The organism is Bacteroides ihuae (assembly GCF_900104585.1).
Taxonomy (GTDB): Bacteria; Bacteroidota; Bacteroidia; order Bacteroidales; family Bacteroidaceae; genus Bacteroides; species Bacteroides ihuae.
In genome coordinates this window covers 173,015-634,387 of the sequence record NZ_FNVX01000006.1, presented here as the reverse complement: position 1 = coordinate 634,387, position 461,373 = coordinate 173,015, and the positions used below count along the sequence as shown (strand labels likewise).

354 protein-coding genes, 4 tRNA genes, 4 pseudogenes and 1 riboswitch (2 of these 363 only partly in view) are annotated in these 461,373 nt (G+C 39.9%); of the genes and pseudogenes, 202 read left to right on the top strand and 160 right to left on the bottom strand.

Features of this window, described 5'->3' with window-relative positions:
* The 4 genes from BQ5338_RS13360 to BQ5338_RS13345 all read left to right on the top strand — a co-directional run.
* Window positions 1-253, top strand: partial view of a SusC/RagA family TonB-linked outer membrane protein gene (locus tag BQ5338_RS13360; RefSeq protein WP_071147316.1) — the 3' portion only. It extends 2,981 nt beyond the left edge of the window; only the last 253 of its 3,234 coding nucleotides appear in the window; its start codon lies off the left edge, out of view; the stop codon is at window positions 251-253.
* A gap of 19 nt (window positions 254-272) precedes the next feature.
* Complete coding sequence (locus tag BQ5338_RS13355; protein WP_071147315.1) at window positions 273-2,363, top strand: RagB/SusD family nutrient uptake outer membrane protein; 2,091 nt, start codon at window positions 273-275, stop codon at window positions 2,361-2,363.
* Window positions 2,364-2,597: 234 nt separating this feature from the next.
* The gene (locus BQ5338_RS13350) at window positions 2,598-4,706 is read left to right on the top strand and encodes a hypothetical protein (RefSeq protein WP_071147314.1); all 2,109 of its coding nucleotides are present in this window, start codon (window positions 2,598-2,600) and stop codon (window positions 4,704-4,706) included.
* Window positions 4,707-4,734: 28 nt separating this feature from the next.
* The gene (locus tag BQ5338_RS13345; RefSeq protein ID WP_071147313.1) at window positions 4,735-7,992 is read left to right on the top strand and encodes a DUF4450 domain-containing protein; all 3,258 of its coding nucleotides are present in this window, start codon (window positions 4,735-4,737) and stop codon (window positions 7,990-7,992) included.
* A 282-nt stretch (window positions 7,993-8,274) separates the two neighbouring features.
* On the opposite strand, the gene BQ5338_RS13340 is transcribed toward BQ5338_RS13345, so the two are convergent.
* From BQ5338_RS13340 to BQ5338_RS13325, 4 genes are read right to left on the bottom strand one after another with little or no spacing between them, the layout of a single operon-like run.
* Window positions 8,275-9,291, bottom strand: coding sequence for a zinc-binding alcohol dehydrogenase family protein (locus tag BQ5338_RS13340; RefSeq protein ID WP_071147312.1), 1,017 nt, complete (start codon window positions 9,289-9,291; stop codon window positions 8,275-8,277).
* A 40-nt stretch (window positions 9,292-9,331) separates the two neighbouring features.
* Window positions 9,332-10,591 (bottom strand): L-fucose:H+ symporter permease, encoded by a 1,260-nt coding sequence (gene fucP, locus BQ5338_RS13335; protein WP_071147311.1) that lies wholly within the window; start codon window positions 10,589-10,591, stop codon window positions 9,332-9,334.
* A gap of 33 nt (window positions 10,592-10,624) precedes the next feature.
* On the bottom strand, window positions 10,625-11,551 hold the full coding sequence (locus BQ5338_RS13330; RefSeq protein WP_071147310.1) for an amidohydrolase family protein: 927 nt from the start codon (window positions 11,549-11,551) through the stop codon (window positions 10,625-10,627).
* A 21-nt stretch (window positions 11,552-11,572) separates the two neighbouring features.
* Window positions 11,573-12,505, bottom strand: coding sequence for an aldo/keto reductase (locus tag BQ5338_RS13325; protein WP_071147309.1), 933 nt, complete (start codon window positions 12,503-12,505; stop codon window positions 11,573-11,575).
* 164 nt (window positions 12,506-12,669) lie between these two features.
* Between BQ5338_RS13325 and BQ5338_RS13320 the strand changes: the two genes are divergently transcribed.
* Window positions 12,670-13,689, top strand: coding sequence for a LacI family DNA-binding transcriptional regulator (locus BQ5338_RS13320; protein WP_071147308.1), 1,020 nt, complete (start codon window positions 12,670-12,672; stop codon window positions 13,687-13,689).
* Between the two features lie 61 nt (window positions 13,690-13,750).
* Here BQ5338_RS13320 and BQ5338_RS13315 read toward each other — a convergent pair whose 3' ends face one another.
* Window positions 13,751-14,023, bottom strand: coding sequence for a zinc ribbon domain-containing protein (locus BQ5338_RS13315; protein ID WP_071147307.1), 273 nt, complete (start codon window positions 14,021-14,023; stop codon window positions 13,751-13,753).
* 230 nt (window positions 14,024-14,253) lie between these two features.
* On the opposite strand from BQ5338_RS13315, the gene BQ5338_RS13310 reads away from it, so the two are divergent.
* From BQ5338_RS13310 to BQ5338_RS13295, 4 genes are all read left to right on the top strand, one after another.
* Window positions 14,254-15,609, top strand: a complete 1,356-nt coding sequence (locus tag BQ5338_RS13310; RefSeq protein WP_078063497.1) for a metallophosphoesterase family protein — start codon at window positions 14,254-14,256, stop codon at window positions 15,607-15,609.
* A 46-nt stretch (window positions 15,610-15,655) separates the two neighbouring features.
* The gene (locus BQ5338_RS13305) at window positions 15,656-17,281 is read left to right on the top strand and encodes a TonB-dependent receptor (RefSeq protein ID WP_078063496.1); all 1,626 of its coding nucleotides are present in this window, start codon (window positions 15,656-15,658) and stop codon (window positions 17,279-17,281) included.
* 94 nt (window positions 17,282-17,375) lie between these two features.
* A complete protein-coding gene (locus BQ5338_RS13300) occupies window positions 17,376-18,578 on the top strand; it encodes an IS4 family transposase (protein WP_071147304.1) in 1,203 nt (400 codons plus the stop codon).
* Between the two features lie 126 nt (window positions 18,579-18,704).
* Entirely contained in the window at window positions 18,705-19,928 is a 1,224-nt protein-coding gene (locus BQ5338_RS13295) for a TonB-dependent receptor (RefSeq protein ID WP_139265254.1), read from the top strand.
* 53 nt (window positions 19,929-19,981) lie between these two features.
* Here BQ5338_RS13295 and BQ5338_RS13290 read toward each other — a convergent pair whose 3' ends face one another.
* Window positions 19,982-20,935, bottom strand: a complete 954-nt coding sequence (locus tag BQ5338_RS13290; protein WP_071147302.1) for a DMT family transporter — start codon at window positions 20,933-20,935, stop codon at window positions 19,982-19,984.
* 86 nt (window positions 20,936-21,021) lie between these two features.
* Here BQ5338_RS13290 and BQ5338_RS13285 point away from each other — a divergent pair, with 86 nt between their 5' ends.
* The 9 genes from BQ5338_RS13285 to BQ5338_RS13250 all read left to right on the top strand — a co-directional run bounded on the left by BQ5338_RS13285 (window position 21,022) and on the right by BQ5338_RS13250 (window position 32,490).
* The gene (locus tag BQ5338_RS13285; protein ID WP_071147301.1) at window positions 21,022-21,858 is read left to right on the top strand and encodes a CvfB family protein; all 837 of its coding nucleotides are present in this window, start codon (window positions 21,022-21,024) and stop codon (window positions 21,856-21,858) included.
* Between the two features lie 111 nt (window positions 21,859-21,969).
* Window positions 21,970-22,278: an outer membrane protein assembly factor BamE domain-containing protein gene (gene bamE, locus BQ5338_RS13280; RefSeq protein ID WP_071147300.1), complete on the top strand. Its 309-nt coding sequence runs from the start codon at window positions 21,970-21,972 to the stop codon at window positions 22,276-22,278.
* A 92-nt stretch (window positions 22,279-22,370) separates the two neighbouring features.
* On the top strand, window positions 22,371-23,033 hold the full coding sequence (locus BQ5338_RS13275; protein WP_071147299.1) for a proline and serine-rich protein 1 family protein: 663 nt from the start codon (window positions 22,371-22,373) through the stop codon (window positions 23,031-23,033).
* Window positions 23,034-23,045: 12 nt separating this feature from the next.
* Entirely contained in the window at window positions 23,046-24,140 is a 1,095-nt protein-coding gene (locus BQ5338_RS13270) for a hypothetical protein (protein ID WP_071147882.1), read from the top strand.
* Window positions 24,141-24,546: 406 nt separating this feature from the next.
* Window positions 24,547-26,319 (top strand): AraC family transcriptional regulator, encoded by a 1,773-nt coding sequence (locus BQ5338_RS13265; RefSeq protein WP_071147298.1) that lies wholly within the window; start codon window positions 24,547-24,549, stop codon window positions 26,317-26,319.
* 275 nt (window positions 26,320-26,594) lie between these two features.
* The gene (locus tag BQ5338_RS17065; RefSeq protein ID WP_235816430.1) at window positions 26,595-26,810 is read left to right on the top strand and encodes a carboxypeptidase-like regulatory domain-containing protein; all 216 of its coding nucleotides are present in this window, start codon (window positions 26,595-26,597) and stop codon (window positions 26,808-26,810) included.
* A gap of 27 nt (window positions 26,811-26,837) precedes the next feature.
* The gene (locus BQ5338_RS13260) at window positions 26,838-29,864 is read left to right on the top strand and encodes a SusC/RagA family TonB-linked outer membrane protein (protein WP_235816429.1); all 3,027 of its coding nucleotides are present in this window, start codon (window positions 26,838-26,840) and stop codon (window positions 29,862-29,864) included.
* Between the two features lie 18 nt (window positions 29,865-29,882).
* Complete coding sequence (locus BQ5338_RS13255) at window positions 29,883-31,298, top strand: RagB/SusD family nutrient uptake outer membrane protein (protein ID WP_071147297.1); 1,416 nt, start codon at window positions 29,883-29,885, stop codon at window positions 31,296-31,298.
* A 13-nt stretch (window positions 31,299-31,311) separates the two neighbouring features.
* Window positions 31,312-32,490, top strand: a complete 1,179-nt coding sequence (locus BQ5338_RS13250; RefSeq protein ID WP_078063495.1) for a TlpA disulfide reductase family protein — start codon at window positions 31,312-31,314, stop codon at window positions 32,488-32,490.
* Here BQ5338_RS13250 and BQ5338_RS13245 read toward each other — a convergent pair.
* The 6 genes from BQ5338_RS13245 to BQ5338_RS13220 form a co-directional block, all read right to left on the bottom strand.
* On the bottom strand, window positions 32,487-34,436 hold the full coding sequence (locus BQ5338_RS13245; protein WP_071147296.1) for a biosynthetic peptidoglycan transglycosylase: 1,950 nt from the start codon (window positions 34,434-34,436) through the stop codon (window positions 32,487-32,489). The genes BQ5338_RS13250 and BQ5338_RS13245 overlap by 4 nt on opposite strands.
* A gap of 304 nt (window positions 34,437-34,740) precedes the next feature.
* Window positions 34,741-36,060, bottom strand: a complete 1,320-nt coding sequence (locus BQ5338_RS13240; RefSeq protein ID WP_071147295.1) for a TolC family protein — start codon at window positions 36,058-36,060, stop codon at window positions 34,741-34,743.
* A 20-nt stretch (window positions 36,061-36,080) separates the two neighbouring features.
* Entirely contained in the window at window positions 36,081-37,193 is a 1,113-nt protein-coding gene (locus tag BQ5338_RS13235) for an efflux RND transporter periplasmic adaptor subunit (protein WP_071147294.1), read from the bottom strand.
* Window positions 37,194-37,261: 68 nt separating this feature from the next.
* Window positions 37,262-38,506 (bottom strand): ABC transporter permease, encoded by a 1,245-nt coding sequence (locus tag BQ5338_RS13230; protein WP_071147293.1) that lies wholly within the window; start codon window positions 38,504-38,506, stop codon window positions 37,262-37,264.
* Between the two features lie 39 nt (window positions 38,507-38,545).
* On the bottom strand, window positions 38,546-39,802 hold the full coding sequence (locus tag BQ5338_RS13225) for an ABC transporter permease (RefSeq protein ID WP_071147292.1): 1,257 nt from the start codon (window positions 39,800-39,802) through the stop codon (window positions 38,546-38,548).
* 16 nt (window positions 39,803-39,818) lie between these two features.
* A complete protein-coding gene (locus BQ5338_RS13220) occupies window positions 39,819-40,535 on the bottom strand; it encodes an ABC transporter ATP-binding protein (RefSeq protein WP_071147291.1) in 717 nt (238 codons plus the stop codon).
* A 162-nt stretch (window positions 40,536-40,697) separates the two neighbouring features.
* On the opposite strand from BQ5338_RS13220, the gene BQ5338_RS13215 reads away from it, so the two are divergent.
* Window positions 40,698-41,672 (top strand): ROK family protein, encoded by a 975-nt coding sequence (locus BQ5338_RS13215; RefSeq protein WP_071147290.1) that lies wholly within the window; start codon window positions 40,698-40,700, stop codon window positions 41,670-41,672.
* 153 nt (window positions 41,673-41,825) lie between these two features.
* On the opposite strand, the gene rplS is transcribed toward BQ5338_RS13215, so the two are convergent.
* Window positions 41,826-42,179: a 50S ribosomal protein L19 gene (rplS, locus tag BQ5338_RS13210; protein WP_071147289.1), complete on the bottom strand. Its 354-nt coding sequence runs from the start codon at window positions 42,177-42,179 to the stop codon at window positions 41,826-41,828.
* Window positions 42,180-42,440: 261 nt separating this feature from the next.
* On the opposite strand from rplS, the gene BQ5338_RS13205 reads away from it, so the two are divergent.
* The 3 genes from BQ5338_RS13205 (at window position 42,441) to BQ5338_RS13195 (ending at window position 47,150) form a co-directional block, all read left to right on the top strand.
* Window positions 42,441-43,208 (top strand): 5'-nucleotidase C-terminal domain-containing protein, encoded by a 768-nt coding sequence (locus BQ5338_RS13205; RefSeq protein WP_071147288.1) that lies wholly within the window; start codon window positions 42,441-42,443, stop codon window positions 43,206-43,208.
* 73 nt (window positions 43,209-43,281) lie between these two features.
* On the top strand, window positions 43,282-44,124 hold the full coding sequence (locus BQ5338_RS13200; RefSeq protein ID WP_139265286.1) for a bifunctional metallophosphatase/5'-nucleotidase: 843 nt from the start codon (window positions 43,282-43,284) through the stop codon (window positions 44,122-44,124).
* Window positions 44,125-44,159: 35 nt separating this feature from the next.
* Window positions 44,160-47,150 (top strand): serine hydrolase domain-containing protein, encoded by a 2,991-nt coding sequence (locus BQ5338_RS13195; protein WP_071147287.1) that lies wholly within the window; start codon window positions 44,160-44,162, stop codon window positions 47,148-47,150.
* A 314-nt stretch (window positions 47,151-47,464) separates the two neighbouring features.
* On the opposite strand, the gene BQ5338_RS13190 is transcribed toward BQ5338_RS13195, so the two are convergent.
* Window positions 47,465-47,833 (bottom strand): MarR family transcriptional regulator, encoded by a 369-nt coding sequence (locus tag BQ5338_RS13190; RefSeq protein ID WP_071147286.1) that lies wholly within the window; start codon window positions 47,831-47,833, stop codon window positions 47,465-47,467.
* A gap of 252 nt (window positions 47,834-48,085) precedes the next feature.
* Between BQ5338_RS13190 and BQ5338_RS13185 the strand changes: the two genes are divergently transcribed.
* Window positions 48,086-48,598, top strand: coding sequence for a hypothetical protein (locus BQ5338_RS13185; RefSeq protein ID WP_071147285.1), 513 nt, complete (start codon window positions 48,086-48,088; stop codon window positions 48,596-48,598).
* Window positions 48,599-48,694: 96 nt separating this feature from the next.
* Here BQ5338_RS13185 and BQ5338_RS13180 read toward each other — a convergent pair whose 3' ends face one another.
* From BQ5338_RS13180 to BQ5338_RS13170, 4 genes and pseudogenes are all read right to left on the bottom strand, one after another.
* Complete coding sequence (locus BQ5338_RS13180) at window positions 48,695-49,330, bottom strand: NAD(P)H-dependent oxidoreductase (protein ID WP_071147284.1); 636 nt, start codon at window positions 49,328-49,330, stop codon at window positions 48,695-48,697.
* Window positions 49,331-49,350: 20 nt separating this feature from the next.
* The gene (locus BQ5338_RS13175) at window positions 49,351-49,716 is read right to left on the bottom strand and encodes a DUF1304 domain-containing protein (protein ID WP_071147283.1); all 366 of its coding nucleotides are present in this window, start codon (window positions 49,714-49,716) and stop codon (window positions 49,351-49,353) included.
* Window positions 49,717-49,830: 114 nt separating this feature from the next.
* Window positions 49,831-50,556, bottom strand: a pseudogene (locus BQ5338_RS17220) (DsrE/DsrF/DrsH-like family protein); the annotation flags it as partial.
* 63 nt (window positions 50,557-50,619) lie between these two features.
* A pseudogene (locus BQ5338_RS13170) lies at window positions 50,620-52,266 on the bottom strand (FAD-dependent oxidoreductase); the annotation flags it as partial.
* A 161-nt stretch (window positions 52,267-52,427) separates the two neighbouring features.
* Between BQ5338_RS13170 and BQ5338_RS13165 the strand changes: the two are divergent.
* From BQ5338_RS13165 to BQ5338_RS13140, 7 genes are all read left to right on the top strand, one after another.
* The gene (locus BQ5338_RS13165) at window positions 52,428-53,780 is read left to right on the top strand and encodes a sigma-54-dependent transcriptional regulator (RefSeq protein ID WP_071147281.1); all 1,353 of its coding nucleotides are present in this window, start codon (window positions 52,428-52,430) and stop codon (window positions 53,778-53,780) included.
* A gap of 199 nt (window positions 53,781-53,979) precedes the next feature.
* Complete coding sequence (gene kdpF / locus BQ5338_RS16560) at window positions 53,980-54,060, top strand: K(+)-transporting ATPase subunit F (RefSeq protein ID WP_139265285.1); 81 nt, start codon at window positions 53,980-53,982, stop codon at window positions 54,058-54,060.
* 18 nt (window positions 54,061-54,078) lie between these two features.
* Window positions 54,079-55,785, top strand: coding sequence for a potassium-transporting ATPase subunit KdpA (gene kdpA, locus BQ5338_RS13160; RefSeq protein ID WP_071147280.1), 1,707 nt, complete (start codon window positions 54,079-54,081; stop codon window positions 55,783-55,785).
* A 48-nt stretch (window positions 55,786-55,833) separates the two neighbouring features.
* Window positions 55,834-57,867, top strand: a complete 2,034-nt coding sequence (gene kdpB, locus BQ5338_RS13155) for a potassium-transporting ATPase subunit KdpB (RefSeq protein ID WP_071147879.1) — start codon at window positions 55,834-55,836, stop codon at window positions 57,865-57,867.
* A 13-nt stretch (window positions 57,868-57,880) separates the two neighbouring features.
* Window positions 57,881-58,462, top strand: a complete 582-nt coding sequence (locus tag BQ5338_RS13150; protein WP_071147878.1) for a K(+)-transporting ATPase subunit C — start codon at window positions 57,881-57,883, stop codon at window positions 58,460-58,462.
* Window positions 58,459-59,583, top strand: a complete 1,125-nt coding sequence (locus BQ5338_RS13145) for a sensor protein KdpD (RefSeq protein WP_071147279.1) — start codon at window positions 58,459-58,461, stop codon at window positions 59,581-59,583. The genes BQ5338_RS13150 and BQ5338_RS13145 overlap by 4 nt, the downstream gene beginning before the upstream one ends.
* 20 nt (window positions 59,584-59,603) lie before the next feature.
* Window positions 59,604-61,043 carry a HAMP domain-containing sensor histidine kinase gene (locus BQ5338_RS13140; protein ID WP_071147278.1) on the top strand — a complete coding sequence of 480 codons (1,440 nt, stop codon included), beginning with the start codon at window positions 59,604-59,606 and terminating at the stop codon, window positions 61,041-61,043.
* Window positions 61,044-61,096: 53 nt separating this feature from the next.
* On the opposite strand, the gene BQ5338_RS13135 is transcribed toward BQ5338_RS13140, so the two are convergent.
* A tRNA-Met gene (locus BQ5338_RS13135) sits at window positions 61,097-61,170 on the bottom strand.
* A 225-nt stretch (window positions 61,171-61,395) separates the two neighbouring features.
* On the opposite strand from BQ5338_RS13135, the gene BQ5338_RS13130 reads away from it, so the two are divergent.
* The 4 genes from BQ5338_RS13130 to BQ5338_RS13115 all read left to right on the top strand — a co-directional run bounded on the left by BQ5338_RS13130 (window position 61,396) and on the right by BQ5338_RS13115 (window position 66,242).
* Window positions 61,396-61,782 carry an START-like domain-containing protein gene (locus BQ5338_RS13130; protein ID WP_071147277.1) on the top strand — a complete coding sequence of 129 codons (387 nt, stop codon included), beginning with the start codon at window positions 61,396-61,398 and terminating at the stop codon, window positions 61,780-61,782.
* A gap of 67 nt (window positions 61,783-61,849) precedes the next feature.
* Window positions 61,850-63,745, top strand: coding sequence for an LptF/LptG family permease (locus BQ5338_RS13125; RefSeq protein WP_071147276.1), 1,896 nt, complete (start codon window positions 61,850-61,852; stop codon window positions 63,743-63,745).
* 7 nt (window positions 63,746-63,752) lie between these two features.
* Window positions 63,753-64,967, top strand: a complete 1,215-nt coding sequence (locus BQ5338_RS13120; protein WP_071147275.1) for a bifunctional 3,4-dihydroxy-2-butanone-4-phosphate synthase/GTP cyclohydrolase II — start codon at window positions 63,753-63,755, stop codon at window positions 64,965-64,967.
* Between the two features lie 81 nt (window positions 64,968-65,048).
* The gene (locus BQ5338_RS13115; RefSeq protein ID WP_071147274.1) at window positions 65,049-66,242 is read left to right on the top strand and encodes a pyridoxal phosphate-dependent aminotransferase; all 1,194 of its coding nucleotides are present in this window, start codon (window positions 65,049-65,051) and stop codon (window positions 66,240-66,242) included.
* Window positions 66,243-66,349: 107 nt separating this feature from the next.
* Here BQ5338_RS13115 and BQ5338_RS13110 read toward each other — a convergent pair whose 3' ends face one another.
* Window positions 66,350-66,520, bottom strand: a complete 171-nt coding sequence (locus BQ5338_RS13110) for a DUF362 domain-containing protein (RefSeq protein WP_071147877.1) — start codon at window positions 66,518-66,520, stop codon at window positions 66,350-66,352.
* 270 nt (window positions 66,521-66,790) lie between these two features.
* Between BQ5338_RS13110 and metA the strand changes: the two genes are divergently transcribed.
* From metA to BQ5338_RS13095, 3 genes are read left to right on the top strand one after another with little or no spacing between them, the layout of a single operon-like run.
* Entirely contained in the window at window positions 66,791-67,708 is a 918-nt protein-coding gene (gene metA / locus BQ5338_RS13105) for a homoserine O-acetyltransferase MetA (protein WP_071147273.1), read from the top strand.
* Window positions 67,705-69,531: a peptidase U32 family protein gene (locus BQ5338_RS13100; RefSeq protein ID WP_071147272.1), complete on the top strand. Its 1,827-nt coding sequence runs from the start codon at window positions 67,705-67,707 to the stop codon at window positions 69,529-69,531. The genes metA and BQ5338_RS13100 overlap by 4 nt, the downstream gene beginning before the upstream one ends.
* Window positions 69,528-70,436, top strand: coding sequence for a zinc ribbon domain-containing protein (locus BQ5338_RS13095; RefSeq protein WP_071147271.1), 909 nt, complete (start codon window positions 69,528-69,530; stop codon window positions 70,434-70,436). Before BQ5338_RS13100 ends, BQ5338_RS13095 begins: the two co-directional genes overlap by 4 nt.
* 527 nt (window positions 70,437-70,963) lie before the next feature.
* Here BQ5338_RS13095 and BQ5338_RS13090 read toward each other — a convergent pair.
* From BQ5338_RS13090 to BQ5338_RS13070, 5 genes are all read right to left on the bottom strand, one after another.
* The gene (locus BQ5338_RS13090) at window positions 70,964-73,213 is read right to left on the bottom strand and encodes a TonB-dependent receptor (RefSeq protein ID WP_071147270.1); all 2,250 of its coding nucleotides are present in this window, start codon (window positions 73,211-73,213) and stop codon (window positions 70,964-70,966) included.
* Window positions 73,214-73,356: 143 nt separating this feature from the next.
* Entirely contained in the window at window positions 73,357-73,917 is a 561-nt protein-coding gene (locus BQ5338_RS13085; RefSeq protein WP_071147269.1) for a response regulator transcription factor, read from the bottom strand.
* 11 nt (window positions 73,918-73,928) lie between these two features.
* Window positions 73,929-75,527 (bottom strand): NAD(P)/FAD-dependent oxidoreductase, encoded by a 1,599-nt coding sequence (locus tag BQ5338_RS13080; protein ID WP_071147268.1) that lies wholly within the window; start codon window positions 75,525-75,527, stop codon window positions 73,929-73,931.
* Window positions 75,528-75,617: 90 nt separating this feature from the next.
* Window positions 75,618-76,985 (bottom strand): DNA repair protein RadA, encoded by a 1,368-nt coding sequence (gene radA, locus BQ5338_RS13075; RefSeq protein WP_071147267.1) that lies wholly within the window; start codon window positions 76,983-76,985, stop codon window positions 75,618-75,620.
* Window positions 76,986-77,048: 63 nt separating this feature from the next.
* On the bottom strand, window positions 77,049-78,092 hold the full coding sequence (locus tag BQ5338_RS13070; RefSeq protein WP_071147266.1) for an asparaginase: 1,044 nt from the start codon (window positions 78,090-78,092) through the stop codon (window positions 77,049-77,051).
* 343 nt (window positions 78,093-78,435) lie between these two features.
* Between BQ5338_RS13070 and thrA the strand changes: the two genes are divergently transcribed.
* The 4 genes from thrA to BQ5338_RS13050 all read left to right on the top strand — a co-directional run bounded on the left by thrA (window position 78,436) and on the right by BQ5338_RS13050 (window position 84,676).
* Window positions 78,436-80,871 (top strand): bifunctional aspartate kinase/homoserine dehydrogenase I, encoded by a 2,436-nt coding sequence (thrA, locus tag BQ5338_RS13065; protein ID WP_071147265.1) that lies wholly within the window; start codon window positions 78,436-78,438, stop codon window positions 80,869-80,871.
* A gap of 6 nt (window positions 80,872-80,877) precedes the next feature.
* Window positions 80,878-82,095, top strand: a complete 1,218-nt coding sequence (locus BQ5338_RS13060) for a cofactor-independent phosphoglycerate mutase (protein WP_071147264.1) — start codon at window positions 80,878-80,880, stop codon at window positions 82,093-82,095.
* Between the two features lie 4 nt (window positions 82,096-82,099).
* Window positions 82,100-83,401: a threonine synthase gene (gene thrC, locus BQ5338_RS13055; RefSeq protein ID WP_071147876.1), complete on the top strand. Its 1,302-nt coding sequence runs from the start codon at window positions 82,100-82,102 to the stop codon at window positions 83,399-83,401.
* A 66-nt stretch (window positions 83,402-83,467) separates the two neighbouring features.
* The gene (locus BQ5338_RS13050) at window positions 83,468-84,676 is read left to right on the top strand and encodes an MFS transporter (RefSeq protein WP_071147263.1); all 1,209 of its coding nucleotides are present in this window, start codon (window positions 83,468-83,470) and stop codon (window positions 84,674-84,676) included.
* A 15-nt stretch (window positions 84,677-84,691) separates the two neighbouring features.
* Here the strand turns inward: BQ5338_RS13050 and BQ5338_RS13045 are convergent, their stop codons facing one another.
* The 3 genes from BQ5338_RS13045 to BQ5338_RS13035 are packed head-to-tail and all read right to left on the bottom strand — an operon-like array spanning window position 84,692 to window position 88,115.
* Window positions 84,692-85,330, bottom strand: coding sequence for a thiamine diphosphokinase (locus tag BQ5338_RS13045; RefSeq protein ID WP_071147262.1), 639 nt, complete (start codon window positions 85,328-85,330; stop codon window positions 84,692-84,694).
* Complete coding sequence (gene pnuC / locus BQ5338_RS13040) at window positions 85,327-85,899, bottom strand: nicotinamide riboside transporter PnuC (RefSeq protein ID WP_071147261.1); 573 nt, start codon at window positions 85,897-85,899, stop codon at window positions 85,327-85,329. Before pnuC ends, BQ5338_RS13045 begins: the two co-directional genes overlap by 4 nt.
* On the bottom strand, window positions 85,899-88,115 hold the full coding sequence (locus BQ5338_RS13035) for a TonB-dependent receptor (RefSeq protein WP_071147260.1): 2,217 nt from the start codon (window positions 88,113-88,115) through the stop codon (window positions 85,899-85,901). Before BQ5338_RS13035 ends, pnuC begins: the two co-directional genes overlap by 1 nt.
* Before the next feature lie 30 nt (window positions 88,116-88,145).
* Window positions 88,146-88,241, bottom strand: a riboswitch (TPP riboswitch).
* A 435-nt stretch (window positions 88,242-88,676) separates the two neighbouring features.
* On the opposite strand from BQ5338_RS13035, the gene mnmA reads away from it, so the two are divergent.
* From mnmA to BQ5338_RS12995, 8 genes are read left to right on the top strand one after another with little or no spacing between them, the layout of a single operon-like run.
* Window positions 88,677-89,774 (top strand): tRNA 2-thiouridine(34) synthase MnmA, encoded by a 1,098-nt coding sequence (gene mnmA / locus BQ5338_RS13030; protein ID WP_071147259.1) that lies wholly within the window; start codon window positions 88,677-88,679, stop codon window positions 89,772-89,774.
* Between the two features lie 49 nt (window positions 89,775-89,823).
* Window positions 89,824-91,185: a S8 family peptidase gene (locus tag BQ5338_RS13025; protein ID WP_071147258.1), complete on the top strand. Its 1,362-nt coding sequence runs from the start codon at window positions 89,824-89,826 to the stop codon at window positions 91,183-91,185.
* Between the two features lie 31 nt (window positions 91,186-91,216).
* A complete protein-coding gene (gene xseA / locus BQ5338_RS13020) occupies window positions 91,217-92,461 on the top strand; it encodes an exodeoxyribonuclease VII large subunit (RefSeq protein ID WP_071147875.1) in 1,245 nt (414 codons plus the stop codon).
* Between the two features lie 14 nt (window positions 92,462-92,475).
* A complete protein-coding gene (xseB, locus tag BQ5338_RS13015) occupies window positions 92,476-92,682 on the top strand; it encodes an exodeoxyribonuclease VII small subunit (protein ID WP_071147257.1) in 207 nt (68 codons plus the stop codon).
* A 50-nt stretch (window positions 92,683-92,732) separates the two neighbouring features.
* Entirely contained in the window at window positions 92,733-93,752 is a 1,020-nt protein-coding gene (locus BQ5338_RS13010; RefSeq protein WP_071147256.1) for a branched-chain amino acid aminotransferase, read from the top strand.
* A 10-nt stretch (window positions 93,753-93,762) separates the two neighbouring features.
* Complete coding sequence (locus tag BQ5338_RS13005) at window positions 93,763-94,569, top strand: MBL fold metallo-hydrolase (RefSeq protein ID WP_071147255.1); 807 nt, start codon at window positions 93,763-93,765, stop codon at window positions 94,567-94,569.
* 4 nt (window positions 94,570-94,573) lie between these two features.
* Window positions 94,574-95,332, top strand: coding sequence for a tRNA (guanosine(46)-N7)-methyltransferase TrmB (gene trmB / locus BQ5338_RS13000; protein ID WP_071147254.1), 759 nt, complete (start codon window positions 94,574-94,576; stop codon window positions 95,330-95,332).
* 8 nt (window positions 95,333-95,340) lie between these two features.
* Window positions 95,341-96,444, top strand: a complete 1,104-nt coding sequence (locus BQ5338_RS12995) for an Mrp/NBP35 family ATP-binding protein (RefSeq protein ID WP_071147253.1) — start codon at window positions 95,341-95,343, stop codon at window positions 96,442-96,444.
* Window positions 96,445-96,596: 152 nt separating this feature from the next.
* Here the strand turns inward: BQ5338_RS12995 and BQ5338_RS12990 are convergent, their stop codons facing one another.
* The 7 genes from BQ5338_RS12990 to BQ5338_RS12960 form a co-directional block, all read right to left on the bottom strand.
* Window positions 96,597-98,420, bottom strand: a complete 1,824-nt coding sequence (locus BQ5338_RS12990; protein WP_071147874.1) for a M56 family metallopeptidase — start codon at window positions 98,418-98,420, stop codon at window positions 96,597-96,599.
* 19 nt (window positions 98,421-98,439) lie between these two features.
* Window positions 98,440-98,805, bottom strand: coding sequence for a BlaI/MecI/CopY family transcriptional regulator (locus tag BQ5338_RS12985; protein ID WP_071147252.1), 366 nt, complete (start codon window positions 98,803-98,805; stop codon window positions 98,440-98,442).
* Window positions 98,806-98,941: 136 nt separating this feature from the next.
* Entirely contained in the window at window positions 98,942-100,198 is a 1,257-nt protein-coding gene (locus tag BQ5338_RS12980) for an ABC transporter permease (RefSeq protein WP_071147251.1), read from the bottom strand.
* Window positions 100,198-101,379 (bottom strand): ABC transporter permease, encoded by a 1,182-nt coding sequence (locus tag BQ5338_RS12975; RefSeq protein WP_071147250.1) that lies wholly within the window; start codon window positions 101,377-101,379, stop codon window positions 100,198-100,200. The genes BQ5338_RS12980 and BQ5338_RS12975 overlap by 1 nt, the downstream gene beginning before the upstream one ends.
* A gap of 20 nt (window positions 101,380-101,399) precedes the next feature.
* Window positions 101,400-102,395, bottom strand: coding sequence for an HlyD family secretion protein (locus BQ5338_RS12970; RefSeq protein WP_071147873.1), 996 nt, complete (start codon window positions 102,393-102,395; stop codon window positions 101,400-101,402).
* 43 nt (window positions 102,396-102,438) lie between these two features.
* Complete coding sequence (locus BQ5338_RS12965; protein WP_071147249.1) at window positions 102,439-103,896, bottom strand: TolC family protein; 1,458 nt, start codon at window positions 103,894-103,896, stop codon at window positions 102,439-102,441.
* 292 nt (window positions 103,897-104,188) lie between these two features.
* Window positions 104,189-105,064: a hypothetical protein gene (locus tag BQ5338_RS12960; RefSeq protein ID WP_071147248.1), complete on the bottom strand. Its 876-nt coding sequence runs from the start codon at window positions 105,062-105,064 to the stop codon at window positions 104,189-104,191.
* 173 nt (window positions 105,065-105,237) lie between these two features.
* Here BQ5338_RS12960 and mdh point away from each other — a divergent pair, with 173 nt between their 5' ends.
* Window positions 105,238-106,179, top strand: a complete 942-nt coding sequence (gene mdh / locus BQ5338_RS12955; RefSeq protein ID WP_071147247.1) for a malate dehydrogenase — start codon at window positions 105,238-105,240, stop codon at window positions 106,177-106,179.
* A gap of 233 nt (window positions 106,180-106,412) precedes the next feature.
* On the opposite strand, the gene BQ5338_RS12950 is transcribed toward mdh, so the two are convergent.
* Window positions 106,413-107,312: an NAD kinase gene (locus BQ5338_RS12950; RefSeq protein WP_071147246.1), complete on the bottom strand. Its 900-nt coding sequence runs from the start codon at window positions 107,310-107,312 to the stop codon at window positions 106,413-106,415.
* 212 nt (window positions 107,313-107,524) lie between these two features.
* Here BQ5338_RS12950 and BQ5338_RS12945 point away from each other — a divergent pair, with 212 nt between their 5' ends.
* From BQ5338_RS12945 to folE, 13 genes are all read left to right on the top strand, one after another.
* Window positions 107,525-108,238, top strand: a complete 714-nt coding sequence (locus BQ5338_RS12945) for a pyridoxine 5'-phosphate synthase (protein ID WP_071147245.1) — start codon at window positions 107,525-107,527, stop codon at window positions 108,236-108,238.
* The gene (locus BQ5338_RS12940) at window positions 108,238-108,957 is read left to right on the top strand and encodes a MotA/TolQ/ExbB proton channel family protein (protein ID WP_071147244.1); all 720 of its coding nucleotides are present in this window, start codon (window positions 108,238-108,240) and stop codon (window positions 108,955-108,957) included. Before BQ5338_RS12945 ends, BQ5338_RS12940 begins: the two co-directional genes overlap by 1 nt.
* Window positions 108,958-108,973: 16 nt before the next feature.
* Entirely contained in the window at window positions 108,974-109,390 is a 417-nt protein-coding gene (locus tag BQ5338_RS12935) for an ExbD/TolR family protein (RefSeq protein ID WP_071147243.1), read from the top strand.
* A 2-nt stretch (window positions 109,391-109,392) separates the two neighbouring features.
* On the top strand, window positions 109,393-110,217 hold the full coding sequence (locus tag BQ5338_RS12930; RefSeq protein WP_071147242.1) for a cell envelope integrity TolA family protein: 825 nt from the start codon (window positions 109,393-109,395) through the stop codon (window positions 110,215-110,217).
* 25 nt (window positions 110,218-110,242) lie between these two features.
* Window positions 110,243-110,794, top strand: a complete 552-nt coding sequence (locus BQ5338_RS12925; RefSeq protein ID WP_071147241.1) for a DJ-1 family glyoxalase III — start codon at window positions 110,243-110,245, stop codon at window positions 110,792-110,794.
* A gap of 7 nt (window positions 110,795-110,801) precedes the next feature.
* Window positions 110,802-111,461, top strand: a complete 660-nt coding sequence (locus BQ5338_RS12920) for a 2-C-methyl-D-erythritol 4-phosphate cytidylyltransferase (protein WP_071147240.1) — start codon at window positions 110,802-110,804, stop codon at window positions 111,459-111,461.
* Window positions 111,461-113,557, top strand: a complete 2,097-nt coding sequence (gene recG, locus BQ5338_RS12915) for an ATP-dependent DNA helicase RecG (protein ID WP_071147239.1) — start codon at window positions 111,461-111,463, stop codon at window positions 113,555-113,557. Before BQ5338_RS12920 ends, recG begins: the two co-directional genes overlap by 1 nt.
* A gap of 220 nt (window positions 113,558-113,777) precedes the next feature.
* Window positions 113,778-114,242 (top strand): nucleoside-diphosphate kinase, encoded by a 465-nt coding sequence (gene ndk / locus BQ5338_RS12910; RefSeq protein WP_071147238.1) that lies wholly within the window; start codon window positions 113,778-113,780, stop codon window positions 114,240-114,242.
* 16 nt (window positions 114,243-114,258) lie between these two features.
* Entirely contained in the window at window positions 114,259-115,140 is an 882-nt protein-coding gene (locus BQ5338_RS12905; protein WP_071147872.1) for a M23 family metallopeptidase, read from the top strand.
* A gap of 105 nt (window positions 115,141-115,245) precedes the next feature.
* The gene (locus BQ5338_RS12900) at window positions 115,246-115,788 is read left to right on the top strand and encodes a DUF1599 domain-containing protein (RefSeq protein ID WP_071147237.1); all 543 of its coding nucleotides are present in this window, start codon (window positions 115,246-115,248) and stop codon (window positions 115,786-115,788) included.
* The gene (locus tag BQ5338_RS12895) at window positions 115,778-117,865 is read left to right on the top strand and encodes a BT_3928 family protein (protein WP_071147871.1); all 2,088 of its coding nucleotides are present in this window, start codon (window positions 115,778-115,780) and stop codon (window positions 117,863-117,865) included. The genes BQ5338_RS12900 and BQ5338_RS12895 overlap by 11 nt, the downstream gene beginning before the upstream one ends.
* 74 nt (window positions 117,866-117,939) lie before the next feature.
* Window positions 117,940-118,410, top strand: coding sequence for an SPOR domain-containing protein (locus BQ5338_RS12890; RefSeq protein WP_071147236.1), 471 nt, complete (start codon window positions 117,940-117,942; stop codon window positions 118,408-118,410).
* 7 nt (window positions 118,411-118,417) lie between these two features.
* Window positions 118,418-119,002 (top strand): GTP cyclohydrolase I FolE, encoded by a 585-nt coding sequence (folE, locus tag BQ5338_RS12885; protein ID WP_071147235.1) that lies wholly within the window; start codon window positions 118,418-118,420, stop codon window positions 119,000-119,002.
* A 21-nt stretch (window positions 119,003-119,023) separates the two neighbouring features.
* Here folE and dnaG read toward each other — a convergent pair whose 3' ends face one another.
* The 6 genes from dnaG to BQ5338_RS17215 all read right to left on the bottom strand — a co-directional run bounded on the left by dnaG (window position 119,024) and on the right by BQ5338_RS17215 (window position 126,142).
* The gene (gene dnaG / locus BQ5338_RS12880; RefSeq protein ID WP_071147234.1) at window positions 119,024-121,015 is read right to left on the bottom strand and encodes a DNA primase; all 1,992 of its coding nucleotides are present in this window, start codon (window positions 121,013-121,015) and stop codon (window positions 119,024-119,026) included.
* Between the two features lie 482 nt (window positions 121,016-121,497).
* Window positions 121,498-122,271, bottom strand: coding sequence for a prephenate dehydrogenase (locus BQ5338_RS12875; RefSeq protein WP_071147233.1), 774 nt, complete (start codon window positions 122,269-122,271; stop codon window positions 121,498-121,500).
* 7 nt (window positions 122,272-122,278) lie between these two features.
* Window positions 122,279-123,340: a bifunctional 3-deoxy-7-phosphoheptulonate synthase/chorismate mutase type II gene (locus tag BQ5338_RS12870; RefSeq protein WP_071147232.1), complete on the bottom strand. Its 1,062-nt coding sequence runs from the start codon at window positions 123,338-123,340 to the stop codon at window positions 122,279-122,281.
* A 133-nt stretch (window positions 123,341-123,473) separates the two neighbouring features.
* A complete protein-coding gene (locus BQ5338_RS12865; protein WP_071147231.1) occupies window positions 123,474-124,655 on the bottom strand; it encodes a pyridoxal phosphate-dependent aminotransferase in 1,182 nt (393 codons plus the stop codon).
* Window positions 124,630-125,469 carry a prephenate dehydratase gene (locus tag BQ5338_RS12860; RefSeq protein WP_071147230.1) on the bottom strand — a complete coding sequence of 280 codons (840 nt, stop codon included), beginning with the start codon at window positions 125,467-125,469 and terminating at the stop codon, window positions 124,630-124,632. Before BQ5338_RS12860 ends, BQ5338_RS12865 begins: the two co-directional genes overlap by 26 nt.
* A gap of 493 nt (window positions 125,470-125,962) precedes the next feature.
* Window positions 125,963-126,142, bottom strand: coding sequence for a LytTR family transcriptional regulator DNA-binding domain-containing protein (locus BQ5338_RS17215; RefSeq protein ID WP_394331138.1), 180 nt, complete (start codon window positions 126,140-126,142; stop codon window positions 125,963-125,965).
* 439 nt (window positions 126,143-126,581) lie between these two features.
* Between BQ5338_RS17215 and BQ5338_RS12855 the strand changes: the two genes are divergently transcribed.
* Window positions 126,582-127,283 (top strand): hypothetical protein, encoded by a 702-nt coding sequence (locus BQ5338_RS12855; protein WP_071147229.1) that lies wholly within the window; start codon window positions 126,582-126,584, stop codon window positions 127,281-127,283.
* 372 nt (window positions 127,284-127,655) lie between these two features.
* Here the strand turns inward: BQ5338_RS12855 and BQ5338_RS12850 are convergent, their stop codons facing one another.
* From BQ5338_RS12850 to BQ5338_RS12835, 4 genes are all read right to left on the bottom strand, one after another.
* Window positions 127,656-128,621, bottom strand: a complete 966-nt coding sequence (locus BQ5338_RS12850) for a tetratricopeptide repeat protein (protein WP_071147228.1) — start codon at window positions 128,619-128,621, stop codon at window positions 127,656-127,658.
* A gap of 75 nt (window positions 128,622-128,696) precedes the next feature.
* Window positions 128,697-130,613 carry a RecQ family ATP-dependent DNA helicase gene (locus BQ5338_RS12845; protein WP_071147227.1) on the bottom strand — a complete coding sequence of 639 codons (1,917 nt, stop codon included), beginning with the start codon at window positions 130,611-130,613 and terminating at the stop codon, window positions 128,697-128,699.
* The gene (gene recJ / locus BQ5338_RS12840; protein WP_071147226.1) at window positions 130,610-132,328 is read right to left on the bottom strand and encodes a single-stranded-DNA-specific exonuclease RecJ; all 1,719 of its coding nucleotides are present in this window, start codon (window positions 132,326-132,328) and stop codon (window positions 130,610-130,612) included. The genes BQ5338_RS12845 and recJ overlap by 4 nt, the downstream gene beginning before the upstream one ends.
* 344 nt (window positions 132,329-132,672) lie before the next feature.
* On the bottom strand, window positions 132,673-133,116 hold the full coding sequence (locus BQ5338_RS12835) for an acyl-CoA thioesterase (protein ID WP_071147225.1): 444 nt from the start codon (window positions 133,114-133,116) through the stop codon (window positions 132,673-132,675).
* A 78-nt stretch (window positions 133,117-133,194) separates the two neighbouring features.
* Between BQ5338_RS12835 and BQ5338_RS12830 the strand changes: the two genes are divergently transcribed.
* From BQ5338_RS12830 to BQ5338_RS12765, 14 genes are all read left to right on the top strand, one after another.
* Window positions 133,195-133,758, top strand: coding sequence for an L-threonylcarbamoyladenylate synthase (locus BQ5338_RS12830; protein ID WP_071147224.1), 564 nt, complete (start codon window positions 133,195-133,197; stop codon window positions 133,756-133,758).
* 45 nt (window positions 133,759-133,803) lie between these two features.
* Window positions 133,804-135,594 (top strand): chloride channel protein, encoded by a 1,791-nt coding sequence (locus BQ5338_RS12825; RefSeq protein ID WP_071147223.1) that lies wholly within the window; start codon window positions 133,804-133,806, stop codon window positions 135,592-135,594.
* A gap of 18 nt (window positions 135,595-135,612) precedes the next feature.
* Window positions 135,613-136,590: a methionyl-tRNA formyltransferase gene (gene fmt / locus BQ5338_RS12820; protein WP_071147222.1), complete on the top strand. Its 978-nt coding sequence runs from the start codon at window positions 135,613-135,615 to the stop codon at window positions 136,588-136,590.
* Between the two features lie 52 nt (window positions 136,591-136,642).
* Entirely contained in the window at window positions 136,643-137,293 is a 651-nt protein-coding gene (gene rpe, locus BQ5338_RS12815) for a ribulose-phosphate 3-epimerase (RefSeq protein WP_071147221.1), read from the top strand.
* Between the two features lie 10 nt (window positions 137,294-137,303).
* A complete protein-coding gene (locus BQ5338_RS12810) occupies window positions 137,304-139,409 on the top strand; it encodes a ComEC/Rec2 family competence protein (protein ID WP_071147220.1) in 2,106 nt (701 codons plus the stop codon).
* A 47-nt stretch (window positions 139,410-139,456) separates the two neighbouring features.
* Entirely contained in the window at window positions 139,457-140,488 is a 1,032-nt protein-coding gene (locus BQ5338_RS12805) for a DHH family phosphoesterase (protein ID WP_071147219.1), read from the top strand.
* 159 nt (window positions 140,489-140,647) lie between these two features.
* Window positions 140,648-142,036 (top strand): phosphoglucosamine mutase, encoded by a 1,389-nt coding sequence (gene glmM / locus BQ5338_RS12800; protein WP_071147218.1) that lies wholly within the window; start codon window positions 140,648-140,650, stop codon window positions 142,034-142,036.
* Window positions 142,037-142,319: 283 nt separating this feature from the next.
* The gene (locus tag BQ5338_RS12795; RefSeq protein WP_071147217.1) at window positions 142,320-143,990 is read left to right on the top strand and encodes a DUF6377 domain-containing protein; all 1,671 of its coding nucleotides are present in this window, start codon (window positions 142,320-142,322) and stop codon (window positions 143,988-143,990) included.
* Window positions 143,991-144,279: 289 nt separating this feature from the next.
* Window positions 144,280-147,291 (top strand): SusC/RagA family TonB-linked outer membrane protein, encoded by a 3,012-nt coding sequence (locus BQ5338_RS12790; RefSeq protein ID WP_394331135.1) that lies wholly within the window; start codon window positions 144,280-144,282, stop codon window positions 147,289-147,291.
* A 13-nt stretch (window positions 147,292-147,304) separates the two neighbouring features.
* Window positions 147,305-148,795 carry a RagB/SusD family nutrient uptake outer membrane protein gene (locus BQ5338_RS12785; protein WP_071147216.1) on the top strand — a complete coding sequence of 497 codons (1,491 nt, stop codon included), beginning with the start codon at window positions 147,305-147,307 and terminating at the stop codon, window positions 148,793-148,795.
* Between the two features lie 22 nt (window positions 148,796-148,817).
* On the top strand, window positions 148,818-150,314 hold the full coding sequence (locus BQ5338_RS12780) for a SusE domain-containing protein (protein WP_071147215.1): 1,497 nt from the start codon (window positions 148,818-148,820) through the stop codon (window positions 150,312-150,314).
* Window positions 150,315-150,387: 73 nt separating this feature from the next.
* The gene (locus BQ5338_RS12775) at window positions 150,388-152,166 is read left to right on the top strand and encodes an endo-dextranase (RefSeq protein ID WP_071147214.1); all 1,779 of its coding nucleotides are present in this window, start codon (window positions 150,388-150,390) and stop codon (window positions 152,164-152,166) included.
* A gap of 14 nt (window positions 152,167-152,180) precedes the next feature.
* The gene (locus BQ5338_RS12770) at window positions 152,181-154,676 is read left to right on the top strand and encodes a glycoside hydrolase family 31 protein (RefSeq protein ID WP_071147213.1); all 2,496 of its coding nucleotides are present in this window, start codon (window positions 152,181-152,183) and stop codon (window positions 154,674-154,676) included.
* Window positions 154,677-154,697: 21 nt separating this feature from the next.
* Complete coding sequence (locus BQ5338_RS12765) at window positions 154,698-156,854, top strand: glycoside hydrolase family 97 protein (RefSeq protein WP_071147212.1); 2,157 nt, start codon at window positions 154,698-154,700, stop codon at window positions 156,852-156,854.
* A gap of 321 nt (window positions 156,855-157,175) precedes the next feature.
* On the opposite strand, the gene BQ5338_RS12760 is transcribed toward BQ5338_RS12765, so the two are convergent.
* From BQ5338_RS12760 to BQ5338_RS12745, 4 genes are read right to left on the bottom strand one after another with little or no spacing between them, the layout of a single operon-like run.
* Window positions 157,176-157,763, bottom strand: a complete 588-nt coding sequence (locus BQ5338_RS12760) for an aminotransferase class IV family protein (RefSeq protein WP_071147211.1) — start codon at window positions 157,761-157,763, stop codon at window positions 157,176-157,178.
* The gene (locus BQ5338_RS12755; protein WP_071147210.1) at window positions 157,747-158,733 is read right to left on the bottom strand and encodes an aminodeoxychorismate synthase component I; all 987 of its coding nucleotides are present in this window, start codon (window positions 158,731-158,733) and stop codon (window positions 157,747-157,749) included. Before BQ5338_RS12755 ends, BQ5338_RS12760 begins: the two co-directional genes overlap by 17 nt.
* 29 nt (window positions 158,734-158,762) lie before the next feature.
* Window positions 158,763-159,266 carry an NUDIX hydrolase gene (locus BQ5338_RS12750; RefSeq protein WP_071147869.1) on the bottom strand — a complete coding sequence of 168 codons (504 nt, stop codon included), beginning with the start codon at window positions 159,264-159,266 and terminating at the stop codon, window positions 158,763-158,765.
* Window positions 159,267-159,278: 12 nt separating this feature from the next.
* Complete coding sequence (locus BQ5338_RS12745; RefSeq protein ID WP_071147209.1) at window positions 159,279-160,505, bottom strand: S-adenosylmethionine:tRNA ribosyltransferase-isomerase; 1,227 nt, start codon at window positions 160,503-160,505, stop codon at window positions 159,279-159,281.
* Between the two features lie 70 nt (window positions 160,506-160,575).
* Between BQ5338_RS12745 and BQ5338_RS12740 the strand changes: the two genes are divergently transcribed.
* Complete coding sequence (locus tag BQ5338_RS12740) at window positions 160,576-161,616, top strand: DUF2027 domain-containing protein (protein ID WP_071147208.1); 1,041 nt, start codon at window positions 160,576-160,578, stop codon at window positions 161,614-161,616.
* 67 nt (window positions 161,617-161,683) lie between these two features.
* Here the strand turns inward: BQ5338_RS12740 and BQ5338_RS12735 are convergent, their stop codons facing one another.
* The 6 genes from BQ5338_RS12735 to hemW all read right to left on the bottom strand — a co-directional run bounded on the left by BQ5338_RS12735 (window position 161,684) and on the right by hemW (window position 168,785).
* A complete protein-coding gene (locus tag BQ5338_RS12735) occupies window positions 161,684-162,037 on the bottom strand; it encodes a hypothetical protein (RefSeq protein ID WP_071147207.1) in 354 nt (117 codons plus the stop codon).
* Window positions 162,038-162,447: 410 nt separating this feature from the next.
* Entirely contained in the window at window positions 162,448-163,455 is a 1,008-nt protein-coding gene (locus BQ5338_RS12730) for a DUF4249 domain-containing protein (RefSeq protein WP_071147206.1), read from the bottom strand.
* A 6-nt stretch (window positions 163,456-163,461) separates the two neighbouring features.
* Window positions 163,462-166,158, bottom strand: coding sequence for a TonB-dependent receptor (locus BQ5338_RS12725; protein ID WP_071147205.1), 2,697 nt, complete (start codon window positions 166,156-166,158; stop codon window positions 163,462-163,464).
* On the bottom strand, window positions 166,155-167,033 hold the full coding sequence (locus BQ5338_RS12720; protein WP_071147204.1) for a FecR family protein: 879 nt from the start codon (window positions 167,031-167,033) through the stop codon (window positions 166,155-166,157). The genes BQ5338_RS12725 and BQ5338_RS12720 overlap by 4 nt, the downstream gene beginning before the upstream one ends.
* Window positions 167,034-167,080: 47 nt before the next feature.
* On the bottom strand, window positions 167,081-167,641 hold the full coding sequence (locus BQ5338_RS12715; RefSeq protein WP_071147203.1) for an RNA polymerase sigma-70 factor: 561 nt from the start codon (window positions 167,639-167,641) through the stop codon (window positions 167,081-167,083).
* Window positions 167,642-167,651: 10 nt separating this feature from the next.
* Complete coding sequence (gene hemW / locus BQ5338_RS12710) at window positions 167,652-168,785, bottom strand: radical SAM family heme chaperone HemW (protein WP_071147868.1); 1,134 nt, start codon at window positions 168,783-168,785, stop codon at window positions 167,652-167,654.
* Window positions 168,786-169,002: 217 nt separating this feature from the next.
* On the opposite strand from hemW, the gene BQ5338_RS12705 reads away from it, so the two are divergent.
* The 3 genes from BQ5338_RS12705 to rprY all read left to right on the top strand — a co-directional run bounded on the left by BQ5338_RS12705 (window position 169,003) and on the right by rprY (window position 173,674).
* Window positions 169,003-171,159: an elongation factor G gene (locus tag BQ5338_RS12705; protein ID WP_071147202.1), complete on the top strand. Its 2,157-nt coding sequence runs from the start codon at window positions 169,003-169,005 to the stop codon at window positions 171,157-171,159.
* A 259-nt stretch (window positions 171,160-171,418) separates the two neighbouring features.
* Window positions 171,419-172,960 carry a sensor histidine kinase gene (locus BQ5338_RS12700; RefSeq protein ID WP_071147201.1) on the top strand — a complete coding sequence of 514 codons (1,542 nt, stop codon included), beginning with the start codon at window positions 171,419-171,421 and terminating at the stop codon, window positions 172,958-172,960.
* A 12-nt stretch (window positions 172,961-172,972) separates the two neighbouring features.
* On the top strand, window positions 172,973-173,674 hold the full coding sequence (gene rprY, locus BQ5338_RS12695; protein ID WP_071147867.1) for a response regulator transcription factor RprY: 702 nt from the start codon (window positions 172,973-172,975) through the stop codon (window positions 173,672-173,674).
* Window positions 173,675-174,057: 383 nt separating this feature from the next.
* Here the strand turns inward: rprY and BQ5338_RS12690 are convergent, their stop codons facing one another.
* The gene (locus BQ5338_RS12690) at window positions 174,058-174,504 is read right to left on the bottom strand and encodes a MarR family winged helix-turn-helix transcriptional regulator (protein ID WP_071147200.1); all 447 of its coding nucleotides are present in this window, start codon (window positions 174,502-174,504) and stop codon (window positions 174,058-174,060) included.
* A 160-nt stretch (window positions 174,505-174,664) separates the two neighbouring features.
* On the opposite strand from BQ5338_RS12690, the gene rpsF reads away from it, so the two are divergent.
* The 3 genes from rpsF to rplI are packed head-to-tail and all read left to right on the top strand — an operon-like array spanning window position 174,665 to window position 175,747.
* The gene (gene rpsF, locus BQ5338_RS12685) at window positions 174,665-175,012 is read left to right on the top strand and encodes a 30S ribosomal protein S6 (RefSeq protein ID WP_071147199.1); all 348 of its coding nucleotides are present in this window, start codon (window positions 174,665-174,667) and stop codon (window positions 175,010-175,012) included.
* Between the two features lie 2 nt (window positions 175,013-175,014).
* Window positions 175,015-175,287 carry a 30S ribosomal protein S18 gene (gene rpsR / locus BQ5338_RS12680; protein ID WP_071147198.1) on the top strand — a complete coding sequence of 91 codons (273 nt, stop codon included), beginning with the start codon at window positions 175,015-175,017 and terminating at the stop codon, window positions 175,285-175,287.
* A 16-nt stretch (window positions 175,288-175,303) separates the two neighbouring features.
* On the top strand, window positions 175,304-175,747 hold the full coding sequence (rplI, locus tag BQ5338_RS12675; protein WP_071147197.1) for a 50S ribosomal protein L9: 444 nt from the start codon (window positions 175,304-175,306) through the stop codon (window positions 175,745-175,747).
* 195 nt (window positions 175,748-175,942) lie between these two features.
* Here the strand turns inward: rplI and BQ5338_RS12670 are convergent, their stop codons facing one another.
* Together BQ5338_RS12670 and BQ5338_RS12665 are read right to left on the bottom strand one after the other, a co-directional pair.
* On the bottom strand, window positions 175,943-176,146 hold the full coding sequence (locus tag BQ5338_RS12670; RefSeq protein ID WP_071147866.1) for a hypothetical protein: 204 nt from the start codon (window positions 176,144-176,146) through the stop codon (window positions 175,943-175,945).
* 159 nt (window positions 176,147-176,305) lie between these two features.
* Window positions 176,306-177,979, bottom strand: a complete 1,674-nt coding sequence (locus tag BQ5338_RS12665) for a long-chain fatty acid--CoA ligase (RefSeq protein ID WP_071147196.1) — start codon at window positions 177,977-177,979, stop codon at window positions 176,306-176,308.
* 142 nt (window positions 177,980-178,121) lie between these two features.
* Here BQ5338_RS12665 and mtaB point away from each other — a divergent pair, with 142 nt between their 5' ends.
* From mtaB to tsf, 9 genes are all read left to right on the top strand, one after another.
* The gene (mtaB, locus tag BQ5338_RS12660; protein ID WP_071147195.1) at window positions 178,122-179,441 is read left to right on the top strand and encodes a tRNA (N(6)-L-threonylcarbamoyladenosine(37)-C(2))-methylthiotransferase MtaB; all 1,320 of its coding nucleotides are present in this window, start codon (window positions 178,122-178,124) and stop codon (window positions 179,439-179,441) included.
* 13 nt (window positions 179,442-179,454) lie between these two features.
* On the top strand, window positions 179,455-180,348 hold the full coding sequence (locus tag BQ5338_RS12655; protein WP_078063493.1) for a lysophospholipid acyltransferase family protein: 894 nt from the start codon (window positions 179,455-179,457) through the stop codon (window positions 180,346-180,348).
* Window positions 180,345-181,367 carry a glycosyltransferase family 2 protein gene (locus BQ5338_RS12650; RefSeq protein ID WP_071147193.1) on the top strand — a complete coding sequence of 341 codons (1,023 nt, stop codon included), beginning with the start codon at window positions 180,345-180,347 and terminating at the stop codon, window positions 181,365-181,367. Before BQ5338_RS12655 ends, BQ5338_RS12650 begins: the two co-directional genes overlap by 4 nt.
* A 39-nt stretch (window positions 181,368-181,406) precedes the next feature.
* Window positions 181,407-181,928 carry a methylglyoxal synthase gene (locus BQ5338_RS12645; protein WP_071147192.1) on the top strand — a complete coding sequence of 174 codons (522 nt, stop codon included), beginning with the start codon at window positions 181,407-181,409 and terminating at the stop codon, window positions 181,926-181,928.
* Window positions 181,929-182,229: 301 nt separating this feature from the next.
* Complete coding sequence (locus BQ5338_RS12640) at window positions 182,230-182,529, top strand: hypothetical protein (RefSeq protein WP_071147191.1); 300 nt, start codon at window positions 182,230-182,232, stop codon at window positions 182,527-182,529.
* A 655-nt stretch (window positions 182,530-183,184) separates the two neighbouring features.
* Window positions 183,185-183,646 (top strand): 50S ribosomal protein L13, encoded by a 462-nt coding sequence (gene rplM, locus BQ5338_RS12635; RefSeq protein WP_071147190.1) that lies wholly within the window; start codon window positions 183,185-183,187, stop codon window positions 183,644-183,646.
* A gap of 5 nt (window positions 183,647-183,651) precedes the next feature.
* Entirely contained in the window at window positions 183,652-184,038 is a 387-nt protein-coding gene (gene rpsI / locus BQ5338_RS12630; protein ID WP_071147189.1) for a 30S ribosomal protein S9, read from the top strand.
* Between the two features lie 124 nt (window positions 184,039-184,162).
* Window positions 184,163-184,999 carry a 30S ribosomal protein S2 gene (gene rpsB / locus BQ5338_RS12625; protein ID WP_071147188.1) on the top strand — a complete coding sequence of 279 codons (837 nt, stop codon included), beginning with the start codon at window positions 184,163-184,165 and terminating at the stop codon, window positions 184,997-184,999.
* Window positions 185,000-185,031: 32 nt separating this feature from the next.
* Complete coding sequence (gene tsf, locus BQ5338_RS12620) at window positions 185,032-185,856, top strand: translation elongation factor Ts (protein ID WP_071147187.1); 825 nt, start codon at window positions 185,032-185,034, stop codon at window positions 185,854-185,856.
* An 84-nt stretch (window positions 185,857-185,940) separates the two neighbouring features.
* On the opposite strand, the gene BQ5338_RS12615 is transcribed toward tsf, so the two are convergent.
* The gene (locus BQ5338_RS12615; protein WP_071147186.1) at window positions 185,941-186,288 is read right to left on the bottom strand and encodes a translation initiation factor; all 348 of its coding nucleotides are present in this window, start codon (window positions 186,286-186,288) and stop codon (window positions 185,941-185,943) included.
* 139 nt (window positions 186,289-186,427) lie between these two features.
* Between BQ5338_RS12615 and BQ5338_RS12610 the strand changes: the two genes are divergently transcribed.
* From BQ5338_RS12610 to BQ5338_RS12590, 5 genes are all read left to right on the top strand, one after another.
* Entirely contained in the window at window positions 186,428-189,049 is a 2,622-nt protein-coding gene (locus BQ5338_RS12610) for a DUF5686 and carboxypeptidase regulatory-like domain-containing protein (RefSeq protein WP_071147185.1), read from the top strand.
* 125 nt (window positions 189,050-189,174) lie between these two features.
* Entirely contained in the window at window positions 189,175-189,831 is a 657-nt protein-coding gene (locus BQ5338_RS12605) for a redox-sensing transcriptional repressor Rex (protein WP_071147184.1), read from the top strand.
* The gene (locus tag BQ5338_RS12600; protein WP_071147183.1) at window positions 189,831-190,445 is read left to right on the top strand and encodes a fumarylacetoacetate hydrolase family protein; all 615 of its coding nucleotides are present in this window, start codon (window positions 189,831-189,833) and stop codon (window positions 190,443-190,445) included. The genes BQ5338_RS12605 and BQ5338_RS12600 overlap by 1 nt, the downstream gene beginning before the upstream one ends.
* 72 nt (window positions 190,446-190,517) lie before the next feature.
* Window positions 190,518-190,994, top strand: a complete 477-nt coding sequence (gene ispF / locus BQ5338_RS12595; protein ID WP_071147182.1) for a 2-C-methyl-D-erythritol 2,4-cyclodiphosphate synthase — start codon at window positions 190,518-190,520, stop codon at window positions 190,992-190,994.
* 64 nt (window positions 190,995-191,058) lie between these two features.
* On the top strand, window positions 191,059-191,895 hold the full coding sequence (locus tag BQ5338_RS12590) for a hypothetical protein (RefSeq protein WP_071147181.1): 837 nt from the start codon (window positions 191,059-191,061) through the stop codon (window positions 191,893-191,895).
* A 64-nt stretch (window positions 191,896-191,959) separates the two neighbouring features.
* Here the strand turns inward: BQ5338_RS12590 and BQ5338_RS12585 are convergent, their stop codons facing one another.
* The 5 genes from BQ5338_RS12585 to BQ5338_RS12565 form a co-directional block, all read right to left on the bottom strand.
* The gene (locus tag BQ5338_RS12585; protein ID WP_071147180.1) at window positions 191,960-192,964 is read right to left on the bottom strand and encodes an inorganic phosphate transporter; all 1,005 of its coding nucleotides are present in this window, start codon (window positions 192,962-192,964) and stop codon (window positions 191,960-191,962) included.
* Between the two features lie 13 nt (window positions 192,965-192,977).
* Window positions 192,978-193,628: a DUF47 domain-containing protein gene (locus tag BQ5338_RS12580; protein ID WP_071147179.1), complete on the bottom strand. Its 651-nt coding sequence runs from the start codon at window positions 193,626-193,628 to the stop codon at window positions 192,978-192,980.
* A gap of 184 nt (window positions 193,629-193,812) precedes the next feature.
* Window positions 193,813-193,888, bottom strand: a tRNA-Lys gene (locus tag BQ5338_RS12575).
* Between the two features lie 80 nt (window positions 193,889-193,968).
* On the bottom strand, window positions 193,969-195,105 hold the full coding sequence (locus BQ5338_RS12570; protein ID WP_071147178.1) for an AI-2E family transporter: 1,137 nt from the start codon (window positions 195,103-195,105) through the stop codon (window positions 193,969-193,971).
* An 11-nt stretch (window positions 195,106-195,116) separates the two neighbouring features.
* On the bottom strand, window positions 195,117-195,716 hold the full coding sequence (locus tag BQ5338_RS12565) for a thymidine kinase (protein ID WP_071147177.1): 600 nt from the start codon (window positions 195,714-195,716) through the stop codon (window positions 195,117-195,119).
* Window positions 195,717-195,824: 108 nt separating this feature from the next.
* Here BQ5338_RS12565 and BQ5338_RS12560 point away from each other — a divergent pair, with 108 nt between their 5' ends.
* The 4 genes from BQ5338_RS12560 (at window position 195,825) to BQ5338_RS12545 (ending at window position 198,777) form a co-directional block, all read left to right on the top strand.
* Window positions 195,825-196,421 carry a hypothetical protein gene (locus BQ5338_RS12560; protein WP_071147176.1) on the top strand — a complete coding sequence of 199 codons (597 nt, stop codon included), beginning with the start codon at window positions 195,825-195,827 and terminating at the stop codon, window positions 196,419-196,421.
* A 7-nt stretch (window positions 196,422-196,428) separates the two neighbouring features.
* Entirely contained in the window at window positions 196,429-197,103 is a 675-nt protein-coding gene (gene rsmI / locus BQ5338_RS12555) for a 16S rRNA (cytidine(1402)-2'-O)-methyltransferase (protein WP_071147175.1), read from the top strand.
* Window positions 197,104-197,138: 35 nt separating this feature from the next.
* On the top strand, window positions 197,139-197,996 hold the full coding sequence (locus tag BQ5338_RS12550; protein WP_071147174.1) for a Cbp1 family collagen-binding glycoprotein adhesin: 858 nt from the start codon (window positions 197,139-197,141) through the stop codon (window positions 197,994-197,996).
* Window positions 197,997-198,084: 88 nt separating this feature from the next.
* Window positions 198,085-198,777, top strand: coding sequence for a YjjG family noncanonical pyrimidine nucleotidase (locus BQ5338_RS12545; RefSeq protein ID WP_071147173.1), 693 nt, complete (start codon window positions 198,085-198,087; stop codon window positions 198,775-198,777).
* Between the two features lie 168 nt (window positions 198,778-198,945).
* Here BQ5338_RS12545 and BQ5338_RS12540 read toward each other — a convergent pair whose 3' ends face one another.
* The 3 genes from BQ5338_RS12540 to BQ5338_RS12530 form a co-directional block, all read right to left on the bottom strand.
* On the bottom strand, window positions 198,946-200,340 hold the full coding sequence (locus tag BQ5338_RS12540) for a RagB/SusD family nutrient uptake outer membrane protein (RefSeq protein ID WP_071147172.1): 1,395 nt from the start codon (window positions 200,338-200,340) through the stop codon (window positions 198,946-198,948).
* A 22-nt stretch (window positions 200,341-200,362) separates the two neighbouring features.
* Window positions 200,363-203,503: a SusC/RagA family TonB-linked outer membrane protein gene (locus tag BQ5338_RS12535; RefSeq protein WP_235816428.1), complete on the bottom strand. Its 3,141-nt coding sequence runs from the start codon at window positions 203,501-203,503 to the stop codon at window positions 200,363-200,365.
* 705 nt (window positions 203,504-204,208) lie between these two features.
* Complete coding sequence (locus tag BQ5338_RS12530) at window positions 204,209-204,658, bottom strand: HU family DNA-binding protein (protein WP_071147171.1); 450 nt, start codon at window positions 204,656-204,658, stop codon at window positions 204,209-204,211.
* Between the two features lie 430 nt (window positions 204,659-205,088).
* Between BQ5338_RS12530 and BQ5338_RS12525 the strand changes: the two are divergent.
* From BQ5338_RS12525 to BQ5338_RS12490, 7 genes and pseudogenes are all read left to right on the top strand, one after another.
* Window positions 205,089-206,290: pseudogene (locus tag BQ5338_RS12525) on the top strand (site-specific integrase).
* A 112-nt stretch (window positions 206,291-206,402) separates the two neighbouring features.
* Complete coding sequence (locus BQ5338_RS12520) at window positions 206,403-209,282, top strand: SusC/RagA family TonB-linked outer membrane protein (protein WP_078063492.1); 2,880 nt, start codon at window positions 206,403-206,405, stop codon at window positions 209,280-209,282.
* A gap of 14 nt (window positions 209,283-209,296) precedes the next feature.
* Window positions 209,297-210,490 carry a RagB/SusD family nutrient uptake outer membrane protein gene (locus tag BQ5338_RS12515; RefSeq protein WP_078063491.1) on the top strand — a complete coding sequence of 398 codons (1,194 nt, stop codon included), beginning with the start codon at window positions 209,297-209,299 and terminating at the stop codon, window positions 210,488-210,490.
* Between the two features lie 380 nt (window positions 210,491-210,870).
* The gene (gene hflX / locus BQ5338_RS12510) at window positions 210,871-212,124 is read left to right on the top strand and encodes a GTPase HflX (RefSeq protein WP_071147168.1); all 1,254 of its coding nucleotides are present in this window, start codon (window positions 210,871-210,873) and stop codon (window positions 212,122-212,124) included.
* 191 nt (window positions 212,125-212,315) lie between these two features.
* Window positions 212,316-214,304 carry a DUF4954 family protein gene (locus BQ5338_RS12505; RefSeq protein WP_071147167.1) on the top strand — a complete coding sequence of 663 codons (1,989 nt, stop codon included), beginning with the start codon at window positions 212,316-212,318 and terminating at the stop codon, window positions 214,302-214,304.
* A 487-nt stretch (window positions 214,305-214,791) separates the two neighbouring features.
* Window positions 214,792-215,199 carry a lipocalin family protein gene (locus BQ5338_RS12495; RefSeq protein ID WP_071147165.1) on the top strand — a complete coding sequence of 136 codons (408 nt, stop codon included), beginning with the start codon at window positions 214,792-214,794 and terminating at the stop codon, window positions 215,197-215,199.
* 94 nt (window positions 215,200-215,293) lie between these two features.
* Window positions 215,294-216,934 carry a fumarate hydratase gene (locus tag BQ5338_RS12490; protein WP_071147164.1) on the top strand — a complete coding sequence of 547 codons (1,641 nt, stop codon included), beginning with the start codon at window positions 215,294-215,296 and terminating at the stop codon, window positions 216,932-216,934.
* 68 nt (window positions 216,935-217,002) lie between these two features.
* Here the strand turns inward: BQ5338_RS12490 and pelA are convergent, their stop codons facing one another.
* The 4 genes from pelA to pyrH form a co-directional block, all read right to left on the bottom strand.
* Window positions 217,003-218,091 (bottom strand): pectate lyase, encoded by a 1,089-nt coding sequence (gene pelA, locus BQ5338_RS12485; RefSeq protein WP_071147163.1) that lies wholly within the window; start codon window positions 218,089-218,091, stop codon window positions 217,003-217,005.
* 34 nt (window positions 218,092-218,125) lie between these two features.
* Window positions 218,126-219,058 carry a ribosome small subunit-dependent GTPase A gene (gene rsgA / locus BQ5338_RS12480; RefSeq protein WP_071147162.1) on the bottom strand — a complete coding sequence of 311 codons (933 nt, stop codon included), beginning with the start codon at window positions 219,056-219,058 and terminating at the stop codon, window positions 218,126-218,128.
* A gap of 2 nt (window positions 219,059-219,060) precedes the next feature.
* Complete coding sequence (gene frr, locus BQ5338_RS12475) at window positions 219,061-219,621, bottom strand: ribosome recycling factor (RefSeq protein ID WP_071147161.1); 561 nt, start codon at window positions 219,619-219,621, stop codon at window positions 219,061-219,063.
* An 85-nt stretch (window positions 219,622-219,706) separates the two neighbouring features.
* Window positions 219,707-220,417, bottom strand: coding sequence for a UMP kinase (gene pyrH / locus BQ5338_RS12470; protein ID WP_071147160.1), 711 nt, complete (start codon window positions 220,415-220,417; stop codon window positions 219,707-219,709).
* Window positions 220,418-220,499: 82 nt separating this feature from the next.
* Here pyrH and BQ5338_RS12465 point away from each other — a divergent pair, with 82 nt between their 5' ends.
* Entirely contained in the window at window positions 220,500-221,180 is a 681-nt protein-coding gene (locus BQ5338_RS12465) for a tetratricopeptide repeat protein (RefSeq protein ID WP_071147159.1), read from the top strand.
* A gap of 15 nt (window positions 221,181-221,195) precedes the next feature.
* Here BQ5338_RS12465 and BQ5338_RS12460 read toward each other — a convergent pair whose 3' ends face one another.
* Genes BQ5338_RS12460 through BQ5338_RS12450 form a run of 3 tightly spaced genes read right to left on the bottom strand, consistent with a single transcriptional unit; the run spans window position 221,196 to window position 222,679 of the window.
* Entirely contained in the window at window positions 221,196-221,951 is a 756-nt protein-coding gene (locus BQ5338_RS12460) for a biotin--[acetyl-CoA-carboxylase] ligase (protein WP_071147158.1), read from the bottom strand.
* On the bottom strand, window positions 221,935-222,300 hold the full coding sequence (locus tag BQ5338_RS12455; protein ID WP_071147864.1) for an MmcQ/YjbR family DNA-binding protein: 366 nt from the start codon (window positions 222,298-222,300) through the stop codon (window positions 221,935-221,937). The genes BQ5338_RS12460 and BQ5338_RS12455 overlap by 17 nt, the downstream gene beginning before the upstream one ends.
* 13 nt (window positions 222,301-222,313) lie before the next feature.
* On the bottom strand, window positions 222,314-222,679 hold the full coding sequence (locus tag BQ5338_RS12450; protein ID WP_071147157.1) for a YraN family protein: 366 nt from the start codon (window positions 222,677-222,679) through the stop codon (window positions 222,314-222,316).
* A 70-nt stretch (window positions 222,680-222,749) separates the two neighbouring features.
* On the opposite strand from BQ5338_RS12450, the gene BQ5338_RS12445 reads away from it, so the two are divergent.
* Window positions 222,750-222,983, top strand: a complete 234-nt coding sequence (locus BQ5338_RS12445) for a hypothetical protein (protein WP_071147156.1) — start codon at window positions 222,750-222,752, stop codon at window positions 222,981-222,983.
* 2 nt (window positions 222,984-222,985) lie between these two features.
* On the top strand, window positions 222,986-223,423 hold the full coding sequence (locus tag BQ5338_RS12440; RefSeq protein ID WP_235816445.1) for a nucleoside deaminase: 438 nt from the start codon (window positions 222,986-222,988) through the stop codon (window positions 223,421-223,423).
* Window positions 223,424-223,471: 48 nt separating this feature from the next.
* Here the strand turns inward: BQ5338_RS12440 and BQ5338_RS12435 are convergent, their stop codons facing one another.
* Genes BQ5338_RS12435 through BQ5338_RS12425 form a run of 3 tightly spaced genes read right to left on the bottom strand, consistent with a single transcriptional unit; the run spans window position 223,472 to window position 225,173 of the window.
* A complete protein-coding gene (locus BQ5338_RS12435) occupies window positions 223,472-223,711 on the bottom strand; it encodes a DUF4834 family protein (RefSeq protein ID WP_071147155.1) in 240 nt (79 codons plus the stop codon).
* Between the two features lie 58 nt (window positions 223,712-223,769).
* Window positions 223,770-224,477 (bottom strand): CDP-diacylglycerol--serine O-phosphatidyltransferase, encoded by a 708-nt coding sequence (gene pssA, locus BQ5338_RS12430; protein ID WP_071147154.1) that lies wholly within the window; start codon window positions 224,475-224,477, stop codon window positions 223,770-223,772.
* A 9-nt stretch (window positions 224,478-224,486) separates the two neighbouring features.
* The gene (locus BQ5338_RS12425) at window positions 224,487-225,173 is read right to left on the bottom strand and encodes a phosphatidylserine decarboxylase family protein (RefSeq protein WP_071147153.1); all 687 of its coding nucleotides are present in this window, start codon (window positions 225,171-225,173) and stop codon (window positions 224,487-224,489) included.
* Window positions 225,174-225,343: 170 nt separating this feature from the next.
* On the opposite strand from BQ5338_RS12425, the gene dnaE reads away from it, so the two are divergent.
* From dnaE to BQ5338_RS12410, 3 genes are all read left to right on the top strand, one after another.
* Window positions 225,344-229,141: a DNA polymerase III subunit alpha gene (gene dnaE, locus BQ5338_RS12420; protein ID WP_071147152.1), complete on the top strand. Its 3,798-nt coding sequence runs from the start codon at window positions 225,344-225,346 to the stop codon at window positions 229,139-229,141.
* 188 nt (window positions 229,142-229,329) lie between these two features.
* A complete protein-coding gene (trxA, locus tag BQ5338_RS12415; RefSeq protein WP_071147151.1) occupies window positions 229,330-229,644 on the top strand; it encodes a thioredoxin in 315 nt (104 codons plus the stop codon).
* Between the two features lie 8 nt (window positions 229,645-229,652).
* Complete coding sequence (locus tag BQ5338_RS12410; protein ID WP_071147150.1) at window positions 229,653-229,988, top strand: hypothetical protein; 336 nt, start codon at window positions 229,653-229,655, stop codon at window positions 229,986-229,988.
* A 74-nt stretch (window positions 229,989-230,062) separates the two neighbouring features.
* Here the strand turns inward: BQ5338_RS12410 and BQ5338_RS12405 are convergent, their stop codons facing one another.
* Window positions 230,063-230,797, bottom strand: a complete 735-nt coding sequence (locus tag BQ5338_RS12405) for an RDD family protein (protein WP_071147149.1) — start codon at window positions 230,795-230,797, stop codon at window positions 230,063-230,065.
* Between the two features lie 102 nt (window positions 230,798-230,899).
* Here BQ5338_RS12405 and BQ5338_RS12400 point away from each other — a divergent pair, with 102 nt between their 5' ends.
* The 6 genes from BQ5338_RS12400 to BQ5338_RS12375 are packed head-to-tail and all read left to right on the top strand — an operon-like array spanning window position 230,900 to window position 237,041.
* A complete protein-coding gene (locus tag BQ5338_RS12400) occupies window positions 230,900-231,862 on the top strand; it encodes a stage II sporulation protein M (protein ID WP_071147862.1) in 963 nt (320 codons plus the stop codon).
* Window positions 231,843-232,781, top strand: coding sequence for a hypothetical protein (locus BQ5338_RS12395; RefSeq protein ID WP_071147148.1), 939 nt, complete (start codon window positions 231,843-231,845; stop codon window positions 232,779-232,781). Before BQ5338_RS12400 ends, BQ5338_RS12395 begins: the two co-directional genes overlap by 20 nt.
* A gap of 13 nt (window positions 232,782-232,794) precedes the next feature.
* On the top strand, window positions 232,795-233,424 hold the full coding sequence (locus tag BQ5338_RS12390; RefSeq protein WP_071147147.1) for a DUF4129 domain-containing protein: 630 nt from the start codon (window positions 232,795-232,797) through the stop codon (window positions 233,422-233,424).
* Complete coding sequence (locus tag BQ5338_RS12385) at window positions 233,414-234,739, top strand: DUF4350 domain-containing protein (RefSeq protein WP_071147146.1); 1,326 nt, start codon at window positions 233,414-233,416, stop codon at window positions 234,737-234,739. Before BQ5338_RS12390 ends, BQ5338_RS12385 begins: the two co-directional genes overlap by 11 nt.
* Window positions 234,740-234,759: 20 nt before the next feature.
* Window positions 234,760-235,731 carry an AAA family ATPase gene (locus BQ5338_RS12380; RefSeq protein ID WP_071147145.1) on the top strand — a complete coding sequence of 324 codons (972 nt, stop codon included), beginning with the start codon at window positions 234,760-234,762 and terminating at the stop codon, window positions 235,729-235,731.
* Complete coding sequence (locus BQ5338_RS12375) at window positions 235,731-237,041, top strand: DUF58 domain-containing protein (protein WP_071147144.1); 1,311 nt, start codon at window positions 235,731-235,733, stop codon at window positions 237,039-237,041. Before BQ5338_RS12380 ends, BQ5338_RS12375 begins: the two co-directional genes overlap by 1 nt.
* Here the strand turns inward: BQ5338_RS12375 and BQ5338_RS12370 are convergent.
* The 4 genes from BQ5338_RS12370 to BQ5338_RS12355 are packed head-to-tail and all read right to left on the bottom strand — an operon-like array spanning window position 237,029 to window position 238,929.
* Window positions 237,029-237,238, bottom strand: a complete 210-nt coding sequence (locus BQ5338_RS12370) for an immunity 17 family protein (protein ID WP_071147143.1) — start codon at window positions 237,236-237,238, stop codon at window positions 237,029-237,031. The genes BQ5338_RS12375 and BQ5338_RS12370 overlap by 13 nt on opposite strands.
* Window positions 237,235-237,657: a tRNA (adenosine(37)-N6)-threonylcarbamoyltransferase complex ATPase subunit type 1 TsaE gene (gene tsaE / locus BQ5338_RS12365; RefSeq protein ID WP_071147142.1), complete on the bottom strand. Its 423-nt coding sequence runs from the start codon at window positions 237,655-237,657 to the stop codon at window positions 237,235-237,237. Before tsaE ends, BQ5338_RS12370 begins: the two co-directional genes overlap by 4 nt.
* Before the next feature lie 15 nt (window positions 237,658-237,672).
* The gene (locus BQ5338_RS12360; RefSeq protein WP_071147861.1) at window positions 237,673-238,503 is read right to left on the bottom strand and encodes a metal ABC transporter permease; all 831 of its coding nucleotides are present in this window, start codon (window positions 238,501-238,503) and stop codon (window positions 237,673-237,675) included.
* A 9-nt stretch (window positions 238,504-238,512) separates the two neighbouring features.
* The gene (locus tag BQ5338_RS12355; protein ID WP_071147141.1) at window positions 238,513-238,929 is read right to left on the bottom strand and encodes a phospholipase; all 417 of its coding nucleotides are present in this window, start codon (window positions 238,927-238,929) and stop codon (window positions 238,513-238,515) included.
* 69 nt (window positions 238,930-238,998) lie between these two features.
* On the opposite strand from BQ5338_RS12355, the gene BQ5338_RS12350 reads away from it, so the two are divergent.
* The gene (locus BQ5338_RS12350; RefSeq protein WP_071147140.1) at window positions 238,999-240,360 is read left to right on the top strand and encodes an APC family permease; all 1,362 of its coding nucleotides are present in this window, start codon (window positions 238,999-239,001) and stop codon (window positions 240,358-240,360) included.
* Between the two features lie 9 nt (window positions 240,361-240,369).
* Window positions 240,370-241,542 carry a hypothetical protein gene (locus tag BQ5338_RS12345; protein WP_071147139.1) on the top strand — a complete coding sequence of 391 codons (1,173 nt, stop codon included), beginning with the start codon at window positions 240,370-240,372 and terminating at the stop codon, window positions 241,540-241,542.
* A gap of 464 nt (window positions 241,543-242,006) precedes the next feature.
* Here the strand turns inward: BQ5338_RS12345 and BQ5338_RS12340 are convergent, their stop codons facing one another.
* The 3 genes from BQ5338_RS12340 to BQ5338_RS12330 form a co-directional block, all read right to left on the bottom strand.
* Window positions 242,007-242,882 (bottom strand): IS3 family transposase, encoded by an 876-nt coding sequence (locus BQ5338_RS12340; RefSeq protein ID WP_235816444.1) that lies wholly within the window; start codon window positions 242,880-242,882, stop codon window positions 242,007-242,009.
* Between the two features lie 47 nt (window positions 242,883-242,929).
* Window positions 242,930-243,319 (bottom strand): transposase, encoded by a 390-nt coding sequence (locus BQ5338_RS12335; RefSeq protein ID WP_071147137.1) that lies wholly within the window; start codon window positions 243,317-243,319, stop codon window positions 242,930-242,932.
* 160 nt (window positions 243,320-243,479) lie between these two features.
* Window positions 243,480-244,709, bottom strand: coding sequence for a 3-phosphoshikimate 1-carboxyvinyltransferase (locus BQ5338_RS12330; RefSeq protein ID WP_071147136.1), 1,230 nt, complete (start codon window positions 244,707-244,709; stop codon window positions 243,480-243,482).
* A 237-nt stretch (window positions 244,710-244,946) separates the two neighbouring features.
* Here BQ5338_RS12330 and BQ5338_RS12325 point away from each other — a divergent pair, with 237 nt between their 5' ends.
* From BQ5338_RS12325 to BQ5338_RS12305, 4 genes are all read left to right on the top strand, one after another.
* The gene (locus BQ5338_RS12325) at window positions 244,947-247,337 is read left to right on the top strand and encodes a KAP family P-loop NTPase fold protein (protein WP_071147135.1); all 2,391 of its coding nucleotides are present in this window, start codon (window positions 244,947-244,949) and stop codon (window positions 247,335-247,337) included.
* 388 nt (window positions 247,338-247,725) lie between these two features.
* Complete coding sequence (locus BQ5338_RS12320; protein ID WP_139265250.1) at window positions 247,726-248,697, top strand: hypothetical protein; 972 nt, start codon at window positions 247,726-247,728, stop codon at window positions 248,695-248,697.
* Between the two features lie 42 nt (window positions 248,698-248,739).
* Window positions 248,740-249,231, top strand: a complete 492-nt coding sequence (locus BQ5338_RS12315) for a hypothetical protein (RefSeq protein WP_071147133.1) — start codon at window positions 248,740-248,742, stop codon at window positions 249,229-249,231.
* 1,288 nt (window positions 249,232-250,519) lie between these two features.
* On the top strand, window positions 250,520-251,521 hold the full coding sequence (locus BQ5338_RS12305; protein WP_071147131.1) for an AI-2E family transporter: 1,002 nt from the start codon (window positions 250,520-250,522) through the stop codon (window positions 251,519-251,521).
* Between the two features lie 5 nt (window positions 251,522-251,526).
* On the opposite strand, the gene BQ5338_RS12300 is transcribed toward BQ5338_RS12305, so the two are convergent.
* Entirely contained in the window at window positions 251,527-252,768 is a 1,242-nt protein-coding gene (locus tag BQ5338_RS12300; RefSeq protein WP_071147130.1) for a leucine-rich repeat domain-containing protein, read from the bottom strand.
* Window positions 252,769-253,045: 277 nt separating this feature from the next.
* Here BQ5338_RS12300 and BQ5338_RS12295 point away from each other — a divergent pair, with 277 nt between their 5' ends.
* Window positions 253,046-253,795, top strand: a complete 750-nt coding sequence (locus BQ5338_RS12295; protein WP_139265249.1) for a hypothetical protein — start codon at window positions 253,046-253,048, stop codon at window positions 253,793-253,795.
* Window positions 253,796-254,046: 251 nt separating this feature from the next.
* On the opposite strand, the gene BQ5338_RS12290 is transcribed toward BQ5338_RS12295, so the two are convergent.
* The 3 genes from BQ5338_RS12290 to aroB all read right to left on the bottom strand — a co-directional run bounded on the left by BQ5338_RS12290 (window position 254,047) and on the right by aroB (window position 256,786).
* Window positions 254,047-255,336: a cytidylate kinase family protein gene (locus BQ5338_RS12290; protein ID WP_071147128.1), complete on the bottom strand. Its 1,290-nt coding sequence runs from the start codon at window positions 255,334-255,336 to the stop codon at window positions 254,047-254,049.
* 226 nt (window positions 255,337-255,562) lie between these two features.
* Window positions 255,563-255,637: transfer RNA gene (locus tag BQ5338_RS12285), tRNA-Pro, on the bottom strand.
* Window positions 255,638-255,724: 87 nt separating this feature from the next.
* Complete coding sequence (aroB, locus tag BQ5338_RS12280; protein ID WP_071147127.1) at window positions 255,725-256,786, bottom strand: 3-dehydroquinate synthase; 1,062 nt, start codon at window positions 256,784-256,786, stop codon at window positions 255,725-255,727.
* Window positions 256,787-256,946: 160 nt separating this feature from the next.
* On the opposite strand from aroB, the gene BQ5338_RS12275 reads away from it, so the two are divergent.
* From BQ5338_RS12275 to cls, 3 genes are all read left to right on the top strand, one after another.
* Window positions 256,947-257,351 carry a hypothetical protein gene (locus BQ5338_RS12275; RefSeq protein ID WP_071147126.1) on the top strand — a complete coding sequence of 135 codons (405 nt, stop codon included), beginning with the start codon at window positions 256,947-256,949 and terminating at the stop codon, window positions 257,349-257,351.
* A 75-nt stretch (window positions 257,352-257,426) separates the two neighbouring features.
* Complete coding sequence (locus BQ5338_RS12270; protein ID WP_071147860.1) at window positions 257,427-260,276, top strand: TonB-dependent receptor; 2,850 nt, start codon at window positions 257,427-257,429, stop codon at window positions 260,274-260,276.
* A 180-nt stretch (window positions 260,277-260,456) separates the two neighbouring features.
* Window positions 260,457-261,896, top strand: coding sequence for a cardiolipin synthase (gene cls, locus BQ5338_RS12265; protein WP_071147125.1), 1,440 nt, complete (start codon window positions 260,457-260,459; stop codon window positions 261,894-261,896).
* On the opposite strand, the gene BQ5338_RS12260 is transcribed toward cls, so the two are convergent.
* Genes BQ5338_RS12260 through BQ5338_RS12250 form a run of 3 tightly spaced genes read right to left on the bottom strand, consistent with a single transcriptional unit; the run spans window position 261,864 to window position 263,914 of the window.
* Window positions 261,864-262,427, bottom strand: a complete 564-nt coding sequence (locus tag BQ5338_RS12260) for an RsmD family RNA methyltransferase (RefSeq protein ID WP_071147124.1) — start codon at window positions 262,425-262,427, stop codon at window positions 261,864-261,866. The two genes, cls and BQ5338_RS12260, sit on opposite strands and share 33 nt — an antisense overlap.
* Entirely contained in the window at window positions 262,415-263,212 is a 798-nt protein-coding gene (locus BQ5338_RS12255) for a DUF3822 family protein (protein WP_071147123.1), read from the bottom strand. Before BQ5338_RS12255 ends, BQ5338_RS12260 begins: the two co-directional genes overlap by 13 nt.
* Before the next feature lie 15 nt (window positions 263,213-263,227).
* Window positions 263,228-263,914 carry a hypothetical protein gene (locus BQ5338_RS12250; RefSeq protein WP_071147122.1) on the bottom strand — a complete coding sequence of 229 codons (687 nt, stop codon included), beginning with the start codon at window positions 263,912-263,914 and terminating at the stop codon, window positions 263,228-263,230.
* Between the two features lie 95 nt (window positions 263,915-264,009).
* Between BQ5338_RS12250 and BQ5338_RS12245 the strand changes: the two genes are divergently transcribed.
* Window positions 264,010-265,431 carry an ATP-dependent DNA helicase gene (locus tag BQ5338_RS12245; protein WP_071147121.1) on the top strand — a complete coding sequence of 474 codons (1,422 nt, stop codon included), beginning with the start codon at window positions 264,010-264,012 and terminating at the stop codon, window positions 265,429-265,431.
* A gap of 386 nt (window positions 265,432-265,817) precedes the next feature.
* Here the strand turns inward: BQ5338_RS12245 and alaS are convergent, their stop codons facing one another.
* Window positions 265,818-268,436 (bottom strand): alanine--tRNA ligase, encoded by a 2,619-nt coding sequence (gene alaS / locus BQ5338_RS12240; RefSeq protein WP_071147120.1) that lies wholly within the window; start codon window positions 268,434-268,436, stop codon window positions 265,818-265,820.
* Between the two features lie 156 nt (window positions 268,437-268,592).
* Here alaS and BQ5338_RS12235 point away from each other — a divergent pair, with 156 nt between their 5' ends.
* Window positions 268,593-269,561, top strand: coding sequence for a M23 family metallopeptidase (locus tag BQ5338_RS12235; protein ID WP_071147119.1), 969 nt, complete (start codon window positions 268,593-268,595; stop codon window positions 269,559-269,561).
* Between the two features lie 33 nt (window positions 269,562-269,594).
* On the top strand, window positions 269,595-269,942 hold the full coding sequence (locus tag BQ5338_RS12230; RefSeq protein ID WP_071147859.1) for a MerR family transcriptional regulator: 348 nt from the start codon (window positions 269,595-269,597) through the stop codon (window positions 269,940-269,942).
* A 43-nt stretch (window positions 269,943-269,985) separates the two neighbouring features.
* Here the strand turns inward: BQ5338_RS12230 and BQ5338_RS12225 are convergent, their stop codons facing one another.
* From BQ5338_RS12225 to BQ5338_RS12205, 5 genes are all read right to left on the bottom strand, one after another.
* A complete protein-coding gene (locus BQ5338_RS12225; protein ID WP_071147858.1) occupies window positions 269,986-272,235 on the bottom strand; it encodes a RelA/SpoT family protein in 2,250 nt (749 codons plus the stop codon).
* A 178-nt stretch (window positions 272,236-272,413) separates the two neighbouring features.
* On the bottom strand, window positions 272,414-273,739 hold the full coding sequence (locus tag BQ5338_RS12220; protein ID WP_071147118.1) for a lytic transglycosylase domain-containing protein: 1,326 nt from the start codon (window positions 273,737-273,739) through the stop codon (window positions 272,414-272,416).
* Window positions 273,740-273,749: 10 nt separating this feature from the next.
* Window positions 273,750-274,526: a DUF5683 domain-containing protein gene (locus tag BQ5338_RS12215; protein WP_071147117.1), complete on the bottom strand. Its 777-nt coding sequence runs from the start codon at window positions 274,524-274,526 to the stop codon at window positions 273,750-273,752.
* Window positions 274,527-275,417: a ParB/RepB/Spo0J family partition protein gene (locus tag BQ5338_RS12210; RefSeq protein ID WP_139265248.1), complete on the bottom strand. Its 891-nt coding sequence runs from the start codon at window positions 275,415-275,417 to the stop codon at window positions 274,527-274,529.
* A gap of 6 nt (window positions 275,418-275,423) precedes the next feature.
* Window positions 275,424-276,191, bottom strand: a complete 768-nt coding sequence (locus BQ5338_RS12205) for a ParA family protein (protein ID WP_071147115.1) — start codon at window positions 276,189-276,191, stop codon at window positions 275,424-275,426.
* Between the two features lie 360 nt (window positions 276,192-276,551).
* Here BQ5338_RS12205 and surE point away from each other — a divergent pair, with 360 nt between their 5' ends.
* Both surE and lpxB read left to right on the top strand, forming a co-directional pair.
* Window positions 276,552-277,322, top strand: coding sequence for a 5'/3'-nucleotidase SurE (surE, locus tag BQ5338_RS12200; protein WP_071147857.1), 771 nt, complete (start codon window positions 276,552-276,554; stop codon window positions 277,320-277,322).
* 66 nt (window positions 277,323-277,388) lie between these two features.
* Window positions 277,389-278,519, top strand: a complete 1,131-nt coding sequence (lpxB, locus tag BQ5338_RS12195) for a lipid-A-disaccharide synthase (protein WP_071147114.1) — start codon at window positions 277,389-277,391, stop codon at window positions 278,517-278,519.
* Here the strand turns inward: lpxB and BQ5338_RS12190 are convergent.
* From BQ5338_RS12190 to rsfS, 3 genes are read right to left on the bottom strand one after another with little or no spacing between them, the layout of a single operon-like run.
* Window positions 278,516-279,364: a phosphatidate cytidylyltransferase gene (locus BQ5338_RS12190; protein ID WP_071147113.1), complete on the bottom strand. Its 849-nt coding sequence runs from the start codon at window positions 279,362-279,364 to the stop codon at window positions 278,516-278,518. The two genes, lpxB and BQ5338_RS12190, sit on opposite strands and share 4 nt — an antisense overlap.
* Before the next feature lie 13 nt (window positions 279,365-279,377).
* Entirely contained in the window at window positions 279,378-281,393 is a 2,016-nt protein-coding gene (gene ftsH / locus BQ5338_RS12185) for an ATP-dependent zinc metalloprotease FtsH (RefSeq protein WP_449374821.1), read from the bottom strand.
* Between the two features lie 9 nt (window positions 281,394-281,402).
* Window positions 281,403-281,762 (bottom strand): ribosome silencing factor, encoded by a 360-nt coding sequence (gene rsfS / locus BQ5338_RS12180; RefSeq protein ID WP_071147112.1) that lies wholly within the window; start codon window positions 281,760-281,762, stop codon window positions 281,403-281,405.
* A 263-nt stretch (window positions 281,763-282,025) separates the two neighbouring features.
* On the opposite strand from rsfS, the gene BQ5338_RS12175 reads away from it, so the two are divergent.
* Window positions 282,026-282,096, top strand: a tRNA-Gln gene (locus BQ5338_RS12175).
* Window positions 282,067-282,384 carry a group II intron maturase-specific domain-containing protein gene (locus BQ5338_RS17210; RefSeq protein ID WP_078063489.1) on the top strand — a complete coding sequence of 106 codons (318 nt, stop codon included), beginning with the start codon at window positions 282,067-282,069 and terminating at the stop codon, window positions 282,382-282,384. The genes BQ5338_RS12175 and BQ5338_RS17210 overlap by 30 nt, the downstream gene beginning before the upstream one ends.
* A 242-nt stretch (window positions 282,385-282,626) precedes the next feature.
* Here BQ5338_RS17210 and BQ5338_RS12165 read toward each other — a convergent pair whose 3' ends face one another.
* The 3 genes from BQ5338_RS12165 to rsmA form a co-directional block, all read right to left on the bottom strand.
* On the bottom strand, window positions 282,627-284,474 hold the full coding sequence (locus tag BQ5338_RS12165) for a DUF349 domain-containing protein (RefSeq protein WP_071147110.1): 1,848 nt from the start codon (window positions 284,472-284,474) through the stop codon (window positions 282,627-282,629).
* Window positions 284,475-284,588: 114 nt separating this feature from the next.
* Window positions 284,589-285,929, bottom strand: a complete 1,341-nt coding sequence (mgtE, locus tag BQ5338_RS12160; protein WP_071147109.1) for a magnesium transporter — start codon at window positions 285,927-285,929, stop codon at window positions 284,589-284,591.
* Window positions 285,930-285,962: 33 nt separating this feature from the next.
* Complete coding sequence (gene rsmA / locus BQ5338_RS12155) at window positions 285,963-286,769, bottom strand: 16S rRNA (adenine(1518)-N(6)/adenine(1519)-N(6))-dimethyltransferase RsmA (protein WP_071147108.1); 807 nt, start codon at window positions 286,767-286,769, stop codon at window positions 285,963-285,965.
* A gap of 102 nt (window positions 286,770-286,871) precedes the next feature.
* On the opposite strand from rsmA, the gene BQ5338_RS12150 reads away from it, so the two are divergent.
* Together BQ5338_RS12150 and BQ5338_RS12145 are read left to right on the top strand one after the other, a co-directional pair.
* The gene (locus BQ5338_RS12150; RefSeq protein WP_071147107.1) at window positions 286,872-287,861 is read left to right on the top strand and encodes a lysylphosphatidylglycerol synthase transmembrane domain-containing protein; all 990 of its coding nucleotides are present in this window, start codon (window positions 286,872-286,874) and stop codon (window positions 287,859-287,861) included.
* Window positions 287,858-289,318, top strand: a complete 1,461-nt coding sequence (locus BQ5338_RS12145) for an aminoacyl-histidine dipeptidase (protein ID WP_071147106.1) — start codon at window positions 287,858-287,860, stop codon at window positions 289,316-289,318. The genes BQ5338_RS12150 and BQ5338_RS12145 overlap by 4 nt, the downstream gene beginning before the upstream one ends.
* Window positions 289,319-289,394: 76 nt before the next feature.
* Here BQ5338_RS12145 and BQ5338_RS12140 read toward each other — a convergent pair whose 3' ends face one another.
* On the bottom strand, window positions 289,395-291,290 hold the full coding sequence (locus BQ5338_RS12140; protein WP_071147105.1) for a fimbrillin family protein: 1,896 nt from the start codon (window positions 291,288-291,290) through the stop codon (window positions 289,395-289,397).
* A gap of 146 nt (window positions 291,291-291,436) precedes the next feature.
* Between BQ5338_RS12140 and BQ5338_RS12135 the strand changes: the two genes are divergently transcribed.
* From BQ5338_RS12135 to meaB, 3 genes are all read left to right on the top strand, one after another.
* Window positions 291,437-297,142, top strand: coding sequence for an alpha-2-macroglobulin family protein (locus BQ5338_RS12135; protein ID WP_071147104.1), 5,706 nt, complete (start codon window positions 291,437-291,439; stop codon window positions 297,140-297,142).
* Between the two features lie 79 nt (window positions 297,143-297,221).
* Window positions 297,222-298,289 (top strand): DUF1573 domain-containing protein, encoded by a 1,068-nt coding sequence (locus BQ5338_RS12130; protein WP_071147103.1) that lies wholly within the window; start codon window positions 297,222-297,224, stop codon window positions 298,287-298,289.
* Window positions 298,290-298,329: 40 nt separating this feature from the next.
* Window positions 298,330-299,430, top strand: a complete 1,101-nt coding sequence (gene meaB / locus BQ5338_RS12125; protein ID WP_071147102.1) for a methylmalonyl Co-A mutase-associated GTPase MeaB — start codon at window positions 298,330-298,332, stop codon at window positions 299,428-299,430.
* A 224-nt stretch (window positions 299,431-299,654) separates the two neighbouring features.
* Here the strand turns inward: meaB and BQ5338_RS12120 are convergent, their stop codons facing one another.
* Window positions 299,655-300,578 (bottom strand): DMT family transporter, encoded by a 924-nt coding sequence (locus tag BQ5338_RS12120; RefSeq protein WP_071147101.1) that lies wholly within the window; start codon window positions 300,576-300,578, stop codon window positions 299,655-299,657.
* 129 nt (window positions 300,579-300,707) lie between these two features.
* Between BQ5338_RS12120 and BQ5338_RS12115 the strand changes: the two genes are divergently transcribed.
* From BQ5338_RS12115 to BQ5338_RS12100, 4 genes are all read left to right on the top strand, one after another.
* Window positions 300,708-301,553: an AAA family ATPase gene (locus BQ5338_RS12115; RefSeq protein WP_071147100.1), complete on the top strand. Its 846-nt coding sequence runs from the start codon at window positions 300,708-300,710 to the stop codon at window positions 301,551-301,553.
* A 5-nt stretch (window positions 301,554-301,558) separates the two neighbouring features.
* Entirely contained in the window at window positions 301,559-302,557 is a 999-nt protein-coding gene (locus BQ5338_RS12110; RefSeq protein ID WP_071147099.1) for a DUF4435 domain-containing protein, read from the top strand.
* A 35-nt stretch (window positions 302,558-302,592) separates the two neighbouring features.
* Window positions 302,593-303,876, top strand: a complete 1,284-nt coding sequence (locus BQ5338_RS12105) for a mechanosensitive ion channel family protein (RefSeq protein ID WP_071147098.1) — start codon at window positions 302,593-302,595, stop codon at window positions 303,874-303,876.
* A gap of 81 nt (window positions 303,877-303,957) precedes the next feature.
* Window positions 303,958-304,851, top strand: coding sequence for a helix-turn-helix domain-containing protein (locus BQ5338_RS12100; RefSeq protein WP_071147097.1), 894 nt, complete (start codon window positions 303,958-303,960; stop codon window positions 304,849-304,851).
* A 142-nt stretch (window positions 304,852-304,993) separates the two neighbouring features.
* On the opposite strand, the gene BQ5338_RS12095 is transcribed toward BQ5338_RS12100, so the two are convergent.
* A complete protein-coding gene (locus BQ5338_RS12095; RefSeq protein WP_071147096.1) occupies window positions 304,994-305,992 on the bottom strand; it encodes an aldo/keto reductase in 999 nt (332 codons plus the stop codon).
* Between the two features lie 199 nt (window positions 305,993-306,191).
* On the opposite strand from BQ5338_RS12095, the gene BQ5338_RS12090 reads away from it, so the two are divergent.
* From BQ5338_RS12090 to BQ5338_RS12035, 12 genes are all read left to right on the top strand, one after another.
* Window positions 306,192-307,505 carry a glycoside hydrolase 5 family protein gene (locus BQ5338_RS12090; protein WP_071147855.1) on the top strand — a complete coding sequence of 438 codons (1,314 nt, stop codon included), beginning with the start codon at window positions 306,192-306,194 and terminating at the stop codon, window positions 307,503-307,505.
* Entirely contained in the window at window positions 307,502-308,794 is a 1,293-nt protein-coding gene (locus BQ5338_RS12085) for an acetylxylan esterase (protein ID WP_078063488.1), read from the top strand. Before BQ5338_RS12090 ends, BQ5338_RS12085 begins: the two co-directional genes overlap by 4 nt.
* A 226-nt stretch (window positions 308,795-309,020) precedes the next feature.
* Complete coding sequence (locus BQ5338_RS12080) at window positions 309,021-312,182, top strand: SusC/RagA family TonB-linked outer membrane protein (RefSeq protein WP_235816442.1); 3,162 nt, start codon at window positions 309,021-309,023, stop codon at window positions 312,180-312,182.
* A gap of 19 nt (window positions 312,183-312,201) precedes the next feature.
* On the top strand, window positions 312,202-313,929 hold the full coding sequence (locus BQ5338_RS12075; protein WP_071147095.1) for a RagB/SusD family nutrient uptake outer membrane protein: 1,728 nt from the start codon (window positions 312,202-312,204) through the stop codon (window positions 313,927-313,929).
* A gap of 17 nt (window positions 313,930-313,946) precedes the next feature.
* Window positions 313,947-315,254, top strand: coding sequence for a glycan-binding surface protein (locus tag BQ5338_RS12070; RefSeq protein ID WP_071147852.1), 1,308 nt, complete (start codon window positions 313,947-313,949; stop codon window positions 315,252-315,254).
* A gap of 20 nt (window positions 315,255-315,274) precedes the next feature.
* A complete protein-coding gene (locus tag BQ5338_RS12065) occupies window positions 315,275-317,287 on the top strand; it encodes an IPT/TIG domain-containing protein (RefSeq protein ID WP_071147094.1) in 2,013 nt (670 codons plus the stop codon).
* A gap of 137 nt (window positions 317,288-317,424) precedes the next feature.
* Window positions 317,425-318,819 carry a glycosyl hydrolase gene (locus tag BQ5338_RS12060; RefSeq protein ID WP_071147093.1) on the top strand — a complete coding sequence of 465 codons (1,395 nt, stop codon included), beginning with the start codon at window positions 317,425-317,427 and terminating at the stop codon, window positions 318,817-318,819.
* A 96-nt stretch (window positions 318,820-318,915) separates the two neighbouring features.
* Entirely contained in the window at window positions 318,916-321,213 is a 2,298-nt protein-coding gene (locus BQ5338_RS12055) for a glycoside hydrolase family 3 N-terminal domain-containing protein (RefSeq protein ID WP_071147092.1), read from the top strand.
* A 48-nt stretch (window positions 321,214-321,261) separates the two neighbouring features.
* Window positions 321,262-322,338, top strand: coding sequence for a glycoside hydrolase family 26 protein (locus tag BQ5338_RS12050; protein WP_071147851.1), 1,077 nt, complete (start codon window positions 321,262-321,264; stop codon window positions 322,336-322,338).
* A 35-nt stretch (window positions 322,339-322,373) separates the two neighbouring features.
* Complete coding sequence (locus BQ5338_RS12045) at window positions 322,374-323,564, top strand: glycoside hydrolase family 130 protein (RefSeq protein WP_071147091.1); 1,191 nt, start codon at window positions 322,374-322,376, stop codon at window positions 323,562-323,564.
* A gap of 25 nt (window positions 323,565-323,589) precedes the next feature.
* A complete protein-coding gene (locus BQ5338_RS12040) occupies window positions 323,590-325,014 on the top strand; it encodes an MFS transporter (RefSeq protein WP_071147090.1) in 1,425 nt (474 codons plus the stop codon).
* Between the two features lie 2 nt (window positions 325,015-325,016).
* Window positions 325,017-326,210, top strand: coding sequence for an AGE family epimerase/isomerase (locus BQ5338_RS12035; RefSeq protein ID WP_071147089.1), 1,194 nt, complete (start codon window positions 325,017-325,019; stop codon window positions 326,208-326,210).
* 6 nt (window positions 326,211-326,216) lie between these two features.
* Here the strand turns inward: BQ5338_RS12035 and BQ5338_RS12030 are convergent, their stop codons facing one another.
* Together BQ5338_RS12030 and BQ5338_RS17060 are read right to left on the bottom strand one after the other, a co-directional pair.
* Window positions 326,217-328,373, bottom strand: coding sequence for an outer membrane beta-barrel family protein (locus BQ5338_RS12030; RefSeq protein ID WP_235816427.1), 2,157 nt, complete (start codon window positions 328,371-328,373; stop codon window positions 326,217-326,219).
* 9 nt (window positions 328,374-328,382) lie between these two features.
* Window positions 328,383-328,529, bottom strand: coding sequence for a hypothetical protein (locus tag BQ5338_RS17060; protein WP_235816426.1), 147 nt, complete (start codon window positions 328,527-328,529; stop codon window positions 328,383-328,385).
* 398 nt (window positions 328,530-328,927) lie between these two features.
* On the opposite strand from BQ5338_RS17060, the gene istA reads away from it, so the two are divergent.
* Window positions 328,928-330,502 (top strand): IS21 family transposase, encoded by a 1,575-nt coding sequence (gene istA, locus BQ5338_RS12025; protein WP_071144984.1) that lies wholly within the window; start codon window positions 328,928-328,930, stop codon window positions 330,500-330,502.
* Complete coding sequence (istB, locus tag BQ5338_RS12020) at window positions 330,495-331,229, top strand: IS21-like element helper ATPase IstB (RefSeq protein ID WP_071144985.1); 735 nt, start codon at window positions 330,495-330,497, stop codon at window positions 331,227-331,229. The genes istA and istB overlap by 8 nt, the downstream gene beginning before the upstream one ends.
* Before the next feature lie 267 nt (window positions 331,230-331,496).
* On the opposite strand, the gene BQ5338_RS12015 is transcribed toward istB, so the two are convergent.
* From BQ5338_RS12015 to dxs, 25 genes are all read right to left on the bottom strand, one after another.
* Entirely contained in the window at window positions 331,497-331,976 is a 480-nt protein-coding gene (locus BQ5338_RS12015; protein WP_071147088.1) for a hypothetical protein, read from the bottom strand.
* 8 nt (window positions 331,977-331,984) lie between these two features.
* A complete protein-coding gene (locus BQ5338_RS12010; RefSeq protein WP_071147087.1) occupies window positions 331,985-334,195 on the bottom strand; it encodes a peptidase domain-containing ABC transporter in 2,211 nt (736 codons plus the stop codon).
* Between the two features lie 49 nt (window positions 334,196-334,244).
* A complete protein-coding gene (locus tag BQ5338_RS12005; protein WP_071147086.1) occupies window positions 334,245-336,563 on the bottom strand; it encodes an outer membrane beta-barrel family protein in 2,319 nt (772 codons plus the stop codon).
* A 15-nt stretch (window positions 336,564-336,578) separates the two neighbouring features.
* Window positions 336,579-338,051 carry a radical SAM/SPASM domain-containing protein gene (locus BQ5338_RS12000; RefSeq protein WP_071147085.1) on the bottom strand — a complete coding sequence of 491 codons (1,473 nt, stop codon included), beginning with the start codon at window positions 338,049-338,051 and terminating at the stop codon, window positions 336,579-336,581.
* Between the two features lie 124 nt (window positions 338,052-338,175).
* On the bottom strand, window positions 338,176-338,352 hold the full coding sequence (locus tag BQ5338_RS16880; RefSeq protein ID WP_159431329.1) for a hypothetical protein: 177 nt from the start codon (window positions 338,350-338,352) through the stop codon (window positions 338,176-338,178).
* Window positions 338,353-338,495: 143 nt separating this feature from the next.
* On the bottom strand, window positions 338,496-338,870 hold the full coding sequence (locus BQ5338_RS11995) for a DUF3244 domain-containing protein (RefSeq protein WP_071147084.1): 375 nt from the start codon (window positions 338,868-338,870) through the stop codon (window positions 338,496-338,498).
* A gap of 181 nt (window positions 338,871-339,051) precedes the next feature.
* Window positions 339,052-340,728 (bottom strand): hypothetical protein, encoded by a 1,677-nt coding sequence (locus BQ5338_RS11990; RefSeq protein WP_071147083.1) that lies wholly within the window; start codon window positions 340,726-340,728, stop codon window positions 339,052-339,054.
* A 527-nt stretch (window positions 340,729-341,255) separates the two neighbouring features.
* Window positions 341,256-342,395, bottom strand: a complete 1,140-nt coding sequence (locus tag BQ5338_RS11985) for a hypothetical protein (protein WP_071147082.1) — start codon at window positions 342,393-342,395, stop codon at window positions 341,256-341,258.
* A gap of 136 nt (window positions 342,396-342,531) precedes the next feature.
* Complete coding sequence (locus BQ5338_RS11980; RefSeq protein WP_071147081.1) at window positions 342,532-343,764, bottom strand: hypothetical protein; 1,233 nt, start codon at window positions 343,762-343,764, stop codon at window positions 342,532-342,534.
* A 46-nt stretch (window positions 343,765-343,810) separates the two neighbouring features.
* On the bottom strand, window positions 343,811-346,516 hold the full coding sequence (locus tag BQ5338_RS11975; protein ID WP_071147850.1) for a TonB-dependent receptor: 2,706 nt from the start codon (window positions 346,514-346,516) through the stop codon (window positions 343,811-343,813).
* Between the two features lie 219 nt (window positions 346,517-346,735).
* Window positions 346,736-349,054: a glycoside hydrolase family 3 N-terminal domain-containing protein gene (locus BQ5338_RS11970; protein ID WP_071147080.1), complete on the bottom strand. Its 2,319-nt coding sequence runs from the start codon at window positions 349,052-349,054 to the stop codon at window positions 346,736-346,738.
* Between the two features lie 241 nt (window positions 349,055-349,295).
* Entirely contained in the window at window positions 349,296-350,735 is a 1,440-nt protein-coding gene (locus tag BQ5338_RS11965) for an NADH-quinone oxidoreductase subunit N (protein WP_071147079.1), read from the bottom strand.
* Window positions 350,736-350,764: 29 nt separating this feature from the next.
* Entirely contained in the window at window positions 350,765-352,249 is a 1,485-nt protein-coding gene (locus BQ5338_RS11960; RefSeq protein ID WP_071147078.1) for a complex I subunit 4 family protein, read from the bottom strand.
* A 13-nt stretch (window positions 352,250-352,262) separates the two neighbouring features.
* A complete protein-coding gene (gene nuoL, locus BQ5338_RS11955; protein WP_071147077.1) occupies window positions 352,263-354,158 on the bottom strand; it encodes an NADH-quinone oxidoreductase subunit L in 1,896 nt (631 codons plus the stop codon).
* Window positions 354,159-354,183: 25 nt separating this feature from the next.
* Window positions 354,184-354,495, bottom strand: a complete 312-nt coding sequence (gene nuoK, locus BQ5338_RS11950; protein ID WP_071147076.1) for an NADH-quinone oxidoreductase subunit NuoK — start codon at window positions 354,493-354,495, stop codon at window positions 354,184-354,186.
* A 4-nt stretch (window positions 354,496-354,499) separates the two neighbouring features.
* On the bottom strand, window positions 354,500-355,012 hold the full coding sequence (locus BQ5338_RS11945; RefSeq protein ID WP_071147075.1) for an NADH-quinone oxidoreductase subunit J family protein: 513 nt from the start codon (window positions 355,010-355,012) through the stop codon (window positions 354,500-354,502).
* 3 nt (window positions 355,013-355,015) lie between these two features.
* Entirely contained in the window at window positions 355,016-355,486 is a 471-nt protein-coding gene (locus BQ5338_RS11940) for a 4Fe-4S binding protein (protein WP_071147849.1), read from the bottom strand.
* Window positions 355,487-355,501: 15 nt separating this feature from the next.
* Entirely contained in the window at window positions 355,502-356,578 is a 1,077-nt protein-coding gene (gene nuoH, locus BQ5338_RS11935; protein WP_071147074.1) for an NADH-quinone oxidoreductase subunit NuoH, read from the bottom strand.
* Window positions 356,579-356,616: 38 nt separating this feature from the next.
* Complete coding sequence (locus BQ5338_RS11930; RefSeq protein ID WP_071147073.1) at window positions 356,617-358,179, bottom strand: NADH-quinone oxidoreductase subunit D; 1,563 nt, start codon at window positions 358,177-358,179, stop codon at window positions 356,617-356,619.
* A complete protein-coding gene (locus tag BQ5338_RS11925; RefSeq protein ID WP_071147072.1) occupies window positions 358,172-358,753 on the bottom strand; it encodes an NADH-quinone oxidoreductase subunit B in 582 nt (193 codons plus the stop codon). The genes BQ5338_RS11930 and BQ5338_RS11925 overlap by 8 nt, the downstream gene beginning before the upstream one ends.
* A complete protein-coding gene (locus tag BQ5338_RS11920; RefSeq protein ID WP_071147071.1) occupies window positions 358,744-359,094 on the bottom strand; it encodes an NADH-quinone oxidoreductase subunit A in 351 nt (116 codons plus the stop codon). The genes BQ5338_RS11925 and BQ5338_RS11920 overlap by 10 nt, the downstream gene beginning before the upstream one ends.
* Before the next feature lie 104 nt (window positions 359,095-359,198).
* Window positions 359,199-359,579: a hypothetical protein gene (locus BQ5338_RS11915; protein WP_071147070.1), complete on the bottom strand. Its 381-nt coding sequence runs from the start codon at window positions 359,577-359,579 to the stop codon at window positions 359,199-359,201.
* A 97-nt stretch (window positions 359,580-359,676) separates the two neighbouring features.
* Window positions 359,677-361,128: a TrkH family potassium uptake protein gene (locus BQ5338_RS11910; RefSeq protein WP_139265246.1), complete on the bottom strand. Its 1,452-nt coding sequence runs from the start codon at window positions 361,126-361,128 to the stop codon at window positions 359,677-359,679.
* Window positions 361,129-361,136: 8 nt separating this feature from the next.
* On the bottom strand, window positions 361,137-362,477 hold the full coding sequence (gene trkA, locus BQ5338_RS11905; RefSeq protein WP_071147068.1) for a Trk system potassium transporter TrkA: 1,341 nt from the start codon (window positions 362,475-362,477) through the stop codon (window positions 361,137-361,139).
* Window positions 362,478-362,549: 72 nt separating this feature from the next.
* Window positions 362,550-364,463 (bottom strand): 1-deoxy-D-xylulose-5-phosphate synthase, encoded by a 1,914-nt coding sequence (gene dxs / locus BQ5338_RS11900; protein ID WP_071147067.1) that lies wholly within the window; start codon window positions 364,461-364,463, stop codon window positions 362,550-362,552.
* 166 nt (window positions 364,464-364,629) lie between these two features.
* Between dxs and BQ5338_RS11895 the strand changes: the two genes are divergently transcribed.
* From BQ5338_RS11895 to BQ5338_RS11870, 6 genes are all read left to right on the top strand, one after another.
* A complete protein-coding gene (locus BQ5338_RS11895) occupies window positions 364,630-365,631 on the top strand; it encodes a GSCFA domain-containing protein (protein ID WP_071147066.1) in 1,002 nt (333 codons plus the stop codon).
* Window positions 365,595-368,060: a bifunctional UDP-N-acetylmuramoyl-tripeptide:D-alanyl-D-alanine ligase/alanine racemase gene (locus BQ5338_RS11890; protein ID WP_071147065.1), complete on the top strand. Its 2,466-nt coding sequence runs from the start codon at window positions 365,595-365,597 to the stop codon at window positions 368,058-368,060. The genes BQ5338_RS11895 and BQ5338_RS11890 overlap by 37 nt, the downstream gene beginning before the upstream one ends.
* 100 nt (window positions 368,061-368,160) lie before the next feature.
* Window positions 368,161-368,388, top strand: a complete 228-nt coding sequence (locus BQ5338_RS11885) for a Sec-independent protein translocase subunit TatA/TatB (RefSeq protein WP_071147848.1) — start codon at window positions 368,161-368,163, stop codon at window positions 368,386-368,388.
* 2 nt (window positions 368,389-368,390) lie between these two features.
* Window positions 368,391-369,179 carry a twin-arginine translocase subunit TatC gene (tatC, locus tag BQ5338_RS11880; protein ID WP_071147064.1) on the top strand — a complete coding sequence of 263 codons (789 nt, stop codon included), beginning with the start codon at window positions 368,391-368,393 and terminating at the stop codon, window positions 369,177-369,179.
* 66 nt (window positions 369,180-369,245) lie between these two features.
* Window positions 369,246-370,106 carry an AraC family transcriptional regulator gene (locus tag BQ5338_RS11875; protein ID WP_071147063.1) on the top strand — a complete coding sequence of 287 codons (861 nt, stop codon included), beginning with the start codon at window positions 369,246-369,248 and terminating at the stop codon, window positions 370,104-370,106.
* 32 nt (window positions 370,107-370,138) lie between these two features.
* Complete coding sequence (locus tag BQ5338_RS11870; RefSeq protein ID WP_071147062.1) at window positions 370,139-373,585, top strand: DEAD/DEAH box helicase; 3,447 nt, start codon at window positions 370,139-370,141, stop codon at window positions 373,583-373,585.
* Between the two features lie 466 nt (window positions 373,586-374,051).
* Here the strand turns inward: BQ5338_RS11870 and BQ5338_RS11865 are convergent, their stop codons facing one another.
* A complete protein-coding gene (locus tag BQ5338_RS11865) occupies window positions 374,052-375,515 on the bottom strand; it encodes an MFS transporter (protein WP_071147847.1) in 1,464 nt (487 codons plus the stop codon).
* A 334-nt stretch (window positions 375,516-375,849) separates the two neighbouring features.
* Here BQ5338_RS11865 and BQ5338_RS11860 point away from each other — a divergent pair, with 334 nt between their 5' ends.
* The 6 genes from BQ5338_RS11860 to BQ5338_RS11835 all read left to right on the top strand — a co-directional run bounded on the left by BQ5338_RS11860 (window position 375,850) and on the right by BQ5338_RS11835 (window position 388,800).
* Complete coding sequence (locus tag BQ5338_RS11860; protein ID WP_235816440.1) at window positions 375,850-376,995, top strand: glycoside hydrolase family 88/105 protein; 1,146 nt, start codon at window positions 375,850-375,852, stop codon at window positions 376,993-376,995.
* Between the two features lie 8 nt (window positions 376,996-377,003).
* Entirely contained in the window at window positions 377,004-377,957 is a 954-nt protein-coding gene (locus BQ5338_RS11855; RefSeq protein ID WP_139265245.1) for a pectinesterase family protein, read from the top strand.
* 66 nt (window positions 377,958-378,023) lie between these two features.
* On the top strand, window positions 378,024-379,544 hold the full coding sequence (locus BQ5338_RS11850) for a pectinesterase family protein (RefSeq protein ID WP_078063484.1): 1,521 nt from the start codon (window positions 378,024-378,026) through the stop codon (window positions 379,542-379,544).
* A gap of 178 nt (window positions 379,545-379,722) precedes the next feature.
* Entirely contained in the window at window positions 379,723-382,977 is a 3,255-nt protein-coding gene (locus tag BQ5338_RS11845; RefSeq protein ID WP_071147059.1) for a SusC/RagA family TonB-linked outer membrane protein, read from the top strand.
* A 3-nt stretch (window positions 382,978-382,980) separates the two neighbouring features.
* A complete protein-coding gene (locus tag BQ5338_RS11840; RefSeq protein WP_078063483.1) occupies window positions 382,981-385,161 on the top strand; it encodes a RagB/SusD family nutrient uptake outer membrane protein in 2,181 nt (726 codons plus the stop codon).
* Window positions 385,162-385,413: 252 nt separating this feature from the next.
* On the top strand, window positions 385,414-388,800 hold the full coding sequence (locus BQ5338_RS11835; protein ID WP_078063482.1) for a PA14 domain-containing protein: 3,387 nt from the start codon (window positions 385,414-385,416) through the stop codon (window positions 388,798-388,800).
* A gap of 79 nt (window positions 388,801-388,879) precedes the next feature.
* Here the strand turns inward: BQ5338_RS11835 and BQ5338_RS11830 are convergent, their stop codons facing one another.
* Window positions 388,880-389,224 carry a cupin domain-containing protein gene (locus tag BQ5338_RS11830; protein ID WP_071147058.1) on the bottom strand — a complete coding sequence of 115 codons (345 nt, stop codon included), beginning with the start codon at window positions 389,222-389,224 and terminating at the stop codon, window positions 388,880-388,882.
* Between the two features lie 140 nt (window positions 389,225-389,364).
* On the opposite strand from BQ5338_RS11830, the gene BQ5338_RS11825 reads away from it, so the two are divergent.
* Entirely contained in the window at window positions 389,365-390,915 is a 1,551-nt protein-coding gene (locus BQ5338_RS11825) for a pectate lyase (RefSeq protein ID WP_317042356.1), read from the top strand.
* 104 nt (window positions 390,916-391,019) lie between these two features.
* Complete coding sequence (locus BQ5338_RS11820; RefSeq protein ID WP_071147057.1) at window positions 391,020-392,747, top strand: pectinesterase family protein; 1,728 nt, start codon at window positions 391,020-391,022, stop codon at window positions 392,745-392,747.
* Window positions 392,748-393,126: 379 nt separating this feature from the next.
* Here BQ5338_RS11820 and BQ5338_RS11815 read toward each other — a convergent pair whose 3' ends face one another.
* Window positions 393,127-394,281 carry a dienelactone hydrolase family protein gene (locus BQ5338_RS11815; RefSeq protein WP_071147056.1) on the bottom strand — a complete coding sequence of 385 codons (1,155 nt, stop codon included), beginning with the start codon at window positions 394,279-394,281 and terminating at the stop codon, window positions 393,127-393,129.
* Window positions 394,282-394,376: 95 nt separating this feature from the next.
* Here BQ5338_RS11815 and BQ5338_RS11810 point away from each other — a divergent pair, with 95 nt between their 5' ends.
* The gene (locus BQ5338_RS11810; protein ID WP_071147055.1) at window positions 394,377-398,816 is read left to right on the top strand and encodes a hybrid sensor histidine kinase/response regulator transcription factor; all 4,440 of its coding nucleotides are present in this window, start codon (window positions 394,377-394,379) and stop codon (window positions 398,814-398,816) included.
* Between the two features lie 55 nt (window positions 398,817-398,871).
* Here BQ5338_RS11810 and BQ5338_RS11805 read toward each other — a convergent pair whose 3' ends face one another.
* The 5 genes from BQ5338_RS11805 to BQ5338_RS11785 all read right to left on the bottom strand — a co-directional run bounded on the left by BQ5338_RS11805 (window position 398,872) and on the right by BQ5338_RS11785 (window position 407,530).
* On the bottom strand, window positions 398,872-400,497 hold the full coding sequence (locus tag BQ5338_RS11805; RefSeq protein ID WP_071147054.1) for a DUF5123 domain-containing protein: 1,626 nt from the start codon (window positions 400,495-400,497) through the stop codon (window positions 398,872-398,874).
* A gap of 14 nt (window positions 400,498-400,511) precedes the next feature.
* Complete coding sequence (locus BQ5338_RS11800; RefSeq protein ID WP_071147053.1) at window positions 400,512-402,410, bottom strand: RagB/SusD family nutrient uptake outer membrane protein; 1,899 nt, start codon at window positions 402,408-402,410, stop codon at window positions 400,512-400,514.
* A gap of 19 nt (window positions 402,411-402,429) precedes the next feature.
* On the bottom strand, window positions 402,430-405,645 hold the full coding sequence (locus BQ5338_RS11795; RefSeq protein ID WP_071147052.1) for a SusC/RagA family TonB-linked outer membrane protein: 3,216 nt from the start codon (window positions 405,643-405,645) through the stop codon (window positions 402,430-402,432).
* Between the two features lie 213 nt (window positions 405,646-405,858).
* Window positions 405,859-406,506 carry an HAD family hydrolase gene (locus BQ5338_RS11790; RefSeq protein WP_071147842.1) on the bottom strand — a complete coding sequence of 216 codons (648 nt, stop codon included), beginning with the start codon at window positions 406,504-406,506 and terminating at the stop codon, window positions 405,859-405,861.
* A gap of 364 nt (window positions 406,507-406,870) precedes the next feature.
* Window positions 406,871-407,530, bottom strand: a complete 660-nt coding sequence (locus tag BQ5338_RS11785) for a DUF1349 domain-containing protein (protein WP_071147051.1) — start codon at window positions 407,528-407,530, stop codon at window positions 406,871-406,873.
* Between the two features lie 98 nt (window positions 407,531-407,628).
* Between BQ5338_RS11785 and BQ5338_RS11780 the strand changes: the two genes are divergently transcribed.
* Window positions 407,629-408,393, top strand: a complete 765-nt coding sequence (locus BQ5338_RS11780; RefSeq protein ID WP_071147050.1) for a response regulator transcription factor — start codon at window positions 407,629-407,631, stop codon at window positions 408,391-408,393.
* Window positions 408,394-408,584: 191 nt separating this feature from the next.
* Here the strand turns inward: BQ5338_RS11780 and BQ5338_RS11775 are convergent, their stop codons facing one another.
* The 3 genes from BQ5338_RS11775 to BQ5338_RS11765 form a co-directional block, all read right to left on the bottom strand.
* Window positions 408,585-410,261 (bottom strand): glycoside hydrolase family 43 protein, encoded by a 1,677-nt coding sequence (locus tag BQ5338_RS11775; protein WP_071147049.1) that lies wholly within the window; start codon window positions 410,259-410,261, stop codon window positions 408,585-408,587.
* Between the two features lie 57 nt (window positions 410,262-410,318).
* Window positions 410,319-411,539 (bottom strand): DUF4861 domain-containing protein, encoded by a 1,221-nt coding sequence (locus tag BQ5338_RS11770; RefSeq protein ID WP_071147048.1) that lies wholly within the window; start codon window positions 411,537-411,539, stop codon window positions 410,319-410,321.
* 227 nt (window positions 411,540-411,766) lie between these two features.
* Window positions 411,767-413,404: a glycoside hydrolase family 28 protein gene (locus tag BQ5338_RS11765; RefSeq protein WP_071147047.1), complete on the bottom strand. Its 1,638-nt coding sequence runs from the start codon at window positions 413,402-413,404 to the stop codon at window positions 411,767-411,769.
* Between the two features lie 209 nt (window positions 413,405-413,613).
* On the opposite strand from BQ5338_RS11765, the gene BQ5338_RS11760 reads away from it, so the two are divergent.
* The 3 genes from BQ5338_RS11760 (at window position 413,614) to BQ5338_RS11750 (ending at window position 416,268) form a co-directional block, all read left to right on the top strand.
* Window positions 413,614-414,471, top strand: a complete 858-nt coding sequence (locus tag BQ5338_RS11760) for an enoyl-ACP reductase FabI (protein WP_071147046.1) — start codon at window positions 413,614-413,616, stop codon at window positions 414,469-414,471.
* A gap of 63 nt (window positions 414,472-414,534) precedes the next feature.
* Window positions 414,535-415,542 (top strand): gliding motility protein GldB-related protein, encoded by a 1,008-nt coding sequence (locus BQ5338_RS11755; RefSeq protein WP_071147045.1) that lies wholly within the window; start codon window positions 414,535-414,537, stop codon window positions 415,540-415,542.
* 21 nt (window positions 415,543-415,563) lie between these two features.
* The gene (locus BQ5338_RS11750) at window positions 415,564-416,268 is read left to right on the top strand and encodes an SAM-dependent methyltransferase (RefSeq protein ID WP_071147044.1); all 705 of its coding nucleotides are present in this window, start codon (window positions 415,564-415,566) and stop codon (window positions 416,266-416,268) included.
* On the opposite strand, the gene BQ5338_RS11745 is transcribed toward BQ5338_RS11750, so the two are convergent.
* Genes BQ5338_RS11745 through BQ5338_RS11735 form a run of 3 tightly spaced genes read right to left on the bottom strand, consistent with a single transcriptional unit; the run spans window position 416,234 to window position 420,476 of the window.
* Window positions 416,234-417,355: a hypothetical protein gene (locus BQ5338_RS11745; RefSeq protein WP_071147043.1), complete on the bottom strand. Its 1,122-nt coding sequence runs from the start codon at window positions 417,353-417,355 to the stop codon at window positions 416,234-416,236. The two genes, BQ5338_RS11750 and BQ5338_RS11745, sit on opposite strands and share 35 nt — an antisense overlap.
* A 56-nt stretch (window positions 417,356-417,411) precedes the next feature.
* Window positions 417,412-418,263, bottom strand: a complete 852-nt coding sequence (gene lipA, locus BQ5338_RS11740; RefSeq protein ID WP_071147042.1) for a lipoyl synthase — start codon at window positions 418,261-418,263, stop codon at window positions 417,412-417,414.
* Window positions 418,264-418,268: 5 nt separating this feature from the next.
* On the bottom strand, window positions 418,269-420,476 hold the full coding sequence (locus BQ5338_RS11735) for a S9 family peptidase (protein WP_071147841.1): 2,208 nt from the start codon (window positions 420,474-420,476) through the stop codon (window positions 418,269-418,271).
* Window positions 420,477-420,567: 91 nt separating this feature from the next.
* Here BQ5338_RS11735 and BQ5338_RS11730 point away from each other — a divergent pair, with 91 nt between their 5' ends.
* From BQ5338_RS11730 to nagB, 3 genes are read left to right on the top strand one after another with little or no spacing between them, the layout of a single operon-like run.
* On the top strand, window positions 420,568-421,494 hold the full coding sequence (locus tag BQ5338_RS11730) for a tRNA modification radical SAM protein MnmL/YtqA (RefSeq protein WP_071147041.1): 927 nt from the start codon (window positions 420,568-420,570) through the stop codon (window positions 421,492-421,494).
* Between the two features lie 38 nt (window positions 421,495-421,532).
* Window positions 421,533-422,729 carry an FprA family A-type flavoprotein gene (locus tag BQ5338_RS11725; protein WP_071147040.1) on the top strand — a complete coding sequence of 399 codons (1,197 nt, stop codon included), beginning with the start codon at window positions 421,533-421,535 and terminating at the stop codon, window positions 422,727-422,729.
* Between the two features lie 52 nt (window positions 422,730-422,781).
* Entirely contained in the window at window positions 422,782-423,594 is an 813-nt protein-coding gene (gene nagB, locus BQ5338_RS11720; protein WP_071147039.1) for a glucosamine-6-phosphate deaminase, read from the top strand.
* Between the two features lie 147 nt (window positions 423,595-423,741).
* On the opposite strand, the gene BQ5338_RS11715 is transcribed toward nagB, so the two are convergent.
* The 4 genes from BQ5338_RS11715 to BQ5338_RS11700 form a co-directional block, all read right to left on the bottom strand.
* The gene (locus tag BQ5338_RS11715) at window positions 423,742-424,356 is read right to left on the bottom strand and encodes an L-threonylcarbamoyladenylate synthase (RefSeq protein WP_071147038.1); all 615 of its coding nucleotides are present in this window, start codon (window positions 424,354-424,356) and stop codon (window positions 423,742-423,744) included.
* Window positions 424,356-426,848 carry an AsmA family protein gene (locus BQ5338_RS11710; protein ID WP_071147840.1) on the bottom strand — a complete coding sequence of 831 codons (2,493 nt, stop codon included), beginning with the start codon at window positions 426,846-426,848 and terminating at the stop codon, window positions 424,356-424,358. Before BQ5338_RS11710 ends, BQ5338_RS11715 begins: the two co-directional genes overlap by 1 nt.
* Before the next feature lie 1,100 nt (window positions 426,849-427,948).
* Window positions 427,949-429,958 (bottom strand): AAA family ATPase, encoded by a 2,010-nt coding sequence (locus BQ5338_RS11705; RefSeq protein ID WP_071147037.1) that lies wholly within the window; start codon window positions 429,956-429,958, stop codon window positions 427,949-427,951.
* A 5-nt stretch (window positions 429,959-429,963) separates the two neighbouring features.
* Entirely contained in the window at window positions 429,964-430,740 is a 777-nt protein-coding gene (locus tag BQ5338_RS11700) for a Cof-type HAD-IIB family hydrolase (RefSeq protein WP_071147839.1), read from the bottom strand.
* A gap of 151 nt (window positions 430,741-430,891) precedes the next feature.
* Between BQ5338_RS11700 and BQ5338_RS11695 the strand changes: the two genes are divergently transcribed.
* The 8 genes and pseudogenes from BQ5338_RS11695 (at window position 430,892) to BQ5338_RS11660 (ending at window position 440,794) form a co-directional block, all read left to right on the top strand.
* Complete coding sequence (locus tag BQ5338_RS11695; RefSeq protein WP_071147838.1) at window positions 430,892-432,061, top strand: MalY/PatB family protein; 1,170 nt, start codon at window positions 430,892-430,894, stop codon at window positions 432,059-432,061.
* A 19-nt stretch (window positions 432,062-432,080) separates the two neighbouring features.
* Window positions 432,081-433,313: a PLP-dependent transferase gene (locus BQ5338_RS11690; RefSeq protein ID WP_071147036.1), complete on the top strand. Its 1,233-nt coding sequence runs from the start codon at window positions 432,081-432,083 to the stop codon at window positions 433,311-433,313.
* Window positions 433,314-433,484: 171 nt separating this feature from the next.
* On the top strand, window positions 433,485-434,450 hold the full coding sequence (locus BQ5338_RS11685; protein ID WP_071147035.1) for an SPFH domain-containing protein: 966 nt from the start codon (window positions 433,485-433,487) through the stop codon (window positions 434,448-434,450).
* 72 nt (window positions 434,451-434,522) lie between these two features.
* Window positions 434,523-435,866: an alpha/beta hydrolase gene (locus BQ5338_RS11680; RefSeq protein WP_071147837.1), complete on the top strand. Its 1,344-nt coding sequence runs from the start codon at window positions 434,523-434,525 to the stop codon at window positions 435,864-435,866.
* A gap of 24 nt (window positions 435,867-435,890) precedes the next feature.
* The gene (locus BQ5338_RS11675; protein WP_071147034.1) at window positions 435,891-436,106 is read left to right on the top strand and encodes a type II toxin-antitoxin system antitoxin; all 216 of its coding nucleotides are present in this window, start codon (window positions 435,891-435,893) and stop codon (window positions 436,104-436,106) included.
* A 163-nt stretch (window positions 436,107-436,269) separates the two neighbouring features.
* Entirely contained in the window at window positions 436,270-436,635 is a 366-nt protein-coding gene (locus tag BQ5338_RS11670) for a BlaI/MecI/CopY family transcriptional regulator (protein WP_071147033.1), read from the top strand.
* A 28-nt stretch (window positions 436,636-436,663) separates the two neighbouring features.
* Window positions 436,664-437,791: pseudogene (locus BQ5338_RS11665) on the top strand (M56 family metallopeptidase); the annotation flags it as partial.
* Window positions 437,792-438,262: 471 nt separating this feature from the next.
* On the top strand, window positions 438,263-440,794 hold the full coding sequence (locus tag BQ5338_RS11660; RefSeq protein ID WP_071147031.1) for a hypothetical protein: 2,532 nt from the start codon (window positions 438,263-438,265) through the stop codon (window positions 440,792-440,794).
* 269 nt (window positions 440,795-441,063) lie between these two features.
* On the opposite strand, the gene BQ5338_RS11655 is transcribed toward BQ5338_RS11660, so the two are convergent.
* The 5 genes from BQ5338_RS11655 to lnb all read right to left on the bottom strand — a co-directional run bounded on the left by BQ5338_RS11655 (window position 441,064) and on the right by lnb (window position 448,971).
* On the bottom strand, window positions 441,064-441,510 hold the full coding sequence (locus BQ5338_RS11655) for a hypothetical protein (protein ID WP_071147030.1): 447 nt from the start codon (window positions 441,508-441,510) through the stop codon (window positions 441,064-441,066).
* Window positions 441,511-441,573: 63 nt separating this feature from the next.
* Window positions 441,574-442,677: a DUF6340 family protein gene (locus BQ5338_RS11650; RefSeq protein WP_071147029.1), complete on the bottom strand. Its 1,104-nt coding sequence runs from the start codon at window positions 442,675-442,677 to the stop codon at window positions 441,574-441,576.
* Between the two features lie 133 nt (window positions 442,678-442,810).
* Window positions 442,811-446,104, bottom strand: a complete 3,294-nt coding sequence (gene secA / locus BQ5338_RS11645) for a preprotein translocase subunit SecA (RefSeq protein WP_071147028.1) — start codon at window positions 446,102-446,104, stop codon at window positions 442,811-442,813.
* A gap of 105 nt (window positions 446,105-446,209) precedes the next feature.
* On the bottom strand, window positions 446,210-447,787 hold the full coding sequence (locus BQ5338_RS11640) for an alkaline phosphatase family protein (protein WP_071147027.1): 1,578 nt from the start codon (window positions 447,785-447,787) through the stop codon (window positions 446,210-446,212).
* Window positions 447,784-448,971 carry a lipoprotein N-acyltransferase Lnb gene (gene lnb / locus BQ5338_RS11635; protein ID WP_071147026.1) on the bottom strand — a complete coding sequence of 396 codons (1,188 nt, stop codon included), beginning with the start codon at window positions 448,969-448,971 and terminating at the stop codon, window positions 447,784-447,786. The genes BQ5338_RS11640 and lnb overlap by 4 nt, the downstream gene beginning before the upstream one ends.
* 135 nt (window positions 448,972-449,106) lie before the next feature.
* Here lnb and BQ5338_RS11630 point away from each other — a divergent pair, with 135 nt between their 5' ends.
* From BQ5338_RS11630 to BQ5338_RS11610, 5 genes are all read left to right on the top strand, one after another.
* The gene (locus tag BQ5338_RS11630) at window positions 449,107-449,838 is read left to right on the top strand and encodes a type III pantothenate kinase (RefSeq protein ID WP_071147025.1); all 732 of its coding nucleotides are present in this window, start codon (window positions 449,107-449,109) and stop codon (window positions 449,836-449,838) included.
* Between the two features lie 236 nt (window positions 449,839-450,074).
* Window positions 450,075-451,397: a tetratricopeptide repeat protein gene (locus tag BQ5338_RS11625; protein ID WP_071147836.1), complete on the top strand. Its 1,323-nt coding sequence runs from the start codon at window positions 450,075-450,077 to the stop codon at window positions 451,395-451,397.
* 48 nt (window positions 451,398-451,445) lie between these two features.
* Complete coding sequence (gene lptC, locus BQ5338_RS11620; RefSeq protein WP_235816425.1) at window positions 451,446-452,030, top strand: LPS export ABC transporter periplasmic protein LptC; 585 nt, start codon at window positions 451,446-451,448, stop codon at window positions 452,028-452,030.
* A gap of 2 nt (window positions 452,031-452,032) precedes the next feature.
* Window positions 452,033-453,289, top strand: a complete 1,257-nt coding sequence (locus BQ5338_RS11615; protein WP_071147023.1) for a hemolysin family protein — start codon at window positions 452,033-452,035, stop codon at window positions 453,287-453,289.
* 118 nt (window positions 453,290-453,407) lie between these two features.
* Window positions 453,408-455,546 carry a peptidylprolyl isomerase gene (locus tag BQ5338_RS11610; protein ID WP_071147022.1) on the top strand — a complete coding sequence of 713 codons (2,139 nt, stop codon included), beginning with the start codon at window positions 453,408-453,410 and terminating at the stop codon, window positions 455,544-455,546.
* 320 nt (window positions 455,547-455,866) lie between these two features.
* Here the strand turns inward: BQ5338_RS11610 and BQ5338_RS16740 are convergent, their stop codons facing one another.
* Window positions 455,867-456,145 carry a hypothetical protein gene (locus BQ5338_RS16740; RefSeq protein ID WP_139265243.1) on the bottom strand — a complete coding sequence of 93 codons (279 nt, stop codon included), beginning with the start codon at window positions 456,143-456,145 and terminating at the stop codon, window positions 455,867-455,869.
* A gap of 39 nt (window positions 456,146-456,184) precedes the next feature.
* Between BQ5338_RS16740 and BQ5338_RS17055 the strand changes: the two genes are divergently transcribed.
* The 5 genes from BQ5338_RS17055 (at window position 456,185) to pdxA (ending at window position 460,938) form a co-directional block, all read left to right on the top strand.
* Window positions 456,185-456,838 carry a reverse transcriptase domain-containing protein gene (locus tag BQ5338_RS17055; protein ID WP_235816424.1) on the top strand — a complete coding sequence of 218 codons (654 nt, stop codon included), beginning with the start codon at window positions 456,185-456,187 and terminating at the stop codon, window positions 456,836-456,838.
* Window positions 456,792-457,442: a group II intron maturase-specific domain-containing protein gene (locus BQ5338_RS17050; protein WP_235816423.1), complete on the top strand. Its 651-nt coding sequence runs from the start codon at window positions 456,792-456,794 to the stop codon at window positions 457,440-457,442. Before BQ5338_RS17055 ends, BQ5338_RS17050 begins: the two co-directional genes overlap by 47 nt.
* A 234-nt stretch (window positions 457,443-457,676) precedes the next feature.
* The gene (rlmN, locus tag BQ5338_RS11600) at window positions 457,677-458,711 is read left to right on the top strand and encodes a dual-specificity RNA methyltransferase RlmN (protein WP_071147021.1); all 1,035 of its coding nucleotides are present in this window, start codon (window positions 457,677-457,679) and stop codon (window positions 458,709-458,711) included.
* A 75-nt stretch (window positions 458,712-458,786) separates the two neighbouring features.
* Entirely contained in the window at window positions 458,787-459,818 is a 1,032-nt protein-coding gene (locus tag BQ5338_RS11595) for a DUF4837 family protein (protein ID WP_071147835.1), read from the top strand.
* Window positions 459,819-459,843: 25 nt separating this feature from the next.
* Window positions 459,844-460,938, top strand: a complete 1,095-nt coding sequence (gene pdxA / locus BQ5338_RS11590; RefSeq protein ID WP_071147020.1) for a 4-hydroxythreonine-4-phosphate dehydrogenase PdxA — start codon at window positions 459,844-459,846, stop codon at window positions 460,936-460,938.
* Between the two features lie 217 nt (window positions 460,939-461,155).
* On the opposite strand, the gene BQ5338_RS11585 is transcribed toward pdxA, so the two are convergent.
* Window positions 461,156-461,373 carry the final stretch of an LTA synthase family protein gene (locus tag BQ5338_RS11585; RefSeq protein WP_205409947.1) on the bottom strand. It continues 1,612 nt past the right edge of the window, so only the last 218 of its 1,830 coding nucleotides appear in the window; its start codon lies beyond the right edge, outside the window; it ends in the stop codon at window positions 461,156-461,158.

Sequence of the window (461,373 nt, the reverse complement as noted above, 5' to 3'; positions counted from 1 at the left end):
AGACGGTTCTTACTTGCGTATTGCACAATTGACGTTGGGCTATACCCTACCAAAGGGATTGTTGCGGAAATTTTACATTTCCAACGTACGAGTTTACTTTACTGCGAATAATCTGGCAACAATTACGGGCTATTCTGGCTATGACCCTGAAGTTTCTGCTGCTAACGATAATGTAGTATGTACACCCGGGTATGATAGTTCAACATATCCGCGTTCAAGAAGTTATGTTGTAGGTCTTAACTTAACATTCTAATCTAAAAAAGTTCACTATTATGAAAAAGAAATCAATCATATTATCCAGAATGAAAAAGATATTCGTAGCACTTTCCATTGCTTCTGTTTCTTTGGGAATGACTTCATGCTCGGATTGGCTTGAAATGTCGTCTTATACGGCAGATGATTCGGAAACCGTATTTTCTGACGAAGCAACTGCAGAGATGTATGTAGAGGGTTGCTATCGTGGCTTGATTCATTCGGAAATGTTTTATCAACTCGGTATGGGTGAAACGGTAATGCACTCTTGCGAGGATGGCTCAACCAACAACTCGAAGTATATGATCTGTAATTATAAATACGATCCAACTATTCCTGCTACGGTTACCACTGTATTCAAAGAGCAATATCGTATTATTGAAGCGACCAATATTGGAATTAGCAGATTAAATACAATGCCTGAAACAACCAAACGTAATGCTTTGCTGGGTGAGGTGTTGGCTATTCGTGCTTTTTGTTATCATAATTTAATTCGCATTTATGGCGATGTTCCTGCTGTGTGGAAACCTTTGGAAGAAATGGATCCCAATGATGGGAGTACATTTTATCCTAAACGTTCACCTCGCGATGGCATTTATGATCAAATTATCTCTGATTTGCAGAAAGCCGTTGACTATTTGCCTTGGTATGGTGAAAGTGGTTACAGCACACCTGAACGTTTGTCCAAACAAGGTGCTTATGCATTGCTTGCTCGTGTAGCTCTTTATGCAGGCGGTTATTCGTTACGTTGGAATCTCGAGACAAATGACCCAGCTACTCTTCAGATGGCTCGTCGCGATGATGCAGCTCGTGTAAAAGAACTTTATAAGATAGCTGATGATGCTTGTGAGGCGATTATTTCAAAAGGAGAGAATTCTTTAGTTCAAGCCCAGGGCGGCATGACAGCTTTTCAATATTTATGGTACAATCACTGTCAACGTAACTTCACTGCAACGAATCCTGAAATGATCTTTGAACTGGGAGAGTACGGAACTACTACTAATTCTGATTTTGGTGTATATGCGCATCCCGGTTCAAGAGGAGGCAAGTACGGCTCACGTAAGGCTATGCAATTCATGTTACCGACTTATTATCTATCATTCGATAAAAAGGATATTCGGCGTGATGTCTCTTGTACGTCATATAGTGTTTACTTCTTGAACAAAGGAGCTAGTGACGACACGTGGGTTGACGTAGGTACTACGTATTCTTGTATTATGCCCGGTAAGTTCCGTATTTCATGGTGTGTAGAACCGGCTTCGGCATCTCAACGTAATTTGGATATTCCGATTATGCGTTATGCTGATGTATTGCTGATGTATGCCGAAACACAGAATTACTTAAATAATGGCCCGACGCAGGCTGCCAAGAATGCTTTGCAGGAAGTTCGTGATCGTGCTGGTATAGGTTCGCTTGCGATACCTTCGGGTCAGCAAGATTTTGAGGATGCTATTGTTCAAGAACGTAAGTGGGAGTTTGCTGGTGAATTTACGCTTCGCAGTGATCTGACTCGTATGAATCGTCTGGCTGATGAATTGGCTACTGCCAAGCAAGCAATGAAAGACCTCTCGGATCGTAAGAATGAGTATGAGGATATTTCCACTTATCGTCTATATAAATACCATGTAGATGGGCAGAATTATGGAGATACATTCCTTGCTGTTGACTATATTGGCCTGACCGATGCCAAAGAAATTGAAGTGATTAAGAGTGTGCCTTCAAATGCTGCCGATTACAATGCTTTCCAGATAAAACTGGCTGAGATTGTAAAAGCCCACGGTGTTGCTGTTGCTAGCGGTGACAAATGGTATCCGGTTAACATGTTTGAAGCATATACCAGCACATACAACGGTTATGCACGAAAGCTTGTTGGTTTTACCAACGGTTTTAATGCACTTCAAATAGGTAACATCATTTATACCAAACCGATAGGTTCTGTAGAAAACGGAGGTACTTATCCTAACTGGATTGAAGCTGCTGATGGTAGTGATGGACTTTACTATGGTTTCAAAAAAAACTGTGCAGAGCTTTTTCCTTTTGCTGCTAAGTCTGCCGGTCATCCTATGATTGATAACCCCAATTTGACACAACATCCGGGTTATCTGGAATAACTCATCTTTCGAGTTACTTTGATATTACAAATAGAGTTTCTCCCCTGTTGCCCAATTTCTATGGTAGCAGGGGAGTTCTTTTTGTAGTTCTAGATACACTATCATAGAAATTAGATCTCAATTCGTTGCTTTCTGACAAATAGCACAGTATTTATATCATTACTTAGTATAGAACATAATCGGTTATTTTATATTTTTGTAGTATCTATTAATCTATTTATCATCAACAATACCATGAAGAAACTACTTTACTCGCTTACTGCTTTGGCATTTATAGCATGCAGTTCCGGAAAGCAATCTCCAATTGACCGTGAGGCTCTTGTTAATCGTAACAATCCACAAGTAACCTCTTTCGACTCTCTTTCTTCCCTCTCTGTAGGAAACGGAGAATTTGCTTACACTGTTGATGCAACAGGGTTGCAAACTTTTCCTGAAATGTATTCGCAGGGGGTACCTTTGGGCACACAAAGCCAGTGGGGATGGCACTCTTTCGCAAACCCGACTGCTTTGCGTCATGAAGAGACCCTTAAAAATTATGATTTTGGGCGAGGTCGTATGGAACCTTATTCTGTTGAATTTAAGGAGGATGGGCGTAATAAAGATGCATCTAAGTGGTTTCGGGCTAATCCGCATCGTTTGCACTTAGGTATTGTGGGTCTGGAATTGGGGAAGAACATTACCCCTGCTCAGTTTACAGATATCCGCCAGACACTTGATATGTGGAAAGGAGTTATTCATAGTAATTATAAGATTTCAGGCATTCCTTATGAGGTTGAAACCGCTGTTCATCCTAAGTCTGATATGATTGCTGCTCGCATTCATTCAACTGGGCATCTAGGTATCAATTTCCGCTTTCCTTATCCTACAGGTGGTCATTCTGACGATGCTTGTTTGTGGAACGCAAATGATAAACATTCTACTACTATTATTTCACAAGATGCGCACTCTGCTGTACTGAAACGCCAACTTGATTCTACCGTCTATTTTGTCGCTATTCGCTGGGAAGGTGATGCTTTGTTGACGGAAAAGGAGAAAAACTATTTTGTACTGACTCCTAAAAACGATACGCTTGCATTTACATGTGCATTTACTTCTGAAACACCTTCGGCTGAAAACGCAACTGCTGAGCAAACATTGACTGCTTCGGCAGAATATTGGGAGGCTTTCTGGAAGAATGGTGGGGCGGTTGATTTTTCTCTATGCAAGGATACGCGAGCCAAAGAATTGGAGCGTCGCGTAGTGCTTAGCCAATATTTACTCGCTATTCAGTGCGCAGGCTCTACCCCTCCACAAGAGACGGGGCTGACTTATAATTCATGGTTTGGTAAGTTTCATCTTGAAATGATTTGGTGGCATCAGGCACAGTTTGCTTTATGGAATCGTACAGATTTGCTCGATCGTACGTTGTCATGGTATGAAAAAGTTGAACCAGTGGCTCGTGAGATTGCCAGAAGACAAGGATTTCAGGGTGTGCGTTGGATGAAAATGACTGACCCTAGTGGAGAAGAAGCTCCTTCTAAAGTAGGTAGTTTTCTTATCTGGCAACAACCACATTTAATCTATTTGGCTGAGTTGATTTATCGTTCTAATCCTAGTCCGGAAGTGATTAAGAAATACAATCACCTTGTGCAGGAGACTGCAAAGTTTATGTATTCCTTCGCCACGTATGACCAACTTAAATCGCGTTATATTTTGAAGGGTGCAATCCCTGCACAAGAAACCTTACGTGCATCTGAAACAGTAAATCCACCTTTTGAACTCTCTTATTGGCATTATGCTATGGAAGTAGCTCAAAAATGGCGGGAGCGTGCTGGTGAAAAGCGCAATTTGCAGTGGGATGAGATGATTGACAAACTGTCTCCATTAGCATATAATGAAGACAAACTTTATCTGGCAGCTGAAACGGCAACTGATACGTATAAGGATATTCGTTTTACTTCCGACCATATGGCTGTTCTCGGTTCAGTGGGTATCCTTCCGATGTGTAAGCTTATTCGTGAAGATTATATGAAGAATACATTGCATTGGATATGGGATAACTGGAACTGGGGTAAAACTTGGGGATGGGATTATCCGATGACAGCAATGAACGCTGCTCGTTTGGGAGAGCCCGAAAAAGCGGTAGGTGCGTTGTTGATGGAAAAACGTACGAATACTTATTTAGTGAATGGGCATAACTATCAAGATGAACGTTTGCGTGTTTATCTTCCTGGTAACGGTGGCTTGCTCACTGCGGTGGCAATGATGTGTGCCGGTTGGGATGGTTGTAGTGTGAAAAACCCCGGTTTTCCTAAAGATGGTAATTGGAATGTGCGTTGGGAGGGATTAAACCCAATGCCATAAAGGCGTTTAAACTTTTAAGATTGTTTTGATGACTAAATATCCACTGCTTTTATTACTTTGTCTTTTTTTCCACCCAGTGCAGAAACTTTCTGCACAAGTTGCAACTAAGCGAATTGGCGATTTTATAGAATCGACCTCTTATAATGAACATAAACGAGGGGCACTTCGTTCGTTACAATATCATCCGGATGGAGAAGATTTTGTTTCTGTTAATGGAGTGAACCGTTATACGAGGGCACTTTATGCCAGGACTTCTCCCTTTCGTCTTGAAACGAGTGATCGGCCTGTCTTTGCTGCTTATGATAAGCGTAATAGCAAAAATATCCGCTTTCGTGTGGTCATAGGAAAAGCATCTGTTGCTCTTGATTCTGTCTCTTTTTGCGAGGCTCGTTACACACCGGGTCGTCGGAATTACCGATTGACAGATCCTTCTTGGGGAAAAGGAGAGCTTCTGATTTCTGTTTTGCCTTTTCCTGATGAAGACGGTGCTGTCTGGAAGATAGCTGCCTCTGATATGCCGGTTGGTGCTAAGCTAATTTGTTTGCTTTCTGAGATAAAGGCGAAACGCCTGAATCGTAATGGTGATATGGGTGCTGATCCGGCTGATAGTTTTGAAGCGCCGGAGCATCCTTTGTCTTTGCAAGAATGTCAGCTTTCACTGACTTCTGTTTCCTATCTGGCTTTAGAGAATCTCGCTTTGCGGATTCCGCAAGTGTCGGAAGGAAAAACTCTGTATGAAAAAGCAGAGCAGGCTCGTGTTGCATTGGCTTCTCGAATTAAGATCAATACTCCAGACGCTTATTTCAATACGTTGGGGGGAGCACTTTCTGTTGCAGCCGATGCTATTTGGGATGGTGAAGTCTGGTTGCATGGGGCAGTGGGTTGGCGTATGCCGCTTAGTGGTTGGCGTGCTGCGTATGCAGGTGATGCTCTCGGCTGGCATGATCGTGCCCAGAAGCATTTTGATGCTTATGCTGCCAGTCAGGTGACCACTGTACCACAAACGATTCCACATCCGGCACAAGATCCGGAAATGAACCTTGCGCGTTCTATTAAACAGTGGGGAACCCCTCAATATAGCAATGGATACATCTGTCGTAATCCGCACAATCCTAATCAGATGCATCATTACGATATGAATCTTTGCTACATCGACGAACTACTTTGGCACTTCAATTGGACGGGTGATTTGGACTATGCTCGCCAAATGTGGCCTGTCATTGTTCGTCATCTCAATTGGGAAAAACGAAATTATGATCCGGATAATGATGGCTTGTATGATGCTTATGCTTGTATTTGGGCAAGCGATGCGCTTTACTACAATTCGGGTGCCGTAACTCATTCATCTGCTTATAACTATCGTGCTAACAAAATGGCAGCAGAGATTGCTGCTAAGATAGGTGAAGATCCGGCTCCTTATCGCGCTGAGGCCGAAAAGATTCTGAAAGCACTTAATGCTCGACTGTGGATGCCTTCAAAGGGTCATTGGGCAGAATATCAAGATTTCATGGGACATGGTCGCTTGCATGAAAGTGCTGCTGTGTGGACTATCTATCATGCGATTGATAGCGAAACGGCTGATCCTTTTCAAGCTTACCAGGCTACTCGCTATGTGGATACCGAAATACCACATATACCTGTTGTTGCCAAAGGTTTGAAAGATGAAGGCTATGCTACTGTTTCTACTAGCAACTGGCTACCTTATTCGTGGAGTATCAACAATGTTGCTTTTGCCGAAGTAATGCATACCTCGTTGGCTTACTGGCAGGCGGGACGAGATGATGAGGCTTTTAAGTTGCTCAAAAGCTCTGTACTCGATGGGATGTATCTTGGAGGAAGTCCCGGCAATTTTGGTCAGGTGAGTTTTTATGACGCTGCCCGTGGAGAGTGCTACAGAGATTTTGGTGATCCTATTGGTGTTGCTTCTCGTGCTCTTATACAAGGACTTTATGGTATCCTTCCCGATGCGCTTAATGGCAAGCTGCTCATTCGTCCGGGTTTTCCGGCCAAGTGGCCTTATGCTTCGCTTGTTACGCCCGATGTATCGTTTGATTATCGTCGTGAAGGAAAGGCTGATGTTTATAAGATAGCGCAACACTTTAGTAAGTCATTGTCTCTTGAATTGCAGTGTCGTGCTCGGATGGATAAAGTTGTTCGCCTTACAATAAATGGGCAACCTGCAACATGGAAACAAGTTGAAGCATCTGTTGGTCAGCCTGTTCTGTCAATAACAGTTCCTGCAACTCTTACTTGTGAGATCAGAATAGAGTGGGGAGGTCGCTCTATTGAGACGACGATGGCAGATGCCGCTCGTAGTTTCAAGCTTGGTGATTCTTTCCAACTGCTGCTACCCAAATATAAAGTGAATGAGCTATATGATCCACAAGGCGTGTTAGAGGATGCGAGAATCAAAGGGACAGAAATTAAAGGACGTGTAAGTGGACAAGTCGGAAGTCGCACCTTGTTTGCGCATGTTCGTCAAGGTGACTTGTCGTGGTGGCAACCTATTAATGTAATTGTGAAAGCTGATGTGGCTTCTATAAGTCCTGCCTTTGAACATGTTGTAGCGACTTCTTGTCGTCCGGTAAATATGGACACCGCATTTAATGCCTCCGTTACGGATATTTTCCGCAATGAATACCTAACTCCTCGTTCTCCCTATACTACTCTTCAATTGCCTAAGCAAGGAATAGGCGAATGGTGCCATCCTAAAACTACAGCAGAGATTGACGATTCGGGGATTCGTGCACAAGTACGTAACGGTTTGCTTTCTACTAAATTAGGCGTACCTTTCCGTACTCCGGCGCAAGGGAAGAACATCGCTTTTACTTCATTGTGGGACAATTACCCCGATAGCTTACGCGTTCGTTTGAATGGTAAAGCTTCTCATGCCTATCTGCTCATGGCTGGTAGCACCAATCACATGCAGTGCCACATAGTCAATGGCATCATTCGAGTGCACTATACTGACGGTACGAGTGATACACTTACTTTGGTAAATCCAGAGAACTGGGGTCCGATAGAACAAGATTTTTTTGTAGACGGCGTTGCTTTCAAACTTAAAGCTCCCAGACCTTATCGTCTGCATTTAAAGTCAGGTTTGGTAAGTAATAATTTGGAGAAGGATCTTGGAATTGAAGGTGTTTACGGCCGTCCTATTGATGGAGGAGCTGCAATCTTACTTGATATGCCTTTGGATCCTAATAAGGAGTTAAGCTATTTAAGTTTGGAAACTCTTTCAAATGATGTAGTGATTGGACTAATGAGTATAACCCTTCAGCCATAGATTGCTTGGAGGGCTTTCCGTGTATATCCTAATCCATCTCTTTAGCTGAGGTAAGGCAAAAGAACACTAATGCTAAGTGATCTGCACGTTAAAAAGAAGTGGTCACACAACTGCGTGACCATTGTCCCTCAGTTGTGTGACCATTGTCCCGCAAGCGTGTGACTATCGTCACATAGCTGCGTGACCACTTAATCTTCCTATAGAATGCACTTAGATCTTCTGTTATCTGTGTATAGACAATGAATAAGAGATGAGTGCTACTTGAAAGAAGTCCCTATTTGTTTATAACTCCACTAAGATACGGAATACTTTGCTTGGTTCTGCTGCCCATTCCTTCATCGCATCAGTAGCCTTTTCTGGCTTAACAGTCATCGAAATCAGCTCATCTTTAGGACAAGTACCTTGGTTAAGGTAATGAATTACTGCACGAAAATCTTCCGGCAATGCATTACGAGAACCACGTATATCCAGCTCTTTCTGTACAAAATACTTTGTTTGAAAAGCGACTTCACTCTTAGCATAACCAATGCAGATAACTCTCCCGGTGAAAGCAACCTCATCAACTGCCATAACGTAAGTCATAGGACTACCCACAGCTTCAATAATAACGTCAGGACCAAAACCTTCTGTAATCTTTTGCAATGATTCGTGTACGTTCTCCGTCTTAGAGTTAATCGTGTACTGGGCACCAACTCGTTTTGCCAATGCTAATTTCTCGTCATCCAAATCGACTGCAATAACCTTAGCACCACGAAGGGCCGCACGAACAATCGCTCCCATGCCAATCATGCCACAGCCAATTACCATAACTGTATCAATATCAGTAACTTGAGCACGAGATACGGCATGGAAGCCCACGCTCATAGGCTCAATTAAAGCACAGTCGCGAGGCGAAATACCTGTTGCCGGAATGATTTTAGCCCAGGGCAAAGAGAGGTATTCACTCATGGAACCGTTGCGTTGCACGCCCAGCGTTTCGTTGTGTTCGCAAGCATTCACTCGTCCGTTACGACAAGAAGCGCATTTACCACAGTTAGTGTAAGGATTCACAGTAACACTCATTCCCACTTCCAATCCTGCCGGAACAGCACTACCGATTGCTTCAATTACCGCACCTACTTCATGCCCTGGCACGACGGGTAATTTCACCATAGGGTTGCGGCCTAAATAAGTATTCAAGTCAGAACCACAAAACCCAACATATTTAATTTTCAAGAGGACTTCATCTGCTTTCATTGCAGGCTTCTCTACATCAACTACCTTCATTTCCAAAGGAGCTGTAATTTGAATTGCTTTCATCTTTATTTTTATTAAAATCGAACTTATTAGACTTTCTCTATTAATCTACTATCTTATATCCTTTCCAGCCATAGTAAGCACAGAACAAGAAGCAGATCATTGGTATAATATATGCTATGTAATAGATGTTTTGATTGAGCTGCATGATGTAGGCCGTGAGCTGAGGCAGGCAAGCATTGCCCACAATAGCCATTACCAAGAAAGCGGAACCGCTCTTTGTATTACTTCCTAATCCTTTCAAAGCCAAAGAAAATTGTGTGGGATACATGATGGACATAAAGAACGATACTGCGAGCATAGCATATAGTCCAACTGTTCCTCCACAGCAAACAATAACTCCACATAAGGCTACGTTGACAAGAGCGTAAACCAATAGCATATCTTGCGGACGGAATTTAATCATTAATAAGGTGCCGATCCATCGTCCTGATAGAAACGCCAACATGTAGAGTCCGAAGAAAGTTGTTGCTGTATTTTCTTCAAAGCCGGCATAAGTACAGCAATACACCAAAAATAAACTGTTTATAGCCGTTTGTCCTCCGTTATAAAAGAATTGTGCAATGACGCCCCAACGTAAGTGAGAACGTTTCAGTACAGAAAAATTTATCAGTTTTCCCTCTTTTTCATTAGTACCTTCTACTGTATCTCCTTCTTTGATTTTAGGTAATTTAGAAAAGACAAAAACGATTGCAATAACGACTAGTAATAATCCCAAAATTAGATAAGGGAGCTTCATGGAATCAGTTTCCATTTGAATATAGCCTTCCCATCCACCCGAAAAATCAGCGGGCAGAGTGTCGCGTGTATAATGATTGCCACTTAGTACGAGCTTGCTTAGAAACATTGCCGAGATGAATGCACCCAATCCATTGAATGATTGGGCTAGGTTTAGTCTTCGAGGAGCCGTTTCCTGATCGCCTAAAGCGGTAACATAAGGATTGGCTGCTGTCTCAAGAAAACACATTCCCGTAGCGATGACGAAGAAGATGCAAAGGTATGCCCAATATTCCTTCAATATAGCTGCCGGAAAGAATAGAAAGCCCCCACATGCGGCCAGTAACAATCCGAAAATTATCCCCGATTTATAGCTATAACGCTTCATAAACATTGCAATAGGGATGGGAAATATAAAATAAGCCAACCAATAGGCTGTTTCGGTAAAAGATGCTTCAAACGCATTTAGTTCACACGTCTTCATTAACTGTCGAATCATAGTAGGCAGTAGATTACTACTGATGGCCCACAGGAAGAACAGAGAGAAAACCAGAGCAAGAGGTAATAAATAATTGTTTTTTTTCATGGTATACAATTGTACTATATTGGTGATTAGGTGTTATTCTGACATGTTTTTTATGTAAGGCAATTGGGGGAGATTTTTAAAACCATAAAAGGTTTCAGCATTCTGTCCCAAGAAACGAGCTTTTTCATCAGCAGATAGTTCTTGAGACTTTAAGACGAAGTCATAAGACATCTTGTAAGTAATGGCTGTTATTGTCCTCGGATAGTCGGAGCCCCACATTAGTTTCTCCATACCTACCAATCCTGCGGCTTCACGGATAGCTTTTATAGCTCCCTTAAAAGGATAAAACTCATCATTGAACAGCCAAGTGATTCCTCCTGACTCAATCATCACATTCTCATAGCGAGCCAGTTTGATTTGTTCCTGCCAGTTTGGAGTCGTTACCATTCCGAAGTGTCCGATAGCGATCTTTAAATGAGGATATTGCTGAATAACCTCTTTCAGTTCATCTACCTGCGTTTCGCCGTCGGCTAAGTCAATAGAAAGAATCATTTTGTTTGCTTCCATATATTCAAATGTCTGCATCATCTCTTCACAGTTGAGCATCACCCTTCCCTCATTTAGTAACAAACGTTGTGCAGGTATTTTGATAGCATTGAAACCCAAACGATGCAATTCTTTAGTTTGGTCATAATAGCCAGGTTGGCGAAATTCGCACATGCCACATACGAAGAAGCGGTTAGGATACCTGCTTATTACATCGAGAAGATATTCATTTTGAATTCCGTCAATATATTCTTGCGTGATGACTGCTGCCGATACCTGTGCATAGTCCATGTTCGAGAGGAAGACTTCAGCAGAATTTTGTCCGTCAATCATAAAGGGAGGAAGCATTTGCCTCACCTCACCCATAAACTCCGAACGCCCGTTGCCGATGTCGCGAATCGGTAAACCATTCACGACTGTGTCTTGTTTAAGCCACAAGTGAGAATGTGCATCAATGATTTTAAAGTCGTTCATAGTAATTCCTCTTTTACGTAGTTAAGAGTTAAACCAACTAACGCGCTTTTGATCCCCGATAATGTCTTGCACCTCTTGTACCAGATTCCAATCAATTGCTTCTTCGGCATATTGAATGTTCATCTCCACATTTTCAGGGTTGGCTGAACTGAAGAGCGTAGTTGCAATGCGTGGATTACTTACCGAGTATTGAATGGCCAGCTTCTCTATTGCGCAGCCTTTAGATGAACAATGTTGAACGGCTTTCTTACACGCTTCAACCAAAGAGATGGGAGCCGGATGCCAAGATGGGACGCCTCTTTGTGAGAGTAAGCCCATGGAGAGAGGAGAAGCATTGATTACTCCAATGTTGCGTGATTCGAAGAAATCGAGAAAGTCAACCAGCTTATCATCGTTCAGGCAGTAATGGCAAAAATTAAGGATACTTTCCACACTTCCCGGGGCGGAATGTTCGATCACCCATTGCAGATTCTCCAGTTGAAGATCGGTTATTCCTACATGTTTTACGATTCCTTTTGTGCGCAGTTCTACTAATGCGGGTAAAGTTTCAGTAACGATCTGATTCAAATCAGCAAATTCTATATCGTGAACATTAATCAAATCAATGTAATCAATGTTTAGGCGTTCCATACTTTCGTACACACTCTCTGTGGCACGTTTGGCAGAATAATCCCATGTATTTACGCCATCTTTTCCGTAGCGTCCTACTTTAGTCGATAAATAATAGGCATCGCGGGGAAGATCTTTCAGTGCTTTACCTAAAACCGTTTCAGCTTTGTAGTGTCCATAGTAGGGTGAAACGTCGATGAAATTCATACCTTTCTCTACTGCAGTAAATACCGCTCTTATTCCCTCTGCCTCACGAATATCGTGAAATACTCCTCCGAGTGAAGATGCACCGAAGCTGAGGTTTGAAACTTTCATTCCTGTCTTTCCAATTTCATTGTAAATCATAGCATATTTTAATTAAAGTGATAATTAATAGCCAAAAATAGAACATACGTTGAATATACCTAAGAATGGTTGCCTAAAAAAGCACGCAAAGGTTTGCGTCAATCCGGCATTATCTGTTGCTAATGTAACCTGAAACAGTTATATTTGCGGAAATAGCTATTGCCATGAAGACAAATACGCATATCTCGCTAAAGAATTTGGCAGAAGAACTTGGGGTCTCTATTTCCACCGTATCCCGGGCTCTCAAGGATAGTCCCGAAATAGGACCTGAAATGCGAGAACGTGTCAAGGCACTTGCTCGTAAATATAACTATAGACCGAATCCTTTTGCTATGAGCCTGCTTAAAAACAGTCCTCGCATTATTGGTATTCTGGTACCTGACTTGGTAACCCACTTTTATTCCTCCATAATCAGCGGCATTAGCGATGTAGCTAAACAAAATGGCTATTCTGTTATTATCACTTCATCTTATGAGCAATATGAACTCGAAAAACAATGTCTGGATGATTTGATAAATATTCGTGTGGAAGGTATCCTAGCGTGTTTATCTCAAGAAACAACAGACTATAGTCATTTCGGAGCTTTAGAATCACAGAACATTCCGTTGGTGTTTTTCGATCGTATTTGTCCCGGAGGTCGATTCTCTTCTGTTGTTGCCGATAATGTAGAATCGGCCCGTCTTGCTACAGAACATTTGTTGCAAACAGGATCAAAACGTATCGGATTTATTGGAGGCGCCAATCATTTGAAGATAGTAGAGGAGCGAAAGCATGGCTATTTGGAAGCATTGAGGCAAAACAAAATACCGATAGAAAAGGAACTCGTTATTTGCGAGAAAATGACTTATGATGAAGGACGCGAAGCTACTCGCCGATTACTCTCTCTCTCAAATCCACCTGATGCCATTTTAGCCATGAATGATGCGTTGGCTTTTGCTGCGATGAAAGAGATTAAGAGCCATCATCTATGTATCCCGAAAGACATTGCTCTGATTGGTTATACGGATGAGATGCATTCAAATTACGTAGAACCTGCTCTTACGGCCGTTACCCATCAAACTTACAAGATGGGCGAGGCATCTTGTAAACAGTTACTTGCACAGATAAAGGCGAGGACAACTCCTGTGCAGATAGTTATCCCAACACATCTAGTAATCAGAGACTCATCGTGTAAAAAGCTCTAAGCAAGGCTGTCTAGTCAAATTGGTTTCTAATTATACAGCGCGACTAATTATATATAGCTGTTTACACCTGCCAACGTTTTAGTGTAGGAAAGAACTCCTTCATGGCAATGATCGCTTCTTCTTTACTGTATTTCACTTCAGAATCTTTGTTGAAATCATCTAAAAACTCAATGCAATGAGCTATCATCTCGTCCATTGTACAATCTTTCGTGAATTTACCTTCAGCAAAGCAATAGCAGCAATAATCTTCATTTTTACTACCGTCAGCATTTGTGCCGAATACTTCGTTTGATTCTAATGGCATGCCACAGCTTTGACACAATTTTGTTTCCATAATTTATTCGTATTTAGATAGAACATATTTGCAAAGATATACTTTTCCGGCTTTTACGTTTACATTCATCTCTTTTTTCTAGTAAACGTTTTGTATTACTTCTTCTTGACTTAGTTGATAATGCGTATTATCTTTTAATGATTTAGTAGGTGTTGCATAATGTTAACAGTGCTGTAATCGAATTGTATTTCTTCTTCCTCTATTTTGCTTTCTCTAAAAAAAAGTGAAATATGATAATAAGATTACCAATATTTGCTGTTGCCGGATTAACGATTTTGTGTTTTGCTTCTAGTACTCTAGCGATGGGACAAGTCAAAAACAGCATAAGCGGAAAAGAAGGCGAATGTAGAATTGCTATTATTTCAGATGTGCATGTGATGGATCCGGCCTTACTCATGGAAGAGGGAAAAGCGTTTGACGATTACTTAATGCATGATAGAAAGATGCTGCGAGAATCTACTGTTATACTTAAAGAATTTACTGATAAGCTTATTGCAGAACATCCGCAGGTAGTGTTGCTTACCGGAGATCTTACCAAAGACGGAGAATATGTCTCCCATCGCTACTTGGTAGACAGTTGCCTCGTGCGTTTAAAGAACGAAGGTATACAAGCACTTGTCATCCCGGGAAATCACGATGTGAATAATCCACATGCGGTGTCGTTTATGGGCAAGAAGACTGAAAGAGTGCGTACCGTTTCTGCTGCTGATTTTGCAGACATTTATGCTGACTACGGATATGGAGATGCTTTAGCACGAGATAAACATTCACTTACTTATGTCTATCAGCCAACCAATAGCTTGCGCATATTAGCCATTGATGCTTGTAAGTATGAAGAGAATAATTTTGAGAAGAATATCTGTCGGCATGATGGACGAATAAAACCTGAAACGATGAAGTTTATTAAAGCACAGATAGCGGATGCTCACCAAAAAGGAATACGAATCATTGCGATGATGCACCATGGACTGGTATCTCACTGGAAGTATCAGGATCGCATTATGAAAGGTTATCTGGTGGATGATTGGAAAAAGCAAGTGTCCGAATTGGCTTCGGCAGGTTTGGAGGTTGTCTTTACCGGACACTCGCATGCGCAAGATATTGCTTGCTTCAAGAAAGGAAAGCACACTATCTATGATATAGAAACAGGTTCATCAGTTACCTATCCTTCACCTTATCGGCTTGTATCCGTAAAGGATAACTCGATGGAGATCAAAAGCCGTTTTCTCGAATCTATTCCCTTGGATTTGAATGGCCTTTCATTTACTGAATATGCGAAGGAAACAATTGCTCAGGGTGCTGAGACGATGGTTGTTTCGGTGTTTCCTCCTAATGTGCCGGATTCGCTAAAGATTGCTGCGGCTCGCTGTGTGGGCGAATCTTTAATAGCCAATTGCCGTGGTGATGAAAAGTTATCAGATGAGAGCCGACAAGAAATTCATAGGTTGGCCAATCTCATTAAAAAATATTCAACTCATTGTGCAAGGCTGTTTCGCATAGCCGCTTCAGTACTCAAGGAAGATACCTTTCCCACTGATAATGATTTTACGGTGCAGTTTTCTTCTCCAACTGCACCCTTACCTTGATCTTTCGATAATACTAGATAAAAGAACTACGTAGAAAAAACAAATTATGAGTCACAAATTATTATTTTTTCAACATTTTGATGCTTTAGCAAATGTGAAGCAGGTCTCTAGGAGATTTACGAATTCAATGTTTCAATGGATTTTCGGAGAATTATTGGGACGTGGAAGTAAAGTCCTGTCAATTATTTTATTGGCAGGATTATTGATGTGTTGTTCCCAGGAGATAGCACATGCCGCCACCGTAGGCTCTATGAATAGAGCTAATGAAAGTACTCCTTCGGTAGCTATAAAAGGAAAGGTCGTAAACGAAAAAGGAGAATCACTTCCAGGTGTAAGTATTGCGGTGAAAGGAATTGGAACTGGTACAACGACAGGTGCAGACGGTACATTTTCAATGGATATTCCTTCTGCACATACTGTGCTAATATTCTCTTATTTGGGTTATCAACGGCAAGAACTGCAAGGAAAAAATGGCATGACGATTGTACTGAAAGAAGACGTGCAGATGCTTGGCGAGGTGGTAGTAAGTACCCAGAAGCGTAGTCAAAGTAGCATTGAAGTGCCGATAACCGTAAGTACTCTTTCCGGTGGAAACCTAAAGAAACTCAATGTGCAGCAATTTGACGAAATGGCGCAATACATCCCGGGTTTGCAGATTCAATTGCAAAGTCCTAACAATCCGGGTTATGTCATTCGTGGTGTAACCTCTGACGATGGCGATTCACGTTCACAACCTCGTATCTCTGTGTTTCAAGATGGAGTCTCTATCTCCCGATCTCGTGCTTCGGTGGTGGAATTGTTTGATCTTGAACGTGTAGAGGTTGTTAAAGGTCCCCAAGGAACACTTTTCGGACGTGGTGCGGAAATAGGTGCGGTGCATGTACTCCGTAATAAAGCCACCAATGAACTGAGTGGGGAACTCTCTTTGGGCTATGGTAGCTATAACCAGAAATTGGCAACCGGTTTTATTAATACGCCCATCGTTGATCAAAAAGTAGCCAATCGTTTTGCTTTCTCTTATAACGAACGTGACGGTTTTATTAAAAACTTGTCGGGTGGCAGACTGAATGGAAAGAATACGATTGCTTTGCGTAACTCCACCCGTTATTGGTTGGGTGAGAATACAACGGCCGATTTGGTGTTTGACTATCAGTACGATAACTATCCCGGTACATCGTTTAAGAGTAAAACCTATGCTCCTGCAGGAGGAGATACTGACCCTAACAGTGCGGCAGATTTGGAACGAGGCGAAGGACTTTACATCAAACGCCACGTGGGTGGTGGATCTTTCTTGCTTGATCATGCAATAAATAACAATTGGAAACTTTCTTCTATTACCGGATTTCGAGCATTTGATTCGGATGAATCGTTCGATGCTGATGGAACACCCGCACCCATTCTTTGGGTATCCGAGAAAGCCAAAGGAACGCAGTTCAGCCAGGAGTTTCGATTAAACTATGACAATAAAGGACGTTTTTCCGGTTTCGGAGGAGTTAGCTATTTCTATGAGAACTCTTCACAAGAAGTACCTATGCGTATCAACGAGCAAAGTCTTTATCCGGCTTACATATCCCCGTTGCTTAAAGCCCAATTTGCTAAACAGTTTAAGGGACTTGGTCTGCCTGATGCACAAAGTGCTCCTATTTTAAACTCTTTTATTGCTGTCCGGTAAAAATTAGTGGACCAAAAAATTAGGGCTGTTTTCCTCTCTTGGAATCCAGCCCTTTTTCTTTCCTTTGCAGTTACCACACCTAAAAGGAAAATCTATGGGCAAAAATACATATTTTACCGGACAGCCGCTTTATGCGCAGCTATTAAAATTGATCGATAGCCAAGAAATTGCAAGAATAAGCCGAAAAGGTTTGCATGAGCGCTATGTGAAGAAGCTAGACGGCTACTCTCACTTTGTAATAATGCTCTACGCCGTGCTGATGCGCTATGATTCTCTACGTGAAATCGTAATAGGAATGCTCTCTGAGGCAAATAAGATCAATCACCTAGGCATAGATTACATGGTAAAACGCAGCACTTTGGCAGAAGCCAACAATAGGCGCAGTAATGAGTTCTTTGAGCAGATATATTTCTCCCTATACCGGAAATACAAAAATGATTTAGCGGACAGCCGAACGGACAAGGCTTGGGAGCGCTTGCTGCACATCATGGATTCTACTACAATAACACTGTTTTCAAACGTTTTGAAAGGTGTAGGCCGCAATCCCAAGCATGGAAAGAAGAAAGGAGGCATAAAGGTTCACACTGTGCTCAAAGCCGAGGAAGGAGTACCTTATAACATTCATTTCACATCGGCAGCAACTCACGATCATGTTATGCTTACTAAACTAAAACTGACAAGTGGGGCATTCATAGCCATGGATAGGGCATACATAGACTATAAGGTCTTTCAAGAATTAACAGACAACGGAGTCTTTTATGTAACCAAAATGAAGAAAAGCCTACGCTACACCCCTCTTAACGGCCATTTTCTTGTGAATAAAGATGGGCTGGTTGTACTAAGCGATCATATGATAGAGCTTAAAAAGGACGATATAACACATGTTTCACGTCGGATAGAGTATTGGGAGGAAAAGAAGAAGTACTCAAGCGTTCTTCTGACCAATAACTTTGAGTTGGAACCGGAAGAAATTATTGCCATTTATTTACGGCGCTGGCAGATAGAGAGCCTGTTCAAGCAGTTGAAGCAGAATTTTCCACTCAGATACTTCTTTGGAGAGAGCGTAAACGCAATCAAAACACAGATATGGGTAACACTTATTGCAAACTTACTATTATCTGTCATAAGAAAACGAATTAAACGGAAATGGAGCTTCTCAAATCTTGTAACAATCATAAGGCAGACACTCATGTACTACATTGACCTCTATATGTTCTGCGAAAATCCGGAAAAAGCATGGTTGAGAATCATTAACCAGTCCAGTTTATCACCTCCAGAACCAACACTCTTTGATTAAGAGGGCTTGCTTTTTGAAGGAAAAAGCCGAACTGCCTTTTTATAGGCAATTCGGACAGATATTTTATGCTTTTCAATTTTTACCGGACAGCAATAAAACTCTTTATTTCCTGATCAAGCACCGGTAGTGGATGGTAAAGCACAATACGTGACTAACTTACCACAAATAAGAAAAACGCTCGAAGCAGTGTTTAGTAGCCAGATGGGAACGGCTGTAACTCTTGAACAGGCTCTAGCTGCTATGAAAGTGCCTGCTGATGTTATTAAGTCGATTACTCAGCAAGTAGACCAATTGTCGGGAAAACCAATAAATAGTTATCACGAAGAGTCTTCCAAAAACTATGGAACCAATCAGGCTGCCGAGATTTTCATTGACGGAACCTATAAATTGACCTCGGCTCTTGCACTGACTGCCGGTCTGCGTGCATCCTACGAACATCAAGTGGGTGGCTATCGTTCGGATGTTTCGGCACAACCCAGCATCTTTGGAATGATGATGAATGGCTCCGCCAATCTGATGAACCCTATCTCCAACGGAAAAATAACTGCATCCGGCGACTATCTTTCTTGGGTTGGGCGTTTGGCGCTGAACTATATGTTCAAACGTAATAACATCTACGTAAGTGCTTCCAGAGGTCGCCGCCCCGGTGTGATATTGGTTTTGCCTGCTAAGGTGACTAAGTTACAACCCGAAATAATCTATAGCTATGAAGCCGGCATTAAAGGAGTAGTAGCAAACGGTATATTATCGTATGACTTGAGTGCTTATTATTATGATTGGAATCACTTCCAGACGACTACGTTGCAAACCGTTGAAGGAAGCCTCGCACCTCAATATCTGGCTGATGATGCAGGAAAGGCACATACCTTTGGCGTGGAGGCCGGATTGCGATACAGTCCTGTGCGTTGTTTCAGCATCTTCGGTAACTATTCTTCTATCGATGGTAAGTTTAATGACACTGACGAGAATGGAAATGCACAAGAATATGCAGGTAATCGTTTTCGTCTTACTCCGAAGAATACTTTCTCGGCAGGTATTGACTTAGATGTGCCGGTGAGTAAAACCGCTGCGGTTTACTTTCGCCCGTCTTATTCATACAAGTCTCAGGTATACTTTGAAGACAGTAACCGTGAAGATCTGAGCCAGCCGGGATATGGATTGGCCAACTTTACAGCAGGTTTACGTATGCATCCACGTAATTGGTATTACGAGATTGGAGCTTTTGGAAAAAATGTATTTGATAAGAAATACATCATTGATGCCGGAAACAGTGGTGATACGATAGGGCTACCTACTTTTGTGGGCGGAAGCCGTTGTATAATCGGTGTAATGGCCAAAATAGGTTTTTAATGCTAACCCTTAGACATGATTATATTGCTCGTGGCTCTTGAAGTGTCGAGAGCTTAGATTTGTTGGTTTGGAAGAAGAGGGGTAGGTGTTTCACTCTTACCTCTCTTTTTTGCTAAATGCAGGAAACGACCAATTTTATCTCCCTGCTCAGCTATATAGACTCCCAAAAAGATGAATATGGAGCCGATGATCGCGATATAAGTGATGACTTCATTAATGACAATAGCTGAAGAGATAAGCGTGACGAAAGGGATAATGTAGATGTAATTTGTCGTTCGCACTACTCCCAGTTGTTTCACTGTTGTGTTCCACATGATATAGCAAAGCATAGAAGCTATCAGGCCGAGAAAAACAAGATTGGCTATTACTATCGGTTGACTCAGAATAGATATATGGATTTGCGAAGGTGAGAATGCAAGGACGGGTAGCATGGTGATGATGCCATAAAAAAAGACCTTCCGGGTAATGAACAGTACGCTGTACTTTCGGTCGAGTCTTTTCAATATGATGCCATAACAAGCCCACATCAAGGCAGCAGCAACTGTCAATAGATCGCCCAATGGGTTGACTTTGAGTATAATATTGCCGTTGAATACGACCAATGCAACTCCAATGAACGCCATACCCGATCCATAAAGCAGTCGTTTCTTTACTCGTTCTTTCCTATCTGTCAGATGTAAGAGAAAAGCGGTGAGTATAGGCGTGGTACATAAAATAAGTGATACATTGGAGGCGAGTGTAATCTGAAGTGCTGTGTTTTCTGCTATGAAGTAAAGCGAACCGCCACACACTCCGGCAGCAAATAGCAAAGCTTCATCTCGTAGGTTGTTGGCCAATAACCGTTTTGAAGAGAAAAACCAGATGCTGACGTAAGCCAGAAGAAAACGATAAAGTAAGATTTCTGTAGGCGAGAGTCCGTGTTGCAATAATACCTTGGTGGAAACAAATGTAGTGCCCCAGATAGCTACCGTTGCCAAGGCCATAATATAATACCAGAAGTTCTTCATGAATGTGGCTGCTTATCCATTTATTTTGCAAATATAGATATAAAAAGACAAGGAAAAGTTATCTTTGCATTTAAATAAATGAATGTATGAACATAGAACTAGGCAAATTTAATACGCTAGAGGTTGTGAAGACCGTAGATTTTGGAGTGTATCTTGACGGTGAGCAGGAAGGCGAGATATTATTACCCACCCGTTATGTTCCCGATAATTGTCAAGTTGGCGATTTTTTGAATGTTTTTCTATACCTCGATAATGAGGAGAGACTGATTGCTACAACGCTGACTCCATTGGTGCAGGTAGGCGAATTTGCTTGTTTGGAAGTGGCGTGGGTAAATCAGTTTGGTGCTTTCCTTAACTGGGGTCTGATGAAAGACCTTTTTGTTCCTTTCAGTGAGCAAAAGATGAAGATGCTAGTGGGCAATAAGTATGTGATACATGCTCATGTTGACGAGGAGAGCTATCGCATTGTAGCATCGGCCAAGGTCGAACGTTATTTTTCTAAAGAAGAACCTACTTATGAGCCCGATGATGAGGTGAACATTCTCATTTGGCAGAAAACTGATTTGGGCTTCAAAGCTATTATAGATAATAAGTTTGGCGGATTGCTGTATGACAGTGAAATCTTTCAGCCTTTGCATACAGGCATGACGCTGAAAGCTTATGTAAAGCAGGTACGCGAGGATGAGAAAATTGACCTTGTGCTCCAGAAACCGGGCTTTGAAAAGATCGATGATTTTGCTAAAAGCTTACTGCAATATATTCAAACACATGGCGGTAGTGTGGCTGTTAATGACAAAAGTCCGGCAGAAGAAATTTATGATATCTTTCAGGTGAGCAAGAAAACCTTTAAGAAAGCGGTTGGCGACTTATATAGAAGGCGCCTTATCAAGCTGACTGATGTTGGTCTTGAACTTGTTGGCTGATGAAATAGATTAGCAAAGCCAAAGAAAACCTTAATGTTAATCCTTCACGCAAAGATTCTATTCTATCTGTTCAATTCTGATATTTTTGCGTGAAATAATACAATAACTAAGATGAAGAAATTATCTATTTTATTCTTTTCGTTCTTATTCCTTTTGAGTAGCTGTGCTACAATGAAGAGTCTTGACGATAAAATGATGAAGATAACTGAAGGTATGTCTCAAAAAGAGGTGAAAGAGATCTTCGGTGCTCCTAATTTTAGACGTTTTGATAATGGTAGAGAGGAGTGGGAATATAGCTACACTACAGTGATCACGGATACAAAGATTTTTTTGATACGTTTTGAATCAGGTCGTGTTGTGGGAATGGACACCTTTGTTGTTCCTTACGAGCCTAACAGGGAAAATACCTTTGTCAGGTAGGGAAATTCCTACGCACGATTAGAGAGAATCATTAGGGTAGGGGATTTCCTTACCCTATTTTTGTTGTATGGAAATTATTAAAACAAAACGATATGCGTAAGTTAATGATAAGTCTTAGCCTTTTGTTGGTGGCGTTCGCTTTAAAAGCTGCCCCAGTTTATGGTATTCGAATAGAGAGCACCGAAAACCCTATTATTGTATTTGTGGAAGGTACACAAATTTCTATTCCAACAATGAGTTGCTTTATTGCCAACCTGAGTCCGGGTAACTATCAAATAGAAGCCTATGAGGTAGAATATTTTGGAAGGAATGATTTTGGAAGGAAAGGACGTTTAATCTATCATAATCTAATTTATTTTTCAGGGAATGAACTGAAAAACATTCGTATAGAGAGCAACTTTCCTACATTGCCTTCTCATCAAGATAGGTGGACTGGAGCTCACTCAGATAGAGGGGTAATGGATAATAATACGTTTAATAGTTTTTTCTCCGCAGTAAAAGCGGCTCCATTCAAATCGGATAAAATGGACTTGATTGAGACGGCTGTGCAAACGAGTGCTTTTACTATCCAACAATGTAAACGCTTGGTTGAACTGAATACTTTTGATGATGATAAGATAGAAATGATTCAGTTGCTTTATCCTCGAATTGTAGATAAACAGAACTTCTTTATGTTGCTTGAAAGCCTATCCTTCATCTCCAGTAAAGATAAGATAAATGATTTTATAAAAGGATATAATAGTAAATACAACTAAAAACTAATGAATATGAAACGAATGATGATTATTCTATTTGCCATCGGGATAACTGCCATGAGCAGCACAAGTATGGCCGCCATGAGTACTAGCAGGGTTCGCCAAGAAACTCGTTTTCTTACGGATAAAATGGCGTATGAGCTCGAACTGAACTCAGCTCAATATAATGATGCTTATGAAATCAATTATGATTTCATCTATTCCATTCGCAATACGATGGACAATGTGGTGCGTGGACAAGAGTGGGCATTGAACGAATACTATTATTATCTTGATATTCGTAACGATGATTTGCGTTGGGTACTTGACAGTGAGCAATACAGCCGCTTCATGCAAACAGACTATTTTTATCGTCCTGTTTATGCTAATACTAATGGATGGGCTTTCAGGGTATACGTTACGTATAGCAATCATGGTTTGTTTTATTTTGGGCTGCCAACTCATTACACCACTTACAGAGGAGCGCATTTCCGGACGCACAACAATAACGTGAGCTTTTATCGCGGACGTTACAATCATACTGTATATCGCGACTTTCATAGTGTGAGAGACGACAAGGTCTATCATAACAACCGCCGCTCTGATTTCGGTAGAGTAAGCATTCGTCCCAACTCGAACAAAAGACCTGATGGAAGAGACAAAATTTATTCTACTCGTCCAAGTAATAACACTCCATCTAGAAATAGCAACACACGGCCTTCGTCTCCTTCAAATGATAGAAATAGCCATGGTGTAAAGGATGGTAACAGTAACAATCGTCGAGAGGACAATGGTGGAAATATCCGACGTAGTAATCAAGATGTAAAGAGGGATGTTGATAATAGAAACAAAGTTCGTTCAACACCGTCGAATAACAGTCGCAGTAATGCAACTCCTGCTTCTTCAGGTAGCCGTAGAAGTGCAACTCCAGCACGCTCCTCTTCCAGTGGAGAGACTCGTAGTACTACTGAACGTTCGAGCAGTCGCAGCTCAAACAGTAGTAATGCCCGTCGTAACGAAAGTACTCGTGGTTCGTCTACCAGTAAACCGACTTCAAAAGAGCGTGCTACAAAAGATAAATCATCTGAGAAGGAACGCTCGAGTAGCCGCATTCCTCCAACAAGATAATACTAGACAAAGTGTGTTGCTTGAGCACGCTTTTGTCAAGAGAAGATTTGTACTATATTAACTGGTTAGGTATGGGCAAGAAGGAAAAAGGTGTTTTTAGGATAACAATAAGAGAAAAAACTTTTTTCATTAGGAGTTATTGCGATAACAAATAAGTAAATGTGTGAAGAGAAACCGTCTTTTGACCCAAGAGAACCGTGCAGATGACCCATTTGCACGGTTCTCTTGCTTCATCACAAGCGTGCAGACACAAAAAAAGAGGGAAGTTGCAACTTCTCTCTTTAACCGTATTTTAATCTGAATATATTTTATGATTATATTAACAAAGATAATACATTTACTTGCCAAAGTCAAGCGTTTCTGCTTTTTTTTGCTACTTTTGCCGATAGAATAAAAGCGTTTAAGGATGAAGAACATCTTTCTATTTCTTGTTTTTAGTTTGTTATTTATCTTATTCCCTTCACTTCATGCGCAAGATCAAAGTCAAAACTCCGACAACTTGAATGAGCGTATCAGCTATCTGCGTGCCAAGAAGAATGATGGATATGCACTGAAAGAACTCTCTTTTCTTTATTTGGCAAGGGCTGATTATACAAAAGCCATTTCTTTTGCAGAACAGTTACGTAAGTTCGGAGAGATTAATGCCATCGATTATTTCCGTCTTTATTCTTATATCTACTTAGGGCAAGGATTGATGATGAAAGGATACAAAAAACCGGCCAAATTCTATCTCAATAAATCATTGCTACTGGCACAAGAGTTAAAGAATGATTCTGCTCTTTGTTCCGTTTACAACGGACTGGGCTTATACTCATCAAATATAGAAATGGATTATTATCGCTCCATCTTTTACTTTTTTAAAGGAATAGAAGTAGCCAGGAAGGGGAGTAATGACCAACTGCAATCACTATTGCTCTCTAATCTATCAGGAATTTATTATCTGATGAATGATACTACGGGGTTAAAGTATGCATTGGAGTGTTATGAGTTAGGGCATAAAAGAAGCGATACGTACACCATCATGTCCGGCGCTATGAATTCAGCTTATATGTATTATCTTAAAGGCAATTATATCGAAGCGTCAAAGTATGCCAAAGAGGCAGAATTCATTATGCTCCGAAATGGCTTTCATGACCAATCCAATGTGTATAATTTATTGGGCTATATTTCAACTAAACAAGGGGATAATGTGCTTGCACTTAGTTATTTCGAGAAAGCTCTTGAGCTACAAAGTCACGCTCAGACATCATCTGTTGTCAATGCATACCTCGGATACTCAAAAGTACTGATCAGCAAAGGAGATTATGACGAAGCCATTCCATTGCTTAAAAAAGGTATTTCTATCTCGAATGATCGGAACAGTAGTACATATAGGCATCTTTTATACCAGACTCTTTCTAATTGTTACGAACGGAAACAAGACTATGCCGGTGCCTTGGAGTATTATAAGAAATATCGCGTGGAGAAAGATAGTATATTGACCGAAGAGAAAGAGCGTTCTCTGAATGAACTCAGGATCAAATACGATGTAGAAAAGCAAGAGAATGAAATAGCTCATAGCAAATTGCGTTTGCTACAAAATGAAAAGAAGGTTCAGTTTCTTACTTTCGGCTTTCTGTTGATTTTTGTTGCGCTCGGCTTTATTTATTATCTTTATATAAGGAAGAATCGTTTGTTTCTTAAGATTGTGGAACAGAATCAGGATGCGATCAGGCGCGAAGAGAACCTGCGTTTTGAGATAAGAAGACTTAAGAATGAGGAACAGAAAGACAAAGTAGATGTCACCGGAAAATATGCGGCATCTTCATTGACCGATGAGAAAACGGTAGAGCTCTATTACCTGCTTAATCAGTTGATGTTAGAAAAAAAGGTGTATAAGGACCACTTTATAACGAAAGAAAAGGTTGCTGACATGCTTGATACTAACCGTACTTATCTATCTCAAGTGATCAATGAGCAGAGTGGGAAAACATTTACGCACTATATAAATTCGTTCAGAGTGGAAGAAGCTGTTCGTGTTTTGTCCGATGCGAATAACAATATACCACTTAAGGCACTTTCTTCTGAACTAGGTTTTAATTCAATTTCCACCTTCTATAATGTCTTTCAATCAGCCGTCGGCATGCCTCCTTCTCTATATCGTTCGAAGGTTCTTTCCATTCAAAAAGGCAGGCAATAACCAATTGTACTATCATATTTATTCCAATAACGACAATTGCCGTTATTGGATGCTTGTTTCGAAGAGCTTTTTGAATCTTTATTCTTTTATTTGCAATCATTAAATCGTGTTTCGGCTTTTATTCTATAAATACCATAATGATGGGATTTTTGCTAGGGTAGATTTATTCTAGCTTTGAAGGCAAAATAAAACGCTGTAATTTTAGTTAGGAATAAGTGTGTAAAAGGTTTCTTGTTTTAAGTATGATGGTTACTAACAGTAAATGCTAGGTTGATATGAGAAAAAAGATTATTGTTTTATGTGGTATGGTGCTGATGTTATTATCAGGCACTCACGAAGTCTTTGCCCAGAATGTTGGTAGAGCTTCCGGAATAACTGTTCGCGGAACAGTAAGTGATGTAGACGGGGAACCTTTAGTTGGAGCTACGATTAGGATAGCAAACTCAAAAAATGTTTCTTCAGGAGCAATTACAGATATGGATGGGAAATAGTCTATATCTGTACCATCGGAATCAGCTGTGCTTGAATTCTCCTTTGTAGGATTTGCTAATCAAGCCTTGAAAGTAGGCACAAGTAGAATCTTGAATATCGTTTTGAAAACTGATGATCAATTACTTGATGAGGTGGTGGTAACAGGCTATCAAACGATTTCAAAAGAGCGGGCTACGGGTGCTTTTTCTAAAGTAAGTGGAGAGAAATTGCAGGAACAACGACTTAATAGTTTGAGCACTTTGCTCGAAGGACGGGTTGCAGGTTATGCAAATGGTCTTGTACGTGGTACTACAACAATGAATGGAGTGACGAACCCACTTTATGTAATTGATGGCTTTCCGGTAGAAAGTACTCGGTATACTCCCGAAGGAAATCTTATCGAGAATATTCCTGATTTGAATATGGAAGATATAGAGAGCATAACTGTGTTGAAAGATGCGGCTGCTGCTTCTATTTACGGTGCGCGTGCAGCCAACGGCGTGGTAGTAATTGTGACAAAGAAAGCGGCTAAAGGAAGAACAGAAGTGTCTTTCTCAAGTACCTTCACTTTTTCTCCTTATTCCTTTTATAAAGATCGCCTGACCAACTCGGCAGATGTTATTGATCTTGAAAAAGAGTGGGCAGAGAAGAATCCTAATTTGCAGGGAAGTGGTGCTTCATCTTATGCCGCTAATTTATTGAAATACAAAGTTTATACGAACCAAGGTATTACGGCTATCTTGAATGCTTATGCAGGAAACTCAACGCAAGATGAAATGAATACAACACTGAATGCGCTTTCTGCTAAAGGTTATAATTATTATGATGATACGAAGAAATATACCAAAACAAATCCTTTCTATCAGCAATATAACTTAAGTATCGGTAAGGCTACAGAGAAGAATAACTTTAAAGTTTCACTAACTTACAAGAATAATCAATATGAGAATAAGTATTCAGATGATAGTTCTTTTGGGCTGAATATTATTAACTCTACGGATATTACAGATTGGTTGAGACTTGATGTGGGCAGCTATACAAAGTATACCAATGCTACTACTCAGACTTATGACCCATTGTCCCCCGGTTATACTTATATGCCTTATGACGGATTGGTTGATGCTCAAGGAAATCCTTATATTTCTACGGCCGAATCTCGCTATAGTCAGGATATTGTAGATAGAATTAAGACAAATAGACTTTATAGCATGAATATAACTCCGCTGGATGAAATAGGGCGCAATCTGGGAAAAGAAAAAAACTTCTTGAATAGATCATTTGTTAAATTGAACTTCAAATTAACAGACTGGTTAAAATACGAAGCGATGTTTCAGTATGAGTATGGAGTAGATAGATATAATAAGCTCTCCGATAAGGAGTCGTACAGTGTACGTTCGAAGGTGAATGGCTTGGCTACCGCTTCTGCTAATGGTCAGACAACCTATAATTTGCCTTATGGAGATATTAATTATGATAGACGGCAATACTCGTCTGCTTACGGTTTCCGCCAGCAATTGAATTTTAATAAAACCTTTGCCGGGAAGCATGATTTGGCTATGATTTTGGGATCAGAAATTCGTAGCACAAAATTGGAATACAAGGACGAATTTCAATATGGCTATGATCGTGAAATGCTGAGTTATATTCCTATTGATGCTGCTTCTTTATTGAAAAGGTACAATGGATTGTTGGGAGGGCGTTTTTATTCTTCGGATTTAGGCTTTCAGAAAGAGAACGTTGACCGTTTCGTCTCATTCTATGGCAATGCGGCTTATACATATGATGATAAGTATACGGCTTCAGGAAGTCTTCGTTGGGATCGCTCTAATCTCTGGGGTACCGACTCAAAATATCAAAATAAACCTATTTGGTCTGTCGGAGCATCTTGGAACATAAATAAAGAGGATTTCTTTCATGTCGATTGGGTGAATATGCTTAAACTCCGTCTTTCTTATGGCATCGGTGGAAATATTGCTAAAAACTCAGCCCCATATCTCACAGCTTATTATTCTACAAATTCTAATGTTGGCGGTACTCAAGGCTCTGTGGGAAATCGCCCTAATCCTGAATTATCTTGGGAAAAAACAACCACTACTAATGTAGGATTTGACTTTTCTTTGTTCAAGAATCGTTTGAATGGTTCCTTGGAATATTACGATAAGAAGGGAACTGATCTTTTGGCTAATGCCAACGGAGTACCTACTGAAGGATTTGGATATGCTACATATGAAATAAATAACGGGGAGATGACTAATCGTGGTGTAGAGTTAACTCTTTCAGGAGATCTTATTCGCACAAAGGATTTTTCGTGGAATGTAAACTTAATGTATGCATATAATAAGAATAAGGTGACATACGTAAATGTGGAAGCACCGGTATATTATCTGCAACTGGATTATCCTTCGTCATATCCGCGTGTTGGCACTCCTTATAATTCTATTTATGGTTATAAATGGGCTGGATTAAATGAGAAAGGTCTACCACAGGTTTATGATGAAAATGGAGAGAAGACAACTACGGAACCGACTAGTCTTGATGCCATTTATGATTTAGGTTCAACCGTTCCTTCTCATACAGGCTCTTTGGGTAGCTCGTTGCAATACAAAGATTGGCAAATGTCCTTTATGCTCATTTATCAACTAGGGCACAAAATTAGGAATACGGATTTACCCTATTTGCAAAGTGATTACAATAGTTCGATGGATGAATACATGACATCAATAGGTGCTGTGAATAAGGATATAAAGAATCGTTGGAGGACTGCCGGAGATGAGGCTCATACGGATGTGCCGGCTGTGATTTTTGCCGAAAGTTCGGATTATTACTACGGAAGTTATTCGGTGTATTCTTATGCGGACATTAACGTATTAGATGCTTCCAATATTCGTTTAAGCAACATTTCTCTCTCTTATCGTTTGCCACAAACGTTTTGCAAGAAGATTTTTTTGAAGAATGCTCGTCTTCAGTTTAATGTGGAGAATCTTTATACTTTCGCATTTGAGAAAAAAGCGAAGTATCTATTGGGGGGATACAATTCACCTAACTATGTCTGGGGACTTTATTTGAACTTTTAATATTGAAGCACTAACATTATGAAAACTAAAATATTAACATCTACACTTTGGGTATTCTTTATTGGAATAAGCGTGCTCTTTTCTTCTTGTGATGGTTTCTTGGGTATTATGCCTAAAGGCGCTAAAACGCCTTCTACTTTGGCTGATTATGAAGCTTTTATCAGGGATGAGTATACAAATCAAAGAACAGACATAACACAAGCGATTCTGTTGCTTAATGATAAGTTTGAAACTGCATCTAACTATAATTACTATCCGCTTTATAAAGCGAATTATTTCTGGGATGAGTCTGCAAATCGCATAGAACTGAATAGTAGTGATGAGGCTACTTATTATAATGGATATGCGGCTATTTCTAGTTGTAATCTTATTATAGAGAATGCAGCATCTGCAACGGAGGCAACTGATGCCGAAAGAAATGAGTTGATAGCGCAGGCAAAAGTCATCAGAACTGTGGTTTACTTTGTTTTGGCAAACTATTATGCGGATACGTATGATGAAGCAACTGCTGCTACAAAATTATCGGTTCCTTTAATTGAAAGTGCTGATCTGAATGCAACTTATACGCAAGTAAGTATTCAGCAGATTTATGATTATATGCTTAAGAATCTGGAAGAGGCTTTGCCCTATCTTCCTCATGAGAGGGCAACGGTGTTACACCCTACGATTGGGGCGGCGTATGCTATGTATGCGCGTATCTATTTAGAAATGGATAACTATGACTTGGCTTTGCAATATGCAGACAAGGCTTTGGCTGAAAATAGTGCTTTATACGATTGGACGGCTTACTATGAAACCAACAAAACTCAGATAGAGAGTGCAACTTCTTATACAACGACTACTTCTCCCATGGGAATTGATAATGTGGAGAACTATTATTTCCGTCACGGTGCCAACTCTTCCGCAAACTCCGAGTCAAGGATACAGGTGGATAGAGTTACTCGCTTTGAAGCAGGTGATGCCCGTATGGCTGCTCGTTGGAAACTTAAAACAGTTGGTGCCGACACCTATTATGTAAGTACTTTAAGTGGATTGTATAACTATGGTGGTCTTACCACTACGGAGGTTTATCTTATCAAAGCAGAGTGTCTGACCCGCGATGGTAAATATGGCGATGCAATGGATGTGTTGAATACTGTTCGTCAAAAACGTATTCTTTCGGATGTTTATCAGCCGTTAAGCGCTTCTACGGAGGAACAGGCAATGGAATATATTCGTCGTACAAAAGATAATGAGTTGATTTTTTCTATTGTGCCTTTTGCTGATGCTCGTCGTTTTAATAAAGAAAGTAAATATGCCCTTACGTTAAGTAAAGTGGTAGATGGCACTACGTATACGCTTACTCCCACGTCACATTTATGGACTATGCCTTTCCCTATGGGAGCAACGAGTAACCTGGGTAATGGAACTCTTACTCAAAATGTAGATAAATAACTAACAAAGATCAATGATGAAATTAAAAATGTTTTGCGGAGCAATAGCTCTTTTTTTTACTTTGTCTTCATGTGCTCAGATTCCTGCCGGAAGCTATCTTATAGAAGGTAAACTGGATGGACTGATGGAAGGTGCATCTTTGGAGTTGCTACCTGGTGCAACTCATAAGGATGAAAAGCCTGTGGCTATATCTAAAGTTGGAGCGGATGGAACTTTCTCTTTTAAAGGCAGCGTTCCTTCTCCTCGTATGTTTTATCTCCATGTGGCTGATTCATATGGCCTTTTTAAACTGGTAATAGGTAACAATAAAATTGAAGTGTCAGGTCAAGTTTCTGTTACTGATAGGGAGGGTAGGACGATTTATGACTTCTCAAAAGTTAGCGCTAAAGGTAGCGCTGTCCATGATGAATATTTGAAGAAGATAGCTCCTCATGCTACTCTTGATACTACCTATCAGAATTATCATAAAAAGTATGAGGCTGTATTTAAAGCAATGCAAATGGCTAGAGAGACCAAGAACAAAGCGGCATATGATTCAATTGCCACTTCACCTGCCGGCCAGGCATTTAACCATGCGGAAAAGGCTTTCTTCGATTCGGTATCATCTATTTCAAATGCGGTCATTTTAAGTAATAAAGACTCATGGTGGGGGCCTTTGTTAATGATGGATGTCATGAGCTATTTTACTGAAAATGAGAAAGTCACCTATGAAAAATTCTCTCCAGATGCAAAGGACAGTTATTATGGCAAGCTTGTTAAAGAGGAGCTGTATCCTGTAGGTTTTGTAGGTAAAAAGGCACCTGGCTTTGTTTTTGTCGATAGACAAGGAAAAGAAGTGAAGTCTGCGGAACTCATGAAAGGGAAGAAATATATTCTAATTGATTTTTGGGCTTCGTGGTGTAATCCTTGTCGTAAGGAAATTCCGAATTTGAAGAATTTATATGGAAAGTATGCTTCAAAGGGATTGGAAATAATTAGTATCTCTATAGATAAAAAGGAGGCTGATTGGAAAAAAGCAATGGACGAAGAAAAGCTTCCTTGGCTTAGCTTTTTGGATAAGAAAGACATATCAACCCTCTATAAAGTGAAATTAATTCCAGCTATTTTCTTGATAGATGAACAGGGAATGGTCTTGAGCGAAAAACTCCGCGGAGAAGAACTTGCTACCAAACTTGAAGAATTATTTCGTTAATTTTCTCCGGCGTTAATCATTACGCTATCTCTAACAATTGATAGATCATTGCGGGCCGCGCCTGTAATGTTTATGTCGGGGCGGATACTATCCGCCTCGGCTTCGTTTAATAAACCTTTGGCCTTGAGCCTTGTTGCAATGAGTCGATAATATCCTCCCAAGTAGTCTTTTAGCTTCATGTCTGCAGTAAATGAACTACGGAAATGTTTAGGTTTTGGGATGATGGAAGCCAGAAAAATACTTTCCTCTACTGATAGTTGAGAAGGTCGTTTATTAAAATAGTAGTTCGAGGCTTCTTGTATACCGTAGATGAGTGGTCCCCATTCGGCTATGTTCAGGTAAACTTCGTACATGCGATGTTTTGATGTTAATCCTTCGGTTTCAATAAGCCATACAATCAATGCTTCTTCCAATTTGCGGGCAATGTTCTTGCGGCGGTTTAAGAAAACGTTCTTTACCAGCTGCATGGTGATAGTACTACCTCCACGGGCAAAGCGTTTTACTTTCAGATCATGAATAAGTGCTTCACGCATTGGGCCGGGTAAAAAACCTTTGTGATAGAAGAATGCTCCGTCTTCACTCTGCAGGACGGACATTTGTAACAAGGGTGAGATGCTGTCGAGTGGGGTGAAGTGTTCATAAGACGGTCCAATAGCAAATGTACGTACGGGAACTCCGTTTTCATAAGCAGTGTAAGTAAACTCTTGGGACATCTTGCTCAAGTTAGTAGTGCCATACTTCACAATGCGGAAATCTTTGTGGCGAAGCTCTGATTCAAATTTCAGACTATCGAGTTGGGCAAAGTCTACATCAAGTAGGAAATGATAAGCTAGCGATCCACTGGTCTGAATACCTTCCAAATTAGAAAATAGTCCTTTGGGCAAAGAGCTGAAGAGTTCGTCGGCAGGAAACCAAGGTTTGTTCACGGAGGCTGTAAAATGCCATTTATCTTGTTGTTTTTGAGCTCGTAGGTACGGGTGAAATTGTAGTTTGTTGAAGCTTGTGGTAGTGGTGCTGTCTAACTCCATATAGTTACTTCCCACGTTGATGCGATAAGTTAATCGTCCATGGTCAAGGTTAATAACATCGGGTGAAAGTGCTTTGTGATACACACTTAATCCACAAATCTCAGCTTTACCGCTTAGTGCTATTTCGCTACTACTTATTTTTTCTTTACTGAGGCTGTAAGCCAAAGTGTCGAATCTCACTTCGGCTTCGAGGCGGCGAGTGAGGTAGGGAAGTAGTATTTTCTTTCTTTCACGTGAGTAAAGTTCGGCTTGCAATACATGGTGTGATCGGTTTACTTCTCCACGGGTACCCCATTTCTGGGAGGCGTTATTTTCGCGCACATCAATATCAGAGCGGAAACGATTATCTTTTATGATGAGTGAAGGAACAATTACGGATACAAAGTTACTGTCCCTTCGCTGCACAATGTTTAGGTTGCTAATCTCTCCATTTTCAGGTAAAAGGTTGAATGCTAATTCTGTTAGTTCATCAACTTGCTTGGCGTAACTACTTTGTTTGTTTTCTGTTGCATTTTCCTTTGTTTGCTTGCGGAAAAGGAAATCGTAATTGGCTATTGAATCATGTTTTGTAAAGTAAATATTCAGCTTATCCATGTATACGTTTTGTACTTCAATATCACCTTCCAGTAATGCCCAGAGACTGAAACGTATGCCCATCGATTGCATGTTCAGAAGTGTATCTCGTCCAACGGGAACGATAGAAAAACCTTCTATTCGTATGTTGCTCATTCCCTCCATCTTCAAAGAGTGGTATTTGATGGATAACCCGTATTCTTTCTCAGCAGCGAATGTCTTTTTATCTACTATCATTTTGAGTAGACTGTTACGGCCCAAATAGACTCCGATTAGAGCCAATAACAGTATACCTATAATGATGGCTGTAGCTAAAATGAGACTTTTCTTTCTTCTTCTTTTCATCACTTATTTGATGTTTTTGCACAATGTTCCTATTGTCTTCATACATATCGTTGTCCGCTTCTTTTTTAATTTGTGCATGCTTGCTTGAAGCCCTTTGTAGATATTTTTATGATAGATGAGGCAAAGTTATACAAAATAGAACAGGCTGTATGTTGAAGGAAGGATAAATCTTTTTAAGATTTTAGGTCTTTAGGAGTAAATACTAGAGGGGGGGCAACAAAGACAGCGGCCAGCGATGAATAATGAATATGCATTATTCTTTGTACGCTGACCGCTGATTGACACACACGTTATAGTTTAGTACCTATTGAATGGGTTTTCCTTTATAGAAGTCTAGTATTTTAGTTCGAAAGATGTAGTCGTATTTTGCTTGAATGCGGTCAGATACGGCTTTCATCAGATTTAGTTTTGCTTCATTATACTCTACTGAAGTGGCTTTCCCGTTTTCTAATTTTTGGCTCATTAGGTGGAAAGATTCTTGATTAGCTTCTACTGCTACGGTGCTGGAGTTGTATTTGCTTTCTGCTGCAACAGCACTGTACCATGCCTGCTGAATCTCTTTGTAGAGACCTTTTTTTGCATTGTCAAGCTGCAAAGAATAATTCAGCTGTTGCAAACGGGCTGTACGTACGCGATTGCGAGTTACGAAGCGATCGAATAACGGAATGCTGAGGCTAAAGCTGATGTACTTATTCAGGTTGTTATCCAGTTGTTTGCTGAAGTTCTCACCCGCTTTTCCATTTACAGTGTAGAAGCCGGTACTTAGTCCGGCCCCGAAAGATAGTTGAGGATAATACCCGCTCTGTGCAATGCGAATACTTCTTTCACTACCTTCTAGTCGGTATTGTGCTGCCAGAATTCCCGATTTAGATGCCATAGCCTGTAGGTAGATGTCATCGGGTGGAGTAATGGGTACAAATGTCGGATTAGTATCGGGGAAATCCAGAGTAAAACCTTCGGGAGTGGGCAACTCTAGTAGCTGGCTTAAGTCTAGTAATGACAAGCGGTAGTTGTTGTCAGCTTGTACGCAACTTAATTCGTCTTGCGCTATACGGGCTTTGGCTTCGGCAACCTCAGCAACTGATGATTTTCCCAACTCGGCTAACTTTGCAATACGCGCATATTGCTCTTTACTTAGTGTAACTTGTTCTTGCGCAACTTTCAAGAGCTCTTTATTAAATAAGACTTGTAAGTACGACGAAGCTACGTTCACGGATAGATCTTCTTTTGCCTTCTTTAGATCTTCCATATTTGCTTTGAGGTTAAGCTGTGACAATGCATATTGGTTGGGCAGCTGCATACCGGTAAACAAAGGTACATTCGTACTTAAACCAAAGTTGGAACTGCCGCTGTTGGTGTTAATATACGAGTTGTCTGCAGGAGATGCTGAGCGTCCCCAGCTATAGTTTTGGCTGGCACTTCCATTCAGATTTGGCAAACGTGCCCACTTTGCTGTGTTTACATCCACCTTTTGTTGTTCCACCGTATTTTGAGTTTGAAGCACGGACACATTGTGCTCAATGGCATAATCAATGCATTGGCGCAGACTCCATGCTTCCTGAGCATGTATGGCGATAGGAGAAAGCCCTATTGCTATAACAATTGTTATTATCTTTTTTTTCATACTTTTGGTGTTAGCCGTTCTTATTTCTTCTTATCCTTATCGGTTTTCTCGGCACCACGTACCTTTTCTTTGATCGTAAGTCCTTTCTTGATCTCAAGCTTGATGCCGTTGCTTAAACCGGCAACTACCTGGCGGCGGATGAATTTTTGTTCGGGAACACTGTCTGTCATTACCCACACAAAAGTACTATCTCCATTAAATTCGACTGTACTTTCGGGCACAGCTAGAACCTTTGACACACGTGCTAATACAATTTCAGCATTGGCAGAGTAACCGGAACGTATCTCTACAGAATCGGGAACACGGATAGCTGCTTTAATTTCGAATTGGTTAGCTCCGTTTTCCTCTACACCTTTTGGTGAAATATATTCAAGCGTAGCATCGAACTTAATATTTTGTAATGCTCCGATTGTGAGCTTGATGGGCATGCCTTCATGGATACGACCTACTTCTGTCTCGTCTATTTTACCGCGGAAGATAAGATCATTCATATTGGCAACAGTAGCAATGGTAGTACCGTCATTAAACGAATTACTCATAATCACAGAGTTACCGGCTTTTACAGGGACATCAAGAACAAGGCCGTCGATGGTTGAACGAATCATCGTATTACTGTATGAGGCACTTTTCTTTGTGATACCTTCTTTAATGATATCAAGTGCATCTTTGGCACTCTCTTCTTCTTCTTTAGCTTGTTTAAATGTAAGCTGACTCTTTTCATAGTCTTCACTGCTGATCAATTTGTCAGCATAAAGCTTTTTCATACGGTTATAATCCGTTTGAGTTTGCTTTAAATTGATTTCAGCTAAGCGTAATCGACTTTCGGCACTGTTTAGTTGGCCCATTTCGGGAATTACCTTTATTTTAGCTATAATCTCTCCTTTTTTAACCGTTTGTCCGGCTTCTTTGTATACTTCGGCTACAATACCCGATATTTGAGGCTTGATAAGAATCTCGTCCCTTGGCTCCACTTTTCCAGTCGCCACTGTGGTTTTTTCCAAATCGGTTATCTCGGAACTAACAATTTCGTACTGTTTCACTTTGGGCTTAGATTTGCTGTACAGGAATACAAACGTTCCTATAAATATGACAGCTACCACTACCAATGATGCGATTTTAAGATACTTTTTCATCGTTGCTTATTTTATTGATTTATCATTTTTTATATTTTAGGCTTTGGGAAGAATCACTGACCTCTTGCTCATTCATCCCTGATGGCTTCGATCGGTTTAATTGCCATAGCTCTGTATGCCGGAGCTAGCCCCGCAAGCATTCCCAGTGTCAGCAAGAGTGCACAAGTTCCTATCGCCATCCAAAAGCTGACCTGAAAATGCGCATTATATGTTCCTGATGCATTGATGCCAATTTCGGCAACCTGCAATATGAGTACTCCGAATGAAATACCCGCCATACCTGCTACAGCTGTAAGCACAACACTCTCGGACAAAATCTGTTGCAAGATATCTTTGGGGCGTGCTCCAATGGCGCGTCTAATGCCTATCTCGGTCGTACGCTCTTTCACTGTTACCATCATGATATTGCTCACACCGATAGCTCCAGCTAATAGTGTGCCTAGCCCTACCATCCAAATAAGCATACGAATGCCCGAAAATAAGTTGTCGACCATTGAGAACATGGCTTCGGCATTGAGCAACATCACAGCCTGTTTGTCATTTGGACTAATATAATGTGCTTCTTTAATGACCTTCTCTACCTGATCTTGTAAGTCGGTTATTTTAATACCCGGTTTGGCTGTGATGCAAGCTAGATCAATGTTCTTCCCAAAGTTGTAAGCTTGCTGCATGGTGCTGAAGGGTAGTACGATACTTTCGGATGCATTGCCATTAATATTAATGTTGCCTTCCGATATACAAACTCCGATGATACGGTAGTATATGCCATCTACTCGTACAAACTGGCCACAAGGATTTTCTCCTTTCTTAAATAATTCTTCGTATACGCGCTTGCCTATACTGCAGACTTTCCTTTGCTCCAGAATGTCTATGTCATTAATAAAGCGCCCGTAACGCATTTCTTGAGTTTCTATCTTATCATAATCGGGGTATAATCCTTTAACTATACAGCTACTCTTTTTGTCTCCATACAAAGCAATTGCTCCCCATTTATTGATCGTAGGAGTTATCACATCGATGTCTGAAACGGCACGGCGCAAACGCCCGATATCTTGATTTTCTAGGCTCCAGTTGCGTCCTTTACGAAATCCTTTGTAAGCTTCACCTGTTTTTTGAGGCCAGACGAAACATGAATTAGTGGCAAATCCTTCAAAATTGGCTTTCATCATATCCTGCATTCCTTGCCCTCCGCCTATGAGAGCAATTAGCATAAATATACCCCAAAATACGCCAAAGGCAGTAAGTAGACTTCGGGTTTTGTTTCTTGTGATGGTAAGAAGTATTTCCTCCCATGTATCAATATCGTATTTCATATCTTGTTATTGAACTTGTTAAACTGATTAAATACGTTGTTATTCTGCTCTTAAAGCCTCAATTGGCCGAATGCTTACAGCTTTTCGTGCAGGGAAAAATCCTGCAAGTGTTCCTGCTATGATAAGAGTGAGTGTAGCCTGAATGGCAACTTTTACATCTACTGTAGGGTTTAAGAAAACGGTTTCTTTCCACATTCCAGTATCCATAGTTTGACTTCCTGCTACTGCATTCATATATTCTGTAACTCCGATACCCGCTACCATTCCGATATATCCGAATATAGTTGTGATCACTATGCTCTCAATGATGATTAGCCATAAGATAGAAGAAGGTTTTGCTCCTAATGCTTTTCGAATGCCAAATTCTCGTGTGCGCTCTTTTACGGTGATAAGCATGATATTGCTTACTCCTACAATGCCGCTGAGTAGCGTGAAAATACCAATAATCCAGATGGCTGTGCGAAGAATGCTCGAAGCAGTTTGCTGTTGCAGGTATTGGGTGAATCTGTTCCATATCCAGATGGCACTGTCGTCCAGTGGATCAAAGCGATGATGAGCACCTATTGCTTTGCGATATTGCTTTTCAAAGTCAGTATTTAGCTCCTCAGTGTCCAATCCTTTGGTGGTGAAAATCAGATTATTGATCTTATCTCCTTTATTATATATCAGCTGTAAAGTGGTAAATGGTAGGTATGCTTCCCGAGCATCACGGTCGCCTTGGTCGGTATATAATCCCACCACCTGATAAGCAGTTCCGTTTCCTGTGATAAACTTTCCGATAGGATCTTCTCCTTTTGGGAAAAGAATCTCTGCTGTTTTAGTATGCAGGATGATAACCTTGCGTTTTTCTTTGATGTCTAGTTCGTTGATAAAACGTCCACTCGCTGATTTTACAGCTTCTACTTCAGTATAGTTTGCGAAAACCCCGGTAAGAGTCATGCTAACGTATTCTTTTCCACGACTCAAGGTGACACTACTTTGCCTTACCGTAGCTCCGGCGCTGATCACATTTCTTGAGAACTTTCTGCTTGTGATGCCCAAATCTTTAGTATCCAGTTGTATTTGTCGTCCTTGCTGCAATCCATCATACGTTTTGGTCGTCGATCCCGGATATATCTTGATAGAATTCATGGACATGCTCGATGATGACTCCTCGAAGGCATGTATGAGTCCATTCCCTGCGCCCAACAACACAATAAGCATGAAGATGCCCCATGCCACGGAAAAACCAGTGAGGAATGTTCGCAATTTATTGCGCTTGATCGTACCATATATCTCTTGCCAAATATCAATCATAGTGTTTGGTATTATCTTATTTCATATATCCGTTCTGCCCGAAGGGAGATGCGTTATGATTTTCGTTTTCTTCTATTCTCTCTATGATTCCGTCTTTGAGACGGATAATCTTGTTCGTCTGATTGGCTACACCGCTTTCATGTGTTACCACAACGATGGTCATTCCGCTGTCATGTAGCTGTTTCAGAATGTTCATAACTTCCACCGATGTTTTACTGTCAAGTGCTCCTGTAGGTTCATCTGCCAAGATTATTTGTGGCTGAGAGATCAATGCACGAGCGATGGCTACACGTTGCTTCTGACCTCCACTCATTTCGTTGGGCATGTGGTGTGCCCAATCTTTCAACCCTAATCTATCTAAGTACTCCATCGCAAGTATATTTCTTTTTTTTCGGCTCACTCCCTGATAGAATAGCGGAAGAGCTACATTCTCCATTGCGTTTTTAAACGATATAAGGTTAAATGACTGAAAGATGAAACCAATCATTCTGTTGCGGTATTCAGCAGCTTTCGTTTCGCTCAAATTTTTGATTAATACATCGTTTAGGTAGTAGTCTCCCGTGTCGTAATTGTCCAAGATGCCAAGTATATTGAGCATTGTAGATTTACCCGAACCGGAAGTACCCATGATGGAAACAAATTCTCCTCTCTCTATATCAAGGTTGATGCCTTTAAGCACATGAAGCGGTGCTCCGTTGTGGTAGGTCTTGTTAATGTCTTTTAAGTGTATCACTGTTTCGCCGATTTAGTTTCAAATTTCTTATGATTTGTTATATTAGACGCACGATAGGTGTGAAAAGTTGCAGCAAGGGTGAACTTTTTTAAAAAAACATTTTGCGAACTCAATCTTCTTTGCGTAATTTGTGATTCATAACTAACCCTTTAATAAAGTATCATGAATTCTAACATGGAAAAACCCTACGTTGTAGGTATTGACATTGGCGGTACAAATACCGTATTTGGTATTGTTGACGCACGCGGAAGCATTCTGTCGAGTGGCTCGGTGAAAACACAAGCTTATTCATCTATAGGTGATTATGTGGATGAAGTTTGCAAGAATCTTCTTCCTCTCATTATTGCTCAAGGAGGAGTAGACAAAATAAAAGGTATCGGTATTGGTGCACCTAACGGCAATTATTATAGTGGTACGATTGAGTTTGCACCCAATTTGCCTTGGAAAGGTATTATTCCACTAGCTGCTTTGTTTGAAGAGAAGTTGGGTATCCCTACTGCCTTAACAAATGATGCTAATGCGGCTGCGGTGGGTGAAATGACTTACGGTGCGGCTCGTGGAATGAAAGACTTTATTATGATAACTCTGGGCACAGGTGTAGGTAGTGGTATTGTTATCAACGGGCAAGTTGTCTATGGACATGATGGATTTGCAGGAGAACTAGGGCATGTTATTATGCGTCGTGGTGATACTGGCCGTTTGTGTGGCTGCGGACGTAAAGGCTGCTTGGAAGCGTATTGCTCGGCTACTGGTGTGGCTCGTACAGCACGCGAACTTTTGGCTGCCCGCACAGATGCGAGTTTGCTACGTAACATTCCTTCGGAAAATATCAGTTCTAAAGATGTGTATGATGCTGCTGTACAAGGTGATAAACTAGCTCAAGAGATCTTTAATTCCACAGGAACATTGCTCGGTGAAGCATTGGCCGATTTTATCGCCTTTTCTAGTCCCGAAGCTATCATTCTTTTTGGTGGATTAGCAAAATCTGGAGACTACATAATGAAGCCTATTCAGAAGGCTATTGATGATAATATCCTCACAATATTTAAAGGCAAAGCGAAATTGCTTGTTTCTGAATTGAAGGATTCTGATGCTGCTGTGCTTGGCGCAAGTGCGCTGGCTTGGGAGCTGAAGTAACAGAGATAATCAAACTCATAAAATAGAAATGTCCATGTAAATGTTGTATTAGCATTGTACATGGATGCTTTTTTGAACTTTAGATGCAAAAAAAAGGAAAGAACCATTAGGTCTTTCCTTTTTTTTATCTCGGATTGGATATTGTTGCTAAGATTAGCGAACAACTCTTTTTTCTTTGATTCTAGCTTTTTTACCAGTAAGAGCACGTAAGTAGTACAATTTAGCACGACGTACTTTACCAACTTTATTCACCTCTATACTTGCGATAGCTGGCGACTCAAGTGGGAAAATTCTCTCAACTCCAATTGTTCCAGACATTTTACGTACTGTAAAGCGTCTCTTTTCTTGGTGGCCCGAAATCTTGATAACAACTCCGCGGTACAACTGTACGCGTTCTTTGGTACCCTCAATAATACGATATGCTACTGTTACAGTGTCACCCGCTTTGAAGTCAGGATGTTGCTTTCCGGTAGCAAATGCTTCTTCTGCAATTTTAATTAAATCCATTGTTTGCTATTATTAAATTGTTTCATCGATACAACGCAACATATCAAGTAACTCTCTTCTTTGACAGCGATTGCGCGAAAGCGGTGCAAAGGAACGAACTTTTTATTAGACAGCCAAATATAATTCATTATATGTTATACACTATAGAGTGTCATAAGCTAAAAAAAGTATAGACAAAAGATAAGTGATGTAAATATGGCTTGTTGAGGTAAGAGCATCAAACAGAAAATGTTATATTTGTGGCATTATTAAACTTCGAATATGAAACAAAATTATTTAAGATGCTTCTCTGGAGTTGCCTTGGCAGCACTCCTTCTTCTGTCTTCTTGTCATTCTCCGTATCAATTAGCGAAGGTGGAAGGAAGCAGAGTTGAGATATCATCCAAATGGGATGCTCATCCCGATGAGGATGCTGTAGCTATATTAGCACCATACAAGGCACAGATAGATAGTATCATGACTCCTGTCGTGGGAAAGAGTGCGATGGATATGAAAGCAACTCGTCCGGAGAGCTTACTTTCTAACTTGGTAGCTGATGTGTTGCGCAATGCGGCGGAACCTTATCTTGGGCATCCGGCAGATGTGGCAGTGACTAATGTGGGAGGCTTACGTAGCTCCATGAGTGCGGGGAATATCACTTTTAGTAATATTTATGAGATTTTACCGTTCGAAAATTCTCTCTGCATTGTTACTTTAAAAGGTTCTAATCTTAGAGTACTGATGGAGAATATTGCAGGTGCGGGAGGTGAAGGTGTGAGTAACGTACGCTTGGAAATATCGAAAGAAGGCAAATTAATCTCCGCTACGGTAGGAGGCAAAGAGATAGACGATGAACGGCTTTATGAAGTGGCTACTGTCGATTATTTGGCTGAAGGTAATGATAAGATGTTGGCTTTTCTGAAGGGAGAGAAGAAAATCTGCCCGGAAGGAGCTACAATAAGAGAGATTTTTCTGAATTATGTAAAAAAGCAAACTGCTGTGGGCAAAGAAATAACTTCTGTGCTTGACGGTAGGATAACGATAAAGTGAGGATGAATCAATGAATAAACAAGTTAAAGATAAAATGGGAAGAAAGACTTTCTCTTCAAGCTGTAGTCCGGTTATGTTGATTGGATTTTTGCTATTCCTTTCACTCTCGGCCGTTGCGCAACGAACGAAAACAATTACCATTCTACATACGAATGATACGCATAGTCGCATTGAACCCCTTGAAGCTAATTTCCCTGACATTCGTCTGGCAGATAAAGGAGGCTTTGTACGCCGTGCTACGTGTCTTGACAAGGTGCGTGAAGAGAAGCCGGATTTGTTATTGTTTGATTGCGGAGACTTCTCTCAGGGTACTCCTTACTATAATATGTTTAAAGGAGAAGTCGAGATAGAACTCATGAATAGTATGGGCTATGATGCCGGCACAATTGGTAATCATGAATTCGATTTCGGGCTAGACAATATGGCACGTTTGTTTAAAATGGCTGATTACCCCATTGTTTGCGCTAATTACGGGGTAGAGGGCACGGTGCTCGAAGGTTTGGTTAAACCGTATATTATAATTAAGAGAGATGGTCTGAAGATTGGCGTTTTTGGCCTTAGCCCTAAGTTGGAGGGATTAGTACAAGCTAATAAGTGTGAGGGAATAATCTATAAAGACCCTATTAAGACGGCAAATGAACTGGCTGCCTTTTTGAAAAACAAGAAGAAATGTGATGCTGTGGTTTGCCTTTCGCATTTGGGTTATAAACCTTCATCGGCTGATGATCCTGCTTGTGATATTAATCTAGTCCGTCAGACGAGTAATATTGATCTCGTTTTAGGCGGGCACTCGCACACTCTTCTTGAGCAACCGGCAATTTACCAGAATGCAGTCGGTAAAAGCATTCCTATTTCTCAGATGGGGAGTAGAGGCGTCTTTGTAGGGCGCATGGACTTAATCTTTGAAAAGAAATAAAGAGTTGAATATAGCCGATGGGCTAAAGTAGAACAATGAATAAAAAACTATCAAACCTCTTATTATTAGTCTCTATTGTTTCATTGCAAGTAAGTGCTCAGGTTGAGCCTCTACTTCTATATAAGTTGAAGCAAGATCCGAAATGTAACCAATGGGTGGAGTCTCAACTTCAGCAGATGAGCTTAAAAGAGAAGGTTGGACAACTCTTTATTTATACTATTGCGCCTGATCGGAGTAGAAAGAATATGGCATTACTTAAAGAAGTAGTGCACAATTACAAAGTGGGTGGATTACTTTTCTCGGGAGGTAAAGCCGATAATCAGGCTATCATCACTAATCAGGCGCAACGAATGGCAGATGTTCCGCTAATGATAACCTTTGACGGTGAATGGGGATTGTCAATGCGCTTGAGAGGAATGCCCATCTTTCCCAAAAATATGGTACTAGGTTGTATTCAGGATGATCACTTAATCTATGAATATGGGCAAGAAATGGCTCGTCAATGTAGAGAATTAGGTGTACAGGTTAATTTTGCGCCAGTGGCAGATGTGAATATCAATCCTAAGAATCCTGTAATCAATGTGCGTTCTTTTGGCGAAAATCAAAGAAAAGTCGCCAATAAGGTCGTAGCATATGCTTCAGGTTTGGAAAGTGGTAAGGTGCTTTCGGTAGCCAAACATTTTCCGGGACATGGAGATACAGAAGTAGACTCGCATAAAGCATTGCCTGTGTTACCTTTCACCAGAGAGCGCCTAGATAGTGTAGAACTTTATCCTTTTAAGGAGTTCATTCGAGCTGGTCTGAGTGGAATTATGGTGGGGCATTTGCAAGTTCCGGTATTTGATCCCGTGGGGGGACTGCCTTCTTCTCTTTCGCACAATATCGTTTATAACCTTCTTACTGAAGAGTTGGCGTTCAAAGGACTCATATTTACCGATGCTTTGTCTATGAAAGGAGTTTCTTCTGCTGAAAATGTCTGTTTACAAGCTTTAAAAGCAGGCAATGATGTTGTGCTTGCTCCGCGTAATCTGAAGAAGGAGATTGACAATGTATTGTTGGCAATAAAGAGAGGGGAGTTTGACGAAAACGAGATTGAGGAGCGATGCCGCAAAGTGCTCACGTATAAATATGCTTTGGGATTGAATCGTCGGCCTACAATAAGGCTTTCGGGATTAGAAAAGAGAATCAATACACCTCAAACTCGTGATCTGATACGTCGCTTGGATTTGGCCGCTATCACAGTACTCAGTAATAAACGTGATGTATTGCCGCTCCATCCTGATGTGAAGGAAGTGGCATTGCTGAATGTGGGTAAGCCCGATGGTCTTGATGTTTTTGCCAAACAGTTGTCTAAATATACCTCCGTAAAACGATTTGAACTGGGGCGAAGGATGTCCGACTCGGCACAATCTTTACTGCGTGATTCATTGTCACAATATAAACGAATCATTGTTTCAGTTACCGAAATACGCTTGGCTTCTTATCAATCATTCTTTGCTAAATTTGCACCGAAGGTTCCGGTGATTTATGTATTCTTTACCCCTGCTAAATTGATGTTGCAAATTCACCGAGCAGTCTCAGTTGCTTCATCTGTACTATTAGGGCATTCTTTGAATGATGATGTTCAGGAGCGTATAGCCGATGTGCTGTTTGGTAAAGCTTCGGCAGATGGACGCTTGTCTGCCGGAATTGGCGGATTATTCAATACTAATGATGGTATCACTCTAACTCCATCTACTCCCTATCACTTTATTCCTGAAGAGTACGGCATGCGTTCCGCAGTTCTCAGTCGTATTGATACGATTGCTACTCAGGGAATCTTTGCCGGGGCTTATCCGAGTTGCCAGATTGTAGTTCTAAAAGATGGCAAAACGATGTATGACAAATCTTTCGGTACCTATACGTATGAGAGTGAACGTAGGGTAGGGGCGAACGATATGTATGATCTTGCTTCTTTATCAAAAACGACAGGAACATTGTTGGCTGTGATGAAACTATATGATAAAGGACGTTTTAGTCTGTCGGATAAAATATCGGACTATCTTCCGTTCTTGCAGCGAACGAATAAAGCCAAAATTACCATTCGGGAGTTATTACTCCATCAATCAGGTTTACCATCAGGATTGGTGTTCTATCAGGATGCCATTGATAAGAAGAGTTATAGCGGGAGCTTGTTTAAGTCACAGAAGGATGCACTTCATTCAGTCCAGATTGGGCCGAAAACTTTTGCACAGCCGAACTTTCGCTTTAAAGAGGGCCTGACTTCAACCGTAGGTGGTGGTGATTATACGTTGCATGTGTCTGATAGTCTTTGGTTGCATAAGTCGTTTAAAGACATGATGCTAAAGAAGATAGCCGATGCACCACTTAAAGGGAAGAAGTATGTATATAGCTGTTTGGGCTTCATTTTGTTGCAACAATTGGTAGAACAACTCACTGGCATGCCTATGGATAAATACTTGGCGCATGAGTTTTATGAGCCGATGGGCTTGGAGCATACTGCTTATCTGCCTTTACGCTCCTTCCATAAAGAAAATATTGTTCCTTCAACAATAGACGGGTTCTTGCGGAAGTCCACTTTGCAAGGATATGTACACGATGAATCGGCTGCTTTTCTTGGAGGTATCTCTGGAAATGCGGGACTTTTCTCTACTGCTCGTGATGTAGCTCGCGTGTATCAAATGATACTTAATGGAGGCGAACTCGATGGACATCGCTATTTGAGTAAAGAGACATGTCAACTATTTACTACAGAAACCTCAAACATCAGTCGACGTGGTTTAGGCTTTGATAAGCCTGATCCGGAAGATGTGGGAATTAGTCCTTGCTGCCCTTCTGCACCTGCTTCGGTGTATGGGCATACTGGATTTACGGGTACGTGCGCTTGGACAGATCCCGAGAATGGTTTGGTGTATGTGTTCTTGAGTAATCGCACTTATCCTGATGCCTGGGTCAATAAGCTTTCGAAGTTAGAGATTCGCGAACACGTTCAAGAGGTTCTTTATCAAGCATTGATAAAACAGTAGGTTTTCCTTCCATGGAAAACAGATTTTACTATCTCTGATAAAGAATATGTTAAACTAGTACTCATTACTGTACTATTATCTGTAAAAGGTAGATATATCTTGCCTTTCCAGGGAAGTGCAGTTTCATTAGTTTTATATACTATAAAACATTTGTTTTCATCCATGAAAACGAATCGTTTCCTTCCTATAAACCTTTGGTTTCCACGTGTTGAGACTAAAGGTTTATAGGAAGGAAACTTTGCCTTCAAAATATGATCGTTGACTTTTACTGAATTGAGTAGACTATTTTTAGTCTTTTAATCTGGAAAGGTACTTTAATCTTCTTCTCTCTTAGCGAATATCGGCTGTAACAATTTAGGAATCATTACTTTGTCACACTTCAAGTCTTTTAATTGTTCTTCTCCGGCTAGTGTCAGGCTGAAGAACATTTGGCGTTTATCCGTTTCGCCTAGTGTGCGTTCTATCAGTTCCTTTTCCTCAACGGAACGTATAACTTTTGAAGTGTGAGATGTTTTCATCTCTGTTCGTTCGGCTATGGCAGTAGAAGTTAAAGGTGATTGCGCTTCGTGTAGTGTGCAGAGAACCATCGCTTCATTGAGCGAGATTTGATATGCTTTTTCGAACTCCTCCTCAAAAGAAGAGATAGCTTTGCAGATATCTCGCATGGTGCATATTGATTTCATTCTTATTCGTCTTAATAATATCCGTTTTTTATGTAATAAAGAGTTAACGCCTTTGGGCTGTATAATGTTTGCTTCCTGCAAGCATTAGTCTGTAAATAGCTCACTATACTAAATCCTTCGAGAGTCGACTTCAAAGTTACGTAAATATTTCATATGCTGATACGAGTGATGATTTTTGTGCTCAAGTATTGCTGTTTAATCACGTTTATCTATCTTTGTGTGCGTTAAAACTTTAGAATAAAAAAGACAAATATGAAGAAGAAAACAATTAATCAATGGATGCGCTCGTTGCATCGTGACTTAGGCTTTTTTGCCGTTGGGCTGGTTATCATATATTCACTAAGTGGCATTACTTTGATTTATAGAAATACAGATTTTCTTAAAACGGAAAAAGTAATGCAACGAACTTTACCCTTACAGATGAGTGCTAAAGAAGTTGGGACAGCACTTAAACTCAAAAACATGAAGATAATAAGCGAAGATGCACAGGTGATAGAATTTGCAAATGGAACATATAACAAAGTAACCGGTGTTGCTTCATACACCACCCAAGAGGTTATTTCCCCTTTTAAGCAATTTATTAATCTCCATAAACGATCTTCTCAAAGCCCTTTTCACTGGTTTGGTATAGCATTCGGGAGTATTCTTCTTTTCTTGGTGATATCTTCCTTTTGGATGTTTAAGCCTGGTTCAAAAATGTTTAAGAGAGGAATTATCTTAGCAGTCAGCGGTGTGGCTGTTGCTTTGGTTTTGCTGTTCGTTTAGTGATTATCTGTTTAATTGTAGCAAATACGAAATACATGCGAACCTAGCTTTATATTTGGTTCGCATGTATTTTTGGATAAAGCAATCGTTCTGTTTCTATTTAATTTCTAGAACAAATTCCTCTTTAGGATGGCGTGCTTTGTTCATCTTTTCCAACCAATCACCGTTCTCTTCACGATAACCAATGGGAAGCATAAGCACACTCTTCAATCCTTTGGCTTCAAGTTCCAACAGTGCATCTAGCTGAGCATTATCGAAACCTTCCATTGGTGTTGAATCGACCTTTAGTACGGCTGCTTCTGCCATTGCAAAACTGAGTCCGATGTAGGATTGACGGGCTGTGTGTCCAAAATTTTCCGCTTCTGTCTGCTTTAGATAAGTATCTTTTAGCATATCGGTGTACCTTTGATATCTATCCGCCGGTTGATTGCGCTCTTGTGTCGTAATTGAATAGATATGATCAATCCTTTCTTCTGTGTATCTGTTCCAAGCAGCAAACACCAACAAGTGCGAACATTCTGAAACGATTGTTTGCCCAAAAGCAATGGGCATAATTTTATCTTTTAATTCTTGATTGGAGATAACAATCACTTTAAATGGTTGTAGTCCGGAAGATGTAGGAGCTAGGCGGGCAGCTTCTACGATACTGTCAACTAATGATTGCTCAACCTTTTTCGATATATCGAATTTTTTTGTAGCATAGCGCCACTGGAAATCATTTAATAAACTCATAATAAATAAATTGAATTGTTTTAGTACATTAATAAAAGAACCATTGCGAGTATGGCTGGCAGAGATTGGATGAAGAAAATCTTTTTGTCGGCTGATAGTGCTCCATAAATACCGGCGAGAGCAACACAGCTTAGGAAGAATAAAGCAACGTTCTCCTTCCATTCCAAATTGGTTATGAAAAAGGACCAGATGAGTCCTGCAGCTAAGAAGCCATTATACAAACCTTGATTGGCAGCCAATCCTTTCGTTTGTTTAAACAGTTCTTCGGGAAGGCTTTTCTTGAATACTCTTTTGCCTGCAATTTCCCAAGAAAACATTTCCATCCATAGAATGTATAAATGCTCTAATGCTACGATTGCAATTAAAATCTCTGTAGCTATTTTCATCTTTTAAACTCTTAATATGACGTTATACACAAAGTATGCACGTTCCATTTCTAAAACGTGCATACTTCTTAAAAGTTTAGCATATCGAATCTTTTTCCGAAAAGCTTTTTCTCTTTAAATAAATAAGTTGATGTTAGCATTGTCAGCTCGTTCCATATAAGTTGCTACGCCGCCTACAGTTACTTCATCCAACATTTCTTCTCGTTTTACTCCCATCACATCCATTGACATCTGGCAGGCAATAAACTCTACTCCATTCTCTAAAGCCTGTTCGCGTAACGACTCCAAAGAATCAATTCCTTTGCGATGCATGATGTAACGCATCATTTTGCCACCCATACCGCCCATACTCATCTTTGAGAGTTTCAGATTTTGTGAACTGTCGGGAAGCATCATGCCAAACATTTTACCGAAAATATCTTTGTCTACATTTGGTTTATGAAGTTTCTTAATTACATTCAGTCCCCAGAACGTGAAGAAAATGGTCACTTTCTGTCCGGTAGCAGCGGCACCGTTTGCTAACACAAAAGTGGCCAGAGCTTTATCAAGATCATCGCTGAACATGATAAAAGTCTTTCCTTTTCCGTCGCAAGAACTAACGAGTTTACATGCCTTCGGCTCTTCCTTTTGAATGACGGTGAAAGATTTCCCACCCATCGATTCCTGAGAAACGAGGCGGTTGCCGGTCGAATTACACCAAGCAGCAGCGTCACGCAAGAAGCCTGGGTCGGTTGCGATAATCTCAATTTGTTCGCCCGGAATAAGGGTGTCTACCACTTTCTTCATTTTGAGGATAGGACCGGGACATTGCAGTCCGCAGGCATCTACACGAATTGCTTTTACTGTGGGCTTAACGGTGGGTGCAGACTCTTCATTGGTTATGGCCTGCTTCTGTTGAGTTACCGGTGCCACGGCAGCACTATAGGTTTTGTATCCTCCCGATAGATTTCGTATGTTGGCGAATCCGTGTTGCGTAAGTATGCGGTAAGCTAGATAACCTCTCAAACCAACCGCACAATAGATATATACAGGCTGATCGGTAGGTACTTCTGAAAGATGGTCACGTAACTCATCCAGAGGAATATTTTTGGCGCCGGGCAGTGCTCCAAGTGAGAATTCGTCTACAGTACGTATGTCAAGTAAAAAGACCTCTTCAGGTTTCGCATCACGTACTTCTCTCCAATAAACAGGCTTCATCTTTCCGGTAAGAATGTTTTCTGCCACATAGCCCGCTATAGCTATAGGGTCTTTGGCTGAAGAGAAGGGTGGGGCGTAAGCTTGTTCCACTTCCATCAGATCAAAGATTGTTCCTTTGTGTTTGATGACTAATGCGATTTCATCAATACGTTTGTCTACTCCATCGTAGCCAACTATTTGGGCACCGTAAAGGCGACCGCTTTGTTCATCAAAGGTGATTTTGATACTCAATGGCAATGCATCGGGGTAATATCCCGCATGAGAGGAAGAGTGTGTGGTTGACGATAAGTAAGCAATGTCTTCTTGTCTCAAGCGTTTGGCTGGTAACCCGGTGGAAGCTACAGTGAGATCGAACACTTTGGCAATGGAGGTACCGATAGAACCCTCATACTTTCGTTGATTTCCAAATAGCAAGTTGTCTGCCACAATACGTCCTTGGCGGTTGGCCGGTCCGGCCAGATAGTTAAGCCATGGTTTTCCGGTAATGGGGTGTGGAAACTCAATCACATCGCCTATGGCATAAATAGCCTCATCCGAAGTTTGCAGATACTCGTCTACCTGAATTCCTCCGGCAACGCCGATAGTGAGTCCGGCTTCCTTGGCAAGAGTTGTTTCGGGGCGCACGCCAATGGAAAGTATAACGATGTCCGCACCAATTGTTTGCCCATCTTTAAATACCACTTCCATATCCTGCTCGTTTTTCTTAAACGAAGCAACCGCCTGCTCTAAATAAAGGTTTACTCCTTTCTCCATCAGATGTTGATGAACCAAAGCAGCCATGGAGAAGTCGATAGGAGCCATCACCTGATTTCCCATCTCCACAATAGATACCTTAGCACCCAGAATATGAAGATTCTCTGCCATTTCGAGGCCAATGAATCCGGCACCTACAACGACTGCCCGCTTTACGTCATGACAGTTGATATATGCTTTAATCCGATCCGTATCATTCACATTCCTTAGGGTGAAAATGCCTTCAGAATCAATGCCAGGTAGTGGCGGACGCACGGGAGAGGCACCGGTAGAGATCACCAGCTTATCATAATCTTCGTCGTATTCACTACCATCATTGCGACGTATTGTTACCTGCTTCTGCTCTTTATTAATAGCAACGACTTCATTTTCCGTTCGTACATCTACCTTGAAACGAGTAGAAAAAGCCTGAGGAGTTTGCACAAACAATTTCTCGCGTTCGGCAATTACCCCTCCTATATAATAAGGTAGGCCGCAATTGGCGTAAGAGATGTATTTTCCTTTCTCTAGAAGGATGATTTCAGCAGTTTCGTCAACTCTTCTGATACGTGCGGCAGTAGTTGCACCTCCGGCAACGCCTCCAATAATGATAATCTTCATGTGTTTCTTTCTTTTTATAGATAAATAGTTTCTAGTGGAAATAACAATCGGAGTAGACGATTTGTTTTGGGTGGGGATGAAAGAATTCAGCGGAAACTGTTATCTTTGTATTCTTAACTTTTCAAAAAAGCAATTACATTGGCTTGAGAATAAAAAGAAAAATGAATAAAGTCCTTATTATAGATGATGAAGTTCAGATTCGCGTTCTGTTGGGGCGTATGATGGAGCTGGAAGGATACGAAGTGTTTCAGGCGGGCGATTGCAAAGGAGCACTGAAGCAACTGGAGCTGCATATGCCTGATGTGACATTGTGTGATGTTTTCTTGCCAGACGGAAATGGAGTAGACTTAGTCACTTCTCTTAAAAAAATAGCTCCCGGTATGGAAATTATTCTGCTTACTGCTCATGGTAATATTGCAGATGGGGTACAGGCCATAAAGAATGGGGCCTTTGACTACATAACTAAAGGAGATGATAACAACAAGATAATTCCTTTAGTGAGCCGGGCTGTGGAAAAAACTCGAATGAACGCACGTTTGGAAAAGTTAGAGAAAAAAGTGGGGCAATTGTATTCCTTTGATTCGATAACAGGAGATTCCAAACCTATAAGGGAGGCTGTTTTGTTAGCTCAGAAAGTCGCAACAACGGATGTTCCTGTACTGTTGACGGGTGAGACGGGTACAGGCAAAGAAGTCTTTGCACAAGCCATACACTATGCGGGCAAGCGTTGCAAAAATAACTTTGTGGCAGTGAACTGTTCTTCGTTTAGCAAAGAATTACTCGAGAGTGAGATGTTTGGCTATAAGGCCGGTTCCTTTACCGGTGCGTCAAAAGATAAAAAAGGGCTCTTTGAGGAGGCTAATAGCGGAACGATATTCTTAGACGAAATAGGAGAGATGGCTTTCGAATTGCAGGCCAAACTACTGCGTATACTTGAAACGGGTGAATACATAAAGATTGGAGAAACGAAACCTACTTTAGTTAATGTCCGTATTATAGCAGCCACAAATCGGCATCTGAATGAAGAGATAGTGGCCGGCCGCTTTCGTGAAGATTTGTTTTATCGTTTGTCTGTTTTCCAAATTCAGTTACCGCCTCTGCGTGAAAGACTTGGTGATATAAGGAAATTGGCTGAAACTTTTATGGCGTGTTTCTCTGAGAAAATGGGCTATTCGGGTTGTGAAATGACTCCTGCTTTTTTGAAGGCGATTGAATTGCAGCCATGGAAAGGGAATATACGTGAGCTCAGAAATGTGATTGAACGAAGTTTAATTGTGTGCAACGGCAAACAGCTAGCCTTAGAAGATCTCCCGTTGGAAATCCAACATAGCCATTACGAAAGATCGGATGATGATGCAGCAACTTCCAGCTTTGAGCTATCTGCCATGGAGAAAAGGCACATCGTACGTGTACTGGAGTATACGCATGGAAATAAAACCGAGACTGCCCGACTGTTGAAAATCGGCCTCACTACTTTATACCGCAAAATTGAGGAATATAAAATAAATGCTTGATATAGCGATTACCCTTTTTCCATAATAGTGTGAACCCTATCAAAATGAAAAGGTCTCTTTGTTGAATCAAAGGGACCTTTTTATTTTTATTTAATTGATATACAGTTCTTTATGTCGATGCAAGTATTTTTGGCACGCATTTCGATAAGTAGATATAGAAGTAAAACGGATGATTTTAATTTAAGAAAAGCAGATTATTATGTATACTACATTACTTGTATTAGGGATTGCAATTTTTGGCTATTTGGTGTATGTGCTTCTTAAGCCCGAAAGGTTTTAATTTTAGATTAGTAAAACAATGAATACAGAATTATTAGGAGTTGGCTTGCAGGTTGTTCTCATGCTGGTATTGAGCTATCCGCTAGGGAAATACATTGCCAGGGTATATAAAGGAGAGAAGACTTGGTTGGACTTCATGCTTCCGGTAGAGAAGTTCTTATATAAGGTGTGTGGCATTAATGCCGATGAAGAGATGAACTGGAAGACTTTTCTGAAGTCGATGCTTATTTTGAATGCATTTTGGTTTATTTGGGGCATGGTATTTCTCATGGCTCAGGGTTGGCTTCCATTAAATCCGGATGCAAATGCGGGACAGACTTTCGATCAGGCTTTTAACACGAGTATCAGTTTTCTGGTCAATTGTAACTTGCAACATTATAGTGGTGAGAGCGGGCTGACTTATTTTACGCAGTTGTTTGTTATCATGTTTTTCCAGTTTATTACAGCTGCTACCGGTATGGCCGCTATGGCGGGAGTTATGCACTCAATGGCTGCGAAAACAACAAAAACAATCGGCAACTTCTGGAGTTTTTTAGTAAGAAGTTGCACTCGAATATTGCTACCTCTTGCTTTGCTTTTAGGGTTTATCTTTATTCTGCAAGGAGTGCCAATGGGCTTTGATGGAAGAATGAAGATAACGACTCTCGAAGGGGTCGAACAGTTGGTTTCGCAAGGTCCGGCAGCTGCTATTGTTCCTATCAAACAGTTAGGCACAAATGGCGGTGGCTTCTTTGGAACTAACTCCTCGCATCCATTAGAAAACCCTACCTATTTTACTAATATGCTCCAAAACTGTGCAATTATGCTTTTGCCGATGGCGATGGTATTGGCATTTGGTTTTTATGTAAAGCGTAGAAAGTTAGCCTATGGTATTTTTAGTGTAATGTTGTTCGCTTATTTGGTGGATACGGTAGCTATGATTTATCAAGAGACGAATGGTAATCCGAGAATAGATGCGATGGGTATTGCCCAGAAGAACGGTTCGATGGAGGGAAAAGAAATACGCTTCGGCGCAGCTTCCACAGCTTTATGGGGCTCTAGTACTACTGTTACTTCCAATGGCTCAGTCAATGGTATGCATGATAGCATGATGCCGCTCTCTGGAACGATTGAGATGCTCAATATGCAGATTAATACATGGTTTGGCGGTGTGGGAGTAGGATGGATGAATTACTATACATTCATTATTATGGCTGTATTTATTAGCGGTCTGATGGTGGGGCGTACGCCTGAATTCTTAGGTAAAAAGGTAGAAGCTAAAGAAATGAAAATAGCTACAATAGTAGTGTTGTTACATCCTTTCCTCATTTTGGTAGGCACGGCATTGGCCAGTTATCTCTTTGTTCACGCCCCCGGCTTTGTTGAGAGTGAAGGTGGATGGCTCAAGAACTCCGGATCTCATGGCTTGAGCGAGATGCTTTATGAGTTTACATCCTCTGCGGCTAACAATGGTTCGGGCTTTGAAGGCCTGGGAGATAATACTCCTTTCTGGAATTATGCTTGCGGTATCGTGTTGCTTTTTGGGCGTTTCATTCCAATCATCGGTCAAGTAGCCATTGCGGGACTTTTGGCCGAGAAGAAATTTATACCAGAAAGCGCAGGTACGCTTAAAACGGATACGAGCACCTTCGGAATGATGACGTTTGCTGTTATATTTATTGTGGCAGCTCTCTCTTTCTTCCCGGTATTAGCCTTAAGCTCTATTGCTGAGCATCTGAGTTTATAATGAGATTGTGTGGCAAAGCGTATAAAATCGTTTAATAGTAAAAGTGATATGAAAGAGAATAAATCGACTTCTTTATTTCCAAAGAAGCAATTGATAGAGAGCTTTAAGCAATCGTTCGTGAAACTTGATCCACGAACAATGATAAAAAATCCGATAATGTTTACCGTGGAAGTGGCTACACTGGTTATGCTTCCGGTTATGCTCTATTCCATCAGCAATAGTTCACAAGGTTCATTTGGTTATAATTTTGTGGTGTTTTTGGTGCTGTTCATCACCTTGCTGTTTGCCAATTTTGCAGAGGCGATTGCCGAAGCACGAGGCAAGGCTCAGGCAGACAGTTTGCGCAAAACGAGGGAAGAGACTCCGGCCAAATTGGTGAACGGGAACGATGTACAAGTTGTTAGCAGTTCGAAACTGAAGAAAGGTGATGTTTTTGTTTGCGAGGCAGGCGATATAATTCCTTCAGACGGAGAAATTGTAGAGGGCTTGGCTTCTATTGATGAAAGTGCTATTACAGGAGAGAGTGCTCCGGTTATTCGTGAGGCTGGCGGAGATAAAAGTTCTGTTACCGGTGGAACAAAAGTGCTCTCGGATATGATAAAAGTAATGGTGACTACCCAACCGGGAGAGAGCTTCCTCGATAAGATGATAGCCTTGGTAGAAGGTGCTTCGCGTAAGAAAACACCGAATGAGATAGCTTTAACGATTCTGTTGGCTGGCTTTACATTGGTTTTTGTGATTGTGTGCATTACCCTCAAGCCGTTGGCCGACTATAGCCATACAACGCTGACCATTGCTTCTTTGATTTCATTGTTTGTATGCTTGATTCCAACCACTATTGGTGGATTACTTTCTGCTATTGGTATTGCAGGTATGGATAGAGCTTTGCGTGCTAACGTAATAACGAAATCGGGTAAGGCGGTAGAAACGGCCGGAGATGTGGACACATTGTTGCTCGATAAAACCGGAACCATTACCATTGGTAATCGTAAGGCTACTAAATTTTATCCTACGGTAGGAGTTGACGAGCGCTCTTTTGTGGAGATTTGTATGCTCTCTTCTCTCTCCGACGAAACACCTGAGGGTAAATCGATTGTGGAATTGGGACGTGAATGGGGATTTCGTGTGAGAAACCTCAATACTGTCGGTTCGCGAATGGTGAAGTTTACTGCTGAAACAAAGTCTTCAGGAGTAGATTTGGCTGATGGGACTAAGATACGAAAGGGTGCTTTTGACGCTATTCGCAAGATGACGGAAGCTGTGAAAAACAGTTTTCCTAAAGAGACGGAAAGCATTATTGCTGCCATATCGAGTAATGGAGGTACACCGTTGGTTGTTTGCGTAAGTCAGAAAGTGATGGGTGTTATTGAATTGCAGGACATCATCAAACCCGGTATTCAGGAACGTTTTGAACGTTTGCGCAAAATGGGAGTAAAGACGGTGATGGTGACAGGAGATAATCCGTTGACAGCTAAGTATATTGCTGAAAAGGCCGGGGTAGATGATTTCATTGCTGAAGCAAAACCCGAGGATAAGATGGAATATATTAAAAAAGAACAAGAGTCGGGCAAACTGGTAGCCATGATGGGAGATGGGACAAATGATGCTCCGGCATTGGCACAAGCCAACGTGGGTGTTGCGATGAATAGTGGGACGCAAGCGGCAAAAGAAGCGGGTAATATGGTTGATCTTGACAATGATCCGACAAAGCTGATTGAGATAGTAGAAATAGGCAAACAACTATTGATGACGCGAGGTACGTTGACTACTTTTTCCATCGCTAACGATGTGGCCAAATACTTTGCGATTGTGCCTGCATTGTTTATGGTAGCTATTCCTCAACTGAATGCGCTGAATATCATGAATCTTCATAGTCCCCAAAGTGCCATACTCTCGGCAGTTATTTTCAATGCGCTTATTATTCCGGCCCTTATTCCACTGGCGTTGCGAGGAGTGCAATATAAACCTATCGGTGCTTCTGCTTTGCTTCGTCGCAACTTGCTGATATATGGTATGGGTGGAGTCGTGGTTCCTTTTATAGGGATTAAGTTGATTGATTTATTCATTGGTTTATTATTTTAATTCAGAGAAAAAGATGAAGACACTTTTGAAATCGGTGAAAATAACACTTGCACTTTGTGTGTTCTTTGCGGTGTGTTATATATTTATTTTGTGGATATTTGCAAAAGTAGCAAGTCCTAATGGAGGTAATGCTGAAGTGGCAATGCTAAATGGTAGAGCGGTAGGTGCTTCTAACGTGGGACAGAACTTTACCAAAGATCTCTACTTTTGGGGGCGTCCTTCTTCTGCCGGTGAAGGATATGATGCCGCAAATTCCAGTGGTAGCAATAAAGGCCCTACCGACAAAGAATATCTGGATGAAGTAGAAGCTAGAATTGATACATTCTTAGTGCATCATCCTTACTTAACTCGTAGAGAGGTTCCTGCCGAGATGGTGACAGGTAGTGGGTCGGGCTTAGATCCGGATATAACTCCGGCTTGTGCTTACGTACAAGTGAAGCGTGTGGCTGATGCCCGAGGCATGCGTGAAGAAGCGGTCAGAGCTATTGTCGATCGTTTGATTGAGAAGCCTTTTATGGGACTTTTTGGAACAACGAAAATAAATGTATTGAAATTGAATATTGCTTTGGAAGAAGCGCATCATCCTGAAAAATGAATAGAGAAGAGAGCGTGCAGCATTTCCTTGATTTGATAAAGAAGTCGCGTCGCGGGAAATTTAAAATTTATGTAGGTATGATAGCAGGTGTGGGTAAAAGCTATCGTATGCTGCAGGAAGCGCATGATTTGTTGGACAATGGTGTTGATGTACAAATAGGTTATATTGAAACTCATGGGCGTATCGCAACGGAGGCTTTGATAGCTGGGTTGCCTCTGATACCTCGCAGAAAGATTTTTTATAAAGGGAAGGAACTTGAAGAAATGGATGTTGAAGCCATTATCATGATTCATCCCGAGATTGTTGTGGTTGATGAGTTGGCCCACACCAATGTGGAAGGTAGCGTGCATGAAAAGCGCTGGCAGGATGTGATGGCTTTGCTCGATGAAGGTATAAATGTGATTTCGGCAGTAAATATTCAGCATATTGAAAGTCTGAATGAAGATGTTCAGGGCATTTCGGGCATTGAGGTGAAAGAGCGTATTCCTGACAGCGTTTTACAAGAAGCTGACGAGGTGGTGAATATTGATCTTACGGCTGAAGAACTTATTGCTCGCCTCAAAGCTGGTAAGATCTATCGACCGGAGAAAATCCAGTTGGCACTAAACAACTTCTTTAAGACAGAAAATATCTTGCAACTTCGCGAGCTGGCTTTGAAAGAGGTGGCATTACGCGTGGAGAAAAAAGTGGAGAACGAGGTTGTGGTCGCCGGAATGGGAATTAGGCATGAGCGTTTCATGGCTTGTATTAGTTCGCACGAAAAGACACCGCGCAGGATTATACGCAAAGCCGCTCGATTGGCAACTCGCTATAATACTTCATTTATAGCTCTCTATGTGCAAACTCCTCGTGAAAGTATGGAGCGTATTGAACTGGCCAGTCAGCGGCATCTACTGAACCATTTTAAATTAGTCGCCGAATTGGGTGGAGAAGTCGTTCAAATACAATCGAGAGATGTGCTTGGAAGTATTGTGAATGTGTGTACAGAGAGGCAGATAACAACAGTATGTATGGGAGCCCCTTCTCTTAGAATGCCTAGTGCTTTTTTGTCTGTGTTACGCTATAAAAAATTTATGAACAGACTGACAGAAGTGAATACCGATTTGATTATACTTGCATAATATTTAAGCATAAAGATCTTATGAACATTAAAACAAAACTGGTTTTCGGCATTGGAATGCTTGTTGGAATGATTATTCTTTTAGTCGCTCTTTCAGTCATACACCTACAAATTTTAACGGCTCTTGATCCTAACGGTACTGAAGCTTTGCCTGCTTTAAATCGTGCTTTGTTATGGATTTCGATTACGGGAGCCATTTGTATCTTTACAGGGCTTTCATTGCTAATCTGGTTGCCACGTTCCATTAATAAACCAATCAAGACGCTGATCGGTGGGATATTGGAAATTGCCAATCAGAATTATGAAAAGAGACTCAATTTAAAGAGTAATGCAGAGTTTAGAGAAGTGGCTGACAGTTTTAATCGGATGGCTGAGAGATTGGCTGAATATCGGGCAAGTACGTTGGCTGATATTCTATCGTCAAAGAAATTTTTGGAGGCGACTGTAAATAGCATTAATGAGCCAATAATCGGATTGAATATAAAAAGAGAGATTCTTTTTATAAATAATGAGGCTCTGAATGTGCTGAACTTGAAAAGAGAAAATGTAGTTCGTAAGTCGGCAGAAGAACTCTCGTTGAAAAATGATCTACTTCGCCGTTTGATCCGTGAGTTAGTGAATCCTAGTGAGAAGAAAGAACCATTGAAAATCTATGCTGATAATAAAGAAAGCTATTTTCAGGCATTTTATATTCCAATCACGAATCAAGAACCCGATGAGATTGATCCTTATGGTCTGGGGGATGTTATTCTGCTGAAGAATATTACGGAATTCAAAGAATTGGACTCAGCAAAAACGACTTTCATTTCCACTATTTCCCATGAATTGAAAACTCCAATCTCGGCAATTATGATGAGTTTGCAATTGCTTGAGGATAAACGAGTCGGTGAACTTAACGATGAGCAGGAGCAACTTTCGAAAAGCATCAAGGAGAATAGCGAACGTTTATTAGGAATTACAGGAGAACTACTCAATCTGACTCAGGTAGAGGCGGGTAAGCTACAGCTAATCCCTAAAATAACCAAACCGATTGAGCTGATAGAATATGCCATAAAGGCTAATCAGGTGCAGGCGGCTAAATTTAATATTCAGATAGAAGTAGAATACCCTGAGACGAAGATCAATAAATTGTTTGTTGATAGCGAAAAAATAGCTTGGGTGCTTACTAACTTGTTGAGCAACGCTATTCGTTATTCCAAAGAAAACGGAAGAGTGATCATTGGAGCAAAGCAAGAGGACGATATTATTGAGCTCTATGTGAAAGATTTCGGTAAAGGAATAGATCCTCGCTATCATCAAAGTATCTTTGATCGCTATTTCAGGGTGCCGGGGACAAAAGTACAGGGTAGCGGATTGGGGTTATCTATTTCGAAAGATTTTGTAGAGGCCCATAATGGAACTCTTACTGTTGAAAGTGAATTAGGAAATGGAAGTCGATTTATAATTCGTTTGAAGGCTTAAAATAAAAAAGCACCCAGAAGTGGAAGCCTCCCAAATGCTTTATTCTTTTAGTGTAGCGCGACCCAGGATTGAACTGGGGACCTCATGATTATGAATCATGCGCTCTAACCGGCTGAGCTATCGCGCCATCGTTTCTCGGTTGCGGGTGCAAAGATATTGCTTTTTCTGAAATCTCCAAAATAATCGTAAGCATTTTCTTCCCTTTTTCTCTTTCGTTGCCTTATGGCCCTTTTTGCATTTCAAACTTTTAGTAAGATGAAAGAATGTGTGTGCTGATATAAAGTAAGTGAATCGTATCGTGTAATTAGAAAAAAGTATCTATCTTGGCGCGCACAATTAAAATGCGCTAAATATGAAAAGAGAGAAACTACATTTAGAGTATCTTCTGAATGCGACGTCTAGAAATATTATATGGTCGGCTATCAGTACTCCTACGGGTTTGGAGGGATGGTTTGCCGATAATGTGATATCGGATGATAAGATTGTTGCTTTTCATTGGGGAAAAACCGAAAAAAGAGAGGCTGAGATAATTGCCATCAGGGCTTATTCATTTATTCGTTTCCGTTGGCTGGATGATGAAAATGAACGTGATTACTTTGAATTTAAAATGACAAAGAATGAGCTAACCAGTGATTATGTTCTTGAAATAACTGATTTTGCTCCCCTAGATGAGATTAACGATCAGAAGGAACTCTGGGATTCTCAGATAGATACGCTTAGAAGAAGCGGTGGATTCTAATGCCTAAAAATTTCCTGCTATCCTTTTTTTGTGCTAATTTTGTACCATAATTATATGATGTATTGAAATGCTACGCATAAAAAGGTTAGATATATTTATAGTAAAGAGCTTTTTGACGCTCTTTATTGGCACTTTCCTCATTTGTCTTTTCATCTTTATGATGCAGTTCTTGTGGAGATACATAGACGAACTGGTTGGAAAAGGATTGGAAATGGAAGTGCTGGCACAGTTTTTCTTTTATTCTGCTATAAGTTTAGTTCCTGCTTCCTTACCCTTGGCTGTTTTACTTGCCTCATTGATTACTTTCGGGAATTTTGGAGAACGATACGAGCTACTTGCGATGAAGGCAGCTGGTATTTCGTTGCTTAAAATAATGAGTCCTCTGGTTGTCTTTGTTACGTTGCTGTGCTGTATCTCTTTTTTCTTTCAAAATGTAATAGGCCCTAAGGCTGAGGTTAAACTGTGGACTTTGTTGATTTCGATGAAACAGAAATCGCCGGAATTGGATATTCCGGAGGGAGTATTTTATGATCAAATAGAGGGTTATAATCTATATGTGAAGAAAAAAAATCGTGATACAGGAATGCTGTACAACGTCATGATCTATAATTTCTCCGATGGCTTTGAGAATGCGCATATCATCGTGGCAGATTCCGGACGTTTGGAGATGACGGCAGATAAGCAGCATCTATACCTTCATTTGTATAGCGGTGAGATGTTCGAGAATCTTAAAGCTCAGAATTCAGGGGTTCAGAATGTGCCTTACAGGCGTGAAAGCTTTAGAGAAAAACATTCTATTATTGAGTTTAACTCGCAATTCAATATGGTTGATGCGAGCATTATGAGTAATCAGTCGAGAAGTAAAAACATGGCAATGCTTGAGGCTTCTATTGACTCCATGACAATGCTTAGTGATAGTATTGGTCGATCTTACTATAAAGAGGCTTCCATGGGGGCTTATCGACCGATTTCACTTTTGTCTAAACAAGATACACTGAAATTGAAGTCTGCACATTTGGGGAGCTACAATGTGGATAGTTTGTTCAGTTCTTCTACTCTTATGCAAAAGCAACGAGTATTAGCTTCAGCAGTGAGTAATGCCGGAAATCTGGGTAGCGATTGGGGCTTTAAGAGCTTTAATATAGAGCAGAATGACCAAAGTATACGTAAACATAAGACAGAGTGGCACAATAAAATAACTCTATCACTTGCCTGTCTCATCTTCTTTTTTATCGGAGCACCTTTGGGAGCCATTATTCGTCGAGGAGGATTAGGAATGCCTGTAGTTGTATCAGTCCTTATTTTTATCATCTATTACATTATTAACAATACGGGTTATAAGATGGCGCGTGATGGTAATTGGGTTGCTTGGATGGGCATGTGGACAAGTACTGCCGTGTTAGCCCCTCTCGGCGCTTTTCTTACTTATAAATCGAATAAAGATTCGGTTGTACTTAATGCCGATGCCTATGTCAATTGGTTTAAACGTATAGCTGGTATCAGAAGTGTGCGGCATATATTCAAAAAAGAAGTCATTATTGTTGACCCTGATTATGACAGAATTGTAGCTGATTTGTCTCAACTTAGTATTGATTGCAAAACTTATATTAATCAATGTCGTTTGATGAAATCGCCTAATTATATTAAGCTGTGGATGGTTAACACACATGATGAAGAGATTGATAAACTGAATGACCGGTTGGAAACATTGGTCGAAGAAATGTCAAATTCTCAATCTATAACTTTACTTAACGTATTAAACAACTATCCTGTCATAGCTGTTCATGCCCATGTGCGTCCTTTTGATATCTATTGGCTGAATATGCTAGCGGGTTTACTGCTACCTGTAGGGTTATTCTTATATTTTAGAATATGGGCTTTCAGGGTACGTTTGGGCAGAGATATTAATCAGATTATAAAAACAAACGAAGAAATAACAACCATTATACAGACTAATTTATGAATAAATTATGGAAGAGATTAAACTGAATACAATAGAAGATGCTGTTGCCGATTTTAAAGAAGGTAAGTTTGTTATCGTAGTTGATGATGAAGATAGAGAAAATGAAGGTGACTTTATTATAGCGGCTGAAAAAGTGACTCCCGAGAAGATTAATTTTATGCTGACTCATGGTCGTGGTGTACTTTGTGCCCCTATCACAGAGGAGCGTTGTGCCGAACTAGATTTAGGTATGCAGGTATCTGCTAATACTTCTATTTATGAAACACCGTTTACTGTCACTGTTGATCTTTTAGAAGGTTGTACTACTGGAGTATCTATGCATGATCGTGCCGCTACAATTTTAGCTTTGGCTGATCCAAAAACGAAACCAACTGATCTTGGACGTCCGGGACATGTGAATCCGCTCCGAGCTCGTTCACGTGGAGTCCTTCGTCGAGCAGGCCATACAGAAGCTACTGTAGATCTAGCTAAGCTTGCTGGTCTCTATCCGGCAGGAGCATTGATTGAGATTATTAATGAAGATGGTACTATGGCGCGCTTGCCTGAGTTGATAAAGATCTCGAAGAAGTTTGGTATTAAAATCATCTCTATTAAAGATTTGATTGCTTATCGGGCAAATATGGAGTCAATCGTTGAAAAAGGAGTAGAGGTCGATATGCCTACCCATTATGGACATTTCCGTTTGATCCCGTTTCGTCAGAAATCTAACGGACTGGAGCATGTGGCATTGATTAAAGGATCATGGGAAAAGGACGAACCAATTTTGGTTCGTGTACACTCTTCTTGTGTTACAGGAGATATTTTTGGATCTTGCCGTTGTGAATGTGGAGAACAATTGCAGAAAGCAATGAAGATGATCGAAGAAGCCGGTAAGGGTGTTATTGTTTATATGAATCAAGAAGGACGTGGCATTGGCTTGATGGCTAAAATGGCTGCTTATAAACTTCAAGAGGAAGGATATGATACAGTAGATGCGAACTTGCATTTGGGCTTTGATGCTGATGAACGTGATTATGGTGTGGGAGCACAAATTCTACGTGAGTTGGGGGTGAACAAAATGATGCTAATGTCTAATAACCCTGTGAAACGTGTTGGCCTAGAGGCTTATGGACTAGAAATAACCGATAACGTTGGAATTGAAATTACGCCTAACGAATATAATGAACGTTACTTGAGAACAAAGAAGGAACGGATGGGGCATACATTACATTTTAATAAGTAACTGTCTTTTTGTTTTCCCATTTGAAATATTATCGTTTATTTTGCAACGGAATTCACTCAACAACAATAAAAGAGATATAAAATGAATCAATTGTCAGACCGTTTGAATAGTTTGTCTCCTTCCGAGACACTTGCAATGTCGCAAAAAAGTAATGAGCTTAAAGCTCAAGGTGTTGATGTTATTAATATGAGTGTTGGAGAACCCGATTTTAATACTCCCGATCACATTAAAGAAGCTGCAAAGAAGGCCGTAGACGATAATTTCTCTCGTTACTCACCAGTACCGGGATATCCCGCTCTTCGCAATGCTATTGTTGCAAAATTGAAGAAGGAGAATGGTTTGGATTATACCGCCGCTCAGATTCTTTGTTCGAATGGAGCTAAACAATCTGTTTGCAACGTGCTGATGGCGCTTATTGGCCCAGGCGATGAGGTTGTTATCCCTGCTCCTTACTGGGTAAGCTATCCTGAAATGGTGAAGTTGGCCGAAGGAACAAATGTATTTATTTCTGCCGGTATTGAACAAGATTTCAAGATCACACCTGCACAACTTGAGGCAGCGATCACTCCTAAAACCAAAGCATTGATATTGTGTTCACCTTCTAACCCTACAGGATCTGTTTATACAAAAGAAGAGTTGGCTGGTTTGGCAGCTGTGTTGGCTAAATACCCACAAGTGGTTATCATTGCCGATGAGATCTATGAGCACATTAATTATATTGGTCAGCACGAAAGCATTGCACAATTTCCTGAAGTGAGAGATAGAGTGGTGATTGTGAACGGAGTGTCTAAGGCGTATGCCATGACCGGATGGAGAATTGGATTCATTGCTGGTCCTCAATGGATTGTTTCTGCTTGCAATAAACTTCAGGGGCAATACACTTCAGGCCCTTGCTCGGTTTCTCAAAAAGCTGCTGAGGCTGCTTATGTTGGCACTCAGGCACCTGTTGAAGAGATGCGTGTGGCCTTTGAACGTCGCAGAGATTTGATCGTGAAGTTGGCAAAAGAGATACCCGGATTTGAAGTGAATGTTCCGCAAGGTGCTTTCTACCTGTTTCCTAAGTGTGATTCTTACTTTGGTAAGAGTGCGGATGGGCGTAAGATTTCAGATGCCGGTGAACTAGCGATGTACTTGCTTGAAGTAGGTCATGTTGCTTGCGTAGGCGGTACTGCATTTGGAGCTCCTGAATGTATTCGTATGAGTTATGCTACTTCAGATGAAAATATCGTTGAGGCAATGCGCCGAATAAAAGAAGTATTAGGCAAATTGGCTTAAGTAAAGACTTAATTGAGTGTGGTTTAAGGTCACGTTTATAACTTTAATATAAAAATAAAAGGCTGCCCAAACGTTGGACAGCCTTTTATTTTTATCAGACCGAAAACTTATTCAGCCGGATGAATTGCTTCAGAAGGACATACATCCGCACAAGTACCACAATCAGTACATACATCAGGATTGATTACATAGATATCGCCTTCAGAGATAGCTTCAACCGGACACTCGTCGATACAAGTTCCGCAAGCAATACAGTCGTCAGTAATTACGTAAGCCATTTTTTTAGAATTTAAATTATTAGTACTAATTAGTTGCGCAAAAATAAGAGTTTTATTCATTATTAGAAAATGATTCTGATTTAATTTACTATAATTTTTCATTTCGCATATCCTTTCGTTGCAGCTTGTAGCTGAGGCTTACTTGTGATGATAGGAGGTTTGTTTTATTCTTTGATAAGGTTAATTAGCCAATGATTGTGTTTACTTTCTACCTTGAATAGTTCCTTTTTTATTATTTTTGCAGAGAAATATTAAAAAGGAGAAATAGATATGCCTTTAAATTTACCCGATAGACTTCCTGCCATAGAGATTCTGAAAGAAGAAAATATCTTTGTGATCGATAACTCGCGTGCTACTCAGCAGGATATACGTCCCTTACGTATCGTGGTGCTGAACCTGATGCCTTTGAAGATTACAACGGAAACAGATATCGTTCGTCTGCTTTCTAATACTCCTCTTCAGTTGGAGATCTCGTTTATGAAGATTAAAAGTCATACATCCAAAAACACTCCTATTGAACACATGGAAACGTTCTATACTGATTTTGAGCAGATGCGTTCAGAAAAGTATGATGGTCTGATTATTACCGGCGCCCCTGTGGAACAAATGGACTTTGAAGAAGTGAGCTACTGGAATGAGATAACAGAGATCTTTGACTGGAGTCGTACGCATGTCACTTCTACCTTTTATATCTGCTGGGCAGCTCAAGCCGGCTTGTACCATCATTATGGTGTTCCCAAGTATCCACTGGACAAAAAGCTGTTTGGTGTTTTTGAACATCGCCCACTCAACCCGTTACATTCGATCTTTCGTGGTTTTGATGATGTGTTTTATGCACCTCACAGCAGGCATACGGAAATCCGAAGAGAGGATATAATGAAGATACCGGAACTAACATTGTTGTCTGAATCTGCTGAAGCAGGTGTGTATATGGTAATGGGACGTGGCGGACGTGAATTTTTTGTCACGGGACACTCGGAATATTCTCCTCTGACATTAGACATGGAGTATCGCCGGGATGTAGAGAAAGAACTACCGATAAACTTGCCGGAGAATTATTATGTCGATGATGACCCGAATAAAGGGCCGGTGGTTCGTTGGCGTGGACATGCCAATCTGTTATTCTCTAACTGGTTGAACTACTTTGTATATCAAGAAACGCCATTTAATATCGAGGACATCAAATGATAAAATCGCGAAAGATAGAATTACTGGCTCCGGCGAAGAACCTGGAGTGTGGTATGGAAGCCATAAACCATGGGGCGGATGCGGTTTATATCGGTGCGCCTAAGTTTGGTGCACGCTCGGCTGCCGGCAATTCTATGGAAGATATAGCTGCTCTTGTGGAGCATGCCCATCTGTATAACGCTCGTATCTATGTTGCCGTAAACACGATTTTGAAAGAAGAGGAGTTGGCTGAAACGGAAGAGATGATAGGAGAACTATATCGGATAGGGGTGGATGCTTTGATTGTGCAAGATATGGGCATCTTACGTATGAAACTACCGCCTATACCATTGCACGCCAGTACGCAGACTGATAACCGTACACCGGAAAAGGTTACTTTTCTTTCTGAAGCCGGATTTACTCAAGTGGTACTTGCCCGCGAACTCTCTTTAGCTGAAATACGTGGTATACACCAAGCCTGCCCTTCGGTGGCACTTGAGGCTTTTGTGCACGGAGCTCTTTGCGTGAGTTATAGCGGACAATGCTATGTTAGCCAAGCTTGCTTTGGCCGTAGCGCCAATCGTGGTCAGTGTGCACAGTTTTGTCGTTTACCTTTCAATTTAGTGGATGCCGATGGTAAGGTGATTGTTAAAGATAAACATCTGTTGTCGTTGAAGGACCTTAATCAGAGTGAAGAACTAGAGAGTTTACTCGATGTCGGCGTTACTTCCTTGAAGATTGAAGGGAGATTGAAAGATGTGTCGTACGTGAAGAATGTTACGGCTGCTTACCGACAAAAGCTGGATGCTATCTTTGCTCGTAGAGAGGAATACGTACGTGCTTCATCCGGAACTTGTCGATACGAATTTACTCCTCAACTTGATAAGAGTTTTAGCCGAGGTTTCACCAACTATAATCTTTACGGTCGTTCGGATGATGTATGTTCGTTTGATACGCCTAAGTCGCTTGGCGAGGAAATGGGTGTAGTCAAAGAACTACGAGGTAACTATCTCACGGTAGCTGGCGTGAAGTCGTTTAACAATGGTGATGGAGTGTGCTACCTCGACGAGCAAGAACATTTGCAAGGTTTCCGCATCAATCGTGTAGATGGAAACAAACTCTATCTGCAAGAGATGCCAAAGATAAAACCCCGTACCAAACTGTACCGTAACTTTGACCAAGAGTTTGAACGTATGCTCTCACGAGAGTCTGCTAAGCGAAAAATATCGGTTGAAGTCTTACTCGCTGAGAATAATTTCGGATTCTCTCTCACTCTTACAGATGAAGATGATCATAGCGTTTCCCTCACTCTTGAACGAGAGAAGGAGTTGGCGCGCACTCCACAAGAAAAGAACCTGAAAGAGCAATTAGCTAAGTTAGGCAATACGCCTTTTGAAGCCAGCCATGTGGATGTTGACTTCTCTGCCAACTGGTTTCTCCCTGTGTCTGCGCTAGCTGATCTTCGTCGTACAGCGGTAGAAAAGCTTATTTCTGATCGTAAAACAACCTATCGGCGTGAGCTAGTTACGCTGAAACCTACCACGCATGTCTATCCGCAAAGCCAACTGACCTATTTGGGTAATGTGATGAATCCGATGGCTGCTTCTTTTTATCATGATCATGGCGTGAAAGAGGTTGCGTCTGCTTATGAACAGCAACCGGTAGAAGATGCTGTTTTGATGTTCAGTAAGCATTGTTTAAGATATAGTATGGGTTGGTGCCCAACTCATCAAAAGGGAACTTCTCCTTATAAGGAGCCTTATTATTTGGTGTCGACGGATGGAAAACGCTTCCGCCTTAGTTTTGATTGCAAGAATTGTCAGATGAAAGTGAGCGGAGTATGAAACAGTTAGTGGTGTTTTTCTTGTTGCTGATAGGCTTGGCATCGTGCCATTATCCTCGTGAAAAAGGAGAGGTGAGTGTGGTGAAGAAAAACACTAATATGGAGGTTTATGCCGATTCAGTAGAACTGGAACGTCTGCCTATTAAAGATTCCTACATTATTCTCCCTAAAGGTGCTCGTGTAGTCGTTGCTGAATTTGCAGTCCACCCCAAAGATAGTATTGACAGTGTTTGGGTGAAAGTGGCTCATACGCAGGAGGTGCAAGGTTGGATTCGTGAAAAAGAACTGGTCAAATCATTTGTTCCCTCCGATAGTATATCGCAGTTTATTCATCTTTTTAGCGATACGCATGCCTCCTATTTCGTTATAATATTTTCTCTTTTTGTCGGATTCTGGCTTTTCAGAGCGTTTCGTAAGAAGCAACTCCAACTAGTTTACTTCAATGACATAGACAGCGTATATCCGTTATTTCTTTGTTTGCTGATGGCCTTCAGTGCTACGATATATGAGTCGATACAGGTCTTTGTGCCTGAAACGTGGCAATACTATTATTTTAACCCTACGTTGTCTCCTTTCAAAGTACCGTTTATTCTTTGCGTATTCTTGCTTAGCATCTGGTTATTTATTATTGTTACGCTAGCTGTGCTCGATGATTTGTTTCGTCAGCTGACTACTACTGCAGCTTTCTTCTACTTGCTGGGGCTTCTTTCGTGCTGCATCTTCTGTTACTTCTTCTTTATGCTAACCACTCATTTCTATGTCGGATATGCTTTCTTGCTTGTTTTTGCGTGGATTTGCTTCAAACGGATGCGTTGCAGCATGGGCTATAAGTATCGGTGTGGGCAATGTGGTAGGAAGCTCAAAGAAAAAGGAGTTTGTCCTTCTTGCGGGGCGATCAATCAGTAAGCGGGAACAGAGAGCAAAGCCTTTCAGTGAATGCTTTGCTTTGTCTGAATGATACGCCGGAACAAGAATGCTTTTTCTCTGGAAAAGCTTGACTTTGTTTGTTTGATGTATTATCTTTGTAAGAGTAATCATAAAATATATTCAGATTAAACTACAGTAAAAGAGGGAAGCTACGGCTTTCCTCTTTTTTTTGGCACCACTGCATCAAACAGCTTCAAGAAGGGCTGTGAAGAAGCAAGAGAACCGTGCAGTTGCCTCAACTGCACGGTTCTCTTCGGTCGAAAGACGGTTTCTCTTCACCAAGATGCCTATTTGTTATCGGAATAACTCCTAATGAAACTTGGATTTCCTCTTGTTGTTACCCGAAATACGTCTATTTGTTTTCAAGAAGCATTCTTTCCGTTAATCATTTATAAATCGTCTCTTGACAAGAATGAGTTCATTCTTGTAGTTTCTCTGTGAGTATGATCTGGAAGTTACATAGCCTACGGGCTGAATCTCGCAGGCGATGTTTCTGTCCGTTTCTTTTAAAATCGACAGCGCAGATCTACTCCGAACTGCATAGGGCGTGCTTTCTGTGCAAATCCTTTGCTTGAAGATTCAAAGTAGAAGGTATTGTACTCCTTGTTCAGGAAGTTACGCGACCATAAATCTATCTGTGCATTGCCTATGGAAGTACAAATCTTCCAGTTTACAGTGCCATAGAAGTTTTGTGCCACGTCATTCTTCTCCGTCCAATAGATCTTGCCTGCTCCCGAGTAATTGGCAATGAAGCGTACTTCGTCGAACATGGAATGCTCATCACCTTTCACGGTATATTGTGCACCTACGGTTAGCGTTTGTTTGGGGATGAAAGGAACGAACTTATCTTTATAATCTGCCGTACCGTCATTAAAGTCGATAAAGGTAGCGTGCGTATATCCGTAACTTGTATTTACGCTAAGCGCATCCGTCAGGTTGGCTCGTAAAGATGCTTCACCACCGTAACTGCGACTGTGTGCCGCGTTGACCATCATGCGTCCCATCTCACTTGGCGAGAATTGTGCGATTTGCTGGTCTCTGGTATCCATCACAAATGCGGCTACGTCTGCCCATAATTTCCCTTCCCAAAGAGTGAGGTGGCTACCCAACTCATAGTTCCACGCATATTCGGGGTCGTAACTGATAACGTCCTTTACGCTGGCACTAGTGGTGCTACCAGGCTGGCTTGTCATCTGTTTTTGTATAAGGTCGGAGAACATCTGCACATTATAACCTCCACTTCTGTAGCCTCGGCTAACGGATGCATAAATATTATTCTGGTTATTGAAAGCATATTTCAAGGCAAACTTAGGAAGAAGAATCCAGTAATCATCTTTCTCCTTTCCGTTTATCGTATAATCGTTAGCTGTTACTCCTCCCATTGGCGAACCATTCATGTAGGTTTGTGTGTTGAGGGTGGCGTGGGTATCATGAGTGATTTCCATATTCTCATAATCGGCACGTAACCCCACAGTAAGGCTTAGCCCATCCCAAATTAGCCGATTGAAAGTACTTTCGTGGAAAATAGCCGCTCCCATAGTTGGTGTATCAAAATTACCGTATACAGGCATCGTCGCATCAAGTATCTTCACCCTTACCGGAGTTGCTGCCATGGCTTGATCCATGTATCCTTGTATCATGTTGATGCCACTCTCCTTAAAGGTTACAGGGGCATCCATTTTTAGCCACTGATAGAATCCGGATACGCCGGCTACCCATTGCCAACCTTTATCGCTGCCTCCTTTGAAAGTAAATTCTTGACTAACCGTATTCTGCTTTTGTTTCTGGACGATTGTATACAGACTATCTGTAGTGAAATCCTGATCCATAAACATACGATCTCTTAGATGCTGAAATCCTGAGACAGAGCTTAAAGTGAAACCTTTTCCCTGATACTCCAGATTGAGCCCGGCATTGAGTAGGTTGCGGTAGTATTTGCTTTCCTCATTGTAAGCCGGATCAGCCGTTTTACCTGTTGTCTTATCGTAGAGTCCATAGGGATATCCACCTTGATCGCCATATTCGTAACTCACATTCAGGTCGACTTTCAAATTCTCGGTAGGTAGGTAGATACCACGAAAGCGTCCACCAGCAGAATTGCTACGATCAATCTTTTTATTCAGATAGGCATTCTTAAAGAAGCCTCCCGCATAATCGTAAAAGGCTCCGGTAGAGAACGCAAATTTATTAGATACTCGGTGATAATGGGTTACTGAGGCACTATATTGATTGTAGGTACCCGCACTTAGTCTAAGGTCGGTACCTTGGTAGGTGAAGGGCGATTTCGTGTATACGCGAATAAGTCCGCCCATAGCACTACGCCCGTAAAGAGTACCTTGTGGACCACGTAGAACGTCGATTCGTTCAATGTCAGCGTAATTAAAGTCGAAGGCCGACTTGTCCATATAAGGCACATTGTCTACGTAAAGTCCTACGCTTGGGTTATTGATGCGCGAGCCTACACCTCTGATGTATATAGCTGAAGTCAGCTTAGAACCATAGTCGGGTATAAACAAGTTCGGTACCACAGCAGTGAGGCTTTTTAGAGAAGTCACCTGATTGTCTCGCATGTCTTGTTGAGACAAAATAGTGGAGGATGATGGTTGTTCGCGCAGTTTACGATTTTCTTTTGGGGTGGCAATTACGACTACCTCTTCCACATCCACCACCTTTAGTGTGTCTTTAGGTACGTCATCTGCCCATACATTGATTGTGCCTAGCATTGCTAGAGCAACAAGGATACAGTTTTTTTTCATTATGTTACTTGCTTTTAGTTCATGGAGAAGTTTGCGAAGTCAGTGCATCATCGTGATGTTGCTATCAGCGAACTTCGAGGATGAAATTTTCGAGTACAAAGTAACATGAAAGATTGCGCTCCTGCAATCCTAATTTATGAGGATTATATTCTGTCGGCTTCCACGTATCCGTTCATCACAGCATACATAGTGAGTCCCGAAACAGATTTTATTCCAAGCTTTTCTGTGATATTTTTGCGATGAGTGATGACGGTGGTCAGGCTAATGTTCAGTTTATCGGCTATTTCCTTATTAATAAAACCTTTCGTGACCAGCACCAAAACTTCTATCTCTCGAGGCGATAGTTCCGCTTCGTCTTGCAGCATACTAAGTGGAATACTATCCGAGAAGAATTTGGTCAGTTCTGCCTTCATCATTTTTTCTGGCAGAAACATATTGAGTATATGGTTACCCGCCGATGGAGTGTTAAAACTGATACCGTGCATCAGAATCACTGTTTTCTCTTTCCGTGGCAGGAAGAACGAGTTATAAAGAACGTAGGTCTGAGAAGAGATGAAATACCACGTGTACATGTCGGGTGTGTCATCAGCCAATGAGCCGTAGTCCGCAAATGTGCGAATAACGAACTCCGGACTTATCTCGCCAAGGAGCTTTTTTAGCCCGATGGCCGAGAGTGTGTCCGGATTAATGATTGCTATTTCCATAAGGCAGCAAGTTATATTGCGTGATTGAGAAATGCGGCAACAGCCTCAGCACAATGTTCTCCGTCAATACCTGCCGAAACGATGCCACCAGCATATCCTGCTCCTTCACCGCAAGGAAAAAGTCCCTTTACAACAATGTGCTGCAGGGTTTCTTTGTCGCGTACGATGCGCACAGGTGATGAGGTACGTGTTTCTACTCCAATCAGTACCGCTTCGTTGGTCAGAAAGCCGTGGCTTGTGCGGCCAAACTGGATGAAGGCTTGCGACAATCGCTTCGAGATGAAGCCAGGTAACCAAAAGTGTAGGGGAGAGGCTAGTAGTCCCGGACTATAAGATGATTTCGGTAATTCGCTGCCTAGCTTACGGTTCGTAAAGTCGACCATGCGTTGTGCAGGAGCTGTTTGCTTCATACCTCCTTGCAGCCAACTTTGCCTCTCAACCTCTTCCTGAAACCGAAGAGTTTTAAGTACGGAAGGTGTGTCGTCTTCCGTTATACCGTTGCTTGCCATCCATTTATCTATCTCCTCATCCTCGGGCTGTATCTCAACGACCATGCCTGCATTGCTCCATTTCGAGCCACGGTTAGAGGGAGACATGCCATTGACTACCACTTGTTCCGGACCTGTAGCCGCAGGGACAACAAACCCACCCGGGCACATGCAGAAGCTATACACTCCACGCCCGTCTATCTGTGTGACGAAACTATACTCTGCAGCTGGCAAATACTTGCCCCGTCCTGCTTGGTTGTGATATTGTATTTGGTCAATTAGCTCTGAAGGATGCTCTAAGCGAATACCTACGGCCAAGCCTTTGGGCTCAATAGCTACATTGTTGGCTGCCAACCAGCGGTATACATCTCGAGCAGAATGACCTGTAGCCAATATTACCGGACCGAGGAATGTCTTTCCTGTATTTGTTTCGATGCCTTCCAGTTTGTTGTCTTTGATGATTAATGCATCCATTCGTGTATCGAAGTGCACCTCTCCACCGCAAGCTAGGATCGTATTTCGCATGTTCTCAATCACCTTTGGCAACTTGTCTGTACCAATGTGTGGATGCGCATCGGCCAAAATAGAGGTACTTGCTCCATGTTGGCAGAAGACGTTCAGTATCTTATCCACGTTTCCCCGCTTTTTACTACGAGTATATAATTTACCATCCGAGAACGCACCAGCACCACCTTCTCCGAAACTATAATTTGATTCAGGATCAATGGTGTGCTCCTTACTAATCAGAGCAATATCCGTTTTTCGTTCGCGTACGCTCTTGCCACGTTCCACCAGAATCGGTCTTAATCCCAGTTCAATAAGTCGCAAAGCAGCAAACAGTCCACCCGGACCTGCTCCCACCACAATCACTTGTGGTTTGTCTTCCACATTATTATATACAGTCTGTAGATATTCATCGTCTGCAGGTGTTTCATTGATGTAAACCCTTACACTCAGGTTCACCAATATCGTTCGTTGACGTGCGTCAATGCTTCGTTTCAGAGTGCGTGTAGCGGTTATTTTATCAAGGTTTAAACCTTTTTCACGTGCAATATACTGTTTCAGTACTTGTTCGCTGGCTGCCTGTTCTGGCAGAATTCTTAACTGGTATTCTTGTATCATTGTTTACTATTTATGTATTCCACTATAGATTAACAGATTAGAGTGCTTCTTGTTCTTTAAGCTGTACTTAACCCTATTACTTTGCTTGCTCTATCCAAACAAGGTTCTGAAAGCTTCTTCCACCTTTCTGACAGGTATCAGTTCTATCTTTATTCTCTTCGTATCAATTCCTTGCAAATTATATTTGGGCAATACAAATCGTTTGAAGCCTAACTTCTCTGCCTCGCCGATGCGTTGTTCTATGCGGTTTACCGGACGAATCTCACCCGAAAGTCCTATTTCGCCTGCCATCGCAATATCCGATTCTATGCTTGTATCCATGTTGGAGGATAGGATCGCACTGATCACTGCCAAGTCTATGGCCGGATCATTTACTTTTAGTCCGCCGGCGATATTGAGAAACACATCTTTTTGGGCCAGTTTAAAACCGACTCGTTTCTCTAACACAGCTAAGAGCATGTTCATTCTCCGAAGGTCGAATCCTGTAGCCGAACGTTGGGGATTGCCATAAACGGCTGAGCTCACCAATGCTTGCGTTTCGATGAGGAACGGTCTTACTCCTTCTATAGCCGAAGCGATAGCTACTCCGCTCATTCCTTCATGATCTTGAGATAACAGTAGCTCTGACGGGTTACTCACTTGCCGCAATCCATCTTGTCTCATTTCATAGATGCCTAGTTCGGCGGTGCTTCCAAAGCGGTTTTTAATGCTTCGTAAGATGCGATACATATAATGCTGGTCTCCTTCAAACTGCAATACTGCGTCCACGATATGTTCCAAGACCTTAGGTCCGGCAATGCTTCCTTCCTTATTAATATGTCCGATGAGTAACACTGCCGTATGCGTTTCTTTGGCAAAGCGTAAGATAGATGCGGCGCATTCTCGTACCTGAGCAATACTACCCGGAGAAGATTCGAGTATCTCGGTCGATATTGTCTGTATAGAATCAATAATGATTAAGTCGGGACGGGTGTTTTTTATATGAACATAAATCTGTTCCAGGGAAGTTTCACAAACAATGAGGCAATCACTCGAAGCATCGGTGAGTCTGTCCGCTCGCATCTTCAGCTGGCGGGCACTCTCTTCTCCTGACACATAGAGAACACGTCTTTCGGGCATCTGAAGTACCGTTTGCAACACGAGTGTCGATTTTCCTATACCCGGTTCTCCACCAATGAGCACCAGTGAACCCGGAACCAGTCCGCCGCCCAATACTCTATTGAGCTCTTCATCGTGCATATCCATTCGTGGCTCATCATCAGCCTCAATATCGTTTAGTGTGATTGGTTTTGTCTTTACCGTTTCTATTCCCGATACAGGGCGTTTGCTAGTGGTTTCTTTTCGTACAATTTCTTCAACGTATGTATTCCACTCACCACAACTGGGACATTTACCGACCCATTTGGGTGATTCCTGCCCACAATTGTTACATACATAAACGGTCTTTTCTTTTGCCATTGCTCTCCTCGTTCATTTAGAATAAAGGCAAAAATAAGGATAATTAATCAGAAAGTGTTGTTTTCATACACTGATTTCTCCTGCAATGGACTGATTCATCCGTTCTCTGATCTCTGTAGCCGAATATCCATGCCCGATGAGAAACATCAGTTTAGTTACGGCCGATTCCGTGGTGCTGTCACGTCCGCTCACTACCCCTACCTGTAGCAATTGATAACCCGTTTCATACCTCTCCATCTCCACTGTGCCGGCATTGCATTGTGTCACGTTTACTACAACGATACCTCTTTCACTTGCTTCTTTCAGGCAACGAATAAACCAAGGTTTGCGTGGAGCATTTCCTGAGCCATAAGTCTCCAATACCAATGCTTTCAGTCCTTCTATGGCAAGAGTGGCCACAATCACATTTTCTTGGATGCCCGGAAATAACTTCAATACAGCGATATTCGTGTCAAGTAATAAATGAGCTTTCACTTCTCTTGTTTCCGCATACGAATGTATGTGTACAGGATTGAAGCGAATATGAATGCCGGCTACTGCCAATGCAGGGTAGTTGAAGGAGCGGAAGGCATTGAAGTTTTCCGCATTCATCTTGGTCGTGCGATTACCTCTCATCAGATGGTTCTCGAAGAAGATACAGACTTCCGGTACCATAGGATGTCCGTTAATATCTTGAGCAGCTGCAATTTCAATGCTTGTCATTAGATTTTCTTTGCCATCTGTGCGTAACACGCCTATTGGCAGTTGAGATCCCGTCAATATAACCGGTTTGTTCAATCCCTCAAGCATAAAACTTAGTGCAGAAGCAGTGTAAGCCATTGTATCTGTACCGTGAAGAATCACAAAACCATCGTATTGATCATAATGTTCACGGATGATGGTAACTAACTTTTTCCATATTTCCGGTTCCATGTCCGAAGAGTCCATAGGAGGATCAAATTGGTAAGAATCAATCTGAAAGTTCAGCTTTCTGAGCTCAGGGATATATTGCTGCAACTGCTCGAAGTTAAAGTTTTCGAGGGTCCCTGTTTGTGTGTTTTCTATCATTCCAATCGTTCCGCCAGTGTATATTAGCAATACGGAAGCATTTTTAGCTTTTTCTTTCATAATATATCTCTTATGTAGACTGCAAATATATGTTTTATCTTCATTTAAATGTCATATTGTCACACGAAAATTATTTTAGAAGAAAAAGTAGGTAAAAAGTAATAGATTGATTGTTTTTATTCTTACTTTTGCAACACTCATCAAAGAAAGTAGAGACAGATACAATGATTCGTAACTATTCACATATTACCACATTCATGTGCACCACAACCCTTAGGGGTTAAGGATAGTTTTGTGTTTCTACGTGATTCACGCTTACGGACGGTAGGCATTTTTCTTAAACCTATATTTTAATCATCATTGTCCCAGTATTCGGGATAAGTGTTCTTAAATTATCATCTTCATGAAAGTAATGAAATTCGGCGGAACATCCGTAGGTTCCGTGAACAGCATTTTAAGCGTAAAAAAGATAGTAGAGTCGGCAGAAGAGCCTGTGGTAGTAGTTGTTTCGGCGTTAGGCGGAATCACAGATAAACTGATTCACATGTCAAAAATGGCTGCAGCAGGAGATCCTGCATATGAAGGAGAGTTTCGCGAAATTGTATATCGGCACGTAGCAATGATAAAAGAAGTCATTCCCGCTATCGATCAACAGTCACTTCTGCAGCGACAGGTGGGCGAACTTCTCAATGAATTGAAGGATATTTTTCAAGGTATCTATCTTATAAAAGACCTTTCTCCGAAAACATCTGATACCATTGTCAGTTACGGAGAGAGGCTTTCTTCTATTATAGTGGCAAGGTTGATCACAGATGCTAAGTGGTTTGACTCACGCACATTTATAAAAACAGAACATAAACATACCAAGCATACCCTGGATACTGAATTGACTAATTCTCTTATAAGAGAAACGTTTCAGGTAATTCCTAAGGTTTCTGTAGTACCCGGCTTCATCTCGTCCGATAAAATAAGTGGTGATGTAACTAACTTGGGGCGTGGTGGCTCAGATTATACAGCAGCCATTCTAGCTGCTGCTCTCAATGTTGACAGTCTTGAGATATGGACAGATGTGGATGGATTCATGACGGCCGATCCACGCGTAATCAGCACTGCATATACGATTAATGAATTGAGTTATGTAGAAGCAACCGAACTTTGTAATTTTGGTGCCAAAGTGGTGTATCCGCCTACTATCTATCCTGTTTATCACAAGAATATTCCTATTCTTATTAAAAATACATTTAATCCTGAGGGACCGGGCACAGTGATTAAGCAAAATGTATCTAGTCCCGAAAGCAAAGCGATCAAAGGAATATCGTCTATTAACGACACTAGTTTGATTACGGTTCAGGGTCTGGGTATGGTTGGTGTCATTGGGGTGAACTATCGTATCTTTAAAGCTTTGGCCAAAGGTGGAATTAGTGTGTTTCTTGTTTCACAGGCTTCTTCAGAAAACAGTACTTCTATTGGTGTACGTAATGCCGATGCCGATTTGGCTTGCGAAGTATTGAATGAAGAGTTTGCGAAAGAGATAGAGATGGGCGAGATAGCCAAGGTTTGTGCTGAAAAAGATCTTGCTACGATAGCGATTGTTGGCGAAAACATGAAACATACTCCGGGTATTGCCGGTAAACTGTTTGGCACGTTGGGACGCAATGGCATTAATGTAATAGCTTGCGCACAAGGTGCTTCCGAAACCAATATCTCCTTTGTTGTTGAGGCGAAATCTCTTCGTAAGTCACTCAATGTGATTCATGACTCCTTCTTTCTTTCGGAATATCAGGTTTTGAATTTGTTTGTCTGTGGGGTGGGAACTGTTGGTAGCAGTTTGATTGATCAAATCCGTTGTCAGCAACAGAGATTAGCGCATGAGAATGGATTGAAGCTAAATGTAGTAGGGATCGCAGATGGTACTCATGCTATGTTCTGCCGAGATGGACTCGATCTGGCTAATTACGAGGAAGAGTTGCTGCAAAAAGGAGTTGAGAGTTCTACTGAGATTCTTCATGATGAGGTGATTGGGATGAATATCTTTAATTCTGTATTTGTTGATTGTACGGCTAGTCCTGAGGTGGCGGCTTTATATCAAGACTTCCTGCAAAATAATATATCTGTGGTCGCAGCCAATAAGATAGCTGCTTCATCGAAGTATGAGAACTATCGCGAGTTGAAGCAGATAGCTCGTCACCGTGGAGTGAAGTTCTTGTTTGAGACAAACGTGGGTGCGGGACTTCCTATCATCAATACGATTAATGATTTGATCAATAGTGGTGATAAGATTTTGAGAATAGAGGCTGTGCTCTCAGGTACATTGAATTATATTTTCAACAAGATAAGTGCTGACATTCCCTTCAGTCAGACCATAAAGATGGCTCAAGAGGAACGTTATTCCGAACCAGATCCGCGCATTGATCTCAGTGGAAAAGATGTGATTCGTAAATTGGTGATTCTGGCTCGTGAGGCTGGGTATCAGTTGGAGCAAGAAGATGTGGAAACGAACCTATTTGTTCCGGATGCGTTTTTTAAAGGATCGCTAGAGGAGTTCTGGAAGCTTGTTCCCGGCCTGGATGCTGAATTTGAGTCACGTCGCAAAGTTTTGGTTGAGGAAAATAAACATTGGCGTTTCGTGGCTAAGCTGGAAAATGGAAAGGCTTCTGTAGGATTGCAGGAAGTAGATGTCAATCATCCGTTCTATGGATTGGAGGGAAGTAACAATATTATTCTTCTTACTACAGAACGATATAAAGAATATCCGATGATGATTCAAGGATATGGTGCAGGTGCAGGTGTAACTGCTGCCGGAGTATTTGCTGATATTATGAGTATAGCTAATGTATAAATAAAGATGAAACATATTATTATATTGGGAGACGGAATGGCCGATTGGCCTGTGAAGTCATTGGGAGACAAGACGCTCCTGCAATATGCAAAGACGCCTTATATGGATATGCTCGCCCGGATGGGACGCAACGGTAGGCTACAGACGGTAGCCGAAGGCTTTCATCCGGGCAGCGAAGTCGCTAATTTGTCTGTACTGGGTTACAACTTACCGAAGGTGTACGAAGGTCGCGGTGCTCTGGAAGCCGCAAGTATAGGGATCGATCTCAAACCGGGGGAGATGGCTATGCGCTGCAACCTGATTTGTGTGGAAGGTGAAATTCTTAAGAATCATTCTTCGGGACATATCACTACGGAGGAGGCAGATGTGCTGATTCAATATTTGCAAGAGAAGCTGGGAAGCGATAGAGTCACTTTTCATACGGGAGTGTCTTATCGCCATTTATTAGTTATCAAAGGAGGTAATAAGCAATTGGATTGTACTCCTCCTCACGATGTTCCGCTTCATCCGTTCCGTCCATTGTTAGTAAAGCCGCTGACTCCTGAAGCGAAGGAAACAGCCGACTTGATTAACGAGCTAATTTTAAAATCGCAAGATCTGCTGAAAGATCATCCGTTAAACCTAAAACGGATAGCTGAAGGCAAGGATCCTGCTAATAGCATTTGGCCTTGGTCTCCCGGCTATCGACCAAAGATGGAAACACTCTCTGATACTTTTCCACAAATAAAATCGGGTTCTGTGATCTCTGCCGTTGATTTGATTCGAGGTATTGGCTATTATGCCGGATTGCACCGGTTAGATGTGGAAGGGGCTACCGGACTGTATGACACGAATTACGAGAACAAAGTCGCTGCAGCTTTGGAGGCATTGAAGACTGATGATTTTGTTTATTTGCATATTGAGGCTAGTGATGAGGCCGGACACGAAGGCGATGTAGCATTGAAACTCAAAACGATTGAGAACTTGGATAGCCGTGCTGTTGGCCCTATCTATGAGGCGGTGAAAGATTGGAAAGAGCCGGTGGCTATTGCTGTACTTCCCGATCATCCTACTCCCTGCGAACTTAGAACGCATACTTCAGATCCTATCCCATTCCTTATCTGGTATCCTGGGATTACTTCCGATTCTGTGCAAACGTATGATGAAGTTGCTGCTTGTGAGGGCGATTATGGAGTCTTGAAGGGAGATGAATTTATGAAAGAATTTATGCACTCAAACCAATAGTATGATGAAGTATTACAGTACCAATAAACAAGCTGCGATGGCTTCCTTACAAGAGGCGGTAGTCAAAGGGCTTGCATCAGACAAGGGGCTCTTTATGCCCGAAACTATAAAGACTTTGCCTAACGAATTCTTTGAAAACATAGAGACCCTTTCTTTTCAGGAGATAGCTTATCGGGTGGCAGATGCTTTCTTTGGTGAAGATGTACCGGCAGATACGTTGAAAGAAATAGTGTATGACACACTTAGCTTTGATACACCTCTGGTTCCTGTAGCTGGCAATATCTATTCTTTAGAGTTGTTTCATGGTCCTACGTTAGCTTTCAAAGATGTGGGGGGGCGCTTCATGGCACGTTTACTTGGCTATTTCATCCGTAAAGAAGGGCTGAAGAATGTAAACGTATTGGTTGCTACTTCTGGCGACACGGGAAGTGCTGTGGCCAATGGTTTTCTTGGTGTAGAAGGTATTCATGTCTATGTGCTTTATCCAAAAGGAAAAGTTAGTGAGATACAAGAGAAACAATTCACTACTCTGGGGCAGAACATTACTTCTTTAGAGATAGATGGGACTTTTGATGACTGTCAGGCATTAGTTAAGTCGGCATTTATGGACGAAGAGTTGAATAAACATTTATTGCTTACTTCTGCCAACTCTATTAACGTAGCTCGTTTCCTGCCACAAGCTTTTTACTATTTCTATGCTTATGCACAACTAAAGAAGTTAGGTAAGGCAGATAAGATGGTTATATCTGTACCCAGTGGAAACTTTGGAAATATAACAGCAGGCTTGTTTGGCAAACAAATGGGACTTCCTATCAGCCGTTTCATTGCTGCCAATAATAAAAATGATATATTCTATCAGTACTTGCAAACGGGTAAGTACAATCCCCGTCCGTCTATTGCTACCATTGCTAATGCCATGGATGTGGGTGATCCAAGTAACTTTGCTCGCGTGCTCGATTTGTATGGGCATTCTCATTCCGCTATTTCAGCAGAGATAACAGGTACTACCTACTCTGACGAACAGATACGTGAAACGTTGCAGAGCGTTTACCAAGAAACTCATTACTTACTTGATCCGCATGGTGCTTGTGGTTATCGTGCGCTTAAGGAAGGATTGAAAGATGGCGAAGTAGGCGTCTTTCTTGAAACGGCTCACCCTGCAAAGTTTCTCGAAACGGTAGAGGGCATTATTCATGATAAGGTCACTATTCCTGTTAAGCTACAAGAATTTATGAAAGGTGAGAAAAAGAGTTTGGAGATGAGCAAAGACTTTGCTGACTTCAAATCTTATCTGTTGAGCCTCTAAACATTTGCAGACATCAGAAATCCCGCCAGAACTATTCTGTACGGGATTTTTATATAACTATCAGATATGAGTAATTGGAAGAATGTTTTCGCAGTCATTTGGACAGGACAGTTGTTTTCTATTTTAAGCAGCTCTATCGTTAGTTTCGCTTTGATCTTGTGGCTTAGTTTTGAAACGGGCTCTGCAGAAGTGTTAGCTTTATCTGCTTTGGCAGCTTTACTTCCCCAGTCTATAGTAGGCTTGGTTGCCGGAGTCTTTATTGATCGCTGGGACAGAAAAATCACCATGATCTTGGCCGATTCATTCATTGCGCTTTGTACATTCTTGCTAGCCATTCTCTTCTTCTTGGGTGTAGCTGAAGTCTGGCATATTTATGTACTCTTGGCTTTACGCTCTGTGGGTTCGGCTTTTCATATGCCTGCGATGCAAGCCTCTGTTCCTTTGTTAGCTCCTACCGACCAACTAACACGCATAGCGGGAATTAACCAGATGTTAGAGTCGGTCTGTAATATTGCCGGTCCGGCATTAGGCGCTTTATTTATTGGTTTTATGGATATTAGTTATATTCTGCTTTTGGATGTTGGAGGCGCACTGATTGCTTGCGTTTCACTCTTATTTGTTCATATACCTAACCCCGAGAAAGAGGAAAACAAGCGCATTGGCGTTCTGTTTGAACTTAAAGATGCAGTACACACAGTGAAAGATATCAAGGGTATTATTCCTCTGGTTTCGTTTTCCGTATTGGCTACTTTCGTGCTTATGCCGGTTGCCGTCCTGTTCCCATTGATGACACTGAAACATTTTTCAGGAGATGCTTTTCAGATGAGTGTTGTGGAAGTAGCATGGGGAGCGGGTATGCTCTTAGGAGGATTTATAATGAGTGTTTTTGCTTTAAAAATGAATAAAGTTTTATTAATTAATCTGATGTATATCATCATTGGTTTAAGCTTTTACTTCTCAGGTATACTACCCGAAACTGGCTTTTGGCTCTTTGTGTTTCTCACACTTGCAGGGGGGATAGCGGGGAGCGTATATAATTCCTCTTTTATTGCGGTAATTCAACTGCAAATACCTCCCGCCATTCTTGGACGAATCTTTTCTGTTTATTTCAGTTTAGCCATCTTGCCATCCATGGTTGGACTGGTTGCCGCCGGTGCTATTGCCGATGCGATAGGATTGAGCAACATGTTTATTATCTCAGGTGTGATGCTCTGCCTGATTGGACTATTCTCTTTCTGTTTTCGATCTATGTTAACTTTGGGCAAACACTCTTAGCCGCTTTTGACTTTTCTAATACGCTCTGAAAATCAAATAGTGTCCTTTTGCATATACGGTAAAGACCGTGTTTATTGCTTCGTTCAATGTTCCTTGCCACCAATTAGTGAAGTCGCTGAGTGGGTAAACCAATCCGTCGGCTCTTACTTCTGATGCATCAAAATTGATGATGGAAATCTGTTGGCCCGGATAACAATCAAACGTGGCATCGCCGCATATAGGAGTGAAGACACCGTAGTCTGTAGCCATCTCTGCCTGTATTTCTTTGTCCAGGTAATCCATTAACAAACTAATATTACCCAATGTGTGATCTTCTCGTTTTCCTGTGGCACCGACGATCAAGACCTTCTTTCTTCCGCTTTCAAAGCAATAATTGACTGCTTTTGTTTGGTCATTCGTTTCTTGGTCGGAACTTGTGTGCAGAATGTTTTGGAAGCGTTTCTTGTTTTCTCCGGAGATAGAATCACCGTCTCCAATGATAATATCAGGGGTATGCCCTTGAAGGATGTAGCCATCGGCTGCTCCGTCACAGCACACCACATAAGGTGCATGTTCCAGTAAAGCAACAGGTATAGAGTGAGTGGGATATTCTCCGTTTGCCAGTATTACTGTTTCGACAAAGTTATCCTTTGTCAGTAGAGGGTAGTGTTTCATTTTGTTTGTGATGCTTCATTCATCAATCGTATCCATTTATAATAGCCAAAGATAGCAATAACAGAATAAAGACCATACAAAATGGCCGTGAAATCGAGTCCTTTGTATACATATAATCCGCAACTAACAACATCTACCGCTACCCATGCCAACCATTGTTCCACATATTTCTGTGCAAGTAACCACATTCCGATAATGCTAAGAGCAGTGGTGAAGCTGTCCAGCCAAGGCACATTACTATCCGTATAATTAATCAGTAGCCATGCAATGGCAAAAAAAGAAGCAACGAATACAGTCGTCAAAGGAAGAATTCGTTGAATAGGAGTATGCCTGATAGGCAAATCAATCTTTCTATTATTTCCTTTTTGCCACACGATCCATCCATAGATGGCGGCAAGCAAATAGTAGACGTTGATACCTGTGTCGGCATAGAGTCCGGCATCGTAATACACAAAAAGATAGATGGCCGGCATAATGATGCCGGCTATCCATAGATAGATACTTGCTTTATACTCTAACCAGAGATAAAGTAAACCTATTAAAGTTCCTATAATTTCGAGATAATTCATTAGAAGCGCAGAGTAAGGTGTGTCATCACGTTAGTACCTGCCTGAGCGGCATAGCCTGAATAGTTATAACGTTCTTTGTTGCTTCCTGAATATCCACTCCCTGCATATCCGTTGTTTTCATATTCTTCGTTGAAGAGGTTATAAACGGTAATGCCAATGCTGGCCGACTTTACGTGTGGCAACTTCAGGGTATATGCTAAACTCAGATTACTAACAAAATAAGCATCCAGCATTTGATTTTTTTGCTTTGCATTACTAAGATATTGCTTGCTAACGTATTGTGATTGTAAATTAGCGTCGAAACCTTTGTAGTTGAAGCTAAAGATATTGTTCAGAATCAAATCAGGAGAGAAGGCAATCGGAGTATCACCATGTTTTATTTCAATGGGGTTTTTCTCTTCGTCTTCATAAAGCATTTCGATGAAGTTCTGTACTCTGTTTTTGCTAAAAGTAGCATTAATGTCCCAACGGAAATTCTTATCCAATTTTGCTCCCACCATTAGTTCGGCACCCATCCTGTAACTATCAGGTACATTAGCAGCCATAGCTTCACCTGTTTCATTCAATTCTCCCGTTAGCACCAACTGGTCTTTGTAATCCATGTAATAGAGATTGGCTCCGGCACTAAACCATGTGTCGGCATAGGCATATCCGAGTTCATAATCGAATAGGCGTTCAGATTTGGGGTATTCACTAAACTTGCCATCTGTGTAGTTGTTTCGTGTGGGTTCCTTCTGGGCTACAGAGAAAGAAGTATAAAGTCGATTGTGCTTGTTTAGTTCCCAATTAACGCCCGCCTTCGGGTTCAGGAAACTGAAATTTTCATTGATATCCAACAGTTGCATGGCCTTGGTTCTCTTGTCCCATTTCTCATTGGTTCCGTTTATCTTGTAGTTGATGTAGCGATATTGCAAATCTCCGTAGATATTGAAGCCACTACCCAACTCATAATTGGCTTTCGCATAAAGGTTTCCATCTATTTTTTTTGCTGTACTTCGGTAATACTCCTGTTCCGGATTCAAGGGACCAACGTAGTTCTTTATCCAAATGATTTTACCAAAATGGTCGCCATCGTACTCATTCAATCCGCCGCCAATGGAGGCACTTAATTGATTGTTATTATAATTCAGCGAGAATACTCCACCGTAGAAATCATTACTCATCTTCTTTTGGCGAATGAGATCGCTCTCTTTCACTTCTGTACCATTCAATATGTAAGTAGATAAGCCATACTCCATTAAAGAGTCGGTTTTGTATTCCTGATAATAGCCATTACCTCGCGTGTAGTGCAAAGCAGCGTCCAAGTTCCACGTTGGAGATAATCGCTGATTTAGCAATAACTGATAATGGGTTTGGTGATAATTGTCTGTTTGATCTTTATAAAACACATCCTTGCCGTTAGCATCGGTATATTTTCCGGCAGGGTTATACCGGCGGCCGTGCTTTGCCATATCTTCTTTTGAGGCGTAGTACCAAGCATGATAGGTCTTCTCCAAACCGCTAAAGGTGATTAATTTGATCGAAGTGTTTCCCGTAAAATATCCTCCTTGCAAGAAATAGGAATTCAGGTCTACCGAAGCACGATCAATGTAGCCATCCGTACCAATATTAGACAAACGGGCATCAAAAGCCCAATGATTGTCTAGCAATCCTGTTCCCACTTTTACGGTTTCTTTGTGGGTGTTGAAAGAACCGTATGAACCATTTACTTCTGCATAAGGCACCATACTGATACCTTCAGTCTGCATATTGACACTTCCTCCGAAAGCTCCTGCGCCATTGGTCGATGTACCCGCTCCACGCTGTACTTGGATATCTTTCAGCGACGAAGCAAAATCAGGCATATTTACCCAATACACCGTATGACTCTCTGCATCATTCATTGGAATTCCGTTGGCCGTAATGTTAATACGCGTACCGTCTGTACCTCGTATGCGCAGCGATGTATAACCTACTCCGGCTCCGGCGTCCGATGTTGTCAGAGCCGAAGGGGTGAGACTAAGCAAGTATGGAATGTCCACACCGAGGTTTTGCTTACTAATTTGTTCCTTGTTTACATTGGTGAAAGCCATTGGCGTTTTTGCCGTAGCACGAGTAGAGACGACCTGCACCTCTTGCAGATGCACCATTTTTACACTGTCTTTTTGCACATTTTGGGCAAAAGACATAGAGCCGGATACGAGTATCCCGGCCAGCATTATAGCTCTTTTTTTCATTACAATTAAAAGTTTAATTAAACAGAAAAGGGGGACTTTTCTATTTTTCCCTCCGCCGGCATTATCCGGATCAGGTTAATGGGTATGATCTCAGCCCGTTATATTAAGGCACCCCTCTTATTGAAATCTGCCGCAAAATTAATGCTTTTTATTTAGAATGCAACAAAATAAGGATTCTTTCTTGTTTTCTGTATTGTTTGCTATTGTCCTGATTGGGCCTTTCACTTGTATTATTGACCTCTTTTATACGTCAGCTATTTCTTTTTCTCCTATGAGCTAAGCCAATATCACCCATAGACTAAGCTTTCTTGATACAGAACTTAACTGGTCACACAGCTGCGTGACCGTTGTCCCTCAATTGCGTGACCATTGTCCCGCAGCTATGTGACCATGGTCACGCAATTGGGGGACGAGCTAATCCTTTTGTTCTATGTGCTTAGTTTGTTCTTAGTAATCGCTTAGCTTATGCTATTTGTTGGCATAGTTAGCGTGTTACACTCTTTTCTTTGTTCCTAGTTTCCCTAAAATTATGTAGATTTGCACCAATCCATATTTTAGTGAATGAAAGAACAAAATAGAAAGGTATTGGTAGGAATGAGCGGAGGCATAGACAGCTCTGCTACTTGCTTGATGCTACAAGAACAAGGTTATGAGGTAGTAGGCCTCACTATGCATGTGTGGGGCATGCCTATACTCGAGGCTAAAGAATTGGCTACGCGTATGGGTATAGAACATTATGTGGTGGATGAACGAGTCCCCTTCAAAGAAACGATTGTGAAGAACTTTGTGGACGAATACCGACAGGGGCGTACGCCAAATCCATGTGTGATGTGCAATCCGCTCTTTAAGTTTCGTATCTTGATGGAATGGGCCGATAAATTGGATTGTAATTATATCGCTACGGGACACTACTCGCAGTTGGAAGAACGTGATGGGAAAGTATACATCGTAACGGGTGATGATGAGCGGAAAGATCAGTCTTATTTCCTTTGGCGCTTGGGGCAGTCGGTACTGAAACGGTGTCTGTTTCCTCTGGGTACATACACGAAACCGCAGGTACGGGAATATCTTCGTCAGAAAGGTTTTGAAGCCAAGGCGAAAGAGGGCGAAAGCATGGAAGTGTGTTTCATAAAAGGCGATTATCGTGACTTCCTTCGTGAGCAGTATCCGCAACTGGATGAAGAAATTGGAAAGGGATGGTTTGTTAATTCCGAGGGAATGAAGCTTGGTGAACATAACGGTTTTCCTTATTATACCGTTGGGCAACGGAAGGGGTTGGAGATTGCTTTGGGGCGTCCGGCCTATGTCTTGAAATTGAATCCGCAGAAAAATACGGTGATGTTGGGCGATGCGGAGCAGTTGAAAACAGAATATATGTTGGTAGAACAATCGAGTATTACGGATGAACGGGACTTCTTTGCTTGTGATCATTTGGCAGTACGTATTCGCTATCGGAGTACACCGATACCCTGTAAAGTGCTGAAGTTAGAAGACGGTTACTTATTGGTTCGCTTCTTAGCTGAGGCTTCGGCCATCGCTCCGGGACAGTCTGCTGTATTTTATGACGGACGGCGAGTACTTGGCGGAGCCTTTATTGCTTCACAGCGAGGCTTGGGCTTGCTGATTGAAGAGCATAAAGATGCTTGGGGAACAATTTGATAAACAGGACGTTTATCCTCAATTAGTGTAATTCAAAGAAAATATAGATATGAGATTTTTTTTTCTAATGGCTTTTGTTCTTATCTCATTAGGAACATCCGCCCAACAAGATACACTGAAGTATCGCATTAGCCTGAGAGATAAGGCTGTTACAACTTATTCACTGAATCGACCGGAACAATTTCTGTCCGAAAAGGCTATCGCCCGACGGGCTAAACAACATTTGTCGATCGACTCAACCGATTTGCCTGTTTGTCAGAAATATGTGGATGCCATTCGAAAGAAAGGAGTGAAAATCGTCGTTACGGGCAAATGGGATAATTTTGTGACGGTATCGTGCAATAACAGTTTGCTGATTAAAAAGATCGCGACTCTTCCTTTTGTACGCTCTACGGAGAAGGTTTGGAAAGCACCCGGTTCAAAGAAGTCTCAACAATCGGTCAAGCGTGATTCTGTGACGAATAAAGTAGTAAGGGTCGATAGTTGCTATTATGGATCGGCTTATGAACAGATTCAGTTAAGCAATGGCGATAAACTCCACAAGGCAGGGTTCAAAGGACAAGGCATGACGATTGCGGTGATTGACGCAGGGTTTCATAACGCAGATCAAATAGAGGCGATGAATAATATACGTGTGCTTGGCGTGAAAGATTTTGTGAATCCGGATGGTGACATTTTTGCAGAGAGCAGTCATGGCATGAAAGTCCTTTCGTGCATGGCGATGAATCAGCCGAATGTGATGGTTGGTACCGCTCCGGAAGCATCATATTGGTTACTACGTAGCGAAGATGAATATTCCGAGAATCTGGTAGAGCAGGATTATTGGGCAGCGGCCATTGAGTTTGCCGACAGTGTTGGGGTGGATGTTGTGAATACGTCTTTGGGCTATTATGCGTTTGATGACAAATCGAAGAATTACAAGTATCGCAACCTGAACGGGAGTTATGCTCTGATGTCTCGCGAGGCATCCAAGGGGGCTGATAAAGGAATGGTTGTGGTTTGTAGTGCGGGAAATGCAGGCTCTGGCCCATGGAAGAAAATTACTCCTCCGGCAGATGCGGACAATGTGATCACAGTGGGAGCAGTTGGAAAGAATGGAATACTCGCTTCTTTCTCTTCTATTGGTAACACATCCGATAATCGAATTAAACCTGACGTGGTAGCTGTGGGGTTGGCCTCAGATGTAATGGATACGAATGGAGTGGTCGGGAGAGCTAGCGGAACATCGTTTGCATCACCAATTATGTGTGGCATGGTATCGTGCTTGTGGCAGGCTTGTCCGCAACTAACGGCTAAACAGGTGATCGAGTTAGTACGCCAAGTGGGTGATCGTGTTGATTTCCCTGATAACATCTATGGATATGGGGTGCCCGACCTGTGGAAAGCTTATCAAACAACTCTCAAGCAGTGATTAAAATCGTATTTATCTAATGAATATCAGTATGGAAGCTCCTCTTTCTCTTTTTGATCTGAATGCATTGGTGAAACGCAGCTTGTCTCAGTGCCTACCCGATGAATATTGGGTGCAGGCAGAACTGAGTGATGTGCGCTCTAATGCTACGGGGCATTGCTATTTAGAGTTCATCCAGAAAGATCCCCGCAGCAATAACCTGATCGCCAAGGCGCGTGGCACAGTTTGGGCAAATGTGTACAGAATGTTGAAGCCTTATTTTGAAGAGACAACAGGGCAAGCTTTTACATCGGGTATAAAAGTTCTGGTCAAGGTCACTGTGGAATTTCATGAGTTGTACGGCTACAATCTTACGGTTTGCGATATAGACCCCACCTATACACTGGGCGACATGGCTCGTCGACGCAGGGAGATCTTGAAGCAGCTCGAAGAAGAAGGGGTACTTACCTTAAACAAAGAACTTGAGATACCTGTGCTTCCTCAGCGAATAGCGGTGATCTCCTCATCCACTGCGGCCGGGTATGGTGATTTCTGTCATCAATTACAAAATAATTCTCATGGGTTCTTTTTCTATACGGAGCTATTTCCTGCATTGATGCAAGGCAATCAGGTGGAAGAGTCCGTCTTGGCAGCACTGGACGCAGTGAATGCGCGGTTGCACCAATTTGATGTGGTAGTGATTATCCGCGGTGGAGGAGCCACTTCCGATTTGTCGGGCTTTGATACTTATCTGCTGGCAGCTTCTTGTGCACAGTTTCCGTTGCCTATTATAACGGGTATCGGCCATGAACGAGACGATACTGTACTCGATTCAGTGGCACATACACGCGTAAAAACACCTACAGCGGCTGCGGAATTTCTTATTAACCGGATGGAAGAGGCCGCTGAAGTACTTGAAAATCTATCAGAACAATTAAGGGCAGGGGTGCTCTTGCGTCTGGAACAAGAAAAACGTCGACTGTGGATGGCACAAAACCGAATACCTTCGTTAGTTGCTTCACGTCTTTCGGAAGCTAAGATGCAGTTGCTGACAACAAAGAAAGACTTGTCTCAGGCAGTGACATCCTTGTTTATCAAACAAAAGCATCGATTAGAGCTGTTGCATCAACGAGTGAACGATGCTTCCCCTGAACGTTTGCTGAATCGTGGATATAGCATTACGTTGAAAAAGGGGAAAGCAATAATAGATGCGGCGCAACTAACTGAAGGAGATGTACTTACTACCCGCTTGGCAAAAGGAGAAGTAAGTTCGACTGTAACTAGTAAAAACGTTTAATTATATATAGACTTATGGCAGCTAAAAAAGAAACGTATTCTCAGGCAATTGAACGGTTAGAAAAAATTGTTCGTCAGATAGACAACAATGAACTGGATATTGACACTTTGAGTGAAAAGATTAAGGATGCTAATGAAATTATAGCCTCTTGTTCTGCTAAACTAATGAAAGCGGATGCTGAAATAGAAAAATTGCTCGAAGAAAAGTGGCAATCTGAATAATAACCGTTATTTTTGTTGTTCGAAAGAAAAATGACTAATTACTAAATACAATGAAAGAAATAGACTGGTCAAATCTGTCGTTTGGATACATAAAGACGGATTATAATGTGAGAATCAATTTTCGAGATGGGGCCTGGGGCGAATTGGAAGTAAGCAGCAGTGAATATATTAATATGCACATGGCGGCTACTTGTTTGCACTATGGTCAAGAAGCATTCGAGGGTTTAAAAGCTTTTCGTGGTAAAGATGGTAAGATTCGTATTTTTCGTTTGGAAGAAAATGCGGCTCGTATGCAAGCAACTTGTCAAGGTATCATGATGGCAGAACTTTCTACTGAACGTTTCAGAGAGGCTGTGTTGAAGGTGGTAAAATTGAACGAACACTTTGTTCCACCTTATGAAAGTGGTGCTTCTCTCTATATTCGTCCGTTATTGATTGGAACAGGGGTGCAGATTGGTGTACATCCGGCTGATGAATATCTATTTCTAGTGTTAGTGACACCGGTAGGACCTTATTTTAAAGGTGGCTTCTCTACGAATCCGTATGTGATTGTGCGTGAATTTGATCGTTCGGCACCATTGGGCACAGGCATTTACAAAGTGGGTGGCAATTATGCCGCTAGTCTGCGTGCCAATAAGCTTGCGCATGATTTAGGCTATGCCAGTGAATTTTACTTGGATGCAAAAGAGAAAAAGTACATTGACGAATGTGGTGCAGCTAACTTTTTCGGTATAAAAGATAATACATATATTACTCCACTTTCCACTTCTATCTTACCTTCTATCACTAACAAGAGCTTGATGCAATTGGCTGAAGATATGGGTATAAAGGTGGAACGCCGTCCTGTTCCTGAAGAAGAACTGAGTACATTTGAAGAAGCTGGTGCTTGTGGCACGGCGGCGGTAATTAGTCCAATTCAACGTATTGATGATTTGGATAACAAAAAGTCGTATGTCATCTCTAAAGATGGCAACCCGGGTCCTATTTGTACTAAGCTTTATAATAAGTTAAGAGCTATTCAGTATGGTGATGAACCCGACACACATGGTTGGGTGACGATTGTGGAATAAAAATAAAAGAATGAGTTATAAAATAACGACCCTGGCCGAGAATTGTGTTTATGGTAAGGGTTTACAGGGAGAGCATGGGCTTTCCCTGCTTGTTGAAACGGAGGAGTCTAAAATACTGTTTGATACTGGAGCTTCGGATCTGTTTATGCGTAATGCTCGCTTGTTGGGAATCGACTTAGCTGAAGTGGATTACGTGGTGCTTTCTCATGGACATCGTGATCATACAGGCGGTTTGCATCATTTTCTGGAGATGAATAAGAAAGCAAAGGTGGTTTGTAAACGTGAAATCTTTCTACCAAAGTTCAAGAATGAGCGTGAGAATGGTCTGAGGCATCCTGAAAGACTTGATAAGAGTCGCTTTCTGTTTCTTGAGGAAAGTGCGGAAATAATACCGGGAGTATTTGTCTTTCCACAAATAAAGATTGTGGATAAAGTAGATACGCATTTTGATCATTTCTTTACGGAGGTGGATGGCGAACTGCAACCGGACAGGTTTGAAGACGAAGTTGTTTTAGTATTGAAAGAGGAAAAAAGTGTTTCGGTGCTCAGTGCTTGTTCACATCGTGGAATAACGAATATGATACGAACAGTGCAAGAAGCTTTTCAGGGGTTAAACCTTAAGTTGCTTCTTGGTGGTTTTCATATACATAATGCAGAAAACGAAAAATTTAATGTCATTTCGGCTTTTCTGGGGGTGAACCTTCCTAAGCGCTTGGGCGTTTGCCATTGTACGGGTGTTGATAAATATGCTTTGTTTCGTCAGCAATTCAGTGATCGCGTTTTTTATAATTATACCGGTTGGATAGAAACGATTTAAATAGATGGGAAAGAATAAACTACAGAAATTTGCCGATATGGCAGAGTATCCGCATGTGTTTGAGTATCCATATTCTGTGGCGGAGAATGTTCCTTTTGAGATGAAGGGTAAATGGCACGAGGGTTTCTTTAAAAATGACAATCCAATTGTGCTTGAATTAGGCTGTGGCCGGGGTGAATATACTGTAGGGCTTGGCCGCATGTTTCCTGATAAAAACTTTATTGCGGTAGATATAAAAGGTGCTCGTATGTGGAGTGGAGCTACTGAAGCTGTTGAAGTTGGCCTGACTAATGTAGCTTTTCTACGTACTAATATAGAGATTATTGATCGCTTCTTTTCTGAAGGAGAAGTGAGTGAAATATGGCTTACTTTCTCTGATCCACAGATGAAGAAGGCTACTAAGCGCTTGACTTCCACTTACTTTATGGAGCGTTATCGAAGATTCTTGAAACCGGATGGTATCATCCATCTGAAAACGGACAGTAACTTCATGTTTACCTATACCAAATATATGATTGAGGAGAACAAACTGCCGCTCTTGTTTCTTACGGAAGATTTGTATCACTCTGATTTGGTGGATGATATTCTGGGAATTAAAACTTATTATGAACAACAATGGCTTGATAGGGGTTTAAGTATTAAGTATATTAAGTTCCTGCTTCCGCAACTAGGTGAACTCAAAGAACCTGAGGTGGAAATAGAGCTGGATTCGTATCGTAGCTATAACCGCAGTAAACGTAGCGGACTCAATACTACTAAATAATTATAATTATGACTATATATCCGAAACTTATATTGGATGCACTGGCAACGGTGCGTTATCCCGGTACCGGAAAAAACCTTGTTGAGGCTGGAATGGTAGAGGATAACATTCGCATTGAAGGGATGAAGGTTTCTTTTTCTTTGTTATTCGAGAAACCAACTGATCCTTTTATGAAATCAGTTGTAAAAGCTGCTGAGACGGCTATCCTTACTTATGTAGGAAAAGATGTAGAAATAGAGGGTAATATTACGGTGAAGAGCACGCAAGCACCGCGCCCTGAAGTAGGTAAATTATTGCCCGAAGTAAAGAATATTGTGGGCATATCTTCCGGAAAAGGTGGTGTGGGTAAATCTACTGTTTCAGCGAATTTAGCCGTTGCTCTAGCTAAACTGGGGTATAAGGTTGGTTTGCTTGATGCGGATGTGTTTGGCCCTTCGATGCCAAAGATGTTTCAAGTGGAAGATGCTCGTCCGTATACTGAAAAAGTGAATGGCAGAGAATTAATTATTCCGGTAGAAAAATATGGAGTAAAATTGCTTTCTATGGGCTTTTTTGTAGATCCTCAACAAGCGACACTATGGCGTGGCGGGATGGCTAGCAATGCTTTGAAGCAATTGATAGCGGATGTGCAATGGGGGGATTTAGATTATTTCCTGATTGATCTTCCTCCGGGAACGAGCGATATACATCTTACTGTGGTACAAACATTGGCCATGACTGGCGCTGTGGTGGTAAGTACGCCGCAAGCCGTAGCTTTGGCAGATGCTCGTAAGGGCATCAACATGTTTACCAACGAGAAGGTGAACGTGCCCATCCTTGGTTTGGTGGAAAACATGGCGTGGTTCACTCCGGCTGAACTGCCCGAGAATAAATACTATATCTTCGGGAAAGAAGGTGTTAAGAAGTTGGCCGAAGAGATGAATGTGCCTTTATTAGGGCAAATACCAATAGTACAGAGTATTTGTGAAAGTGGTGATAATGGGACTCCTGTGGCACTGGATGAAGACTCAGTTACTGGTCGGGCATTTCTTTCTCTTGCTGCCAGTATGGTTCGTCAGGTGGACCGCCGAAATGTAGAAGCGGCTCCAACAAAAATTGTAGAGATGCATTAGCTGTAACATCTGTTCGGTTTCTTGCAAGAAGAAAATATATCACGCATTCTCTTATGCTGCTTTTTATAGTAAGCATTGGAGAATGCGTGACTTTTATTTGCCTCCTTTTTATTGTTCTCAGGAGGAGTGAGCTTAAATGATCTCAAAATTGGTTACCAAGTATCTTTAATGATTTCCTTTTTATTGTTCTCAGGAGGAGTGAGCTTAAATGAGATGGGTATAGTGTATTTCACTCTAACCGTTTCTCCTTTGTTTTTGCCAGGCGTCCATTGAGGCATGCTGGTAATTACACGTATGGCCTCTGCATCCAATGAAGGAGAGACACTACGTATGATAGAAGGTGAAGTGACATTCCCACTTTCGTCTATGACCATTTGAAGAATAACCCGCCCTTGTGTTTTGGCTCTTTGTGCATCTACGGGATATTTTACGTTCATAGCGATGTATCTCATTAGAGCTTCTTGCCCACCGGGAAATTTAGGCATTTCTTCTACGACCTGATATACAGATTGATCAGTTGTTTCTTCTACTTTTCTGGGAGCATATCCCACAACCACGGATTCCGGTAGATTATTGTCTTTTATTTCTTTGGGCTCATTATCTAGACTGTACATAATTGGTATCGTGTATTTTACCCGGACATCTTCTCCTCTTTGTTTACCGGGTTTCCATTTTGGCATTATTGAAATTACACGCATCGCTTCAGCATCTAGTTCCGGTGATACGCTGCGTACTATGTGTTTGTCGCTGACGCTACCATCTTTTTCTACCACGAATTCAGCAATAACACGCCCCTGTATTTGATGCTCTTTTGCGTTAGCAGGGTATTCGATGTTCTGCCTTAGAAAATTTATTAATGCTTGTTGTCCTCCGGGATACTCAGGCATTTGTTCCACTACCAAAAAAACAGGATCTTTATCTTCTTTCTTTAAAGAATCTTTAGGATTCACCATTTCTGTTTTAGATACCGCTTTAGGTTCGGGAACGTTATTGGCGTAATCTGTAGGCTCTTCAAAAGAACGACTTGTCTCTGAGCTTAGAACAGGATCAGGGAGCATTTCATTAGCAATTTTTATAGTTGTACGTGCTACTGATTCAATATTACTAATAATCAGAAGCAAGGCTGCCAAGGGGAGGAATAATAGATATTTAGTTCTTCCAATGGCTTTGGATCGTTTTTTATTCATCATTTTTATTCGATTTTTTAAAGGTAAAACATTAAAACTATTATATAAAGTTGCTGCAGCCTTAGTATGGTGAGTCAGTCCCAAAAGGTGGTACTGATATATCTTGCTATCGTGTCCGCTTTCTAATACTCGATTATCTGCCATATACTCCAGATTGCATCTTACTTCACGTTTTAAGAGCCATGCAAAAGGGTTAAACCAACAAACAGCACAAGCCAGTTCGCTAAAGACGACATCAACGGAATGCCATTGACGGACATGAGCTTGTTCGTGTATCATAATTTCTTTAAGTTCGTTATCTGTGTGAGATTCTTTATCGATGAATATCCATCTGAAAAAAGAAAATGGGCCGGTGGGATGGTCGAGTAAGTAAACGTGAGTATTCTTTATTGTTGTTTTGCGGCATCGCACTGCGAGCCTCAGAATGCTGAATAATTGAGCGAAGAATCGTATAAGTAGTAATGCTAGCACTCCCCAATAGATGTATTCGAGTGAGAAAGAGATGAGGCCTTGCCAATCAGTGGCTTGCGTATCGGTTTGCACTCCAATAGTAACTTCAGGGAGCATCATTGTCGCATATAAATCGGCCATCCCCACCATTGGCTCACTGTCTTTAATCCATTCTTCGATGTTCATCATGGGGTAGAGTGCTGAAGCAAGAAAGAAACCAATGAGCGCTAACCGCCGCCACTGAAAGAAGGTGTCTTTATAGAAAAACAATCGGTAAAAGGCGTAGAATAATATAAGAGCTACGTTTACTTTTAAAAAATAGGTTACTTCAGGGCTCATACGATTCTTATTTAATGAGTTACTGTTCTTTTCTTTCCTCAATCATTTCGATGATTTCTTTTAGGTCTTTAGCCGAAATCTTCTGATCTTTGGCAAAGAAAGAGACCATCTCTTTATAAGAGTTTTCAAAATAATTTTGAACGACATTGCCTACAAACGTGCGTTTGTATTCACTCTGTTTGATAGCCGGTGAATAACGGTACAGATTACCTATTCGTTCCGGTTTTACGTAGCCTTTACGTTCTAAATTTTTCACGATAGAAGCTACAGTGGTGTAGGGCGGGGCTGGCTTTTGATATTTTGCTACAATATCTTTGACGATGCAATTTTCCAACTCCCAAATGTAGATCATTACTTCTTCTTCTTGTATACTTAACTTTTCCATCTTTCTTTATTCTTATTACGATTATATCGCAAACTTACGAATAATTCGTAATAAGTAGATATACAACAGGTTAAATAATATTAAGAAGGAACATATTTGTGGTAAATGCTTCTTTTTCTTTGTATGGACAGGTGTGTTATTCTGCTTTATCTATGGAGCTCTGTTTGCTTTTTAGCTCTTTATATTTTTTAATAATATGTTTACGGCTCATCATGATTTGCCAACGGTATACCCAGCAGGTGGCGAGGAAGTAGATACCTGCTTGTAGCCATAATGCTTTATACTCAAAAGACACATCGCTTAGCGTAGCTCCCATATTGTTGATGCGAACAAATCCATTGATTCCAAAGGTTGATGGAAAAATATAGGAAAAGTATTTCCAGAATGCAGGTATCGCAGCTCCGGGCCATGAGATACCAGAGATAAATAGCAAGGGTACAGATGTGAAGACAAAAAGTAGCATGCATGTCTCTCTATTGCGAATAGCAATAGACGCAGTCATAGCAAAAAATATGCAGGCAGCTAGATAGGGTAATATAAATGGTATCAGATCATTGTTTTGCCCAATCTGATTGAGACTAAATATGCGTGGAACAACAAAAAGTACATAAAAAGAGACGAGCGCATAGACCATAAAATAGCTAAGGCCTTTGCCAAGAACGATACGCAGAGTTCCGTTGTAATGGCGGTTGATGGGCACTAAATCTTTAAAACGGTTTTGCTCGCGAGCGGTTCCGGCAGACAGTCCAACTCCTAATAATAAGGTTTGCTGTAGGAGTAGTATTAACACAGCTGGAATGAGAAAGGCGGCAAATCCATTGGTGGGATTAAACATGGCTACATTCTCATATTCAATGGGCTGGGCAGTGATTTCGTCTTGGCGGTTGGTAGTGTTGCCCGACCGGCTAATCTTAATGTCTTTATTCATATCAAGAGATACAGCCGTATTGGCAATCAATAAATTCTTGTAATAGAGTAGTCCGCTCATGTCGCAATAAAGGCTGACTTTTGTTTGAAGACCACGTGCAATGTTGTCACTAAAGTCAGCTGGAATATAAATAATACCATAACCTTCTCTCTCTCTTAACATTAACTTAGCTTCCTCCATGTCACTACAGTATGAAACGATCTTCACATCAGGTGTAGCATCTATTTTTCGCAGGTATTCACGACTTATAGAAGTACGTGAATTGTCTACAACCATAGCTGGCACTTCTCGTACAACTTCATTTGTGTATATGAAACCGTAGAGCAATGGATACATTAAAGGAACTAGTACAAAAAAAATCAAAACACCCTGATCGCGAAACGTGCTACGAAACTCTTGCTTCCAGATATAGAATAGGTCATTAATACCTTGTGCTATTTTGTCTTTGAGTTTTACTTGTTTCATTAGGGCATGTATTTGTAGTATATTAAAGCTTCTTTCAGTCGATTAACTACGGCAAAAGGTAGGAACATAAATATGAGAAGCGCCATGTAGTTAGACCATGAATAGGCCATACTATAACCGTTGAGGGCTTGATCAACATAGATAAGAAAATAATGCCTTAACGGGAATAAATTGCTCAAGCCTTGAAGCACCGGATGCATTGCCATCACGGGAAATGAGAAACCGGATATGGAGAATGAAATAACTCCCCACAACGAGGCGAAACTTAATCCTAGTCGCAAAGATGGAAATGTGCCAATCATGATAACACCGCAACATTGCGATGCCAAGACTAACAATAAGGTCGCAAATATCATGGAAATAATGCCACTGTTGCATGGGAAATGGAGATAGCCGTACAAGTAGACATTATAGAAGATACCCATAACGAAGAATATTGCGGTATGTGGAAGTAACTTACCCGCTAAAGAAATGTAAATGGAGTTATTCCCCATTCTCAGCCATTCGCGGGCTGTTCGATCCTTTATCTCCACACCGATGGAGTAGACTGTTACCATAAATATCATTAGCATCAAAACGCCGGGTACAAGAGTATTGCAGAGGTAAACCGAGTAGTTTAGCCAAGGGTTGTTTATGGGGTGTGTATCAATGACGATGGGCTGAAGATAAGCCATTGCTTGTTCTTCGGTAGCTCCTTTAGCATAGAGTACTGAGCGTGCTGCTGCACCCGACGCTAATTCTCCCATCATTTTCATATCTTTAAAGAGTAATGAGCCGGCGATCAAGTAGGAATTATTGGTATAGAAAGAAAGTTTCGGTTGGCGTTGACTCTGTGCTTTGGAAGATAAACCGTTAGGAATATAAAAAAAACCATAGATCTTTCCTTCTTGCATAGCTGAGCGAGCTTCACTTACAGTATTGTAATTGGCTACAATTCCAGTCTGGCTGAAAGCATCAAGATTGCGGAGGATCTGGCGCGAGGTTGCGCTATTGTCCAAATCAACTGCTCCAACAGGCAAGTCCGTAGGTAGTCCTGCCCCCATTAAAGTTGTGAAGAAAATGTAGCAGAATAAAGGAGCGATGACCATGCAAAAGAGATAGAGCGGTCGCGACACAAGTCGCCGGCATTCCCGTTTCATTACAAGCCAAAGTGCTATGTATTTAGTTTCTCTCTTTTCCATTTTAGTGAGTTTCTAGCTGCTTATTTCTTTTTATAAATGACCGACATGCCCGGGCGGAGGCCTTCTACTTTTGTGAGCGGAAGAGCTTTTACTTCGAAAGTTTTTAAATCGAATTGTCCCGTTGTCTTTGTTGCTTTCCAAGCGGCATAAGTGCCTATATCTTTCAGGTAATAGACTTTCAATTTGACTGTTTTATTGTCCATTGCGGGGATAAATGCTTCAAATTCGGTGCCCATGGTGAGACCTTTGAGTAAGTCTTCACGTACATTGAATGTAACCCACATATCGTCTAATACAGATACATTCATGATAGGAGCACCGGTACCAACCAATTCTCCTAACTTTGGGAAGATTTCGGATACTTCACCTTTTGTTTGAGCAATGAGGTATGTTTCCTTTACATAAGATTCTACTTCGGCGACAGCTCCCTTTGCACGGTTTACCAGAGCAACAGCAGCTAATTTATCCTCTCGTTCAGCTCCGTTCTTTGCCATTGTATATTGCGCTTTTGCCGCTTTTTCTGTGGCTATGGCAGCATTTCGTTGAGCGGAAGCTTCATCAAATTTTTGTGCAGACATCACTCCTTGATCAAAAAGATTTTTCACCCGTTTGTAAGATTTATCTGCAATATCAACTCCGGCACGTGCTTTCTGCCACATCTCGTAAGCTGTCTGTATCTGTTCTTGGCGGGCTCCTTTAATCGCTTTCTCATTCTGTGCTTGCGCTGCATCTTCGGCGGCTTGTGCCTGTGCCATTTTAGCGGCTACATCAGGTGCTTCAATGATCGCAAGTGTATCTCCTGTATTCACTTGTTGGCCTTCTTTAACGCGGAACTCCAGTATACGCCCGGGTACTTTGCTTGATACTCGATATTCGGTAACTTCAGCTTGTCCCTGAATGATTTCCGGACCTTTTTTGAGCATAAAGAAGCCTGCTATTGCAACCAAAATAATGATTCCCAGCAGAGTGAGAAATGCAAGCAGCATATTGCTGTTTTGTGATTTTTGTGAAGCCATATCTTTGTTCATTTATCGTTTAAGTATTGATACGTTGATTTCTTTATTTAAGAGTTCCTAGAGATTTTTGCAGATAGAGTTCTGTTAGCTTAACATCAATTTGAGCATCTATTTTCTCTGATTGGGCAGAAAGCCATGCTATGTGCGCCTCGAGTACATTACTGGGTGGAATAACTCCTTCGTCAAAGCCCAAAGTTGCATAACGCAAATTTTCATTGGCTTTTTCTAAATTTTTCTTTGCCATCGTGAGCTTCTTGGCTGCTTCATTCACTTTAAACGCCGATTGACTCACCTGGAGTTCGATCTTTTCTTTTGCATCATCCAACTCATATTGCTTTATACGAGCTTCTGCTTTGGCGGCCTTTACTTTGTATGTGCCTTCTCCCCAATGCCAAATGGGAACCTGCACGATAACACCCACATTCCACATTCCACGGAATTTGTTTTCAAAACCATTGTACACAGAAGGATTTGTTACAAGATAGTTTCCTAGTAACGCCACAGATGGGAGGTATTCTGCTCGGGTTACATTTATTTTTTGCTTATATATTTGAGTTGCCAGCTCCAGACTATGAAGTTCGGAACGATTGGCGTAAGCGGTTTCAAGAGAGTAGCTATTGTTAGTAAGTGTAACAGGGATGTCTTTTATCTGTTCGTCGAGCAACGTTATTGGCGCCGAAAGGTCAAGTCCACAGATTTGACATAGTAACATTCTGGCCAAACTGAGGCCATCTTCTACTTTGGTAAGTGTCATTTCTGCTTCATTCACTTTTACTTTCACAGATAAACCATCAACTTTTGTTGCTACTCCTTCGGCGATCATCTTGTCTATATCACCTTCTAACTTTTGCAGTAACTTGAGATATCCTTCTGCCAAGGTTTCCTTATTTACAAGCGAAACCACTTGCCAATAAGCTTGGTCTGTGCTGAGGATGACATCTTGCATGCCCGTGTTGTGTTGTTGTCGGGCCAATTCTTCGGCGTATTTAGTTATTTTGTTGTAGGCACGAATCTTTCCTCCCACGTACAGAGGTTGTGTCAGTGTTATAGCACCTGCGTAAATGTTTCGGGTATCAGTGCGCATGGCGTCAACTAAAGAATTGCCTGCGGCATTGAGAGGTGTTTCTAAATCTAGACCACTCAAGGAGGTAACTAAAGAAGCAAGTTCCGGATGTTGTGTGACCAATTGCTGGGCATAGGCTTGTACTTGAGTACTTACTCCAGTACCTAGTTGTCCTAAAGATGCCTTCTGCTCATTGTTTAGCAATGAAATCTCTTTTTGATTTCTCATGTATGAACCTGTGGCCGAAATGTTGGGTAAGTAGTTAGTGAAGGCCGCCTTCTGCTGGTAGTGTGCTACCTTTATTTTTTCATAGCTAATTAGTAAAGCCTTATTATTGGCGATGGCCAATGCACGGCAACTATCTAAGCTTAGAAGCTCTTGTGACTTTAATGAGAATGTAATACTAAGAAGAAGTATCAGACTTATCAATCTTTTCATTGCATTGTATACATTATGAGAGTCATACTCTAGTTTAGGAAACAATGTTCCTTTACGATTTGCTTAATGCACTTTTTACATTTGTGCATGTTATCTCTTTTTTTTAATTGCATAAGCAACAATGCAAAAGTAGAGCCTTTAAATGGATACGCAAAATGATTTAAGCTTTTTATTAACGATAATCTGTTATCTGGCTGTATAAAATAAGTGCCAATGAGGATGATAACCATTCATTGGCACTTTGTATACGACTTCAACGCCATCAATGATGCACTTTGTAGTGGTGGATTTATTATTCTAATGTGAATTTTTGAGAGCCGATTAGCATACCGTCTCCAAAGATATCAACACGGTAGGTACCGGCGTAGAGAAACTCTTCGACATTCCAATATACAACGACTAGTTGTTCTTCTCCGCTATATTCGATATACTTTTTGATAGAATAGGGGAGGTTACGATTTTCATAAGCAAAGGTATTTGATGCGTTTTTAGTTAGCACATCGTTATCAGGTTTGGTAATGCGTATATATAAGGTACGTTCTCCGGCTTCGGCAGTAATATTTTTTACGATAGTGAAACTTATATTGAATTTTACTACGTCTTTTACTCGTTTGGCCACTTTATCTCGCTTACTCTTTGGCTCAATTCGGACGTTAGTGGCATCTAGTTGGGCAGCAAGTGTTACCTTCTTATTGAGTTTGCTCTTCTCTTCAGAGAGGTTGCTTATTTGGCGAGAAGCATCGTTATATTTCTGAGTAACTTCGGCAATAACTTGTTTTTGCTGAACAGTAAGTCGGTTTAATGAATCAATCTGATTGATGTAACTTATCATCACTTTCCTTAAGGTACCAAGCTCTTTTTTGAGCCTTCTGATTTCAGTTGCGTTGCTGCTTTTAACTGTACGTAGCTCTTCGAGAAGCCTTTGCACCTTAACTTTTTCCTGGCCAAGTAGTTCACCTAGCGAATCGTTAGATACGGTCATCTGTAATTCGTCATATTGTGTAGCAAAACGAGTGTATTCGTTCTCAAGGTCTTGTTTCTCTAAACTAAACTCTTGCGTCAGTTCTTTGTTGGCTTGTTTTTCGGAAAACAAGAGGTAGGTTATCGTGATAATTGATATCACTAATACGGTAATAGCGGCAATGAGTCCGATAGTCTTTTTATTCATAATTAAAAGGATAGTTATATGCTGCTGCAAAAATAGTGTTTTAAAGTGGATAAGACTGATGCCTTTAACTAAATTTATTACGGAAATATTTCTTTAATTACTATTTACGTTGTACTTTTGTCGTCGTGATAGAGATAGATTTTAATTATCAATTTTCTAAAAATATAAGTATTATGTCAAAAGTAACCGTAGTAGGCGCAGGTAACGTAGGTGCTACATGTGCAAATGTGCTTGCTTTCAATGAAGTGGCAGACGAAGTAGTAATGCTGGATGTTAAAGAAGGCGTTTCAGAAGGTAAAGCAATGGATATGATGCAGACAGCTCAGCTGTTGGGCTTTGATACAACTCTTGTTGGTTGCACCAATGATTATGCTCAGACTGCAGATTCTGACGTTGTTGTGATTACTTCAGGTATTCCTCGTAAACCAGGTATGACTCGTGAAGAACTTATTGGTGTAAATGCCGGAATTGTAAAGTCTGTAGCTCAGAACGTTCTGAAATTCTCTCCAAATGCAATTATTGTGGTTATCTCCAATCCAATGGATACAATGACTTATTTGGCATTGAAGTCTTTGGGTTTACCTAAAAACCGTATCATTGGTATGGGAGGTGCTTTGGATAGCTCACGTTTCAAATACTTCTTATCTCAAGCCTTGGGTTGCAATGCTAATGAAGTAGAAGGTATGGTTATTGGCGGTCATGGTGATACTACTATGATTCCTCTGACTCGTTTTGCTACTTATAAAGGTCTTCCTGTAAGTAACTTCCTTTCTGCTGAGAAACTTGAAGAAGTGGCTAAATCTACGATGGTTGGCGGTGCTACATTGACAGGTTTACTAGGTACTTCTGCATGGTATGCACCAGGTGCAGCGGGAGCTTTTGTTGTAGAATCTATCATTCACAACCAAAAGAAGATGGTTCCATGTTCGGTTGCTCTTGATGGCGAATACGGACAAAGCGATATCTGCTGTGGCGTTCCTGTAATTTTGGGTCGCAACGGTATTGAAGAAATTGTAGAGCTTCCATTGGATGCTGCTGAGAAAGCTGCATTTGAAGCTAGTGCTGCTGCTGTTCGCACTGTGAACGGAGCATTGAAAGAAGTTGGTGCTCTCTAATAAAAGATCGCATTAATTGCACATACAAAATAAAACGCCTGTTTGGAGCATTCCATACAGGCGTTTTAAGTTTAAGCCGTAAACTTAAAACGTTTAGCGGCTTAAATCTTTTAAGGGTATGCTTTAAGCTTTTGTGGTTAACTCCTAGACTATTTTTTCAACTGGTTTTGCCTCTTCTCTCCAAAAGCTTAGAACTCTGGAATAATGTTTCACTTCCTCTTGCCTTTGTGTCTCTATTTCTGTGGAGCACTAGTAGGTGTCCCATTTCTGCTATCTATACCCCACATCATTTTGCTACGTAGCGTATTGAAAAATACATTATTAAAACGCTTCACTACTTTAACGGTGTAATCAGCACGACGTATTGTGATTTGGTCATCTTCGTTGAACGATTCATTTCCGCCATCAATGGCTACCAAAAAATTATGGCTCCGGCTTTCAACTTCTAGAGTAATCTCCCAATCATCTGGCACAACAATGGGCCGCACGTTGAGGCTGTGCGGGGCTACCGGAGTAATGGCTATTGTGCTGGAGTGAGGAACAATAATAGGCCCGCCTACACTTAGAGAATAGGCGGTGGATCCTGTTGGAGTAGCAATAACAAGGCCATCTGCCTGATAGGTAGTCAAGTATTCACCATTAATAGTTGTACGTATGCTTATCATAGAAGAGCTATCTCGTTTCAATATCGCTATTTCATTGAGAGCATAGGGTGAGGTTTCTATTTTTTTGTTTCCACAACTCATCTGCAGCACACTACGTTCCTCTACTTTATAATTGTTATTATAGATTTCATCAAAAGTGATCTCCATTTCTTCGGGTGATATATCAGCAAGGAACCCTAGACGTCCGGTGTTGATGCCAAGAATAGGAATGTTCTTTTTTCCCACTCTATTGGCTGCTTTTAGAAAGGTTCCATCGCCGCCAATGCTGATGACCATGTCTGCGTCAAAGTCATCATCATCAAATAATCGGATGTTTTTTATATTTAGTTTCATGTCCGATGCAATGAAATGATAGAATTCTCTACATACGGATAGTTCGGCTCCACGTTTCTCTAGTAGTTTAAAAAGAGTCTCAGCATGCGAAGATTTCTTTGCTTGATAAGTGTTTCCGAAGATGGCAAATCTCATAAATTATAAGAATTAGTTAATTTTCAGGGTCTCTTTTTATGAATCTTTTAAGAGCAAACGGCTTCTGTTTCGGTAATTCCTATTACATTTGCACTTTGATTACCTATGCAAAAATGGGATTTTTTTTCCGTATCATAGCTATCTTCTCAGTAATATTTTGTATTTTTGACCAATCGGGCGCTTTTTGAAAGCCTCGTACAAATAATAGAATTATGACAAAATTGAGTGTGAATATCAACAAAGTGGCAACATTGCGCAATGCTCGTGGAGGTGATGTTCCGAATGTGGTAAAAGTAGCGTTGGATTGTGAACGTTTTGGTGCTGAAGGCATAACAGTGCATCCTCGTCCGGATGAAAGGCACATAAGGAAGTCTGATGTTTATGATCTAAAGCCTTTACTGAAAACAGAATTTAATATAGAAGGATATCCTGCTCCCGAATTTATCGATTTGGTATTGAAAGTAAAGCCGCACCAAGTGACTTTAGTTCCAGACAGTCCGGTACAACTTACTTCTAACTCAGGATGGGACACCAAGTTAAACTATGATTTCCTAACAGAGATACTTGAGACATGTAATAATGCCGGAATTCGTACTTCTGTTTTTGTTTCTGCCGATGCGGAGATGATAGAATATGCGGCTAAAGCTGGTGCCGATAGAGTCGAATTATATACCGAGCCTTATGCTACAGCTTATGAGAAGAATCCGGAAGCAGCTGTGGCGCCTTTTATTGCTGCGGCCAATATTGCCAGAAGCTTAGGTCTCGGAATTAATGCCGGACATGACCTGAGTCTGTTGAATCTTAACTTTTTCTATAAAAACATTCCTTGGATCGAGGAGGTTTCTATAGGACATGCTTTGATAAGTGACGCATTATATCTGGGACTAGAAAAAACAATTCAAGAATATAAAAACTGTCTTCGCTGATGAATACACTAATGTTATTGGCCCAAGTGGCTGCAAATATCACTGATTCTCTTGCTACAGTCAACCCTGTACTTACTCCAGTCTCTGCTCCGGCAGAAATGAATATGCTTGATATGGCTGTAAAAGGAGGATGGATTATGATCATTCTCGGAGTATTTTCCATTGCTGTTTTTTATATCCTTTTCGAACGCATATATATGATACGTAAGGCAGGAAAAGATGATCCAATGTTTATGGATAAAATAAAGGACTATATTCTGAGTGGTGAAATTAAATCGGCCATCAATTATTGCCGAACGATGAACACTCCTTCAGCTCGAATGATAGAGAAGGGTATTAGTCGTTTAGGAAGGCCGGTAAATGATGTTCAGGTAGCTATAGAGAATGTAGGTAATCTTGAAGTAACTAAGCTGGAAAAAGGACTGACTGTTATGGCGACTATTTCCGGAGGTGCTCCAATGCTTGGTTTCCTAGGGACTGTAACCGGTATGGTACGTGCTTTCTATGAGATGGCCAATGCAGGGAATAATATTGATATAACATTGCTTTCAGGAGGAATTTATGAAGCAATGATAACGACGGTAGGAGGCCTGATTGTTGGTATTATAGCAATGTTTGCTTATAACTATTTGGTTTCATTAGTAGATGGAGTCGTGAATAAAATGGAGTCAAAAACGATGGCTTTCATGGATTTGCTGAATGAACCGGTAAAAAAATAAATTAGAAAATAGCCTCATGTTAAAGCGTAGAGCAAAAATATCACCCAATTTTAGTATGGCGTCCATGACGGACCTTATATTTCTGCTACTTATCTTTTTTATGATAACTTCAACCGTTGTGTCGCCTAATGCAATTAAAGTATTGCTCCCGCAAGGGAAACAGCAAACTTCGGCCAAGCCTCTTACACGGGTTATCATAGATAAAGACTTGAACTTCTATGCAGCTTTTGGAAATGAAAAGGAACAGGAGTTAGAGCTTCCTGAATTGACACCCTTTCTGCAAGCGTGTGCCGCCAAAGAACCAGACATGTATATTGCACTTTATGCAGATGAAGCGGTGCCATACCGTGAAATTGTCAGAGTACTAAATATAGCCAATGAGAACCATTTTAAGATGGTGCTGGCTACTCGTCCACCTGAGGAAACGAAGTGAGAATGAATAGAAAAACTAAGGGGAAATATATAGGAATATTGGCTACCTTATTGGTGCACGTCATTATGATCGTTCTTTTGGTTCTGATTAGCATTGCTACTCCTGAACCGACAGAAGAGAGTGGCGTGCCTGTTATGCTGGGTGATGCACTAGCTGCGCAGGGAGGATTTGACCCATCTACATTGGTTGATGTGGATATTCTGCCTGAAGAGGCTCCTGCGGCACAATCTCAACCTCAAGAAGCTTCGGAGCAAGAGATGCTGACGCAAGCTGAAGAAGAAACGGTAGCCCTTAAGTCAAAAGCTAAAGCAAAAAAAACGGAAGTGAAGCGACCTGAGAAGACAGCTGCCGAGAAAGCTGCTGATGCCCAACGCTTGGCTGATGAGAAAGCTGAACGCGAACGAAAGTCGGCAGCAGAACTAGCTCGTAAGCGAGTGGCTGGTGCTTTTGGGAAGGGCTCTGAGATGGGAAACCGTGGTTCATCTAGTGGAAAGGGAACGGAAGGCAGTCCAACAGGAAGCTCATCAACAGGTGCTTTAAGTGGCACAGGCGGCTACGGTAGCTTTGATCTTGGAGGCCGTTCTATTGGTGCGGGAGGATTGCCACGCCCATTATATAATATACAAGATGAAGGTCGCGTTGTGGTTACTATTACAGTTAACCCAGCCGGAGCAGTTATTGCTACCAGTATTAATCGGCAGACAAATACGGTGAACTCGGCTCTACGTAAAGCCGCTGAAGATGCTGCTAAAAAAGCCCGTTTTAATACTGTTGGCGGAGTGAATAACCAAACAGGAACGATCACCTACTATTTCAATTTGAAATAACTCTCAACTAAACTAAATACAAATCATGGAGACTATTTATGTTTTTTTTGCTGACGGATTTGAAGAGATTGAAGCACTGACGACTGTCGATGTTTTAAGGCGAGCAAACTTGAAAGTAGAGATGGTCAGTATTATGTCCGAAGATGTGACAACTGGTGCGCACGGCATTGCTGTTACCTGCGACTTATTATTTGAAGAGTGCGATTTTTCAGATGCAATAATGTTATTGTTACCTGGAGGAATGCCTGGTGCTGCTTCATTGTCTAAACATAAAGGTTTGTGCGAACTTCTCTTGGACTATAATAGCCAAAATAAATCGATTGCTGCTATTTGTGCGGCTCCTATGGTATTAGGGAAGCTTGGTATACTCAAAGGACGTAAAGCAACTTGCTATCCAGGTTATGAGCAGGACCTACAAGGGGCTGAATTTGTATATGAGCAGGTAGTGAAAGATGCTAATATCATTACGGGTAATGGTCCCGGTGCTGCCATGGTATTTTCTTTGGCTATTGTTGAATCCTTGGTAGGTAAAGAGAAGAAACAGGAATTGATCGAAGCTATGGGGGTTAAGAATTAGTTTGCTGATGACAAAATACGCTATTATAGTTGCCGGTGGAAAAGGCTTGCGCATGGGAAGCGATCTTCCTAAACAGTTTTTGCTATTGGCGGGTAAGCCCGTGTTGATGCATACTATTGAAGCTTTTTATCGGTATGATTCTGAGATAGAAATTATTTTGGTTCTTCCCAAAGAGCAACAAAACTACTGGCATCAATTGTGTTGTGAATACCATTTTCAAATAAAATATAGGCTTGCAGATGGTGGTGAAACTCGTTTTCATTCAGTAAGGAATGGTCTGAACCTTGTTACCAAACCCGGTTTAGTCGGTGTGCACGACGGTGTTCGCCCGTTTATTTCTCAAGAGGTAATAGCTCGTTGCTATGAATTGGCAGTTGCTCATAAGGCGGTAATTCCGGTAATTGATGTGGTGGAAACTTTGCGACATATTCTAACTGTTGGTAGTGAGACTGTTGATCGCAATGCGTATAAACTCGTTCAAACTCCGCAAGTTTTTGATGCCGATTTATTGATCCAAGCCTATCAACAAGAATATATTCCTACATTTACCGATGATGCTTCCGTTGTTGAAGCCATGCAGATCCCCGTTTTCCTGACGAAAGGAAATAGAGAAAATATAAAAATAACAACTCCTTTTGACTTGAAGGTAGCTGATTCTTTGCTGTGATGTTCGATTTAGTGACCAGAGACATAAAATACCTATCTGGAGTCGGCCCGCAGCGAGCTGCTGTACTCAATAAAGAATTGGAAATCTATTCTTTGCACGACCTCTTGTATTATTTCCCTTATAAGTATATTGATAGAAGTCGTGTGTATCTTATACGCGAAATAGATGGAAATATGCCTTATATTCAGTTGAAAGGGCATATTCTGAGTTTCGAGACCTTTGGTGAAGGAAGGCAAAGACGATTGGTTGCACACTTTTCTGACGGAACAGGAGTTATGGATTTAGTTTGGTTTCAGGGAATCAAATTTGTCGTTGGTAAGTATAAACAGCAGCAAGAGTATATTGTGTTTGGCAAGCCTACAGTATTCAATGGGAGAATCAATATTGCCCATCCAGATATTGACAATGCTTCAGAATTAACTCTCTCTTCTATGGGTTTGCAACCCTACTATAATACTACGGAAAAGATGAAACGTAGTTTCTTGAATTCTCATGCCATTGAGAAGATGATGACAACTGTTCTTCTGCAAGTTCAAGAACCACTACCCGAGACACTCTCTCCTAAAATACTTGCAGAACATCATCTCATGTCTTTGACTGATGCCTTGAGAAATATCCATTTCCCAACTCATCCCGAGTTACTAAGAAAGGCCGAATACCGACTGAAATTTGAAGAGTTGTTTTATGTGCAACTGAATATCTTGAAGTATTCAAAAGATAGGCAATTAAAGTATCGAGGCTACGTTTTTGAGAATGTAGGCGAAATATTTAATACGTTTTATACCCGGAATCTTCCTTTTGAGTTGACTGGCGCTCAGAAACGTGTGTTAAAAGAAATTCGACAAGACGTGGGATGTGGTAAACAGATGAACCGCTTGTTGCAAGGAGACGTGGGCAGTGGTAAAACATTAGTGGCACTCATGAGTATCTTGCTTGCACTGGATAATGGCTATCAGGCTTGTATGATGGCACCCACAGAGATTCTTGCCAATCAGCATTATGACACGATAAAAGAGTTGCTCTATGGTATGAATCTTCGGGTTGAGTTACTTACCGGTAGAATAAAAGGTAAGAAGAGAGAAGCCATTCTTTCGGCTTTGCTAGCGGGAGATGTGCATATACTCATCGGTACGCATGCGGTAATAGAAGATACTGTTCGTTTCTCTTCATTGGGCTTAGTGGTTATCGACGAACAACATCGGTTTGGTGTTGCTCAACGGGCAAGACTCTGGAGTAAAAACGCCCAACCACCTCATATGCTGGTCATGACGGCTACACCTATTCCTCGTACGTTAGCAATGACGCTTTATGGCGATTTGGATGTTTCCATTATTGATGAACTTCCTCCTGGGAGAAAACCTGTTGTAACAATTCATCAGTTCGATAACCGCAGAGAAAGCCTCTATAAATCGATGCATCAGCAAATCGCGGAAGGACGTCAGATTTACATCGTGTATCCTTTGATAGAAGAGAGTGAAAAGATTGACTTGAAGAATCTGGAAGAAGGCTACTGGCATATTTGTGAAGAATTCCCCGAATGCAAGGTTTGCAAGGTGCATGGTAAAATGAAATCAGCTGAGAAAGATGTACAAATGCAACTTTTTGTTTCTGGAGAAGCGCAAATAATGGTGGCAACTACTGTAATAGAAGTAGGGGTAAATGTTCCGAATGCATCGGTGATGATTATTGAAAATGCAGAACGTTTTGGATTATCGCAACTACATCAGCTTCGTGGAAGGGTAGGGCGTGGAGCCGATCAGTCTTATTGTATTTTGGTAACTACCTACAAGTTGGCAGAAGAAACAAAAAAACGACTAGAAATAATGGTGCGGACAAACGATGGTTTCGAGATAGCAGAGGCTGATTTAAAACTGCGTGGTCCGGGCGATCTTGAGGGAACTCAACAAAGCGGGATTGCTTTTGATTTAAAAATTGCAAATATAGTTCGTGATGGTCAACTGTTGCAGCATGTGCGCAGTGTAGCTGAAAGGCTTATTGATGAGGATCCTACAGGCATTCATCCCGAAAATGAGCTCCTTTGGAGGCAACTTAAGTCTCTTCGTAAGTCAAATGTTAACTGGGCCGCTATTAGCTAAAAAACGGTTAAAGATACAGTTTGTTTGCAAAAACTGCTGCAGAACATATTTACTCTTATTCTTCCTGTTTATCGTGGTTTGCAAGCCTTGTTTGCAATAAAAGGATTGCTGTTGTATGAAAAAAAAGTTAAGGGGGCTATTGCTTTTTAAATCGTAAATACTATCTTTGGAATAGTTTTGAAAAAGACACCACTTAGAAACCTTTGAAATAGTATCATTTATGATTGAAAAAACGCTGGTCATTTTAAAGCCTTGTACCCTTCAACGTGGGCTTGTTGGTGAAATTATTCATCGTTTTGAACGCAAGGGATTACATTTGACTGGAATGAAAATGATACATTTGACAGATAAGATTTTGAGTGAACATTACTCGCATCTGAGTACTAAACCTTTCTTTCAACGCGTGAAAGATTCTATGATGGCGGCTCCTGTCATTGTTTGTTGTTTTGAAGGAGTAGATGCGATACAAGTAGTTCATGCTTTGGCCGGTTCTACTAATGGGCGCACAGCAGCACCGGGAACCATTCGTGGTGATTATAGTATGAGTTTTCAAGAAAACATAGTCCATACTTCCGATTCACCTGAAACTGCGGCTACTGAATTAAAGAGATTTTTTAAACCGGAAGAGATATTCGATTATGAGCAGGTTACTTTTGGCTTTCTTTATGCTTGTGATGAATATTAACGAATTGAAGAAACGAATGAATTTTAATTGTATTAAAACTGTATTGGTTGCCGCAACGGCAATGGTCAGTCTGAATTCTTTTTCTCAGGATCTGATTGCGCGCCAAGCTCCGATTGATCGAAAACTAAAGAGTGTCGATTCACTCGCATTACAAAAGCAGATTCGTGCTGAACAGGCTGCTTATCCTGCGCTGAGCCTATATCCAAACTGGGATACCCGATATGTACATGCTTACGGTAAAGAGGCTATTGTTCCTGAGTCTTTTACAATTAATCTTACCGGTTTCCACATGCCTACCCCTAGCACACGCATAACGTCTCCTTTCGGCCCTCGTTGGAGAAGAATGCATAATGGGCTTGATCTTAAAGTGAATATAGGCGATACTATTGTTGCGGCTTTTGACGGTAAAGTACGTATAGTGAACTTTGAACGTAGAGGCTATGGCAATTATGTCGTTATTCGTCATGATAATGGACTCGAAACGATTTACGGACACTTATCAAAACAGTTGGTAGAGATTAATCAACAAGTTAAAGCTGGTGAACCCATTGGACTTGGGGGTAATACCGGACGTTCTACAGGTTCTCATTTACATTTCGAAACTCGTTTCTTAGGAATTGCTATTAATCCTGCTTATATGTTCGATTTCCCAAAACAAGATATTGTTGCTGATACTTATACGTTTAGGAAGACAAGAGGGCATGAGTCTGTTGATCCTTCAACAGGTAGAATGGCTAAAGCTGACGAAGGAACTATAAGATATCATAAGGTGAAGAGTGGAGATACTTTATCTCGTATTGCTGCTAAAAGAGGTGTGTCAATTGATAGACTCTGTAAGCTGAATCGAATAACCCGAAGAACGACTCTTAGACTAGGACAAGTACTTCGCTGCTCTTAATATCTATAAACAAAATATGTGAGGAGGACACTTTAATATAATTTAGAGTGCCCTCTTTTCTTTTTTCTTTAATTATTGCTAACTTTGCACTCTATTCGTAATAAAATGAAAGAGACAAAGCAACAGTTCGAGCATGTCATTGCACTATGCCGTGATTTGTTTTCCAAAAAACTCCATGACTACGGTCCTGCATGGCGCATTCTGCGTCCGGCTTCCGTTACAGATCAAATTTTCATTAAGGCCAATCGCATCAGAAGTATAGAAACCAAAGGGGTGACTTTAATTGATGAAGGGATTCGGTCGGAATTCATAGCAATAGTAAATTATGGTATTATTGGCTTGATACAGTTGGAATTAGGCTATGCTGAATCTGCTGATATTAAGAATGAGGAGGCTATGGCTCTTTATGACAAATATTCTAAGGAGGCGTTGGAGTTGATGCTTGCTAAGAATCATGACTACGATGAGGCATGGCGTGCGATGCGTGTTAGTTCCTATACAGACCTAATATTAATGAAAATCTATCGCACCAAGCAAATAGAATGTTTGTCTGGGCGCACGCTGGTGTCTGAAGGTATAGATGCTAACTACATGGATATGATTAATTATTCAGTTTTCGGATTGATTAAGATTGAATTTGAGAAATAAAGAAGTACATATAGCGATAAATGTTTGGGTAAATCTGTGTCGGTTCTTACTGGCCGGGCTATTTATTTTTTCAGGATTCGTGAAGGCTGTTGATCCACTAGGAACACATTACAAGATACAGGACTACTTGACTGCTTTCGGCATGGATGGACTGTTTCCATCTTACGCTCCCTTATTATTTTCTATCGTTTTGTCCGCTTTAGAATTTTCTATTGGCGTTTTGTTGTTTTTTGGAGTAAGGAAGAAGACATCAACGACTTTGTCTTTGTTGCTTATGATCGTAATGACTCCTCTTACGCTTTATCTTGCTTTAAAGAATCCGGTATCTGATTGTGGTTGCTTTGGTGATGCCTGGGTGTTGACTAACTGGCAGACTTTTTGGAAGAACGTTGTGTTATTAATTGCAGTAATCTCTGTTTTTGTAGGAAAACGTCACATTATACGTTTTGTAAGTGCTAAAACGGAATGGTTAGTATCACTTTATACGATTTTCTTTGTGCTTTTCCTTTCGCTATATTGTTTGAATCGTTTGCCTGTTCTTGACTTTCGTCCTTATAGGATAGGTGAAAATATTGCAGAAGGAATGACTATTCCTGAAGGGGCGAAGCCGAGTGTCTTTGAAAATACATTTATTTTAGAGAAGAATGGCGTAAGGAAGGAATTTACTCTTGATAACTATCCGGATAGTACGTGGAAGTTTATTGATTCTCATAGTGTGTTGAAGGAGAAAGGGTATGAACCTGCGATTCATGATTTCTCAATGATGGACAGAGATACCGGCGAAGATATAACAGATCAGGTGCTGACAAACAAAGGGTATACTTTCTTTTTAGTGGCGCATCGGATAGAGGAAGCAGATGATAGCAACATTGACCTGATTAATGAGATTTACGATTATTGTGTGGAACATGGTTATGGCTTCTACTGCTTAACTTCTTCCTCGGAAGATTCTGAGATTGATCAATGGAGGGACAAAACAGGAGCTGAATACCCTTTCTGTTTGATGGACGATATAACTCTAAAAACAATGATTCGCTCAAACCCCGGATTGATGTTGATTAAGAATGCTACCATTCTCAATAAATGGAGTGATAATGACTTACCCGATGAGTATGAACTAACTGATAAGTTGGAGAATTTGGAGTTGGGCAAGCAAAAAGTTAAAAGTGATGTGTATACAATAGAACAGGTTATCTTGTGGTTTGTATTACCGTTGTTATTTGTGTTGGGACTTGATATATTGGTGGTGAAAAGAAATGAACGTAAACGAAAGAATAAAGATCAAAAATTAATTAACCCTTTAATAAAGACTAAAATGAGAAAGAACATTGTTGCAGGAAACTGGAAAATGAACAAAACCCTTCAAGAAGGTATTACTCTTGCAAAAGATTTGAATGAAGCTTTGGCTGGTGAGAAACAAAACTGTGATGTGGTTATCTGTACACCGTTTATTCATTTGGCTTCAGTAACACCTTTGGTTGATGCTGCCAAGATTGGTGTGGGCGCAGAAAACTGTGCTGATAAAGAATCAGGTGCTTATACCGGTGAGGTATCAGCTTCTATGGTTGCTTCCACAGGAGCAAAATACGTTATTCTGGGCCATTCAGAACGTCGTGCTTATTACGGTGAAACAGCTGCAACCTTGAAAGAGAAAGTTAAGTTGGTTTTGGCTAATGGCTTGACTCCTATCTTCTGTATTGGTGAGGTGTTGGAAGAACGTGAAGCTAATAAACAAAATGAAATTGTTTATTCTCAATTGGCTGGTTCTTTGTATGATCTTTCTGCTGAAGATTTCGCTAAGATTGTGTTGGCATACGAACCTGTTTGGGCTATTGGTACCGGTAAAACAGCTTCTGCAGCGCAGGCTCAGGAGATTCATGCTTACATCCGTTCTACCATCGTTGATAAATATGGAAAAGAAATAGCAGATAATATTTCTATTCTTTACGGTGGAAGTTGTAAGGCTTCTAATGCAAAAGAATTATTTGCCAATCCTGATGTCGATGGTGGTTTGATTGGTGGTGCTGCTTTGAATGTAGCCGATTTCAAAGGTATTATCGATGCATTTAATGCATAAATTTCAATACTAGGATTTGTGGGCCTTCCATTGGGCAAGGTTCACAAATCTTTTTTATTTATCAACTTGTGTGTATGAAGACTTATTCGTTTTACTCAGCTTTGTTATTTCTATTATTTGCCTTTTCTGTAGCAAAAGCACAGAATATCGTTAAGAGCTTGGAACGTGATGTACCGGGGCAAGGCAAGGTGACTGTTCATCAGGACTCACGTCTTGAAGCTTTGCTGGGGCAAGAACATACCTCAAACGCCATAACAGGCTCTGAAGAGCAGGAATTTATTAAGGTCGCCGGTTACAGAGTGCAGGTGTATGCAGGTAATAATTCGAGAAGTGCTCGTAGTGAGGCTCAGAATATAGGTTTTAAGGTGAAAGAATACTTTCCTGATCTAAAGGTGTACACAACCTTTTCTTCTCCCCGCTGGTTATGCAGGGTAGGTGATTTTCGTAGCATAGAAGAGGCTGATGCTGCGTTGCGACAATTAAAAGCTACAGGTGTTTTCAGAGAAGTCTCTATTGTAAAAGAACAAGTCAATATCCCTTTATAACTTACTCATGTTAGAAAAAGAAGAAGTAGACTCTCCTCACTTGGAGGAGATGATGAATCATTATCGTGGTATTATAACTCTATTAGGTGAGGACGCTGAACGTGAAGGACTTTTAAAGACCCCCGAGCGGGTGGCTAAGGCCATGCTAACTCTCACCAAGGGATATCATATGGATCCCCATGAAGTACTTTGTTCGGCTAAGTTTAAGGAAGAATATAGTCAGATGGTTATCGTGAAAGATATCGACTTCTTTTCTCTTTGTGAACATCACATGTTGCCGTTCTATGGTAAGGTGCATGTGGCTTATATCCCTAATGGTTATATTACGGGTCTGAGTAAGATCGCTCGTGTGGTAGACATCTTTTCTCATCGCTTGCAGGTACAAGAACGTATGACTTTGCAGATAAAGGAATGCATCCAGCAAACTTTAAATCCACTTGGTGTAATGGTGGTTGTTGAGGCTAAGCATATGTGCATGCAGATGCGAGGTGTGGAAAAACAAAATGCGATAACTACTACTTCCGATTTTACGGGCGCTTTTAATCAGGCAAAGACGCGCGAGGAATTTATGAATCTCATTACTTATCGATAGTTTTTGACTATCGATAAAGAGTTATTTGGGCAATATCACCCTGTCTCCCAAACGCTTGGACATCATGTTCAGGATTTGCTTCATTTCATGGTATCGCTGCATTATTGCGTTGCACTTTTCTATATCATTCGCTATGGCAGGATCTTGAAGTGCAAACATTATGTGCTTTAATTCTGCGTTCACAATTGCATTCTTGAAATTAATGGTGAAGTCAGGAACCACTTCAAACAGTCGTTCTTCATCTGTTGCCATCTTCTGTCCTTTGCTTAACTGATAACGGCTACTAAGCAATTCGGCTGATAATCGACTGATCTCTTGGTCGGGGTGTGACATGAAGTAGCGTTCGGCTCTAAAGCCCTCATCATACATGTGTGCAGCAGCCTCGGCAAGAATCCGTCGGTGGAGTGGGTTATGGAAAGTCAGATCATCTTGCTTCAAATCGTTGATGATGTAAGCAATGACACTTACAGGCACTTCGTTCCCTTCTTCGTCTGTTTCTTCGCACATAATCTTCTCTCCATAGCGAATGATCGTTTTTATAATCAGACGCTCAAACTTATAGAATTCTTGACCTTCTTTACCTTCTTGCGGAATGAATGATTCGTAAGGTGGCGTTACTCCTTCCTCTGGTGGTGGAACGGCCATGTTGCCATTTGGCGAAGTAGGCGATTGGTTATAGCTGGTCGGCTTGTTTTCTTTCTCGGTCTGTTTTTCTTTTAATTTAGCAACCTCTGCCACCAACAGTTTCTCCTCAATACGTAGCAATTGGCTGCACTCCTTCATGTATACCGACCGAATAATAGCTTCGGGAATGACCGATATGCTTCGTACGATATCACCAATTAATTCGGCTCGCTTGATGGGGTCTTTACCCGCTTCATCGAGCAATAAGTTTGTTTTGAAGCGAATAAAGTCGACCTCATGGGCCGAGATATATGCTTGGAAATCAGTCGCATTATGTTTGCGTGCAAAAGAGTCGGGGTCATCTCCATCGGGTAATAGTACGACTTTGATGTTCATTCCTTCCTCCAATAGCATATCGATGCCGCGGATGGAAGCTTTGATACCCGCCATATCTCCGTCGTACAGTACAGTAATATTATTGGTAAAGCGGTGAATGAGACGAATTTGCCCAGCTGTTAATGAAGTCCCTGATGATGAAACCACATTCTCTATGCCCGATTGATGCATTGAGATTACGTCCGTATATCCTTCGACGAGGAAGCAACGGTCTTGTTTAACGATCGACTGCTTGGCAAAATAGATGCCGTACAACTCACTACTCTTGTGATAAATCTCCGATTCCGGCGAATTGACGTATTTGGCTAGTTTTTTGTTTTCAGTGCTCATTACACGTCCACCGAAAGCAACAATCTTGCCCGAAAGTGAATGTACAGGAAACATTACCCGTCCCCAGAAACGATCACGTAGCCGGCCTTCGTCTGTTTCGTAGCAAAGGCCTGTTTTTACAAGAAACTCCTTTTGGTAACCTTTTTTTGCTGCTTCCTGAGCTAGAGCATCGTGCTGTTCCGTACTGAAGCCGAGTTGGAACTTCTCTATGGTGTCATCTCGGAAGCCACGCTGTCTGAAGTAGGCCATGCCAATGCTGCGTCCGTCAATGTGATTTTTCAGAATATTCTGAAAGTAATCACGTGCAAAGCTGTTGACGATGAACATACTTTCGCGAGCGCTCTGAGCCTGTTTCTCTTCGCTGGTCAGCTCTCGTTCCTTGATTTCAATGTTATATTTCTTGGCGAGAAACTTCAATGCCTCGTAGTAGGACATCTGTTCGTGTTCCATGATGAAGTGCACTGCATTGCCGCCTTTGCCACAACTGAAACATTTGCATAAACCTTTGGCCGGAGAGACGCTGAAGGATGGCGTTTTCTCGTTATGAAAGGGGCATAGCCCCACATAGTTCACTCCACGCTTGCGCAGAGTAACGAACTCCGATACTACATCAACGATCTGTGCGGCATCGAGTATTCTGTCTATGGTTGCTTGATCTATCATTCTACGAGAGGTTTTTTCAATATCACAAAAGTACTTCTAATTTGTTATACTACCAAGCTACCCTTTTCCTTTTATATGAATAGGTTATACAGATTGATTTTCTGAACTCATTCTTGTCAAGAGCAGGTTTACGCATTATTAACGAAGTAAGAGGGTTTGAAAAAGAATTAGGTGTTCTTTGGATAACAATACGAGAGAAACTAATTTCCTTTAGGAGTTATTCCGATAACAAATAAGCAAATTGCTGAAGAGAAACCGCCTTTTGAGGCAAGAGAACCGTGCAGTTGAGCCAACTGCACGGTTCTCTTGGACGGTTATAACCCTTCTTGGGGCTACCTGACGAAGGGGAGCCAAATAAAAAGAGGGAAGCCGAAACTTCCCTCTTTTACTGTAGTTTAATCTGAATATATTTTATGATTACTCTTACAAAGATAATACATTGAACAAGCAAAGTCAAGCTTTTTCCAGAGAAAAAGGATGGCCTACTTGATGTTTTCACGAATCTTTGCCAGATACTTCTTCATGGCTTCTGCGTCCTTATTGGTGATGATCTCTAATACCGTTTTCAGTTCACGACGAATATTTTCCACTTGTGAAGGAGTGCGGGGGTTGAATAAGATTTCTTGTAACAGATAGTCATCTTCACTCATTAACCCTTTGGCGATGGCCATGTGTTTCTTAAATGTGGTGCCGGGGGCTTCCTGATGCTTCATGACAGCAGCAAACACAAAAGTAGAAACAAACGGGATAGAGAGCGAATAAGCTACCGTCTCATCGTGTTCGTCGAAAGTATATTCAAAGATATTCAGGTTCAGACTGTTATACAGATCCTTGAAGAATACTTTCCCCAGATGATCACTCTCGCTGATAACGATGGCATTCTCGCTACTCAAATTACTGAGGCTGGCAAATGTGGGGCCGAACATGGGATGAGTGGACACGTAGCGGAAACCGCTTTCTTCGTAAAACTTCTTCAATCCCGTCTTAACTGATGCAATGTCGCTGATGATGCAGTCTTTTGACAGCACAGGCAACACTTGTCTAAAGGCATCTAACGTGTACTTCACTGTTGCCGCATTGATGACCAACTCAGGATCAAATTCTTTGATTTCATCCAGCGTAGTGAAGCGATAAGTGTTGTACACAAAGCGCAACTGATGCGGGTTGACATCGAAGACGGCCGTTTCGTGCTGAAAGCTTAGTATGTCGGTAAAGAAGGAACCCATCTTTCCGGCTCCAAGAATTAATATTCTCATGATTGCTTTACTTGTTTATGATTTCCATCTGTTGGCGAACGCTCTCTTCGTGGATAGCCTCGAATACGGTTTTGATAAACTCTGCGTCCATGCCGCAAAGTGCACCTTGAGAACCTCTCTTTTCCAAGATCTCGGTGTAGCGATCCGTTTGCAAGATGGTCATGTTGTGTTCTTTCTTGTATGTACCGATCTCGCGAGCGATGCGCATGCGTTTTGATAACTCTTCAATCAGATTATTATCGCACTCGTCAATCTGCTTGCGTAGTTGGCTCAGGTTTTCCGTTGTCTGTGTTTCTGTACGGATCACCAATAGGTTGATAATGTAATCGAGTATGTCGGGAGTCACTTGCTGCGATGCATCACTCCATGCAGCATCAGGGTTGCAGTGACTTTCTACAATTAAACCGTCGAAGTTCAAATCCATGGCTTGCTGACAAAGCGGAGCAATCAGTTCGCGACGACCACCAATGTGACTCGGATCACAGAAGATTGGCAAGTTTGGTATTCTGCGACGAAGTTCAATAGGAATGTGCCATTGTGGTAAGTTACGGTAAATCTTCTTGTCGTAGCTGCTGAATCCTCGATGAATGACTCCCAAACGTTTTAGTCCCGAATTATGAATGCGCTCTAATGCGCCGATCCATAACTCCAGATCAGGGTTTACAGGATTCTTTATTAATACAGGAATATCTACACCTTTTAATGCATCAGCAATCTCTTGAACAGCAAATGGGTTAGCTGTAGTGCGGGCACCTACCCATAGAATATCAATATCAGCTTTTAATGCTTCTTCTACATGCTTAGCAGTGGCCACTTCAGTAGAAACATACATGCCCGTTTCTTTCTTTACTTCTTTCAGCCAAGCCAGACCTTCTACGCCTACACCTTCAAAGCCACCCGGTTTGGTACGCGGCTTCCAGATGCCTGCTCGGAATATCTTCATACCTCTATCGGCCAATTGCTTGGCAGTGGTCATCACTTGCTCTTCTGTCTCGGCGCTACACGGACCTGCTATAATAATAGGTCTTTTAGCTTCTACACCCGGTAGTAAAATTGATTCTAATTCCATGATTTCTTTGTTCTATATCTGCTTGGCACCTGACTATGTGTCCCGCCATCGGCAGCGTATTGTTTATATTCTTACTTAATTCTTTTATATACTCTATTCGTTAAAAGTTAGCCTTTCGAGGATCGGTTAACCTCTATTTCATCGCTTTAATTCTTTCCAAAGCTTCTGCTAGTTTATCTTCCTTGCAGCAAAGTGAGAGGCGAATAAATCGAGCACCGTTGCTGCCGAAGATGAATCCCGGAGTGATGAATACACGAGCCTGATGTAATACCTTCTCTGTTAGTTCCTCCACATCGGTGCAACTTTCAGGTATCTTTCCCCAAAGAAACATTCCTACCTGCTTCTCGTCGTATTTGCATCCGAGAACATTCATTATTTCTCCTGCAAGATGGCGACGATTGCGATAATTCTTATTATTTCCTTCGTACCAGTCGGCATCAGCTTCCAGAGCTTTAGCGGCTGCCAGTTGCATCGCACGAAACATTCCACTGTCTATGTTACTCTTTACCTTCAAAATCCATTGTACAAATTCAGCGTTCGAAGCCAGCATGCCAATACGCCACCCCGGCATATTATGGCTCTTGCTCATAGAGTTGAACTCAATGCAACATTCCTTTGCACCTGGCACTGATAGAATACTTAGTGGTTTATCATTCAAAATGAAACTATAGGGATTATCGTTCACGATAATAATCCCCTTGCTGCGAGCAAAGTTTACCAGCTTTTCGTATAGTTCAGGTGTCGCATTGGCACCGGTTGGCATACCTGGATAATTTGTCCACATCAGTTTCACACGACTCAAATCCATCTGTTCCAATTCCTCAAAGTCGGGCATCCATCCGTTTTCTTCTTTCAAATTATAGAAAACGACCTCTGCCCCCAGAATCTTGCTTAAAGAAGTATAAGTAGGATATCCGGGATTAGGCACCAGCACCTGCTCTCCGGGATTAACGAAAGCCAGCGTAACATGCAAAATACCCTCTTTGGAGCCGATGAGCGGTTGAATTTCAGTTTCCGGATTCAATTCCACCCCATACCATCGTTGATACCAGTTGGAAAATCCTTGTCTAAGCTCTGGAACCCCTACGTATGGCTGATAACCATGCCCGTTGGCATTCCATGCATTATCGCATAACGTTTTTATTGTCTCGTCCGAAGGCGGCATATCCGGGCTTCCTATTCCCAAGCTGATCACATTTTTGCCTTCAGCGTTCATCTGCGCTACTTCTTTCAGTTTCTTCGAGAAGTAGTATTCGCTTACCCCCGACAATCTGTCGGCCGGAGCAAATTTACATATTTGATTTTCCTTCTGCATATTCGCCTAATATTTTGAGTTCTTTGGTTAATGGAGTGATGGCCGCTATAGCCTGTTTGTATCTCAGATAATTGCTGAATGACACGTCGATGTAAAATTGATATTCCCACTCACGGCCGATGATAGGGAGCGATTGTATTTTAGTTAGATTGACGTTGTAGAAAGAGAGGATGGAAAGAACTTGTGAAAGACTGCCTTCAGTGTGAGGGAGGGTGAAAACGATGTTTGCTTTGTTGATGCTCTGCTGCTGAACTTCATCCGCATGCCATGGATCGGCTATTACCAGAAAGCGAGTGAAGTTGTGTTTGTTTGTTTCAATTCCCTCTTGAAGAACCTTCATCCCGTAGCGCTCGGCGGCAGCCCGTGAGCAGATAGCAGCATGGCCTCTAAGGTTTTGTTCTTTGATCACCTCTGCGCTCAGTGCAGTGTCTTCGGTTTCGACCACCTTTATTTGTGGGTGATGGTTTAGGAAGTCCCTGCATTGCATCAGTGCGATAGGGTGAGAATTGACTTCCGTTATGTCATCCCAATCCTCGTCCGGCAAACAGACAAAGCTGTGCGATATACGTAGCTTCTGTTCACCAATGATTCGTGCTCCACTCTGTCGAAGCAACTCATTGTTTTGAAGCAAACTTCCGGCAATGGTGTTTTCGATGGCCACCAAAGCGATCGTTTCGCTGTCTTTTTTCATTGAAGTAAAAACGTCCTCAAACGTTGCGCAACAAATTAGAGAGATTTCTTCCCCTTCGAAATACTTGTGAGCGGCTATGTCGTGATACGAGCCTAATGTTCCTTGAATTGCTACCTTCTTCATTTTATATAATGTCTGATACAAAAAAATCCCGCATCCAATATTGGAGCGGGACTTTTTAAGTTTTTATTTTCAGTATTTACTTTCGTTAGATACATACAAATTCCCGCTCTACCTTATGGCTAAAGTAAAAGTAAAAAAAGAAGGAAAATGTATAAGCAAACGAGTTCATATAATCTGTATTTGTTTCTATTACGTGGGCAAAAGTAATACATTTCTCTTAAATGCAAACAAAAAACTATATTTTTTTTGTTTTGATGTGCATTAAATATTACTTTCTCATTTCGAATGCTTCCTTACTGTATACTTGTTACATGAATATTGCATAAATAGGTGCTTCTATACTCGTTAGGAGTGAAGGGATTTTAATTATATCCATAACTGAACGTTTTATGCGGATATAATTATTATAGTTCAATAATGCAAAGATGATAAATGAATAATCGTCTTTTTTGTTTAGTGGTGGGGATCAGCTTGCTAATGCGTATGGTTGCTGCTAGATCATAAAGAAGCGATCTTGAACGGAGTTGAAATATTTTCGGGAAATAATCAATTCATCTACTTTATCGAAAGGAGCTTGCATGATGCATTTCTTCCCCTCTATCATACCTAGATATGCGATATTAATAATATATTGTTGACTAATCTGCGCAAATGATGACGCTAATTTTAATATGTCATCGGCAGAAGTATTCCGTTTTAGTTGAATGGAACTTTGATTTTATGTTGGATATTCGTATACTCATCTTAAAAGCTCTTATGATATAGAAAATTCGAAAACAACATATACGTATAAGAATGGTAAAGCTATTCCGAAAACAAAAAGCTATTCAGAATCGGATGATGTTAAACTTAATTATCATGCGTTGCGTATTGGCTTTTATTTTTAATTCAATATCACTGAAGGGCTATTTTTGTATGCAAGCTTTGTGTTTTTTATGTGCATAGGATGAGAGTCTTCTACATCTTTATTATCGGCGGTACATAGAGGCATTCTTTTTTTAGTTTACCTATAACAAAAAGATAGCAAGAAATCATGTACACATAGTATATGCCTATTTTAAGCGTAAAAATGATGTTTTATTTGATAGTATTAATCTTTTATTTTATTTATTATGAAGAATGTTTTTTCTTTGCTTGCGATAGTTACAATATGTTTCCTTACAATTTCATGTAGCAGAAATGATGATTCAGAGGGAGAAGGTGCCAATATTGAGGAAATTGTACCTCCTGCTATATTAGATGGGATGAAACCCTATATCACTATTTATTCGGGTACTACTCCTCCTGATATTGAAGGTACTTATCTCATAGAGCCAACGACTACCGTTTATTGCCAAGATTATAGTCAAGATGAAGGAAGTGGCGGCTACGAAAAAGGGACGGTTGTTGCTAATGTGTATATAAAGTTTGCGAATCAGAAGAATGATAACCATACAATTGAATACAGTGAAAAAAGTGCTGATGGAAATACTGTTGCAGCAGGGAAAGGAGCGTTTATTAGTGGAAGCGCTAATAATTTCACTGTTTATCTGGACACTGAAGGAGAAAGTCGCGGTATTTATACCAAAACGGCCCTCGTTATTTCAGGAAGAAAAACGAATACAGGTATTAAAGATCTGAGATACGCTTTTGTGATGGTTGAGAAGGGGAGTGATCCAAATGAAGAATTAATGGCTCAAGATGTTTATCGTATATTTGAAGATGGTAGTGGAGAAGCTGCTATTGCAAATTGGCCTATAGATACTAAAGCCATCTCTGGTTCGTTGCAAAATAGCTACAATGTGATGTCTTACAATGTAAAGAGGGATGAATAATGGCTTAAGCATTATTTGCGGCCAAATAACATAGATTCTCGTTCTATGACTTTTAATTGTTTCTGGAAATTATAACCATTCATTATCATTTAGACAAATAGTTATATTTCTTTACGTAAAATACAATCAAAATAGAACTAGTTAATTCAGCGTGGTTAAGTAGTTAGTTCACCACGCTGAATTAACTACTTAACCGCGGTTAACTAACTAGTTCAACAAACCCCTCTCACAAGGCCTGTGGAGGGGCGTGACTCGTTTTCTTAAATAGATACAAATGTCTCTAGTGAAAGATGTTTGTATGTGAATGAATTAGGCTTGCTTTTTATCGAATCTGTCTCTTTCTGTAAGGTAAGTATATAAATAAGAGGGCCCTTAATGCACAAACCCAAGAATATTATCGAACTTTTCACCTTGGTTCTCAAATTGTCCGTTCAAAGCTTCTGCTTCTTTAGGAGCTAATTCGAGTGCCTTTTTCATGTCCTCTACCGAACCTTCTTTGTCCCCGTTCAATAGTTTGGCACGGCCACGCTCATGGTAGGCTGATGCAAAGTTGGGATTTATCTCGATCGCTTCATCAAAAACTTCAATAGCAGCAGAAAGATTCTTCTGAGAGATGTATAATTTGCCTAGTGCTAAGTAGGCTTGCTCGTTAAATGGGTTTAGTATGGTTACCTTTCGGTAGGATTCCTCCGCTTCTGTTCCTTTCCCTGTAGCATCAAAGAGCTTTCCTTGCAGAACAAGTGCAGTTTCTTCGTCAGGAGATTGTTCCAATATCACCTCTAAGTCTTTTTGCGCTTCTTCATATTGGTTCATGTCCAGTAACACTTCGATACGCATCAATCTTGCTTCTGTATAATCTTCTTTTAATATAAGTGCTTTGGTAAGGTTCGCTATTGTGCTAATTTCATCATTCAAACCTCGTTCTGCTCTGGCTAGTTGAAAGAGTGGCATGGCTTTGTCCTTCTCTATGTCGATTGCTTTTAATGCAAATTCCTTCATGGCGGTATAGTCTTCTAACATATAACATACGTGGGTGAGTGTGAGGAAAGTACTACTGACTTCTGGCTCGATACCTGCCATCTCCTCTAATATTTCTCGTGCTTTATCCAGCTCTCCCGTCTGTATGTAAAGTTGGCTTAAATAGCCCATTGTTTCAAAATCTTTTTCGATAGCGAGTGCTTCAGTGAAACACTTCACAGCATAGTCGGCACGTCCTATGCGCTGAGCACGGAGTCCGTCATACTTTAATATATCAAAGTTCTTTTTGTCATTTTTTAGTTGTTCCTCTTCTGAGTTTTCTGTCTTTCCTGAGAAGAGTGATTTAAAGAAATTAGCCATGTTCTTTTATTTTTAGGTTCTTTGCAAAAATAATAAATAATGCTTGTTAGATGCTATGCTTGTGCCTGTTTTTTGTTATGAATGTGTCTTCAGTTGTAGCATGCCGTCTTTTATTTCAAGTTCTCCTTCATCTAGCAGATATTGAATTGCTGTGCTTAATTCCTCCTTTTCTGCTGTCTCTATGCTGCGGGCTATATCGGCCGGAGTAGAGGGCTGCAGATTGAGGACGTCGATAATCTGTTGCTTCAAAAGGTCGAATGTAAGGTTTGGAAGAGTGTCATTTATAACTCTTTTGCTGAGGCAGTTATCGCATTGGCCGCAGTTGTGCTTATTTCTTTCTCCAAAGTAATGAAGCAACATTCTGCTTCTACATGCCGTTTCAGAAGTAACATATTCTAGCATGGATTTGATGCGTGCCTCGTATCGTTCTTTTCGTTCTTCGTATACCGGGCGTGTGATTTGTAGATGGCGTAATTCCACGCGTTCACGTGTATATATTATATAAGGTGTCTTTTTGCGTGGGATGTAATCTAATATATGTCGCTTATCCAACATGGTTAATAGATCGTATACTTGTTGCCGGGTTAATCCGGAGCGTACGGCTAGCGACTCTTCGTGAATATAGGCATAGTCAGTGAATACGCCTGTGTATGACCGTAGTACGGTTTGTATCAAGGAATCGGCTTGAGCACCCATCTCTTGTAGCTTGTAGAGTTCATCCCGACGAATAGTGAAAAGCAGTCGTGAGGCATTGTCTTGCTCAGATGTATATTCAATGTATCCGGCTTGAGTCAGTATCTTTAGTGCACTGTCAGCGGGTACAGGGAAATGCTTAAATTTGCGACAAAACTCTTCCAGATTGAATTCGTACATGCAATTCACGCCGTCTCCCATAGCCATCTGGTAATAGTAATTCACGTGTTCGTACACTTGTTTGATGTATTCTTTCTCAGGGAATGTGTCCGCCACACGTTTCTTTAACGATGCTTTGTCTGAATTGGAGTACAAGATCACAGCATACGCTTTTTCACCGTCACGTCCGCCTCGACCTGCTTCTTGAAAGTAGGCTTCCGGTGAATCGGGCAGGTCAAGGTGTACCACAACTCGTACGTCGGGTTTATCAATTCCCATACCAAAAGCATTAGTGGCTACCATTACACGGCATTCTCCACTTTGCCAGTGTTTCTGCCTCAGATCTTTCACATCATTGTTTAGTCCGGCATGGTAAAAGTCGGCTGTAATGCCTTCGTGCTGTAAGAGTTCAGTTGTTTCCTTTGTCCTTTTCCGGTTGCGTACATAAACGATGGCACTTCCTGGTATTCGGTGAAGTATGTGCAATAATTCTCCGGCTTTATTGTCTGTTTTACGAACGATATAAGCAAGGTTCTTTCGTTCAAAACTCATCCGGAATACATTCTCTTGCTTGAAGTGAAGTCTTGACTGAATATCCTTTACCACAGCGGGCGTGGCAGTGGCTGTCAGCGCTAGTACGGGTATTCCCGGTATGAGATCTCTTATCTCGGCTATTTTTAGATAAGCCGGACGAAAGTCATATCCCCATTGAGAGATGCAATGGCTTTCGTCGACGGTTATCATGCTCACGTTCATGGAACGGAGTTTAACCCGAAAGATTTCTGTATCCAAACGTTCCGGTGAGATGTAGAGAAACTTGTAGTCACCGAAAATGCAATTTTCCAATGCTACGATGATCTCTTGTCTCGTCATTCCCGAATAAACGGCAAGGGCTTTAATACCACGATTTCTCAGATTCTGAACCTGATCCTTCATCAAAGCGATGAGGGGGGTCACTACGAGGCATATTCCCTCTTGCGCTAAAGCCGGAACTTGAAACGTGATAGACTTGCCACCGCCCGTAGGCATCAACCCTAACGTGTCTTTGCCTTGGCCGATGCTAGTGATAATGTCTTCCTGTAAGTCACGGAAGGCATCATAGCCCCAGTAACGTTTCAGTATTTCGTGATAAATGCTCACTCTGCTGGCTTGATATCTTCAATTTGTAATTGCACTTCTCCGTGTCTATGGGTATTCTCCTCTATTGTGTAGCAGATGTCAAACGAACGTTTTGTTTTGATATAGCGAACGTGCGAACTTTGTCCAAAAGCTATTCCATTCATTACATTGTTTGACTTGTTGTCCACCAATTCTAGTTTGATATGTTCTTGGTCACGACCTACCACTTTACTTGTACCATAGTCGTACACATGATGAGTGCAGAAGATAGGTTTGTTGTTTTCAGGGCCGAATGGGTTAAATTTTTTCAGGTCGCTACAGAACTTTGACGTTATATCTCTAAAGTCTATCTCCGCATGAATGTTGATCATTGCCGCGGTCTGTTCGGGCAAGATATGTTCTGACACAAATTCTTCGAAACGTTGTGTAAAGGCCTCAACTTTGTCTATCTTCATCGAAAGTCCCGCAGCATAGGTATGTCCGCCGAAGTTCTCGAGTAGGTCGCGACAATGTTCAACCGCTTTATATACATCGAATCCCAACACCGAACGTGCAGAGCCGGTGGCCATGTCGTCGGTACGGGTTAGCACTACTGCCGGACGGTAATAAACCTCAGTCAGTCGGGAAGCCACAATACCGATCACTCCTTTGTGCCAATTCTCGTTGTAAAGTACAATGGAACGTCGCTGGGCTAAACCGCTCAGATTAGAGACAATTTGGTTGGCCTCTTCCGTCATCGTTTTATCCAAGTCTTTACGAGTCTCGTTATACTGGTTAATCTCATTGCTCTTGTCCAGCGCTAATGAAAAATCTTTTTCAGTTAGGAGGTCAACAGCCTTTTTTCCATTCTGTATGCGCCCGGAAGCATTGATTCGCGGTCCGATTTTGAACACGATGTCGCTAACGGTAATTTCTTTATCAGACAATCCGCACACGTCTATGATAGCTTTTAATCCAACGCTAGGGTTACTGTTCAGCTGTTTTAGACCGTGATAAGTAAGAATACGGTTTTCGCCCATGATCGGTACTATGTCCGATGCTACGCTAACAGCTACCAAGTCGAGCAGAGGAACCAGATTGTGAAAATCAATGCCATTGTTGATGGCAAATGCCTGCATAAACTTAAAGCCTACTCCACATCCCGAGAGATGAGTATAAGGGTACGTATTGTCAAACCGTTTGGCATTTAATATCGCTACGGCCGGTGGCAATGCACCGTCTGGCACATGGTGGTCGCAAATGATAAAATCGATGCCTTTTTCTTTGGCATACGTAATTTCGTCAACAGCCTTAATGCCGCAGTCGAGCACAATGATCAATCCTACACCGGTTTCGGCGGCATAATCTATTCCCTGAGTAGAAACGCCGTAACCTTCATTGTAACGGTCGGGAATGTAGTAATCGATGTTCGAGTAAAACTGTTGGATGAATTTGTATACCAAAGCCACAGCCGTGGTTCCATCAACATCATAATCTCCATAAATAAGAATTCGTTCTTTCTTTCCCATTGCCTTGTTCAGGCGCTCCACTGCAATGTCCATATCCTCCATTAGAAATGGGTCATGCAAATCAAGTAATTGCGGGCGGAAAAACTTTTTCGCTTCTGTCGCATCTGTAATTCCCCGCTGTAGCAATAAACTTCCCAATATTGGGCTAATTCCCAGTTCCTGGGCCAGTTCTTGGCTTATCTGTTCTTGTTCGGATGTAATGGGTTGATAATTCCATTTGTAGTTCATTTTATATATTGTTTTTTCTTTCTTCTATCTCAAAGGTCAGCTAAAGACGTACTTTGCCAACGATTGGTAAAAGTACGAAAAAAAACGTTAGGGAAAGTGGGAGGAGGAATAAAATATTCAGTGTGAAAGCTTTCTATAGAGAAAAATTCTTCTCTATAAAAGACCTGTTTTACGATCAAATCTATCTCAAAAAAATGTTAGAATGACTTTCTGCTGCTTGTTTCAGTGCGTGATGATAATCAAGCATATCATCACGCATTGTTTGGGAGACTCATTCTGGTTGAACAGCGAAGTGAGTATGTCGGATAAAATTGTAGAAGGAGGCGCTTTGTTGTTTGTCTAAACTATTTGTTAGTGGATTTTTTTATTAGGTTTCGTCCTTCAAACTTGCAAATGGCTTCTTTCCACTCGTCTTCTAACTCTTTTGATTCGTTTTTTTTGAGATCGAAGGCCACCATAACGGATTTACAGATACATTTCACCTCGTTTGTTTCAGTTTCGATCACTTGCTGGATGAGGTGAAAACTTTTGTTTCCAATCTGGTAAACGGCCGTTTGTACGGCTACATGATCTGCGGGAAGAATTTGTGATAGAAAGGTTGCTTCAATGTTCACAACCACAATGGCATCCCTGTTCCAGTCAACATGTGGGCATACAGATGCAAAGTATTCTGTTTTTCCGAGATCGTAGAAGGTGAAGTAAACTGCATTGTTAACGTGGCCGAATTTATCTACATCGTTGAAGCGTAATTGAATGGGCAAGCTATGGTGAAACTCTATTTCTTCCATTTGTTTTCTCTTAAACTTTTTTATTGTCGGGCAAAAGTACTATTTTTGCGTGTTATTCAATCTACAATAACCAAAGAAATGATAGAAGATATAAAAAAAGCATGCCAAGTAATGAATGAAGGTGGGGTGATACTTTATCCTACTGATACTATATGGGGGCTTGGTTGTGATGCTACAAATCCTGAGGCAGTTCGCAAAGTATATGAGATCAAACAGCGCTCTGACAGCAAAGCGATGCTGGTGTTAGTTGATTCTCCAGTGAAAGTTGAGTTCTATGTAGATAATGTTCCTTCTATTGCTTGGGATTTAATCGAACTTGCCGATAAGCCGATGACTATCATTTATTCAAGTGCGCGAAACTTAGCTCCTAATCTCTTGGCTGAAGATGGGAGTGTGGGCATACGTGTTACTAACGAAGATTTTTCCCGCCAGCTTTGCCAACGCTTTCGCAAAGCTATTGTCTCTACATCGGCCAATGTCAGTGGACAGCTTTCTCCTGCTAACTTTAGCGAAGTTAGTGAAGAAATAAAGTCATTAGTTGACTATGTTGTCACCTTTCGCCAGAATGATATAAGTCACCCTAAGCCTTCCAGCATTATTAAGTTGGATAAAGGTGGTGTGCTTAAAATTATACGTCAATAGGAAACAAATAGCTTGATTCTGAGGAATAGGAGCTTTAAATAAATTATGAAGAAAGAAAATATCAGTTTAGTTCAACGACTACTTATTTGCCGCGAGAATAAAATTAAAGAGAAACATTTTATTCTGATGCTCAGTTTTATGGTTGGTATACTCACTGCCATTGCTGCTTTGTTACTTAAATACTTCATTCGTTTGATTCAGAATTTCTTAACGGATAACTTTGATACGACAAATGTCAATTACCTTTATTTGGTTTATCCTGTAGTGGGTATATTTCTTGCTGGATGGTTTGTGCGTAACATAGTTAAGGACGATATCAGTCATGGAGTAACAAAAATACTTTATTCCATTTCTCGTCGTCAGGGACGCATCAAGCGTCATAACATTTGGACTTCGACTATTGCCAGTGCGATAACTATCGGTTTTGGTGGCTCGGTAGGAGCAGAGGCTCCTGTTGTTCTAACAGGCTCGGCTATTGGATCTAATTTGGGTAGCTTTTTCAAAATGGAGCAACGTACATTGATGCTATTGGTGGGCTGTGGCGCTGCAGGTGCTGTTGCGGGAATCTTTAAGGCTCCGATAGCCGGATTGGTTTTTACGATTGAAGTCTTGATGATCGATTTGACCATGACTTCGCTCCTTCCATTATTGATCTCTTCTGTTACTGCAGCTACCGTTTCTTATATTGTGACTGGGCAAGAGGCGATGTTTAAGTTTCATCTTGATGAACTGTTTCAACTGGAGCGTATACCCTATGTCATTTTGCTCGGCATTTTTTGTGGTTTGATTTCTCTCTACTTTACTAGAGCTATGAATGCTTTGGAAGATCTATTTGGCCGATTTAAAGGCGGATATCAAAAACTGACCTTGGGAGGTATCATGCTAAGTGTACTAATTTTCCTTTTTCCGCCACTCTATGGTGAAGGATATGACACGATTGAATTATTGCTGAATGGAGTGAGCAACAGCCAATGGGATACAGTGATGAATAATTCTTTATTCTATGGCTATGGTAATTTATTACTGATATACCTCATTCTGATTATACTATTCAAAGTATTTGCTTCAAGCGCTACAAATGGTGGAGGTGGCTGCGGTGGAATTTTTGCTCCTTCTTTATTCTTAGGATGTATTGCGGGTTTCGTTTTTTCTCATTTCGGTAATCAACTGGGTTTTCTTCCTCAATTACCTGAAAAGAACTTCTCTTTGATGGGTATGGCAGGTGTGATGAGCGGTGTGATGCATGCTCCGCTTACCGGTGTCTTTCTTATAGCCGAGCTTACCGGAGGATATGACTTATTCCTACCACTTATGATTGTAGCGGTAAGTTCTTACCTAACGATTATAGTCTTTGAGCCTCATAGCATTTATTCCATGCGTTTGGCTAAGAAAGGCCAATTATTGACGCATCATAAAGATAAAGCAGTGCTGACACTGATGAAGATGGAGAACGTAGTGGAGAAAGACTTTGTAACGGTTTATCCGGAAATGGATTTAGGGCAGTTGGTGAAAGCTATTTCAGCTTCTCATCGTAATGTTTTTCCGGTTACAGATAATACCGGGCTATTATTGGGCGTTGTTCTTCTTGATGATATACGTAGCATCATGTTTCGCCAAGAGTTATATCACCGTTTTACGGTTGGTAAATTGATGACCGCTATTCCTGCCCGTCTGTCCGATACTGATAGCATGGAGCAGGTGATGCAGACTTTTGATGATACAAAAGCATGGAATCTCCCTGTGACAGACAGTGAAGGTAAATATTTGGGCTTTGTCTCAAAATCGAAGATATTCAATTCTTACCGTCAATTGTTAGTGCATTTCTCTGAAGATTAATTTTAATAAGTTATTGCTATGCCAGATAAGAAAGATTTGAAAATCGTATACATGGGTACTCCCGACTTTGCTGTTGAACCTCTTCGATGTTTAATAGATGGGGGGTACAATGTAGTAGGTGTTATAACTATGCCTGATAAACCTGCCGGGCGTGGACATAAACTTCAGTTATCTCCGGTCAAGCAATATGCACTCGATAATCATTTGCCATTGCTGCAACCGGAAAAACTGAAAGATGAAGATTTTGTGCAAGCTTTGCGCCAATGGCAAGCTGACTTGCAGGTGGTTGTTGCTTTCCGAATGTTACCCGAAATAGTGTGGAATATGCCTCGCTTGGGAACTTTTAATCTTCATGCCTCACTGCTTCCTCAATATCGCGGGGCGGCACCTATTAACTGGGCTGTGATAAACGGAGATACAGAAACGGGTATCACTACTTTTTTTCTTACGCATGAGATTGACACAGGAAAAGTGATTCAGCAGGTATCTATTCCCATTGCTGATACAGATAATGTGGAGATTGTACATGATAAGTTGATGTTGCTTGGAGGCAAGCTTGTGGTAGAAACAATTGACGCGATTCTTCACAGAACGGTGAAACCAATGCCCCAAGAAGAGATGGCTGTGATTGGCGAACTTCGTCCAGCACCTAAAATATTCAAAGATACGTGCCGAATAAACTGGGCACAACCAACCAAACGGGTCTACGACTTTATTCGTGGTTTATCCCCTTATCCTGCAGCGTGGGCAGCATTAAAATATCCTAATGGTGAGGAAGTTATCGTGAAGATATTTGAATCGGAGAAGATCGATAAGGCATGTGAAGTTGCACCCGGAACGATTCTCACTGATGATAAGAGCTATATAGAAGTAGCTACCTCAGATGGTTTCATCTCGGTGAAATCTTTGCAATTCCCGGGTAAGAAGCGCCTTCGTACAGAAGAGTTCTTAAGGGGCTTTAAACTGACGGAAGAATTTTGTATGAAAGTAGGATGATCTGATTGTTTTTGTCTACATTTGTACTACAAACTATATATCTATCGAGAAAATGAAACCTATTATAGCCCCCTCCATACTATCAGCTAATTTTGCCTATTTGGCTAGAGATATAGAAATGATCAACCAGAGTGAAGCCGATTGGTTGCATCTTGACGTGATGGATGGTGTTTTCGTTCCTAATATTTCCTTTGGCTTTCCGGTGTTGAAGTATGTTGCTGAGCTAACGAATAAACCGCTTGATGTACATCTAATGATAGTAAACCCCGAGAAGTTTATTCCCGAAGTAAAAGCTCTGGGCGCTAAAGTCATGAACGTTCATTTTGAAGCTTGTCCTCATTTACATCGTGTCATTCAGCAAATCCGTGAAGCGGGTATGCAACCAGCCGTAACAATTAATCCTGCCACTCCTGTTTCTTTCTTGAAAGATATTATCGACGACGTCTATATGGTGTTGGTCATGAGTGTGAATCCCGGTTTTGGTGGACAAAAATTCATAGAGCATTCTGTAGAGAAGGTAAAAGAATTGCGCGCTTTGATTGATCAGAGAGGCTCTAAAGCTCTGATTGAAGTGGATGGCGGTGTGAATAAAGAGACGGGAGCACGACTGATTGCTGCCGGTGCAGATGTGCTTGTGGCAGGGAATGCCATTTTTGCTGCTGAAAATCCAGTAGTGATGATTCAGGATTTAAAGAATATGTAGTTACTATTCTGTGTCTTCTATTAAATATCTACATCGATATCCTTTTTTGCGGCTGTTGGTTCCATTAATAGTGGGCATTATTAGCGGTGACGCTTTATCTTTTCAGGACAAGGCATTTGTGTGGAGGTTAGCTCTTGCTGCCTTCTTTATTTCTCTCTTGTTTGGTGGATTTTCATCTCTTTTTAGAAAGTATTCTTCTAGATGGCTGTTTGGTGCAGGCATTTATCTTCTATTCTTTTCAATTGGTGTTGGTGCCTCTGCTTGGAAATTGACACAAACAATTCACTCTTTTTCTGATGAAGAAACGGCTTATCGAGGTATCTTGACTGAGCATCCGGTAATAAAAGAACGGAGTGTTCTTTGCACTATTCATTTGTTGGATCAGGTTGATTCTTTATCAACCGAGCCATTGCATAAAGATGTTCTGATTTATTTTTCTAAAGATTCGGCAAGTAAACAGTTGACTCGAGGAGATGAAGTTCTGTTTTATACTCGCATATCTGCTCCCAGAAACAATGGCAATCCTGATGAGTTTGATTATGCCCGCTATCTTCTGCGCAAGGGAATAAGCGGAACTGGATTCACATTTATCCACAATTGGAAAATTGTGGGACATGACTCAGTTCGTTCGTTGAAACAAGTATCTGCTGACTATCGCGAACGGATATTAAACCTTTATCGGTCGTTGAAGTTCAGTAAAGATGAATTTGCCGTGCTTTCTGCACTGACGGTAGGCTACAAAGATGAATTGAGTGATGAAATTAAAGAAACCTTTTCTATTTCCGGGGCAAGCCATATATTGGCACTTTCAGGTCTCCATATTGGTTTTCTTTATGCGATATTACTTTTTTTATTGAATAGGATTCTCGGTCGATCGAAGATAATAAGCCTCCTTCGCATCCTGTTGATTATAGTTGCGCTTTGGCTATTTGCCTTTCTTGCAGGTCTGTCGCCTTCTGTAGTTCGTTCGGTTATAATGTTCTCCTTGTTTGCCTTGTCGGGTTTGGCTCTAGGAAAGACTTTTTCGCTCAATACTCTCGCTGCTGCGGGAGTATTGATGTTGCTTTATAATCCTTGCTGGTTATTCGATGTCGGTTTTCAACTCTCCTTTTGTGCAGTGGCATCCATCTTACTTTTTCATCCACTGGTTTATCGTAAAATCACATTAACCAATTGGCCTGCAAAGTATGTGTGGAGTCTGATTTCTGTGTCCATTGCTGCCCAGATAGGCACCGCACCATTGGTTTTGCTTTATTTTTCTCGTTATTCTACTTATTTCCTTTTGACCAATTTACTTGTTATTCCATTGGTTTCTATCCTTATGTATCTGGCTATTGTCATGCTTTTGTTTACCCCATTCCCTGTGATTCAGAGTTGGCTGAAAGAGGCTGTTCAGTTTAGTCTGCAATTACTCAACGGTTCTGTGCGTTGGGTAGAACAATTGCCCTTTTCCTCCATAGATCATATCTGGGTTTATCCATTAGAGGTTCTGGCTATTTATTTCTCTATACTGTTATTTACTCGCTATCTCTCTGCTCGAAGTGGGAGGAATATGCTCGCATTTCTAGTTTCTGTATTAACCATCTGCTCTTATCATGCCGCAATGCTCTATAAAGACCATCCTTATAATAGCTTAGTTTTCTATAATGTACGTAATTGTCCCGTAGCACATTGCATCACAGCGAGCGGACGCTCTTGGCTAGTGCATCCGGATGACAGTGCGGCGGATGATAAACGCCTTTATGCCGTTGCTTCAGCCTATTGGAGTCGCTTACATATCCTTTCACCTACTTCGGTGTTGAATACTAAAGCTAATCACACGATTGATTTTCGTAATAATATCCTTTCATTTGGAGGAAAGCGAGTCTGTTTTGTTAATGATGATCGCTGGTTAAATAAGGTGACCGCACACCCTTTTACTGTTGATTATCTCTATCTATGTAAGGGATATAGAGGGCGATTGAAATGGCTGGTTGGTCTATTCTCAGTACAAACGGTCGTATTGGATGCCTCTATTTCTGATTGGCACAAAAAAGAATTCTCGGAAGAGTGTAATCAGTTGGGCATTCATTTTATTTCTCTTGCCGACAAAGGTTCTGTCTGCTTTCTGCTCTGATAAACAAAGTATTTTGTATTTTTGTCGATTATATCAATAGAAAATATATGCTGACTAAGGTTATTGAACAAACTAAAATAGACCATTTTACTAAATGGATTGAACGAGCCGATAAAATTGTTATTGTCTCACATGTTTCTCCCGATGGAGACGCCATTGGTTCATCTCTGGGACTTTGGCACTTTCTTTATTCTCAAGATAAAGCAGTAAATGTGATTGTTCCTAATGCATTTCCTGATTTTCTGAAATGGATGCCGGGTAGTAAAGAAATTCTGTTATATGATCGTTATCGTGATTTTGCAAACAAATTAATTGCTGAGGCCGACGTTATCTGTTGCCTCGATTTTAACGGACTGAAGAGAATTGATGCTATGGCTGATGCTGTGGAAACTTCTTCTGCTCGTAAAATGATGCTTGATCACCATCCTTATCCAGACGAGTTTTGTGACATAACAATCTCTCATCCTGAAATATCTTCTACTTCAGAATTGGTCTTTCGTCTGATTTGCCGTATGGGTTATTTCAGTGATATATCCAAAGATGGAGCTGAGTGCATCTATACAGGTATGATGACGGATACAGGAGGGTTTACTTATAATTCTAATAGTCAAGAAATTTACTTTATTATAAGTGAATTGCTCTCTAAAGGAATTGACAAAGATGCTATTTATCGTAAGGTATTTAATACTTATTCAGAGAGTCGCCTGAGGTTGATGGGATATGTACTTTCTAAGATGAAAGTATATTCAACTTATAATTCTGCTTTGATATCACTGACTAAGGAAGAACAAGGTAATTTTGATTACATAAAAGGAGATAGTGAAGGATTTGTGAACATTCCCTTGTCTATCAAGAATGTCTGTTTTACTTGCTTTCTAAGAGAGGATACAGAGAAACCGATGATTAAGATTTCACTTCGTTCGGTAGGAAAGTTTCCTTGCAATAAATTTGCAGCAGAATTTTTCAATGGAGGGGGCCATTTGAATGCTTCAGGTGGAGAATATTTCGGCTCGATGGAAGAGGCAGTGAAGGTCTTTGAACAAGGGCTTGAAAAATATGAAATCTTATTAAAATTCTAGAAGACAAAGTTGGATATTATGCAGAAAGATGTGACTATCGTTTCTAACTTTCTAAAATTGGATATGCCACCGCTTCGCAGTATTTTTATCCTTACTTTTATGTTATAACAAAATTCCAGATTTATTAAATTGAACAATATATTTAATTTTTGGTAACCTATGACTCTAATAAAATCAATCTCAGGGATTCGCGGAACTATCGGCGGATCAACAGGTGAAGGATTAAATCCACTTGATATCGTAAAGTTCACTTCAGCTTATGCTACTTTAATTCGTAAAACATGCAAATCTACCAGCAATAAAATAGTCGTGGGACGCGATGCCCGCATCTCCGGCGAGATGGTGAAAAATGTTGTAGTAGGTACTCTTATGGGTATGGGTTGGGATGTTGTTGACATCGATTTAGCTTCTACACCAACTACTGAACTGGCTGTAACGATGGAAGGTGCTTGCGGAGGCCTCATCCTTACTGCCTCTCATAATCCAAAACAATGGAATGCATTAAAGTTGCTCAACGAACAGGGTGAGTTCCTGAATGCGGCTGAAGGTAATGAAGTGCTTCGTATTGCCGAAGCAGAAGAATTTGATTATGCCCAAGTGGATAGCCTTGGTTCTTATCGCAAAGACCTCACTTATAATAAAAAGCATATTGATAGCGTATTGGCATTGAAACTTGTTAATGTTGAGGCTATCAAGAAAGCAAACTTTAAGGTTGCTATTGACTGTGTGAACTCGGTTGGGGGTCTTATTCTTCCTGAGTTATTAGAACGTTTGGGCGTTAAGCACGTAGAAAAGCTTTATTGCGAACCTACTGGTCTTTTCTCTCATAACCCAGAACCACTTGAAAAGAATCTAGGTGACATTATGAATCTGATGAAGGGCGGTAAAGCCGATGTTGCTTTTGTTGTAGACCCCGATGTGGACCGTTTGGCTATGATTTGCGAAGATGGTGCTATGTATGGCGAAGAGTATACATTGGTAACTGTTGCCGATTATGTATTGAAGCATACTCCGGGTAATACAGTTTCTAATCTTAGTTCAACCCGTGCTTTGCGAGATGTTACGCACAAATATGGCATGGAGTATAATGCTTCAGCTGTAGGAGAGGTTAATGTTGTAACTAAGATGAAAGCGACCAATGCTGTTATAGGTGGTGAAGGCAATGGCGGAGTTATTTACCCGGAAAGTCACTACGGACGTGATGCTCTGGTGGGTATTGCTCTTTTTCTTAGCCATTTGGCTCATGAAGGAAAGAAAGTAAGCGAGCTTCGTGCTTCTTATCCTCTTTATTTCATTGCTAAAAACCGTGTAGATCTCACTCCCGAAATAGATGTAGATGCTATTCTTGCTAAGGTGAAAGAAATCTATAAGGACGAGGAAATCAATGATATCGATGGTGTTAAGATTGATTTTGCAGATAAATGGGTTCATTTGCGCAAGAGCAATACGGAAGCGATTATTCGTGTATATAGCGAAGCTGCTACCATGGAAGCTGCAGAAGAGATCGGACAAAAGATCATGGACGTAGTCAATGATTTAGCAAAGTAAATCTGAATATAACATACATATAGCTTGATTTTGAGGCGGAGTTTACTCCGCTTTTTTTATTGTGCAATGGAAAGGCTTTGATTTTAACTTTAGATTCTTTAATCTCTGTAGACATAGATAGAAATGATGGATGCAGTGCTTGGATTGAATTGACACTGTGCGTAGATTTAAGTGCTCTTCTTTTTATGAAAGTATTAATTTGTTTGCTACTATCAATGGGTTCTTTGTGGTGAATCTAAATGTTTTTTTATCTTTGTTCTTGTTAAATCAAGACCTTTAATAGATGAAAAAGACAGTACTCCTTTTCTTTGTTATTTTCTATTTCCTTCCCTTACACTGCGAAAGCAAAAATGACTCTATCCTGAAGGTTTTAGATAAGACAATACGTGAGCGCTCCATTTATACAGAACGCAAAGAAACCCGTATTCAGAACTATAAAGAACTTTGTAAGAGTTTATCCGATAAAGAACAGGTTTACAGTGTTCTTGGGAGGCTTTTTGACGAATACCGTTACTTTAATACGGATTCGGCTTTTCATTATGCTACTCTGAAGCTCGAATTGGCAGAGAATCTTCATAACTGGGAACATATTTTTGATGCGAGGATGAATATTGCTGATATTATGAGTCTCACAGGCATGTACAAGGAAGCGCTGGATATGATGGCATCTGTCCATTCCAAGCAACTACCCGAATATTTGCGCCCTTATTATTATCATTTATACCGAACTATGTATGGCTTGATGGCCGACTATGCTATTCGTGAAAAGGAAAAGATCCAATATGACAAGATAGTAGATACCTACAGAGATTCTTTATTAATCATTAAGCCAAAAGGAACCATTGAGCATACGCTTATCGATGTAGAAAAACTGCTTGCCGGGAAGAGATATGATGAAGCCCTATCTATTCTTAATGAGGCAAAAGGTAAAATAGCTCCGTCAGATCATAATCTGGCTTTTCTCTCTTTTTCTCTGGCTCAGGTTTATAAAGGCAAAGGCGATAAAGAGAAAATGATGTGGAATCTGGCCGTTTCTTCCATCTCCGATTTGCAATCGGCTGTGAAGGAGTATGTCTCTCTGCGCGAACTGGCTTATGCTCTCTATGAATCAGGCGATATTGACAGGGCATACACCTATTTGAAGTGCTCTATGGAAGATGCTCGTAGCTGTAATGCTCGTCAGCGTACTATCGAAATAGGAGCGATATTCCCTATTATAGATAAGGCATATACTCAGAAAAACGAAAAGCAAAAACACGAAATTGTACTGGGGCTATTGGGCATCAGTGTCCTGTCTGTTATTTTGCTTATAACCATCTTCTTCTTGTACAAACAAATGAGGAAAGTGGCTGTTGCCCGTCGTCATGTAGGCGAAGTAAATATTGAACTAAGCAAACTAAATAAGGAATTGAAGGATGTAAACAATAGGTTGCGAGATTCTAATAATCAGCTGAAGGAGACGAACCTTACTCTTTCGGAAACAAACTTTATCAAGGAGGAATACATTGGCAGATACATGGATCAATGCTCCACTTATCTTGAAAAGATGGATGCTTATCGTCGTTCGCTTGGTAAAATAGCCTCTGCAGGAAAGGTGGACGAACTATATAAGAGCATTAAATCGACTCAGGTCATTGAGAATGAACTAAAAGAGTTCTACCTCAATTTTGATGATACTTTTCTGCGTTTATTCCCTAATTTTGTGACGGACTTTAATCGTTTGTTGCTAGAGAGCGAACGTATTTATCCCAAAGCGAATGAACAACTGAATACCGAACTGCGTATCTATGCCCTGATACGTTTGGGCATTACGGATAGTGTGAAGATTGCGCAATTCCTTCGTTACTCTGTAACAACCATCTATAATTACCGAACCAAGGTTCGTAATAAAGCTGCCGGCGAACGTGATGAATTTGAAGACAAAGTAATGCAGATAGGGCGGCTGACCGAATAGATTGTATTACCCTCTTCTAGTCAGACTCAGGGAAGTCTCAACTCTATAAAGTTGAGGCTTCTTTGGTTTAAACTGCCTTATAATGAATTAGAACTACTACTTATTTCTAATTTTTATTTTCTCTTATCTTCTTGATTAATAGATGTTTATCCACTTATTGTTTGTTCAATTCACTACCTTTTTACTATCTATAAGTAAAGCGTTGACTTACATCTGTAAATTTGCATAATCGATGTTCTCAGATGTAAATGATGTGAGAAACAATAAAAAATAACTTAACTTTAAATTGATGTACATGAAAAAGAGTTTTAGGCTGAAAAGTTTTGAGCATCGCTATCTATTAGTCTTAATAGGGCTGTTCATATCTCTTGGTGCATTCGCACAGCAAATTACAGTAAAAGGGCTTGTAAAAGATGCCGCAGGTGAACCGATTATTGGTGCCAGTGTGATGCAAACAAAATCTACAAATGGTACAATCACAAGTCTGAATGGAGATTTTACTCTTATTGTTCCGGCAAACGTAACAATTACGATTTCTTTTATTGGCTATTCTACGCAGACGATTTCAGTTGATGGAAGAAAATCAATGGTAGTTGTGTTAAAAGAAGACACAAAAGTATTGGATGAAGTGGTAGTGGTGGGTTATGGTACCATGAAGAAGAGCGACCTCACAGGGGCTGTCTCTTCTGTAGGCCAGAAGGACTTGAAAGATACACCGGTTGCCAACCTTGGGCAAGCTATTCAGGGTAAGATTTCGGGCGTGCAGATTATTGATGCCGGCAAACCGGGTGATAATGTTACCATCAAAATTCGTGGGTTAGGTACTATTAAGAATAGTGACCCGCTGGTGGTGATTGATGGTATTCCTACAGATTTGGGACTTACTTCTCTAAACATGGCAGATATTGAACGTCTGGATGTATTGAAGGATGCATCTGCTACCGCTATTTATGGTTCACGCGGCGCCAACGGTGTGGTGATGATTACCAGTAAACGTGGTCAGGAAGGTGCAGCTAGGGTTTCTGTTACGGCCAACTGGGCTGTGCAAAACGCAACAAGTGTACCGAACATGCTAAATGCATCTCAATATGCCGCATTGAGCAACGAGATGCTGACAAATGGCGGACGTAATACAAATCCTGATTGGGCAGATCCTACCACATTGGGTGCAGGCACAGACTGGCTTGATGAATTGCTTCATGCAGGTGTGATGCAAAACTATTCGGTAAGTTATTCAGGTGGCTCCGATAAGGCTCACTATTATGTATCCGGTGGTTTCCTTAATCAATCGGGTACGGTAAGAAGCGTAAATTACCGCCGGTTTAACTTTCAGGCAAACAGTGATGCGCAAGTAAAGAAATGGTTGAAATTCAGTACCAATCTGGCTTTTAGTACAGACGTGAAAGAGGCCGGAACCTATAACATTGGAGATGCAATGAAAGCTCTGCCTACGCAAACTTTAAAAAATGAAGATGGAACATGGAGCGGACCGGTGGGTAGCTCAGAATGGTTCGGTGGCATCCGTAATCCGATAGGCACAACTTACCTGATGGATAATGAAACAAAAGGGTATAATCTTTTAGCTAATATTACAGGCGAACTCTCCTTTACCAAATGGTTGAAGCTGAAGAGTACTTTTGGCTACGATGCCAAATTCTGGTTCGAGGACAACTTTACACCGGCTTATAATTGGGAACCGTCTCCGATAGAAAAATCATCTCGCTATAAGAAAGATAACAAAGCTTTCACCTACTTGTGGGATAATTATTTTGTCTTTGACCACACTTTTGCTGAGAAACATCACTTGGAGTTAATGGCGGGTTCTTCTGCACAATGGAATGAAACGGATTATTTGAATGCTCAGGTGAATGATTTCATGTTTGAGAATGTAAAGGAGATGAGTAATGGTGAGGAAATGTTTTCTATTGGAGGCAGTTCCAGTGAATGGTCATTACTCTCATTCATGGGGCGTCTGAACTATTCGTATAATAACCGTTATCTGCTTACTGCTACTATTCGTCGTGATGGCTCTTCACGCTTCGGTAAAAATAACCGTTGGGGTACTTTTCCCTCTGTATCTGCCGCATGGCGCATGTCCGAAGAAGAGTGGTTCCCTAAAGATAAATTCTTTCTTAATGATCTGAAAGTTCGTGCGGGTTATGGCGTTACCGGTAATCAAGAGATTGGTAACTATGGTTATGTAGCTACTTACAATACTGGTGTGTATCCTTTTGGCACCAGCAGTACAGATGCCACTGCACTGGTTTCCACTACCCTTTCTAATCCTAACATTCATTGGGAAGAGGTGGCACAAGCCAATATAGGAGTAGACCTCGCTCTATTCAATTCACGCGTTAATCTCTCATTGGATGCATATGTGAAGAATACATCGGATATGTTGGTGAAAGCATCTATTCCTATCACTTCCGGTTATGAAGATACTACAACGACCTATACCAACGCCGGTAAGGTGCGTAACAAAGGAGTTGAGGCATCACTAAGAACGTTGAATTTGCAAGGCCCGTTGTCTTGGGAAACGATAATCACGGCTACTCACAATAAGAACGAAATTCGTGATTTGAATAGCGAAACGCCAATGTACATTAATCCGTATAACAATTCGTACCTCACTATGCTGAAGGCTGGTTATCCTATTAATGTTTTCTATGGTTATGTAACCGATGGCATCTTTCAGAATGCCGATGAAGTGGCTAAACATTCTACTCAGGCAGGTGCTGCAGCCGGTGATATTCGTTTCAAAGACTTGAATAATAATGGTGTAATTAATGGTGATGACCGTACGGTGATTGGTAATCCGAATCCGAACTGGTTTTTCTCAATGAATAACAGACTCACTTATAAAGGATTTGAACTCTCTGTCTTTTTGCAGGGTGTATCAGGCAATGATATCTACAACGTGAATAACATTGATAACGAGGGTATGGGATCTGCTTATAATCAAACTACGGCTACGTTGAATCGCTGGACGGGCGAGGGAACAAGTAACTCTATGCCACGTGCCGTATGGGGCGATCCAAATCAAAACTGTCGTGTATCTAACCGCTTTGTTGAAGATGGCTCTTATCTGAGAATTAAGAACATAACGCTTGGTTATACATTGCCTAAACAATGGTTGCAGAAAATTCAACTGGACAATGCCCGCGTTTATTTCTCTTGTGAGAATGTTGCTACAATTACCGGCTATTCGGGATTTGATCCGGAAGTGAATGTGGATGGTATTGACAGCAATCGTTACCCTATATCACGTACTTATAGCGTAGGAGTGAACTTTAATTTTTAATAAGAAGGATAATATGAAAAAAATATCAAACATACTATTGATGCTGGTACTTGTAACTTTGGCATCATGCAGCGATTTTCTGGATAAAGCTCCTACCGATGCCGTAGATCCGGAATCGGAGGTAACAGACGGAGTGGCTGAGGCATTGACTACTGCCTGTTACAGATCTCTCCAATCGTCTAACTTATATAATCAACGTATCTGGTGTCTTGATATTATTGCCGGAAACAGCGAAGTTGGTGGCGATGGTGCTACAGATGGTGTGGAAACTATTCAGGCTTCTAATTTTACTACTTTGAGTGATAACGGATATGCACTTTATGTATGGCGCTCTCCATGGGTAGGCATCGGACGCTGCAATATTGTTCTCAACAATCTGCCAGGTGCTAACGTAACGGAAAGTCTTAAGAATCGCTGCATGGGGGAGGCCTACTTTCTGCGTGCTCACTATTATTATATTCTGGTTCGTTTGTATGGTGGTGTGCCTTTGAGGCTGAAGCCTTATGTAGCGGGTCAGTCTACTGCTATTGCGCGTAATACAAAGGATGAGGTGTATGCACAGATTATTTCTGATTGTAAGAATGCCATTGAATTGCTTCCGGCCAAGAGTGAATATGCGGCAGAAGATAAAGGACGTGCCTGCAAAGATGCTGCACTGACTATGCTTGCCGATATTTACCTCACTTTAGCTCCTGATAATGCTAGTTATTACAGTGAGGTGGTTAAACTGTGCAATGAGGTTACTGCATTGGGCTACGATTTATCTACATGCAATTATGCTGATAATTTTGACCCGTTAAAAAACAATCAGGCGGAATCTATTTTTGAGGTTCAGTATTCAGGTAATACTAAATTTAATTTTTGGGGAGCTGATGCTCAGTCGTCATGGCGGTCTACTTTTATGGGGCCCCGTAATTCGGGAATGGTAGCCGGTGCTTATGGGTGGAATCAGCCTACTCAGGAGTTTGTGGATCAGTATGAAAAGGGCGATTTGCGTAAAGATGTGACTATTTTTTATGATGGTTGTGAACCTTTCGATAGTATAGAATATAAGAAAACGTGGTCGTATACCGGATATAATGTACGTAAGTTTCTTGTATCTAAAGATATAGCTAAAGAATCGGTGAACGATCCTGCTAACTTTGTTGTCTATCGCTATGCCGATGTGTTGCTGAAGAAAGCAGAAGCGCTAAATGAACAGGGGCTGACTTCACAAGCTGCCGCACCGTTGAACGTTGTACGCAAACGTGCCGGATTAGCGGACGTTTTAACTACTTTGTCGAAAGAGGATATGTGCGAAAAAATTATTCATGAGCGCAGAATGGAACTGGCTTTTGAGGGACATCGCTGGTTTGATATGATTCGTATCAACAATGGTGAGTATGCTCTTTCATTCCTTAAATCAATAGGTAAGAGTAATGTAACAAAAGAACGTCTTCTGTTGCCTATACCGCTAACAGAGATGGACTCAAATACACTGATAACACAGAATCCTGGTTATTAACAGACTAATACTAGCAAGAATTATGAAACAGAATATATATAAAATACTTTTCTTCCTCACAGGCTGTATGTTTTTGACAGCTTGTATTGAGGATTATGCTGAACTGGATAAAGGAAGCGATGTGCTTACTCTTACAGCAAGCACGCAGGTGCTGGTACTGAATGAAATAAATCATGCAGATGATGCACTTACTTTAAAGTGGACTTTCGGAACAAACTATGGAACCGGTAACAAAATTACTTATAAGCTAGAGGTGGCAAAGACAGGAACCAATTTTGCTAATGCGTATTCTGAAAGTTTGGGTAGCGGTGTTTATGAATGGAAAAAGACTGTAGAAGAGTTGAATACCTTATTGAATGATAAGTTGGGAATTGCTGTTGGAACAAAGGTAGACCTTGAAGCGCGTATTACCGCTTCTGTGGTAGGTGCGGAAGAAACGTCGGCACAGACTTCATCGGCTTTATTTTCTGTTACCACTTACAAGCCTGTAACCACTACGCTTTATCTGATTGGTGATGCAACGCCTACCAGTTGGAGCGCTTCCGGCCCTACAGAAATGGAACGCTCCGAAACAGGTGTTTTTACATGGACGGGTAAGTTAACCGGTGGTAACTTTAAGTTTATCACAACGAAGGGTGAGTTCTTGCCGTCATACAATAAAGCTGAGTCTGCTGATGGATTGAAGCTCGTTTATCGTTCATCCGATTCTGACCCTGACGGACAGTTTACAATAACCAAAGATGCAATATATCTTGTAACGGCTGATTTGCTGAACTTAACGCTTACTGTGACTGAAACAGATGGAAGTGCTGTACGTTTTGAAAAGGTGTACTTCGTGGGTTCTTTTACTAACTGGGCATTTGTACAAATGGTAAAAGATCCGCTACGCATAAATCTATTCCACTATGGCGACGTGTTTGAGTGGAACAATGGCGGTGAGTTTAAATTTGGTACAGTTAATGATTGGGCCGATATGTTGACTGCCGGTGAAGCCAATGCTCCTTATACAAGCACATCTGTAGTTTACAATAGTAAGGATGACAATAAATGGCTTATGAAGGAGTCTGAGTGTGGCAAGGCATATAAGATTGCACTTGATGTAACGAATAAGAAAGAAAAAATGGTGATGAAGCCATTTACTCCTTATGCAGGTCTCTATCTGGTAGGTAGTGCTTCGCCTTCTGCTTTTGTTTTAGCCAATGCGACAGCTATGGAGGCAACTGCCAGTCCGTATGAATTTACTTGGAGAGGACTATTAAGTATCGGTGAGTTAAAAATATCATGTGATAAAAAAACGGATTGGAACGGTGCTTGGTTTATGCCCGATACAAAAGACAAAGCACCTTCGGGAACAACCGAAAACATGTTGTTTGTTGATAAATCGAGCACTGATTTCGCCGCTTTGTATCCGGACGTAAATTTGGGAGATGTGGATATGAAATGGAAAATTACTGTAGCAGGGATGTACGTAATTACCGCAAATCAATTGAAGGAGACTATTTCAATAGTGAAGCAATAGGTAGAGTTAAATAAATGAGAGCGACTGGTGGGTAGTCATCAGCCGGTCGCTCTTCATCTTAAAAGATAGGATAATGGGCAGATTTACATATGTATTTATTACGATGTTATTTTTCACGTCTTGTAGCAAAGGCGAAGAACCCGGACAAGGTGGCGGAGAATCAGGCGGTGTTATCAAAGTGACTACTGTCAAATCGGGCCTGACTGTGGATATTTCTACTGATAAAGCTTGCTATAAGCCGGGAGAGGCGATTTTGTTCACTGCCGATAATGTATCAGCGGGCACGAAAGTCCGTTACCGGCACCTGACAACGGTGATTGAAGAGAAAAGTCTGAGTTCGGCAACATGGACATGGAGTGCTCCGTCGAATGATTTTACGGGATATATGGTGGATCTGTACCAGACAGAATCTGACGGAACGGAGGTGATTCTTGGCTCTGTTGCCATAGATGTTTCCAGTGATTGGACACGTTTTCCTCGATATGGATTCGTGGCTACTTTCGGTCAGGATAAAACAGATGAAGTAACGCGCGAAGAGATGGCTTACCTGAGTAGGCATCACATCAACGGAGTACAGTTTCAGGACTGGCATAAAAAGCATCATTGGCCTTTGGGTGGCACAAGAGAGAAGTTGGACGATACATATACCGACATTGCCAATCGTACTATTTACACAAGTGCTGTGAAAAACTATATTAAAGCGCAGCATGAGTTTGGAATGAAATCTATGCTTTACAATTTGTGTCTCGGTGCTTTGTCCGATGCGGCTACCGATGGTGTGAAGGAGGAGTGGTATCTTTTTAAAGATGCTTCTCACACTTCCAAAGATAGTCATGATTTGCCAAGTAGTTGGAAGAGCGATATCTATCTGGTTAATCCGGCTAATATGGAGTGGCAAGAGTATATGGCTCAGCGTAATGATGATGTATATACCAATCTTGATTTCGATGGTTATCAGATAGATCAGTTGGGACAACGCGGTACTCTGTATGATTATAGTGGTGCAACAGTGAATCTGCTGAAAGGATATGCTTCGTTTATTGAAGCAATGAAGACTGCGCATCCTGATAAGCGATTGGTGATGAATGCGGTTAGCAGTTATGGGGCTAAACAAATAGCAGAAACAGGGAAGGTTGATTTTCTCTATAACGAGGTTTGGAGCGATGAAGCTGACTTTGATGATCTGAAAACGATTGTCAAAGCAAACAATGTGTATGGAAGTGATAAATTGAAAACGGTTTTTGCTGCGTATATGAATTATAACATTGCCGATTCCAAGGGGGTATTTAATACTCCGGGGATATTGCTTACCGATGCGGTGATGTTTGCTCTGGGTGGTTCGCACTTGGAACTTGGAGGTGATCACATGCTGTGTAAAGAGTATTTCCCGAACAGTAATTTATCGATGAACACGGTTCTGAAAACAGCTATGACGCATTATTATGATTTTATGACGGCTTATGAGAATCTGCTCAGAGACGGTGGTACTGAAAACGTAGTGAACTTGAGCACGACAAATGCAAAGGTGAAACTGTCTGTCTGGCCTCCAAAGGTAGGATATGTCACTGCTTTATCAAAGGTAGTGGATAACAGGCAAGTGATTCACTTAATTAATTTTTCTCAGGCAAATAATGTGAGTTGGCGCGATTTGAACGGTGACATGCCTGAACCGAACCTGCTGTCGGCACTTCCTTTGCAATTGACTTCGAATGGTAAGGTGAACAAAATATGGGTGGCTTCGCCCGATGTACACGGTGGTGTGCCGCAGGAACTGGCCTTTGTGCAGAAAGACGGAACGATTTCGTTTGTGCTGCCTTCGCTGAAGTATTGGTCAATGGTGGTGCTTGAATAATAAAAAAGATTGGAATGAAAAACAGACTATTAATTATAGCCCTTGGCTTATTATTGAACTTGCCGCTTATGGCAAATGTTTCGAGAAATTGCTCCTCTTATTTTTTGCAGGGAAACCAGGTGATTTTTCACTTAACGGATAGTGCAGGACTGCAACTACAGCTATGCAGTCAGTCGGTGGTAAAGATATGGTTCTCTCCGGATGGTAACTTTCAGCGGAAGAGCTCTTCGTTTGCTGTTATAAATGAGCAATTAGAAAGTATAGATACTATTCGGGTAGAGGAACAACCTGCTTGCTATGAATTGTTTACTTCAAAGCTTCGCATCCGGGTAAATAAAAAGCCGTGCAGTCTGCAAATATTTGATAAGTATCAGAAACTGATATTCAGCGATTATGCAGATAAGGGGCATGTGAGCGAAGGTTCTAAAAAGATTGAATACAAAACGTTGAGACGCGACGAACACTTTTTTGGTTTGGGCGAGAAGACGGGTAAAATGGATCGCAGGGGAGAGGCTTATAAAATGTGGAACAGTGACAAGCCGTGCTACAGCATTGCCGAGGACCCTCTGTATAAGAGCATTCCGTTTTTTATGAGTAGCTATCACTATGGTCTGTTTTTAGATAATACGTATAAAACAGAGTTTAAGTTTGGTACCGAGAGCCGTGATTATTATAGTTTTGAAGCGCCCGACGGGGAGATGGTTTATTACTTTATCTTCGGCAAAGATTATAAGGAGATTATGGGTGAGTATGTGGAATTGACGGGTAAAGCCATTATGCCTCCCAAATGGGCGTTGGGCTTTGCACAATGTCGGGGCTTGCTGACGAACGAAAAGCTAACCCGCGATATAGCGAAAGGATATCGTAATCGTGGAATTCCTTGTGATATTATCTATCAGGATATTGGTTGGACACAGAACTTGCAGGATTTTGAGTGGCGGAAAGGTAACTATGAAAATCCGAGAAAGATGTTGTCGGACTTGAAGGAGATGGGCTTTAAGGTAATTGTCTCTCAGGATCCGGTGATTTCGCAGGCTAATGAGAAACAATGGAAAGAGGCCGATGCGATGGGTTATTTTGTGAAAGACAGTGTTACCGGAGAAAGTTATGATATGCCTTGGCCATGGGGTGGAAACTGTGGCGTTGTGGACTTTACTCTTCCTAAAGTGGCCGATTGGTGGGGAGCTTATCAACAAAAACCGATTGATGATGGCGTTGCCGGTTTCTGGACTGACATGGGCGAACCGGCATGGAGCAATGAAGACCAGACGGAGCGTTTGGTGATGAAGCATCATTTGGGAATGCACGATGAAATTCATAATGTATATGGACTGACTTGGGACAAGGTGGTGAAGGAACAATTTGAAAAACGTAATCCCGACCGTCGTGTATTCCAGATGACTCGCGCAGCTTATGCGGGTTTGCAGCGTTATACGTTTGGTTGGACAGGAGATAGTGGCAATGGAAATGATGTGCTACAAGGTTGGGGACAATTGGCGAACCAGATTCCTGTGACGTTATCGGCAGGATTGGGATTGATCCCGTTTGTGACTTGTGATATTACCGGTTATTGTGGCGATATTGAAGATTATCCGGCAATGGCCGAGCTCTATACCCGTTGGATACAGTTTGGAGCATTTAATCCGTTGAGCCGTATTCACCATGAAGGTGATGTGGCAGTTGAGCCGTGGCTATTTGGTGCTGAGGCTGAACAGAACGCGAAAGCTGCCATCGAACTGAAATACCGTTTGATGCCCTATATTTATACCTATGCCCGCGAGGCTCATGATAAGGGATTACCTATTATGCGCCCGATGTTTATGGAATATCCGCTTGATGCGGAAACGGTTGGTACAGATGCGCAGTTCATGTTTGGCAAAGAGCTACTGGTGGCTCCTGTTGTGAAAAAGGGTGCTCGTACTAAAAACGTTTATTTGCCCGAAGGAAAATGGATAAATTACAATAATAAACAAACCGTGTTGAATGGTGAACAATGGACAACTGTTGATGCTCCGCTGAATGTTATTCCGATGTTTGTGAAACAGGGTTCTATTATACCAACGATGCCTGTGCTGAACTATACAAACGAGAGAGAGGTCTACCCTATAACCTTTGAGGTGTTTCCTGCGCAAGAGGGAGAGATCGCGCAGTTCTCTTTGTACGAAGATGAGGGCGAGGATTTAGGTTATCAGCGTGATGAGTTTATGAAGACTCCCATTAGTTTCCAGACATTGGCCAAGAGATACGAACTTACGTTGTTTGCTCGTGAGGGCAAGGGATATCAGACTCCGGGGAAGCGTAATTTTGTGTTTGCTGTTTATACATCTGCGGTTCCTAAACAGATAACGATGGACGGAAAGAAGTTGAAGAAAGTAAAAGTTGCCGTTTTCAATGAAAGTATTGAAGGTAATACGGAATCTATTACTTGGACATGGGATAAAGAGGCTCATGTTTGCAAGGTGAAATTGCCCGACGTAGGTGTGCAAAAACAGGTGCTTATCAATTACTAAATTTAAAATTAGATAGACAGAATGAAAAAGGTATTATTGGGTATAGCATTACTTTTTTGGGCAGTAGCGATGAAAGCCGAACAGATAAAATCTCCGAATGGAGAGTTGGTGCTGAATTTTGAGGTAAAAGAGGGTGTGCCGGTATATGAATTAAGTTACAAGGGTAAGCCTGTTATAAAAGAGAGTAAATTAGGTCTTGAACTGAAGGGCGGAAATGCGCCTGTCTCTTTCAATGATTTTTCAAAATCAGGTAAAGTGGGTCAATCTTCTTTGTATAACGGCTTTGAATTAGTTGATTCTAAAACCACTACTTTTGATGAAACATGGCAACCTGTATGGGGTGAAGTGAAGAATATCAGAAACAACTACAACGAGTTGACAGTGAAACTGAACCAACCGGCAATGGATCGTTTTATTCTGATCCGTTTTAGGGTATACGATGATGGAATGGGATTCCGTTATGAGTTTCCGCAGCAAAAGAATCTGAACTATTTTGTAATTGCTGAGGAGCATTCTCAATTTGCCATGGCAGGCAATCATACTGCTTATTGGATTGCGGGAGATTACGATACGCAGGAGTATGACTATACAACGTCAAAGTTGACTGAAATAAGAGGACTGATGCAGGCATCTATTAGTAGCAATGCTTCTCAAACTCAATTTTCACCAACAGGTGTGCAGACCTCTTTGATGATGAAGAGTGATGACGGGCTATATATCAATCTGCATGAAGCTGCTTTGGTGGATTATTCTTGTATGCATCTAAATCTGGATGATAAGAACCTGGTATTTGAATCGTGGCTGACTCCTGATGCGTTGGGAAATAAAGGATATATGCAAACTCCGTGTAAATCGCCATGGAGAACGGTAATGGTAAGTGACGATGCCTGCAAAATTCTGGCTTCACATCTTATCTTGAATCTGAATGAGCCTTGTAAGATAAAAGATACTTCATGGATAAAACCGGTTAAGTATGTAGGTGTGTGGTGGGAAATGATTACCGGAAAAGGTTCTTGGGCATATACTGACGAACTGTCTTCTGTAAAGTTGGGCGAAACGGATTATACGAAGAGCAAACCGAACGGCAAGCATTCTGCTAATAATGAGAATGTGAGAAAATACATAGACTTTGCAGCTAAGAATGGTTTTGATCAGGTGCTGGTAGAGGGATGGAACGAAGGTTGGGAGGATTGGTTTGGGCACTCAAAAGATGATGTGTTTGATTTTGTGACTCCTTATCCCGATTTTGACGTGAAGATGTTACAGAATTATGCGAAGAGCAAAGGGGTTCGCTTGATGATGCACCATGAGACTTCTTCTTCAGTACGCAATTATGAAAGGCACATGGATAAAGCATATCAGTTTATGATAGACAATGGCTATAATGCAGTGAAGAGTGGTTATGTAGGGGATATCATTCCTCGTGGTGAACATCATTACGGGCAATGGATGAATAATCATTATCTGTATGCCGTAAAGAAGGCTGCCGATTATAAAATCATGGTGAATGCTCATGAGGCTGTTCGTCCTACCGGACTTTGCCGTACGTATCCTAACCTGATCGGTAATGAATCTGCCCGTGGTACGGAGTATGAAGCTTTTGGCGGAAGTCATCCGGATCATACCACCATCTTACCTTTCACTCGTTTGATGGGTGGTCCGATGGATTATACTCCGGGCATTTTTGAAACAAAAATATGGAAAGTGAATCCAAATAACAAATCATGGGTACGTACCACTTTGTGCCGCCAGTTGGCCTTGTATGTCACAATGTATAGTCCTTTGCAGATGGCGGCAGATCTTCCGGAAAACTACGAACGCTTTATGGATGCTTTTCAATTCATCAAAGATGTAGCAGTAGATTGGGATGATAGTAAGTATCTGGAAGCTGAACCGGGTGATTATATCACGGTAGCTCGCAAAGCGAAAGGTACTAATAACTGGTTTGTTGGTTGTACTAGTGATGAGAATGGACATCTCTCTAATCTGTCTCTTGATTTTCTTGATCCTGGAAAGAAGTATCAGGCAACTATTTATGCCGATGCAAAGGATGCTGATTATGAGAAGAATCCACAAGCCTATCAAATAACGCATCGTGTGGTAACGAATAAAACAAAATTGAAACTAAAAGCGGCTCCGGGAGGAGGATACGCAATCAGTTTGATGGAGACTAAATAATTGATCAACTCAGTTTGGGAATAAGGCTAAAGAAAGGAAACTAATTTTAGGTATAGTGTTTTTTATAGTCAACCAAATATAGAGATAAATAAAATCATAGTCAACTATTTCCAGGGAAGTACAGGGCAAATCTGGTGCGAATATTAGTTTCATAATATTCTTATACGTTGAGACAAAAGGTTTGACGTGTTGAAACTTTTTTTTCAGCACGTCAAACCTTTTGTCTCAACGTGAGAAAACCTTAGTTTCATTACTAGAAACAAAATGGCGAGTTGTACTTCCCTGGAATTATAAGCTATAGCTATTTATGAGAAGATTGGTTTAGAATATTTTGTCGGTACTGAAAACGATTTCACCGAAAGGAATCATTGCATTAAACAGGGCTATTTTTTGGTAGAAATACAACTCTTCCACACGAATCTGTTTTTCTTCTATTAATCCCTTGTCGAGGAGAAATGCTCTTTGAGTACCTTTAAGGAGTGGAGTGGATGGCGTAAACCAATCTTTTCCATCAAAGAGAGCTATATTGGCGATGGAAGTATCGGTTAGCAAACCATTCTTTACAATGAGCACGTCGTCTTGATTGCATCGTTGGGCAAAAAGACTATTGAGCGTGTCTCGGTCTGTGCTTTTGTGATGATAATCAATCACGTCTGAATTGATTAACTGCAAGGAATGAATAGGGCGAACGGTATATGGAGCATAAGTTACTTCTTCTATTTTCTCCTGATAAATCACTCTGCACTTTATGCGACCTTCACTTTGTGGGGGCATGATGTAGTCGAATAAATTGAGAGGTGATAACTGTCCGAAGTGCGCAGCACGAGTCTCGTTCATTCTTTTGTTGTGGTATGTAAGGTTACACACCACACCGTCTTCTATCCGTATCGTTTCAATAAATAGGCACATAAACTTTCTGTATCATTTCTAAATATTCATTTTTTGCATTACTTTGGCTAGTGACTCCACCTCCGCTTTTAAAGAATAGTTTGCCGTCCTTTTGTTCGATAAAGCGAATCATAACAGCACTATCAAAGTTTTCACCATCGAAATAACCGACTATACCAGAGTAAAACCCACGTTCATAATCTTCTGCCTCTGCTATAATTTCGACAGTTTTGGGTTTTGGTGCTCCGGTGATGGAGCCTGCTGGAAGAAGTTTGAAGAGTATCTCACCCAGATGTGAACCGTAATCGGGAGGAAGCTGTCCGCTGATTTCCGTACTTGTTTGCAAGATGGGGCCGTGGTTGGTTTGTATCGTTTCTACATACCGATAACGGCTTACACTCACTTGTTCGGCAACGATGCTGAGATCATTGCGAATAAGATCTGTGATGGTTGCATGTTCCGCCATTTCTTTAGGGTCGTTAAGGAGCTGCTCTTTTGCATCTGGCAAAGTTGCATCGATGGTTCCTTTCATTGGATAGGAATGGATTTTTCCCTTGTTTATTCGGATGAAAATTTCCGGCGAGAAGCAAACTAATTCATCTTTCAGCCAGACTTTGTATGGAGCTTTCGAGTAAATGAATAGATCTTTCAGGTTCAGGTCGGTAGATATCGGAGTCCGGCAGGTCAGGTTTGTGAGAAAACTGTTTCCTAATAGGATGTTTTTATGGACGATATCGAAAGAGTGTTTATAGGCAGTGAATGGGATAGGCTGAGATTGCCAGCAGATATTTTTCTTTTGCTCTTTCCCTGAAGGGATGCTGTAATTGCTATGCCCGTTTACGCTATAAAGCAGTGTTGCGGGGTCAATATGACATACCTCCTCAATAAAAGAACAATCTTGTTTGTAGTTTATAATGCACACAAACGGCTTTTGGGAATTAGCAAGCAGATTTATGCGTTTAATAGCTTCTACTTTAGTGTATGTTTGCATTTTCTCAACATATTATGTTGCGAGGTTTTTTATAGCAAGTTGATTCTCTCTACCTCTCCTTCAAAGTTTGGCGTGAAAATACCTTTGCCTATATTCGCTTTTATCTCCTTAATACTCCAGAAGCGTCCACCATCCAGCTCGTCGCTAGGTGAGATAACGCCATCATATACCGTTTTGTGAGTAAAGACCATCTCTCGTTCGCGGGTAGATTCAAAAATGTAATGAGCGAGTTGCTGAGGAATGAAATCGGTTATACCCAGCTCCTCTACAGCTTCTCGCTTTAGAGCAATCTCTATACTCTCGCCCAAGTCTACATGTCCGCCCACGGAAGTATCCCATTTGCCGGGTTGTACGTCTTTCCATTCAGGACGTTTCTGTAGATAAAGCTCTCCTTTGGAGTTAAATACATGTAGATGAATGACGGGATGTAGCAGCATGCTTCCACTATGGCACTCTCCCCGAGTGGCAGAGTTGATAATGTTTCCATCTTCGTCTACGATAGGAAAAATTTCTTGCTTATTGTCTTGATTCATATAGAACATTTATTAGGGAATTAATAAGGAAGAATCACCATAGCTCAGGAAACGGAAATCGTGGCTTAGGGCATAGTTGTATATAGCCTTCCAGTTGCCTTTTACAAAAGCTGAAACAAGTAGCAACAGTGTACTTTGTGGCTGATGGAAATTTGTTACCATTGCTTTTACTATCTTGTATTCATATCCCGGGGCAATGATAATTTGAGTACTGGTATGCAAAGTCTCCATGCTGTGGCGGTCGAGATAGCTAATGATGCATTGCAAAGCTTCTACCGGAGGGATTTCTGAATTGCTTGCTGCTTCGTATGGCTGCCATTGTTGTACATGCAATTCACTCTCCTGCGCATCGGGGTTATTAAAAAGTGTAACGCCAATATGATATAAGCTTTCTAGTGTACGTACGGAAGTAGTTCCTACGGCAATGGCTTCTGCATGATGTTCTATTAACTTCTCCAATGTGCTGCGAGATACAGAAATGTATTCTGTATGCATTGCGTGCCCTTTTATTTCTTCACTTTTCACAGGTTTAAATGTTCCGGCACCTACGTGCAAAGTCAATTCTTCGCAGTCTACTCCTTTTTCTTTGAGAGCATCTAATACGCGGGGAGTAAAGTGTAAACCGGCAGTAGGAGCGGCTACCGATCCTTTTATTTTTGAATAAACCGTTTGATAAGTATTTTTATCACTCTCCTGTGTTTCACGGTTTAGGTATGGAGGAATGGGCAGTTCGCCAAATTCTTCCAGTATGTCGGCAAAAGTTATTTCAGAGTCGTTCCAGATAAAATCGATCCAATGGCTTGTTCCATGATATTTTCCCCGCAAAGCAGTGAGAATAATTTTTTTTCCTTTCACCGTTATTTTCTTGTGCAGATCACCTTCTTTCCATTTTTTTAGATTGCCAATCATGCATAACCAAGCAGCATGTTGAGTTTGCTGAAAATTGAGTACGTAATCATTGGGTGCGATTGGTTCCAGACAGAAGATTTCTATTAATGCGCCGGTCTCTTTTCTGAAATGGAGCCTGGCCTGAATCACCTTTGTGTTGTTGAAGATCATCAGACTGCCTTGCGGTAGGTAAGATGGCAGTGAAGTGAACAAATCTTCTGTAATCTCACCATGGCGGTAGACGAGTAGTTTCGATTGATCTCTTATTGGTAAGGGAAACTTAGCGATGCGTTCATCCGGAAGTGGATAATTATATTCGCTGATTCGTATATGTTTAGGGTTTTCTTTCATGATTCCTTTCTTTCTTCGGCAAAAGTAGCGATATTTGCTGATATAAAGAATCAAATCAGTAAATGAGCTTATGAAAATTGGAGATAAAGTACGATTCCTTAGCGAAGTTGGTGGAGGAATTGTGAAAAGTTTTCGGGGTAAAGATATCGTGTTGGTTGAAGATGCCGATGGTTTTGATATTCCAATGCTTGCTCGCGAATGTGTAGTGATAGAAACAGATGACTATAATTTGAAACGAAAATCTGCACCTGTTGCTAAGCCGGTGGAGGTGAAGATGAGTAAACCTGAAATAACTCCTCGTCCGGTAGAAATGCGTGGAGGAGACAGTCTGAATGTAGTTCTTGCTTTTGTGCCTGTTGACGTGAAAACGATCAGTAGCACCTCGTTTGAGGCATATTTAGTAAATGATAGTAATTACTATATCTATTATACCTATCTGAGTGCTGAAGGTAAAGCGTGGAAGACTCGTTCTCATGGTTTACTTGAACCGAATACAAAGTTTCTGCTGGAAGAATTCTCAAAAGAGATTCTGAATGAAATGGAGCGACTGGGTGTAGAACTCATTGCATTCAAAGACGGCAGAACGTTTGCGCAAAAGCCATCGGTTAGTGTGGAATTGCGGATTGATACCGTGAAATTCTACAAGTTACATACTTTTCATGAATCGACCTATTTTGTGGAACCTGCTCTAATTTACGACATTGTGAAAAATGATATTCCTGTTAAGCAGGTGTATGTGTTGGCCGATGAAATTCAAATGGCATTATTGCAAAAAAAAGAAGTTGATAGACCTAAACTCCAGCCTTTGGTGAAGCATGATGTGAAAAATTCAATTTTAGAAGTTGATTTGCACATCAATGAACTGTTGGATGATACGAAGGGGATGAGCAACAGTGAGATATTGAATTATCAGTTAGGAAAGTTTCGAGAAGTGATGGAGGAATACAAGAGCAAACGTGAACAGAAGATCGTTTTTATTCATGGAAAAGGGGATGGAGTGTTGCGCAAAGCTGTTTTGGAGGAGCTTAAACGTAAATACGGTGCATGCAAGTCTCAGGACGCATCGTTTCAAGAATATGGCTTTGGAGCTACTATGGTGACGATAAAATAAGCATAAAAAAAGGGTATTCTCAGCAGAAGCTGCAATACCCTTTTTTCTATAATTTAATCTGTTGATCTTATTTCAATTCAATTCCTTTGTTTTGCAAAGTAATGTTCAGAACTGTAGTATACTTACTATACTGTTCTGGAGAAAGAGTCTTTTTCATCAATTTCAAGTTACCGTAAACTGCATTTTTAAGCAATTCGTCTTGTTTCTTTGATGAGTTACTTGCTTTTCCCATCTGTTCTGTGAAATAATCAGAGATGTTAGCAACTTCTTCTGTCTGAGCAGAAGTCAGTTTCAAATATTTGCTCAACTTATTTACGTTGATGTTACCTTCCCATTTTGCAGTCGTAGGTTGATTCCCTGCTGCAAATGAACTAGCAGCCAGGCAGAGGGCTGCCACTAATGTTAATCCTAATCTTTTCATAATCCCTACTTTTTAATTGTTATACCTAAAAACTAATACTTATTGAAAACTTATTTTCCTTTTTTACTTATGCAAAGATAAGAATATGTTTTATAACATGAAAAATAAACGAGGAAAAATATGTTGTATAGCATGTTTTATTGATGTATGTCAAGCCGGACTTGGGTAAATGCTACTTTTTTAGATAATAATGAAATATAATTGTAATATGAGGAGGGCATTGTTCGCTAATTGACACTTTAGATGACTAGTTGACGGAAAAAAGATAATTCACCTCTCTCGAATATTCGAGAGAGGTGAATATGCTGAACAGATTGGAGCGGATAGCCCGCATTTCACTTTATACTCTTGCTGAAGCAGTAATAAGGCAAAGATATAGAAGTGAGAGGAGAATAATAGTTTAGTGTATATTATTGGTGGAACGTCTGGACAGGTAGATGTAGTAAGTACCGATGTTCGGCAGATACTCCTACAAACCCTATTCCACCTTGTACGTTGCTGGGAATTTTTATCGGTTCATTTATTCCTTCTATATATGTATCGGAATCTATAATATTAAGAGCCTTCAGGTAATAATACTCGACCTCGGTGATGCTTAGCAGACGAACTGTAACGTCAACTTGGGCCTGATTAACATTCTCGTATGATAACCATGTTTCCTTTAAAGAGCTACCATAAATAGTCATCGTATATTCTTTATTGGTAAAGCGACCGTCGTCGAATACATTATAAATGTTTCTTGTTTCTTCAAAAAGGCTATTGTCTTCGTCATCACTAGTCATAGGATGCCCATCAGTTAAGACCACATCTTCGCGCGTGACCATATAGTAGCTTTTGGATATTGTGGTTGTATCTTGGTTATTATAATATTGTGTAACATTCAAGCTTGTTTGTTGCTCTAAAATAATTCGATAGAAGTTTGTTTCATTTTCCCTATCCTTGATTCGTATTTTATAACGCATGTGGTCATTGAAGCCGTTTGAGGTTTTGAGCATTATGCTGCATGTATCTACACTTACTATTTGTGGACGTTGAGGCACGATGACCTCAGCCCAAGCATTGTAAGTGCTGCCATTGGCGTCCGCTTTTGCGTCAATTCTAATAACATCTCCCGGATGGAAGGCCGAAGTGATGAGGTATGTGCTTTGTACAATTGACTCATTCTGTTCATTGATAGGTTGAGCAGTCTCTATTAGTACGTTGTTCACATATACATTTACTGTTGCATCCTTAACATTGCTAAGCTGAGATTTACCGCTAAAATTGAGATATACTATATTTCTAACACTATCGGCATTAATAAGTGCATTGATGATAAGTTTAGAAGAGTTGTCTTTTATATTAAAAGGTATTTCATTCTCGCAAGCTGTTAGTGATATAAATAGTAGCGTAATGAGGTATGATATATTTTTTTTCATTCAGCTTTAAAATTTGTAGGTGTAAGTAATAGATGGAATGCAAGGCAAAATAGTAATCTTCTTGATTACCGGTTTTGAAATGGAATAGAACTCGCCAGACGATGTATTATAGTATTCTGTGGATGAATTTCTGCGATAGACAAAAGCTGGATTCATGGCGTTGTATACATTATATATACTAAAATTCCAGGTGCGAATGCCGTGCTTTGTTTTTTTGTTGATATTGAGGCTTACGTTCAATTTGTGGCTGGCAGGAAGTCGATAATTGTTGCGGTGTTCAATATAATCTTCTGTTCCTATCTGGCCGGCACCATAGCTATTGCTTTCGCTAGGCCGAATTACAGCAGTAACTTCTTCAGGAATGGTTGTTGTTCCACCGCTAGCAAAAGACCATGATGCACCGAAGTCAATGTGGTTGTTGAATTTATGGTTAACAGTAAGATTTGCACAGTGGCGTCTATCATTTCTATAAGGAAAACGTTCTCCATCATTGATGCCTCCTTTACTGAATTTTCGGTCACTCTTGTTCAAAGCGTATGAAATCCATCCGGTGGTGTTACCGATGGATTTTTGGGCCATAAGCTCTATACCTATTGAACGCCCATGTCCCATTTCAACTTTCTTTTCCCAGCCAGATGATGATCCAAAGAAACTGACCCCATCTTTATATTCTAACACGTTTTTCATATCCTTATAATATCCCTCAACGGAAATTTCCCATCCTTTGATGCCGGTGTAATAACTTCCCAGTGAGTATTGATGTGCTTGCATTGGCTTTATCTTATTGGTTACGGGTACCCATAAATCGGTAGGCATTGAAATTGTTGAGGATGAAAGTAAATGAACGTATTGGCCCATTTTTGTATAAGCGGCTTTTATTGCTAAATGTTCCATTAACTGATAGCGTGCAGAAATACGAGGTTGCACAGAGTAATAACTTTTTTTCTGGACATTGAACATAGAAAGGTGTATTCCTAAATTCATACGAAACTTTGGCGAAATGTCAAAATTATCTTCTAAATATGCTGATGCTTCATGGGCATACATATTACTGTTTGAAATGCTCTGGTAGATAGTGTCTTGGCGAATAGACTCTTCTTCTTTGTCGAAAATCTTAGAGGTCATTACTTCCGGGTGAAAGCTATGATATAAATATTCAGTGCCAAACTTAATATGATGGGTTGGTACAGGGTTGTAATCAAAATCGATTTGATAACTTAAATCACGAATTCCAGAGCGATAATCTGCATTGTAGATATTCTCATAAATACCTGTATTTCTGTTTCCTTTGTTCCACGATGTTGTGCTCATGTCGAGTTGGTAGTTGTTGTAGGCGATGGTGGTATTGCTAAATAGCTTATTGTTAAAAATGTAGTTCCATCTTCCTGACGCAATAATATTACCCCAATTAAGAGATGATTTATCCTTATACATAAGGTTCGAATAATCTCCGTCATCAGTGTCATTATAATGATAGTGGTCTTTTCCGTTGTAGAAGTTGACAAATAGGCGACTTCTATCTGAAAATTTATGGTTAACCTTTGCGTTGATATCATAGAAATAATAGCTAATTTTTTCATCTTCCGGCATGAATGGTTGTACTAATAAATCAAGATATGAGCGTCTAACCGAAATATTAAATGATGTGCGATCTTTAATGATAGGGCCTTCTAAATTTACTTTTGTCGATAGTAAACCTATGCTGACTACTCCGTGAAACGTTTTCATATCTCCGTCATTGCTTCTAATATCAACAACAGAAGAGAGGCGTCCACCAAAGCGGGCGGGGAAAGAGCCTTTAAACAGGGTTACCTTTTTTACGGATTCAGGCGTAAATACAGAAAAAAAACCAAACAAATGCTCTACATTATATACAGGTACTCCGTCTAGCAATATTAAGTTTTGATCGGGACCACCCCCTCGTACATATAACCCTGATGATCCCTCTATTCCTGTTTGCACGCCAGGCATCATTTGTATTGTTTTAAATACGTCAGTTTCGCCGAGCAAACTAGGTGTGTTCTTTATCTGTACCATAGGCACTTCGCTGGCACTCATTTGAGTCGCTATTATACCCGATTCTACTTTATCTGATAATACGACAACTTCTTGTAGTTGATTGTTGCTTTTCATTCGTATATTTAACAAGGTGTCTTTGTTTAAATAGAGAATATGTTTCCTTGAGTTATAACCTAAGTACGAGAAATTGATTTCAGTGCTACCTTCGGGCAATGTAATGCTGTAAAAGCCGTAAGGATTGGTACTCGTGCCTTGGCGATGACGACTCTCCAGAATATTTGCACCAATCAGAGTTTCTGCAGACACTTCATCTGTTACATATCCGCTGATTGTAAATTTCCGACTTACGGCTTTCTCTTTTTTTACTTGCAGAATGATGTGTTTCCCTGCAATTTTATAGCTAACAGACTCATTAGCAAAAACGAGATCAAGAATTTCTGGCAAAGTTTTGTTCTCTACCTTAATTGTGATCAGATGTTTAAGCTTGACCTCCTCACTATAAATAAATGAAAATCCGGTTGAATTCTCTATTTGTGTTGTAAACGCTTGAAGGTTTGCTCGTTTGATGTTGAGAATGAGTTTAGTTCCTATTGACTGTGCATGAATGTGCGGCAGGGCAATAGTCATTGTACATATCAGAAATAATATTCTGATATGGTGGAAATGTAATGTTGATTTTTTCATTTCAGTTTAGTCGTAATACGTATTAGTTTGTCATCTTGTGAATAGTTGAATTCTCCCGCAGTCTGGAGCAATTTGAGTATTTGCTCTAAGCTTTCTTCATTATTGAACCGTGCAGTTAGTCTATAATTTTGTAATGATTGGTCGGGTATTTGTATTGTTACTCCGAAAGAATTAGATAATTTTCTGGTAATTTCTTTTAGAGGGAGGTTATTGAATATAAAGAGACCTTTTTGCCATGCAATTTCGTTAGACACCTTTTGACCTGTTTCGTGAATAATCTTTTTCTTTAGTTTATTATAAATTGCACTTTCATTGGGGTTTAGTATAATAGAGGAGGAATTGTCTTTACTTTTTATAGAGACCGATCCTTCAAATAGAGTTGTTTTAATCTCATTGTTACTTTTGTATGCTTCTACATTGAAGTGCGTACCTAATACTTTTACATCTATAGCATCAGCACTGACGATGAAGGGATGCTTCTTATCTTTAGATACTTCGAAGTAGGCCTCACCATTTAAACTCACAATACGATCTTTATTGCTGAATTCTTTGGGATAGGTTAAGGAGGAGAAATGGTTTAATACAACTTTGCTCCCATCAGGCAACTGAATACTTTTTGTTTCAGCTAAGGTTGATGTTGTTAATATCTCTACAGGTTTGGTGTATTGATATACACTCCATGATAAAACACAAATTAGTGCTATTGCTGCTGCATATGCCAGAATAGAGACACTTAGAGTATGTGCTCGCTTACTAAATAGACGTTTTTCTATTTTTTTGTAACTCTCGGTTGCTGAATAGATTCCGTGTGGTGATTTAGTGGAAGCTATTAGCTTATCGAGGAGCTCGTTTAATTGATTGTCGCTAAGTTTCATCTTTTTGCACTGTTTAATAATAAAGACAGCTGCAAAAAGAGATCTCCCTATTCCTTATTCGTTAAATAAATGTTAATAGTTTCTTTGAGGCGGGTAACTGCTTTTTGGAGTTGTGCATCTACAGTCTTTGTACTAATTTTAAGCTCTTGAGCTACTTGGGCATAACTTTGTTTTTCTTCTCGTATGCGGATGAATATTTCTCTACAGCGTTCTGGTAGTCTATCAAGTGCTTTTACGTAAACGGAAAAAAGTTCATCATTAATAAGGGCGTCTTCTGGAGAAGCTTCTCTGCCTTCAGGCTCAGGTATGATATCAGGAGCGATGCTTGAGTGCTTCAACTCTTTTTCCAGATAGTTTAATGACGCATTTTTTATAAGGATGAAGCAGTAGTCTTCAAAAGAAATTATTGCTATTAGTGAGGAACGTTTTTCCCATAGCTTAATAAATACGTCGAGAACAATTTCCTGTGTCCATGCTTTGTTTTTTACATAGTAGTAGGAAATACGGAAAAAACGGTCATAACAAAGATCATAGAATTGCCGGAAGGCTGTTTCCGAATCCATGTCCTGCATTTTCTGTAGTAGTATTTTTATCTCAGTTTCACTCATTGATCCTACTTCAGTTTTCTACTCGCAGTAAGTCGCTCATGATTCCATCAGAGACGAAAATACCTTTTTTTGTTAGTTTTAGGTGGTTGTTTAGTAATTCCAATTGCTCGTTTGCGATATATTTGTTTGCTATAGTTAGGCAGTAATCTAAATAAAATTGCCCAAAGCGCTGGCTTATTTGTTCTAAAGAGAGTCCCCAACGAGTTCGCATTGATGTTATGACCAGTTCGTTGTATCGAGTCTTCGTATCCAAACATTCTGTTTTATAAGAGCGTTGATTGTTTTCTATACCTTTTATATATGCAGTGGTTGAGGAAATGTTCCATTCTCTCGTTTCACCATTAAACGAATGAGCCGATGGCCCGCAACCAAGATACTTCGTTCCTTTCCAATAAGAAGTGTTATGGCAAGAGTATTTTTGGGGAAGGCAGAAGTTGGATATCTCATACTGCTCATAGCCTGCCGCAGAAAGTCGCTCGGTTAGGATTGAGAAAAAACGGATACTAACTTCTTCGTTTACTTCTTCAACTTCACGCTTATTCAACATTCGATACAAAGGAGTGCCTTTTTCGTATGTTAGGTGATAAGCCGAAATATGTTCCACATTGAGTGCTATAGCTTGCTCCAAATCTTTTTTCCAAGTTTCCTCATTTTCACCGGGTAAACCATACATAAGATCAATACTGATATTATTAAATCCGGCCTCTCGGGAATGCGCTACTGCTTTGATGGCTTGCTCGGCATTATGACGCCGTTTAAGTAGCTTTAAGGTAGGACCATTGAATGTTTGGATACCAATGCTTATCCGGTTGAAAGGAAGTTGAGCAAGTTCACTTAAGTATTTAGGGCTTAAATCATCAGGATTTGCTTCAAGGGTTATTTCTTTGCAATATGACGTATCGTAGACTCGTTCAATCGTATTGAAAATTTTGCTAAAATCCTTTAGGGAAAGCTGTGAGGGGGTACCTCCTCCAAAATAAATTGTTTCGAGAGGTTCTCCCTGTAGATAATCTTTTCGCATCTCTAACTCGTTACAGAGTGCTAATATATAACTTTCCATCAAACTGTTTTTGGTGGTAGTGTAAAAGTCACAATAGATGCAACGAGTTTTACAGAAGGGTATATGTAGGTATATTCCTGCCATCGTTGATTTTTTAAAGTTAATAGATGGAATCTCCATCTATCTTTGATTTGCTTGTAAAGTTAGTAATTTACTTAAATAGAACTAACGTGTTGCATAACATTGTTTAGAAACATTGAGCAATTATTGTTTTTAATTGTATTAATTTATAATTTGCGCATCACTTAATTAAATATATGCGAGAAAACATATTGAGTTAACTCTTTAAATCTTATATGTCATGAAAGTATATCAGACTAATGAAATTAAGAACATTGCCTTATTGGGAAGTTCTGGCTCTGGGAAAACCACTCTCGTTGAAGCGATGCTATTCGAGAGTGGTATTATAAAGCGTCGCGGCTCAGTTGCCGCAAAGAACACAGTGAGTGATTATTTTCCCGTAGAGCAGGAATATGGTTACTCTGTTTTTTCTACCGTTTTTCATGTTGAGTGGAATAATAAGAAGCTGAATATGATCGATTGTCCGGGTGCGGATGACTTTGTGGGGGGTGTTGTTACTGCGTTGAATGTAACGGATACTGCAGTTCTTCTTTTGAATGGTCGTTATGGCATAGAGGTAGGCACTCAAAACCATTTCAGATACACCGAGAAGCTTCATAAACCAGTCATATTTCTGGTGAATCAGCTTGATAATGAAAAATGTGATTATGATAATATTCTTGAGCAACTGAAAGAAGCTTATGGGACAAAGGTTGTTCCAATTCAGTACCCCATTGCGACAGGACCTGGATTTAATGCGCTAATTGACGTACTGTTGATGAAGCGGTATTCTTGGAAGCCAGAAGGTGGTGCTCCTATGATAGACGAAATTCCGGCTGAAGAAATGGATAGAGCCATGGAAATGCATAAAATCCTAGTGGAAGCTGCAGCCGAGAATGATGAAGGACTGATGGAAAAGTTTTTCGAAGACAATACTCTTAGCGAAGATGAGATGCGTGAAGGTATTCGCAAAGGCCTTGCTGCACGTGCGATTTTTCCTGTCTTTTGCGTTTGTACGAGTAAGGATATGGGAGTTCGACGCTTGATGGAATTCTTAGGAAATGTGGTCCCTTTTGTATCGGAGATGCCTAAAGTGACTAATTCAGAAGATCAGGAGGTTGCTCCAAATGTTTCAGGGCCGAAATCTCTTTATTTTTTTAAAACCAGCGTGGAACCTCATATTGGCGAAATCTCTTATTTCAAGGTGATGAGTGGAAAAGTGAGAGAAGGGGATGATTTATTAAATATTAATAGGGGGTCAAAAGAGCGAATTACCCAAATATATGTTGTGGCTGGGGCTAACCGAATAAAAGTAGAGGAACTTCAAGCGGGTGATATAGGCGCTGCGGTGAAGTTGAAGGATGTAAAAACCGGAAATACTTTGAATGGTAAAGATTGTGACTATCGATTTAGCTTTATTAAATATCCTAATTCTAGATATTCCCGAGCAATTAAACCTGTAACTGAATCGGATGTTGAAAAAATGATGAGTATTCTTAATCGTATGAGAGAAGAAGATCCGACTTGGGTTATTGAGCAATCTAAGGAACTGAGACAGACGCTTGTGCATGGGCAAGGGGAATTCCATTTACGTACCTTAAAGTGGCGTTTGGAAAATAACGAAAAGCTCCTTGTTAAATTTGAGGAGCCTAGAATTCCATACAGAGAAACAATTACTAAGGCGGCACGGGCAGACTATAGGCACAAGAAACAGTCAGGAGGTGCGGGGCAATTTGGAGAGGTTCATCTTATTGTTGAACCTTATAAAGAGGGAATGCCTGTGCCGGATATCTATAAATTTAACGGTCAAGAGTTCAAAATAACGGTGAGGGGTACTGAAGAAATCTCTCTTGATTGGGGAGGTAAGCTTGTTTTTATTAATAGTATCGTCGGTGGCTCAATTGATTCTCGCTTTATGCCTGCCATACTAAAAGGAATTATGGCTCGTATGGAGCAAGGTCCATTAACTGGTTCATATGCTCGGGATGTACGTGTTATTGTATATGAGGGGAAAATGCATCCTGTAGATTCTAATGAAATCTCATTTATGCTTGCTGGTCGGAATGCTTTTAGTGAAGCCTTCAAGAATGCCGGGCCTAAAATATTGGAACCGATTTACGATGTGGAGGTGTTTGTGCCCTCAGATAAAATGGGTGATGTGATGGGAGACCTCCAAGGCAGACGGGCTATTATTATGGGGATGAGTAGCGAAAAAGGGTTTGAAAAATTGAGTGCCAAGATACCTCTGAAAGAAGTATCGTCCTATTCTACTGCTTTGAGTTCATTAACAGGTGGTCGGGCTTCATTTATAATGAAATTCTCAAGTTATGAACTTGTTCCGGCCGATCTACAAGATAAATTAATTAAAGAATTTGAGGCAAAGCATACTGAAGAATAGATTCTGTTAATACAAACATATGAGCCGCCATTTTTTTATAGCTGAAAAATGACGGCTTTTATGTTCTAATTATCAAGACTTATGTCCGTAGCTATAAAATTTAATTTTTTATTAATTTTGCAAACTAAAAGAGTCTAATATTTGTTATACTCATCAGTATACTATATAAAAATAGCTTTTGGGTTAATTAAGGAGAACTTGCGGTTAAATCAGGTTAATTCATTAGGAATGTTAATTAGGGAGTGTTAATTTTGTTGCCATGAAGAAGTCAACAATCTGGATATTGGGTATCGTTATGGCTCTTTCTTTTCTTAGTTTACTGTATTTGCAGGTAAGCTATATTGAAGAAATGGTGAAAATGCGTAATGAACAATTCGATGAATCAGTTAAACGTAGTTTATACCAGGTTTCAAAGAATGTAGAATATGATGAAACTCAGCGTTGGTTAGAGAGAGACGTCTCGGCGACTGAGAGACAGGCTTTGGCTCAATCTTCTTCTCCTCAGAAGAGCGATTTAGTTCAGCAAACTCAGCGTTATTCTGTTGCAACACAGGATGGATCTGTGTATTCAGCTTTTGAATTGAAAACAATAACAACTAAGCCTTCGGCATTGCCTAAGGCTATGATATCCCGCAGGCATGGTACTAATACAATACCTCAGACGTCTAGAACCTTGCAAGAAGCGATTAAAAATCGTTATTTATATCAACGTTTTTTGCTTGATGAGGTTGTCTGGCAAATGCTCTATAGGGCTAGCGACAAGTTACTTGAGGAACGGGTTAATTTTAAGAATTTAGATCAATACCTCAAGTCAGAACTGATAAATAATGGAATAGATATACCTTATCATTTTGTTGTTATAGACAAAGATGGACGTGAAGTGTATCGTTGTTCTGATTATGATGATAAAGGTAGCGAGAGTTCTTATAGTCAGATTCTTTTTCCAAATGATCCACCGGCAAAGATGAGTGTTGTCAGAGTTCACTTCCCTGCTAAAAGAGATTATATTTTTGATTCAGTGAGCTTTATGATTCCTTCATTGGTTTTCACATTAGTGCTATTGATAACGTTCATCTTTACAATTTATATTGTGTTCAGGCAGAAGAAACTTACGGAAATGAAAAATGACTTTATTAATAATATGACGCATGAATTTAAGACCCCTATATCGACAATTTCTTTAGCTGCACAAATGCTGAAGGATCCTGCAGTAGGTAAGTCTCCCCAAATGTTTCAACATATTTCCGGGATTATTAATGATGAAACGAAGCGTTTAAGATTTCAGGTGGAGAAGGTTCTTCAGATGTCGATGTTTGACAAGCAGAAGGCTACTTTGAAAATGAAAGAATTGGATGCGAATGAAATGATCTCTGGGGTAATTAATACGTTTACTCTAAAGGTTGAACGATATAATGGAAAGATTACATCTGATTTGGCTGCAGTTGAGTCAACTATTCTTGCTGATGAAATGCATATTACTAATGTGATCTTTAATTTAATGGACAATGCTGTTAAATATAAGAAACCAGAAGAAGATCTGTTATTAGATGTCAGAACTTGGAACGAACAAGGTAAATTGATGATCTCGATACAAGATAATGGCATCGGCATAAAAAAAGAGAATTTGAAAAAAGTCTTCGACAAATTTTATCGCGTGCATACAGGTAATCTGCATGATGTAAAAGGATTTGGGTTGGGGTTGGCTTATGTTAGAAAGATCATTCAAGACCATAAAGGATCTATCAGGGCTGAAAGTGAATTGAATATTGGAACTAAATTTATTATTGCATTACCTATATAAAAAATGAATGATATGGACGAGAAACTGCGTATTTTGCTATGCGAGGATGATGAAAACCTTGGCATGCTTTTGAGAGAGTATTTACAGGCGAAAGGTTATTCGGCTGAGTTATTTCCTGATGGCGAAGCTGGTTTTAAGGCTTTTCTTAAAAATAAATATGATCTATGTGTGTTTGATGTGATGATGCCGAAGAAAGATGGCTTCACATTGGCTCAAGAGGTTCGAGCTGCAAATGCAGAAATACCTATTATTTTCTTGACTGCTAAAACATTAAAAGAAGATATACTAGAGGGCTTTAAGATTGGTGCAGATGATTATATCACGAAACCATTCAGTATGGAGGAGTTGACCTTTAGAATCGAAGCTATACTGAGACGTGTTCATGGGAAGAAGAACAAAGAAAGTAATGTCTATAAGATTGGAAAATTCTCTTTTGACACTCAAAAACAAATTTTATCAAGCGAGGGAAAGCAAACGAAGCTTACTACTAAAGAATCTGAATTATTAGGATTGCTTTGCGCACATGCAAATGAGATATTACAGCGTGATTTTGCATTGAAGACTATTTGGATAGATGACAATTATTTCAATGCCCGCAGCATGGATGTGTATATCACGAAACTGCGTAAACATCTTAAAGAAGATGATTCCATTGAAATTATAAATATTCATGGTAAGGGCTACAAGTTGATTACGCCAGAACACGAAATTTAATAAGTCTCTACATTGAGAATAAAAAAGAGGGTGGTCAGTTTTTGACACACCCTCTTTTTTATTCTCAATGTAGAAAAGCTTTAGTCAGTAATTCTTTTATTAAGAACGATATAAGAAATGATTCCTATTACGACTAATGAAGCAGATGATAACAGAACAACATTGTTGTTTACATTTCCTGTGAAGGAGCAAACGACTAAAATAATTGCTCCAATTAGAATTAGTAGTAATCCCAAATTTTTTAAAAATACTTTCATTTGTGTGCCTTTTAGTGAATTTATATTCTAATTAATACAAAGAAAAGCATTATTCTATTATGGGCGAAATTATTTATGCAAAAAAAGCATTAAGTAATTCAAATAGTCGATTTTTCTTTGATGAGATTAGTCTTTAGTGTTGTAGAATATCTTTCTGAGTACATCTTGACTTATGCGTAGTTCATCTACATTTATGCCTAGTAATGCTTCTTTTAGTGTTTTGTTGGCGATGGTATGGGCATTTTCTTCCAACTCTTTCCCTGTTTTTGTTAGATGAATCAGGTTGGTGCGGCGATCATTCTTATCTGAGATACGAACAACGAGATGTTGGCGTTCCATATTATCTATAAGACGGGTCATGCTTGGTTTGTCTTTGAAAGTTGCATTGCACAACTCTTGTTGTGTAACTCCGTCTTTCTCCCATAAGAAGATTAATACAGTCCATTGTTCTGGACTGATTTCTAATCCGTTTTGCCGGAAATTTCGATAAAGTTTCCGGTTTATGGCTGCAGAGACTTTGCCGTTCAAGATGGCAAAAATTAATCTGATATCAAAGTTAAACTGTTCAATCATGAAATTATTGTTTAAGCAACTTTGCAAAGATAATGTCCTTAGCTGATAATTCCTATCTAAAAGGTATAAAAAAAGATCAAAAGTTGGTTGTTCGGAATAAAAATCCTACCTTTGCGCTCGAATTCTAAAATAAAATAATTATTTTTTTAATTGAACGAGTATGAATCAATATGAAACCGTTTTCATTTTAACTCCCGTTTTATCTGATGTTCAGATGAAGGAAGCGGTAGAAAAATTCAAAAGTATTCTTCTTGCAGAAGGTGCTGAAATTATTAATGAGGAAAATTGGGGGCTGAAAAAATTAGCCTATCCAATACAGAAAAAATCGACAGGGTTTTATCAACTGGTTGAGTTTAGTGCAGAGCCAACTGTAATTGAGAAGCTGGAGCTAAACTTTCGTCGTGATGAGCGCGTTATCCGTTTTCTTACTTTTAAAATGGAGAAATATGCTGCTGAATATGCTGCTAAAAGAAGAAGTCTGAAATCAACTAAAAAGGAGGAAAATTAATCATGGCACAACAAAATCAATCAGAGATCAGATACTTAACTCCGCCTTCAGTAGACGTGAAAAAGAAAAAGTACTGTCGCTTCAAAAAGAATGGAATCAGATATATCGACTACAAAGATCCTGAATTCTTGAAGAAATTCCTAAACGAACAAGGGAAGATCCTTCCACGTCGTATTACAGGTACTTCTTTGAAATTCCAACGTAGAATTGCACAAGCAGTGAAGAGAGCGCGTCATTTGGCGTTACTTCCATTTGTTACTGACATGATGAAATAATTGAAGGAGAAAAAGTATGGAAATTATATTGAAAGAAGACATAGTAAACTTGGGTTATAAGAACGATATCGTAGCGGTTAAAGCTGGTTATGGTCGTAATTACTTGATTCCCACAGGAAAGGCGATTATTGCTTCTCCTTCTGCCAAGAAAATGTTGGCTGAAGATCTTAAGCAACGTGCTCATAAACTTGAAAAAGTCAAAAAAGATGCAGAAGAATTGGCAACTAAGCTAGAGGCTGTATCTCTTACTATTGGAACAAAAGTAAGTTCTACAGGAACTATTTTTGGTTCAGTTGGTAATATTCAGATAGCTGACGAATTAACTAAACTTGGTTTTGAAATTGAAAGAAAAACGATCGTTGTTAAGGATTCAGTGAAAGAGATTGGCTCATATAAAGCTATCGTGAAGCTTCATAAGGATGTTTCTGTTGAAATTCCTTTTGAGGTGGTTGCAGAGTAACTATTTCCTGTTAACGATAATATATAAAGATGGGTATTCCTTTTTGGGAATGCCCATCTTTTTTATATCTTTATTTTCTCTTTTACAGGAAGAGTGATGAGATATTCCTAGAAATGTATTTTGAGTTTGAAACAATAAAAGGGCCTGTGATGTTACATCACAGGCCCTTCTCATTTTCTAATTGTTGTACTGAAATTATTCAGCTACAACTGCTGCGCTATCAACAACTGCTGTTGTATCAGTTGCTGCTGCTTCAGCTGCTGCAGCTTCTACTGCTGCGATTGAATCAGCGATACGGATTGAATCAGCTTTAGCTTTTTCAGCTTCAGCTTGTTTGTTACCACATGATGCGAAAGATACTGCTGCAATAGCTGCGAACATTAAAATTAATTTTTTCATTTTCTTTGCTTTTTTAAATCTGTAATACAATCAATTGCTTATTAAAACGTTGCAAATGTATAGACTTTTTTGATATGTTGTACTCTTAGTAGCGACTTTTTTTTATTTTTTTTATTAAGGCTGTTTTTTCTTGCTCTAATAATATGTTGTATAACATGCTTAATCCTCTGTTATACTGTTATATAGGTACCTTTTTATACTTCTTTTTGGGGTCTTCTCGAACTCGCTTGGATATAGTTGTATCTGGCTAATTTTCTCATAGGTAGCTACACAATTATTTAGATTTTTAAGATTTTCGTTCATAATGGTTTTTAAATGTTCGGGGTGATTTAAGCCAAGTGAATCTAAAGTTTCATAGTCGGCATACACTAGTGCTAGCAGCTTTTTACTCTTCTCTATAACGAGGCTTTCAAGGATAAAAGGCATGTTATTCAATCGGGCTTCAATTTCTTCGGGGAATATATTCTGTCCGCTTGAACTTAATATCATTGTTTTACTACGTCCCCTGATGAATATATTTCCATTTGCGTCTATTGTGCCAAGATCTCCGGTGCGTAACCAACCGTCGTCAGTAAGTACTTCGTTGGTGGCTTCTACGTTTTTGTAATATCCTACCATTACATTCTCTCCACGTACTTGTATCTCACCCGTTTCCATATCAGATCTTTCCTTATAAATACGAGCTTCCATTATATCGAGGATTTTTCCTGATGATGTGCGTATAAATTCATTCCATGGTGCATAGCTTATCAGAGGGCCACATTCTGTCATTCCGTACCCGATGGTAAAGGGGAATTTTATTTTATGAAAAAACTCTTCAACTTCCGGATTCATTGCCGCTCCACCTATGATGATCTCTTTAAATCGTCCACCCAGTGCATCTATCATTTTTTTACGGATTTGGCCGTATATTTGGGCGTCCAGTAGGGGGATGCTTAATGCCCATTTCATTCCTTTTTTGCTGATCAGTGGTTGAATGACATTTTTATATATTTTTTCAATGACTAAGGGGACAGTGATAATCAGGTTGGGCTTTACTTCTTCAAAAGCTTTCATGATAATTTTGGGTGAGGGAGCCTTTCCTAATAAGGTGACATGCGTGCCTACGGCTGTTGCAGTAAGGAAATCGAATGCGCAGCCATAAGCATGTGCTAAAGGAAGAAAGGAGAGTACCTTATCTCCTTTTTTAAGGAGTTCGGTACGAATACCAAATGTTATATTTCCGGCGAGATTGTTTCCTGTTAGCATTACGCCTTTGCTAAATCCCGTGGTTCCGGAAGTATAGTTCAGTAACATCACTTTGTCATTGCTCAGTGTTGTGTATTGTACATTATCTTTGTAGAACCCGTCAGGATAAGTTTGCAGCATTTCTTCATTTACGTGCTTTAGGAATTTCTGTATGGTTTCTCCATCTCGTTGATGTAAGCAGCGAAAATCTGTTAACGAAAAAACTCCCCGCAAATCGGATAGACTTTCTTCCTCTAGTGTTTCCCAGATAGTATCACTTGTAAAAAGGAATACGGATTCGGAGTGGTTGACGATGTGATGCACATCGTTTGGATGGAAATCTTGTAAGATAGGGACAACAATAGCGCCATAAGTGATGGTGGCCATATATGCTATACACCATTTAGCATTATTTTTTCCGATGATCGCTATTTTTTCACCACGGCGCAGGTTGCAATATTTGAACAACAAGTGTAACTTGGCAATCTCTTGTGCTACTTGCCCGTAAGTGTAATTCCCTTCTTCTCCGTAATCTGTGTAGCATGGCAAATCCCAATTCTCTCGGAAACTGTTTTCGTATAGTTTGATGAAATTCTCTTTTATCATTGCACGATCTTTGTTGTTTTGTGCAAAAATAGGAATAATGTTTCGGTCTCGAAAGTCTTTGCGGGATAACTCTTGATTACAATAACAACTTTTAATTATAATAATGTGTACCTTTGCATTGAATAATGTATTTGACAGAATTATGATAGATACTACTGTATTTCAAAATAAGACAGCCGTTTATTATACATTAGGCTGCAAATTAAACTTCTCAGAGACATCAACGATAGGAAAAATACTCCGTGATTCGGGCGTTCGCACGGCACGGAAAGGCGAAATAGCTGACATTTGCGTTGTGAATACTTGTTCGGTAACGGAAATGGCCGATAAGAAATGCCGGCAAGTAATTAAGCGATTGATAAAGCAACATCCTGGCGCATTTGTTGTGGTTACAGGTTGTTATGCTCAACTTAAGCCTGAGGATGTGAGCAAGATAGAAGGAGTTGACTTGGTTCTTGGCGCCGAGCAGAAGGCTGACATAATGCAATATATTGGCAACATGCAGAAGCTGGAATCGGGTGAAGCACATACGTCAGCTTTGAAAGATATCTCTTCGTTTGCTCCTTCCTGTTCAAGAGGAGATCGTACGCGATTCTTTTTGAAAGTACAAGATGGCTGTGATTATTATTGTACATATTGTACGATTCCTATTGCGCGTGGACGAAGCCGTAATGGTACTATATCATCTATGATAGAGCAAGCTAAAAAGGCTGCATCTGAAGGAGGAAAGGAAATTGTACTGACTGGCGTAAATATTGGCGATTTCGGGAAAAGTACCGGAGAGACGTTTTTTGATTTGATAAAAGCACTCGATGAAGTAGAAGGAATTGAACGATATCGCATATCTTCTATAGAACCTAATTTGTTGACTGATGAGATAATAGAATACGTTTCGCATTCACGTCGTTTTATGCCTCATTTTCATATACCGTTGCAATCGGGTAATGATGAGGTTTTAAAGTTGATGCATCGGAAATATGATACGGCACTGTTCGCTTCTAAAGTAAAGAAGATAAAAGAAGTGATGCCGGATGCTTTTATAGGAGTAGATGTAATTGTCGGTACGCGAGGTGAAACAGATGAATATTTTGAATCTGCTTATGAGTTTATTAAAAGTCAGGATGTAACACAGCTACATGTTTTTAGCTATTCAGAACGTCCCGGCACTCAGGCATTGAAGATAGAACACGTTGTGGCTGCTGCCGAAAAGCATCAACGCAGTCAACGGTTACTAGAACTTTCTGAAGAAAAAACGAAGGATTTTTATTCTCGTTTTATTGGGCATTCGATGCCTGTGCTGTTGGAAAAAGCCAAGTCAGATGCTCCTATGCACGGCTTTACCCAAAACTACATTCGTGTGGAGTTGGATAGTTCTAATCAATTGGACAATCAGGTGGTGTTACTTCGGTTGGGTGAATTTAATGAAGAAGGCACAGCTCTTTTGGGCACTATTATAAATTGATTAAATAATAAGGATGTCTAGACTTGTTTATATCTTTGTTTATCTGGGAATGTGGCTATTAGCCATACAACCTTTCTCTATGTTATATCTCTTATCTGATGTGATGTATTTCTTTATGCATAGAGTGATAAGGTATAGAAGAGGTGTGGTTCGACGAAATTTGAAAAAATCTTTTCCCGAAAAGTCGGAAGCAGAATTACGTGTCATTGAACGAAAGTTCTACCACTATATCTGTGATTATATGCTCGAGAGCTTAAAGATGCTAAAGATGCCTGTAACTCAACTACACAGACGTATGCATTTTGAGAATACAGAACAGTATCTGGAGATGATAGAAAAGTACGGTGGGATTATAGTAATGATGCCACACTATGCCAATTTTGAATGGACCATTGGTATGGGTATGTTCATGAAATCAGGTGATATCCCGATGCAGGTGTACAAGACAATTCGTAATCCATTTGTTGATCGGTTGTTTCGCAACATTCGTTCTCGATTTGGTGGCTATAATGTGCAGAAGTCAGATGCGGCTCGTGAGGTGATTCGTGCTAAACATGCCGGTAAGAAACTTGCGCTTGGCCTTGTGGCTGATCAATCTCCAAATGCTCATAGCCTCCATTATTGGACGAAGTTTCTGAATCAAGATACTGCTTTTATGAATGGAGGAGAACGTATTGCCCGAATGATGAATTATCCGGTGTTTTATTGTGAATTAAAAAAAGAAAGGCGAGGATATTGTGAAGCTACATTTGTGTTGATATCCGAGTGTCCCAAAAACACTGTTGATGGCGAGATAACAGAAATGTATGTTCGCCATGTAGAGCAGACTATCTTACGTGAACCTGCCTACTGGTTTTGGTCGCATAAACGCTGGAAGCATGAACACCTTGCTGAACAAAAAAAATGAATAAAACAGCTGTTGTTATATTAAACTGGAACGGATGCGAGATGCTTCGTTCTTTTTTACCCTCTGTTGTTGCACACTCCGAGGCAATGGGTGGAGTTGAAGTTTATGTGGCCGATAATGGTTCTACGGACGGATCCATCTTTATGCTTCGTGGGGAGTTTCCTACTGTACACTTAATCATTCTTGATGGTAATAATGGCTTTGCCGATGGTTATAACTTGGCTTTGAAAGAAATAGAAGCTGAGTACGTTGTATTACTCAATTCGGATGTAGAGGTGACTCCTCAATGGCTTTGTCCTCTGGTCGAATATATGGATGCTCATCCTGAAGTAGCAGGGTGTCAACCTAAAATACGTAGTTGGCGGAAGAAAGATCTATTTGAATATGCTGGAGCGGCGGGAGGCTTTATTGATCGTTATGGCTATCCTTTTTGTAGAGGAAGAATCCTGTCGGTGGTAGAAAAAGATCATGGTCAGTATGATAATGTGATTTCTGTCTTCTGGGCTACTGGTGCAGCATTATTTATTCGTTTGAAAGACTACAATGATGTCGGAGGCTTAGATGGCCGCTTTTTTGCTCACATGGAGGAAATTGATCTTTGCTGGCGGTTGCGTGCCAGAGGGCGACAAATTGTTTGTATTCCTCAAAGTCTCGTTTATCATGTGGGCGGAGCTACTCTTAAAAAAGAGAATCCTCGTAAGACCTTTCTCAACTTTCGGAACAATCTTGTTATGCTTTACAAGAACTTGCCTCAAGATGACTTAACCCGTGTGATGTGCGTGCGTGCGTGGCTCGATTATGTTGCTTCCTTTTCTTTTTTACTTAAGGGACAGTTGCCTAATGCTAAGGCGGTGTTTCAGGCGCGCCGAGAGTTTAAAAAGATGAAACCTTTGTTTTTGGCAGAGAGAGAAATAAATATGAGAAAAACGATACTGAATCCTATCCCTGAACGGATAAATAGTAGTATCTTAGCACTGTTCTATTTGAGAGGAAGGAAATTCTTTTCTAATATTATATAATGTGGGAAGTATAAAATCTTTGATTGATATTGAATTATTATGGGAAAGCTAATTAGAAAAATCGGTTTAGTAGCGCATGATGCTATGAAAAAAGACTTGATTGAATGGGTGGTCTGGAACTCTGAGCTATTGGTGGGGCATAAGTTTTATTGCACCGGTACTACCGGTACGTTAATTCTTGCTGCCTTAAAAGAAAAACACCCTGAGATAGAGTGGGATTTTACAATCCTAAAGTCAGGCCCGTTAGGAGGTGATCAACAAATGGGGTCACGTGTTGTAGATGGAGAAATTGACTATCTCTTCTTTTTTACAGATCCGATGACATTGCAACCGCATGATACAGATGTGAAAGCACTTACTCGTCTTGCCGGTGTAGAAAATATTGTATTTTGTTGTAACCGTTCTACTGCAGACCATATTATTTCTAGCCCTCTATTTGTTGACCCTGATTATGAAAGGATACATCCTGATTACTCTGGATATGCTAAGCGCTTTGAGAATCAATCCGTTGTGATGGAAGCTGTGGAGTCAGTGAATAAAAGGAAGCAAGCGAAAAAATAATATTTATTTCCGCTATTTATAACGATAAAAGCGGAAGTTTGCTTTGGCAAACTTCCACTTTTATTTGTTCATCTACTGCATTTACTTCCTATGAGAAACGCGCATTTTACTATCACATCTATTACGGATATTACGGAATCTGCTGAAAGTGCTAGTGATTCGCATCTGTTGAGCTCATCAAACGGATGAGACTGTTTGATGAAAAGCGTAAAACAATTGCAGCGAAAAAGAACAAACGCCCGAGGTTGTAACTCCTGAGTGATTGCCAAGAAGAGCGACGGGACGGAGAAAAACTATTTTAATGGTTGAACCACAACGAGGGTATGCTTACTCGGAAGTGATGCAAAGAAGTGCAAATAAACTGTTTGAAAGTGCACAAAACAATGCACAAAACAGTGCAAAAACAATGCAAAAAGCACTTCTGCAAAATGTTGATAATGAATTAGTTATGACGTGTTCTCTAGAAGAGGAAAGTAAAGTAGAGAAAAACAAAGAAGAGTATGGTTGTTGTGGTACAACAACTACGCGCGTAATCACATCCACAACCACAAGCAATTGTCGCGTTTCCATTCTTCCATTTTTGGCTTGCCGCAAAAGGTGAAGAAGCAGAAAACCAACTTCCAACTTCCAAATTTCTCGTTTCGAATTACTTCCATGATGATTGTAGCTACGAGCAATTCAAGTCGTTGCGCTCAAGTCTAATCGCTTGTTTGATGCTACGTCCATCACCTTTATTTTGTTTTTGGCATAAAACTTAGCTCTAGTGTGATCATCACTTTGCTGTGGCATTTTGGTTGATAGATAGATAATCTTGTTCTTTCAAAGAGAACGGTTCTGTTGGAACAACTGAACCGTTTGGTTGATGAAAGAGAACGGTTTAGTTTGCGCTATTGCATAGTGCAGATTTTTTTAGACCTTATGCGTGAAAGATTAGTTGAATGTGATTTCTAAACCAAAGCAACGTACTTTAATTTCCTTTGCCACAGGGGCTCTCGGATGTATGAACATCGTGTATATGATTTTTATTGCAAAAATAAGTATTGGAGGTGCCTAGTCTTGTTTTTAGCGGTCTGAGAACGCCAAAAAAAGGTGGAAATAGTTTGCCAATTCAAAGAAAAGCCGTAATTTTGCAAGCCGATTATTATCATAAAAGGATAAGAGATTCATTCATAGCGAGTTAGCTCTCCTTTGTCCGGGGAAAGTTAATACGTGGTGAAGACTTTTTTTAGTAGTAACATTTTAAAAACAAATTAAGAGTGGATACTTTAAGTTACAAGACCATTTCTGCAAATAAAGCGACAGTGACCAAAGAATGGGTTATTGTTGATGCTACAGATCAGTCTCTGGGACGTCTGGGAGCGAAAGTTGCGAAACTGTTGAGAGGTAAGTATAAACCAAACTTTACCCCTCATGTGGACTGCGGTGATAACGTAATTATCATTAACGCAGACAAAGTAAAATTAACAGGAAATAAATGGCATGATAGAATCTATCTATCATATACAGGATATCCTGGTGGTCAGAGAGAAATAACTCCTGCCCGTTTGCAAGCAAAACCTAATGGTGACGACAAATTGATGAGAAAAGTTGTTAAAGGTATGCTTCCTAAAAATAAGCTGGGTGATAAACTGCTTGGTAACATGTATGTTTACGCAGGTGGTGAGCACAAACATGAGGCTCAATGCCCAAAAACAATTGATATAAACCTACTTAAATAAATATAATGGAAGTAATAAATGCATTAGGCAGACGTAAACGCGCAATCGCTCGCGTATTCGTTAGCGAAGGTACAGGAAAGATTACTATCAACAAGAGAGACCTTGCACAGTACTTTCCATCAACTATTCTTCAGTATGTAGTTAAACAACCATTGAACAAGCTTGGTGCTATTGAAAAATATGACATCAAAGTAAACTTGTCAGGTGGTGGTTTTACAGGTCAGTCTCAGGCTTTGCGTTTAGCAATTGCTCGTGCTCTGGTTAAAATCAATGCTGAAGATAAATCAGCTCTTCGTTCTGAAGGCTTTATGACACGTGATCCTCGTTCTGTAGAACGTAAGAAACCGGGTCGTCCAAAAGCTCGTAAGAGATTCCAGTTCAGTAAACGTTAATGTTGTCTGGGCTGTTAGAGCAGGAGAATGTTTAGCATCTAAACTACTGGGACTCTTCTTTCAGGCTACCCAGCGGTTGGTTTAGAAAACAGAAAAGAAAGTAAACGATTTAAAGAATAAAAAAATGTCAAGAACAAATTTCGATATATTATTGGAAGCCGGTTGCCACTTCGGACACCTTAAGAGAAAGTGGAATCCATCTATGGCTCCTTATATTTTTATGGAACGTAATGGTATTCATATCATTGACCTCCACAAAACTGTTGCAAAAGTGGATGAAGCTGCTGAAGCTCTGAAACAAATTGCAAAATCAGGCAAGAAAGTCCTTTTTGTTGCTACTAAAAAACAAGCGAAACAGATTGTTGCTGATAGAGCATCGTCTGTGAATATGCCTTATGTTATTGAACGCTGGCCGGGTGGTATGTTGACTAACTTCCCTACAATCCGTAAAGCCATTAAGAAGATGACTACTATCGACAAGTTAACTAGCGATGGTACTTATTCTAATCTTTCTAAAAGAGAAGTCCTTCAGATTTCACGTCAACGTGCTAAGTTGGATAAGACTTTAGGTTCTATTGCAGATCTGACTCGTCTTCCTTCTGCTCTTTTCATTGTAGATGTAATGAAAGAGAATATAGCTGTTCGTGAAGCTAATCGTTTAGGAATACCTGTATTTGCAATCGTTGATACTAATTCAGATCCTTCAAATATTGATTTTGTAATCCCAGCAAATGACGATGCTACAAAATCTGTTGAAGTTATTCTTGAAGCTTGCTGCATGGCTATGCAAGAAGGTCTTGAAGAAAGAAAAGCTGAAAAAGTAGATTTGGAAGCTGCAGGCGAAGCTTCTGCCTCAAAAGGAAAGAAGAGACCAGCTAAAGCAAGACTTGATAAATCCGATGAAGAAGCAATTAATGCTGCTAAGGCAGCTGCTTTCTTGAAGGGAGACGAAGAAGCTTAAAATCAACAACTAACTACCAAATTTTAATTGATATGGCTGTAACAATGGCAGATATAACCCACCTGCGCAAAATGACAGGTGCTGGTATGATGGATTGCAAGAATGCTTTGACAGAAGCTGATAGCGATTTTGAAAAAGCAATGGAAATTATTCGTAAAAAAGGTCAGGCTGTTGCTGCAAAGCGTTCTGATCGTGATGCTTCTGAAGGATGTGTCTTGGCCAAAACAACTGGCGATTACGCAGCGATGATTGCTCTGAAATGCGAAACTGATTTCGTTGCAAAAAACGCTGATTTCGTTGCTCTTACGAACGAAATTCTTGATTTGGCTATCGCTAACAAGTGTGCCGATGTTGAGGTTTTGAAGGCTCTTCCAATGGGAAAAGGCACTGTAGGTGACACTATTATTGACCGTATTGGTATTACGGGCGAGAAAATGGAATTAGATGGCTATGGATTTGTTGAAGGTCCTACAACTTCTATCTACATTCATCCGGGAAATAAACTTGCTACGATTGTATCTTTCAATCAACCTAACGTTGAAGCACAAGTGGCTCACGAGATTGCTATGCAAATCGCTGCAATGAATCCTATTTCACTGGATCCTGAAAGTGTTCCTGCTGAAGTACTTGCCAGTGAGAAAGAAATAGCAGCTGACAAGGCACGTCAAGAAGGTAAGCCAGAAAACATGATTGAGAAAATAGCTTTGGGTCGCATCAATAAATTCTACAAAGAAGTTTGTTTGCTTCAACAAGAATATGTGAAAGACGGTAAGTTGACCGTTGCCCAATTCCTAGATAGCTCAAGCAAAGGTCTTACTGTTACTGCTTTCAAGCGCTTTACGCTTAACGCAGATTAATAGGATCTTAAAAAGTCGATATAAAAATGGCCATCCCGATTATCCGGATGGCCATTTTTTATTGTAAGAGGAAGAACAAATCTGTTAGCCTACAGGCTTTGTCTTTATATATCCTTCTTTCTTTAATAGATCTATTATTTTTAGCTTGAAGTCGCCTTGTATAATGATCTCGTGTTCTTTGGAGGAGCCGCCTACACCACATTTACTTTTGAGTAATTTACCTAATTCTTTAAGCTCGTTATCCGTACCAACAAATCCGGTAATAAGTGTAACCACCTTTCCGCCCCTATTTTTCTTATCAAGTTGTACGCGCAGGTTTTGTTTATTGGGTTCCAATATCATCTGTTCTTCATTATTTTCGCTCTCATAGTTATAATTCGGATTGGTAGAGTAAACTACATTCAATCGTTCTTTCCAATCATTATTTTTCATGCCCAATCTTTCTATAATTATTCCTCAAAAATAATATTTAGTTCTGTGCTTTGCAATTTTTTCAAAGGTTTATCGTCTAATAAATGTCATCCATTCATGTGGGTGTCTTCAGTATTAAGAATTAATAACTAGCAGATAGATGAAACGACGACTTGTTTTTATTGTTATTTGTATTCTTTCTCTGCCCATATTGAGCCAAACGTTTAAGGGAAGGGTAACGGATGAAAAAGGAAATCCGATTCCTTATGCATCCCTTTATTTGCGTGAACTGCATTCCGGTTCTACGACAGACAACAATGGATTTTTTCAAATGACATTGAAGCCAGGACGTTATATCTGTGAGATTTCATCCATTGGATTCACTCAGCAAGTATTAACGATACAGGTTCCGACAGAAGGCTTGGAACAAAACATCGTTCTCTCTGAACGGATATATCAGTTGAATGAGGTGAGTATACAACGTGGTGCGGAAGATCCTGCGTATACTGTTATTAGACATGCAATAGCTCGTGCTCCTTATTATAGAACTCAATTGAAGAGTTTTACTGCGGGAACATATCTTAAAGGTACAGGTAAAGTGAAAGAAATCCCATTAATTTTTAAACTATCTAAGAAAGTAAGAAAGACATCTAAAAAATTGCAAGGTAAGTTGTTTGTGCTTGAAGAGCAAAGAGAAATTTCTTTCACGGCACCCAATAAATGGGAGAATCATATAAAGGCTTATGCTAATTCTTTTCCTGAAGAAATAAATATTAATCTGGGCTTGACTACTATTAATATGTATGCGCCGGAATTGTTTGGGAAGGTTTCTCCTTTAAGTCCTGGGGCTTTTGCCTATTATCGTTTTAAACTTGATGGTTGTTATGCTGAAGGTGAGCATTTGGTGAATAAAATTCGAGTAATTCCAAAAAAAAATAGTCCAAAGTTACTTTCAGGGTATCTATATATTATAGAAGATCTTTGGTGTATCTCTGCTGCCGAATTGTCATTAGATGGAGGTGGATTAAAGGCGACTATAAAGGTGACTTGCAAGGAAGTGAAGCCTACGGTATTCCTTGCTACTTCTACCAGCATGAATTGTGCTATTGACGTTGTGGGTATTAAAGCGGAAGCTTCTTATCTTGCAGCAGTGCATTATCGAAAGGTTGAGACAAACAAGGAACCGCTTACACCCCAACAGTTAACCTCCGCAGCCAATGCAGAGGCTACTGCTGCACGTCTTATGCCTAAGAGGCAACGGAAGGTGCTTGAGCAAATAGAACAGATCTCTTCGAAAAAAGAACTTTCTACTGCTGACGCTTACAAGTTGTCGAAACTAATGACAAAATCCATTGAATTGTCCGATACTCTTCGCTCTAAAAATAGATACGAACGAATGTCAAAAGCAAATGAAACTAATACCAAAACGGATTCTCTGGCGGGGCAAAAAGATTCGTTGTACTGGGCTACTGTGAGGAGTGTGCCTCTTCGACCCGAAGAAATGCAAAGCTATATTCGCAAAGAGAAGTTGACAGTTGTGAAAGATTCTCTCACAAAGAAGGGGGATGCCTCTTCTAGCGTTGCTATTGGTTCATCTGGAGGAGTTCTAAATACAATGTTATCCGGTAATACATTTCGTACAAAAGACAAGAATGCTTGGTTGCGCCTTTATAGTCTTGCTTCTTATATACCCGAATATAACTTTGTCGATGGACTTTGGATAGGAGCTAAGTTTACGGCAGGAATAAATCTATCCAAAAAGTCTACGCTAAGTTTTACACCTAGACTTTATTATGTCACTTCTCGCAAAAAACTGTTGGGCAGTGGGTCACTATCTCTGGAGTATGCACCTCGAAGAAGAGGACGTTTAACGATAAGTGGAGGAGTACTTTCTACTGATTATAATGAAGAGAATGGAGAGTCACGCTTACTCAATGGGATATCCTCTTTACTCTTTGCCCGTAATGAAGTAAAATTATACGAAAAACGCTTTCTCTCGTTGAATAATGATATTGAGCTAGCCAATGGGCTACAACTCTCAGCTTCCCTTCAATGGCACCGTAGAAGAATGCTGGACAACACCATCTCAAGTAGCTTGTTTAATCAATCAGCAAAATCTAATATCCCTGGAAATACTAATTTTGTGCCGATGTTGGAAAATGACCTATTGAAATCATCTTTTCTTTTGACCTATACTCCTGCGCACTATTATCGCATGGTGGAAGGAAAGAAGAAGTATGAAGATTCTGCTTTCCCTACCTTTACGCTAGGTTATGAACGTGCCTTCCCTATGAGTGGAGGTAGATATATCTCTTCTTATCATCGTGTTGAATTTTCTGCAAAGCAAACGGTAGAGTTTGGGATGTTCAATCGTTTGAGTTGGTATGCCAATGCCGGAGGCTTCTTTCATGCTAAAAGACTACAATTCCCTGATTATAAACATCTTGCTACGACCAATTTACCATTTACTGAGCGAACCTTCACTGAAGGATTCTCGCTTCTGGAGAATTATCGTTATTCTACTGCTAGTCGCTGGGCACAAACTAATCTGATGTGGAGCACTCCTTATTTACTGCTCAAACATCTGCCACTTCTTCAAAGAAAAGGTTTTGACGAAGCTTTACATCTGCGCTCACTTATATCTTATGATCGTAAACCTTATTTTGAATTAGGCTATTCTGTTGGATTTCTTGACTTTGCTCGCATTGGTGTTTTTGGTGGCTTTGATTACTTGAAGCATCATTCTACGGGAGTATCCGTCAGCATATCCTTGCCAAAATGAGCTTTCAGGGAGTTTATCAGTTTGTTTTATATAGAAATTATGTTAAGCTTTTGCTCAATAAAATTTGCAATCCCAAAAAAAGATGTAATTTTGTCTTTCGCTAACGCTAAAGCAATTAAGTTTCTATGAGCAATCAAATACATCACAAAGATATCGCAAAAGTGCCGGAACCTACATTACGCAGGCTTCCATGGTATCTTTCTAATGTCAAATTGCTAAAGCAAAAAGGGGAGCAATATGTTTCTTCTACTCAGATTTCTAAGGAGATTAACATCGATGCGTCTCAGATAGCTAAAGATCTTTCTTATGTTAATATTACAGGCCGTACCCGTGTAGGTTATGAGGTTGATGTTCTGATAGAAGTTCTAGAAGACTTTCTTGGCTTTACTAATATGCATAAAGCTTTTCTTTTTGGTGTCGGTAGTTTAGGTGGCGCCTTGTTGTGTGATTCAGGTTTGACCCATTTTGGGCTGAAGATAGTAGCAGCATTTGACGTCAATCCAGATATTATAGGAACTACGATTAATGGGATTCCTATTTTTCATTCGAATGACTTTGAAATGAAGATGAAAGAGTACGAAGTAAACATTGGCGTTCTTACAGTGCCTATTGAAATTGCCCAGCGAATAACTGACATAATGGTGATTGGTGGAGTTAAAGCCGTTTGGAACTTTACCCCCTTCCGTATACGTGTTCCTGAAGATATTGTAGTGCAAAACACCTCCTTATATGCTCATTTGGCTGTTATGTTTAATCGTCTAAATTTTAATGAACGCGAGTAATGAAAATTATAGCTATAGGCATGAATTACGCTCTGCACAATAAGGAGCTAGGCCATACATCAATTAATAAAGAACCGGTTATTTTTATGAAGCCGGATTCAGCAATACTTAAAGATTGTAAACCTTTTTTCATACCCGACTTTTCTGAGGAAATACATTACGAAGCGGAAATAGTGGTTCGTATTAATCGTTTGGGTAAGAATATTGCTCCTCGCTTTGCCCAGCGTTATTATGATGCTGTTACAGTAGGCATTGATTTTACTGCCCGTGATTTACAACGTAAGTTTCGTGAAGTAGGAAATCCTTGGGAACTTTGCAAGGGTTTTGATGATTCTGCTGCCATAGGGAAATTTGTGCCTGTCGATCGGTTTGCTGACGTGCAACAATTGCATTTTTATCTGAATATTGATGGTAAAACTGTTCAGCAGGGTTGCACTACGGATATGCTATTTCGGGTAGATGATATTATTGCTTATGTCAGTCGTTTTGTTACGCTTAAAATTGGCGATTTATTATTTACAGGTACACCAGCCGGAGTCGGTCCGGTTAGTGTTGGTCAGCATCTGCAAGGTTATCTGGAAGAGGAAAAAGTACTCGATTTTTATATTCGCTGAATATCTTTCTCAATTAGACCTTTTGCCGATTGGTATATTTAGATAACGACTTAAAAGAAAGAAACTGGATCAATGAAAATAAGAGTAGGGTTTGGATTCGATGTTCATCAATTAGTTGAAAATCGTGAATTATGGATAGGAGGTATTCGTCTTGAGCACGAGAAGGGCTTACTTGGCCACTCTGATGCAGATGTATTAGTACATGCTATTTGCGATGCCTTATTAGGGGCAGCTAATATGCGGGATATCGGTTATCATTTTCCCGATACTGCTGGTGAATTTAAGAATATAGATAGCAAGATACTTCTGAGTAAAACGGTGGAACTTCTTCGTGGTAGAGGGTATCAAATAGGTAACATTGATGCAACTGTTTGTGCGGAACGGCCTAAGTTGAAAGCTCATATCCCTGCTATGCAGGAAACTCTTTCTGATGTGATGGGCATTGATCTTGATGATATTTCTATCAAAGCCACCACTACAGAGAAACTTGGGTTTACCGGGCGTGAAGAAGGGATCTCTGCTTACGTTACGGTATTGATCACAAAATAGGCATTAAACATGATTCTCGTGTTGCTTTTACTAGAACATGACAAATAACTAGAATACAAGAGCTATGAACACTTTTTTCAGACTTACTATCATTACAATGATTGCTCTTATTTATGCAGGAGTAGCATTTTGTCAAGACAAAATTTATCGTAGGAATCCTACAGATACTATTTCATGTAAAATAGTGGAAATAGGGGAGGAATTGATTAAGTATTCTACCGACACGTATGCGCAGAACTTAACGTTTACGTTGGACAAGAATAACGTAACCAAAATTATTTTCGAAAGTGGCAAAGAACTGACTTTTTCTGATTCTATGTTTGGAAAAGAACACTATCAGTCGCAGCGTAAGGATGCTATCAAATTAAGTTTCCTTTCCCCATTGATGGGATCTAGTATTTTCTCATACGAACATAGTCTGAAGCCCGGACAGTCTTTGGAGTTCGGTCTTGGTATTATCGGTGCTGGAGTAGATTCCAGTGATGATAATCCATCCGGTCTTATCGTTAAGTTTGGTTATAAATTTCTGACCTCACCCAATTGGTATGATCGTCGCAATCGATATGCCCATGTGCTTAAAGGTTTTTATGTTAAGCCCGAAGCTACCTTCTTGCATTATACAGTAGATGAGAATAATTATTATTATGGTGATGATGTTTATTCTTATATGAAGGAACGCCGTTCTAGCACTATGTTCTCATTAATGATTGTGGGTGGGAAGCAGTGGGTTTTTGCTGATGTCTTTCTCTTGGATCTCTTTACCGGAATTGGTTATGGTTTTGGCCATAATCCGGATGACAGATCTTGGCATTATGGCTTTTTAGGCGGAACAAATGACACTCCATTGGCACTCACGGCTGGATTGAAGATTGGTTTCCTCATTGGACGAAAGAAAAAATAATAAAGCTTTTTATAAGATAGCGTATGCGGCACACTAAGTAAATAGACGGCACACACGCTGTCTATTATTTAATACCTATAAAGTTTACAATTAAATAGATAATGCTGGCAAGTAGCGCACTTACTGGGATTGTAAGTATCCATGCCCACATTAAGTTTATAGTTACTCCCCAACGAACAGCGGATAATCTCTTTACAGCACCTACGCCCATGATAGAACCTGTGATAGTGTGTGTTGTACTTACCGGTATTTTTAGAATCTCAGTGATGAAAAGAGTAAGGGCACCTGCTGTTTCGGCACATACGCCTTCTAAAGCCGTAACTTTGGTTATTTTACTTCCCATTGTTTTAACAATACGCCAACCGCCACTCATAGTGCCTAGGCCTATTGCTGCAAAGCAGGATAGCGGGATCCAATTAGGCATTGATTCTACAGAATCAATAGTCCCGTAGGAAATCATGGCCGTGGCAATAATACCCATTACTTTTTGAGAATCATTTAATCCGTGTCCCAAACTAAATAATCCCGAAGATACTAGCTGGAGTTTTCTAAATGAATTTTCTGCTGTTCGGGCATTCACTCCTTTAAATATCCACAACACTCCGATGGTAATCATTGCAGAGATAATCATGCCAATGAGTGGGGCCAGAACGATAAACATAGCAATTTTTATAATAACGGCAGTATGGATTGCCTGAAAACCTGAAGCACAGATTGCAGCTCCTGCGAATCCGCCAATCAATGTGTGTGAGGATGATGAAGGAATCCCCAACCACCATGTTGCAAGATTCCAGCTAATAGCAGCAATAAGACCCGATAAAATAATAGGTAAAGTGATGTACTCTTTTAGGACGGTTTTAGAGACAGTGTCGGCAATTCCGAACTCGCCAAAGATATATTTTGCAACGAAGAAAGCTATGAAGTTAAATGCTGCTGCCCACAAAACAGCCTGAAAAGGAGTTAATACACGGGTTGTTACGACCGTTGCAATAGAGTTTGCTGCATCATGAAAGCCATTAATAAAGTCGAAGATGAGTCCTAATGCAATAACAATAATTAATAGTATCATATAGTTCTATTTACTAGGCGTATTTTACAAGGATAGTGGTGATTACTTTTCCTGTGCTATTAATCTTATTTACAGCCTTTTCAAGCTCCTGAATAATTTCTTTGAGTTTGATTAGTTCAACAGTACTTTTTTCCTCTTTAAAAAGACACATAATTGCCTCTTCGTAAACAGCATCAGCTTCTTCTTCCAATCTTTTTATTTCTTTGCAATGAGCACGAAGACGAAAATCAGTCTTCTTCATGTTAGATAGCTCGTTGGCAGCGTTCAAAATTTCGTCGCTACCTTTCTTGATAATTTCAACCAATGAGGCCGTATGCATGGGGAAAGCGTGAGGTTGGTAGAGAAGTACTTTTTGTGCGCAACGGTTGATTACATCAATAACATCATCCATGATATCAGCAAGAGCATGAACATCTTCTCTATCAAAAGGAGTGATGAATGTGTTGTTTAGCTCGCGGATAATACTTCCGGTAACGATATCTCCCTTGACTTCTTCAGCTTTGATCAATCTGCATAGCTCATCTCTACGCTCTTTGTCCTCACTCGTGAAAAGTTCTTGGAGATAAATGGATGACTGAGCCAATATTGAAGCTGTTTCTGCCAGCATTGGGAGGAACTTAACATCTTTTGGAGCAAACATGCTCAATAAAGTATTGATTTTCATTACTTTTATGTTATTTTAGTTGCAAAGATATCGTTTTTCAAATTATTAATGTGAACATCTCTTAGATTATTGTTTAGCAGTCTATTTTGTCTTGCTTTTACTTCCTTGTAGTGGATAAGAAATAAAATAGCCTCCTAAATAATTAATTTAAGAGGCTACGAATGGCGAATTTTCATTCTTCTTTTGGTGACCCGCCTGGGGCTCGAACCCAGGACCCCAACATTAAAAGTGTTGTGCTCTACCAGCTGAGCTAGCGAATCAGTCCTTTATTGCTGTTAAGCGGGTGCAAAGATATAGGTATTTCTTTAAAATGCAAGAGACTTGGGTGAAAAACTTTCATTTATTTTTCTTCTGAGCTCTTTGTTGACTGATAATCAGATGATTCCTTTACTTTTTGATTAATTCTTTCGTGGCCTACAATGAAACGTTGGTAATACGAAAGTAGAAGAGTTGTTATTGGTAGGGCTATGATCATGCCTAATATTCCCATTAAACTTCCCCAAATGGAAAGAGACAGCAGGATGATTGCAGGGTTTAATCCTGTTATCTTTCCCATTACTTTGGGGACGATTATTACATCTTGTATTGTTTGTACTATCGCAAAGACAGCTAAAGCAGATGCTAATATAATCCAAAAATCTCCTCCGGTGTCGGCTGCTTTCAGCATAGCTAGAGCAACGGTTGGTATGAAGCCTATAATTTGAAGATAAGGTACCAGATTTAGCACCCCAATAAAAAGCCCTAATCCTATTGCGAGTGGAAAATCAATGATTAAAAAACCTATGCAGAATAGAATGCCTACACAGAATGCTACAAGTGCCTGTCCTCTGAAGTATGTATTCATTCCTTTTTGCACATCTCGTACCAGCGTTGTGGCGAAATAACGATATTTATCAGGCAATAAATGAATCCATCCTTCAGCTATTGATTCATAATCTAGCAAGATGAAGATTACGTAAAGTAATATGATGAAAGAGGCTAAAATGCTAAATAGAAAGTCTATGGAGTCAGATAGTAGTGTCCATAATCTCGGTACAATGTTTTTGGTTGCTTCGGCTATGTTTTCTTGGCTAAGCATTCTATTTATTGCTTCCAGGTCAATGTTCTGATGTATGAATTTTGATAATACTTTAGGTATGCTAGTGCTATCTATTCCATCTGCAAAGTAGATCGTTAGTAGGTCTTGCACTCTGCTGAACTCTTCAATGACAGGAGGGATTAACAGGTATGAAGCTCCGCCAGCTAGTAAGGTTAAGGTTAGTAATGCGCAGATAATAGCTATGATTCTGCTGCGTAACCGTAACTTATATTGGAAAAATTTAACCAACGGATAAAGAAGATAGGCAATGAGCCATGCAATAAAGAAAGGTAACAGCACACCGCTCAACCTTTCAATGAGCATCAAGGCGCCTACAATGATACCTATTCCAAGTACCATGCGGATAAAGCTATCAAATGTTATTTTCTTTTCTAGCATATAGGGAGTTATTAAGTGTTGTCTTTGTCTCCTTTTCTGGCTCGTACATAGCATTCTCGGCATAGGGGTTCGTATTCCTCCGTTTCTCCTAGCAAAACTTGTTTTTCACTTTTTACCGTGCGGTGTGAAAAGGAAGCAAGTTGACCACATTTTACGCAAATAGCATGTACCTTTGATACCTCGTCGGCAATCGCACAGAGTCCGGGTATAGGGCCAAATGGAAGACCTTTAAAATCCATATCCAGTCCAGCGATAATTACTCGAATTCCATTGTTGGCCAGCTGGTTGCACACTTCTATTAATCCATTGTCGAAAAATTGAGCTTCATCAATGCCTACGACATCTATTTCAGAGGTAAAGAGCAATATGCTTGCTGAAGAATCAATAGGAGTGGAGGATATAGAATTACTGTCGTGAGATACTACATCCTCCTCTGAGTAACGAGTGTCAATTGCTGGCTTGAATATTTCTACCCGTTGGCGTGCGAATTTAGCCCGTTTCAGACGACGAATTAACTCTTCCGTTTTTCCCGAAAACATTGATCCGCAAATAACCTCAATTCTTCCTCTCATCTTTGTTTCTTGTATCTGATCCTCCGAAAATAGTACCATTATAAAGTGTGTTATATTTGCTTGCAAAAGTAACACTTTTGTTTGCTTATCGGCTTTTTTCCATTATTTATTTCTACATTTGCGACATCATTCAGAGATGAAAATCGTATGCAATCATTATTAACTGATATAGAATTAGATGTTCAGGAGTTGAAATACCTGACGGATGTTATTTCGCATGAACCCAATTCCCCTTTGAAGGAGGTGGCGAAGCGAAGTGTCTTGCAAATGCGTTCGCGCTTAGATACTTTATTGGAACTGCTGAATGAAAAAGACTGTGTTGCTAAAAACACAGAGACCTATTCTCAGAGCGAACAAGAGGCAATTTTAATAGTGAGAGATAAATCTGTTGTGCCAGAAGTGATTATTAATGAAGATTCAGTGATTGTTCCTGAAGGAGTTGCTTCTGAGGGCAAAAGCGATTCGATCTCGCGAGTAATATCCCCTATGGCAAAAACCATTTTGGCTGAACAAATAAAACCGGCTGGAGGATTGCGGCAGACAATGAGCCTGAATGACTTTTTTCGTTTTGCTCGTGAGTTGTTTCATGGTGATGCTGACCGGATGAATGCCGTGCTGCAACAATTGAGTAGTAAAAAGACTCTTGCAGATGCATTGGTATATCTTTCTTCCGAATTGGATGCTGGCGCAGACGAAGAGGCTGCGATTGACTTTACTGAACTCTTAAAGAAATATTTCAATTAGCGTATAGATGGGAAAATTATATGTAATACCTACTCCGGTAGGTAATCTTGAAGACATGACATTTCGAGCTATTCGCATGCTAAAGGAGGCGGATCTAATTTTAGCTGAAGACACTCGTACTTCGGGAATTCTTCTAAAGCATTTTGAAATAAAAAACTCGATGCAATCTCATCATAAATTCAATGAACATAAAACGGTGGAGAGCGTTGTTAATAGGATGAAAGGCGGAGAGACGGTTGCGCTTATTTCGGATGCAGGGACGCCAGGGATTTCCGATCCGGGTTTTCTTGTGGTGCGTGAATGTGTTCGCAATGGCATTGATGTGGAATGTCTTCCAGGAGCTACAGCATTTGTTCCTGCACTTGTGGCATCAGGTTTGCCGAACGAGAGATTCTGTTTCGAAGGTTTTCTGCCGCAGAAAAAAGGGCGCATGACCAAGTTGAAATCTTTAATGGAAGAGAAGCGTACGATGGTATTTTATGAGTCACCCCATCGCCTTCTGAAGACATTAACTCAGTTTGTTGAATACTTTGGTCCCGAGAGGCAGGTTTCAGTTTCAAGAGAAATCTCTAAGATTCATGAAGAAACCGTGCGTGGTAACTTAACCGAATTGGTGGAACACTTCACCAAGACCGATCCTAGAGGTGAGATTGTGATAGTAATAGGAGGAATAGACGATTAGAAATAACTTCATTAAGAAACGTAAAACAAAAACGTATGAAAAAGTTAGCAATTTTATTTGTATGCGTGGCCTTTCTGGCTTCGTGTGATAACAAAGGTGGCAATAAGGACCAACTTAAAGCGGAGAATGATTCACTCTTGATGGAATTGACCCAACGCAATTCAGAATTGGATGAAATGATGGGTACTTTTAATGAGATCCAAGAAGGCTTTCGTCAGATCAATACAGCCGAAAGTCGTGTTGACTTGCAACGTGGTACTATTACTGAGAATGCTGCTTCAGCTAAGCAACAAATAGCTTCGGACATTGAGTTCATTAGCAAAACAATGGAAGAAAACAAATCTCAGATTGCTAAGTTGCAATCGATGCTTAAGAATAGTAAAAACAACTCTGCTCAATTGAAGAAGGCTGTTGAGGCTTTGACGGCTGAATTAGCAGCAAAAACACAGCGTATCGAAGAGTTGCAATCTGAACTAGCATCTAAGAATATTCGCATTCAGGAGCTAGATGCTGCGGTAACTGGCTTGTCATCTGATAAAGAATCACTTACAGCAGAGAATGAGGCTAAAGCCCAAACGGTTTCAGAGCAAGACAGAGCAATCAATACAGCTTGGTTTGTTTTTGGTACTAAATCAGAGTTGAAATCACAAAAGATTCTTCAGAGTGGAGACGTGCTTAAGAGCTCAGACTTTAACAAAGACTACTTTACTCAGATAGACATTCGTACAACGAAAGAAATCAAATTGTACTCTAAGCGTGTTGAAGTGTTGACCAACCATCCAACAAGTTCATATAGCTTAGTTAAAGATGATAAAGGGCAGTTGACTTTAAAGATAACGAATCCAAAAGATTTCTGGAGCGTATCTAAATATTTGGTTATGCAAGTGAAGTAAGACTCGTCTCATTAATAATATAATATGCCAATATGCTAATTCTAAAATAGCATATTGGCATATTTTTATATAATTAGAATATACCGTAATGCAATACAAGAATTTATTCTTTGATCTGGATGATACACTTTGGGCTTTTTCGGCTAATGCTCGAGATACATTTGAGGAAATGTACTTTAAACATAAGCTCAATCGTTATTTTGATTCCTTTCACCACTTCTATACTCTTTATCAAAAGAGGAACGCGGAATTATGGGTTGAGTATGGCGATGGCAATATCACAAAAGAAGAGCTAAATAGTCAACGCTTCTTGTACCCCCTTCAAGCAGTGGGTGTGCCCGATGAAGTTTTGGCGAAAACCTATTCCGATGATTTCTTTACTGTAATTCCTACCAAAAGTAACCTGATGCCCCATGCTAAGGAATTGCTCGAGTATTTGTTTCCTAAGTATAACCTTTATATCCTTTCTAATGGCTTTCGGGAGCTTCAGTATCATAAGATGCGCTCGTCTGGCATTGACGGATACTTCAAAAAGATTATTCTCTCCGATGACATTGGAGTGATGAAACCATGGCCGCAGATATTTCACTATGCTCTATCAGCGACTCAATCTGAAATTGCAGACTCACTGATGATTGGAGATAGTTGGGAAGCCGATATTACAGGTGCGAGTGGAATAGGTATGCATCAGATTTATTATAATTGTATGGAGCGTACTGTTTTCCCTTTTGAAGCTACTTATACAATAAATGCCTTAAAAGAGATAAGAAGGATTTTGTAGTTTAATACTTTCACTTGTTTCTTTGGTTTATTTATGCTAGATTGTATATGTCCTTTTTTTAGCTTGCATACAAAATCTAGTAGAAATAACAAAAAAGCAGTAGAGACAGCCTAATGGCTGAATCTACTGCTTTTATTATATGAAAATAATACAGTTAGTCCATTCAGACTATTTGTTAAGATCCTGATTAATGCTAGTTTCAATTTGAGGAATAGGCCAAACATAACCGTTATCAGTAGGAGTAACTTTTATCGTTTCATTGTCACCTATTTTGATGAAGTCTTCACCTCGCCTCATTATGTCAATACCACGCAAACCTTCACCAATAAATTCTAATCGCTTTTCATTATATATAGCGTCTTTCAATGCATCGCCAGAAAGTGCATCAATATCTAATTGATCGTCAGTAGCATCAATAGAACGATGTCTCACGTCTTTCAATAATGATTTTGCAGTTCCTTCTCCTCCCGTTTTGTGTGTATAACATTCAGCAAGGTTTAATAGAGTTTCTGCGTAACGAAAGATCGGTACCCATTGCAATTTTGTTTTAGCATCAGTGAATTTTAGTAGCTTTCCATCAGTTCCTTTAAAAGAGCTAATGCGCTTATCCTTAGCCAAAGAATAATTGGATTTTGACATAATTCCATGATCTGTATCTATTAACATAATCTTGCCATCGTTATAATATTCAGCTACAGACTGCTGTGTATTAGGGACATTCGTGTCTTCCATTGGGAAAGAGAAAATAGACTCTTTACTAAAATAGGGAGTTTTATAAATCGCTGTGACATCGTCTGTAAGAGAATATCCAACGACACTTTCTCCTGCTTTAATTGCATTATCCCAATCATTCATCGACATATATACTCTCATCTTCAACATATTGGCTGCAGCCTGAGTTGCATGAGTAACGGCATCATATGTATTCACCGCTGTTGGCAATGCAGATATGACACTTAAGTCCTCAAGTATTCTTTCATATACTTGCTTAACGGTTGAACGTGGCATATTGTTATTATCTGCCCCCTTTTCTGCTTGTAAACGCAAGGGTATTGATTTGGCATCTGGGGAAATAGAATAAGGAATTGCATACAGATTATTTAAATAATAGTATGCAAATGCTCTAACAAATAAAGCCTCTTGCCTATATTGTTCATACATATCTCCAGCAACACTCTTAGATGCTTCCAGGGATTCTAAGAAGGTATTAGCCTTGTTGATTGCTAAATAGGCAGCAGTCCATGTGTCAGCATTTTCAGCATCAGTTATTCCAACATTCATATTATAGGTGCCAAATAAGGTCACAAGATTAGAGGAGATATTAATTAAATCCTCACCTCTATTATCAAAAGTGACATAAACCTTTCCGCCCATGAAAGACTCACTACCCGAATTTTTGATAGCAGCATATAATCCATCCAACGTAGCTTTAATACGGGCGGGACTAGTAAAAATATCTGTTTCATTCACAGACAGTGGTGGCTCTTGATCAAGAAAACTACTACTGCAACTGCCTAGCAAGAGAGAGCCACATAATATCGAAAATATAATATTTCTTTTCATCACTATTTCCTTTTAATTTTTTTTAAAATGATAAATTAACACCTATCGTATAAGTGCGAGCTTGAGGTAGCGTGTTTTTATCTGTTCCACCAGCCAATGTTGAACTCTCAACATTAGTTAATGTTTCTGGATCCATTCCTGAATAGCCAGTAATTACAAATAAATTTTGGGCTTGAGCATAAATACGAAGTGAGGAAATGCCAATTGCTTTAGGCCAAGTCTTAGTGTCAAAAGTATAGCCTAAAGATATATTCTTCAAACGTAAATAATCTCCTTTTTCAACCCAATCAGTGAAAGCCATTGCGGATCCATTTGAATAATTATCTCCATAAATAGGTAAAGCGTATGACGCATTTTTACGCTCTGGTGTCCAATATTTCTTTAGCACATCTTTAGAATCGTTCCAATAACGCATATCACTAGTACTTGCTCTTGTGCCATTGTAAATTTTGTTTCCACCAGAAAATTGAAAGAATACGGATAAATCAATACCTTTATACTTAAAATTGTTGCTCCAACCACCATACCAAGTTGGGGTGGTACCACCACAAATAACAGGAGTAAAATCACCAGTGAAAGCTTTGCCGTCTTCTGTAAACCAATCTCCTTCTTCATACTTGAAAAGAGTTCGTTCGCCTTTTGATCCAATAAAAACTCTACGTCCACTTTCTGGATCTATTCCAGCAGTCGGATAGAGATATAACTGTCCGATAGACTTTCCAGGCACTGTTATATTAGTCTGCTCGAGACCACCATCGTCGCCTGCAATAATATTATCAACTCCCTCTGCTAAAGAAAGAATTTTATTTTTATTTGTTGTTATATTGAAACTTGTATCCCATGTAAAGTCTTTCGTTTTAATCACATCTGCGGATATAGTAAATTCAATACCACTATTTTGCATTTTGCCAGCATTGGTCGTAATTACTCCATCTGGAATTCCCTTTGAAGGAGCTTGAGGTACATCAAGAATCAAATCAGAAGATTTTGTGTAGTAGTAGTCAAAATCAACATTAATTCTATCAAATAGTTGTGCACTAAATCCTGCATCATATTTTGCAGAGGATTCCCATTTTAGGTTGGGATCAGCTATTTGAGCTAAGCCATAGGTGCCACTTGTACCATAATTATAACTTGAATAGTAAGATTTTGAGGCATAATCACTAATGCCTGTATTTCCAACAACACCAAAGCTTCCTTTCACTTTAAAGTCATTTACAACAGATTTAAGTGGTTCAAAAAAAGCTTCTTCAGAAACCCGCCAAGCAGCCGATACTCCTCCAAAATCACCCCATCGATTCTTCTTACTTAATGCCGAATAACCATCGCGACGATAATTCAATGATAACATGTATTTGTAGGCGAAATCATAGTTAATACGACCAAAATAAGAAGCCATTGAATTTTTACTCAAATCACCGTCTGCTGTAGCTGAGCCAAAAGGTCCTTGGAATTCAGTGAATTTAGTATCTTGAAGATCTTTACGCTGAGCTGTCCAAAGTGAATAGTCTGTTTCAGATGCCTCCATACCCGCTAGAACATTGAAATTGTGGTCTCCTAGAGAGAAATTGTATGTAGCGGTATTGGTCCACGTCCATTTGTTATTCTTCGTATTATATGCGTTTGCCAGACCATTACTATTAACACCATCTCCGTGAAGCGGAGACCAAAAACGTTGATCTTCCAATCGTGCATAATCAATGCCATATTGAGTTTTTAAAACAAGTCCCTTTACAGGAGTGGCTTCGGCGTAAAAAGACCCAACAAAATGCATCATGTCACTACTTAACCCATTACCTAAAGATAGAATAGCCGCTGGATTAGAAAAAGTGCTAAACACTGTATTCCCTCCATATCCTAATCCTTTAGTTTGATAGTATGGTGTGCCATCTTCATTATACATAGGTATATTGGGAGCATTAATCAATGCTAAACGTGGAAAACCTCCTACAGAAAAGTTTGAGCCTCTACGAGCTGCATCAACATAAGAAGTTGTTCCTGTTGAAAGATTCGAATTCATTCCTATCTTCAACCATTGAGTTACAGTCGTATTGATGTTTGCCTTTACTCCTAAGCGATCATATTTATCACCTTTAACAATACCATCTTGAGTGGTATAGTTACCTGATAAATAGAATTGAGTCTTGTCTGAACCGCCACTAATAGAAGCAGAATGACTCTGAGAAAAACCATTCTGGAAAGCAGCATCTTTCCAACTTGTATCAATAGTATTACCTTGAGAATCTTTCATAAGATTGAAAGCTTTACTGCCATAAGGAGATACATATCCGTTAGTTAGTGACCTTTCGTCCGTTCCATAACGGTTCTTAACTGCCATATTTTTAAAATCAGTATATTCCTGTGCATTCATCATGTCATAAAAGCCTGTGGCATTAGAAAAGCCAACAAAGCCATCATAAGTAACCTTTGTTTTGCCACTTTGACCTTGCTTGGTAGTGATGATGATAACACCGTTTGCTGCTCTAGAACCATAAAGTGCAGCGGCAGCGGCATCTTTCAATACATCCATTGATACAATATCCGCTGGATTGATATCAGCCAAGGCATTTACATTTGCCAAATAGGACATATTACCCGATTGAATAGGCACACCATCTACTACATATAAAGGCGATGTGCCTGAAGTAATAGAATTCACACCACGCACTCGCACAATTGGTGCTTGTCCTACACCTGCTGAAGGCGTTGTAATGCTTACTCCGGAAGCACGTCCTTGAAGCATCTGGTCAAAACTCACACTTGGAACATCCTTTAAAGCACTAGCTTTCACAGACGAAACAGAAGCTGTAATCGTACGTGCACTTTGCGTACCGTAAGCAACTACGACAACTTCATCCAATAATTCAGCATCAGCTTTCAACACAACTCTCACACTAGGCTTAATCGTGATTTCTTGTGATTGCATACCAATATACGAAATCTGCAAAGTCCTTGCAGAACTTGGTATGTTAGACAAAGTAAAATGACCATCTACGTCAGTAATAGTACCTACAGTAGTACCTTTCACCAAAATAGAGGCACCTACAATTGGTAGACCGTCTTCCTCAGAAGTAACAACGCCCGTTACTTTTTGAGTTTGAGCAGTTACCAGACCTATACCTACAAAAAGGCAGGTCAATAACAGCATTAGTTTTCTTTTCATAAATTCTCTCTTAAAATTTAACCTTACATTAATTGTTTCTTTACTCTAACAAAATGCAAATTTATTAATTTTATATGAAAAAACAAGTGCTTTTCAAATAAAAGCTTAATTGTCTGACTATTTGTTAAATAAAGAATCCACTTATATGCTTTATAACATCAAATGAAATTAAAAAAACGGAAATTTTAGGAAAACAAACTATCATATTGTCTAATAAAAAATCAGATTATAATCTAGGTGATATCACAAAGTAAGCCCCAAAGCTTAAATTATAGATATTTGATACATTTATCTCACTTACTTTGCACGACAATAAGTCATACAAAGTGAGCGGAATTGAAAATTTAGGTGGGATAGAATTCAAATAAGTGTAATTTTAGCAAATCATTTAACGAATTAACTTCAAAAAAGGAGTCTTCAAGGAGCAGAATATCAAGGTAATTATCTTATTCTTTCTTTCCTTTAGTATTAATTCTGGCGGATACAGTTTTTAAACATTTAGAAATGCTATTCTTGGATATTCTTATGGCAATAAAGTTATATAGATAGCTTAAAAGCTAGATGAAAGATTATACTTATAAAGCAAATATTCTATGACTTTTTTTAGTTAATATATCTCTACAACATGTATTAGAAACGATATGGTGGTAGTAATTCTATACAACAATCACCTTTGTGATTCCCAACATATCATAGATTTTGTCGTCAGATAGATTTTTTCTTCTTCCCTTCTTCAGCTTTCACTCCGGCACTTTTATTGAATTTTCGTTCCATGCTCACAAACTCTGCACTCTTTACACTGTTTGCAAAATTAGCATCAGCCTTGAAGCAAATACGGGTAACCCAAACCTTCTTCGCCGTACACTCTTCAGGAGTTTCTACCCCTTCACTGCTGATGCCCGCATAGAAAGTACCCAACCCTTTAATCGTTACGTTTTGTCCGTCTTGGAGCAACGAAGCAATCACATCAGGCAGTTGTGTCAACACCGACAAAGCATCCCCATTCGTCAGCGCACTCCTCTCAGCCATTTTATTGGCTATCTTGAGAGAAGTAGCAGCAGCCTTTTGTAACGCTTTAGGAGCAGCATAATACAACACTTTCGGTTCTTTTCCTGATTTATCAATTTTCTTTCTTACAACATAATTAATAGGCATACATCTTATTTTTATTGAGTTCCCGTATCAAAGCTGTCTTAAAGCAAATACATCTCCTCTTGTCAATTTACTAAGATAGGAAGATCAACTCACTGACACCCCCATATCAAGATCATTTACACCCGGATATAGAACAGCTCAACACCCGGGTGTCAGTGCATTGAAAAGCAATGCAAAAATAAGAAAAGATTAAGAGAATAGCAAGAAGAGATACAAACAGGGTCGGGATATACATAATAAATCTTTTTTAGTTGATATTATATCGCTCCAGTATGTATCAGAGAGTATATAGTGCTACTAATCCCATAAAACAATTACCTTTGCATTAGCATAGCGTGGAGTATTCAGAGGCCTTTAGTTGCCCAAAAAATTCTATGTAGTTCTATTTTGAGCACAATTTCCTTCAGTAATTAACTTATTTATTTAAAAAATGGACAAAATTATCTATAACTTGGTTTTTAATAGAAAGCAAAGCCTTAACGAGAGAGGAACGGCTGTAGTGCAAGTAGAAGCTTATCTAAATAAAAGAAGAAAGTATTTCTCAACTAAAATCTATCTTACGCCAATGCAATGGGATAATAAAAAGCAAGTAATTAAGAATCATCCTAATGCAGAAGCTTTAAATAGGATGCTCTATGAATGCATTGCCTTAATTGAAAAAGAAGAGTTGAGTTTATGGCAACAAGGTAAGGTCATAACATTGGATACGTTAAAAGAAGCACTAACAACACAGAAAGAAGACAGATCTTTTCTTCCATTTTTAAAAGATGAAATTGCAAAATCACCTCTTAATGAAAGCACTAAGAAAAACCATCTTTCTACTTATCAATTACTGAGTCAGTATAAAAAAAAATATTTTTCTCTGATTTAACGTTTGAATTTATATCTTTATTTGAATCACATCTACGTTCAAAAGGCTATCATATAAATACTATCGCAAAACACATGAAACATTTGAAACGCTATGTAAACGTAGCTATAAACAAAGAATATATGGATATCCAGCAGTATGCATTCAGAAAATATAAGATAAAAACAACAGAGAATGCTCATACCCATTTAGCCCCGGATGAACTAGAACTTCTAGAAAAACTCCGATTAACAGGAAATAATATGAAGCTAAAAACAACATTAGATGCATTCCTCTTTTGTTGCTATGCTGGATTACGATATTCTGATTTTGTAAGCTTAGAGCCTGATAACTTTATATTCATAAACAAAGAAGTTTGGCTAATGTACAAATCAGTGAAAACCAAAACAGAAGTACGTTTACCTCTTTATTTGCTCTTTGATGGTAAGGCTATCTCTATTCTAGAAAAATACAAGGACGACTTATCTTTGTTTTTTAAACTCCGCGACAATTCTAATATCAATAAAGAACTTGCAAAAATATCAAAGTTATCCGGAATCTCAAAACATATATCTTTTCATTGCTTCCGTCATACAAATGCTACCTTATTAATATATAATGGCGTAAATATTACCACTGTGCAGAAATTGTTAGGTCATAAGAGTATTAAAACGACACAAGTTTATACTGATATAATGGATATGACCCTCATTCGTGATTTGGAAAAATGTACTCAGAATGTATGCAACAAAAGGATTTACTCAGAGAATATTTCTCTATAGCAATCATTGTATGCAAATAGTGCTAACTTTTAGATAAATTAATTCAGCCTATCTAAAGGTTAGTGACACTATTTTTCAAAACAAATACAGACTCAATCGATGAACAGACAGCATTAATAGTTTTTCACTTAGCATAAGTTCTGCAAAGACTTTGCAGATTTCGTATATTGGTATGCAATCACAAGAAATCACGATTAAGCCTAGTGTGAAAGTGGTGCTGAAAGCTGATGCTGAGCTTATTGACGAGGTTGTTGTTATTGGTTATGGAACGGTCAAGAAATCCGAATTGACAGGAGCTATCTCTTCTGTTAAGTCTGAAGAAATAGCCCAGATACCAGTCTCAAACGTAAGTCAGGCATTGCAAGGCAAAGTTAGTGGGTTGCAAATTGTTAGTACTTCCGGCCGTGCTGGAGATGAAACTCAGGTCAGTCTTCGTGGCAACGGTTCTCTAAATGCTTCTAACGATGTCTTGTATGTTATTGATGGTGTACCTGGTGCTCCTTTCTCTTCTATCTCTCCTAATGATATAGAAAGTGTTGACGTTCTTAAAGATGCAGCATCAACAGCGATATATGGTTCAAGGGCGTCAAATGGTGTTATATTGATCACGACTAAATCAGGTAAATTTGATCAAAAAACAAGAGTGAGCTTGAGCATTAGTACTGGTTGGAGAAATCCAGTTAAAACACCAAAAATGCTAAATGCTTCTCAGTACAAATTGATAATGGATGAAGCTAGGCAGAATTATGTTGACGATATTGCGAGTGGGTATCAATCTTCTCCTAAAGATGCATCTACGTTGACTCCATTTACACCATTGACTGAGACTGGTACAGATTGGTACGATCAGATAAGAAATAAAAATGCTCTTTTGCAGAATTATCAGCTTGGGATCTCAGGAGGTAGTGCTAAAACGAAGTTCTACTTAGGAGCCTCTTATTTTGATCAAGAAGGTGTTGTGAAGAAGGATAGTTATACGCGAGGAAGTCTTAAATTGAATCTTGATCACAAAGTTACTGATAACTTTAAAGTTGGAGTTAAAACTTATTTTTCTTCTTCTTCTGCAGTTCCATTGGATGAAGATAATAGTGTTTATTCTCCTTGGAGTGCTGCTGCAAATGCTCGCCCAGATGCTCCTGCATACGGTGATGATGGTAAACCATACAGAGGTACATTTATAAATCCGTTATGGGCTTTTGAGCGTGAATTGACTGATAAATATTATAAATTGGGAGGTTCTGCGTATTTTGATTGGACAATTATTCCCGGTTTAATATGGCACGCTTCTGCAAGTGGTGACATTGCAACTCGTAGAAAGAAACGTTATGATTCTGCTGACTCGAAACGTGGAGAGGATGGCAATGGCAGTCCTACTGGTTATGGCTATTACTTAACAGAAAATCATCCGGATTATATTGTAGAAAATACCTTGACTTATACTAACAATATTTGGGATAAACTTTTTTACACAGTATTGGCTGGACATTCATTTCAGAAATTTGAAGAGGAAGAGTCTAACATGTCAGGACAAGATTTTCCTTCTACTTCTCTTACGTGGTTAGGGTCAGCCGGCAAAATCACGGGAGGGGAAGCTACTTATACTGCCAACTCTTTGGAGTCTTATTTTAGCCGTCTGCAGTTAAATTGGGATAATAAGTATAATCTAATGATCTCTGTTCGTACTGATGGGTCTTCTAAATTTTTGAAAGAGAATAGATGGGGGACTTTCTTTGCTGTCTCTGGTGGGTGGACTATTTCAAATGAAGCTTTTTGGAATAAAGATATTGTAAACATGTTGAAGATTAGAGCCTCTTATGGTCAGACTGGTAATCAATCAGGAATTGGAAATGCTTCAGGACAGAACCTTCTTGCTGCGGGAAATGATTATAAATATAATGAAAAGCCTGGCCTTGCTGCTGCAACATTGTTTAATGAGAAATTGACATGGGAAAAAGGTTTGGCTACAAATATTGGTGCTGATGCCTCATTCTTAGATAATCGCATCAACTTAAGCTTGAACTATTATAATAAAACAACTAAGGACTTGTTATATAGTTTGCCCGTTGCGACAGAGACTGGCTATCGGTCTATGTTGTCTAATGCCGGTAAAATAAGAAACCGCGGTTTAGAAGGAGATATAGATGTGCAAATCTTTAGAGATAAAGACTTTACTTGGAGTGTAAATGGAAACTTCTCTTATAATAATAATAAAGTTTTAAGCTTGGGAGACCCTACTAAGACTTACTATACAACAGGATTTGTTTCTGTCGTTCAGGAAGGTAAATCTTTAGGCTCGTTTAAACTCGTAAAATCATTAGGAGTTGCTCAAGTGAAAACAGAGTATAAAGATCAAGATGGCAACGTTGTTAACATTGTTAACCCTGGAGATATGCTATATGAAGATGTAAATAAAGATGGAGTTATCGATGGCGATGACGAGCAAATATTCAAGGGCGGTATAGCACCTATTTATGGCGGTTTAGGAACTCGTTTAACGTATAAGGGTTTTGACTTAAATGTGCAAACTCAATATTCCTTGGGTAAAAAAATATATGCAATGTACAAAGAAAGTCAGATGAATGGTGGTGCAGTTGGTTACCCTTCTTTCTCAGATAATATGTTGACTGAAATAATGGACCGTTGGACTCCTACTAATACCAATACTTCTGTGCCTCGTGTAAACTTAGGGACAGATGTTAGTTCTTGGAATACTCAACGCTCTTCTCGCTTTTTGGAAGATGCGGATTATTTCCGTATAGCTGATATAACTCTAGGATATAATTTTAAGAAATTTCATGTTCCGTTCTTTGAAGAACTTAGAGCTTATGTTCAATTGAGGAATCCGTTCACATTTACTAAGTATTCTGGTCTAGATCCTGAGGTTCAGTATGTTGATCCCGATAGAGATAATAATAAAGTCACAGCGGGTGTTGATGCTTCTGGTATACCTAATGCTAAGAGTGTTATGTTTGGCGTGAACTTATCATTTTAAATAAAGATACAAATATGAAAAAGATTATATACTTATTATTTGGAGTACTCCTATTTTCTAGTTGTGGAGACGAGTTGGATATACCTTCTCAAATGTCCTTATCCGCTAATCAGGAGTTAAATTCATCTGATGTTGACAAGCTCCTGAATGGTCTTTATGCTAGTACCGTTAATCCATCGTCATACGGATATTTTAATATCATGTTTTCTGATATCATGGCTGATGATTTAAAACCGGTGAAATTCCAATGGGTTCAGGTTCAATATGCATATGAACATAAGGTTCCTGCGAATGATATTTTAAATGGATATTTATATCCATATTTCTATACAGGGATAAGCCGTGCTAATGTTATTATTAAAGCTCCTTCAGCTTCTGATGCGCAAAAGGCTCAGGCACGTTATTGTAGAGCTCTTGCTTATATGCGCCTTACTGATTTATATGGTGCTGTTCCTTTGATAGACGAGAATTATGATCAAGGTAGTATTAAAAGATCTAGTGCTAAAAAGATCTGGAATTTTATAATAGAAGACTTGTTGTTCGCAAAAGAACACGCTCCTTTATTTTCAGGAGATAATACCATTCCCACTAGTCAAGCTGCACAAGCCTTATTGGCAGCAGCGTATAGAGCAAACGGTAATATTTCGCAAGCAGGCATAGAGGCTGAAACGCTGATAAAGGAAGGTAAGTTTTCGTTGTCAAATGACCCTAAAGGAGGCCGTGATAGTGAACTTATTATGAATTTTACTACTCCTGCATCAGCTGACTATAGTAATGCTGAATGGGGATGGATTTTGAGTTGGGATGCGAGGACATGGAACTGTTTTGCTATTTCGGATGAAGTAACCTCTTTAATTTCAGAGAATGATAGGCGTAGAGTTTTTTATGAGTTTGATTTAGCAGCTAGTAGAAGTGGCTATATTTTTACCACAAAATATAAGAGAGAAAATTCTGATGCAGAATTAATGGTTTCTCGTTTAGCCGAAATGTATCTGATTTCTGCAGAAGCTGGAAATACTAATCGCTTAACTGAATTACAAAGCTTTAGAAATTCGTCATTGTCTTTAGAAAACGAAAGACGTGTTGAATTGGCTGCAGAATTTGTACGATGGAGAGAGCTTAAGATGAAAGGAGAAACATATGTTTTGCCTCTCCCACAACAAAGTGTAGATTCTAACCCTGCTCTTAAGGAAGACATAATTGAGTAATTAGGTTATTTATAAAAAAAGGCTGTCTCATTTTAATTTAGTATTTATGAGACAGCTTTTTTTATGCTTTAATTATAAATATAGCTTTTTTATAGTTTTAAATTATCTTTTTCTATTAAACGCTTTATTATTTACAAACTCATTCTTCTTTAGATATCATATAACTTCAACGCGTTGAAGTCGTTAATTCAATAAGCCTCTCTCAGGAGGCTTGTAGAGCTGGGGTCGTTATCTTTACATCTATGTTTACTCCATAGATAATATTTCTCTTTTCTCTCATTATGTATATCTAAAATGCATCCCTTGTCTCTAAATTTCTCTTAGAATGCAAATAATGAAAACAAATAACTATATTTGCCTGTCTAATAAGAATAGTAAGCATGAAAGAATTTGTAATATCCGAAGCAGAGAGCGAGACAGCCATACTCGTGGCACTTATCACGCAAGCACAGAATGAGAGGAAAACGAATGAATACCTTGACGAACTGGCTTTTTTGGCTGAGACTGCCGGAGCGGAAATAGTGAAGACGTTTACCCAACGACTGGATATGGCGCATTCGGTGACATATGTGGGAAAAGGTAAGCTGCAGGAGATTAAGGAATACGTGACGGAGCATGAAATTGGAATGGTCATTTTTGATGATGAGCTTTCGGCTAAACAATTGCGTAATATTGAAGCTGAATTGCAGGTAAAGATACTAGACCGTACTTCATTGATACTTGATATATTTGCTATGCGTGCGCAAACGGCAAATGCCAAAACGCAGGTGGAACTGGCGCAATATAAATATATGTTACCTCGCTTAACTCGTTTGTGGACTCACTTGGAACGACAAGGTGGTGGATCGGGTGGTTCCGGCGGTGGTATGGGGGGTTCTGTGGGACTTCGTGGACCGGGTGAAACGCAGCTTGAAATGGATAAGCGTATCATCTTGAACCGTATGTCACTACTAAAGGCGCAGTTGGCCGACATCGATAAGCAGAAGGCTACGCAGCGCAAGAATCGTGGCAAAATGATTCGTGTGGCTCTTGTGGGTTACACCAATGTGGGGAAATCTACTTTGATGAACTTGTTGGCAAAGAGTGAGGTGTTTGCTGAGAATAAGCTCTTTGCTACGCTTGATACTACGGTGAGAAAGGTGATTATTGAGAATCTGCCTTTTCTACTTTCGGATACTGTAGGATTCATCCGCAAACTTCCTACTGACCTTGTGGAATCCTTTAAATCGACGCTTGATGAGGTGCGCGAGGCGGATTTGTTGCTCCATGTGGTTGATATCTCTCATCCCGGCTTTGAGGAACAGATAGAGGTGGTGAATAAAACTCTGGCCGATATTGATGGCGGAGGAAAACCTTGCATACTTATATTTAACAAGATAGACGCATATACTTACGTGGAGAAAGCTCCCGATGACCTTACCCCCCGAACTAAAGAAAACTTAACACTCGAAGAACTGATGAAGACTTGGATGGCAAAGATGGAGGACAGTTGTTTGTTCATCTCAGCCCGCGAGAAGATTAATCTAGAGGAACTTAAGAGTGTGGTTTATGAAAGAGTGAAAGCTCTGCACGTGCAACGTTTCCCTTATAATGATTTTCTTTATCAGACTTACGACGACGAGGTGGAAGAGTAACTCGTAGGAATGAGCTGCATTATTCTGTCAATACTCCTTGGGATTTATGAAACCAACTGATTTGAAATCAGTTGGTTTCATGAGTCCGTATCATTCTTTGAATTGGAGGTTTAGTTGGAATTGTACGCTGGGTGACCTTGGTGAAAATTCAGGGTTTGACTTAAAGAATATTTATAGATAAAGAGAATAGAATGAAGATTTATCGAAATTTGACTGAAGATGAAGTTCTTCAGTTGAAAAGTCAGTCGTGTGTGGCTGACGATTGGGGGAAGGTGCTGGTATCAGAAGAATTTGATACTGCCTTTGTACATCACACACGCTTTTCGGGGGAGGTGAAGTTGGGCGTTTTTCGCTCTTCTTTCTCTTTACCCGGCGGAATTGAAAAACATGCAGGTTTACGGCATGTGACACTGCACAACGTTACGGTGGGTGATAACTGCTGCATCGAAAACATTCAGAACTATATAGCCAATTATGAGATTGGTGATGATACGTTTATTGAGAACGTGGACATCATCTTAGTAGAAGGGTTATCGAAGTTTGGTAATGGAGTGGAAGTAGCCGTACTGAACGAAACCGGTGGTCGTGAAGTTCTTATCAATGATAAGTTGTCTGCTCATCAGGCTTATATTTTGGCACTCTATCGCCATCGGCCCGAGTTGATTTGCAGGATGAAGAAAATGACGGACTATTACTCTAACAAACATGCTTCTACTGTAGGAAGCATTGGTCGTAAAGTGATGATTGTCAACACAGGCTCTATTAAAAATGTGAAAGTTGGAGACTTTTGCACTATTGAAGGTGTTTGCCGTTTGCAAAACGGAAGTATCAACAGCAATGAATCGGCTCCGGTGCATATCGGTTATGGAGTGATATGTCAGGATTTCATTATTTCTTCGGGTTCGCATGTAGATGATGGTACGATGCTGAGCCGTTGCTTTGTGGGACAGGCTTGCCAGTTGGGGCACAACTATTCTGCTTCCGATTCTTTGTTCTTCAGTAATTGCCAGGGTGAGAATGGTGAAGCTTGTGCTATTTTTGCCGGCCCTTATACGGTTACGCATCACAAATCTACGTTACTCATTGCCGGCATGTTTTCGTTTATGAACGCCGGTTCGGGTTCGAATCAAAGTAACCACATGTATAAACTAGGTCCTATCCATCAAGGTATGTTGGAACGTGGGGCTAAAACAACTTCCGACTCATACATTCTTTGGCCGGCTAGAGTAGGTGCTTTTTCACTAGTAATGGGGCGACACGTGAACCATGCCGACACATCTAATCTACCTTTTTCCTATCTGATAGAGCAAGGGAATACGACTTATCTGGTACCTGGAGTGAACTTACGTAGTGTGGGTACCATACGCGATGCGCAGAAATGGCCTAAGAGAGATAAACGAACGGATCCTAACAAATTGGATTGTGTTAACTACAATCTGCTAAGTCCTTACACTATTCAGAAGATGCTGAAGGGACGTTCGATATTGAAAGAACTCAGACGGGTGTCCGGTGAAACTTCCGAAATCTATTCGTACCAAAGTGCGAAAATGAAAAACTCATCGCTCAATAGCGGAATTAAATATTATGAGATTGCCTTGCACAAATTCTTAGGAAACTCCATCATTAAACGTTTGGAAGGAATTAACTTTCAGACCAACGAAGAGATTCGAGAACGTTTGCGACCAGATGCGGAGATAGGAATAGGGGAGTGGGTAGACATTTCCGGCTTGATAACTCCTAAAAGTGAAATTGATAAGCTGATAAACGGCATAGAGAGCGGGGAGATTGACCGTTTGAAAAAGATGAATATGTGCTTTAGCGAGATGCATAAGAATTACTATACGTACGAATGGACGTGGGCATACAACAAGATTCAGGAGTTTTACGGACTTGATCCGGAAACGATAACGGCTAAAGATGTGGTCGATATAGTGAATACGTGGAAGGAAGCGGTTGTCGGACTGGATCGTATGGTGTACAATGATGCTCGCAAAGAGTTCTCGCTTTCGTCTATGACAGGTTTTGGTGTGGATGGTTCGATGGATGAGAGGAAGCTCGACTTTGAGCAAGTACGAGGCGATTTTGAGAGTAATCCTTTCGTTACTGCGGTGCTTGAACATATTGATGACAAGACTGCATTAGGTGATGAATTGATTAATCGCATCGGGCAGCTAGCGTAGTACTTTATGGTTGAAAATAATCCGAGATTTACTTGACTTTTGGTGTGTAAAGTTGTATTTTTGTAAGTGTAATCATAAAGTATATTCAGATTAAAATACAGTAAAAGGAAGAAGTTGCGATTTCTTCCTTTTTTTATGTCTGCACTGCTCGAGAACCAAGAGAACGCTTCTTTTCAACCAACTCCATGCTTCTCTTTGGGCAAAAGGACGGTTGTCTTTGCGCAACTTCACGGTTGCAAACACTCTGAAAGACGGTTTCATTTCTCGAATTTGCTTATTTGTTATCAGGATAACTCTTTTATGTTTTTTGAGGACTTCCTTGCCGTTAATAATGCGTAAATCAGCTCTTGACAAAAAAACAACTTTTGTTAAGTAAATTCATCTCTTTACGCGTTCAGCTTAAAAATAGAATATGATTATGCAGTATTTTTCTTTACTTCGCATTTACCTAGTAGCATATTGTAAAAATAATTAAAGACAAAGTATTATGAAAACACTAGGAGCTATTTTGATGATTGTTCTCTCATCTTTTCTATTTAATGGATGTGGTGATAATGATGATTTAAATATAAAATCAACAGACGTTACCGGAATATGGTATGTTCAAGTGACAGTAGGCTATGTAGCTGGGCAACCTGTATCGGTCGATGCTTTGACTGTTCAATTTACATTCAATGCTGATGGTACAGGTGCATATAAGAGACTTTATGGTGAAAATATAGCTGAACCAATAACATGGACTTTGAAAAATGAGACAATAGAAATAACTTTTCAGGATACTCATAAAGAGGCATATAAAGTTACTGAAACTTCAGATGATTATATGAGATGTACTCTGTATAGCAATGATTCAGATTATTACTTATATTATTTTAGTAGAAAAGATTTTAAATAGGTCAATGACATATTTAGATTATTACTTATTTGTTTTCTGCATCGAAAGAGCTAACTTTGCCTCACTAACTAACATTACGTAATAATTTAAAGATATGGCAACACCTCCGTTTAAGTATCAAGCACCATTCCCCATGGGAAAGGACGCTACCGAGTACTATCTGCTTACGAAAGATTATGTTTCAGTAAGCGAGTTTGAGGGAAAAGAAATTCTGAAAGTAGAAGCTGAAGGCCTTACTCAAATGGCCAATGTAGCTTTTCGTGATGTGGCTTTTATGCTCCGTCCCGAACATCAAAAACAAGTGGCTAAAATTCTGGCCGACCCTGAATCTAGCGAGAACGACAAGTTTGTGGCTCTAACGTTTCTACGCAATGCAGAGGTTTCGGCAAAAGGTAAACTTCCTTTTTGTCAAGATACCGGTACGGCTATTATTGTAGGCAAAAAAGGTCAGCAAGTATGGACCGATGGCTGTGACGAAGAGGCACTTTCTAAGGGTGTGTATAAAACGTACACGGAAGAGAATCTCCGTTATTCTCAAAATGTACCTTTGGATATGTATAATGAAAAGAATACCGGATGCAACTTGCCTGCACAGATTGATCTTTATGCTGTTCAAGGACCTGAATATAAGTTTTTGTGTATCTCTAAAGGAGGTGGATCGGCTAACAAAACATATCTGTATCAGGAAACTAAGGCATTGTTGACTCCCGAAAAGTTAGTACCTTACTTGGTGGAGAAGATGAAAACATTGGGTACGGCTGCTTGTCCGCCTTATCACATTGCTTTCGTTATTGGCGGTACTTCTGCCGAAATGAACTTGAAGACAGTGAAACTTGCTTCTGCTAAATATTACGATACTCTTCCTACAGTGGGTAATGATGGCGGACAAGCTTTCCGTGATATAGAACTAGAAAAAGAAGTATTGTTCGAAGCTCAAAAGATGGGCTTGGGTGCACAGTTTGGTGGTAAATACTTTGCGCACGATGTTCGTATCGTTCGTCTGCCACGTCACGGTGCTTCGTGTCCTGTGGGTATGGGCGTTTCGTGCTCGGCCGACCGTAACATTAAGTGTAAGATAAACAAGGATGGTATCTGGATTGAGAAACTGGAAGATAATCCTGGTCAGTACATTCCAGAAGAACTTCGTCAAGCAGGCGAAGGCGAGGCTGTGCAAATTAATTTAAATCAACCGATGGCCGATATTCTGAAAGAATTGGCTAAATATCCGGTATCCACTCGCTTATCACTCAATGGTACTATTATCGTAGGACGTGACATTGCTCATGCCAAACTGAAAGAACGTTTGGATAAGGGAGAAGACTTGCCACAGTATGTTAAGGATCATCCTATCTACTATGCCGGCCCTGCTAAAACTCCTACCGGAATGGCTTGCGGTTCTATGGGACCAACAACAGCGGGACGTATGGACTCGTATGTAGATCTTTTCCAGAGTCATGGAGGTAGTATGATTATGTTGGCCAAGGGTAACCGCAGTCAGCAAGTAACAGATGCTTGTCAGAAACATGGCGGTTTCTATCTGGGCAGTATTGGTGGTCCTGCTGCTATCTTAGCACAGAATAATATCAAGAGCATTGAGTGTGTGGAATATCCTGAATTGGGTATGGAAGCCATTTGGAAGATCGAAGTAGAGAACTTCCCTGCATTCATCTTGGTAGATGATAAAGGAAACGATTTCTTTAAACAGATAAAACCTGTTTGTGTAAGTGGCTGTTAGTTGGCATTTAGCAAAATAGAATAAAAAAAGATGGCCCATACGAGCCATCTTTTTTTATTGAATGATATTCAAAATTTCTTTTTCCACTTAGCGTATTCTCTTATAACTTTTGCACCATCATTATTGTACCAGCTATAACCGTTGCGGCGTTCGTAACCGATCTCTGATATTGAATAAACCTTCACTCCATCACGGTCGCAAAAGAAGGGACGATTACTCTCTAGATCATAGAAGCGCGCCCACATTGGCGGACAATCAGTGCAAGGCACCATGCGGAAGTCTTTGCGTCCCTGAGCATCGGTGAAACCTTCTTTTGTAGTACCTGTTATCGAAGATTCTTTGAACCATGTCACAGCTCCTTCAATTGCATTCTTTATTTCTTCAGAAGGGTTAGGTAGTGACATTAGTAGCAAAACAAGGTTGTCCGACTCCTGTCCACTGAGCGAAGGAAGCTCATAAGCTCTTGCTTTGGCTGGTTGCAATGTTACGTGGTCGTGCTGTGCACACCATACGGTTAGCTTTCCATTCCGTTTAACCTGAGTTTTGAGTATGCAATCTATACCCTTGTTGAACGCAGTATGCGCTTTCTCTATTGTGGCGTCAGGCAAGAAAGTATAAGGTGCTTGCTTTTCATATACTTTACGCAGTAATTGCAGCACGTTGAACATAGCATTGTCATTGTAAGTAATCTCAATATAATATCCTTTAGGGCGAGGATAGAATTGGGGCCAGCCTCCATTGGCATATTGTGCTTTGAAGAGGTACTCAAATCCATGGATAACTGCATCTTTGTAGCGATTGTCTTTAGTAGCCTGATAAGTACGTGCCAGATATTGAATCTCAGTACTGGTTGCATTATTGTCTATTGTACTTTCATTCACATCCTTCTTAGCCTCAATAGCAACTTTCAGTTCGGCTTTGCTTAATTCGGCTGGCATGTAGATGTTTTTGGGCCATCCACCTGTCGTTTGCTGATATAGTAAGACATTCTCGGCAATACGGATCGCCTCTTGAGTGCTGAAAAATGCATCATCCAATTTAGGAGCCAACTTTACCCATTCCTTATATTGGCGCTTATCTTTATAGTTTACCTCTTGGGCATATACGCTTATGACACAGGAAACAAACAAAGTCATTATCAACACTGATTTTCTCATGGTGTTCCTTTAATATAAGTTTATTCTAATTCATTTAATATGCAGCTCGGTATTTACTTTCTTCTTTGTCTTCAAGCATGCTCAGATAAGAGGTATATCTGGATTCGCTGATGAAATGCTCCTCTACAGCTTTTCGTACGGCGCAATCTGGTTCGTGCCGATGGGTGCAGTTTCCATATCGACAACCGGATGAAGTGTTGAAGATTTCCGGGAAGTAATGTCCTATCTCTTCATCTTCCATATCGAAAGTGCCAAAGCCCTTTATACCCGGAGTATCAATAATATAGCCATCTCCGGCAACAGGAAACATTTCGGAGAAGGTTGTAGTATGCATTCCTTTGTTATGATAGGTTGATATTTTTCCGGTTCTGATTGCAATATCGGGAACGATTGAATTAATCAGTGTAGACTTCCCCACTCCGGAATGTCCGGCAAATAAGGTTACTTTTGCTTTTAGCTCATCTTTAATTCCTTCAATGCCTTCCCCCGTTAGTGCAGACACTTTTAAGCAAGGATATCCTATCTGCGTGTATAGATTGATGAGGCTATCCAGATAGTGAAGTTCATCTTTATCGTAAGCATCCATCTTGTTGAATACAATCTTGGCTGGTACACGGTAAGCTTCTGCTGAAGCGAGAAAGCGGTCGATGAATATGGTTGATGTTTCCGGGTAGTTTACTGTAACTACGATCATACATTGATCGAGGTTTGCAGCAAGTATATGCGATTGTTTTGATAAGTTAGAGGCGCGGCGGATGATATAATTCCTCCGCTCCTCTATTTCATTGATAAGAGCTGTACCTTCTTGGTTTAAGATGATATGTACGTGGTCTCCTACGGCAATAGGGTTGGTGCTTCTGATACCTTTGAGACGAAAAGTCCCTTTGATTTTACATTCAATACACCGTCCGTCATCGGTTTTCACCTGATACCAGCTCCCCGTGTTCTTTATGACTAGTCCGCGCACGATTATACTGTCATTATCTCTTTGTCCTTCTCTGCTAGCAGATCCTCGACTTTCTTGATATACTTATCATGAATTTTTTGTAATTTGGCTTCGGCATCTTTTTCGGAATCTTCGGGCAGTCCGTCTTTCAATCCTTTCTTTAGAGCTTCAATGCCGTCTCTTCGAGCATTGCGGATGCTTATTTTGGCCGTTTCGCCCTCTGCCTTGCATTGTTTAGATAGTTGCTTGCGTCTTTCTTCAGTAGGTTGCGGTATACCTAGGCGGATAATTTCGCCATTGTTTTCAGGCATAATTCCCAAGTCAGAGTCAATAATCGCTTTCTCTATAACACGAAACATTGTTTTATCCCATGGTTTAATGGCAATTGAACGTGCGTCCGGAGTAGATACAGCCGCTACATTGCTAATAGGAACCATACTTCCGTAAGAGTCGACCTTAATACCATCTATAAGTCTGGTACTTGCCTTTCCGGCGCGGATGTGCGAAAGAGATTCTTCCAGGTACATCACGGCCATGTCCATTTTCTCTTGTGATTCGTTGATACAGCTATTTACGTCTATCATAATCTATAATGTTGTTTTTGGATTGCTAGCGTGTTAATATTAAACAAAAGTACATTGTTTTTTGCTCATTTCCAATACTTGGCTCTTAATTATGTACTAGAGTCCCTATTGCTTCCCCTTGAATAACCTTTTTCAAATTGCCTGGAGTATCCATATCAAATACAACAATTGGAAGGTTGTTTTCTTTACACATTGTTGTTGCTGTTAAGTCCATTACTTTCAGTCCGAGGTTGTATATTTCGTCATATGTAATCTCTGAGAATTTTGTCGCATTTTTATCCTTTTCAGGATCTGCTGTATAGATGCCGTCAACGCGTGTACCTTTCAACATTACGTCGGCTTCTATCTCGATGCCTCTCAAAGATGAGCCGGTATCAGTGGTGAAGAAAGGGTTTCCTGTCCCTGCGGACAGAATCACTATTTCATTGTTTCCCATACATTCTATGGCTTTCCATTTACTGTAGAATTCTCCGATGGGTTCCATACGAATAGCTGTAAGTACGCGGGATTTAGCACCAATTGATCCGAGTGCCGAGCTCAAAGCTAAGCTGTTGATCACTGTGGCCAGCATACCCATCTGGTCCCCTTTTACACGATCGAATCCTTTATTAGCTCCGCTTAGTCCCCGGAAAATGTTTCCTCCACCAATAACGATTCCTATTTCTACGCCCAATTCATGTATTTCTTTGATTTGTGTTGCATACTCGGCAAGACGTTTTTCGTCAATGCCATATTGTTTTTCGCCCATCAAGCTTTCTCCACTCAACTTCAATAAAATACGCTTATATTTAGCCATATAATTAAATATTGTTAGTTCGTGCAAACTTACAAATTTTTATTATTATCTTTGTAGAAAGACTACTAAACATTTTGGGATAATGAGAACCTTGATTATATTTTGGGCATTTTTTCTCTTCCCCTTTACTCTTTTAGCTCAATCGGGAAGTGACGCTTTGTCTCAGGTTACACTTGCAATGGCAAATCAAAACTGGGATAAGGCAACTGTTTTCTTTCATAAAGCAGTTGCTGCTGACATTGCCAAGTCGGAAATGTATTATTGGACAGAGGTAGATAAAAATAGTACCGTTTGTCCTTTACTGGCTCGTGAATTGGCTCTATCTTATCAAAATGCGCGTAATTATGATAAAGCGTATTTGTTTTACAAAGAACTTACTCAGATGCAACCTAGCAATATTGCCAATCTTCTTGCTTGCGGCAATATGGAAATGTTGCGTGGGAAGGAAAAGGATGCATTGATTCTTTATGAAAAGGTCATAGAGATTGACCGCGATAATCTCTCAGCTAATATTTTTGTAGGCAATTTCTATTACCTTTCTGCTGAGCAGGAAAAAGAAAAGATAGAAACTGATTTTAAGAAAATATCAGCTCCTACACGTATGCAATACGCCCGCTATCGAGATTCGCTTAATCGGGTAGTGGCTACAGGCTATTCCAAGGCAAAACAATACTTGCAAAATGTACTTCAACATTTTCCTTCGGTAGAAGCTCAAAAGACGCTTGATAAAATTCAATTGATAGAAAAGGCGATAAATCGTTGATATGTCTCAAAAATATTAGAACAGATAACTCACTTCTTTGAAGGCATATCTTCTTTCTGCGCCGCTTTCATCTCGTAAAATTAAGTTTCCTTCTGGGGCAACTCCTATGAGTTCTGCAGTAAATTGCCCTGAGCTATCAATGTATGGATGCATTCCATCTCGCCTAAATAGCGAGCGATGATAGCGCTTGGTAATCTCGGTTGTCTTTTCTGCACGAAGTTCGACGTAATAGGTGGCTATTCTATTTAATACACTTCTAAGTATTAACTCTGGTTCTTGCGACTTTCCGGTAATCTGTTTAAGGGAAACTGGGTTTGGGGCGGTGCTATAGAATCTATCTTGGTTGATATTTAGCCCTATTCCGCTGATACTTTGGCTAATGTAATTTCCTATTAGATCGTTTTCTATCAACATTCCGCAAATTTTCTTCTCATACCAATAAATATCGTTAGGCCATTTGATCGAAAAACCTTTGCCATAATTATCCAACTCTTCTTTGATCGAAAGAGAGACTATCTGGGATAGCAAAAATTGTCTTTTGGCTTCTAGAAAAGAGGGGCGTAGCACTGTGCTAAATAATAGATTCTTACCTCGCTCGGCTTCCCATGAATTTCCTCGTTGACCTCGTCCCGATGTTTGGTAATCGGCTAATACGGTAGTTAGCTCAGGCGGTTGTTGCTCGGCACATAGTATAGTCAGATAACGATTAGTTGAGTCGGTTTCTGCTATTCGGATAATGTTTACTGGTGGTATCTTAGAGAAAGGCGTCATATTCCAACTGCATTTTTTTTGGTAGTTTTTTAATAACCTCCTCTACCGAATGATTAATCCATTCTTTCAGCTCATTATCGGATACATTCTGCTCAATGAAGATGGAGTTCCAATATTTCTTATTGGAGTGGTATCCGGGAATAACATATTCGTGCTTTTCTCGCAGTTCTATGGCTTTCTCCGGATCGCATTTAAGATTCAGCATAAAGCCTTCTTCTTTTCGTTCCAAGCCCATGTAGGCAAACATCTTGCCCATAACCTTAAATACGATAGTGTCTTCACCAAATGGAAAGCACTCGCTTGCTCCTTTTATTGAGAGGCAATATTCTCTGATCGTTTCTATATCCATTGCTATCATTATTTCACCACATCGGAGGATAAAAGGCTTCTTTGATGTGTTCTATTTTAAAATTATTTTCGTCTCCTACTACTGTAATAATATCAAAACGTACAGGCGCGTCAATCTGAAAAAGTTTAATGTAGGTATCGGCTGCCAGTACTGTTCGTTTTATTTTTTGCAGATTCACGGCATCTTCGGGCGCGGCAAACTTGGTATTTCTTCTGGTTTTGACTTCGATAACAATGAGCTCGTTATTTTTCGCGGCCACAATGTCAAGCTCCAAGTGTCCTCTTCGCCAGTTTCGGTGCCTGATGATGTAATCGTGCTGTTCCAGATAGGCCACAGCAGCATTTTCCCCGGCTTTTCCAAGTATATTATGTTCTGCCATATCTATTTTTTGCAAATTTACTCTTTTTATCCTTTGAAATTAAAGAAGTAAAAGTAAATTTGCGACGAATATGAGAAAGAGAGATAAAAAATGTGCCAGAGCGACTGCTGACGAACCTAAACGTCAGCAACGCATGACTTGCTTAATGAGTGAAGATGAGCAACAGATTGTGGATCGTTATTTGGATAAGTATAAGATAACGAACAAATCTCGCTGGCTTCGTGAAACTATTCTCATGTTTATACATAAAAATATGGAGGAGGATTATCCGACTCTTTTTGGCGAACATGATATGAGACGCTAATGATGGTGATGGATGATACGTATTATATGAAGCAGGCTCTGATTGAAGCAGAGAAGGCGGGTGAGCGAGGTGAAGTTCCCGTAGGAGCTATTATTGTAAGCAAAGGACGGATTATTGCTCGTGCACACAACCTGACAGAAACATTAACTGATGTGACAGCACATGCGGAGATGCAAGCCATAACATCTGCAGCCAATGTTTTGGGCGGGAAATACCTCAATGATTGTGTACTCTACGTTACGGTGGAACCTTGTGTGATGTGCGCAGGTGCAATCGCCTGGGCACAAATGGGTAAGTTGGTCTTTGGGGCTGAAGATGAGAAACGCGGCTACCAAAAGTATGCTCCGCAGGCATTGCATCCAAAGACGGAAGTACTAAAAGGCTTGTTGGCTGATGAGTGTGCAGCCAAAATGAAATCCTTTTTTCTCTCTAAGAGATAACTAGGCTGTGCCGATAAGTGAGGTATTCCGACACTATTCTTCTTGTTTCTATTTCTTAGAATCTTTTACTTCCTCAAAGTCTACATATTCTCCTTCGTCTTCACCGAAAAGTTTTTTGTGCTTAGATTGTTCCTTTTGTTTCTCTGTTTCTTCTGTGTTAGTTGCTTGATGTGTAGAAGATGAACGTCTTCCGAACCCGAAGAGGGCTCTTAATATACTTCCTACAATAGATAAACCAAGAACAAAAATGGAAATGATGATAATAAATAAGAATCCTAATATATACATGAGCTGAATGGTTTTGAATCTGAATACAATGTTACAACAAACGTGCCAAAAGGATTGTTTATTTCTTTTTTCTTGTTAACAAAGACAGTAGAATATACCATGCAATGATGGCAGAAAAGCCACTAATGCCCAGAAATACAAGTAGAGGAATGCATATCAGTAAGAATATGAAACTGATTTTATTGTCTTTCCACGATAAATTTTTAAACTTGAGTGAGAACATCGGAATCTCGGCAACTAGCAACCATGAAAAGAGCAATACTAATATAATAAGGTATATAGGGCTAAAGTCAGTCGAGACAAGATAAGTATGTGATCCTACTACAAGTGACGCCCAGAATAGGGCATTGGCTGGTGTAGGTAAACCTATAAACGAACTGGTTTGTCGTTCGTCAACATTAAACTTAGCCAAGCGCAATCCCGAAAATACAGCAATAAGAAATGCTAAATAAGGAATGTATGCTTCTAGTCCAGATAGAAAAGAAGGGTATTGTAATTCTTTAAATAAAGAAAATACGATTAATGCCGGAGCGATTCCAAAGCTAATGTCATCGGCCAAGGAGTCGAGTTCTTTGCCTATGCTAGAATATGCTTTTAGTAAACGCGCTAACATACCGTCGCAGAAATCAAAGACAGCACTTAATATGATGAAGAAGAGAGATAATTCATATTTAGCCTCAAATGCCATTACACAAGCAATGCAGCCCGAAAATAAATTCAGGCAGGTTACGGTGTTAGGGATGTGGCGGGTTATCGTGTTTGCCATTTCTGTCGTTTATTTTAAGTTGGCAAGAACCGTTTCGTTACCAGTAGTTGTTTGACCAAGAGTGACGCATATATCCGTTCCAATTGGTAGATAGACATCTACACGAGAGCCAAATTTGATGAATCCCATGTGTTCATCGATGTAGCATTCGTCACCTACTTCAGCATAAGTTACAATTCGTCTGGCCATAGCTCCGGCAATTTGTCTAGCCATCACTTCCACTCCTTCAGGCGTTTCAATAACTACCAGAGATCGCTCATTATCTGTGCTTGCTTTGGGTAACCATGCTTTCATGAATTTTCCGTTCTTATGAGAAACTTCTTTGATAGTACCATCTACCGGGTACCAATTAGCGTGAACGTTTACGATGCTCATAAAAATAGATACCATGATACGTCGGTCATGAAAGTAATCGTTTTCATCAACTTCTTCGATGACGACAATCTTGCCATCGGCTGGAGCAACAACAACTCTCTCTGTGTCTTTACCAAATAAACGAATTGGGCAACGAAAGAAGTTCACCATTAATAAATAGATGACTATGCTAGTTGCGGCAATTAGGTAAAAAAGAATTTTGCATTCAAACGCAAAGTAGAGTGCGGCATTTATACTTAATAATAAGATAAGGCTACCCATAAGAATATGTGTTCCTTCACGGTGGATTCTTATCTTTTTCAGTTTCTTTAGTCGGCCCATGTGTGCTATTTAATAGAATTGTTTGCAAAAGTATGTTTAATTTGAAAAGCAAGCAAGTATTTGGAGATAGAAATATGTTTTGTTGATAACTTTTTGGTAAATAGCTTTGTTGATAGGTGCATACGTTGTACTTTTATACATTGAATTAATAATAAGGAGTCCAATTAACTATGATAGATTTTGTTCACTTACATGTCCATACACAGTATTCTCTTCTTGATGGTCAGGCGAGTGTTAGTGCTTTAGTCGATAAAGCGATAAAGGACGGCATGAAAGGAATAGCTGTTACCGACCATGGTAGCATGTTTGCCATTAAAGAGTTCTACAATTATGTAAATAAGAAAAATGGCGGGCCCAAAGGCGAAATTAAAGATTTAAAGAGGAAGATAGCAACAATAGAAAGCAGTGATTTGGCTCCTGAGGATAAAGAGGCAGAGATTGCTGATTGCAAGGCAAGGATTGCAGACGCACAAGGACGTATCTTTAAACCAATTATCGGTTGCGAGATGTATGTTGCGCGTCGCACACTTGATAAGAAAGAAGGTAAACCCGATCAGAGTGGCTATCACTTAGTGGTGCTGGCTAAAAATGAAAAAGGGTATCATAACCTCATTAAATTAGTGTCTAAAGCTTGGACAGCAGGTTTCTACATGCGCCCTCGTACCGATCGAAATGAATTAGCTAAGTATCATGAAGGTCTCATTATTTCGACTGCCTGCTTGGGTGGTGAGATTCCTAAAAAGATAACTCAAGGTTTGTTTGATGATGCTGAAGAGGCTATACAGTGGTATAAAAACTTATTTGGAGACGACTTTTACTTGGAACTTCAACGTCATAAAGCTGTTGTTCCTAACTCTAATCATGAAGCCTATCCTTTGCAGCAGAATGTAAATGAGCATATGCTGAAGCTCTCAAAGAAATATGGTGTAAAACTGATCTGCACAAATGATGTGCACTTTGTCAATGCAGAGCATGCTGAGGCGCACGATCGCTTAATCTGTCTTAGTACGGGCAAGGATTTGGATGATCCAAAGCGAATGTATTACACTAAGCAGGAGTGGATGAAGACTCGTGAAGAAATGAGTACACTGTTTGCTGATGTTCCAGAGGCATTGACAAATACGATGGAGATTCTTGATAAGGTTGAACTTTATTCTATTGATCATGCTCCTATTATGCCAACTTTTGCGATACCCGAAGATTTTGGTACTGAAGAAGAATATCGTAGCAAATACACTGAAAAGGATCTTTTTGACGAGTTTACTCAGGATGAGAATGGCAAAGTTGTTTTAAGTGAGGCAGCGGCCGAGGATAAAATAAAACAACTCGGCGGGTACGATAAGTTGTATCGTATTAAACTTGAAGCCGACTATTTAAAGAAACTTGCTTTTGAGAGAGCAAAGAAGCGCTACGGTGATCCTCTTGAACCTGAGGTTAAGGAGCGAATGGTTTTTGAGTTGCACATTATGAAAACAATGGGTTTTCCCGGTTATTTCTTGATTGTGCAAGACTTCATAACTGCTGCCCGTGAAATGGGTGTTTCTGTGGGACCTGGACGTGGCTCTGCAGCTGGCTCGGCGGTAGCCTATTGTTTAGGTATTACCCAGATAGATCCTATTCGATACGATTTGCTGTTTGAACGTTTCTTGAACCCTGACCGTATTTCTTTGCCTGATATTGATATCGACTTTGATGACGACGGACGTGGAGAAGTACTTCGTTGGGTAACGGATAAATATGGCAAGGATAAGGTCGCTCATATCATTACGTATGGTACAATGGCTACTAAAATGGCCATTAAAGATGTGGCACGTGTGCAAAAACTTCCTTTGTCAGAGTCGGATCGACTAACGAAGCTTATTCCCGATAGAATACCGGATAAGAAGATGAATCTGACAAATGCTATAGCTTATGTTCCTGAGCTACAGGCTGCTGAGGTTTCTTCTGACCCACTGGTACGTGATACGATAAAGTACGCCAAAATGCTTGAAGGAAATGTACGTAACACGGGCGTGCATGCTTGCGGAACAATTATTTGTCGTGATAATATAACCGACTGGGTACCGGTAAGTACTGCTGATGATAAGGAGACAGGTGAAAAAATGCTTGTTACCCAGTACGAAGGTTCAGTTATTGAAGATACTGGTCTTATTAAAATGGACTTTTTGGGTCTGAAGACTTTATCTATTATTAAGGAAGCAATAGAGAATATTAGGATCCATCGTGGTCTAAATATTGATATAGACCAAATCTCTATTACTGATCCGGCGACTTACAAGCTTTATAGTGATGGTCGAACGATCGGTACATTCCAATTTGAATCGGCTGGAATGCAGAAGTACCTGCGTGAGTTGCAACCCAGTACCTTTGAAGATCTTATCGCCATGAATGCTCTTTATCGACCGGGACCAATGGACTACATTCCCGACTTTATCGATCGTAAGCATGGCCGCAAGCCTATTGAGTATGATATACCCGTTATGGAAAAGTATCTTAAAGATACGTATGGAATAACGGTTTATCAGGAACAGGTGATGCTTTTGTCCCGCCTATTGGCCGACTTCACTCGTGGTGAGTCCGATGCTCTTCGTAAAGCAATGGGTAAAAAGTTACGTGATAAGCTTGATCATATGAAGCCCCAGTTCATCGAGGGAGGCCGAAAGAATGGACATGATCCCAAAGTACTTGAAAAGATATGGACGGACTGGGAGAAGTTTGCTTCCTATGCATTTAATAAATCTCATGCTACCTGCTATTCTTGGGTGGCTTATCAAACGGCTTTTCTGAAAGCGAACTACCCTGCAGAGTATATGGCAGCCGTGATGAGCCGCAACATCTCAAACATTACTGATATCACTAAACTGATGGACGAATGTAAAACGATGAACATTGAAGTGCTGGGACCGGATGTGAATGAGAGTAATCATAAGTTTACAGTCAATGATCAAGGAAATATTCGTTTTGGTTTGGGTGCAGTGAAGGGGGTTGGTGAGAATGCCGTACAATGTATTGTGGATGAACGTAATGCAAATGGCTCTTTCAAAGGAATCTTTGATTTTGTACAACGTGTTAACCTGAATGCTTGCAACAAGAAGAATCTTGAGTCGTTGGCTCTTGCTGGTGGATTCGATAGTTTTCAAGAGCTGAAACGCGAACAGTATTTTGCCGTTAATGCCAAGACTGAACCATTCCTCGAAGTCTTGGTTCGCTATGGTAACCGTTATCAGGCAGATCAGGCAGCGGCAACAAATTCTCTTTTTGGTGGTGAGAATGTGATTGATATAGCCACTCCCGAAATACCTGTGGCCCAACCTTGGACGGACTTGGAGCGTTTGAATAAAGAACGTGAACTGGTTGGTATATATCTCTCAGCTCATCCTTTAGATGAATATGCTATTATTCTTCAACATGTTTGCAATACTCGGATGTCCGATCTGGAGAACAAAGCTGAACTAGCAGGAAGAGAGATAACTATGGGAGGAATTGTAACCGGTGTACGTCGTGGTGTTACCAAAAACGGGAATCCATATGGTATTGTCCGTCTTGAAGACTATTCAGGATCGGCTGAACTTCCGTTTTTCGGAAATGATTGGGCTACATATCAAGGCTATTTTATTTCGGAAGGTACTTTTCTCTATATTCATGCCCGATGTCAGGCTAAACAATGGAAGCAAGATGAGCTGGAAATAAAGATTACATCCATAGAATTTCTTTCGGATGTGAAAGAAGAACTAGTTAAAAAGATAACGATTACCGTTCCGCTGGTTGAACTAAATAAGGCTCTTATAACAGATTTAAGTACACTTATCAAGGAGCACTCGGGGAATACGGAACTTTATTTCAAGGTAACGGATACGGAAAGTAGTATGGCTGTAGAATTTGTATCTCGGCCTGTGAAGCTCTCGATTGGGAGAGAGTTGATCTCTTATCTTGATGAGCAACCCGAACTAGGCTTTTATATAAATTGAAAACCAACTTCGGATATGTTTACGAAATGAAATAAATAGAGATACTTTTCTTTGTTACTGAAAGTTGAGCGGAAAAAGAGAGCGTTTTTTTCTATCTTTATTCGTCTGTTTTGAGAACTTTCGTAACTTTACCAACGTTATGGTATTAATACAACTTGATTTATTTAATATAATAATAAGATAAGAATATGGCTTTAGAAATTACTGACACCAATGTTAAAGGTGTATTAGCGGAAGGAAAACCTGTTGTGATTGATTTTTGGGCACCTTGGTGTGGCCCTTGTAAGATGGTAGGCCCCATCATAGAAGAATTGGCTAAAGAATACGACGGACAGGTGATTATAGGCAAGTGTGATGTAGACGAGAATACTGAACTACCTGCAACTTATGGTATCCGCAACATACCCACTGTACTGTTCTTTAAGGATGGTGAGATTGTTGATAAACAAGTAGGTGCTGTAGCAAAGAATGTTTTTGAAAGCAAAGTGAAAGCATTAATTTAATTAATAATATGGGACAGGAAGAGGACATTTGGTCTGATTACGCAGATGATGACAAAACCATTGCGTATATCAAAAACTATTTACCACAGGAACTTAAAAGTAAGTTCTCCGATGATGAATTGCTTTATTTTCTAGATCTTATCGACGAGTATTATACCGAAAGTGGTATTCTTGATACTGAACCTGATGCAGAGGGTTATGTCGATATCGACTTGGAACTTGTAGCTAATTACATTGTAAAAGAGGCTCAAAAAGATGAAATGGGTGAATATGATCCCGAAGAAATTCTTTTTGTTGTTCAGGGAGAAATGGAATACGGCGACTCTTTGGGCGAAATAGAATAGTTCCGTCCCATTTAGTTAGAACAGAATAAGTAGAGGCTGGCATCATGGATTGATGTCAGCCTCTACTTTATTATTTATATAAGTGCGTTATCTTCCATTGCATAATATTGATAATCTCTCATTATCGTTTGTAGAAAATGTTCATCATTTTTAATGGTCGTATTTATGCTGAGCATACTCCGTAGCTTGGATGCTAGCAGAGCAATGTGCGATTCTTTATTGCGATTCTTACTGTCGAGCGCTTTTGCAATTACATTAATTTGCTCTAGTGATAAATCTGCAGCTTGTAGGTATGTAGGGTGGTAATCTTCTCTTAGATAGTTGAATTCGTCCAAACTCACTTGTATTTTCTTATAATTCTGCTCCTTAATAACCATGGTGCCTGCAGCCAGATCGCCTATTCTTTGTTTGTTCTTTGTAAGCAAGATGACTAACAAGCCCAGTCCGCCAGTGAGAGGAGCATCAATAAGAAACAGAAGCCAGCGAAGCAGGTATGAACTCACGGTTGGCGTTGTACCATCTACTTTGACTACCCGTATGCCTAAGATGCATTTACCTGCACTTTGCCCTTGATTAAATACCTCGCATAACAGTGAGTAACAGAGTACCGGCAAGTATAATACGAAAAGCAGTAATGTGTTTGTGTTCGAAATAGATCCTTTTACTGAATCTAAAAAAGTGACAGTCGCTAAGATATAAATAATAAGCAGGATAATATCTATGGAGCGAGCCAAGATTCGTTCGCCTGCACTTGCGGGTGCTTGGTCTATTCGTACAAACTGCCCGGTTAAAATATTGGATTCTGACATTAATTGCTAAATATTTTACGTTTTAGATTGCAAATATATTATAAATCCCTTACTTTTGCTTTCAGTATTAAAGAAAAGTTTTTTCTGATTTTTAAGAGTATCATGAAAGAAGTAACGTTTATACGTCTGAATATAACTAGATGGAAAGAGGCCGAGACTACTATTGAGCAATCTAATATGCTTAGTCCTGACTTGCTTGCAGATGTATATACTCAAATTACGACTGATCTGGCTTTTGCTCAGACTCATTATCCAAATTCTCGCATCACAATTTACTTAAATAATCTTGCTTCAGCACTTCACAATAAACTCTATCGTAATAAGCGTGAGAAATGGACACGAATTTATACGTTTTGGGCTACTGAAGTTCCTCAGATCATGTATTCTGCCAGAAAAGAGCTACTCATCTCTTTTTTGATTTTTTTAGCAAGCGCTCTTGTTGGAGCACTATCTACTCTGAATGATGATTCGTTTGTCCGCCTCATTATGGGCAATAGCTATGTTGATATGACTTTAGATAATATTGCTCGCGGAGAACCCATGGCTGTTTATGGTCAAAGCGATGAATTGCCTATGTTTCTAGGCATTACTCTCAATAATATTGCAGTTTCTTTCAGGGTATTTATCATGGGTGTCTTTACTAGCTTTGGTACCGGGTATATGCTTTTTACGAATGGGGTGATGCTAGGAGCCTTTCAAACATTCTTTGTTCAGCAAGGACTAGCTACAGAATCAATGCTAGCCGTTTGGCTACATGGCACACTTGAAATCTGGGCCATTATTGTTGCTGGAGCTGCGGGAATTGCATTGGGTAATGGTTGGCTCTTTCCCGGAACCTATACTCGTCTAACTTCATTTAAGCATGGAGCTAAAAAAGGACTTAAAATCGTTATAGGCACAGTCCCCATTTTTATTGTGGCCGGATTTATCGAAGGCTTTCTTACCCGTCGCACTTGGTTGCCTGATTTATTTAGGCTCAGCGTGATCTTGCTTTCTATTGCTTTCATTCTATTCTACTATATTTATTTACCAAATAAAAGATCTCATGGATACTCAAAAGACTAAAATTATTTTTTATGCGAAGCGGAATTTCGGGGAAAAGATGAACGCTTCCTTTGACTTTATCAAAGAAAATTGGAAGCCGATATTAAAGTATACCACTTATCTGCTGCTTCCTTTGTGTTTATTGCAAGCTCTAAGCCTTAACGGATTAATGTCTGGTACTCTTAATATGGCAAGTCTGCAGCAGAATCCCGGCGTTGCTCCCGGACTAGCATCGTTTGGAATCATGTTTTTTGTTAGTTATGGAGCAATGTTACTTTGTGCCATGATAGGTGGTGTTTTGATTAGCTCTTTGCTATATGCATTGGTTCAACTCTATAATAGTAGAGAAGAACGTTTGGTGGGAATCACGATGAAGGAATTGAAAGCTCCTTTGATGCATAACATAAAGCGCTCTTTCATACTCATACTTGTACTTATACCAATAACAATAGGTGCTTTTGCCCTTATAGCTGTCTTGGGAAGTCTTATGCCTTTTCTATTAATCTTTCTGATACCTGGATTCATCGCTTTCATGATTCCAATAATGCTTTTGCCTTCTATCTATTTATTTGAAAAAGAAGGAGTATGGGCTGCATTTACTAAGACCTTTCGTCTAGGATTTGCAACTTGGGGTGGTATCTTTGCTATTGTGTTTGTGATGGGTATCATCGCCGGAATATTACAAGGTATTACTATGACACCTTGGTATGTGGCAACTATCGTAAAGTACATGTTTACACTAAGTGATCCGGGAAGTGCCGTGGGAGTTTCTCCCTTGTATAATTTGCTTGTTTATCTATTGGCTATATTGCAGTCTTTCGGTACATATCTAGCCATGACCTTTACTCTTGTTGGTTTGGCTTATCAGTATGCGCATGCCAATGAAGTCGTAGGGAATGTTTCGGTAGAGAGTGATATTGAGCAGTTCGAGCAACTTTGATCTGTAATAGTTGATGGAGCAGATAGCCGATACATTGATTTGTGATACGGGGCGAATTGCGATGTGGCAGTCCGACCCCGATTTTGACTATAATCGTGATTTGGTGAGACCTGAGATGGATCTTATTCAATGGATTTCATCCTGGTTTGGTGACTGGCTGAGTAGGATATTCGGCCACACTTTTGCTTCTAAATATACAGAAGTTGTGTTGATCGTACTTTTTGTACTTGTGGTCGTATTGATCATTTGGTTTGTATATCGTAAACGCCCGGAATTATTTATGCGCTCACGCAAATATGCAGTGGCATACAGTGTTGAAAATGATACCATATACGGAGTAGACTTTGAGAAAGAGATTGCAGACGCTCTTTCGCGAAATGATTTTAAAGAAGCTTCCCGCTTACTCTATTTGCAAACACTAAAATGGCTGGCAGATGAAGGACGGATCGATTGGCAACTTTATAAAACTCCTACTGAATATATCTATGAGATTAAAATAGAAGAACAGCGCTTCTCCTTTAGAAGATTGACCAATCGTTTCCTTAGGGCACGTTATGGTAACTTTGGGGTCACCGAATCAGATTTTCGTGAGATGGAAGTGTTACAGCAAGAAATGATGAAAGGGGGATGGGATGAAAAGTAGTCACCTCTTCATTCTTTTCATCTTATTATTTCTTGGAGTAATGGTTTGGACGGAATTTCATTTACCCAAACAATTTAGCTGGATACCCACTTTCAGTCGGTACGACAAACAGCCATTTGGTTGTGCTGTTTTTGATGATGTGCTCTCATCGTCTATGCCTGCGGGTTATTCACTTTCCAAAGAAACGTTTTATCAGATTTCTATCCATGACACTACATCACGCAAAGCTATTCTGGCTGTGTCACAGGATATCGATTTGAAGCGAGTGGATGTTGATGCAGTCATGCGATTGGCCGAGCGAGGTAACAAAGTAGTACTGGCTTCTTCTTCTTTTAGCACCTTATTTTCTGATACATTGGGTTTTAGCTTGTCGTACGGTTATTTTAATCCTTCTTCTTTGAAGCGGCAAGCGACTTCCATGCTCTTAACTCGTGATACAATTCAATGGGTAGGTGACTCCACCTATACATCACAGAACTATTGCTTTTATTCGCAGCTATGCACTGGTTTCTTTGTTAAATCCGATTCTACTTTTCAGATGTTGGCAAACAATCGTTCGGATAGGCAAGAGGAAATCGCTTCGCATCATTTAGAGATAGGCAAAGACTCCACCAGAAGCAAAAAAGCGATTGTTCGTAGAGCTGTTATTGAAGGTTCAACCATAAGGTCGGGTGCAGTGGTTCTTTCTAAAAAGATAGGTAAAGGCGAAATTATCTTGATTAGTACTCCTTTACTGTTCACCAACTACGGCATGCTTGATGGCCACAATGCCGCTTTCTTGTTTCGGATTTTGTCTACGGCTAAAGACCTTCCTCTTGTTCGAACCGAAGCCTATTCTGGTAATGAGCAAGAAGAACAGTCTCCTTTTCGTTATTTCTTATCTCGACCTCCACTTCGCTGGGCGTTATATCTCACAATCATTGTTTTGCTTCTCTTTATGGTCTTTACTGCACGGCGCAGACAACGATCAATTCCTATAGTAAGACCACCGGACAATAAAATATTGGAGTTCGTTCAACTGATTGGAACGCTGTATTTTCAGAAGAAGGATTACTCTGACCTGGTACGCAAAAAGTTTATCTTTTTTGCCGAAACCTTACGAAAGAGCCTTCAAATTAACGTGGAAAACGTTGATGATGATGCTTGGCTTGCAGCTAAGATTGCGGTAAAAGCCGGAATGGAAGAAGAGGCAATACACCAATTCCTTATTCAGATTCGCCCTATAGTGCGAGGAGAACTTAATGTGTCCGAAAGACAAATGAAAGAACTGATTGATGAGATGAATAAGATAGCCAATCATTTAACGAGTATATAAATTAAAAGAAATCATATCGTATGGAAGAAAATGAAGCACGAACAGACTTGACTCTCTTCAATGAGAAGGTTAAGGAACTGAAAGCAAGTATCGCTTCAGTCATCGTGGGGCAGGAGCGAACAGTCGACTTGCTCTTGACTACTATCTTAGCAAATGGGCATGCGCTGATTGAAGGAGTGCCGGGAGTAGCGAAGACCTTATTGGCCAAACTAACAGCCCGTTTGATTGAATCAGACTTCAGCCGCATTCAGTTTACGCCTGATTTGATGCCTAGTGATGTGCTGGGCACAACGGTATTTAATATGAAAACCAATGATTTCGATTTTCATCGAGGACCGGTTTTTGCCAACCTGGTATTGGTGGATGAAATCAATCGTGCACCTGCTAAAACGCAATCGGCACTTTTCGAAGTCATGGAAGAGCGTCAAGTCAGTATTGATGGCTCTACTTATCCGATGGGCGATCCATATATCATTTTTGCTACTCAAAATCCGGTGGAACAAGAAGGTACGTATAAGTTGCCTGAGGCACAGCTCGACCGCTTCTTGATGAAGATTACCATGGATTACCCGTCCTTGGAGGAAGAAATCCATATCTTGGAGCGCCATCACTCCAATGTGTCGCTCGTAAAACTGAATGAAATTCGTCCGATTCTTACTTGTAGCGAATTGCTCGCAATGAAGAAGCAAGCAGAAGAAGTCTTTGTAGAGCATAGCCTGCTACAGTATATTGCACTGATTGTGCAACAAACCCGTACGAGTAAGGCTGTCTATCTGGGTGCTTCTCCACGTGCATCGGTAGCGTTGCTTCAGGCGGCTAAGGCGTATGCACTTTTGCAAGAACGCGACTTTGTTACACCCGAGGATATAAAATTTGTTGCCCCTTACGTGCTACAACACCGACTGATACTTACTGCTGAGGCCGAAATGGAAGGATACTCTGCCGTTAAAGTCACTCAACGATTAATTGATAAAGTAGAAGTACCCAAGTAATGTTTCTTACAAAACGTTTTTATCTTTTTGCCCTGCTACTCATCTTGCTACTTGGTGGTGGATACCTGCTTGGTTCTCTGTTTCTGGCCGGACAGTTGCTACTTGCGGTATTTATCTTCTGTTTGCTGATAGATGGATTCTTCTTGTATCGGGTCAGAGGCATCAGTGCCACGAGGTATTGTGCAGAGCGTTTCTCCAATGGTGATGAGAATGGCGTACGAATCACTGTTCAGAATAGTTATGCCTTTGCTGTAACCCTTAGTCTGATTGATGAAGTGCCTTTCATCTTTCAATTGCGCGACCTGTCTTTCCCGCTGTTCTTGCCTAAGGGTGGCAGCGAAACTGTTACCTATCAACTGCACCCTGTCAGGAGAGGGGAGTATGCTTTTGGCCGCATCAGAGTGTTTGCCTCTACCCGTCTTGGATTGATAGAACGGCGCTTCACTTGCGGAGAGCCGCAGATAGTGAAGGTTTATCCTTCTTTTCTGATGCTTCGTCGGTATGAGCTGATGGCTATGAGCAATAACTTAACAGAACTAGGCATAAAGCGGTTAAGAAGAGTGGGGCAACATACGGAATTTGAGCAGATAAAAGAGTATGTGAAGGGCGATGATTATCGCATGATCAACTGGAAAGCCAGTGCCAGACGTCATGAATTGATGGTGAATGTGTATCAGGATGAACGTTCGCAACAAATATATAGTGTGATTGATAAAGGACGCATCATGCAGCAAGCTTTTGCCGGGATGACGTTACTCGATTATTCCATCAATGCCTCTTTAGTCCTTTCGTACGTTGCCATGCGAAAAGAAGATAAAGCGGGATTGATCACGTTCAATCAGGAATTTGATACTTTTGTTCCTGCTTCCAGGCAAACCGGGCAATTGCAACGATTACTTGAAAACCTTTATAAGCAAGAGACCTCTTTTGGAGAGACTGATTTCTCTTCGTTATGTGTGCATTTGGGCAAGCATATCAGTAAACGTAGTTTCTTAGTGCTATATACTAACTTTGATAGTATAAACAGTATGAATAGGCAACTTTCTTATCTTCGCCAACTTGCTCGCCAACATTGTCTGTTGGTGGTTATCTTTGAAGATATGGAATTGAAAACGTTTATTGCCGATCAAGCTCAAAGTACTGAAGATTATTATCACCGGGTTATTGCAGAGAAGTTTGTTTTCGAAAAACGGCTTATTATCTCCACCCTCAAGCAAAATGGTATTTATGCATTGCTCACTACACCGGATAAACTTTCGATTGATGTGATCAATAAATATCTTGAAATGAAGAATCTTCAGCTATTGTAGAAAAAGAAGAGAGACATGCCTACAAGAATAAGCCCCAGTACGCCGTAAAATAGTCTAGAGCGGTTACGGCCTACATTGCGTACAATCAGTTGGGCATTCTGTGTATTGAAGAACCAATCCCAGTTGAGTGCAGCTGCAAGTATCGCGATGATACCTGCAACAGCAAAAATTCCTTGAACAAAGTATTTCGGACTCATAATTGGCTCATTGTGACCGTTCTACTTCCATCTTCTTGCTCCTCAATGGATACTTTGATGGTATTTCCCGGTAATAGTTCCTCTACCAGTTCCGGCCATTCGATGAAGCAAAGCGCGCCACTATAAAAATAGTCTTCATATCCCATGTCATAAACCTCTTCTAGCTTATTGATGCGATAGAAGTCGAAATGATAAATTAGTTCGGCTGTCTCTTCCGAACGGTATTCGTTCACAATGGCAAAGGTAGGAGAGTTTATCACGTCGGTTACTCCCAACTCTTCGCAAATAGCTTTTATAAAAGTTGTCTTTCCGGCACCCATTTTGCCATAAAAGGCAAAGACCGTGTTTTCATCTATGGCAGCAATAAATTCCTTGGCTGCTTCGTGAATTTGATCTAAAGATTCAATTTTGATTTCCATTCTATTTTTTATTTACTATTTATATCTGCCAATATTTTTAGTTGTTGATAAGAAAAGGCTCTTTCCTCCCTTGCACATCGCGTAGATGATGATAGAGAAGAAAATGATGGAAGCTCCTGAAGGTACATTCAGAAAATACGAGATAAACAATCCACCCAAACAGCTCAAATAGCCAATGCCAATAGACAACCAGATAATTCGTTTAAACTTATATGTAAATAGGTTAGCTGTCATTTGCGGAATGGTGAGTAGCGAGATGGCAAGTACGATACCTACCATGCGGAGGCATGATACGATGGTGAGAGCAATAAACATCATCAGTACATACTCGAAGAGAGCGACCGGAAGACCTTGCGAACGAGCAAATTCACGGTCGAAAGCTACATGAATAATGGGGTGGATAAACAGCGTAAAGAAAAGAATGAGCACCAACGCGAGTACACCCAATAACAGAATGTCCGTTTGTGTTATCGTAAGAATATTACCAAACAGATAGGCCGAAAGGTCGGGCGCAAACCCCGGAGAAAGGAAGCTAAACATGATGCCTAGTGCCATACCCAATGTCCAGAGCACGGCAATGGCCGAATCTTCTCTCATGTCTTTGCGCTTGCTGAGCCACTCTACCCCGAAGGCTGACAATACCGAAAATACAGCAGCCGAAAGGATGGGAGAGATACCGGCAAACAGTCCGAAGCCGATGCCTCCAAAAGAAGCATGGGTAATGCCGCCACTGATGAAGACCAAGCGTCGGGTGACGATGTATGTACCAATAATGCCACAGGCAATACTGGCCAGAAAACTGCCGAGCAACGCATGTTGAAAGAATGTATATTGCAGTAAATCCATCATATCGTATTAGTTTCTTCGTTCTCCGATAATCAAGAAAATTTCTTCTTTAAGTTCGTCGGGTAAATTAATTCCTCTTAACTGTAAACTGCGTACCCATCCGGCTACTTCTGTATCCTTCATCGTATAGAATACATCACGAAATTGATCAGCCTGTTGAGGAGTATATTCGTCGGATTCTTTGCCAATATATTCGTCCAGCTCTTCGTCATCATAGTATTCTATTTTCTTGCTGACGGCTGCCAGCAGACTATCTCGCTCGCACGTTTCATGTTGACCACAACATTCCACGTCTAGCTCTTTTGCTTCGGGAAATTCATTTAATTCTCCCTCATCTATCTTTTTCTGTAATTTTTTATTGCGTATATAGCCCAATAGTAAGGCTAAGGTTGCAAGCAATAGCAAACCTATAACAAGTATCCACATAATTAATTTAAGAATTTCTGCAAAGTTACTTATTTAATTGTATTTTTGTGCCTTTGATAAGGCGAAAACATGATTAAGAACAAATGCAACACATATAAGTTCGGACTGGTAACCGCTTCTGCTTTTGTAATAGCCAATATGATTGGGACAGGTGTCTTTACCTCACTCGGCTTCCAGTTGATGGGAACCACGAACTTTGTTTCTATCATGTTACTTTGGCTATTGGGCGGAGTGATTGCACTTTGCGGTGCACTAGTTTACGGTGAACTGGGTGCTGCCATGCCTCGTTCGGGTGGAGAGTATCACTATCTGCGTGAGATCTATCATCCGATGCTTGGATTCATGTCCGGCTGGGCATCACTCATTGTAGGCTTTGCCGCTCCCGTCGCATTGGCTTGTATGGCTTTGAGTACCTACCTTTATAGAATGTTTCCGGTGCTTCATCCCATGGCTGTTGCACTTTGTGTGCTCTTTTTGGTGACGCTGATTCATGCTTACGATGTAAGAATGGGGGGAGCCGTACAACGCATTTTTACCTCCTTTAAAGTACTTGTCATACTTGGCTTTATCGTTTGCGGTATCTGTCTTCCCACCGCTCCCCAAAGCATTACTTCGTCGCTTGCTGATTTTTCTTTTTCCGATGTCTTTTCAACCGGTTTTGCTGTTTCTTTGGTCTGGGTCTACTATGCCTATTCGGGTTGGAATGCTTCGGCTTACATGGCCAATGAGATTCGTGACCCTCAACGTACCATTCCCCGTTCATTGCTCATTAGCACCCTCATTGTTACACTACTTTATCTATTACTCAATGCCGTTTTTCTTTATTCAACTCCTGTTGCAGCAATGACCGGGCAGGTAGAAGTGGGGCTCATTGCCGCACAATCCATCTTTGGCTTGAATGGTGGAAGAGTGATGGGATTGCTCATTGCTCTGCTGCTGGTTTCGAGTATTAGTTCTATGGTTTTTCTGGGGCCACGGGTTTCACAAGTGATGGGCGAGGATACTTACATTCTGCGTGCTTTATCAAAGAAATCAGCCAAAGGAACACCTTATGTCGCTATCTGGATACAGTTCATTATCAGTGCGTTGCTCATTATAACCGATTCTTTCGAGTTAGTTACTAAATATACAGGAATCACACTTTCATTTTTTGCCTTGCTTACGGTAATTGGCGTCTTTGTTCACCGTCATCGTTTTCCGCAAGCAGAACGCCCATACCGTACGTGGGGCTATCCCGTTGTGCCATGCGTGTTTATCGTTCTTATTCTTTGGTCCATTATCTATTTAGTGTGCGAGGATTATACAAATACCTTTGTCAATGATCAACAATCGGCTATGTGGATGAGTCTGATGAGCTTAGCTACTCTGCTTACCGGCATGGGTCTTTATCTGTTGAATAGACTAGTACTTCATTCTAAAAATAAAAAATAAACGTTCTATATGAAAATCAAACTAAATTATCTAGTGTTGGCTATTGTGTTGCCTGTGTGTCTGGCATCCTGCGAGCCTAAAAAGAAGCAGGGAGCCCCTGCGCCTGAACCCATTGTTGCGGTTACCGATACGAGTGAAACAAATGCAGTGAACCTCGTGCCCGATGAAGCACTGAACAATGCGGCTCGCTTTGTAGCCGGACTTCCGGTGAAGAACGACAGCAGCAAGCTCTATGATTTAATGGAGACTGAAACGTGGAAGGCGCATGCTCGTAATATGGATCAGATTTGGAATGCTTTTCAGCAAACAGCTCCCAAGTTGATGGCGTTTAGGCAAAATGAATTGGCAGATATTAATGCCCGTTGCCATACGTTGTTCTATCCATTTGGCGGTCCGGATTATCTTTTCCCCAATACTTTCTTTCCTGAAATGGATACTTGTTTTCTCATTGGATTGGAGCGACCGGGGCGTGCTATCAATATTGATAAGCCTTCAACAGAGACCTATCGGTTATATCAAAACGCGGTGTCGGATATTTTAAACTTGAGCTTTTTCCGTACAGATGATATGAAGCAAGAACTCTTTAATGATACAATAGATGGTGTCGTTCCTATTATTTCGGTATTGATGGTTCGCTCGGGTAGGGAGATTGTCAGCATCCGCAACGTGAAGATTACCGATGAAGGCAATATCGCAGATACAAACGAAGATGGCACCCCCATCATTCGTGGTACGGGTATGGTGGAGTTTAAGTATTTTCGCAATGGAACAAGGAAACTACAGACCCTTTATTATCTATCTACCGACTTGAGCAATGGTGGTTTCCCTCACAAAAAGCCTTTATTGGCTTATCTTGATAAGTTTGATGCAGCCACTACGGCAACTTTCATAAAGTCGGCTTCCTACCTGATGCACGTTAGCTATTTCTCTGCTATCCGTGATGCTGTCTTAGACCATTCATCGGCTGTGCTACAAGATGATTCGGGAATTCCATTGCCCTTCTATAACTCTGAAGAGTGGGACGTTACTCTTTATGGCACATTCTTGAAGCCCATCTCTATGTTTGCTAAATATGTGCAACCCGAATTACGTGCTGCTTACGAACAAGCTGATGCTAAGCCCTTGAACTTCCGCATCGGTTACGCCCGTCAATCGAATCTGCAAATAGCTCGCAAGAAGTAGCGATATAATCGCTATAAGATTCTTCACGATCTTATTTTGAAGGCAAAGTTTCCTGCCTATAAACCTTTGGTTTCCACGTATTGAAACTGAAGGTTTATAGGTAGGAAACTTTTCGTTTCTAGGCATGAAACAATAGTTTTATAGTACGCGAAACTATTGAAACAGGTATCAAGATGACTTTTACTGAATTGAGTAGACAGTTTTTAGTCTTTCAAGCTAAAAAGGTAGACTGTTTTCTTTTTCTTTCCCTGACTTCATTTACACTTTTAAGATTTAGTCTCTAAAAAGATAGACAGTTCCTTTTTTATAACACTGTATTTGTTTACACTTTTAGATTTTAATACCTAAAATGATGGACAAACCAGATCCGGACTTGTTGTTGGGTAAGAATGAGTGGTACTCGATGTACCTCTCATTCTTGTCCTGCTGATGGCTTAAACCTTCACCGGGACCTGTTGTTGGGTTTACAAATCTATAAAATTGTCAGGTTTTTCAGTTGACTTTTTCTTATAAATTTTATTTTTCCACATTTTTTCTTGCGGTCCGGATTGTTCATGCACACTATTGGGCGTTTTCATACCTATACTCATGTGTGGTCGCTTCTCATTATAAAAAAGGATGAATCTCCTTATTTTTTCTTCTGCCTCTTCACTGGTTTTAAAGCGTTTAATTCTATAAATAAATTCCTGCTTAATTATTCCGTTTATACGTTCAGCAATGGCATTATCGGTAGGTTTGTAATCCTCCGTCATACTAATGCTGATGTTTCTACGTTCAAGTTCCTCTACATAGATATTACAGCAGTATTGGCTACCACGATCCGAATGATGAATCAGCCCTGTGAGATCTTCTTCTCCTGTACCCTTAATGGCTTCTTGTAAAGCCTCCAATGTATGAATGGCTTTGAGGGATTCGGAAAGCTTCCACCCGATTATTTTATGTGAATACGCATCGCTAATCAGGTGAAGGTAAAAGCATCCTATTTCTGTATCTATATAAGTGATATCACTCACCCACAACTGATTGCATGCAGTGGGCACAAACCCGCGTATGAGATTCTTGTATTTATGATAACGATGATTAGAGTTGGTGGTATGACGAGCTCGGGGGGCAGGAAGCATCAACCTTTTTCTACGCAGTAAATAAAGGAAGCGATCCCGACCGGGCATGTTTTCCCGACCAAAAATTGAAACCAACATAAGATAGAGCTTTAGACCACCAATACCGGGATCTTCCGAACGCTGTTCTTTCACAGCGGCAAGAATGCGTTCCTGTTGATTACATTCTTCTATATAATCAGTTTTTAGTTGATAATAAGCCTGTCTGCAATGGCCAAACAGTCTACAAGCAGTACTGACGGACAGGCCATCCTGCTTGCAAAGTATAGTTACTGCTTGGTCCCAGATTTTTTTCTGATGCGAATGCCCACTTCTTTTTCTGCTACATCAATAAGAACGTTTAATGCACGAGTCTCTAATTCAGAATAAGCCAGAGCTTTTTCCAAAGCTTTAATGCGTTGCTCCAAAGCTTCTTTAGAATCAGTAGATGATAAATCATCCGATAATTTTTCAGTCATAATCTGGTCAGAATGTAAATTCTCCAAATATACAGAATACTCTTCAATTGGATAACGACTTAACCAACGATTTAATAAAGAAGAACCGCAAAGAGAATACTTCTTAACAATGAAGTTTTTTGACTCACCGCTTCTGTAATAATCACGAAGGATAGATAATTTTTCATTCTCCGTGTAACGACGAATTTTTTGATCTTTCATAAAACACTATTTTTTTTAGTTAGTAATAGTGTCTACCTATATCACTATAAGTCAGAATACCTATGCAATCCACAAGGAAGAAGCTTCAGAAATTCTCAATGAAGGGTGACTTCTGCATATTATAGAAAATAAAGAGGGTAAATGAAAGCTATTTGGATAATTAATCTTCTTGTTCTACTAAGAACCCGGCAGAACGTAAATCGTCCCAATATCCGGGATATGACTTTGTAACTACGCCCGGTTCGTCAATGCGTATTTGTGGAAAAGAAATGACGGCCGGAGCAAATGCCATTGCCATACGGTGATCTTCGTAAGTTTTGATTACCGGCACTTCTTGTGGTTGGCAACGTTCACCATCCCATAGTAGAACGGAATTGTCTTTATCCCGCAATACGTAACCCAGTTTTGTCATCTCGGCAATAAGTGCCGCAATGCGGTCGGTCTCCTTAATCTTTAAACTTTGCAGGCCCGTGAAGCGAAACGGAATGTTCATTAGTGCACAAGTAACCACAAAGGTTTGTGCCAAATCGGGGATGTCGATAAAATCTTCATCTAACCTTTCAGCCTTCAAGCCCGTTTTATACAGTGTTACGCTTCTATCAGTAAATTCAGTTGCTACGCCCAGTTTAGCAAATACCTCTGCTCCTCGGCTGTCACCCTGATAACTGTTGCGGAAGAGTCCTTTTAACTCAATCTCAGCAGCAGGTGAAAGTGCCGCAATCTGATACCAGTAAGAAGCAGCGCTCCAATCGCTTTCCACTGTAAACGGTACATCCTTGTAAGGCTGAGGCTGCACACGGATGCTACAATCTGAACACCAATCGGCCGCAGCACCAAAATCTCTCATTAGTTGCAACGTAAGATTAATGTACGGCCGTGAAATAATATCGCCTGTGAGATGAACCGTAAGCCCTTGCTCCAAAGCAGGCCCAATCATCAACAAAGCCGAAATATATTGTGAACTAACATTCCCTTTTAGCGTAATCTCATTGGCCGATAGTTGGCAGCCTGTGATGCGAAGAGGAGGATACCCCTCGTTGCCCACATACTCAATTTGTGCTCCCAATTCCCGAAGCGCATTGACCAATATAAGAATAGGACGTTGCTGCATACGAGCTGTCCCCGTAATGGTATGCGTGCCCGGCGTCACACTTAGGTAAGCCGTTAAGAATCGCATAGCAGTACCCGCCGCCATAATATCTATCACCTCATTACCTTCCGTCAATGCCTTAATCATTACCTGCGTATCGTCACAGTCCGACAAGTTGCCCGGCACGATTGTTCCTTTAGCCAATGCATGAATAATAAGAGCACGGTTGCTAATGCTTTTGGATGCGGGAAGCTGTATGGAAGCCTTCAGTTGTGAAGGGGCGGATAGTTTGTAGCGCATAATTTCAGGTTTGATAAACAATGATTCAGAATGCAAAAGTAGGAATAATTAGTTAGATTAGAGTGTGCGTACTGGAAATAGTACTCATTTTGTTTTCTGTTTGTTGAAATGTTTTCTATATTTGTAGAGCCAAATTATTAGTAAGGTTTTCTTGTAAAGCTTCTTGGAATCGGAATATTTTGCAAATTACTTTTTATGCGAATTGTAAGATTTGGAATGCTTAGAAACTAAATAAAAATGGGAAAAGAGAAGAATATAGAAAAAGTAAAGGAAGAGTTGGCGTACTGTTATTCGCATTTAGCCGAAAAGCTGAATGTTAATCAGCTTTTATATTTTACTGCTGTGGTAGCTTTCTTTGTGCTGTTCTGGAGATTAATAAATAATTTGTGGATAGAATATATTGTAAATCCTATATTCTCATTTGTACCGGATGGTAATATATGGGTGTTTTTAATTCTTCTTTTTTTGTGTGGACTCTTTGCTTCTTTAGTAATAAAGAATTTTAAAGATGAGATAGAGTTGTTCCCGCTTAGAGTCTGCTATGAAGGACTGTTTTTTGTTGTATTTATATTTGTTTTTTGTAGTAAGCGTTATGAATTTACGGGTTTAGGTTCTGCTTTTTATATTTATATTCCTTTTGCTTCTTTGCTTTGTTCTGAGCTTTTCCTTGCTATATATAAGATAATATGTAGAAAGAAAAAAACTGCTGGAGAGGGTGAACAGCATTCTTTGTATTATGATTCTCCGACAGAACAAGATGATTACGGGCGCTCTAGTTATGCAAAAAAAATGATTCAGGTAATAAAGAGTACATTTGAGGCGAATAAGAAACAGAAAGCCAATGCATTTACGATAGGACTAAATGAGGCTTACGGTGAAGGCAAAACATCGTTTATCTTACTTCTTAATAAAGAACTAAATGAAAAGGAAAATCAACACGTGATTCATTTTGATTTTAAACCTTGGTTCTGTAGTAGCTCTACTGATGTAATAAGTGAATTTTTTGCGATAATGCAATCAGAACTCTCTGTTTATGACTCATCAATAAACCGAGCAATTGATAGATATCTTTCTAGTCTTTCTTTTGAAAAATTTAATTGGTTCATTTCATTGATAAGGCTGTGCTGTTGGCAAGCTGATTCTGCATTATCTCAATATAAAGATCTATCTGAGAAAATTAAGAAGATAGGCAAACCTGTAGTTATTATTGTTGATGATTTAGACCGTTTGGAGTATGATGAATTAATGGGCGTTTTTAAGTTGATACGCAATACTGCAGATTTCCAAAATTTCTTTTTTATTCTTGCGTATGATAAAGAACATGTTCTTGACACACTTCGTGAAAACAAGTTGAATGAACCTGAACGCTATTTGGAGAAGATTATCAATCTTGAAATAGTGATGCCTGCCTATGAAAAAACAATCTTAATAAAAGTATTGGAGAAGGAACTTCGTGCAATATTAGCAGAGATAGTAAAACCTGATCGAATTAATAATCTAATTCGTGATATATTAGAAAGGAAATTGTTTAATTCAAAGTGCCTTTTAATAGAGGTTCTTGATAGTTTTAGAAATGTGTATCGCTTCTTGAACTCCTTCAAATTTACTGTGCGTCAGTTTGAAGAAGAAGTGTTGGATGATATTTATTTGCCTGATTTATTTTGGCTGGAATTAATTAAATTTCTGAATCCAGAGGTCTATAAAACAATAAGGTCAAATCCACGAGTGTTGTTCAATTTTCCTCCTCAATATAAATATACTTTAAAAAAAGATTTTCAACTTCCGTCTAAAGACAAAGAATTGGAAGCATTGGTAAGGTCTTATATTGCTCAGAAAAACAAACGGAAGGCAGAACCTGCTGGTTCTAATAATTATGTGTTAAAAAGCGATACTGAAAAGGAACGAGAGACAGATGCTAAAACTATTGTTCAAGATATCTTGAGCGCAGAAGGTTTGGCTAATGAAATTGTGGCAAAGATACTTTTTTTGTTATTCACTAATAGAGTAAATTCTGATCAGCAATCAGTTTGTTATGTCTCTTCTTTTTTTAAATATTTTGCTTATAAACTAAAAAGTAATGAAATAAGTTATCTGGAACTATTGTCCTTGCTATCTTTGGATGATCTACTTTTTCAAGAGGAAGCAAGAAAGTTGATCCATGAGGAAAAGGAAAAATCATTTTTCTTTAATCTTAAAAATTGTTCTGAAAAAAAAGAACATGATGAAGTTTCTATCTTGAAAAAACTATTTACTTTTATTGAAGAAATGCAGAAGCATATTGTTATACCAGAATCTGCGCAAATTTATTTTTCGACTGATATTAAAGCCGATAGAATAAGGTATATCTTCAAAAATAATAGAGATGTTATTGAAGATATAATTTATTATTTGTTTTCTAAATCAGATGGTGAAGTGAAATCTGAGAAAGAACAAAAAATTCATGATAAAGAAAATTTGACGAATTTAAAGGCATACATGAAAATTGATAATCCGGATTTTATTGTTCAGAAATCCAAGCTTTTGGATTTTTTGAGGAGTGTGACTAATAGAAATGAGCTTATAGTGAGTGATACTGATATTAAGGAGATGCATAAAACGATTGGGGATACTTTAATACCTCTAAATTAGAAAAAAGATAAGTCTGGATCTTTTGATTTTATTTCGCAATATCCTTGGTGATGGTAGATCTTTGGCAATAATGGGATTAGACTTTGAAAAAAGACTTGTTAGAAAATAAGTGTTTTTACTTTTGTCTGTTCAAAAGAATAGGAATAGATAGAATCAGTCGTCTATTTAATAAAAATATTAATTTATTCTTGGGCGTTGTAAATAGATAATTGTAGCAATAATGCGTTGGCTTTTTATATAGACTATTTTGATGTTAATTTAAACTTATATTATAATGAAAAGGTATATTCTTATTGTATTAATGCTGTCATTCGTGGATTATACGTTTGCGCAAATTACTAGATTGAAAATTGAGGAGAAGAGATCTATTGTAGACTCCAATAAATGTATGAAAAAACGATTAATAGATACTATGCTTCTTACTGAACGCTATGACAGCTTACAAAATATAGATATTAGTAATGTGAGGAAACACATTGGGCAAACGATTTATTTAAGAGAAAATAACTTCTCAAAAGAGCGAGGAGGATATTCACATATGCATTTATATACTGTTCCCAAATTTGATGGCAGCAATTATCCTTTATACAAGGCAATTCCGTATAAAAACAATAATAATATTATGCATTGCAGCTATGATCAATTAAAATGTAAATCCTTTCTTGTAAATAAAATAATTTCTGGCCCAGAATCTTCAATATGGGCATTAGATAAAGGAAAAGCCTGTATAGAATTAATTGAAACTATTAGTAAAGACACTGTATACTTATACTATAACGATTTAGAACAAATCGTATTTTCATTATTCCTTACTCAAGGGTATTTTGAGAAAATGAAACAAGTTTATACTGGCAAAGATTATATTTATGTTAATAATCGGTCTTCAATAAATAAAGAGAAAAATGGACTTCGTAGTATTAATGATGGAAGTGAGAGGGCTGATATACCTACTGGAGTTAAATTAAAGTGTGTAGACATCGCCGTAAAAGAAGGCGGCGATAATGAGATAATAGCGATAATGGATAATCCCAAATATGGAAAATCTTTTGTTTGGCTTGACGATATTGCAGGAACTGATATTTCATTTAATAAATTTGAAACATTGGAAAAGCATAAGACAGATATTGCAGATAAACAAAAAATGGTAAAAAAATATGGTCAACAAAAAGCAAAACTAATTATTGAAGGGAAAGTTGAAATAGGTTTTAATAAGCAGATGTGTCGAGAATCTTGGGGAGAGCCAGATAATATAAATAAGACAATAGGAGGTTTTGGAACATACGAACAATGGGTTTATGGAGAGATAAATTGTAGCTATTTATATTTTGAAAATGGTTTATTAACTAGCATTCAAAATTAGTTATTTGTCATAATATGGTTAAAGGTAATAAACATTCTATATATGGTTAATCGTTGGAAACTAAAAGATATTCCGCACAAAGGGTGGATATTAGAAAATGTGTATGATGTTAGAAAAGATGGTCAATCGAAAGATGAAACCATCTATGAAAATTGTATGATGTGTGGGCACGAAAAAATCCGTTATGTACATGTTATTGTTCATCCAGATATTATCGAACAATATTTAGTGGGTTGCCAATGTGCTTCCAAACTTACAGGCGATTATGAAACTTCAAGATGCCTTGAGCGTAAGTTGAAAAAGAAAGCGACTCAGCGTACTAATTTTCTCAGACACAAATGGATTGTTAATCGCAATGGTAACAAATTTCTGAAGATGGATAGCCACTATATCCTTATCTATGAGAATGTAGAACACAAATATGCTGTTAAGATAGATAAAATATGGGGAAAGCAATCTTTTGAGACTATTGAAAGAGCAAAGGGAGCAGCCTTTAAAGGGATAGAGTTCTTTAAAGAGAATGGGATGTGGTAATCTAGATAAACTAAGATTAATGTAAATTAAATTTTTTATATTCAATATACGCATTTTTCTTAAGCATGGAATATGCGGATTACCGTGATATTCAGAAAGGTTTTCGTTTCTTGATAAGTCTTAATACCGAAGAATTCAAGCACTTCATTGAAAGTGCCAAATGTATAAAAATCGTCAAATGATAATTTTCGTTAATAAATTAATAGGTTTTGATATCTATTATGGTATGTGCTGTATGATACTAGAATTAATAAGAAGTCATAGCAATATGAAAATCCAATTAATTAAACCCTAATGGAAAGAAATGAAAATAAATGGATTATCAAACTTGGAAGGGAATGATAAATAACTCTTCTTAGTTTATTTCATCTTACTGTAATATGGCGATTTATTTATAAAGTATTATGATAAATAAACGAGAATCGTTTATTTACTAGCCTTCAAATTAGCTATATAGAGAATTGTTTTTTTGAGGATACAAATTAATCTTCTTAAGAAAAATGATTCGTTTGTTTTTTGTGCTTTATTTAATTCTTTCTATTTTTGCCAAATTATTTATAGACTATAACTTAACTATTATGAAGAATTTATTATTTATCATTTCTATTCTTTTATTTGTTTCTTGTGAGAATAGTGAGGAAAATCCCGTTAAATTAAACAATACCCAAATAGGGATTGAAAAGATTACTCTAAATTGAAAGGATTATGTACCCAACTCCGACAACTTTTTAATTACCACGGATGATCTGAAATTAACCAATGCATCAATCCTCTGGGAGAGTGCTACTGTGGAGTATTCTTGGATTTCAACGGAAGAACTTTCATCAGTCTCAGTAACTTGTAGCAACCCAACTGCGTACGTAGATGTTAGATGGCAAGAAACTAACCAGCTCTGGAAGATCTATACGATAACAATAACTACTACAGTGCCTGATGCTAAAGTCACCTATACTATTGTGGATGTTTTGACGTCAGGGAAATAGGGCCTTGTAGCAAGGCTATGGGCTTTTTGCTTGTATTCTTTCAAACTTTAGCGGTTTGAAAGAATAGCTTTTTTATTATAATCTATCTCATTAAAAGGTTTTAAACATCTCGGATTCGGACTTTCTTACTTTGGCAAGATGTTGTTGATGATCTTCTTTGTGGCAATAGCCGAGGGTATCAATCACAGATATGCTTACTAATAATCAGCTAAAGATTATAATATGATATTAACCTGAGAATGAGAAAAAACTCTATATTTGCACATAGTCTCAAATGATGGTAATAGATATAAAAAAGTAACCCTATGACTGAAAAAGAACGCTATTGGAAATATTCTCTGATTGTTATTGTACTAGCTCTGGGAGCACTTTTGTTCTTTGAACTTGCACCCTATCTGAGTGGCATATTAGGAGCTTTTACCATCTATATTATGCTACGAGGTCAGTTGATTTATCTCACAGAAAAGAGACGAATGAAACGTAGCTTAGTGGCAATACTTCTTTTATTAGAATCTATTCTCTGTTTTCTGATACCTTTATCTCTATTTGTATGGCTGGTTTTAACCAGATTGGAAGGTATAAATCTTGACGAGGCCGCACTTGTTAGCTCTGCTCAGCATGTTGCTGATTTGGTGCAGGAAAAAACCGGTTATGATGTACTTGTTAAGGATAATATAACATCTGCAATTAATTTTCTGACTCAAATAGGACAGAGTTTTATGGCCGGCTTAGGTAGTTTTGTGATGAATCTGTTTATCATGGTTTTTGTTCTTTTTTTTATGTTGCTTGGCGGCAATAAGATGGAAAAATACACTTATAGTTTACTGCCATTTAGCGATAAGAATAAGCAATATGTGTTGAGAGAGATTAATTTGATCGTAAGGTCGAATGCACTTGGCATTCCTTTGTTGGCTTTAATACAAGGAGGAGTGGCTACAATTGGTTATCTTGTTCTTGGAGTTCCCAATGCTTTCTTTTTTGGAGTTATAACTTGCTTCGTCACGATTATCCCTATGCTGGGAACTGGTCTGGTTTGGTTCCCGCTGTCGGTTTATTTAGCTTTGTTGGGCGATTGGCCACAGGCTATCGGATTGGCTGCTTATGGAATTATTGTCATTACGAATGTGGATAATCTCATACGCTTTATATTGCAGAAAAGAATGGCGGATATACATCCTTTGATCACTATCTTTGGCGTATTCATAGGGCTTTCGTTGTTTGGCTTTTTAGGAGTTATTTTTGGTCCACTGCTGCTTTCGGTATTCGTTCTCTGTGTTGATATGTGTAAGAAGGAGTATCTGGATTAAAAAAATCATTCTTCGATAACAGCCGAAAAATCTGTCCAACCTGCTGCATGGCAATAGGCTTCATGAACTCCTTTAGGTGTATATAATTTGCAGCGTTTTTTATCTACTCCGTTGAAAGCTCCCGGGGTTACGCTTGGTGGTACCAAAGCCTTGCAATGTATCTCAGTGAGTGCAGAGCAGTCTTTAAAAGCATGATAACCAATGCTGTTGAGGCTATCCGGAAGAATGACTGCGTTTAGTGCGGTACAGCCATGAAAGGTGTTGTCTTCAATGGAGGTTATGCCGCTAGGCAGGGTGACAAATGAGAGGCTTGAACAACCAAAGAACGTTGCTTCACCAATAAAAATAACACTACTGGGGATGATGATGTCGGTTAGTTTGGGGCAGTCATAAAAAGCCCATCCTTCTATAGACGTTAAGTTGCTGGGAAGATAAACTGAAGCTAATTCGGAACAATCCATAAAGGCATTCTCGCAGATAGAAAGGATGCTATCGGGAAGAATAATAGCAGGTAAAGCTGTGCACCCTCTGAATGTTTGGTCGCCAATAGAAGTGATGCTATTAGGAAGGGTGACAGAGGTCAATGCTGCGCAGTTTCTGAATGTCTGGTCACCAATAGAAGTTACACCATTGGAAATATGGATTGAAACGATTCCGGCACAATCCTTAAATGCTTGGTCGCCAATAATAGTTACTTTATCAGGGATGCTAAGAGATGCCACTCCTGAACAACCAAGAAATGCAGTCTCACCAATATTCGTTACATCTTTACCTATCGTTAACGTGGTTAATCCAGAGCAGTTTGAGAATGCACTTCTACCAATACTTCCGTTAGGAATAGTGACGGATGCTAATCCTGTACAACTCTCAAATGCACTGTTTTCGATCGAGGTTACACTTTTTGGAATAGTAATCTCTATGAGTCCGGTACAATCTGAAAATGCTTTTTTCCCAATGCTCTTGACGGTGTTAGGTATGGATACAGATGATATCGTCTCAAAACCGGATAACATATAATCAGGGATTTCATCTTTGGTGATAGAGGTATACTCTTTCTGTTTGTTGCAAAAACGCCCACCTTCTACTATGCTAGCGTCTGTAAGATTGAGAGTCGATAAATTTGTAATGCTACGTATAGTCGCAATATCATCTCCATTAATTTTTCCGGTGATAGTAAAGAGCGTATTTATATTTGTTTGAGTATTGAGGAGTGTGCCTAAATTGCCAGCCGTAACATTTATCTTCATAATAATTAATTGTAATATCCCTATTCCTTATGGTTGAAGCTTCTTTATCCATGGGACTTGTGCAAATTTAGTAAAAAGAAGATTATAACGTTGTAGAACGCCCATCTTTCTGCTTTAATAGCTTAAAATGAAGGTTCAATTTTCGTTTATCGACGCAGTACTAATTCAATTATGATACAAATAAATTGTTAATTACGCTTAACGCTGTTATATTTGTGTAACAATTGCGCTAAAGAAAGAGTCTAATTAATTATTGATTAATTTAAACTTATGTATCATGAGAAAAATTCGTTGCACCCTTCTTTGTTTTGTGGGATATCTGTTTGTTTGTGTCAGTGTTAATGCTCAAGTAGGTTCTGTCCGTCTTACCGTAGAGCTACCAGGTATTGGTATTCAAAAAGATTCTGCTATATTTGTTGCTGGCTCTTTTAATGCTTGGAATCCGCAAGATAGTAGCTATTGTATGAAACGGGTTGATAACAATCATTATACTCTGGAGATCCCTTGCTTCTATAATAAGAAATATGAATACAAGTATACATTGGGCAGTTGGGAAGGTGTTGAAAGAACTGAAGATGGAAAGACGGATATTAATAATCGAATGTTTACTGCCCGTAAGAGACTGAAAATAAAAGATCAGGTGGCACAATGGAATATTCCTACGCCTGTTATGGTGAAGGATACTACCAATCAATTAACTACAAAGCAGATAGAACTATTGTCTACTTTGAAAGATTCCATAGAGAAAGCGAAACCGGTTATTGTAAATCGTTTGGTAGAGGTCATTCAAAAGATGAATCAAAATTTGCTGGCCGAGCAACCTAGTGATGCGCTTAATAATCAGTATAGTGAAGAGCTTGGAGATGCTTTAGGATCTATTTTCGTGTCTCTTGGAGATGTGTTTAAGCAAATGGCTCAAATACTGACTCCCGAGCAGAAGCAAAAGATTCGTGATGCAATGAAGGAACCAAATGCGCCGATGGATCTTCCTAATCTCATTGGTAAATTAGTACCCGAAAATAGATAACAATTCATTATAAGATATAGAATTTGTCACGGCTCAGTCACGACTAAAAATTAAGAGGGCGTGTCAAAACTAAAATGACCATTCTAAAAAGTTACAGATTGTAACGAATATGCATAAAAGAGCCATATCAAACTCCATTTCTGAATAATGATATGGCTCTTCTCTTTGTTGATAAGGATAGTCAAGTCTCTGATTAAAAGTTATCCTTCTTTTAGCTGCTTGTGTGAGTGATTTTTTACGAATATTATCAACTAATCAATCAATTTATGCAAAGCATGGATAATCAACAGGGCAGATTTCTTAGGGGCAAATAAAGAACTGTCAATAGTTAGACTGTAGTTACTTGCCATACCCCAGAGTCGATGAGTGTAGTGCTTGCAATAATTGCCTCTTTCTCGGTCTGTTCTTTCCAGTTCTTTTTCGGCTATATCGGGAGCAATGCCATACTCTTTGATGATACGCTCCATCCTGAAATTCTTCCCGGCATGAATAAAGATATTGAAACAGTTTGGATTACTTTTTAAAACATAATCGGCGCAACGACCTACAATAACACACGGCTCTTTTTTGCAGATATCTCTTATAACTTTGCTTTGCACCATGAATAAGGTGTTGAGCGGTGGCATCTCTTCATTCACATAAGCATAGTTCTGTTCGTAAAGATCGAATAATAAACTGTTAGCTAATTTTTGTTCGTGCTCTTTTACATACTCTGGCGTTAGACCACTCTCTGCTGCTGATAGATCAATTAGCTTCGTGTCATAGAAAGAAATACCTAACTCTTTAGCTATGATTTCGCCAATCTCATGGCCGCCACTACCAAATTCACGGGCAATCGTAATAATGATTCTCTTTTCTTGATTAGCAGTATTCATTTGTTCACCTACTCCTTCTTTTTCTGTGCTGACTAACGAATCAATAAATTTGAAATTCTTATTATAGAATCGTGCAATGGTACCTACTAACAGAGCTGCGGCAATGGTTCCTTCGCGTATACCTTCCAATTTGTGAAGCAGGATAAAAGAGCTAACGACTCCAATTATAACTAAGCTAGCATCAACGCCTACTTTTGCTTTTCCAAATTCTGTGTGGAAAGCTTTGGATATGGCAATCGATAATCCTTCTCCGGCAAGATAGGTAACGTTGGCTTTTACTTCAAGAAATACTCCAAATGCAATAATTACGCAACTAAGCAGACATAGAACCCATTGGTAGATGTAATTTGACGTTTGAAGATCTGATAGCAAGAACATGGCGAAGTCGATAAAGAATCCAAAGATGAGAGCTACTGGTAGTTGTATTAGTTGCATTAGTTGATACTCTTTCCTGAGTAATATGATCTGCAGTAGGATCATTAATACATTGACAATGATTGATAATAGTCCTACAGTCATTGGGAAGCCTAGGCTATAAACGTATGGTACGCAAGAAACAGGCGATGTTCCCAGGTTGGCTTTTATGGATAGCGCTACTCCAATAGCCATGATAAATAATCCTATTACTAAAGCAATGCACCTTTTCAGCAGTTTATCCTTTTTCATTCAAATACTTCCTAATTTATAGAGTCGTTATGCCTGGAGATTTCAGGTTTTAATAAATATATGTTAGTCTAGGTATTGTTTCAGCTAAGGTTTAAAAAGAATCTCTTTAGCACCAAACTTGATGATACTTTTGTTACTTTTACAAAGTTGAGATTGCTATTAGTAAAAGAGAATAAAGAAAAAAGCATTTACAAGATGTTTCTTGTAAATGCTTTACACTCAGCAGTCGGGGTGAGAAGATTCGAACTTCCGACCACACGCCCCCCAGACGCGTACTCTAACCGGGCTGAGCTACACCCCGAATTCGGAGCTCAAAGTTACAATTTCATTTTGAAACTCCAAACATTATGCGCCCTTTTTATGCGTTTTCTTCGGTTTAGCAGCTCTTTCATACTCCCATGCACTCGCGATAGAAGTCGAACATTTCGAAGATTTCGTTCTTATTCGCTGTCTGATTGATACTTACATTCCCTATCTCTTTCAATAAGGTGAAGTTGATAACGCCTGCTGTATTTTTCTTGTCGTGTTGCATATATTCATACAGACGGTCGTAGTTGTTGCAGTCGATGATAAAAGTGCCGTAATTCTCTTTGATGAATTGGATGGTTTGCCGCATTTTGTCTTTAGGAAAGCCAGCTTTGATGTGCGAGAGGTATAGCTCGCACACAATACCCCAAGCTACGGCGTATCCGTGGAGCACATGGCGATCTTCGGCAAGGGCGAGACTCTCAAAAGCATGGCCAACGGTGTGCCCGAGGTTAAGTGCTTTACGGATGCCGTGTTCAAAGGGATCTTGCTCCACAATATCTTCTTTCACCTGAACGGATTGACCAACGAGTTGCTTGAGGTAGGCGTAATCGATCTGTTCGGTTGGAAAAGAAAGTAGCTCGGCCCAATGAGCGGTGTTGCTGATGAGACCATGCTTCAACATTTCAGCATATCCTGAAAAAAAGTTGTCAGAGTCTAAACTGCGAAGAAAGTCTGTTTCGATAAGTACGCAACTTGCCGGAGCAAACGCTCCAATCTCATTTTTTAGTCCATTGAAATTGATACCGGTTTTACCTCCTACAGAGGCATCTACCATGGCAAGGAGTGTAGTTGGAATGTTAATATAGTTAATTCCTCGCTTAAAGGTTGCGGCGGCAAATCCTCCCAAGTCAGTTACCATTCCTCCGCCTACATTGATTAAGAGGGAATGTCGACTGGCTCCTTTTTCGCTCAACGTTTGCCATACGCTAGCTAGAGTCTCGAGGGTTTTATGGGTGTCTTCAGCTCCGATAATAATCTCTTCGGCGGCTTTTAAGGATGAAACGTGTTTGAGTGAAGGCATGCACAGGTCGGTAGTGTGCTCATCGGTCAAGATAAACAATTTATCGTGCGGGCTTTTTTCAATGGCACGTGCGAGACTTGTTTCGAGACTTTCACATAGGATGACATCTTGTTTGCTCATAATTTAGGAATGGTTTCTTTGTATGCAAAGATAGGATTTATGAAGCAGAACTTAAAGCACAGAACTTAAAAAAGCAAAATCCTCCTCCATAAATGCATCTAACCATACTACTTTTATAAACAAACAAGTATCTTTGTACCAATAACTTAATGAAAAGATTATGAAAGCGATGTTGCCTGTTTTTTGCCGTCCATTGGGATATGTTATCCTAATGTTATCTCTATTTATCCCGTTTTTGTTAGTGATGCAAGGTGCGGTGACTGATAGTAACTTGCTGTTCTATAAAGAATGTACCAAGCTATTGATGATGCTAGGTGCATTGATGATTCTTTTGGCCTTGACTAAACATGAGTCGCCAGAGACAGATCGGATACGTGTGAATGCGATGAGATATGCTGTATTTTTCACTATTATTGTTATTTTCGGAGGGATGCTTTATCGGGTTGCGGTTGGCGATTTAATCTCTGTTGATACTTCTTCTTTTCTTACTTTTTTGATTATGAATATAATTTGCCTAGAGTATGGCATTAAGAAAGTGACTGTAGACAAACTTTTTAAAAGATAATTGCAGTATTGATTAAACCTTTTGAGCAATTGTTTGTCAAAAATGCAATTGTTATCAATCAATACACGCTGGCTAATGAGAAAAATTATCGTTGGGATGGTACTACTTGTAGGTGCCATGTCCGCTTTCGCACAAAACAAAAACATAACAGTATCGGGAAGGGTTATCGAAATAGATACGAAAGACCCGGTGGAACAAGCTACCATTCGCTTATTATCTTTACCTGATAGTGCATACGTCACAGGGGGAGTAACACAAGCCAGGGGGCGCTTTGCCTTACCAAAAGTAAAATCAGGAAAATATGTCTTGGTGATTTCTTACATTGGCTTGCGGACAAAGAATATTCCTTTGCAACTTTCAGTCTCTGATCTGACAAAAAATGTGGGTGTTGTAGCTTTGAATACGGATGCTATTCTGCTAAAAGAAGCAGTTGTAACAGCTGAAGCTCCTCAGGTAACGGTGTCTGAAGATACTTTAGTATATAATTCTTCGGCTTATCGTGTGCCACAAGGATCAATGCTAGAGGAATTAGTGAAGAAGTTGCCCGGTGCGGAAGTTGCCGAAGATGGAACGATCACCATCAATGGAAAAACGATTAAGAAAATTATGGTGAACGGCAAAGAATTCTTTACGAAAGATCCTAAAGTAGCTATGAAGAATCTGCCTGTGGAAATGATTGATAAGATTAAATCTTATGATAAAAAGTCGGACCTTGCACGTATTACAGGTATTGATGATGGTGAAGAAGAAGCGGTAATTGATCTTTCTATCAAGAAAGGGATGAATCAAGGATGGTTTGGTAACTTAGATGCGGGCTATGGTAACAAGGAACGTTATCTGGGAAAGGTTATGTTGAATCGTTTTTCTGATGGAGATCAGTTGAGTGTATTGGCGAATGCAAACAATATAAATGACCAAGGCTTTCCGGGTGGTGGAGGATTTCGCCGTGGTGGTGGATCTAATAGTGGCGTTAATGCTGTTAAAACGACAGGTTTAAATTTTGCTACGGAAACGAGTAAACTACAATTGGGAGGGAGTGTCGATTATAGCCATTCTGATAAAGATGTAAAAACAAGCAGCCAGTCTGAAACATTTCTGCAAAGTGGTTCTTCTTTCTCTAAAGGTTTGAATAGCCAACTAAATAAATCAGAAGCCGTGAATGCCGACTTCCAAATTGAATGGAAGCCGGATAGTTTGACGAACATAATCTTTCGTCCTTCTTTCTCTTATTCTTCAGGAGATAATCTTTCTAATTCTCATTCTCTGATGTCTGATACGGACAATCTTTTGCAATATGCGCTCAATGAGTCGTTATTTACACAGACTGTTGATATTGATGATTTAGTGAACTATAATCTACGAAAGTCGTCTAGCTTAACTAAAGGTGTTTCTACAGACGGAAACTTGCAGATTAACCGTAAGCTGAATAATAAAGGGCGAAACATAACATTGAGGATGTCTTATGGATACAGCGATGATAATTCGGATCAATACTCTTATTCAAAAATTCGTTATTTTAAAACAGGTTCAGTTACTGAGCAGGATCAGTATATCGATAATGTGAACAATGGATACAATTATCGGATTCAGGCAACATATAGTGAACCGGTATTTACAAAGCGTTTTTTGCAGTTCAGCTATAGTTATCAACATAAGTATCAGAAGACGGATAAGAATACCTATGACTATAGAGATCAAGCAAACTATTTGGATAACCGTCTTGATTCACTAAGTAAATTTTATGAGAATACGTATGATACGCATGAATTCAATGTATCTTTAAAGACTATGCGTGAAAAATATCAATACAATATTGGTTTTAGTGTACAACCTCAGAGTTCTACTACCAGTTATGAGCAGGGAAAAATAAAGGTGGACACGACTCGCAATGTGGTTAATCTTTCCCCAACATTCGATTATAGGTATCGTTTTAATAAACAGACTCAATTACGCATTAATTATCGGGGAAGAACTTCACAGCCTAGCATGACCGACCTGTTGCCTATAACGGATAATTCTGATCCGCTAAATGTGAAAGAGGGTAATCCCTCACTGAAGCCGTCGTACAGTAACAACTTCATGCTTTTTTATAATACGTTTCTACCCGAAACGCAACGAAGTATGATGCTTCGGCTTAGTTTTACGAATACAATTAATAGTGTGAACAATATGGTTACCTATAACGAACAAACTGGAGGTAAAACAACTAAGCCAGAGAATATAAGCGGAAATTGGTCGACAAATGGAGGATTTGTGTTCAATACTCCATTAAAGAATAAGAAGTTTACTCTTTCTACTTTCTCGGACGGATCATATAATAACATGGTTAGTTATACCAGTTTAACCAATGCGGATGCGGTGAAGAATACAACACGTAGTTTAAACCTTTCGGAGAGATTGAATGGAACTTTTCGTAATGACTGGTTTGAATTTGGCTTGAATGCTGGGATACAATATAATGTTTCAAAAAATTCTTTGCAATCACAAGCTAATAAGGAAACATTTGACTACTCTTTTGGTGCCAGTACGAATATCACATTGCCTTGGAGTGTAACTCTTGCTACGGATGGATCCTATAGCATGAGGAATGGTTATAGTTCAGGTCTTGACCGTAATGAACTTATCTGGAATGCTCAAGTGGCTAAGAACTTTCTCAAGAAAAAGCAGGCTACTATTAGTTTCCAGATATATGATATATTGAAAGAACAGAGTAATTTATCGCGCAGCATCTCTGCAAGTATGAGGCAGGATACGGAGTATAATGCAATAAATAGTTATTTCATGGTTCACTTTATCTATCGTTTGAACGTCTTTGGAGGAAATAAAGGAAGAGGAAATATGGATCGCCATGGTGGTCCTGGTGGCCCTGGTGGACCGCCACGAGGCATGGGGGGGCGTGGCGGCTTCGGTGGTCGTCCATTTTAAAAACCAGTTAATTCAAATAGTGCAAAGTGCATCACAAAATGTACTTCGCCAGTCCCGGACTTAGTAATTCTTTGTCCGGGATTTTTTTGCTCTAAGAACAGTGCATTTCTTCTCTTTGCTTTGCCTTGTCCGATATTATTTGTACATTTGTTACTCTATCTAAATCTGAATATTTGCCAAATGATTGATTGGACTTCTTTCTTGAGCCAGACTGCTAAAATTGTATTCGATTTGATGTATTTCGGAGCAATCATTGGAACAATTGTTGTTGTTGTGCTCGATAATCGTAATCCGGTGAAGACTATCGCTTGGGTCTTGATTTTGACATTTTTGCCGTTGGTAGGGTTGGTCTTTTATTTTTTCTTTGGTAGGAGTACACGCCGCGAACGAATAATCGGGAAGAAAATATATAATCGTTTGATGAAGAAGCCAATGGCTGAGTATCTGGCACAAGACAAATGTGAATTTCCTGATGAATACGCCCGTTTGATTCAGCTATTTAAGGAGACGAATCAAGCTCTTCCTTTTGAAGGCAATAGAGTGGTAGCATATACCGATGGCTATGCCAAATTGCAGGCCCTGCTTTGCGAGTTGAACAAGGCAAAGCATCATATACATATGGAGTATTATATTATTGAAGATGATGCAGTAGGTCGATTGGTACGTGATGTGTTGATAGATAAGGCTCGCAGCGGTGTGGAAGTGAGAGTAATATACGATGATGTGGGGTGCTGGCATGTGCCACATCGCTTTTTTGAAGAGATGAAGGATGCCGGCATAGAGGTGCGAGCATTCTTAAAAGTACGGTTTCCACTGTTTACCAGTAAAGTGAATTATCGTAATCATCGAAAAATAGTGGTTATAGATGGTAAGGTCGGCTTTGTTGGCGGGATGAATCTCGCTGAAAGATATGTACGAGGATTTACTTGGGGAATATGGCGGGATACACACATCTTGATAGAAGGTAAGGCTGTGCATGGATTGCAAACAGCTTTCCTTGTAGACTGGTATTTTGTAGATCGCTCAATTCTTAGTTCTTCTCAATACTTCCCGCGAATAGAACCATGTGGCAAGGCTTTGGCTCAAATTGTAACGAGCGATCCTATTGGCCCTTGGAAAGAGATAATGCAGGGCTTAACGATGGCTCTTTTGGGTGCGAAGAAGTACTTTTATATGCAGACTCCTTATTTTCTTCCAACGGAATCTATTTTGGCAGCTATGCAGACGGCAGCTCTGGCAGGAGTAGATGTTCGCTTGATGTTGCCAAAGCGTGCAGATAACCGGATTACTCATTCAGGTTCTTGTTCTTACTTGGCAGATGTGTTAAGAGCAGGTGTGAAAGTTTACTTTTATAAGAAAGGCTTTTTGCATTCAAAGCTAATGGTGTCGGACGATTTGTTTTCGACTGTAGGATCTACAAATCTGGATTTTCGTAGTTTTGAACATAACTTTGAGATAAATGCCTTTATGTATGATACTGAAACAGCCCTAAACATGAAAGAGATCTTTATGCAAGATCAGCGATCTTGTTCACAGGTTTTTCTGAAAAAATGGCTGAAACGTCCATTCCGAAAAAGAGCGGTAGAATCAGTCCTTCGGCTCCTCTCCCCGCTGCTTTGATGAGAAGAAGGAGAAGTTTACACTACCGTATATTCTTCTTTCAAGAAAATGAGGATGTGTTTCAAAGTTGTTTTTTTTCCCATGTTCAAGAACGAATAATCCTTCTTCTTTTAGTAGTTCATTCTTAAAGATTAGATCTGGAATTGTTTCTAACTCTTTCAATTCATAGGGGGGATCTGCAAAAATGAAATCAAACTTTTCTTTGGTTCTGTTGACGAACTTAAACACATCTCCACGGATAGGAAGGCATTTGTCTGTTTTTACATCTTGCATCACTTTAGTGATAAAAGCATGATGTGCTCCCTCTTTCTCAATGCTGATCACTTTGTCGCAACCACGAGAGATAAGCTCTAAGCTGATTCCGCCAGTTCCTGAAAACAGATCAAGAGCTGATATACCATCGGTAAAATCGATATGGTTGGCGAGTACATTGAACAGATTCTCTTTGGCAAAGTCCGTTGTTGGACGTGCCTTGAAATTTTGAGGAATATCAAATCTCCTTCTTCTATAAATGCCGCTTATAACTCGCATAATGTTAATGTTTGAATGTCTGTAAATACACTTTGAGGAATAATAAAAACTTGTGAAATGAACTTTCGTAGTTCCTGAGTGAGTTTGTCTTTATCCTTTATTGTTCCGGTGAGATGGAGCTCATCTCTTTCTTGGTTTAAACTTAATTGCTTCCAGACATACAATAAATAATAGATGCGATCTTCTGTTTGCTTACATTCAAAAGAATTGGCCAATAATAGATGTCCCCGTTCGTAGCAATAGATATCCATTGTATTCTCTTGTACGCAAGCATACATCTTTTTGCTATTTCCTAATCGGCTTTTTGCTGAGAAATACTCTGATATAGGCGCGGATTGAGAATAGAATTTAGCATGAGGATATTGCTCGCAGAGAAACTGGTGAGTACTTTTATCCATGCCAAATATTACAGCTATATTATTTTTCTTCAATATGTTGTAAAGTATAATCTCGTTTTCTCTCTTTGAATGGTTATGATAAAATATCATCTCAGTCTGTTCGTCTTCAAATAACTCAAAAGGAATCATGATGAAGCGCTTCCCTGCCATTACAATATTGATTCGTTTGTAAGAATGGCTTAGAAAACCTGATTCACGAAATATTTGTTTGAGGTTAGCTGTGAGAGAGAGTAGGGGATCGATTTGGACTCTAGTAAGAAAGGTCTCTCCTTCATGAAGAGGGTTGTACACAGAAAAAGAAAATCCATCCGTACTAAGACGGATGGATAGTGTATATTGATCCGATTTACTAAAATCGATGTTTTCTATTATTGCTCTTTCGGGCATGTCTCTTGTTTATTATTATTCCCAGTTACCGGCATTGTTGTTAGGTGTTTCGAGCGATCCTAGCATTAAACCTGCGTATCGACCTAATTTGGCTTGTTTGTCTTTCAAATTCACTATTTCTTGTTCATTAAGGCCATTCAAGTATGAATCATAAGGAGCCTTAACTTCGAGTAAGTAAATTGGAGCACCTGACTTTGTTGTATCATTTTTTGTGGCCATCTCATATTGTTTGCCTTCTCCAAAAGGAATATATCTTAAAGAATCAGCATTGAAGCCTTTGGTAAAGATGGTGTCCATTACAGCTACCCACATTGTATCACGCTTGAAGTTTTCTAGACCAGCTGCTTTTACTTCTGCCCAATTTCCTGTTTTTTTTGCTTTATTGATAAGAGCCATTGCCTTTCTTTCTGTCAAGCCATCTTCTAATTGTTTATCGGAAAGAACACCTTCTTTCATGATAAAAGGAATCTTCTGAGTTTTTACGAAATCAATTAAAGAATCAAAGCTTGCAGTGTATTTGCCCCCATGGCGCATGCGAAATTCTTGTTGTGCCTTACGAATGTCGATTAAACGCGCAACAACAAGTTTTTCTCTGTGCTTTTGTTCTGTTTCAAACTTAATTGGACCCATGATACTGGCATAGCAGATGTAGGCTAATGCACAGACACAAAGAGCTAATACGATATTAATTACAGCTTTCATGATAAATATGTTTTTTTTAGTTTATATTCGTAGCACAAAAATAAAAAAATAAATCTAATAAGCGATAGCTCTGAGAATATTTTTCTTGTAAAGCGATGATAAATAACTATTTGGAAAGACAAATTAAGGAAAATTTTCCTTACGAACCTACTTTGGAACAAGAAAGAGCGGTTAGCTTGTTGGCCGACTTTCTACTTTCTCCCAAAAACGAAGCTGTTTTTGTGTTGAGAGGGTATGCCGGTACAGGAAAAACTTCGCTCGTTGGAGCTTTGGTCAAAACGATGGATGCGTTGCAGCAAAAGTCGATTCTTCTGGCACCTACCGGAAGAGCGGCGAAGGTTTTTTCGGCTTATGCCGGTCACTCTGCTTTCACTATTCACAAGAAGATATATAGGCAGCAATCATTCTCAAATGAGGTGAATAATTTTTCGATTAATGATAACCTGAGTGCGCATACTCTATTTATTGTAGATGAGGCCTCGATGATTTCGAATGAGGGACTCTCAGGAGCTGTGTTTGGAACGGGACGTTTGCTTGATGATTTGATGCAGTTTGTTTATTCGGGTACGGGATGCCGCCTCTTATTGATGGGCGACACGGCACAGCTACCTCCGGTGGGGCAGGAGCATGGACCTGCTCTTTCGTCAGAGGCATTGAAAGGATATGGACTGGAGGTACACGAAGCTAATTTGACTCAGGTGGTTCGGCAGATGCAGGACTCGGGGGTGTTATACAATGCTACGCAATTGCGTAGGTTGATTGCGGAAGAGAAGGGGTGCACGGTATTACCCAAAATAAAATTGCTCGGTTTTGCAGATATTTGTGTAGTGCCTGGTGATGAACTGATAGAGATGCTGACTCGTTGCTATGATCGTGATGGAATGGAAGAGACGATAGTGGTTTGTCGCTCTAATAAACGTGCTAACATCTATAATAATGGTATACGTAATTCTATACTTTATCGTGAGGATGAACTGAGTGGGGGTGATTACTTGATGGTGGCTAAAAATAACTATTACTGGACGGAGAAGTACAAGGAGATGGAGTTCATTGCCAATGGAGAAATCGCCTTGGTGCGACGGGTGAGGAGAACTCGTGAATTATATGGTTTTCGATTTGCTGAGGTAGTGCTCGCGTTTCCTGATTATGATGATTTTGAATTGGAAGTTAATCTGATTCTTGATACCTTGAGTTCTGATGCACCCGCACTTCCGAAAGCGGATAATGATCGGTTATTCTATAATGTGCTCGAAGATTATGCTGATATCACGGTGAAGCGTGATCGGATGCGGAAAATGAAGGCGGACCCGCATTATAATGCTCTGCAGGTGAAATATGCATATGCTGTGACTTGCCATAAAGCTCAGGGCGGTCAGTGGAAGAATGTTTTTCTTGACCAGGGATATATTACGCAGGAAAATCTTACTCCTGATTATTTTCGCTGGCTTTATACTGCTTTTACTCGTGCTACGGGAACGCTATACTTAATCAACTATCCAAAGGAGCAAATAGAATAGAGGATGGTTTCTTATGCTTACAGTGAGGCCGCTTTTGAACTCATTCTTGTCAAGAGCAATTTTACGTTTTGTTAACGACTTCTTGGCGTTTCAAACACAAAAAGGTGTTTTCTGATAACAATAAGAGGAAATTTTGTTTTCATTAGGGGTTATTCCGATAACATATAGACATATTGGTAAAGAGAAACCGTCTCATGAGTGAAAAGAAACCGGCAGTTGGCTAAACTGAACCGTTCTTTTGAGCATTTTGTGACGTGCAGATATAAAAAAAGAGAGTGCCAATGGACACTCTCTTTTTTGTTCAGTATAATTTGAAGGTACTTTAGTATGAATATTACAAATATACTACATGACAAAGGCAAATGCAAGTTTTTAGGCTATAATCTTTAGATACCTGCCAACTCTATCACTTTCTCCACAGCAGCATTTAGTCCGTCGGTGTTTTTACCTCCTGCCGTAGCAAAGTGAGCTTGACCGCCACCACCACCTTGAATCAGTTTGGCTGCCTCTTTCACTAGTTTGCCGGCATTCATTCCACCGGTTACAAGGTTGTCACTTAGCATGACAGTGAGTAATGGCTTTTGATTTTCAATGCTTCCGGCTACAAAGAACAAGTTCTCTGTTATTTCTCCTCGGAGTTGAAATGCAATGTTTTTGATAGCCTCTCCCGGTATGGGTAAGCAGACCTTAATTATTTTGACTCCGTTAATCTCTTGCATATTCTTTAGCAAGCTCTCTTTGATTACGGCTTCTTTCTCTTTCATGAATTCGTCGACTTGCTTCTTTAATCCCGCATTCTCGTCGATGTATTTTCTAATAGCAATAGCCAGATCGGGAGTATTGTTGAACAAAGCTCTCAGGTCAGTTAATGTATCCTGAATAGTATCTAACATTTCCTCTACCTTAGCCCCGGTGTAAGCTTCGATACGTCTTACGCCAGCTGCAACGGAACTTTCGGATACGATTTTCACCATCCCAATGTTTCCGGTAGCTGCCGCATGAGTTCCACCACAGAGCTCAATTGACTTACCGAATTGGATTACACGTACTTCATCACCGTATTTTTCACCAAACAAGGCTATAGCGCCAAGTTCTTTGGCATCAGCGATAGGAATGTTACGGTATTCTGTCAATGGGATGTTAGCACGAATCCGGGCATTCGCTAAGTGCTCTATCTGACGAATTTCTTCGTCGGTCACTTTCTGGAAGTGGGAGAAGTCGAAGCGAAGAGAGTCTGGTGTAACCAAAGAACCTTTCTGCTCTACATGTCCGCCTAATACTTCGCGCAAGGCTTCGTCGAGCAAGTGCGTGGCCGAGTGGTTGGCAGCACAAGCCGCACGTTTGTCTGTATCTACGCAGGCCATCATCGGAGCTTCCAAATGTTCGGGCAACTTTTTGGTGATGTGTACCGCTAGGTTATTCTCTTTCTTAGTGTCGATAACCTCAATGGTCTCAAATTCATTAACGATAACTCCGGTATCTCCTACTTGTCCACCGCTTTCGGCATAGAATGGAGTACTACTTAGTACCAGTTGGTAGAGTGTTTGGCTCTTTTGCTTTACTTGGCGGTAACGAAGAATCGATGTTTCGTATTCAGTGTAATCATATCCTACAAACTCAGATGTTCCTTCTTTCAGCGTAATCCAGTCGCCTGTTTCTACAGCGGCAGCGTTGCGTGCGCGTGCTTTTTGTATCTGCATTTCGGTGTTGAACTCTTCTATGTCCGCTGTCATTCCGTTTTCACGAAGAATAAGCTCAGTCAGGTCGAGTGGGAAACCGAATGTATCGTATAATGTAAAGGCATCTTTTCCACTGATAATCAACTTGCCGGCAGCTTTAGTATCGCTCATGGTTTTATCGAGCAAACGAATACCGGTTTCGAGTGTGCGCAGAAAAGATTCTTCTTCTTCTTTAATCACTTTCTCTATCAGTCCCTGTTGTGCAACCAACTCAGGATATGCAGCCCCCATGTTCTCTATCAATACAGGAAGCAACCTGTGCATAAAGGCTTGCCTCTGATTTAGGAACGTGTATCCGTAGCGTACGGCACGACGCAGGATGCGGCGAATTACATAGCCGGCTTTTGCGTTAGAAGGCAACTGCCCGTCAGTGATGGAGAATGCAATAGTACGTATATGATCAGCAATTACTCTCATAGCGATATCGTTCTGAGTATTTTCGCCGTATGTTGTGCCTGATATTGAGGCAATTTCCTTAATGATAGGTTGAAAAACATCCGTATCATAGTTGGACGTCTTTTTCTGAATAGCCATACAAAGACGTTCAAATCCCATACCAGTGTCTATAACCTTGGCTGGTAATCCATCCAGGCTTCCGTCTGCCTTACGGTTATATTGCATGAACACAAGATTCCATATTTCAATAACCTGTGGGTGGCTTTGGTTAACCAATTCAAGACCACTTACTTGTGCACGCTCGGCATCACTACGGAGGTCAATGTGTATTTCTGAGCAAGGACCGCAAGGACCGGTATCACCCATTTCCCAAAAGTTATCGTGCTTGTTGCCGTTGATGATGCGATCTGCCGGTAAGAATTGTCCCCAAATAGCAGCTGCTTCGTTATCGCGTTCCAAACCTTCTTCAGCATTTCCTTCGAATACTGTGGCATACAGAAGATTGGGATCCAACTTTAGTACTTCTACTAAGTATTCCCATGCCCATTCAATAGCTTCTTTTTTGAAGTAGTCGCCAAATGACCAGTTACCCAGCATTTCGAACATCGTATGGTGATACGTGTCATGTCCCACTTCTTCCAAATCATTATGTTTTCCGCTTACACGAAGACATTTTTGTGAATCGGCCACTCGCTTGTATTTTGCCGGATGGTTTCCCAGAATGATATCCTTAAACTGGTTCATACCTGCGTTTGTAAACATCAGTGTTGGGTCATCTTTTATCACCATCGGTGCCGAGGGTACAATCTGATGTCCTTTTGATTCGAAAAAATTCTTGAATGAATCTCTGATCTCTTTTGCCGTCAACATACTTCTATTCAGTTATAATATTCAGACTCTCGGTGTTTGGCATCACTTTAAAGCTTGCTATTTAGGAGTCTTTGAGGTTAATATTCTAAAAAAAGATGTGCAAAGATAGCTCGTTTTATTATTTTTGCCCTATTATTACGTGAAATATTTTCTCCGATGCGCAAAGTTTACTACATTTTTAACCCGCAAACACAGACTTACGATAGGATATATCCTACTGTTCGGCAGCGAGCATTAAGCATTCTGCGGAGGTTGTTTATTGGCATGGGCTTAGGCGCAGGGGCTTTTATACTATTGCTTTTTATCTTTGGTTCTCCATCGGAGAAAGAGTTGCGGACAGAAAATAGTCAATTGTTGGCTCAGTATAATGTGCTCTCTCGTCGCCTTGATGAGGCTTTAGGTGTACTACAAGATGTTCAGCAGCGAGATGATAACTTATATCGTGTTATTTTTCAGGCCGATCCCATTTCTTCGGCTATTCGCAAAGCCGGTTATGGGGGAACCAACCGATATGAAGGACTGATGGACATGGCTAATGCTGATTTGGTCGTGAATACAACTCAAAAGATGGACTTGCTCAGTAAGCAACTTTACATACAATCCAAGTCGTTTGATGATGTAGTGGAGATGTGTAAGAAGCACGATGAGATGTTAAAATGTCTTCCGGCCATTCAACCTGTTGCTAATAAGGATCTCAGGCAAACAGCTTCCGGTTACGGAATGCGTATAGATCCTATTTATGGAACGGCGAAATTTCATGGAGGAATGGACTTTTCTGCACACCCCGGAACAGATGTATATGCGACCGGAAATGGAGTTGTAGCGAAGATGGGGTGGGAGTCGGCATATGGCAATACTGTTGAAATAGATCATGGATTTGGATACCGAACCGTTTATGCGCATTTGCGTGACTATCGCACTAAGTTGGGTAAGAAAGTCGTTAGAGGTGAAGTAATAGGAGGTGTTGGAAGTACTGGTAGAAGTACTGGCCCGCATTTGCACTACGAAGTACATGTAAAGGGTGAACGGGTGAATCCTGTAAATTATTATTTCATGGATTTGAGCGCGGGAGATTATGAAAAAATGATTCAGATCGCAGCAAACCATGGTAAGGTATTCGATTAGTTTTTATAATGAAGTTTAATGAACACAAGAGATATGGTTTTAAATACAAATAAGGATCTGAAATTATACTACTCCATTAGCGAGGTGGCAGAAATGTTCGATGTGAATGAATCATTGCTCCGCTTTTGGGAGAAAGAGTTTCCCCAAATTATTCCTAAGAAGAGCGCTCGCGGAACGCGCCAGTATCGAAAGGAAGATCTGGAAACGATTAAACTTATCTATCATTTAGTAAAGGAAAAAGGCATGACTTTGCCTGGTGCAAGGCAGAAATTGAAAGATAATAAAGAATCTACAGTAAATAACTTCGAAATTATAGACCGATTAAAAAGTATCAAAGAAGAACTTTTGAAAATAAAGAATGAGTTGGATGGAAGAGGTTGACCTTCTCTTCTTCACTTAGCGTATTATCAAAGGAAAAAGCGAATTATGATTCAACTCGGGTTACTAATTTTACATTGTTTACTTTAAGTAGGTTGTCACAAATCTGTTTTACATCCTCCACATCATGCACATAAAGCTGTATCTTACCTTCAAAGATTCCGTCGTTCGTTTCAATGGCTAGCTTACGTATATTTACGTTTAATTGTTGAGAAATTACCTGAGTTATTTCATTCAAAAGTCCCACACTGTCAATTCCTTTAACGTAAATGTAAACAAGAAAAGAAAGAGTTTTGTGTGTATCCCAAGAAGTTGCGATGATTCGATTGCCATAACTACTTTTCAACTTAATCGCAACCGGACATTGGCGCTTGTGAATAATAATTCGTTCGTTTTCATCAATATATCCCAAAACATCATCTCCGGGAATAGGCTGGCAACAGTCAGCCATCATATAATTTTTCTGTATTGTTTCTTCAGTTAACTTAAGAACTTTCTTCGGATTAATCTTTTCTTGAGGTTCTTTGTCTGTTTCTAGCTTCTCTTTAGGGTCTTTATTTCCACTACCAAATGAGAACATCAGATATTTCTTCCAATTTCCGGATTGCTTCTCTTTGAGTTCGTTTTTGTCAGATTCGCCCAAAATGATACTTTTATTGCCTAAGGCAGTGAGAAGTTCCTCTCGACTTTTAAGATTATGGAATTTGTATATTTTTTCTATACTAGCTGCCTCAGGGCCGATCTCCTCTTTCGATAGAAAATCCAATAGTATTGCTTCGCCCTCTTTTTGAAAATTCTTTTGTTCCTTTTTGAGTATAGCTGCTATCTTAGCACGGGCTTTGGCAGTAGTGGCAAATACTTCCCATGAAGGTTGTACCCGTTGTGATTTGGATGTCAGTATTTCTACTTGATCTCCACTCTCCAGTTTGTGGCTTAGTGGCACCAGTTTGTGGTTTACTTTAGCTCCGATGCAATGGCTTCCCAAATCAGTATGTAGTGAGAAAGCAAAATCTAGCGCAGTAGAGTTTTGAGGCATCGTCTTTATCTCACCTTTAGGTGTAAAGACAAAGATTTCCGATGCAAACAAGTTGAGCTTTATTGTATCAAGAAAGTCAATGGCATCTGGTTGGGGATCGTCCAGAATCTCTTTGATGGTGCGAAGCCATTTTTCAAGTTCGCCATCATCTTCACTTCCTCCTCCTTCTTTATATTTCCAATGGGCGGCAAAGCCTTGTTCGGCAACATCGTTCATCCGTTCGCTTCGAATCTGTACTTCAATCCATTGTCCATTATTTCCCATGAGAGTTACATGGAGGGCCTGATAGCCATTTGCTTTAGGGTGGCTAACCCAATCGCGTAAGCGGTCGGGATGGGGCTTGTATATTTTAGAAATTGATACATAGATGTCAAAGCAATCGTTCAACTCTTCTTCTTCATTTAGAGGGTCGAAAATGACACGAACAGCTAGTAGATCATACACTTCTTCAAAAGGGACATGCTTGGTTTGCATTTTGTTCCATATTGAATAGATGGATTTAACTCGCGCCACAATACGATATTTCAGTCCCATCTTATCTAACTGTATGCGGATAGGAGCGGTGAAAACGTTGAAAACTTCATCGCGCTCGGCAGCAGTGGCAGTCAGCTTTTCTTCGATCTCTTGATATTCTTCAGGATGTTCGTATCTAAAGCTTAAGTTCTCGAGCTCTGTTTTAATCTGATTTAGCCCTAAACGGTTGGCTAAAGGAGCATAGATATATAATGTTTCGCCCGCTATCTTAAATTGTTTGTTGGGTAAAAGAGAGCCTAAGGTTCTCATATTGTGTAAACGGTCGGCTACCTTAATAAGAATTACCCGAATGTCATCCGACATGGTGAGTAGTAGCTTCTTGAAGTTCTCGGCTTGGGCAGAAGCTTTATCACCGAAGATACCGCCTGATATTTTAGTTAGACCGTCAACTATATGAGCTATTTTGGGGCCAAAGATGTTTTCTATATCTTCTACAGTGTAGTCTGTGTCTTCAACGACATCATGTAGTAGTGCTGAACAAATGGAAGTAGAGCCTAGTCCGATCTCGTTACACACGATTTTGGCAACCGATAGGGGATGCATTATATAGGGCTCGCCAGATTGTCGCTTAATGCCTTTGTGCGCTTGATTGGCAAAATTGAAAGCTTTCGTTATAATTTCAACGCGTTTGCGATGTTTGGTTTTAAGATAATCATTCAGTAATTCCTGAAATGATTGCTCAATCATCTCCTCATCCGATACCTCTTTAGAATTCACAATCTCCATCTCTTCATCTATTTCTTTCGTTGATTTGCAAAAATAAGCAAAATTCAATATCATGCAAGCAATAGCTAGCCTTTTCTTGTCGGATTATTTATTTAACAAGATTTCCGCACAGTAAGCTAAAACTTATTATGCGGAAATCTTGTAGCATAGTACTGTAGTTGTACTACTGCCATTTTTTCTATTTGTGAATTATCAATCGTTTTCCTGCGGCAATATTACTACCTCTTAGGTTGTTCCACTTTTTGATGTCGCTAACACGGACATGATATTTCTGAGCTATAGTGGATAATGTTTCTCCACTCCTAATTTTATGATAAGTTCTACTACCTTTTGATTTTCCTTTTGCTGAAACAACTGGTTGATCCTTAACTTCCACAACTTTTCGATCGTTGAAAAGTTCTTCGGCACGATGTGCATAAATGGTATCTTGGTTATCAATAAAAGTACTTATATAATTGTAAGGTAATCTCAGTGTATAAGGTTTTATGTCTCCAGGAATTATATTTCTTCTATATTGTGGGTTAAGGCTTTTTACCTGCTCTAAGCTAATGCCACAGATGTCTGATATCTGTTCGAAATGGAGGTTCTTGGATATCTGTACGGTATCGGTATTAGCCGGAATATCTGTTTCCATGGGGCAGATATTATGATCGCAGTAATAATTCATCAAGTAATTGGCCGCAATAAAGGCCGGTACATATCCACGAGTCTCTTTAGGCAAGTAGTTGTAGATACTCCAATAGTCGTTCTTCCCTCCTGAGCGGCGGATAGCTTTGTTTATGTTTCCAGGGCCGCAATTATAGGCTGCAATTACAAGATTCCAATCTTGGTAAATTGCATATAAATCTTTTAGATAGCGTGCTGCAGCCCATGTTGCTTTTATTGGATCGCGGCGTTCGTCTATCAAACTATTTACTTCCAAACCATAAATTTTTGCAGTGCCAATCATAAATTGCCATAAACCGGAAGCACCTGCACGTGAAGTCGCAGAAGGGTTTAGCGCTGATTCAATGACAGGTAGGTATTTTAATTCAAGGGGAAGGTTATAGGCATCTAGCGCTTCTTCGAAAATGGGTACGTAAAAGTTGGAAGCACTTAGCATAAAAGAGACCTGATTACGCAATCGGCTGGCATACATATCTATGAACTTACGAACAACTTCATTGTATGGCATCTCCATAACAGTTGGTATGCGAGAAAGTCTTTGGATATATACGGAGTCACTGAAAAAAGGGTTTTCATCAGCTGTACTGCAGTCTTTGCCTATTTTAATGTAGTTCTTTGCTTTCCAATCGTTGAGCAAACTATCTACCGGGTAGGTCATACTTTCCGGAAGATCAATGCTTTCCTTGCGCTGAGTCCCGTTTCCTTGAATCACTACATCAATGCTTTGTGCTTGCGCATAGCTTGATATAATTAGATAACAAAAAAACAGGCTCCAGTAGATATACCTTGATTTGTTTGACGCTTTACTTGTAATGAGATCTATTTTTTTCTTCTTCATTCTTTTTAATTTAAAACCGGAGGCTACACTGTACACCGACAGAATTTCCAGACTTGTACCGGTCGTTGATAATTGTAGGTTCCACTCGCATGCTGAGGTCAGGAGTTATGTCAAAATTTGAAAGTTCGGCATCTACATAAGCATCGATGACCGAAATTAAGTAAACTCCTATAAAAGCAAAAATACTAAGATCACGATATCGCCGATAGGTGTCTTTGCGTTTCTTCAAAATAGTCTGTAATTGACTATTTGTATAAGTTGAGTTTGGAGGGAGTAAGTCTAGGTAACTATCCGTAGTTGGGTCAGTATCCATGATGTCCATATAAGCCTGCGAATAATCTTTATACATCTTGTTGTTCCATGTTAAAGCATATGCACACCCTGCAAAGCCACCATAGATGATGGGGAGCTTCCAATACTTGCGATTATAAATCTGTCCCCCTCCAGGTATAACGAGCGCATACCAAGTTGCTTTGCCTGAATCAGGAATCCATAGTTTTTTCGGCTTAACTAATTCAAGACTATCTTTTGGGCTATTACTTTGTAACTGCTGAATGGCTTTGGGCTCTAATTCCTCCAAATTTCGCTTGTTTACATTTACCAGACTATCAGCACGTACACGTATAAGGCTATCTGTTGTGAGCGAATCTGTAAGTCCAATTTCTTTGTTACTCATGCGCTTACGACGAGCAGCAGCCTCTTGTGCATGCGCATCAACTCCTGGAATCTGAAGCATACAGAGGAACAAGATGATACTTAAATAATATTTCGTGATTCTTATTGTCATTTATTTCTTTAGCGCATCAAACATTTCCATGATACGCTCTAATTCTTCTTCGTTATTGAACGGGATACTTATTTTACCTTTACCTTTTTCCGAGCAAGTTAATTGCACTTTGGTGTTGAAGAAACCAGATAAGTGTTTTTTTAATAGATTAAACTCTTCAGGTAACTTGGCGCGTTTAGGTGCTATCTTTTTTCCTCCACTCTTTATGGTTTCTCCTTCACTCAGTGATTTCACTAGTTCTTCTACTTTACGAACAGAATATCCGTGTTCCAGTATTTCATCGAAAACTTTAACTTGAAGTTTTGGATCGGCTAGCGTAATCAATGCGCGTGCATGGCCCATGTCAATTTGTCTATTCTGGATGGCCATTTGTATTGAGGCCGGAAGTTTGAGCAATCGTAAATAGTTTGCAATAGTGGTACGCTTTTTTCCTACTCGTTCACTAAGTCTTTCTTGCGTTAAATCGTATTGCTCAATGAGGTGTTGGTAGGCTAAAGCTATTTCCACAGAGTTCAAGTCTTCACGCTGAATATTTTCAATCAAAGCCATTTCCATCACGTTTTCATCGTCGGCAGTACGTATGTAGGCTGGTATGGTTAATAATCCGGCTTTCAGAGATGCTCGATAGCGTCGTTCTCCTGCTATAATCTGATATTCTTCATCAGAAAGTTTACGTAGAGTAATAGGTTGGATGATTCCTATTTCAGAGATGGAGTCTGATAGTTCTTGAAGAGCTGTTTCATCAAATTCACGACGTGGTTGATTAGGATTGACAGAGATCTTCGATAATTCTATTTCATTTATAGAAGAAGAACCTTCGGTTTTTACTTCATCCATAGAGAGCAAAGCGTCAAGCCCTCTTCCTAGTGTATTTCTTCTTTGTACCATAATCTTCGTTTATTTAGTATTTCTGCTGATAAGTTCTTTCGCTAAAGCCAAATAGTTCTTGGCTCCAGTTGATTCAGCATCGTAGAGGATCGTAGGAAGTCCATAGCTAGGGGCTTCACTTAATTTCACATTACGTTGAATGACTGTGTTAAATACTAATTCCTGGAAGTGACGTTTCACTTCGTCGTATATTTGGTTGGCCTGACGTAAACGAGAGTCGTACATCGTAAGGAGAAATCCTTCTATCTCTAAAGTCGGATTCAACTTAGATTTAATAATTTTAATCGTATTTAGTAGTTTGCTGATTCCTTCGAGGGCGAAATATTCGGCTTGCACCGGAATAATAACAGAGTCGGCAGCAGTTAATGCATTAATTGTTATTAGCCCTAGTGATGGTGAACAATCTATCAAAATGTAGTCATAATCATCTTTCAGTGGAGTCAGTACCTCTTTCAATATCTTTTCTCGATTTTTCAGGTTAAGCATTTCTATTTCAGCTCCTACCAAATTAATATGCGAGGAGATTATTTTTAATGATTCAATCTCGGTATCGAGAATGGCACCTTTTACGTCAACCTTGTCTATTATACATTCGTAAATGGTGCATTCTGATTGCTTGATGTCTACGCCTAATCCTGATGAGGCGTTTGCCTGAGGATCAGCATCAACAACCAGCACTTTCTTTTCAAGAGTAGCAAGCGAGGCTGCGAGATTTATGGTGGTGGTGGTTTTACCCACACCGCCTTTTTGATTAGCCAAAGCAATTATTTTTCCCATATGCTTTAATTTTATGGCAGCGAAATAAGTGATAATAACTTAGAGTGCCTACTAAAAAAGAGAAACTTTGCAAAATCAGTTGATAAAATGCACTTTTTGTTAATAACTTAATGCAAAACACTATTTTATTCAGCTTGTTATCTCTTTTGGGCACGCAAATATATATATTTTCATTGAATTAAATGGCTTTTTTTCACTCACTTGCAGAACATTAAGGTTTCTAAACTGCTTTATAATAAGTTTTTGCCTTCTTTCAGCAGATTCTTATTTTACGCAATAGTTATTGATGCTTATACTTTTAATCGTTTTCGTGGTCTCCGTTTTTTTTCTACTTTTGTGCAAACAATAAAGTATAGACAAATGGAAAGTAAGAAACCGTTGATATTAGTTTCAAATGATGACGGTATATCTGCAAAAGGAATTAATGAGCTTATAAAATATCTTCGTCCTCTTGGCGAGATTGTTGTGATGGCACCGGATTCTCCTCGGTCAGGTAATGGATGTGCGCTGACCGTTACTAATCCGGTTCATTATCAACTTGTTCGTCGAGATGTGGGGTTGACTATTTATAAATGTTCGGGTACACCAACAGACTGCATAAAACTCGCTCGTAATACAGTTCTTGACCGTAAACCAGACTTGGTGGTGGGTGGAATTAATCATGGAGATAATTCGGCTACCAGTGTTCACTACTCGGGTACGATGGGTGTGGTGATTGAAGGATGTCTAAATGGTATCCCATCTATAGGTTTTTCTTTATGCAATCATGGAGCCGATGCAAACTTTGAACCGACGAAAGAATATATACAAAAAATCGTTACTACAGTTCTAGAGAAGGGACTTCCTCCTCTAGTTTGTTTGAACGTTAATTTTCCCGATCAGCAAGATCTTAAAGGTGTTAAAGTTTGCGAACAGGCAAAGGGGCACTGGCATAAGGAGTGGGAAGCTTGTCCCCGTCTTCATGATAAAAACTATTTTTGGTTGACTGGAGAATTTGCTAACATGGATTTGGAGAATGACCGTAGTGATAGTTGGGCATTGAGTCATGGGTATGTGGCTGTTACCCCTACCACTGTTGATCTAACGGCCTATAATTATATGGACGAACTGAGAGAAGCACTTCTCGATTGAGGGGAAGTGCATATCTGTATAATGCTGAGTTTTTTGCTTTTGGAATAATTAAAATTGTTGTGCGATATGAAGTATTATCTGATTGTTGGTGAAGCATCTGGAGATTTACATGCTGCTCATTTAATGGCCGCTTTGCAGCGTGAAGATGCTCAGGCTGAGTTCCGTTTCTTTGGCGGCGATATGATGGCGCATGTAGGAGGAGTGATGGTTAAGCATTACAAAGATTTGGCATATATGGGCTTTATACCCGTATTGCTTCATCTTCGTACGATTTTTGCTAACATGAAATACTGCAAGAAAGATGTTGTGGCTTGGAAACCTGATGTCGTTATTCTTGTCGATTATCCGGGATTTAATCTCAACATAGCTCAATTTGTACATGCAAAGACAGATATCCCTGTGTATTATTATATCTCTCCCAAAATATGGGCATGGAAAGAATACCGCATAAAGAATATTAAACGAGATGTGGACGAGCTTTTTTCTATCTTGCCATTTGAAGTTGATTTTTATAATAAACATCAGTATCCGATACATTATGTGGGAAACCCAACAGTTGATGAAGTGGCTAACTTCCGCATAAGCTATTCCGAGTCTTTTTCCGAATTTACTAGGAATAATGGTTTAGATGGGAGAGGTATTATTGCTTTGTTGGCTGGTAGTAGGAAACAAGAAATTAAAGATAATTTACCTGATATGATTCGTGCTGCCACACCATTTAATGATTATCAGATGGTTTTAGCTGCTGCACCGGGTATAGCTCCTGAATATTACGATAAATTTATTGCAGGATTGGGTGTAAAAGTTGTTTTTGGACAAACTTATGCTTTGCTGCATCATGCAAAAACTGCTTTAGTAACTTCTGGTACGGCAACTCTTGAAACAGCTTTATTTTTAACTCCTCAGGTGGTATGTTATCATACTCCTATAGGAAAGATTATTGCTTTTCTAAAGAAGCATGTATTGAAAGTGCCGTTTATTTCGTTAGTAAACCTCATAGCGGGGCGCGAAGTAGTAAAGGAATTAATTGCAGACACAATGACTATCGAAAACATTTCTCTTGAATTAGATGACATATTGCATAAAGAAGAACGCCGAAGGGAAATGTTAATTGGATATGAAGATATAATTACTACGTTAGGACCTTCCGGTGCACCCGATAGAGCAGCAAAGAGTATCATTCATTTACTTGGCTAAGACAAAATCGTTGAAATCATATAAAGATAGACAACAGCTGCTGGTATAGCTATGAGTGCACTATCAAAGCGATCGAGCATTCCACCGTGTCCGGGAAGCATTTTCCCCGAATCTTTTACTCCTAGTTGGCGCTTCAATAATGATTCGCTTAAGTCGCCCCATGTACCAAATATTACCACTGTTATTGATAGACCAATCCACGCTAAAGTGGGAAGGAAAGGGAAATAACTAGCGAACACAAATGAAGCGGCGATTGCTACAATGCCTCCTGCAATAGAGCCTTCCCAAGATTTTTTTGGTGATACTCGTTCAAACAAGCGATGTTTTCCAATTAGGCTACCTACGCAATATGCTCCAGTGTCGTTTAACCAGATAAAAATAAAGATAGAAAGAGGAAGGATAGCATTGTATTCTACACGATCAGTATTAGGGTTACTTTGAAAAGCCAAGACGTTGAGCAGTGCAAAGGGCAATGCAACATACAGTTGACTAAACATTGCGTAGGCCCAATTGATGATTGGATTTGCTCTCTTCAGATAGAGCTCGCTGATAATCAAATAAATAATTAACGCAAGGTAAGGTATAAATACTTTAGAATCTGCTACGTTCATGCAAAAGGCCATGATAGCAAGAAACAAGTATGCGCCACCAAGCATTGTAATCGCTTGGTTGGCATATGCTCCTTCTGTCTTATCATTTAACAAATGGGTGAATTCTCGTATTGTAAGCGCACTAATAATCGTGAATAATATTCCAAATGAGAATGGGTGGTACAAAATGCAGCCCATTAATAGTGTAACGAAGAATACTCCAGTTACAGTTCGTTGTATAAGATTTTTTTTCAATGTACTGAGAACTTTAATTTAGAGGTTTTTTGACTTCAGCTTCCGATTCTGAGTTTAATTCGATAGCGCTTTTTTTCGGCTTCTCCTCAGTTATTTTCGTTCCAATTTCTGGCTTCTTACGTAATTCAGCTGCCATGATCTCTTCTGAACGTGAAGTCCAAACACGCTTACCAAATATCTGTTCTACATCTTCAGCAAATATAACTTCTTTTTCGATCAACAGAGCAGCCAATTTATTATGTCCTTCTTTGTGCATCGAAAGAATTTGTTTAGCACGTTCGTATTGTTCATTTATCATCAGCTTTACTTCCTCATCTATAAGCTCTGCTGTTCGTTCACTGTAGGGCCTATTGAATGAATATTCATCATTGTTATAATAGCAAAGATTAGGAAGTTTGTCGCTCATACCTAGATAAGCTATCATTCCATAGGCTTGTTTTGTAACGCGTTCCAAGTCGTTCATAGCTCCTGTCGAGATTCTACCAATAAACAGATTTTCTGCTGCCCGCCCACCAAGAGTAGCGCACATTTCATCAAGCATTTGCTCTTTGGTCGTGATTTGCCTTTCTTCGGGTAGGTACCACGCTGCGCCTAAGGCCCGTCCACGAGGTACGATGGTTACTTTGATTAGCGGATTGGCATGTTCTAGTAACCATGATAAGCTCGCATGTCCAGCTTCATGGAGTGCAATAGTGCGACGTTCTTCTTCAGTGGTAATTTTGCTTTTCTTCTCTAATCCACCAATTATACGATCTACAGCATCAAGAAAATCTTGTTTATCAACAAACTTTTTGCCGTGCCTTGCAGCAATAAGAGCTGCTTCATTACAAACATTGGCTATGTCGGCACCCGAAAAGCCCGGAGTTTGACGAGATAAGAGATCAACATCGACTGATTCATCTATTTTAATGGGGCGCAAGTGCACTCCGAAAACTTCTTTTCTTTCATTCAAGTCGGGGAGGTCAACATGTATCTGGCGATCAAACCTTCCGGCACGTAATAAAGCTTTATCCAGTACATCCACACGATTGGTTGCAGCAAGAATGATCACTCCACTGTTTGAACCAAAACCATCCATCTCTGTAAGGAGTTGGTTTAGTGTGTTTTCCCGTTCGTCGTTTCCGCCCATGCTAGGATTTTTTCCACGTGCTCTTCCTACTGCATCAATTTCGTCAATAAACACAATACAAGGAGCTTTTTCTTTTGCTTGTTTAAATAGGTCTCGGACACGAGATGCGCCTACGCCAACAAACATTTCAACGAAATCGGAACCAGATAAAGAGAAAAATGGTACATTTGCTTCTCCCGCTACAGCTTTGGCTAGTAATGTTTTACCTGTTCCCGGAGGGCCTACGAGTAGTGCTCCCTTTGGGATTTTTCCTCCTAGATTAGTGTATTTTTGGGGCTCTTTTAAAAACTCTACAATTTCTTCAATTTCTTGTTTAGCCTCTGCTAAGCCGGCAACATCTTTGAATGTGACCTTTATCGAACCTCCTTTTTCAAAGAGTTGTGCTTTTGATTTTCCAACGTTGAAGACTCCGCCAGCTCCATTGCCGCCACCGCTCATTCTGCGCATGAAAAATAACCATAGTCCAATTAAAAAGACTATAGGTAGTACGTTCCATAAAATGACACTGAAGTAGTCTTTCTTTTTTTCGTAGCTTACTGAGCCATTAAAGCGAGCCTCATCTCTTTCTTTTTGAAGAAACTCACCCAAACTCTCCCGTGAAGGGGCTTCAGTGGATATCATCGGATTCTTGCCTACACGATTAGAATCTTCTTTGAATACATCTTTCACAAAATAAGGTTTGATATAAGCTTCAACCGTGTTGTCATCATAACCAATTATTTTATTAACATATCCACTGCGAACATATTGTTGAAATTCATCATAGGAAGTTGTCTTGCTTACTGAGCTGTTCTCATTAGTAAAATACAGCGCTAAAAGCATTAGTGCTATAATCATATACATCCAGCTAATATTAAACCGGGGCATATTTACTTTATTTGGTTTCTTTTTATTATCCATCTTGCTTAGTTAGTCAATATCGGGAATAGTTGTTAATTTAGCATCTGCCCAAAGATGTTCTAAGTTATAAAATGTTCTTGTTTCGGGGAGAAAGACGTGTACCAATATGTCTGAATAGTCCATTGCTACCCATTCGGCATTATTTAATCCGTCTACAGCAAAAGGTTTGGTGTTCACCCCTTTTCTAGTGAACTCTTTGATCGAATCAACAATGGCACTTACTTGGCTTGGCGAATTACCTTGGCAGATCACAAAGTAATTGCATATTGTGTCTCCTATGTTAGTAAGGTCTGCTATAATAATATTCTTACCTTTTTTCTCTTGAATACCTTCTTTGATTTTTTCTAATAATGCTTTTGCTTCGTTCATCTATAAGTGAGTTTTAATTTTTCTTTTCAGTATAACAATGAAAGTGGAATCATTGTTCCCGTACGTTATCTCGATATCTTTTACAAAGATACACTGAATTATTATACCAATGTAAGTTACTAGATAAATCTAATCCTTTTTTTGTTTTTTTTTAAGGGATGTTTCCACAGTAGTAACGTCTGTTAGAGACTTTCTGGATAAAAAGGTTGAAAAAAGTTTTTGGTTTACAATTTATTTGTATCTTTGCACCCGAAATAAATCAATGGGCTATGGTGTAATGGTAACACTTCAGATTCTGGTCCTGATGTTCCAGGTTCGAATCCTGGTAGCCCAACATAAAAAAGCAGAAATTGTACAAGCAATTTCTGCTTTTTTATGTTGGGCCAGCATGGGCGATAACTTTAGGGCGCAAGTTCGCTTACAACAGTTATTTCAAATAACGATTGGTTGGTGCAGCTATTACAAACTAGCTGATTGTAAGTCTTTTCTTCTCAGCTTGGACGAATGGATACGTTTCAGCATACGTATGTGCTTTAGGGAAGCATGGAAGATTTCAAAGAAATTACAAGTCTCGCCATGTTTAATAAACCGCCACGTGCCGAGGGCATGCGTGGTGGCGTGAGAGGTCGGAAAATGAAGTAGTAGGGAAATGAAGAAGTTTTCCTATTACTCGATTATCTCAACTCATCTATTGAAATATAGATTTACTGGGTAAACGAATGGATAAGCAGTGAAATTTTAATCAGATGGAAATTGATAATGTGGAGCTGAAGGTTGCCCTATATTCTGGTTGGATATGCTTGTGGATGTAAAAAAGAAAAGGATGCCCTCTGGGTTAGACATCCTCATATAAATTGTCCTTAATTACTCTTCTTTGGCCGATTCGTCTATTACATGAATTTTCTGGAGCGTCAGTTCTAGGTCTGCCTTCAATTTTTCCACTTTTCGATTTATTTCGGTCAATAAGCTATTGCCTTTTTGAGAAGAGGAGCTCAAGAAGCCTAAATTATTCTCATAAGTGTGTAGCTCGTTCTTCATATTCTCGTATATTCGGATAAGTCTTTCACGCTCTTTATAGAGAGATTGATGGCCTCCTTGAATAGTGCTAATCGCAGATTTAAAATTGCTTAGTTTTTTATCGGAAAGACTTAAGTTGAAGCGTTCAAATATCTCATCAATTAGCGCATGAAACTGCTTATAGATTCTATCTTTTTCCTTAAAAGGAACGTGTCCCACAGAATTCCATTCTTTAATGAGTTCGCGTACTAATTGGTTCGCTTCGTCAGTTACGGACGAATCTTTGAGCGCAATCAGCTTGTCTATAATTTCTTTTTTCTTTTCTAGGTTTTCAAACTCTCCGGTGCGTAGTGATGATGTAGCCTTATTTTTCTGTTCAAAGAAGTAATCGCAAGCACCAATAAATCGATTCCATATTGCGTCTGAGTACTTCTTTGTTACCGGGCCGACAGTTTTCCATTCTTTTTGTAACTTAGTAAGAATTTCGGATGTTTCCTTCCAGTCGGTGTTATCCTTTAATGCTTCTGCTTTTTCGCACAGCGCCTTCTTCTTTTCCAAGTTCTCGGTCATGCTTTCTTTAAGGAGTTTATAAAATTCGCTCTTTTTCTTAAAAAAGCCATCGCATGCTTTTCTAAAGCGCTCAAAGATTTTCACATTCATTTTTTGAGGTGCAAAGCCAATTGTTTTCCATTTGCTTTGTAGGGCAATGATTTCTTGGGTTCTGTTCTCCCAAGCTGTGAATGTTGTTAATTCGGTATATTCTATTGTTTCTACAATTTCGCAGATAACTGTCTTTTGATCAAGATTGTGTTGCTCAACTTCTTTAAGCTCCTCAAAATGTTCTTGGTGACGGCGATTTACTTGTGTGGAAGCAGCTTTGAATCGAGCCCAAACTTCATCTCTCAAATCTTTAGCTACAGGTCCTGTATCTCTGAATTCTTGGTGAAGTTTCTGTAATTGGTGAAAAGCAGATACTACATCTGGCTCTTCTATTAGTTTCTCTGCCGTTTCGCAAAGTTTGCTCTTTATTTCTAGATTTTTTTTAAAGTCATAGTCGCGAAATTCGTTGTTGAGTTTTAGAATATCATAGAATTTTTCCACATAGAGCTGATAGCTTTTCCAGAGTTCATTTACTTTCGCCTGTGGAATAAGCCTTATTTCATTCCATTGCTGTTGCAATCTTTTGAATTCATTATATGATCTGTTAGCATCTTCTGATGACTCAACTAATTCTTTTAGTTTAGCTAAGATTGAAAGTTTTATCTCAAGGTTATCTTCTTTTTGCTTTTCTATTTCGGCGGTTAGTGTACTTCTTTTTTCTTTAATGACAGACATTACGTTTTTAAATTCATTCTCCAATTCATCATTTTTAGGAGTGTAATCTTGTTCATTGCCGCCATTATTGACAAATACTTTTTTATCAGCTTCTTGTTCTGCGTTATGGAGCTTATAGAAAGTCTGTTTCAATGTGTCAAGTTCTATTTTGCTTGCACTCTTGTGATCGCTAGCAAGCTCGTTTAGCCGTTTTAACACACTTTCTTTAGTCGGTTTTGATACTGACTCAGGTTGTGTCTCCGCGTTAGTATTCTCCGCTTGAGTTTCCATCGTTTGCGTTTCTGAAACCTCAGCTACATTTTTTTCTTCTTCTAAATCTCCTTGTTCCAAAGGCGGATTAGTGTCATGAGAGTCCATCATTGTATTTTTGTTTTGGGAAAAGGATTTAACCTTTTAATTACATTAGCTCACAAATTAATGAAATAAAACAATTACCTCATAATTTTTTCTCGTCTTTTTTTGCTTTTATCTATTTTAGGATAATAAAACAGTGATTCCCATGTAGAGCATCATGCCAATAATGTCATTCGTGATTGAGATAAAGGGACCTGTCGCAATAGCTGGGTCTATTTTTAACTTCTCGAGTGTCATGGGCACGAATGTCCCGAATATAGATGCAAACATAACTACTGCGAACAGGCTGATGGAGACGGAATAGGTTACGGTGGCTGTTGCTCCGAAACGAATAAAGTTATAAACATAGACCAATAATGAGATGATTGTAGCATTGATGATTGCAACAACCGATTCTTTTGTAATCTGTTTAAAGGTGTCTTTTATATCTAATGAACTGTTGGCTAGACCTTGGACAATGAGCGCAGATGACTGTGTTCCTACGTTTCCTCCTGTACCTCCAATGAGTGGGATGTAAAGAGCCATTTCCGGGTGGGAGGCAAAAGTGGCACCGAAATTTCCTAGTATCATTGAATTACCGATTCCACCTAGCATACCTATGAGAAGCCAAGGTAAACGAGCAGAGGTTTGGCGTAGCACGTTGTCGTCAGTTTCTACGTCCTGTGAAAGACCGGAAGCTAACTGATAGTCACGTTCTGATTGTTCGCGAACTTCGTCCATAACGTCATCTACGGTTATTTGCCCAACTAAGCGTCCGATGCTATCGACAATAGGCACAGCGACTAGGTCATACTTTTCTATTGTTTGTACTACTTCGTCTATCGGTGTATCAACCCTAATGGAGATAGGGTCTTTTTTCATCACGTGTTTTACTTTAGAAACAGAAGGCGAAGTGATCATTTTTTTTAAGGGGAAGACTCCTCGTAGTCTTTCATCGTCATCGACTACATAGACATAGTATATTTCGTCTAGCTCTTCAGCTTGCAGACGCATCTCTTTCAGGCATTCGGGCATACTCCAGTTTTCATTAACGGTTACCATCTCAGTGCCCATTAATCCACCAGCTGTGTCTTCATCATACTTCAACAAATCAACAATATCTCCTGCTTGCTCGATATCTTCTATGTGAGAAAGAATTTCTTCTTGTTTATCTTCGTCAAGATCCCGCATAAGCTCTACTGCATCATCGGTATCCATATAGTCGAGAAAGCGTTTTGCGATAGTTTCTGAAGGTAATATCTCTAGAAATTCTTTGCGTGCCTCTTCGTCCATCTCCACCAAGACGTCTGCTGCTGTTTCATTGTCTAACAAGCGATAAATAAATATTGCTTCTTCTGTATTTATTTCATTGCACAACTCTGCTATATCGGCCGGGTGGAGGTCAATAAGTAGTTCCTTAACCTTATCGGCTTCTTTTTGTCCGATGAGTGCTTTAACGTTGTCAATGTATTCTTCGTTCACTTTACTTACTCTTTAAAAATTGAAGCTTTATGATTATTGACCATTTTCTTCTTGAGAAGTCGCTAATTCTTGTTCTACCCGATTGGTTAATTCGATGAATTCTTGTACCGAAAGCTGTTCTGGCCTTTTGTTGAATATTAAATCTTGCGTAAGCGGACTGTCTTTTCCAAGAATTGGCTTTATAGAGTTCCTTAATGTCTTTCTGCGCTGGTTAAAGGTGGTTTTGACTACCAGTTTAAATAATTTCTCATCGCACCCAAGGTTCTTTGTTTCATTTCTCGTCATGCGTATGACTGCGCTCTTCACCTTAGGAGGAGGGTTGAAGACTTGTTCGCTGACAGTAAAAAGATATTCGACTTTGTACCAAGCTTGTATAAGTATACTCATTATTCCGTAGGTTTTGTTACCAGGGCCAGCAGCAATTCTTTCAGCCACTTCTTTTTGTATCATTCCAGTGCAACAAGGTATCAGATCTTTGTTATCAAGCATCTTGAAGAATATTTGGCTTGATATATTGTATGGATAATTGCCTGTTAATACAAATGGTTTCCCTTCAAATGTTCGTTGTAGATTCATTTTTAGGAAATCGTCTTCAATGATATGTTCTTCGAGTGAAGGATAGGCTTCTCTAAGATAAGCGACTGATTCGAAATCTACTTCAACAACTTTAACCGTACGCTCTTTCTTTACAAGAAACTGAGTGAGCACCCCCATTCCCGGGCCAACTTCTAAAATAGGAAGTTCAGGGAAAGTATCTACAGTATCGGCTATATCTTGAGCAACTTTCAAATCTTTCAAAAAATGTTGGCCTAAAAACTTTTTGGGTTTTACTAATCTCATTCCTTCACATTTTAATGTTTATTGTTAAATGGTTTGCAGATAACGTGTTATCTTTGCAGCAGACAAAGGTAATTCTTTTAAATGAAGAATTAAGAACAAAGAATGAAGAAACTAGTAAAAAAGGCGCTTAAGCTTATCCTGCCACTTGTTTTAGGAGGGTTTATTCTCTTCTGGGTATATCGTGATTTTGATTTTACAAAAGCCGGTGATGTTCTTGTTAATGGATTAAACTGGTGGTGGATGCTTCTTTCGCTGGTTTTTGGAGTGTTTAGTCATGTGTTTCGTGGATGGCGTTGGAAACAAACGTTAGCTCCACTTGGTGTATTTCCGAAAACCGCTAATTGTGTAAATGCTATATTTATATCTTATGCTGCTAATTTGCTTCTTCCCAGAGTAGGAGAGGTGTCTCGTTGTGGTGTGCTCTCGAAATATGATGGTGTATCGTTTTCTAAATCTTTGGGTACTGTTGTCACTGAACGATTGATTGATTCGCTGTGTGTGGTCCTAATTACGGCGGTTACGCTAATGCTGCAGATCAATATTTTTAATCGTTTTTTTGAGGAAACCGGAACAGATATTAATTCCATCGGAAAGCTCTTTACTTCTGTTCAACTTTATATCGTACTGCTTTGCATAATAGGCGTAGGAGTTCTAGTGTATTATTTGATGCGTACGTTATCATTTTTTGAGAAAGTAAAAGGTATTGTGCTTAATGTCTGGGAAGGTATTATTTCTTTGAAAGGGGTTGAAAATATTCCTCTTTTTGTTCTTTATACTATTCTTATTTGGTTTTGCTATTTTATGCAATTCTACATTACATTCTTTTGCTTTTCTTTTACTTCCGATTTAGGTGTATTGGCTGGATTGGTAATGTTTGTAGGAGGTAGCTTTGCTGTGATTGTGCCGACACCTAATGGTGCAGGGCCTTGGCATTTTGCTGTTATCTCTATGATGATGTTGTACGGAGTGAATGCTACCGATGCAGGAATATTTGCTTTGCTTGTGCATAGTATTCAAACCTTTTTAGTAGTTTTGTTGGGAGTATATGGTTTAGCGGCTTTGCCGTTTATAAATAAAAAACAGAACGTATGAAAACAATTCAGTCATTAGCTCCACAAAAAGTGTGGAATCATTTCCATTCATTGACTCAAATACCTCGTCCATCAGGCTTTATGAAACCAATAACCGCGTTTTTGCTGGACTTTGGAAAAGGCTTGGGATTAGAATCATTTACCGATGAAGTGGGGAATGTGATCATTCGCAAACCGGCTACTCCCGGCATGGAAAACAGAAAAGGTGTAATTCTGCAGGCTCACATGGATATGGTGCCTCAGAAGAATAACGACACTGTGCATAATTTTGAAACAGATCCGATTGAAACTTATATCGATGGTGATTGGGTGAAAGCCAAAGGAACCACTCTTGGAGCTGATGATGGCTTGGGCGTGGCAGCTATTATGGCTGTTCTCGAAGATCAGACATTAAAGCATGGTCCTCTTGAAGCTTTAATTACAAAAGATGAAGAAACAGGTATGTATGGTGCTTTTGGCCTTAAACCAGGGACTTTGAATGGAGAAATAATGCTTAATCTTGATTCTGAAGATGAAGGCGAACTTTATATTGGTTGTGCTGGCGGTATGGACGTTACTGCTTCTATTGAATATAAAGAAGTGGAACCTGAAGGGGGCGATATAGCAGTAAAAGTAATATTGAAAGGTCTACGAGGTGGTCATTCAGGTTTAGAGATAAATCAAGGTAGAGCAAATGCGAATAAGCTATTAGTTCGTTTCTTACGTGAGGCAGTAGCCAGTTATGAGGCCCGTTTGGTTAGCTGGGAAGGTGGTAATATGCGCAATGCTATTCCACGTGAGGCGCATGCAGTTGTTACCATACCTGCGGAGAATGAAGAAGAATTATTGAGCTTGGTGAAATACTGCGAAGATCTGTTCAATGAAGAGTTTGGAGCGATTGAAACTCCTATTAGCTTCAAAGGCGAGCGAGTAGAATTGCCAAAAGGGGAGACGCCTGAGGAAATTCAAGATAATGTGATTGATGCTATTTTTGCTTGCCAGAATGGTGTAATGCGTATGATACCATCTGTTCCGGATACGGTAGAAACTTCTTCAAACTTAGCAATCATTACTATTGGTGGAGGTAAGGCTGATATTAAAATTTTGGCTCGCAGCTCTTCTGACAGTATGAAAGAATACCTCACTACTAGTTTGGAATCTTGCTTTGCGATGGCCGGGATGAAAGTAGAATTGACTGGTGGCTATTCTGGATGGCAACCGGATGTGAATTCTCCTATTCTTCATGCTATGAAGGAGTCTTATAAACAGCAATTTGGCGTAGAGCCAGCAGTTAAAGTTATTCATGCAGGATTGGAATGTGGCATTATTGGAGCAAATGTTGCTGGGCTTGATATGATCTCTTTTGGCCCAACTTTACGCTCTCCTCATTCGCCGGACGAAAGAGCTTATATTCCTTCAGTATCTAAATTCTATGATTTTCTTGTTGCTACATTAGAGCAAACGCCTCTAAAGAAATAAAGAAACAGGTTTGTACATTCGGATGGTAGGTTTTCTCCTCCATCCGAATATAACTGAATCTCAAATTCTAAGTCTCTTATTTTCGAATACAGCGCACTGAATATCCACAAGTTGCACTATTTTCCCCTTCTACTATATCGTTGGTTGAATATTTAATGAATATAGCTTTTTTAGCTACTGTTGTTTCTGAATCTCCTATGACCCAGTATCCTGTATATTCACCATTGAAACCATAAATTAGCTTGCTACTATCTTGCTCATCTAGGTCAAATAGACCTGTTGCAATGGCATTAAAGCCTGTCAGGTTAGTACTGGTATTTTCCGAGGTGGTCCATGAAGTTCTGTCTTTAAGAACTGATGTATTATTCTGAATATAATTTTTTAAATTACTCCAATCTTGTTGGTTCGGTATGCTCCATCCTATCGGTGCCAATTTTCCTGTGCTTATGGCTCCTTTATTATAAAATATATAGCCGGATGTTGTGCTTGATTTACTATATCCAGCACTTTCAGTGCTGAGGTCTGTTCTTTTTGATATTTTCTTTCCATTATTATATCGGGTTGCTTCTAGATTTGTGCATATCCAATATTGAGTCCCGATTTTTACTATGGGATAAACGATACTTTCCGTCCCTCTGCTATCGATGAGTTCATCTTTCTCGATTGTCGCTATATTAGGTGAGCTGACTGGCTCTATGAAAGAAATCTTATTACTAGATGTAATATAAAAATTGGTGACAATATCTTGACTTCCTCGTATATAAGTCATTGTATTAGTTGTGCTGTTCCATGACACCTTTCCTCCATGCTCATTCTCCGTGTCTCCCAATATGTTGATTACTGTTCCGTTTGTGAGGTCACTCTTCCCGTGTAAGAAGGGGTAGGCCACAATGGCTTGCGCATTGATATTATCCGATAGGAGATATTCTTTACATACTTCAGCTATCTGTATTCCATTGCACATGACTTTGTATACATTCGATTCTTGAAAGGTTAAATCAGCTATAGAAACAATATTTGTTATTCCTTTGACAGTAATATCTGTTTTGCCACTATCTTTCCAAGGTAATATTGTTGGATTTAGGCTGCTACTAATGCTTTTGCTTAAGTTGTCATAGTTAATGGCTACTTCATGAGATTCACCGGATCTAAGAGATAGGTTCTCACTTATGGATGTCGTATAAATCCCTTCGTCTAACTTTAGAGTGAATGTGAGCGGTTTATTTTCTATTGGTTGAGGTATTAAGATAATCTCTTTGCCTACTAAGCTATCTCCTGAGAGAACCCATTTTCCATGTGGAATCATCGATTTTTCTACCTTTAAGAGATCCAGTGCATTTGTGTTGAAATCATAGGTTGCATTGGTGTAGATATTGCTAATAGAGACCTCTGGATTACTTGTAAATAGAGCCTTAATGTCAGGCTCATTTTGAGTTTTTAAGACAATCTTCAATTTGCAAAAAAGATGGTGGTGTTGCAAGTCAACAGGGTTGTCGCTAGGAGTTATGCCAGTAGCTTGAGCTACCATAAAGTCTGAAGATGAAAAATTGTCATCAGCAATTTGATTGCTTTCTACCGCAACGTCCATTTTACTACTTTTTGCATGTATTCCTGTCGCTTTATAAGGGTAGTAGCTGATAAAATCACATACTGAGCCTTCTTCAGGATAATAGATTTCTTGATCAGGTATAAAACCCGATTGCAATGAGTATAAAAAACGCATGTTATCAACATACCTACTCTGGCTTAATGTTTTAGACTGAACTATTACGAAAAGTCCAATCGCATCCTTTTCTTTAAAGCTGTTTTCTGCTGTTTGAGTTTTTACGTCTAAAATACTCGAAGATAGCTTGATCGGTGTTTTTTCTTCATCAGATTTATAACCTGATATCTCATTAACGCACGACGAATTTAGAAGAGTTTCTACTATTAACAAGACATCGGCGATCTTGTTAAGTCCTAATTTTTTCATGAATAGTCTTTAAATAAATCTTGTTTTTAAAATACTTAGAGTTGCAAAATTAACATGTTTTCTCTAAAAAACACTCATTAAAGAACTTTTATTCAGACTAAAATTCTTTTCTTTGTCTATAAAGCTTAGACTTAAACGACAAGAGTATGAAACTGAAATTTATTATTGTTATATTTATTACAACTTTGAGCACATTTGTTTGTGCTCAGTCTTATGATAAGCGTTGGAAACAGGTTGAAGAAGCTCAGAAAAGAGCTCTTCCTCAAACGATGATTAAACTTGCTGAAGGTATATTTAGTAAGGCAGAGGCCGAACGAAATTCTCCACAAATGTTGAAAGCGTACATGTGTGGGATGAATTATCAGCAGATACATACGCCTGATAGCTTTTACGTTCGTCTTAAAGATATGGAACAGTGGATTAAGGCAACAACAGTTCCTCTGGATAGAGCCATCTTGAATTCTTTAGTTGCTGAAATTTATGCTGACTATGCAGCATCCAATTTGTGGCAACTTCGTCAACGTACTGATATAGTAGATGATGATCAGATGACAGATATTAGGGCATGGAGTGGCAATTTGTTTGTGCATAAGATACAAGAACATGTTCAAGCTGCTCTTCAAGATTCGCTACTGCTGCTAAATGCTTCTTCGACATCATACGTCCCTTTTACTGAAGAGGGAGAAGCAAGTGCTTATTATCAGCATGATATGTATCATTTATTATCTTCTCGAAGTATATCAGCATTAAGTTCAATTTCTGCTTTAGGTAATGATACTATTATTAAAAGAAATATTGCCAATATTTATGAAAACTTGATAAATGCATATCGCAACAAGGGAAACCAAAACGCTATTGTATTGGCTTCACTTGATAGTTTGAAATGGCAGCAACAAACAATAAATTCATTTTCCATTATTCCTGCAAAGTTTGAACTTGCGGATTTCAATTCGCATCCTTTTGTTGTGGCATTGGATAAACTGATTGCAGCTAATAGGGGAAGGGATATCTGTGTGGAGGCATATTTGGAGAAAGCCGAATTTGCTCGTAACAAAGAATTGAATGCGCTGGCTTTGCAACTCTGTGATGAAGCTATTTATTTATATCCCAAGTATAAAAGAGTAAATGCGTTAAGAAGCTTGAAGCAGGATATACTGAATCCATATCTTGATGTTCAGACTGATAAAATAGTTTATCCTCAGTCAGAACTTAAATTGAGTGTGAATCATAAAAACATTGATGGCTTTACTATTACTTATTCTCTGGTCAACTTACCTGCCAATTCTACTGCACTAAGTGGAAAAATAAATAAGGTATTCTATAAAAAATATTGTAAGAAAATAGCTTCTAAGCATTTTGCATTAATACGGCCAAATAATTATTTGTTAAAAGATACTGCTCTGAATTTTACTGCACCTATTGAGGGAGTCTATTTACTGCAAATTATTCCGGATGCTAAGGCTGAAGGTTACGCCGATCAGTCCTTTTTTTATTCAACTAAATTTAAGGTCCTATCTCGTAAGTTACCAGATGATCAACAAGAGTTTATTGCACTAGATGCTTTAACGGGGCATCCTGTTTCTGGTGCTATGATTCGTCTATTCGATAATAAGAAAGGAGAAAGAATTGAGAAGAAAAGCCTTACTGCAGATGCTCAAGGTAGAGTAGAATTACCTATTTCCGCAGAATATGACTATTTTACTGTTGAGAAAGGGAATGACAAAGCAATGCCTATGCAAAACATCCATCGTGGAGCTTACTCTTTTAGTGCTGATCAACAAGCTAAACAGCAGGTGAAACTCTTGACGGATCGTAGCCTTTATCGTCCGGGGCAAACGATTTATGTGAAGGGGATAGCCTATTCTTTGTTGTCTGATACGGCTGCCGTTATAAGCAATCAAGATTATGAACTAACATTAACAGGAAGTAATGGACAGGAGATTGGGCGTAGAAAGGTTCGTACGAATAATTTTGGCTCCTTTACCACCGAACTTGTATTGCCTTCGGCCTGCCTCAACGGCATTTATGAGTTAAGAACTCAAGATGGACAGCTTTCTATTCGTGTAGAAGAATATAAACGTCCTACATTTAATGTCACTTTTTCTCCTCAGGAGGGAACTTCTCAATTGGGTGATTCTGTACAGGTTAAAGGCTTGGCGCAGAGCTATAGTGGTATACCTTTGCAAGATGTTGTTGCCAAATATACTGTAACTCGCTCCTCGTGGAAATCGTGGCGTACAGCTTATGAACAATCAACCTTACTAGCTTCAGGTGAAGTGAATTTGGAAGAAGACGGAACTTTCTTGATCCCTTTCTTATTAAAAGAGGAGGCCGGAGAAAAAGAAGGTCAAAGGTATTATACTTATAATGTTGAAGCTTCGGTAACTAGCAAAACCGGTGAGACACAGAGTTCTACAACTTCTCTGGTGGCAGCAGATCACTCGTTACTGCTTGCTACAAATCTATCTGAAAGGGTATGCAAAGACGATACTATTCGGGTAACCTTCGAAGCAAAGAATCTAAATAGCCAGCCCATTAAAATCGATGGTGAATATAAATTGTATGCTTCTGCCGAGGATAATAAAACTTCCGTAAGTGAGGTAGCGATCTACTCAGATTCCTTTGTGTCTAACAAAGAAATACTCTTGTCTGCATGGCAAACTCTTCCTTCGGGCGCTTACAAATTAGTGCTTACTGCTAAAGATGATAAAGGACGTACAGTTACTTCCGAACAAAAAGTGGTGTTGTTCTCTATGTCGGATACTCGTCCGGCTGAACAGTCAACCGTATGGTATTATGCGGTAAACACTTCTTTTGATGCTTCACATCCCGCAACATTTGTATTCGGTACATCCGAAAAAGATGCATATGTGATGATGGATGTTTTTAGTGGGAATAAAAGATTAGAGAGTACTATATTAAACCTTTCAGATTCAGTGAAACGATTCGATATACCCTATAAGACAGAATACGGGGATGGTTTAAAAATTCTCTTTGGTTTTGTGAAAAACGGGGAATTGTATCAGCAAGGAGTCGATGTGATGAAGAGAATGCCCGAGAAGACGTTGGTTGCGAAATGGGCCGTTTTTCGTGATAAACTTCGTCCCGGAGAAAAAGAAGAGTGGAAGTTGACACTTAGAACGCCACAAGGGGTGCCTGCTGTAGCTGAAATGCTGGCGACAATGTATGATGCTTCATTAGATAAAATATGGAAAAACAATCAATCCCTCAATATTGCTTACTCTAGGCGATTACCTTTTGTTAATTGGAACGACTATTACTGGGGAGCTAATTATTATGGGTGGAACTTTCTTAATAATGGATTTACGATTCCTTCTCTTGATTACGATTCCTTTGTCAATACTGGGCAAAACAATTTTATGCAATATGCTGCATCAACTAAATCTTCTAATATGCGCGCAAGAGGAGTTCCTGCGGGCAAGGTTGAGGTGAAATATGTTGCTTTAGATGTTCAGGGAAAAGCGTCTGCCAATTTATCCATTCAGGCCGTTGATAGCCACGAATCATTATCGCCGGAAGTGAATCTCCGTACCAACTTTGCTGAAACAGCCTTTTTCTATCCACAACTTTTCACTAATGATAAAGGCGAAGTTGTATTTTCTTTCACGATGCCTGAAAGTTTGACTACTTGGAATTTCAGAGGGTATGCCCATACCAAAGGGATGCTTACTGCTGAAATGGAAGATGAAGTCGTAACGAGCAAAGAATTCATGCTTACTCCCAATCTGCCACGCTTTGTCCGGGTAGGCGACAAGACGTCTGTTGCGGCCTCTGTAGCCAACTTGACAGGAAAATCTATTTCCGGTGTGGTGAAGTTTGTTTTGTTTGACCCTATAACTGAAAAAGTAATAGCCACTCAAAAGCAAAAATTCTCTACTGATGCAGGTAAAACTGAAAGTGTTCAATTCCTGTTCACTGCAACCGACAAATATGATGTGTTGGGTTGCCGATTGATCGCTGAAGGAGATACCTTCAGTGATGGTGAACAACATGTTCTTCCTGTGCTGAGCAATAAACAAAATGTAACGGAAAGCTTGGCTATGCCTATACGTGGTGGAGAAACACGCGATTTTTCTTTAGAGAAATTATTTAATCAAGGAAGCAAGACGGCTACCGGAAAAAGGTTGACCGTTGAGTTTACTTCTAATCCGGCATGGTATGCTGTGCAAGCGTTGCCTTCTCTTAGTTTACCAACCAATGATAATGCTATTTCGTGGGCTGCTACTTATTATGCAAATGCGCTTGCTGCATTTATAGTAAATACGCAACCAAAGGTAAAAGCAAAGTTTGATGCATGGAAAATGCAAGGAGGAACAAAAGAGACGTTCCTTAGTAATTTACAAAAGAATCAGGAGGTGAAAAATATTCTTTTGGAAGAATCTCCTTGGTTGGCGGAAGCGACGAATGAAGCAGAGCAAAAGGAGCGAATTGCTACTCTTTTTGATTTGAATAATATACAAAATAAGAATGTGACTGCATTGACCAAACTGAAAGAACTTCAGCTTTCCAATGGTTCATGGACTTGGTATAAGGGTATGAACGGAAGTCGATACATTACTAGTTATGTGGTAGAGACTCTGGCTCGCCTGACCCGATTAATCGGGACTCCTTTAGATGGAGATGCTCTAGTGATGCAAAAGGCGGCTCTAAATTACCTACATGCTGAGGCTTTGAAAGAGTATAAAGCAATCATCAAGGCAGAGAAATCAGGGCATAAATCCATCGGTATTTCTGGTGAAGCATTAGATTATCTTTATTTATTATCATTATCTAATGAGAAAGTACGAGAATCAAACAAGAGTGCTTACGATTATTTCTTGGCAAAGATCAGTCAATCTCTTTCTTCCTCTTCACTCACAGAAAAAGCACATTCCGCTATTGTTCTTCATTCTGCGGGGCGGACAAAGGAAGCAGAAGCATTTATTGCTTCGTTAAAAGAATATGCGGTTCAAACAGATGAGCAAGGTATGCATTTTGCTTTCAATGAAAGTCCTTATGCTTGGAATAGTCTGAGAATACCTGTTCATGTTGCAGTGATGGAGGCTTTTGATATGGTCGATGGTGACACGACTTCGGTAGAAGAGATGAAGTTGTGGCTACTCAAACAAAAGCAAACTCAACAATGGAGTTCACCTGTAGCGACGGTTGACGCTGTATATGCCTTACTCTATCGGGCTAAGAGTTTGCTGGATAATCAAGGGAAAGTACGCATTACTCTTGGTGCAAAGAAAATAGAACCTCAGCAGGCGACTCAAGGATTGGGCTACGTGAAGGAGGTAATTACCGATGCACAAACAATAGAGAAACTCTCGAGTATTAAAGTGGAGAAATTAGATGAAGGTATTGCTTGGGGTGCTGTATATGCGCAGTATCGTGAAGAGATGAATAAGCTACAGCAGCAGGGTAAAGAACTCAACGTTGAAAAGAGGCTTTATGTGGAGCGCATTGCAAACAACACTAAACAATTATATCCTTTATCGTCCGAATCGAAATTAGCTATTGGAGACAAGGTTGTAGTTCGGCTAACCATTCGCTTGGATCGTTCGATGGATTTTGTGCAACTGAAAGATCAACGTGCTTCTTGCTTTGAACCCATCAATTCGATTTCTGGTTACCAATGGAATTCAGGCACAGGATATTATGTGGATATAAAAGAGGCTTCGACTAATTTCTTTTTTGATTCTCTGAAAAAAGGAATATATGTATTGGAATATGGATACACAGTAAGTAGAGCTGGCGTGTACGAGTCCGGATTGGCTACAATTCAATCTGCTTATGCGCCCGAATATGCTTCACATTCAGCATCAAGCAAAGTGGAGGTTCTAAATTAACCTTCACTTCATTGTCCTTAATTCATTAAAAAGGCCTATTTTTGTGTCTTAAACTTGTAATTATCAAAAATAAAAAGGAATGAAACGCTGTCTTATCCTCATATTTTCTCTGCTTGCTTTTAGCTTATTTATTTGTGCTCAACCTCACATTTCTTCTAACAAAGAAACGCATAGCTTTGGTCAAATAGAATGGAAGCAACCGGTAACGGTTCAATATACTATTACCAATACAGGAAACAAACCGCTAGTGTTGACTAATGTGACAACTTCATGTGGATGTGCTGTGGCAGAATGGACTAAAAACCCTATTGAACCAGGTGAAAAGGGAATGGTGAATGCAACTTTTGATGCTCAGGCATTAGGCCATTTTAATAAAACAATAGGGATTTATAGTAACGCTCAACCCAGCTTGGTTTATCTTACTTTTTTAGGAGAGGTTGTGCAAGAAGTGAAAAACTATGAAGAGACACATCCCTATCTTATAGGCCATATTCGCATTGATCATAATACGATTGATTTTCCTGATGTGAAGCGTGGTGATCAACCTGAGATAACTTTAAGTGTAGTTAATTTGTCCGATAGGCCTTATGAGCCAGTCTTGATGCACTTGCCTCCTTATCTCACGATAGAAAAGAAGCCTAATGTTTTGTTGAAAGGTAAAAAAGGCACTTTAAAGCTAACACTTGACACGAAACAATTAGTTGATTTTGGATTAACACAAGCTTCTGTTTACTTATCTCGTTTTGCCGGAGATAAAGTTAGTGAAGAGAATGAAATTCCTATTTCAGTTGTTTTGTTGCCTGATTTTTCAGAGATGAGTGAGCAAGAAAAAATGAATGCTCCTGTCGTTCATTTGTCTGAAACGAATATTGATTTTAGTTCACGCTTGGCAAAGAAGAGTAAGGCATCTCATCTCATAGTTATCACCAATACAGGCAAATCACCGTTGGTGATTCGGAAACTACAAGTTTTTAATCCAGCTGTAGGTGTTAAACTTAAGAAGACGCTTCTGCAGCCGGGCGAAACGACCAAACTAGAGGTTAGTTTAAGCAAGAGAGGGATTAAAATCAAAAGACATTTGCGTATATTGATGATTACTAATGATCCTATACAACCTAAGGTCGAAATTAATTTGAAAGCTAAGTAAAAAAGGTCTTAGCTTAGATATAAAAAAAAAGAACATATTTATGGAACATCCTGAAAATAATAAGGCATATAAGGGACTTACTGTAAATTCGGGTATAGAAAAACCTTCTTCTGTAAATCCTTATTTAAACCGTAGTCGATCAATAAAACGTGAGCTTTCTGTAGATGACTTTGTTGATGGTATCGTGAAAGAGAATGTAACTATTCTCAGTCAAGCAGTAACATTGGTTGAGAGCGTAAAACCCGAGCATCAGTCTATAGCACAAGAGGTGATTGAAAAGTGTCTTCCCTATTCTGGTCATTCTGTTCGTATAGGTATTAGCGGTGTGCCCGGTGCAGGTAAAAGTACTTCTATCGATGTCTTTGGTTTACATGTTTTAGAAAAAGGAGGCAAATTGGCTGTTTTGGCTATTGATCCTAGTAGTGAACGAAGCAAAGGTAGTATTCTCGGAGATAAAACTCGTATGGAGCAGTTGGCTGTTCATCCCAGCTCTTTTATTCGTCCTAGTCCTGCAGCGGGCTCTTTAGGAGGAGTGGCGCGCAAAACTCGTGAAACCATTATACTTTGTGAAGCAGCGGGCTTCGATAAAATATTTGTTGAGACAGTGGGTGTAGGTCAAAGCGAGACAGCCGTACATTCTATGGTTGATTTCTTCTTACTCATCCAGCTTGCTGGTACAGGGGATGAACTTCAAGGTATCAAAAGAGGAATTATGGAGATGGCAGATGGCATTATAATCAACAAAGCTGATGGGAGTAACATTGATAAAGCCAAACTTGCCGCAACACAGTTTCGCAATGCTCTCCACTTGTTTCCGGCTCCGGAATCAGGATGGATACCTCAAGTCCTTACTTACTCAGGTTTCTACAATCTTGGAATAAAAGAGATCTGGGGTATGATCGATGAATATATGAATTTCGTTAAAGAGAATGGCTACTTTGAAACTCGACGTAACGAACAAAGTAAGTATTGGATGTACGAAACCATAAACGAACACTTGCGGGATAGCTTCTATAATAATGAAAAGATAAAATCTATGTTGCCAGAAAAAGAGCGTCAAGTGCTGAGTGCGGATCTTACTTCCTTCATTGCAGCCCGTAATTTACTTGACGCTTATTTTGGGGAACTTAAAAGAGATTAGTTTACAACGTTGATCTGAATTGATGTAGATTGTCTATCTTTCAGATTAGTCTCTACAGGCCTTCTGAGAGGGGTTTGGTGAATTAACTAGATCAGCGTGGTGAATTAACTACTTCACCACGCTGATCTAGTTAATTCACCACGCTGAAGTTATATCTTCCCTTTTTTTGTTCGTTTTGTTGAAAATAAGAAATAAATAAGCTTCTCTTGATAAGTAATAATACCTTAATCCTTCAATTTTCCTTCCGATTCTAATTGCACTTTTGACTTACTTTGAGTAACAACGTACACTCCTAAGAAAACGAGTGCGATAGCAACTCCTTTTTTCCATCCAAATGTATCCATTCCTATGGCCACAGCTACAATTGAAGCCACTATTGGTTGCACATAGTTATACATGCTAACCAAGGTAGGGCGGAGCAATCGTTGCCCGAACATAGTTAGAATGTATGCAAGGAATGTGGCACAGAGTACTACGTAGCTTATCTGTAAAACCATGTCTAGTGGAATAGCGGTGAAATCAATGGCAGCTACATCATGATAAGAGAATGGAATGAAGCATACTGAGGCATAAATAAATAACCATTTACTGATGGTGACTGGGGAGTATTTGGTGATTAAATCTCTGAAAACTGTTAAATAGACAGCGAAACTTAACTGAGCTATAAGACAGAATAGATCACCAACTATGCTGCCAGATTGTCCGTCACTTGCTGCTTGGCTGCTAAGAATTAGAGTCAGTGCTCCCATCGCTCCAATAAAAATGCCTAATATTTTTTTATTTGTAATTGGCTCATGCAAATACATAGCAGCCACGATCATAGTAATAATGGGTGTAGTGGTCGTTACGATGGATGCATCAATTGGTGAAGTCAGTGATAATCCGAAAATGAAACAGCCTTGGTTGAAGACAACACCAAACAGTGCAGCAAAAAAAAGCTTTAGTAAATCTTTGCTCTCAACGTTCTCTTTCGGACAGAATATCGATAGTATCCAAAAGGCAATGGCTGCTCCAACCATTCGGAAAGTGGTGACCGATAGTGGAGAAAACTCTCTTAGTACCGATTTGCCAATAGGGGCGTTTAGTCCCCACATCACATTAGCAGCAAACATGGCTACATGCCCTTTTAAACTTTTATCGTTTACCATCTTTCTAGTTGATATCTGTATGAATAATTGTTGCAAAGGTAGAAAAAAACATCATTGCTATAGCTGAATGAATAATCTTTTTATCTTTGTATTATCGATTGCCATTAACGGCAAAGAGCTAATATTATTATGGAGAAACAAGCTAATTACATTAAACACATCGAAATTGACAAGCTGTGGGGGCGGTTCAATATTGCTTGGGATTTACGTCCTGATGTAAATATTCTTTCTGGAATAAATGGAGTAGGTAAGACTACTATACTGAATAAATCGGTTAATTATCTTGAATATTTATCGGGAGAGGTGAAGAGTAATGAGAAAAATGGAATACGCATTTCTTTTGATTCTCCTGACGCCGAATCTATTCCTTATGATGTAATACGTAGCTATGACCGGCCACTGATCATGGGCGATTTTACTGCTCGAATGGCCGACAAGGACGTGAAATCGGAGCTGGATTGGCAGTTGTATCTTTTGCAACGCCGATACTTGGATTATCAGGTAAATGTGGGCAATCGGATGATTGAAATGCTTGCAAGTGAAGATGAAGAACAACGTAAACAAGCAACTTCTCTCTCATACCCCAAGAGGTGTTTTCAGGATATGATTGATTCTTTGTTCAGTTATACTCGAAAAAAGATAGATAGAAAGCGTAATGATATTGCTTTTCATCAGGATGGCGAACTTTTATTTTCTTATAAACTCTCATCGGGTGAAAAGCAGATGCTGGTTATTTTACTCACTACGTTGGTGCAAGATAATCGTCATTGCGTTCTCTTCATGGATGAGCCGGAAGCTTCTTTACATATTGAATGGCAGCAGAAACTTATTGCCATGGTACGAGAGTTAAACTCTAATGTGCAGATCATTCTGAGCACCCATTCGCCTGCATTGATTATGGAAGGTTGGCTTGATGCAGTGACAGAAGTGAGTGATATCTCTACACCGATAGAGAAGTTGCTAGAAAACAAATAGAATATATGGCTAAAACACTGATTGAAAATTTAAATTCGTCCTATTTCTCTGCAGCTCACCAGCTATATTCTAAGAAGGTTCGTCGTAAAATAGTTGCTTATGTTGAAAGCTACGACGATGTTGCATTTTGGAGAATGCTGCTTGAAGAGTTCGAAACCGATGAATACTATTTTGAGGTAATGCTTCCATCGGCAACATCTTTATCGAAAGGAAAAAAGATGGTGTTGATGAATATCTTGAATGTGGATGAACTAGGAAAAAGCTTGATTGCATGTGTGGATAGCGATTATGACTTTTTGCTTCAAGGTGCTACAGCAACTTCTCGTAAGATCAATGATAGCAAATATGTTTTTCAAACTTATACTTATGCCATTGAAAATTATTTCTGCTATGCCGATGCTCTTCATGAAATTTGCGTACAGTCTACCTTAAACGATAGACGTTTATTTGATTTTAATGATTTTATGAAGCGCTACTCTCAGATAGCTTATCCGTTATTCTTATGGTCTGTATGGTTTTATCGTCAGCACGATACTCACACATTCCCTATGAATGACTTTAACTCATATGTAAGAATACGAGATTTTAATTTTCGGCATCCTGAATATGCGTTAGAGAGAATGCAAAAGGAAGTCTCGTCTAAACTCTCTCAATTGCGACGCCATTTTCCGGGGCTTGTGACTCAAATAGATACTTTGGCAGAAGAATTGAAGCAACTAGGTCTGATTCCTGAAACGACCTATCTTTACATACAAGGGCATCATATAATGGATAATGTAGTGCTGAAACTATTAGCACCTGTTTGTGCAGCATTGAGGAGAGAACGAGAATTAGAAATACAAAGATTGGCCGAACATGAGGAACAGTATCGCAATGAATTGGCCAGCTACGAGAATAGCCAGATAAGTGCAGAGGTAATGCTTAGACGAAATGGAAAATATAAAGAACTTTATCTTTATAAAAGTTTGCAAGATGATGTGCGGGCATTTATGAACAACAAATAAATAAGTTTTTAAAAAAAATAAGATAATAATACGTCATGATAATAGAACATATCTTGGAACAGGGTCAGGTTGTAGATAGTATAAACACGTATTTAATCTCTTTGGGTTTCAGTCAGCCTCTGGCTGATAGTATTGACCAGTTTATAGCCGTTACTTTACTTCTGGGTTTGGCTTTGCTGGTTGACTTGATCTGTAGAAATATTCTTTTGAAGGTCGTTGCTAAGTTAGTGAAGCATACAAAAGCGACATGGGATGATATTGTATTTGATAGGAAGGTGATGATTAATCTTGGTCGGATGTTGGCTCCAATACTGGTTTATTTGTTATTGCCGGTTGTTTTTCCTCGTGACCCAGGTATGATCGCTTTTCTGCAACGTCTTTGCCTGATTTACATTATAGTAACCCTGCTTCGTTTTATTAACGAATTTCTCTTGGCTATATATCATGTTTATAGTGATAAAGAGCAATTTCGTGATCGCCCTCTGAAAGGATTGTTACAAACAATACAGGTTGTTCTTTTCTTTATTGGAGGCATTGCTATTGTTAGCGTACTGATTGATCAATCTCCGATTGCGCTCTTGACAGGTTTAGGTGCTTCGGCGGCTATCCTCATGTTGATTTTTAAAGATAGTATCATGGGTTTTGTTTCGGGCATTCAATTGTCTGCCAACAATATGCTTCGTGTAGGCGATTGGATTGTAATGTCGAAATATGGTGCAGACGGTACGGTGATTGAGGTTACTCTAAACACCGTGAAAGTTCGTAATTGGGATAATACGATCACTACCCTTCCACCTTACGCTTTGGTGAGTGATTCTTTTCAAAACTGGCGTGGCATGCAGGAATCAGGTGGGCGGCGCATTAAACGCTCTATTAACATAGATATGAACAGCGTGAAGTTTTGTACACCCGAAATGTTGGATAAGTATCGTAAAATTCAACTGTTGAAAGACTATATTGATGAGACTGAGCAAGTCGTTAGTGAGCATAATAAAATATTGAATATTGATAGTTCTCTGTTAGTTAATGGACATAGGCAAACTAATCTTGGTGTTTTTCGGGCGTATCTGAATAATTATCTAAAGAACCTTCCTGAAGTCAATAAGGAAATGACTTGTATGGTTCGTCACTTACAACCCACCGAACAAGGGATACCGATGGAATTGTATTTCTTTTCTTCTGTTAAAGAATGGACTGCTTATGAAAGTATACAAGCGGATATCTTTGATCATGTTTTAGCAATCGTTCCAGAGTTTGAACTTCGTGTATTCCAGAATCCTACAGGTAGCGATTTTAGGGAACTGAAGAACCGAAACTAAAAAAATAAACAGACGATTCATTTGTCTATTAATAAATGTGTTATATTTGTGGTAATCAATACCTCTTTTAACCACAAATGTATGAATGTAGCACAAAATCATATTATCCGTGAAATAACTCCATTGTCGGATAAAGATTGTTTCTATATAGCCGAACGATTTAAAACGGAGTTTACTTATCCCATTCACAATCATGCTGAATTTGAACTGAATTTTACAGAAAAAGCGGCTGGGGTTAGACGTATTGTTGGTGATTCGGCAGAAGTGATCGGTGATTATGATTTGGTACTGATAACAGGAAAAGAACTGGAGCATGTGTGGGAGCAGCATGAATGTTGCTCTAAGGAAATTCGTGAGATCACCATTCAATTTTCTTCCGATCTTTTTTTTAAAAACTTCATTAATAAGAATCAGTTCGATTCCATCAGAGATATGCTTGAGCGGGCCCAAAAAGGATTGAGTTTTCCTATGCCTGCTATACTCAAAGTATATGGAATGCTCGACACACTGGCTTCCGAGAAGCAAGGATTCTATGCTGTGATTAAGTTTCTTACCATTCTTTATGAGCTATCTTTGTATGTTGATAAGGCACACACTTTATCTAGTTCATCCTTTGCTAAAATAGGCATACATTCAGATAGCCGTAGGGTACAAAAGGTGCAAGAATACATTAATGCCCACTATAAAGAAGAAATACGTCTGAACCAGTTGGCTGATATTGCAGGAATGACATCGGTTTCTTTCAGTCGCTTTTTTAAATTGCGTACAGGGAAGAATCTATCTGATTATATAATTGATATTCGCTTAGGCTTTGCCACTCGGTTGCTAGTCGATTCTACTATGTCCGTTGCTGAGATCTGTTACGACTGTGGCTTTAATAATCTATCTAACTTCAACAGGATCTTCAAAAAGAAGAAAGAATGTTCTCCTAAAGAGTTTAGGGAAAACTATCGGAAGAAGAAGAAACTTATTTAGAGTTTGGACTGTTGAGCGCATATTGTATAAGCTCCTAAACTTGAGACATCAAGTCTCAAACTTCCTGCATTGAACTCACGAGAATAACTTGCAGAAAATGCCACTGATATAAAATACCGTTTTTTGTATCTCCTTTTAATCGTTATGCTAATATTGCATTGATCTTTTCTAGTTCTTCTGCTGAGAAAGCGCAATTCTCAATAGCTTTTAAGTTATCTTTTAGCTGATTGACAGAGCTTGCCCCGATGATGACGGAAGTCACTAAATCATTTTTCAGAACCCAAGCTAGTGCCATCTCGGCCAATGTTTGTCCACGTTGCGCTGCTATTTCATTTAGTGCCTTAATCTTCTTTAATACTACTTCGGTTAGCTGTTCCTCTTTCAAGAAGCCTCCGCGAGCTATTCTTGAATCTTTAGGGATACCGTTGATGTATCTATTGGTCAGAAGCCCTTGTGCTAGTGGTGAAAAGGCGATGAACCCACTACCGTTAGTTTTTGTTTGTTGCAGAATACCCTCTTCTGGTTCACGGTTGAACATATTGTATCGTCCCTGATAAAGTAGGCAATGAACCTCTCTTTCTTTAAGATATGTGTAAGCAAATTCTGCCGCTTCTTTAGGGTATTTGGAGATGCCAACATAGAGTGCTTTTCCTTGACGGACGATGTCTACTAAGGCTTGTAATGTCTCTTCGAGCGGAGTGACGGGGTCATAACGATGAGAATAGAAGATATCAACATATTCCAGATTCATGCGTTTCAGACTTTGATCCAGACTACTGATCAGGTGTTTGCGAGAACCCCATTCTCCGTAAGGTCCCGCCCACATTTCGTGTCCGGCTTTTGTTGAGATAAAGAGTTCATCTCGATAAGGCATGAATGATTTCTTCATTATTGCACCAAAAGTCTCTTCTGCAGAGCCAAAAGAAGGTCCATAGTTATTGGCCAAATCAAAGTGGGTGATACCATTATCAAAGGCGTAATGTGCCATCTTTATACTGTTCTCGAAAGAATCAACACTACCAAAGTTATGCCATAGTCCTAATGACAGTTCGGGTAGCAGAATCCCACTTTTGCCACATCTGCGATATTTCATTCCGCAGTTATATCTCTCTTGGTCAGGTGAATAAATAGGAGCCATCATATTTTCTATTCATTGAGGTTAAGTTACACAAAGATATATCTTATTTATCTAACTAAGATAGTTGTAATGGTATAAAATCAGAATAGATGTTATAACCTTTTTGTAAGAAAGCACAATAAGTACTAGTTATTGATAAAATAATACTGTATAGTTTAATTAAACAATACTAATTTTGTAAATGAACAAAACCTTTAATCGTATGACAAAACAAATATCATTATTAATTCTTCTTATTGCCTTATCAGGCTTGTGCTCTGCAAAGCAAAATTCAAAAACCTCTCCTTTTGTTCGTATTGAAAATGGAAACTTTTTATGGAATAATACACCTTATTCTTATATAGGGACGAATTTCTGGTACGGTGCCATCTTAGCTTCTGAGGGAGAAGGCGGCAATCGGCATCGATTACATCAAGAACTTGATTACTTGAAAAAAATAGGAATAAATAACCTTCGTGTATTGGTAGGCTCTGATGGCAATCGGGGCATTACAGCCAAAGTAGAGCCCACACTACAAATAGCTCCCGGGGTATACAATGATACTATTTTAGCTGGACTAGATTACCTGTTAGCTGAAATGGGCAAGAGAAAAATGGTAGCTGTACTTTACCTGAATAACTCATGGGAATGGAGCGGTGGATATGGCCAGTATCTGGAATGGGCCGGTTATGGGAAAGCTGCTGTGCCTGCTGTTGATGGGTGGCCAGCCTATATGAGCTATGTGAAACAGTATCAACAATCGGATAGTGCAAAAGCTCTGTTTGCAAATTATGTGCGAGACATAATCACACGCGTCAATCGCTATACTCATCTAAAATATGTGGATGATCCGGCAATTATGTCTTGGCAGATTGGTAATGAACCTCGCGCTTTTTCGGATGAGAACAAACCTTTTTTTGCTGCATGGATAGCAGATGTGGCTGCGCTGATTAAATCCTTGGATAAAAACCATTTAGTTTCGACGGGCAGTGAAGGCAAGCATGGCTGCGAAGAAGATATTACTTTGTTCGAGAAGATTCATGCTGATGCAAATGTGGATTATATGAATATTCATATATGGCCTTACAACTGGGACTGGGTAACGAAAGATAGCTTGCAAGAGAAAGTAGAGCTAGCAAAAGAAAATACGAAGAAATATATTGATGAACATTTGGCCGTTGCTGTGAAATATAACAAACCTGTAGTGCTTGAAGAATTTGGCTTTCCCCGGGATGGCTTTCAATTTTCAAAAGAGAGTAGCACGAATGTGAGAGACAACTATTATGCGTATGTTTTTCACTTAATTATTGATAAAACTGCTTCCAATAGATTGCTTCCCGGATGCAACTTCTGGGGGTGGGGAGGCTTTGCCAATCCTTCTACTAAGCACATATATTGGAAGAAAGGAGATGATTATACCGGTGATCCGGCTCAGGAAGAACAAGGATTGAATTCTGTGTTTGCTACAGATACGACCGTTGATATAATAAAGACAGCTAATGATAAACTGATGAATAAGGAAAAAATAGCACAATGAATTGCATTAAGTACATAATTTCAGGAGTATTGCTAAGTTGCTGGCTTGTGCAATCTACTTCGGCTCAAGTGAGAGGAAATGAGATAAGGGTTGTAGTATCTCCTGATCATTCTGATTGGAAATATAACATTGGTGAAAATAGTACTTTCACGATACAAGTTTTCAAGGCTCAGAATCTATTGAAAGACGTAACGATTGATTATGAATTAGGCCCTGAAATGTATCCTGCAGAGATAAAAAAGCAAATTTTGCTGAAGGATGGTAAATTGGTCGTAAAAGGACGTATGACGGAGTCCGGTTTTTTGCGTTGCAAAGTGAAAGCTTATGTTGGTGAGCGTACTTATGAAGGCTTGGCAACTGCAGCTTACCAACCGGAAAAAATCACTCCATTCGCTACTTTGCCTGAAGATTTTGACGCTTTCTGGGCTACCTCATTGAGTGAAGTCCGCAAGACGGCACTTGAACCCACAATGCTGCTCTTACCCGAGCGCTGCACAGAAACGGTAAATGTATATGAAGTTAGTTTTCAGAATATGCGTTGGGGCTCTCGTACTTATGGTATTCTATGCATGCCCAAGAAAGGTGGGAAATATCCTGCTTTGTTACGTGTGCCGGGAGCAGGTATCCGTACGTATTATGGTGATATAGCGACAGCTTCCAAAGGAGCTATAACGCTTGAAATAGGAGTTCATGGAATTCCTGTAACGATGACTCAAGAATACTATGATAAATTAGTATATGGTGCCTTGTTCTGCTATTGGGATATAAATAAGAATAATCGTGATGCATTCTATTATAAACGAGTATTTATAGGTGCTGTTCGTGCAGTCGATTTTATTTGTAGCTTACCTCAATACAATGGTAATGCTTTAGGAGTAACTGGCTCCAGTCAGGGAGGTGCACTTTCCGTTGTAACAGCAGCATTAGATAAACGTGTTACTTTCTTTGCAGCCGTACATCCGGCCATGTGTGATCTGGTTGCCTCATTAAATAAAAGAGCATGTGGATGGCCCCATTATTTTTATCAAAAAGAGAATTCAGACAAAACTGAGTTAGAGGCAACTCGTTACTATGACGTTGTCAATTTTGCTCGTCGTCTATCTGTTCCTGGTTGGTTTAGCTGGGGATATAATGATGAAGTTTGTCCGCCGACTTCTATGTCTGCTGCTTATAACTGCATTGCATCTCCTAAAGAGTTACACCCATATCTGGAGACTGGCCATTATTGGTATCAAGAACAGTATGATGAATGGAATAAGTGGCTATGGAAGCAGATGGGGATTAAATAATCTCAGATATTCTTAGTGTCTGTCCAAGTAATAGTTAACTTTTTGATTATTCTATTGCGATAAATATTTATAAAGTATTGATTTATGATAAAATTGTATTTGTTCTGAAGTTTGTATAAATCTATCTTTGTTATTGTAAAATCACGTTATCTTTAAAATCTAATTATATATGAAAATGAAGAACATTCTGTTGTTTCTAACGGCACTCTTTGTGAGTTGCCATGTGATGGCCCAACAAACCCATGTTACCGGTACAATTACCGATGCGAACGATGGTTCTCCGATGATTGGTGCCAATATACTCGTGAAAGGTACTACTTCGGGTACTATTTCTGATATAAGCGGAGGATTTAGCGTAAATATTCCCGCAGGTAAAAATGTTCTGGTTGTTTCTTGTATGGGGTATAAGACTCAGGAAATAACAATTAAGCCCGGACAGAAGACTCTCAATGTTTCGATGAAAGAAGATACTGAACTGCTTGATGAAGTAGTAGTAGTGGGTTATGGCACAATGAAAAAGAGTGACCTCTCTGGTGCATCAGTCTCCATGAGTGAAGATAAAATCAAAGGTTCGGTGATAACGAACCTTGATCAATCCTTTCAGGGCCGTGCAGCAGGTGTGACTGCTGTTTCGACTTCCGGTGCTCCGGGATCTTCATCTTCTATCCGTGTTCGTGGTCAGTCTACTATCCTTGCCGGTGCAGAACCTCTATACGTAATTGATGGTGTGATTGTGCAAGGCGGAGGACAAAGAGGATCTGACTTTGGTTTAGGAGATGCTCTTGGTAATGGTGCGGTTTCTACCATTTCACCGTTATCTACCATAAACCCTTCGGATATTTTATCCATGGAAATATTGAAGGATGCATCTGCTACTGCAATCTATGGCGCACAAGGCTCTAATGGTGTTGTCTTGATTACGACCAAACGTGGTAAAGCAGGTGAAGCTAAATTCACCTATGATGGCATGTTTGCTGTTCAGCGTCAGACAAAGCGTTTGGATATGATGAATCTTCGCGAATATGCTGAATTTTATAATGATCTGGTATCTACCGTCCAATTAGAAGGAGATAACTATTATGCTGATCCTTCTTTACTTGGAACAGGAACTAACTGGCAAGATGCCGTTTTTCAGACAGCTCTGCAACAGCAACATCAAATATCAGCGCAAGGTGGTACAGATAAAATAAAATATTATGTATCAGCTTCTTACATGGATCAAGATGGTACTTTGATTGGCTCAAACTTCAATCGTTATTCCTTCCGAACCAATCTGGATAGTCAGTTGAAGGAGTGGCTGAAAATAGGTTTGAGTGCTACTTATTCAGCTACTGCTGAAGATTTAAAATTGGCAGATAGTGATCAAGGTATTATTAATTATTCTTTGCAAACTATTCCTGATATTCCGATCTATGATATAGACGGGAATTATGCGACAATAGTTCGCGAAGGTTACACTAATCCAAACCCTATTGCTCTGGCTTTAAAGGATGATATCTTGCTAGATCGCCAGAAATTGACGGGAAATATTTTCTTTGATATCTCTCCGATTAAAAAATTGGTATGGCATGCTGAATTAGGCTATGATATCAGTTCATCAAAAGGTGATCGCTACAAACCAATGATAGATTTAGGTACATGGAAACGCCAAAGCAATGAAAGCGGCATTCAGAAAAATAGTAGTACTTTTTGGCAATTGAAGAACTATATAACTTATACAGATAACATTCAAGATCATCATTTTACAGCTATGATTGGTCAGGAATGTTGGGAGTCTAATTATGACTTTACTAGCATCTTTAATACAGGACTTCCTTCTGATGAAGTTCATAATCCAGCTTTGGGCTCAGGAACTCCAACAATTAATGCTGGTTTTGGTAGTTCTTCAATGGCTTCTTTCTTTACTCGTTTGACATATAATTATGCGGAACGTTATTTGGCTACATATACTTACCGCTACGATGGTTCTTCTAATTTCGGTCCCAATAATCGTTGGGCAGGCTTTCATTCATTAGCTGGGTCTTGGCGCTTTTCTAATGAAAAATTCTTTGAGCCTTTTAAAGGAGTAGTGAACAACGGTAAATTACGTTTAGGTTGGGGACAAACCGGTAATTCCAATATAGGTGGTTATAAATGGGGTACTACAATTTCAAGAATGCCTTCAGGATTGGGTATGGGATATCGTCCGGCTAATATTCCAAATACATCTATAAAATGGGAAGCTCAAGAACAGTGGAATGTCGGTATTGATTTATCTTTATTTCAGGATCGCGTTAATTTAACAGCCGATTGGTATAAGAAAGTGTCTACTGATATGTTGATGCCTTTACAATTACCATCTTATATGGGTACATCAGGAAATGGTTCTTCTGCATTAGCAGCTCCTTATGGTAACTATGGTAACATAGAGAATAAGGGTATAGAACTTTCTTTGAATACGCATCCTGTTATAGGTAAGTTTCAATGGGATTCTGATTTCCAGATTTCTTTTAATAAAAACAAATTGAGAGGACTGGCCGGAACATCGAGTGGACAGATTGTGGGTTATGGACAATGGTCAGATGTGGTTAGTGTCTCAAGGATAGGTGAGTCGTTGTTTAACTTTTATGGCTATGTTTGTGATGGTGTTTACAAAGATTTGGAAGATTTGCAGGCATCTGCAAAACCTGAGAAATATCCGGCTGACGGAGTCTTTAATCGGGCAAATACAGTTTGGGTAGGTGATATGAAATATAAAGATCTCAGTGGACCTGATGGAAAACCAGATGGTGTAATAAATGACTATGATAAGACCAATATCGGTTCTCCAATGCCCGATTTTACATTTGGTTGGACTAATACATTTCGTTATAAGAACTTTGATTTGTCAGTCTTTATTAATGGCTCTTATGGAAATAAGGTTTTTAATTACTTGAGTATGAAATTGACACATATGAATACTGCATGGAGTAATCAATTGAATACTATAGCGGATCGTGCAGAACTAGTTCCAATTGATCCGAACAAGGCATACGCTAATGGTGGAAAGTGGTATGATGACGTAACGAATGTGAAAGTTAATAATCCAAATACTTCTATTCCTCGTCCCTCGATCCAAGATCCCAATGATAACGACCGTATCAGCGACCGTTACATTGAAGATGGCTCTTATATTCGTCTCAAGAATATTACTTTAGGTTATACATTTCCAAATAGTATGATAAAGAAAGTAGGTTTGGGAAGTTTGCGTCTATATGCCAATATCCAAAATCTATTAACGATCACCAAATACGATGGTTATGATCCTGAGATTGGGGTCAACACAGCCAACGCCAATGTTTATGGCTTAGATAATGGACGTTATCCGTCACCGACGGTTTATTCATTCGGTCTAAATGTTTCTTTCTAATACCTAAAATTAAAGATATATGAAAATCAAGGAATTTAAATATTTAATATTTGCCGCTGTATTGGGAATGACTATTTCTTCCTGTGAGGATTTCCTGAACCGTCCGGCAGAGGATAACTATAATGAAGCTAACTTCTACCAGAACGATGAACAATGCATACAAGGTGTCAATTATCTCTATAATTCACCATGGTATGATTTTCAGCGTGGATTTATTAAAGTTGGAGAAGTACTATCGGGTAATTATTATATGGGGAGTAGCCCTTATTTGGATTTTACAGTGAATGGTACTGACGCCGATTTGGTAAATATGTCCTATTCTTTGTGGGCGGTGAATGGCCATGCCAATACTGTTTATGCTCGTCTGAAAACAGCTAATGCTTCTCAGTCCGTTATTAATCAATGCATGGGCGAATGCTTGGTTTGGAAAGCGATGGCTTATTTCTATTTGGTACGTTCGTTTGGAGCAGTACCTATTATACATGATAATACTGCAGAACTTGCCAGCGGAACATATAATTCGAAATTTAGGATAGAGGCAACTGATGTATATGAATACATTATTATGACATTAGAGAAGGCTATTGAGCTATTGCCGTCTAAAGGTGAGGATGGGCGCATTGATCAATATTCAGCCAAAGGCCTGATGGCAAAGGTTTATCTCACAAAATCCGGTCTTGGACAATCGGGCACTCGCAACCAAGAAGATTTGGATAAGGCTGCTTCTTATGCGAAAGATGTCATTGATAATTCCGGGCGTAGTTTATTAAAGAGCTATTCTGATGTATTTCGTTTAGCGAACAATAAAAATCGTGAATGTTTGATTTCTTGGCATTGGTATCCAACTCGTGATCCTTGGACTGCTCAAAACACATTACAATCTGATTTGGCTATGGTAGGTTTCGATGAGTTTGGAGACTGCTGGGGAGGTTACGGTGGTCCTTCTGTTGATCTGCAGGAGGCTTTTGGTGTAAGCGTACTTGAATCTCCTTCAAATCGTACGGATACGGATAGTCGACGCAAGGCCACTATGATGATGGCGGGAGATGTTTATGAATATTTCTGGCAGGATAAAGGTGGATTCGATTATCTGAAGTTTATTTATGATAAAGAAAACTACGGGGCCGGTGGGCCGGGTGAATTACAATCAGGAACAGGTGCTAACGCAGTAAAACAGCTGTATGGTAATGCCAATGATCATGTCGTAGGGCTAGGCATTTCTGCCGGTAATATGGTTAGTGGATTGAGTACACATATCTTGCGTTTGTCAGATGTCTATCTCATCTACGCTGAGGCTAAAATTGGAAATAATGCTTCTACTACTGACGCAAGTGCGATTGATGCGTTTTATACTGTTCGTCATCGTGCTGTGGCTTCTGCCCCTCGTCCTGAATCCATTACTTGGGAGCAAGTCTGGAAAGAACGGCGTCTGGAATTAGCGTGTGAAGGTGATCGTTGGTATGATTACGTACGCTTGTCATATTATGATCCGCAACGTGCCATTAACGAATTGAAATCTCAACGCCGTGATGTATATTATGGGTTGAATAGTTTGTATAAGGGTTATTATGAAAATAAATCTTATGTTGTTAATCCGGATGACCAACGTTATAATCCAGAAGCCAAGGCACCGAACGTAACTATATCAAGCTTTACTTTGCCTTTCCCAACGGAAGATGTGGTATTTAATCCCAACTTGATGAAAGACCCTATTCATGTGGATGTACGTAGTGAATTTAGTTATTAATTTTAATGCTGAAAAAGATGAAAAACAATAAATATATGAATTGGTTCTTTGCGGCTGCGATTATAATTGCGGGTTTTTCAATGGCTGCCTGCGAAGATGAGCCGGATAAGTATGAAGTTGCAGGAGGATTACCTACTGTTAAATATATACGCTTACCGCTTCCTCAAGTTGCGGACTCCTTGTTAAGTGGAGCTTATATGGCAAATACCGTATGCTTAGTCGGAGATAATCTGCGTAGCATTTACGAACTTTATTTCAATGATCAAAAGGCTGTTTTGAATACGAGTTACATTACCGATCACACATTACTCATTGATGTGCCTAAAACTATTCCGGCTAAAGTTACCGATAAAATCTATATGATAACAAAATCAAAAGACACTATCGCCTATGATTTTAAGGTCCTTGTACCGACTCCTGCTGTGAACTCCATGTCTTGCGAGTATGCTAAGCCGGGTAGTGAAGTAACGATTTATGGTGACTACTTTTTAGATGATCCTAATGTTCCGTTGACAATAACAATGCCTGGAAATATTGGAGTTACTGAAATTACCAATATTACGAAAACAACGGTTAGTTTTATTATCCCAAACAATTCTCTTGATGGCTATATTAATGTGAAGTCTATCTATGGTACCGGACGTTCCAAATTTCAATATATGGATAAGCGTAATATTTTATTTGATTGGGATGGCTCTCATGGTGGTTTTGCTCTTGCTAACGGCTGGCGTAACGGTGTTGTTCGAAATTCAGATCCTGTAGGTATTGACGGTCCCTATCTTTATTTTGGAGGTGCTATGGGAGGTGCAGTAGGCGCAACTTGGGCTGAAAATGAATTTTCATTCAATTATTGGCCTGGTTCAGTTAAGAATCCACCTAAGGAATATCCTGAATTATCTTCTTTGCCTGAATTTGCAGAAATGATAGAGAAATATGGAGTCAATCATCTGCAATTGAAGTTTGAAATCTATGTACCGACCTCCAACCCTTGGATGTCAAGTGCGTTGCAGGTTATTTTCTCTTCTAATGAAGATGTGACGATTAATACAGGGAATAATGGTTATTTTAGCAATACTGCTACGCCTCGTGGTTTGTGGATTCCATGGAAAGATTCCGGCTCTTATGATACAGGCAATAAATGGCTGACAGTTTCTATGAAGCTATCAGAATTTAATAAAACTCATGATGGTAATAAGTCTGCCAATGCTTTGGATAAGAGTCGTATGACAGGACTTACCTTCTTCGTTTGGAATGGTGGTGTGCTTGGCACAGACTGTAATCCGATTATCTGTATAGACAACATTCGTGTAGTACCTGTTGAATAACTTTAAAAACTAATAGTAATATGAATAAAACATATAAACTGTCGGCACTTTGGATGATGTGCTTGATGATCCTTAGCTGCTTGTCGTTTACGGCTTGTGATAATGAAGATGGGGAAGATACCAACCAGTATACAGGCGGCGTCAATTTGAATGTATTCGGGCCAAGTCCCGTAGCTCGTGGAGGTGAACTTCGCTTCTTGGGTAGTGGTCTGGATAAAGTTACAGCTGTTGTTATCCCGGGGTCTGGTGAGATAACGGATATTAAGGTGATTAGTAATACGGAGATTCGTATTACTATACCTCAAACGGCAGAACCGGGGTTAGTTGTCTTGAAAACTCCCAATGGTGATATTACGACAAAGACAAAATTGACGTTCATGGAGCCGATCAGTTTGGATGCAATAGCCCCTAATCCGATAAAAGCGGGTGGAGAATTGACTATTACCGGCGAATATTTGAATCTGATTAAAGAGGTAATCTTCGCTGATAACGTGATCGTGAAAAGTGATGCTTTTACCAAACATGAACGTAAGGAAATCAAATTAATAGTTCCGAAGGAGGCCCAAACAGGTAAGATTATTATTTCCGATGGTGCTGAGATACCTAATTGGATCTATTCAAATGAAGCCTTGAATATTATTTTACCTTCTGTAACCCAAACATTGGATTTGACTTCAAAGAAACCTGGCAATGTGATAACTATACAAGGTAAGGATTTGGACTTGGTAAAACAGATCTTGATGCCCAATGGTGATAGCGTAGAGTTTACTCTAGAGGCAATGGATATAGTTGCATCAACGAAGAGTGCGGGTGGCAGCTATAAACTTAGCTTTATATTACCTCAGAATGCATCAGATGGTGCTGTCGTTATGGTTGCTTATTCGGGAGTGAAGGTAGCCATTGCCAATATTGGTATGGCGGTTCCTGCTTCTTTAGTGGCAACACCGGCAACCGATATTAAAACAGGTGATGTTATTAGTATTAAAGGTGTAAATATGGAGCTGGTAACATCTGTTGTTTTTCCAAATGTAGCCAATGTTGTCACTCCAAGTTCAAAAACTGCTACAGAAATTAAGGTTACCACGCCTGATGGTGCCATTAGTGGAAATCTGGTATTGAATACAGCAAGCGGACATACTGCGTCTGTGCTTATATCTACATTGAAACCTGAGGTTATTGCTTATAATCCTTCATCGGTTGCCGCTGGTAGCGATGTTGTTTTGCAAGGTAAGCATCTTGATTTGGTCGCTGCCGTTACTTTCGGAGGCAATAAGAAAGTAACCGTCACTTCTGCTGGAAGTACAGAATTAGAAGTTAAGGTGCCGGTTGATGCTGAAAGTGGAGAAGTTACGCTGACGATGAAGAATGGTGAAACGGTTAAATGTGCCTCTTTAGAGGTAACGAAACCTGTATTCTGTTATGTACCTGTGCTTCCGAGCTCGGATACAGAAATTAAATCAGGCACTATTTTATCAATAGGAATTCAGAATGGTGATAAGCTGACTAATGTTCAGGTGAATGGAAATAATGTTCAGTATATACTTCAAGGTTCTACACTTAATATACTTATTCCTAATAATGCGAATGGTAATACTACCTTTAAGCTGATTTCGTCTAATGGAGAAGTGTCTTATATTATAAAAGTAATTTCTTCAGGGATCATTGAAACGGTGATTATGGATAAAGTTCATGACTTGGGATCATGGGCAAATGAGGCGGCTGGCGGTGCGTTCCGCATATATAAGGAGTCATTTGAAGGAGTAAAGGCTGGTTCTATTATGAAATTCTATTTGACTGTAACAGTAGTTGAAGGTAAAATGCAGATTAATGATGCAAACTGGGGGCAATGGAAAGAAATCCTTCAGTTTAAGGATAAAGATCAGACATCTTATGAAATGGGCTTAACTCAAGAATTCCTTGATAAAATAATGGCTACCGAAGACGGATGGTCGAAGACGGCTCTTATTATTCAAGGTCAGAATTTGGTTATCTCAAAAGTTTCCATCATTACTGGCGGAGCAACATCTAAATAGAAATTAAGGAAAACGGATTAAGAGAATAATAAAAAGACTTGCTCAGTGGAATGCTACTACATTAAATTGAGCAAGTTTCTTTTATTTATGCAATCATAATGTCAGATGAGTAAAGAAAGTAATAAACGAATAAGACTATGAAGAAAATATCATATAATCTTTTCTTTTTTTTCATTGGGTTTTTATTCATTACATCATGTAGTGGAGGGGATAATGAACCTGAAATATCAATGATGAAGGCTCCCGAAATGATAAACAGTAATCCAATGGACGGAGCAAAAGATCTTCCTTCAGGTGATATAACTATTGTTCTGACTTATAACCAGAATGTCACTTCTCTTTCTTCCGAACACAGCAAAGTCACCTTGGGAAGTGCTTCCATAATAAGCGTTTCAGCTGTTTTAACCAAAGTAACCATACGGGTTTCCGGTTTAGAAAAGGGAACAGATTACCAATTGATTGTACCTAAAGGTGTTATATTGGGACCAACAAAATTAGAAGCGCCGAAAGTTTCTATTACTTTCAGTACGGTGCCCAAACAATCGATAACTAGTGCATTGTGTAGCCCCAATCCTTCAGCTCAAGCAATTAAAGTTTATGATTTTTTGAAAGAGAATTATGGTAAAAAGCTCATCTCAGGCACCATGGCCAATGTAAGCTGGAACATTAATGAGGCTGAATGGGTGTACAAACATACGGATAAATATCCTGCGCTGAATGCTTTTGACTTTGTTCATTTGTATGCATCTCCTGCCAATTGGATTGATTACGGAAATACAACAGTGGTTGAGAATTGGTGGAGTAATAATGGGCTGGTTGCAGCAACATGGCATTGGAATGTTCCTCAATCAGAAGGTAGTAGTAATTATGGTTTCTATTATACCGGAAAGAATAATGGTACCGGAGAAACATCGTTTGATATCACTAAAGCTGTTCAAAACGGTACATCTGAAAATTTACGTGTGAAAGCTGATTTGGATAAAATAGCTGATTACTTGTTACTTCTAAAAGCCAAGAACATTCCGGTTATCTGGCGCCCTATGCATGAAGCTTCCGGTGGATGGTTTTGGTGGGGAGCCAAAGGAGCTACGCCATTCAAAGCATTATGGAAACTAATGTTTGATACATTTAAAGAAAGGGGCGTGAATAATCTTATTTGGGTATGGACAGCACAAACAGGTGATAATGAATGGTATCCGGGCAATGAATATGTAGACATTATTAGTTGTGATATCTATAATAAAACGGTGATTTCTCAATTAACGGATGAATACACTTCTTTAGCTCAAAGTTATCCCAATAAAATGATTACTCTAAGTGAATGTGGCAACGTGGCTAATATGTCTTTGCAGTGGAATGCCGGTGCTACTTGGTCCTGGTTTATGCCATGGTACGACTATGATAGGACTAAAGAGGTTTCTGGTGCTGCTTTTAATGAAACAACTCACCAATATGCTAACATTGTTTGGTGGAAAGATGCATTCAAACAAAGTGTGATACTTACCCGTGATCAGATGCCAAACCTGAAATAATACTATCTTTGGATAAAATTGTACTTGTTTGGCTAACTTGCCAACCTTACATTTGTATCTGTGTAATATCAACCATTTTGAAATAGATTATAAACCATGAAAAACCTTTTAGTTGCAATGGCAATGACACTCACGGTGGGCTCCGGTTCTGCCGATAAAAAAGAAATTTATAAGGATCCTTCCGCTCCGGTGAAAGATCGGGTAGAAGACTTATTGGGTCGCATGACTCTTGAAGAAAAGGTCGGTCAGATGAATCAGTTTGTTGGCATTGAGCATATCAAGGCAAATAGTGCTGTAATGACTGCAGATCAACTGAAGAATAATACGGCCAATGCTTTCTATCCGGGTGTTACGGATAAAGATGTTGAGAAGTGGACTGCACAAGGATTGATTGGCTCTTTCTTGCATGTGCTAACGATTAAAGAGGCCAATTACCTTCAATCACTGGCAATGAAAAGTCGTCTTCAAATCCCAATTATCTTTGGTATTGATGCCATCCATGGGAATGCGAATGCACCGGATAATACGGTTTACCCCACTAATATAGGCTTAGCTTGTTCTTTTGATACCTTGATGGCCTACAAAATAGCCAGAGAGACGGCAAAGGAGATGCGTGCGATGAATATGCACTGGACGTTTAACCCTAATGTGGAAGTTGCTCGTGATGCCCGTTGGGGTAGAGTAGGGGAAACTTATGGGGAAGATCCGTATTTGGTTACTCTTATGGGTGTGCAATCGGTTAAGGGATATCAGGGCCAGTTGAATGGCAAAGAGGATGTTTTAGCTTGCATCAAACATTTTGTTGGAGGTAGTGAACCGATCAACGGTACAAATGGATCGCCTGCCGATCTGTCTGAACGGACTTTGCGCGAAGTTTTCTTTCCACCGTTTAAAGCCGGAGTAGAAGCGGGTGCTATGTCACTGATGACTGCCCATAACGAACTCAATGGCATACCTTGCCATAGTAATGAGTGGCTGATACAGGATGTGTTACGTGGAGAATGGAAGTTCCCGGGCTTCGTGGTAAGTGATTGGATGGATATAGAGCATATTCATGATTTACATGCTACGGCTGAAAACATGAAAGAAGCTTTTTTCCAATCTATCATGGCTGGTATGGATATGCACATGCATGGCATTCATTGGAATGAGATGGTCGTTGAATTGGTCAAGGAAGGACGCATCCCTGAATCTCGCATTGATGAATCTGTTCGTCGCATTTTGGATATAAAGTTTCGTTTGGGCCTGTTTGAGCAACCTTTAGCCAATGAAGCTCAAAGCATGAAGATTCGTCTGTGCGACGAACATCGTAAAACGGCTTTGGATGCTGCGCGTACTAGCATTGTGTTGCTTAAGAATGACGGATTACTTCCTTTGGATGCGAAGAAATATAAGAAAGTTTTGGTAACGGGGATTAATGCCAATGATATGAATATCTTGGGTGATTGGTCGGCTGTTCAGAAAGATGAAAACGTAACGACTATACTCGAAGGCCTGCAACAGGTGGCTCCTGATACCAAATTCGACTTTGTAGATCAAGGATGGGACCCTCGCAATATGGATCCCAAGAAGGTAGCCGAGGCTGTGGATCATGCGAAAGAAGCTGATCTTAATATTGTGGTAGCGGGTGAGTATATGATGCGCTTTCGTTGGACAGATCGTACAGATGGTGAAGATACGGATCGCTCGGATTTAGATCTTGTCGGTTTACAAAACGAACTCATTCAGAAGATTGCCGCTTCAGGAAAGCCAACGATCCTGATTTTAGTTAACGGACGTCCTCTTGGTGTAGAATGGGCTGCGGAACATCTTCCGGCTGTTGTGGAAGCGTGGGCACCGGGAATGCTGGGTGGTCAGGCAGTTGCCGAAATTCTTTATGGTAAGGTGAATCCTTCTGCTAAACTGGCAATAACCATTCCTCGCAGTGTGGGACAGTTGCAAATGATTTATAATCATAAACCTTCTCAATATTTCCATCCGTATGCTGTGAAACCTAGCACACCGCTTTGGCCGTTTGGTTATGGTCTTTCTTACACTAATTACAAGTATACTGATTTAAAACTATCCGCTAAAGAGATAGCTAAAGATGGTAATGTGCAAGCAAGTGTAAAAATAACGAATGCGGGTAGTAGAGATGGTGTTGAAATTGTACAACTCTATTTGCGTGATACTTATAGTAGTGTTACTCGTCCGGTGAAAGAGCTGAAAGACTTTGCCCGTGTCTCTCTGAAGGCAGGCGAAAGCAAGGTTGTTGATTTTACAATTACTCCCGATAAACTAGGTTTCTACGACAAGAAAATGAATTGGATTGTGGAACCGGGTGAATTTAGTGTGATGGTTGGTGCTTCTTCTGCCGATGAGGATTTGCTCAAAGAAACATTTGTTGTAAAGTGAGAAAAGATGAAAAATAAATTACTGGTTTGCCTACTATTTGCCTCGAGTATGATTTCATTCGATAGTCTGGTTGCTAAGGTCGTCGCTCCTGAACCTTTGGCTGATTCATTGCGAACACCTGAAACGCAACATTTGCTGACTAATCTTAAAAAGATAGCTCACCAAGGATTTATGTTCGGGCATCATGACGATCCTATCTATGGTATTGGATGGGAAGGAGACGAAGGACGTAGTGATGTGAAAAGCGTCTGTGGAGACTATCCGTCAGTGATGTCTTTTGATCTGGGACGGATAGAACTAGGCGGAGATAAGAATCTGGATAAGGTTTCGTTTGAGAAAATACGGAAAGAGATCATTGCTCAATACAATCGCGGAGGCATGAATTCTCTTAGTTGGCATGTCGATAATCCTCTTACCGGTAAGGACTCTTGGGATGTAAGTGATACCACAGTAGTGGCTTCTATTCTTCCTGGAGGAGCTAATCATGAAAAATTTCTGGGCTGGCTGGATGCAATAGCTGACTTTATGAACTCTCTTCAAACGGAAGACGGGGTGAAAGTTCCCGTGCTTTTCCGTCCGTGGCATGAGCATACAGGCAGTTGGTTTTGGTGGGGCGCAAAGCTTTGCACGCCTTCTCAGTATAAAGCATTGTGGAAGATGACTTATAACCGCATGCAAGAGAAAGGCGTGGACAATCTGTTATATGCCTATTCCCCGGGAACAGATCCGCAGAATAGTGCAGAGTATTTGGAACGCTATCCGGGAGATGACATCATTGATCTACTTGGATTTGACTGCTATCAATTCGACAAACAAAAGTATATGGATGAATTGGATCGCTCTCTCATGATCTTGACAGAGGTCGGCAAGGCACATAGTAAACCTATTGCCATTACAGAAACAGGTTTTGAAACGATCCCGGATGCTACTTGGTGGACAGAAACACTTTTTCCTGTAATTAGTCGCTATCCAATATGCTACGTGTTGGTGTGGCGCAATGCTCGCGAGAAACAAAACCATTACTATGCACCTTATCCGGGACAAGTGTCTGCTGCCGATTTTGTGAAATTCTATGAGAAGCCTCAAACCTTGTTTGCGAAAGATGTGATTCATTTATATGACTAACCCAATTAATTAAGTAACGATAAAAGCAATCAATTATGAGTCAGTTTAATGATAATATGACTAAACTACTAGCCGAACACGAAGCTTTTCTGTCTCGAAAGAATGAGCCTTCAATAAAGGGAAACGGAGTGGTTACCCGCTATGAGTACCCCGTGCTTACTTCCGAACATACTCCTGTGTTTTGGCGATATGATTTGAATGAAAAAACAAACCCATACTTACTGGAACGCATTGGAATGAATGCTACGATGAATGCCGGAGCAATAAAATGGAAAGAAAAATATTTGTTGATGGTGCGTGTGGAAGGTTCCGATCGTAAATCATTCTTTGCGGTTGCCGAGAGTCCCAATGGAATCGACAATTTCCGCTTCTGGGATTATCCCGTAACGATGCCCGAAGACGTGATTCCTGCTACTAACATTTATGATATGCGCCTTACGGCACACGAAGACGGTTGGCTTTATGGTATCTTCTGTGCCGAGCGCCATGATGATAATGCTCCGGCCGGTGATCTTTCATCTGCTACAGCTACTGCTGCTATTGCTCGCACCAAAGACCTTGTAAACTGGGAAAGGCTACCGGATTTGAAGGCAAAGAGTCAACAACGTAATGTCGTTTTACATCCGGAATTTGTGAACGGTAAGTACGCTCTTTATACTCGTCCGCAAGATGGCTTTATCGATACAGGTAGTGGTGGAGGAATCGGTTGGGCATTGATTGACGATATCACCCATGCAGAGGTAAAAGAAGAAGTTATTATTGACCGTCGCTATTATCACACGATTAAAGAAGTGAAGAATGGTGAAGGTCCCCATCCTATCAAGACCTCTAAAGGTTGGTTGCATTTGGCCCACGGAGTGCGAGGATGTGCTGCAGGCTTGCGCTATGTACTCTATATGTATATGACTTCCCTTGAAGATCCGACCAAAGTAATCGCTTCTCCGGCAGGCTATTTCTTGGCCCCACAAGGGGAAGAACGTATCGGTGATGTTTCTAATGTACTCTTCACAAATGGTTGGATAGCTGATGAAGATGGGAAGGTTTTTATCTACTATGCCTCTTCGGATACCCGTATGCATGTGGCTACTTCTACCATTGATAAAATGGTTGACTACTGCATGAATACCCCTGAAGACAAGTTGCGTTCTGCTGCTTCGGTGGAGATACTGAAGAAAATGATAAAGAATAATTTAACTCTTACTCCGCAATTAGCGAATAATAAATAATAGATTCGTATCATATAAAAAGACTATGAATAAGACAATCAATGCAAATTCGGCTTCTATAGGCAAAGAACGGGTTACCTTAAAAGAGAAAATAGGATATGGCTTTGGCGATATGGCATCCTCTATGTTCTGGAAACTCTTCGGTTCTTATCTGATGATATTCTATACCGATGTCTTTGGGCTTCCGGCAGCTGTTGTGGGTACGATGTTTCTCATCACACGGGTCTGGGATTCAGCTTTCGACCCTATCGTAGGCATTGTAGCCGATAGAACTCATACCCGCTGGGGAAAGTTCCGCCCGTATTTGCTCTATCTGGCACTACCCTTTGCACTGATTGGTATTCTGACGTTTACTACTCCTTCGCTGAGTGATACCGGAAAACTTATTTATGCATACGTCACTTACTCACTGATGATGATGGTTTACTCTGCCATCAATGTTCCTTATGCATCTTTGCTTGGAGTCATGAGTTCTGACACGAAAACACGTAATATTCTTTCTACCTATCGCATGACATTTGCCTATATCGGCAGTTTTATCGCCTTGCTGCTCTTTATGCCCATGGCCAATTATTTCTCAGGAGGAAGTACTGCACCTGCCGATGAACAGCAAGGATGGGTGATGGCTGTTATCGTGATAGCAGTGATGTGCACCGTGTTGTTCTACTTCTGCTTTGCCTTTACCAGAGAACGAGTGAAGCCGATAAAGGAGAAGCAGAGTCCTTTACGAGAAGATATACGTAATCTGTTGGGCAATAAACCTTGGTGGATACTGCTGGGTGCCGGAGTAGCGGCACTTGTATTTAATTCTATTCGTGATGGAGCAACGGTTTATTATTTTAAATATTTTGTAGTTGAGGCCGATTATGCTACTGTTTCTTTTTTTGGAGTATCCTTTGTGCTCAGCGGACTCTATCTGGCAGTGGGACAAGCGGCCAATATAGTCGGCGTTATTCTCGCTGCACCTATCAGTAACCGTATTGGCAAGAAGCGAACCTATATGGGAGCAATGTCCATCGCTACTGTGCTAAGTGTCATTTTCTATTGGTTTGGTAGAGGAGATTTGGTATTGATCTTTGTCTTTCAAATATTTATTAGCATCTGTGCCGGTAGCATCTTTCCGTTGTTATGGTCCATGTATGCCGATTGTGCCGATTACTCAGAACTGAAAACAGGCAACCGTGCCACCGGCCTTATCTTTTCTTCCTCTTCTATGAGTCAGAAGTTCGGTTGGGCCATTGGTAGTGCGCTTACCGGCTGGCTGCTTGCCTACTTTGGGTTTAAGGCAAATGTGGTGCAGAGCGAAGAAACCATTCATGGTATTAAGATGTTCCTTAGCTTCCTCCCGGCTGTAGGAACAGCACTCTCCGTAATTTTCATTAGCATGTATCCATTGAGTGAGAAGAAAATGAAAGTGATAACTGCAGAACTTGAGGCAAAAAGAAAATAAAGATGAAACAAACAGTATCTGTACTTGCCTCTGAAATGGAAGAAGTACTTACCTGCAATATTCTTCCTTATTGGATGAATAAGATGGTAGACAAGGTGAATGGGGGCTTTTATGGTCGTATTACCGGAACAGAACAACTGATGCCGGAAGCGAAAAAGGGAGCCATTCTCAATGCTCGTATGTTGTGGACATATTCGGCAGCTTATCGCCTTTTGAAGCGAGAAGAATATCTGGAGATGGCAACGCGTGCCAAACGAATGATTATTGATTCCTTTTATGATAAAGAGTTTGGAGGAATTTACTGGTCTCTGACCTATAAGGGGGAACCATTGGATACTAAAAAACAGATTTACGCTATTGGCTTTGCCATCTATGGTCTGAGCGAATATTATCGTGCCACGTCGGATGCTGAGGCACTTACCTATGCTATTCATCTGTTCGAAAGTATTGAGGCGCATAGCTTTGATGTAGATAAGAATGGCTATTGCGAAGCGTTAACCCGTGAATGGGGTGAGATGGCCGATATGCGTCTGAGTGATAAAGATGCCAACGAACGTAAGACGATGAATACGCATTTGCATATTCTGGAACCTTACACCAACCTTTATCGGGTTTGGAAAGACAAACGATTAGAAAAGCAGCTGCGAAATCTCATCTCTCTTTTTACTGATAAGATACTCAATAAAGACAATGATCATCTACAACTATTCTTCAATGATGACTGGGAAAACAAATCTCATATCATCTCTTACGGGCACGATATTGAAGCCTCTTGGCTCATTCATGAAACAGTTCTTGAATTGGGTGACAAAGCGCTGCTTGCTACGGTTGAGCCTCTTGTGCGGCAGATAGCTTGTGCAGCAGCGGAAGGGTTCACTCCCAGTGCGGGCATGATTTATGAAAGAAATCTCGATAATGGTCATCTTGATGCCGACCGTCACTGGTGGGTACAGGCAGAAACAGTCGTTGGCTACCTGAATCTCTATCAACACTTTGGTGATGAAGAGGCTCTAAGTAAAGCCGTCGATTGTTGGATCTTTATCAAATCTCACTTGATAGACCGTGAAAATGGTGAATGGTTTTGGAGCATTCGTGCCGATGGTACAGTGAATCGTGAAGATGACAAAGCCGGCTTCTGGAAATGCCCCTACCATAACGGGCGCATGTGCATGGAAGCGATGGAGAGATTTTTATAAAGAAAGCTACATACGTTGTCTTTCTTCAGAAGAAGCAGATTCTCCTTTATATTTACTTCGTGTAGCATTAAATTTGTATCGAACAGAGAATTGAAACGAACGGGTATCCATATCTTTATCAATCATTGATGTGACAGGATATATATCCATCACCCCTTTTCGTTTCTCTGTACCCAAAATGTCCGTTCCACGCATGTTCAATACGAGTTTGCCATCCATGATTGTTTTGGTTACTCGCATATCCATTCTGAAGCTGTTATACGTATAAGTCAGATCCGAATGCCCTTTTGAATTTCCCCGGAGGTCTATCATTGCTGTAAATCCTGCGGGTAACCGAAAAGTGTTCTGTAGACTGTAACTCAAATAAGGTTTCTGGTATTTCTGCTTCACAATCTCTCCGTAGCTAACATAATCTTTCTCTACGCCGATGCCTGCCACAGGTTCCCATGAACCCCAATGCGGAGAGTAGTAACCGAAGACCGATAGATTTCTTTCATCCAAATTTTCAGGTCGGAGCATGGTAATGTTCGTATCTTCATACTGCCCCGGCAATAGCAACGATAAGTTATTGTAAATCTTGTAAGCCGCCATAAACTTCATCTTGCCCCACAGCAACGAATAGGTGATATCATCTATCCTAGTCGGCTGCAAATAGGGATTACCCGCCTCATAAGTATAAGAGTTATCATACTGAATGCTGTTTCTAAGTTGGTAATAGCTGGGACGTCTGATGGTTGAACGATACCCCAACATCATTTGTATTTTCTCATCACGATAACTTACTGAAGCATTGGGAAAGAAATCCGTATAAGTACGACTCTGTACATCTATTTTGTCCCCATTTTCGAAATAATCGAAGCCCGTATCTTCAAATCGTAATCCTGCGCCCAACGTCCATCTCCCAATGGTCTTTGAATAAGCCAGGAAGGCAGCAAACATTTTCTGTTTGGACAAATTTGTATTCGAAGTCAGGGTTTCCGCCCCCTCATTGTCTATGACAATATAATTCTGTTCATTAGTCGTATGACTAAACTCCGTTCCATATTTTAATTCTCCTTTCCATAGAGGCGTGATAAGCGTAAGTTTACCGGCATAAAGATGATAATCTTGCAGAGACTGTGTATTTACCTTTTCATCTGTTGCCCTACCAGACCATGAATCCTGCTGGGTGTTACTGTTTCCTTTGGAATAGTCAAAATCAAGCTGAGCCTTCAACCAGTTAGATAAATTGCCTACGTAGTAAGCATTCAAAAGGTGAGACGTTCTATCAATGTCCATCAGAGCAGTTGTAGGAAATTCTTCAGAAAGCGTATTGTCAAGATGCACTTGGCTCTGCATCTCCATATCTAGTTTCGCATAGGGAGTGCCGTCGTACGTATATTTGGCACCCGCCGAATGGTGTTCGTTAAACTCATAGTTAAATCCGGTTTCCACATAATGCTCTCTCGTATGATGCCTTTCTTTATCCTTGCTATATACATCTGTGGTTTCGTGATCGGCTATCAACGTATTTCCGAATGTATTTTTCATTTTCTTTTGATTATCACTATATCCGTAATTGGCAAAGACATCAAGTTTATTTTTTCGATAATTCAAGTCTATGCTCTCATCAGCAGAAAATCGTCTGGCAACACTCATCCAGCCGAATATTTCCCCACTGAATCCCTCACCCGAAGGGCGTACAGCTTCAATGCGGATAACAGCACTGACTGTTGCATCATATTCCGGTCCCGGGTTGGTAATCACAGTCACCTTCTTTATGTTACCAGACCCCAGTCTTTGTAATTCGTTCTCATCTCTCACAAGTCGATTATTGATATAAATAAGAGGCTTCCCTTTGCCAAGGACAGTGAATGCATCACCGTCTTTTACCACAAAAGGGAGCTTCTCCAATACATCATTGGCCGTACCAATATTCTTCAACGGACTGCTTGCCACGTCCATGGCAATCCCTCCGTTCTCCATTTTAAAATGATTCCGTACCCCTTTTACAACCACCTCTCCAAGCATTTTTGCGTCCTGCACAAGTGTAATCTGGTTGACTCCATTTCTTACGATAACCGTATCTTTGCTCAGATATCCCAGATAACTGATATGAACGGCCTCTTTTTGTTTCTTCGATGTTAGTGTAAAATTACCCTCCATATCCGTCACAGTCCCCACAAATGTTGCCTAAGAATCCTTATTTACGACTACGATATTGGCAAAAGTCAAAGGTTCAGAAGTTACTCCGTCAATGACTTTGCCTTTGATCTGCTGTGCTTCGGTAGAAAAGATCGATAGGACTAAAAAAAGTACAATTGCTGCATAGTGTTTCATTCTTTGTCGTTTTTTTGCGTTGATATTTGTTGTATTTATTCTATAGAGTATAGTTTCTACTACTAATTGCTCCAGATGCTTCACATATTGAGCTAAAACCAACTAAAGATAAAAATAATGTTAGAGCTTGCTTTTTTGATAATATCATCCCCGTGGTACCGTCCATAGCGGTGTTCTGGTACCCCAATTTATCGTGTTGATTGATCTTGTATCACTTGACTGGTACCGTTGGCGTTTGTGTTTCCATTTCCAACTTTCAACCACGTTCATATCACTTGATTGGTACCATCAATATCACTTTTAGCGGTACTTCTATTCGTAAAATTTGCAATGGCATTATATTGTTGTTGGGTTATGCCCAGAATTAACAATATTATTAACGTCTAAAAGTAAACCAAATGTTACGACTAAGACAGATTTTACAGATGCTAGGCAATGGTATTCCACAAGCTGATATATGTGGAATTGTTCATTGCAGCAAACGTACCGTATCGGGTTATCGGAAGATTGCATCGACGACGAGACAAAGTTTTGAAGAGCTGCTAGCAATGGCAGACAGTGAGCTGGAAACCATCTTTATGCCCCCAAAGAATGCACTTAATGACGATGGACGTAAGCAGGAGCTTGAACGCATGATGCCGGAAATTATCAAGCGCCTGGGTCGCAAGCATGCCAATGTCCAGTTTGTATTTGAGGATTACTACCATAAGGAATGTCCCAGCGGTTATGGTTATACTCAATTCAAGAAGCATGTTAGCTCTTATAGAGAGAAAAATGACTACTCCTATCACAACGTCTATGAGCCCGGTAAGGAATGGCAAATAGACTTTGCCGGAGATGCCTTGTTTCTGACCGACAGGCTCACCAAGGTGAGACAGAAACTGGTGGTATTGGTATGCGTGATGCCCTACAGCAATCTGCCATTCATGATGGCCATGCCCAATGCCACTACCGAATGGTTTTTCCATGGACTCAACAAAGGACTAGAATTTATAGGTGCTGTCCCCCATACAGCCAAAAGTGACAACATGAAACAATGGGTAACGAAATCTGACCGCTACAGCCTTACGTTTTCGGATGCCAATGTGGAATGGGCGATGTATTACGGCATAGAACCTACAGCTTGTCGCGTGCGCAAACCCCGTGACAAAGGACCTGTTGAGGGTGCTGTGGGCCAACTCTACAAGTACGTGTATGCCCGCCTTGAAGGTGAAGAGTTCTACGCTTTGGATGCACTGAACGATCGCATCCTTGAACTCCTTGAAGAATATTGTAGTCTTCCCTTCAAGGGTTCTACCCGGTGGGAGATCTTTCAGAAGTATGAGAAGCCTGAAATGAATCCGTTGCCGGATCAAATGTATCGTCTTCGTATGCGCAAGGAGGTTAAGCTTAGCAGTACATACCATGTATGTGTAGGCAGTGAGCGCCACTTCTACAGTGTCCCGTTTAAATATGTCGGACAAAAGGTTAAAATCATGTGGGACGTGCACTCTGTAGAGATCTATGTGGGTACAATATGCGCTTGTATGCATCGTAGAAGCCTCATACCATATGGCTACTCCACTGAGAAATCGCACATGCCGGAGAATCATACTGCATACGAGCATCGCAAGGAGCAGAATGCCGCAACACTCATAGAAAGAGGTGCGCGCATTGGGCAATCTGTTGAATGGGCAATAACAGACATCCTCCAGCGCACCACTTTCCCTCAGCAAGCATATGGGAAATGCAACGGACTGCTTGCTTTGGCAAAGAAATATGGCAGAAGCAGATTGGAACATGCTTGCATGATGATGAGAGAAGAAACGGATGTGGCAAGCTATAAGACTCTCTGTAATATGCTTAAGAATAATCGGGATTTGGCTTCCGGTGAGAAAGAATCTATTTCAAGAACTCCCTTTAACGACAATGTGAGAGGATCTTCTGCGTACACGTCCATACCATCACTTAGAAAGGAGGCCGACCATGAATGAACTTGCTTCAATTGTAGAACGCCTAAAGGCTCTTAAACTGAGCGGTATGGCTGAAGCGGTCAGTGATATTATAAAGCTTCCTGTGCAGATGCGGCCAAGCTTAGAAATGGCTCTGTCAAAAATGCTGGAAACGGAAATCCGTTGTCGTGATGACAGCCGAACTACCAGACTGCTGAAGGAGAGCAAATTGAGATACCAAGTACTTGTCGAGGATATCACTTGTTCGACTGCCCGCAACTTTACCCGTGAGCAGCTAACCTCTATTGCTGACTGCGGTTTTGTGCGGCGTGGAGAAAATCTGCTTATTACGGGGCTTACTGGATGCGGAAAATCATATCTGGCATGTGCTCTTGGACATCAAGCCTGTACGCTTGGCCTGAAAACACTTTATCTGAACATGAACCGATTTGTCGATGTACTCAAACAGTCACGCCTTGACGGAACCTTCTCACAGATGTTGTCACGACTAGACAAGAACGATCTTATCGTCCTTGACGATTTTGGGTTGCAGAAAATGGACAGTGATACACGTATAGCATTGCTTACATTACTAGAAGAACGCTATGAAAAGAAGTCAATGATTATTATGTCTCAACTTCCTTTGGACAAGTGGTATGACTACATAGCGGAAGCTACACTTGCTGATGCCATCATGGATAGGCTGATAAACTCATCTCATCACCTGAATCTTGAAGGACCATCATTACGAAAGAGAAAAAATAAATAAAATAGAATCAGAGAGAGATACCTTTTGGCGGTGTGCAACCACCCTTGAGAAGTATCTCTTTACGACGTTCATATCACACATTTGGTACCGGTACCAGCCAACGCTACGAGCGGTACCACGAAAGTGTCGCACACGGTACCAAGGGAGTGATATAGCGGTACCAAACGGGCGATATTATCACTTTTTCATATATACAAATTTTAGTAATACGAATTTGGTCTAGGTAAGACAATAAATACGAACCCCATCATTCTCTTTGATTCTTCTTCAGTATAAAAATAGAATTTTCTTAAGCATAGTTGTTTTAACGATAGTTAATCTGTAATTGACTTGGGATTGCTGTATTCTAGGTAGCTGTTTATTAAGCATTCGTAAAACGCTTCTATTCATTCCATTAGCTTTTCTTTGCGTAGAATATTCAACTATGTAGCCGGAGCATTCAAAACCTTCAGTTGATAATTTTATTTTTTTATTTATCAATAAATGGTAGTTATTAGTATCAGGCAGTTCTAACTCTACAACAACATTGACACTGTCTTTTGTGGAAATTGGTATATCATAGACAACAGCTTTCCCTGTGAATTCTTGTTTATATGGAAGATAGCCTATAATTATTAAGAAAATAAATATAACTAGGGCAATAATCATTATTCCATATCTAATTAAAGTAGGAGGAACTTTTCCAACTATACTTCTAACTTTTTCGCTACGAAGTTCAATTTCTCTTTTATAATCTTGGTTTTCCATTTTATATACTAATTTCCTAGTTCTAATTGGTTTCTCACTAATTCATAATATTTCCCACGCATCGAAACCAGCTCTTTATGAGTCCCGACTTCAGCTATTTGCCCATCGTCTAAAACGATAATTTGATCTGCATCTTTCACTGTTGATAATCGATGAGCAACAACTATAACTGTTTTCCCTGTATAAAACGTTTTTAAATTATTTAGAATATATTCTTCATTACTAGCATCTAAGGCATTAGTCGCTTCATCAAGAAAAACAAAATGAGGATTCTTGTATATAACTCTTGCTATCAGTATTCTTTGTCGCTGTCCTTGACTAATGCCCTGCCCATCTTGTCCTATCATTGTGTTGTAGGCTAGAGGAAGATTTTCAATATATTCAGCTATATTAGTCATTTTTGCAGCATTACGGATCTTATCTAGATTTGGTTCATCATCTGATACAGAAATATTTCTTGCAATTGTGTCAGAAAATAGATATCCTTCTTGCATTACAGTACCACAATTCCTTCTCCACCACACTAAATTAATTTGTTCAAGGTTGATGTTCCCAACTGTTATCGTTCCTTTTTGCGGAGAATAATATCCTAATAATAATTTTATTAAAGTCGTTTTTCCACTTCCACTCGCCCCTACAATCGCAGTTATTTTACATCTCGGGATAACTAAGTTTATATTATTTAATATGTATTTTGATTTATTACCGTCGTATTTAAAATGTATATTTTTCAACTCAATTGTATTGTTATTATTAAGCATTTGGATGGTTCTATTTTGGTTTTCTTCATTTCCTTCTGTGTGAATTTCGTTTATGCGATCCAAACTAATAGATACATCTTGCCATGAGTATATAAAATTAACTAATTGCTCAATTGGACTATTAAGTTGCCCAATAATATATTGGATAGCCAGCATCATTCCCAGTGTCATTTGACCATTAATAACAGATGTGGCAGCCAAAGCGGTAATTAGTATATTCTTTAGTTCATTAATAATAATGTTTCCAGCTTGCTGAGTTTGCTGTAAATTTAGCGATTTAAGATTTATTTCAAACATCTCGGCTTGTACGTCCTCCCACTCCCAGCGTTTTCGTTGTTCGCACCCTTGTAGCTTAATCTCCTGCATTCCGTTAATTAGTTGATATGTCACATTCCTGTTTTTACCTGCCTGCTCAAAGTATTTGTTGTCTAATTGTTTCCTTTTTTTTAGGAAAAAGGTTATCCATCCCCCATAAATGATACTTCCAACTAGAAAAACGAAGAATATTGAAATGTTATACATGAATAAAACAACTCCAAAAACTATAAACGAGAAAAAAGAGAAAAACAAGTTTAAGGAACTAGATGTTAAGAATAATTCTACTCTTCTGTGATCTTCAATTCTCTGCAATAAATCCCCCATTAACCTTGTGTCGAAAAAAATCATTGGGAGTTTCATTAATTTTATGAAAAAATCAGAAATAAGAGAGATGTTGATTCTAGTACTTATGTGCAGTAATATTTTGTTGCGAATAAAATCTACCGCTGTTCTACTGAACAATAACATTAACTGAGCAATAAGAACAAGCCATATAAAATTAATATCTTTACCTTCTATACCGGTATCAACTATAATTTGAGTAAGAAACGGGAATATTAGCTGAATAATAGATCCTACGATGAGCCCAGCTATTATTTGAAGGAAATAATATCTGTATTTTTTTGTGTATTTCCATAAAAAAATGAGACGATTCTTTTTAATTTCAATATCCTCTTTCTCACTAAAAAAAAGTTCAGTGGGCTCTAATAATAATGCAATCCCTTTTTCCTCTCCATTTGTACTCGTACTAACCCAATGTTCTAAGAACTCTTTTTTGTTATATGTCAACAATCCCTTTCCGGGGTCAGCTATATATACCAAAAAATCGTCTTTTCGTTTTTTTTTAATTTTGTATATAGCAACAAAATGATTTTGATCCCAATGTACTATGCATGGAAGTAAATTCTTTTCAAAAAGGATAGTAAATGTCAATCTCCCTCCTACCGTATGAAAGCCAATTTTTTCAGCAGCTTTACTGATGCCTAAAAGAGAAACTCCATCTTTTGCTAAATAACATTTTTCTCTTAGCTGTTCTATGTTTAGCCTTTTTCCATAATAAGAAGCTATCATAGCTAAACATGATGGGCCGCAGTCCATCGCATCCCTTTGATAAACAAAATTATTTTCAAAATTATTCATCTGATTATTCTCTATATTAAAGAAATATGACAGGAGTTAATAAGCAACATTACAGCCTATTAATCTCTTGTTGACTAACATTGGTTCCTCGGTATTTATTTTTAGCAGAATTCAGTTTATATCTTAATGTTAACACACATTCTCTTGAATCATATTTATTTAATTGAGATAAGAGTAATTGCCTCATATATGCCAAATTGCCAGATGTAGCACCGTGAAAAAGATCATTCACTTTGAATTCCAAGCTCAACTTATCCTTAAAGAGCGATTTACGGACACCTAGATTTAGAATAAACTGTTTTTCTGATAAATATATATTCTGCACATCACCATCTCCTTGATATGAAAAGTCTACGCTAAAAGAAAAAGTCCATGGTAATTCAATCATATTGGCAAACATTGCACTTATCAGCGGAGTGTTTAATTTGATCATTTTATTGTTGTTTTCTATTTTTAGCCATTGTTTTTGTATGCCTAGGCCTATTTGTGGTGACCAAATTCCCAATTTAGGTGTTGCAGATAGATAAGCAGTTAAGCATGGTAATTTATTTATGTTTTTATATTTAATCAAAGTTACAGCAGAGTTACTTTCCATCTGTTCAGACCAATAAATAATGGCATCATGTTCTTCTTGGTAACTTACCATTAATTGTAAGAAACGCCATGCGTTATTTAATGTTATATCATGAATTATTTCCGATTTCAAAGCCGGATTTCCACTAGAAAGAGTAAAACGATTCAGATAAAAGACATTGTTACTCAACTGCTGATATGAAGGCCTCTTTGTTTTGGCAGTATAGCTTAATTGCGTATGTATAGGACCAAAATTGCGACTGAAAGAGATAGTTGGGAAATAGTTATTAAAGTGCTTGCTTTGAGCCTTAACGTATTCATCATTCTCATAATATTTGAAATATAAACGTTCATAACGCAAACCTAAAGATAGCTGACCTAAGGAAAATGAACGTTTATATTCAGCAAACACATTAAATCCCGATTCTTTAATTAGACTTGATGATGTAGGTACATAGTTTTCCTGATTTATATATTTATCATTTCTCTTTGTATGAGAATATTCACTTCCCACAGAAAAATCACCATTGAATAATGGATAGGAAAAAACAAGTTTTGACGCAAACAAACTGTTCTTTACATTATTGATAGAGTGAATTTCCCTATCCTCCATCTCTTGACTATTTTCAGTCGTATAAGATGATACATCTTTCTTGTTAAAGTAATAGTCAGCATTAAACTCTATATTCAAATCGTTTATTTTTCCGACATAATACATGTTCAATAAATGAACAGGTTTACTTTTTGTCTCCGTATTTTGATCACTATACCAACTATCATAAAAAAGATTATTGGCATGCACTATACTATTTGTTATACTATGGTCATAATAGTTCGAAGATAAGGTCATAGTATATTGAGCTCCAAATGAGTGCTTTTCATTTAAGGTATAATTGAATCCCAACAAAGTGCGATATCTCTTATAATTTCCTTTTAAAGTATTTGTGTTCGTTTGTGACCAACATGTATCAACCCAAACAGTTTGCTCTATGTTACTGCGTTGCTCATATGCATTTTTATCAAATTTGAAAGTTCCAAATACATCTAATCCTTTATAGCGATAATTCAAATTTAGTTGATTCACCAAATCTACATTATAAGATTGACTGTAGCTTGATCTTAAATCAAAACTAAAGCCTTCACCTTGTATTTTTAATGTTTTTATGCGAATAACCGCTTTTACGGATGCATCATATCGTGAACCTGGATTTGTTATCAGTTCAACTTCTTTTATGTCTTCAGAATTGATTTGTTCTAATTCAGAGATCTCTCTTATTACTCGTCCATTAAGATATATCAAGGGGACCCCTTTACCAAAAACCTCAAACGTTTTTTCTTTCTTTATAATACTTGGTATTTTACTCAGAACATCATTTAGGGAACCTGCTTTTGACAAAATAGTATTTTCAATATTGGTTATAAAAGCATCGTCTTTGAAACGGGTACGGGGCAAATTAGCCTTAACCACTATAGAATCTAACAATTGAACCTGTGATGAAAGACGTATTTTTCTCAACTCTGGATCTAAACATTGCTTGTATACTGTAGAATAACCAATAGCGGAAATTTTCATTATTTTATCGCCACAGTCCTCTTTAAAATTAAAAAGGCCGTTCTGATCACTAACAGTGCCATTAACATAGCTTGAATCCGGTAATGACAGCAAGACAATATTTACGTACTCTAAAGGGAAATCATTTTCATCTACAATCCTCCCTGCAATACTCTGTGAATGCAGCTGAGTCGTAAAACAAAAAGGTAATAATAAGAGAAGTTTAAAAAAATAATTATCCATAGATTTATCCGAGATTTATTCCATTGATATATCTTTGTTTATAAGAGGTGCATGAGGACAAAATGGGTCTGGGAAATCCCAATGTTCATTGCCATATGCTAAAATAACATCTCTCCAACAAACGTGCTTATATGAACGACATTTATCAAATTCATTACACGTTTTACAGGCACTTTCATCTGATATTTGAGATTTTTGGAGATTGAACAAGCTCTTTGCTTTCTTTGAGTTCCATATTTCTTCTATTGAACTAACATTCAAATCCCCAAGAATAAACCTAGGATGCCAATACAGTTCTTCACAAATAGTAACTTTTCCATCAGGTAAAATATACATAGAACTAACATTTCCAGAACAAGCAATTCTATTATCGAATATTTTCTTTTTCAATTCATTCCCTAATTTATTGTGGTTTCGAACAATTGCAGGAACATGTATTCTGAATTTATAGCCATTGCATTTTATGTTTTTTACATAGTCAGTAATTAATAAGACATTATTTTTCCTTGGTTTATATTCGGCATAATCATACGGAAGATAAATGGAGCACTTGGCAGAATCAATGTACCATTCTTTAATATAATTCTTGTTTTTAATGAAGTCCTCTATTGATTGAATATCTTTTATGTTATCATTAGTCGAATTCAGAACTGTATGAATTGTATATTCAATTTCATATTGTTCCAACAAGTTGATGAAAGTAGCCATTTTCTTTAAATAAGTTTCCCCGTTAACGCCAAGTATAATAGTTGCATTTTCTGGAATAAATGTATCCAACGAGACTTGTAATGGGACTCCTCCTCTCGTTAGCTCTTTTAATCTTCTTACTTTCACATCAGTAAGAGGTATTTTAGTTGAAATACAGGGGTAGTAATCATATGATGCCAATCTTTCGAGGACAATATCCCATCCATTATAAGTAAAAATATCTCCTCCCATAAGCTTAAAACTAACGACTCCTAGTTTATGAGCTTCGTCTATTATACTACAAACTTTCTTAGGGGTCATCCTTAAATTTTGATGCTTTTCTCTATCCGCATAACAATAAATACAAGATGTCTGACACCTCATCGTTAAATTGCAAATGATATCAGCAGGATATCTTAACCTAGAGAGTTCTAACTTTAATGAGGAACAATAAAAATCGTCAGGTTGGTATTTTCTTTTTTTCATCCATTCTTTATATTCTATTATCATATCAATAGGAAATACTGAATTAAAACCTTTGACCATGTTTTTATTGCCAATCAATGGAGTTAAAATATTGGATATTTCATCCGCTTTTATATTTAAATATTGAGCTGCGTTATTTGAAGCTTCATCAATAGTAGTACCATCAACGAAACTTAGAATAATTGCATAGAGTGGATGAATAACGTTAATAGAACTCGCTATTTCAGGATCAGGTTTCATTAATAGCACCACCTTGTTAATCTCATTCCTCAAAATATATCTCGGATTAATTATATATTTATTCTGTGTCATCATTATTTAGATTAATTATTAAAAGTAAAAAAGAACGAAGAATGATAAAAACAATCTTCGTTCATAACATTGTATTCTGCTTTTATTATTCTATAAATCAGAGTCATAAAATAACGCAGAATCTAGACTAAGAAGGTTGATCTACAAACGTACTTAGTTCTTTCGATGCACCACCTCCTCCGCCTAAAAGCTGGCAGCATGCACCACATTTCTGTTCAACTTGCTTGGAGTCTGCACCTCCTTTGATTTCTTCAAGCTGGAACTCTTTTATTTGTTCCACATCTTTTAATAAATCTTCTTCCATGATTTAAATTTATTAATGAATTAAACAATTTAGAGACTCATTTTTTACACTAAATCTGAGTATATATTCTCATAAAAGAGCCTCTTTTACAAAAAGAGAATAATTTTCTAATAGTTTTAAATTTATACTTATTCTAAACTATATCAAATTTCTATCTCACCATATACTCTGTTGTCCAAATAGGTGAACAAAATAGTATAGTTCCCACTAACTAAAGATGATAAATTAATATTGGTTTGATTTTTCACAGATGTATCAACAATATCCTGATATACAACAGCGCCTGAAGCATCACTGATTGTTATACACACGATCCCGATATTATCCCAAAATACAGCTTCTAGTTCTGTTTCATCCTGAGACAAACTGATTGGCAGACTAACAGGAGATCTTGTTGATGGAACCGAAGCTGTTTCTAGGCTAATTTTTTTTGAAGAATTGCTAATTACCCCAGATGCTTCACAAATTGAACTAAAGCAGAATAAAGATAAAAAGATTGTTAGAACTAGCTTTTTCATATAGATACAAATTTAGTACGACGCAAATCTAAATGTAAATTATGAGAGAAACAACAGGCAAAAGGTTGGATATAGCTTTTAATTTCGGCCATTTATGGTAAATGGCCTATAGTAAGCAGTTTGAAGTAAATGATGTATAGGCGAAATATAGCTTTTTATTGGATAGAAAGATGTTTTAGCCTTAAAAAGATGGAGAAATATTGTCTATGAAGTTAGGAATATTTCCCATAGTAGGAATTCCCAACTTCTTACGAATGGACGAACGTTTCATTTGAATCGTGTTAACGCTCAATCCCATGATAATAGAAATTTCCATGCTGTCGAATTTGGCATAGGTAAGGCAACAAATACGAAACTCATCTTCATTCAAATCAGGGAATTTATCTCTTAAACGTTCAAAAAAGCCATTGTGTAGATCATTCATTACTTCATATAACCTATCCCAATTGAGAGAATCTTGTCCATAAACGATTTCGTTGAATTTGCGAACAAGTTGTTTGCTTCGATTGCTGTCGTCTTGTTGCTTACTGTAGTTCTCCAGAGAAGCTGTTTTTTTTAATATGTCGAACTGATGTAACAATACATTCCGAAAAGTAGTTTCTTTCGCATTGAAACTTTTGGCCATATTGATAAGGTGATCTATTTTTTGTTCGCCTTCCAGTTCATGCCTCTTGCTTTGGGTGTATTTTCGGTAATAGAAGAAAGTTCCTATTAGAAGGGCGATCATTCCAAGAGAAGAATAAAATAGTGTTTTTTGTTTTTCTAGAGCAAGGGAAACATTCTCATTCTTCAATTGCTCGAATTGATATTTTTTCTGTATGTCTATAAGAGCACTATTTTCGTTTCCGTCAATTATAGATGCGACGTAATCAGCATATTTTTTATGATTATCTAATGCTCCTTCATAATCTAGTTCACTTTCATCAATTTCTGATAAAGTTTTATAAATACCCGCCATCACATAATTATTTGTCGTGTCTTTCAACGATTTTATTGATTGTTGTATAAACCACTCTGCGGAATCCGATTTATTCTCAATATTATAAAATTGGGCTAGCCTTAAATAAATCTTTGATTGATCATTCCCTTTAGCGTAAGGTAAAGCATCGAGTATAGATTTTTTAGCCAAGCTATAATTTTTTCGTTCTTGATATAGGAAACTTATATTCTGCTTAACGCTTGATATCAGCATACTATCTTTAAGAGCGTTAGCCATTTTCAATGCCATCATCTCATATTGAAAAGCACTATCAACTTGTTCTTGTGCTAAAAAACTTCTCCCCACTGATAGATAAACTATTGCTTCATTCTTTATATTATTCGCTTTATGAAAATAACCTGCCGCTTTATGGAATCGGGGTATTGCCTGATTATCCAAGAATTGATTTGACAAGACATAACCCATTCCGCTTTGAATAAGTCCTTTCAAATTTGTGTTTTCGATGCTTGAGGCATACTTTTCTGCTTCTAAATAATGGAACAAAGAACGTTCATAGCGTTTCTGTTCTGTACTAACACGACCGCAATAGTATGCTGCCATTGCTGCATTGGAGAAGTCCTTCTTTTTGAAGTAGTAGTTCTTCACACCCCAAATAGCTGTGTCTGAAGTTATATCTTTGTAACTTTTATCTTTAGCCTGTAATAAAAGCAATATAAATCTATTGTATTGACTTTTACTAAGGTTGGCAGGGTAAACAAGAGAATCGAGCAGGGTTAAAGCACTATCGGGACGTTGTTCTATAATATTTGCCACATAATCCATTGTTTTATCAACCTTGGAGCCAGAGTGTGTGCACGAAAAGAATATCGTAGTTACTGAAATAATACCAATTAGTATTAGTGCTTTATATCTCTGCATAATGGTGACGTTTTGAAAATAGATATGCAAATATAGTATTTTATCGTAAGTCTTTTACGATGAAATGAGAAATAATGAAGAAGAAAGAATATAGAAGAAAAGGAGAATTTGTCTTTTTTCTTCTTTTAAACAATTAAAGTCTGCCTCTTTTAGGGTTAACTAGAAAGGTGGTCAACTCAATTTGGGAATAAGGCTAAAGAAAGGAAACTCGTTTTAGGTATAGTGTTTTTCATAGTCAACCTTTTTAGGAACAACGGATGTAAACTGACAACCTTTTTAGGAAATAATAATAGTATGTGACAACTTATTTAGTAACAAGCCTCTAATAGTAACAACTATTTTCAGTATAAGTCAACCATTTCCAGGGAAGTACAGTTTCATTGGTTTTATACGCTATAAAACTTTTGTTTTCATACTTGGAAACCAATCGTTCCAACGTGTTAAACTTTTTGTTTCAACGTAAGAAACATTTAGTTTCATCACTAGAAACAAATAGCGAGAAAGAAATGTATTGACTTTTACTGAGTTTAGTAGACCATGTTCTGAGGGTCAAAATTGCACCATGTATTTGTCCATGCGGGTAAGGAAGGGGTTGCTGAGTTGAGGAACACTACATTCTCTTGCCGGGTTGGCGTGCCTGTTATCGTTGTGGGATAGCCGCTGATGGTGGAGTTTAGGAAGTTGACGGCTGTGTTGCTTCCTAGCGAAATGCCTGCTCCGTAAAGGCCAAGGAGACTCTCGTTATCGGGACGTAGATTATCTCCATTGATATATTGGGTGGTGTTCTCAAAGGACGGATCTACTGAATAAGGACCGTAGAGGGTGACGTTGTTGAAGGTAGGAGCGGTAATGGGTTGTGCGTTGCTACCACTTGAGTTGTTGTCACATTCAAAACCATGTGAGGTAGAATTATCAGCAATGCGTGAATTGCGGTAACCTAACAGATAATTGCATGTGCCACGATATCCGTTATCGGCATCGAAATCATCATCCCAACAATGATAAGCGACCAAGTAATCGCAGTTGACTGTTCCACCGAACCATTCAAAGGCATCATCGTTGGAGTAGGACACTTGCAGATGATCTACTTGTGTGCCGCTACCCACAGAGCCGAAAGTGACACCGTTTATTTCTTGATTCTTCTTAAAAGGATATCCGGCAAACTCTACGCGTACATAGCTGATGACGCCTGAATTATCAGCATCGTTGCTACCTCCGTACAGCGTGCGTGGTCCGCCTTCTACTTGCATGATGCCACTGTTGTTTGTGGCTTTACCACAGATGATGAGTCCGCCCCAGTCGCCGGGTTTGCGTTCTCCGACTTTTTTCTCAGAAGTGAAGACAATGGGCTGGGTGGCAGTACCTTCGGCAAATAATTTGCCTCCCGGTTCCACGATTAAAGCTGCCATCGTTTCATGATCTCCTTTGATGACGGTGCCGGGTTCGATGGTAAGCGTAGCCCCATCAGTAATGTAACACCAGCCCTTCATCAGGTAGACCCCTTTTTTCAGAGTTTGGTTGTTGGTGATAAAGAATTTATCTTCACCATTGCCGATAGTATTGTTGCCAAAAACGATGTTATTATCCGTGTCATCATTACCGCTGCTGCAAGCGGTGGCTATGAATAGTGAAACAAAGAGTACCAAGGCGGTAGTGAATGTTTTCATGTGCTTTTTTTGAAATGTTTATGAGAACGTTTCTGCTCTTAAATAATAACGAAAGCCGATGGCAAACAGTTCACCATCGGCTTTAACAACTTAGTTGAAAAGAAACGTATCTTGAAAAATTAGTTGAGACAACGTATTAGCGAGTCCAGCCGGTTGTCCAGTTATTGCTAGAAGTAACTGCACCTTTATACGCTGCTTTTTCGAAGAAGCTGTCGGCGCTCAAATCTGTTCCTCCATCAATTGTTCCAACATAGTTGCTGGTAAGTGTGATGGTTTGGCCAATCTTATTGCCTGTAGCAGTAGCAGCGAAGAGAGCTGATGTATATCCGCCTAGTCCTGAAACCTTTATATCTCCTTCGATGATTATATTATTAAGGATAGAATTTGTGCCACCTACAAGTGCAGCTTCTGTTTCTGCTGTTTCGGTAGTAAGGTTATTTGTTTTTCCTTTTACCAATGCATTGTAGATTTTTGCATATGTACCGGCACGCAAACGAATACCTCTAGTGTTAGCATCAGAATTGTTACCTACCAATGTTAAGTTAGCCAACGTAGGTTGTGATACTGGTGTTGCTACAACATTCTTATCATAGTTATCGGCTTCGATGAGTGCATCACAGTCATATCCAAGTGTTGCTTTGCTTTCTTGGTAAGCAACAAGGAACTGACCTTTACCGCGCCATCCTTCAGTCCAGTCGAATGAGTCATCACTGTTACTTGTAGAAACAAGGTGTTTTACGTTTACCGTACCGCCAAAGAACTCGAATCCGTCATCCGATCCTCTGTATGCTTGCAGGTATTCAAGAGTTGTACCGCTACCTACCCCGTAGAATGTGAAACCGTTACCTTCTTTTGTTTCAGAAAAGTTGTATCCGGCATATTCTACGCGAACGTATTTCATTGTACCCGAATTGTCAGTGTCTGTTGTGCCGCCATAGGTAGCATCTCCAATTTCCGACTTACCGGTTGATCCGATGTTGATAGATGCTTTTCCGCAAATATGAACACCACCCCATGCACCGTATGATTGCTTTTCAGCTGTCATAACGATAGGATTTGTCGCTGTACCTTGAGCGTCGATCTTGGCTCCTTGTTCAATTAAGATGTAATCTACTATATCATCATCTTTAGCTTTGATGATAACTCCCGGTTCGATGGTGAGCGTAGCTCCACTTTTCACGTGATATCCACCCGTCAATGGGTAAGTGTTTCCACTCTTCAAAGTCAGGTCTTGCGTTAATTCTCCCTTCAGCTCTGTTCCGTCAGGAGCTGTATTGGTATTGTCATCGTCATCGCTGCTACAAGCAGTGAATACAAACATGGTGGCTACGAAAGCCAATGGTGCAAATTTCCAATTAATCTTTTTCATGCAAATAAAAATTAGTGTTACTTTTGTTTTAATTAATATCTCTTGTTTAGAATTTGTATGTAACGCCTATTTCGGCGCTCATTCCCGGTTTGAAAGATTCTACCTCAATTACTTCCCCTGTATTAGGGACGTCTTGTTTAAAACGAACGGTACTGTTGAGTAGGTCTTTCAGTTGTATTTTGGCACTGAAGTGATTGTTGAACTCATAATTGCTTACGAAATCCATCGTGTGCAGTGCTTGTTGCTCTACGTTGCCCAGACTGAAAATACCCACAGAGTGAATACGAGGTCCCTGAACATTGTACATCAGTGCAAGTGACATGCGGCGAGTATCGCTAAAGGAAGGCGTGTAACTCACGTCTGCATTGATCAGGTAAGGAGAAGCTCCTTGCAGTGCGCGTTGGCTGTCGGTATAAATACCTTCCCCTTTGGGCAGTTTCACATCGGTGTACATGTATGATCCGTTTACACCGAGACGAAAGTCTTTAAATAACTCTTTACGAATCTCTATTTCCAGACCGGCTGCCATACCACTGTCGGCATTGCGGAAAGAATGTACGGCTGATCCTCCGGATGATTCTTGCACCCGTTCGATAGGACTATCCAGGTACTTGTAGTATCCGGTGATGGAAAACATATTATTGGCGTTCTTTGGGAAGAATTCGTAACGAAGATCGACGTTATAGTTATAGCCATTCTTCAAATCGGCATTACCACGTATTTCGGCACTACCATACGATTCTTTATAAAGGAACGGAGCCATTTCGATGAATGAAGGGCGGGTTACTGTTTTTGAGACAGAAAAACGAAGGCTGTTGGCATCATCAAAGCTGTACTTCATGTTTAATGCCGGAAATAAGTCGCCAGTGTTTAATTCCGAACGTTTTTCTGCAGAAGCGTCATCCCAATAGCGGACCCATTGTTTTGATTGCTCGTAACGTAGTCCAAGGCTAACGAGTAATGAATTCATAGGATGATATTCGGCTTCAACAAAAGCAGCTCCTATTTCACTACCTGCATAGTAGGTATACTTCGGTTGGAAGTCGCGAGCGATAGAAACACTACCATTGGATAGGTTTTCTTGATTCAGATAACTGTCCGTATCGTAAATATTGGTAATTACGGGATCAATAGCATTGAGGTTGTAGTAGAAGCGAGCTGAGGTAAAATCACGGCTTTTATCTTTGTATGTACCGCCAAAGCGTATTTTGTTGTTTTCCCCGAATTTATAATTCATGCGTAGGTCGCCCACAACTTCAGTTTCGTCCAATTCGCCGAAGTAACGCATCGTTTCTTGTTTATTAAGCTTGAAAAGGCTTAAAGCTCCGTCGTCATCTTTGCGGAACATTACCTGACGGCGATCAGGTTCGTCACTACCGGTTTTTCCATAAGAAGTGCTCCAGTTTAAATCCCACTGCTTGCCAAATTCATGATGACCCAATAATTGGTTGTTAAGCAAGCTGTAAGCGTGAAATACGCTGTTGCTACCTATAAGATTTATCTTCTCTGAATCATATCCTTCGCGGCGCATGTAGTCGTCTACAGCATTACGGGCATAAAACAGGGTATAGTTAATTCTGTCCGCTTTGCGGAAAGTGTATCCAAGGCTTAGTAATCCGGCTAGTTTAAGTTCGGAAGTATAGCTGTCATACTTGAATTCGTTTAGGTGAGTGCCTTGCGCTGTGAGGGTGGTCACATATCCATCTTTTAGTATTTGGCTGTCATTGTTCATCCCCACTGATGCTAGTAAACTGAGGCGATGACCATTGATATTCCAACTTTTGCCCAAGCCAAGTGAGCCACCTATTACGGGCAAGGAGGTGTTCTTGGAAATAGAGAAAGAGGTTCCAAACGGATCGTTATTTTTCAAGTAGTTGTCTTCAAGTTCACTCTTATTCATGGTAAGGATGCTCTTGTCGAGGTTGTTAGTGCTAAACATCGATCCTTTACGATCACTAGCGTAAAAGTCTTTGAAAAGGGTATTCACTTTTCCACCTGCATTGAGGGAGATTGAAAAGAAATCTTCGCCGGTATTTTCGCGTGTTCCTATGTCAACATGTGCTCCTGAATAATCAGCAAAAGCACCTGCTTCATATACTTTACTAATGGTAATGTTCCTCACCGTAGATGTAGGGAAAATGTCCAGTGGGATTAATTTGTTATCGGGGTTCGGAGAGGCAATCGGTAATCCATTGAGAGTCGTTGTGCTATAACGGTCGCCAAGACCGCGAACAATCAGTTGTCCGGCACTAGCCAAAGACACACCGGTGATTTTCTTTACACCGTCTGCTACATTGGATACTCCTTTCAGACTCATCTCTTTTGAGCCCAAGTTTTCAATGGCGAGAGTTGCTTTTTGTCGCTCTTGCAACAGTGCTTTTTCGCCTTCCAGATTTTTGCGCGCCACCACTGTGACATCGCCAAGTACTTGACTTTCGGGTTCCATTTCAACATCAAGAGTGATGGGTGCATTACCGGACACTTTCACGCTTTTTACTTCAATGGTTTTGTACGACACATACTTAATTAGAATGGTGTATGTTCCATTTTTCAATCCGACGAGGTTGTAGTTACCGTCTAAATCGGCTATTACCCCAATGTTGGTACCGAGAACTTGTACTGTTGCTCCTGTGAGCGGCTCTTTAGAGCTTTTGTCTCTGATGATTCCTTTAATGTTGTTGGCTACTGCTATTGCCGAGAAAAGGGCGAGTAACACAACGATTGATAAAATTCTTTTTGATACTTTTTTCATGCTCATCTAAAAATACGTTTCTTTTTCGTTGCAAAGATGAGGGGATGAGATTACATTGCTGAGTCAGCCTTTATACATTTAATTGACGTATATATTACAATCATGTGTCTTCCCTGAGTGTACCAAAATTCGGCGAAATATGAAAGCCCCTGCAGATAAGGATGTTATGGCATTCTTCTGCAGAGGCTTCTATATTTCAATAAGATTTCATTTTTGTTTTTATTTCATTCTATTCATCGTTTCTTGTAGTTTTAATACATTATGAACTTTACGCACTTGCGGTTTGCTGATGATGAAGGATGTACTTTGGCGAATATCGTTTATGGAGGCACCAATTAATGCTTTATAGTGTCCGGCATCTGTTATCCAGGCAGATTTAGCTTCATTGAAAGAAGCCAAGTCTTCACTCTTAACCTCCATCACGAGGACTTCTGAAGCTCCCGGCTCCAGCAGCTGAGTCTTGGCGAACCCTTTTAGTTCGCAACTTGGCTTCTTCACTTCCCCTGCGGGAGCTGTTACATAAAGCTCTGCAACTTCTTTGCCGGCTACCTTTCCGGTATTTGTTACTTTAACAGAGACTTTTATGCTGCTTGCCGTTGTTTTTACTTTGATATCGCTATACTGGAAGGTGGTGTAAGAGAGGCCATATCCAAATGGATAAGAGACTTCTTTGTTATAAGTGTTGAAGTAGCGGTAGCCAACCCAAATGTCTTCTTCATAATTGGTCCAGCCAATGTCTTTCTTGTTGAGTAGCGTGGTATTCTGTTCATCGTCCCAGTTTGAAACAAAGCCTGCGGGGAAGTTACGTGAAGAGGGATGGTCTGTATAATCCAGAGGGAAGGTCATGGGTAGTTTACCGGAAGGATTGGTTGTTCCTTTCAATGCATCAGCAACACTATTTCCGGCTTCTTGTCCTGCTTGCCAAGCCAATAGAATGGCATCGGGAAGGTATTTCCATGAAGCTGTTTCAATGACTCCTCCAATATTGAGAATGACTACAACCTTTTTTCCCTGTGCATGGAACTCTCGAGTAACATTGGTGAGTAACTCACGTTCGGTCTGGCTCAGTTCAAAATTATCCTTGATGCCTCGGTCGTTACCTTCTCCTGAGTTGCGCCCAATTGTAATAATGGCGACATCCGAATCTTTTGCACGCAATTTGATGAAGATGTTGTCCATCTCAGGCTCTCTGGGACGAAGCGGACCAAGATACCAGCCTCGTTCGATATTGATCTCTTCAAGTCTCTCATTTTCGTAAGCCAGAAATTTTTCATAAACCTTCTTGGTTTTTTCTTGGATGCCGAAGCCTGCATTCTCTAATCCTTGTTGCAAATCGACTACATACGCTTTATTCACATCACCGGAACCTGTTCCGCCTGCAATGAAGGAGTAGGAAGTGATGCCAAAAAGGGCAATGTTTTTTAAGTCAGCTTGCAAAGGAAGGGTCTCATTATCATTCTTTAGCAAGACCATACCTTCGGCAGCCGAGTTTCGGGTAATGCTTGCGTGAGCTTTCAAATCAGGTTTATTGCTGTATTTGTATCCTTTGAAGCGAGGCGTCTGCAGGATGTATTCGAGTATCCGTTTTACACAGATGTTCACCTCTGATTCTTTCAGTGTTCCCTTTTTTACTTTATCTAAGATATCTGCAATTTGTTCTTTGTTGCCGGGCATCATCAGGTCATTACCCGCATGAACCTGTGCTGCTGTGTTGCGAGTTCCGGTCCAGTCGGTCATAACAATGCCTTTAAAGCCCCATTCATCACGTAGAATGGTGGTTAACAGCTCATAATCTTCTTGCGTGTAAGTGCCGTTGATCTTGTTGTAGGATGACATTACCGTCCATGGGTGCGATTCTTTGACCGTAATTTCAAACGGTTTCAGGTAGATTTCACGCAGTGCACGTTGGCTAATACGGGCATCATTGCGGGTGCGAAGAGTCTCTTGGTTATTCCCGGCAAAGTGCTTGATGCTTGTGCCCACTCCATTGCTCTGTACACCATTGACCATTGCGGCTGCTATCTTTCCAGCAACAAACGGGTCTTCGGAATAGTACTCAAAGTTACGTCCGCAGAGTGGGTTACGGTGGATATTCATGCCTGGCGCAAGTAGCACATCACAACCGTATTCCAGTACTTCATTGCCCATCGCTTTGCCCACACTTTCTACTAACGTCGGATTCCAGGTAGCTGCTAGCATAGTGGCGACAGGGAAACCGGTGCAATAATAGGTGCTCGAATCATTTGGTCGGGTTGGAGCGATGCGTAATCCTGCAGGGCCGTCGGCTAATACGGTAGCGGGAATGCCTAAACGTTCGTTGGGAACAGTCGTTCCTGCGGCACCCGGAACAATGTTCCATGTCTTACCAATGGTTGCACCTTCTCCTGAAAAGCCTTCATTGGAGGCACCAATTAAAAGGTGTGCTTTTTCTTCTATGGTCATGGCATTAATCACCTCGTCGAGTGTGTTCACGCCTAACTTTTGCGCATAGCCTGAGATTGTCCAAGCCACTGCCATCATTACAATTATTCGTTTCATGGTTTTAATAAAAGAGGAGTTAGTTTTTCATTTCATTAGATTATTGATCACTCTCAAAGATAGGAATTTTCTTTTTCTCTTTTCTTTCTTTCGCTTTCTAAGTTGAAATAGAATGTGTTTGATTGCGTATTAATTTGTTGCATTCGGCTTGTGTCATACCAAAAAGAGAGCACTCTCCATACTATTACGTAAATGGAGAGTGCTCTCTTTTTGATATTTAATCTTTTAATGGGCTCTCTGACTACATGCCGAAACTGAATTTGTCTATTGTTTCGTATATGATGCTTGCAATACCGATAGCAATGATACCTGCCAAACAAAGAATCATCCCTGCTTTGCTATAAACATCGCTCTTGAATGGGGCAATAGGCGTTTCGTTCTTGTTAATATACATAGCCTTGACGATCAACAAGTAGTAATAGAGTGAGATAACCGTGTTGACCAAAGCGATGAATACCAATAGATGAAAACCTGATTGAAAAGCTGCCATGAAGATGAAGAACTTGCTGAAGAATCCGGCGAATGGCGGAATACCTGCCAGTGAGAATAATGCAAGAGTCATCAGGAAAGCTAACTTAGGATTGGTGAGGTATAGACCGTTATAGTCGTCCATCTCTATCTTACCACTCCGTTGCTCTACAATGGCTATGACGGTGAATACACCCAAATTAGCTACCATATAGACTAATACGTAGTAGACCAGTGCAGTCATTCCTTGTGCGCTGCCGCCAATGACTCCAAGCATGATGTAGCCTGCCTGAGAGATGGCTGAGAAAGCCATGAACCGTTTCAGGTTTTGCTGACGAATGGCGAAGAGGTTGGCTATGGTGATGGAAGCAATGATGACCCAATACAACACTTCTTGCCATTGTGCTACCATCGGTGCAAACACTTTGATAAGAACAGCCATCAGCACGAAAGCAGCCGATCCTTTAGAGATCACGCTTAAGAAACTGGTTACAGCTGTTGGTGCTCCCTGATATACATCGGCTGTCCATAGATGGAAGGGTACGAGTGAAATCTTAAAGCCCATGCCGACAAAGAAAAAGACAAATGCCATAATCTGCATTGGATTACCGGTGATGCCTGCAGGTATATCTTCAAAATAAAGTGTACCTACTGTGCCGTAGATTAGTGAGAGGCCATAGAGCAACAGCCCGCTCGAGAAAAGTGCCGTCAGAATGTATTTAGCTCCTGCTTCGGCAGAATGGTGACGGTATTTATCGAAAGCAACCAATGCGGCCATTGGGACAGACGCTGTTTCGAGTCCGATAAAGAACATTAGGAAATGTCCGGCTGAAATCATGAAATACATACCGAGTAAGGTGCTCAGTGTAAGTACATAGAATTCGCCTTGCTTGATGAAGGTGTCTTCGCGTGCCAACCATTCGTGAGCTAACAAAAATACAATGATCGTACCTACGTTGAGTACTGCTTTAATAATGGTCATCATTGGTACATAATGATACATGCCTCCAAAAGCATCGACTGCCGTACCGGGTACGAGATTAATGAGGGTATGTATGGCCATTAACGCGACAGGTAAAAGAGTGTTCAAATGCACTTTACCGTCTTTTCTATGAGCATCAGGACTCACAAACAGGTCGGCCACAAAGATGATGACGATGACTGCTATGAGCGATAGCTCTTCTTTCATATATAAGAATTGTGAGTAATCCATATTGTTGTTTTATGATTAGACGATTACTATTATCGTATTAATTGTGAAACAACCGGCAATACGCTATCACCGATCATGTGACTGATCCAAAAAGGTGCTATTCCTAATCCGGCTACACAGACAATGAGGCAGATTACGGCAAAGCGTTCGTCCCAAGTTGCATCGGTCAGTTTCAGATGTTCTTCGTTTACCGGATTACCGTAGAGAATTTTACCTACCAAACGCAGAATGTAGACTGCTGTGATAACAATAGAGGTGGTGGCCAGAATAGTCATTGTGCGGTGGAATGCATCGAAGTTTTGGAAGGAACCAACAAAGATAGTCATTTCGGCAACAAAACCGCTGAGGCCGGGTAAACCTAGATTGGCCAAACCGGCGATGACGTAGCATACGCTTAAGAAAGGCATGATCTTCATTAATCCTCCAAGTTCCCGAACATCGCGAGTATGCGTTCGCCCGTAAATCATACCGATGAGGGCGAAGAAGAGGGCTGTCATCAATCCGTGACTAAGCATCTGAAGTACAGCACCTGTAGAGGCTGTTTGATTCATCATCAGAATGGCGAATAACACTAAGCCACAGTGACTTACAGATGAATAGGCATTGATATATTTCAAGTCTGTCTGCACACAAGCACTAAAGGCGCCGTACACGACGCTGATTCCGGTTAAGATCAGGAATATCCAGCTTAGTTCTTTAGCAGCATCGGGCATCAGATACATGGCTATGCGGAAACATCCGTATCCACCAAGCTTCATCAATACACCGGCGTGAAGCATAGATACAGCTGTTGGCGCTGAAGCATGACCGTCGGGACTCCATGTATGGAATGGGAACAAGGCACCCAACACTCCAAAACCTAAGAAGGTAAGTGGAAACCAGATACATTGTTGCGCAAATGGTATGTTGTGCAGTTTGGCGATTTCTAAAAGGTTCATTGTTGTGGCACCGCTACCGAAGTAGATACCCAAAATGCCGATCAACAGAAAAGCTGAACCACCCATAAGCATCAGTGTTAGCTTCATGGCTGCATATTCTTTGCGTCCGCTGCCCCATACTCCAATGAGTAGGTACATCGGTATAAGTGCTATTTCGTAGAACATGAACATGGTGAACAAGTCAATACAGATAAAGAATCCGAAAACACCCATGCTGAGTAGAGTAAACCAAAGAAAGTATTCTTTAGTCTGGAGTTTCATCTGCCATGAAGCAAATGTTCCTGTAAATACGATGATGGCACTTAGTAGCAACATGGCTACCGAAATTCCATCGACTCCAACAGAGTAAGCTATATGGAGCGGAGCATACCACATTGTATCGGCACGAAACAACATCTCGGCAGTGTTGCCGGCTCCACGTTCATTGAGATACATGCAGGTAATGGCAATAGCCAAACCTAGTAATACCGTACTACCTGTAACCATCACGCCTCTGATAGCTTTAATGCCTTTCGACATCCAAAGTCCGGCGAGCATAAGCAGAGGGACTAGTACGAATAAAGATAAGAAGTTCATATCATTTAATACTTTAGAATGTCAATAATAGGGTTACAATCAGCGCTAGCGTACCAAGCAGGAACACAAATGCATATTGTTGCACTTGACCGCTTTGCAGATCGCGTATCTCATCGCTCGTAGCATGTGTACCCCAAGCAAGGAAGTTGAAGAAACCATCAACAACATGACGGTCGAACCATGCGATAGGAGTAGAGATGCAACCGAAAATAATCTTATGGGTAACGAACTGGTATACTTCGTCAATATAAAAACGGTGAGAAGCTGCGCTATGCAGGCGAGCAAAGCGTTTACCCAACATGTCGGCTACAGGTTGTGCCGGGCGCACATAGATCCAAGTAGCTAATGATATGGAGAGGATGGCTATCACTACGCTGGTGGCAGCTACCGTAACATCTAAATGAATGTGATAGGCTTCCCCGTTACTGCTTACAAGCGTTCCGAATGGAATAAATCCGGCCACACAAGTAATGGCGGCTAGAAACATCAGCGGGAAGGTCATAGCTAAAGGACTTTCGTGCGGTGTGTGCGCTGCATGCAATTCTTTGTTTTCTTTTCCCCAGAAGATGCCGAAATATAGGCGGAACATGTAAAAGGCTGTCATGGCAGCAATGATTGTCATTACCCAACCCATTATCGAACTATATTCAAAGCAGGCAGCAAGTATTTCATCTTTCGAGAAAAATCCCGAGAAAGGAGGGATACCTGATATAGCAAGACAAGCAATGAGGAAAGTGATATGTGTAATAGGCATGTATTTTCTCAATCCGCCCATCGCACTCATTTCATTGCTGTGCACAGCATGAATGATGCTACCTGCACCTAGGAAGAGTAATGCTTTAAACATGGCATGAGTGAAGAGGTGGAACATGGAAGCCATGTAACCTAATCCGCCTTCGTGTGGGTTCATGCTGGTACATACACCCAGAGCAACAATCATGAAACCGATTTGTGAGATGGTAGAAAAAGCAAGTACGCGCTTAATATCTGTTTGCACACAAGCTATGCTTGCCGCAAAGAAGGCCGTAAATGCACCTACCCAACCAATTACGTGAAGTACATCAGGAGCGTATGTTATGTATAAAGGGAACATGCGTGCTACAAGGTAAACACCGGCAACAACCATGGTTGCGGCATGGATTAATGCACTGACCGGAGTTGGGCCTTCCATTGCATCGGGTAACCAAATGTGTAGAGGGAACATGGCACTTTTACCAGCACCTCCCACAAACATCAGCCCTAGCGCCAATGGTAACATTGCTGCACCACCAGTTGCAAGTGACATCGTATCAGGAGTGAAGCTAAACGTTCCGCCATAATATCCGTATAGGAGGATTCCGATGAGGAAGCCCAGGTCGGCAAAGCGGGTAACGATAAATGCTTTTTTACTTGCTGAAACCGCGGATGGTTTAGTGTAGTAGAATCCGATAAGTAAGTAAGAACTTACACCCACCAACTCCCAAAATAGATACATTTGAAAAATATTTGTTGCTACGACCAAGCCAAGCATGGACATCGTGAACAACGACAAAAAGGCGTAGTAGCGTTGAAAACCTTTTTCACCTTTCATGTAGCTGAAAGAGTAAATATGTACCATCAATGAGACGGTAGAAATTACCACCAACATCATTACTGAGATGGGATCTAACATGATTCCCAAATCGAAATGCAATGTTTCAGTAAAAGGAAGCCAAGTGAAATTATATGGCACTAAGGTAGCATATATTCCTTCGGCCGTACGTGGAGCTGTAAAATAGAGCCACGCGGTAAGATAACTTAGCAGAGTGACTAAGCTCAGAAAAAGGGTGCCTAGTCTGCCGGCGTATACCGGTTTAAACCATTTACCTCCGATCCCTAATATCAGGAACGAGAGCATCGGAAGTATGAGTATTAATATTGTAAAATCCATTGTTATGAGTTTATTCTGTTATAGATTACCATTTCATTTCATTCAAGTTCTTCACTTGTATGTTGCGTATATTACGGTAGATATTGATCATAATAGCAATAGCTACCGCTGTTTCTGCTGCAGATATGGCAATAGAGAACAAAGCAAAAAAATGCCCTTCTAAGCCGGTCGGAAACAAAAAACGGTTGAATACGGCAAAGTTGATGTCCGTAGCATTCAGAATTAGCTCTATAGAGATCAAAATAGCAAGTGTATTGCGACGGGTAAAGAACCCGTAAATTCCTGCAAAGAACATGATAGCTGATACTATCAGGTAATATTCCATGTGTATTGTCATAATCTTATCGTTTACGTGCAATTAATAATCCGCCTACAATACATGCCAGTAATAGTATACTGACAGCTTCAAAGGGTAGTACATATCCGTATTTATCACTACCCAGAAGAGCATGGCCAATGGTTTTTATACTTGTTTCCACCGGTTCGGGATCTGTGGTAATCACAAATTTATGGGTAAGTGTGATAAACATGACTATAGCCGCACCGCCAATTGTTGCACCTAAACCTGCGATGAGTTTACTGCGTTTCAACTTTTCGGTGCGATCTCCATCTCCACTGGTGAGCAAAATGGAGAATACGTAGAGAACGATAATACCTCCGGCATAAACCATAATTTGTACAGATCCTAAGAAGGTATATCCAAGCAGAAAATAAATGCCTGCGGTTCCAAATAACACAAAGAGCAGATAAGTTGCCGAACGCACGATGTGACGAGTACATACCGTCATCACCGAAAATACGGAGATAAATATTGCTAGTGCGTAGAATATTATTGTTTCAAAACTGAATTCCATAATTTATTTCTTTTCTATTACTTTACTACCTTCATGATTCAATGTATGTATTAGCTTATCACGATTGAATACAGCGTGCTCAAAAGTTTGGTCGAAGGTGATGGCATCGTGTGGGCAGGCATTTACGCAGAGTTGGCAGAAGATGCATGAACCTAAGTCGTACTTGTACGTTTTAAGTATCTTTTTCTTTTTCCCCTCCGCCGTTTCAATAGTTTCACTTACTATTTCGATCGTGTCATTTGGACAGGCCGTTTGACAAAGTCCGCAAGATACGCATCGGTGCTCATTGTTTTCATTATGAGGCATAACGAGTTCACCACGGAAGCGGTCGAACATCTTTAATTCGGCGCGATTTTCGGGATACTGCTCAGTAACCTTTGCACGAAAGAACACTGTAATGGTAGTTTTCATACCGATCAATAGGGATCCTATGCCGTTTAGAAGACCGCCAAAATAACTATTTTCGTTTTTCATTCTTCTTTCCTCCATTTAAAAGTGCAGCCCGAAGACTACTATTAATACCATGATTACAAGGTTTACCATGCTAATTGGCACTAAGTATTTCCATTCGAGCTTTAGTATTTGGTCAATACGCAAACGAGGAAAAGTCCACTTGATCCACATAAGCAGGAATACCACGAAGAATGCTTTTGCAAAGAACCAAATGAAGCCCGGTATGTAATCCATAACGGCGTTAAATCCATCTAATCCTACTACGTGAAACGGCATCCAACCTCCAAGGAAGATGGTTGCTGCTACAGATGCTACAATGAACATATTCAGATATTCAGCCAAGTAAAAGAAGCCGAAATGCATACCGCTATATTCTGTATGGTACCCAGCTGTTAGTTCACTCTCTGCTTCAGGAAGGTCGAATGGGCCACGGTTTGTTTCCGCATTTCCGGCAATGAGGTAGATGATGAAAGCAATCAGTGCAGGAATGTGACCTTTGAAGATGAACCAGCCATCAGCTTGTCCTTCTACGATCTCAGAGAATTGCATGGTGCCCATGAGTACAACCATCGTCAGGATGGATAATCCCACAGACAGTTCATAACTAATGATTTGTGCTCCGCTTCGCATGGCTCCGATAAGGGAAAACTTATTGTTACTTCCCCAACCTGCAAGCAAAATACCTACCACGCCAATGGATGATGCAGCAAGCAGAAAGAACACGCCTACATTAAAATCTAAAACTCCCATCCCTTTATTAATAGGAATGCACGAAAATGCTAAAATAGAAGAGATGATAACCATGTATGGGGCTAGCTCATACAGAAACTTATCAGAATTCTTCAAAGAGATTATCTCTTTGATTAACATTTTGATAACATCGGCAAAAACCTGTATGCTTCCCCATTTTCCTACACGATTGGGGCCAAGGCGACATTGAAAGAAAGCACAAACTTTGCGCTCCATATAAATAAGTATAATAGCAAGTATGGCATACATGAGAATGATGCATATACCTATTACTACACACTCTATGAATACAGCCAATCCTTCCGGCATAAGGGAAGTAAGCATTTGGTGTATCCAGTTAGTTACTATACTAAAATCGAACATATGATTGATTTATAATTTGCAATTTATCATATAGAATCTTACCTGTCGATGTCAGGCACTACATAGTCTAATGTTCCTCCAATAGCTATCAGGTCGGCTATTTTGCTTCCACGGCTGATGGTGTCAACTACAGAAACAAGCGGCAACCCTGTGCTACGGAAGTGAACTCGATATGGATTTTTCTCTCCGTGGCTTTCTATGAACACTCCAAACTCTCCACGGCTACCTTCTACGGCAGCATAGTAGGAACCTTCGGGAACCCTGATGATTGGTTTCATTTTTTCCTGATAGCTTCCTTCAGGGATGTTATCTATGAGTTGCTCAATGATGTACAACGATTCCATGATTTCGTCCATACGTACCATGTAGCGGGCAAAACAATCTCCTTCAGTATAGATTATTTCTTTGAAGTCAACCTTGTCATATACTCCATAAGGGATACGCTTGCGTACATCGCACGCCCAGCCAGAAGCACGTCCTGTTCCACCGGTAGCTCCAAAAGAAATAGCATCTTCACGGCTTAGCACTCCAACCCCTTTCAAGCGTTGATGAGCAATGATGTTGCCGGTAAAGACTTCATGATATTCGTGGATGATTCCCCTCATATAAGGAATAAATTCTTTCACCCTACGTACGAAGTTGGGATGAAGATCCTGTTGCACACCTCCAATTGTGTTGTAATTCATCGTGAGGCGTCCACCACAAGTTTCCTCGAATATATCAAGAATCTTCTCTCTGTCACGGAATCCATAAAAGAAGGCGGTTAATGCTCCAAGGTCCATGCAGAGGCAAGAGTAAAATAATAAGTGAGAGTCAATACGCTGCAACTCATCCATAATAGTACGAATGTATTGTACACGCTCTGACACTTCAATGCCCATTGCCTTTTCAATGCACATACACAATGCATGACGATTTTGATGTGCACCCAGATAGTCCAAACGGTCGGTTAATGCCAGTGTTTGCGGGTAAGTAAGACTTTCGCACATCTTCTCTATGCCACGATGTATATATCCGCAGTTGGCGTCTAGCTTCTTTATGGTTTCTCCTTCCAGAGATACGCGAAAGCGGAGAACTCCATGGGTAGCCGGATGCTGAGGGCCGATATTGATAACGTACTCTCTATCGTCAAAAATAATATTTTCTTGATCTTCCAAGGTACCGTCTGAGTTGAGCTTTAACTCGGTAGTAGAATCAATTGTTTCCTCATTATTCATTCGTAACGGGTTACGTTCATCCATAGGATCGTCATCTTTGCGCATTGGATAGCCTACCCAATCGTTGCGTAGGTACAGACGGCGCATGTCAGGATGATTAATGAAGCGTATGCCATAGAAGTCGTATACTTCACGTTCGTTTAATTCTGCCGCTTTCCATATATCCGAAACAGTAGGTAACTCGGGATTTTCTCTATTGTTGGTAGATGTTTTGATAACCATCCTCTCTCCAGTAATAGTTGATTCCAAATGATAGACAACTCCTAAACTTTCTCCCCAGTCCATGCCTGTGAGGCTTTCCAGAAAATCCATCTGTTTTTCGGTGCGTAGCTTCAATACTTCGTCACGAAACCTCTCTAACGGTATTTCTATGATCTCATTCATCTCTTTTCTCTTTTTTGTTTACGCCTCCAAAGAATTTTTCAATCTTCACTTTGCGCTGTAATTGCATCAATCCGTAGTAAAATGCTTCCGGTCTTGGGGGGCATCCTGGAATAAACACGTCGACAGGCATAATTTTATCCACTCCGTTTAATACATGATATGATTTTTTGAAAGGACCTCCACTCACAGCACATCCACCTACGGCTACTACGTACTTTGGGTCGGCCATTTGGTCGTAGAGACGTTTCAATACCGGAGCCATCTTATTGGTGATGGTTCCGCAAACCATAATCATATCTGCTTGACGGGGGCTGGCACGGGCTACTTCAAACCCAAAGCGGGCCATATCATAACGAGCAGCACCCAATGACATAAATTCGATTCCGCAACAGCTTGTTGCAAATGTCAGTGGCCACAACGAATTGCTGCGTCCCCAGTTGATGAGATCATCCATTGCTCCCACAAAAACATTGACTCCACCTTCATTGAGTTCTTTAGTCATCTTCTCTAGGGATTCATTGTCGGTGAATTCCTCGTAAGGAATTGATTTTATCTTCGGCTTTTTCATTTCCATTCTAATGCTCCTTTCCTCCAGGCATAAGCTAGACCCAAAACTAAAATAACTAAAAAGAAAAGAATACTAACAAGCCCAGCTACTCCTAAATCTCGCACTATGACTGCCCATGGAAACAGAAAGACTGTCTCTACATCGAACATCAAAAACAAGATGGCAAACAAATAATAGCCTACACGAAACTGCATCCACGATTTGCCACGAGTAGGAATACCACATTCGTACGGCTCTTCTTTTTGGGGATTGTAGGAGCGCGGAGATATAGCTTTTGCTATAATCAGTGCTGCAGCAACCAACGTAACTGCCGTTAATAGAACGACAACTAATAATACAAAATTCATAATCCAATATATTTAGATTAAATACTATTAATGAGCGGATCATCATCTTAAATTGGTATTAAGATGATAACTCCATGGAAATTACGATGTAAAATAAAAGAAATTTAGATGATAATCTTTCGCAAACCAAAGACATAGTAAGTCACAGGGTCCATAGGACAATAAGATAGTGAACGGAATGTAGCGCTAAAGAATATCGAATTAATAGGCTTATATTCGCGAAAAGACCCTATGAGTCGGTGGTAGCTTTTATTGGTGAGAATGTGAGAAAAATCGAGATGAGCAACTTCACATGCTAGTTCGGCGTAACAATTGTAGAAGAGTTCTATCGATAGCTTCAGTGCCTGCTCTTGGGAAATGAAGTAAGCGGAGTCGCTTTGAGATGTAATATATAGTGTCTCTGATACTTTCATCGCTCCCATCATGGTGGCATGAAGCATCACGGTAAATGCGATTAAAACACTGTATTTAAGGAACTTTTTCATATTACCCTCTTGCGGGTGCAAATATAGAACTTAATTTCCTCTCTTTTGCAATCTCTATGTGACAAAAAGGTTTTTTTAGCACACTTTTTATCTTGGGTCAATTCCTTTTCCAAAATCCAGGAGTGAAAATCAGTAATATGGTGAATATTTCAAGACGACCGATTAGCATAAGAAAAGACAATAACCATTTGGCTGCATCCGGCAAATGATTCCAGCTATACGCAGGGCCGCATGTACCTAAGCCTGGTCCAACTCCGCCCATACTCGAAATGACTGTGCCAAAAGACTCTATATAGCCTACACCTAATGCCATCATAGTAATCCATCCGATCACCAATACGGCAATATATAATAAAGTAAAGGCTAGAATAGCATTCTTTACAGATGGAGAAATAACCTGCCTGTTTGCACGAATAGGAAGTACTGCATTGGGGTGAATCAAACGCTTGAATTCATTTTTTATGATTCTTACTAATATCAGTACGCGTATGGCTTTTAGTCCTCCGCTGGTTGAACCAGCACACCCTCCAATTATCATTGTTATGGAAAGCATGGCCCAAAGGAAGGGTTTCCACGTCATGTAATCGGCTGTAACATATCCGGTTGTGGTATGTAGAGAGGCTACTTGGAATAAAGCTTTTCTAAATGATTCTTCAATTCCCATAGAAGAAGTGCGGGTAAGTGTAAATGCAATGATGCAGGTGAAAATAGCAATAGACCAGATATACCATTTCATCTCTTCGTCGCTAAAGAATTTCTTTATTTTACCTTTCGCAAAAAAGAAATAAAGAGTAAAATTTAGTCCCGATAAGATCATAAAGAGCGAAACCACGTATTCTATATAGGGAGAATTGTAATAGGCTATACTTGCTTGCTTGGTAGAATATCCTCCCGTGGCAGTTGTTGTGAACGAGTGGCAAACTGCATCGAATAGACTCATCCCACCAAACATGAGTAGTATGGTTTCACTGATAGTTAATACCAGATAAACGATCCATAATAATTTAGCAGTGACTCCGATACGAGGGTGTATTTTGTCGTGCGTGGGGCCCGTTGCTTCTGCAGCAAAAAGTTGCATGCTCCCTACTCCAAAGATAGGAAGAACGGCAATGGTGAAGAAAACAATACCCAGACCTCCAATCCATTGCGTCATGCTACGCCAGAACAATAATCCGTGAGGTAATGCTTCTATATTGTCTAATATGGACGCACCTGTGGTGGTAAAGCCGGACATAGTTTCGAAGAAAGCATTGGTAATGTTGGGTATGTATCCGCTAAAATAGAAGGGTAGCATGCCGAAGATACTGAATATTACCCATACGATACTGACGATGATATAGCCGTCTCTACGACTTAGCTGCTTTTCAGCATTTTTACCTAATAGCATGAGGAATAATCCGGTAATTGCAGTCATTGCAGCTGTAATGAGGAAGCTCTTCAAATCATTTTCTTGATAACATAGAGAAACTCCTATGCAAGACAATAACATAGCTGTTTCAATCAGAATCAGGAATCCCATGATTCTATAAATCATCTTTCTGTTTATCATTTCAGATGTTAGTTAAAGAACTTCTCTATTTTCTTTATCATCATATTCAGGCAGAATACGACTACGTGATCACCGCTACGTATTAATGTGTCACCAGTAACAACGATTCCTTCGCCATTTCGGATTAATCCGCCAATGGTTGCTCCTTTGGGTAGGCCTAGGTCTTTGACGAGGTGTTTGGCTACTTTAGAGTCAGATTTAACAGTAAATTCAGCCACTTCTGCATTGGCAAATGTTAGACTTTTGACATTGGATACATCTGCATCAAGCATCATTTGGTAAATATGGCTAGCGGCGATCATTTTTTTATTGATCACTGTTCCTATATCTAAGCTTTCGGCCATGCTGATGTAATCTATGTTTTCCACTTCGGCTACCGTTTTGCTGACTCCCATTCGTTTGGCTGCCAGGCAAGCAAGAATGTTCGTTTCCGAATTTCCTGTTAGTGCGACAAAAGCCTCCGTGTTCTTGAGGCCTTCTTCTATCAGTAGATCCATGTCGCGCCCGTCTCCATTAATAACCATAACTTTGTCATCTAGCACCTCTGTTAAGCGATTGCAACGGTTTACGTCATGCTCGACTATTTTCACTTGCATATAATCGGGCACATATTGGGCCGTACGCACGGCAATGCGCCCACCACCCATAATCATCACTTTGCGCACGTCGGCATAGTTTTCTTTTCCCGCTATTTTACGAATATAAGGAATGTATTTTCTGGTTGTAGTGAAGTATACAATGTCATACAGCTTGATTACATCATTACCTCGGGGAATGATGGTTTCGTTGCCTCGTTTGATGGCTACAATGTGATAAGGTGTGTTTGCACCGCCCAGCTCTTGAAGAGGTATATTGAGAATTTCTGCATTCTCTCTCATCTTGGTGCCTAATAGTATGAGGGCTCCACCACAAAACTCCCACCATTGGCGGATCCAGCTCATCCTCATGGAAGATACGATTTCTTTTGCGGCTAGCATTTCGGGATAGATAAGCGAATCTACTCCTAACTTCTTGAAAAATTCTTTGTTTTTAGGTAATAGATATTCGTAATTATCTATTCGAGCCACTGTCTTCTTTGCCCCTAGGTTGCTTGCTATCATGCAAGCTGTCATGTTTCTACTTTCATCGGGGGTTACCGCAATGAATAGATCAGCATCTTTTACGCCAACCTCTTTGAGGCCAGAAGTGGAAGAAGGAGAAGCACAAACGGTCATTAAATCGAAATTGGAACTTAATGTGCTCAACTTCTCTTCACTGTCGTCAATCAAGATAATATCCTGCCTCTCGCGGGATAGCAATTTGGCTAAATGCGTGCCTACAGCTCCGGCACCGGCAATAATTATTTTCATCTTTTGTCTATGCATTTGCCAATACAATTTTTGATTGTTTGGCTTGTGGCTATTCTTATTATATCGTCTTTTTTATTTTGTTTCATGGGCGTTCAAATGCATGATTTCCTGATAAATACCAGTTGCATCCAAGCCACAGAGTTGATGCAGTTCGGCTATGCTTCCGTGCTCTATAAATTTGTCGGGTAGTCCCATACGCGTAACTTTTGGATAATAGTTGTTGTCCGATAGAAACTCGAGTATGGCGCTGCCCATGCCTCCTTGAATAATTCCATCTTCAATCGTTAATATTTTCTTGAATTTGCGTCCTATTTCGTGAAGCATATTCGCATCCAGTGGTTTTAAAAAGCGCACGTCATAGTGAGCAATTGATATATTCTCTTTGGTAGCAGTTTCAATAGCTTTTGCTGCTGTTTTGCCTATAGGACCTATGGTTAATATTGCTATTTCCTCTCCATCTTTTATTTTGCGGCCGGTGCCTACTTCTATTTCTTCGAGCGGGCATTGCCAATTAACGAGTGAACCTCTTCCTTTAGGATAGCGAATAACAAACGGTCCTTTATCAGGTAACTGAGCAGTGTACATCATTCTTCTTAACTCGTGCTCATCCATAGGTGATGCAATGGTGAGGTGAGGGATTGGTCTTAAGTAAGCCATGTCGAATGCGCCATGATGAGTAGGGCCATCTTCTCCTACAAGGCCTGCGCGGTCAAGGCAAAAGACCACATTTAGGTTTTGGATAGCTACGTCGTGGATGATATTGTCATAGCCTCGTTGCATGAATGAAGAATAAATGTTACAAAAAGGCATTAATCCTTCTTTGGCCATTCCTCCAGAGAAAGTTACGGCATGCCCTTCCGCAATGCCTACGTCAAAGGCTCTGTCGGGCATTTTATCCATCAGTATGTTCATAGAACAGCCTGTAGGCATGGCGGGAGTAACTCCAATGATTTTCTTATTATTTTTGGCTAGCTCCACAAGAGTGTTGCCAAACACATCTTGAAAGAGAGGAGGAAGCCCATCTGTGTTTACTGTAATTCGTATGCCGGTTTCCGGATTGAATTTTCCGGGTGCATGCCACACTGTAGCATGCTTTTCGGCCGGTTCAAATCCTTTCCCCTTGATTGTGTGCAGATGAAGTATCTTGGGCCCTTGCATATTCTTTATATCTCGCAATACGCGAGATACATTTTTTACATCGTGCCCGTCAATAGGCCCAAAATAGCGGATATTCATTCCTTCAAAAATATTCTGCTGTTGGGCTAACATTGACTTTATACTATTAGCAAAGCGTATGAGGCTTTTGCGTCTACTCTCATTTAAAACTCCCATCTTAAAGAGTATCTTGGATGCTTCGAAGCGGAGGCGGTTATAGCGGTTTGAAGTGGTGAGATTCACTAAATATTGTTTCATCCCACCTACACTACGGTCAATAGACATGTCATTGTCATTGAGAATGATCAATAAGTTGTTAGGCGTTGCAGATGCATTGTTTAAACCTTCGAAAGCAAGTCCTCCACTCATCGATCCATCACCTATCACAGCTACCACGTGGCGATCTTTTTCTCCTTTCTTTTTTGCAGCTACTGCCATACCTAATGCGGCTGAGATAGAATTTGAAGCGTGTCCGCAGGTGAAGGTGTCGTATTCGCTTTCTTCAGGAGAAGGGAAAGGACGTATGCCATTAATCTTTCTATTGGTTGAGAAAGATTTACGTCTTCCAGTCAATATTTTATGAACATAGGCTTGATGGCCAACATCCCATACAATGCGGTCGTAAGGAGTGTTATATATATAATGTAATGCTACAGTCAATTCTACTACCCCGAGGTTTGCTGCAAAATGGCCTGGGTTGCAGGATAGTTCTTCTATGAGGTCTTGCCTTAGCTCTTTGCATACTTCAGGAAGTTGATCAATACTTAGTTTCCGCAAGTCTTCCGGGTATGAAATGTTATTTAGCAGAGTATATGTGGGTTCATTTTTCATTGTTCGGACAAATTTATTGCAAAATTAGTATAAATAACCTGAAGTACTTATTATTCAATCGGAATTTTGTGAAGACTTGGCTATGTTAACAAACTCTCTCTCTTTGTTTTCGGAATTATTTCAGTATTTTTGTGGCAATTTAGAAGAACAGATAAATAGATAGAGCATGAATTTTAGGACAGTTGTAGAATTACCGAAGCAAGGCTTTTTTATTAATCACTCTTACAAAGGTTTGCTAATGGGTTCGTGTTTTGCTCAGAATATTGGGACTTTAATGGTGGAAAATAAATTCCGTTGTCAGGTCAATCCCTATGGTATACTTTATAATCCGTTGTCTGTTTCTACTGCTTTGCGCGAGATGCTTACCGGTAAGCAATATACCCCTCAAGATTTATTCTTCTATCGTGAGTGTTTTCATAGTTATATGCATCACGGTTCGTTTTCATCTTCTTCTCTGGATGAGTGTTTAACGCAGATAAATAGTCGTTTGGATGAAGCTCGCACTGCAGTCACTCAGTTAGACTATGTGATACTTACTTTCGGTACATCTTGGGTTTACACATTAAAGGAAACAGGGAAGGTTGTTTCTAATTGTCATAAACTCCCAGCCGATCGTTTTTTGCGCCGTATGCTTACAGTCGAGGAAATCTTTACTGACTACACTTCGCTCATTTATACACTTCTTCAGCAACAACCTAACCTAAAAATTATCTTAACTGTTAGTCCCATCCGTCATCTTAAGGATGGATTGCATGGTAATCAGGTAAGTAAAGCTACTCTTCTTTTGGCCATTAATCGTTTACAAGAGGCTTTTCCTGACTCCGTCTTTTACTTTCCGGCATACGAAATCGTGATGGATGATCTTCGTGATTATCGGTTCTATGCGGATGATATGGTTCATCCGTCTTCAAAGGCTATCCAGTATATTTGGGCGAATTTTGATGCTCTTTATTTTTCGAAAGAAACCAAACAAATAATGCACGAATGTGATGATGTCCATAAAGCATTGGCGCATAAACCCTTCCGAATAGAAGCCGAAGAGTATAAACTATTTTTAGGACAAATAGTGTTAAAGATAAATCGACTTAAGGAAAAATACCCGTACTTAGATGTACAAAAAGAAATAGAACAATGTTGTATACAATTGAATCAATCGCAAAGCAAATAGGTGCTAAGCGTTTAGGTAATTTAGACACTAATATAGACTGGTTACTAACTGATAGCCGATCGTTGTGTTTTCCCGAAGAAACTCTCTTTTTTGCTTTGCCTACGAAGAGGAGCGACGGATCAAAGTACATCCCTGATCTGTATGCTCGTGGCGTTCGTAACTTTGTGGTAAGTTCCAAACTTAATGATAATAAAACCTATAATAACTGTAATTTTCTGCTTGTACCCAATCCGCTCAAGGCGTTGCAGAAGTTGGCTGAGCAGCATCGGGAACAGTTTCAGATTCCAGTGATTGGTATCACGGGTAGTAATGGCAAAACGATAGTGAAAGAGTGGTTGCATCAACTGCTCAGTTCTGAACGCAACATTGTTCGTTCACCTAGAAGCTATAATTCTCAAATTGGAGTTCCAATATCTGTATGGCAGATGAGTGAAACGTCGGAACTTGGTATCTTTGAGGCTGGCATTTCTGAAACAGGGGAGATGCGCTCATTGCAGAGCATTATTAAACCTACTATTGGGGTACTTACTAATATTGGTGGTGCTCATCAAGAGAATTTCTTTTCACTTCAAGAAAAGTGTATGGAGAAACTGTTACTCTTTAAAGATAGTGAAGTCATTATCTATAATGGTGATAATGAGTTGATAAGTAATTGCGTAGCCAAATCGATGTTTACTGCTCGTGAAATAGCATGGTCGTGTAAAGATATGGATAGGCCTCTGTATATTAGTGGTATAAAGAAAGAGAGTGAATCTACGACTATTTCTTACCGTTATCTTGAAATGGACAATTCCTATTGTATTCCTTTCATTGATGATGCATCTATAGAAAACTCACTTAATTGCCTTGCTGTATGTCTTTATTTAATGCTCTCTCCTGAACAAATCACTCAACGAATGGCGCATCTGGAGCCTATAGCGATGCGCTTGGAAGTGAAAGAAGGAAAGAACAATTGTGTGCTTATTAATGATAGTTACAATTCGGACTTAGCATCTTTGGATATAGCTCTCGATTTTCTCTATAGACGCTCTTTGTCAAAAGGATTGAAACGTACGTTGATTCTTTCCGATCTCTTGGAGACAGGCCAAAGCACTACTACGCTTTATAGGAAAGTGGCCCAACTTGTACATAGTCGAGGAATAGAAAAGATTATAGGTGTGGGTAACGAGATTTCATCTTGTGCTTCTCGCTTTGATATTGAAAAATATTTCTTTCCAAATACAGAAGCATTACAGGCATCTGATGTCTTTAAGAAACTCAAAAATGAAATTATTTTGGTAAAAGGCTCTCGGAGCTTTGACTTTGATATAGTCTCAGAGAATTTGGAATTGAAAGTGCATGAGACGATTCTGGAAATCAATCTGAATGCGTTGATTAATAATCTGAACTACTACCGAAGCAAGCTAAAGCCCGAAACAAAAATGGTTTGCATGGTCAAAGCATTTGCTTACGGAGCTGGTTCATACGAAATTGCTAAAACTCTTCAGGAACATCGTGTTGACTACTTGGCTGTGGCTGTAGCTGATGAAGGTTCCGACTTACGCAAAGCCGGTATTACAGGATCTATTATCATCATGAATCCTGAAATGACTGCATTCAAAACCTTGTTCGATTATAAGCTAGAGCCTGAGGTTTACAGTTTTCATCTTTTGGACGCTCTCATTAAAGAAGCCGAGAAAGAAGGGATTACTAATTTCCCTATTCACATAAAGTTGGATACTGGTATGCATCGCTTGGGATTTGCTGTTGAAGAAGTTCCGGCTCTTATCAAACGCTTGAAAGCACAAAACGCAGTGATACCCCGTTCAGTATTCTCTCACATGGTAGGAAGTGACAGTGATCAGTTTGATGCCTTTACCCGCCGGCAAATTGAACTCTTTGATAAGGCTTCAACTGAGTTACAAACTTCGTTTCCTCATAAAATCCTCCGTCATATATGTAATTCAGCAGGTATTGAACGTTTTCCTGAAGCGCAACTCGATATGGTACGACTTGGTATCGGTCTTTATGGCGTCAGTCCGATCGATAACTCTATTATATATAATGTAAGCACACTAAAGACAACCATTCTTCAAATTCGTAATGTGGCGTCTGAAGATACGGTGGGTTACAGTAGAAAAGGTCATCTGACGCGTGATTCCCGCATTGCCGCAATACCTATTGGTTATGCTGATGGTTTAAATAGGCATTTGGGTAATGGGAAAGGATATTGTCTGGTGAATGGTAAGAAAGCTTTCTATGTGGGCAATATTTGTATGGACGTATGTATGATAGATGTGACAGACATTGATTGTAAAGAAGGTGATAAGGTGATTATCTTTGGAGATGATTTACCAATAACCGTACTTTCGGATATGCTCGAAACCATTCCTTATGAGGTATTGACTAGTGTCTCTACTCGCGTAAAGAGAATCTATTTTCAAGATTGATCTGACAAAAAGAGACTAAAAAGAGGAAACCTTTGGCTGCGTGCTGACTTTTGTTTAGTTTTGTATGCACTATTTAATTAATTACCTAATTATCATACTTATGGTTAACCATTTATTATTAGGCTTTCTGCCCAGTGGATCAGAGTTCATTATTCTGGCATTGCTTATACTTTTGTTGTTTGGAGGGAAAAAAATTCCTGAACTAATGAAAGGCCTTGGTAAAGGTGTGAAAAGCTTCAAAGAAGGAGTAAACGAAGCCAAAGACGAAATAAACAAAGCCAAGGATGAGGTTGAAAAACCTGCTGAAACAAACGAGAAGAAAGAGTAACAATGGCCGAAATGACCTTTTGGGATCATTTGGACGAGTTGCGACGTGTTCTTTTTCGTATTTTCGGAGTATGGTTTGTTTTAGCTGTGGGTTATTTTATCGCAATGCCTTGGCTGTTCGATCATGTAATACTTGCGCCTTGTCACAATGATTTTGTGTTCTATTCGCTGTTACGATCCATGGGAGAGTCGTTGCAGTTGACTGATGATTTCTTCACGAAGGAATTTTCAGTTAAACTTATTAATATCAATCTGGCTGCTCCCTTTTTCATTCACATGTCTACTGCTTTTTGGATGTCAGTAGTAACAGCTATGCCCTATCTCTTTTTTGAAATATGGAATTTTATTCGTCCGGCATTGTATCCCAACGAACAAAAAGGAGTGAAGAGGGCCTTATGTGTTGGTACGGTCATGTTTTTTATTGGAGTACTTGTGGGCTATTTCATGGTTTATCCACTTACGTTACGTTTTCTTTCTACTTACGAACTTAGTGCGGAGATTGAAAATCGTATCTCTTTGAACTCTTACATCGATAATTTCATGGTTCTGGTACTGTGCATGGGGCTAGCTTTCGAACTTCCTCTTGTTGCATGGTTGCTATCACTGATGGGTGTTGTCAATAAGGCTTTTTTGCGTAAGTACCGTAAACATGCTATTGTCATTATTGTAGCTGTTGCAGCCATTATTACTCCTACGGGAGATCCCTTCACATTAAGTGTTGTTGCTATTCCCCTTTGCCTTCTATATGAATTGAGCATTTTGTTGATTAAAGATAAGAAAGTTATAAGTTAGCAACTTAGGACAAGTCGTGTATATCGTTTGTCGTTACCTTTGCAGAGTGAAAAATAACCAAAAAGTATGCAACAAAGAACATCGACAAGAGACGAATACCTGAAATGTGTAAATGTGGTAGTTGAGTATATCAACAACCATCTGGGGGAGGAAATAGATTTAAGCTCTTTGGCAGAAATGTCCAACTTCTCTCCCTTTCATTTTCATCGGATCATGAAGGCTCTTTTGGGTGAGCCTATCGGCGCATTTATTGTTCGAACGCGAATTGAGGCCGCGGCTCGATTGCTTCGTTATACTGATATGACAATTAGTGATATTGCTTATCAGGTCGGATATAATGCACCTTCATCTTTGTCGAAACTCTTTAAGCAATTTTATGGTATTTCACCTATTGAATATCGTAACAATAAAGAGTATACAATTATGAAAAAAGTAGAATTAAATTCTAATCTTGATGTTAGTGTAGAAGTTAAAGAGATTACTTCTAAAAAACTTATTTACATTCGTCTTTCAGGGGATTATAAAGGTCTTGATTTTGCTAGTGCCTGGGGGAGGCTCTTTAAATTCGCTCAAGAAGAAAATCTTATTTCCGATAATTGCATAGAGTATCTTTGCGTATATCATGATGATCCTAAAGTAACGGAATCAGATAAGCTTCGTACAGATATCTGTCTTGCGCTTTCTAAATCAGCCAAGGCGAAAGGTGAAGTTGGAGTGAAAGAGATTCCGGGTGGAAAGTATGCTATATTTCGCTATAAAGGGCCTTATTCAAATCTGTCTGCTGTTTATGACACCGTTTATGGCCGTTTGGTTCAGGATAACGGATTTAGAGTAGTAAATTCCCCTGTATTTGAGAAGTACGTAAACAATCCGTCTGACACAGCTCCCGAGAACCTGATAACAGAGATTTATATTCCTGTAGAGTAAGAACAGGAAAATATTTTCTTTACTTTTGCCACATGATTGATGAGGTAAAAGAATACTTTGACATACTTCTTGCGCTATGCAAGGCTGAAGAAACACCACTTGCCATACGCTACAAACAAATGCGCGATATGCTGGAACGTGTTTGCCGCAAAGAGATGCAAGATGAAAGTCTGCAAATGACCGACTTGTCTGCCCGAATTAGTTTTCTGGCAGTACGAGTAGGTCTTGATATCAGTGAGCAGAACCGTTTGCATACGTTCCGACTCACTTCCAACTCCATTTTAAATAAGCAAGGAATTCCTACACGTGAGAATCTTTTTCGTGATGCGAAGACCTTAGCCTTTTTGCTGAGAAAGATATCCGGGCAGGATATTCCACGGGAGCTTTATGCACTGCTTCCTAAAGTCGATGCTACTTATTTAGTCTCTCCATTCATCGGCAACAAGAAGGTACAGCGAATGCGTGTTTGTTTTCAACATGCTGATGATACCTATTTATATGTTCTCCCTTCGGATACGATTGCTGAAGAACCTTTGCGCGTGCGTTATCATGTAGCACAAGTAAACGAGGAATTTGCTGAAACCTGTAAATTGCTTTGGCAACACGCACAGCTTAATCTGCTGGATGTTTCCATAGATGAAAAAGGTATTCTTACTCCCTCCTTTATCGTTCTTGAGCCCGATTATTTGATTGATATCAGTTCGCTGGCAGAGTGTTATCGAGATTATGGGCATCATCCGGCCAATTACCTGTTGAGTAAACTGCAACCCATCGATAATGCTCGTCCACTTTTGTTGGGAAACATAGCCAACCTTTTTCTCGATGAATGGATTCATACTGATGAGGAAGTGGATTATGGCACTTGCATGAAAAAAGCTTTTCAACGCTATCCTATAGAGTTGGCAGCGTGTCGAGACTTGGCGGATAAGGAAAAGGAACGTCAATTCTTCGCAGACTGCAAAATGCATTTTGATCATATCCGTCGGGTGGTTACTGAAACGTTTCATACCTCCGGATATGAACTGGATAAAACCGATGCCGTATTGGAGCCTTCTTATATCTGCGAGGCGTTGGGTTTGCAAGGTAGGCTCGATTATATGCAGCGAGACATGCTCTCTTTCATTGAAATGAAATCGGGCAAAGCCGATGAATACTCTATCCGGGGGAAGGTGGAGCCGAAAGAAAACAATAAGGTTCAGATGTTGCTCTATCAGGCTGTGCTGCAATACTCTATGGGAGTGGATCATCGCAAAGTGCGCCCATACCTTCTTTATACCCGCTACCCGTTACTCTATCCCGCTCGCTCTTCGTGGGCAATGGTGAGGCGGACGATTGATTTGAGAAATCGTATCGTAGCCAACGAATTTGGTGTGCAGTTGCATAATAATGCTGAATTTACAGCGGACATGCTTGCTCAGATTAATCCGGAAACTTTAAATGAGAAGAAGCTGAAAGGACGATTTTGGGAACAATACCTCTTTCCGTCTATTGCTCAATTCAAAGAAAAATTGAACAGCTTGACTACTTTGGAGCGAAATTACTATTATGTGCTATATAATTTCATCACCAAAGAGCAGTACACGGCCAAGTCAGGTGATGTGGATTATGAAGGACGGACAGGAGCGGCTTCGCTGTGGCTCTCTTCTTTGGCTGAGAAACGAGAAGCAGGGGAGATTCTTTATGATCTGAGAATAAAGACTAATCGTGCTACTGATGAACATAAAGCTTCTCTTACATTGTCCATACCGGATGAAGAGCAAACGACTGAAACCGAAGAAGCTTTACCTAACTTCCGTCAAGGTGATGCGGTGGTACTTTACGAACGCAACTCGGATGCTGACAATGTGACTAATAAGATGGTGTTCAAAGGAAACATTGAGAGCATAACGGACGCTGAAATAAAACTTCGATTGAGAGCAACCCAACAGAATCCGTCAGTGCTTCCTCCTGAAAGCCTTTATGCAATAGAGCATGACGTGATGGATACCGCTTTTCGAGGTATGTATCTGGGTCTGGCTACTTTTGCCTCTGCTAATAAAGATCGTCGAGATTTGCTTCTTTCTCAGCGGCAGCCGGACTTTGATAAATCTTACGATGAGACTATAGCTAATGCGGCGGATGATTTTAGTCGTGTGGTGTTGAAAGCAAAGGCAGCCAAAGATTACTTCTTATTGGTAGGCCCTCCTGGAACGGGTAAAACATCGCGTGCATTACGATTGATGGTGGAGGCTTTTCATCAGACTCCTGATGCTCAGATACTTTTATTGGCATATACGAACCGTGCGGTGGATGAAATATGCAAGGCGCTTTCATCTATCACCCCTGAAGTTGATTTCATACGTATCGGCAACGAGTTGGCTTGTGAACCCGCTTATCGAAAGCACCTTATTGAAAATGAGTTGGCAGTATGCAGTCGCCGTTCGGAAGTTGCGCATCGAATGAAAAATTGTCGCATCTTTGTTGGTACGGTGGCTTCTGTAGCCAATAAACCGGAACTATTTCAGCTGAAGAGTTTTGATGTCGCTATTGTGGACGAAGCCACACAAATACTTGAGCCCCAATTACTAGGCATCTTGTGTGCACGAAGAGAAAATGGGGTCAATGCTGTTGGCAAGTTTATTCTCATAGGCGACCATAAGCAGCTCCCTGCCGTAGTGCAACAAAACTCTACTCAATCTCAGATATACGATGAGGCACTGCTTGCCATCGGCTTGACAAACTTGAGAGATTCGCTGTTCGAACGCCTTTATCGTACAGTAAGCGGTCAGGTTGCAGCGCTAGATTTTGATCGCAGTGTGAGCTCCAATGCTTTTGATCAGCTTTGCCGGCAAGGGCGTATGAATCCTGCGATAGCTCTCTTCCCTAATAAAACTTTTTATGGAGGGCTACTGAAGCCTGTTGGGCTGGCTCACCAGATTGATGAACTGACGGCATCTCCTCATTTGATTCAGGACGCATTGAGCCCCCTAATGACACAACGTATTGCATATCTTCCATCAATGGCTCAATTGGAAGGTTCCTCCGTCAAGGTGAATCATTCTGAGGCATTGATCTGTGCACAGTTGGCCGTTAAGGTCTTTGAGCAATATGGCACTTCTTTTAATCCCGATTATACTTTAGGCATAATCACTCCATACCGTAGTCAGATTGCTTTAATAAAAAAACAAATCTGTCAATTAGATATTCCGGTTTTGAGGAATATCTTGGTTGATACAGTCGAACGCTTTCAAGGAAGTGAACGTGATGTTATAATTTATTCTTTTTGCGTAAACCGTGCTTATCAGTTACATTTTGTCTCCAATATCCTTGAAGAAGATGGCATTTTGATAGATCGGAAGTTGAACGTTGCCTTAACGCGTGCAAGGAAACAGATGTTCTTAACGGGCGTTCAGTGCCTGCTTTGTCAGAATCCGATATACGATAAACTGCTGGATTTTATAACTACTAAAGTTGCTTTGACAAAAATAGGCACATATTAGTTTTTATTCTTTCTTTATGCAGTTTGTTAACACTTTTGTATGCTTCAAACCCATATCTTTGCAATACGTTTTTTTCATAGAGATTTAGATTTAAGGTTAGAAGAATTGTGGAAGTCGTGAGACTTCCCTTTTTTTTGTCTTATTGTCACTTCTTCTTTATTTGTTTAGAGAAGAGTTACCAAAAAAGCCCTTTCGCGAGAAAGGGCTTTTTTGGTAACTTCCAGCTCCTATTTATCTTTTATAAAGCAACTGCAAAGACTTTGGAACATAGCTTTTTGGGTCATTCTAGTATGTAAAGAAGGGGAATAATAGCTTCTAAAGCCGATGTAGGAACTATTTCTATTTGTCTCTTATTGAATGGTCTCTTTATATCATGTAATTAAAGGAAGCAATAAAAAAAAGAAAAGCCTCTGCAAACTCTATTAAGAGTTGCAGAGGCTTTTCAGATAAAATCTATTTAATTCTATTAGTCTATAACAATAGGTTGGTATTTGGGAACCAACGTTTTCATAACAACCCAACCGATAAGATAGGCTACGGCACAGATAGAGAAGATGATGAAATATCCCGATTCAATACCTTCGAAGCCCATGAATTTCATGCCTGTTGTTTCTGCATGATCAAAAAGAAGTCCCGATCCTTTATTAATAAGGTATGAGCCAACACCACCTGCCATACCACCAATACCTGTTATGGTGGCAATAGCCGACTTAGGAAACATGTCACCTACAGTAGAAAAGATATTTGCAGACCAAGCCTGATGCGCAGCACCTGCAATACCGATAATGATCGTAGGGAACCAGTAGCTTAAGTGGCCTAGTGGTTGAGCAGCAAGAGCCAACAATGGTAAGAATGCGAAGATTAACATTGAACGCATGCGACCGGCATATGGATTCATTCCTTTTTTATCAATGAAGTAAGAGGGTAGCCATCCACCGATAATTGAAAGCAGGGTTATAGCGTAAAGCACAAAGAGTGCTAGCTGGCTTTCCGGATCAGATGATTTCATTCCGTAAACAGAACTTAGGTATGCCGGAGTCCAGAACAGGAAGAACCACCAAACTCCATCAGTCATGAATTTACCGAAGGCAAATGCCCATGTCTGTTTGAACTTAAAACACTCGACAAAAGAGAGTTTACGTTGAAACTTGATAGGATTTCCATCGTATGATATAGAAGCATCGTCCTTATCTTGTTGGATATAAGTTAATTCAGCTGAATTAACCTTAGGATGTACTTCCGGTTTCTTGTAAATGAAGACCCAGAAGCCCATCCAGATGAAACCCAGTGCACCAATAATGATGAAAGCCATTTCCCAGCCATAGTTTTTTGCAATGAGAGGGATGGTAACAGGTGCAGCCAATGCACCAACTGTAGCTCCGGCATTAAATATACTTGTGGATAATGCTCTGTCTTTTTTGGGGAAATATTCTGCAGTGGCTTTGATGGCGGCAGGGAAGTTTCCCGCTTCACCAAGAGCAAGTACAAAACGAGCAAAAATAAATAAGGTAACGCTCACTGTTACAATGATAGAAGCATCTCCTACTGTTTGGATGGCTTCTTTGGCGCCTTCGAAACCTACAAGCCAGTGTCCGGTAGTGATACCTGAAGTTGCGATTCCACAGAAAGCATGAAGGCATGCACCCAATGACCATATACCGATAGCCCAAAGGAATCCTTTTTTAGTATCCAACCAATCGACAATGCGGCCGGCAAAAAGCATGCTGAACGCATACATGAGAGAGAACAGAGATGTTATATTTCCGTAGTCATCATTAGTCCAGTGGAATTCAGGGGCGATGAAGTCTTTCCATGTTAATGACAAGACTTGCCGATCAAGGTAATTAACTGTAGTGGCAAAAAACAATATAGTACAGATGGTCCATCTGTAATTAGTCATTTTCTCATTTACTTTCTGAAATGTGCTCATGATAATCAATTTAGAATTATATAGTTTTAATTTGATGCCAAAAATACGCATAATTTGATGTAAGTCAACTATAAAAATTGCTTAATTTAGTGCATAAATTGACCGAATAGTAGCGAATTAGCCCAAATTGACCCTAAAATCGTTTGCGAACACGGAAAGGATAAAATATCCACCTTTTCAATCGAATTTTGCACAGTTCTTCAAAAAAGACTTGTTATCTTTGTCTGATTACAATAAATCTATTACCTAAATACAAAAACAAATGATGAATAAACAGCTTTATAAGTTACTTCTTGTTGGGGCGTTTTTTTGCTCTTTACAATTGAATGCTCAAATGGTGAATGATCAGTCTCCATGGTCTGTTCGCATGGTTCAGTCGGAGATGGTTCGTTGTCCGGAATCATGGCAACTTGATTTTCAAACCAGCCTGAAGTGGGATTATTGTCATGGACTGGAACTTCAAGCCATGCTCGATGTGTATGATGCTTATGGCGACAAGAAAATCTATGATTATGCTTTGGCTTATGCCGATACGATGATTAACAAAGAAGGCAGCATTAAAACTTATAAGTTAGAAGAATATAATATCGATCGCTTGAACTCCGGTAAATTTCTTTTTCGCATTTACGAGCAGTCGAAAGATGAAAAATATAAGAAAGCAATCGATTTGCTCAGAAGTCAGCTTGATACGCATCCCCGTAATGCGGATGGCGGTTTCTGGCACAAAAAGATTTATCCTAACCAGATGTGGTTAGATGGTTTATATATGGGAAGCCCCTTTTATGCAGAATATGCATTTCGCAATAATCGTCCGCAAGATTATAAAGATGTTATCAATCAATTTCTTACTGTAGCTCGTCATACTTATGACCCTAAAAACGGACTGTATCGTCATGCTTGTGATGTTAGTCGTAAAGAGAAGTGGGCCGATCCGGTTACGGGGCAGTCAGCTCATAGCTGGGGACGCGCAATGGGATGGTATGCCATGGCCTTCGTCGATGCTCTTGATTTTATTCCTAAGCACGAAGCCGGGCGTGATTCAATGCTGGTGATACTTAATAATATCGCTACCCAAGTGAAGAGGTTGCAAGACCCAGCAACCGGACTTTGGTATCAGGTACTCGACAAGAGTGGTGATAAAGGCAATTATCTGGAATCTTCTTGTTCTACCATGTTTGTCTATACACTGTTTAAAGCTGTGCGTATGGGATATATTGATCAGTCTTATCTGGAAGTAGCCATAAAAGGGTATAAGGGGATATTGACAAATTTCATAGAAGTAGATAAAGATGGACTTGTAAATATCACAAAGGCATGTGCAGTTGCCGGACTTGGAGGAAAAAACTATCGTTCGGGAGATTATAATTATTATATCAATGAAACCATTCGTAGCAATGATGCTAAAGCTGTATCGCCTTTTATTATGGCTAGCTTAGAGTGGGAACGCTTGCAACGAGCTGGTTGTAAACTCACTAAATAACAAAAGATATGTTGAAACAATTAATAGGAATAACACTCCTTATTCTCCTCTTTGGTATTTCTGTAAAGGCGCAGCAACAAGATACCGTGGTAGTGGCTCGTGATGGAACAGGGAAATATCGGACTGTTCAGGAAGCTGTAGAAGGTGTACGGGCGTTTATGGATTATACAGTCATCATCTACGTAAAGAACGGAATCTACAAAGAGAAATTAGTGATACCCTCGTGGGTGAAAAATGTAGAAATTGTAGGAGAGAGTAGTGAGGGTACAGTCATTACCTATGATGACCATGCCAATATTAATAAAATGGGAACTTTTCGTACCTATACGGTTAAAATAGAAGGAAGTAATATCACCTTAAGAAATCTGACGATAGAGAATAATGCAGCGCAATTGGGTCAAGCTGTGGCTTTACACACAGAAGGGGATAAGTTGAGGTTTATTAACTGTCGTTTCTTGGGTAATCAAGATACCATATATACAGGCGCCGAGGGAACTCGTCTGCTCTTCACTCATTGTTATATAGAAGGAACGACTGACTTTATTTTTGGTCCTTCAACAGCTCTTTTCGAAGACTGCACGATTCATAGTAAGCGAAATTCTTATATCACAGCTGCTTCTACTCCCAAGGAGATGGAGTTTGGCTATATTTTCAAAAACTGTAAACTGACAGCCGGCCCGGGAGTTGATAAAGTCTATTTAGGTCGCCCTTGGCGTCCGTATGCTGCAACTGCTTTTATTCATTGCGAGATGGGGAAGCATATTTGCCCTGCAGGATGGGAAAACTGGAAGAATACTGAAAATGAAAAGACGTCCCGTTACGCTGAATTTGCTAACACAGGAGAAGGAGTTAATGTCTCAGGTAGAGTGAAATGGAGTAGCCAGTTATCTAAGAAAGAAGTACTTCGATATTCTATAGAAAATATATTTAAGAATTGTACCGACTGGTGTCCTGCTAAATAGTTCTTGATACCGCCATGGCTTTGGGGGCACTTTCTCTGCTAATATTATCGTCTAAATCTATAAAACATGAAAACACTCCTTTGTTTTATTTCGGAACTATTGTTAGTGTCAGTGATGATTCATGCTCAAAGCGCCCTCTTTCCTGCACAGAATGCGGTAAATGTAAATCCAGATACTCATCTCATATTGAAGTTTGATGAATCTCCAACGGTAGGTGATAAAGGATTTATCCGGGTTTTTGAAGAGGAAACAAATCGGCAGGTGGACTGTTTGGATTTAAGTATTCCGGCGGGGCCAACTGGTGGACAAAGTAATGAAGGGGCGATATACTCTCCAATTCCTTATGATTATAAAGCTGTTGATTATACCAATGCGAATATGCTTGCTGGTACTCCTTCTGGTGTTAATAAGCGTGATTTATCCAATTATCAATTGAATATTATCGGTCACTTTACCGATGGTTTTCACTTCCATCCAGTTATTGTTCGTGGCAATATAGCGACAATTTACTTGCACAATAATCTCTTGGAATATGGCAAAAATTATTATGTGACAATAGATAATAAAGTTATCAATACTCATGGGTTCAAAGGTTTTACCAAAAAGAACGCATGGCGTTTCACTACTAAAAAATGCGGTCCTAAAACAGAAGTTCGCAAGCTAGTGGTCAGCGCTGATGGAAAAGGTGATTTTAACACGTTGCAAGGTGCATTGGATTATATTCCTGACTTTATTCCTGCCATGCTTACCCCATCTCAAGAGGGAGATGGAAGTTGGAAAGTCTATATAAAAAATGGAGATTATGAAGAGATAGTCTATTTTCGGAATAAGCGATACGTGACAATTGAAGGCGAAAGTCGTGATGGCGTTCACATCCATTATGCGAACAACGAAATATTCAATCCCCATCCTGCGGGTCTGAAGACCAACGAATTTCCGGGTACTTTTCCTTCTCGCCGCGCTGCGTTTATGTCTGATAATGGATTTTGCATAAATTTGGTAAATCTCACGATTCAAACAGATCTGAAAGGGCAAGCTGAAGGAGTATTGATGATGGGGCAAGGAAATACTTTGAATAACATTCATGTAATTGGTTCTGGAGATGCTTTGCAAATTAATGGAAGCACTTACCTTGAAAATTGTATTATTGAAGGCGACGGAGATACTGTGTTAGGTCGTGGTCCTGCGTTCTTCAAGAATTGCACACTTTATAGTTCGGGAGCATTCATGTGGATCCGCAATACGAAGAAGAATCATGGAAATGTTTTTGTAGACTGTACCTTTATGGGAAAGGGGGATGATGCGGTCATTGCGCGCTCACCTATTAATAAAGGTATCGGTTATCCTTATGCCGAGGCTGTGCTTATCAATTGCAAACTGGAAAATATACCTCCGGTAGGTTGGGGCATAGTTGGAGGAGATTTGACGAATGTTCATTTTTGGGAATATAATAGTAGGACTATGACTGGCGCCCCAATAGACTATAGTATACGTAACCCAGCCTCCCGTCAGCTTGATAAAGAGAAAGATGCTAGAATCATAGAATTGTATACTAACCCAGTGTATGTGTTGAGTTTGGTATACTAGTTGCTCCACTGTGATGTTTTCTCTCTCTTAGTCATACGTTTTTATATGTAAAATCGAAATTTCCACATAAATAGTCAATAAGTCTACATTGCTATTTTAGTTAAAGTTCTATATTTGTGTTCGATAACGGTCTTAATAAACCTTTATTCCTTAATACTAACTATAAAAATACAAATTTATGAATCGAAAAACACTTGCCAAAAAGGCAATGGCTGCTCTGCTGTTGAGTATGCTTTGCTTGGCGTCTTTTGCACAAGGTGGTCATACGGTTTCTGGCATTGTTACTGATGCTTCTGGAGAACTGATGATTGGCGTGAATGTTACTGCTGTTGGTACGACAAACGGAACTATAACTGATTTAGATGGCCGTTATTCGCTTTCTGTCTCACCAAACACAAAACTTCAGTTTTCTTTTATTGGTTATTTAAGCCAAACTGTGGTTGTAGGTGGGCAGACTAAAATCAACATTAAATTAATTGAAGATGCAAAGAATCTCGATGAAGTAGTTGTCATAGGTTATGGCACGGTAAAGAGAAGGGATCTGACTGGTTCAGTAGCTTCTGTTACTGGTGAAAAATTGGCGGCTAATCCTGTTACCAATGTAGCGCAAGCTTTGCAAGGGCAACTTCCTGGCGTATCTGTGACTTCTCAGGATGGTCGTCCGGGTGCAGGTATGTCTATCCGTATACGGGGAGGTGGTTCCATTACTCAATCTAACGACCCGCTATTTATTGTGGATGGCGTTCAGGTGAGTGGTATTGATGATATTCCTGCCGACAATATTGAAAGTATAGACGTATTGAAAGATGCAGCATCTACAGCTATTTATGGAGCACGTGGTGCTAATGGAGTTATCTTATTGACAACTAAAGGAGCTAAAGAAGGGAGAACTGTTATTAAGTATAATGCATATTATCAGATCAAAGAAAATCCAAAGACTCTGGATGTACTGGATGCATACGATTATGTGTATTCTAACTGGGCATATGCAACTGCTTACGGTGAATCTTACGGTGATGGAGTGGCTAAATATTTTGGTTTAGGCTCAAAATACGGTAACCATCTGAGTGAATATAAAGATGTATCTTCTCACAACTATATTAACGATGTATTGCATACAGCGGGTGCATGGAATCATGATATATCATTGACAGGTGGTAATGATAAAACAAAATATTATGCTTCTATCAATTACACAGACGATAAGGGTATCCGTATCAACTCGGGTTATACTCGTTGGAATGCCAATTTTAAGATAGATCAAAAAATAAATGAAAATCTAAGTTTTAATGCTGATTTGCGTTATACTGAAACTACAACTGACGGAACGAAATTTGATTATGCAACTTCGGCTTATGCATTTCGTCCAATTGATGATCCTAAAGGTGATGTTACTTATACAGCCGGATTAGGCCAAGGTGCACCGAATGTTGAACTAGAACGTAATCCAGTGGACATGATTAATAACTATGAGAATATAGCTAAGGAACATAGAATTAATGGAAAAGGGGCTTTGACTTGGAAGATTATTAAAGGGTTGACAGCTAAGACTGAATTATCTTTAAGTCGTAATTGGAATGAGACTAAATACTGGAATGCTGGTAATAATGCGGAGGACACTAAATATAGTGTAGCCAAATTGACCAAGAAAGATGGTTATGGAGTCAGGTGGGCCACTACTTTGAATTATGAGTTTCAAGATCTAGGTGAAGATCATAGTTTGTCATTCCTTCTGGGCAATGAGGTTTTAGCTTCTAAATCGAATACTAGTGTGATTCAAGGTGCCGGTTACCCAAGCGGCTTTACGATGAATGATGCATTTGGAATGATAAATATGACTGACAAGGATCTTGGCAAGGATGAATATAGCAATACGATAGGAACTCCTAATCATACTCAATCTTGGTTTGGACGTGCTAATTACTCTTACAAGGGTCGCTATTTGTTGACTGCAACATTTCGTGCAGATGGTTCTTCTAAATTTTCTCCGAATCATCATTGGGGCTATTTCCCTGCGGCGGCAGCAGCTTGGCGTATCTCTGATGAACCTTTTATGGAGACTGCAAGGGAATGGTTGGACAATTTAAAACTTCGCCTCTCTTATGGTACATCGGGCTCTGATAACATTGATCCATCATTATGGAAAGAAACTTGGGTTACAGATCAGATTACCGTGGATGGTGAAGTGAAAACTGTTTATAAACCGGGGGATATGTTAGGTAATGAAGATTTGAAATGGGAGACTACTATTTCGCGTAATGCAGGTTTAGATTTTGGCTTCTTGAATAATAAAATTCGTGGTAGTGTTGACTTTTATTGGAATACTACAAAAAATATTTTGATGAAAATCCCTGTGGATGCTTCTGCTGGTTACAGTTATCAGTTCCAGAATGTTGGAAAGACTTCTAATAAAGGTATAGAGCTAGCTCTAGGTGTTGATCTTATCCGAACGAAAGATTTTAATTTGGGTGTTAATGTTACTTATAATTTCAATCATAATAATATTGATGAGCTAAGCGATAAGGCGTTGGCTGATACTCATACGGGCTGGGGATCAAGTATGCGTAAGCCGAATTACGACTATATTATTCGTGAAGGTCAGCCGGTTGGTCTGATTCAAGGTTTTAAGTCTGCTGGTTATTATAAAATAGATGATTTTGACTATGACGCAAGTACCAAGACTTATACCTTGAAGAATGGCATTCCTGATATAAAGAGTATTGTGAATTATGCGGAAGGAACTAAGAAAATTGGAGTGCCGGATGGTCAGATAGCTTTCCCAGGTGCTGCTAAATTTGTTGATGTTGATGGTAGTGGTACTATCGATGATGATGATGTAACAGTTATTGGTCAAACGATGCCGAAGCATACGGGCGGTTTTTCCATAAATGCTGGATGGAAAAATGTTGATTTCTCTGCTGGCTTTACTTATCAGATTGGAGGTGATGTCTATAATGCCAATGCAATGCATAGTATGATGGGAAACAAAGATAACAGTTTGGGAGCAAATCGTCTCGCAATTGTAAAAGACTGTTATAAAATCTATGATGTAGATACAAATGGAGATTTGTTTGTTGTAACTGATCCGGATGCTTTAAATGCGTTAAATAAGAATGCTAAATACGCTTTGAATTACTCGGAGTATGGTCTTGTCACATCTGAATTCATAGAGGATGCTTCTTACCTTCGTCTTCAGACATTAACTTTGGGTTATACTTTACCAAAAAACTGGACGAAGAAAGTTAAAATCGAAAATTGCCGTATTTATTTCACAGGAAGTAATTTGTTTTGTTTGAGTGGCTATTCCGGACTAGATCCTGATGTTAGTACGAATAGCGATGCAGGCGGAGATGGTTTCCCTACTCCTAACTATGATTATAATTCATACCCGAAAGCAAGGACATACACATTTGGTCTTAATTTTACATTCTAATTAATGGAGATTTTACAGATGAAAAAATATATATATTCAACGCTGTTTGTAGTCAGTTTTTTGGCTACTACTTCTTGTAGTGATTATTTGGAAACGAGTTCTCCATCAGTTGTAGACGCAAATTTTGTGTTTTCTAATATTGAAACAGCTCGTGCTGCTATGGACGGAGCTTATGAGCAATGGAGAGATTGTGCGCAGAACAAAATTTTTGGAGATGGTCTCTTTTATGGAGCAGATGCAACTGGTTCCGATATTGAACGGCATCCGGAAGCGTTCTCCAATCAGCCGGGCCGTCACTATCCTGAGTGTTTATACCAAAATGGTACATTTGCGAGTTCTTATGGGTTGTTATCTTATCAAAAGGAAGATGATTCGTATTCTAGTCTGTACAGCGCTATTGGAAAGGCAAATGCAGTCATAAATGCAATGAGTGCGACGGATAATTTCCAGGCAATTATGAGTGCTGGTTCAGCTTCTGATTTAAGTCAGTTATATGGAGAGGCAATTGCATTACGTGCATGCTGCTACAGAGAGCTAATCAGAAATTTTGGAGATGTTCCTTATCAGACTAAAAGTGGTGTTGCTGCTTCTGGATTGGCTTCCCGCGACTCTATTTATGATATGTGCATTGGAGATCTAAAAACCGTGGAACCGTTAATGTATCGCGTAGGCGAAACTTCTAGTATGTTAAAGAACGTGTTTTCGCGTACTTTTGTACAAGGTTTAATTGGGCGCATGTGCTTGGAAGCTGGTGGTTATCAGACACGGCGCACTGATTTAGCTGCTGATTTCTACAAAGACGGAGAAGGCAATGTTTTGACATTTGAAACAAAAGGTAGTCCAAACAATAATAGTGTTTATGAGCGTCGTTCTGACTGGAAAGACCTTTATGAAACTGCGAAAACCTATTTGAAAGCTTGTATCGATAACCCGGGTTCTGCTAGTTTCCATACAACTGATCCTCGTTCTACAGGTAAAAACGGACAAGTATATGACAATCCATACCAATATTTCTTCCAACAGATGAATGATCTGGAATATGCAGATGAATCCATCTATGAATATGCAATGACCCAAGGTATAGGTAATGATGCCCGTACATACTCTATGGGAAGAGTGTCTAGCGGTGGTAGTTCAAATGGATATCCTTGCAAGTCTTATGGGCAAGCGCGTATCAATCCAGCGTTTTATTATGGAATGTTCGATCCGCAAGATAAGCGTCGGGATGTAAGTGTGTGTGTAACGGGTAGTACAGGTAAAGGAGTTGAAAAATTGATTCCGTTTGCTCCGAATTCAAAAGCCGAAGGAGGAGGCTTGACTCTTAATAAATGGGATGAAAATCGCATGGCTTCTCCATATGTGGCAAAGCAACGTACTTCGGGTATTAATGGTCCATATATGCGTTTATCAGAAATTTATCTGACTTATGCTGAAGCATGTGCGGCTACTGGTGATGATGCAAATGCTAAAACATATTTGAATAAGATACGTGAACGCTCATTCCCTTCAGATAAGGCTAATACAGATGCGTTCATCTCATCTAGCGGTAGTATACTGAAAGCCGTGATTAATGAGCGTGGGTTTGAATTTGCAGGTGAGGGTGATCGCCGATGGACTTTAATTCGTTCTGGTCTGCTTCCAGAGGCTATTAAGGATGTTAAGGATATGACAAAAGCGATGCTTGATGGTTTGAAAAATAATGGCTACTATACATTCCCTAACGGTAATACTATTTCAAGCTATATTTGGACAAAATTGGTAGATGCAAAGTCTCAATATAGCCATCGCTTGACAACTGAATGTCCTGCTGATAAGGAAGATGATCCCGTTTTGTCTCCAGGGTGGCGTGGTCAGAATGACGATTGGGAAAGCTTTTCTGTAACAGCTGCTACTGCAGCTAAACCTTATCCTATTTATGGAACAGCTACTCCTAAAACTAATCTGGCTATAAAAGGGTTATTCGAATACATTGATCCGGAAGGTGCTGAAGCTGCAGCCTTAGTGGCAGACGGCTACACTAAAGTGTCATGGGGTGCTGAATTGGTTAAATACTATGATGAGTATTATACTTACTTGTTTTATGATTATGACTATACCAAGGCACCTATTTACTTATGGCCATTTACTCCTAATATATTGACAACTGGCGGGTTTACTAATGGTTACGGATTTAAACAGAAATAGGGCATAACTGAATAAAAAGAGATCAAGAGAATAATCTTCCTATGCTCTTGATCTCTTTTGTTAAATGATTTCGGCGTTTTATTTAATAAAGGCTAATGGTTATCTGTTGATTACTTGTGGCTTGTGACTAAAATTCGATAATAACGTTCCACATTTATTGAAGTCTAGAATAGGTCGAAACAACACTGTTGATACTTGTATTTTTCTTTCTTTGTTAACATTTATATAGAGTGCCTTTTAATCTTTTACTATATGGGACAACTGAATAAAAAAAACAGTTCTTTCTTTCTTTTAGTGATACTTTTCTCATCTTCTTCTTTATTTGCATCTCAAGGAAGAATTACTGTTGACTTATCTGGTGCAAGATGGTATTTATGGCAGGATAAAAATGTATCATGGGAGAAAGAAAAGATCTACATGTCTTTGTCTGAAGCATTTAAAGACTCAATACTCAAACCTACAAAAGGCTGGGAAATACTAACATCTCCTTATACTATGCAGGTGAAAGTTCCAGGTACTGCAGAAGAGTATTTGCAGACGAAATCAGGCCCTGAAGGAGACATAAAAGGAGTTACTTGGTGGACGCGTAATGTAGATATCCCCGCTTATGGAAGAGATGAAAAGGTCTTCTTAAAATTTGCTTCTATTCGTTCTCGGGCGGAAATTTTCATAAATAGGCAATTGGTCGATTATCAAATCGTGGACAATACTCCGTTTGAAATAGATGTTACTTCGTATGTGAGATCTGGAGATAAGATTCAGTTAGCAGTCCGTATCACAGATGCAGGTGGTAATCATGATTGGCGAGATGGAGCATTAATACAATGGGGTGATAAAACCTTGCCTCCTGGACACGCATTTGGAGGAATAACCGGAAAGGTTAGCTTGGAAGTTCGCCCTTCGGTGTATATTGCCGATATTTATATGCAAAATACACCGCAGATCACTACTGCAAATGCTATCATTATCATTAATAATCCTGAGAATATTGCGGTTAAACGGGATGTGGTGCTTTCTATTGTTGAATGGAAAAATCCTTCGCATGTAGTGTTCACTAAGAAATTGAAGTCGGTTTTGCTGGAAACGGGCATGAATGAAATAAAAGTTTCGGTTTTAGCTCCTAATGCTAAGCTTTGGGACGTGGATCATCCTAATTTATACCTTTGTAAGGTAGAATTGAAGGGAAAAACAAAATCGAATGATCTTGCTACTCAGCGGTTTGGCTTTCGTTGGTTTGAAGCTACCGGTATTGGTAAAGATGCTATGTTTCGTCTTAACGGAAAACGCATAATGCTTCGATCTGCTATCAGTTGGGGCTTTTGGCCGATAAACGGAATTTATGCTACTGATGAGTTGGCTGAGAGACAAGTGCGGGTGGCCAAAGAGCTAGGACTGAATATGCTGAACTTTCATCGTTTTATGGGATCAACAAATGTGCTGGATTATGCAGACGAGATAGGATTACTCTATTTCGAAGAGCCGGGTGGCTTTAGAGTAAAGGTTGGCAATCAGTTCTTGAATGATAATTTGCATGAAAAGGTGGTGCGGATGGTGAAACGTGATCGTAGTCATCCCAGCCTTGTGATTTATAACATGATGAATGAATCCGGTGATGCTTCTCCGGAGCAGTTGACCATTGAAATTGATGCAATGAAAGATATGCAGAAGCTTGATCCTTCACGATATATCTTGCGTACATCCGCATGGGCAAAAGGTGATTATGTAGACGATCAGGCTAAAATACATATCCGCCCTAATGATACGACTGTTTATTGGAATGGTTGGTATGATTATCACCATGCAGGTGGTCCGGCCGTATGGAATGAAAGTCTTTATAAGAGTCCGAAAGACTATTATAACAACACTACTAATGCGAAAGAAATTGTCTTCTTCGGTGAAGAAGGTGCGCTTTCATCACCTCCGAGATTGGAGAAAAATAAAGAAGATATTGAAAAGAATCTTTATAAGGGATGGGACGGACGTGAGTTTCTTCGTTGGTATGATGAGTTTGATCGCTATATTGATGCAAAAGGACTACGTGCGATATATCCTACTGTTGATTCATTGACAGTGGCCATGGGAACAGTTTCCTTCGAACATCAAGGTCGGAAGATAGAATCTGCTCGCTTGAATAATTTTACGGATGCTTATGTTATAAATGGTTGGGAATCTGAACTTACTGAAAATTATTCAGGAATAGTGGACTGCTTCCGTTATCCTAAATCTAATCCTGCCATAATAGCGCGTTATAATCGTCCTCTTTATATTGCAGTAAAGCCGCGCCAACAGATACTTAAGGCGGGCGGAAAGCTTGTTACTGATTTTTATATTATAAATGAAAAAGATATAAATGGTGAGTACACACTACATGCTTCTATATTGGATGTGAATGGTAAACAATGCGGGACATTTCAGAAGAAAGTACATGTAACTGGCGGAGACAGGTATGGAGAACAGCTTGTTGATAGTCTGGTTATGGAAGTTCCCGGAAAGGGTGGACTATGTAGGATTGTTGCAACACTTCAAAGTGAAAATAATACGACGGTGGCTTCCGGTTTTGATGATGTATTGTCTGTTGACTTATCTACAAACCGATTGGAGGGTCGGGGTGCTATTTGGGAAGACGGGAATGCAATGGCTACTTTCTTGAAAGGACGAACGGCTATTCCTGTTGAAACTTATGCCGATAGTTTGGGCAAATTAGACTGGATTATTGTTACTCGTCCTCCCAAGAAAGAACAATTAACGATGGTACCTTCTGAAGCTCTCCGATCTGCTTCAGGAAAGCCTGGGCTAGATGCTGTTTATTATATGGATATGAACTTCGAACATGAAATTCATCGGGAAATAGCGAAAATCGTGAATTTGAGTGCTATTGAAGGAGCGACTCCTAATCCTTTTGTTCCCACAGTAGCCGGATATAGTATTGTTTGGAGTGGTAGTATTTTACCTCCTGTAAGTGGAGAGTATAGCTTCAACATACAGAGCAATGATCGAAGTATAATTCAACTTTATGTTAATGGTAGCAAAGTCTATGAGGTACTGGCTGATCGTACTCACCTTGGTAACGGGAAGATACAATTAACTCGTGGTGAAAAAGTAAATGTGGAAATTCGTTTCAAGCATCCCCGCAGTAACGCAAGGTGTCGTTTAGATTGGGCTGTTCCCAATGAAGAGATGCCTGATGCACAAGCATTGATGGAGCGTGTTAAGAAGGATGGAACTCATCTTTTCATCTTGGAGAATGCCGATGAGTGGTCGGAGTTTGTATCGACAAATAGTAATGCCGTATTTAAAGACAAATTCTTTGTCGGAACGAATTGGCTGGGTGGTGTGATGTTCAATAAAGCTCATCCCGTATTCAACGAATTGCCTGTTAATACTGCTTTGAACTGGCCTTATCAGGCACTGATTCATACAGGTACGGAACGTATGGGGTTCTTGATGCAAGGAGAAGAACTACTAGTGGGAGCTTACCATTCCTATCCTATGGCTTTAGGTACGGCAATGGGTGTTGTACGTATAGGTAAAGGGACCATTTTATTTTCAACTCTTGATATTTATGGAAACATAGTGAATGAAAACACAGCGGGTTTAGTTGCAAAGAAAATAGTTTGTAATATGATTGACTTTGAATGAACAACAATGCATAACGTCAAATAGATGCGAGACTTATAAATCTCGCATCTACAGTATGCTTTTAGCAGACTCTGGAATCTTATTTTCCGATAAAATCTGCTCTCATCGGACTGAAGCAGTCGATGAGTATCCCTGCCTCGAGACAAATGCAACTGTGTTCCGCATCGGGAGCAATATAAATACCGTCTCCTGTTTCAACAAAGCTAGTTTCTCCGTCTACGGTAAATTGAAATTTGCCGCTTGCAACATAGGTGGTTTGGGTATGATAATGGCTATGCGGAGTACCTTGTGCTCCTTTTATAAATTTCACTTTTACCAGCATCAGTTGCCCGTCATAACCCATGATTTGACGAACAACTCCTTCACCAGCTGGTTCCCACTCCTTTTCTTTCTCAAAAATAAATTTATTACTACCTGTTTTCATAATCTGGCCTCTTTTGTTTTTTCCTTTCGGATATGCAATTCAAATATACACAATAATTTTATAAAGTAAGATACATGAAAAACTTCTTTTTTAAAGTTGCTGCATCTGCCTTGACAGTAACATTCTTTTCTCCTTTTTACATGAATGCCCAGTCGCAAAGAATGGAGAACCAGGTACTTCAAACAATGAAGAGTGCCACTCGTTTTATGATAGAAACAGCTAGTTACAATGGAGGCTTCGTCTGGAGTTATCTTCCTGATCTGTCTCGCAGTTGGGGAGAACTGGAAGCTAAACGAACGATGGTGTGGATTCAACCTCCCGGAACACCTACGGTAGGGCATCTACTATTGGATGCTTATCATGCTACAGGCGATGAATATTACTATGAATCGGCAAAGAAGGTTGCTAATGCTTTAATCTGGGGACAGCTTCCTTGTGGAGGCTGGAACTATGTTTTCGATTTTGCCGGTGAAAACTCATTAAAACAATGGTATGCAACTGTAGGGAAAAATGCATGGAGGTTAGAAGAGTTTCAGCATTATTATGGAAATGCCACGTTTGATGACTCGGGTACAATGCAGGCAGCTAAGTTCTTGTTGCGTATGTATGTTGAGAAGAACGACCCTGTTTTTCGATATCCTTTGGAGAAAGTGATACGTCTAGTTTTAGAAAGTCAATATCCTGTGGGTGGGTGGCCACAACGTTATCCCTTAATGTATGATCATCCTTTTCAAGGTAAGAAAGATTATACTTCTTTTATAACGATGAATGATGATGTTATTTCTGAAAATACAGAATTTCTTATTCAATGTTATCAGGCTATGGGGTTGCAAAATGTAAAGGAACCGATTATGCGGGCAATGAACTTGCTCATTATTCTTCAGCAAGGAGCCCCTTATGCCGGATGGGCAGACCAGTATACTGTGGAAGATCTGCAGCCTGCCCACGCTCGTTCGTATGAACCACGAAGCATTAATGCCGGTACTACGGTAAGAGCTATTCATTTATTAATGGAGTATTATCACCTGACAGGAGAGAGTAAATTCCTTGCAGGTATTCCGGCTGCTATTGGTTATCTCGAATCTACAGCACTATCCGAAGCTGAAATTCAAAAGTTTGGAAGACCTCTCTATGGTAGGAAGGGTATTTTTGTTCCCCGATTTGTTGATCCTGATACAGGAGTGCCTTTATATGTTCATCGTGTAGGGAGTAATGTTGTTAATGGGCATTATTATACTGATCAAGATATGTGTAATACAATCGGACATTATTCGTCGGGCGCATTTGTAGACGTCGACGAATTGCGTAAAGCGTATAATACAATCAAAGAAACACCGGTGTCTGAAGTGATTAAAGGATCACCACTTTTAAGTGTAGAAAAAGTTTCGTTGCCTAAATACTACACCAGAACACGTCAAATGGAAGGAGATGAGAAAACAGATGTTGCAAAACTCATAAAGACACTAACGAAAGAAGGGTATTGGCTAACTCCTTTGAAAGACATTTCTAATCCATATAAAGAATGTCCGTTCATGGCACCAAGCAAAGAAACTAAATATGCTTCTACTTTTGTGGGAGATGAGTATGACACTTCATGTTATTCTAGTGAAACTTCGGTAATGGGAATTTCTACTGCCATATATATCGCTAATATGATGAAATGCATTCATTTTCTGGATGCAAAGAACTAAAATGTGGCGACTAGTTAATTTTTCCACTTGTTCAAACGTTTTTTGCACTTCGTTGCCAATGATTCTTTGTAATATTGCAATGTGAAACTATAACATCGACAAAAATGAAGAATAAGTTTGCGTTACTGATAGTAACCTTTTTCCTTTTTTCGGCTTTCAAAGCGGATAAGCCAACTATTACAATTTTTATGATTGGCGACTCGACCATGGCAAATAAGAGTCTGACTGGAAGCAATCCTGAACGGGGTTGGGGGCATGTGTTGCCGGGCTTCTTTAGTGAAGACATTGTGATCGATAATCATGCTCAGAATGGGCGTAGTTCTAAAAGTTTTATTAGTGAAGGCAGATGGGAGAAGGTTATTTCTCAAGTGAAGAAAGGCGATTATGTGTTCATTCAGTTTGGACATAATGATGAGAAGAAGGATAGCATTCGGCATACTGACCCGGGAACGACTTTTGATGCAAATCTGCGTCGGTTTGTAAACGAAACGAGAGCAAAAGGTGGTATACCTGTGCTTTTTAACTCTATTGTTCGTCGCAATTTTGTTCGTCCACAAGATGAGGAGATTAATAAAGATACCCGCAAAGTGCCGGGACAGGATGTTCTTCCTCAGGAAGGCGAAAAGCTGTTTGATACACATGGGGCTTATCTGGAATCTCCACGTAATGTGGCTAAAGAGTTAGGAGTGGCTTTCGTGGATATGAATAAAATTACTCACGACTTGGTTGAGAATTTGGGACCGCAAGAGTCGAAGAAGCTTTTTATGTGGGTACCAGCCAATACGGTACCTGCTATACCACAGGGACGTGAAGACAACACTCACTTAAATATATATGGTGCGCGTGTGGTAGCCGGTTTGGTTGTTGATGCGATCGCTAAAGAGGTTCCTGCATTGGCTAAATATGTGCGTCATTACGATTTTGTGGTGGCTAAAGATGGCAGTGGCGATTTCTTCACTGTACAGGAAGCGATCAACGCAGTACCTGATTTTCGCAAGAAGGTTCGCACCACTATTCTTGTGCGCAAGGGTGTGTATAAAGAGAAGTTAGTGATTCCGGAGAGTAAAATAAATGTTGCGCTCATTGGTCAGGAGGGTGCTGTGATTTCTTATGATGACTTTGCAAGCAAAAAGAATCGTTTTGGAGAGGAGACAGGCACTTCCGGTTCCGCTAGTTGTTATGTTTATGCTCCTGATTTCTATGCGGAGAATATTACTTTTGAGAATACTTCCGGTCCGGTGGGGCAGGCGGTGGCTTGTTTTGTGAGTGGCGATAGGGCATACTTTAAGAACTGTCGCTTCCTTGGCTTTCAAGACACACTCTACACGTATGGTAAAAACAGTCGCCAGTATTATGAAGATTGCTACATTGAAGGAACAGTCGATTTCATCTTTGGTTGGTCTACCGTTGTGTTTAACCGATGCACTATTCATAGTAAGCTTGACGGCTACGCTACCGCTCCGTCTACAGATCAGGGCAAAGCTTATGGATATGTGTTCTATGACTGCAAGCTAACTGCCGATGAAGGAGTGGAGAAAGTCTACCTGTCTCGTCCTTGGCGTCCGTATGCGCAGGCAGTCTTCATTCGTTGCAATTTGGGTAAGCATATCTTGCCTGTAGGATGGGATAATTGGAACAAGAAGGATGCGGAGAAAACGGTCGTATATGCGGAGTATGAAAGTACAGGTCCTGGAGCAAATGCAAAAGCGCGTGCGCCCTTTTCTCGCCAATTAAAGAGTTTGAAAGGATATGAACCGGAGAAAGTGCTTGCAGGAAGTGACGACTGGAATCCGGTGAAAAATGGCAATGCATTGTTTGAAATAATACGTTGATTTTTTTGTTCCGGAAACTTGCTTTTCGGACTATCATGTGTTATCTTTGTATTGTTATTGATAATATATATTCAAATTAAAATAGAGTTAAAACAGGGAGCCAAAAGTTCCCTGTTTTTTTGTTACCTACCTGATCATGATCGTTTGAAGAGTTAGAAAGAGACGAATCTTCTGGTACTTTTTGTCCAAAAGAACGGTAGAGAACAGTGAAAAGGACGGTTGTGTTTGGTCAACTGCACGGTTGTGTTTCACAAAAAGACGGTTGCACTTTAACGATGGCATCATTTGTTATCGAAAGAACTCTTGATAGATAACTTTTTTTATCACTAAGTTCTTCACCCGTTAATAATTAGTAAACCTGCTATTGACAAGAAATTGTTTATTTCAGCCACTTGTCAAAGAAGAGTAGTGTTTCCTTCTGCATTTCTTTGTTGAAGAAATGCTTCTCGTCCCAGAATTTAGTAACTAGTCGATCATCCGCTTTTTGGCTACTCCATACTTGGTGCATAGTGTTGTATGCGCTCTGTACACCGGCAACGGGAAAGAGCTTGTCTCTCGTTCCATTGAAAAACAAAGAAGGTTTGGGACAAGCTATAGAAGCTACGTGTGGATAATCCATGTATCGGCGGATGCCCGGAACAATCATTGAATAAGCCGAACCTCCTTTGTTTTGGTTGTTGCTAAGTGTCATCAATGAATCAGTCGTGTTCATCCAACAAACAGAGGCTGAAGCTTTGATGCGGTCGGTAGCAGCAGAGAGCATCCATGAACGGTAAGCCCCCATAGAGAAGCCGAGACTCCCTATTTTATTCGGATTGACTTCGGGGAGAGTAGCTAAGAAATCAACACTGCGTACATCGTCCATCGTAATCACACTTCCCCACGAAGTACCCATCTGCAATAAATTGGATGCCAATGCCTGTTGGCCGTTGTAATCGGCTCCCTCTTTTTGTCCGCGTTCTCCCCAAAACAAGGCATCAATAACGAGTACAACATAACCATGTGCAGCAAAATAATCGCCAGTGTATTGACCCTCATAACATTTCACTGCCCAATCGTCGGCATCGGCCAACACTTCAGGTGACACGTCGAAAGGTCTGACCATCTTTTCTTTTCCTATAGTGAAGTGTGCACCATGATCGTGCAGCATTACAATGGCAGGGAAAGGACCCTTTCCCTCGGGCACAAGCAGATAGGCTGATATGCGACTCCAACTTGACACATTGAATGAAATTTTACGTGCCTCGTAGTCACTACGTTTCTGGGTAGCTACCACTTCCTGAGTATATGCATCAGGTGCCGGAGGGAGGTTTTGCATGCAGTCCATTAATACGCTGCGTGCCTCTATCCGCCAGCGGTCAAAGTTCTTTTCCGCTGCGTTTCCCCAAGCCATGGGGTAGGTTAGTTGCTGCTTTATTTTATTGTAAAAAGTGGGCATGTTTTTTGTCACTTCATACATCTTCTTATCGTTGTTTTGGCTTTTTAACGGTAAAAATAAGAGAATAAGAAATAGAAAAAGGACGATTCGTTTCATTGTGTTATGTCTTAAATAGGATAACAAAGATAATGCGAATATCTGTTTAATTTGTACCTTTACAGCCATTTATTCATGTAAAGCACGCTCAGTTTATGAAGAGATTCTGTATCGTATATTTATTGTTACTTATTTATATTTCCTCTCAGGCTCAAAAAAACTGCCTATTTACCCATTATTCTTCTGAAGATGGCTTATCCCAAAATACGGTGATGAGTGTGTTGCAAGATCGCAAAGGAAATATGTGGTTTGCTACATGGGATGGCATCAATAAGTTTAATGGATATTCTTTCAAAGTATATAAAGCCCGCCAAGGGAATCAAATCACCTTGACAAATAATCGTGTAGATTACATCTGTGAAGATAAATACGATTATATATGGGTGCAATCTTATGACAATAGAGCACATCGGTTTAATCCTCGTACAGAGACATTTGAACAGGTACCGGCTTCGGGCGAGGGGAGTTCGTTCAACATAACTTCTATTCGTGTATTACCCAACGGTACTACATGGTTGCTTACTGAAAATGAAGGAGCCATCCGTGTGGTTACTGATCCGCATACCGGCAAACTAAGTTCTGCTATTTATTCATTAAAGTCTGGTCTATTTCCATCTCAAAGAGTGTTCAGCGTTCACTTAGATAAAGCCGGCAATGAGTGGATGTTGACCGATAATGGTTTGGGTATGATTAACCCTGGAGGACAAAAGCCTGTTTCTTACTTTGTAGAGGCGCAAAAATTGCATTCACATTCAGATCAAGCGTTTTATACTTTTCTGGAGCATGGCAATGAGCTTTTCTTTGGTTCGGATAAAGGACGGGTTTGGCGCTATCAGAAAAAGACACTACGTTTTCAGTTGCTTGAAATGCCGACAAAGTCGAACATTGTTTCCATTAATGCAGCGGGAATCAATGAGCTTATTATCAGTACTTCCACCGACGGTTTCTTTACGTATGATCTCAAATCTAAAAAGATAGAACACTATTCGCCAGCCAATAATAAACAAATGCCCGATAAGCCAATTCTTTCGGTATATGTTGATAAAAGTTTTGAGGTGTGGTTTGAGCAGAAAGAACCGGGCTGTGTAGTTCACTTCAACCCGCTTACAAAAGTATTGAAGCGAGAACAGATGAAAACAGAATCGTCTGGCGCCGATCGTGCCCGTCCGGCTTTTCATATTCATGAAGATGTATATGGATGCGTATGGGTGCATCCCTACGGAGGAGGCTTTTCGTTTTTCGATAGAAAGAATAACTGTCTTGTTCCTTTCTATGATGATCCGGGATCTAAAGACTGGCGCTTTTCGAATAAAATTCATTCGGTCTATTCGGATAGGCAAGGCAACCTGTGGATATGTACACATAGCAAGGGCTTGGAGAAGATCACCTTTTCTCCCTCACAATTTTATCTGGAGAAGCCAGTGCCGCATGACTATGAATCGCTTAGCAACGAAGTGCGAGCTTTATATGAGGATCACGACAAAAATATATGGGTTGGCCTAAAGGATGGCATGCTACGGGTGTATGGAAAGAATGGGAGTTACTTGGGTTATCTCACAGAGTCTGGCATTATCGCCCAATCCGGTAACGCATTGCAAGGAGTTACCTATGCATTGATGCAAGAGAAGAATGGTATCTTGTGGATTGCCACCAAAGGAGACGGATTGATCAAAGCTGAGAAAATAGGCCAGTTGAAGTATAAACTCACTCGTTACCGGTATGATGCTGATGATATCTATAGTCTAAGTAATAATAATGTGTATTGTATATACCAAGATCATCACGGCAGAATATGGGTTGCAACATTTGCTAGCGGACTGAACTATATGAGCAAAGACAAAAAAGGCAATACAATTTTCATTAACCATCGCAACAATCTGAAGGGCTACCCGATAGATGATTGTTATAAAGTCCGTTTTATCACTTCCGATAATAATGGGCATCTATGGGTGGGAACAACGAATGGAGCTATCTCGTTTAATGAAGATTTTGTTAGTCCAGAGGAAATTCGTTTCAACCATTATTCTCGCATACCAAGTGACAATAGTAGTTTGAGCAATAATGATGTACATTGGATAATCTTGACCAAGAAGAATGAATTGTATCTTGCGACATTCGGTGGCGGGCTAAATAAATTGCTTTCAATTGATAAAGATGGAAAAGCCAAGTTTAAGGCTTATACGGTTGATGACGGTTTGCCATCAGATGTTCTTCTCTCCATCCGTGAAGATCGCAAGGGTAGCCTATGGATAAGTACAGAGAATGGAGTAAGCAAATTTATTCCATCCGAGCATAGGTTTGAAAACTACGACGACAAAACCCTTCCGGTTAGAGTACGCTTCAACGAGGCGGCTTCTACAAGTACCTCAGATGGTAATATTTTATTTGGGGCGAGTAATGGTATCTTCAAATTCAATCCTGACTCTATTCGTAAGAGTAAGTATGTACCGCCTATCGTTTTCTCTAAACTGTTGATAGCCAATCAGGAAATAGTGCCTGGTGAAAATGAACTATTGAAGCAGGGTCTAGACGAAACTTCGGAGCTCACATTGTCTCATAAAGAAAACATTGTGACCATTCAATATGCGGCTTTGGATTATACAAATCCCGGAAATATCCAATATGCTTATATGCTTGAGGGCTTTGAAAAGGACTGGACCTATGCTGATAAACAACGTAATGCGACTTATACCAACCTTCCTAAGGGAGAATATACCTTCAAGGTGAAATCAACCAATAGCGACGGGGTTTGGGTTGAGAATATTCGTACGCTTAACATTGTGGTTCTTCCTTCTTTCTGGGAAACGCCTTTGGCCTACCTCCTTTACGTATCATTTATTTTGCTCATCATTTTTGTGGCAGTCTACATTTTGTTTACCATTTATCGTTTGAAGCACGAGGTTTCTGTAGAACAACAGGTGTCAGACATCAAACTACGTTTTTTTACCAATATATCTCATGAACTACGTACGCCGCTTACTTTGATTGCCGGTCCGGTGGAGTATGTGCTTAAAAATTCGAAGTTACCCGATGATGCGCGTGAGCAGCTGGTGGTTGTAGAACGTAATACTAGTCGCATGCTCCGTTTGGTAAATCAGATTCTGGACTTCAGGAAGATTCAAAATAAAAAGATGAAGATGCAGGTGCAAAGGGTTAATGTGGTTGCGTTTGTACAACAAATCATGGAGAACTTTGAGTCGCTGGCTGAAGAGAATCATATCGATTTTGTGTTTGAGACAGAGAAAGACGAGCTTTGGTTGTGGGTGGATGCCGATAAATTTGAAAAGATCATCTTCAACTTGTTGTCGAATGCATTTAAGTATACGCCCAGTGGTAAAATGATTACTGTATTCATTCGCGAAGATGCTGAAAGCGTCTCAGTTGGGGTGCAAGATCAAGGTATTGGAATTGCTGAAAATAAGAGGAAGTCTATTTTTATTCGCTTCGAAAATCTGGTAGATAAAAACTTCTTTAATCAATCTAGTACCGGTATTGGACTTTCTTTAGTGAAAGAGTTAGTTGAAATGCACAAAGCCACTATTAGTCTCGATAGTAAATTGGGTGAAGGTAGTTGCTTTAAGATCGATTTCCTGAAAGGTAGAGAACATTATGATGATACTGTGGAGTTTATTCTTGAAGATTCTGCTGTTAGTGTCTCTTTGAGTAAAGATGTTAGTAGCATTTGTACCTCGGAAATACCCCAAGAGAAACAATCGGACCTGTCGGCGGAAGAGGCCGGTAACCGCAAAGAGGTCATGCTGTTGGTAGAAGACAATTCGGAACTTCGCCTCTTTTTGCGGAGTATTTTTTCTTCTGCGTATACTGTAGTTGAGGCCGTCAATGGGATGGAAGGCTGGAGCAAGGCATTGAAATACCTCCCGGATATGATTATTAGTGACGTGATGATGCCCGAGAAGGATGGAATTGAGATGACGAAAGAGCTACGTGCCAATATGACTACCAGCCATATACCTATCGTGTTACTGACGGCAAAAACATCGATTGAAAGCAAACTAGAAGGGCTAGGATATGGAGCTGACGATTATATCACTAAACCTTTTAGTGCCACTTATTTAAAAGCTCGGGTGGAGAATTTGCTTAACCAACGTCATAAACTTCAGGCTTTTTATCGGGATAACCTGATGGGCTATAATGCGGGAGAAGGAGAGGAGATTGAAGATAGGCAACCCGAGATGTCTTCCATTGATCGGAAATTTATGGATAAACTGGCTGATATGATGGAGAAGAACATGGATAATGGAGAACTAGTGGTAGATGATTTAGTGAGTGAACTTGCTGTTAGCCGCTCAGTCTTCTTTAAGAAACTGAAAACACTCACCGGACTGGCGCCCATTGAATTCATTAAAGAGATGCGTATCAAACGTGCCGCCCAACTTATTGAAACAGGTGAGTTCAACATGACCCAGATTTCTTATATGGTGGGTATTAATGATCCTCGCTATTTCAGTAAGTGCTTCAAACAGAAGTTTAATATGACTCCAACGGAGTATCGTGATGCTGCTTTGAAGAAATAAATAAAGCCTCCGTTATATCTCAAACGGAGGCTTTCATTTATTGGATAGTTATATTTTAATTTCTCCAACGAGGATCACCACATGTCTCTGAACTACTAAAGGAATTATCCTTAATACTAAAGTTACCGGTAGTCGGATCTGTAAACAAATCTGTTGACGTACCATTATATGACGTTACCCCTGAAATAGCGTTTGAGCTAAATACCCAGTCGGACGTAACATAGCTGTTTTCTACTGTTGCAGTAGCCGAACTACGAATACCCTTTGCTGTAGCACTTTGCGTTAGTGCAAAGAGACAGTTGCTTATTGCAATGCCGTTAGAAGGTCCATTACTTGTTCCACCAAAATCGATGAAATATCTTCCACTAGCAATCATGTTATAGAAGGTACATTGATCAAGCAGAATGCTTGCAGTATTTGTGCTCTTGCTAAGGATGAATCGACCTACTCCATTGAAGGTACTGTTGGTAATGCTTATGTTATTGATAACACCAACCTTATTTGCATCAGCATTGATGAAGTAGTAGCTATCTTTCAAGTTAGTCACAATGCAATTATTGAAGGATAAAGTTCCAATAGTTTTAGCCTCAGAACCTTGTAAACGGAATGGGGTATTAGCAAAATCGTGGACTAAGCAATCATCAAACGAAATAGTACTAACGGTAGTTGCTGCTGATTGATTGAATAGATAAGAATTCAGGGCAGAAGTGATTGTCCCATTTTCGTAAATATAACCCGTAATATCAAGGTTCGTGAATTTTATGGATGCATGGTTAGCGCTTAATGTGATTGCTTTGATAGACAGAATTGCTTTGCTCTCACCCGGTAAGCCAAAGAAGTTGACAGACAATCCATCGGGAATAGTCAATCCATCGTTATTGGCAAACAGCACACCGGCAGGAATAGCCAACGTAGCAGAAGAGTAAGATGCTAGCCCATCAAACAACGTTTGGTTGATAGAATCACCTGCTGAAAGATAGATCATTTTATCAGATGTTGGGACATCCGGATATGTTTCAAAGTTAACAGATCCTCTTTTTGCTTCACCATTGTAAATACTGGCAGTGTAAGCCGTTTGTGGGCTTAGAGCGGTTACTGTTAGGGATCCATTTGCTATGTCTTCAGCCGTCAATGCGATAGTTTGAACCACGATCTCGCCACTCAAGAGCTTAAGGCTGGTGACTGCTTTACCGGCTTCCCATCTAAGAGTAACAGTCGAAGAAGTTTTATCAGCGGCAGCTACTGAACTCATGATTTGCTCAGATTTGGTGCTAAACGCATACTTTTCGTAGTATCCCCATTTGGAATTAGTGAGCGTTTCCGAGCAAGAGCGAATGCGAATATAATACTTGGTTGCACTATCAAGGTCGGTGAGTGTATAAGGTGATTTAGTGATTGATTTGTCTTCACCAAAGACCAAAGAGGTACTTTGTACTTCATCTTGATACAAAGAATCTTTGCTTACCTCGATAATATAATAACTGGATTTGGGCGTCGCATTCCAAGTAACGATTGCTTCCGTAGCTGTAGGAGATATGCTGATTGAAGTCGTGTGAAATAGGCGATTATAAGCGTCGTCTGTCGTCCAGTCATTGGCATTGTCGCAAGATGCAGCGATAAAAGCAGTCAGGAGCAATAAGCTCACTGACAATACTCTATATTTTACTTTATTTATTTTCATAATTCCTCTAATTATTATTGAAATCCGTAAGAGTTCTGTAATGTTCCGTTTGAATCGGAGATGGTTGTTGCTCCTAGTGGCAATAGGTGCCTATTTTTAACCGTTTTGTTCAATCCCGAACTGATATATGGTAAATAACCGATATTGGTTCCTGTTGTTAGGTTTTCGTCACCCCATCCAGTTACACTTTTATATTCACTGATGTTTGTAGGCATTTCATACCAGCAGATGCTAGACATGTCAATAGCATTGCTGTCATCAGATTTCATTTTGTAGTACAGTGTAGACGGAGCTTTTTGTATAAGTTCTGTGTACTCAGCCTTTGCTTCTTCTATTTTGGAGCTAAGTAATCCCCATCGAATCAAATCGTATTTGCGAACAGCTTCACCAGCGAACTCCCAAGCACGTTCGTCAACAATAGCATTGAAAAATGCATCGCCACTTGCAAATGAGTTAACATAACTTTGAACTTCGGCTTGTTGGCTTGATTCAAATGAACGAGAGCGAACTTGCAACAGAGCATCTCTTGCCGTTAATCCACAAGTAGGACCTACTACGTCGGCACCACTCAAATCGTTTAGTACCTCGGCATACATTAAGAGTACGTCTGAGTATCGCATCGCAACCCAATTAATGCCATATCCAATCTTTCCGGTTGCAGCTTTTGAAGCAGAACGCCACTCATCATTCATCTTTCTAGGATCCCATTTTGCTACATAGATGGAAAAAGGCGAATTGCTTTGCATCGTTTCAACAGGTACGTTACTACCATCGGGTTTGATTTCGTATGTAGCACAAGTTAAGTCGCGACGTAAGTCATTGTGGTCAAATGACCAAAAGAAAGGAGCTGTTAGTTTCACCTTGCCCGAAGAATTTCCATATCCGTAAGTGGTAGTAATACCGTTCAAGCGAACGCCAATGGTATAGCCCATCTCACCTGAATAATTAAGGCCGTGGGCCACTTCGTAAAGGTTTTCTCGATAAGTTTGATCTAATGTACGTTGATTTATCAGATACCATTCGTTTGCAATACTAGGGTTTAAGCGGTGTGTGCCATTTGCGATTACTGTATCCAAATGCCCTAATGCAAGCTTATAAAGCTCTGTTCTCTTCTCTGTTCCCGGGCGTTGAGTAGGGTAGTTAGCATCACTGTTGGCCAACGTCTCGTACCCCGATTCTGATGATTCACGAATAGAATAGCCTGCATAAGAAAGAGCAATACGTGCTAGTAATCCGTGGGCAAAACCTTTAGTCATGCGTTCGGTAGTGTAACCCGATTGGCCGGCCCATGGAAGATAGGGAATTGCTTCTTCTAGATCCGTAATTAAACGTGCCATAATGACATCACGGTCGGTTTTGGGTAAGTAGATATTTGAACCGTCAGTTTTAGTCGTTTCAAACTTCATGGGTATATCACCATAATTCTTGATCAGGTCATAATAAACCATTGCGCGGATAGTTAATGCTTCACCTTTGTACATAAGCATTTTCTCTCTCGATGAATTTCCTTCTGCAATGAGAGCACTATTTTCTACACCTTCTACTACAATATTAGCATTTTCAATAATAGCAAAACATGCTGTCCAGTTATCGTTGAGCTTAGTCCAGCTAGAGGTTGGGTTGTAGTTACCGACACCTCGCTCGTTATTGGCAATAGAATTATTTTCTCCTAACCCATCAATTAATTCAATGTCTGAATTAGTTGCGAAATTTAGAGGGATGCGGGCACCATAGGTGTGATCCAATGTCAAATCGGCGTATACCTTATTCAGAGCTTGTGCAGTATATGCTGTAGAGTTGAAAACTGTTCCACCGGTCATTTCAGACGGAGAAGTCTGCTCAAGGAAGTCAGAACATGACAAGATGCTTAATGCTCCAGCCCCTATAATGAATGATTTTATTATATTCTTCATAACTAATTTCGTTCTTTTATTAAAATGTTACACTGATACCACCCACGAATGAACGGCTCTTTGGGTATGATGCGTAGTCAATACCGGGAGTCATAGGATTATTTGATCTACTATCAACCTCGGGGTCTGTACCTGTATATTTGGTAAAGCAATAGAGATTGTATCCTGTGACGTAAACACGGATGTTTTGCATTTGCAATTTTTTCACCAATGATTTAGGGACACTGTAACCAATAGTGACATTGTTCACGCGTAAGAATGAACCATCTTCTATTGCCCAATCTGTTAATGGCATTACAGTTGAACCTGCCGGATTCCAAATGCTAGCATTGGCATTGAGCTCATTCAAACGACTGGTCGTGTATGCAGCACCATTCGTTTTAATTGAAGAGCTACTCAATAGACTAGTACCGCTGCTTGGGTCAATCCATGTGTAGCGATTGGCTAATGTGAAGTTGTCGTTTAAGTTCCAATTCTTAGAAGAACCGCTATAGAAACTAGAGCCCAACTTAGTAGCATTAACTACTTTATTGCCAAGGCTATAGTTGAAGAATGCAGTGATATCAAAGTTCTTAATACGTCCGTTAAAGCCAAATCCACCTGATATGGGAGCAACTGTATTTCCTAAGCGTACTTTTGTAATATTACCATTTTCGTCAGCTTTCAATTTGATTGTTCCGGGGTAAAGATTACCACCGGTTAAAGAACTACTATTGGTTATTCCGCTTTTTAGTGAGTAGCTACCTGTAGATTCGTTAAAGTCGAAATCATTTGCTGTATAAAAACCGTCTGTTTTGTATCCATAAACTTCACCTAGGCGTCCACCTTCTTCTACAAGGAAATCTTCAAGGCCGGCCGCCGCACTACCTCCCCATTTACTACTCTGCCAAGATGAAAGGCCATTCAGTTTATCAATATGTCCACGGTTATAAGAGATATTGAAATTGAAATCCAATCCATAATCTTTTTTATCAATAAAAGTAGAATTTAGTTGTAGTTCAACTCCTTTGTTTGATGTCTGTCCCATGTTTTTGTATTGGTAGCTGTATCCGGAACTAGCTCCGATTGTTGTTTTCATCAATAAATCTTTGGTGGTGTTCCAGTAGAAGTCTAATGATCCGGAAACTCTGTTATTCCAGATTCCAAAATCTAAACCGGCATTCCTTGCAACGGTGACTTCCCATTTCAATTTAGGGTTTGAAAGGACATCGCTATGTTTAAGTACAGTCGCTGAACTGTTACCAAAATAAATGCTCTTGTCACCTGTTCCCGCAACAGAGAATGTAGAATACATTGAACCGTCTGGTATGCGATTGTTTCCTGCCATACCATAGCTTAAACGGAATTTTAGATTAGATAACCAATCTTTGGTACTCTCCATAAAAGGCTCGTCGAACACGCGCCAAGCAAATGCTGCTGAAGGAAAGTAACCCCATCTATTGTCGCTTGCAAATTTACTTGAGCCATCAGCACGTACTGTAGCGGTAAACAAATATTTGTCTTGTAGTGAATAGTTGACACGTCCAAAAAATGAGAGCAGGTTGTCTTTAATACCAATATATGTACTGGTTGGTAAGGCCGTTCCATTTCCAAGAGCAGCCAATATTTCATTAATACTTGATTCTTTATCAAAGTTCACAGAGGTCAAATAAGTTTTGGTGTCTTGACTGGATGACATTTCTTGTCCAATCATGACATTTAATTTATCATTACTACTAAATATATTCTTAGTGTTGTAAGTCAAAGTATTGGCATTTCTCCAATTTTTATTATTGACCTTTGAAATGTAGGCCTGTGGAAGTCCAGCATAACCGTACTTAGAATTGGAAGTTGCCTGATATCCCCAAACTTGGTCTGTATTGTTATACTTCCAGCCATATCCAAACTCACTTCTGAAGTTCCAATTTTTGAAGGGTTCCCAGTTTAATCCGACATTGTAATTCTGCTGAAACTTGGATTGCTTTTTATAGGTTGCGTTCAAGCGTTCTAGGGGTGTATATCTGGCATTTGTAGAGTTTTCATCCTCCTCAGTATCTGATGTGAGGGTAGGAACTGGTTGATGTATAATCGCTTTGGCAACTAATGAATTTGCTGCACTCGTTTCATTATCAGCACCGCCGCTCAAACCGTCAATGGTTTGATAAATAAGACGAGCATTGAAATCCAAATTTAACCATTTGTTGATTTCAGTATTGATTTTGGCGTTGATGTTGTTCTTTGAATAACCGGAACTTTTCATGATGCTTTTTTCGTCGTTGCGGGCATAGCTAAGACTGTATTTTGTTGCTTTTGTGCCGCCACTGACACTTAGATTATATGACTGTTGATTGCCGGTGCGACCAAAAATTTCATCCTGAAAGTTTTCACCTTTCACTGACTTATAAATATCTAAGTCATCATAAGATCCGTAATAATTGTTGGTTTGATCCAGTTCATATTGATACATCACATATTCGTAAGGATTAAGAACTCCAACCTGTTTTACTACGTTTCTGATTCCATAAGAAGCTCCGAAGTTTACCTGAGTTTTGCCTTCTTTTCCCGATTTGGTTGTAATGATGATAACGCCATTTGCTCCACGAGCACCATAAATGGCTGTTGAAGAGGCATCCTTTAGTACATCAACTGATTGAATATCTGTTGGCGCAATATCAGATATACTTGATACCGGAAAGCCGTCTACTATATAAAGAGGTGAGTTATCTTGAGATAGAGAACCTCCACCGCGAACACGTATTTTAATATCCGCATCAGGAGAGCCTTCTGCTGTGGTGATTTGAACGCCAGCCATTTTGCCTTGTAAAGCTTCAGAAGCGCTTGATACAGGGATCGATTCCAGTTGCTTTGCGCTTACTGAGGCGACAGATCCAGTTAGATCTTTCTTGGCGACGGTGCCGTAACCAATCACAATAACTTCGTCTAATGCTTGCGCATCGTCTTCCAAAACTACATCTATTTTCGTCTTGCCTTTGACATTTATTTCTTGTGATTTCATACCTATGTATGAAATGACCACAGGCTTGTTCCCTGATATTTTAAGGGAGAATTTCCCATCCATATCAGTTATGGTACCGTTACTTGTGCCTTTCTCCAGGATAGAAGCTCCAATGACTCCTTCTCCTGTTTTATCCTTCACCTTACCTGTAAGGGTAATGCTTTGCGCTGATAAGCTTAGCGATATTGTTGCAAAAAGCATAAACAATACCATGCGCATGTTTTTCATCTTCTTAGACATTCTATGCATTTTTAATAATTAAGTTGTTATTGAGTATAACGTATATCTTAGCGGTGCAAAAATAAAAAATGGCTAAGTGAAGAATGTGCAATATCTGTTTTTATGCTTGTATTAATTGTTTTAGTAAGCAAAGATAGCAGGCCTATATTGCGCAATATAGGCCTGCTATCTTTGTTCTTTTATAATAAAAGAGAATGTATTGTGAGATTACTACTAGACTAAGGATAAAACATCTATTGCTTTGTTTATAATATAGTTGGCTTCAAAAGCTTCCAATTCAGTACGGGGTCTGAACCCCCAAGTCACTCCACAAGCACTTACGCCACTGTTTTTGGCTGTTTGCATGTCTACTCCCGAATCTCCTACGTAAAGCACCTCTTGCGGCTCTACATTGGCGATTTTAAGGATATCGAGAACAATAGTTGGATCAGGCTTAACATTAATGCCTTCTCGCTGGCCGAATACAGCAATAAATGAAATTTCAGGAAAATATCTATTTACAAGTTTTTGTGTCGCAGCTTGATATTTGTTTGACGCTACTGCGATCATCTTACCTCCTTTTTGAAGCTTCGTTAGCAACTCGGGTATGCCGGGATATGGGCGACTTTCGTCGGCATTGTGCAGATCATAATGGGGCATGAATTCTGCCCGTACCCGAGCAATATTGATTTCGGTCTTTTCTCCTTCAGGTAAAGCCCTTTCGAATAATTTATTAACTCCGTTGCCTACCATGAAGTTATAAGCTTCTACTTCATGTATGGGGTATCCAAGTTTTTGCAGTGCATGATTGGTACTGTTCGCCAAATCGGCGATGGTGTTTAATAGCGTTCCATCTAAATCGAATATGATAAGTTTCTTCATTTCTTGAATGGTTTTGTTCCTATGTATTACTGCTTTTCCTGAATAGGGCATAAAGGTATGAAATAATGCGTTATAGAGCTGCGAAGGAGAAATATTAATTTTCCTTTCTGTCTTATATTTGTAGCCCAAAGTTTCCTCCCTATAAACCATTAGTTTTATTACGTTGAAACTAATGGTTTATAGGAAGGAAACTATTCGTTTTCAATTATTGAAACAAATAGTTTTATAGCGTGATAATCTGATGAAACTGACTTATTGATTTTTACTGAATTGAGTAGACATTTTTTAGTCTTTCAAGCTAAAAAGGTAGACTGTTTTCTTTTTCTTTCCCTGACTTCATCCGGATGATTGTGTTCTAGGCTATTTATTGTTGCTTCTTAGCCCACTCCAAACGGCGAAGGTCGGGTAGTGAAGTTACTTTGAAGTTCTCGAAAATAGCCTCAAAGCCATCTCCGTCGGGTGATGCTCCCATAATGCCAACCTGAACAGGGCAGTTATCCTCCAAGTAGCAAGTGCGAATTACCTTATACTCTTTGTCATCAAACGAATAGAAAACCTCCACTGCATCGAGGCGGCGCACAGCTTTAATCCAAACAGACTTTGGAGCTTTGTTAAGCTCTACTACACTCCAGTCCGAGGTATTGTGTGTTACAACGGTGCTTACGTTTTGTTTGCCATTGACAAATTCGACTCCTGTTTTAATCCAGTTTTTGTGGTCGGTGCGAAGCATCAGTCCCATCTGGTCATAAATGGTTTTGTAGTTGCCCGTGATTTTAACCTTTACCTCAAACTCGCCGCCGTAAGTGGTGTAGTAAAATGGAGCGTCATCTACTGTAAAACCATAGTGAGTAATTCGCCAATAGTCTGTTTTGGCAGGAACTTGCATCACGAATGTGGACGGACTTTTAATCTCCCAGCTTTCAGGTTCGTTGAACCATTGCATCTTGTCGAGACGTTGTGCCATAGCGGTACTTGTTGTTAATAGTACCAGCAACATAGCAGCACCAAGTAGAATCTTTTTCATATTTCTTTTTCAATAAATAACCATTACTTTTAATACCTTTGCAAAGGTAATTCATTGCAAATAAGTTTGCAATGGTAATAAATGACCATTAAAAGGAGATGAAACAGTTTGCCGATCTCGAAAAGAATTTGCTTGGGCAGTCATTCCATTCGGAAGGTTCCTTTGTTGACGTTGAAGAGTATAAATCGATAGCCCGAATGTACGCTTTACAAGAAAACTCTATTGCTGTACTGAGCGACCTCAAGAGTAATCGCAGCTACATCTATAACGGATCGTTGGCTAAGGTGCTGGGTTTGTCTGAAGATGGCTCGGCTCAGGAGATAGAGACTATCTGGGAGGAAGAGATCTATTTGAGAGTACATCCCGACGACCTTGTGGCACGTCACTTGCTGGAACTTCACTTTTTTCATCTTCTTAGGAAAACGTCAATTGGTCAGCGTTCGAATTTTCGTACCCATAGCGTTATCAGAATGAGAAACAGTATCGGTGAGTATATTCCTGTGTTGCACCGCACCTTTTACCAACAGAGTACCTCGAACGGTTCGCTATGGCTGGCACTCTGTCTCTATAATTTTGCTACGGACATAGACATTCGGCAAGGGTTTGGCGGCATCATTCAGAATACGGCAACTGGCGAGATATTTCGTCCTGATAGTGAGTCGGCAAAGGAAATTCTATCTCTTCGTGAACGTCAGGTTTTGGCGCTCATTGAACAGGGCTTATTGAGCAAAGAGATCGCTTCTCGGCTTGGAGTCAGCAAAAATACCATCGACCGACATCGCCAGAATATTATGGAGAAATTGTGTGTAAATAACTCTATTGAAGCAATAAAAGTGGCCAAGGATCTGAAGGTCAAGCTTTAAAAAAACATCTATTATGATTAATAAGCCCATTATCTTATGGGCTTATACAGTTTCTCCTTGAAAACCATTGTATTAGAAAAATAGATTTATTCACTATGGTTCTAATGATGATTTTCAAGGAGAAAGAAATAAAGCTTATAAGATGATATCTTTAAATCAATGGAATCAGTATTAATCAATGATTCATAGATCTATTTTTTGGTCACTCTAAACCAATCAACTTCTACCCATCCACCGTCGTTTGTAACTATAGCAGGGCGGGTGCAGAAGGTTCCTACCTTAGCTCCGATCCACATTCCTTCTTTTGCTTGAAATGCGTTTCCTAAACTTTGATATTTTTTGCCGTCTAAGCTATAGCTGAATGTACAAGTAACAATGGCGTTTGAGCCACCTTCACTTTCTTTCACTTTCTTTTCTCCGGCTTTGAATACTGCTTTGAGATAGATTTCTCCATTCTTTAATGCCACTGTTCCATTCGCTTGTTCAGCTGTTCCCTTATTGGCGTTTTTGCATTCAATCTGCGAGAGAATAATACCATTATCGGTGTTTTCCAAAATCAATCCAGCGTAATTAAATCCCATCACAATAAGGCCTGTTCGTTCGCCTTTGTATCTATTAGTAGGCTTAAAGTTAAGCTTCATCGTGGTTGTGAAGTTATCTGCCGGCATCTTCTGAAGCATCAGGTTGGCTACGTTCCACAGGTTTTTATATTCGGATGAAACAGGGTAGGAGTAAAGGCGTGCGTATCCTTTATCGCCTGCAAAATAAGCCCATTTCTCATTAATGTTAGCGTGCCACTGCCATTGTGGAGAGAGGGTAAAACCATCGAATTCGTCACTCTCTTGTGGAGTGCAGATGGGATATGTTTTGCCTACATTTGGTTTTTTATAAGAAAGTACCGGTTCACCACATCCGTCGCCGTCTTTGTCTATGCCAATGACAGGCCAGTCATTAATCCACTTCATTGGTTGTAAGTGAATTAAGCGACCGTATGCTCCTACATCCTGAAAATGCAAGAACCAGTCTTCGCCTGTAGTGGTATCCAACCAAGTTCCTTGGTGCGGGCCATTAATGGGCGTTTTGCCTTGATGCATCACCACTTTTTCTTCATAAGGACCATATATGTTTTTTGAGCGGAGCACTAATTGCCAGCCTGTGGCTACCCCACCTGCGGGAGCGAATATGTAATAGTAGCCATTGCGTTTGTAAAGTTTTGGGCCTTCTACTGTTTCATGGTTATCGTGTCCATCAAATACAATACGAGATTGTGTAATGGTTTTGGTTGCATCAGCATTTAATTCACAGATACCAAGTATGCTCTTTAGTTGAGCACGGCTACCAGCGTATCCATGCACTAAATAGACGCGTCCATTGTCATCCCAAAGAGGAGTCGCATCTATAATACCTTTTCCTGGTTTAACCAATATAGGATCTGTCCATGGGCCCTCTGGATTCTTCGCTTTAGTCATAAAGGCACCTTGATCTGGGTCTCCCCAAAAGATATAGAATTCCCCATCGTGGTGTCGAATGCTAGGTGCCCATACGCGATTACCGTGTTGCGGCTTCTCGGGCGTATCAATTGGTGTTAAGGCATAAGGTATGGCTGCACCAATAATACTCCAATTGACCAGGTCTTTTGAATGAAGGATCTGCAGACCTGGCAAGCAATTGAAACTGGAAGATGTCATGTAGAAATCGTCTCCCACACGGCAAGCGTCCGGGTCAGAATAATCTGCATGAATGATGGGGTTGCGATAAGTTCCGTCGCCTTTATCGGCGACCCATACTTGAGATACATAGTTCTTTTGCGCCAAGGTAGGCAAAGTTGCCAATAGGCAGGAAATAAGTATTACAGTTAGTTTTTTCATGTTTATTGGATTTAATTATTTATACGGATCCGGCTTAATTATGGGGTAATTTTAGTTCTATCGTTTAATAGTAATTACTGCCGGATGTTCTAACTCTTCTTTCCATTGGCGGATGTAAGCAAACCAAGCTTCGGGCGTTTTGTATCCGAATGTTTCTTTCATTGAGGTGAATGTGATGTTATATCTGATATACTTCGATCCGTCGGCACCGATGGTATACAGGTAATTGACTTTGTCTTTCACTTCGGATTTTACATATTTCTGAGGGATATAAGTAGCCAGTCCTACGGTTTCTTTGGCATACTTCACTGTATCGTTTACTGGCCAGTCTGTTCCCCAGCAGCCTACCAAACCTTTGTGGTCAGAGTAAGATACGGAACCGACGATATCTTGAACGCCAGTGCAAAACGCCTCTTTTTTTAAGGGCTCTTCGAAGAATGTCTCTACAACTGCATCGCGATGACCGGCATATAGCGTATAGCGATTTATCATGTTTAGTTCCGAACCTTGATATTGCCATTCGTTTGCTTCTATTTCGGTTACAGTACGTACAGGGCCGTAAGCAAGAATGCGTTCAGTGCGAGTTGAGACAGGTTCAATATGAGTCGCTTTTTTTCCATCCCAACCTTTTAGTGCACCCAAACCGCAACTGCCACCTACTCGTAATACATCATCGCCAAAACCACGGGCTAATTGTTCGTCGGTAGGATAAAATTGCGATTCTTTGATCTCAAGTCCTTTATTAAACTTCCCATAAAGATCTACTGTTTGTTTAGCATCGAAATATAGCCTGTATGCAACTAATTCAGACTCGAATGCGGGCCCGTGATGGTGCATCTGACTGTATATATTACTTGTTCCCGGAATTGTTATTGACTGTACAGGTACGTGCTTTCCTTTTTTGTCACTAACGAGCATCTCTGCATATACCCGAGGTGCATATTGTTTATCTGATTTTTTTGCTGAAAGTATAATCTTTACGGTCTTTTTACTTTTGGATGCTAAATTAATGACGAAAGCTAGTTCGTCAGCTCGTCGATCACCATTCAAATCATCCAATTGAGAGGGAACTTCTGTGCTACCTTCCCAAACGGTGGCTGCTTTCACTGTGAATCCGGCTTTTAAATCATTGATTTTGAGAACGACTGGCTCGTCTACTTTGGCCTTTGTCCAATCATTAGTGATTTCTACAGAGATAGTTTTCTCTCCACTTTGAGCAAACATGACTGCGGGGCAGGCACATAAAAACAATAGAATACTTACAATTTCTTTCTTCATGGAATCGGTGTTTTATATAATGATACAAATGTAAGAGAAAAGACTTAGTTTCTTCTATTAATTTTGATTGAATAACTACTTAGTTTGTTCCCTATTTCTTTTTGCTTCATGAGTTATCAATGAAACGTATCTGCTTTACGAGAGCCGTGCACGTTCATTGAGTAAAGCGTGCACGCTTCATAATAATTGCTTAGAAAGGGTTCTGGGATATAGTAAAATGAATTATATTACTTGAATTCTATCATTCTCCCTTTTGAGTCTATGTCTTTGTATAAGGTACCGTCCACTTTCAAGTTTTTGGTATTTCTCACTTGCAGAGTAGGACCTTTTTGGGTGATTATCTTCACGTTATTCATTGTTACACCGTTTGCTTGGCTAATTACTGCTCCTTCTGTAGCACCCGAGATAATAACATCCTTTATAGTGACATCCTGTATAGGCATTTCGGGCAATCCATTGAAAAACATGGCACGTCCTGCACCTTTACAATATATGTTTGAAATATAAATCTTTCGAAAAGCAGGTGTTTCAATACTCACAGGCATCAAATCCGTCTTTTCTTGTTTATCATCATCCGTAAGTTCGTCAGGTGCTTTGCCTCCATAGAATAGGTCGAATAGTAATGGCTCATTGGGGATATTAATCATATTGATATTTTCAATAAAAATATTTTCAACTACACCACCGCGTCCGCGTGTGCTTTTGAAACGGAGACCTACATCCGTACCCATGAAAGTGCAATTGGATACAAATACATTTTTTACTCCTCCCGACATTTCGCTGCCAACTACAAAACCGCCATGTCCATGTAGGACTGTATTATTCAGTATCAGAACGTTTTGACAAGGTTCGCCCCTTTTGCGACCGTCTTCATCTTTACCCGATTTGATGCAAATCGCATCATCTCCTGCGTCAAAAACGCAGTTTTGGATAAGTGCATTTTTACATGATTCTAGGTCTAGCGCGTCTCCATTCTGAGAATACCATGGGTTGAACACCTTTACATTGTTGAGTGTGATATCTTCGCACGATAGAGGATGAATGCACCAACTGGGTGAATTTTTGAATGTGATACCTTGAAGCAATACCTTTCTGCTCCCCACTATGCTAATCATTACAGGGCGAAGCCATGGTTTAATTTCATTCCATTCTTCATTCGTTTCTATCCCTTCAGGATTGTTGAAATTTTTGCAAGCTAAAGCACCTTTCAGTGAACCGGCTGTAGGATACCATATTTTTTTTGTCTTGTCAAGTATACCACCCGACTTTACCAGTTTATCCCATTGTGCCGAAGTTAATTTGTCTTTTTTTACTGGTCTCCATGCATCTCCTGAGCCATCAAATGAACCGTATCCCGTGATGGCTATATTCTCCGCATTGCGTGCTGATATAGGCGATTGACAGCGTCTGGTTTCCAATCCTTCAAAAGAAGTTTGAATAATTGGATAGACACTGAAATCATCACTGAATATCACTAATGCATTTTGCTCCGTATATAAGTTTACGTTACTGAGTAGCTCTATGGGACCGGTGAGCCATAATCCTTCAGGAATAATGACTTTGCCTCCGCCCTTTGCATTTACCTCTTTAATAGCCTCGTTAATGGCTTGTGTGTTTAGCTTGATTCCATCTCCTTTGGCACCAAAACTGAGAATGTTGACTGTATATTGTGGAAAAGAAGGCTGTTTCACTGCCGACATTTCAAATGGAAGATCGGCGTATACTAATTGTTTTAGAGGAGAATCGGTCGGGCTTTCAATGATATTGAGCGATTTTGCGGTTTGAGCATTTATATTGCTACTTCCGATTAATAATGAGAAGCCTACAATTGCAGACATAAAAAGCTTTCGGGTTAATTGGTTCATTCGTTGTGAGAATTATATTGGTTCATAATTTTAGATAAAAAATCTCTTAATTTATCAGGTGCAAATATATTCCTGAATCTTTTGTACCATGTGTACTATTTGTTGGTTTAGGTGGATTTTTTGTTGATTTCAGTTTTTCTTTGGGTCAGATGTCTGTTACTATTGAGAAAGTTCGTATCTTTGCAAGCTAATTTAACTATTGAATAGGTATGAATTATAATTTATTGAAAGGGAAAAGAGGCATTATCTTCGGAGCATTGAATGAACAATCTATTGCTTGGAAGGTAGCCGAAAAGGCCGTTGAAGAAGGTGCAACTATTACGTTATCAAATACTCCTATCGCTGTTCGTATGGGAGAAGTTACCGCTTTGTCAGAGAAATTGAATTGTGAAGTTATTCCAGCAGACGCTACGAGCGTGGAAGACTTGGAAAACGTATTCAAACGTTCTATAGAGGTATTGGGCGGAAAGGTTGATTTCGTGTTGCATTCTATTGGCATGTCTCCAAATGTGCGTAAAAAACGCACGTATGATGATCTTGATTATGAAATGCTTGACAAGACTCTTGATATTTCTGCTGTTTCGTTTCATAAAATGATACAAGTAGCAAAAAAGATGGATGCTGTGGCAGAATATGGATCAATACTTGCATTAAGTTATGTCGCTGCTCAGCGCACATTCTTTGGGTACAATGATATGGCAGATGCGAAAGCTTTGTTGGAATCAATTGCCCGCAGTTTTGGCTATATTTACGGCCGCGAACATAATGTACGTGTGAATACTATTTCTCAATCGCCTACTATGACTACTGCCGGAGCAGGAGTTAAAGGGATGGATAAATTGTTTGATTTTGCAGATCGTATGTCTCCATTGGGTAATGCATCGGCTGATGAATGTGCTGACTATTGTATTATGATGTTCTCTGATCTCACTCGCAAAGTAACTATGCAGAATTTGTATCACGATGGTGGTTTTTCAAATGTTGGTATGAGTCTTCGCGCGATGTCAACCTACGAGAAAGGGATTGATGAGTATAAAGACGAACAGGGACAGATTATTTATGGATAAGAAATCTGAAACTGAAGATTCATCATTTTCTCCTTTTAGTTTTGCCTTTTACACAAGTGAGGGATGAAACTAAAGGGAGCATACATCTTCTTTCTTGTAGTCTTGTTTCTTTCTGCATGTAGTTCAGGTAAGGTTAAGCCTACAGATCATGCTGAAGATGATGATATATCGGTGGTTCGTTATGATAAGCTGTTGAACGAGTACGTCAAGTTCAACAGCTTTTCTGCTTTGCAGAAGATGAATACAGAGAATATGCAGGCTACAAAAATATTAATAGAAGATGTACTTAATATTGGTAGCGTTGATGATGATAATATTACTCAAAAGCTAAAAACTTTTTATTCTGACACTACTTTGCTTCACTTAATGAGTGACGTAGAGCTTAAGTTTACTGATTTAAGCAACGTTGAGCGCAAATTGACTAAAGGGTTCACCAGACTGAAGAAAGATATTCCGAATATCAAAACGCCGAGAATATATTCTCAAATTTCAGCTCTCAATGAATCTATTGTTGTAGGTGATAGTTTATTGGGTATTAGCTTAGATAAATATATGGGTGAACACTATCCTCTTTATAAGCGTTTCTATTACGATTATCAGTGTCGCTCAATGTCTCCTGAACGCATTGTACCAGATTGCTTTTTATTTTATTTATTAAGTGAATACCCACTTCCAACTGATGGTAGAAGAACTCTGCTTGATGTAATGCTTCACTATGGTAAGATTAATTATATTGTTCAGCAAATATTAGATTGCCGCTCTTCAGAAGGTCTTTTAGGCTACTCTGTTGCAGAGAAAGCTTGGAGTGAAAAGAATAAAGATATGATATGGAAATTCATGCAAACTAGCGGACATTTGCATGCTACAGACCCTATGATAATAAGAATATATACCAGACCTGCTCCTTTTACTTCTTTTTTCGGTGAAAATTCACCATCTTTATTAGGTACTTGGATGGGGGTGCAGATAGTGACTTCGTATATGAAGCGAAATAAAGATGTGACTCTGAGTGATCTATTGAAGATGACCGATTATCATCGTATGCTAGCTGAAACTGAATATGCTATCTGATAAATATAAGTACTGATTGATATGGAAATAGCTCTTTATCTATTGCCGGTTACTCTTGGCGATACTAGTCTCGAAACGGTTTTGCCTTCTTATAATAGAGAGATAATTATAGGGATTAAGCACTTTATTGTAGAAGATGTACGTTCTGCCCGCAGATTTCTTAAGAAGGTAGATCATGATATTGATATTGACTCTCTTACCTTTTACCCATTGAATAAGCACACTTCTCCTGATGATATTTCCGGCTATTTGCAGCCGTTGCTCAATGGATTGTCTATGGGTGTTATTTCCGAAGCGGGTTGTCCGGCTGTGGCTGATCCAGGAGCGGATGTTGTCGCAATCGCTCAACGAAAGAATCTTAAGGTTGTTCCTTTAGTAGGTCCTTCTTCTATCATCCTCTCTGTGATGGGATCGGGATTTAATGGACAAAGCTTTGCCTTTCACGGATATCTTCCTATCGAACCTGCAGAGCGTGGCAAAAAACTTAAATTTCTTGAGCAACGGGCTTATGCAGAGAATCAAACTCAGTTATTCATTGAAACACCCTATCGCAATAATAAAATGGCGGAAGATATACTGAATAATTGTCGTCCTCAAACAAAGCTTTGCATTGCTGCTAATCTGACTTGCGAGAGAGAATATATAAAAACCCGGACCTTAAAAGACTGGCAAGGAAAAATTCCAGAGCTATCTAAGATTCCTTGTATTTTTCTTTTGTATAAATAATATCTTTGAGGTATTCATATTCGAGTTCGAAACACTCACTAAAGTAATTTTTACCTATGTTTTGCTGCATTTGATGAAGAGTCCATAACTTTCCATCTCTAAAATTATTTTTAGAAAGTAAAGAGTCGTCTTCTAAGTTGGCTATAAACAAATAAATTAGTCGGTTGGTAAGTTTGTTCTCAAAGTGATACATCGTACTAAATGAAACAGGTATGTTGGGGTTTGTAGGAAATGCATAATTTATCAATCTTCCTATTCCTTGTTCCAATGTCTCGTTGTAACGCAGGTAACACTCTAAAGGTATGTCTGTTTTGCCCTTGTCTAAGATGCAGCTTTGTGAGCGATTGCATAAGAAAATCATCCCACGATTTATGATTGCAATGCGTATTACAGGATTAATGTATGCGTTTTTGTAATTAATGGCTTCTATTTTTAGACTTTTACCTATTACATCTCCCTTATCATTCACTATTGGTACGTGCTCGGCGTTTTTCATCATTCTATTGAAGTAGTTGATGCCAAACTGATTGAAGATAATGCTAAGAATAAATATAAATGCGGGCGCCAATCGGAATAACCACAAATGTGTTGTAGTACTGAGGGTGTTATGCGTCGCCATAATATAGATGCTAATCAAACCAAAATGAAAGGCTGCCAATATGAGTACTATGCGGGAAGATACAATGGTAGATTCAGCACTCTGCACTACATTTCGCTTATCACAGGCATCTTTCCTTTTTAGACAATAATTAATAAACTTCCTTTTATGTAAATATAGTATGAGCATTGGAAGCATGATACTTGTTTCCAAAGTAATTGGTAGGTTCCCTTGTGGGCAATAACCTATAGGTGAAAGCGTTGCTAATGAAAGAAAAACAAGTATAGCTGTTGATATGTATAATATAAAATTATGAATCTGGGGTTTAACCTTGTACAGTATGATGTAAGTATAAACCAATCCAAGCCCTGCTCCAATGTAAATAGAAATATCCTGCGTTATAAATTCGCATAACAGTATGGATATGGTAGCTGGAATAAACCCCAGAGACATATTGAAAGCAACAGAAAGAACTCTCTTATGATTCATCTTCGTATAATCTATCGTTTTTATTAAAAACAACCGATTAAGGAATATGTTCGTTATTATTTTAGGATGTGCTTTTCTGCATGGTAAGAGGAGCGAACCAATGGGCCACTTTCTACCTGATCGAACCCTTTGCTTAGTCCGACTTCTTTATATATTTTAAATTGTGCAGGAGTAATATACTCTACAACAGCATAATGTTTGCGGGTCGGTTGTAGATATTGCCCAATGGTGAGTATACGGCAACCGGCAGAGCGTAAATCGTCCATTAATTCTTCCACTTCTTCTGGCGTTTCGCCCAAGCCCACCATCATACCGGATTTTGCAACAACTCCTTTGCTCGCAATATGTTTAAGCACTTTCAGGCTAGTATCATAGTTAGCTGCACTGCGCACTTTCGGAGTAATCCTTCTTACGGTCTCCATATTATGTGAAATAATGTCAGGACTCGCAGCTATAACAATGTCTACAAGATCTGTATGTCCCTGAAAATCGGGTATAAGTACTTCGGTAGTGAGTCCTGGGTTAAGACGCTTTACTTCATTGATGGTTTTAGCCCAGTGCGTCGCACCTTGGTCGGGTAGATCGTCACGGTCTACGGAAGTAATCACTGCATGTTTTAATTTCATGAGTGCGATAGATTTAGCCACATGCGTAGGCTCTTGTTCATCCAAGGCCAAAGGACGTCCTGTTAGCGTATTGCAGAACTTGCAGCTGCGGGTACATATTTCGCCACCAATCATAAAGGTGGCTGTTCCTCTACCCCAGCATTCGCTCATGTTAGGACAACGGCCGCTGCTGCATATTGTGTGCAGGTTGTGAGAGTCGAGAATGCGCTTTGTCTCACTGTAGCGTTCGTTGCTGCCTATACTTATTTTCAACCATTCTGGTTTCTGTATTCTATTTGCCATAATTATTATAAATTAGTAAGGAAAAATTCCGTTAACCTTGTAAATAGATGGAAGCGTGTATTGCCACCATGGATTCCGTGATTACGGTTAGTATATATTTGCATGTCAAACTGTTTATCAGCTTGCACCAGACATTCGCTATATTCTGCGCAGTTTTGGAAATGCACATTGTCATCAGCCATACCATGGACGAGTAATAATCGACCATTTAAATTGGCTGCACGTGTAAATGCCGATCCGGCTTTGTAGCCTTCTGCGTTTTCTTGGGGAGTACGCATAAAGCGCTCTCCATAGATAGTATCGTAATATTTCCAGTCGGTTACTGCTGCTACTGCTGCACCGGCTTTAAATACGGGGCTACCTTCACTCATACTCATTATGGTCATATATCCTCCGAAGCTCCATCCCCAAATACCTATACGTGTTTTGTTTACATAAGGCTGAGTAGCCATATATTTAGCAGCCTCAACTTGATCTTGCGCTTCTTTTACTCCCAGATTCAGATAGGTGCATTTAGCAAATTCAGCTCCCCGTCCGCCTGTTCCGCGTCCGTCTACACAAACTACTAGATAACCTTTGCTAGCCATATAAGCATCCCAACCGATTCCACCGTGGTCACCTCCAATCCCCCATTTGTCTACTACTTCCTGACTACCCGGGCCACTGTATTGATACATTAGTACGGGATATTTTGTCGAGGCAGAGAAACCGATAGGTTTTATCATCCAACCGTTGAGCTCTGTTCCTTGTGATGTCTTGAAACGGAAAAATTCTTTCTGCGGAAGATTGTATTCAGCCAATATTGCTTTTAGTTTATCGTTAGTTACCAGTTTTTTGATCACCTTTCCATTGTTATCATTTAGTGTAATGATTGTTGGCGTTTGTAAGTTGGAGTAGGTGTTCATAAAGTAGCGCATAGATGAACTGAATATAGCAGTATTGGTACCAGGCTTCTCTGATAATTTTGTTTTTGTTCCTTTTTTATCTATTTTGTACACGGCTTGTTGCAAGGGACTTTCTTCGTTGCTCTCATAATAGAAAGTATTAGAGATGGAATCCCACCCGATAAATTGTTTTACTTCGTAGTTACCTTTAGTTACTTGTTTTACGAGATTTCCGCCCATACTGTACCAATAAAGATGGGCATAACCATCTTTTTCACTGATAAAGCTAAAGTGCTCACTATAAAACACGATATTGTCGAAAATGTTTTCGTTGATGTAATAGGGACTTTCATCGCGCAATATCAGTTTGCAAATAGTAGAGCGAGGATCTGCAAAGTACATATCGAAGCGGTTTTGGTGGCGATTCAGTGTCATAATGGCTAACTTGTTGGTGTTTTTGGTAAAGCGTATGCGAGGGATATAGCCATCCGCGTCCAGTGATAATTTCATTTTTCGGGTCACTTTCGATTTAATATCGAATGTGTGGACAGATACTTTAGAATTTGCTTCTCCGGTTTTTGGGTATTTATAAGTATAGGCTCCCGGATAGTTTTCCAACTCACTGTAATGAGGTGCTTGTCCTGCAAAGAGGGGGAAAGAATATGACGGGACTTTGCTTTCATCAAAGCGGATGAAGGCTAACATCGTGTTGTCTGGACTGAATTCCAATGCTCGCGAGAAACTGAACTCTTCTTCATACACCCAGTCGGGTATTCCATTCAGCACTTCATTGGATTTCCCGTCTTCCGTAACTTTAGATTCGCTGTTTCCATAGAGGATCTTCACTAAGAAGATATTGTTATCTCTCACAAAAGCGACCATGTTTCCATCGGGTGAAAAAACAGGAGCTTGCTGAGCTCCACCGTCTGAAAGTTTTTCCACCAGATTTCTTTTAATAGTGTACAAATAATGCACAGCCGTGTACGAGTGACGATAGATCGGTTGAGTTTCGGTACGAATCAAGAGCTTACTTTCATCGGGTGAGAAGGTATACCCGTCGAATTTTTTAAATGTGCACTCTCTGGCTTTTGTTACATCAAACAAAATTTCTACTTGTTGGCCTGTTTTAAAGGAGTATTTAACTATCTGCGTGCCATCAGCGTTCATTTGCGTATAATGTTCACCATCTGCCATGGGGATTACACCTTGTATGCCTTCCGGACGAAACTTACCAGATGTGATTTCTTTTAAATCGAGTGCTTTCTTTCCTTGTGCAAAAGTTGTCATGCCAAAGAGGCAGAATAGAAGAATTATACTTAATTTTTTCATCATTTTATAATTTTGGTTTACGCTTTATCTTGCAAAAATAGGAAAATGTAATAACTAAATTCGTAAATTTGCCGCTTAATTAGTTAGAATAATGAATCCAGTTCCTCTATATAGTGAATTTCCCGTATTTCTGAAACGCTATTTTACTGATAAGGTGCAAAAAATTTCGCTGAATGCCGGCTTTACTTGCCCTAATCGTGATGGTAGTAAAGGCAATGGGGGGTGTACTTATTGCAACAACCAAACGTTTAATCCGGATTATTGCAAAACGGATAAGTCAATAACCATGCAATTGGAAGAAGGAAAGCGTTTTTTTTCGTATAAATACCCGGAAATGAAGTATCTTGCTTATTTTCAGGCATACACCAATACATATTCCGAGCTTGCGGGGTTGAAGCGTAAATATGAAGAAGCGTTGGGCGTAGAAGGTGTGGTCGGTTTGATCATCGGAACCCGGCCTGACTGCATGCCCGATGAGTTGTTGCGCTACCTTGAAAATCTTAACAGACGCCATTTCTTGCTAGTTGAGTACGGCATAGAAAGTACCAATGATGAAACCTTGAAACGCATTAATCGTGGCCATACTTTTGCCGAAACAATAGATGCTGTGGAACGCACTGCTGCTTGCGGAATACTTACGGGAGGGCATGTTATACTTGGATTACCGGGGGAGACGTCTGAAAATATTGTAGATCAGGCTGCCGCTATCTCCCGATTGCCACTCGATACATTGAAGATGCACCAACTACAACTGGTACGTGGTACACGCATGGCGTATGAACATGTTAAGCATCCAGAAGATTTTCATTTGTTTGAGGTGGATGAATATATTGATTTGGTCATAGATTATATACAGCATCTTCGTTCGGATATTGTCCTCGAACGATTTATTTCTCAATCTCCAAAGGAACTATTGATAGCTCCTGATTGGGGATTGAAAAACTATGAATTTACTGCTCGCTTACAAAAAAGAATGAGAGAAAAAGGTGCTTATCAAGGCAAGTTGTATGCAGGTTAACAAAAAAAGGACTATTTTTGCTTTATAAAATGAGAAATATGGAACAGAAGACAAAAATCAAAGGAAAAGTTCATTATGTAGGAGTGAATGATCGTACTAAACACCTTTTTGAAGGCTTATGGCCTTTGCCTTATGGGGTGTCGTATAACTCTTACCTGATAGATGATGAAAAGGTCGCTTTGGTTGATACGGTTGATATTTGCTATTTTGAAGTGTTTCTTCATAAGATAAGATCCGTTATAGGCGATCGTCCTATTGATTATCTTATTATAAACCATATGGAGCCGGATCATTCGGGCTCTCTTAGTTTAATTAAACAGCATTATCCCAATATTATTATTGTAGGAAATAAGCAGACCTTTGGCATGGTAGAGGGCTTTTATGGGATCACTGGAGAACAATATCTCATTGCAAACGGTGATTCTCTGGATTTGGGGTATCATAAACTTACTTTCTATTTAACTCCCATGGTACATTGGCCGGAAACAATGATGACGTTTGATGAAACTGAAGGCATTATTTTTTCTGGCGACGGTTTTGGTGCTTTTGGAACACTAGACGGAGGTTTTATGGATACTCGCCTGAATACTGATATCTTTTGGCAAGAGATGATACGTTATTACTCCAATATTGTAGGGAAATATGGTTCGGCTGTGCAGAAAGCACTTGAAAAGTTGGCTCCTCTATCCATAACTACAATTTGCTCGACTCATGGGCCTGTATGGATTGAACAGAAAGATCGGGTTATCGATATTTACGACAGAATGAGCCGATATGAAGGTGAAGAAGGTGTAGTGATTGTTTATGGCACGATGTATGGCAATACAGAACAGATGGCTGAGGCTATTGCGTTAGAGCTGTCTGTACAAGGAATAAAGAATATTGTGCTTCACAATGTGAACAAACGTCACCCTTCTTATATCATAGCCGATATATTCAAATATAAAGGTCTTATTATTGGTAGTGCCACTTATTGCAATGAGCTCTATCCGGAAATTGATTCGTTGCTTTCGAAGATATTAACCCGTGATATGAAGAATCGTTACTTGGGCTACTTTGGTTCTTTCTGCTGGTCGAGTGCTGCTTTGCGTCACATGCATACATTTGCAGAGAAGAGCAAGTTCGAACTAGTGGGTATACCAGTTGATATGAAGATCTCAATGAGTGATCAAACTTACGATGAATGCGAAGCTCTTGGCTTAGCCATGGCTGAACGTTTAAAGCAGGATCGATAACAAGTTACTAATAAAATCCCCCAATTTATTAACATACTAAAAACAATCGAACATGAGACTTATTATTCAGCCCGATTATCAGGCTATTTCTAAGTGGGCAGCCAACTATGTTGCCGCTTGTATCCGTAAAGCTCAGCCCACGGCCGAAACTCCTTTCGTGCTTGGACTACCTACGGGTTCATCTCCGCTAGGCATGTATAAAGAATTAATCGACCTTAATAAAAAAGGCTTAGTGTCGTTCAAGCATGTAGTGACATTCAATATGGACGAATATGTAGGTTTGCCTCAATCGCATCCCGAAAGTTATTATTCGTTTATGTGGAACAATTTTTTCAGCCATGTAGATATATTAACTGGTAATGTGAATATACTGAATGGTAATGCTGCAGATTTAGAGGCTGAATGTGCTGATTATGAAGAGAAAATTGCTTCTTATGGCGGCATTGATTTATTTCTTGGTGGCATTGGTCCTGATGGACACATTGCGTTCAATGAACCGGGTTCTTCATTATCATCTCGTACACGTGTGAAGACGTTGACTACGGATACTATAATTGCTAACTCCCGTTTCTTTGATAACGACGTGGATAAGGTGCCGAAGACATCTCTTACTGTGGGCGTGGGTACTGTACTATCAGCTAAAGAAGTCTTGATTATCGTGAATGGGCACAACAAAGCTCGTGCACTTTATCATGCTGTTGAAGGAGCCATATCTCAGATGTGGACTATCAGTGCTTTGCAGATGCATCAAAAAGGTATCATCGTTTGTGATGATGTTGCCACTTTTGAACTGAAAGTTGGTACATATCGTTATTTTAAAGATATTGAGGCTGATAATATTGATCCAGCTTCATTGCTGAGATAAGGTTTTCTTAATATCATAAGAAGCCCCACTTTTAGAAATTTTATTTCCTAAAAGTGGGGCTTCTTTTTTATACTTGCATTATTTCTTTCATCAAGTTTAATCGATACAATTTCTGGCTTGATCTTTGTTTCTCAGGAGATATATTTGCTAAAAATCTTTTAGCTCTCCTTTGCCTTGACGGGTAATCTTGGCTTCACCATCCACGCAGTTTACAATGGTAGAAGGTTCTATGCCACCAATACCACCATCTATAACCAAGTCGACCATGCTGCCAAATTTCTCATCTATCAGTTCAGGTGTAGTTAGATATTCTATGTCATCACCTTTATCATATGGTAGGGTTGTGGTCATTATGGGGGCATCTAGTAAACGGGCTATTTCGCTAGTAATGTGATTCTCTGGCATACGGATACCCACTTCCTTACGATTCTTAAATATTTTAGGTAGTTTACTACCTGTGCTCAATATGAAAGTAAACGCCCCCGGAAGATTGCGTTTCATCAGCTTAAAGGTATTGTTATCTAGTTTGGCATACTCGCTGATGCTGCTCAAATCGTAGCAAATGATGGAGAGATTGTTCTTTCGAGGGTCAATCTCTTTGATTCTGCAAATGCGTTCAATAGCACGCTCTTTCAATCCATGGCAACCGATGGCGTACATCGTGTCCGTAGGATAGATGATGAGACCTCCATCGTTGAGTATGTCTACAACTTGCTGTAAGTCTAGGAGGCTATTGTTCTTTTCATAAAGTTTCAAAAGCATTATTTAATCTTTTTCTTGAGGAAATCCAACACTTTTTCAGTGGCTTTCTCGGTTACTTTTTTCTTCAGCGAATCTGTATTGGCTGTTGTAGCCGAATCCAGTCCCAGCTTCTTCCCGATTGCTTTGACGGCTTCGCTTTTTGCTGATTCAGTAAGTTGAGCAGCCATGCTCTTGGTGTCAAGTGATACTTTTGGAGAAGTAAATGTTCCACGAATCTTCAAATCGACGGTTGACAGTTGAGTCAGTTTTCCTGCAGAAGCGGGTATTTTTACCTTGCCCGAATAGTCAATGGTTTGGTCTAATCCGGTGGTACCCGAGAGATTCATGTTATATTCACCCATCTTGATATCGAATGGTTTGGTAGCTACACGTCCATCTTTAATCGTAAAATCGATTGTTAAGTCTTTCACTTTTACTCCTTTTAACGAAGGTTTTTTTAATGCGCTCGCAATCAGATCGATTGTCTTGACGTCACTTAAGTTTAAGTCTTTTGTTGACAGAGTGCCCTCTCCTTGCATGGTGTTCAGTACGGGGCTCATGGTCTCATCCAGATCGGTAAGAATGCTCATGTTGCCTGAGAATGTTCCCTTTAGGTTCTCGAAGACCGGAGCCATTTTTTGCACCATATCAAGCTCTTTGTAGGCTTTTGCGAAGTTGATGTTGTTCATTCGGAAAATGCCATTCATTTTGGGCTTTTTCACATCTTGTGAAGAGTAATAGCCATTCATTACTACGGTGCCACCCATGGTGTTCATTGATAGATTTTTCATATCTATCTTTCCATCTTTTATAATCATTTTCCCAATCATGTTGTTAAAGATCATTTTGTCAAAAAGGACCTCTTTCATGTTGGCATCCATCTGAAAGTCAATATTTTTAGGAATTTCGAGGACTCCGCTCTCTGTCGTAGATGTGGTAGCAGTTGCAGTACTATCTGAAGTCATGAAATCGTTCAGATTGAAATGATTAGAGTGTATGTTGAGCGTACCTTTCAGAGTTTTATCCTTCAAGGCATAGCCCATATAGTTTTCAAAGCGGCTATCGGCTGTAATGTCATTCTTACCAATGTTTACAGTCGTTTCACTTAGTTGCAAGTATTTGGGTGTAAAGGTGAGAAGTGACTTTTTGATCTCTACATCAGGCATGTCCTTCATCTTCAACTTCATGTTTGCAAGTCCGATAGTTCCTGCGGCATTGAATTTATCATATTGTTCTTTTTCAGCATAAGAGAGACGTCCGGCCATTTGCATATTGGCTGTTACGGTTCCGTTTAGTTCCATGTTCTCCAACGGATAGACTTGTTTTATCATGCCTAAGTTGAGTGTTCCTTTCGCTTTAGCTTTGAAATCGGGATCGCTGACAGGCGTTTTCACACTAGCTGTTATACTGAATGGATTTCCGGCCAATCGGAAGCTGAATGGGCTAACCGTTATTTCTGTTAGATCAGCACTTCCTCCCGGATTCTTTACGTTAGCATGAATGTTGATTTGGTCTACTCCAGCCGGTAGCGACGGGTAGCGGAACATAGCATTCTTTACATCCAGTGTGGCGTCAAATTGCGGTAAAGTATCTCCTTGGTACGTACCTTTAGCATAAGCGGACAGTGTTGCTTTTCCATCTGTTTTTACGCTCTCGAACTCTTTGGCATAGATGGCGGGAATGAGTGATAATATCTCTTTAAAGCCTACTTCACTTGTGTTGAGTTTTAGATCCATATCAATGGCAGGATCCTTCATGGCTACCCATCCGTCAATACCGGCTTTGATCGCGTTTAAGCGAAATTCGCTCTCTTTGAATGTATACTTGCTATTTACCAAGTCGGCATCTATATCCATCTTGGTGTAGATGTTTGCTTTGCTAAGGAAAGGAATGGTACCCATTTTGAAGGTCATCTCCTTTGTTTCAGCTTCTACATTCAGCGTCGTGCGGTCGCTACCCAGATCTCCTGAGCAAGAAGCGTCTAATTTATTTATTTCTGCATACATACCTGCCTGGCGATCATCATAGATGATGCTTACATTGCTGGCCGTGAATTTTTTTAGTTGCATCTTGAAGGGAGACTCTGTTTCCGCAGTTGTTGTTTGCGTAGTGCTGTCGGCTTTCATTATGTCCCAGTTCACCTTGCCATCGGGCAATACGATAGCGTGTATTTGAGTATTCTCAATGGATATTTTAGATACATCATATCCACTATTACCCAATAGTGAGAACAGATTAATAACTGCCGTTACTTCACCGGCTTTAACCAAAGTATCGTTTTTAAATTCGTCGATCCCCTTGAGGTAGAAATCATTGAGGGTGATAGAAGCTTTAGGGAAGTTCTTAAATAAGCTAATATTCAGGCTCTCAAAATCGAACTGTGCATTCAGCATTTTGTTTCCCTCTGTTTTGACCATTTTTTCAATCTTCCCGCGGAAAGCGAAAGGTAGTAATAGCATCAGCAGCAAGATTGCTCCCAATGCGATGGCAGCTATTTTTAGCCCCTTCTTTATGTTCGTTTTCTTAATTTTCTGTTCCATAATAAAGTGTATTATATTACAAATGTACTTATTTTTTCTGAGATAACTACATACGTTGGGATGAAAAATGAGAGAGCCTTTATAAGTAAGGTGTGTTCACCTCCCATGAAAAAACACGTTTTACTCTCACTTTTCGGATTTTACTCTCACACTTTTCCTTAGTTCTCTTCTTTTATTGCTCAAACGGCTATTGATTGCTTCATTTTCTGACGGTGCTTTTGTTTTCTTCTGCGGAGAGTATCTCTCTTTCTCTGATAAAGAGCACGCTATAGTATTCTTCAGCACGGTACTATTATCGGTAAACGAAACGAGCTGTAAGTTTGTGAAACGGTAGAAGCTCTTCGCTCCACACGTGTTGTCTTTCCAGGGAAGTGTAGTTTCATTAGTTTTATGTGCTATAAAACTTTTGTTTTCACACCTGAAAACCAATCGTTTCAACGTGCTAAACCTTTTGTTTCAACGTACGAAAACTTTCGTTTCATCACTAGAAACGAAAACATTAATCTTTTTGACACATAGCAAGCCGAACGCATGGTATGCTATGACCGATCACGCCTTCCTCTTCTCCACCAACATAAAACTCATCCACGTGTATAGTGCCCTACTTCTCGCATCCATGCTACGATGGTGGCGATTTTACATTTATTAGTGTGCTCTAAGCGCCTATGCCTAAAGGGCAAATCAAGCAAGATAAAGCCAAAAGTGTGATAGTAAACACCCGAAAGTGAGAGTAAAACAGCCAAAAACGTGGTAGATATATTTTACTATCACACGCTGCATCGGCTTACAGCAAGCCGTTACAGCGATTTGTGTGATAGATGTGAGAGTAAAACACGTTTTTTCATGGGAGGAGAAAAGGAATGTATTCAAAGTGGAGGTGGAAGTGTCCCGCGAGGAATAAGATAGACCGGAGAAACCCGTCATAGAAGTCATGTGTCCATTAGAGTTTACGGAAGAGCCGGAGGGCGAATGTTGAGAGTTTCGCCAATATGATCCGCTTTATTGCAAGTCAGTTAAGAACGGGCTACCCACACGGTTCGTTATAGAGCCCAAAATGGAAGAATTGCCAGAACTTATTTCTTCTTTTTCTTTTTTAATTCCTCGGCTATTCTCCATTGTATGCTTGCCAAATCTTCTTTACCAACTTTGAGCAGGGCATCTCCAAATAATTCATGGGCAGCAGCGTGTTCAGGCTTTAGTGTGGTGGCTTTGTCGAGGTCGGCCAAGGCACCTTCTACATTTTCTGTTTTCAACCGTAGTTTTCCTCTGTTGTAGAATCCCTTAAATTCTATGGGTGAAAGTTTCACGGCCTTGTTAAAGCATTCTTCGGCTTCGCCGTATTGCAGTTCGTTGCTTAGGGTGATACCTTTTCGCACCCATACATCTACATAGTCGGGGTATAGCTCCAAAGCCTTGTCGTAATTGGCCATGGCAGCACGTACGTCATGCGCTTGCGTGATGCACTCATTTCCCATTTGGTAATATTCGCGGGCATACTTCTGTAAACTTTGCTTTTGAATAACCATTTGTTTTTTCAATGCCTTGTTTTCACACTTCAGTTGATTAATGATCCCTAGTTTTTTACGAATAAATCGTCGTACCACGGGTTTCTCTATGTCGTAGCGAGAATGTATAGCTTTAAAGAATTGTTCCAGAAACTCTTCAAAATTTCCGGCATCAAAAGCTTTGGTTGCTTCGACGTACTCTACATCGGCTTGAGCCTTCTTCAAGGCCTTCTCAATGGCAATACGGTTATTGAAACGTTCGGAGAAGCTCACTATCTCGGGGCGAACAAAAATGTCGGCTCTGCTGATTTGTTTCTTGAGTTGAATCCCTTCGAGTGAAGTACATCTACTAAGCGCTACGTATGCTTGTCCGCCGGCAAAAACACCTCCGGTGAAGTCTATGACTACACGGCTAAAAGTAAGTCCCTGACTTTTGTGTATGGTGATGGCCCAAGCCAAGCGGATGGGATATTGCACAAATACACCTAGTTCTTCTTCTTCTATCTGCCTTTTTTGTTCGTTGTATTTATATCGAATATTCCTCCACGAATCTTTCTTCACGTCGCATTCTTTGCCATCATCAGTTATAACATAAATAGTTCCTTCTTCATCTATGCCACTCACGGTTCCGATGGTTCCGTTTACCCAACGTCGTTCATAATCATTCTTTATAAAGATGATCTGTGCGCCAGGCTTTAGTATCAAATCTTTCTGCGTGGGCAAACTACTTTCGGGAAATTCTCCGGTTATTTCACCATGAAATACAATCGGGTCGCCCGGTAGTTCGGTTAGCTTTTTATCGTTGATAAAGTCTACGTTGTCTCTTCGCGTGGCCAAAGTGATGTACATATCTTCTTCAGAATGCTGTATGCTCGTTCCATAGCGTGTGTTGAGCAGTTGCAAGTCGGCTGCTCCGGCTGTGTTGGTGCGTATATGGTCGAGCACGTTTACAAATACCTTATCTGTTTGGCGGTACACTTTTTTCAGTTCAATGGATACGAGGTCTATTTCCGAGAAAACTTTGGCCGAGAAAAAATAAGGAGTGGGATAGAATCTGTTGATAATCTCCCGTTCGTCGCTTTTCACTACCGGTTCCAATTGAAAGACATCGCCCACCAGCAGAATTTGTTTGCCACCGAAAGGCTCGCGCAAATTGTGTGAATACACTCGTAAGATACGATCAATGGCATCAATAATATCCGCTCTTACCATCGAGATCTCATCGATGATAACCAACTCTATCTGCTCCAGTAACTTGCGATGCGGCTTGGCATACTTAAAGAAATCGTGTATTCGTCCCCGCTGCAAACTCATGTTTGGATCGTCTGCTAAAAGGGGGTAGAAAGGCAACTTGAAAAAGCTGTGCATGGTGCTTCCTCCTGCATTAATAGCTGCAATGCCTGTAGGAGCCAACACTACATGCTTTTTTTTGGTGTTTTGGCAGATGTGTTTCAGGAACGTAGATTTTCCTGTTCCCGCCTTCCCTGTCAAAAAGACGGATTGGCGGGTGTATTGTATCAGGTTGAGAGCATCCTGAAACTCCGGATTATCAGTATCTATCGTCGTCTTTTCTGCCATATTCCTTAAATAATACCGAAGTGTTTCAATGCATTCCAAATTCCGTCTTCGTCTACTGAATCCGTGACGTAGTCGGCCGATTCTTTCACTTGCTGTGTGGCATTGCCCATCGCTACTCCTATGCCGGCATGGCGCAGCATGCTGATATCGTTTCCTCCATCTCCAAACGACATGGTTTCTTCTAGTTTGATTCCGAAACGTTCTATTATTTTATCCATTCCCAACTGTTTGCTGTTGCCTTTACACACGATGTCCGTAAAAGTAGGATACCAGCGGCTCGATTCACAATGAGCCAAAAGAGGCAGATATTTCTGTTCTTGCTCCAGTGAGAAAAAAGGAGATAACTGAAAGACCTCTTCTTTAGTGGCTTCTTCAATGCTGATTACCGGAACCTGAGGGAATTTCAGTAGTCGTATGAATTCGTCAATCTGTGCATTAGGATTGCAAATAAACATTTGGTTTTCGCGAACGACCACACAAGGACAATCCTTCTCTGCTGAGAGTATGCGAAAGATAGTTTCTACATCTTGTTGTGGAATGGGACTTCTGTAAATAACCTCGTTATTTTCTCCATAACAATAACTACCATTCATGGTGATGTATCCATCGAAAAACAGATTACCCAAATTGTTGATTGCCACTCTGGGGCGTCCCGTAGAGATGAATATCTTGAGTCCTTTACTTCTTAATTCTGTTAATGCGTTAATGCTGGATTGCGGAATTGTATGAGTGTTGAAGCTTACAAGTGTCCCGTCAATATCGAAAAACAGGGCTTTTATCATAATTATAATTTTTTGTTTCATGCAAAAATACGAACTTACTAGCATAGATATGGTATTTTTCCTTTTTTTTAGCTTAAAAAGTGGGATTTACTTTTTATATAAATCGTACGAATCGTACCTTTGCAACTATAACGTAAAAAAGAAAAAGGAAATGATATATAACTTTGATGAAGTAGTAGACCGTTGCAACACAGACGCTCTGAAGTATGAAGCGCTTCAACCACGTTGGGGCAGAAAAGATCTGATTCCACTTTGGGTGGCTGATATGGACTTTCGTACACCGCCTTTCATTATAAAGGCATTGAGAGACAGACTCGATAATGAGGTTTTGGGATACACCATGAAACCTGAAAGTTGGTATTCTTCTATTATTGATTGGGTAGATAAGCGTTTTAATTGGAAAATATCGCGCGAGATGCTAACCCATACACCCGGGATCGTTCCGGGGTTGGCTATGGCTATTCAAAGTCTCACCGAAGTAGGGGATAAGGTAATGGTGCAGCCGCCGGTATATCATCCTTTTTTCTTGGTCACTCAGCATAATAACCGAGAAGTAATATACAATTCGCTTGTACTCGAAAACGGTCAATTCCGTATGGATATGGAACGTTTCAAAGAAGATGTTAAAGGATGCAAACTGTTTATTCTTTGCAATCCTCATAACCCGGGTGGAAGGGTGTGGACAAAAGAAGAACTGATTGAAGTGGCACGTATTTGTTACGACAATAATACTATTGTGATCTCTGATGAGATTCATGCGGATCTTACCTTATCCCCTTATATACATTGTCCTTTTGCTACTGTGTCTGAGGAGGCGAGAGTAAACTCTATCATTTTCATGTCACCTAGTAAAGCGTTCAATATGCCCGGGATCTCTAGCTCGTACTGCATCATAGAAAATGAAAAGATGCGAAGAAAATTTAGTTCTTATGTTAATGGCAGTGAACTGGGTGAAGGACATCTCTTCTCTTTCATCAGCGTGGCGGCGGCATATAGTAATGGTACGGAATGGCTCGACCAGGTGAAAACTTATATTCAGGGAAATATTGATTTCACAGATGAGTATTTCCGGAAAAATATACCAGCCATTAAAGTTATCCGTCCGCAGGCTTCTTATCTCATTTTTCTCGATTGTCGTGAATTGAAATTAGCTCAAAAAGATCTGGTGAACCTTTTTGTGGATGGTGCTCGTTTGGCACTCAACGATGGTACGATGTTTGGAAAAGAAGGAGCAGGCTTCATGAGACTGAATGCCGCCTGTCCACGGAGTGTGTTGAAACAAGCTCTCGATCAATTGCAATCTGCATGCCACAATTATTAGGATATAAAATAAAGAAGAAATGAAGGAAAAAAGTTTTGAGACGCAAGTGCTGCATACTCCTTTTGACAAAGAAGATGCGTATGGTTCTCTCTCTATGCCTGTATATAATACGGCAGCTTATGAATTTGATACGGCAGAGGCTATGGAAGCGGCTTTTTGCGGACGCACTGCCGATCATGCTTATTCGCGTATCACTAATCCTACCGTGCAATATTTCGAAAGAAAGATACAGGCAGTGACAGGAGCTATGAGCGTAACTGCTCTCAATTCAGGAATGGCAGCCATTAGTAATACTTTCATTGCAATAGCTCAGTCTGGCGCTAATGTGGTGACGTCTGCCCATCTTTTTGGGAATACGTATTCTTTCCTGAAAAATACTCTTGCTGCTTTTGGTGTTGAAGCTCGTTGTTGTGACCTGACTAATATTGAAGAGGTAAGGGCACAGGTAGACGAACGTACTTGTGCCATTTTTTTGGAAGTTATTACCAATCCTCAACTTGAAGTGGCCGATTTGAGAGCACTTGCGGCTGTTGCCCGTGAGAAAGGTGTTCCATTGGTGGCTGATACTACGGTGATTCCTTTTCATGTGTTTTCTGCCAAAGATTGTGGTGTGGATATTGAGATAGTGTCAAGCACAAAATATCTTTCGGGCGGAGCAACGAGTATTGGTGGATTGATTGTTGATTATGGTACTTTCGACTGGAGTCGTTCGGAGAAACTTGCTGCAATGAGTCGTGAATTTGGCGCAACTACTTTTACCACCAAACTGCGTAAGGAAATTCATCGTAACCTTGGCGCTTATATGACTCCACAAGTAGCCTATATGCAAACATTGGGGTTGGAGACTGTGGCGGTTCGTTTTGAACGTCAGGCTAGTACATGCCTCGAACTAGCGAAGAGTTTGGAGAAACTTTCCGGGGTGGAGTCAGTGAATTATACCGGTCTGGAGAGTAGTCCTTATTACGTACTGAGCACCGAACAGTTTGGTCCTATTCCGGGTGCCATGCTTACTTTTGATCTGGTATCTCGTGAGGCTTGCTTTCGCTTCATGAATAAGCTTCGATTGATTCGTCGGGCAACCAATTTGTTCGATAACAAATCTCTGGCTATTCATCCTGCCAGTACTATTTATGGCTCGTTCACTGCCGAACAACGTAAAAGTATGGATGTGAGTGATAAAACGATTCGTCTCTCCGTTGGTCTGGAAAGTCTGGATGATTTACTGGAGGATATAGTACAAGCGTTGCAATAATCGAAAAATAGATTTATCGTCCTTTTACTTAATCCCGATAACTGTTTACTTATAAGCAGTTGTCGGGATTATTGCGTTTAAATAATGTTAATTATGGGCGTTGCTATTGCTAATTGATGGAATTACTTTATATATTTGTGATATCATAATGATATTAATAAATTATAATCTATGGAAGCGAAAGAAACATCTTTTAATGGTTTGAAAATGAATGGATTTTCAATGCTATTCATTTCTATTTTACTGCTTATTTTGAGTGTAGTATCGTTCTTTATGTTCGATTTGTTTGGAGAGATCTCCATTGCATTTGGTATTGCGGGTATTGTCCTTTTTATTTTTCTGATATGTGGTTTTATCTCCCTTGAACCTAATGAAGCTAGGGCAATGGTTTTCTTTGGGAAGTATCAAGGAACTTTTAAAGAAACCGGATTTTTTTGGGTAAATCCTTTTTTGAATAAAAAGAAACTCTCTTTGCGTGCTCGTAATCTGGATGTAGAACCTATAAAGGTGAATGATAAGATTGGTAATCCTGTTTTGATTGGTCTGGTTTTGGTTTGGAAATTGAAGGATACATATAAAGCTATGTTTGAGATTGATTCGCAGACTATGGCTATGAGCAATGATACAGGTAAGAATGGGACTCAAGCCAATGCAGCTAATTCGGTAGCAAATAGAATGAATGCTTTCGAGAATTTTGTAAAGATACAAAGTGATGCTGCACTTAGGCAAGTGGCTGGACAGTATGCATACGATGGTAATGATGGCGATGCAGAGGATCTGACCTTACGCTCAGGCGGTGATGAAATTAATGATCAGTTGGAGCAAAAGCTAAATGAACGTTTGGCTATGGCGGGTATGGAGGTTGTAGAAGCAAGACTGAATTATCTGGCTTATGCACCTGAAATTGCCGCTGTAATGCTTCGTCGCCAGCAAGCTTCGGCTATAATTGCTGCGCGTGAGAAAATAGTAGAAGGAGCTGTTTCGATGGTGAAAATGGCTCTTAATAAGCTTTCAGAAGAACAAGTAGTGGAGCTGGACGAGGAGAAGAAAGCAGCCATGGTTAGTAATCTGCTTGTTGTACTTTGTGCCGATGAGGCAGCACAGCCGGTTATAAATACGGGTACATTAAATCATTAAAGAAATAGGCTAATGCTAGGAGGATATGGACCTTGTTCATGCTAATAAGAATAACTTTATTTTTGAATGATTATGATGAGATTTCAGTTTATTAAGCTCGCAATTCTGATTGCAATGCTTTTGTGGGGAGCTCTGAAAACCTGTGCTCAAGAGAATGAGATTTGTGCCCGTAAATTACTTGATTTTATTGTAGCCGGGCAGGGAGATAGCGTCTGTATACATCTTAGCGATGATGCGCGTGCTAAAGTTTCTCCTGCTATGTTTACTGAAGTCTTTGCTCAGCTTGAAAAACAGTTTGGCAAGTATCACTCCAAGGGCGAATGGAAGAAGGATACATCTGCCGGACAGGTTCTTTATTACTGTGATGTGCAATTTGAACGCTATGCTTTGAGGTTTCTGACAGCCTTTGAACCCGATGGAAAGGCAAATACCATTCGTTTTATGCCCATACCTGCTACACCAGCTACTGTAGCGCCTATTTCATCAAACAAAGATTATTTAGAAGAATCAGCTATTGAAATTGTATCTGGAAGTTATAGGCTTCCGGGTACATTGAGCCTTCCTAAGAATATGGATAAAGCGCCTGTGGTCATTCTTGTACATGGATCCGGGCCTCTTGATCGGGATGAAACCATCGGACCGAACAAGCCTTTTCGTGATCTGGCGTGGGGGCTATCCGAGCAAGGTATTGCTGTTGTTCGCTATGATAAGCGAACATACGTATATGGAACTAAATGGATGCCCGCAGGTAAGGAGGGGACTTACGATGATGAAACAGTAGACGATGCTTTGGCTGCGATTGAATGGGTGAAGAAGAATCCTTCTTTGGATGCAAAGCGGATCTACGTTGTGGGACATAGTTTAGGTGGTATGCTTGCTCCACGAATTGCTCAACGAGCAAAGGTCTTGAGAGGAATTGTTCTCCTTTCAGGTAATGCTCGTCCCTTGGAAGATTTAATCCTAGAGCAGGTCACTTCTATCTCTTCGTTGACAGATTCTTCAGAAGTGGCAAAAATGCAGATTGAGCTTATAAGATCTCAGGTAGCTAATGTAAAGAAACTTGGCACGGATAATTATGATACTAAAGTAGGTCTACCTTTTAATCTCAGTACTACTTATTGGCAATTTGCGAAAGACTACAAACAAGTGAAAACGGCTGTTAAGCTCACTCTTCCCATTCTGATTCTTCAAGGTGAACGAGATTATCAAGTTACTATGGAAGATTTTAAAGCATGGAATGCCGGGCTCAGCCATCATGAAAATGTATCATTTAAATCTTATCCGAAATTGAATCATCTCTATCAGGAAGGAAATGGTAAATCAACTCCTTCTGAATATGCCTTGGCAATTCCTGTTGCCAAGTATGTTGTGGAGGATATTGCCAATTGGATAAAAACGGGGAAAGTGAACGAATGATAAGAAGTAAAAGAAAAGCATAGAATGGCTAAAAAAGAATCTTCAACCAAGAATTTTGTGTTGCGTGTAGATGCGGTTACGATGGATGCTCTCGAAAAATGGGCTTCCGATGAATTTCGTAGCACTAATGGCCAACTTCAATGGATTATTACTGAGGCCCTTAAAAAAAATGGTCGGTTAAAAAAGAACCAAAATACAAAAACTAGCGAAGAGCAAAAGATAGAAACGACTGATAAATAGCGGAGAGCAGATAATGCTTTCTTATATCTCGGTGATAAATACTCATCTTAATAGCTTATAATTAGTTATTTGCATTCAAACTAAAACCTTTAGTTCTATTTAACTATGAATATTAGTTGTAGAACTAAATAATATAGTTATTTGCAAAAACAAGAAAAATAGGATGAGAGGATTAACAAGTAAAGAAGAAGAAATCATGGGCTTTTTTTGGAAGAAAGGGCCTTTGTTTGTGAAAGATATGCTGGCTTTTTATGACGAACCTAAACCTCATTTCAATACACTCTCTACCATTGTTCGTGGGTTGGAGGAAAAAGGTTTCTTATTGCACAATGTTTTTGGCAACACCTATCAATATTATGTCGCCGTGAGCGAAGAAGAGTTTCGTAAAGGAACACTTAAAAATGTGATAAGTAAGTATTTTGGAAATTCCTATTTAAGTGTGGTTTCTTCATTGGTGAAAGAGGAAGACATTTCTCTTGATGATTTAAAACAGCTCATCACTGAAGTAGAAAAGGCTCATAAGAAATGAGTTAGCGCCTTAAATCAAAATCAACGCTATGGGAACTTTTTTTGTCTACATATTGAAGTCGGCCATTTGTATGGCATTGTTTTATCTGTTTTATCGATTATTGTTGAGTAAGGAAACCTTTTACCGCTTTAATCGTGTTTCTCTTCTTTTCATGTTGATACTGTCGTTATTGCTTCCTCTTATTGCTGTAACGGTTGCGGCAGAAAATGAAGTGCAACAAACATTGTTGATTTTGCAACAAATTCTTATGATGGCTGACAAGGTAAATGTTGTATCTTACTCGCAAAGAACACATATAACATGGGCTCACGTTGTTTTAATGATTTATCTGGCGGGAGTTTTGTTCTTTGCGTGTCGCAATATCTATTCATTAATTCGTTTGTTCGCTTTGGTGAAAAGTAGTAGACGGGTGAAACAAGAGAAAGGGATTACTTTGCTGGTACATGAGCAAGAAATTGCCCCTTTTAGTTGGATGAATTACATCTTTATATCTGAAAAAGAGTTAGGTGAGGAAAGTAGTCAGGAAATCTTAATTCACGAACTAGCTCATATCCACAACCGTCATTCGTTGGACCTGTTAGTGGCTGAGGTCTGTGTGTTTATTCAATGGTTCAACCCTGCTGCATGGCTTATCAAACAAGAGTTACAGAATATACATGAGTATGAAGCGGATGAAACGGTTATTAATCAAGGCATCGATGCAAAAAAATATCAATTATTATTAATTAAAAAAGCTGTCGGCACAAGGCTCTACTCTATGGCCAACAGCTTTAATCACAGTAAACTTAAAAAACGTATCACTATGATGTTAAAAGAAAAATCCAATCCGTGGGCACGGTTAAAATGCCTGTATGTTCTGCCGGTAGCGGCTATTGCTATTACTGCTTTTGCTCGTCCTGAAATCTCTAATGAGCTGAAAGAAATTTCCGGTGTCAAAGTTAGTGATTTGACTTCAATTGTTGAAGCGAAACCAGTGAAAAATACTCATCCAGAAATAGACTTGAAGCTTCAGCAGGTAAAAAAGGCTGTGTCCGATGTATCAACAACCTCCTCTAGAACAGATGATACACTGAAGGTAGAACCTCTGGTGGTAATCGGTTTTAAATCAACACCTGCAGCAGTGTCGAAGCCATTAATCTTTGTTGATGGTGAAGAGGTTTCTACTGCCGTTGCGGGAGCTATCAACCCGCAAAACATAGCTTCTATAGATGTACTTAAAGGGAAGAGTGCTACAGATAAATATGGCGATAAGGGAAAGGATGGTGTGATCTTGGTTAAGCTAAAAAAAATAGAGGTACTTGATCTTAATTCGGGTAATGTTGGCGCTCCCCATTTAGAACTGGCTTCTGCAACTTATTATGTAGATGGGAAAAAAATGACCTCCAAAGAATTTAAGGAATTGAACCTTAAGAATAGTCAGATAACTACCGTGAACGTGAAAAAGAACCAATCGGGAGGAAATGTTATTGAGGTAACAACCAAACCGGCCGTGGAATAACTCTTCTATAGCATAGCGCTTAAAGATTAGGCTAATAGTATTGGCTAATAAATATTTAGTTCGGACTCATTGATATGGTCCGGACTATTTTTTCTATATTTGTTTTGTTAATGCATCTATACTCAACTCATGAAAAATACGTTTCTGATTTTACTGCTTATTTCTACTTCTTCTTTTTTGCCGGCACAAGGAGTGGAGGGCTATCAATCGTTAGATAAAGAAAACCCCATCTACTTTGGTGGTAGCTATCTCATTTACAAAGGAAAGAAAATAGAACTAGATGAAAATAACTTTTTTGTAGATGGGCAACTTTCGGATGCGGAAGTGCTGAATTACCCGTTTGTGTTTAACTCAATAAATGAGGCAATAAAGACGCTAGAAGATGGAACACCAGAGAAGCAGATGACACTTTATTTGGCACCTTATGTGTATTGGGTTGATAATCCAGATGATTTGGGCGTACGTAAACCACTGACAGGAGATACTCCTTATGGGGTGGAAGTAACATGTAACTGGTTGAAAATATTTGGACTAACTGATCAACCACAGAATGTGGTATTAGCAAGTAACCGCGGGCAGACACAAGGTGCGGTGGGTAATTTTACCATGTTCCATTTTATTGGTGATGGCTTGTGTGTGGAGAATTTAACGATGGGGAATTATTGTAATGTAGACCTTAACTTTCCACTGCTCTCGAAGTTGAATCGTAAGAAGCGTGCAGCGGCTATTGTACAGGCCCAATTGGCTATCTGTGAGGGTGATAAGATTGTGGCACGCAACTCTCGATTTATTAGCCGGCTGAACTCTTGTCCGTTAGTGGGTGGCAGACGGGTGTTGTTCCATCAATGTTATTTTGAATGTACAGATGATGCATTGTGCGGCACGGGAGTGTTTTTGGATTGTAGATTGACCTTGCTTAGCTCGAAACCTTTTTATAGTACCCAAGGTACGGGAGCTGTTTTTCTGAATTGTGACTTTGATGTGCAGACGAAACAAAAACAGTATCTGACAAAGGTGGGTAGTCCGGTGGCAATAGTAGATAGCCGCTTTTTTACTTCCGACCCACTTCATGTGGCTTGGACGCAAGACCCTACAGATGATTTACGTAGCTATCAATATAATGTGTCACTTAATGGTAAGCCTCTTCTTATTAGTGCTGACAAACCCTGGCTGACTGTGGATATGAAGGGTAAGCAGTTGCTAAATGCTTATCGAATAGTCTATAAAGGAAAAGTTGTTTATAATACATATAATCTCCTTCGTGGAGATGATGAATGGGATCCTATGGGAGTGAAGCATGCGGTGCTAGCTGCTTCAAAATTGATCAATAGAGATTTGTCTAAGATTCCTACGATGCTACGGATTTCTCCTCGGAATTTTGAAATAGAATCGGGAGTGTCGAGGGTGAAACTGAATGCTGAGGTGAAGCGATTTAGCTCTTTGATGCACAAAAATGAAGATATTTCATGGTCCCTATCACCAGAATCTCGTTCGTTCGTTAAACTAATCGAGCTGAAAGATACTTCATGCGAGGTGATCGGGACAAATGAAAATGATGAAACAAAGAAGGTCGTTGTAGTTGCTTCTACGCTATCGGGATTGGAATCAGCTAGTGTGCTCACTGTATCCCCTCGTTATTTGATGGCTCCTGAATTTATTACTCTGCCCAAGATTGTGATGAAGGAAAAAGGTTTGTTGTATGTAGACTATACGCTTTCGATTGGAGATCGTGCAGATGAGTCACTTGTAACTTGGTATCGATGTAAAGATGCTAAGGGGACTGGGGCAGTGCCCGTGTCGGTATCACGCCTCAATAAACCGCAACGTGTTTATAATTTATCGCTAGCAGATGCGGGATATTATATAATGGTAACTGTTTCGCCTAAACATTTGCGTTGCCATGCGGGTAAGGAAGAAAAGGCTATAACTTCCGTTCCTATATTGGAAGAAGCGATGCTGGAGAAGTCTTATTATACTGATTTTCAAAATTTCCCAGTAACATATCAACCAGATATACTTCCAGGCTTCTGGAAAATCGATGCCTATAAGCCACTTGATACACAAGAATATAAGTGGGAACCGAATGCTATAAACGCTTGGAAGTATGGTAGAGGTGTGGATGGGGCAAAAGGCACTGGATTATTGCAGGCAACGAAGGGAGCCCGATTGCTTTATACTCCTGCTCGACGAGAATGCAATGATATGTCTGTCGTTTTGAATGTGGATCCTTGTAAGACAGCTGGACAAGGTTTCGGTAGCGCTACCGGACAATACATGGATATTTATATAAAATTTGACTCAAAAACTCTCTCAGGTTATGCCTTGCGGATTATCCGTACAACGAAGTTTGATAAAGCGGTAGATTTTGTGTTAATGAAATATGATAAAGGAATAGCTGTCCCTATAAGTGATTCGGTATCATCTACTTGTTTTCGTACGAACTGCACCATTATGCTTAGTGTAGTGAATAATTTGATGAAAGTTCATGTTGAGACGTCGGCCAACTCAATAGAATTGTCTCATTCAGGCTTAAAGCCGCAGGTTGATCTACAAGCAAATATAGTCTCAAATGTTTTTGGGGGGACAGGTGTACTGAATACTGGTTCTGTCGGAGGAAGTGCTATAATGCTACATTGGATAAAGATAGAATGGAAAGATTAACTTTTGGACTTTTACTCATTATTATTTACGAATACTGTCTTGAAGATGGAAGTTTAAACTTCAACGTGTTGAAATAGTGAATTAAGCACGCTGAAATAGTGAATTCAATACCCCCCTCTTAGGAGGCTTGTGAGGGGTGCTCTGAAATCTAAACATTTGGAGACTCACTAATCTGATTAGAAGTGAAAAAACTATTTTGGTTATAGGTTTAGACTAGTGAACTTTGTTATAATATGAATAGATGGAGAGCGAAAAATAGTGGTGAGGTTTTAGTTACTCAAAAGATCTTTCAAGAAATTGTCCAACTCTTCATCTAATCCTTCTAGTAGTTGACTGTTTACTAAAACTGTATCATCATCAATAAGAAGCAATTCGGCTAAAGTCTCTTTATCTTCATCTACTAAAACAAAAGAGTAGGGGCTTAGAATTGTCAAATTTTCAAAGGTTCCGGCATCTCTCATTTTGCAGAGTAGTGTGCGCAACACTCTCTCTGTGTGCTCATTGAAATCATTACTTTCGTAAGTCATCCATTCGTCAACAGTAATGCAGGCTAATTCCTCATCTTCATCATCGAAGATAATTAACTCGCCGGAATTTTGATTCGGCTGGAAGTGGATATCTGTCACGATGGTTTGATCGCAGTTGCATGTATACTTACTTACTGCTTTTTGGATAGCCGATTCAATTAAAGATTGCGATTGTTGACTAAGTTTCATAAGATTTTCTCATTTATTCTGAATCAAAGGTATAAAAAAAACAAATACTTGTGCATCATTTGCCTAAAAATCATCATTAAATCGGCCCATTTGAACGCTTAACTTAGGTAAGTTGCTAATTCTTTCTTGTAATTCGCCTACATAAAGGCTGATGAAGTAGTAATTAGGCATACGGTCCAGGTTCAGTTTATCTTTTAGCTTGTTATCTACTTTCTCTACTTTTCGAGCAATTTTTTGCGCTTTTAATGCCCATCTTTCAGATTCTTCGATGCTGTCTTTCATTTCATAATATAGAGCGATGTTGAGCGCAGAACGCATTTGTTGTTTCTCGTTTTTTGATTGATACGCTTTCTCCCACAAGGGTAGAGCTTTCTCCCATGATTTCTCACGTACATATATGGCAGCGTCACGCATCTCTATTGAGCCACTACTGTAAATGAAACGATTCGCTGTCTTCCAATAAGGAGCAAGATATTTAACTGGGATTGTTCCGGCAAAATCAGATGATTCTTTTATTAGCTCTTTATCACTAATCATGCGGTTAAGTACATAGGCTTCAGTTCTCCCTGTCTCTTCCCAATAGATGCTATCATTGGTGTTGATGGTCACCATGGGGCCTTTGCGTGAAGGGAGATAAACCTTTATCGTTGGATAGACTTTTGCATCTGTTGTACCTTGAAATATTCCCAATTCAGGTATGAAATTAATGGCTCTAACTGCTTTTAGTTGTATGTTCTCAAGTGAGATAATTACATCAACATCTAGGTTTTCCGCCAACTTTTGTACTTCTTCTTTGCTAAGGGTGGCTTCACGTGGCAAGATATCTTTCGCTCGTAAAGCAGAGTCACAAATAACCACTTCGTCAAAATAGTTGGCTTTGGATAATGTCTTGGCTAAGGATTCTGTTGTGACAGAAGGGGTCCCATTATCATAAGTAACTGCACGTTTTAGCTCATTTTCTTTCGGAAGAGTGCTTTTTTTAGATTCGATAATTATCTTATTATCGTAGTTAGGACTTACATTGTTCACGATTGCCACTCGCTTTAATGTTGAGGGGAAGCTGATATCAGCAGGAACCATATAGTCTATTGACAATTGTTCTATCGTCTGGCAAGAGCCTAAAACTAGAATAAGCGTCAGGATAAATAGATAGGAATATTTTGCCATAGTTCTGTTTTCTTTATCTTAATTGACAAAAATACTATTTTTATGATAACTCCAATGTTAAAAGGAATGAATCTTTCTATAAAAAAACCTCAGACACGTTTGTGCTGAGGTTCTCTTGGGATAATGTTCTTATTTACTCGTTGCGTCCGTGGCAATTTTTGTATTTTTTGCCGCTTCCACAAGGGCAAGGATCATTCCGACCAACAGTTTTTTCTGCACGTACAGGCTCGCGCTTTACTTCGCGAGTGTCTTGCTGGGCAGCAGCTTGTTGGTTAGGATCAGATAAATCGCGTTTTTCTTCGCGATATTTGCTCATGTCTTGTCGTTGTTCTGGTGTAGCTTGGCGCAATTGTTCTGGTTCCTGAACAGGAATTTGCCCTCTCATCAGAATCGAAATTGTCTGGTTGTTAATCTTGTTGACCATTGTGTCAAACAAAGTTACCGATTCTAGTTTGTAGATTAACAATGGATCTTTTTGCTCATAGCTAGCATTCTGAACAGAATGTTTCAATTCATCAAGTTCGCGTAAGTTCTCCTTCCAAGCATCATCGATAACATGGAGTAAAACTGATTTTTCGAAAGCGTTAACAACTTCTTTACATTCACTTTCATAGGCTTTTTTCAGGTTGCACGAGATGTTATACATTCTTGCTCCATCGGTAACTGGAATCAATATGTTTTCGTACATATGTCCCTGATTCTCATATACTTGCTTAATGACAGGGAAAGCTATCTGGGCTAAACGTTCTGCTTTGCGCTTGAAGTTTGCCATGGCAATATCAAATGTCTTGTTGGCAAGTTCCTCTTTTTTCGCATTGCGGAATTCATCTTCAGTGAAAGGCGTTTCCATAGCTAATGTTTGGAGTAGCTCCATCTGACAGCCTTCATAATCTCCGCTTTCAATGGCAGCTGCGCAACGGTCCCAAATCATATTAACGATATCCATACCGATGCGTTCGCCAATCAATGCATGGCGACGCTTAGTGTATACAACGGTACGCTGCTTATTCATAACATCGTCATACTCTAGTAAGCGTTTACGTATACCAAAGTTATTTTCTTCTACCTTTTTCTGTGCACGTTCAATAGAATTAGAGATCATTTTATGTTCAATCATTTCTCCTTCTTGGAAACCAAGTCTATCCATCACGCTGGCAATGCGGTCGGAAGAGAAAAGACGCATCAAATCATCTTCTAATGAAATAAAGAATACGGACGATCCTGGATCTCCCTGACGACCGGCACGACCACGCAACTGGCGGTCGACACGACGAGATTCGTGGCGCTCTGTACCAATGATAGCTAAACCACCTGCTGCCTTTACTTCAGTGCTGAGCTTGATGTCTGTACCACGACCAGCCATGTTAGTCGCAATGGTTACAATTCCTTTTAGACCGGCTTTGGCCACAATATCGGCTTCTTTCTGATGTAGCTTGGCATTCAGTACATTGTGCTCAACCTTACGCATGGTAAGCATTTTGCTGAGCATCTCAGAAATCTCAACTGATGTGGTACCCACTAATACCGGGCGACCGGCAGCGACTAATTGTTCTATCTCTTCAATTACAGCTTTATACTTTTCGCGTTTAGTTTTGTATACGCGGTCATTCATGTCGATACGAGAGATAGCTCGATTCGTTGGAATAACGACAACATCTAATTTATAGATGTCCCAGAGTTCACCTGCTTCAGTCTCAGCAGTACCCGTCATACCAGATAATTTGTGATACATACGGAAGTAGTTCTGCAGTGTGATAGTGGCAAACGTTTGAGTGGCAGCCTCTACCTTTACCCGTTCTTTGGCTTCAATTGCTTGATGCAAACCGTCTGAGTAACGACGTCCTTCCATAATACGACCTGTCTGTTCATCTACAATTTTCACCTGTCCGTCAATCACAACGTACTCATCGTCCTTCTCAAACATCGTATACGCTTTCAGCAATTGGTTAATTGTATGTACACGCTCTGACTTGATGGCATAATTCGTCATGATAGCATCTTTCTTCTCCAGCTTTTGTTCTTCGGTTAGATCGGTTTCGTTTTCCAAGGCCGAAAGCTCTGATGTAATGTCAGGTAGAACAAAAAGAGTGTGATCTTCTGAATTTCCAGTGATAACATCAATGCCTTTATCAGTAAGGTCTACGCTATTAAGCTTTTCATCAATAACAAAGTACAGTGGATCAGTAGCCTCATGCATACGTTTGTTATTTTGTTCCATGTAGGTCTCTTCCGTTTTTAGCATTCCGGCTTTGATTCCTTGTTCGCTAGAATATTTGATGAGTGCCTTGTTTTTGGGGAGTGCCTTGTGACTACGGAATAATGCAAGATAGCCTTCTTCTTGTTCTTTCTTATCGCTCGAACCAATCAGTCTTTTGGCATCTGCAAGGTATTTGGTTGCAAGTGCTTTCTGAATCTCAACTAGTTTCTCCACCAATGGACGAAGAGATTCAAATAGTTGATCTTCTCCTTTAGGTATAGGACCCGAAATGATGAGTGGCGTACGTGCGTCATCAATCAATACGGAGTCAACTTCATCGACAATGCTATAGTTGTGAGAACGCTGTACAAGGTCCTTAGGGCTGATAGCCATATTATCGCGAAGGTAATCAAACCCAAATTCATTATTGGTTCCAAAAGTGATGTCGGCAAGATAAGCTTGGCGACGGGCATCTGAATTAGGTTGGTGCTTGTCTATGCAGTCTACGCTTAATCCATGAAATTGATAAAGCGGTCCCATCCATTCAGAGTCGCGTTTAGATAGGTAATCATTAACTGTTATCAAGTGCACCCCATTACCGGTGAGAGCATTTAAAAAGACTGGCAAGGTAGCAACAAGAGTTTTACCTTCACCTGTAGCCATTTCAGCTATCTTTCCTTTGTGTAGCACAACACCACCAAATAGCTGAACATCGTAGTGTATCATATTCCATGTTACTTCCGTTCCCCCGGCTATCCAATGGTTTTGATAGATGGCTTTTTCACCTTCTATGCGTACAAAATCTTTTGTTGCAGCTAGTTTACGGTCAAAGTCATTTGCCGTAACAACAATTTCTTCATTTTCAGTGAAACGCTTAGCTGTTTCTTTTACAATAGAGAATGCAACAGGTAGAACTTCATCTAGTGCCTTCTCATATATCTCAATAATATCTTTTTCGACCTTGTCTATTTGAATAAAATGCTCTTCACGAAACTCTAACTCTAGAGTCTCTGTCTCAGCTTTTAAACTTTCTACTTTTGCTCGTTCGTTACTGGCCGACTCGTATATATATGTTTTGAGTTCTTCCGTTTTGGCACGCAGAGCATCATTGTCTAATTGCGCAACTTCTGGATAGGCAGCTTTAATCTTATCTACCCATGGCTGAATATCTTTCATGTCTCGCGAAGATTTATTGCCAATAAGTTTGCTTAAAAATTCATTAAATCCCATTCTATTTATATATTGTTTATTATTTACTAAGGAAATTAGTGTGCGCAAAGTTACACTAAAATGCTGATTTATTGTACTTTGCTACTCGTTTTTTAGGAGTGTTCTTTACCTGATGTCGGTAAAAGGGCTTGCGCTACAGGCGTTGGGTGCCCGTATTCTCATGATATGTGATAGGGTGGGAGCAATATGATCTATAGTCGTTGGTAGATTAATCATTTCGGGCTTTACAGAAGCACCCAAGAAGATAAGTGGAGCCGGAATATCTGCTGTACGGACAACCCTGCTTTCGGAAGGATGTTCTTGTACAATCGTCCAGCCGGGAAGCACATCTATTAGTAAGTCTCCTGAACGTTTACGATTGAATGAATTCCTTATTTTATGAATATCAGGAGTCCATGCACCAAGCAACAAGCGATGTGAAGAATAAACCTCATTGACTCCACTAAATTGCATGAGGAAATCGGCTGCTTTTTCTTGAACATCCGAGAGATTAAGTAATTTCTTCTCAATCAGTTTATGATTTAGGTAAATCTGTTGATTGTAGAATGACTCAACATATTGTCCTTCGCCATAAGTTGCCATCAAAAACATATTAAGAAGAGCAGAGCAGCGATTTAAATAAAATTCTCCTCCTGGAATTTTATATTTGTTCAAATCGGGGGCTTCAGGTTCGGTATATCCAGTTGACGTAATGAATAAGAGAACATTTTGCAAACCGATTTTTCGATCAAGCATGTCAAGTAAGTTGGCTATACTTCTGTCAAGTCTCACATAAGTGTCTTGCATCTCTATAGCACATTCTTGAGTGCTTTTGTGGTCATAGTTTCCAGCATAATAGGTGAGCGATAATAAATCTGTAATATCGTCTCTTCCAATAGTGCTAGCATTAAAGAATTCTTCGGCTAGAGTATTTACCTCATCATTAATGAATGGGCTGGCAATTAGTTTTCTATATTTATTTTTTTTTGCGTCGTCAAAACTGTATTTAAAAGTCTCTTTTGGCCATTCAGTGGTAAGATACTTATAATTATCGATCGGAAGTGCCGGAGTCCAAGTGATGTTTGCTATTCGAAAATCAAGTGCTTTTCTATCATTATATTGGCTTACCCACCAAGGGAAATCGTTATAATAGGTCGTTCCTGCCCATTTGCCTGTATTCTCGTTAAGCCAAAATGCTCCATTGCCAGCGTGGCCTGCTGCAAAAATGGCAGTTTCTCGAAAAGGGGAAATGGCATAAACTAAAGCCTTTCCTTGTGTTGCTATCTTTAATTCATCAGAAACTGTTGAGGTAAGCAGTTGGGAAGGTGAGGTGTTTTCATCCGTATAGTTGCCCATATAAGCAAGGTCATCCACACTGCTCTTAGGCCGTAAAGTGGATATATCGAGCCAATTGTCAGCAATAACACCATTTACTGATGGAGTAGTACCCGTATATATTGCTGCAACTGCAGATGAACGGTCGGGAGCGATAAACGGAAACTCAGCATTACGAAAAACCCTTCCTTCTTTCCATAATCGCTTGAATCCCTTGTCACCATATAATGTAGAAAAGGCTTCTAAATAATCAGTACGCAACTGGTCTATAGTTAGGCCAACTATTAGTTTTGGAGTCGGTGGCCCTGACTGAGCTTGCAGCCCAGTAAATGTTAAGACGGTGATGATGGAGGTTATAAGTCCTTTCATTTATGTTTTTTGTAAGCTAAAATAGAGTTGCTTCCAGAACGTACTAGCAAACTTAGGGCCAAAGGTAATACAGCTAAATCAAATCTCTGAGGTATTACTGCCCAAAGCAGTATAAAAAGTGTTAAAACAGCAAGATTTAATAAATGGTACCAACTTTTACGCTTCATTTTCACGATTCTTAGTATAAATGGTAAGCACAAAAGATGAAATGGATGGAAGATAAATAGTAAATAATTAGGGCTGACAGTGGGGTGTTCTGAAAAACATGCCAAAAAGGCAATAATGCACCCGGTAATACCTGCTGAAAGAAAAAGAATAAAATCCAGGGGGCGAGAACTTTTCCTTTTCTTAAGGTCATAGATGGTAGTTCCCACTACTATAATAAATAAAAGCAAAGATGCTTGTAGCGGGGTCGGGAAAAAGGACTGTTCATCGTTTGTTTGCTCAACATGCCTGGGGAGTAAGTCCTTAGTTGCGGCCACTAATGCTTTTTTTTCGCCTTTTGAATTCACGATGATAGCTGCAGCAAAACTTTTATGTAGATAATCAGGAGCAAACATTTTTTGGCGATAATTGATTGGCTCGTCTGCCTTGCTACCTAAGCAAAGGTCAATACCAAAACGCTCCCAAGGGTGATTTAATGTGTATTCGTGAATGATATCTCGGAAAGATTGTGTTCTCTCGGAAGCCTCTTTGTATTCTATTTTGCCATTGACGCAATCCTCTATCTTGTCGCGTGGACGTGTGGCGCAATTGTCGAAAAAGAAATTGTACCTATATATACGGTTTTCTGGTCGATAATTTTCTTGTAAAAGAAAAAATAGTTTTTCTTTTTCTTCTTGTGATAAGTTTAATATCTGCTGGCTTACTTCTCGGTCATAATACTCATATTCTGAAATGAAATTATGATATTCTGTTGCTCCTAATTGATAATCTGTTTCTCCTCTTACAAATCTCCAGATAAAGTTAGAAGTCTTAAAACTGAACATTCCGTAGTTAAAAACAACATCAATACCTTTAGTCTTGTCCTCGTAACGAATAGCAGTGTGCCCGAATAATGAGTATATCTCACTCCCGGGAGAACAGGTAAGTAGGCTAATTTGCGTTGAATCAATAGAAGAAGCTAATGCAGATATAGGTAAAAGCAGTATGCTAAGAAATAGTATAATTAGTGTTTTTTTCATTATAGTGTCACTGTATTAAGTTGCAAAAATACTTTTATTTACTAATTATCTATCTTTTAGCTAGCGCTTTTTTTCTTTGAAGCGTAATTGTTATGTTTTTTTTGAGTTACTTTGCAAACCCAAACAATTATTGATGTGGATCTAATTATTGATATAGGAAATACGAATGCTAAATTGGCACTTTTTGAAGGAGACTCAATGTTACATGTCTTTTTTGATTCTAACAAGTCGTTGAGTCGTCTTGAAGAAATAATTGCTGAATATCCGATTAAAAGAGGGATTATTGCAACGGTTATCAATCTTAATGAGATCATTTTGGAACGTTTATCAAAGCTTTCTATACCTTTACTCTGGCTTAATGATAAAACGCCTCTTCCAATAATTAATCTATATGAAACGCCGGAAACTTTGGGTTATGATCGTATTGCGGCTGTGGTGGCTGCTAATTACGAATATCCAGGGAAAGACATACTTGTTATTGATGCCGGTACAGCTTTGACATACGAGTTTATTGATTCGAAAGGACAGTATCATGGAGGCAACATTTCTCTTGGTGTGCAAATGCGTTTTAAAGCATTGAACTTGTTTACAGAAAAATTACCTTTAGTTCAATCAGTTGGAAGGATGTTGCCAATGGGAAAAGATACAGATACAGCCATTCGTTCTGGGGTTTTGAAAGGTGTTGAATATGAAATTTCTGGATATATTAATGCCTTGAAATATAAATATCCAGAACTTTTGGTTTTTTTAACGGGTGGAGATGACTTTTCTTTTGATACGCCGATAAAAAGTATCATCTTTGCAGACAGATATCTAGTCTTGAAAGGATTGAATAGAATATTAAACTATAGCAATGGTAGGATGTAAACACCTTTTTCTTGTTCTTTTATTGATGTTATTGGCGGTATCGGCAATGGCTCAAAACAAGACAAATCCTCCTTATACACGATATGGTTATGCCCAATTATCCGATTAGACTTTAGGTATATAGAATAGATACTTTTCCTGTGAATGATTATAAAGTTGATCTAGGTATGCAATACATGTATAAAGTTGATTAATGCTAGTAATAACAATGAATATAAACTAAAATAATGATAATGATGAAAATTAAAACGCTTGTAGCTGTGTTGTTTCTTTCAGCAGGTGCAACGAGTGCTTTAGCACAATCTACTGACAGTCTTTGTAATGTTAATAGTAGTATTTCTCATGAAGCTGTGAAGGCTGGGAACTTTAAAGATGCTTACTTACCCTGGAAAGCGGTAATGAAGGATTGTCCTCTTTTACGTTACTATACCTATTCAGACGGATTTGATATTCTTAAGCATTTTTTGACCACGATGAAAGGTAAGCCTGAGTATAATCAATATTTTGATGAATTGATGGCTACATACGATCAATTAATGAAGTATACTCCTGAACTTCAGGCTAATATACGTGGCGTACGTTCTGTCGAAAAAACATTGGCTTTTAAAGCAATTGATTACATGCAGTTTGCGCCCAAACCAGACGTTAATCTGGCCTATGATTGGTTTAACCAGTCAGTTAATGCAGAGAAATCTGAATCTTTGGGAGCTATACTTTTCTATTTTTTAGATTCTTCATTAAAAAAATTGCAATTAAATCCTGATCATAAGGAACAGTTTATTCAGGATTATCTGAACGATTCCCAGTGGGTAGATGATGCTATTGCTGCTGCAACAAAAGAGAGCGTAAAGAAGGATTATCAGTCGGTTAAGGATAATCTTATAGCTCTTTTCATTAATAGTGGTACTGCTAGTTGTGAATCCTTACAGGAAATTTATGCTGCTAAGATTGAAGCAAATAAAACTAATCTGGCCTATTTAAAGAAGGTACTTGATATCATGAAGATGATGAAATGTACTGAACAGGAAGCTTATTTTAAAGCATCATTTTACTCTTATAAAATAGAACCGACAGCTGATGCTGCCGCTGGTTGTGCGTATATGTCTTTTAAGAAAGGAGATATTGATGACGCCGTAAAATTCTTCGATCAAGCTATTCAATTGGAGTCAGGTAATAATAAAAAAGCGGAATTATCTTATGCAGCAGCAACTGTTTTAGCTTCTGTAAAAAGGCTCTCCCCAGCAAGAAGTTATGCACAGAAAGCCATCTCCTTCAACGAAAATTATGGTGCACCTTATATTTTGATAGCTAATTTGTATGCAACCAGCCCTAATTGGAACGACGAACCAGCTTTAAATAAGTGTACTTATTATGTAATACTTGACAAGTTGCAAAGAGCGAAGGCTGTTGATCCTAGCTGTACTGCTGATGCCGATAAATTGATTGCAACTTATCGACGCTATACTCCTGCTTCTAATGAACTTTTCATGTTAGGACATAAGCAAGGAGATAGAATTACTATTGGAGGTTGGATTAACGAAACGACTACTATACGATGATGATAGGATATGTGGCAAAAAGAGAATAGAAGTTTATTTCATTATTATATGAGCAGCACAACAATTGTATTTCATACAATTGTTGTGCTGCTCATATTTTCTTCCTGTTCGGGAAAACAAAAACAGTTAGGTGAAGCTATAACTGAACGTGACTCGTTACCTATGATGAAAACCTTAGGAGTGACTACGTTGATATCTGATTCGGGTGTGACAAGGTATCGCGTAAAAACCGAAGAATGGCTTATTTTTGATAAAAAGAAACCTTCTTATTGGGCTTTTGAAAAAGGCGTTTATTTAGAAAAATTTGATTCATTACTTCATGTTGATGCTAGCATAAAAGCTGATACTGCATATTATTATGATAAGCAGAAATTATGGAAACTGATGGGGCATGTTGTTGTTAAAAACTTGCAAGGAAATAAATTTAATACAGAACTGCTATATTGGAATCAAGCTACCGAAAAGGTTTATTCGGACAAATTTATTCGAATAGAACAGCCAGATAAGGTTATTTTGGGACATGGGTTTGACTCTAACCAACAAATGACTATTTACACAATACATAACATTGAAGGCGTGTTTTATATGGAAGATAATAACTTAGAAGTAAAAAAGGACACTCTGAAGAAGTAACAATGAATGCAGTAATCTTTTTATTACTAACGATGGCTCTTTCGGCATTCTTTTCGGGAATGGAAATAGCTTTTGTTTCTGTCGACAAACTTCGGTTTGAGATGAATAGAGGTAATGGACTTGTATCTAAAATTTTCTCAATATTTTTCAAACAACCAAATAATTTTATCTCGACTATGCTAGTGGGTAATAATATTGCTCTAGTTGTTTATGGGATATTGATGGCGCAACTGATTGATCAGTATGTTTTAGCTGGATTGATCGAAAATCATTTTCTTCTACTTTTTATTCAAACGCTTATTTCTACTCTTATTATCTTGCTTACTGGTGAGTTTTTGCCTAAAACTCTATTTAAGATAAACCCTAACTTGATGCTCCAGGTTTTTGCACTTCCCTTATTTATTTTTTATATAATTTTTTATCCTATCTCGTATTTTTGTTCTGGACTGTCTTATTTGTTCCTAAGAATCTTTGGAATTAAAATCAATAAAGAAGCATCAGAAAAAGCTTTCGGGAAGGTAGACCTGGATTACTTTATTCAGTCTGGAATTAGCAATGCGACAAGTCAGTCTGATTTGGATACAGAAGTTAAAATATTCCAGAATGCTCTAGATTTTTCAAACGTCAAGATACGCGATTGTATAGTACCTCGCACTGAAGTTGTTGCTGTCGATTTAAAAACAACACTCGAAGATCTCAAGAACTGTTTTGTAGAGTCTGGAATATCTAAAGTGATAGTGTATGATGGTAATATTGATAACGTAGTTGGCTATATTCATTCTTCGGAGATGTTTCGTAATCCTCAAAATTGGCTTGAAGGGATAAAAGATGTGCCAATTGTTCCTGAAACAATGGCGGCTCATAAACTAATGAAATTGTTTATGCTTCAAAAGAAGACGATTGCGGTGGTGGTGGATGAATTTGGTGGTACTGCTGGTATTGTTTCTTTAGAAGATCTTGTGGAAGAAATATTTGGTGACATAGAGGATGAGCATGATAATACCTCTTATGTGTGCAAGAAAGTTAGTGATAATGAATATGTTTTGTCGGGTCGTCTTGAAATAGAAAAAGTAAATGAACTCTTTGAACTTACTCTGCCTGAATCAGATGATTATATGACCATAGGCGGATTGATTTTGAACTATTATCAAAGTTTCCCTAAGCTTCATGAGCAGATTTCAATAGATAGGTATCAATTTAAAATTATCAAGATGACTGCGACAAAAATAGAACTTGTTCGATTGAAAGTAAGGGAATAACATCTCTTACCTGTAATTTTTTAGCTAATAGCTGGTGCATATTAGCATTTTTTGTATCTTCGTGCGCTAATATAGCTACTGAATAAAATAATAGTAAACATAAATCATATTAATTAAAATGGCAACATTACAAAGCATCAGAACCAAGGGACCTTTATTAGTTATCGTTATTGGTTTGGCGTTGTTCGCTTTCATAGCGGGAGACGCATGGAAAGTTCTCCAGCCTCATCAGTCACGTGATGCCGGCGAAGTGAATGGTGAGGGACTTTCTGCACAAGACTATCAAACGTTGGTAGAAGAATATACTGAAGTGGTAAAGTTCTCTAGTGGGATGAAATCATTGGACGATGAACAAACAAATCAAATAAAGGATGAAGTTTGGCGTAGCTATGTTAATAATAAATTAATTGAGAATGAAGCTAAAAAATTAGGATTAACTGTTTCTAAAGCAGAAATTCAAGCTATAATTGATGCTGGTGTGAATCCAATACTTCAACAAACGCCATTTCGTAATCCTCAGACTGGTGCTTTTGATAAAGATATGCTGAAAAAATTCTTGGTTGATTATTCAAAGATGGATAAAACCAAAGTTTCGTCTCAATATGTTGAATATTACGAATCAATGAGTAAATTCTGGTCTTTTGTAGAAAAGAGCCTTATTCAGAGTCGTTTAGCGGAAAAATATCAAGCATTGGTTACTAAAGCTATTTTTTCTAATCCTGTAGATGCTCAAGCTGCTTTTAATGCAAGAGTAAATCAAATGGACTTGTTGCTTGCTGCTGTACCTTACTCTTCAATTGCAGATACTGCGGTTGTTGTTACCGATTCGGACCTTAAAACTCTTTATGATAAGAAAAAAGAGCAATTTAAACAATATGTTGAATCTCGTAATGTGAAATATATAGATGTGCAAGTAACTGCTAGTCCTGAAGATAAGGCTGCTATTCAGAAAGAAATTTCTGATTATACAGCACAATTATCAAATACAACTGCTGACTATACTTCGTTTATTCGTTCTACTGGTTCGGAACGTCCATTTACTGATTTATCCTATACGAAGGCTTCTTTGCCTGCTGATGTAGTGTCACGATTGGATTCTGCTACTATGGGAGTTGTGTATGGTCCTTATTATAATGTGGCAGATAATACAATAAATTCTTTTAAACTTTTGTCAAAGGAAGCTGCAGCAGACTCTATAGAATTCCGTCAGATTCAGATCGTTGCTGCTGATGCTGCTAAAACTAAATCGTTGGCTGATAGTGTTTATACTGCTGTTAAAGCTGGAGCTGATTTCGCCCAACTAGCTCGGAAATATGGGCAAAATGGGACCTCTAACTGGATCTCTTCTGCCAATTATGAGAACGGACAAATTGATGGAGATAATCTCAAATTTATCAAGGCTATTACTAACGCAGGTGTCAATGAATTCGTTAACTTGCCTATAGGACAGGCTAATGTTATCCTTCAAGTTACAAATAAGAAAGGTGTTCAAGATAAGTATAAAGTTGCTGTAATAAAGAAGACTGTTGAATTTAGCAAAGAAACATATAATAAGGCTTATAATAATTTCAGTCAGTTTATTGCTACTAATACGACTTTAGACAAAATAACAGCTAATGCAGAGAAGGAGGGTTATAAACTTTTGGAGAGAAATGACCTGTATAGTTCAGAGCACGGTCTTGGTGGCATTAAAGGAACTAAGGAGGCTCTGAAATGGGCCTTCTCAGCTAAGCAAGGCGATGTTTCAAAATTATATGAATGTGGAGAAAGCGATAGAATGCTAGTTGTAGCACTTACTGGAATAACAGAAGAAGGCTACCGTTCATTAGCTCAGGTTAAAGATCAATTAAAGAGCGAGATTATCAAAGATAAGAAAGCTGAAAAGATCATGGCTAATATGAAAGCTGCTAATGCTACTTCTATTGCTCAATATAAATCAATGCCTAATGTTGTGGCTGACTCAGTGAAGCATGTCACTTTTGCTGCACCTGCTTATGTAGCCGCTCTTCGTAGTAGTGAACCGTTGGTTGGCGCTTATGCTTCTGTTGCGGAACTTAATAAATTGAGTGCTCCTATTAAGGGAAGTGCCGGCGTCTTTGTTTTGCAAGTTTTTGCCAAAGAAAAATTGAATGAAACATTTGATGCTAAAGTTGAAGAAGCAACCCAACAATCGATGTATCAACGTCTTGCAAGTCGATTTATTAATGATCTTTATTTGAAAGCAGATGTTAAAGATAAAAGATATTTATTCTTTTAAAGATACTGTATTTCGTTTCTGAACATATAGGCAGGATGATTCTTTCATCCTGCCTATTTTTTGTTCGCCCAGCATGGGCGATAACTTTAGGGTGTAAGTCCCGAACGCACCTTGATAGTGGGAAGCGTTAGCCTAAGACAAGGGTGTCTACCGTGAGGTGGAATCTGAAGGAAGTCGTCGGCAAATTCTCGGTCTGACGAACAGAAACCGAATATAAGGCATCTTTATGTGGACGAATCTGCAACACAAGATAAAGTCCTAAACTATCCGAAACATACAGGTGTAAATTCGGCAGATATATGAGATGATAGTTATCGCTCTTAACTGGGGAGATCTTTACCATACGCACTGACCGAGTGATAGAGTTTCACTCCTTTGCAACCCGTACAGTGATGTTCGACTGAGGGTAAAGAAGTCAGCAGATACCATAGTACCTGATTTTCAGGGAAGGGTTGAATATTAAACGATTCCCTAAAGCCTCGTTTAGATTGTATGCGCTCAAAACAGCCAACCTTACCAAACGTAAGGGCTACCATAGGATGGATAGGATGGAATCCGACGAGTAATATGGAGCGTTCAGCATCAATCTGCAACCGCATATAAAGGAAATCAATCGAGACAAGTAAGTAGAAAAAAAAATGCTGAAGGAAATACTAAGTAGGAACAATATGCTTCAAGCCTATAGCCGGGTGTCCTCCAATAAGGGTGCGGCTGGTATAGATGGTATGGAGGTGAACCAACTTCACGACCATATGAAGGATCATTGGCTTTCAATCCGTAATCAGATTGAAACGGATACTTATATTCCCCAAGCAACAAGAAAGGTAGAGATACCTAAGCCGAATGGCGGTACCCGCATGCTGGGTATTCCCACCGTAACTGACCGTCTGATTCAACAATCAATAGCCCAAGTTCTAAGTTTGCATTATGACAGCGAATTTAGTGAGAACAGCTATGGCTTTCGTCCCGGTCGCTCTGCTCATCAAGCGGTTGTTAAGGCTCAAAGTTATTTGAATGAAGGATATACCTATGTCGTCGAACTTGATTTAGAGAAATTCTTCGACAAGGTTAACCATGACAAACTAATGACCCTTTTGAGTTATCGCCTCTCGGATAAAGTCCTTTTAAAACTAATTCGTCGCTATCTGCGAACGGGTATTTTGGAGAATGGCTTATGTCATCCCCGTGAAGAGGGGACTCCGCAAGGAAGCCCATTGAGTCCGATATTATCGAACTTGCTACTTGATGAACTGGACAAAGAACTTGAAACGGCGTGGACTTCGTTACGTTAGATACGCAGACGATGTAAGCATCTACGTTCGTAGTAAACGTTCCTCCGAGCGAGTTCTCAATAGTGTAAGAACATACATTGAGAACAAGTTGCTATTGAAAGTGAATAAAGAGAAAAGCCAAGTAAGTCGCCCCGGTAAAAGTAAACTACTGGGCTTCACGTTTGGCAAACGGAAAGACGAGTGGTCTGTTTATGTCTCTCCCAAATCTAAACAACGTATAAAAGAGAAGATAAAATCTGTCACCAACAGGCGTAAAAGTATGAATCTGCAAGTTCGCTTACAAAAGTTATCTCAAATAACGATTGGTTGGTGCAGCTACTACAAACTTGCTGATTGTAAGTCTTTTCTGCTCAGCTTGGACGAATGGACACGTTTCCGCATACGCATGTGCATTTGGAAAGCGTGGAAAACTCCTAATAAACGTATACGTGAATTGGTAAAGTTAGGGATGGATAAATGGAAGGCTTATCGCAACGGTAACACTCGTAAGGGTTATTGCCGTATAGCTCACTCGGGCATCTTAAACCATACACTTACAAATGCAGAACTCGAACGGCTTGGTTTTCAGCCACTGCTTACATACTACAAGTCTCGTCATGTTTAATAAACCGCCACGTGCCGAACGGCATGCGTGGTGGTGTGAGAGGTCGGAAAATGAAATAGGAGGAAAACTATTTCATTTTCCTCCTACTCGATTATGTTGTGCATGGCATTCCGAGATGGTATCGGTCCTCTATTTCCTCGCAGAAGGAAGCATAATTATGTTTTCTGCTTTGAATGCTTTATAATTGATTTTTATTCTCTACTTTTGCATTAATAAACATTGATATATTTTAATATGAACAAATACTCTCTCTTTGGTTTAACCTTGACTGAGTTGCAGGCCTTAGTTAAAAATCTTGGCATGCCTGGATTTACCGCAAAGCAGATTGCTTCTTGGTTATATGATAAGCAGATTACTTCGATTGATGAAATGACTAACTTATCTCTTAAGCAGCGAGAGTTGCTTAAAGAAGAATATGAATTAGGAATCTCGGCACCTGTGGATGCAATAAAATCAATTGATGGCACTATAAAATATTTGTATAAGATAAATCCGAATTACTTTGTTGAGTCGGTATATATTCCTGATGATGATCGAGGTACTCTTTGTGTCTCTTCTCAAGTAGGATGTAAGATGAGTTGTAAGTTTTGCATGACAGGAAAACAAGGCTTCTCGGCTAATTTATCAGCAAATCAGATACTTAACCAAATCCGTTCGTTACCAGAACGTGATCAATTAACGAACATTGTTTTCATGGGGATGGGTGAACCACTCAATAACTTTGATGAAGTATTGAAAACTTTAGAAGTTTTGACCGCTTCATATGGTTATGGATGGAGTCCAAAAAGAATTACTGTTTCTACAGTAGGAGTTCGCAAATCATTTAAAAGATTTATCGAAGAAAGTGACTGCCATCTGGCTATCAGCATTCATTCCCCTTTCCCTTCTCAGAGAGCTAGCTTAATGCCTGCAGAGAAAGCTTATTCTATTACTGAAATGACTGACTTACTCAGAAATTATGATTTCAGTAAGCAACGTCGGTTATCGTTTGAGTATATAGTTTTTAAGGATGTCAACGATTCTCTAATCTATGCAAAGGAGTTGCTTAAAATACTGAGAGGGATTGACTGTAGAGTTAATCTCATTCGTTTTCATGCTATTCCTGGGGTAGATCTTACTGGTTCAGAGATGGAAACGATGGTCACTTTTCGTGATTATCTGACTTCTCATGGCTTATTTTCAACCATAAGAGCTTCTAGAGGAGAAGATATTTTTGCTGCATGTGGCATGCTTTCCACACTAAAACAGGACTCATTAAAAGAAGATTAACATTATTTGTTAGGCTATTATAATTATATTTTACGGGATTTCCGTAGTTTTGTGAAACGTTGTAAATCTATGAATATGGGAAAGTCTTTGTTATATTTAGGTGTGCTTCTTGCAGCACTCTGCTTTTTTTCTTGTGGTGGTAAAAAAGGTGTTTTCACTCCAACATCAAGTGGGCGTCCGTATGAACTTCTGGTTGTTGTTGACCATAATTTATGGGAGCGCCCTGCTGGCAGATCTTTGTATCATGTTTTAGATACAGATGTACCCGGGTTACCTCAGTCTGAACGCTCTTTTAAAATTATGTATACTTCTCCTGATAATTATGATACAACATTAAAATTAATACGTAACATCATTATTGTTGATATTCAAAAAGATGTTTATACTCAGGCTAAGTTTAAATATTCTAAAGACGTATATGCTTCTCCTCAGATTATTTTGACTATTCAGGCGCCCAATGAAGAGGCGTTTGAGAAATTTGTAAATGATAATAAGGAGGTAATTGTTGATTTCTTTACACGTGCTGAAATGAATAGACAAATTGCCGCTTTGGAGAAAAAACATAATGATTATATTGCGACAAAGGTTGCTAGCCTGTTTGATTGTAGTATCTGGCTACCAGCTGAGTTAGCCGGTTCTAAAGAAGGAAAGAACTTTTTTTGGGCCTCTACTAATACAGCGACGGCTGATCAAAACTTCGTGATTTATTCTTATCCATATACCGATAAAACAACTTTTACAAAAGAATATTTCATCCATAAACGTGATTCCGTTATGAAAGTAAATATTCCGGGGTCAAAAGAGGGAATGTATATGATGACCGATTCTTCGATGGTGTCGGTTAGAGCTATTGGGATACATGGTGATTATACGCAAGAAGTTCGTGGACTGTGGCGAGTTAAGAATGATTTTATGGGAGGACCATTTGTTTCTCATGTACGCTTAGATAAAGCCAATCAGCGAATAATAGTGGCGGAAATCTTTATTTATTCCCCTGATAAGCTCAAACGAAATTTGGTACGCTTGTTGGAAGCATCGCTTTATACCTTGAAATTGCCTGACGAAAAGAAGCAAGGAGAAATTCCTCTTGATGTATCTAAGAAATAATAATGCTTATAATTAATTGACTAAAATGGAAGATGATAAAATAAAGATAGGAATCACTCAGGGTGACATTAATGGGATTGGTTATGAAGTGATATTAAAGACATTTGCAGATCCTGTGATGTTAGAATTGTGCACTCCTATCATTTATGGCTCCCCTAAAGTAGCGTCATATCACCGTAAAGCACTTGATCTAACGGTCAGTTTTAGTATTGTAAATTCGGCTTCGGAAGCTGGGCATAATAAGTTGAGTGTGGTTAATTGCTCTGATGATGAAGTGAAAGTAGAGTTCTCAAAGCCTGATCAAGAAGCAGGAAAAGCTGCTCTAAGTGCTTTAGAAAAGGCCATAGAGGAATATAAAAAAGGGTTGATTGACGTAATTGTTACTGCACCAATAAATAAACATACTATTCAATCCGAGAGCTTTTCTTTCCCTGGACACACGGAATATATTGAGGAAAAATTAGGAAATGGAGAAAAGTCTTTAATGATCTTGATGAAAGATGATTTTCGTGTAGCTTTAGTAACCGGACACATTCCGGTTAGCCAAATAGCAGCGACAATTACTAAAGAACTTATCAAGGAGAAACTGATGATTTTCAATCGTTCTTTGAAACAGGATTTTAGTATCGGCAGCCCTCGTATAGCCGTCCTCTCTCTAAACCCTCATGCCGGAGACGACGGTTTGCTAGGTAAAGAGGAGCAGGAGATTATTTCTCCGGCTTTACAAGAGATGGTTGCCCAAGGCATTATTTGTTATGGACCTTACGCGGCGGATGGATTTATGGGCTCAGGAAATTATACTCATTTTGACGGTATATTAGCCATGTATCATGATCAAGGATTGGCTCCTTTTAAGGCACTTGCCATGGACGAGGGGGTTAATTATACGGCTGGATTGCCAGTAATCCGTACGTCTCCAGCTCATGGGACGGCTTATGATATAGCAGGTCAAGGAGTAGCCAGTGAAGATTCTTTCCGTCAAGCAGTGTACGTGGCGATTGATGTTTTTCGTAATCGAAAGAGAGATAAAGCAGCTCGTGTAAATCCTCTGAGGAAGCAGTACTACGAAAAAAGAGACGACAGTGATAAACTCAAGCTGGATACCATTGATGATATTTGATTGCTTTTTGATATTCTGAGAGCATAAGATTTTCTTCTCTACACTTGGGACATGCGGGTATATCCGTTAAAGAAATGGCCTAAATGTGAGTATACTAATTCAGTATACACACGTTTAGGCCATTTTGTTTAATATATAGTATGCAGATTGTTACATCAAAGTGTGGCTAGTATGCCTAGTTTTGAAGTATATCTCTGTTACTCCCGAATTTTCTCCATTAGCGTTTGGACAAATCATCATACAGTTTTTGTAAGAAAGCTTTTCCTTTAATTAAGTTTTTCCCTGGCATTTTTCCCGTATCAGTTATTGCTTTCCCCGATTCACAATTGAACACCATTTCGTTCTCTGGAGTAAGCATCCCAAATGCATTTGGAAAAGCAAAATAGGCAAAATGAGGAGAAGCGGAGTTTAGGATGTTTTTACTGAAAGAAAACT

Bases quoted from the DNA above. Each gene is read 5' to 3' on its own strand.
- BQ5338_RS12725 (WP_071147205.1), bottom strand. From the start codon at position 166,158: ATGAAAAAATCAACATTACATTTCCACCATATCAGAATATTATTTCTG.
- BQ5338_RS12975 (WP_071147250.1), bottom strand. From the start codon at position 101,379: ATGGAAAAGAGAGAAACTAAATACATAGCACTTTGGCTTGTAATGAAA.
- alaS (WP_071147120.1), bottom strand. From the start codon at position 268,436: ATGTTGACGGCAAAAGAGATCAGAGATTCATTCAAGAATTTTTTCGAA.
- BQ5338_RS13130 (WP_071147277.1), top strand. From the start codon at position 61,396: ATGAAAAGAGAGAAACTACATTTAGAGTATCTTCTGAATGCGACGTCT.
- BQ5338_RS11800 (WP_071147053.1), bottom strand. From the start codon at position 402,410: ATGAAGAATATAATAAAATCATTCATTATAGGGGCTGGAGCATTAAGC.
- BQ5338_RS12655 (WP_078063493.1), top strand. From the start codon at position 179,455: ATGTCTAGACTTGTTTATATCTTTGTTTATCTGGGAATGTGGCTATTA.
- BQ5338_RS12275 (WP_071147126.1), top strand. From the start codon at position 256,947: ATGAAAGCGATGTTGCCTGTTTTTTGCCGTCCATTGGGATATGTTATC.
- BQ5338_RS12490 (WP_071147164.1), top strand. From the start codon at position 215,294: ATGGCAACACCTCCGTTTAAGTATCAAGCACCATTCCCCATGGGAAAG.
- BQ5338_RS12145 (WP_071147106.1), top strand. From the start codon at position 287,858: ATGAAAACAATTCAGTCATTAGCTCCACAAAAAGTGTGGAATCATTTC.
- BQ5338_RS13085 (WP_071147269.1), bottom strand. From the start codon at position 73,917: ATGGAAATAGCAATCATTAATCCGGACACACTCTCGGCCATCGGGCTA.
- BQ5338_RS12775 (WP_071147214.1), top strand. From the start codon at position 150,388: ATGGGCAGATTTACATATGTATTTATTACGATGTTATTTTTCACGTCT.
- BQ5338_RS12995 (WP_071147253.1), top strand. From the start codon at position 95,341: ATGACTATATATCCGAAACTTATATTGGATGCACTGGCAACGGTGCGT.
- BQ5338_RS12735 (WP_071147207.1), bottom strand. From the start codon at position 162,037: ATGAAAAGATTAGGATTAACATTAGTGGCAGCCCTCTGCCTGGCTGCT.
- BQ5338_RS11920 (WP_071147071.1), bottom strand. From the start codon at position 359,094: ATGAATTTTGTATTATTAGTTGTCGTTCTATTAACGGCAGTTACGTTG.
- BQ5338_RS12395 (WP_071147148.1), top strand. From the start codon at position 231,843: ATGGATACTCAAAAGACTAAAATTATTTTTTATGCGAAGCGGAATTTC.
- BQ5338_RS13145 (WP_071147279.1), top strand. From the start codon at position 58,459: ATGAATAGAGAAGAGAGCGTGCAGCATTTCCTTGATTTGATAAAGAAG.
- BQ5338_RS13080 (WP_071147268.1), bottom strand. From the start codon at position 75,527: ATGATACAAGAATACCAGTTAAGAATTCTGCCAGAACAGGCAGCCAGC.
- BQ5338_RS13285 (WP_071147301.1), top strand. From the start codon at position 21,022: ATGAACATAGAACTAGGCAAATTTAATACGCTAGAGGTTGTGAAGACC.
- BQ5338_RS12985 (WP_071147252.1), bottom strand. From the start codon at position 98,805: ATGGAAAAGTTAAGTATACAAGAAGAAGAAGTAATGATCTACATTTGG.
- metA (WP_071147273.1), top strand. From the start codon at position 66,791: ATGCCTTTAAATTTACCCGATAGACTTCCTGCCATAGAGATTCTGAAA.
- BQ5338_RS12140 (WP_071147105.1), bottom strand. From the start codon at position 291,290: ATGAAAAAATTAGGACTTAACAAGATCGCCGATGTCTTGTTAATAGTA.
- BQ5338_RS12060 (WP_071147093.1), top strand. From the start codon at position 317,425: ATGAAGAAAATATCATATAATCTTTTCTTTTTTTTCATTGGGTTTTTA.
- BQ5338_RS12055 (WP_071147092.1), top strand. From the start codon at position 318,916: ATGAAAAACCTTTTAGTTGCAATGGCAATGACACTCACGGTGGGCTCC.
- rsmI (WP_071147175.1), top strand. From the start codon at position 196,429: ATGGGAAAATTATATGTAATACCTACTCCGGTAGGTAATCTTGAAGAC.
- BQ5338_RS12665 (WP_071147196.1), bottom strand. From the start codon at position 177,979: ATGATAAAAGAGAATTTCATCAAACTATACGAAAACAGTTTCCGAGAG.
- BQ5338_RS12515 (WP_078063491.1), top strand. From the start codon at position 209,297: ATGAAAAAGATTATATACTTATTATTTGGAGTACTCCTATTTTCTAGT.
- BQ5338_RS11860 (WP_235816440.1), top strand. From the start codon at position 375,850: ATGGTGAATGATCAGTCTCCATGGTCTGTTCGCATGGTTCAGTCGGAG.
- BQ5338_RS13090 (WP_071147270.1), bottom strand. From the start codon at position 73,213: ATGAAAAAAAACTGTATCCTTGTTGCTCTAGCAATGCTAGGCACAATC.
- lptC (WP_235816425.1), top strand. From the start codon at position 451,446: ATGAGCAGCACAACAATTGTATTTCATACAATTGTTGTGCTGCTCATA.
- BQ5338_RS12100 (WP_071147097.1), top strand. From the start codon at position 303,958: ATGAATGTAGCACAAAATCATATTATCCGTGAAATAACTCCATTGTCG.
- BQ5338_RS12115 (WP_071147100.1), top strand. From the start codon at position 300,708: ATGGAGAAACAAGCTAATTACATTAAACACATCGAAATTGACAAGCTG.
- BQ5338_RS12300 (WP_071147130.1), bottom strand. From the start codon at position 252,768: ATGAAGATAAATGTTACGGCTGGCAATTTAGGCACACTCCTCAATACT.
- BQ5338_RS12920 (WP_071147240.1), top strand. From the start codon at position 110,802: ATGACAAAATACGCTATTATAGTTGCCGGTGGAAAAGGCTTGCGCATG.
- BQ5338_RS11675 (WP_071147034.1), top strand. From the start codon at position 435,891: ATGGCTAAAAAAGAATCTTCAACCAAGAATTTTGTGTTGCGTGTAGAT.
- BQ5338_RS11660 (WP_071147031.1), top strand. From the start codon at position 438,263: ATGAAAAATACGTTTCTGATTTTACTGCTTATTTCTACTTCTTCTTTT.
- BQ5338_RS13175 (WP_071147283.1), bottom strand. From the start codon at position 49,716: ATGAAAATAGCTACAGAGATTTTAATTGCAATCGTAGCATTAGAGCAT.
- BQ5338_RS12755 (WP_071147210.1), bottom strand. From the start codon at position 158,733: ATGCAAACATACACTAAAGTAGAAGCTATTAAACGCATAAATCTGCTT.
- BQ5338_RS11845 (WP_071147059.1), top strand. From the start codon at position 379,723: ATGAATCGAAAAACACTTGCCAAAAAGGCAATGGCTGCTCTGCTGTTG.
- BQ5338_RS11910 (WP_139265246.1), bottom strand. From the start codon at position 361,128: ATGATAAACAGAAAGATGATTTATAGAATCATGGGATTCCTGATTCTG.
- BQ5338_RS12460 (WP_071147158.1), bottom strand. From the start codon at position 221,951: ATGACGCCTTTCTCTAAGATACCACCAGTAAACATTATCCGAATAGCA.
- BQ5338_RS13120 (WP_071147275.1), top strand. From the start codon at position 63,753: ATGGAAGAGATTAAACTGAATACAATAGAAGATGCTGTTGCCGATTTT.
- BQ5338_RS12290 (WP_071147128.1), bottom strand. From the start codon at position 255,336: ATGAAAAAGGATAAACTGCTGAAAAGGTGCATTGCTTTAGTAATAGGA.
- BQ5338_RS13245 (WP_071147296.1), bottom strand. From the start codon at position 34,436: ATGAAAAGAAGAAGAAAGAAAAGTCTCATTTTAGCTACAGCCATCATT.
- thrC (WP_071147876.1), top strand. From the start codon at position 82,100: ATGAAGTATTACAGTACCAATAAACAAGCTGCGATGGCTTCCTTACAA.
- BQ5338_RS13035 (WP_071147260.1), bottom strand. From the start codon at position 88,115: ATGAAAAAAAGAGCTATAATGCTGGCCGGGATACTCGTATCCGGCTCT.
- BQ5338_RS13180 (WP_071147284.1), bottom strand. From the start codon at position 49,330: ATGAGTTTATTAAATGATTTCCAGTGGCGCTATGCTACAAAAAAATTC.
- BQ5338_RS13305 (WP_078063496.1), top strand. From the start codon at position 15,656: ATGAGTCACAAATTATTATTTTTTCAACATTTTGATGCTTTAGCAAAT.
- BQ5338_RS11735 (WP_071147841.1), bottom strand. From the start codon at position 420,476: ATGAAAAAATTAAGTATAATTCTTCTATTCTGCCTCTTTGGCATGACA.
- BQ5338_RS11855 (WP_139265245.1), top strand. From the start codon at position 377,004: ATGTTGAAACAATTAATAGGAATAACACTCCTTATTCTCCTCTTTGGT.
- BQ5338_RS12715 (WP_071147203.1), bottom strand. From the start codon at position 167,641: ATGAGTGAAACTGAGATAAAAATACTACTACAGAAAATGCAGGACATG.
- BQ5338_RS11990 (WP_071147083.1), bottom strand. From the start codon at position 340,728: ATGCAGAGATATAAAGCACTAATACTAATTGGTATTATTTCAGTAACT.
- BQ5338_RS11885 (WP_071147848.1), top strand. From the start codon at position 368,161: ATGGTTAACCATTTATTATTAGGCTTTCTGCCCAGTGGATCAGAGTTC.
- BQ5338_RS12120 (WP_071147101.1), bottom strand. From the start codon at position 300,578: ATGGTAAACGATAAAAGTTTAAAAGGGCATGTAGCCATGTTTGCTGCT.
- BQ5338_RS12250 (WP_071147122.1), bottom strand. From the start codon at position 263,914: ATGAAAGCTGTAATTAATATCGTATTAGCTCTTTGTGTCTGTGCATTA.
- BQ5338_RS13250 (WP_078063495.1), top strand. From the start codon at position 31,312: ATGATGAAATTAAAAATGTTTTGCGGAGCAATAGCTCTTTTTTTTACT.
- BQ5338_RS11670 (WP_071147033.1), top strand. From the start codon at position 436,270: ATGAGAGGATTAACAAGTAAAGAAGAAGAAATCATGGGCTTTTTTTGG.
- BQ5338_RS12550 (WP_071147174.1), top strand. From the start codon at position 197,139: ATGAAAAAGTTAGCAATTTTATTTGTATGCGTGGCCTTTCTGGCTTCG.
- BQ5338_RS13225 (WP_071147292.1), bottom strand. From the start codon at position 39,802: ATGATTGATATTTGGCAAGAGATATATGGTACGATCAAGCGCAATAAA.
- BQ5338_RS12865 (WP_071147231.1), bottom strand. From the start codon at position 124,655: ATGCAGAAGGAAAATCAAATATGTAAATTTGCTCCGGCCGACAGATTG.
- BQ5338_RS12905 (WP_071147872.1), top strand. From the start codon at position 114,259: ATGAATTTTAATTGTATTAAAACTGTATTGGTTGCCGCAACGGCAATG.
- BQ5338_RS12610 (WP_071147185.1), top strand. From the start codon at position 186,428: ATGAAACGACGACTTGTTTTTATTGTTATTTGTATTCTTTCTCTGCCC.
- BQ5338_RS12015 (WP_071147088.1), bottom strand. From the start codon at position 331,976: ATGGAAAACCAAGATTATAAAAGAGAAATTGAACTTCGTAGCGAAAAA.
- BQ5338_RS13070 (WP_071147266.1), bottom strand. From the start codon at position 78,092: ATGAAAGAAAAAGCTAAAAATGCTTCCGTATTGCTAATATACACTGGC.
- secA (WP_071147028.1), bottom strand. From the start codon at position 446,104: ATGGGATTTAATGAATTTTTAAGCAAACTTATTGGCAATAAATCTTCG.
- BQ5338_RS13110 (WP_071147877.1), bottom strand. From the start codon at position 66,520: ATGGCTTACGTAATTACTGACGACTGTATTGCTTGCGGAACTTGTATC.
- BQ5338_RS11770 (WP_071147048.1), bottom strand. From the start codon at position 411,539: ATGAAGAAAGAAATTGTAAGTATTCTATTGTTTTTATGTGCCTGCCCC.
- kdpA (WP_071147280.1), top strand. From the start codon at position 54,079: ATGAATACAGAATTATTAGGAGTTGGCTTGCAGGTTGTTCTCATGCTG.
- BQ5338_RS11830 (WP_071147058.1), bottom strand. From the start codon at position 389,224: ATGAAAACAGGTAGTAATAAATTTATTTTTGAGAAAGAAAAGGAGTGG.
- bamE (WP_071147300.1), top strand. From the start codon at position 21,970: ATGAAGAAATTATCTATTTTATTCTTTTCGTTCTTATTCCTTTTGAGT.
- BQ5338_RS12965 (WP_071147249.1), bottom strand. From the start codon at position 103,896: ATGAAAAGATTGATAAGTCTGATACTTCTTCTTAGTATTACATTCTCA.
- BQ5338_RS12670 (WP_071147866.1), bottom strand. From the start codon at position 176,146: ATGAAAAAATTAATTTTAATGTTCGCAGCTATTGCAGCAGTATCTTTC.
- BQ5338_RS11650 (WP_071147029.1), bottom strand. From the start codon at position 442,677: ATGGCAAAATATTCCTATCTATTTATCCTGACGCTTATTCTAGTTTTA.
- BQ5338_RS13340 (WP_071147312.1), bottom strand. From the start codon at position 9,291: ATGAAAGCAATTCAAATTACAGCTCCTTTGGAAATGAAGGTAGTTGAT.
- rplI (WP_071147197.1), top strand. From the start codon at position 175,304: ATGGAAATTATATTGAAAGAAGACATAGTAAACTTGGGTTATAAGAAC.
- trkA (WP_071147068.1), bottom strand. From the start codon at position 362,477: ATGAAAATAATTATTGCCGGTGCCGGAGCTGTAGGCACGCATTTAGCC.
- BQ5338_RS12650 (WP_071147193.1), top strand. From the start codon at position 180,345: ATGAATAAAACAGCTGTTGTTATATTAAACTGGAACGGATGCGAGATG.
- BQ5338_RS12105 (WP_071147098.1), top strand. From the start codon at position 302,593: ATGATAATAGAACATATCTTGGAACAGGGTCAGGTTGTAGATAGTATA.
- dnaE (WP_071147152.1), top strand. From the start codon at position 225,344: ATGATAGATTTTGTTCACTTACATGTCCATACACAGTATTCTCTTCTT.
- BQ5338_RS12385 (WP_071147146.1), top strand. From the start codon at position 233,414: ATGAAAAGTAGTCACCTCTTCATTCTTTTCATCTTATTATTTCTTGGA.
- BQ5338_RS12970 (WP_071147873.1), bottom strand. From the start codon at position 102,395: ATGGCTTCACAAAAATCACAAAACAGCAATATGCTGCTTGCATTTCTC.
- BQ5338_RS12805 (WP_071147219.1), top strand. From the start codon at position 139,457: ATGCTGACTAAGGTTATTGAACAAACTAAAATAGACCATTTTACTAAA.
- BQ5338_RS12255 (WP_071147123.1), bottom strand. From the start codon at position 263,212: ATGCCCGAAAGAGCAATAATAGAAAACATCGATTTTAGTAAATCGGAT.
- BQ5338_RS12580 (WP_071147179.1), bottom strand. From the start codon at position 193,628: ATGAAAATCAATACTTTATTGAGCATGTTTGCTCCAAAAGATGTTAAG.
- BQ5338_RS12360 (WP_071147861.1), bottom strand. From the start codon at position 238,503: ATGGATTTACTGCAATATACATTCTTTCAACATGCGTTGCTCGGCAGT.
- BQ5338_RS11820 (WP_071147057.1), top strand. From the start codon at position 391,020: ATGAAGAATAAGTTTGCGTTACTGATAGTAACCTTTTTCCTTTTTTCG.
- BQ5338_RS12615 (WP_071147186.1), bottom strand. From the start codon at position 186,288: ATGAAAAATAATGATTGGAAAGAACGATTGAATGTAGTTTACTCTACC.
- BQ5338_RS12230 (WP_071147859.1), top strand. From the start codon at position 269,595: ATGGTTTTAAATACAAATAAGGATCTGAAATTATACTACTCCATTAGC.
- BQ5338_RS11680 (WP_071147837.1), top strand. From the start codon at position 434,523: ATGATGAGATTTCAGTTTATTAAGCTCGCAATTCTGATTGCAATGCTT.
- BQ5338_RS12950 (WP_071147246.1), bottom strand. From the start codon at position 107,312: ATGAGATTTGCCATCTTCGGAAACACTTATCAAGCAAAGAAATCTTCG.
- BQ5338_RS17065 (WP_235816430.1), top strand. From the start codon at position 26,595: ATGAGAAAAAAGATTATTGTTTTATGTGGTATGGTGCTGATGTTATTA.
- BQ5338_RS13010 (WP_071147256.1), top strand. From the start codon at position 92,733: ATGAAAGAAATAGACTGGTCAAATCTGTCGTTTGGATACATAAAGACG.
- BQ5338_RS12350 (WP_071147140.1), top strand. From the start codon at position 238,999: ATGATTAAGAACAAATGCAACACATATAAGTTCGGACTGGTAACCGCT.
- BQ5338_RS12345 (WP_071147139.1), top strand. From the start codon at position 240,370: ATGAAAATCAAACTAAATTATCTAGTGTTGGCTATTGTGTTGCCTGTG.
- BQ5338_RS11610 (WP_071147022.1), top strand. From the start codon at position 453,408: ATGGCAACATTACAAAGCATCAGAACCAAGGGACCTTTATTAGTTATC.
- BQ5338_RS12730 (WP_071147206.1), bottom strand. From the start codon at position 163,455: ATGAAAAAAAATATATCATACCTCATTACGCTACTATTTATATCACTA.
- BQ5338_RS11640 (WP_071147027.1), bottom strand. From the start codon at position 447,787: ATGAAAGGACTTATAACCTCCATCATCACCGTCTTAACATTTACTGGG.
- BQ5338_RS12745 (WP_071147209.1), bottom strand. From the start codon at position 160,505: ATGAAAGAAAACCCTAAACATATACGAATCAGCGAATATAATTATCCA.
- BQ5338_RS13320 (WP_071147308.1), top strand. From the start codon at position 12,670: ATGAAGACAAATACGCATATCTCGCTAAAGAATTTGGCAGAAGAACTT.
- BQ5338_RS13150 (WP_071147878.1), top strand. From the start codon at position 57,881: ATGAAGACACTTTTGAAATCGGTGAAAATAACACTTGCACTTTGTGTG.
- BQ5338_RS12065 (WP_071147094.1), top strand. From the start codon at position 315,275: ATGAATAAAACATATAAACTGTCGGCACTTTGGATGATGTGCTTGATG.
- BQ5338_RS12095 (WP_071147096.1), bottom strand. From the start codon at position 305,992: ATGATGGCTCCTATTTATTCACCTGACCAAGAGAGATATAACTGCGGA.
- BQ5338_RS12225 (WP_071147858.1), bottom strand. From the start codon at position 272,235: ATGGAGATTGTGAATTCTAAAGAGGTATCGGATGAGGAGATGATTGAG.
- glmM (WP_071147218.1), top strand. From the start codon at position 140,648: ATGACTCTAATAAAATCAATCTCAGGGATTCGCGGAACTATCGGCGGA.
- BQ5338_RS12835 (WP_071147225.1), bottom strand. From the start codon at position 133,116: ATGGAAGAAATAGAGTTTCACCATAGCTTGCCCATTCAATTACGCTTC.
- BQ5338_RS11970 (WP_071147080.1), bottom strand. From the start codon at position 349,054: ATGAAACGAATAATTGTAATGATGGCAGTGGCTTGGACAATCTCAGGC.
- BQ5338_RS11595 (WP_071147835.1), top strand. From the start codon at position 458,787: ATGGGAAAGTCTTTGTTATATTTAGGTGTGCTTCTTGCAGCACTCTGC.
- BQ5338_RS11685 (WP_071147035.1), top strand. From the start codon at position 433,485: ATGGAAGCGAAAGAAACATCTTTTAATGGTTTGAAAATGAATGGATTT.
- BQ5338_RS11795 (WP_071147052.1), bottom strand. From the start codon at position 405,645: ATGTCTAAGAAGATGAAAAACATGCGCATGGTATTGTTTATGCTTTTT.
- ftsH (WP_449374821.1), bottom strand. From the start codon at position 281,393: ATGGATAATAAAAAGAAACCAAATAAAGTAAATATGCCCCGGTTTAAT.
- BQ5338_RS12930 (WP_071147242.1), top strand. From the start codon at position 109,393: ATGAATAGAAAAACTAAGGGGAAATATATAGGAATATTGGCTACCTTA.
- BQ5338_RS13165 (WP_071147281.1), top strand. From the start codon at position 52,428: ATGAATAAAGTCCTTATTATAGATGATGAAGTTCAGATTCGCGTTCTG.
- BQ5338_RS11690 (WP_071147036.1), top strand. From the start codon at position 432,081: ATGAAGGAAAAAAGTTTTGAGACGCAAGTGCTGCATACTCCTTTTGAC.
- BQ5338_RS12005 (WP_071147086.1), bottom strand. From the start codon at position 336,563: ATGGATAATTATTTTTTTAAACTTCTCTTATTATTACCTTTTTGTTTT.
- BQ5338_RS11875 (WP_071147063.1), top strand. From the start codon at position 369,246: ATGCAACAAAGAACATCGACAAGAGACGAATACCTGAAATGTGTAAAT.
- rsfS (WP_071147112.1), bottom strand. From the start codon at position 281,762: ATGAACGAAGCAAAAGCATTATTAGAAAAAATCAAAGAAGGTATTCAA.
- pnuC (WP_071147261.1), bottom strand. From the start codon at position 85,899: ATGAATTATCTCGAAATTATAGGAACTTTAATAGGTTTACTTTATCTC.
- BQ5338_RS12980 (WP_071147251.1), bottom strand. From the start codon at position 100,198: ATGAAACAAGTAAAACTCAAAGACAAAATAGCACAAGGTATTAATGAC.
- BQ5338_RS12465 (WP_071147159.1), top strand. From the start codon at position 220,500: ATGAGAACCTTGATTATATTTTGGGCATTTTTTCTCTTCCCCTTTACT.
- BQ5338_RS13025 (WP_071147258.1), top strand. From the start codon at position 89,824: ATGAGATTTTTTTTTCTAATGGCTTTTGTTCTTATCTCATTAGGAACA.
- istB (WP_071144985.1), top strand. From the start codon at position 330,495: ATGAATGAACTTGCTTCAATTGTAGAACGCCTAAAGGCTCTTAAACTG.
- BQ5338_RS12390 (WP_071147147.1), top strand. From the start codon at position 232,795: ATGGAGCAGATAGCCGATACATTGATTTGTGATACGGGGCGAATTGCG.
- BQ5338_RS12645 (WP_071147192.1), top strand. From the start codon at position 181,407: ATGGGAAAGCTAATTAGAAAAATCGGTTTAGTAGCGCATGATGCTATG.
- lnb (WP_071147026.1), bottom strand. From the start codon at position 448,971: ATGAAAAAAACACTAATTATACTATTTCTTAGCATACTGCTTTTACCT.
- BQ5338_RS12750 (WP_071147869.1), bottom strand. From the start codon at position 159,266: ATGAATCAAGACAATAAGCAAGAAATTTTTCCTATCGTAGACGAAGAT.
- BQ5338_RS11765 (WP_071147047.1), bottom strand. From the start codon at position 413,404: ATGAACCAATTAACCCGAAAGCTTTTTATGTCTGCAATTGTAGGCTTC.
- BQ5338_RS11775 (WP_071147049.1), bottom strand. From the start codon at position 410,261: ATGAAAAAACTAACTGTAATACTTATTTCCTGCCTATTGGCAACTTTG.
- BQ5338_RS12380 (WP_071147145.1), top strand. From the start codon at position 234,760: ATGGAAGAAAATGAAGCACGAACAGACTTGACTCTCTTCAATGAGAAG.
- BQ5338_RS12425 (WP_071147153.1), bottom strand. From the start codon at position 225,173: ATGGGCCGACTAAAGAAACTGAAAAAGATAAGAATCCACCGTGAAGGA.
- BQ5338_RS12295 (WP_139265249.1), top strand. From the start codon at position 253,046: ATGAGAAAAATTCGTTGCACCCTTCTTTGTTTTGTGGGATATCTGTTT.
- BQ5338_RS12400 (WP_071147862.1), top strand. From the start codon at position 230,900: ATGAAAGAAGTAACGTTTATACGTCTGAATATAACTAGATGGAAAGAG.
- BQ5338_RS17055 (WP_235816424.1), top strand. From the start codon at position 456,185: ATGCTGAAGGAAATACTAAGTAGGAACAATATGCTTCAAGCCTATAGC.
- frr (WP_071147161.1), bottom strand. From the start codon at position 219,621: ATGATAGACGTAAATAGCTGTATCAACGAATCACAAGAGAAAATGGAC.
- BQ5338_RS17210 (WP_078063489.1), top strand. From the start codon at position 282,067: ATGTTCCAGGTTCGAATCCTGGTAGCCCAACATAAAAAAGCAGAAATT.
- nuoH (WP_071147074.1), bottom strand. From the start codon at position 356,578: ATGTTCGATTTTAGTATAGTAACTAACTGGATACACCAAATGCTTACT.
- BQ5338_RS12355 (WP_071147141.1), bottom strand. From the start codon at position 238,929: ATGTGGATACTTGTTATAGGTTTGCTATTGCTTGCAACCTTAGCCTTA.
- cls (WP_071147125.1), top strand. From the start codon at position 260,457: ATGATTGATTGGACTTCTTTCTTGAGCCAGACTGCTAAAATTGTATTC.
- BQ5338_RS13230 (WP_071147293.1), bottom strand. From the start codon at position 38,506: ATGAAATACGATATTGATACATGGGAGGAAATACTTCTTACCATCACA.
- BQ5338_RS12850 (WP_071147228.1), bottom strand. From the start codon at position 128,621: ATGGCTAATTTCTTTAAATCACTCTTCTCAGGAAAGACAGAAAACTCA.
- BQ5338_RS12205 (WP_071147115.1), bottom strand. From the start codon at position 276,191: ATGGGAAAAATAATTGCTTTGGCTAATCAAAAAGGCGGTGTGGGTAAA.
- BQ5338_RS13355 (WP_071147315.1), top strand. From the start codon at position 273: ATGAAAAAGAAATCAATCATATTATCCAGAATGAAAAAGATATTCGTA.
- mtaB (WP_071147195.1), top strand. From the start codon at position 178,122: ATGATAGATACTACTGTATTTCAAAATAAGACAGCCGTTTATTATACA.
- trmB (WP_071147254.1), top strand. From the start codon at position 94,574: ATGGGAAAGAATAAACTACAGAAATTTGCCGATATGGCAGAGTATCCG.
- rsmA (WP_071147108.1), bottom strand. From the start codon at position 286,769: ATGAGATTAGTAAAACCCAAAAAGTTTTTAGGCCAACATTTTTTGAAA.
- BQ5338_RS12440 (WP_235816445.1), top strand. From the start codon at position 222,986: ATGGTGATGGATGATACGTATTATATGAAGCAGGCTCTGATTGAAGCA.
- BQ5338_RS13290 (WP_071147302.1), bottom strand. From the start codon at position 20,935: ATGAAGAACTTCTGGTATTATATTATGGCCTTGGCAACGGTAGCTATC.
- BQ5338_RS13005 (WP_071147255.1), top strand. From the start codon at position 93,763: ATGAGTTATAAAATAACGACCCTGGCCGAGAATTGTGTTTATGGTAAG.
- BQ5338_RS12540 (WP_071147172.1), bottom strand. From the start codon at position 200,340: ATGAAAAGAAATATTATATTTTCGATATTATGTGGCTCTCTCTTGCTA.
- tatC (WP_071147064.1), top strand. From the start codon at position 368,391: ATGGCCGAAATGACCTTTTGGGATCATTTGGACGAGTTGCGACGTGTT.
- BQ5338_RS13350 (WP_071147314.1), top strand. From the start codon at position 2,598: ATGAAGAAACTACTTTACTCGCTTACTGCTTTGGCATTTATAGCATGC.
- BQ5338_RS13060 (WP_071147264.1), top strand. From the start codon at position 80,878: ATGAAACATATTATTATATTGGGAGACGGAATGGCCGATTGGCCTGTG.
- BQ5338_RS12010 (WP_071147087.1), bottom strand. From the start codon at position 334,195: ATGAATAATTTTGAAAATAATTTTGTTTATCAAAGGGATGCGATGGAC.
- BQ5338_RS12875 (WP_071147233.1), bottom strand. From the start codon at position 122,271: ATGAGAATATTAATTCTTGGAGCCGGAAAGATGGGTTCCTTCTTTACC.
- BQ5338_RS12050 (WP_071147851.1), top strand. From the start codon at position 321,262: ATGATTTCATTCGATAGTCTGGTTGCTAAGGTCGTCGCTCCTGAACCT.
- BQ5338_RS12530 (WP_071147171.1), bottom strand. From the start codon at position 204,658: ATGCCTATTAATTATGTTGTAAGAAAGAAAATTGATAAATCAGGAAAA.
- BQ5338_RS13270 (WP_071147882.1), top strand. From the start codon at position 23,046: ATGAAACGAATGATGATTATTCTATTTGCCATCGGGATAACTGCCATG.
- BQ5338_RS13115 (WP_071147274.1), top strand. From the start codon at position 65,049: ATGAATCAATTGTCAGACCGTTTGAATAGTTTGTCTCCTTCCGAGACA.
- BQ5338_RS11835 (WP_078063482.1), top strand. From the start codon at position 385,414: ATGGGACAACTGAATAAAAAAAACAGTTCTTTCTTTCTTTTAGTGATA.
- BQ5338_RS12320 (WP_139265250.1), top strand. From the start codon at position 247,726: ATGAAAAAACGATTAATAGATACTATGCTTCTTACTGAACGCTATGAC.
- BQ5338_RS12260 (WP_071147124.1), bottom strand. From the start codon at position 262,427: ATGCGAGTTATAAGCGGCATTTATAGAAGAAGGAGATTTGATATTCCT.
- BQ5338_RS11850 (WP_078063484.1), top strand. From the start codon at position 378,024: ATGAAAACACTCCTTTGTTTTATTTCGGAACTATTGTTAGTGTCAGTG.
- BQ5338_RS12075 (WP_071147095.1), top strand. From the start codon at position 312,202: ATGAAAATCAAGGAATTTAAATATTTAATATTTGCCGCTGTATTGGGA.
- BQ5338_RS12505 (WP_071147167.1), top strand. From the start codon at position 212,316: ATGAAGATTTATCGAAATTTGACTGAAGATGAAGTTCTTCAGTTGAAA.
- rpsR (WP_071147198.1), top strand. From the start codon at position 175,015: ATGGCACAACAAAATCAATCAGAGATCAGATACTTAACTCCGCCTTCA.
- nuoK (WP_071147076.1), bottom strand. From the start codon at position 354,495: ATGACAATACACATGGAATATTACCTGATAGTATCAGCTATCATGTTC.
- BQ5338_RS16880 (WP_159431329.1), bottom strand. From the start codon at position 338,352: ATGGAAGAAGATTTATTAAAAGATGTGGAACAAATAAAAGAGTTCCAG.
- BQ5338_RS12330 (WP_071147136.1), bottom strand. From the start codon at position 244,709: ATGCGCTACAAACTATCCGCCCCTTCACAACTGAAGGCTTCCATACAG.
- rpsI (WP_071147189.1), top strand. From the start codon at position 183,652: ATGGAAGTAATAAATGCATTAGGCAGACGTAAACGCGCAATCGCTCGC.
- BQ5338_RS11965 (WP_071147079.1), bottom strand. From the start codon at position 350,735: ATGGATTACTCACAATTCTTATATATGAAAGAAGAGCTATCGCTCATA.
- BQ5338_RS13345 (WP_071147313.1), top strand. From the start codon at position 4,735: ATGACTAAATATCCACTGCTTTTATTACTTTGTCTTTTTTTCCACCCA.
- BQ5338_RS12900 (WP_071147237.1), top strand. From the start codon at position 115,246: ATGAAAGAGACAAAGCAACAGTTCGAGCATGTCATTGCACTATGCCGT.
- BQ5338_RS11825 (WP_317042356.1), top strand. From the start codon at position 389,365: ATGAATGCCCAGTCGCAAAGAATGGAGAACCAGGTACTTCAAACAATG.
- BQ5338_RS12590 (WP_071147181.1), top strand. From the start codon at position 191,059: ATGAACACTTTTTTCAGACTTACTATCATTACAATGATTGCTCTTATT.
- BQ5338_RS12960 (WP_071147248.1), bottom strand. From the start codon at position 105,064: ATGAATAAAAAGACTATCGGACTCATTGCCGCTATTACCGTATTAGTG.
- BQ5338_RS12935 (WP_071147243.1), top strand. From the start codon at position 108,974: ATGTTAAAGCGTAGAGCAAAAATATCACCCAATTTTAGTATGGCGTCC.
- trxA (WP_071147151.1), top strand. From the start codon at position 229,330: ATGGCTTTAGAAATTACTGACACCAATGTTAAAGGTGTATTAGCGGAA.
- BQ5338_RS12740 (WP_071147208.1), top strand. From the start codon at position 160,576: ATGAAAATTGGAGATAAAGTACGATTCCTTAGCGAAGTTGGTGGAGGA.
- BQ5338_RS11945 (WP_071147075.1), bottom strand. From the start codon at position 355,012: ATGGAATTCAGTTTTGAAACAATAATATTCTACGCACTAGCAATATTT.
- nagB (WP_071147039.1), top strand. From the start codon at position 422,782: ATGAGACTTATTATTCAGCCCGATTATCAGGCTATTTCTAAGTGGGCA.
- BQ5338_RS12785 (WP_071147216.1), top strand. From the start codon at position 147,305: ATGAAAAAAATATCAAACATACTATTGATGCTGGTACTTGTAACTTTG.
- dxs (WP_071147067.1), bottom strand. From the start codon at position 364,463: ATGAAAAATGAACCCACATATACTCTGCTAAATAACATTTCATACCCG.
- recJ (WP_071147226.1), bottom strand. From the start codon at position 132,328: ATGAACTACAAATGGAATTATCAACCCATTACATCCGAACAAGAACAG.
- BQ5338_RS13265 (WP_071147298.1), top strand. From the start codon at position 24,547: ATGAAGAACATCTTTCTATTTCTTGTTTTTAGTTTGTTATTTATCTTA.
- meaB (WP_071147102.1), top strand. From the start codon at position 298,330: ATGGAACATCCTGAAAATAATAAGGCATATAAGGGACTTACTGTAAAT.
- BQ5338_RS12830 (WP_071147224.1), top strand. From the start codon at position 133,195: ATGATAGAAGATATAAAAAAAGCATGCCAAGTAATGAATGAAGGTGGG.
- BQ5338_RS13045 (WP_071147262.1), bottom strand. From the start codon at position 85,330: ATGAAACACTACCCTCTACTGACAAAGGATAACTTTGTCGAAACAGTA.
- BQ5338_RS12370 (WP_071147143.1), bottom strand. From the start codon at position 237,238: ATGAGTCCGAAATACTTTGTTCAAGGAATTTTTGCTGTTGCAGGTATC.
- BQ5338_RS11725 (WP_071147040.1), top strand. From the start codon at position 421,533: ATGGAACAGAAGACAAAAATCAAAGGAAAAGTTCATTATGTAGGAGTG.
- BQ5338_RS12040 (WP_071147090.1), top strand. From the start codon at position 323,590: ATGAATAAGACAATCAATGCAAATTCGGCTTCTATAGGCAAAGAACGG.
- tsaE (WP_071147142.1), bottom strand. From the start codon at position 237,657: ATGGAAATCAAAATTGAATCTTTAGATCAAATTCACGAAGCAGCCAAG.
- folE (WP_071147235.1), top strand. From the start codon at position 118,418: ATGTTAGAAAAAGAAGAAGTAGACTCTCCTCACTTGGAGGAGATGATG.
- BQ5338_RS12435 (WP_071147155.1), bottom strand. From the start codon at position 223,711: ATGTATATATTAGGATTCTTATTTATTATCATCATTTCCATTTTTGTT.
- BQ5338_RS12235 (WP_071147119.1), top strand. From the start codon at position 268,593: ATGCGCAAAGTTTACTACATTTTTAACCCGCAAACACAGACTTACGAT.
- BQ5338_RS12220 (WP_071147118.1), bottom strand. From the start codon at position 273,739: ATGAAGAAGAAAAAAATAGATCTCATTACAAGTAAAGCGTCAAACAAA.
- BQ5338_RS12245 (WP_071147121.1), top strand. From the start codon at position 264,010: ATGATAAATAACTATTTGGAAAGACAAATTAAGGAAAATTTTCCTTAC.
- BQ5338_RS12035 (WP_071147089.1), top strand. From the start codon at position 325,017: ATGAAACAAACAGTATCTGTACTTGCCTCTGAAATGGAAGAAGTACTT.
- dnaG (WP_071147234.1), bottom strand. From the start codon at position 121,015: ATGATAGATCAAGCAACCATAGACAGAATACTCGATGCCGCACAGATC.
- BQ5338_RS13195 (WP_071147287.1), top strand. From the start codon at position 44,160: ATGAATAAAAAACTATCAAACCTCTTATTATTAGTCTCTATTGTTTCA.
- hemW (WP_071147868.1), bottom strand. From the start codon at position 168,785: ATGGCAGGAATATACCTACATATACCCTTCTGTAAAACTCGTTGCATC.
- BQ5338_RS12150 (WP_071147107.1), top strand. From the start codon at position 286,872: ATGAAGAAACTAGTAAAAAAGGCGCTTAAGCTTATCCTGCCACTTGTT.
- BQ5338_RS12855 (WP_071147229.1), top strand. From the start codon at position 126,582: ATGAAGAATGTTTTTTCTTTGCTTGCGATAGTTACAATATGTTTCCTT.
- kdpF (WP_139265285.1), top strand. From the start codon at position 53,980: ATGTATACTACATTACTTGTATTAGGGATTGCAATTTTTGGCTATTTG.
- BQ5338_RS12215 (WP_071147117.1), bottom strand. From the start codon at position 274,526: ATGACAATAAGAATCACGAAATATTATTTAAGTATCATCTTGTTCCTC.
- BQ5338_RS12945 (WP_071147245.1), top strand. From the start codon at position 107,525: ATGACAAAATTGAGTGTGAATATCAACAAAGTGGCAACATTGCGCAAT.
- BQ5338_RS11790 (WP_071147842.1), bottom strand. From the start codon at position 406,506: ATGAAGAAACTTATCATATTCGATTTAGATGGAACGCTATTAAACACC.
- rplS (WP_071147289.1), bottom strand. From the start codon at position 42,179: ATGGATTTAATTAAAATTGCAGAAGAAGCATTTGCTACCGGAAAGCAA.
- BQ5338_RS12045 (WP_071147091.1), top strand. From the start codon at position 322,374: ATGAGTCAGTTTAATGATAATATGACTAAACTACTAGCCGAACACGAA.
- BQ5338_RS12825 (WP_071147223.1), top strand. From the start codon at position 133,804: ATGAAGAAAGAAAATATCAGTTTAGTTCAACGACTACTTATTTGCCGC.
- BQ5338_RS11760 (WP_071147046.1), top strand. From the start codon at position 413,614: ATGAATTATAATTTATTGAAAGGGAAAAGAGGCATTATCTTCGGAGCA.
- BQ5338_RS12450 (WP_071147157.1), bottom strand. From the start codon at position 222,679: ATGGCAGAACATAATATACTTGGAAAAGCCGGGGAAAATGCTGCTGTG.
- lpxB (WP_071147114.1), top strand. From the start codon at position 277,389: ATGAAGTATTATCTGATTGTTGGTGAAGCATCTGGAGATTTACATGCT.
- BQ5338_RS12795 (WP_071147217.1), top strand. From the start codon at position 142,320: ATGAAAAAGACAGTACTCCTTTTCTTTGTTATTTTCTATTTCCTTCCC.
- BQ5338_RS12110 (WP_071147099.1), top strand. From the start codon at position 301,559: ATGGCTAAAACACTGATTGAAAATTTAAATTCGTCCTATTTCTCTGCA.
- tsf (WP_071147187.1), top strand. From the start codon at position 185,032: ATGGCTGTAACAATGGCAGATATAACCCACCTGCGCAAAATGACAGGT.
- BQ5338_RS11925 (WP_071147072.1), bottom strand. From the start codon at position 358,753: ATGGAAATGAAAAAGCCGAAGATAAAATCAATTCCTTACGAGGAATTC.
- BQ5338_RS13205 (WP_071147288.1), top strand. From the start codon at position 42,441: ATGAAACAAAATTATTTAAGATGCTTCTCTGGAGTTGCCTTGGCAGCA.
- BQ5338_RS16740 (WP_139265243.1), bottom strand. From the start codon at position 456,145: ATGCGGTTGCAGATTGATGCTGAACGCTCCATATTACTCGTCGGATTC.
- BQ5338_RS12940 (WP_071147244.1), top strand. From the start codon at position 108,238: ATGAATACACTAATGTTATTGGCCCAAGTGGCTGCAAATATCACTGAT.
- BQ5338_RS17060 (WP_235816426.1), bottom strand. From the start codon at position 328,529: ATGAAACACTATGCAGCAATTGTACTTTTTTTAGTCCTATCGATCTTT.
- BQ5338_RS12860 (WP_071147230.1), bottom strand. From the start codon at position 125,469: ATGAAGAAGGTAGCAATTCAAGGAACATTAGGCTCGTATCACGACATA.
- BQ5338_RS13275 (WP_071147299.1), top strand. From the start codon at position 22,371: ATGCGTAAGTTAATGATAAGTCTTAGCCTTTTGTTGGTGGCGTTCGCT.
- istA (WP_071144984.1), top strand. From the start codon at position 328,928: ATGTTACGACTAAGACAGATTTTACAGATGCTAGGCAATGGTATTCCA.
- BQ5338_RS13200 (WP_139265286.1), top strand. From the start codon at position 43,282: ATGTTGATTGGATTTTTGCTATTCCTTTCACTCTCGGCCGTTGCGCAA.
- BQ5338_RS12305 (WP_071147131.1), top strand. From the start codon at position 250,520: ATGACTGAAAAAGAACGCTATTGGAAATATTCTCTGATTGTTATTGTA.
- BQ5338_RS13255 (WP_071147297.1), top strand. From the start codon at position 29,883: ATGAAAACTAAAATATTAACATCTACACTTTGGGTATTCTTTATTGGA.
- BQ5338_RS11995 (WP_071147084.1), bottom strand. From the start codon at position 338,870: ATGAAAAAGCTAGTTCTAACAATCTTTTTATCTTTATTCTGCTTTAGT.
- BQ5338_RS12690 (WP_071147200.1), bottom strand. From the start codon at position 174,504: ATGATTGAACAGTTTAACTTTGATATCAGATTAATTTTTGCCATCTTG.
- BQ5338_RS11615 (WP_071147023.1), top strand. From the start codon at position 452,033: ATGAATGCAGTAATCTTTTTATTACTAACGATGGCTCTTTCGGCATTC.
- BQ5338_RS13240 (WP_071147295.1), bottom strand. From the start codon at position 36,060: ATGAAAAAAAAGATAATAACAATTGTTATAGCAATAGGGCTTTCTCCT.
- BQ5338_RS12605 (WP_071147184.1), top strand. From the start codon at position 189,175: ATGAGCAATCAAATACATCACAAAGATATCGCAAAAGTGCCGGAACCT.
- BQ5338_RS12570 (WP_071147178.1), bottom strand. From the start codon at position 195,105: ATGCTAGAAAAGAAAATAACATTTGATAGCTTTATCCGCATGGTACTT.
- BQ5338_RS13325 (WP_071147309.1), bottom strand. From the start codon at position 12,505: ATGATTTACAATGAAATTGGAAAGACAGGAATGAAAGTTTCAAACCTC.
- BQ5338_RS12335 (WP_071147137.1), bottom strand. From the start codon at position 243,319: ATGAAAGATCAAAAAATTCGTCGTTACACGGAGAATGAAAAATTATCT.
- BQ5338_RS12870 (WP_071147232.1), bottom strand. From the start codon at position 123,340: ATGGAATTAGAATCAATTTTACTACCGGGTGTAGAAGCTAAAAGACCT.
- BQ5338_RS11960 (WP_071147078.1), bottom strand. From the start codon at position 352,249: ATGAACTTCTTATCTTTATTCGTACTAGTCCCTCTGCTTATGCTCGCC.
- BQ5338_RS11705 (WP_071147037.1), bottom strand. From the start codon at position 429,958: ATGGCAGAAAAGACGACGATAGATACTGATAATCCGGAGTTTCAGGAT.
- BQ5338_RS11810 (WP_071147055.1), top strand. From the start codon at position 394,377: ATGAAGAGATTCTGTATCGTATATTTATTGTTACTTATTTATATTTCC.
- BQ5338_RS12600 (WP_071147183.1), top strand. From the start codon at position 189,831: ATGAAAATTATAGCTATAGGCATGAATTACGCTCTGCACAATAAGGAG.
- BQ5338_RS11695 (WP_071147838.1), top strand. From the start codon at position 430,892: ATGATATATAACTTTGATGAAGTAGTAGACCGTTGCAACACAGACGCT.
- mdh (WP_071147247.1), top strand. From the start codon at position 105,238: ATGTCAAAAGTAACCGTAGTAGGCGCAGGTAACGTAGGTGCTACATGT.
- BQ5338_RS13140 (WP_071147278.1), top strand. From the start codon at position 59,604: ATGAACATTAAAACAAAACTGGTTTTCGGCATTGGAATGCTTGTTGGA.
- BQ5338_RS11805 (WP_071147054.1), bottom strand. From the start codon at position 400,497: ATGAAAATAAATAAAGTAAAATATAGAGTATTGTCAGTGAGCTTATTG.
- BQ5338_RS12700 (WP_071147201.1), top strand. From the start codon at position 171,419: ATGAAGAAGTCAACAATCTGGATATTGGGTATCGTTATGGCTCTTTCT.
- BQ5338_RS11785 (WP_071147051.1), bottom strand. From the start codon at position 407,530: ATGAAAAAGATTCTACTTGGTGCTGCTATGTTGCTGGTACTATTAACA.
- fmt (WP_071147222.1), top strand. From the start codon at position 135,613: ATGCCAGATAAGAAAGATTTGAAAATCGTATACATGGGTACTCCCGAC.
- BQ5338_RS12000 (WP_071147085.1), bottom strand. From the start codon at position 338,051: ATGATGACACAGAATAAATATATAATTAATCCGAGATATATTTTGAGG.
- BQ5338_RS12445 (WP_071147156.1), top strand. From the start codon at position 222,750: ATGAGAAAGAGAGATAAAAAATGTGCCAGAGCGACTGCTGACGAACCT.
- BQ5338_RS12070 (WP_071147852.1), top strand. From the start codon at position 313,947: ATGAAAAACAATAAATATATGAATTGGTTCTTTGCGGCTGCGATTATA.
- kdpB (WP_071147879.1), top strand. From the start codon at position 55,834: ATGAAAGAGAATAAATCGACTTCTTTATTTCCAAAGAAGCAATTGATA.
- BQ5338_RS12315 (WP_071147133.1), top strand. From the start codon at position 248,740: ATGGTTAATCGTTGGAAACTAAAAGATATTCCGCACAAAGGGTGGATA.
- BQ5338_RS12585 (WP_071147180.1), bottom strand. From the start codon at position 192,964: ATGATACTATTAATTATTGTTATTGCATTAGGACTCATCTTCGACTTT.
- BQ5338_RS11815 (WP_071147056.1), bottom strand. From the start codon at position 394,281: ATGAAACGAATCGTCCTTTTTCTATTTCTTATTCTCTTATTTTTACCG.
- BQ5338_RS12080 (WP_235816442.1), top strand. From the start codon at position 309,021: ATGGCCCAACAAACCCATGTTACCGGTACAATTACCGATGCGAACGAT.
- BQ5338_RS12085 (WP_078063488.1), top strand. From the start codon at position 307,502: ATGAATTGCATTAAGTACATAATTTCAGGAGTATTGCTAAGTTGCTGG.
- BQ5338_RS12410 (WP_071147150.1), top strand. From the start codon at position 229,653: ATGGGACAGGAAGAGGACATTTGGTCTGATTACGCAGATGATGACAAA.
- surE (WP_071147857.1), top strand. From the start codon at position 276,552: ATGGAAAGTAAGAAACCGTTGATATTAGTTTCAAATGATGACGGTATA.
- BQ5338_RS12165 (WP_071147110.1), bottom strand. From the start codon at position 284,474: ATGATGGACTCTCATGACACTAATCCGCCTTTGGAACAAGGAGATTTA.
- BQ5338_RS17050 (WP_235816423.1), top strand. From the start codon at position 456,792: ATGAACTGGACAAAGAACTTGAAACGGCGTGGACTTCGTTACGTTAGA.
- mnmA (WP_071147259.1), top strand. From the start codon at position 88,677: ATGAAAGAACAAAATAGAAAGGTATTGGTAGGAATGAGCGGAGGCATA.
- BQ5338_RS12090 (WP_071147855.1), top strand. From the start codon at position 306,192: ATGACAAAACAAATATCATTATTAATTCTTCTTATTGCCTTATCAGGC.
- BQ5338_RS12760 (WP_071147211.1), bottom strand. From the start codon at position 157,763: ATGTGCCTATTTATTGAAACGATACGGATAGAAGACGGTGTGGTGTGT.
- radA (WP_071147267.1), bottom strand. From the start codon at position 76,985: ATGGCAAAAGAAAAGACCGTTTATGTATGTAACAATTGTGGGCAGGAA.
- BQ5338_RS11975 (WP_071147850.1), bottom strand. From the start codon at position 346,516: ATGAAAAAAGTATCAAAAAGAATTTTATCAATCGTTGTGTTACTCGCC.
- BQ5338_RS13215 (WP_071147290.1), top strand. From the start codon at position 40,698: ATGAATTCTAACATGGAAAAACCCTACGTTGTAGGTATTGACATTGGC.
- BQ5338_RS12495 (WP_071147165.1), top strand. From the start codon at position 214,792: ATGAAAACACTAGGAGCTATTTTGATGATTGTTCTCTCATCTTTTCTA.
- BQ5338_RS12790 (WP_394331135.1), top strand. From the start codon at position 144,280: ATGTACATGAAAAAGAGTTTTAGGCTGAAAAGTTTTGAGCATCGCTAT.
- BQ5338_RS13125 (WP_071147276.1), top strand. From the start codon at position 61,850: ATGCTACGCATAAAAAGGTTAGATATATTTATAGTAAAGAGCTTTTTG.
- BQ5338_RS13310 (WP_078063497.1), top strand. From the start codon at position 14,254: ATGATAATAAGATTACCAATATTTGCTGTTGCCGGATTAACGATTTTG.
- BQ5338_RS12705 (WP_071147202.1), top strand. From the start codon at position 169,003: ATGAAAGTATATCAGACTAATGAAATTAAGAACATTGCCTTATTGGGA.
- BQ5338_RS12375 (WP_071147144.1), top strand. From the start codon at position 235,731: ATGTTTCTTACAAAACGTTTTTATCTTTTTGCCCTGCTACTCATCTTG.
- BQ5338_RS12545 (WP_071147173.1), top strand. From the start codon at position 198,085: ATGCAATACAAGAATTTATTCTTTGATCTGGATGATACACTTTGGGCT.
- BQ5338_RS11780 (WP_071147050.1), top strand. From the start codon at position 407,629: ATGAAACAGTTTGCCGATCTCGAAAAGAATTTGCTTGGGCAGTCATTC.
- lipA (WP_071147042.1), bottom strand. From the start codon at position 418,263: ATGGCAAATAGAATACAGAAACCAGAATGGTTGAAAATAAGTATAGGC.
- BQ5338_RS11870 (WP_071147062.1), top strand. From the start codon at position 370,139: ATGATTGATGAGGTAAAAGAATACTTTGACATACTTCTTGCGCTATGC.
- BQ5338_RS13185 (WP_071147285.1), top strand. From the start codon at position 48,086: ATGAAGAAGAAAACAATTAATCAATGGATGCGCTCGTTGCATCGTGAC.
- hflX (WP_071147168.1), top strand. From the start codon at position 210,871: ATGAAAGAATTTGTAATATCCGAAGCAGAGAGCGAGACAGCCATACTC.
- BQ5338_RS11700 (WP_071147839.1), bottom strand. From the start codon at position 430,740: ATGATAAAAGCCCTGTTTTTCGATATTGACGGGACACTTGTAAGCTTC.
- BQ5338_RS11840 (WP_078063483.1), top strand. From the start codon at position 382,981: ATGGAGATTTTACAGATGAAAAAATATATATATTCAACGCTGTTTGTA.
- BQ5338_RS12890 (WP_071147236.1), top strand. From the start codon at position 117,940: ATGAAGACTTATTCGTTTTACTCAGCTTTGTTATTTCTATTATTTGCC.
- xseB (WP_071147257.1), top strand. From the start codon at position 92,476: ATGGCAGCTAAAAAAGAAACGTATTCTCAGGCAATTGAACGGTTAGAA.
- BQ5338_RS12565 (WP_071147177.1), bottom strand. From the start codon at position 195,716: ATGGTACTATTTTCGGAGGATCAGATACAAGAAACAAAGATGAGAGGA.
- BQ5338_RS12925 (WP_071147241.1), top strand. From the start codon at position 110,243: ATGGAGACTATTTATGTTTTTTTTGCTGACGGATTTGAAGAGATTGAA.
- BQ5338_RS12720 (WP_071147204.1), bottom strand. From the start codon at position 167,033: ATGAAACTTAGCGACAATCAATTAAACGAGCTCCTCGATAAGCTAATA.
- BQ5338_RS13095 (WP_071147271.1), top strand. From the start codon at position 69,528: ATGAAACAGTTAGTGGTGTTTTTCTTGTTGCTGATAGGCTTGGCATCG.
- BQ5338_RS12560 (WP_071147176.1), top strand. From the start codon at position 195,825: ATGCAATCATTATTAACTGATATAGAATTAGATGTTCAGGAGTTGAAA.
- BQ5338_RS12455 (WP_071147864.1), bottom strand. From the start codon at position 222,300: ATGGATATAGAAACGATCAGAGAATATTGCCTCTCAATAAAAGGAGCA.
- aroB (WP_071147127.1), bottom strand. From the start codon at position 256,786: ATGAGCAAACAAGATGTCATCCTATGTGAAAGTCTCGAAACAAGTCTC.
- BQ5338_RS11915 (WP_071147070.1), bottom strand. From the start codon at position 359,579: ATGAAAAAGTTCCTTAAATACAGTGTTTTAATCGCATTTACCGTGATG.
- thrA (WP_071147265.1), top strand. From the start codon at position 78,436: ATGAAAGTAATGAAATTCGGCGGAACATCCGTAGGTTCCGTGAACAGC.
- rlmN (WP_071147021.1), top strand. From the start codon at position 457,677: ATGAACAAATACTCTCTCTTTGGTTTAACCTTGACTGAGTTGCAGGCC.
- pelA (WP_071147163.1), bottom strand. From the start codon at position 218,091: ATGAGAAAATCAGTGTTGATAATGACTTTGTTTGTTTCCTGTGTCATA.
- BQ5338_RS12640 (WP_071147191.1), top strand. From the start codon at position 182,230: ATGGTTGAACCACAACGAGGGTATGCTTACTCGGAAGTGATGCAAAGA.
- BQ5338_RS12780 (WP_071147215.1), top strand. From the start codon at position 148,818: ATGAAACAGAATATATATAAAATACTTTTCTTCCTCACAGGCTGTATG.
- rpe (WP_071147221.1), top strand. From the start codon at position 136,643: ATGAAACCTATTATAGCCCCCTCCATACTATCAGCTAATTTTGCCTAT.
- rpsB (WP_071147188.1), top strand. From the start codon at position 184,163: ATGTCAAGAACAAATTTCGATATATTATTGGAAGCCGGTTGCCACTTC.
- BQ5338_RS11980 (WP_071147081.1), bottom strand. From the start codon at position 343,764: ATGAAAAAGATTAATTGGAAATTTGCACCATTGGCTTTCGTAGCCACC.
- rpsF (WP_071147199.1), top strand. From the start codon at position 174,665: ATGAATCAATATGAAACCGTTTTCATTTTAACTCCCGTTTTATCTGAT.
- BQ5338_RS11715 (WP_071147038.1), bottom strand. From the start codon at position 424,356: ATGCTTTTGAAACTTTATGAAAAGAACAATAGCCTCCTAGACTTACAG.
- nuoL (WP_071147077.1), bottom strand. From the start codon at position 354,158: ATGGATTTTACAATATTAATACTCATACTTCCGATGCTCTCGTTCCTG.
- rprY (WP_071147867.1), top strand. From the start codon at position 172,973: ATGGACGAGAAACTGCGTATTTTGCTATGCGAGGATGATGAAAACCTT.
- BQ5338_RS13235 (WP_071147294.1), bottom strand. From the start codon at position 37,193: ATGAAAAAGTATCTTAAAATCGCATCATTGGTAGTGGTAGCTGTCATA.
- BQ5338_RS11895 (WP_071147066.1), top strand. From the start codon at position 364,630: ATGAATTTTAGGACAGTTGTAGAATTACCGAAGCAAGGCTTTTTTATT.
- BQ5338_RS13300 (WP_071147304.1), top strand. From the start codon at position 17,376: ATGGGCAAAAATACATATTTTACCGGACAGCCGCTTTATGCGCAGCTA.
- BQ5338_RS12770 (WP_071147213.1), top strand. From the start codon at position 152,181: ATGAAAAACAGACTATTAATTATAGCCCTTGGCTTATTATTGAACTTG.
- BQ5338_RS11750 (WP_071147044.1), top strand. From the start codon at position 415,564: ATGGAAATAGCTCTTTATCTATTGCCGGTTACTCTTGGCGATACTAGT.
- BQ5338_RS12270 (WP_071147860.1), top strand. From the start codon at position 257,427: ATGAGAAAAATTATCGTTGGGATGGTACTACTTGTAGGTGCCATGTCC.
- BQ5338_RS13190 (WP_071147286.1), bottom strand. From the start codon at position 47,833: ATGAAATCAATATGCACCATGCGAGATATCTGCAAAGCTATCTCTTCT.
- fucP (WP_071147311.1), bottom strand. From the start codon at position 10,591: ATGAAAAAAAACAATTATTTATTACCTCTTGCTCTGGTTTTCTCTCTG.
- BQ5338_RS12990 (WP_071147874.1), bottom strand. From the start codon at position 98,420: ATGAGCCCTGAAGTAACCTATTTTTTAAAAGTAAACGTAGCTCTTATA.
- BQ5338_RS12535 (WP_235816428.1), bottom strand. From the start codon at position 203,503: ATGAAAAGAAAACTAATGCTGTTATTGACCTGCCTTTTTGTAGGTATA.
- BQ5338_RS12765 (WP_071147212.1), top strand. From the start codon at position 154,698: ATGAAAAAGGTATTATTGGGTATAGCATTACTTTTTTGGGCAGTAGCG.
- BQ5338_RS11745 (WP_071147043.1), bottom strand. From the start codon at position 417,355: ATGAATCATAAGAGAGTTCTTTCTGTTGCTTTCAATATGTCTCTGGGG.
- BQ5338_RS11940 (WP_071147849.1), bottom strand. From the start codon at position 355,486: ATGAAAAACGAAAATAGTTATTTTGGCGGTCTTCTAAACGGCATAGGA.
- recG (WP_071147239.1), top strand. From the start codon at position 111,461: ATGTTCGATTTAGTGACCAGAGACATAAAATACCTATCTGGAGTCGGC.
- ispF (WP_071147182.1), top strand. From the start codon at position 190,518: ATGAAAATAAGAGTAGGGTTTGGATTCGATGTTCATCAATTAGTTGAA.
- BQ5338_RS11865 (WP_071147847.1), bottom strand. From the start codon at position 375,515: ATGAGCACATTTCAGAAAGTAAATGAGAAAATGACTAATTACAGATGG.
- BQ5338_RS13330 (WP_071147310.1), bottom strand. From the start codon at position 11,551: ATGAACGACTTTAAAATCATTGATGCACATTCTCACTTGTGGCTTAAA.
- BQ5338_RS11890 (WP_071147065.1), top strand. From the start codon at position 365,595: ATGTTGTATACAATTGAATCAATCGCAAAGCAAATAGGTGCTAAGCGT.
- BQ5338_RS11730 (WP_071147041.1), top strand. From the start codon at position 420,568: ATGAATCCAGTTCCTCTATATAGTGAATTTCCCGTATTTCTGAAACGC.
- BQ5338_RS11625 (WP_071147836.1), top strand. From the start codon at position 450,075: ATGAAAATTAAAACGCTTGTAGCTGTGTTGTTTCTTTCAGCAGGTGCA.
- BQ5338_RS11655 (WP_071147030.1), bottom strand. From the start codon at position 441,510: ATGAAACTTAGTCAACAATCGCAATCTTTAATTGAATCGGCTATCCAA.
- BQ5338_RS12405 (WP_071147149.1), bottom strand. From the start codon at position 230,797: ATGTCAGAATCCAATATTTTAACCGGGCAGTTTGTACGAATAGACCAA.
- BQ5338_RS13100 (WP_071147272.1), top strand. From the start codon at position 67,705: ATGATAAAATCGCGAAAGATAGAATTACTGGCTCCGGCGAAGAACCTG.
- BQ5338_RS11755 (WP_071147045.1), top strand. From the start codon at position 414,535: ATGAAACTAAAGGGAGCATACATCTTCTTTCTTGTAGTCTTGTTTCTT.
- ndk (WP_071147238.1), top strand. From the start codon at position 113,778: ATGATTGAAAAAACGCTGGTCATTTTAAAGCCTTGTACCCTTCAACGT.
- pssA (WP_071147154.1), bottom strand. From the start codon at position 224,477: ATGGCAAACACGATAACCCGCCACATCCCTAACACCGTAACCTGCCTG.
- BQ5338_RS11985 (WP_071147082.1), bottom strand. From the start codon at position 342,395: ATGAAAACATTCACTACCGCCTTGGTACTCTTTGTTTCACTATTCATA.
- pdxA (WP_071147020.1), top strand. From the start codon at position 459,844: ATGGAAGATGATAAAATAAAGATAGGAATCACTCAGGGTGACATTAAT.
- xseA (WP_071147875.1), top strand. From the start codon at position 91,217: ATGGAAGCTCCTCTTTCTCTTTTTGATCTGAATGCATTGGTGAAACGC.
- BQ5338_RS12130 (WP_071147103.1), top strand. From the start codon at position 297,222: ATGAAACGCTGTCTTATCCTCATATTTTCTCTGCTTGCTTTTAGCTTA.
- pyrH (WP_071147160.1), bottom strand. From the start codon at position 220,417: ATGGCTAAATATAAGCGTATTTTATTGAAGTTGAGTGGAGAAAGCTTG.
- BQ5338_RS13050 (WP_071147263.1), top strand. From the start codon at position 83,468: ATGAGTAATTGGAAGAATGTTTTCGCAGTCATTTGGACAGGACAGTTG.
- BQ5338_RS13315 (WP_071147307.1), bottom strand. From the start codon at position 14,023: ATGGAAACAAAATTGTGTCAAAGCTGTGGCATGCCATTAGAATCAAAC.
- BQ5338_RS11930 (WP_071147073.1), bottom strand. From the start codon at position 358,179: ATGAATGAGATCATAGAAATACCGTTAGAGAGGTTTCGTGACGAAGTA.
- BQ5338_RS12325 (WP_071147135.1), top strand. From the start codon at position 244,947: ATGGGAAAAGAGAAGAATATAGAAAAAGTAAAGGAAGAGTTGGCGTAC.
- BQ5338_RS12135 (WP_071147104.1), top strand. From the start codon at position 291,437: ATGAAACTGAAATTTATTATTGTTATATTTATTACAACTTTGAGCACA.